418 protein-coding genes, 1 tRNA gene and 1 pseudogene (1 of these 420 cut by a window edge) are annotated in these 451,417 nt (G+C 72.7%); 226 read left to right on the top strand and 194 right to left on the bottom strand.

Annotation, left to right across the window (positions count from 1 at the left end; all coding sequences use genetic code 11):
• Positions 1-1,749, top strand: partial view of a class III lanthionine synthetase LanKC gene (gene lanKC / locus ACGFWJ_RS03860; RefSeq protein WP_392944874.1) — the 3' portion only. Its footprint begins 993 nt before the window's first position; 1,749 of the gene's 2,742 nt are visible here — the last part of the coding sequence; its start codon lies off the left edge, out of view; the stop codon is at positions 1,747-1,749.
• Positions 1,746-3,038, top strand: a complete 1,293-nt coding sequence (locus ACGFWJ_RS03855; protein ID WP_392944872.1) for an MFS transporter — start codon at positions 1,746-1,748, stop codon at positions 3,036-3,038. The genes lanKC and ACGFWJ_RS03855 overlap by 4 nt, the downstream gene beginning before the upstream one ends.
• A gap of 47 nt (positions 3,039-3,085) precedes the next feature.
• Here the strand turns inward: ACGFWJ_RS03855 and ACGFWJ_RS03850 are convergent, their stop codons facing one another.
• A complete protein-coding gene (locus tag ACGFWJ_RS03850) occupies positions 3,086-3,904 on the bottom strand; it encodes a BTAD domain-containing putative transcriptional regulator (protein WP_392944870.1) in 819 nt (272 codons plus the stop codon).
• Positions 3,905-4,077: 173 nt separating this feature from the next.
• On the opposite strand from ACGFWJ_RS03850, the gene lanM reads away from it, so the two are divergent.
• The 3 genes from lanM (at position 4,078) to ACGFWJ_RS03835 (ending at position 10,469) form a co-directional block, all read left to right on the top strand.
• Positions 4,078-7,095: a type 2 lanthipeptide synthetase LanM gene (gene lanM, locus ACGFWJ_RS03845; protein WP_392944868.1), complete on the top strand. Its 3,018-nt coding sequence runs from the start codon at positions 4,078-4,080 to the stop codon at positions 7,093-7,095.
• A gap of 120 nt (positions 7,096-7,215) precedes the next feature.
• Positions 7,216-7,452: a hypothetical protein gene (locus ACGFWJ_RS03840; protein WP_392944866.1), complete on the top strand. Its 237-nt coding sequence runs from the start codon at positions 7,216-7,218 to the stop codon at positions 7,450-7,452.
• A gap of 56 nt (positions 7,453-7,508) precedes the next feature.
• A complete protein-coding gene (locus ACGFWJ_RS03835) occupies positions 7,509-10,469 on the top strand; it encodes a helix-turn-helix transcriptional regulator (protein WP_392944864.1) in 2,961 nt (986 codons plus the stop codon).
• On the opposite strand, the gene ACGFWJ_RS03830 is transcribed toward ACGFWJ_RS03835, so the two are convergent.
• Positions 10,470-12,965, bottom strand: coding sequence for an ATP-dependent Clp protease ATP-binding subunit (locus ACGFWJ_RS03830; RefSeq protein ID WP_392944862.1), 2,496 nt, complete (start codon positions 12,963-12,965; stop codon positions 10,470-10,472). It abuts the gene before it with no gap.
• A 242-nt stretch (positions 12,966-13,207) separates the two neighbouring features.
• On the opposite strand from ACGFWJ_RS03830, the gene ACGFWJ_RS03825 reads away from it, so the two are divergent.
• On the top strand, positions 13,208-14,140 hold the full coding sequence (locus ACGFWJ_RS03825) for a polysaccharide deacetylase family protein (RefSeq protein WP_392944860.1): 933 nt from the start codon (positions 13,208-13,210) through the stop codon (positions 14,138-14,140).
• A gap of 213 nt (positions 14,141-14,353) precedes the next feature.
• Positions 14,354-15,373, top strand: coding sequence for a GNAT family N-acetyltransferase (locus ACGFWJ_RS03820; protein WP_392944858.1), 1,020 nt, complete (start codon positions 14,354-14,356; stop codon positions 15,371-15,373).
• Here the strand turns inward: ACGFWJ_RS03820 and ACGFWJ_RS03815 are convergent.
• The gene (locus ACGFWJ_RS03815) at positions 15,360-15,779 is read right to left on the bottom strand and encodes a YchJ family protein (RefSeq protein WP_392944856.1); all 420 of its coding nucleotides are present in this window, start codon (positions 15,777-15,779) and stop codon (positions 15,360-15,362) included. The two genes, ACGFWJ_RS03820 and ACGFWJ_RS03815, sit on opposite strands and share 14 nt — an antisense overlap.
• A 270-nt stretch (positions 15,780-16,049) precedes the next feature.
• Positions 16,050-16,574 (bottom strand): hypothetical protein, encoded by a 525-nt coding sequence (locus tag ACGFWJ_RS03810; protein WP_392944854.1) that lies wholly within the window; start codon positions 16,572-16,574, stop codon positions 16,050-16,052.
• Between the two features lie 191 nt (positions 16,575-16,765).
• On the opposite strand from ACGFWJ_RS03810, the gene ACGFWJ_RS03805 reads away from it, so the two are divergent.
• Positions 16,766-17,260, top strand: a complete 495-nt coding sequence (locus tag ACGFWJ_RS03805; RefSeq protein ID WP_392944852.1) for a hypothetical protein — start codon at positions 16,766-16,768, stop codon at positions 17,258-17,260.
• 7 nt (positions 17,261-17,267) lie between these two features.
• Here the strand turns inward: ACGFWJ_RS03805 and ACGFWJ_RS03800 are convergent, their stop codons facing one another.
• Positions 17,268-17,660, bottom strand: a complete 393-nt coding sequence (locus ACGFWJ_RS03800) for an RNA-binding S4 domain-containing protein (RefSeq protein WP_387635285.1) — start codon at positions 17,658-17,660, stop codon at positions 17,268-17,270.
• Between the two features lie 108 nt (positions 17,661-17,768).
• On the opposite strand from ACGFWJ_RS03800, the gene ACGFWJ_RS03795 reads away from it, so the two are divergent.
• Positions 17,769-19,772: an FAD-dependent oxidoreductase gene (locus tag ACGFWJ_RS03795; RefSeq protein ID WP_392944850.1), complete on the top strand. Its 2,004-nt coding sequence runs from the start codon at positions 17,769-17,771 to the stop codon at positions 19,770-19,772.
• Between the two features lie 105 nt (positions 19,773-19,877).
• Here the strand turns inward: ACGFWJ_RS03795 and ACGFWJ_RS03790 are convergent, their stop codons facing one another.
• The gene (locus ACGFWJ_RS03790; RefSeq protein ID WP_392945470.1) at positions 19,878-20,447 is read right to left on the bottom strand and encodes a TetR/AcrR family transcriptional regulator; all 570 of its coding nucleotides are present in this window, start codon (positions 20,445-20,447) and stop codon (positions 19,878-19,880) included.
• 96 nt (positions 20,448-20,543) lie between these two features.
• Here ACGFWJ_RS03790 and ACGFWJ_RS03785 point away from each other — a divergent pair, with 96 nt between their 5' ends.
• Positions 20,544-20,837 (top strand): antibiotic biosynthesis monooxygenase, encoded by a 294-nt coding sequence (locus ACGFWJ_RS03785; RefSeq protein WP_392944848.1) that lies wholly within the window; start codon positions 20,544-20,546, stop codon positions 20,835-20,837.
• Positions 20,838-20,930: 93 nt separating this feature from the next.
• Here ACGFWJ_RS03785 and ACGFWJ_RS03780 read toward each other — a convergent pair whose 3' ends face one another.
• On the bottom strand, positions 20,931-21,818 hold the full coding sequence (locus ACGFWJ_RS03780; protein WP_392944846.1) for a S1 family peptidase: 888 nt from the start codon (positions 21,816-21,818) through the stop codon (positions 20,931-20,933).
• Positions 21,819-22,097: 279 nt separating this feature from the next.
• Here ACGFWJ_RS03780 and ACGFWJ_RS03775 point away from each other — a divergent pair, with 279 nt between their 5' ends.
• Positions 22,098-22,619 (top strand): PadR family transcriptional regulator, encoded by a 522-nt coding sequence (locus ACGFWJ_RS03775; protein ID WP_392944844.1) that lies wholly within the window; start codon positions 22,098-22,100, stop codon positions 22,617-22,619.
• A gap of 36 nt (positions 22,620-22,655) precedes the next feature.
• Here the strand turns inward: ACGFWJ_RS03775 and ACGFWJ_RS03770 are convergent, their stop codons facing one another.
• A complete protein-coding gene (locus tag ACGFWJ_RS03770) occupies positions 22,656-23,309 on the bottom strand; it encodes a TNT domain-containing protein (protein WP_392944842.1) in 654 nt (217 codons plus the stop codon).
• 239 nt (positions 23,310-23,548) lie between these two features.
• Between ACGFWJ_RS03770 and ACGFWJ_RS03765 the strand changes: the two genes are divergently transcribed.
• The 4 genes from ACGFWJ_RS03765 (at position 23,549) to ACGFWJ_RS03750 (ending at position 26,615) form a co-directional block, all read left to right on the top strand.
• Positions 23,549-24,640: an LLM class flavin-dependent oxidoreductase gene (locus ACGFWJ_RS03765; RefSeq protein WP_392944840.1), complete on the top strand. Its 1,092-nt coding sequence runs from the start codon at positions 23,549-23,551 to the stop codon at positions 24,638-24,640.
• A 5-nt stretch (positions 24,641-24,645) separates the two neighbouring features.
• The gene (locus ACGFWJ_RS03760; protein WP_392945468.1) at positions 24,646-25,254 is read left to right on the top strand and encodes an FMN reductase; all 609 of its coding nucleotides are present in this window, start codon (positions 24,646-24,648) and stop codon (positions 25,252-25,254) included.
• A 73-nt stretch (positions 25,255-25,327) separates the two neighbouring features.
• A complete protein-coding gene (locus ACGFWJ_RS03755; RefSeq protein WP_387635246.1) occupies positions 25,328-25,636 on the top strand; it encodes a GNAT family N-acetyltransferase in 309 nt (102 codons plus the stop codon).
• A gap of 172 nt (positions 25,637-25,808) precedes the next feature.
• On the top strand, positions 25,809-26,615 hold the full coding sequence (locus ACGFWJ_RS03750; RefSeq protein ID WP_392944837.1) for a DUF1028 domain-containing protein: 807 nt from the start codon (positions 25,809-25,811) through the stop codon (positions 26,613-26,615).
• Positions 26,616-26,643: 28 nt separating this feature from the next.
• On the opposite strand, the gene ACGFWJ_RS03745 is transcribed toward ACGFWJ_RS03750, so the two are convergent.
• A complete protein-coding gene (locus ACGFWJ_RS03745) occupies positions 26,644-27,969 on the bottom strand; it encodes an erythromycin esterase family protein (protein ID WP_392944835.1) in 1,326 nt (441 codons plus the stop codon).
• Positions 27,970-28,155: 186 nt separating this feature from the next.
• Positions 28,156-29,307: a trans-sulfuration enzyme family protein gene (locus ACGFWJ_RS03740; protein ID WP_392944833.1), complete on the bottom strand. Its 1,152-nt coding sequence runs from the start codon at positions 29,305-29,307 to the stop codon at positions 28,156-28,158.
• A gap of 112 nt (positions 29,308-29,419) precedes the next feature.
• Between ACGFWJ_RS03740 and ACGFWJ_RS03735 the strand changes: the two genes are divergently transcribed.
• Together ACGFWJ_RS03735 and ACGFWJ_RS03730 are read left to right on the top strand one after the other, a co-directional pair.
• Complete coding sequence (locus ACGFWJ_RS03735; protein ID WP_387635235.1) at positions 29,420-29,899, top strand: Lrp/AsnC family transcriptional regulator; 480 nt, start codon at positions 29,420-29,422, stop codon at positions 29,897-29,899.
• A 234-nt stretch (positions 29,900-30,133) separates the two neighbouring features.
• Positions 30,134-30,568: an ATP-binding protein gene (locus ACGFWJ_RS03730; protein WP_387635233.1), complete on the top strand. Its 435-nt coding sequence runs from the start codon at positions 30,134-30,136 to the stop codon at positions 30,566-30,568.
• 153 nt (positions 30,569-30,721) lie between these two features.
• On the opposite strand, the gene ACGFWJ_RS03725 is transcribed toward ACGFWJ_RS03730, so the two are convergent.
• Positions 30,722-31,885: an alpha-hydroxy-acid oxidizing protein gene (locus ACGFWJ_RS03725; RefSeq protein ID WP_392944830.1), complete on the bottom strand. Its 1,164-nt coding sequence runs from the start codon at positions 31,883-31,885 to the stop codon at positions 30,722-30,724.
• Between the two features lie 102 nt (positions 31,886-31,987).
• On the bottom strand, positions 31,988-32,992 hold the full coding sequence (locus ACGFWJ_RS03720; protein ID WP_392944828.1) for a LacI family DNA-binding transcriptional regulator: 1,005 nt from the start codon (positions 32,990-32,992) through the stop codon (positions 31,988-31,990).
• Positions 32,993-33,099: 107 nt separating this feature from the next.
• On the opposite strand from ACGFWJ_RS03720, the gene ACGFWJ_RS03715 reads away from it, so the two are divergent.
• Positions 33,100-34,011 carry a helix-turn-helix domain-containing protein gene (locus ACGFWJ_RS03715; protein ID WP_392945466.1) on the top strand — a complete coding sequence of 304 codons (912 nt, stop codon included), beginning with the start codon at positions 33,100-33,102 and terminating at the stop codon, positions 34,009-34,011.
• Positions 34,012-34,275: 264 nt separating this feature from the next.
• On the opposite strand, the gene ACGFWJ_RS03710 is transcribed toward ACGFWJ_RS03715, so the two are convergent.
• From ACGFWJ_RS03710 to ACGFWJ_RS03700, 3 genes are all read right to left on the bottom strand, one after another.
• The gene (locus ACGFWJ_RS03710; RefSeq protein ID WP_392944826.1) at positions 34,276-34,683 is read right to left on the bottom strand and encodes an HIT family protein; all 408 of its coding nucleotides are present in this window, start codon (positions 34,681-34,683) and stop codon (positions 34,276-34,278) included.
• A gap of 64 nt (positions 34,684-34,747) precedes the next feature.
• Positions 34,748-35,959, bottom strand: coding sequence for a hypothetical protein (locus tag ACGFWJ_RS03705; RefSeq protein WP_392944824.1), 1,212 nt, complete (start codon positions 35,957-35,959; stop codon positions 34,748-34,750).
• 79 nt (positions 35,960-36,038) lie between these two features.
• A complete protein-coding gene (locus tag ACGFWJ_RS03700) occupies positions 36,039-36,566 on the bottom strand; it encodes a SigE family RNA polymerase sigma factor (protein WP_387635220.1) in 528 nt (175 codons plus the stop codon).
• Positions 36,567-36,698: 132 nt separating this feature from the next.
• Here ACGFWJ_RS03700 and ACGFWJ_RS03695 point away from each other — a divergent pair, with 132 nt between their 5' ends.
• The 3 genes from ACGFWJ_RS03695 (at position 36,699) to ACGFWJ_RS03685 (ending at position 40,852) form a co-directional block, all read left to right on the top strand.
• Complete coding sequence (locus tag ACGFWJ_RS03695; RefSeq protein ID WP_392944822.1) at positions 36,699-38,765, top strand: MDR family MFS transporter; 2,067 nt, start codon at positions 36,699-36,701, stop codon at positions 38,763-38,765.
• A 97-nt stretch (positions 38,766-38,862) separates the two neighbouring features.
• Positions 38,863-39,855, top strand: a complete 993-nt coding sequence (locus ACGFWJ_RS03690) for a YdcF family protein (RefSeq protein ID WP_387859438.1) — start codon at positions 38,863-38,865, stop codon at positions 39,853-39,855.
• Between the two features lie 79 nt (positions 39,856-39,934).
• Positions 39,935-40,852: an endonuclease/exonuclease/phosphatase family protein gene (locus ACGFWJ_RS03685; RefSeq protein ID WP_392944819.1), complete on the top strand. Its 918-nt coding sequence runs from the start codon at positions 39,935-39,937 to the stop codon at positions 40,850-40,852.
• A 7-nt stretch (positions 40,853-40,859) separates the two neighbouring features.
• On the opposite strand, the gene ACGFWJ_RS03680 is transcribed toward ACGFWJ_RS03685, so the two are convergent.
• The 8 genes from ACGFWJ_RS03680 to ACGFWJ_RS03645 all read right to left on the bottom strand — a co-directional run bounded on the left by ACGFWJ_RS03680 (position 40,860) and on the right by ACGFWJ_RS03645 (position 51,662).
• Positions 40,860-42,341 carry a hypothetical protein gene (locus tag ACGFWJ_RS03680; protein ID WP_392944817.1) on the bottom strand — a complete coding sequence of 494 codons (1,482 nt, stop codon included), beginning with the start codon at positions 42,339-42,341 and terminating at the stop codon, positions 40,860-40,862.
• The gene (locus ACGFWJ_RS03675; protein WP_392944815.1) at positions 42,334-46,125 is read right to left on the bottom strand and encodes a CDP-glycerol glycerophosphotransferase family protein; all 3,792 of its coding nucleotides are present in this window, start codon (positions 46,123-46,125) and stop codon (positions 42,334-42,336) included. Before ACGFWJ_RS03675 ends, ACGFWJ_RS03680 begins: the two co-directional genes overlap by 8 nt.
• A 15-nt stretch (positions 46,126-46,140) precedes the next feature.
• A complete protein-coding gene (locus ACGFWJ_RS03670) occupies positions 46,141-47,217 on the bottom strand; it encodes an LCP family protein (RefSeq protein WP_392944813.1) in 1,077 nt (358 codons plus the stop codon).
• Between the two features lie 231 nt (positions 47,218-47,448).
• Positions 47,449-48,459: a hypothetical protein gene (locus tag ACGFWJ_RS03665; protein ID WP_392944811.1), complete on the bottom strand. Its 1,011-nt coding sequence runs from the start codon at positions 48,457-48,459 to the stop codon at positions 47,449-47,451.
• 192 nt (positions 48,460-48,651) lie between these two features.
• Positions 48,652-49,371: a TSUP family transporter gene (locus ACGFWJ_RS03660; RefSeq protein WP_392944809.1), complete on the bottom strand. Its 720-nt coding sequence runs from the start codon at positions 49,369-49,371 to the stop codon at positions 48,652-48,654.
• Positions 49,372-49,373: 2 nt separating this feature from the next.
• A complete protein-coding gene (locus tag ACGFWJ_RS03655) occupies positions 49,374-49,712 on the bottom strand; it encodes a deoxyxylulose-5-phosphate synthase (RefSeq protein WP_392944807.1) in 339 nt (112 codons plus the stop codon).
• Between the two features lie 62 nt (positions 49,713-49,774).
• Positions 49,775-50,710 (bottom strand): 1-phosphofructokinase family hexose kinase, encoded by a 936-nt coding sequence (locus tag ACGFWJ_RS03650; protein WP_392944805.1) that lies wholly within the window; start codon positions 50,708-50,710, stop codon positions 49,775-49,777.
• 97 nt (positions 50,711-50,807) lie between these two features.
• The gene (locus tag ACGFWJ_RS03645) at positions 50,808-51,662 is read right to left on the bottom strand and encodes a DNA-formamidopyrimidine glycosylase family protein (protein WP_392944803.1); all 855 of its coding nucleotides are present in this window, start codon (positions 51,660-51,662) and stop codon (positions 50,808-50,810) included.
• A 120-nt stretch (positions 51,663-51,782) separates the two neighbouring features.
• On the opposite strand from ACGFWJ_RS03645, the gene ACGFWJ_RS03640 reads away from it, so the two are divergent.
• Both ACGFWJ_RS03640 and ACGFWJ_RS03635 read left to right on the top strand, forming a co-directional pair.
• Positions 51,783-52,631 carry an EamA family transporter gene (locus ACGFWJ_RS03640; RefSeq protein WP_392944801.1) on the top strand — a complete coding sequence of 283 codons (849 nt, stop codon included), beginning with the start codon at positions 51,783-51,785 and terminating at the stop codon, positions 52,629-52,631.
• Between the two features lie 48 nt (positions 52,632-52,679).
• Positions 52,680-52,994, top strand: a complete 315-nt coding sequence (locus ACGFWJ_RS03635) for a hypothetical protein (protein WP_392944799.1) — start codon at positions 52,680-52,682, stop codon at positions 52,992-52,994.
• A gap of 7 nt (positions 52,995-53,001) precedes the next feature.
• On the opposite strand, the gene ACGFWJ_RS03630 is transcribed toward ACGFWJ_RS03635, so the two are convergent.
• The 4 genes from ACGFWJ_RS03630 to ACGFWJ_RS03615 form a co-directional block, all read right to left on the bottom strand.
• Positions 53,002-53,442, bottom strand: coding sequence for a hypothetical protein (locus tag ACGFWJ_RS03630; RefSeq protein WP_392944797.1), 441 nt, complete (start codon positions 53,440-53,442; stop codon positions 53,002-53,004).
• 4 nt (positions 53,443-53,446) lie between these two features.
• Positions 53,447-53,956 (bottom strand): hypothetical protein, encoded by a 510-nt coding sequence (locus ACGFWJ_RS03625; RefSeq protein ID WP_392944795.1) that lies wholly within the window; start codon positions 53,954-53,956, stop codon positions 53,447-53,449.
• 187 nt (positions 53,957-54,143) lie between these two features.
• Positions 54,144-55,229 (bottom strand): sugar ABC transporter substrate-binding protein, encoded by a 1,086-nt coding sequence (locus ACGFWJ_RS03620; RefSeq protein ID WP_392944793.1) that lies wholly within the window; start codon positions 55,227-55,229, stop codon positions 54,144-54,146.
• Between the two features lie 162 nt (positions 55,230-55,391).
• Positions 55,392-56,438: an EamA family transporter gene (locus tag ACGFWJ_RS03615; RefSeq protein WP_392944791.1), complete on the bottom strand. Its 1,047-nt coding sequence runs from the start codon at positions 56,436-56,438 to the stop codon at positions 55,392-55,394.
• A 233-nt stretch (positions 56,439-56,671) separates the two neighbouring features.
• Between ACGFWJ_RS03615 and ACGFWJ_RS03610 the strand changes: the two genes are divergently transcribed.
• Both ACGFWJ_RS03610 and ACGFWJ_RS03605 read left to right on the top strand, forming a co-directional pair.
• Complete coding sequence (locus tag ACGFWJ_RS03610; protein ID WP_392944789.1) at positions 56,672-58,123, top strand: lipase maturation factor family protein; 1,452 nt, start codon at positions 56,672-56,674, stop codon at positions 58,121-58,123.
• A gap of 241 nt (positions 58,124-58,364) precedes the next feature.
• The gene (locus ACGFWJ_RS03605) at positions 58,365-60,986 is read left to right on the top strand and encodes a hypothetical protein (protein ID WP_392944787.1); all 2,622 of its coding nucleotides are present in this window, start codon (positions 58,365-58,367) and stop codon (positions 60,984-60,986) included.
• 701 nt (positions 60,987-61,687) lie between these two features.
• On the opposite strand, the gene ACGFWJ_RS03600 is transcribed toward ACGFWJ_RS03605, so the two are convergent.
• Positions 61,688-62,149 carry a nucleoside deaminase gene (locus tag ACGFWJ_RS03600; protein WP_392944785.1) on the bottom strand — a complete coding sequence of 154 codons (462 nt, stop codon included), beginning with the start codon at positions 62,147-62,149 and terminating at the stop codon, positions 61,688-61,690.
• Positions 62,150-62,503: 354 nt separating this feature from the next.
• The gene (locus ACGFWJ_RS03595) at positions 62,504-62,914 is read right to left on the bottom strand and encodes a hypothetical protein (RefSeq protein WP_392944784.1); all 411 of its coding nucleotides are present in this window, start codon (positions 62,912-62,914) and stop codon (positions 62,504-62,506) included.
• A gap of 173 nt (positions 62,915-63,087) precedes the next feature.
• On the opposite strand from ACGFWJ_RS03595, the gene ACGFWJ_RS03590 reads away from it, so the two are divergent.
• The 3 genes from ACGFWJ_RS03590 to ACGFWJ_RS03580 all read left to right on the top strand — a co-directional run bounded on the left by ACGFWJ_RS03590 (position 63,088) and on the right by ACGFWJ_RS03580 (position 66,345).
• Complete coding sequence (locus ACGFWJ_RS03590) at positions 63,088-63,270, top strand: hypothetical protein (protein ID WP_392944782.1); 183 nt, start codon at positions 63,088-63,090, stop codon at positions 63,268-63,270.
• 42 nt (positions 63,271-63,312) lie between these two features.
• Complete coding sequence (locus ACGFWJ_RS03585; protein ID WP_392944780.1) at positions 63,313-64,212, top strand: GNAT family N-acetyltransferase; 900 nt, start codon at positions 63,313-63,315, stop codon at positions 64,210-64,212.
• A gap of 531 nt (positions 64,213-64,743) precedes the next feature.
• The gene (locus ACGFWJ_RS03580) at positions 64,744-66,345 is read left to right on the top strand and encodes a M4 family metallopeptidase (protein ID WP_392944778.1); all 1,602 of its coding nucleotides are present in this window, start codon (positions 64,744-64,746) and stop codon (positions 66,343-66,345) included.
• Positions 66,346-66,418: 73 nt separating this feature from the next.
• Here ACGFWJ_RS03580 and ACGFWJ_RS03575 read toward each other — a convergent pair whose 3' ends face one another.
• Positions 66,419-67,504, bottom strand: a complete 1,086-nt coding sequence (locus tag ACGFWJ_RS03575) for a DUF5937 family protein (protein ID WP_392944776.1) — start codon at positions 67,502-67,504, stop codon at positions 66,419-66,421.
• Positions 67,505-67,555: 51 nt separating this feature from the next.
• The gene (locus ACGFWJ_RS03570; protein ID WP_392945464.1) at positions 67,556-68,800 is read right to left on the bottom strand and encodes a cytochrome P450; all 1,245 of its coding nucleotides are present in this window, start codon (positions 68,798-68,800) and stop codon (positions 67,556-67,558) included.
• Between the two features lie 239 nt (positions 68,801-69,039).
• Between ACGFWJ_RS03570 and ACGFWJ_RS03565 the strand changes: the two genes are divergently transcribed.
• From ACGFWJ_RS03565 to ACGFWJ_RS03555, 3 genes are all read left to right on the top strand, one after another.
• Entirely contained in the window at positions 69,040-70,272 is a 1,233-nt protein-coding gene (locus ACGFWJ_RS03565) for an MFS transporter (RefSeq protein WP_392944774.1), read from the top strand.
• Positions 70,273-70,293: 21 nt separating this feature from the next.
• Positions 70,294-71,262 carry an EI24 domain-containing protein gene (locus ACGFWJ_RS03560; RefSeq protein WP_392944772.1) on the top strand — a complete coding sequence of 323 codons (969 nt, stop codon included), beginning with the start codon at positions 70,294-70,296 and terminating at the stop codon, positions 71,260-71,262.
• 66 nt (positions 71,263-71,328) lie between these two features.
• Positions 71,329-72,561 (top strand): cytochrome P450, encoded by a 1,233-nt coding sequence (locus ACGFWJ_RS03555; RefSeq protein WP_392944771.1) that lies wholly within the window; start codon positions 71,329-71,331, stop codon positions 72,559-72,561.
• Positions 72,562-72,636: 75 nt separating this feature from the next.
• Here the strand turns inward: ACGFWJ_RS03555 and ACGFWJ_RS03550 are convergent, their stop codons facing one another.
• Positions 72,637-72,894 (bottom strand): Prokaryotic metallothionein, encoded by a 258-nt coding sequence (locus ACGFWJ_RS03550; protein WP_387635147.1) that lies wholly within the window; start codon positions 72,892-72,894, stop codon positions 72,637-72,639.
• 210 nt (positions 72,895-73,104) lie between these two features.
• On the opposite strand from ACGFWJ_RS03550, the gene ACGFWJ_RS03545 reads away from it, so the two are divergent.
• The gene (locus ACGFWJ_RS03545) at positions 73,105-73,446 is read left to right on the top strand and encodes an antibiotic biosynthesis monooxygenase family protein (RefSeq protein WP_392944770.1); all 342 of its coding nucleotides are present in this window, start codon (positions 73,105-73,107) and stop codon (positions 73,444-73,446) included.
• 4 nt (positions 73,447-73,450) lie between these two features.
• Here ACGFWJ_RS03545 and ACGFWJ_RS03540 read toward each other — a convergent pair whose 3' ends face one another.
• Positions 73,451-73,912, bottom strand: a complete 462-nt coding sequence (locus ACGFWJ_RS03540; RefSeq protein ID WP_387635142.1) for an Lrp/AsnC family transcriptional regulator — start codon at positions 73,910-73,912, stop codon at positions 73,451-73,453.
• 122 nt (positions 73,913-74,034) lie between these two features.
• Between ACGFWJ_RS03540 and ACGFWJ_RS03535 the strand changes: the two genes are divergently transcribed.
• Positions 74,035-74,664 carry a LysE family translocator gene (locus ACGFWJ_RS03535; RefSeq protein WP_387859467.1) on the top strand — a complete coding sequence of 210 codons (630 nt, stop codon included), beginning with the start codon at positions 74,035-74,037 and terminating at the stop codon, positions 74,662-74,664.
• Positions 74,665-76,147: 1,483 nt separating this feature from the next.
• Here ACGFWJ_RS03535 and ACGFWJ_RS03530 read toward each other — a convergent pair.
• Positions 76,148-77,371, bottom strand: a complete 1,224-nt coding sequence (locus ACGFWJ_RS03530) for a PucR family transcriptional regulator (RefSeq protein ID WP_392944767.1) — start codon at positions 77,369-77,371, stop codon at positions 76,148-76,150.
• Between the two features lie 170 nt (positions 77,372-77,541).
• Here ACGFWJ_RS03530 and ACGFWJ_RS03525 point away from each other — a divergent pair, with 170 nt between their 5' ends.
• The gene (locus tag ACGFWJ_RS03525) at positions 77,542-78,879 is read left to right on the top strand and encodes a lipase family protein (protein ID WP_392944765.1); all 1,338 of its coding nucleotides are present in this window, start codon (positions 77,542-77,544) and stop codon (positions 78,877-78,879) included.
• Between the two features lie 60 nt (positions 78,880-78,939).
• Here the strand turns inward: ACGFWJ_RS03525 and ACGFWJ_RS03520 are convergent, their stop codons facing one another.
• On the bottom strand, positions 78,940-79,539 hold the full coding sequence (locus ACGFWJ_RS03520) for an HdeD family acid-resistance protein (RefSeq protein ID WP_387859471.1): 600 nt from the start codon (positions 79,537-79,539) through the stop codon (positions 78,940-78,942).
• Positions 79,540-79,703: 164 nt separating this feature from the next.
• On the opposite strand from ACGFWJ_RS03520, the gene ACGFWJ_RS03515 reads away from it, so the two are divergent.
• The 3 genes from ACGFWJ_RS03515 (at position 79,704) to ACGFWJ_RS03505 (ending at position 86,463) form a co-directional block, all read left to right on the top strand.
• Positions 79,704-81,545 (top strand): NAD-binding protein, encoded by a 1,842-nt coding sequence (locus ACGFWJ_RS03515; protein ID WP_392944762.1) that lies wholly within the window; start codon positions 79,704-79,706, stop codon positions 81,543-81,545.
• A gap of 50 nt (positions 81,546-81,595) precedes the next feature.
• Positions 81,596-82,612 (top strand): VanZ family protein, encoded by a 1,017-nt coding sequence (locus ACGFWJ_RS03510; protein WP_392944760.1) that lies wholly within the window; start codon positions 81,596-81,598, stop codon positions 82,610-82,612.
• Positions 82,613-82,854: 242 nt separating this feature from the next.
• Positions 82,855-86,463, top strand: a complete 3,609-nt coding sequence (locus ACGFWJ_RS03505; protein ID WP_392944758.1) for an NACHT domain-containing protein — start codon at positions 82,855-82,857, stop codon at positions 86,461-86,463.
• Positions 86,464-86,522: 59 nt separating this feature from the next.
• Here ACGFWJ_RS03505 and ACGFWJ_RS03500 read toward each other — a convergent pair whose 3' ends face one another.
• The 7 genes from ACGFWJ_RS03500 to ACGFWJ_RS03470 form a co-directional block, all read right to left on the bottom strand.
• Positions 86,523-87,299: an enoyl-CoA hydratase gene (locus tag ACGFWJ_RS03500; RefSeq protein WP_387635113.1), complete on the bottom strand. Its 777-nt coding sequence runs from the start codon at positions 87,297-87,299 to the stop codon at positions 86,523-86,525.
• Positions 87,300-87,394: 95 nt separating this feature from the next.
• Positions 87,395-88,432, bottom strand: coding sequence for an enoyl-CoA hydratase/isomerase family protein (locus ACGFWJ_RS03495; protein WP_392944756.1), 1,038 nt, complete (start codon positions 88,430-88,432; stop codon positions 87,395-87,397).
• Positions 88,433-88,591: 159 nt separating this feature from the next.
• Positions 88,592-89,806 carry a fumarylacetoacetase gene (fahA, locus tag ACGFWJ_RS03490; RefSeq protein WP_392944754.1) on the bottom strand — a complete coding sequence of 405 codons (1,215 nt, stop codon included), beginning with the start codon at positions 89,804-89,806 and terminating at the stop codon, positions 88,592-88,594.
• Entirely contained in the window at positions 89,803-90,612 is an 810-nt protein-coding gene (locus ACGFWJ_RS03485) for a hypothetical protein (protein WP_392944752.1), read from the bottom strand. Before ACGFWJ_RS03485 ends, fahA begins: the two co-directional genes overlap by 4 nt.
• The gene (locus ACGFWJ_RS03480) at positions 90,591-91,778 is read right to left on the bottom strand and encodes a homogentisate 1,2-dioxygenase (protein ID WP_387859484.1); all 1,188 of its coding nucleotides are present in this window, start codon (positions 91,776-91,778) and stop codon (positions 90,591-90,593) included. Before ACGFWJ_RS03480 ends, ACGFWJ_RS03485 begins: the two co-directional genes overlap by 22 nt.
• A 41-nt stretch (positions 91,779-91,819) precedes the next feature.
• The gene (gene hppD, locus ACGFWJ_RS03475; RefSeq protein ID WP_387635100.1) at positions 91,820-93,031 is read right to left on the bottom strand and encodes a 4-hydroxyphenylpyruvate dioxygenase; all 1,212 of its coding nucleotides are present in this window, start codon (positions 93,029-93,031) and stop codon (positions 91,820-91,822) included.
• Between the two features lie 134 nt (positions 93,032-93,165).
• On the bottom strand, positions 93,166-94,482 hold the full coding sequence (locus ACGFWJ_RS03470; RefSeq protein ID WP_392944749.1) for a phosphoribosyltransferase family protein: 1,317 nt from the start codon (positions 94,480-94,482) through the stop codon (positions 93,166-93,168).
• Between the two features lie 194 nt (positions 94,483-94,676).
• Between ACGFWJ_RS03470 and ACGFWJ_RS03465 the strand changes: the two genes are divergently transcribed.
• Positions 94,677-95,129, top strand: a complete 453-nt coding sequence (locus ACGFWJ_RS03465; protein WP_392944747.1) for an SPW repeat protein — start codon at positions 94,677-94,679, stop codon at positions 95,127-95,129.
• Positions 95,130-95,192: 63 nt separating this feature from the next.
• Here ACGFWJ_RS03465 and ACGFWJ_RS03460 read toward each other — a convergent pair whose 3' ends face one another.
• Both ACGFWJ_RS03460 and ACGFWJ_RS03455 read right to left on the bottom strand, forming a co-directional pair.
• Complete coding sequence (locus ACGFWJ_RS03460; protein ID WP_392944745.1) at positions 95,193-96,599, bottom strand: class II fumarate hydratase; 1,407 nt, start codon at positions 96,597-96,599, stop codon at positions 95,193-95,195.
• Positions 96,600-96,713: 114 nt separating this feature from the next.
• Positions 96,714-97,709, bottom strand: a complete 996-nt coding sequence (locus tag ACGFWJ_RS03455; RefSeq protein ID WP_392944743.1) for a chitinase — start codon at positions 97,707-97,709, stop codon at positions 96,714-96,716.
• Between the two features lie 183 nt (positions 97,710-97,892).
• Here ACGFWJ_RS03455 and ACGFWJ_RS03450 point away from each other — a divergent pair, with 183 nt between their 5' ends.
• The 11 genes from ACGFWJ_RS03450 to ACGFWJ_RS03400 all read left to right on the top strand — a co-directional run bounded on the left by ACGFWJ_RS03450 (position 97,893) and on the right by ACGFWJ_RS03400 (position 108,690).
• Positions 97,893-99,086 carry an acyl-CoA dehydrogenase family protein gene (locus ACGFWJ_RS03450; RefSeq protein ID WP_392944741.1) on the top strand — a complete coding sequence of 398 codons (1,194 nt, stop codon included), beginning with the start codon at positions 97,893-97,895 and terminating at the stop codon, positions 99,084-99,086.
• Positions 99,087-99,129: 43 nt separating this feature from the next.
• Complete coding sequence (locus tag ACGFWJ_RS03445; protein ID WP_392944739.1) at positions 99,130-99,489, top strand: hypothetical protein; 360 nt, start codon at positions 99,130-99,132, stop codon at positions 99,487-99,489.
• 60 nt (positions 99,490-99,549) lie between these two features.
• Positions 99,550-100,755: a helix-turn-helix domain-containing protein gene (locus ACGFWJ_RS03440; protein ID WP_392944737.1), complete on the top strand. Its 1,206-nt coding sequence runs from the start codon at positions 99,550-99,552 to the stop codon at positions 100,753-100,755.
• Between the two features lie 193 nt (positions 100,756-100,948).
• On the top strand, positions 100,949-101,125 hold the full coding sequence (locus ACGFWJ_RS03435) for a hypothetical protein (RefSeq protein WP_392944735.1): 177 nt from the start codon (positions 100,949-100,951) through the stop codon (positions 101,123-101,125).
• The gene (locus ACGFWJ_RS03430) at positions 101,122-102,600 is read left to right on the top strand and encodes a hypothetical protein (RefSeq protein ID WP_392944733.1); all 1,479 of its coding nucleotides are present in this window, start codon (positions 101,122-101,124) and stop codon (positions 102,598-102,600) included. The genes ACGFWJ_RS03435 and ACGFWJ_RS03430 overlap by 4 nt, the downstream gene beginning before the upstream one ends.
• Positions 102,601-102,616: 16 nt before the next feature.
• Positions 102,617-103,741: a tyrosine-type recombinase/integrase gene (locus ACGFWJ_RS03425; protein WP_392944731.1), complete on the top strand. Its 1,125-nt coding sequence runs from the start codon at positions 102,617-102,619 to the stop codon at positions 103,739-103,741.
• Positions 103,738-104,064: a helix-turn-helix domain-containing protein gene (locus tag ACGFWJ_RS03420; RefSeq protein ID WP_392944729.1), complete on the top strand. Its 327-nt coding sequence runs from the start codon at positions 103,738-103,740 to the stop codon at positions 104,062-104,064. The genes ACGFWJ_RS03425 and ACGFWJ_RS03420 overlap by 4 nt, the downstream gene beginning before the upstream one ends.
• Positions 104,061-105,539 (top strand): hypothetical protein, encoded by a 1,479-nt coding sequence (locus ACGFWJ_RS03415; protein WP_392944727.1) that lies wholly within the window; start codon positions 104,061-104,063, stop codon positions 105,537-105,539. Before ACGFWJ_RS03420 ends, ACGFWJ_RS03415 begins: the two co-directional genes overlap by 4 nt.
• Positions 105,475-106,422 (top strand): hypothetical protein, encoded by a 948-nt coding sequence (locus ACGFWJ_RS03410; protein WP_392944725.1) that lies wholly within the window; start codon positions 105,475-105,477, stop codon positions 106,420-106,422. The genes ACGFWJ_RS03415 and ACGFWJ_RS03410 overlap by 65 nt, the downstream gene beginning before the upstream one ends.
• Positions 106,419-108,062 carry a hypothetical protein gene (locus ACGFWJ_RS03405; RefSeq protein WP_392944723.1) on the top strand — a complete coding sequence of 548 codons (1,644 nt, stop codon included), beginning with the start codon at positions 106,419-106,421 and terminating at the stop codon, positions 108,060-108,062. The genes ACGFWJ_RS03410 and ACGFWJ_RS03405 overlap by 4 nt, the downstream gene beginning before the upstream one ends.
• Before the next feature lie 130 nt (positions 108,063-108,192).
• Entirely contained in the window at positions 108,193-108,690 is a 498-nt protein-coding gene (locus tag ACGFWJ_RS03400) for a hypothetical protein (protein ID WP_392944721.1), read from the top strand.
• Between the two features lie 76 nt (positions 108,691-108,766).
• Here ACGFWJ_RS03400 and ACGFWJ_RS03395 read toward each other — a convergent pair whose 3' ends face one another.
• The gene (locus tag ACGFWJ_RS03395; protein ID WP_392944719.1) at positions 108,767-109,096 is read right to left on the bottom strand and encodes a hypothetical protein; all 330 of its coding nucleotides are present in this window, start codon (positions 109,094-109,096) and stop codon (positions 108,767-108,769) included.
• A gap of 10 nt (positions 109,097-109,106) precedes the next feature.
• Between ACGFWJ_RS03395 and ACGFWJ_RS03390 the strand changes: the two genes are divergently transcribed.
• The 4 genes from ACGFWJ_RS03390 (at position 109,107) to ACGFWJ_RS03375 (ending at position 112,667) form a co-directional block, all read left to right on the top strand.
• A complete protein-coding gene (locus ACGFWJ_RS03390) occupies positions 109,107-109,895 on the top strand; it encodes a hypothetical protein (protein ID WP_392944717.1) in 789 nt (262 codons plus the stop codon).
• Complete coding sequence (locus tag ACGFWJ_RS03385) at positions 109,895-110,296, top strand: hypothetical protein (protein ID WP_392944715.1); 402 nt, start codon at positions 109,895-109,897, stop codon at positions 110,294-110,296. Before ACGFWJ_RS03390 ends, ACGFWJ_RS03385 begins: the two co-directional genes overlap by 1 nt.
• A gap of 555 nt (positions 110,297-110,851) precedes the next feature.
• Positions 110,852-111,223, top strand: a complete 372-nt coding sequence (locus tag ACGFWJ_RS03380) for a trypco2 family protein (RefSeq protein ID WP_392944713.1) — start codon at positions 110,852-110,854, stop codon at positions 111,221-111,223.
• Positions 111,210-112,667, top strand: coding sequence for a hypothetical protein (locus ACGFWJ_RS03375; protein WP_392944711.1), 1,458 nt, complete (start codon positions 111,210-111,212; stop codon positions 112,665-112,667). Before ACGFWJ_RS03380 ends, ACGFWJ_RS03375 begins: the two co-directional genes overlap by 14 nt.
• Before the next feature lie 158 nt (positions 112,668-112,825).
• Here the strand turns inward: ACGFWJ_RS03375 and ACGFWJ_RS03370 are convergent, their stop codons facing one another.
• The 3 genes from ACGFWJ_RS03370 to ACGFWJ_RS03360 form a co-directional block, all read right to left on the bottom strand.
• Positions 112,826-113,425, bottom strand: coding sequence for a hypothetical protein (locus ACGFWJ_RS03370; protein WP_392944709.1), 600 nt, complete (start codon positions 113,423-113,425; stop codon positions 112,826-112,828).
• 286 nt (positions 113,426-113,711) lie between these two features.
• A complete protein-coding gene (locus ACGFWJ_RS03365; protein WP_392944707.1) occupies positions 113,712-113,879 on the bottom strand; it encodes a hypothetical protein in 168 nt (55 codons plus the stop codon).
• A 37-nt stretch (positions 113,880-113,916) separates the two neighbouring features.
• A complete protein-coding gene (locus tag ACGFWJ_RS03360) occupies positions 113,917-114,252 on the bottom strand; it encodes a hypothetical protein (protein ID WP_392944705.1) in 336 nt (111 codons plus the stop codon).
• A 395-nt stretch (positions 114,253-114,647) separates the two neighbouring features.
• On the opposite strand from ACGFWJ_RS03360, the gene ACGFWJ_RS03355 reads away from it, so the two are divergent.
• From ACGFWJ_RS03355 to ACGFWJ_RS03345, 3 genes are all read left to right on the top strand, one after another.
• Positions 114,648-114,959: an NUDIX domain-containing protein gene (locus ACGFWJ_RS03355; protein WP_392945462.1), complete on the top strand. Its 312-nt coding sequence runs from the start codon at positions 114,648-114,650 to the stop codon at positions 114,957-114,959.
• Between the two features lie 150 nt (positions 114,960-115,109).
• Positions 115,110-115,595 carry a hypothetical protein gene (locus ACGFWJ_RS03350; RefSeq protein WP_392944703.1) on the top strand — a complete coding sequence of 162 codons (486 nt, stop codon included), beginning with the start codon at positions 115,110-115,112 and terminating at the stop codon, positions 115,593-115,595.
• 80 nt (positions 115,596-115,675) lie between these two features.
• Positions 115,676-116,947 carry a multidrug effflux MFS transporter gene (locus ACGFWJ_RS03345; protein WP_392944701.1) on the top strand — a complete coding sequence of 424 codons (1,272 nt, stop codon included), beginning with the start codon at positions 115,676-115,678 and terminating at the stop codon, positions 116,945-116,947.
• A 245-nt stretch (positions 116,948-117,192) separates the two neighbouring features.
• Here ACGFWJ_RS03345 and ACGFWJ_RS03340 read toward each other — a convergent pair whose 3' ends face one another.
• The 14 genes from ACGFWJ_RS03340 to ACGFWJ_RS03275 form a co-directional block, all read right to left on the bottom strand.
• Positions 117,193-118,287 (bottom strand): LPXTG cell wall anchor domain-containing protein, encoded by a 1,095-nt coding sequence (locus ACGFWJ_RS03340; protein ID WP_392944699.1) that lies wholly within the window; start codon positions 118,285-118,287, stop codon positions 117,193-117,195.
• Between the two features lie 229 nt (positions 118,288-118,516).
• Positions 118,517-120,565: a carbohydrate binding domain-containing protein gene (locus ACGFWJ_RS03335; RefSeq protein WP_392944697.1), complete on the bottom strand. Its 2,049-nt coding sequence runs from the start codon at positions 120,563-120,565 to the stop codon at positions 118,517-118,519.
• A 285-nt stretch (positions 120,566-120,850) separates the two neighbouring features.
• A complete protein-coding gene (locus ACGFWJ_RS03330) occupies positions 120,851-121,765 on the bottom strand; it encodes an ABC transporter substrate-binding protein (protein ID WP_387635069.1) in 915 nt (304 codons plus the stop codon).
• Complete coding sequence (locus tag ACGFWJ_RS03325) at positions 121,762-122,496, bottom strand: ABC transporter permease (RefSeq protein WP_392944695.1); 735 nt, start codon at positions 122,494-122,496, stop codon at positions 121,762-121,764. The genes ACGFWJ_RS03330 and ACGFWJ_RS03325 overlap by 4 nt, the downstream gene beginning before the upstream one ends.
• A complete protein-coding gene (locus ACGFWJ_RS03320; RefSeq protein ID WP_387635065.1) occupies positions 122,472-123,134 on the bottom strand; it encodes an ABC transporter permease in 663 nt (220 codons plus the stop codon). The genes ACGFWJ_RS03325 and ACGFWJ_RS03320 overlap by 25 nt, the downstream gene beginning before the upstream one ends.
• A complete protein-coding gene (locus ACGFWJ_RS03315) occupies positions 123,121-124,185 on the bottom strand; it encodes an ABC transporter ATP-binding protein (protein WP_392944693.1) in 1,065 nt (354 codons plus the stop codon). Before ACGFWJ_RS03315 ends, ACGFWJ_RS03320 begins: the two co-directional genes overlap by 14 nt.
• A 76-nt stretch (positions 124,186-124,261) precedes the next feature.
• On the bottom strand, positions 124,262-124,660 hold the full coding sequence (locus tag ACGFWJ_RS03310; RefSeq protein WP_387635059.1) for a rhodanese-like domain-containing protein: 399 nt from the start codon (positions 124,658-124,660) through the stop codon (positions 124,262-124,264).
• Positions 124,654-125,154 carry a cysteine dioxygenase gene (locus ACGFWJ_RS03305; RefSeq protein ID WP_392944690.1) on the bottom strand — a complete coding sequence of 167 codons (501 nt, stop codon included), beginning with the start codon at positions 125,152-125,154 and terminating at the stop codon, positions 124,654-124,656. Before ACGFWJ_RS03305 ends, ACGFWJ_RS03310 begins: the two co-directional genes overlap by 7 nt.
• Positions 125,155-125,553: 399 nt before the next feature.
• On the bottom strand, positions 125,554-125,757 hold the full coding sequence (locus tag ACGFWJ_RS03300; protein WP_387635054.1) for a hypothetical protein: 204 nt from the start codon (positions 125,755-125,757) through the stop codon (positions 125,554-125,556).
• Positions 125,754-126,140, bottom strand: a complete 387-nt coding sequence (locus ACGFWJ_RS03295; RefSeq protein WP_392944688.1) for a hypothetical protein — start codon at positions 126,138-126,140, stop codon at positions 125,754-125,756. Before ACGFWJ_RS03295 ends, ACGFWJ_RS03300 begins: the two co-directional genes overlap by 4 nt.
• Before the next feature lie 97 nt (positions 126,141-126,237).
• Positions 126,238-127,698: a sensor histidine kinase gene (locus tag ACGFWJ_RS03290; protein WP_392944686.1), complete on the bottom strand. Its 1,461-nt coding sequence runs from the start codon at positions 127,696-127,698 to the stop codon at positions 126,238-126,240.
• Positions 127,695-128,399: a response regulator transcription factor gene (locus ACGFWJ_RS03285; RefSeq protein WP_392944684.1), complete on the bottom strand. Its 705-nt coding sequence runs from the start codon at positions 128,397-128,399 to the stop codon at positions 127,695-127,697. Before ACGFWJ_RS03285 ends, ACGFWJ_RS03290 begins: the two co-directional genes overlap by 4 nt.
• A 63-nt stretch (positions 128,400-128,462) precedes the next feature.
• Positions 128,463-128,891 carry a DUF4440 domain-containing protein gene (locus tag ACGFWJ_RS03280; protein WP_392944682.1) on the bottom strand — a complete coding sequence of 143 codons (429 nt, stop codon included), beginning with the start codon at positions 128,889-128,891 and terminating at the stop codon, positions 128,463-128,465.
• A gap of 107 nt (positions 128,892-128,998) precedes the next feature.
• Positions 128,999-131,635, bottom strand: a complete 2,637-nt coding sequence (locus ACGFWJ_RS03275; RefSeq protein ID WP_392944680.1) for a DUF6923 family protein — start codon at positions 131,633-131,635, stop codon at positions 128,999-129,001.
• 212 nt (positions 131,636-131,847) lie between these two features.
• Between ACGFWJ_RS03275 and ACGFWJ_RS03270 the strand changes: the two genes are divergently transcribed.
• The 5 genes from ACGFWJ_RS03270 to ACGFWJ_RS03250 all read left to right on the top strand — a co-directional run bounded on the left by ACGFWJ_RS03270 (position 131,848) and on the right by ACGFWJ_RS03250 (position 134,982).
• Positions 131,848-132,216 carry a VOC family protein gene (locus tag ACGFWJ_RS03270; RefSeq protein ID WP_392944678.1) on the top strand — a complete coding sequence of 123 codons (369 nt, stop codon included), beginning with the start codon at positions 131,848-131,850 and terminating at the stop codon, positions 132,214-132,216.
• A gap of 187 nt (positions 132,217-132,403) precedes the next feature.
• Positions 132,404-132,934, top strand: a complete 531-nt coding sequence (locus tag ACGFWJ_RS03265; RefSeq protein WP_392944676.1) for an RNA polymerase sigma factor — start codon at positions 132,404-132,406, stop codon at positions 132,932-132,934.
• A complete protein-coding gene (locus ACGFWJ_RS03260) occupies positions 132,931-133,188 on the top strand; it encodes a hypothetical protein (protein ID WP_392944674.1) in 258 nt (85 codons plus the stop codon). Before ACGFWJ_RS03265 ends, ACGFWJ_RS03260 begins: the two co-directional genes overlap by 4 nt.
• A gap of 144 nt (positions 133,189-133,332) precedes the next feature.
• Positions 133,333-134,274: a terpene synthase family protein gene (locus tag ACGFWJ_RS03255; protein WP_392944672.1), complete on the top strand. Its 942-nt coding sequence runs from the start codon at positions 133,333-133,335 to the stop codon at positions 134,272-134,274.
• 63 nt (positions 134,275-134,337) lie between these two features.
• Positions 134,338-134,982 carry a S26 family signal peptidase gene (locus ACGFWJ_RS03250; protein ID WP_392944670.1) on the top strand — a complete coding sequence of 215 codons (645 nt, stop codon included), beginning with the start codon at positions 134,338-134,340 and terminating at the stop codon, positions 134,980-134,982.
• A 6-nt stretch (positions 134,983-134,988) separates the two neighbouring features.
• Here ACGFWJ_RS03250 and ACGFWJ_RS03245 read toward each other — a convergent pair whose 3' ends face one another.
• Positions 134,989-135,519 carry an NUDIX domain-containing protein gene (locus ACGFWJ_RS03245; RefSeq protein WP_387635031.1) on the bottom strand — a complete coding sequence of 177 codons (531 nt, stop codon included), beginning with the start codon at positions 135,517-135,519 and terminating at the stop codon, positions 134,989-134,991.
• Positions 135,520-135,656: 137 nt separating this feature from the next.
• Here ACGFWJ_RS03245 and ACGFWJ_RS03240 point away from each other — a divergent pair, with 137 nt between their 5' ends.
• The gene (locus ACGFWJ_RS03240) at positions 135,657-135,923 is read left to right on the top strand and encodes a GlsB/YeaQ/YmgE family stress response membrane protein (protein WP_387635029.1); all 267 of its coding nucleotides are present in this window, start codon (positions 135,657-135,659) and stop codon (positions 135,921-135,923) included.
• Between the two features lie 62 nt (positions 135,924-135,985).
• Here the strand turns inward: ACGFWJ_RS03240 and ACGFWJ_RS03235 are convergent, their stop codons facing one another.
• Positions 135,986-136,885: an ADP-ribosylglycohydrolase family protein gene (locus tag ACGFWJ_RS03235; protein ID WP_392944667.1), complete on the bottom strand. Its 900-nt coding sequence runs from the start codon at positions 136,883-136,885 to the stop codon at positions 135,986-135,988.
• A 547-nt stretch (positions 136,886-137,432) separates the two neighbouring features.
• Here ACGFWJ_RS03235 and ACGFWJ_RS03230 point away from each other — a divergent pair.
• Positions 137,433-138,680 (top strand): M20 family metallopeptidase, encoded by a 1,248-nt coding sequence (locus ACGFWJ_RS03230; protein WP_392944665.1) that lies wholly within the window; start codon positions 137,433-137,435, stop codon positions 138,678-138,680.
• A gap of 107 nt (positions 138,681-138,787) precedes the next feature.
• On the opposite strand, the gene ACGFWJ_RS03225 is transcribed toward ACGFWJ_RS03230, so the two are convergent.
• Both ACGFWJ_RS03225 and ACGFWJ_RS03220 read right to left on the bottom strand, forming a co-directional pair.
• Positions 138,788-140,191, bottom strand: coding sequence for a M1 family metallopeptidase (locus ACGFWJ_RS03225; RefSeq protein WP_392944663.1), 1,404 nt, complete (start codon positions 140,189-140,191; stop codon positions 138,788-138,790).
• 27 nt (positions 140,192-140,218) lie between these two features.
• Entirely contained in the window at positions 140,219-141,124 is a 906-nt protein-coding gene (locus tag ACGFWJ_RS03220) for a M28 family peptidase (protein ID WP_392944661.1), read from the bottom strand.
• Positions 141,125-141,279: 155 nt separating this feature from the next.
• On the opposite strand from ACGFWJ_RS03220, the gene ACGFWJ_RS03215 reads away from it, so the two are divergent.
• From ACGFWJ_RS03215 to paaE, 7 genes are all read left to right on the top strand, one after another.
• Positions 141,280-141,996 (top strand): response regulator transcription factor, encoded by a 717-nt coding sequence (locus ACGFWJ_RS03215; protein ID WP_392944659.1) that lies wholly within the window; start codon positions 141,280-141,282, stop codon positions 141,994-141,996.
• Positions 141,986-143,815: a sensor histidine kinase gene (locus ACGFWJ_RS03210; RefSeq protein ID WP_392944657.1), complete on the top strand. Its 1,830-nt coding sequence runs from the start codon at positions 141,986-141,988 to the stop codon at positions 143,813-143,815. The genes ACGFWJ_RS03215 and ACGFWJ_RS03210 overlap by 11 nt, the downstream gene beginning before the upstream one ends.
• 107 nt (positions 143,816-143,922) lie before the next feature.
• Positions 143,923-144,906: a 1,2-phenylacetyl-CoA epoxidase subunit PaaA gene (gene paaA / locus ACGFWJ_RS03205; RefSeq protein WP_387635009.1), complete on the top strand. Its 984-nt coding sequence runs from the start codon at positions 143,923-143,925 to the stop codon at positions 144,904-144,906.
• Positions 144,903-145,196, top strand: a complete 294-nt coding sequence (gene paaB, locus ACGFWJ_RS03200; protein WP_392944654.1) for a 1,2-phenylacetyl-CoA epoxidase subunit PaaB — start codon at positions 144,903-144,905, stop codon at positions 145,194-145,196. The genes paaA and paaB overlap by 4 nt, the downstream gene beginning before the upstream one ends.
• A gap of 43 nt (positions 145,197-145,239) precedes the next feature.
• Entirely contained in the window at positions 145,240-146,121 is an 882-nt protein-coding gene (paaC, locus tag ACGFWJ_RS03195; protein ID WP_392944652.1) for a 1,2-phenylacetyl-CoA epoxidase subunit PaaC, read from the top strand.
• Positions 146,115-146,612 carry a 1,2-phenylacetyl-CoA epoxidase subunit PaaD gene (paaD, locus tag ACGFWJ_RS03190; protein ID WP_392944650.1) on the top strand — a complete coding sequence of 166 codons (498 nt, stop codon included), beginning with the start codon at positions 146,115-146,117 and terminating at the stop codon, positions 146,610-146,612. The genes paaC and paaD overlap by 7 nt, the downstream gene beginning before the upstream one ends.
• Entirely contained in the window at positions 146,612-147,679 is a 1,068-nt protein-coding gene (gene paaE / locus ACGFWJ_RS03185; RefSeq protein WP_392944648.1) for a 1,2-phenylacetyl-CoA epoxidase subunit PaaE, read from the top strand. The genes paaD and paaE overlap by 1 nt, the downstream gene beginning before the upstream one ends.
• A 57-nt stretch (positions 147,680-147,736) precedes the next feature.
• Here paaE and ACGFWJ_RS03180 read toward each other — a convergent pair whose 3' ends face one another.
• From ACGFWJ_RS03180 to ACGFWJ_RS03170, 3 genes are all read right to left on the bottom strand, one after another.
• Positions 147,737-148,849 (bottom strand): NAD(P)-binding domain-containing protein, encoded by a 1,113-nt coding sequence (locus tag ACGFWJ_RS03180; RefSeq protein ID WP_392944646.1) that lies wholly within the window; start codon positions 148,847-148,849, stop codon positions 147,737-147,739.
• 38 nt (positions 148,850-148,887) lie between these two features.
• Positions 148,888-149,760: a RimK family alpha-L-glutamate ligase gene (locus ACGFWJ_RS03175; RefSeq protein ID WP_392944644.1), complete on the bottom strand. Its 873-nt coding sequence runs from the start codon at positions 149,758-149,760 to the stop codon at positions 148,888-148,890.
• Between the two features lie 202 nt (positions 149,761-149,962).
• The gene (locus ACGFWJ_RS03170; RefSeq protein WP_392944642.1) at positions 149,963-150,337 is read right to left on the bottom strand and encodes a YbjQ family protein; all 375 of its coding nucleotides are present in this window, start codon (positions 150,335-150,337) and stop codon (positions 149,963-149,965) included.
• 143 nt (positions 150,338-150,480) lie between these two features.
• Between ACGFWJ_RS03170 and ACGFWJ_RS03165 the strand changes: the two genes are divergently transcribed.
• On the top strand, positions 150,481-151,398 hold the full coding sequence (locus tag ACGFWJ_RS03165; RefSeq protein ID WP_392944640.1) for a hypothetical protein: 918 nt from the start codon (positions 150,481-150,483) through the stop codon (positions 151,396-151,398).
• A gap of 17 nt (positions 151,399-151,415) precedes the next feature.
• Positions 151,416-152,168, top strand: a complete 753-nt coding sequence (locus ACGFWJ_RS03160; RefSeq protein ID WP_392944638.1) for a peptidyl-tRNA hydrolase — start codon at positions 151,416-151,418, stop codon at positions 152,166-152,168.
• Positions 152,169-152,255: 87 nt separating this feature from the next.
• On the opposite strand, the gene ACGFWJ_RS03155 is transcribed toward ACGFWJ_RS03160, so the two are convergent.
• From ACGFWJ_RS03155 to ACGFWJ_RS03140, 4 genes are all read right to left on the bottom strand, one after another.
• Positions 152,256-153,569: an aldehyde dehydrogenase family protein gene (locus tag ACGFWJ_RS03155; protein ID WP_392944636.1), complete on the bottom strand. Its 1,314-nt coding sequence runs from the start codon at positions 153,567-153,569 to the stop codon at positions 152,256-152,258.
• A 23-nt stretch (positions 153,570-153,592) separates the two neighbouring features.
• Positions 153,593-153,730 (bottom strand): hypothetical protein, encoded by a 138-nt coding sequence (locus ACGFWJ_RS03150; protein ID WP_392944634.1) that lies wholly within the window; start codon positions 153,728-153,730, stop codon positions 153,593-153,595.
• Positions 153,731-153,808: 78 nt separating this feature from the next.
• Positions 153,809-154,384 (bottom strand): TetR/AcrR family transcriptional regulator, encoded by a 576-nt coding sequence (locus tag ACGFWJ_RS03145; RefSeq protein ID WP_392944632.1) that lies wholly within the window; start codon positions 154,382-154,384, stop codon positions 153,809-153,811.
• Between the two features lie 4 nt (positions 154,385-154,388).
• Positions 154,389-155,084, bottom strand: coding sequence for a type 1 glutamine amidotransferase domain-containing protein (locus ACGFWJ_RS03140; RefSeq protein ID WP_392944630.1), 696 nt, complete (start codon positions 155,082-155,084; stop codon positions 154,389-154,391).
• Positions 155,085-155,255: 171 nt separating this feature from the next.
• On the opposite strand from ACGFWJ_RS03140, the gene ACGFWJ_RS03135 reads away from it, so the two are divergent.
• On the top strand, positions 155,256-156,206 hold the full coding sequence (locus ACGFWJ_RS03135) for a LysR family transcriptional regulator (RefSeq protein ID WP_392944628.1): 951 nt from the start codon (positions 155,256-155,258) through the stop codon (positions 156,204-156,206).
• 143 nt (positions 156,207-156,349) lie between these two features.
• Here ACGFWJ_RS03135 and ACGFWJ_RS03130 read toward each other — a convergent pair whose 3' ends face one another.
• The gene (locus tag ACGFWJ_RS03130; RefSeq protein ID WP_392944626.1) at positions 156,350-156,814 is read right to left on the bottom strand and encodes a hypothetical protein; all 465 of its coding nucleotides are present in this window, start codon (positions 156,812-156,814) and stop codon (positions 156,350-156,352) included.
• A gap of 267 nt (positions 156,815-157,081) precedes the next feature.
• On the opposite strand from ACGFWJ_RS03130, the gene ACGFWJ_RS03125 reads away from it, so the two are divergent.
• On the top strand, positions 157,082-157,504 hold the full coding sequence (locus ACGFWJ_RS03125; protein WP_392944624.1) for a hypothetical protein: 423 nt from the start codon (positions 157,082-157,084) through the stop codon (positions 157,502-157,504).
• Positions 157,505-157,636: 132 nt separating this feature from the next.
• On the opposite strand, the gene ACGFWJ_RS03120 is transcribed toward ACGFWJ_RS03125, so the two are convergent.
• The 5 genes from ACGFWJ_RS03120 to ACGFWJ_RS03100 form a co-directional block, all read right to left on the bottom strand.
• Positions 157,637-158,488: an NmrA family NAD(P)-binding protein gene (locus ACGFWJ_RS03120; RefSeq protein ID WP_392944622.1), complete on the bottom strand. Its 852-nt coding sequence runs from the start codon at positions 158,486-158,488 to the stop codon at positions 157,637-157,639.
• 109 nt (positions 158,489-158,597) lie between these two features.
• Entirely contained in the window at positions 158,598-159,062 is a 465-nt protein-coding gene (locus tag ACGFWJ_RS03115) for a hypothetical protein (protein ID WP_392944620.1), read from the bottom strand.
• Positions 159,063-159,236: 174 nt separating this feature from the next.
• The gene (locus ACGFWJ_RS03110) at positions 159,237-159,755 is read right to left on the bottom strand and encodes a MarR family winged helix-turn-helix transcriptional regulator (RefSeq protein ID WP_392944618.1); all 519 of its coding nucleotides are present in this window, start codon (positions 159,753-159,755) and stop codon (positions 159,237-159,239) included.
• Between the two features lie 643 nt (positions 159,756-160,398).
• Positions 160,399-161,424 carry a ferritin-like protein gene (locus tag ACGFWJ_RS03105; RefSeq protein WP_392944616.1) on the bottom strand — a complete coding sequence of 342 codons (1,026 nt, stop codon included), beginning with the start codon at positions 161,422-161,424 and terminating at the stop codon, positions 160,399-160,401.
• 366 nt (positions 161,425-161,790) lie between these two features.
• Positions 161,791-162,141, bottom strand: coding sequence for a calmodulin (locus ACGFWJ_RS03100; RefSeq protein ID WP_387859538.1), 351 nt, complete (start codon positions 162,139-162,141; stop codon positions 161,791-161,793).
• Between the two features lie 727 nt (positions 162,142-162,868).
• Here ACGFWJ_RS03100 and ACGFWJ_RS03095 point away from each other — a divergent pair.
• On the top strand, positions 162,869-163,585 hold the full coding sequence (locus ACGFWJ_RS03095; protein ID WP_392944613.1) for a class I SAM-dependent methyltransferase: 717 nt from the start codon (positions 162,869-162,871) through the stop codon (positions 163,583-163,585).
• Positions 163,586-164,324: 739 nt separating this feature from the next.
• Complete coding sequence (locus ACGFWJ_RS03090) at positions 164,325-165,632, top strand: TIM44-like domain-containing protein (RefSeq protein ID WP_392944611.1); 1,308 nt, start codon at positions 164,325-164,327, stop codon at positions 165,630-165,632.
• Between the two features lie 203 nt (positions 165,633-165,835).
• Here the strand turns inward: ACGFWJ_RS03090 and ACGFWJ_RS03085 are convergent, their stop codons facing one another.
• Positions 165,836-166,744, bottom strand: coding sequence for a DMT family transporter (locus ACGFWJ_RS03085; RefSeq protein WP_387634924.1), 909 nt, complete (start codon positions 166,742-166,744; stop codon positions 165,836-165,838).
• Between the two features lie 286 nt (positions 166,745-167,030).
• On the opposite strand from ACGFWJ_RS03085, the gene ACGFWJ_RS03080 reads away from it, so the two are divergent.
• A complete protein-coding gene (locus ACGFWJ_RS03080; protein WP_392944609.1) occupies positions 167,031-167,471 on the top strand; it encodes a hypothetical protein in 441 nt (146 codons plus the stop codon).
• An 8-nt stretch (positions 167,472-167,479) separates the two neighbouring features.
• On the opposite strand, the gene ACGFWJ_RS03075 is transcribed toward ACGFWJ_RS03080, so the two are convergent.
• From ACGFWJ_RS03075 to modA, 6 genes are all read right to left on the bottom strand, one after another.
• Positions 167,480-170,188 carry an MXAN_6230/SCO0854 family RING domain-containing protein gene (locus tag ACGFWJ_RS03075; RefSeq protein WP_392944607.1) on the bottom strand — a complete coding sequence of 903 codons (2,709 nt, stop codon included), beginning with the start codon at positions 170,186-170,188 and terminating at the stop codon, positions 167,480-167,482.
• 162 nt (positions 170,189-170,350) lie between these two features.
• Complete coding sequence (locus tag ACGFWJ_RS03070; RefSeq protein ID WP_392944605.1) at positions 170,351-171,229, bottom strand: glycosyltransferase family 2 protein; 879 nt, start codon at positions 171,227-171,229, stop codon at positions 170,351-170,353.
• Between the two features lie 59 nt (positions 171,230-171,288).
• Entirely contained in the window at positions 171,289-171,768 is a 480-nt protein-coding gene (locus ACGFWJ_RS03065; protein WP_392944603.1) for an SMI1/KNR4 family protein, read from the bottom strand.
• A gap of 12 nt (positions 171,769-171,780) precedes the next feature.
• A complete protein-coding gene (locus tag ACGFWJ_RS03060) occupies positions 171,781-172,839 on the bottom strand; it encodes an ABC transporter ATP-binding protein (protein ID WP_392944601.1) in 1,059 nt (352 codons plus the stop codon).
• Positions 172,836-173,675 (bottom strand): ABC transporter permease, encoded by an 840-nt coding sequence (locus ACGFWJ_RS03055; RefSeq protein ID WP_387859560.1) that lies wholly within the window; start codon positions 173,673-173,675, stop codon positions 172,836-172,838. Before ACGFWJ_RS03055 ends, ACGFWJ_RS03060 begins: the two co-directional genes overlap by 4 nt.
• Entirely contained in the window at positions 173,672-174,457 is a 786-nt protein-coding gene (gene modA, locus ACGFWJ_RS03050) for a molybdate ABC transporter substrate-binding protein (RefSeq protein ID WP_387634905.1), read from the bottom strand. The genes ACGFWJ_RS03055 and modA overlap by 4 nt, the downstream gene beginning before the upstream one ends.
• A gap of 270 nt (positions 174,458-174,727) precedes the next feature.
• On the opposite strand from modA, the gene ACGFWJ_RS03045 reads away from it, so the two are divergent.
• Positions 174,728-176,098 (top strand): cytochrome P450, encoded by a 1,371-nt coding sequence (locus tag ACGFWJ_RS03045; protein WP_392944598.1) that lies wholly within the window; start codon positions 174,728-174,730, stop codon positions 176,096-176,098.
• A gap of 48 nt (positions 176,099-176,146) precedes the next feature.
• Here the strand turns inward: ACGFWJ_RS03045 and ACGFWJ_RS03040 are convergent, their stop codons facing one another.
• Positions 176,147-176,947, bottom strand: coding sequence for a hypothetical protein (locus ACGFWJ_RS03040; RefSeq protein ID WP_392944597.1), 801 nt, complete (start codon positions 176,945-176,947; stop codon positions 176,147-176,149).
• A gap of 296 nt (positions 176,948-177,243) precedes the next feature.
• On the opposite strand from ACGFWJ_RS03040, the gene ACGFWJ_RS03035 reads away from it, so the two are divergent.
• From ACGFWJ_RS03035 to ACGFWJ_RS02980, 12 genes are all read left to right on the top strand, one after another.
• Positions 177,244-178,041 (top strand): MHYT domain-containing protein, encoded by a 798-nt coding sequence (locus ACGFWJ_RS03035; RefSeq protein WP_392944595.1) that lies wholly within the window; start codon positions 177,244-177,246, stop codon positions 178,039-178,041.
• Positions 178,042-178,121: 80 nt separating this feature from the next.
• Positions 178,122-180,614 (top strand): nitrate- and nitrite sensing domain-containing protein, encoded by a 2,493-nt coding sequence (locus tag ACGFWJ_RS03030; RefSeq protein WP_392944593.1) that lies wholly within the window; start codon positions 178,122-178,124, stop codon positions 180,612-180,614.
• Positions 180,611-181,021 carry a roadblock/LC7 domain-containing protein gene (locus ACGFWJ_RS03025; protein WP_387634894.1) on the top strand — a complete coding sequence of 137 codons (411 nt, stop codon included), beginning with the start codon at positions 180,611-180,613 and terminating at the stop codon, positions 181,019-181,021. The genes ACGFWJ_RS03030 and ACGFWJ_RS03025 overlap by 4 nt, the downstream gene beginning before the upstream one ends.
• A 105-nt stretch (positions 181,022-181,126) precedes the next feature.
• On the top strand, positions 181,127-181,453 hold the full coding sequence (locus ACGFWJ_RS03020) for a DUF742 domain-containing protein (RefSeq protein WP_392945460.1): 327 nt from the start codon (positions 181,127-181,129) through the stop codon (positions 181,451-181,453).
• On the top strand, positions 181,434-182,021 hold the full coding sequence (locus ACGFWJ_RS03015; RefSeq protein ID WP_387859565.1) for an ATP/GTP-binding protein: 588 nt from the start codon (positions 181,434-181,436) through the stop codon (positions 182,019-182,021). Before ACGFWJ_RS03020 ends, ACGFWJ_RS03015 begins: the two co-directional genes overlap by 20 nt.
• A gap of 142 nt (positions 182,022-182,163) precedes the next feature.
• Positions 182,164-182,595, top strand: coding sequence for a CBS domain-containing protein (locus ACGFWJ_RS03010; RefSeq protein WP_392944590.1), 432 nt, complete (start codon positions 182,164-182,166; stop codon positions 182,593-182,595).
• Positions 182,596-182,905: 310 nt separating this feature from the next.
• Positions 182,906-183,043, top strand: a complete 138-nt coding sequence (locus ACGFWJ_RS03005; RefSeq protein WP_392944588.1) for a hypothetical protein — start codon at positions 182,906-182,908, stop codon at positions 183,041-183,043.
• A 201-nt stretch (positions 183,044-183,244) separates the two neighbouring features.
• Positions 183,245-184,459 carry an MFS transporter gene (locus ACGFWJ_RS03000; RefSeq protein WP_392944586.1) on the top strand — a complete coding sequence of 405 codons (1,215 nt, stop codon included), beginning with the start codon at positions 183,245-183,247 and terminating at the stop codon, positions 184,457-184,459.
• Positions 184,460-184,715: 256 nt separating this feature from the next.
• Positions 184,716-185,456 (top strand): TIGR04222 domain-containing membrane protein, encoded by a 741-nt coding sequence (locus ACGFWJ_RS02995; protein ID WP_392944584.1) that lies wholly within the window; start codon positions 184,716-184,718, stop codon positions 185,454-185,456.
• 518 nt (positions 185,457-185,974) lie between these two features.
• A complete protein-coding gene (locus ACGFWJ_RS02990) occupies positions 185,975-186,415 on the top strand; it encodes an Lrp/AsnC family transcriptional regulator (protein WP_387634875.1) in 441 nt (146 codons plus the stop codon).
• Positions 186,416-186,513: 98 nt separating this feature from the next.
• A complete protein-coding gene (locus ACGFWJ_RS02985) occupies positions 186,514-189,468 on the top strand; it encodes an aminotransferase (protein ID WP_392944581.1) in 2,955 nt (984 codons plus the stop codon).
• 69 nt (positions 189,469-189,537) lie between these two features.
• The gene (locus ACGFWJ_RS02980; protein WP_392944579.1) at positions 189,538-190,872 is read left to right on the top strand and encodes a flavin monoamine oxidase family protein; all 1,335 of its coding nucleotides are present in this window, start codon (positions 189,538-189,540) and stop codon (positions 190,870-190,872) included.
• A 107-nt stretch (positions 190,873-190,979) separates the two neighbouring features.
• Here ACGFWJ_RS02980 and ACGFWJ_RS02975 read toward each other — a convergent pair whose 3' ends face one another.
• Positions 190,980-191,501 carry an RICIN domain-containing protein gene (locus ACGFWJ_RS02975; RefSeq protein WP_387859579.1) on the bottom strand — a complete coding sequence of 174 codons (522 nt, stop codon included), beginning with the start codon at positions 191,499-191,501 and terminating at the stop codon, positions 190,980-190,982.
• Between the two features lie 252 nt (positions 191,502-191,753).
• Here ACGFWJ_RS02975 and ACGFWJ_RS02970 point away from each other — a divergent pair, with 252 nt between their 5' ends.
• The gene (locus ACGFWJ_RS02970; RefSeq protein ID WP_392944577.1) at positions 191,754-193,202 is read left to right on the top strand and encodes a BTAD domain-containing putative transcriptional regulator; all 1,449 of its coding nucleotides are present in this window, start codon (positions 191,754-191,756) and stop codon (positions 193,200-193,202) included.
• Positions 193,203-193,208: 6 nt separating this feature from the next.
• Here ACGFWJ_RS02970 and ACGFWJ_RS02965 read toward each other — a convergent pair whose 3' ends face one another.
• Complete coding sequence (locus tag ACGFWJ_RS02965) at positions 193,209-193,874, bottom strand: hypothetical protein (RefSeq protein WP_392944575.1); 666 nt, start codon at positions 193,872-193,874, stop codon at positions 193,209-193,211.
• 73 nt (positions 193,875-193,947) lie between these two features.
• Here ACGFWJ_RS02965 and ACGFWJ_RS02960 point away from each other — a divergent pair, with 73 nt between their 5' ends.
• Positions 193,948-194,397: a YybH family protein gene (locus ACGFWJ_RS02960; RefSeq protein ID WP_392944573.1), complete on the top strand. Its 450-nt coding sequence runs from the start codon at positions 193,948-193,950 to the stop codon at positions 194,395-194,397.
• Between the two features lie 58 nt (positions 194,398-194,455).
• Positions 194,456-195,391, top strand: a complete 936-nt coding sequence (locus ACGFWJ_RS02955; RefSeq protein ID WP_392944571.1) for a hypothetical protein — start codon at positions 194,456-194,458, stop codon at positions 195,389-195,391.
• An 86-nt stretch (positions 195,392-195,477) separates the two neighbouring features.
• Here the strand turns inward: ACGFWJ_RS02955 and ACGFWJ_RS02950 are convergent, their stop codons facing one another.
• Entirely contained in the window at positions 195,478-196,839 is a 1,362-nt protein-coding gene (locus tag ACGFWJ_RS02950; protein WP_392944569.1) for a cation:dicarboxylate symporter family transporter, read from the bottom strand.
• Between the two features lie 192 nt (positions 196,840-197,031).
• Here ACGFWJ_RS02950 and ACGFWJ_RS02945 point away from each other — a divergent pair, with 192 nt between their 5' ends.
• Together ACGFWJ_RS02945 and ACGFWJ_RS02940 are read left to right on the top strand one after the other, a co-directional pair.
• On the top strand, positions 197,032-198,816 hold the full coding sequence (locus ACGFWJ_RS02945; RefSeq protein WP_392944567.1) for an ATP-binding protein: 1,785 nt from the start codon (positions 197,032-197,034) through the stop codon (positions 198,814-198,816).
• Complete coding sequence (locus tag ACGFWJ_RS02940) at positions 198,813-199,547, top strand: response regulator (RefSeq protein WP_392944565.1); 735 nt, start codon at positions 198,813-198,815, stop codon at positions 199,545-199,547. Before ACGFWJ_RS02945 ends, ACGFWJ_RS02940 begins: the two co-directional genes overlap by 4 nt.
• 19 nt (positions 199,548-199,566) lie before the next feature.
• Here ACGFWJ_RS02940 and ACGFWJ_RS02935 read toward each other — a convergent pair whose 3' ends face one another.
• On the bottom strand, positions 199,567-200,205 hold the full coding sequence (locus ACGFWJ_RS02935; RefSeq protein ID WP_387634845.1) for a class I SAM-dependent methyltransferase: 639 nt from the start codon (positions 200,203-200,205) through the stop codon (positions 199,567-199,569).
• Between the two features lie 176 nt (positions 200,206-200,381).
• Between ACGFWJ_RS02935 and ACGFWJ_RS02930 the strand changes: the two genes are divergently transcribed.
• Positions 200,382-201,761, top strand: coding sequence for a diaminobutyrate--2-oxoglutarate transaminase family protein (locus ACGFWJ_RS02930; RefSeq protein ID WP_392944563.1), 1,380 nt, complete (start codon positions 200,382-200,384; stop codon positions 201,759-201,761).
• A gap of 56 nt (positions 201,762-201,817) precedes the next feature.
• Positions 201,818-203,263 (top strand): pyridoxal phosphate-dependent decarboxylase family protein, encoded by a 1,446-nt coding sequence (locus tag ACGFWJ_RS02925; protein ID WP_392944561.1) that lies wholly within the window; start codon positions 201,818-201,820, stop codon positions 203,261-203,263.
• A gap of 5 nt (positions 203,264-203,268) precedes the next feature.
• Here ACGFWJ_RS02925 and ACGFWJ_RS02920 read toward each other — a convergent pair whose 3' ends face one another.
• Positions 203,269-204,069, bottom strand: coding sequence for an inositol monophosphatase family protein (locus ACGFWJ_RS02920; RefSeq protein ID WP_392945458.1), 801 nt, complete (start codon positions 204,067-204,069; stop codon positions 203,269-203,271).
• Positions 204,070-204,661: 592 nt separating this feature from the next.
• Between ACGFWJ_RS02920 and ACGFWJ_RS02915 the strand changes: the two genes are divergently transcribed.
• Positions 204,662-204,979, top strand: coding sequence for a hypothetical protein (locus ACGFWJ_RS02915; RefSeq protein WP_392944559.1), 318 nt, complete (start codon positions 204,662-204,664; stop codon positions 204,977-204,979).
• Positions 204,980-205,075: 96 nt separating this feature from the next.
• The gene (locus tag ACGFWJ_RS02910) at positions 205,076-205,276 is read left to right on the top strand and encodes a hypothetical protein (protein ID WP_392944557.1); all 201 of its coding nucleotides are present in this window, start codon (positions 205,076-205,078) and stop codon (positions 205,274-205,276) included.
• A gap of 55 nt (positions 205,277-205,331) precedes the next feature.
• On the opposite strand, the gene ACGFWJ_RS02905 is transcribed toward ACGFWJ_RS02910, so the two are convergent.
• The gene (locus tag ACGFWJ_RS02905; RefSeq protein ID WP_392944555.1) at positions 205,332-206,081 is read right to left on the bottom strand and encodes a MerR family transcriptional regulator; all 750 of its coding nucleotides are present in this window, start codon (positions 206,079-206,081) and stop codon (positions 205,332-205,334) included.
• A gap of 287 nt (positions 206,082-206,368) precedes the next feature.
• On the opposite strand from ACGFWJ_RS02905, the gene ACGFWJ_RS02900 reads away from it, so the two are divergent.
• Genes ACGFWJ_RS02900 through ACGFWJ_RS02890 form a run of 3 tightly spaced genes read left to right on the top strand, consistent with a single transcriptional unit; the run spans position 206,369 to position 209,819 of the window.
• Positions 206,369-207,925, top strand: coding sequence for a flavin-containing monooxygenase (locus ACGFWJ_RS02900; protein WP_392944553.1), 1,557 nt, complete (start codon positions 206,369-206,371; stop codon positions 207,923-207,925).
• Positions 207,922-208,941, top strand: a complete 1,020-nt coding sequence (locus tag ACGFWJ_RS02895) for an alpha/beta fold hydrolase (protein WP_392944551.1) — start codon at positions 207,922-207,924, stop codon at positions 208,939-208,941. Before ACGFWJ_RS02900 ends, ACGFWJ_RS02895 begins: the two co-directional genes overlap by 4 nt.
• A complete protein-coding gene (locus ACGFWJ_RS02890) occupies positions 208,938-209,819 on the top strand; it encodes an SDR family oxidoreductase (RefSeq protein WP_392944549.1) in 882 nt (293 codons plus the stop codon). Before ACGFWJ_RS02895 ends, ACGFWJ_RS02890 begins: the two co-directional genes overlap by 4 nt.
• A gap of 86 nt (positions 209,820-209,905) precedes the next feature.
• On the opposite strand, the gene ACGFWJ_RS02885 is transcribed toward ACGFWJ_RS02890, so the two are convergent.
• The gene (locus ACGFWJ_RS02885; RefSeq protein ID WP_392944547.1) at positions 209,906-211,969 is read right to left on the bottom strand and encodes a discoidin domain-containing protein; all 2,064 of its coding nucleotides are present in this window, start codon (positions 211,967-211,969) and stop codon (positions 209,906-209,908) included.
• Positions 211,970-212,481: 512 nt separating this feature from the next.
• On the opposite strand from ACGFWJ_RS02885, the gene ACGFWJ_RS02880 reads away from it, so the two are divergent.
• Both ACGFWJ_RS02880 and ACGFWJ_RS02875 read left to right on the top strand, forming a co-directional pair.
• Positions 212,482-213,255: an SDR family NAD(P)-dependent oxidoreductase gene (locus ACGFWJ_RS02880; RefSeq protein ID WP_392944545.1), complete on the top strand. Its 774-nt coding sequence runs from the start codon at positions 212,482-212,484 to the stop codon at positions 213,253-213,255.
• A 218-nt stretch (positions 213,256-213,473) separates the two neighbouring features.
• Entirely contained in the window at positions 213,474-215,279 is a 1,806-nt protein-coding gene (locus tag ACGFWJ_RS02875; protein WP_392945456.1) for an ABC transporter ATP-binding protein, read from the top strand.
• 15 nt (positions 215,280-215,294) lie between these two features.
• On the opposite strand, the gene ACGFWJ_RS02870 is transcribed toward ACGFWJ_RS02875, so the two are convergent.
• Both ACGFWJ_RS02870 and ACGFWJ_RS02865 read right to left on the bottom strand, forming a co-directional pair.
• Positions 215,295-215,966, bottom strand: a complete 672-nt coding sequence (locus ACGFWJ_RS02870) for a lysophospholipid acyltransferase family protein (protein WP_392944543.1) — start codon at positions 215,964-215,966, stop codon at positions 215,295-215,297.
• 240 nt (positions 215,967-216,206) lie between these two features.
• Positions 216,207-218,387: a CDP-glycerol glycerophosphotransferase family protein gene (locus ACGFWJ_RS02865; RefSeq protein ID WP_392944541.1), complete on the bottom strand. Its 2,181-nt coding sequence runs from the start codon at positions 218,385-218,387 to the stop codon at positions 216,207-216,209.
• A gap of 617 nt (positions 218,388-219,004) precedes the next feature.
• On the opposite strand from ACGFWJ_RS02865, the gene ACGFWJ_RS02860 reads away from it, so the two are divergent.
• Together ACGFWJ_RS02860 and ACGFWJ_RS02855 are read left to right on the top strand one after the other, a co-directional pair.
• Entirely contained in the window at positions 219,005-219,274 is a 270-nt protein-coding gene (locus ACGFWJ_RS02860) for a hypothetical protein (protein WP_387634808.1), read from the top strand.
• Positions 219,275-219,488: 214 nt separating this feature from the next.
• Complete coding sequence (locus tag ACGFWJ_RS02855; protein ID WP_387634806.1) at positions 219,489-219,911, top strand: secondary thiamine-phosphate synthase enzyme YjbQ; 423 nt, start codon at positions 219,489-219,491, stop codon at positions 219,909-219,911.
• 19 nt (positions 219,912-219,930) lie between these two features.
• Here the strand turns inward: ACGFWJ_RS02855 and ACGFWJ_RS02850 are convergent, their stop codons facing one another.
• From ACGFWJ_RS02850 to ACGFWJ_RS02830, 5 genes are read right to left on the bottom strand one after another with little or no spacing between them, the layout of a single operon-like run.
• Positions 219,931-222,978 carry a choice-of-anchor D domain-containing protein gene (locus tag ACGFWJ_RS02850; protein ID WP_392944538.1) on the bottom strand — a complete coding sequence of 1,016 codons (3,048 nt, stop codon included), beginning with the start codon at positions 222,976-222,978 and terminating at the stop codon, positions 219,931-219,933.
• A 58-nt stretch (positions 222,979-223,036) separates the two neighbouring features.
• The gene (pqqB, locus tag ACGFWJ_RS02845) at positions 223,037-223,939 is read right to left on the bottom strand and encodes a pyrroloquinoline quinone biosynthesis protein PqqB (protein WP_392944536.1); all 903 of its coding nucleotides are present in this window, start codon (positions 223,937-223,939) and stop codon (positions 223,037-223,039) included.
• A gap of 19 nt (positions 223,940-223,958) precedes the next feature.
• Positions 223,959-225,365, bottom strand: coding sequence for a pyrroloquinoline quinone biosynthesis protein PqqE (gene pqqE, locus ACGFWJ_RS02840; protein ID WP_392944534.1), 1,407 nt, complete (start codon positions 225,363-225,365; stop codon positions 223,959-223,961).
• Between the two features lie 3 nt (positions 225,366-225,368).
• Positions 225,369-226,070 (bottom strand): pyrroloquinoline-quinone synthase PqqC, encoded by a 702-nt coding sequence (pqqC, locus tag ACGFWJ_RS02835; protein ID WP_392944532.1) that lies wholly within the window; start codon positions 226,068-226,070, stop codon positions 225,369-225,371.
• Between the two features lie 9 nt (positions 226,071-226,079).
• Positions 226,080-226,262: a hypothetical protein gene (locus ACGFWJ_RS02830; RefSeq protein ID WP_387859607.1), complete on the bottom strand. Its 183-nt coding sequence runs from the start codon at positions 226,260-226,262 to the stop codon at positions 226,080-226,082.
• Positions 226,263-226,385: 123 nt separating this feature from the next.
• Between ACGFWJ_RS02830 and ACGFWJ_RS02825 the strand changes: the two genes are divergently transcribed.
• Together ACGFWJ_RS02825 and ACGFWJ_RS02820 are read left to right on the top strand one after the other, a co-directional pair.
• The gene (locus ACGFWJ_RS02825) at positions 226,386-226,601 is read left to right on the top strand and encodes a hypothetical protein (protein ID WP_392944530.1); all 216 of its coding nucleotides are present in this window, start codon (positions 226,386-226,388) and stop codon (positions 226,599-226,601) included.
• A 22-nt stretch (positions 226,602-226,623) separates the two neighbouring features.
• Positions 226,624-227,454 carry an alpha/beta fold hydrolase gene (locus ACGFWJ_RS02820; RefSeq protein ID WP_392944528.1) on the top strand — a complete coding sequence of 277 codons (831 nt, stop codon included), beginning with the start codon at positions 226,624-226,626 and terminating at the stop codon, positions 227,452-227,454.
• A 114-nt stretch (positions 227,455-227,568) separates the two neighbouring features.
• Here ACGFWJ_RS02820 and ACGFWJ_RS02815 read toward each other — a convergent pair whose 3' ends face one another.
• Together ACGFWJ_RS02815 and ACGFWJ_RS02810 are read right to left on the bottom strand one after the other, a co-directional pair.
• Complete coding sequence (locus tag ACGFWJ_RS02815; protein ID WP_392944526.1) at positions 227,569-230,595, bottom strand: AAA family ATPase; 3,027 nt, start codon at positions 230,593-230,595, stop codon at positions 227,569-227,571.
• Between the two features lie 22 nt (positions 230,596-230,617).
• The gene (locus tag ACGFWJ_RS02810; protein WP_387859612.1) at positions 230,618-231,790 is read right to left on the bottom strand and encodes an exonuclease SbcCD subunit D; all 1,173 of its coding nucleotides are present in this window, start codon (positions 231,788-231,790) and stop codon (positions 230,618-230,620) included.
• A 227-nt stretch (positions 231,791-232,017) separates the two neighbouring features.
• On the opposite strand from ACGFWJ_RS02810, the gene ACGFWJ_RS02805 reads away from it, so the two are divergent.
• Entirely contained in the window at positions 232,018-232,611 is a 594-nt protein-coding gene (locus ACGFWJ_RS02805; protein WP_392944524.1) for a hypothetical protein, read from the top strand.
• A gap of 1,267 nt (positions 232,612-233,878) precedes the next feature.
• The gene (locus ACGFWJ_RS02800; RefSeq protein ID WP_387634781.1) at positions 233,879-234,676 is read left to right on the top strand and encodes an SGNH/GDSL hydrolase family protein; all 798 of its coding nucleotides are present in this window, start codon (positions 233,879-233,881) and stop codon (positions 234,674-234,676) included.
• Between the two features lie 133 nt (positions 234,677-234,809).
• Here ACGFWJ_RS02800 and ACGFWJ_RS02795 read toward each other — a convergent pair whose 3' ends face one another.
• A complete protein-coding gene (locus ACGFWJ_RS02795; protein ID WP_392944521.1) occupies positions 234,810-235,964 on the bottom strand; it encodes a polysaccharide deacetylase family protein in 1,155 nt (384 codons plus the stop codon).
• Between the two features lie 208 nt (positions 235,965-236,172).
• Positions 236,173-237,996: an AMP-dependent synthetase/ligase gene (locus ACGFWJ_RS02790; protein WP_387634776.1), complete on the bottom strand. Its 1,824-nt coding sequence runs from the start codon at positions 237,994-237,996 to the stop codon at positions 236,173-236,175.
• A 338-nt stretch (positions 237,997-238,334) separates the two neighbouring features.
• Here ACGFWJ_RS02790 and ACGFWJ_RS02785 point away from each other — a divergent pair, with 338 nt between their 5' ends.
• The 9 genes and pseudogenes from ACGFWJ_RS02785 to ACGFWJ_RS02745 form a co-directional block, all read left to right on the top strand.
• Complete coding sequence (locus ACGFWJ_RS02785) at positions 238,335-240,977, top strand: nitrate- and nitrite sensing domain-containing protein (RefSeq protein ID WP_392944519.1); 2,643 nt, start codon at positions 238,335-238,337, stop codon at positions 240,975-240,977.
• A complete protein-coding gene (locus ACGFWJ_RS02780) occupies positions 240,974-241,372 on the top strand; it encodes a roadblock/LC7 domain-containing protein (protein WP_387634770.1) in 399 nt (132 codons plus the stop codon). The genes ACGFWJ_RS02785 and ACGFWJ_RS02780 overlap by 4 nt, the downstream gene beginning before the upstream one ends.
• An 8-nt stretch (positions 241,373-241,380) precedes the next feature.
• Entirely contained in the window at positions 241,381-241,890 is a 510-nt protein-coding gene (locus tag ACGFWJ_RS02775; RefSeq protein WP_392944517.1) for a DUF742 domain-containing protein, read from the top strand.
• Positions 241,871-242,488, top strand: a complete 618-nt coding sequence (locus tag ACGFWJ_RS02770) for an ATP/GTP-binding protein (protein WP_387859622.1) — start codon at positions 241,871-241,873, stop codon at positions 242,486-242,488. Before ACGFWJ_RS02775 ends, ACGFWJ_RS02770 begins: the two co-directional genes overlap by 20 nt.
• A 539-nt stretch (positions 242,489-243,027) precedes the next feature.
• Entirely contained in the window at positions 243,028-243,678 is a 651-nt protein-coding gene (locus ACGFWJ_RS02765; protein ID WP_392944515.1) for a winged helix-turn-helix domain-containing protein, read from the top strand.
• Between the two features lie 330 nt (positions 243,679-244,008).
• Entirely contained in the window at positions 244,009-244,458 is a 450-nt protein-coding gene (locus ACGFWJ_RS02760; RefSeq protein WP_387634760.1) for a hypothetical protein, read from the top strand.
• Positions 244,459-244,588: 130 nt separating this feature from the next.
• Entirely contained in the window at positions 244,589-245,506 is a 918-nt protein-coding gene (locus tag ACGFWJ_RS02755) for a hypothetical protein (protein WP_392944513.1), read from the top strand.
• Between the two features lie 161 nt (positions 245,507-245,667).
• Entirely contained in the window at positions 245,668-246,633 is a 966-nt protein-coding gene (locus tag ACGFWJ_RS02750; RefSeq protein WP_392944511.1) for an SGNH/GDSL hydrolase family protein, read from the top strand.
• Between the two features lie 195 nt (positions 246,634-246,828).
• Positions 246,829-247,209 (top strand): annotated as a pseudogene (locus ACGFWJ_RS02745) (VOC family protein); the annotation flags it as partial.
• A gap of 830 nt (positions 247,210-248,039) precedes the next feature.
• Here the strand turns inward: ACGFWJ_RS02745 and ACGFWJ_RS02740 are convergent.
• The gene (locus ACGFWJ_RS02740) at positions 248,040-248,267 is read right to left on the bottom strand and encodes a hypothetical protein (RefSeq protein ID WP_392944509.1); all 228 of its coding nucleotides are present in this window, start codon (positions 248,265-248,267) and stop codon (positions 248,040-248,042) included.
• Positions 248,268-248,403: 136 nt separating this feature from the next.
• Here ACGFWJ_RS02740 and ACGFWJ_RS02735 point away from each other — a divergent pair, with 136 nt between their 5' ends.
• Positions 248,404-249,723 (top strand): RICIN domain-containing protein, encoded by a 1,320-nt coding sequence (locus ACGFWJ_RS02735; protein ID WP_392944507.1) that lies wholly within the window; start codon positions 248,404-248,406, stop codon positions 249,721-249,723.
• Between the two features lie 104 nt (positions 249,724-249,827).
• On the opposite strand, the gene ACGFWJ_RS02730 is transcribed toward ACGFWJ_RS02735, so the two are convergent.
• Genes ACGFWJ_RS02730 through ACGFWJ_RS02720 form a run of 3 tightly spaced genes read right to left on the bottom strand, consistent with a single transcriptional unit; the run spans position 249,828 to position 251,070 of the window.
• On the bottom strand, positions 249,828-250,031 hold the full coding sequence (locus tag ACGFWJ_RS02730) for a DUF397 domain-containing protein (RefSeq protein WP_392944505.1): 204 nt from the start codon (positions 250,029-250,031) through the stop codon (positions 249,828-249,830).
• Positions 250,028-250,240, bottom strand: a complete 213-nt coding sequence (locus tag ACGFWJ_RS02725) for a DUF397 domain-containing protein (protein ID WP_392944503.1) — start codon at positions 250,238-250,240, stop codon at positions 250,028-250,030. The genes ACGFWJ_RS02730 and ACGFWJ_RS02725 overlap by 4 nt, the downstream gene beginning before the upstream one ends.
• Positions 250,237-251,070: a helix-turn-helix domain-containing protein gene (locus ACGFWJ_RS02720; RefSeq protein ID WP_392944501.1), complete on the bottom strand. Its 834-nt coding sequence runs from the start codon at positions 251,068-251,070 to the stop codon at positions 250,237-250,239. Before ACGFWJ_RS02720 ends, ACGFWJ_RS02725 begins: the two co-directional genes overlap by 4 nt.
• A gap of 190 nt (positions 251,071-251,260) precedes the next feature.
• Between ACGFWJ_RS02720 and ACGFWJ_RS02715 the strand changes: the two genes are divergently transcribed.
• The 3 genes from ACGFWJ_RS02715 to ACGFWJ_RS02705 all read left to right on the top strand — a co-directional run bounded on the left by ACGFWJ_RS02715 (position 251,261) and on the right by ACGFWJ_RS02705 (position 253,075).
• Positions 251,261-251,470, top strand: coding sequence for a hypothetical protein (locus ACGFWJ_RS02715; protein WP_392944499.1), 210 nt, complete (start codon positions 251,261-251,263; stop codon positions 251,468-251,470).
• A 32-nt stretch (positions 251,471-251,502) separates the two neighbouring features.
• Entirely contained in the window at positions 251,503-252,081 is a 579-nt protein-coding gene (locus ACGFWJ_RS02710) for a hypothetical protein (RefSeq protein WP_392944497.1), read from the top strand.
• 151 nt (positions 252,082-252,232) lie between these two features.
• Positions 252,233-253,075 (top strand): methyltransferase domain-containing protein, encoded by an 843-nt coding sequence (locus ACGFWJ_RS02705; RefSeq protein ID WP_392944495.1) that lies wholly within the window; start codon positions 252,233-252,235, stop codon positions 253,073-253,075.
• A 212-nt stretch (positions 253,076-253,287) separates the two neighbouring features.
• On the opposite strand, the gene ACGFWJ_RS02700 is transcribed toward ACGFWJ_RS02705, so the two are convergent.
• Positions 253,288-254,181: an NAD(P)-dependent oxidoreductase gene (locus ACGFWJ_RS02700; protein ID WP_392944493.1), complete on the bottom strand. Its 894-nt coding sequence runs from the start codon at positions 254,179-254,181 to the stop codon at positions 253,288-253,290.
• Between the two features lie 84 nt (positions 254,182-254,265).
• Between ACGFWJ_RS02700 and ACGFWJ_RS02695 the strand changes: the two genes are divergently transcribed.
• Complete coding sequence (locus tag ACGFWJ_RS02695; protein WP_392944491.1) at positions 254,266-254,637, top strand: winged helix-turn-helix transcriptional regulator; 372 nt, start codon at positions 254,266-254,268, stop codon at positions 254,635-254,637.
• A 12-nt stretch (positions 254,638-254,649) separates the two neighbouring features.
• On the opposite strand, the gene ACGFWJ_RS02690 is transcribed toward ACGFWJ_RS02695, so the two are convergent.
• Entirely contained in the window at positions 254,650-255,423 is a 774-nt protein-coding gene (locus ACGFWJ_RS02690) for an IclR family transcriptional regulator (RefSeq protein ID WP_392944489.1), read from the bottom strand.
• 363 nt (positions 255,424-255,786) lie between these two features.
• On the opposite strand from ACGFWJ_RS02690, the gene ACGFWJ_RS02685 reads away from it, so the two are divergent.
• The 6 genes from ACGFWJ_RS02685 to ACGFWJ_RS02660 all read left to right on the top strand — a co-directional run bounded on the left by ACGFWJ_RS02685 (position 255,787) and on the right by ACGFWJ_RS02660 (position 261,635).
• Complete coding sequence (locus ACGFWJ_RS02685) at positions 255,787-256,812, top strand: ABC transporter substrate-binding protein (protein WP_392944487.1); 1,026 nt, start codon at positions 255,787-255,789, stop codon at positions 256,810-256,812.
• 88 nt (positions 256,813-256,900) lie between these two features.
• Positions 256,901-257,977 (top strand): ABC transporter substrate-binding protein, encoded by a 1,077-nt coding sequence (locus ACGFWJ_RS02680; RefSeq protein ID WP_392944485.1) that lies wholly within the window; start codon positions 256,901-256,903, stop codon positions 257,975-257,977.
• Positions 257,974-258,831, top strand: a complete 858-nt coding sequence (locus tag ACGFWJ_RS02675; RefSeq protein ID WP_392944483.1) for an ABC transporter permease — start codon at positions 257,974-257,976, stop codon at positions 258,829-258,831. The genes ACGFWJ_RS02680 and ACGFWJ_RS02675 overlap by 4 nt, the downstream gene beginning before the upstream one ends.
• Positions 258,828-259,559 (top strand): ABC transporter ATP-binding protein, encoded by a 732-nt coding sequence (locus ACGFWJ_RS02670; protein ID WP_392944481.1) that lies wholly within the window; start codon positions 258,828-258,830, stop codon positions 259,557-259,559. The genes ACGFWJ_RS02675 and ACGFWJ_RS02670 overlap by 4 nt, the downstream gene beginning before the upstream one ends.
• A 34-nt stretch (positions 259,560-259,593) precedes the next feature.
• The gene (locus tag ACGFWJ_RS02665; protein WP_392944480.1) at positions 259,594-260,562 is read left to right on the top strand and encodes an ABC transporter substrate-binding protein; all 969 of its coding nucleotides are present in this window, start codon (positions 259,594-259,596) and stop codon (positions 260,560-260,562) included.
• Positions 260,563-260,567: 5 nt separating this feature from the next.
• Positions 260,568-261,635: an LLM class flavin-dependent oxidoreductase gene (locus tag ACGFWJ_RS02660; protein ID WP_392944478.1), complete on the top strand. Its 1,068-nt coding sequence runs from the start codon at positions 260,568-260,570 to the stop codon at positions 261,633-261,635.
• 49 nt (positions 261,636-261,684) lie between these two features.
• On the opposite strand, the gene ACGFWJ_RS02655 is transcribed toward ACGFWJ_RS02660, so the two are convergent.
• On the bottom strand, positions 261,685-262,674 hold the full coding sequence (locus tag ACGFWJ_RS02655; protein WP_392944476.1) for an aldo/keto reductase: 990 nt from the start codon (positions 262,672-262,674) through the stop codon (positions 261,685-261,687).
• Between the two features lie 126 nt (positions 262,675-262,800).
• On the opposite strand from ACGFWJ_RS02655, the gene ACGFWJ_RS02650 reads away from it, so the two are divergent.
• Complete coding sequence (locus ACGFWJ_RS02650; protein WP_392944474.1) at positions 262,801-263,241, top strand: group III truncated hemoglobin; 441 nt, start codon at positions 262,801-262,803, stop codon at positions 263,239-263,241.
• Positions 263,242-263,362: 121 nt separating this feature from the next.
• Here ACGFWJ_RS02650 and ACGFWJ_RS02645 read toward each other — a convergent pair whose 3' ends face one another.
• Entirely contained in the window at positions 263,363-263,554 is a 192-nt protein-coding gene (locus ACGFWJ_RS02645) for a hypothetical protein (protein ID WP_387859649.1), read from the bottom strand.
• Between the two features lie 372 nt (positions 263,555-263,926).
• Here ACGFWJ_RS02645 and ACGFWJ_RS02640 point away from each other — a divergent pair, with 372 nt between their 5' ends.
• From ACGFWJ_RS02640 to ACGFWJ_RS02625, 4 genes are all read left to right on the top strand, one after another.
• A complete protein-coding gene (locus tag ACGFWJ_RS02640; protein WP_392944472.1) occupies positions 263,927-267,217 on the top strand; it encodes a BTAD domain-containing putative transcriptional regulator in 3,291 nt (1,096 codons plus the stop codon).
• A gap of 140 nt (positions 267,218-267,357) precedes the next feature.
• A complete protein-coding gene (locus ACGFWJ_RS02635) occupies positions 267,358-269,493 on the top strand; it encodes an MMPL family transporter (protein WP_392944470.1) in 2,136 nt (711 codons plus the stop codon).
• An 83-nt stretch (positions 269,494-269,576) separates the two neighbouring features.
• Entirely contained in the window at positions 269,577-269,927 is a 351-nt protein-coding gene (locus ACGFWJ_RS02630; RefSeq protein ID WP_392944468.1) for a DUF488 domain-containing protein, read from the top strand.
• A 93-nt stretch (positions 269,928-270,020) separates the two neighbouring features.
• Positions 270,021-270,671, top strand: coding sequence for a tetratricopeptide repeat protein (locus ACGFWJ_RS02625; protein ID WP_392944466.1), 651 nt, complete (start codon positions 270,021-270,023; stop codon positions 270,669-270,671).
• A gap of 77 nt (positions 270,672-270,748) precedes the next feature.
• On the opposite strand, the gene ACGFWJ_RS02620 is transcribed toward ACGFWJ_RS02625, so the two are convergent.
• Together ACGFWJ_RS02620 and ACGFWJ_RS02615 are read right to left on the bottom strand one after the other, a co-directional pair.
• Positions 270,749-271,078, bottom strand: coding sequence for a hypothetical protein (locus tag ACGFWJ_RS02620; protein ID WP_392944464.1), 330 nt, complete (start codon positions 271,076-271,078; stop codon positions 270,749-270,751).
• 58 nt (positions 271,079-271,136) lie between these two features.
• Positions 271,137-271,583 (bottom strand): MarR family winged helix-turn-helix transcriptional regulator, encoded by a 447-nt coding sequence (locus tag ACGFWJ_RS02615; protein WP_392944462.1) that lies wholly within the window; start codon positions 271,581-271,583, stop codon positions 271,137-271,139.
• A gap of 59 nt (positions 271,584-271,642) precedes the next feature.
• On the opposite strand from ACGFWJ_RS02615, the gene ACGFWJ_RS02610 reads away from it, so the two are divergent.
• Positions 271,643-271,993: a hypothetical protein gene (locus ACGFWJ_RS02610; protein ID WP_392944460.1), complete on the top strand. Its 351-nt coding sequence runs from the start codon at positions 271,643-271,645 to the stop codon at positions 271,991-271,993.
• Positions 271,978-272,262, top strand: a complete 285-nt coding sequence (locus ACGFWJ_RS02605) for a YrdB family protein (protein ID WP_392944458.1) — start codon at positions 271,978-271,980, stop codon at positions 272,260-272,262. Before ACGFWJ_RS02610 ends, ACGFWJ_RS02605 begins: the two co-directional genes overlap by 16 nt.
• A gap of 1 nt (position 272,263) precedes the next feature.
• Here ACGFWJ_RS02605 and ACGFWJ_RS02600 read toward each other — a convergent pair whose 3' ends face one another.
• Together ACGFWJ_RS02600 and ACGFWJ_RS02595 are read right to left on the bottom strand one after the other, a co-directional pair.
• Entirely contained in the window at positions 272,264-272,962 is a 699-nt protein-coding gene (locus ACGFWJ_RS02600) for an SMI1/KNR4 family protein (protein WP_392944456.1), read from the bottom strand.
• A 61-nt stretch (positions 272,963-273,023) separates the two neighbouring features.
• A complete protein-coding gene (locus tag ACGFWJ_RS02595; protein ID WP_392944454.1) occupies positions 273,024-273,416 on the bottom strand; it encodes a contact-dependent growth inhibition system immunity protein in 393 nt (130 codons plus the stop codon).
• 119 nt (positions 273,417-273,535) lie between these two features.
• On the opposite strand from ACGFWJ_RS02595, the gene ACGFWJ_RS02590 reads away from it, so the two are divergent.
• Positions 273,536-275,254 (top strand): universal stress protein, encoded by a 1,719-nt coding sequence (locus tag ACGFWJ_RS02590; protein WP_392944452.1) that lies wholly within the window; start codon positions 273,536-273,538, stop codon positions 275,252-275,254.
• Positions 275,255-275,456: 202 nt separating this feature from the next.
• Here the strand turns inward: ACGFWJ_RS02590 and ACGFWJ_RS02585 are convergent, their stop codons facing one another.
• Positions 275,457-275,627: a hypothetical protein gene (locus ACGFWJ_RS02585; RefSeq protein ID WP_392944450.1), complete on the bottom strand. Its 171-nt coding sequence runs from the start codon at positions 275,625-275,627 to the stop codon at positions 275,457-275,459.
• Positions 275,628-276,080: 453 nt separating this feature from the next.
• Here ACGFWJ_RS02585 and ACGFWJ_RS02580 point away from each other — a divergent pair, with 453 nt between their 5' ends.
• On the top strand, positions 276,081-277,268 hold the full coding sequence (locus tag ACGFWJ_RS02580; RefSeq protein ID WP_387634688.1) for an alpha/beta hydrolase: 1,188 nt from the start codon (positions 276,081-276,083) through the stop codon (positions 277,266-277,268).
• A gap of 24 nt (positions 277,269-277,292) precedes the next feature.
• On the opposite strand, the gene ACGFWJ_RS02575 is transcribed toward ACGFWJ_RS02580, so the two are convergent.
• On the bottom strand, positions 277,293-277,619 hold the full coding sequence (locus ACGFWJ_RS02575) for a MoaF N-terminal domain-containing protein (RefSeq protein WP_387634685.1): 327 nt from the start codon (positions 277,617-277,619) through the stop codon (positions 277,293-277,295).
• A 144-nt stretch (positions 277,620-277,763) separates the two neighbouring features.
• The gene (locus ACGFWJ_RS02570) at positions 277,764-278,159 is read right to left on the bottom strand and encodes a ribonuclease domain-containing protein (RefSeq protein WP_387634683.1); all 396 of its coding nucleotides are present in this window, start codon (positions 278,157-278,159) and stop codon (positions 277,764-277,766) included.
• A gap of 294 nt (positions 278,160-278,453) precedes the next feature.
• On the opposite strand from ACGFWJ_RS02570, the gene ACGFWJ_RS02565 reads away from it, so the two are divergent.
• The 4 genes from ACGFWJ_RS02565 (at position 278,454) to ACGFWJ_RS02550 (ending at position 281,247) form a co-directional block, all read left to right on the top strand.
• On the top strand, positions 278,454-279,716 hold the full coding sequence (locus ACGFWJ_RS02565; protein WP_392944447.1) for an esterase/lipase family protein: 1,263 nt from the start codon (positions 278,454-278,456) through the stop codon (positions 279,714-279,716).
• 45 nt (positions 279,717-279,761) lie between these two features.
• Positions 279,762-280,238 carry a diadenosine tetraphosphate hydrolase gene (locus ACGFWJ_RS02560; protein ID WP_392944445.1) on the top strand — a complete coding sequence of 159 codons (477 nt, stop codon included), beginning with the start codon at positions 279,762-279,764 and terminating at the stop codon, positions 280,236-280,238.
• Positions 280,239-280,276: 38 nt separating this feature from the next.
• Positions 280,277-280,801: a hypothetical protein gene (locus ACGFWJ_RS02555; protein WP_392944443.1), complete on the top strand. Its 525-nt coding sequence runs from the start codon at positions 280,277-280,279 to the stop codon at positions 280,799-280,801.
• A 128-nt stretch (positions 280,802-280,929) separates the two neighbouring features.
• Entirely contained in the window at positions 280,930-281,247 is a 318-nt protein-coding gene (locus ACGFWJ_RS02550; protein WP_392944441.1) for a Fic family protein, read from the top strand.
• Between the two features lie 28 nt (positions 281,248-281,275).
• Here ACGFWJ_RS02550 and ACGFWJ_RS02545 read toward each other — a convergent pair whose 3' ends face one another.
• Entirely contained in the window at positions 281,276-281,779 is a 504-nt protein-coding gene (locus ACGFWJ_RS02545) for an AAA family ATPase (protein WP_392944439.1), read from the bottom strand.
• A gap of 156 nt (positions 281,780-281,935) precedes the next feature.
• Between ACGFWJ_RS02545 and ACGFWJ_RS02540 the strand changes: the two genes are divergently transcribed.
• From ACGFWJ_RS02540 to ACGFWJ_RS02530, 3 genes are read left to right on the top strand one after another with little or no spacing between them, the layout of a single operon-like run.
• Positions 281,936-282,604: a hypothetical protein gene (locus tag ACGFWJ_RS02540; RefSeq protein ID WP_392944437.1), complete on the top strand. Its 669-nt coding sequence runs from the start codon at positions 281,936-281,938 to the stop codon at positions 282,602-282,604.
• Between the two features lie 26 nt (positions 282,605-282,630).
• Positions 282,631-283,752 carry a sensor histidine kinase gene (locus ACGFWJ_RS02535; protein ID WP_392944435.1) on the top strand — a complete coding sequence of 374 codons (1,122 nt, stop codon included), beginning with the start codon at positions 282,631-282,633 and terminating at the stop codon, positions 283,750-283,752.
• A complete protein-coding gene (locus ACGFWJ_RS02530; RefSeq protein ID WP_392944433.1) occupies positions 283,749-284,420 on the top strand; it encodes a response regulator in 672 nt (223 codons plus the stop codon). The genes ACGFWJ_RS02535 and ACGFWJ_RS02530 overlap by 4 nt, the downstream gene beginning before the upstream one ends.
• Positions 284,421-284,431: 11 nt before the next feature.
• Here the strand turns inward: ACGFWJ_RS02530 and ACGFWJ_RS02525 are convergent, their stop codons facing one another.
• Positions 284,432-285,202, bottom strand: coding sequence for an IclR family transcriptional regulator (locus ACGFWJ_RS02525; RefSeq protein WP_387634656.1), 771 nt, complete (start codon positions 285,200-285,202; stop codon positions 284,432-284,434).
• Between the two features lie 92 nt (positions 285,203-285,294).
• Here ACGFWJ_RS02525 and aceB point away from each other — a divergent pair, with 92 nt between their 5' ends.
• From aceB to ACGFWJ_RS02510, 3 genes are all read left to right on the top strand, one after another.
• Positions 285,295-286,926 (top strand): malate synthase A, encoded by a 1,632-nt coding sequence (gene aceB / locus ACGFWJ_RS02520; protein WP_392944431.1) that lies wholly within the window; start codon positions 285,295-285,297, stop codon positions 286,924-286,926.
• Between the two features lie 61 nt (positions 286,927-286,987).
• Positions 286,988-287,049 (top strand) — tRNA-Ser (locus ACGFWJ_RS02515).
• A 366-nt stretch (positions 287,050-287,415) separates the two neighbouring features.
• Entirely contained in the window at positions 287,416-289,011 is a 1,596-nt protein-coding gene (locus tag ACGFWJ_RS02510) for a TROVE domain-containing protein (RefSeq protein WP_392944429.1), read from the top strand.
• Positions 289,012-289,172: 161 nt separating this feature from the next.
• Here the strand turns inward: ACGFWJ_RS02510 and ACGFWJ_RS02505 are convergent, their stop codons facing one another.
• The 10 genes from ACGFWJ_RS02505 to ACGFWJ_RS02460 form a co-directional block, all read right to left on the bottom strand.
• Positions 289,173-289,712, bottom strand: a complete 540-nt coding sequence (locus ACGFWJ_RS02505; RefSeq protein ID WP_392944427.1) for a hypothetical protein — start codon at positions 289,710-289,712, stop codon at positions 289,173-289,175.
• A gap of 136 nt (positions 289,713-289,848) precedes the next feature.
• Positions 289,849-290,286, bottom strand: coding sequence for a hypothetical protein (locus ACGFWJ_RS02500; protein ID WP_392944425.1), 438 nt, complete (start codon positions 290,284-290,286; stop codon positions 289,849-289,851).
• A 60-nt stretch (positions 290,287-290,346) separates the two neighbouring features.
• Entirely contained in the window at positions 290,347-290,565 is a 219-nt protein-coding gene (locus ACGFWJ_RS02495; RefSeq protein WP_392944423.1) for a hypothetical protein, read from the bottom strand.
• 58 nt (positions 290,566-290,623) lie between these two features.
• Positions 290,624-292,009 (bottom strand): 8-oxoguanine deaminase, encoded by a 1,386-nt coding sequence (locus ACGFWJ_RS02490; protein ID WP_392944421.1) that lies wholly within the window; start codon positions 292,007-292,009, stop codon positions 290,624-290,626.
• Between the two features lie 27 nt (positions 292,010-292,036).
• On the bottom strand, positions 292,037-292,939 hold the full coding sequence (gene pucL, locus ACGFWJ_RS02485) for a factor-independent urate hydroxylase (RefSeq protein ID WP_392944419.1): 903 nt from the start codon (positions 292,937-292,939) through the stop codon (positions 292,037-292,039).
• A gap of 49 nt (positions 292,940-292,988) precedes the next feature.
• Positions 292,989-293,336 (bottom strand): hydroxyisourate hydrolase, encoded by a 348-nt coding sequence (uraH, locus tag ACGFWJ_RS02480; RefSeq protein ID WP_387634634.1) that lies wholly within the window; start codon positions 293,334-293,336, stop codon positions 292,989-292,991.
• A 19-nt stretch (positions 293,337-293,355) separates the two neighbouring features.
• Positions 293,356-293,865, bottom strand: a complete 510-nt coding sequence (uraD, locus tag ACGFWJ_RS02475; protein ID WP_392944416.1) for a 2-oxo-4-hydroxy-4-carboxy-5-ureidoimidazoline decarboxylase — start codon at positions 293,863-293,865, stop codon at positions 293,356-293,358.
• A gap of 144 nt (positions 293,866-294,009) precedes the next feature.
• Complete coding sequence (locus ACGFWJ_RS02470; RefSeq protein ID WP_392944414.1) at positions 294,010-294,381, bottom strand: helix-turn-helix domain-containing protein; 372 nt, start codon at positions 294,379-294,381, stop codon at positions 294,010-294,012.
• A complete protein-coding gene (locus tag ACGFWJ_RS02465) occupies positions 294,378-294,773 on the bottom strand; it encodes a thiamine-binding protein (RefSeq protein WP_392944412.1) in 396 nt (131 codons plus the stop codon). The genes ACGFWJ_RS02470 and ACGFWJ_RS02465 overlap by 4 nt, the downstream gene beginning before the upstream one ends.
• 128 nt (positions 294,774-294,901) lie before the next feature.
• Positions 294,902-295,423, bottom strand: coding sequence for a GNAT family N-acetyltransferase (locus ACGFWJ_RS02460; protein WP_392944410.1), 522 nt, complete (start codon positions 295,421-295,423; stop codon positions 294,902-294,904).
• A gap of 132 nt (positions 295,424-295,555) precedes the next feature.
• Here ACGFWJ_RS02460 and allB point away from each other — a divergent pair, with 132 nt between their 5' ends.
• From allB to ACGFWJ_RS02445, 3 genes are all read left to right on the top strand, one after another.
• Positions 295,556-296,899, top strand: a complete 1,344-nt coding sequence (gene allB / locus ACGFWJ_RS02455; RefSeq protein WP_392944408.1) for an allantoinase AllB — start codon at positions 295,556-295,558, stop codon at positions 296,897-296,899.
• Between the two features lie 22 nt (positions 296,900-296,921).
• Entirely contained in the window at positions 296,922-298,031 is a 1,110-nt protein-coding gene (alc, locus tag ACGFWJ_RS02450) for an allantoicase (RefSeq protein WP_392944406.1), read from the top strand.
• A 140-nt stretch (positions 298,032-298,171) separates the two neighbouring features.
• Positions 298,172-298,957 carry an IclR family transcriptional regulator gene (locus tag ACGFWJ_RS02445; protein ID WP_392944404.1) on the top strand — a complete coding sequence of 262 codons (786 nt, stop codon included), beginning with the start codon at positions 298,172-298,174 and terminating at the stop codon, positions 298,955-298,957.
• Between the two features lie 377 nt (positions 298,958-299,334).
• On the opposite strand, the gene ACGFWJ_RS02440 is transcribed toward ACGFWJ_RS02445, so the two are convergent.
• A complete protein-coding gene (locus ACGFWJ_RS02440) occupies positions 299,335-300,336 on the bottom strand; it encodes a helix-turn-helix domain-containing protein (RefSeq protein ID WP_392944402.1) in 1,002 nt (333 codons plus the stop codon).
• 274 nt (positions 300,337-300,610) lie between these two features.
• On the opposite strand from ACGFWJ_RS02440, the gene helR reads away from it, so the two are divergent.
• On the top strand, positions 300,611-302,773 hold the full coding sequence (gene helR, locus ACGFWJ_RS02435) for an RNA polymerase recycling motor ATPase HelR (protein WP_392944400.1): 2,163 nt from the start codon (positions 300,611-300,613) through the stop codon (positions 302,771-302,773).
• 133 nt (positions 302,774-302,906) lie between these two features.
• On the opposite strand, the gene ACGFWJ_RS02430 is transcribed toward helR, so the two are convergent.
• The 4 genes from ACGFWJ_RS02430 to ACGFWJ_RS02415 all read right to left on the bottom strand — a co-directional run bounded on the left by ACGFWJ_RS02430 (position 302,907) and on the right by ACGFWJ_RS02415 (position 305,347).
• The gene (locus tag ACGFWJ_RS02430; RefSeq protein ID WP_392944398.1) at positions 302,907-303,530 is read right to left on the bottom strand and encodes a dihydrofolate reductase family protein; all 624 of its coding nucleotides are present in this window, start codon (positions 303,528-303,530) and stop codon (positions 302,907-302,909) included.
• Positions 303,531-303,595: 65 nt separating this feature from the next.
• Positions 303,596-304,318, bottom strand: a complete 723-nt coding sequence (locus ACGFWJ_RS02425; RefSeq protein WP_392944396.1) for a hypothetical protein — start codon at positions 304,316-304,318, stop codon at positions 303,596-303,598.
• Positions 304,319-304,338: 20 nt separating this feature from the next.
• Positions 304,339-304,791 (bottom strand): hypothetical protein, encoded by a 453-nt coding sequence (locus ACGFWJ_RS02420; protein ID WP_392944394.1) that lies wholly within the window; start codon positions 304,789-304,791, stop codon positions 304,339-304,341.
• Between the two features lie 91 nt (positions 304,792-304,882).
• The gene (locus ACGFWJ_RS02415) at positions 304,883-305,347 is read right to left on the bottom strand and encodes a PaaI family thioesterase (protein WP_392944392.1); all 465 of its coding nucleotides are present in this window, start codon (positions 305,345-305,347) and stop codon (positions 304,883-304,885) included.
• Positions 305,348-305,457: 110 nt separating this feature from the next.
• Between ACGFWJ_RS02415 and ACGFWJ_RS02410 the strand changes: the two genes are divergently transcribed.
• The 3 genes from ACGFWJ_RS02410 to ACGFWJ_RS02400 all read left to right on the top strand — a co-directional run bounded on the left by ACGFWJ_RS02410 (position 305,458) and on the right by ACGFWJ_RS02400 (position 307,116).
• Positions 305,458-306,126 carry a TetR/AcrR family transcriptional regulator gene (locus ACGFWJ_RS02410; RefSeq protein WP_392944390.1) on the top strand — a complete coding sequence of 223 codons (669 nt, stop codon included), beginning with the start codon at positions 305,458-305,460 and terminating at the stop codon, positions 306,124-306,126.
• Between the two features lie 174 nt (positions 306,127-306,300).
• Positions 306,301-306,735 (top strand): low molecular weight phosphotyrosine protein phosphatase, encoded by a 435-nt coding sequence (locus ACGFWJ_RS02405; RefSeq protein ID WP_392944388.1) that lies wholly within the window; start codon positions 306,301-306,303, stop codon positions 306,733-306,735.
• A 63-nt stretch (positions 306,736-306,798) separates the two neighbouring features.
• Positions 306,799-307,116 carry a hypothetical protein gene (locus ACGFWJ_RS02400; RefSeq protein WP_392944386.1) on the top strand — a complete coding sequence of 106 codons (318 nt, stop codon included), beginning with the start codon at positions 306,799-306,801 and terminating at the stop codon, positions 307,114-307,116.
• Between the two features lie 72 nt (positions 307,117-307,188).
• On the opposite strand, the gene ACGFWJ_RS02395 is transcribed toward ACGFWJ_RS02400, so the two are convergent.
• On the bottom strand, positions 307,189-308,214 hold the full coding sequence (locus tag ACGFWJ_RS02395) for a saccharopine dehydrogenase family protein (protein WP_392944384.1): 1,026 nt from the start codon (positions 308,212-308,214) through the stop codon (positions 307,189-307,191).
• A gap of 103 nt (positions 308,215-308,317) precedes the next feature.
• Between ACGFWJ_RS02395 and ACGFWJ_RS02390 the strand changes: the two genes are divergently transcribed.
• On the top strand, positions 308,318-309,268 hold the full coding sequence (locus ACGFWJ_RS02390) for a GlxA family transcriptional regulator (protein ID WP_392944382.1): 951 nt from the start codon (positions 308,318-308,320) through the stop codon (positions 309,266-309,268).
• Here ACGFWJ_RS02390 and murG read toward each other — a convergent pair whose 3' ends face one another.
• Positions 309,269-310,438, bottom strand: a complete 1,170-nt coding sequence (gene murG, locus ACGFWJ_RS02385; RefSeq protein WP_392944380.1) for an undecaprenyldiphospho-muramoylpentapeptide beta-N-acetylglucosaminyltransferase — start codon at positions 310,436-310,438, stop codon at positions 309,269-309,271.
• 105 nt (positions 310,439-310,543) lie between these two features.
• On the opposite strand from murG, the gene ACGFWJ_RS02380 reads away from it, so the two are divergent.
• On the top strand, positions 310,544-311,482 hold the full coding sequence (locus ACGFWJ_RS02380; protein WP_392944378.1) for an alpha/beta hydrolase fold domain-containing protein: 939 nt from the start codon (positions 310,544-310,546) through the stop codon (positions 311,480-311,482).
• A gap of 180 nt (positions 311,483-311,662) precedes the next feature.
• Here the strand turns inward: ACGFWJ_RS02380 and ACGFWJ_RS02375 are convergent, their stop codons facing one another.
• The gene (locus tag ACGFWJ_RS02375) at positions 311,663-312,535 is read right to left on the bottom strand and encodes a haloalkane dehalogenase (protein WP_392944376.1); all 873 of its coding nucleotides are present in this window, start codon (positions 312,533-312,535) and stop codon (positions 311,663-311,665) included.
• Positions 312,536-312,620: 85 nt separating this feature from the next.
• On the opposite strand from ACGFWJ_RS02375, the gene ACGFWJ_RS02370 reads away from it, so the two are divergent.
• The gene (locus ACGFWJ_RS02370; protein WP_392944374.1) at positions 312,621-313,103 is read left to right on the top strand and encodes a MarR family winged helix-turn-helix transcriptional regulator; all 483 of its coding nucleotides are present in this window, start codon (positions 312,621-312,623) and stop codon (positions 313,101-313,103) included.
• A gap of 61 nt (positions 313,104-313,164) precedes the next feature.
• Here ACGFWJ_RS02370 and ACGFWJ_RS02365 read toward each other — a convergent pair whose 3' ends face one another.
• Positions 313,165-313,716, bottom strand: a complete 552-nt coding sequence (locus ACGFWJ_RS02365) for a pyridoxamine 5'-phosphate oxidase family protein (protein ID WP_392944372.1) — start codon at positions 313,714-313,716, stop codon at positions 313,165-313,167.
• A gap of 195 nt (positions 313,717-313,911) precedes the next feature.
• Here ACGFWJ_RS02365 and ACGFWJ_RS02360 point away from each other — a divergent pair, with 195 nt between their 5' ends.
• The 6 genes from ACGFWJ_RS02360 (at position 313,912) to ACGFWJ_RS02335 (ending at position 320,386) form a co-directional block, all read left to right on the top strand.
• Entirely contained in the window at positions 313,912-314,829 is a 918-nt protein-coding gene (locus tag ACGFWJ_RS02360; RefSeq protein WP_392944370.1) for a metal-dependent hydrolase, read from the top strand.
• A 450-nt stretch (positions 314,830-315,279) separates the two neighbouring features.
• Positions 315,280-316,215: a PDR/VanB family oxidoreductase gene (locus ACGFWJ_RS02355; RefSeq protein WP_392944368.1), complete on the top strand. Its 936-nt coding sequence runs from the start codon at positions 315,280-315,282 to the stop codon at positions 316,213-316,215.
• 21 nt (positions 316,216-316,236) lie between these two features.
• Complete coding sequence (locus ACGFWJ_RS02350; protein WP_392944366.1) at positions 316,237-317,070, top strand: M24 family metallopeptidase; 834 nt, start codon at positions 316,237-316,239, stop codon at positions 317,068-317,070.
• A complete protein-coding gene (locus ACGFWJ_RS02345; protein ID WP_392944364.1) occupies positions 317,067-318,800 on the top strand; it encodes an SDR family oxidoreductase in 1,734 nt (577 codons plus the stop codon). The genes ACGFWJ_RS02350 and ACGFWJ_RS02345 overlap by 4 nt, the downstream gene beginning before the upstream one ends.
• 116 nt (positions 318,801-318,916) lie before the next feature.
• Positions 318,917-319,744 carry a DUF3626 domain-containing protein gene (locus tag ACGFWJ_RS02340; RefSeq protein WP_387634557.1) on the top strand — a complete coding sequence of 276 codons (828 nt, stop codon included), beginning with the start codon at positions 318,917-318,919 and terminating at the stop codon, positions 319,742-319,744.
• 6 nt (positions 319,745-319,750) lie between these two features.
• On the top strand, positions 319,751-320,386 hold the full coding sequence (locus ACGFWJ_RS02335; protein ID WP_392944362.1) for a LysE family translocator: 636 nt from the start codon (positions 319,751-319,753) through the stop codon (positions 320,384-320,386).
• Here ACGFWJ_RS02335 and ACGFWJ_RS02330 read toward each other — a convergent pair.
• Entirely contained in the window at positions 320,364-321,350 is a 987-nt protein-coding gene (locus ACGFWJ_RS02330; protein ID WP_392944360.1) for a helix-turn-helix transcriptional regulator, read from the bottom strand. The two genes, ACGFWJ_RS02335 and ACGFWJ_RS02330, sit on opposite strands and share 23 nt — an antisense overlap.
• A 100-nt stretch (positions 321,351-321,450) precedes the next feature.
• Here ACGFWJ_RS02330 and ACGFWJ_RS02325 point away from each other — a divergent pair, with 100 nt between their 5' ends.
• Positions 321,451-322,116, top strand: coding sequence for an alpha/beta fold hydrolase (locus ACGFWJ_RS02325; protein ID WP_392944358.1), 666 nt, complete (start codon positions 321,451-321,453; stop codon positions 322,114-322,116).
• 6 nt (positions 322,117-322,122) lie between these two features.
• Here ACGFWJ_RS02325 and ACGFWJ_RS02320 read toward each other — a convergent pair whose 3' ends face one another.
• The 3 genes from ACGFWJ_RS02320 to ACGFWJ_RS02310 all read right to left on the bottom strand — a co-directional run bounded on the left by ACGFWJ_RS02320 (position 322,123) and on the right by ACGFWJ_RS02310 (position 323,606).
• A complete protein-coding gene (locus ACGFWJ_RS02320; protein WP_392944356.1) occupies positions 322,123-322,455 on the bottom strand; it encodes a hypothetical protein in 333 nt (110 codons plus the stop codon).
• A gap of 118 nt (positions 322,456-322,573) precedes the next feature.
• Positions 322,574-322,780 carry a DUF397 domain-containing protein gene (locus ACGFWJ_RS02315; protein ID WP_387634547.1) on the bottom strand — a complete coding sequence of 69 codons (207 nt, stop codon included), beginning with the start codon at positions 322,778-322,780 and terminating at the stop codon, positions 322,574-322,576.
• The gene (locus ACGFWJ_RS02310; protein ID WP_392944354.1) at positions 322,758-323,606 is read right to left on the bottom strand and encodes a Scr1 family TA system antitoxin-like transcriptional regulator; all 849 of its coding nucleotides are present in this window, start codon (positions 323,604-323,606) and stop codon (positions 322,758-322,760) included. The genes ACGFWJ_RS02315 and ACGFWJ_RS02310 overlap by 23 nt, the downstream gene beginning before the upstream one ends.
• 129 nt (positions 323,607-323,735) lie before the next feature.
• Between ACGFWJ_RS02310 and ACGFWJ_RS02305 the strand changes: the two genes are divergently transcribed.
• Positions 323,736-323,909 carry a hypothetical protein gene (locus ACGFWJ_RS02305; RefSeq protein ID WP_392944352.1) on the top strand — a complete coding sequence of 58 codons (174 nt, stop codon included), beginning with the start codon at positions 323,736-323,738 and terminating at the stop codon, positions 323,907-323,909.
• 69 nt (positions 323,910-323,978) lie between these two features.
• On the opposite strand, the gene ACGFWJ_RS02300 is transcribed toward ACGFWJ_RS02305, so the two are convergent.
• The 3 genes from ACGFWJ_RS02300 to ACGFWJ_RS02290 all read right to left on the bottom strand — a co-directional run bounded on the left by ACGFWJ_RS02300 (position 323,979) and on the right by ACGFWJ_RS02290 (position 326,811).
• Positions 323,979-325,520 carry a hypothetical protein gene (locus tag ACGFWJ_RS02300; RefSeq protein WP_392944350.1) on the bottom strand — a complete coding sequence of 514 codons (1,542 nt, stop codon included), beginning with the start codon at positions 325,518-325,520 and terminating at the stop codon, positions 323,979-323,981.
• A 218-nt stretch (positions 325,521-325,738) separates the two neighbouring features.
• A complete protein-coding gene (locus tag ACGFWJ_RS02295) occupies positions 325,739-325,894 on the bottom strand; it encodes a hypothetical protein (protein ID WP_392944348.1) in 156 nt (51 codons plus the stop codon).
• Complete coding sequence (locus ACGFWJ_RS02290; protein WP_392944346.1) at positions 325,891-326,811, bottom strand: hypothetical protein; 921 nt, start codon at positions 326,809-326,811, stop codon at positions 325,891-325,893. Before ACGFWJ_RS02290 ends, ACGFWJ_RS02295 begins: the two co-directional genes overlap by 4 nt.
• A gap of 220 nt (positions 326,812-327,031) precedes the next feature.
• Here ACGFWJ_RS02290 and ACGFWJ_RS02285 point away from each other — a divergent pair, with 220 nt between their 5' ends.
• Positions 327,032-327,454 (top strand): universal stress protein, encoded by a 423-nt coding sequence (locus tag ACGFWJ_RS02285; protein WP_392944344.1) that lies wholly within the window; start codon positions 327,032-327,034, stop codon positions 327,452-327,454.
• A gap of 174 nt (positions 327,455-327,628) precedes the next feature.
• Positions 327,629-328,834 carry an MFS transporter gene (locus ACGFWJ_RS02280; RefSeq protein WP_392944342.1) on the top strand — a complete coding sequence of 402 codons (1,206 nt, stop codon included), beginning with the start codon at positions 327,629-327,631 and terminating at the stop codon, positions 328,832-328,834.
• Between the two features lie 15 nt (positions 328,835-328,849).
• On the opposite strand, the gene ACGFWJ_RS02275 is transcribed toward ACGFWJ_RS02280, so the two are convergent.
• A complete protein-coding gene (locus ACGFWJ_RS02275; RefSeq protein WP_392944340.1) occupies positions 328,850-329,710 on the bottom strand; it encodes a LysR family transcriptional regulator in 861 nt (286 codons plus the stop codon).
• A 211-nt stretch (positions 329,711-329,921) separates the two neighbouring features.
• Here ACGFWJ_RS02275 and ACGFWJ_RS02270 point away from each other — a divergent pair, with 211 nt between their 5' ends.
• Both ACGFWJ_RS02270 and ACGFWJ_RS02265 read left to right on the top strand, forming a co-directional pair.
• A complete protein-coding gene (locus ACGFWJ_RS02270; protein ID WP_392944338.1) occupies positions 329,922-330,896 on the top strand; it encodes an alpha/beta hydrolase in 975 nt (324 codons plus the stop codon).
• 7 nt (positions 330,897-330,903) lie between these two features.
• Entirely contained in the window at positions 330,904-331,164 is a 261-nt protein-coding gene (locus ACGFWJ_RS02265; protein WP_387634519.1) for a WhiB family transcriptional regulator, read from the top strand.
• A gap of 31 nt (positions 331,165-331,195) precedes the next feature.
• Here the strand turns inward: ACGFWJ_RS02265 and ACGFWJ_RS02260 are convergent, their stop codons facing one another.
• Positions 331,196-332,164, bottom strand: a complete 969-nt coding sequence (locus tag ACGFWJ_RS02260; protein ID WP_392944335.1) for a helix-turn-helix domain-containing protein — start codon at positions 332,162-332,164, stop codon at positions 331,196-331,198.
• A 202-nt stretch (positions 332,165-332,366) separates the two neighbouring features.
• Positions 332,367-335,126: an AAA family ATPase gene (locus tag ACGFWJ_RS02255; protein WP_392944333.1), complete on the bottom strand. Its 2,760-nt coding sequence runs from the start codon at positions 335,124-335,126 to the stop codon at positions 332,367-332,369.
• Between the two features lie 188 nt (positions 335,127-335,314).
• Here ACGFWJ_RS02255 and ACGFWJ_RS02250 point away from each other — a divergent pair, with 188 nt between their 5' ends.
• The 6 genes from ACGFWJ_RS02250 (at position 335,315) to ACGFWJ_RS02225 (ending at position 346,514) form a co-directional block, all read left to right on the top strand.
• The gene (locus tag ACGFWJ_RS02250; protein ID WP_392944331.1) at positions 335,315-339,064 is read left to right on the top strand and encodes a LuxR C-terminal-related transcriptional regulator; all 3,750 of its coding nucleotides are present in this window, start codon (positions 335,315-335,317) and stop codon (positions 339,062-339,064) included.
• 107 nt (positions 339,065-339,171) lie between these two features.
• The gene (locus ACGFWJ_RS02245) at positions 339,172-340,140 is read left to right on the top strand and encodes an alpha/beta hydrolase (RefSeq protein WP_392944329.1); all 969 of its coding nucleotides are present in this window, start codon (positions 339,172-339,174) and stop codon (positions 340,138-340,140) included.
• 411 nt (positions 340,141-340,551) lie between these two features.
• Positions 340,552-341,553: a helix-turn-helix domain-containing protein gene (locus ACGFWJ_RS02240; protein WP_392944327.1), complete on the top strand. Its 1,002-nt coding sequence runs from the start codon at positions 340,552-340,554 to the stop codon at positions 341,551-341,553.
• Entirely contained in the window at positions 341,550-342,500 is a 951-nt protein-coding gene (locus ACGFWJ_RS02235; protein WP_392944325.1) for a helix-turn-helix domain-containing protein, read from the top strand. Before ACGFWJ_RS02240 ends, ACGFWJ_RS02235 begins: the two co-directional genes overlap by 4 nt.
• 462 nt (positions 342,501-342,962) lie before the next feature.
• Positions 342,963-345,641 carry an SdrD B-like domain-containing protein gene (locus tag ACGFWJ_RS02230; RefSeq protein WP_392944323.1) on the top strand — a complete coding sequence of 893 codons (2,679 nt, stop codon included), beginning with the start codon at positions 342,963-342,965 and terminating at the stop codon, positions 345,639-345,641.
• Between the two features lie 102 nt (positions 345,642-345,743).
• Positions 345,744-346,514, top strand: coding sequence for a hypothetical protein (locus ACGFWJ_RS02225; RefSeq protein WP_392944321.1), 771 nt, complete (start codon positions 345,744-345,746; stop codon positions 346,512-346,514).
• Between the two features lie 7 nt (positions 346,515-346,521).
• On the opposite strand, the gene ACGFWJ_RS02220 is transcribed toward ACGFWJ_RS02225, so the two are convergent.
• Complete coding sequence (locus ACGFWJ_RS02220; RefSeq protein WP_392944319.1) at positions 346,522-347,856, bottom strand: nitrous oxide reductase family maturation protein NosD; 1,335 nt, start codon at positions 347,854-347,856, stop codon at positions 346,522-346,524.
• A 31-nt stretch (positions 347,857-347,887) separates the two neighbouring features.
• Between ACGFWJ_RS02220 and ACGFWJ_RS02215 the strand changes: the two genes are divergently transcribed.
• Together ACGFWJ_RS02215 and ACGFWJ_RS02210 are read left to right on the top strand one after the other, a co-directional pair.
• Positions 347,888-349,045, top strand: a complete 1,158-nt coding sequence (locus tag ACGFWJ_RS02215) for a Dyp-type peroxidase (protein ID WP_392944317.1) — start codon at positions 347,888-347,890, stop codon at positions 349,043-349,045.
• Positions 349,046-349,160: 115 nt separating this feature from the next.
• Complete coding sequence (locus tag ACGFWJ_RS02210) at positions 349,161-350,048, top strand: hypothetical protein (protein WP_392944315.1); 888 nt, start codon at positions 349,161-349,163, stop codon at positions 350,046-350,048.
• A 101-nt stretch (positions 350,049-350,149) separates the two neighbouring features.
• Here ACGFWJ_RS02210 and ACGFWJ_RS02205 read toward each other — a convergent pair whose 3' ends face one another.
• Genes ACGFWJ_RS02205 through ACGFWJ_RS02185 form a run of 5 tightly spaced genes read right to left on the bottom strand, consistent with a single transcriptional unit; the run spans position 350,150 to position 356,406 of the window.
• Positions 350,150-351,247, bottom strand: coding sequence for an XdhC family protein (locus ACGFWJ_RS02205; RefSeq protein WP_392944313.1), 1,098 nt, complete (start codon positions 351,245-351,247; stop codon positions 350,150-350,152).
• A 16-nt stretch (positions 351,248-351,263) separates the two neighbouring features.
• Complete coding sequence (locus tag ACGFWJ_RS02200) at positions 351,264-352,694, bottom strand: NCS2 family permease (RefSeq protein WP_392944311.1); 1,431 nt, start codon at positions 352,692-352,694, stop codon at positions 351,264-351,266.
• Positions 352,695-352,709: 15 nt separating this feature from the next.
• Positions 352,710-355,058: a xanthine dehydrogenase subunit D gene (gene pucD / locus ACGFWJ_RS02195; RefSeq protein WP_392944309.1), complete on the bottom strand. Its 2,349-nt coding sequence runs from the start codon at positions 355,056-355,058 to the stop codon at positions 352,710-352,712.
• Complete coding sequence (locus ACGFWJ_RS02190) at positions 355,055-355,540, bottom strand: (2Fe-2S)-binding protein (protein ID WP_392944308.1); 486 nt, start codon at positions 355,538-355,540, stop codon at positions 355,055-355,057. The genes pucD and ACGFWJ_RS02190 overlap by 4 nt, the downstream gene beginning before the upstream one ends.
• Complete coding sequence (locus tag ACGFWJ_RS02185; protein ID WP_392944307.1) at positions 355,537-356,406, bottom strand: FAD binding domain-containing protein; 870 nt, start codon at positions 356,404-356,406, stop codon at positions 355,537-355,539. Before ACGFWJ_RS02185 ends, ACGFWJ_RS02190 begins: the two co-directional genes overlap by 4 nt.
• A 286-nt stretch (positions 356,407-356,692) precedes the next feature.
• Here ACGFWJ_RS02185 and ACGFWJ_RS02180 point away from each other — a divergent pair, with 286 nt between their 5' ends.
• Positions 356,693-358,252 carry a PucR family transcriptional regulator gene (locus tag ACGFWJ_RS02180; RefSeq protein WP_392944306.1) on the top strand — a complete coding sequence of 520 codons (1,560 nt, stop codon included), beginning with the start codon at positions 356,693-356,695 and terminating at the stop codon, positions 358,250-358,252.
• 37 nt (positions 358,253-358,289) lie between these two features.
• On the opposite strand, the gene ACGFWJ_RS02175 is transcribed toward ACGFWJ_RS02180, so the two are convergent.
• From ACGFWJ_RS02175 to ACGFWJ_RS02165, 3 genes are all read right to left on the bottom strand, one after another.
• Positions 358,290-359,528: an acyltransferase gene (locus tag ACGFWJ_RS02175; protein WP_392944305.1), complete on the bottom strand. Its 1,239-nt coding sequence runs from the start codon at positions 359,526-359,528 to the stop codon at positions 358,290-358,292.
• Between the two features lie 2 nt (positions 359,529-359,530).
• A complete protein-coding gene (locus ACGFWJ_RS02170; protein WP_392945454.1) occupies positions 359,531-361,618 on the bottom strand; it encodes a bifunctional polysaccharide deacetylase/glycosyltransferase family 2 protein in 2,088 nt (695 codons plus the stop codon).
• Positions 361,619-361,714: 96 nt separating this feature from the next.
• The gene (locus ACGFWJ_RS02165) at positions 361,715-362,158 is read right to left on the bottom strand and encodes a hypothetical protein (RefSeq protein ID WP_392944303.1); all 444 of its coding nucleotides are present in this window, start codon (positions 362,156-362,158) and stop codon (positions 361,715-361,717) included.
• A 339-nt stretch (positions 362,159-362,497) separates the two neighbouring features.
• Between ACGFWJ_RS02165 and ACGFWJ_RS02160 the strand changes: the two genes are divergently transcribed.
• Entirely contained in the window at positions 362,498-363,463 is a 966-nt protein-coding gene (locus ACGFWJ_RS02160) for a glycoside hydrolase family 16 protein (protein ID WP_392944301.1), read from the top strand.
• Positions 363,464-363,517: 54 nt separating this feature from the next.
• Here ACGFWJ_RS02160 and ACGFWJ_RS02155 read toward each other — a convergent pair whose 3' ends face one another.
• Positions 363,518-364,597, bottom strand: coding sequence for an alpha/beta hydrolase (locus ACGFWJ_RS02155; RefSeq protein WP_392944299.1), 1,080 nt, complete (start codon positions 364,595-364,597; stop codon positions 363,518-363,520).
• A gap of 323 nt (positions 364,598-364,920) precedes the next feature.
• Here ACGFWJ_RS02155 and ACGFWJ_RS02150 point away from each other — a divergent pair, with 323 nt between their 5' ends.
• The gene (locus ACGFWJ_RS02150) at positions 364,921-365,982 is read left to right on the top strand and encodes an ROK family glucokinase (protein ID WP_392945452.1); all 1,062 of its coding nucleotides are present in this window, start codon (positions 364,921-364,923) and stop codon (positions 365,980-365,982) included.
• A 70-nt stretch (positions 365,983-366,052) separates the two neighbouring features.
• On the opposite strand, the gene ACGFWJ_RS02145 is transcribed toward ACGFWJ_RS02150, so the two are convergent.
• The gene (locus ACGFWJ_RS02145) at positions 366,053-366,367 is read right to left on the bottom strand and encodes a hypothetical protein (RefSeq protein ID WP_392944297.1); all 315 of its coding nucleotides are present in this window, start codon (positions 366,365-366,367) and stop codon (positions 366,053-366,055) included.
• 188 nt (positions 366,368-366,555) lie between these two features.
• Positions 366,556-366,864 carry a hypothetical protein gene (locus ACGFWJ_RS02140; RefSeq protein ID WP_392944295.1) on the bottom strand — a complete coding sequence of 103 codons (309 nt, stop codon included), beginning with the start codon at positions 366,862-366,864 and terminating at the stop codon, positions 366,556-366,558.
• Positions 366,865-367,099: 235 nt separating this feature from the next.
• Between ACGFWJ_RS02140 and ggt the strand changes: the two genes are divergently transcribed.
• A complete protein-coding gene (ggt, locus tag ACGFWJ_RS02135) occupies positions 367,100-368,893 on the top strand; it encodes a gamma-glutamyltransferase (RefSeq protein ID WP_392944293.1) in 1,794 nt (597 codons plus the stop codon).
• A gap of 150 nt (positions 368,894-369,043) precedes the next feature.
• Positions 369,044-369,847, top strand: a complete 804-nt coding sequence (locus ACGFWJ_RS02130; protein WP_392944291.1) for an exodeoxyribonuclease III — start codon at positions 369,044-369,046, stop codon at positions 369,845-369,847.
• A 7-nt stretch (positions 369,848-369,854) separates the two neighbouring features.
• Here ACGFWJ_RS02130 and ACGFWJ_RS02125 read toward each other — a convergent pair whose 3' ends face one another.
• Positions 369,855-370,361 (bottom strand): hypothetical protein, encoded by a 507-nt coding sequence (locus ACGFWJ_RS02125; RefSeq protein ID WP_392944289.1) that lies wholly within the window; start codon positions 370,359-370,361, stop codon positions 369,855-369,857.
• A 115-nt stretch (positions 370,362-370,476) separates the two neighbouring features.
• On the opposite strand from ACGFWJ_RS02125, the gene ACGFWJ_RS02120 reads away from it, so the two are divergent.
• From ACGFWJ_RS02120 to ACGFWJ_RS02105, 4 genes are all read left to right on the top strand, one after another.
• Positions 370,477-371,004, top strand: a complete 528-nt coding sequence (locus ACGFWJ_RS02120; RefSeq protein WP_387634446.1) for a PadR family transcriptional regulator — start codon at positions 370,477-370,479, stop codon at positions 371,002-371,004.
• On the top strand, positions 371,001-371,687 hold the full coding sequence (locus ACGFWJ_RS02115) for an ABC transporter ATP-binding protein (RefSeq protein ID WP_387859769.1): 687 nt from the start codon (positions 371,001-371,003) through the stop codon (positions 371,685-371,687). The genes ACGFWJ_RS02120 and ACGFWJ_RS02115 overlap by 4 nt, the downstream gene beginning before the upstream one ends.
• Positions 371,684-374,098 carry an FtsX-like permease family protein gene (locus ACGFWJ_RS02110; RefSeq protein ID WP_392944287.1) on the top strand — a complete coding sequence of 805 codons (2,415 nt, stop codon included), beginning with the start codon at positions 371,684-371,686 and terminating at the stop codon, positions 374,096-374,098. The genes ACGFWJ_RS02115 and ACGFWJ_RS02110 overlap by 4 nt, the downstream gene beginning before the upstream one ends.
• Positions 374,099-374,250: 152 nt before the next feature.
• Positions 374,251-374,856 (top strand): hypothetical protein, encoded by a 606-nt coding sequence (locus ACGFWJ_RS02105; RefSeq protein ID WP_392944285.1) that lies wholly within the window; start codon positions 374,251-374,253, stop codon positions 374,854-374,856.
• A gap of 182 nt (positions 374,857-375,038) precedes the next feature.
• Here ACGFWJ_RS02105 and ACGFWJ_RS02100 read toward each other — a convergent pair whose 3' ends face one another.
• Both ACGFWJ_RS02100 and ACGFWJ_RS02095 read right to left on the bottom strand, forming a co-directional pair.
• Positions 375,039-375,728: a lysoplasmalogenase gene (locus ACGFWJ_RS02100; RefSeq protein ID WP_392944283.1), complete on the bottom strand. Its 690-nt coding sequence runs from the start codon at positions 375,726-375,728 to the stop codon at positions 375,039-375,041.
• The gene (locus ACGFWJ_RS02095; protein WP_387634433.1) at positions 375,725-376,600 is read right to left on the bottom strand and encodes a sterol desaturase family protein; all 876 of its coding nucleotides are present in this window, start codon (positions 376,598-376,600) and stop codon (positions 375,725-375,727) included. The genes ACGFWJ_RS02100 and ACGFWJ_RS02095 overlap by 4 nt, the downstream gene beginning before the upstream one ends.
• A 241-nt stretch (positions 376,601-376,841) precedes the next feature.
• On the opposite strand from ACGFWJ_RS02095, the gene ACGFWJ_RS02090 reads away from it, so the two are divergent.
• Complete coding sequence (locus tag ACGFWJ_RS02090) at positions 376,842-378,071, top strand: DUF2398 family protein (RefSeq protein WP_392944280.1); 1,230 nt, start codon at positions 376,842-376,844, stop codon at positions 378,069-378,071.
• Positions 378,072-378,147: 76 nt separating this feature from the next.
• Here the strand turns inward: ACGFWJ_RS02090 and ACGFWJ_RS02085 are convergent, their stop codons facing one another.
• From ACGFWJ_RS02085 to ACGFWJ_RS02060, 6 genes are all read right to left on the bottom strand, one after another.
• Positions 378,148-378,360: a cold-shock protein gene (locus ACGFWJ_RS02085; RefSeq protein ID WP_392944278.1), complete on the bottom strand. Its 213-nt coding sequence runs from the start codon at positions 378,358-378,360 to the stop codon at positions 378,148-378,150.
• Positions 378,361-378,436: 76 nt separating this feature from the next.
• Positions 378,437-378,613 (bottom strand): hypothetical protein, encoded by a 177-nt coding sequence (locus ACGFWJ_RS02080; protein ID WP_387634423.1) that lies wholly within the window; start codon positions 378,611-378,613, stop codon positions 378,437-378,439.
• Positions 378,614-378,645: 32 nt separating this feature from the next.
• Complete coding sequence (locus ACGFWJ_RS02075; protein WP_392944276.1) at positions 378,646-379,755, bottom strand: hypothetical protein; 1,110 nt, start codon at positions 379,753-379,755, stop codon at positions 378,646-378,648.
• Between the two features lie 274 nt (positions 379,756-380,029).
• Positions 380,030-381,691 carry a BCCT family transporter gene (locus ACGFWJ_RS02070; protein WP_392944274.1) on the bottom strand — a complete coding sequence of 554 codons (1,662 nt, stop codon included), beginning with the start codon at positions 381,689-381,691 and terminating at the stop codon, positions 380,030-380,032.
• A 72-nt stretch (positions 381,692-381,763) separates the two neighbouring features.
• Complete coding sequence (locus tag ACGFWJ_RS02065) at positions 381,764-382,384, bottom strand: TetR/AcrR family transcriptional regulator (RefSeq protein ID WP_392944272.1); 621 nt, start codon at positions 382,382-382,384, stop codon at positions 381,764-381,766.
• Positions 382,385-382,474: 90 nt separating this feature from the next.
• Positions 382,475-383,395 (bottom strand): acyl-CoA thioesterase, encoded by a 921-nt coding sequence (locus tag ACGFWJ_RS02060; protein WP_392944270.1) that lies wholly within the window; start codon positions 383,393-383,395, stop codon positions 382,475-382,477.
• An 88-nt stretch (positions 383,396-383,483) separates the two neighbouring features.
• On the opposite strand from ACGFWJ_RS02060, the gene ACGFWJ_RS02055 reads away from it, so the two are divergent.
• From ACGFWJ_RS02055 to ACGFWJ_RS02035, 5 genes are all read left to right on the top strand, one after another.
• Positions 383,484-384,785 (top strand): SWIM zinc finger family protein, encoded by a 1,302-nt coding sequence (locus ACGFWJ_RS02055; RefSeq protein ID WP_392944268.1) that lies wholly within the window; start codon positions 383,484-383,486, stop codon positions 384,783-384,785.
• Positions 384,782-387,433: a hypothetical protein gene (locus tag ACGFWJ_RS02050; RefSeq protein WP_392944266.1), complete on the top strand. Its 2,652-nt coding sequence runs from the start codon at positions 384,782-384,784 to the stop codon at positions 387,431-387,433. Before ACGFWJ_RS02055 ends, ACGFWJ_RS02050 begins: the two co-directional genes overlap by 4 nt.
• Positions 387,434-388,074: 641 nt before the next feature.
• Positions 388,075-389,139 carry a sodium:calcium antiporter gene (locus ACGFWJ_RS02045; RefSeq protein ID WP_392944264.1) on the top strand — a complete coding sequence of 355 codons (1,065 nt, stop codon included), beginning with the start codon at positions 388,075-388,077 and terminating at the stop codon, positions 389,137-389,139.
• Between the two features lie 109 nt (positions 389,140-389,248).
• Positions 389,249-389,782, top strand: a complete 534-nt coding sequence (locus ACGFWJ_RS02040) for a TetR/AcrR family transcriptional regulator (RefSeq protein WP_392944262.1) — start codon at positions 389,249-389,251, stop codon at positions 389,780-389,782.
• 49 nt (positions 389,783-389,831) lie between these two features.
• Entirely contained in the window at positions 389,832-390,185 is a 354-nt protein-coding gene (locus ACGFWJ_RS02035) for a hypothetical protein (protein WP_387634395.1), read from the top strand.
• Positions 390,186-390,188: 3 nt separating this feature from the next.
• Here the strand turns inward: ACGFWJ_RS02035 and ACGFWJ_RS02030 are convergent, their stop codons facing one another.
• The 3 genes from ACGFWJ_RS02030 to ACGFWJ_RS02020 form a co-directional block, all read right to left on the bottom strand.
• Positions 390,189-391,484: an MBL fold metallo-hydrolase gene (locus tag ACGFWJ_RS02030; RefSeq protein ID WP_392945450.1), complete on the bottom strand. Its 1,296-nt coding sequence runs from the start codon at positions 391,482-391,484 to the stop codon at positions 390,189-390,191.
• A 382-nt stretch (positions 391,485-391,866) separates the two neighbouring features.
• Complete coding sequence (locus tag ACGFWJ_RS02025; protein WP_392944260.1) at positions 391,867-392,325, bottom strand: MaoC family dehydratase; 459 nt, start codon at positions 392,323-392,325, stop codon at positions 391,867-391,869.
• Positions 392,326-392,454: 129 nt separating this feature from the next.
• On the bottom strand, positions 392,455-392,874 hold the full coding sequence (locus ACGFWJ_RS02020) for a pyridoxamine 5'-phosphate oxidase family protein (protein ID WP_392944258.1): 420 nt from the start codon (positions 392,872-392,874) through the stop codon (positions 392,455-392,457).
• A 167-nt stretch (positions 392,875-393,041) separates the two neighbouring features.
• Between ACGFWJ_RS02020 and ACGFWJ_RS02015 the strand changes: the two genes are divergently transcribed.
• The 13 genes from ACGFWJ_RS02015 (at position 393,042) to ACGFWJ_RS01955 (ending at position 406,940) form a co-directional block, all read left to right on the top strand.
• Entirely contained in the window at positions 393,042-393,878 is an 837-nt protein-coding gene (locus tag ACGFWJ_RS02015) for a hypothetical protein (protein ID WP_387634386.1), read from the top strand.
• Positions 393,879-394,019: 141 nt separating this feature from the next.
• Positions 394,020-394,649, top strand: a complete 630-nt coding sequence (locus tag ACGFWJ_RS02010; protein WP_392944256.1) for a hypothetical protein — start codon at positions 394,020-394,022, stop codon at positions 394,647-394,649.
• The gene (locus ACGFWJ_RS02005) at positions 394,643-395,557 is read left to right on the top strand and encodes a hypothetical protein (protein ID WP_392944254.1); all 915 of its coding nucleotides are present in this window, start codon (positions 394,643-394,645) and stop codon (positions 395,555-395,557) included. Before ACGFWJ_RS02010 ends, ACGFWJ_RS02005 begins: the two co-directional genes overlap by 7 nt.
• Before the next feature lie 81 nt (positions 395,558-395,638).
• Complete coding sequence (locus tag ACGFWJ_RS02000) at positions 395,639-396,271, top strand: SAF domain-containing protein (RefSeq protein ID WP_387634377.1); 633 nt, start codon at positions 395,639-395,641, stop codon at positions 396,269-396,271.
• Positions 396,271-397,653: a hypothetical protein gene (locus ACGFWJ_RS01995; protein ID WP_392944252.1), complete on the top strand. Its 1,383-nt coding sequence runs from the start codon at positions 396,271-396,273 to the stop codon at positions 397,651-397,653. The genes ACGFWJ_RS02000 and ACGFWJ_RS01995 overlap by 1 nt, the downstream gene beginning before the upstream one ends.
• A 118-nt stretch (positions 397,654-397,771) precedes the next feature.
• Positions 397,772-399,238, top strand: a complete 1,467-nt coding sequence (locus ACGFWJ_RS01990; RefSeq protein WP_392945448.1) for a CpaF family protein — start codon at positions 397,772-397,774, stop codon at positions 399,236-399,238.
• Positions 399,238-400,215 (top strand): type II secretion system F family protein, encoded by a 978-nt coding sequence (locus ACGFWJ_RS01985; protein WP_392944250.1) that lies wholly within the window; start codon positions 399,238-399,240, stop codon positions 400,213-400,215. The genes ACGFWJ_RS01990 and ACGFWJ_RS01985 overlap by 1 nt, the downstream gene beginning before the upstream one ends.
• Positions 400,212-401,099: a hypothetical protein gene (locus ACGFWJ_RS01980; protein ID WP_387634368.1), complete on the top strand. Its 888-nt coding sequence runs from the start codon at positions 400,212-400,214 to the stop codon at positions 401,097-401,099. The genes ACGFWJ_RS01985 and ACGFWJ_RS01980 overlap by 4 nt, the downstream gene beginning before the upstream one ends.
• 41 nt (positions 401,100-401,140) lie before the next feature.
• Entirely contained in the window at positions 401,141-401,410 is a 270-nt protein-coding gene (locus tag ACGFWJ_RS01975) for a hypothetical protein (protein ID WP_073808831.1), read from the top strand.
• 71 nt (positions 401,411-401,481) lie between these two features.
• The gene (locus ACGFWJ_RS01970) at positions 401,482-401,844 is read left to right on the top strand and encodes a TadE family protein (RefSeq protein WP_392944247.1); all 363 of its coding nucleotides are present in this window, start codon (positions 401,482-401,484) and stop codon (positions 401,842-401,844) included.
• Complete coding sequence (locus ACGFWJ_RS01965; RefSeq protein WP_387634362.1) at positions 401,841-402,284, top strand: TadE/TadG family type IV pilus assembly protein; 444 nt, start codon at positions 401,841-401,843, stop codon at positions 402,282-402,284. The genes ACGFWJ_RS01970 and ACGFWJ_RS01965 overlap by 4 nt, the downstream gene beginning before the upstream one ends.
• A gap of 70 nt (positions 402,285-402,354) precedes the next feature.
• Complete coding sequence (locus ACGFWJ_RS01960) at positions 402,355-402,750, top strand: hypothetical protein (RefSeq protein ID WP_392944244.1); 396 nt, start codon at positions 402,355-402,357, stop codon at positions 402,748-402,750.
• The gene (locus tag ACGFWJ_RS01955; protein ID WP_392944242.1) at positions 402,750-406,940 is read left to right on the top strand and encodes a BTAD domain-containing putative transcriptional regulator; all 4,191 of its coding nucleotides are present in this window, start codon (positions 402,750-402,752) and stop codon (positions 406,938-406,940) included. The genes ACGFWJ_RS01960 and ACGFWJ_RS01955 overlap by 1 nt, the downstream gene beginning before the upstream one ends.
• A gap of 25 nt (positions 406,941-406,965) precedes the next feature.
• Here ACGFWJ_RS01955 and ACGFWJ_RS01950 read toward each other — a convergent pair whose 3' ends face one another.
• From ACGFWJ_RS01950 to ACGFWJ_RS01940, 3 genes are all read right to left on the bottom strand, one after another.
• Complete coding sequence (locus ACGFWJ_RS01950; RefSeq protein WP_392944240.1) at positions 406,966-408,105, bottom strand: alpha/beta hydrolase family protein; 1,140 nt, start codon at positions 408,103-408,105, stop codon at positions 406,966-406,968.
• A 106-nt stretch (positions 408,106-408,211) separates the two neighbouring features.
• The gene (locus ACGFWJ_RS01945; RefSeq protein ID WP_392944238.1) at positions 408,212-409,153 is read right to left on the bottom strand and encodes a transglutaminase-like domain-containing protein; all 942 of its coding nucleotides are present in this window, start codon (positions 409,151-409,153) and stop codon (positions 408,212-408,214) included.
• A gap of 275 nt (positions 409,154-409,428) precedes the next feature.
• Entirely contained in the window at positions 409,429-413,463 is a 4,035-nt protein-coding gene (locus ACGFWJ_RS01940; protein ID WP_392944236.1) for a Pls/PosA family non-ribosomal peptide synthetase, read from the bottom strand.
• Between the two features lie 398 nt (positions 413,464-413,861).
• Here ACGFWJ_RS01940 and ACGFWJ_RS01935 point away from each other — a divergent pair, with 398 nt between their 5' ends.
• Together ACGFWJ_RS01935 and ACGFWJ_RS01930 are read left to right on the top strand one after the other, a co-directional pair.
• Positions 413,862-414,785 (top strand): MerR family transcriptional regulator, encoded by a 924-nt coding sequence (locus ACGFWJ_RS01935; RefSeq protein WP_392944234.1) that lies wholly within the window; start codon positions 413,862-413,864, stop codon positions 414,783-414,785.
• 13 nt (positions 414,786-414,798) lie between these two features.
• The gene (locus ACGFWJ_RS01930) at positions 414,799-415,029 is read left to right on the top strand and encodes a hypothetical protein (protein WP_392944232.1); all 231 of its coding nucleotides are present in this window, start codon (positions 414,799-414,801) and stop codon (positions 415,027-415,029) included.
• Here the strand turns inward: ACGFWJ_RS01930 and ACGFWJ_RS01925 are convergent.
• Complete coding sequence (locus tag ACGFWJ_RS01925) at positions 415,016-416,491, bottom strand: phospholipase D-like domain-containing protein (RefSeq protein WP_392944230.1); 1,476 nt, start codon at positions 416,489-416,491, stop codon at positions 415,016-415,018. The two genes, ACGFWJ_RS01930 and ACGFWJ_RS01925, sit on opposite strands and share 14 nt — an antisense overlap.
• 314 nt (positions 416,492-416,805) lie before the next feature.
• Entirely contained in the window at positions 416,806-417,285 is a 480-nt protein-coding gene (locus ACGFWJ_RS01920) for a VOC family protein (protein WP_387634336.1), read from the bottom strand.
• A 204-nt stretch (positions 417,286-417,489) separates the two neighbouring features.
• On the opposite strand from ACGFWJ_RS01920, the gene ACGFWJ_RS01915 reads away from it, so the two are divergent.
• Positions 417,490-418,296, top strand: coding sequence for a nucleotidyltransferase domain-containing protein (locus ACGFWJ_RS01915; protein ID WP_392944228.1), 807 nt, complete (start codon positions 417,490-417,492; stop codon positions 418,294-418,296).
• Positions 418,297-418,303: 7 nt separating this feature from the next.
• On the opposite strand, the gene ACGFWJ_RS01910 is transcribed toward ACGFWJ_RS01915, so the two are convergent.
• Positions 418,304-419,389, bottom strand: a complete 1,086-nt coding sequence (locus tag ACGFWJ_RS01910; protein WP_392944226.1) for a hypothetical protein — start codon at positions 419,387-419,389, stop codon at positions 418,304-418,306.
• Positions 419,390-419,424: 35 nt separating this feature from the next.
• Positions 419,425-419,964, bottom strand: coding sequence for a DUF4240 domain-containing protein (locus tag ACGFWJ_RS01905; RefSeq protein WP_392944224.1), 540 nt, complete (start codon positions 419,962-419,964; stop codon positions 419,425-419,427).
• Between the two features lie 124 nt (positions 419,965-420,088).
• Between ACGFWJ_RS01905 and ACGFWJ_RS01900 the strand changes: the two genes are divergently transcribed.
• The 6 genes from ACGFWJ_RS01900 to ACGFWJ_RS01875 all read left to right on the top strand — a co-directional run bounded on the left by ACGFWJ_RS01900 (position 420,089) and on the right by ACGFWJ_RS01875 (position 426,273).
• Positions 420,089-421,030, top strand: coding sequence for a zinc-binding dehydrogenase (locus tag ACGFWJ_RS01900; protein WP_392944222.1), 942 nt, complete (start codon positions 420,089-420,091; stop codon positions 421,028-421,030).
• Positions 421,031-421,087: 57 nt separating this feature from the next.
• Complete coding sequence (locus ACGFWJ_RS01895) at positions 421,088-421,399, top strand: hypothetical protein (protein ID WP_387634321.1); 312 nt, start codon at positions 421,088-421,090, stop codon at positions 421,397-421,399.
• A 33-nt stretch (positions 421,400-421,432) separates the two neighbouring features.
• A complete protein-coding gene (locus ACGFWJ_RS01890) occupies positions 421,433-422,284 on the top strand; it encodes a LysR family transcriptional regulator (protein WP_392944220.1) in 852 nt (283 codons plus the stop codon).
• A gap of 109 nt (positions 422,285-422,393) precedes the next feature.
• Entirely contained in the window at positions 422,394-423,437 is a 1,044-nt protein-coding gene (locus tag ACGFWJ_RS01885) for a S66 peptidase family protein (RefSeq protein ID WP_392944218.1), read from the top strand.
• 168 nt (positions 423,438-423,605) lie between these two features.
• The gene (locus ACGFWJ_RS01880) at positions 423,606-426,053 is read left to right on the top strand and encodes a hypothetical protein (protein WP_392944216.1); all 2,448 of its coding nucleotides are present in this window, start codon (positions 423,606-423,608) and stop codon (positions 426,051-426,053) included.
• 61 nt (positions 426,054-426,114) lie between these two features.
• Positions 426,115-426,273, top strand: a complete 159-nt coding sequence (locus tag ACGFWJ_RS01875; protein ID WP_392944214.1) for a hypothetical protein — start codon at positions 426,115-426,117, stop codon at positions 426,271-426,273.
• A gap of 244 nt (positions 426,274-426,517) precedes the next feature.
• Here ACGFWJ_RS01875 and ACGFWJ_RS01870 read toward each other — a convergent pair whose 3' ends face one another.
• Entirely contained in the window at positions 426,518-426,925 is a 408-nt protein-coding gene (locus ACGFWJ_RS01870) for a carboxymuconolactone decarboxylase family protein (RefSeq protein ID WP_387859827.1), read from the bottom strand.
• 430 nt (positions 426,926-427,355) lie between these two features.
• Between ACGFWJ_RS01870 and ACGFWJ_RS01865 the strand changes: the two genes are divergently transcribed.
• The 3 genes from ACGFWJ_RS01865 (at position 427,356) to ACGFWJ_RS01855 (ending at position 431,415) form a co-directional block, all read left to right on the top strand.
• A complete protein-coding gene (locus tag ACGFWJ_RS01865; RefSeq protein WP_392944211.1) occupies positions 427,356-428,990 on the top strand; it encodes an ABC-F family ATP-binding cassette domain-containing protein in 1,635 nt (544 codons plus the stop codon).
• A 385-nt stretch (positions 428,991-429,375) separates the two neighbouring features.
• Positions 429,376-431,007: an ABC-F family ATP-binding cassette domain-containing protein gene (locus tag ACGFWJ_RS01860; RefSeq protein ID WP_392944209.1), complete on the top strand. Its 1,632-nt coding sequence runs from the start codon at positions 429,376-429,378 to the stop codon at positions 431,005-431,007.
• Between the two features lie 111 nt (positions 431,008-431,118).
• A complete protein-coding gene (locus tag ACGFWJ_RS01855) occupies positions 431,119-431,415 on the top strand; it encodes a muconolactone Delta-isomerase family protein (RefSeq protein WP_392944207.1) in 297 nt (98 codons plus the stop codon).
• 42 nt (positions 431,416-431,457) lie between these two features.
• Here ACGFWJ_RS01855 and fabG read toward each other — a convergent pair whose 3' ends face one another.
• From fabG to ACGFWJ_RS01840, 3 genes are all read right to left on the bottom strand, one after another.
• Positions 431,458-432,216 carry a 3-oxoacyl-ACP reductase FabG gene (fabG, locus tag ACGFWJ_RS01850; RefSeq protein ID WP_392944205.1) on the bottom strand — a complete coding sequence of 253 codons (759 nt, stop codon included), beginning with the start codon at positions 432,214-432,216 and terminating at the stop codon, positions 431,458-431,460.
• A gap of 37 nt (positions 432,217-432,253) precedes the next feature.
• Complete coding sequence (locus tag ACGFWJ_RS01845; RefSeq protein WP_392945446.1) at positions 432,254-433,441, bottom strand: thiolase family protein; 1,188 nt, start codon at positions 433,439-433,441, stop codon at positions 432,254-432,256.
• Between the two features lie 89 nt (positions 433,442-433,530).
• Entirely contained in the window at positions 433,531-434,715 is a 1,185-nt protein-coding gene (locus ACGFWJ_RS01840) for an acyl-CoA dehydrogenase family protein (RefSeq protein ID WP_392944203.1), read from the bottom strand.
• Between the two features lie 180 nt (positions 434,716-434,895).
• On the opposite strand from ACGFWJ_RS01840, the gene ACGFWJ_RS01835 reads away from it, so the two are divergent.
• From ACGFWJ_RS01835 to ACGFWJ_RS01810, 6 genes are all read left to right on the top strand, one after another.
• Complete coding sequence (locus ACGFWJ_RS01835) at positions 434,896-435,525, top strand: TetR/AcrR family transcriptional regulator (RefSeq protein ID WP_387860095.1); 630 nt, start codon at positions 434,896-434,898, stop codon at positions 435,523-435,525.
• A 32-nt stretch (positions 435,526-435,557) separates the two neighbouring features.
• A complete protein-coding gene (locus ACGFWJ_RS01830) occupies positions 435,558-435,929 on the top strand; it encodes a DUF3592 domain-containing protein (protein WP_392944201.1) in 372 nt (123 codons plus the stop codon).
• A 315-nt stretch (positions 435,930-436,244) separates the two neighbouring features.
• Positions 436,245-436,976 carry an MIP family channel protein gene (locus ACGFWJ_RS01825; RefSeq protein WP_392944199.1) on the top strand — a complete coding sequence of 244 codons (732 nt, stop codon included), beginning with the start codon at positions 436,245-436,247 and terminating at the stop codon, positions 436,974-436,976.
• A gap of 165 nt (positions 436,977-437,141) precedes the next feature.
• A complete protein-coding gene (locus ACGFWJ_RS01820; RefSeq protein ID WP_392944197.1) occupies positions 437,142-437,624 on the top strand; it encodes a DUF3592 domain-containing protein in 483 nt (160 codons plus the stop codon).
• A gap of 80 nt (positions 437,625-437,704) precedes the next feature.
• On the top strand, positions 437,705-438,127 hold the full coding sequence (locus ACGFWJ_RS01815; protein WP_392944195.1) for a hypothetical protein: 423 nt from the start codon (positions 437,705-437,707) through the stop codon (positions 438,125-438,127).
• 102 nt (positions 438,128-438,229) lie between these two features.
• Entirely contained in the window at positions 438,230-438,769 is a 540-nt protein-coding gene (locus ACGFWJ_RS01810) for a DUF3592 domain-containing protein (protein WP_392944193.1), read from the top strand.
• Positions 438,770-438,829: 60 nt separating this feature from the next.
• On the opposite strand, the gene ACGFWJ_RS01805 is transcribed toward ACGFWJ_RS01810, so the two are convergent.
• From ACGFWJ_RS01805 to ACGFWJ_RS01770, 8 genes are all read right to left on the bottom strand, one after another.
• Positions 438,830-440,017, bottom strand: a complete 1,188-nt coding sequence (locus tag ACGFWJ_RS01805; protein ID WP_392944191.1) for an aminoglycoside phosphotransferase family protein — start codon at positions 440,015-440,017, stop codon at positions 438,830-438,832.
• A gap of 120 nt (positions 440,018-440,137) precedes the next feature.
• Positions 440,138-441,121, bottom strand: a complete 984-nt coding sequence (gene egtD, locus ACGFWJ_RS01800; RefSeq protein WP_392944189.1) for an L-histidine N(alpha)-methyltransferase — start codon at positions 441,119-441,121, stop codon at positions 440,138-440,140.
• The gene (gene egtC / locus ACGFWJ_RS01795) at positions 441,118-441,930 is read right to left on the bottom strand and encodes an ergothioneine biosynthesis protein EgtC (protein ID WP_392944187.1); all 813 of its coding nucleotides are present in this window, start codon (positions 441,928-441,930) and stop codon (positions 441,118-441,120) included. The genes egtD and egtC overlap by 4 nt, the downstream gene beginning before the upstream one ends.
• A complete protein-coding gene (egtB, locus tag ACGFWJ_RS01790) occupies positions 441,930-443,258 on the bottom strand; it encodes an ergothioneine biosynthesis protein EgtB (protein ID WP_392944185.1) in 1,329 nt (442 codons plus the stop codon). The genes egtC and egtB overlap by 1 nt, the downstream gene beginning before the upstream one ends.
• Positions 443,252-444,526, bottom strand: a complete 1,275-nt coding sequence (gene egtA, locus ACGFWJ_RS01785; RefSeq protein ID WP_392944183.1) for an ergothioneine biosynthesis glutamate--cysteine ligase EgtA — start codon at positions 444,524-444,526, stop codon at positions 443,252-443,254. The genes egtB and egtA overlap by 7 nt, the downstream gene beginning before the upstream one ends.
• A 133-nt stretch (positions 444,527-444,659) precedes the next feature.
• Complete coding sequence (locus ACGFWJ_RS01780; RefSeq protein ID WP_392944181.1) at positions 444,660-445,691, bottom strand: aminotransferase class I/II-fold pyridoxal phosphate-dependent enzyme; 1,032 nt, start codon at positions 445,689-445,691, stop codon at positions 444,660-444,662.
• A gap of 102 nt (positions 445,692-445,793) precedes the next feature.
• Positions 445,794-447,629, bottom strand: coding sequence for an S-adenosylmethionine:tRNA ribosyltransferase-isomerase (locus tag ACGFWJ_RS01775; protein ID WP_392944179.1), 1,836 nt, complete (start codon positions 447,627-447,629; stop codon positions 445,794-445,796).
• Positions 447,630-447,634: 5 nt separating this feature from the next.
• Positions 447,635-448,810 carry a winged helix DNA-binding domain-containing protein gene (locus tag ACGFWJ_RS01770; RefSeq protein WP_392944178.1) on the bottom strand — a complete coding sequence of 392 codons (1,176 nt, stop codon included), beginning with the start codon at positions 448,808-448,810 and terminating at the stop codon, positions 447,635-447,637.
• A 281-nt stretch (positions 448,811-449,091) separates the two neighbouring features.
• On the opposite strand from ACGFWJ_RS01770, the gene ACGFWJ_RS01765 reads away from it, so the two are divergent.
• Positions 449,092-451,131 carry a glycoside hydrolase family 6 protein gene (locus tag ACGFWJ_RS01765; RefSeq protein ID WP_392944176.1) on the top strand — a complete coding sequence of 680 codons (2,040 nt, stop codon included), beginning with the start codon at positions 449,092-449,094 and terminating at the stop codon, positions 451,129-451,131.
• Positions 451,132-451,417: the final 286 nt, after the last annotated feature.

The raw sequence follows: 451,417 nt of genomic DNA, 5'->3' as shown, positions 1-451,417 counted from the left end.
GAAAGCCTGCGCACCTACTACCGCACCCAGCGCGCCCTGTGGCGGCAGATCGCCGAGGCCGTCGCCGCCGCCCACCGGCGCGGCATCCTGCTCGGCGACCTCTCCTACACCAACGTGCACATCACCAAGGACGGCCGGGCCGTGCTGCTCGACCTGGAGGCCGCCGTCCGCGAGGGCATCGACCCGCACCTCGGCGTGCACACCATCGGCCTGGCCAGCCCCCGGCTGCGCGCCACCAACCGCTACGACCGGGCCAACGACTGGCACTGCCTCGGCGCGCTGATCTTCTCCTCCGTCATGGTGGTCAACAACACCATCGGCTTCCACCGCCCCGCCCAGGAACGGTTCCTGGACGCGCTCACCGAGGACCTCGCGCTGCCCGCCGAACTCGCCTCGCTGATCCGGGACCTGACCGACCCGGAGGCCGTGGACGGTGACTTCGACCCGGACGAGCTGCTGAAGCGGATCGACGCGCTGCCGTTCGACGACCCCGCGCTGTGGGCGTCCCCCGTCCCGCTCACCGAACCCGCCGACCGCCGCTACCGCGACCACGAGGCCCTGCCCGGGCTGCGGGACGCCGACCTCGCCGCCACGGTCGAGGGCATCGCCGCCGAGATCGAGGCCGCCGCCGACGCGCAGCGCGCCGACCGGCTGTTCCCCAGCAACCCGCTGGTCCACCAGACCAACCCGCTCTCCCTCGCGTACGGCGCCACCGGCATCCTGTACGGCCTGCACCGGCTGCGCGGCAGCGTGCCCGACCGGCTGCTCGGCTGGGCGCTCGCCAAGGACGTCGACCCCGCCGCGTACCCGCCCGGCCTGTACCTCGGCCAGTCCGGCCTGGCCTGGGCGTTCGACGCGCTCGGCCACCCCGCCGTCGCCCGCGCCCTGATGGCCTCCGCCCGCCGCCACCCGCTGCGCAACGCCCTCCCCGGCATCCTGCACGGCACCGCCGGCCACGGCCTCGCCGCCCTGCACCTGTGGCACCGCCAGCACGACCCCGAACTGCTCGCTGACGCCGTCGCCGACGGCGAACACCTCGCCGCCACCGCCGTCCACGGCCCCGACGGCCCGCACTGGCCGCAGCCCATCGTCGGCGACGACCGGCTCCACACCCGGCTCGGCCACGGCCACGGCGGCAGCGGCATCGCCCTGTTCCTGCTCTACCTGCACCTCGCCACCGGCGAGGAACGCTGGTACACCCTCGGCCGCGCCGCGCTCGGCCACGACCTCGCGCACGCCGCCACCCTCCCCGGCGGCACCCTCGGCTTCCCGTCCCGCACCGGCCCCGCCGAAGGCCGCACCATCCTGCGCAACTACTGGGACGAGGGCACCGCCGGCGTCTCGGTCGCCGTCGTCCGCTACCTCACCGTCCGGCCCGACGACGAGCAACTCGCCGCCGTCACCGAGGACCTGCTGCGCGATTCGGCCCGCCGCTACGCCGTCTTCCCGCACCTCGCGCACGGCCTCGCCGGACTCGGCAACGTCCTGCTCGACGCGGGCGAACTGCTCGGCGAACAGCGGTGGCTGGACGAAGCCCGCCGGGTCGCCGACGGCATCCTGCTCAGCCGGATCGAACAGGACGGCGAGATCCCCGGCGGGATCGGTTTCCCCGGCGAACAGGCCCTGCGGGAGAGCTGCGACCTGGCCACCGGCTCGATCGGCGTCGCGCTCTTCCTCGACCGGCTGCGCCTCGCCCGCCCCGGCACCCGCACCGACTTCCACTTCACCGTGGACGGACTGCTGCCGTGACCAGCGACGTGGCAACCGACGTACGACCGGCCCGGGACCGGCGCTTTCTGCGCCGGTTCCGGCTGGTCGGGGCGAACCCGATGTTCCGGCGGCTGTGGATCGGCCAGTTCACCTCCGAACTCGGCAGCTCCATGAGCGTGCTGGCGGTCCCCCTGCTGGCCGTCGCGGTCACCGGATCGCCGGCCAAGGCTAGCCTGCTCGCCACCCTGGGCTTCCTCGCCACCTGGCTCACCGCCGCCCCCTGCGGCCAGCTCGCCGACCGGATCCCGCCGCGCCGGCTGATGCTCGCCTGCGACACCGTCCGGCTCACCGCCGTCACCGCCGTCGCCGTCACCACCTTCACCGGCGGCCCACCGCTGTGGCTGCTCGCCGTCACCACCGTCGTCTCCGGCACCGCGATCACCGCGTTCGGGCCCGCCGCCGGGAAGATGCTGCGCACCATCGTCCCCGCCGAGCAGCTGCCCGAGGCGGTCGCCGCCAACCAGGTCCGCGGCTACAGCGCCTCCATCGTCGGCCCCGCCGCCGGCGGCGCCCTGTTCGGCCTGGCCCGGGCCGTGCCCTTCGTCGCGGACGCCATCAGCTACCTGGTCTCGCTGGCCTGCGTGCGCGGCCTGCCGTCCGGCGCCGGTGACGGCCCGACGGCCCGCGGCTGGCCCCGGCTGCGGGAAGGCCTCGCCGTCATCCGCCGCACCCCGTTCCTGCGGGCGTCCCTCGCCTACTCGGTGCCCGGCAACCTCGCCGTCTCGATGCTCATGTACATCCTGCTGCTGCGCCCCGGCGCGGCCGGCGGCGGCACCGGACTCGCGTTCAGCGCCGCCGCCGCCTGCGGACTGGTCGGCTCGCTGTTCGCCGCGGGCGCGCACCGCCGCTACGGCCTGTGGCGGCTCATGGCCGGCACGGCCGCGCTGCGGCTGCTCGCCACGCTCGCCGTCGGCCTGAGCGCCGGCCGGCTCGGCCCCGCGGCGGCCCTCGCCCCCGTCCTGCTGCTCGCCCCCGTGGTCGGCGCCGCGCTCGGCACCACCACCCTGCTGGTCGTCGACTACGACGTCTACGGCCGGGTCAGCGGCACCACCTCGTTCATCGGCGGCGCGCTCCAGCCGATCGCGCCGCTGGCCGCCGGCGCACTGCTCCAACTCGGGGGCACCGGCACGGCGCTGGGCGTGGTGGCCGCACTGTTCGGCCTGGTGCTGGTCGCGGTCCTGGCGGGACGGCAGAGCCTGGACATCAGACTGGAGGGGAAGACCATCGTCCCGGCGGGCCGGGGCGCGAAGCCCGCACCGGTGACATGACGACCGCCCCGGCCACCGAGGTCGGCGGCCGGGGCGGTCAGGGTCTTTCAGGCGGGCTGCTTCGCCGCCCCGTGCAGTTCGGCGCTGAGCGTCGGGTCGTGGATCAGGATGCGCTGGGTGAGGTGGGCGAGCTCGGGGCCGGGGTGGACGCCCAGCTCGTCGCGCAGGGTGCGGCGGGCGGTGTGCAGGACGGCCGCCGCCTCGGCCTGCCGGCCGCTGCGGTAGAGGGTGCGGGCGCGCAGGGCCCAGCCGGACTCGCGCAGCGGGGCCTCGGTGGTGAGCAGGGCGCACTCGGTGACGGCGAGATGGTGGGCGTCCAGGGTGAGCAGCGCCCAGGCGCGGATCTCCCGCGCGGTACATCGCAGTTCGGTCAGCCGCCAGCGCTCCGGGTCCAGGAAGGCCAGGTGGGCGAGGTCGGCGTAGGCCGGGCCGCGCCAGAGGACCAGGGCCAGGTCGGTGGCGGCGAGGGCCTCGGTGGGGCGGTGGGCGCGATGGGCGGTGCCGGCCCGCTCGACGAGCGCGGCGAACTTCCGGGCGTCGAGCGCGTCCGGGGCGAGCCGCAGGCGGTAGCCGCCGGGCTCGTGGCGCAGCACGGCGGACTCCCGTCCGGCCGGGCGGTGGGGGTCCAGGGCGCGGCGCAGGTCGGCCACGCAGGTGTGCAGGGCGTGCCGCGGGCTGGCCGGCAGGCGGTCCTCCCAGACGGCGTCGATCAGATCCTGTTCGGGGACGACTGCGCCGCCCGCCGCGGCCAGCGCGGCCAGCACCGCGCGCGGCCGGGGCCCGCCGAGCCGCACCCGTACACCGTCGACCGTGGCGGCCATCGGGCCGAGAACCTGCACCGCTGTCTCTGTCGTGGTCGCATCCATGTACTGAGCCTGGCGCCGCCCGCCCCCTGCGCCCATTCGGCCGGACCCCCGTATTCCGCATCCCGCCCCCGGGTGCCCGCCCCCATTCCCCCGGGGGGTCGCCCGCCCCGCCGCCGGAATATGGGGGCCGGCCCCCATGTGGTGGGGGCTGCCGCCCGCCCATGCTTGCCACCATGACGGATTCCACAGCCACCTGGGGCCGGCACGGCGAAAGCGCCTGGTGGGCACCGGCGTTGACCCTGACCGAACGCGTGACCGGCCCGGCCGGCGCCGCGCCGGGCCCCGTGCCCGACGGGGCCGCGGCGTCGGTGGATCGCCGGCTCGCCGCCTGGGAGCGGGAGCTCGACGGCCGCCTGGACGCCTGGCTGGCCGACCTGGGCGCGGACCGGGACCGGCTGCGGGCGCTGCTGGCCGAGCCGGCGGACCGCCTGGCGGCACGCGCCGGGGAGCAGCCCGACTGGGCGGTGTTCGTCCGGCGCGCGGTGGCCGCCGCGCCCGTCGGCCCGGAAGCGTCCGGCGACGGCTCGCGGCCGCGGGCGGAAGGGTTCGCGGCCGTGGTGGCCCCGTTCACCGCCACCGCACTGGCCGCGCTGCGCGACGACCCGGACTGGAAGGCCGTCGGCGACCACGCGGAACTGGCCGCCCTCGAAGGGGACTTCGAGCAGAACCTGACGGCCCGGCTGGCGCGGATCGCCGGCCGGACCCTGGTCCTGGAACTGAACGTGGCCCGGATCGGCGGCGCGCTGCACGGGACGGACGGCACCGAGCGGTTCGCCGACTTCGTCCGGCAGGCCGCGACACCCGAACGGCTGGCCGCACTGGTCACCGAATACCCGGTGCTGGCCCGGCTGCTGGCGCACTGCTGCCAGGACACGGTGGCCGCCTGGACCGAACTGGCCGGCCGGTTCGCCGCCGACCGGGCCGCCCTGGTCGGCGAACTGTTCGACGGCGTCGACCCGGGCCGGCTGGTCCGGGTCCGGACCGGGGCGGGCGACCGGCACGCCCACGGCCGGACGGTGGCCGTCCTGCGGTTCGCCGACGGGCGGCGCGCGGTGTACAAGCCGCGCCCGCTCGGCGTCCACCGGCATTGGAACCGGCTGCTGCGGCTGCTCGGCGAAACGGCGCCGAACACCGCGCTGCGCACCCTCACCGTCCTGGACCGGGACGCCTACGGCTGGCTGGAGTTCGTCGAGCCCGGGCCCTGCTCGGACCGGCGCGGCGCGGAACGCTTCTACCGGCGGCTCGGCATGCAACTGGCGCTGCTGCACGTGCTCGGCGGCACCGACATCCACTACGAGAACCTGATCGCGGCCGGTGACCAGCCCGTCCTGGTCGACCTGGAGACGCTGTTCCACCCCGACCTCCGACCGGCCGAGCCGCTCGGCGACGACCCGGCGCGCCGGGTGCTCGCCGACTCGGTGCAGCGGATCTCGCTGCTGCCGTTCCCGATGTTCGGCGAGCACGGCGCACTCGACGTCTCGGGCCTCGGCGGGGACGACGGCGCGCCGCTGCCGATGTCCGTGCCCGGCTGGGCGGACGCCGGCACCGACCGGATGCGGCTGGTGCGCGAGCAGGGCCGGCTGCGGCGCGCCGACAACCGGCCCCGGCTCGACGGGGCGGACATCGACCCGCAGGAGTACACCGAGGCCCTGGTCGCCGGATTCCGCTCCGGCTACCGGGCGCTCGCCGACGCCGCGCCCCAACTCCTCGCCCCCGGCGGCCCGGTGGAGAGCTTCGCGGCCGACACCGTGCGCGTCGTGGTCCGCCCCACCCGGCGGTACGCGACGCTGCTGGAGGAGTCCACCCACCCCGACGCGCTGCGCGACGGCCTCGACCGCGACCGGCTGCTCGCCCTGCTCTGGCGCGAGTCCGCCGACGACCCGCACCGCCGCCCGCTCGCCGCCTCCGAACACGCCGAACTCTGGCGCGGCGACATCCCGCTGTTCACCGCCACCGTCGCCGACGGACGCCTGCACGCCGACGGCCGCCCCTGCGGCCCGGCCCCCGCCGACAGCGGACTCGACCGGACCCGGCGGCGGATCGCCGCACTCGACCGCACCGACCTCTACGACCAGGAGTGGATCGTCCGGGCCGCGCTGGCCACCCGCTCCGCCGGACCCGGCGCGGCACCGGCCGCCCCGGCCGCGCGCTCGCGCCCGCCCGTCGCCCCCGACCCCGACCGGCTGCTCGCCGCCGCCTGCGACCTCGCCGACCGCATCCTGGCCCGCGCCCACGGCGACCGGCAGCGCGTCAACTGGCTCACCCTGGAACCGATCACCGACCGCCAGTGGGCCCTGATGCCGCAGGGCGCGGCCCTCGAAGGCGGCTACCTCGGCACCGCGCTGTTCCTCGGCCAGCTCGCCGCCCTCACCGGCACCGCCCGCTACGCCGAGACCGCGCGCCGCGCCGTCCGGGCCCTGCCCCCGCTGCTCGACGCACTCGCCAAGGACCCCGCCCACCTGGACGCCGTCGGCGCGGGCGGCTTCACCGGACTCGCCGGCATCGCCTACGGGCTGGCCCGACTGGACGCGCTGCACCTCGACGACACCGGCGTGCTCGCCGAGGCCGCCCGGGCGGCCGTCCGGCTCACCGCCCGCGCCGCGAACGCCGCACCGCCCGAAGACCCCGACCCCGACGGGCAGTTGCTCTCCGGCGACGCCGGATGCCTGGCCGCCGTCCTGGCCGTCCACCGGCTCACCGGCGACCCGGCCGCCGCCGCCGTCGCCGACCACTGCGCCCAGCGGCTCGCCGCCACCCCCGACCCCACCCCCGACGGCGCCGCCTACCGCCGCTGGGCCCTGCACCGCTACGCCGCCACCGGCCGGAGCGTCCCGCTGCCCGAGCCCGCCCCCGCCGGGGCGCTCGGCCCCGGCGCCCGCCTGGCGGCCGCCCGCACCCCCGGGACGGCACTGCCCCCGGCGCCCGCCGGACCCGCCGCCGACCACAGCCTGCTGCACGGCGACAGCGCCACCCTGGAGCTCCTGCTCACCGGCCACCCCACCCGCGCGGCCACCCGGGCCGCCACCCTGCTCGGCGAGCTCGACCACGCCGGGCCCCGCTGCGCCACTCCCTCCGGCATCCCCACCCCGGCCCTGCTCACCGGCCTTGCCGGCATCGGCCACACGCTGCTGCGCCTCGCCCACCCCGCCGACGTGCCCTGCGTCCTGCTGCTGGAAGCACCCCGCAGCTGACCGCCCGCGAGCCGCCGCAACGCTCCCGCACCACCCCCGGTCCGGCGCCCGTCGGACGGAACTTGCGTCACGGCAGCCCCACCCGGCCTGCCGATCACCTCACCACCCAGGAGGACCACCATGACCACCGCCACCCTCGTCGCCCCGTGGGAGCTCTCCGAGACCGCTGCCGCCGAGCGGACGCCGCACCCCGCCGGCGAGATCGTCCCGGCCCTGCGCGGAACCGAACTCCCGCGCATGCGGCGGGCGTTGGTGCTGGCCGGATGGGTCTCGCCGGACCTCGGCACGATCGACATCGGCACCAACGACACGACCAACCCGTCCACCCTCACCTCCCTCTCGTTCACCCAGGACTGACGGGGTGCGAAAAGTCCCCATGGCCCGATGACGGCGCGGGCGGTTAGCCTGCGTGAATGCTCACCTCCTCCCCTTATGTCGTGGGTCGCGCCGAGGAACTGCGGGTCCTGCTCGACGGGTTGATCGACGCCCGTCGGCGGCAGGGGCGCGCGGTGTTCGTCGGCGGCGAAGCCGGTATCGGCAAGACCCGGCTGGTGGCCGACTGCGCCTACCGGGCCGTCGCGGACGGGATGGCGGTGTTGCGGGGCCGGGGCAGCAGTGCCGGGGCGCCGGTGCCGTTCCGGCCGATCGCCGAGGCGCTGCTGTCGCTGTTCCGGGTCAGCGGGCCGCCGCAGGACCCGGCGCTCGCACCGTACCGGTCCGCGCTGGCGGCGCTGGTCCCGGACTGGCGCGGTGAGCAACGTCCCGCCGCACCACCGTCGTTGACGGACATCGCCGAGGCGCTGCTGCGGCTGCTCGGCGCGGTCGGCCGGGAGGACCCGGACCGGCCGCCGCGCGGCTGCCTGCTGATCGTCGAGGACCTGCACGAGGCGGACGCGGAGACCCTCGCCGTGCTCGACTACGTGATCGACAACCTCGACGGCCTGCCCGTCCTGCTGGTCGCGACACTGCGTCAACACCCTTGCCCCGCACTCGACCTGGCGCTCGACGCGGCCGCCCGCCGGCAGGCCAGACGGCTCGACCTGCACCCGCTGGACGGCGGACAGACCGCCGAACTCGCCGCCGCCTGCCTGTCCGCCGCACCCGGCGCACTGCCCGCCGCCGTGGTCGAACGGGTGGTCCGGGACGCGGGCGGAAACCCGTTCGTGATCGAGGAGTTGCTCAGCGGAATGGTCACCGCGGGGGCGCTGCGCCGCGACCCCGAGCGCGGGTGGGAGGTGTTCGGGGACCTCGGCATCGAGGTGCCCACCACCGTGGTGCGCAGCGTCGTGCAGCGCGCGGCCCGGATCGACCCGGCGGGCCGCGAGATGCTCAACGTCGCCGCCGTGCTCGGACGGCGGTTCGCGCTGCCGGTGCTGCAACTGGTCACCGGGCTGGACGACCGCAGCCTGCTGATCCACCTGCGGGCCGGGATCGACGCCCGGCTGCTGTCGCCCAGCGGGCCGGTCGCCGACCGGTACGAGTTCCGGCACGCGCTGGTCGCGGATGCGCTGCTGGCCGACCTGCTGCCCGCCGAACGGGCCGCGATCGCCCGGCGCGCCGCCGGCGAGGTGGAGCGCGCCTACCCCGGACTGCCCGGCGAGTGGCGGCAGTTGGTGGCCGTGCTGCGCCAGTCGGCGGGCGAACCCGAGGCCGCCGCCCGGCTGTTCGCCGAGGCCGCCGAGGAGGCCCGGCAGGGCGGGGCGACCGAGTCCGCCGTCGCCCTGCTGGAACGCGCCCTGGAACTGGTCGGCGGGGACGGCGCCGCCACGGCCGCCGCCAGCGAGATCCGCGAGCAGCTGGCGCACGCCCTCGCCGACAGCGGCCGGTTCGACCAGGCCCGCGAGCTCGCCCGGACGCTCCCGCTGGGCGGCTCGGCCGCGCTCGGCGACGACCGCACCGCCGCCCTGCACCTGCGCCTGGCCCGCGCCGCCGTCACCGCCGGGCGCCTCGCGGACGCGGCCGAACAGGCCGCCCTGGTCCGCACCTTGCTCGGCCCGGCGGCCGGCTCCGAGCGGACCTGCGCACTCGAGGTGGTGGAGGCGCACCTCGCGCTGGCGGGCGTCGACGGCCCCACGGGCGACGGCGAGACCCGGACCGCCGTCGCGGAACGGCTGGCCCGCCGCGCCGCCGAGCGGGCCGAGGCCGCCGGACTGCCCGAAGTCGCCTGCCAGGCCTGGCAGTTGCTCGCCCTGCTGGAACGCCGGCACGGCTTCGACCGGGCCGACGCCTGCCTGCGGCGGCTGCTCGAGCTGGCCGCCCGGCACCGGCTCCCCGGCTGGCAGGTGGACGCCCAACTGCGGCTCGGTGTCAACGAGTTCATGCAGGTCGGTGAGTCCGTCCAACTGGAACGGGCGCACCGGGCCGCGCTCGACCTGGGCGCGCTCGACCTGGTCCGCTCCGCCGAGGCGACGCTCGCCATGCACGCCGTCCTGCGCGGCGACTACGCCCGGGCCCGCGCACTCACCGACCAGGGCCTGGAGGCCAGCGCCCGGTTGCGCAACGTCGACCACCACCAGTTCCTGCTGCTGACCCGGGCGATGGTCGCCGCCCACCAGGGCCGGCGGGCCGAAATGGCCGAGGTGCTGGCCGAGTTCGACCGCTGGGACGGCGCCGAGTCGCTGCAGCTGCCGCTCGCCCACGGCAACTGCCGGGCGGTGTGCGCGCTGCTGGAGGAGGACCGGGCGCTGGCCCTCGCCGAGTTCGACCGGGCCCGCCGCTGGGAGGCCCGGCACCCGTCCGTCTTCTACCTGAACGGCGCGCACGGCCTGCACCCGCTGCTGCGCGCACTGGCCGGCACCGAGACCGCCGAGGAACACGCCCGGACGGCCGCCGACCACGCCGCCGCGCTGGCCTGGAACCGGCAGTTCGAGCGGCTCGCGCACGCCGTCCACCTGGGCCGCGCCGGGCAGGCGGGCCCGGCCGCCGAGGCGGTCGCGGAGGCCGCGCGGGCGGCCCGCCCGTTCGAGATGGCCCGCCACCTGGGCCTGCGGCTGGTCGCGGAGGCCGCGCTCGCCGACGGCTGGGGCGAGCCGGTGGCGTGGCTGCGCAGCGCCGAGGAGTACTTCCACCGCGCCGGCGTACCGGCCGTCGGCGCCGCCTGCCGCCGACTGCTGCGCGAGGCCGGGGCGAGCGTCCCGCAGCGGCGCACCGGCACCGAACAGGTCCCGGAGCAGCTGCGCGGGCTGCGGGTGACGGTGCGCGAGTACGAGGTGGTGCTGCTGGTCGCGCAGCGGCTCGGCAACCAGGAGATCGCCGCCCGCCTGAGCATCTCGCCGCGCACGGTGGAGAAGCACGTCGCCAGCCTGCTGGAGAAGGCCGGCCGCCCGAACCGGGCGGCCCTGGCGGACTGGGCGGCCGGCGTCACCGCCCCGTGATCAGAGCTCCGCCGGGCGCCCGACCGAGCAGACCAGTTCGCCGTCCTGCGCGTCCGCGACGATGGTGTCGCCGGGCTGGAGGTCGCCGGAGAGCAGCATGGTGGCGAGCCGGTTGTCCAGCTGGGTCTGGATGGTGCGGCGCAGCGGCCGGGCGCCGAACTCGGGCTGGTGGCCGCGGTCGACCAGCCACCGCTTCGCCGCCTCGGTGACGTCGAGTTCGAGGCCCTGGGCCCGCACGCGCCGTTCGGAGTTGGCGAGCATCAGGTCGACGATCCGCAGCAGGTCGTACTCGCCGAGCGCGTCGAAGACGATGATGTCGTCGATCCGGTTGAGGAACTCGGGCAGGAAGCGGGCGCGGAGTTCGGCCATCAGCCGGTCGCGGATCTCCTCGGTCTCGCCGCGGTGGGAGAGGATCAGCTGCGAGCCGATGTTGGAGGTCATGATGACCACGGTGTTGCGGAAGTCAACGGTGCGGCCCTGGGCGTCCGTCAGCCGCCCGTCGTCGAGGACCTGGAGCAGCGCGTTGAACACGTCGGGGTGGGCCTTCTCCACCTCGTCGAACAGCAGCACGCTGTACGGGCGGCGGCGGACGGCCTCGGTGAGCTGTCCGGCCTCCTCGTAGCCGACGTAGCCGGGCGGGGCGCCGACCAGGCGGGAGACGGTGTGCTTCTCCTGGAACTCGCTCATGTCGAAGCGCACCAGCCGGTCCTCGTCCCCGAAGATCAACTCGGCCAGGGCCTTGGCGAGTTCGGTCTTGCCAACGCCGGTCGGGCCGAGGAACAGGAACGAGCCGACCGGCCGGTTCGGGTCGGCCATGCCGGCCCGGCTGCGGCGGACCGCCTCGGAGACCGCGACCACCGCCCTGTCCTGGCCGATCACCCGGTTGTGGAGTTCGTCCTCCAGCTTGAGCAGCCGGGCCTTCTCGTCCTCGGTGAGCTGGGAGACCGGGATGCCGGTCTGCCGGGACAGCACGTCGGCGATGTCGTCCACGGTGACGGAGACGACGCCCTCGCGGCGCTCCTCGATCTCGGCGTTCTGCGACTCCAGGTCGGCGATCCGGGCCTTGAGTTCGGAGGCGCGGGTGAAGTCCTCGGCGGCGACCGCCTCGTCCTTCTCCCGGCGCAGCTTGGCGAGTTCGTCCTCCCGGCCGATCACCTCGGTGGAGCGGCCCAGGCCGCGCAGCCGGACCCGGGCGCCGGCCTGGTCCATCAGGTCGATCGCCTTGTCGGGCAGGAAGCGGTCGGAGACGTACCGGTCGGACAGGTCGGCGGCGGCGCGCAGCGCGTCGTCGGTGAAACGCACCTGGTGGTGGGCCTCGTACGAGTCGCGCAGGCCCTCCAGGATCTGCACGGTCTCCTCGACGGACGGCTCCGGGATCAGCACCGGCTGGAAGCGGCGCTCCAGGGCCGCGTCCTTCTCGATGTGCTTGCGGTACTCGTCGATGGTGGTGGCGCCGATGACGTGCAGCTCGCCGCGGGCCAGGGCCGGCTTGAGCATGTTGCCGGCGTCCATCGCGCTCTCGCCGCCGGCGCCCGCGCCAACCACGGTGTGCAGTTCGTCGATGAACAGGATGGTCGAGTCGGCGGCCTCGCGGACCTCGTCGATGACGTTCTTCAGCCGCTCCTCGAACTCGCCGCGGTACTTGGCGCCCGCCACCAGCCCGGACAGGTCCAGCGCGACCACCCGGCGGTCCTTCAGCGTGGTCGGGACGTCCCCGGCGATCACCCGCTGGGCGAGGCCCTCGACGATGGCGGTCTTGCCGACGCCGGGCTCGCCGATCAGCACCGGGTTGTTCTTGGAACGGCGGGACAGGATCTCGATGGTCTGCTCGATCTCCTCGGCCCGGCCGACCACCGGGTCCAGCTTGCCCAGCTTGGCGTCCTCGGTCAGGTCGCGGCCGTACTCGTCCAGGGTCGGGGTCTTGCTGTCCTCCTTCGCCGGGACGCCGCGCTCGCCGCGGGCCGCCGCCGCCTCGGCCCCGCGCCGCATCCGGGAGGCGTCGGCGCCGTGCGCGGCCAGCAGGCGGCCGGCCCCCGAGTCCGGGTCGTCCAGCAGGGCGGCCAGGATGTGCTCCGGCCCGATGTACGAGACGCCGGCGGCCTGCGAACGGGCGTGCGCCCCGATCAGCACCCGCTTGGCGGCGGGCGTCAGGCCCGGCTCCACGGACGGGTCGGCCTCGCCGGCCGGCAGCGTGCGTTCGATGGTCTCGGCGAGCGCGTCCGGGTCCGCGCCGGCCTGCGCGAGCAGCGAACGGGCCGGGTCCGTCAGGGTGGCCGCCCACAGCAGGTGCGGGGTGTCGAGGTCGGCGCTGCCGTCCTCCTGGGCGCGCAGTTCCGCGCGGCCGATCAAGTCCCGGGCGGACTGGGTGAGCAGCCGCCCGATCGGCACCCGCTGCACTGCGGGCGGGGAAGCGGCCGGGTTCAGGCCGAAGAAGCGATTCAGCAGTTCGGAGAAGGCGTCGTTGGAGCCGAGCGAGCCGAAGCCGGGCATGGTCATCGAGGGCACTCCATGGGCGGGCGGGCAGCAGTCTCCAGAACTATGTCAATCCGTGCTATATGCCGCAAAGCGGTGCGATCCGGACAGCGGGCGACCGCCGGGGACTCGCCCGTTCCCAGGAAGCTTCCAGGAACTTGGGACAGGCATTACCGGAGCATGGGACGCTGATGACCCGAACTCCGACGGGCACCCCGGGCCGACCGTCCGGGGTGCCCGTGCGTGCACCGGCCGAGGGGGAAGCCATGCCGACCACGGATCGCGCCACCCGGCGCCGTGGGATCGACGCACTCCTGCGACACTCCCCGCTCCAACCCGTCTTCCGCGCCCGCGCCGCCCACCGCCTCGCCGTCCTCGCCTACCACGGCATCGACGACCCCGCCGCGTTCCGCGCCCAGATGGAACGCCTGGCCTCCACCGCCCACCCCGTCAGCCCCGAACAGGTCGCCCGCGCCGCCGAACACCGCCGCCCACTCCCGCCCCGCAGCGTGCTCGTCACCTTCGACGACGGCGAGCCCACCGTCCTCACCCACGCCCTGCCGGTCCTCGCCCGGCTGCGCATCCCCGCCGCCGCGTACGTCATCACCGACCTGATCGACACCGACCGCCCCTACTGGTGGACCGAAGCCGCCCAGCTGATCCGGCGCGGCGGCCACACCCGCACCCTGCACGGACTCGACTCCGGCGCCGCCGTCCACCACCTGAAGACCGTCCCCGACGCCGAACGCCTGCGCGCCCTCGCCGAGTTGCGCGCCACCGCGAAGCGACAGGCGCCCCCGCAGCGGCAGTTGACCGCGGCCGAGCTCCTCGCGCTGGTGTCCGGCGGTCTGACGGTCGGCAACCACACCGCCTCGCACCCCTGCCTGGACCACTGCTCCGACACCCAGCTGGACGATCAACTCGTCCGCGCCCACGGCCGGTTGACCGAATGGCTCGGCCACCCGCCGACCACCTTCGCCTACCCCAACGGCAACCACGACCCGCGCGCCGAGACCGTGCTGCGCACCCTCGGCTACCGCACCGCGTTCCTCTTCGACCACCGCCACACCGCACTCGCCCCCGCCGAACGGCTGCGGATCAGCCGCCTGCGCGTCAACTCCCACACCGGCCGCGACCGCTTCGACACCATCCTGTCCGGCCTCCACCCGGCCGTGCACCGCCTGCGCGGCGGGCGGTGAGAAGGTGGGTGCTCCGGAGGGACCGACCGGCGGGTGGATACGGGACAACTCGCCTGCGGGCCGGAGGCGTTGCGCACCCGGGCCCGCCGGCCGGCTGCGGGTCGACGCGCGATTGGTTCGGGATCGCTCCGACACCGTTCCGCCCGGGCCGCGTCGCCTGCGTGACGGCGACCGAAGAGAGGGGGCCACGTCGTGAAGGACGCGCCGGAGATCTTGCGCACACCCGAGCTGGACGACGAACTCGTGCGTGACTGGCGGCAGTTGATCGCCGACGACCCGGACGGCTCGTGGTTCGCCGGGCCGGACTGGGTGCTCGCCTGGTGGCGCACCCTCGGGGCCGGGCAGCGCGGCGAGATCGCCGTGTGGCGCGGAGCGGACGGGCGCGCCGAGGCGGTGGTGCCGCTGGCCGTCACCCGGCAGCGGCCGCACCACCGGGTGCCGCTCGCGCTGCCGGTGCTCACCCTGCTCGGCGCCGGGCCCGGCGCCGCCGACCACTGCGGGCCCGCCGTCCGCCCGCACCGGCGGGGCGAGGTCGCCGCCTGGCTGGCCCGCCGCGCCCGCCGCCGCACCCTGTGGCTGCCCGCGCTGGACCCCGCGCACCGCGACCTGCTGCCGCCCGGCGCCCGCCCCGTTACCCGCAGCGCCTGCCCGCGACTCGACCTCACCGCCGGACCGGACCGGCTCGGCTCGCGCGACTTCCGCGCCGCCAACCGCCGCGCCCACCGCCGCCTGGCCGCCGCCGGTGTCACCTTTCACTGGGCGCCGCCCACCGCCGCCCCGCCCGCCGTACTGGACGAACTGCTGCGCCTGCACCGCCTGCGCCGCCAGGCCGCCGCCGGCGGGGTCAGCAGCTTCGACGTCGGCCGGCTCCCGCTGCACCGGGCGCTGCTGGAGACCGCCCGGCCCGGCTGCGGACCTTCCTTCCAACTCGCGTACTTCGAAGGCGAGTTGATCGGCGTGCTGTACGGCTTCCGGTGGGCCGACCGGTTCGCCTACTACCAGATCGGCTGGGACCAGCGGTGGGCCGCCGAATCGCTGGGCACCGCCCTGATCGACGCGGCGGTGCGCAACTGCGCGGCGGACGGCGTGCGGGTCTTCGACTTCCTGCGTGGCGACGAGCCGTACAAGTACCGGTTCGGCGCGCAGGACCGCACCGACACCGGGTGGCTGCTGCCGCGAGGCGCCGGCGGGGCGCTGCTCGGCGTCAAGTACCGCCTGCTCAGCCCTCGATGACGCCGTCCACGTACACCCACTCGCCCTGGTGACGGACGAACCGGCTGTTCTCCTGCATCGAACCGGCCCGCCCGCGCTCGCGGTAGTGGGCCCGGAACTCGACCGTGCCGTCCTGGTGGAACGGCCCGCCGTCGGTGGCGCCGAGGATCTCCAGCCGCTCCCAGCGCAGCGACGGATCGAAGTCGACGGACGCCGGCCGGGTGTCCGGGTGCCAGGAGCGCAGCAGGTACGGCTCGTCCCGCACCGCGAAGGCACTGAACCGCGAACGCATCAACTGCTCGGCACTGCTCGCGGCCGCCTCACCGCGGTGCAGCCGCCCGCAGCAGTCGGCGTACGCGGCGGGCAGTCCGCACGGGCAGGCGGTCGGAGCGGCGGGGGCGGCGGAGGGGGTGCGTCGGCGGGCCATGGCCACCATTATCGCCGCCGCCGAGGCCGGCTCCCGCCGTCGCGAGGACGGCCCGGCGGCGGGCCCCCGAGAGGTGGTCCTCGCCGGTGGCCGCGCGTCCGCGACGTCACCCGCCCGGCCGCCGGCGCCGCCGCCGCTGGGCATGTCGAGGGCCCGGGGCGGACGAAGGTGAAGTCCATCGGCCGGGGGAAGGCGACCATCCACTTGCTTGCTCACCGACCCGCCCGCCTGCGTCGCCCGCCTGCGTCGGTCGCCGGCGGTGTGGCGCGGTCAGACGCCGGTGGGCGCCTCGGAGGCGGGGACGCTCGGGGGAAACCCGCACGCGTCGATCAGGTCGAAGACCAGCTCCTCGACGAACGGATCCGCCCGCTTGGCCAGGACCTCCGCGAGCGCGACCGGGTCGGCGGCGAAGCCGGCCTCGGCGGCCCACCGGGTGATCTGCTCGGCGGCGCCGGGCTCCGGCTGGGGGATCCCGTAGTCGGCCGCCATGACGGGGTCGAGCATGGTCGACCACCGCGCCCCGGACGGCGCCAGGCCGACGACCTCGCACACGTCGCTGTCCATGACGTTCGCGAGCAGGACCGGAGCGCCGGAGGTGTCGACGAGCTGCCGGAACGGCCGAAGTGAGTTGTCCCGGAGGCCGTGGAGGATCTGCAAGGTCTGCCAGCCGCCGGGGCGCGGCCAGCAGTCGGTCACGCAATCCGCGTGGCCCTCCGCGCAACCGGCTGCGAACACGGCAAGCTCGCGAAGCGGCCGGTCGCTGCGTGCCAGGACGAACTCTCCGGTGAAACCCATGTCTCCTCCTTGATCGATTCCTTGATCGATGCGCGGAGGCTAGGTGCTCGCAGTGACAGCCCGGCGCGCTGCGGCCGCGCTGCCACGCGGACGGGTGTGCCGGGCGGGCGTGGGGTGGGCCCTGCGGGGCAGGATGGGCGGGTCCGCGTCCGGACGGGGCGGACGGCGACCGGTCGGCGAAGGGGAATGCGATGAGCGACCACCACCACAACGTGCTGCTGCTCGGCTTCACCGACCAGGGGGCGGCCCGGCGGGCGTATGAGGATGCGATGCACCTGCCGGGGCTGCGGCAGCTCGCGGTGCTGGAGCGCAGTGCCGAGGGGATCGTCGACATTCCGGAGAGCCACATCCGCGGCGCCGGTGTGCCGACGGTCGGTTCGGGGCTGGTGGGCGGGCTGGTCGGGCTGCTCGGCGGGCCGATCGGGGTGCTGCTGGGCTTCGCGGCGGGGGCGGCGATCGGCAACGCGGCCGAGCAGACGGAGATGACCGACGGCGGCGCGGGCCTGATCGTGCTGTCGTCGCGGGTGGAGAGCGGGCGGGCGCTGCTGGTGGCCGACCTGGTGGAGCACGACAGCGCACCCGCCGACGAACTGGCCGCGAAGTACGGGGCCTCGGTGGAGCGGATCACCGCCGAGGAGTTCGCCGAGCAGGTGCGGGTCGCGAAGGAACGCGCCCAGGAGGCGTAAGGCTTGGTCAGAAGTAGGGGCGGTAGCCGTCGCGGAGCTTGTCCAGGTCGCGGCGGTCGCGTTTGGTGGGGCGGCCGGTGCCGCGGTCGCGGAGGCCGATCTCGGCGGGGCGTTCGGTGCGGGGCGGCGGCGGGGGGCTGTGGTCGACGTAGCAGGTCTCGGCGACGGGGGCGCCGACCCGTTTGGCGATCGGCCGGACCACCTGGACGATCCGTTCCCGGCCCTCGACCCGCACGCGGACGTCGTCGCCCGCCTTGACGTGCTGCGCGGGCTTCGCGGTGGCCCCGTTCACCTTGACGTGCCCGGCCCGGCAGGCCGCGCCCGCCGCCGAGCGGGTCTTGATCAGCCGGATCGCCCAGATCCAGCTGTCGATCCGTACGCTCGCCTCGTCCGTACTCATGGGCCCGAGCCTAGCGCCGCGCGGTCCCCGCCATGGTTTCTGCAACTAGTTGCAGAGTTGGCCGGACGCCCCCTACCGTTGGGTAACAAATCCGGACCGGAGGCGTCGATGACTGCTGCGTACCCCCACCTGCTGGCCCCGCTCGACCTGGGCTTCACCACGCTGCGGAACCGGGTGGTGATGGGTTCCATGCACGTCGGCCTGGAGGAGGCCGCGAACGGCTTCGAGCGGATGGCGGCGTTCTACGCGGAGCGCGCCCGCGGCGGCGTCGGCCTGATCGTCACCGGCGGCATCGCGCCCAACGAGGCCGGGCGGCCGTGGGGCGGCGGCGCCAAGCTCACCACCGAGCAGGAGGCCGCCGAACACCGCGTGGTCACCGACGCCGTCCACGCCGAGGGCGGCAAGATCGCCCTGCAGATCCTGCACTTCGGTCGGTACGCCTACCACGAGGACCTGGTCGCCCCGTCCGCCCTGCAGGCCCCGATCAGCCCGTTCGTCCCGCACGAGCTGACCGAGGAGCAGATCGAGCAGACCATCGAGGACTTCGCGCGCTGCGCCGAACTCGCCCGCTCCGCCGGGTACGACGGCGTGGAGATCATGGGCTCCGAGGGCTACCTGATCAACGAGTTCATCGCCCGACAGACGAATCACCGCACCGACGGCTGGGGCGGCTCGTACGAGAACCGGATGCGCTTCCCGGTCGAGATCGTCCGCCGGGTGCGCGAGCGGGTCGGCGCGGACTTCATCCTCGTCTACCGGCTCTCCATGCTCGACCTGGTCCCCGGCGGCTCCACCTTCGACGAGGTGGTGCGCCTCGCCGGGGAGATCGAGGCGGCCGGCGCCACCATCATCAACACCGGCATCGGCTGGCACGAGGCCCGCATCCCGACCATCGCCACCTCGGTGCCGCGCGGCGCGTTCGCCTGGGTCACCAAGAAGCTGATGGGCAAGGTCGGCATCCCGCTGGTCACTACCAACCGCATCAACACCCCGGAACTCGCCGAGGAGTTGCTCGCCACCGGCCACGCCGACCTGGTCTCGCTGGCCCGCCCGATGCTCGCCGACGCCGCCTTCGTCAACAAGGCCGCCGCCGGAACCCCCGAGGCCATCAACACCTGCATCGGCTGCAACCAGGCCTGCCTGGACCACACCTTCAGCGCGAAGATCACCTCCTGCCTGGTCAACCCGCGCGCCTGCCACGAGACCGAACTCGTCCTCGCCCCCACGCAGTTGCGCAAGCGCATCGCCGTGGTCGGCGCCGGCCCCGCCGGCCTCGCGTTCGCCGTCTCCGCCGCCGACCGGGGCCACCACGTCACCCTGTTCGACGCCGCGAGTGAGATCGGCGGACAGCTGAACGTCGCCCGCCGCGTCCCGGGCAAGCAGGAGTTCGACGAGACGCTGCGCTACTACCGGTACGAACTCGCCCGCACCGGAGTCGAGTTGCGCCTCGGTACGATGGCCGACGCGGACGCCCTGACCGGCTGGGACGAGGTCGTGCTCGCCACCGGCGTCACCCCGCGCACCCCCGAGATCGAGGGCATCGACCACCCCAGCGTGCTCGGCTACCTCGACGTGCTGCGCGACGGCGCCAAGGTCGGCGACCGCGTCGCCGTGATCGGCGCCGGCGGCATCGGCTTCGACGTCGCCGAATACCTCACCGACCAGGGCACCGACTCCGACTTCCTCGCCAAGTGGGGCGTCGACGCCGACCACACCACCCCCGGCGGCCTCGCCACCCCCGCCCGCCCCGCCGTCCCGCGCAGCGTCCACCTGCTCCAGCGCAAGACCGGCAAGGTCGGCGCCGGCCTCGGCAAGACCACCGGCTGGATCCACCGCACCGAACTGCGCCACCGCGGCGTCGTCATGGTCCCCGGCGTCGAATACCGCCGCATCGACGACGCCGGCCTGCACGTGACCGTCGACGGCACCGAACAGACCCTCCCCGTCGACACCATCGTCCTCTGCGCCGGCCAGGAACCCCGCCGCGACCTCCTCGACACCCTCCGCGAGCGCGGCATCACGCCGCACCTGATCGGCGGCGCCGACCTCGCCACCGAACTCGACGCCAAGCGCGCCATCGACCAGGGCACCCGCCTGGCGGCGGCGCTCTGAGCCGACGTCAGCTGGAGTGAGCGAGTGCGCCGGGACGCGACCGCGTTCCGGCCCACCGGGCGTTCCTGGGCCGTGGTTCGGGCGGTGGTTCGGCGCGCAGGGCGGTCAGCGGGCCGGGTCGTCGGCCGGGCGTTCGAGGATCAGGCGGCCGGCGCGGTCGAGGACTTCGGCGCGGGTGCGGCCGGGGTGATCGGCGGCGAGGAAGTGGTTGCCGATGGCGAGGCAGAAGGCGAGCAGGCTACGGGCCTCGACCTCGTCAGGGTCGGTGCAGACAGTGCCGATGGCCTCGCGCAGTAGGTCCATGCGCCTGTTGTCCACGCGGCGCAGGCGTTCGGCGACGGCCTGATCGCGGCGGGCCCAGTCGCGGACGGCCAGGTCGATGGGGCGCAGGCGGTCGGAGAAGGTGAGCTTCCCGGCGCGGCGGGCCCTGGCGCGGGGGTCCGCGTCCTCGTGCCCGATCCGTTCGAGGACGTCGTCGGTGGCCTCGCGTTCCCAGGTGTCCAGCATCTCGGTCAGCAGGGCGTCGCGGTCGGCGAAGTAGCCGTAGAACCCGCCCTTGGTCACGCCGAGGGACTTGGCCAGGGCCTCGACGCGCACGGCGTCCACGCCGCCCGAGGCAAGGGTCTGCAGGCCGGTCTCGACCCACTTCTCGCGCGGTGTGCGCAGTGCGCCCATGGTGTGATCCACCTCATGATCTCCGCCGTTGTGCGGCAGCGTACAACGGGTCTAGCTTCGTTGTACGCCATCGTACAATCCGGGGAGGGCATCACCATGTCGTTCGGTTTCGTCGCCTACCACTACCCGAAGTCCGAGTACGTCGAGGAGTTCGTCGACCGCTGCCACCAGGTCTGCGAGGTGCTGACCCGGCAGCAGGGATTCCTCCGGGCCGAGGTCTGGGTCACCCCCGAGGGCGACGCCGTCGTCACCACCGGCGCGTTCGAGTCCCCGCAGGCGTTCCAGGGCGCGTTCGCCGCCGTGGGCCGGGAGTGCCCCGAGGTGGTCGTGTTCGACGAGCGCGAGCTCAAGCCCCGCCAGGTCCACACCCTGCTGTCGCGTCAGCAGTAGCTGAGCGGGCGACCCTGTCGCAGGCAGGCCGCGCCGGGAAGCCATGCCCGCGGCCCCTCGGGCCGGCAGGTCCGAGGGGCCGCGGGTGTGCGGTCAGTACAGCGAGACGCCGTACGCGGCGGCGGCCGCCGTGACGGGCTGGAAGAAGGTGGTGCCGCCGGAGGTGCAGTTGCCGCTGCCGCCGGAGGTGAGGCCGAGGGCCTTGGTGCCGTCGTAGAGCGGGCCGCCGGAGTCGCCGCCCTCGGCGCAGACGTTGGTCTGGATCAGGCCGCGGACGGTGCTGCCGTCGGAGTAGCGGACGGTGGCGTTCAGGGCGGTGACGGTGCCGCCGTGGGTGCCGGTGGTGGAGCCGGTGCGCTTGACGGATTCGCCGACGTACGCGCTGGCCGCGGAGTAGCCGCCGGGGTGGCTGGCCGAGGCGCTGCTGTACTTCACGAGCGCGTAGTCGGTGCCGGGGAAGCTGGAGCTGACGGTGGATCCGAGCGTGGTGGTCTGGGCGGAGTTGCTGTACCAGGTGCTCGCGATGTTGCCGCAGTGGCCGGCGGTCAGGAAGTAGTAGACGCCGCCCTTGACCACGTTGAAGCCCAGCGAACAGCGGTAGCCGCCACCGTAGATGGCCGCGCCGGCGGACAGCAGCGGGGTGAAGGTGCCCGCGGTCCGCTCGATCTTGAGGTGCTTCGTCCCGGCGGCCTTGCCGAGTGTGGCGAGCGCGGCGGGGCCGACGCTGCTGTCGGCCGTCACGACGACCTGGCCGGTGGCCTGGTCGGTGTGCCAGGCGATGCCGTTGACGCCGGCCTGCTCGACCGCGGTGCTGACCTGGGCCAGCGTGCCGGCGTCCGCGACGCCGTCGTCCGCGACGCCGTCGGCCGCGACGGCGCTGGGCGCAGCGAGCGCGGTCGCCGCGGCGAGGGCGACGGCGACGGCGAGCAGGCGTCCGCGGGTGCGGGACGGCGACGTGGGGGTGGTGCGCATGGTCCTCACAGTTCTCCTCCTGAGGGGTGGGGGAGGCCCGGGCAAGTGACGGGCCGTGAGGCGCGGGCAGGCGGCGATCGCGGACCGGTCGACTCGCGGCCCCGGTTCTGATCTGCCCCTGACAAGCGCTATCCCGGGAGTATTCGCCAGGAGTTGGAGCGGCACAAGACCCCCGACCGAGCTTTCCGGCCACCCGCACCGGCTGCGCACCGGCTGCGCACCGCCGCGCACCGCGGCCCCCAAGGCGCCGAGGATCGCCCAGCGAGTCGCGGCCCGTACGATCGCCGCATGTCACTGCCGCACGCGATCCTCACCGCCCTGCTGGAGAAGCCTTCCTCGGGGCTGGAGTTGACCCGGCGGTTCGACCGGTCGATCGGGTTCTTCTGGTCGGCGACGCACCAGCAGATCTACCGCGAGCTGGGGCGGCTGGAGCGCGAGGGGCTGGTGCGGGCGTCGGGGCCGGGGGCGGGGCGTGGGCAGCCCAAGGAGTACCAGGTGCTGCCGGCGGGGCGGGAGCGGCTGCGCGAGTGGGTCGGGCATGCGCAGGACCCGAAGCCGATCCGGGACCCGCTGCTGCTGCGGCTGCGCGCCGCGGCGGTGCTCGGTGTGGACGGCCTGGAGGAGGAGCTGGCGCGTCACCGGGAGCTGCACCGGGCGCAGTTGGCCGATTACCTGGAGATCGAGCGCCGCGACTTCCCGCCGGAGCGGGCGGAGACGGAGAACCGCCTGCAGCACATGGTGCTGCAGGCGGGCGTCCAGCTGGAGTCGTTCTGGCTGGCCTGGCTGGACCAGGCGCTGGAACGGAGTTGAGCGAGGCCCGGGCGCCGCACGGCAGTTGGGCGCAGGTCAGACCAGGCGCGCCAGGTACCCGTTGTCCACCAGCCACCCGACGTTGATCCGCTCCGGCGCGCCGGGCACCAGTGCGGCGTCCAGCTGGTACTGGAGGCCGAGGCCGGGCTGCCCGAACCAGGGGGCTATCGGGCCGGAGTGCACGGTGAACGCCTTGAGTACCCGGTAGTCGTGGTAGTTGCAGCCCGCGGCCGGGTTGCCGTCGAGGCTGGACGGCGGGATCGAGCGGGCGGCGTACGGCAGTCCCTCGGGGGCGAGGAAGGAGCCGTACTCACTGCCGTAGCGGTCGATCGCCTGGCCGGGGTCGAGGGTGGTGTTGTACTCGATCGGGGTGCCGTCGGGCATCAGCACGTAGCCGTTGGACGGCGGGTACTTCCAGCTGCCGGCCGCGCTGTCGTAGTACGTGTTGAGGAACTGCTGCTCGCTCATCAGCCCGGTGCGCAGGTAGCCGAACAGCTGGCGGCCGACCGCTCCGGCGTTGGGCAGTTGGGCCGGGCCGAGCCGGGAGTCGCCGTGCCGGAAGTCGGCGGAGCACTCGGTGGTGAGGGTGATCCGCAGCTCGGCGGGCGTCGCGGCGGACGCGACAGGGGCGGCGGTCGCGAGCAGGGCGACGGTGGCGACGAGCGGGGCGAGGAACTTGCGCAGGCGCACGGACACTCCGGTGGGGGCGGCTGGACGGCAGGGGCGCGGCCGGTGACGGTCCGCACCCGAAGGCGTGCACCAGGTAAGCGGAATGCCTGACCATCAGTCAACTCTGCGTATCCGATCAACTGCCGAGAGTGTCGGCGTTTCGGTCAACCGCCGAGGAATCCTGGCGGGAATAGGTCGGGGTGGCATCCCGTTGCACCGGCTGGTTGAATGTTGAATCAACCGAGAAGGAGTTGAGAGCGGTGCAGTTCGGCATCTTCAGCGTCGGCGACGTGACCACCGACCCCACCACCGGTCGGACCCCCAGCGAGCACGAGCGGATCAAGGCGATGGTCGCCATCGCGCTCAAGGCCGAGGAGGTCGGCCTCGACGTGTTCGCCACCGGCGAGCACCACAACCCGCCGTTCGTCCCGTCCTCGCCGACCACCATGCTCGGCTACATCGCGGCCCGCACCGAGAAGCTGATCCTCTCCACCTCCACCACGCTGATCACCACCAACGACCCGGTGAAGATCGCCGAGGACTTCGCGATGCTCCAGCACCTCGCGAACGGCCGGGTGGACGTGATGATGGGCCGTGGCAACACCGGCCCCGTCTACCCGTGGTTCGGCAAGGACATCCGCCAGGGCATCCCGCTCGCCATCGAGAACTACGCGCTGCTGCACCAGCTCTGGCGCGAGGAGAACGTCGACTGGCAGGGCCGCTTCCGCACCCCGCTGCAGTCCTTCACCTCCACCCCGCGCCCGCTCGACGACACCCCGCCGTTCGTCTGGCACGGCTCGATCCGCAGCCCCGAGATCGCCGAACAGGCCGCCTACTACGGCGACGGCTTCTTCGCCAACAACATCTTCTGGCCCAAGGAGCACTTCCAGCGCCTGGTCAACCTCTACCGCGAGCGGTACGCGCACTACGGCCACGGCACCGCCGAGCAGGCCGTCGTCGGCCTCGGCGGGCAGGTCTTCATGCGCAAGAACTCGCAGGACGCGGTGCGCGAGTTCCGCCCGTACTTCGACAACGCCCCTGTCTACGGGCACGGGCCCTCGCTGGAGGAGTTCACCGAGCAGACGCCGCTGACCGTCGGCAGCCCGCAGGAGGTCATCGAGAAGACCCTGAGCTTCCGCGAGACCTTCGGCGACTACCAGCGCCAGCTGTTCCTGATGGACCACGCCGGACTGCCGCTGAAGACCGTGCTGGAGCAGCTCGACCTGCTCGGCGAGGAGGTCGTTCCGGTACTGCGCAAGGAGTTCGCCAAGAACCGCCCCGCCGAGGTCCCGGACGGGCCCACCCACGCCGCGCTGGTGGCGGCCGGGCAGCAGGAGGCGGTCGCCAAGTGAGCGCGCTGAAACTGGTCGTGGTGACGGCGGGGCTCTCCGTCCCGTCCTCCACCCGGCTGCTCGCCGACCGCCTGGCCGGCGCCGCCGCCCGCGAACTGGGCAGTGCCGGGCGGGAGGTGGACGTCCGGGTGGTCGAACTGCGGGAGCTCGCCCGGGACATCGCGGACAACCTGGTCACCGGCTTCCCGCCGCCCGCGCTGCGCGACGCCGTGCGGGCGGTCGAGGAGGCGGACGGGCTGATCGCCGTCACGCCGATCTTCTCCGCCTCCTACAGCGGGCTGTTCAAGTCCTTCGTCGACGTGCTCGACAAGGACGCGCTGACCGGCACCCCCGTGCTGATCGCCGCCACCGGCGGCACCGCCCGGCACAGCCTCGCCCTCGAACACGTGATGCGGCCGCTCTTCGCGCACCTGCGCGCGGTGGTGGTCCCCACCGCGGTCTTCGCCGCCTCCGAGGACTGGGGTGCGAACGGGGCGGACGGCTCGCTGGCCGGCCGGATCGACCGCGCCGCCCGCGAACTCGCCGCCCTGCTGGCCGGGCGGCCCGCCGCGACGCACCAGGCCGAGCAGGTTGTGCCCTTCGCGCAACAACTCGCTGCGCTACGAGGACAGTGACGGGCCCTCGATGCCCTATCTTCCGACCGAGAGCCCCGACACCCAGGAACCCCGACACCCAGGAGCGTGCGCCATGGAACCCCAGGTCACCGACAACACCGAGCAGTCCCGCTTCGAGATCACCACCGACGCCGGACTGGCCGGATTCGCCGAGTACCAGCTCCGCGACGGCGGGCAGATCGCCTTCGTCCACACCGTCATCGACCCGGCCTTCGAGGGCCAGGGCCTGGGCGGCAAGCTGGCCCGCGCCGTCCTCGACACGGCGCGCGAGCGCGGCCTGGGCGTCCTGCCGTACTGCCCGTTCATCCGCGGCTGGATCGCCAAGCACCCCGAGTACGTCGACCTGGTGCCGGAGGACAAGCGCGCCAAGTTCGACCTCTGAGCCGTCGCGCGGACGGCGGACGGCGGGTGCCGGGGACGAGACCGGCGCCCGCCGCAGCATTTCGCCCGTCGCGCGCGACCCTGTATGCCGCTATGCCGCGGAACTTGACGGAATGTGCCAAACCGGGACTCACCGTGGACGAAACGTTCCTGCACAGCTATCGTCGCCGCTCGTGACCTTCTCCATCGTCGCTCGGCACGGAAACGCCTATGGCGTGGCCGTGGCCAGCAAGTTCCTCGCCGTCGGCGCCCTCGTTCCGGCCGCCGAGATCGGCACCGGCGCCCTCGCCTCCCAGGCCTGGGCCAACCTCGCCTACCGCCCGCAGGGCATGGCCATGCTGCGCAGCGGCGCCTCGCCCGCCTCCACCGTCGCGGCGCTGCTCGCCGCGGACGACGGGCGGGTGCACCGCCAGCTCGGCGTGGTCGGCCCGGAGAGCGCCGTCAGCTGGACCGGCGAGGAGTGCCTGCCCTGGGCGGGCGGGGTGTCCGGCCCGGACTACGCGATCCAGGGCAACATCCTGACCGGGCCGGAGGTGGTCGGCGAGATGGAGGCCGCCTGGCTGGCCTCCGCCGAACTCCCGTTCGCCGAGCGGCTGTTGGCCGCCCTCACGGCTGGTGACGCGGCCGGTGGCGACTCCCGCGGCCGGCAGAGCGCCGGGCTGTACGTGGTCGAGCCCGGCAAGGGCGTCGGCGGCTGGGGCGACACCTCGCACGACCTGCGGGTCGAGGACCACGCGGACCCGGTCGGCGAACTGCGCCGCCTGCTCGCCCTGCACGAGATCCTGCACGGCACCCCGGACCCGGACTCGCTGCTCGCGCTCGACGGCGAACTCGCCGACGAGGTCGGCGCGTTGCTCGCCAAGCTCGGCTACGACGAGCTCGACCGCTGGGCCGGGGTGGAGAACCTCGAGGGCCGCCTGGTCGAGGGCCGGATCGACCCGCTGGTGCTGAACCACCTGCGCACCGTCGCCGCCGGCTGACCGCAGCCGGGTCAGGGCGCAGCCGGGTTCAGGGCGTCAACTCCCTTGCGGCCGTCACCTCGTGCAGGTGGACCAGGACGTCGTAGGCCGCGCCGACGGCGAGTTCCCGCAGGGGCGTGGTGAAGGTGGTCCCCGCGTCGTACGTCGGGCGCGGGGTTGCCAGCCAGTTGCCCGCTGCGGCGGGCAGCCGGCGCAGCGGCACGTAGTAGTCGACGTGGCGGACCTGGTCGAGGACGTACTCGACGCTGCCGGGCGCGGCGGGCGGGAGGCTGACCGGCCCCCACGCGCCGCCCGCGCCGTCGCGGGTGGTGAGGAAGGTGCCGCGGTCGAAGGTGGTGCCGATCGCGGTGTAGCGGTCGCCGAGGGCCTGGCGCAGCTGCGCGCCCTGCGGGACGGGGTAGAGCTCCGGCATGGTGGAGGCGTAGCCGGCATGGCCGTTGTGCGCGGAGACCAGGATGCGGTGGCCGGTCCGCCGCTGCCACCACAGCACGTTGTGCGCCATGGCGCGGTCGCGGAGCTGCTCGGCGGCCGCGACCGTCGCCGGGTCGCCGGCGTCCATGGTGAGGAAGGCGAAGGTGTCGGCGATCACCCGGGCGTGCTGCTCGGCCCACGGGTCGCCCGCCGAGGACGCCAACTCGAAGGCCTTGCGGGCGAGTTCGGCGTTGGCGCGGCGCTCGGCGACCGGTCGGCCGAGGTAGCCGAATACGTCGTCCAGCGGGCGCAGCGGCGCGTACAGGTCGGTGAGCCGGGCCAGATCCTGGGGGCGGGCGAGGTCGAGGACGCGCTGGAAGACCCGGTCGCCGAGGCCGGGCAGGCCGAGGTCGTCGCCGAGGAAGTGGACGGGGCGGCCGGGGTGGCGGCGGTTGTGGTCCCGCATCCAGCCGATCAGGTCGGCGAACTCCTCGCGGTGCCACGGCGATCCGGCGAAGGCGCGGTCGGCGACCTGGCGGGCGTCGCCCTCGCCGCCCTGGAGAAACTCGTCGATCTCCAGGCCCGCCGTCCAGCTCGCCTCCAGGGCGAAGGTGGTGAAGCCGCGCTCCTCGACCAGGTGGCGGAAGAGCCGGTGCTTGAGCGTGAAGAACTCGTGGGAGCCGTGGGTGGCCTCGCCGAGGCCGACGACCAGCGAGTCGCCGATCAGGTCGCCGAGCGCCGCCAGGTCGGTGCTGCGGCCGCCGGGCGCGGTGGTGCGCAGCGGGTGCGCGGCGGCCTCCAGCTGCTTGACCACGAGCAGTTCCTGGCGGTCCGTGCGGTCGGCCGCGGCGGCGGCCGGGATGCGCAGCGCGGGGACGGCGAGGGCCGCGGTGGTGGCGGCGAGCAGGCCGCGCCTGCTGAGGTGCCGGTGGTGAGCCGTCATGGTCGTGTCTCCGTGTCCGGGCCGCCGGGTGCGGCCCTGGTGACGATCATGGTTCGGCGGGGCGGTGCGACGCGCTGGGGCGTGCCACCGGAAGGGTGCGGGGGAAATCCCCCGCACCGGGGGGTGGCTGCCCGGTGGGCCGACGTCACCGGCTCGGGGATGGCCGACGTCGGCCCGGGTGCCGTGCTACCGGAGCAGCGCCTTGGCGAGGTCCGCCTCCAGGTCGGCCGGGTCCTCCAGGCCGACCGACAGCCGCAGCAGGGCGGGGACGGGCTTGTGGGCGGCGGCGACCGGGCGGTGGGTGAGCGAGGCCGGGTGCTGGATCAGGGTGTCCACGCCGCCGAGCGAGACCGCGTGGGTGATCAGCTCGCAGTGCTCGGCGATCGCCGCCGCGTGCTCGAAGCCGCCCGCCGCCTCGAACGCCAAGGTGCTGCCGCCGCCGAGGAGTTGACGTCCGAGCAGCGGGGAGCCGGAGCGGCCGGGGTAGTGCACGGCCGTCACCTCGGGCTGCTCGGCGAGCCAGTCGGCGAGCCGGGCGGCGCTCTCCGAGGCGGCCCGCACCCGCAGCGGCAGGGTCTGCAGGCCGCGGTGCAGCAGGTAGCCGGCCAGCGGGTGCAGGATCGCGCCGGTGACGGCGCGGACCCGGCGCAGCCGCTCGGCCCACTCGGTGGTGCAGGCGACGGCGCCGGCCAGCACGTCGCCGTGGCCGCCGATCGACTTGGTCGCGGAGTGCAGCACCAGCGCGGCGCCGAACTCGGCGGGGCGCTGCAGCACCGGGGTGGCGAAGGTGTTGTCGACCATCAGCGGTGCGTCGCCGCACTGGTGGGCGATCGCGGCCAGGTCGACCAGGTCCAGGGTGGGGTTGCCGGGCGTCTCCACCAGGACGAGCCCGGTGTCGGGGCGGACGGAGGCGGCGACGGTGTCCGGGGTGGCCCAGGTGACTTCGGTGCCGAGCAGGCCGGAGTCCAGCAGGTGGTCCGAGCCGCCGTACAGCGGGCGCACCGCGACCACGTGCCGACGGCCCTCCGAGGCGGCGGCCAGCAGGCAGGCGGTGAGCGCGGCCATGCCGGAGGAGAACGCCACCGCCTGGGCGCAGCCCTCCAGTTCGGCCAGCGCGTTCTCGAAACGGGCGACGGTGGGGTTCCACAGCCGCTGGTAGACCAGCCCGCCCTCGGCGGGCGGCCGTCCGCCGGTGGCCAGCGCCTGGTAGGCGTCGCCGCCGGCGGCGAGGTCGGGCACCGGGTAGGTGGTGGACAGGTCGAGCGGGGGGACGTGCGTGCCGAGGCCGGCGAGGTCGTCGCGGCCGGCGTGCACGGCTCTGGTGTCGAGTCGGCTCATGGCCGTTGATGGTGAAGTTGATGCCGCGAGAAGGCCAGAGGGACAATCGATCATTCGGTTCGGAGGGGGTGCGGTCTTGCGAATGTTCGACCCGGGCCGCCACGCTGGTGGCGTGCCGAACATTCCACGGGCCCGCGCGGCGCTGGACGAGACCGACCGGGCGATCGTCCGGGCGCTGCTGGCGAACGCCCGGATGGCCAACAACGCGCTGGCGGAACTGGTCGGGATCGCCCCGTCCACCTGTCTGACCCGGGTGCGGGCGCTGCGCGAGCGCGGGGTGATCCGCGGCTACCACGCGGAGGTCGACCTGCCGGCCGTCGGGCTGTCGCTGCAGGCGATGATCTCGGTGCGCCTGCGAGCGCACACCGTGGAGCAGAACGGCAGTTTCCGGGCGGCGGCGCCCCAACTGCCCGGGGTGCTGGCGGTGTTCCACATGGCGGGCAGCGAGGACTACCTGCTGCACGTGGCGGTGGCCGACCCGGAGGCGCTGCGCTGCTTCGTGGTGGAGCACCTGACGACGCATCCGGCGGTCGCCCAGACCCGCACCAACCTGGTGTTCGAGCGGATCCCGGGCGCCACGCCCGCGATCTGAGGTCCGATACCACGCGCCGCCGGTCGCCCCCGCCGCAGGAGCCGTGCGGGGGTGGCGAGTTGTGGCCACTGTCCACCATCCGCCGCCGCATCCGGGGCCTTTCGGCCTTACCGTACTGGTTGACGGTAATCTGTCCGGTCCGTCCGGACGGGGCAGGGCTGCCGAGCCCCCACGCGGCCGGACGACGGCGCTCTCGCTCCGACCCCGGTCGCCCCCGCTGTGAAGGGACCGACCATGGCTGTCGCGGACCCACCCCAGACCGTGCGGTACTGCCTGAGCCTGGCGACCGTACCCGCGTCCGTGCCCGAGGCGCGGCGCGGTGTGCGCGCCGAACTGGCCGCCCGCGGCCTGGACGCGGACCACCCGCTGACCGACACCGTGCTGCTGGTGGTCAGCGAACTGGTCACCAACACGGTCCGCCACGCGGCAGTGCGCTCGCCCCGCACCACGCTCCAACTGGACTTCGCGGCGGACGAGTTGACGGTCCGGGTGCACGACCGGCACCCGCACTGCCCGCACCGCCGGGAGACTCCGCACCCGGACGGCAGCGGCGGCTGGGGCCTGAACCTGGTGCACGAGCTGGCGCAGCTCGCCGGCGGCGGCACCGCGACGCTGGCCGACGCGGACGGCGGCGGCAAGACCATGCTGGTGCGGCTGCCGCTGGGCTGAGCCCGGGGGAGGGGAGTTGGCGCGGGGCCGGCGCCGTGTCCCGGCGGACGCCGGTTGGGAAGACGATCGGAGGACGACCCCGCGGCCCCACTCTGCTGCATGCTCTCTGTTATTGCAAGTAAGTCGCAATAAGGACCGTGACCGGAGACGGCCTCAGCAGCGGCGCAGCGCCCCCGGCACCCGCAGCGACTCCAGCGACGGATAGCCGTCCACCGCCATCAGCAGATCCGCCTCCGCCAGCAGCGACCGCAGCACGTGCACGACCCCCGCCTCGCCGCCCAGCGCCAGCCCGTACACGTACGGCCGGCCCACCCCCACCGCCGTCGCACCCAGCGCCAGCGCCTTCACCGCGTCCGCGCCGCTGCGCACCCCCGAGTCGAACAGCACTGGCAGGCCGTCCGCCGCCGCCACCGCCTCGGCCAGCGACTCCAGCGCCGGCAGCCCGCCGTTCGCCTGCCGGCCGCCGTGGTTGGAGCAGTAGACGCCGTCCACGCCCGCGTCCTTCGCCCGCCGGACGTCCTCCGGGTGGCACAGGCCCTTCAGGATCAGCGGCAGCGAAGTCAGCGAACGCAGCCACGGCAGGTCGTCCCAGGTCAGCGGGTTGCCGAAGATCTGCACCCAGTCCATCACCGCGCCGCGCGGATCCCCGTCCGGGTCCTTGAGCCTCGCCCGGAACACCGGGTCCGAGGTGTAGTTCGCCAGACAGTGCCCGCGCAGCTGCGGGAAGCTGCCACTGCCCAGGTCGCGCGGCCGCCAGCCCGTCACCCAGGTGTCCAGCGTCACCACGATGCCCTTGAACCCGGCCGCCTCCGCCCGCTGCACCAGCGACTCCGCGAGCGCCCGGTCGGTCGGCGTGTACAGCTGGAAGAACCCCGGGGTGTCGCCCAGCTCCGCCGCCACCCGCTCCATCGGATCCACCGACAGCGTCGACGCGACCATCGGCACCCCCGTGCGGGCCGCCGCCCGGGCCGCCGCCAGATCCCCGTGCCCGTCCGGCGCGCACAGCCCCAGCACCCCGACCGGGGCCATGAACAGCGGCGACGCCAACTCCAGACCGAACAGGTCCACCCGCAGGTCCCGCTCCTTCGCGCCCACCAGCATCCGCGGCACCAGCCCCCAGCGCTCGAACGCCGCGACGTTCGCCCGCTGGGTGTGCTCGTCGCCCGCGCCGCCCGCCACGTACGACCACACGTCCGGCGCCAGCGCCTGCTGCGCCCGCTCCGCCAGGCCCGCGAAGGTCATCGGGAGCTTGGGCGCGACGCCGAACAGCGCCTCGAAGTAGATCTCGTTCTGGTAGTCGCCGAACTGCGGGGCCATCCGCACTCCTCAGGGCTGGTTTCCGGTGGCGGCCACCCTCCATCCGCTACCGGCGGGTAGTCAAGGGCTCGCCGTCACGGGCCTGCCATCACGGACTCGCCGTCACGGGCTTGCCATCACGGGCTTGCCGCGCAGCACCAGCCGGGTCGGCACCGTCTCGGTGCGCGGCGGCGAATCGTCCCCGTCCAGCCGGGCCAGCGCCAGCCGCACCGCCGCCGCACCCAGCTCCGCCGGGGCCTGCGCCACCGCCGACAGCGGCGGATCCAGCACCTCCGCCAACGGCAGGTCGTCGAACGCCAGCACCGCCACCTCGCGACGGCCCGCCCGGCCCAGCGCCAGCACCGCACCCGTCGCCGCGTTCACGTTCGACGCGAACAGCGCCGTCGGCGGATCCGGCAGCGCCAGCAGCCGCAGCACCGCGTCCGCCGCGTCCGCCGCCGTCCGGGCATCCGCGACCAGCACCTCGTCGACCGGGACGCCGGCCTCCGCCAGCGCGTCCCGGTAGCCCGCCAGGCGCTCCCGGCGGGTGTACAGCTCCGGCGGCAGATCACCCAGGAACGCCACCCGCCGGTGCCCCGCGCCCAGCAGCTGGGCCACGCCCTCGCGGGCACCCGCCCGGTTCGACGACACCACACAGTCCGCGTCCGGCCCAGGACGGTCCACGAACACCAGCGGCACCCCCGCCGCCCCCGCCTGCGCCAACGCCTCCCCGCCCGCCGCCGGCACCACCAGCAACGCCGCCGTCCGACGCGCCAGGAAAGCGCCCACCACCTCCGCCTCACGCACCGGATCACCGCCCGAACACCCCAGCAGCACCGTCAGCCCACGCGCCCGCGCCGCCTCCTCCACCCCGCCCGCCAGCGCCCCGAAGAACGGATTGCCCAGATCCGGCACCACCAGCCCCACCGTCGAATCCGGGCCGCCCGTCCGAATGCTCCGCGCCAACAGGTTCGGCCGGAAACCCAACCGCTCCGTCACCGCCAGCACCCGCGCCCGGGTCGCCGCCGCCACCGGCCCGTCCCCGTTCACCACCCGCGACACCGTCTTCGCACTCACCCCCGCCTCACGCGCCACATCGTGCAACGTCGAACGCCGCTCCATCCCCACTCCCCGTTCCCGTCCCGCCGGCCCCACTGTCCCGCTTTCCCGCCGACCGTACCGCCGCCCTCCCGGCGGAAGATCCACCGGAGGTAGCCTGGCTGCGGGTGGTGACCATGCGAGCCAGCGACAACCCGACGTCCGGGACGACGATCCCCGAGGTCCCCTTCGCCGCGCCACCCGGCACACCGGCCGGCGTCGAAGTACTGACCCTCGCCGAACTGCGCGCCCGCCGCGACACCGCCGCCGACCGCGCCTTCCACCGCCCCCAGCGGCCCGCCTTCCACCACCTCCTCACCCTCGACAGCGGCACCCTCCACCACACCGTCGACTTCACCGAACACGCCGTCCACCCCGGCAGCTGGCTCTGGGTCCGGCCCGGACAGGTCCAGCAATGGGGCGAACTCGACGACGCCGACGGCACCCTCGTCCTCTTCGAACCCGGCTTCCCCGACCCCGCGACAGTCGCCGCCGCCCGCCTCGACGACCCCTTCGCCGCCGCCGTCCTGCACACCACCGGCACCTCCCGCGACGCCCTCCGGCACGCGCTCCGCCACCTCGAACACGAATACGCCTCCGGCGCCGACCTCCCCGCCGACATCCACCACGCCCTGCTCCGCCACCTGCTCGCCGCACTCCTGCTGCGCCTCGCCAACCCCGCCACCCCCTGCGGCAGCGCGACCGCCGAACCCGGCGAGACCTACCGCCGCTTCCGCCACGCCGTCGAACACCACTTCACCCGCACCCGCCGCGTCGAGGACTACGCCAAAGCCCTCGGCTACTCCCCCCGCACCCTCTCCCGCGCCACCCTCGCCGCCGCGGGCATCGGCGCCAAGGAATTCGTCGACCGCCGCGTAGTCCTCGAAGCCAAACGCCTCCTCGCCCACAGCGACACCCCCGCCGCCCGCATAGCCGACCACCTCGGCTTCGCCGACGCCGCCAACTTCGCCAAGTTCTTCCACCAACGCACCGGCACCACCCCCATCGCCTTCCGCACGGCGGTCCGTGGGACCGCGGAAGAGGCGTAACGGCATGCCTTCGGCGGGGTGGGGGATCGGGGAGTTGTGCGCCTTCCGCACGGCGGTTCGGGGCACTGCGGAAGAGCTGTAACGGCATGCCTCCGGCGGGGTGGGGGATTGGGGAGTTGTGCGCCTTCCGCACAGCGGTCCGTGGGACTGCGGAAGAGCCGTGAGCGGCACCAGCCAGACCTTGCCCGCGCAGCGTTGTCTTTCCGGTCCTCGACGGCGGCGGGGTGCTCGGGTGGGTGGGTGGGTGGGGCGGGGCGGGTGAGGTCAGAGGGCGTTGCGGATGCGGGCCGCCGTCTCCGCCGCGTGAGCGTCGTCGCGGTAGTGGGTGCGGGGCCAGAAGAAGCCGCGCAGGCCGTCCTTGGGGTTGCGGGGGACGATGTGGGTGTGCAGGTGGGGCACGGACTGGCTGATCCGGTTGTTGGCCGCGACGAAGCTGCCGGCGGCGGCCGTGCCGCGTTCGACGGCGGCGGTGAGCTGGCGGACGCGGGTGTAGTAGGGGCCCGTCTCGTCGTCGGTGAGGTCGGTCAGGGTGGGGACGTGGCGGCGCGGGATCACCAGCAGGTGGCCGGGGAACAGTGGCCGGTGGTCGAGGAAGGCGTGGACGACGTCGTCGGCGAGGACGGTTTCGACAGTGACTTCGCCGGCCACGACACGGCAGAACAGGCAGTCCATCGTCCCAGCATCATGGCCGGGGCGCGCCGCCGCGGGAAACGGCGCGCCCCGGCAGGACGTGCCGTCAGGCGTGCGCCCAGGACGGGGCGCTGACCAGCGCGACCAGCTGTTCCTGGCTGAGTGCCGGGGCGTCGCGGGTGACCTGGTAGTTGGGCCCGTAGGTCCAGAGTTTGGCGGTCACCATGGTGCCGTCGGGGAGCAGCGCGCCCGCGATCACCTCGGCGCCCCGGGTGTCTTTGGTGCCGTCGGGCCCGGGGACGGGGACCTCCTTGACGTAGGACCGGGTTCCGTCCGGGTGCTCCTTGAAGCGCCCGCCGAATCCGGTGTTGCGGAACCTGGTGTCCGGGTCGGCGGGGAAGCCCCGCTGCCAGCCGTGTTCGACGGAGACGACCAGCTGGCTGGTGAGATTGGCGAGGGAGACGGTTCCGTGCACCCGTCCCGGGGTGTCCTGGGTGCCCGGGCCCGGGTCGAAGGTGGCGTCGGCGGGCAGCGTGGCGCGTAGGGCGGCGAGTACGGCGGGGCTGCCGACGGGTGCGGCGGGCGGCACGGTGGAGGCGCGGAGGACGGTGAAGGCCGGCCGCCAGGCGTCGGAGGTGGCCACGTCCAGCAGTCGTTCCTGGGTGAGTGGCGGCTGCTCGCGGGCCGGGTGGCCCGGGCGGCCGGAGGCGACCTCGGTGGCGTTGACGATCCGGCCGTCGGTGGTGGCGTACGTGACGGTCCAGACGCGGTCGCCGGCCTCCCAGCGCGGGGCGATGGTGGTGGTGATCAGGCGGGAACCGTCGGGGCGGGTGGTGAGTTGGCAGGCGGCGGTCGGCTGGTTGAGGGTGTCGGGGCACTGCAGGGCGGCGGCGCTGTCGCTGAGCGGGGTGGCCAGCCGGTCGATGGTCAGCAGGACCCGGGCCGGGCCGTTGCCGTCGTCGTACTCCAGCCAGCCCATCGGGGTGCGGCCGGGCTGCAGGTCGTCGGGGGAGGTGCCCGAGAGGTTGGTGATCCGGCCGTCGGCGGGCATCAGTGAGCTCAGAGTGTCGGACATGAAGGTCTGGCCGACGGGCGATGCGGCCGGTGCGGGACGCGCCGGGGAGCGGTCGGGCAGCAGGGCCAGCGCGCACCCAGCGGCGGCGACCAGGGCGAGCGCGGAGGCACCGGCGGCCCGGCGGCGGCGCACCCGGGTGCGGCCGCGGCGTTCGGCGGCCAGCGCGAACAGTTCGGTGGCCGGTTCGGGCGCGTGGTCGGCGGAGGCCCGCAGGGCGCGGGCGAAGTCCTCTTCGGAAGTCATCGGCATGCTCCAGAAACGGTGCGGAGGGAACGTCAGGGGTGAAGGAGCGCGTCGATGCGGCTCCGGAAAGAAAGGAGCGTCAGGGCCGGACGAGCTCGTCGAACTGCCCGCCGAGCCGGGTGCGCAGGCGGCTGAGTGCGCGGGAGGCGCGGGAGCGGACGGCGCTCGGGGTGAGGCGCAGCGCGGTGGCGGCCTCCTCGACGCCGAGGTCCTCCCAGTAGCGCAGGACGAGCACGGCCCGGTCCTGCTGCGGGAGTTCGGCGAGTGCCTGGAGCAGGGTGACGCGCAGTGCGGGGTCGGCGGTGGGTGCGGCGGATTCGGCGAAGGTGTCGGTGACGTGTTCGCGGCTGCTGCGCCGGCGCCGGTGGCTGAGGAAGGTGTTGACCAGGACGGTCCGGGCGTATCCGGCGGGGTTCGCCATCCGGGAGACCCGCCGCCAGCTGCCGTAGAGCTTGCCGAGCGCCTCCTGCGCGAGGTCCTCGGCGAGGTGGGCGTCGCCACCGGTCAGCAGGTAGGCGGTGCGTACCAGGTCGCGGCCGCGGGCGGCTGCGAAGTCCCGGAACTCGAGGGGTCCGCCGTCGGCCCCGATCGTCGTCGTGCTGTCCATGCTCCTCTAACGCGGTGGGCCGGTGTTCTTGTCGCACCGTCAAATAATCGGCAGCCGATTGGCAGTTGAGCACGAAGGGCCGCGCGGGGTGTCGAAAACGGACACCGGTGGGCAAAGTGTGACGATGTCGCGGTGACCACCACCAGCGAGCCCAGTCAGGCGGCGGCCCCGCCCGTTCTCGACCGGCGGCAGCGGAACGTCGTGTTCGGCACCATCGTGCTCGGCATGCTGCTGGCCGCCCTCGACCAGACCATCGTCGGCACCGCGCTGCCCACCATCGTCGCGGACCTCGGCGGCGCCGCGCACATGTCCTGGGTGGTGACGTCCTATCTGCTCGCGGAGACCGTCACCACCGCGCTGGTCGGCAAGTTCGGCGACCTGTTCGGCCGCAAGGTGGTCTTCCAGGTCTCCGCGATCGTCTTCATCACCGGCTCGTTCCTGTGCGGCCTGGCCACCAACATGACGCTGCTGATCGCCTGGCGGGCTGTTCAGGGCGTCGGCGCGGGCGGCCTGATGGTCACCTCGATGGCGCTGATCGCGGACGTCATCCCGCTGCGCGAACGCGGAAAGTACCAGGGAGCGATCGGCGCGGTGTTCGGCGTCGCCACCGTGATCGGACCGCTGCTGGGCGGGCTGTTCACCGACCACCTGTCCTGGCGCTGGGCGTTCTACGTCAACGTGCCGATCGCCGTCCTGGTGGTGATCGCGGCGGCCCGGAACATCCCGGTGGTCCGCTCCGCCGCCCGCCCCGTCATCGACTACGCGGGCATCGCGCTGGTCGCGGTCGGCGCCAGCTCCCTGATCCTGGCGACCAGTTGGGGCGGCAACGAGTACGCGTGGAGCTCGCCCGTCATCATCGGCCTGTTCGTCGGCGGTGTGGTCGCGCTCGGCCTGTTCTGCTGGGTGGAGACCCGCGCCGTCGAACCCACCCTGCCGATGCGGCTGTTCCGCAACCCGGTGTTCACGGTCTGCTCGGTGCTCAGCTTCATCGTCGGCTTCGCCATGCTCGGCGCGATGACCTTCCTGCCGACCTTCCTGCAGTACGTGGACGGCGACTCGGCGACCGTCTCCGGCGTGCGGACCCTGCCGCTGGTGCTCGGCCTGCTGATCGCGTCGATCTTCAGCGGCAACACGGTGTCCAAGACCGGCCAGTACCGGATCTTCCCGATCGTCGGATCGCTGGTGATGGCGCTCGGCCTGTACCTGCTCTCGCTGCTCAACGCAGGCACCAGCGCCTGGCTGGCCAGCCTCTACATGTTCGTGCTCGGCACCGGCATCGGCCTGTGCATGCAGGTGCTCACCATCGCCGTGCAGAACACCGTCGACTACGCCGACCTCGGCACCGCCACCTCCGGCGTCACCTTCTTCCGCACCCTCGGCTCCTCGTTCGGCACCGCCGTGTTCGGCACCATCTACACCAACGCGCTGCGGACCAACCTGGCCAACGGCGTCGCCGCGGCCGCCCGGGCCACCGGCGAGAGCCCCGAACAGCTCGCCGTCCGCGCACAGAGCCCGCACGGCGTCCAGGGGCTGCCGCCCGGCGCGGCCGAACCGGTCATCCGGGCCTACGCCGACTCGCTGCACACCGTGTTCCTGTGGACGGTGCCGGTCGCGCTGCTCGGCTTCGTGGTCGCGCTCTTCCTCAAGCAGGTCGAACTGCGCGACTCGGCCCGCGCCACCTGCACCGACATGGGCGAGGGCTTCGCGCAGCCGTCCTCCGGCGACTCCGCCAAGCTGCTCGAACTCTCCGTCGCCAAACTCCTCGCCGGCGTCGGACTGGACACCGCCCGGCAGGTCGTCGGCTCCTCCGGCACCCGGCTCGACATGGCCGGCGCCTGGGCCGTCATGCAGGTCGACCTGTTCACCCGCAGCGTCGGCCACGCCACCCTCAACCTGATCGCCGGGCGCCGGCGGATCCCCCCGGAGGTTCTCCGGCCGGTGTTCGACCGGATGGTCGCCGAAGGCTTCCTGGACGTCCACGGCGGCTTCTACGCACACACCGAGGCCGGCGAGCGGGAGGCCCAGACCATCGGCCACGCCTGGTCCCAGTGGCTCTGCCAACGCCTGGAGCAGGACCGCGGCCGCCCCCGCAGCGCCGAACTGCGGGCCGCCGCCGACGCGATCGCCAAGCGCATGATCGTCGAGGACCTCGCCGAAGGGTTCCCGCAGAGCGGCGTGCCGACCGGCTCGCGCGCCTGAACCGCCGTCACGTCACGTCGGTGTCCGTCGGATCGGCGGCCCCGACCTCACAGGGCGTCAGGCCGACCCGGCCGCGCTGGTCCCTAGGCTTACCCCCATGCTCCTGTACGCTCCCGCGATCTTCTTCCTGCTGCTGACCGCCCTCGGAGTACGGCGCGACCGCCGCCGCTTCAGCAATGCCGTGTACCTCGGACTCGCCCTCACCTTCCTGGCCTTCGCGCTGCTCGCCACCCTCGGCCGGACCGACTCCGTGCTCGCGGAAACGGTCGTGATCGCGGTCGTCCTCGCCCCCGCCCTCGGCGTCCTGGTGCTCTCCGGGCTGCTGATCGCCAACGGCTTCAAGATGCTCCGCAAGGAAGGCCGCCGCCTCGGCAACCTGCTCTCGCTGCTCTGCGGCCTCGGCATCCTGGTGGTCGTCGCCCTGCTGATCGCCGCCACCCAGGCCGACTCGCCCGTGCTGGCGGTGATCGCCCGCACCACCTTCCTGCTCGCCAGCTACTTCTCGTTCCTCTTCCTGTGCTTCATCGGCTACGCCTACCTGTACGGCCGGCTGATCCCGCGCCAGGACGTCGACTACGTCGTGGTCCTCGGCTCCGGACTGATCGGCGGCACCCGCGTCCCGCCGCTGCTCGCCAGCCGCCTCGAACGCGGGCGCGCCCTGTACGAGCGCCAGGCCGCGAACGGCCGCCCGCCGCTGCTGATCACCTCCGGCGGCCAGGGCCCCGACGAGAAGCTGCCCGAGTCCCACGCGATGGCCGCCTACCTCACCGAACGCGGCTTCCCCGCCGACCGGATCGTCCTGGAGGACCGCTCCCGCACCACCGAGGAGAACCTCCGCTTCTCCCGCGAGCTGATGACCGCCGCGAACCCCGACTACCGCTGCATCGTGGTCACCAACAACTTCCACGCCTTCCGCGCCGCCATCCTGGCCCGCCAGGAATCGGTCAACGGCCAGGTCGCCGGCTCCCCGACCGCCGCCTACTTCTGGCCGAGCGCCACCATCCGCGAGTTCGTCGCCGTGACCGTCACCCACAAGTGGATCAACCTGACGGTCTGCGGGCTGCTCACCCTGGTCTCCGTCACCGGGTAGCGCAGGTCCGGGCGGCGGAGTGGTTCGGGGGCAAAGTTATGCTGGTCGCCTGCACCGTTCAACGCCCGGGGGATCTGTCGTGCCGCCCACCTACGCAAGTCTCCCGGGGCCGCCCCCGCGGCGCCGCCTGCGGACGCTGCTGGGTGCGGCGGCGGGGGTGCTGCTGCTCGGGCTGATACCCGCCGTGCGGCACGAGGCCGAGGCGATGGTCGGCGAAGGCGGGCCGGACGGGCCCCGGCTGACGGTGGCGACCTGGAACATGTGCGGGGAGACCGTCTGGGGCTGCGGCAAGTACGGCGGCGGCGACCAGAAGATCAAGGTGATGCGCTCGATGGCGCAGGACCACGGGGCCCGGGCGATCCTGGTGCAGGAGGCCTGCCGGGGCGACCTGGACCGGGCCCGGGCCGGGCTCGGCGCCGCCTGGCAGCTCGCCTTCCAACCGTACGAACAGGCGGACGAGGCGGGCGCGACCACGCCCGTGGACTGCGGCGGCGGACGCGGCGACGCCGGCATCGGCATCCTGGCGGCCGCCCCGCTGACGGACATCGCCCCGGTCTCCGCCCCCCAGCCCGAAAAAGGCCTGCGCCGCGGCATCCTGTGCGCGACGGCCGGCAGCGGCCCGAGGCTCTGCGTCGCGCACCTCTCGCTGCCCCCCGCCGACCGGTCCGACCGCGCCGCAGAACTCCGCGACGACCAGCTGTCGGCACTGCTCAAGGCGGCCGGGACGGGCGGCTCGGTGTTCGGCGGCGACTTCAACTCCTCGCCGCCCGGCCCGAACAACAAGGACGCCTGGATCTGGCCGGCCGGCTACTTCGACACCGTCCAGGAGTGCGCCCAGCAGTCGCCGGACCAGCGCACGGGCTTCGCGCCCACCCACGAGAACGGGTTCAAGCTGGACTACCTGTTCACCGCGCTGCCCCGGCACGGCTGCTCCCGGCTGGACACCGGCTTCTCCGACCACCAGGCGGAGCTGATCACCGTCGCCGCCGCCCTCTGACGGGGCATCAGCCGCCGTAGCGCTGCAGGAGCGTGGGGTTGCGGGCCAGCGCGCCGGCCACCACGAAGCCGACCTGCCCGGGGCCCGACACCCGGCCGTCGGCGTAGGCCGCCCGGACCTCGACGGTGTGCCCGCCGCCGCGCCACCCCCACTCGGGCTGCCAGGTCCACAAGCCGTCCTCGACCGGGGCGCTGCCCAGCGCGTGCTCCCCGATGGCGAGGTCGACCCGGACCGCGCCGGGCGCGTGGCCGCTCAGCCGGACGACAGGGCCGGGGACGTAGCTGTTGTCCACCGGTTCGGTGACCACCGGCGCGGGCGGCAGTGGCGCCGCCTCGGTGATGGTGTGCTGGGTGCGGGGGGCCTGCCCGTCGATGGTGAACACCACGTCGGAGCGTTCGCTCTGGATGTTGCTGGCGTCGGCGGCGAACACGCGGAGCAGGTGCCGGCCCGCGGTGAAGGCCCGGTCGGCCTGCCAGGACCAGCTGCCGTCGGCGGCGACCGGGGCCGAGGCGACGTACTTGCCGTTCTCCCAGATGCTGACCCGCACGCCGCCCGGCGCGAAGCCGGTGATGGCCACGCCGTTCGGCGGGAGCACCGCCTCCGCCGGAGGAGAGGTGATCACCGGGCGGGGGAAGGAATCGCCCCTGACCTGCGAGGTGTCCTTGAGGAACTGCTCGATCGCGGCGAGGTCGGGCTCCGGAACCTCGCCGCCGTTGGTGATCAGGCCGATCCGCGGGACCACGCCGTCCACCAGCAGGTTGAGGATGCCCATGAGGGTGGGCAGGTTCCGCAGCGTCACCTTGCCGTGGCCGGTGATCAGCACCGAGTCGTTGTAGATGAAGTTGAAGTTCGAGTAGCCCTGGAAGAGCTGGACGAACGGCTGCACCTGCCGCAGGTACTGCTCGTCCTGCGGGGAGGTGATCAGGTAGATGTTGGCGTTCCGGTGGGGGCTGGCCATCACCAGGTCCGGCAGGACGGCGTCGAGGACGGCGACGTTCCGCTCGGTCACCTCACCCATCATCAGCCGGGCCGCGCTGGGGATGCCGTCCAGCACGTAGGAGCCGATGTTGAACTGGGGCACGCTGGCGACGATGTTGCCGAAGCCGTACTTGAGGCCGTAGAACAGCGCCGCGCTGCCCCCCTTGGAGCTGCCGAAGACGGTGACGTCCTGCGGCGTCAGGTGCAGCGAATGCATCACCCGGGTGATCACCCCGGCGACGGACTGCTCCAGCGAGAAGTCCATCCGCTTGCACAGGTAGTAGCTGTTGGCGCCCTCGAAGGAGTCGCGGATCCACAGGATGTTGCCGCGCACCTTGTCCAGGACGCCGTTGCCCCAGCCGTACTCGTCCGGTGCGGTGAAGTTGGCGAACACCACGACCAGGTGCCGGTTGCCGTTGCGGGCGTGCGAGAAGCGGTACTCGATCGGGACGGCGCCCGTGGTGTCCACACCGGTGAAGATGCGGCGGGTGTGCTTGGCCTGATCAGCCATTTGCCGGGTCCAATCGTCTGCGCAGTTCTGCCTGGAGGTCGCGTGGCGGCTCCACCGCCGCCGCCGTGACCTCGTCGAGGTCACGGAAGGAACGGGAGCCCGGCTGGGTGCTGCCGAGCGGGCGGAACGAGGGTGCCGACACGTTCTGCGGCGGCTCCGCCAGGTCGCCGCCCGCGACCAGGATCCGGTCCGCCAGGCGGACCGAGGCGTACCCGTCGTCCAGGTCGCAGAAGGCCTGCTGGAAGCGCCGGTAGCGCTCGGCGTAGCGGGCGTGCACCCCGTCGGCGTAGCGGATCGCGGTGATCAGCTGGGCGGACTCGGCGAGCAGCGGCCCGGGGGCGCTGGTCTCGAAGTCGAAGTAGAAGCCGCGCAGGGTGTCGCGGTAGTGCTCCAGGTCGTAGGTGAAGAACAGGATGGGCCGGCCGGTGTTGACGAAGTCGAACATCAGCGAGGAGTAGTCGGTGATCATCACATCGGTGATCAGCGACAGGTCGGCCATGTCGGGGTAGTCGGAGACGTCGTGGACGAACCCGTCGCCGGCGCCGGGGACCGGGTCGACCACGTTGGGGTGGCGGCGGACCAGCAGCACGTGGTCCGCGCCGAGCCGGGCGCGGGCGTCGTCGAGGTCGATCCGGAAGTCGAGCTTGTACCGGCCGGGCGCGTAGTACTGGTCGTCGCGCCAGGTCGGGGCGTACAGCACGACCCGCTTGCCGTCGGGGATGCCGATCCGCCGGCGGATCTCGGCGGCGCGCCGCTCGGTGCCCGGGCGGCGCAGCACGTCGTTGCGGGGGTAGCCGCATTCGACGATCTCGCCGGGGAAACCGAAGGCGCGGCGCAGGATCGGGGTGGAGAAGGTGTTCGGCGAGACCAGCAGGTCCCAGTTCTCCACCTCGGTGGCGAGGCGTTCCAGGTAGCGCTTGTCGGCGAAGTGGACGGCCTCGATGTCGTGGCCGATCTTCTTCAGCGGGGTGCCGTGCCAGGTCTGCACGACGACCTGGCCGGGGCGCTTGCGGAACCAGTCGGGCAGGTGGTTGTTGGCGACGATGTACCGGCTGGTGGCGAGCGCCTCGTACCACTCGGGCGACCACATGCGGACGGCGCGGGCGGTTTCGGGGACGTCCACCTGGTCGTCCTTGACCACCCACAGGTGCTCCAACGGGACCTGGCGGCGCACCAGTTCCTCGTGGACGGCGCGCGGGCTGTCGGAGTACTGGGTGCCCTTGAACGCGTCGAACAGCACGGCGGGCCGGACGGGCTGCTGCCGGGCGGCGGGGTACGCCTTGGTGCGCAGCAGCTTCTGCCGGTAGGGGCCGCGGGCGTGGTCGGGCATCGCGGAGTGCACCTGGAGCGAGAGCCGGTCGTAGCTCTCGGCCTGGAGTTCGTAGCCGCGCCCGTCGCTCTCGACGGCCTGCGGGAGGCCGGGGATGGCGTCCTGCTCCAGCTTGAGCATCAGGTCGGGCAGCCGGTCGGCGGGCGCGGTGCGGGCGGGGTCCTGGCGGCGCAGGTAGAGGTCCCAGCGGCCGGCGGAGAGCGGGACGGTGCCGGCCAGGGTGCGGATCCGGGCGGGGGCGAAGCGGGCCCGGAAATAGTCGTCGATCAGGTCGAGCGGGACGACGCGTTCGGTGCCCTGGGCGCGGGAGCGCAGCACCAGGTGGACCTGGTGGCGCAGTTCGGCGGGGACCAGGTGCAGGGCCGGGTAGCGGCCGACGATCTCCAGGGTGCCGTCGTCCTCCCAGGCGTACCGGGTGACCAGCGGGAGGGTGGCGCGTTCGAACAGCACCAGGTAGCCGGAGCCGTTGCGGTGGACGACGAGTTCGCGGTCGCCGTCCGCAGTCTGCAAGGTGTCGGGGAGGCGGTGGTGGCCGTCGGGGGTGCCCTCGGCCATCACCGGATACATCGTCATCTTGCGCCCGGCGACGTGGAAGGTGGTCTTCCAGCCGTTGGCGCCGAGGTCCCAGGACTGCGGAACGGCCTCGTCGGCGCCGTTCGCGCGGTGCGCGGGCACCAGGGAGCGCAGCGGGACGCGGACGGTGAAGGTGCACCAGCCCTCACCGCCGGGGGTGAAGCGGACCGGAGCCTGGGTGCGGCCGGCGCCGCCGAGGCTGACCAGCCGCAGCTGGCCGCTCTCGGGGACGGTCGGGCCGAGGTGGACACCGCGCAGTTCGAGGTGCTCGCCGGTGATGCGGTGCCCGGTGATCCGGCAACGGACCACCTCCACCCGGAGCTTGAGCCGGTTCTGCACGAACAGCGGCAGCACCCGGGTGTTCTTGTCGACATACCGGTAGGGCGGGTTGGCGGCGCTGCCGACGCCGCCGCGGTCCAGGCCGCGGTAGCGGAACAGGCCGCGGCTGAGCACACCGGCCGCGACGTCCCAGGTGCCCTCGGCCCACCGGCCCTTCTGCTTGAGCCGGTTGGTGTCGAAGGCGGCGCTGAAGCCCGACCAGTCGTAGCAGTAGCGGTTCTGGTTGGAGTGCTCGGTGGCCTGCGGGGCGTAGACGGTGCGGGTGGGAACCAGCAGCATCCGGTCCTGCTTGGTGTTGCGCAGGGCCAGCGCCTTGACCGACATGTGCCGCTTGTGGACGTTCACGAAGCGGATGTACGCGCTGCCGGAGAGCTCCAACCGGTCGCCGTTCCAGCGGACTTCACCGATCGAGCCGTGCAGCGAGAGCTCCTTGCCGAGCCGGTACGCCTTGCGGCCGATGCCGACCCGCCGGTCGCCCAGGTGCGGGTACTTGAGGTAGCGGCGGAAGCGGCGCTGGACCGGCATCGGGCCGCCGCGCCGCTCGAACTCGACCACGTCGAGCAGCTCCTGGAGCAGCCGGCGGCGCACCAGCAGCCACTTCACCCGGGCCTCGGCGGGCAGTTCCTCGATCAGGTCCTCGCCGGCCTCGTCCAGGAACTCGTTGGTCCACTGGATGAAGGAGAGCTGGTACTCCTCGTCGCCGTCGGGCAGCGCCTTCAGGTGGAGCATCAGGTCGGAGGTGAGGCAGGCCAGGTCGTACTTGCGCTTGGACTCGGCGAAGCTCTTGGAGCGGTGCCCGCCCAGGAAGCGGCTGACGGACAGCACGGCGGAGACCCGGTCGCGCAGGTTGTCGATCTCGTGGTGGCGCTGGGTGATGGAGGGCGCGGCGTTGCCCTCGCGGCGGCGCCAGTAGTAGACGACGTCCGTGATGGTGTCGACCTTGGCCGCCCGGAAGTGGGCGAACATGTTGACCCAGGAGTCCTCGTACAGGACCCCCTCGGGGAACTCGATGTAGTAGTAGTCCCAGAAGCTGCGCCGGAACAGCTTGTTCCACACAGTGCGGTCGTAGATCAGCTTCTCGAACCTGGTGATGTGGGTGCCGCGCCGGTTGGCCTCCATCGGGCCCTTGTGCAGCGGCGACTGCCACTTCCTGGTGGAGTTCATCATCTGCACGTTGCCGGAGACGAAGTCCGAGCCGGACTCCTCCAGGGTGCGCAGCAGCGTCTCGTAGGCGTGCTCGGGCACCACGTCGTCGCCGTCGGCGAACACCAGGAACTCGGCGTCGGGGTGGAGCGCGCGCAGACCGGTGTTGCGGGCGTGGCCCGGGCCGTTCGCGTCCTGCCGGATCAGCCGGAAACGCGCGTCCCGGGCGCACATGTTCTGCGCGATCGCGGTGGAGGCGTCGGTCGAGCCGTCGTCCACCAGGATCACCTCGAAGTCGCGGTACGACTGGCGGGCGATGGACTCCAGGCATTCGGCGAGGTACATCTCGACGTCCTGGAACGGGACGACGACGCTCAGCCTCGGCGGGTGGGAAAGCACGGATCCGCTCCTCCGTCAGCCGGTGGCGGCCGGGACGGGCTTGTCCTCGCGCAGCGCCTGCCAGAGCTTCTGCGCGCGGGGCTCGTCGGCGATCACCCGGTTGTGGTCGATCCGGTCGGTGACGACCGGGAGCATCACGGTCTTCATCCGCTCGGGCTGCAGGCCCTTCATGCTCTGCGCGAAGTCGAGCAGGCCGTTCACCGAACCGAGGTCGGTGTCGGTGGTCAGCGCCTTGGTGGCCGCGTTCGCCACGCCGTACGCCTTGGTCGGGCTGGAGAGGGTGCCCTTGCGCTGGAGCTGGGAGAGGACGGAGAGCAGGAACTTCTGCTGGAGGCCGATCCGGCCGAGGTCGCTGCCGTCGCCGATGCCGTGCCGGGTACGGACGAAGGCCAGTGCCTGGGTGCCGTCCAGGGTGTGGGTGCCGGCCGGCAGGTGCAGGCCGCTGTACTTGTCGTCGATCGCGACGTCGGTGGTGATCTCCACGCCGCCCATCGCGTCCACGAGTTCCTTGAACCCGGCGAAGTCGATCTCGACGTAGTGGCTCATCCGCAGGCCGGTGATGGTCTCGACGGTCTTCACCACGCAGGCCGGACCGGCCGTGGTGTACACCGAGTTGAACATCACCCGGGGCGCGGCGGGCACCTGCTTGCCGTCGGCGGTGGTGCAGGCCGGCCGGGCCACCATGGTGTCGCGGGGGATGCTGACCACGGTGGCGTTGGCGCGGCCCTGCGGTATGTGCACCAGCATCGCCGTGTCCGAACGGGCGGTGCCGCCGGTGTCGCCGCCCGCCAGTTCGGCGTTGTCGCCGCCACGGGAGTCCGAGCCGAGCACCAGGATGTCCTGCGCGCCGGTGGGCAGGGCGGCCGGGCGGTCCTCGCCGAGCGCCTTGTCGATGTCGACGGTGTCGAGGTTGCCTTCCAGGTGGTGGTACATCCACAGCCCCGTCCCGCCGACGGCCAGGCCGAGCGCGAGCACCACGCCGCCGCCGATCAGCAGGACCCGCCGGCCTCGGCGACGCGGCTTCGGCCGCCGGCCCGGTGCGGCGGCAGCGTCGGTCTTCGGTCCGGCCGACACGCCGTCAGTCTGCGCCATGGATCGAGCATCCTCCCAGTTCACGGGCTGCGGTGCGTACCCGGAGGGGTCATGCTCTCACGCGTTGTTCATGTCCTGTCGGTTTTTTGATCACAGACCTATACCGACTCTTTGCGTTTCCCTCACATCACTCTCCGTGACCATGCGCCTTTTTCGTTGCACGGAGGGTGACATTTGATGATGCCGCGTCAGGTGGTGGGGAGCTGCCAGGTTCTGACTGGGAGTCGGCTGTCAGGGGCTGGTGTCCGCGGCGACGAAGGTGTACGCGCCGAGTTCGAGGAACAGGGCGTCCTCGAGCTCGGGCACGCCGGTGAGCGGGACGGCGAGCCGTCGCTCGAGCACCCCCGGGTTGTTGGTCACCGGGTTGTAGGCCCGCAGCACGATCCGGGCGTCGCACGGCAGGGGCTGGTCGAGCTGGATCACCACCGTGACGGTGCCGGAGTAGTTGGCGGGCAGCAGGATCGAGCGGGTGTACCCCTCGTCGGTGCCGGGCGAGTAGATCTGCGCCGTCAGGCTGAACGGGGCCTGCTGGTCGGTGTTGGAGAAGGTCGCGGTGCCGTTCGGCAGGTCGGTGCCGGAGACCCCGAAGACGAACCGCGTCGGGAAGTTGTTGAGGTTGCAGATCGCCAGGTTGGCGAGCACGTAGTTGGTCCGCCGGCACGGGATCACGTCGATGTTGCGCCAGCCGACGTTGGGGTTGTACCTGACCCAGTTCAGGTAGTCGACGAGCGAGCTGAACGTGGGCAGGGTCGCGGACATCGGGTGGGCGGGGGTGTCCACGGTGGTGATCGTGCAGTAGTGGCCCGGCGGCGTGTCGCTCGGGAAGAGGAAGGCGGACCTGCTGACGCAGATCCGCCCGGGTGGGATCTCCCGCGAGCCGCCGCGGACGGTGAACGGCACACTGGTGCCGCCGCCCTCCGCGTTGATCGGCGTCCAGGCCCGCGGGTCCAGGAGCAGTCCGCCGGGGGCGAAGTAGAGCCTGACGTTGCCGGAGCTGGGGCAGTTGGCTCGCAGGTTCTTTCCGCGGACGTAGATGCGGTTGAGCCTGCCCTGCACGATCGGATGGCGAATCCCGAGGTCGGGGCCGGGGTAGCTGGACTCCAGCAGGTCGAAGTCGAGGATGTCGCTCCCGAAGGGGATGATGTCCGGCGACTCCCAGACCGGGTCGGCGGTGGGCGTCTGCCCCATGTCCTGGAAGTTGTCCCGGACCAGGATGTCGTCCCAGTTGGCGGCTGCGCTCATGGTTCCTCCCGAGAATCTCTTCGCGCCGACGGGCATGCGTCGGTTCCGCGTGGGCGGGCAGGTGGATGGCCGTGGTCGTCGGGACGGTGAATGCACCCGTTCGGGGGAACGTCCCGGTGCAGCCAATGTACGTGCCCGAACCATTCGGCCCAATCCATCGGAAGGGTGAACGTGCGTCACGCCGTGTTGCCGTCAGAGGCCTGCGGCCAGGCCCTTGGCCAGCGTGAGCAGGCCGCCGGCCAGGGCCAGACCGAGGACCAGACGCCGGAGGGGGCGGTCCGGGACGCGGCCGGACAGCAGGTGGCCGACGGCACTGCCGGCGGCGACGGCGCCCGCGGCGACCGTCCACTGCGCGCCCGACAGCGTGGGCACGCCCTTCGTGGTGAGGGACATCGCGTTCACGGCGAGGCCGAAGAACTGGGCGTTGGGGAGGAACTCGCGGGCCGACCAGCCGCAGTTCGCCGCGTACAGCGACACCGCCGGCCCGCCGACACCCGCCGCCGCGTTCAGCAGCCCGCCGGCGGCGCCCGCCGCGACCGCGCCCGGCACCCCGCGCAGCGCCGCCGCCCGCACGCCGAGCATCACCACCACCGACGCCGCGCTCACCACCAGACCGATCGCCACCAGCAGCACCGCCTCGGGCGCGGCCGCCGCCAGCCGGGCCCCGAGCGGCACGGTGAGCGCGGCCGCCAGGACCAGCGGCACTATCCGTCCGGGTCGCACCCCGCGCCACCCGGCGGCCAGCCCGAGCGCGCTGATCGCCCCTGACGCGCAGTTCGACAGTCCCACCCCGCCCGCCGGCCCGAGGATCAGCACCAGCACCGGCGCGGCGATCAGCGCGAACCCCACCCCGGACAGCCGCTGCACCGCCGCCGCGGCCAGCACCACGACCCCCATCGCCGCGATGCCCATGCCTACGGAAGTTCGGGACGCACCAGAGCCTTCGCGAAGGGCTCGCCCGTGCGTCGGGCGTGGGTCATCCGCTCGCGCACCTCGACGAGGGTGCGCGGGCGGTAGCCGGGGCCGCCGCAGCAGCTCTTGTGGAAGCGGACACCGGCGTTCAGCAGGACCGACAGGGTCCGCCAGGCGGCGGTGTCGCGCCGTCGGGGTGCGGCGAAGGCGGAGCCCACGTGGATCAGCGGCTCGGCGCAGCGCGGGCAGCGGCGGTCGTGCCGCTCGTGCATGTCCCGGTAGGGCTGCTTGTAGGAGGCGCGGCAGGGCAGGCAGAGGTAGGAGGTCTTTCCGGCGGGCATGGTGGTCAGGGTAGGGCCTGCCGCGCCGAATTTCCCGTCAATATGCGGGCGGGAGACGGCTGTTACCAGGTGAAGGGGGAGACCCCCGCGCCGAGGCGGGTGGCGGTCAGCGAGTGGCGCAGGCGGCGGTAGGCGTCGTCGTCGAAGCGGCCGGCCCGGGGGTGCAGGACGGTGGCGGCGGACAGTGCCACCGCGTCGGGGAGGATCGCGGACCAGCCGGCGTGGCCGGACAGTCCGGCGGCGAGGGCGGCGACGGCGGAGTCCCCGGCGCCGGTGGGGTTGCCGGTGACGGGGGCGGACGGGGCGCAGCGCCACGCGCCGTGGGCGTCGACGGCGAGCAGGCCGTCGGGGCCGAGCGAGGCGAGGACGGACTCGGCGCCGCGGCGGAGCAGGGTGCGGGCGGCGTCGTGCGGGTCGGGCAGGCCGGTGGCGGCGGTGAGTTCGGCGGCGTTCGGCTTGATCGCGGTGGGCCGGGCGGGCAGTGCGGCGAGCAGCGCGGGGCCGTCCGCGTCGAGCACCACGGGGATGCCGAACCCGCGTCCCAGCGTGACGAGTTGGGCGTAGCCGTCGGCGGGGGCGCCGGGCGGGAGGCTGCCGGAGAGGACCAGGACGGCGGCCTGCGGGAGGTGCCGTTCGGTCTCGGCGAGCAGGGCGTCCCACTCGGCGCCGGCGAGCTCCGGGCCGGGCTCGTTGAACATGGTGGCGTCGGCGGTGTCGACCACGGCGACGGTGCGGCGGGTGTCGCCGGCCACCGGGACGGCGGCGTGCTCGAGGCCGGCGGCGGCGAGTTCGGCGCGCACGGCCTCGCCGGTGGGGCCGCCGAGCGGCAGCACGCAGCGGGCCGGGTGGCCGAGCGCGGTGAGCACCCGGGCCACGTTGACGCCCTTGCCGCCCGCCTGGGTGGCCATGCCGGTGACCCGGTGGCTGGTGTACGGGCGGACGTGGGGGACGGAGTAGGTGACGTCCAACGCCGGGTTCGGTGTGACGGTGAGGATCATGAGGGACGCCCCGTGAAGTCTCGGCTGACTGAAAGTGCTTGATCATAGCCATGTTCGAGCAGCTTCGATCATCCCGGTCCATGAATGCGGGGTCTTCTCACTTGAGCAACCGGGACAGTCGCCGGTCGGCCAGCACCCGGCCGCCGGTCTGACAGGTCGGGCAGTACTGGAGCGAGGAGTCGGCGAAGTTCACCGAGCGCACCGTGTCCCCGCACACCGGGCAGCTCTCGCCCGCCCGGCCGTGCACCGCCAGGTGGGCCTTCTTCTCGGACTTCAGCCCGCCGGCCGGCGCCGCCCGCAACTGCTCCAGCGCGCCGCCCAGTTCGCGTCCGACGGCGGCGTGCAGCCGGGCCAGTTGCCCGGCGTCGAGCGAGGACGCCAGCGCGTACGGGGAGAGCTTGGCGGTGTGCAGGATCTCGTCGGAGTAGGCGTTGCCGATCCCGGCCAGCACGCTCTGGTCGGTGAGGAAGGTCTTCAGCCGGTGCCGGGCCCCGGCGGCGAGGGCGGTGAGCTGCTCGGGGGTGACGGCGAGCGCGTCGGTGCCGAGCCGGGCGATGCCGGGGACCTCGCGAGGGTCCGTCACCACGTAGGCGGCGAGGCGCTTGGTGGTGCCCTGCTCGGTGAGGTCGAAGCCGCTGCCGTCGTCCAGCACCAGCCGCAGCGCGAGCGGGCCGCGCCGGCTCGGCGGCCGGGCCGGGAAGGACTCCCGCCGGTGCACCCAGCCGGCCCGGGCCAGGTGCACCACCAGGTGCGGGCCGCCGTCGGTGGCCAGGTCGAGGAACTTGCCGTGCCGGGAGACCCCGCTGACGGCCCGTCCGGCGAGCGCCCGCACCGGCGGGTCGAAGGTCTTCAGGGCGGTGATCGACAGCACGTCCACGCGCTCCAGCGCGCGGCCCGCGCAGACGGTGGTCATCCACTCGGCGAGCGCCTGCACTTCGGGGAGTTCGGGCATCCGTCCAGTCTGGCCCGGCCCCGGCCGGGCGGGCCACCGGGGCGGTTGACGGGTGGCCGCCGTCGCGCGCTAAGTTGTCTGTACAAGTCGGCGGTGGGGAGCTGTGGGAGGGGGACGCCGGTGAGCCGGGAAGCCGTGCCGTTCGTGGTGTTGGCGGCCGCGCTGCTGCACGCGGTGTGGAACGCGCTGGTGCACGGAGTGCGCGACCGGCTGGCCGGGGTCGCGCTGATGAACGTGGTCTTCGTCGCGTTCGGCGCGCTCTTCGCGCTGTTCGTGCCACTGCCGGGGGTCCGCGCCGTGCCGTACCTGCTGGCTTCGACAGCGCTTCAGGTGGGCTACCAGCTACTGCTGGCCCGGGCCTACCGGCTCGGCGACTTCGGCCAGATGTACCCGATCGCCCGCGGCACCTCCCCGGCGGTGGTCGCGCTGCTCGCCACCACTGTGCTGCACCACCCGATGCCGGCCGGGCAGGTCGTCGCCGTCGCGGTGATCTCGCTCGGCCTGGCCGGGCTCGCGCTGGTCGGCGGGTGGCCGCGCCGCGAACAGCTGCCGGCGCTGGCCGCCGCGCTCGGCACCGGCGTCCTGATCGCCGGCTACACCGTGGTGGACGGGAGCGGGGTGCGGGCCGCGGCCTCCACCGGCGGCTACATCGCCTGGATGTTCCTCCTCCAGGGCCTGGCCGTCCTTGCCGCCGTCCTCGCCGTCCGCGGCCGCACCCTGCGGCCCGCGCTGCGCGAGAGCCGCACCGCCGCGCTGGCCGGCGGCCTGATGTCGCTCACCGCGTACGGCCTGGTGGTGTGGGCGCAGACCGTCGGCGACCTGCCCACCATCGCCGCCCTGCGGGAGACCTCGATCGTGATCGCCGCCCTGATCGGCACCCTCGTCCTGCGTGAACGCCTCGGCCCCCTCCGGCTGGCCGCCAGCGCGACCGTCCTGACCGGGATCGCCCTGCTGGAGTTCGCGCACTGAGGTCCACCCGCCAGCCGCGTCCCCGACCTCACAGGACAGAACAAGTAGGTGACGATGGCGCCGGAGCGGGCGGTCGCGTTCGCGGCGGCGTATCTGGACTGCCTGCTGCCGCACCTGGCGCTGGTGCGGATGTCGGAGACCGCCGCGCCCGGCGCCCGCTACCGGATCGGCGCGTACCGGTTCGGGCACCGCCACCTGACGGTGCTGCTGGCGGGCACCCCGGATCCGGAGCACACCGCGCACGCCCTGCTGGCGGCGCTGGCCGCCGAACACGTCACGGCGCTGCTGCCCGGGCTCGGCGAGCAGCGGCTGCGCGCGGGTGCCGAGCGGCTGGCCCGCGCCGCGTTCGCCGGGCCGGCCTGACGGCCGGTCAGGACTCCGTGCCCGAGCGGTAGTACAGCCATTCGCCGCCGGCCACTGCGCGGCGGGCCAACTCGGCCAGTGCGGGCAGGAGTTCGACGGCGGAGGCGGGAGTGTCGGGATCGTGCGGGCGCAGCGTGCCCAGCTCGGCCGGGCTCGCGGTGGCCAGGGCGTCACGGACGATCGGGGTGAACTCGAACGTCCAGGGATCTTCCGTGTAGTTCGGCGCTGCCGGCAGGAAGCAGCCCCAGGCGGCCAGGTCGATCTCCGGCCAGACCAGGCCGGTGATCAGATCGTCGTCCGACTCGGCGTCGATCAGCTGGAAGAGCAGGTCCAGGACGTCGACCGGCCCGGTGAGGCCGTCGAACGTGGGCAGCGCGGTGCCGCCGCCGAGGGTGGTGAGGACGGCGGCGGCACTCGGGGCGCGGAAGAATTCGAGGTCGTCGGACACGCGGTCAGCCGGAGAGGCAGCAGTACAGGTGCTGCTCGGCCTTCTTGGCCCGGCGGGCGAGGACGCCCAGGCGGTGGATCAGTTGGACGAGTTCGGCGGCCGGGACGGGCCGGAGCTCCTCGGCGCGGGCCCAGCGGGCGGCGAGTTCGGGCAGCCGCTTGCGTTCGATGGTGGCGAGGGCGTCGCGGGTCTCGTCGGAGAGTTCCACCACCCAGGGCCCGGTCATCCAGGGGTCCTCCTGGTCGACCTCGGTGACCGCCTCGTCGTCCCCCGTCGTCCAGGGCTGCGGCCCGGTCGGCCAGATCGAGCGGTCGGGGGCGCCGCCGGGCTCGAACTCCTTGGCGTCGATGGCGGCCACCAGCCGGCGCAGCACCGTGGTCGGGTCGACCCGCTTGGCCCGTACGGATTCGAACGACTCGGCGGGCTTGGCCGTCTTGTCGGCCATCACCGTCCGCACCGCCGTGTCGTCGGCGGCCCGGAAGTAGTCGGTCTGGAAATCAAGGTCCAGGTTCATGTCGCTCGCTCCCCTCGCTCGGCAAGATGCCCAGTGGACCACGGCGAACGGACGCTTGGGTACCGGGCCCCCGGTTCGCCACCGTCCTGTGATCTGCCCGCCACCGCGGGGGCGCCTCCCCGACGGCCGACGGGGGGAGCGGGCCGCGCGACGCCACCGCACTGGACGTATGCGCGGCCCGTCCCGGTCAGTAGTTGCCGGGGATGTTCGCGGACCGGCAGGCCTGCGCGAACTGCGGGGTGCAGATCTCCTCGGCCTTGTACAGTCCGGCCGCGACAATGGTCTCGGCGACCCGCGCCTTGGTGACGACCACTGGGCTGAGCAGCCTGGACGGGATCTGGGCGCCGCCCGATTCGGTGATCGTGGAGGCCACCGAGGTGACGTCGATGCCCTTGACCAGGTAGACCGCCATGTTGGCGGCGGCCTCGGCCTCCGGCAGGTACGGCTTGTAGATGGTGTAGGCCTGCTCGCCGGTGAGGACCCGTCGCACGGCGTCCAGCGAGGCGTCCTGACCGCCGACCGGGACGTCGCCCCGCCCGGCCTTGTGCAGCTCGTCGATGATCGCGCCGGCCATGCCGTCGTTGGCGGAGTAGACGGCCTGGAAGCCGTTCTTGCCGAGCCTGTTGATCGCCTCGTTGACCTTGGCGGCGGCCACCTCGGGCTTCCACTCGCCGGACTGCTCGTAGGCGATCCGCTTGACCTTGCCGTCCAGCGCGTGGTGCGCGCCGGCCTTGAAGTCGGCGGCGTTCGGGTCGGTCTCCGCGCCGTTGATCATCACGATCTCGGCGCCGGCCGCCTTGTTGCCGAGGGCTTCCAGCAGAGCCTGGCCCTGGAGTTCGCCGGTGCGCTTGTTGTCGAAGGAGATGTACGCGGCGACGTTGCCGGCGGCCAGCCGGTCGTACGCGATGACCTTGGTGCCCTTCCGGGTGGCCTCGTCCACCCACGGGGCGGTGACGGCGGCGTTCACCGGGTCGAGCAGGATCACCTTGACGCCGCGGGCGAGCAGCGCGTCGAACTGCTGCTTCTGCGCCTTCTCGTCGCCGTCGGCGTTGGCGTAGTCGATGGTGCACTTGGTGCACAGGCCGCTGACCTGGGCCTCGATCAGTGGCTTGTCGAACGCCTCGTACCGGGTGGAGGAAGCGCGCTCGGGCAGCAGCAGGCCGATCGCCTGGTTGCCCGACGACGAGGGTTTGTCGCTTCCGCAGGCGGCGAGCGACAGCGTCATCGACACGGCGGCCGTGCCGATGACGAGTCGACGCGTCATCGAATTCATGGTGGGTGGTGCCTCCCTGACAGCGCCGCGTCCTTGCGGCGAGAGTGAAGGGGAGTCAAGCCCACCCGTCATGTGTCGTCAAGAAGTAAACCACTGGTCAGGGCGGTAGGGCCAAGTCGTTACCTTCTTGAAGGCTGACCGGAAGGTTGGTCTGCGGAGCGTTCAGCGTTCGTTGCGGGCCACCAGGAACACCCCGCCGACGACTATCGCGCCGCCGAGAAGGATCGGCCAGGTCAGGGCCTCGGAGAGGAACAGCCACCCGAGGAACACCGCCACCACCGGGTTGACGTACGCGTAGGTGGCGACCAACGGCAGTGGTGCGCGCTGAAGCAGCCAGGCATAAGACGTGAACGCGACGATCGAGCCGAACAGCACCAGGTACCCCAGCCCCACCCAGGACGCGGTGGACACCGCCGCCGGGTCGAACTCGCCCGGCTCGCCCCGCAGGAACGCCAGCGCGAGCGCACCCACCGCGCCCGCCGCCATCTCGTAGACGCTCGCCACGAACGGGTCGGCCGGCATCGGCAGCCGGCCCGCCAGCACCGAGCCCAGCGCCCACACCAGTGCGGCGGCAACCACCAGCAGCAGCCCCGACAGTCCCACCTCGCCGGTCAGGCCCGGCGCGGTCAGCACCGCCAGGCCCACCAGGCCGAGCAGCACGCCCGCCAGCGTGGCCGGGCCGGTCCTGGTGCCGAACGCCCGGCGCAGCAGCACCACCCACAGCGGCACGCTCGCCACCATCAGCGCCGCCAGCCCCGACGGGACGGTCCGCTCCGCCAGCACCACCATGCCGTTGCCGCCGCACAGCAGCAGCACGCCCACCAGTGCGGCGGAAGCGAATTGACGCCACGTCACGCGCAGCACGCCGATCCCCCGGCGGGCCGCCAGACCCGCCGCCAGCAGCACCGCGGCCGCCGCGAACCGCAGCGCGCCCGACAGCAGCGGCGGCATGGTCTCCACCACCACCCGGATCGCCAGATAGGTCGATCCCCACACCACGTACACGATGCCGAGCGCCGCCCAGACCGCCGCCCCCAGCCCCGCCGGGCCGGCGGCCGAACGGGGTGAACCGGAGGCGGGCGAGCCGTTGGCGGGCGAGCCGTTGGCGGGCGAACCGGCGCCGGGCGAACCGTTGGCGGGCGAGCCGGGGGAGGAGCCCGGAGATGGGCAGTCGGGGTCGGCGGCGGGCTGCGGAGAGGGCGCGGACATGGGCGTCTCCTTCTGATACTCCTGACAGGGGTCCGGCGGAATGACACCACACTCCGCCCGCGCCCCGACAGAGGGTTTCAGCAGCCGATACGGGCAGAACCCCGAACCCGCACGCCGGGCAGGGCCGACCGGATGAACCGGCGCACCACCGCACCCCCAACCGGCCCCACCCCGGCCGCCACACCTGGTAGGCATGGGGACGGCCGAGCGCAGCCGACCCGAGGAGCGGCCGCATGGCATGGTTCGCCGCACCCGAGTACCGGCTCGCCCGCGAGCTGTTCCTGCGCCTGCTCGCCCTCGTCTACCTGTGCGGATTCCTCGCCGCCGCACGCCAGTTCCGCCCCCTGCTCGGCAGCCGCGGCCTGCTCCCGATCCCGCGCTTCGTCGCCCGCGTCCCGCTGCGCCACGCCCCCAGCCTGTTCCACTGGCACTACAGTGACCGCCTCTACGCCACCGTCGCCTGGACCGGCACCGCCCTCGCCGCCGCACTGCTCGCCGGAGCCGCGAACGCGGTGCCGCTCGGCTTCGCGATGGCCCTGTGGGTGATCGTCTGGGCGCTCTACCTGTCGATCGTCAACGTCGGGCAGACCTGGTACGCCTTCGGGTGGGAATCCCTGCTGCTCGAAGCCGGCGCACTCGCCGTGTTCCTCGGCAACGCCTCCACCGCGCCACCCCTGCTCGGCATGTGGCTGCTGCGCTGGCTGCTGTTCCGCGTCGAATTCGGCGCCGGACTGATCAAATGGCGCGGCGACGAATGCTGGCGCAAGCTCACCTGCCTCTACCACCACCACGAGACCCAGCCCATGCCCGGCCCGCTCAGCTGGTTCTTCCACCACCTGCCCCGACCCCTGCACAAGGCCGAGGCCGCAGCCAACCACTTCGTCCAACTCGTCGTCCCCTTCGGCCTGTTCCTCCCGCAGCCGATCGCCTCCGACGCCGCCCTGCTGATGATCGCCACCCAGCTCTGGCTGATCGCCTCCGGCAACTTCGCCTGGCTGAACTGGCTCACCGTCGCCCCCGCCCTCGGCACCCTCGACACCGGCACCCTGCGCCGCGTCCTGCCGATCGCCCCCGACCCGCACTACCCCGCCCAACCCGCCTGGTACCAGGGCCTGGTGGCCGCCTACACGCTGCTGGTGGCGGCCCGCTCCTGGCAACCCGCGCGCAACCTGCTCTCCCCCCGGCAGCAGATGAACCGCTCCTTCGACCCACTGCACCTCGTCAACACCTACGGCGCGTTCGGATCCGTCAACCGGGTGCGGTACGAAATCGTCCTCGAAGGCACCCGGGACGCAGAAGGCGCCCACGGCTGGTGCGAGTACGAGTTCCACGGCAAACCCGGCGAACTCCGGCGACTGCCACGGCAGTTCGCGCCCTACCACCTCCGCCTGGACTGGCTGATGTGGTTCGCCGCGATCTCCCCGGCCTACGCCCGCACCTGGTTCCTGCCGCTGCTCGCCCGCCTCCTCGTCAACGACCGGGACACCCTGCGCCTGCTGCGCCACAACCCGTTCCCCGGCACCCCACCCGCCCTGATCCGGGCCCGCCTCTACCGCTACCGCTTCACCACCGGCCCCGAACTCCGCGACACCGGCGCCTGGTGGCACCGCAGCCCCCTGCGCGACTACCAGCGGCCCGTCGGCCTCGCCGAACTGCACCGACTCGTCCCAGGAGCCCACCGGTGACCCGCCCCGGCCCCCGCCCGCCGACCGGGAAAGGCGTACTGTCGGTGGCGCTCCCTACCGTACGGACCACGCGACCGGGCCCCGGCCCGACGCCACCGGACCGGCGCGGCCCGGCAATTCACGGGGTCAGGTGCTGCAAGCGTCGAACGCGCACCCGTATTCTGGCCTACCGCGACGCCACCGCCGCCGCAACCACCCCACCCGCACCCCTGCCCGCCACACGCCACGAACCGGACTTCACATGACTGTGCGCACCCTGAACGACGCCGACGACGCCGCGTCCGAGACCGCGTCCGCGACGGACGGCGAGACCCGCCAGAGCACCCGTGAGGAGCTCGGCCGGTTCGCCGACCAGGGCGGCTTCGCGCTCAACCACGAGACCAACCCCTGGCTGGAAGCCGCCGAAACCCTCACCGGCCCCGAGGACGCCCGCGCCGCGTCCACCGTCCTCGCCGAACTCCGCAGCCGCGACACCCGCGCCGTCGGCAAGGCAGCCAACGCCATCGCCGACAAGGCCGGCCTGCGCATCCCCGACACCCTCGGCGGCCTCACCACCCTGCTCAACCTGCTCCAGCGCGTCCACGCCACCTCCGCGACCCTGCGCACCGAGGTCTACGAGCACGACCTGGACCAGCTCGCCGCCGCCACCGGCACCAGCGGCTACCGCAAGTACGAGGACATCAAGCTCGGCTGGAACCGCCGCCGCCAGCTGCGCGCCCAGGCCCGCGCCCTCACCCCCGCCGGCACCCGCGCCCCCGGCCGCGCCGAGCTGCACAGCGCGCTCGTCGCCGCCGCGGCCGCCCACCGCGACTGGAAGGCGCTCGCGGCGGACGTCGCCGGCTCCTCCCGGCCGTCCGTGCCCGTGGACGGCGCCCTGCTGACCGAGACCGCGAACGTCGTCGACTCCCTTGCCGACGCCGTCCGTTCCCTCGCCCGCCTCCTCCCCGAGCGCGCCCTCGACTCCCTCCCGCTCGGCGAACTCGCCGACCTCGTCGACCGCCTCGCCGCCGACGAAGGCACCCTCTACCGCCTCTCCACCCTCCGCCAGCTCCGCCTCGAACTCGCCGAGCAGGGGCTGACGGAGCTGCTGGAGGAGCTGACGGAGCGTCAAGCCGACAAGGACGCTGCGCTCGCCGCCTACGACCGTCACCAGTCCGCCCGCGCGGCCCTGGCGGCCGGGCCGCGGCAGGCTGCGGACGGGGCTGTTGTTGAGGACTCGGCTGTTGAGGCCGACGTTGAGGCCGACGTTGAGGCCGAGGCCGACGCGGAGGTTGCTGTCGAGGAGCCGGCTGTTGAGGTGGAGGCGGTCGTGGAGACCGTTGCCGAGACGGAGGTTGAGGCCGAGGCTGAGGCTGCGCCCGAGGTTGCGGTTGAGGAGCCGGCTGCCGAGGTGACGGTCGAGGTCGAGGCTGAGACGGCTGCTGAGGTTGAGTCGGAGACCGAGGCTGTGGCCGAGGTTGAGGTCGAGGCGGCGGTGGAGCCGGTCGCCGAGGTGGAGGTTGAGCCTGCGGCTGCTGTTGAGGAGCCCGCTGCCGAGGCTGAGGTCGCGGTTGTCGCGGAGCCTGAGGCCGAACCGGTCGCGGAGGTTGAGCCGGAGACCGAGGCTGAGCCGGTTGCCGAGGCTGCGACCGAGGTTGAGGCCGAGCCCGTTGTGGAGCCCGTCGCCGAGGCGGAGGTCGAGCCCGAGGCTGAGGCTGCGCCTGAGCTTGCTGTTGAGGAGCCGGCTGCCGAGGTTGAGGTCGAGGCCGAGGTTGCTGATGAGCCGGTTGCCGAGGTGGCGGCTGACGTTGTTGCGGAGGAGCCCGCTGCTGAGGTGACGGCCGAGGCTGTGGCCGAGCCGGTTGCGGAGGTTGAGCCGGAGATCGAGGCTGCGGCCGAGGTTGAGGTCGAGGCCGTCGTGGAGGCCGCTGTTGAGGTGGCGGCTGACGTGGTTGCGGAGGAGCCCGCTGCTGAGGTGACGGCCGAGGTTGAGGCCGAGCCGGTTGCAGAGTCCGTCGCTGACGCGGAGGTTGAGCGCGAGGTTGAGGCTGCGCCCGAGGTTGCTGTCGAGGAGCCGGTCGCCGAGGTCGCGGTTGTCGCGGAGCCTGAGGCTGAGCCGGTGGTCGAGGCGGTTGCGGAGGTTGAGGCGGAGCCGGTCGTCGAGCAGCCTGTCGTTGAGGCTGAGCCCGTCGTTGAGCCGGTGGCCGAGGTTGAGGTCGAGCCGGTTGCGGAGGTTGAGCCGGAGATCGAGGCTACGGCCGAGGTTGAGGTCGAGCCGGTTGCGGAGGCCGCTGCTGAGGTGGCGGCTGACGTTGTTGCGGAGGAGCCCGCTGCTGAGGTGACGGCCGAGGTTGAGGCCGAGCCGGTTGCGGAGTCCGTCGCTGACGCGGAGGTTGAGCCCGAGGTTGAGGCTGCGCCGGAGGTCGCTGTCGAGGAGCCGGTCGCCGAGGTCGCGGTTGTCGTGGAGCCTGAGGCTGAGCCGGTGGTCGAGGTGGTTGCCGAGGCGGTTGCGGAGGTTGAGGCGGAGCCGGTCGTCGAGCAGCCTGTCGTTGAGGCTGAGCCCGTCGTTGAGCCGGTGGCCGAGGTTGAGGCCGAGCCGGTCGCCGAGGTGGTTGTCGAAGCTGCGGCCGAGGCCGTCGTGGAGCCGGTCGTCGAGGCGGGTTCCGACTCGCGGCCGGTCAAGCCGGAGTTGACGCCGGGCAAGCCGATCACCGGTTATTCGGCCGAGGAACTGGTCGCGCTGGTGGCGTGGTTCGACGCGGACGGGACCGAGCGCAGCGACGACGAGCTGCTGCGGGCGGCGATGAAGGAGCTCGGGTTCGCCCGGCTCGGGCCGCGGATCAAGGAAGCGCTGGGGGCGGCCGTGGCCTCTGTCCGGGGCTGACGTACTGCCAATAACCCTGCCCGTGCCCGTCGTTGTGCGATTCCGCGCAGCGGCGGGCGCGGTCGTTCCGGGGGCCCAGGGGTGCGGGCGCAGCCGTCAGCGGTGGTGGCCGGCGAGGGCTGTGATGCGGGCGGCGAGTGGGGTGAGGGTCGGGTCCTGGCGGGTCGCGGCTGCGGTGAGGCGGTGGAGGTCGGTGTGCGGGTCGCCGGTGTTGGGGGGCGAAGGCGCGGGTGATCAGGTCGTGTGCGGTGGCGGGGTGGCGGCGGGCCAGGGCCTTGACGGCGGCGACGGCGTTGGCGAGGGCACTGGCTGGACGGGACCACTCGGTGTCGTTCGCGCGGGCCGACGGGTTCTCGGCGTCGTAGTCGGGGTCGTCGGCGACGGACGCGGCGCGCACGTCCAAGTCCAGCCGCCAGAACAGCGGGAAGCCGGCGAAGCGGACGACGAGCACGCGGCGGTGGTCCGAATGCAGGAAGTCCGGGTCGCTGCGCACCTGTTCGACGGGGCGGACCCGGGCGAGGGCCGCCGTCCTCGTGGCGAGGCAGGACGGGAAGGCGGCGTCCGGCACCACCCAGCGCACGTCGGTGTCGCTGAACCTGTCGGCGGTGCCGGCCGCCAGTGAGCCGAGCAGGTGGGTGGAGGAGTCGTGGCAGCACTGTTCCAGGGCGGTCCGGACGGCGGCGGCCAGGGCGTCACGCGCGTCATGCGCCGATGTCCTCGTGCCAGAGGTCCGGTCGGGCCGCGACGAAGTCCGTCATCATGCGTACGCAGCGTGGGTCGTCCAGCAGGGTGATTCCGGTGCCGTGCTCGGCGAGCCAGCTGTGACCGCCGGTGAACGTGACCGACTCGCCGATCACCACGTGCCCGATCCCGAACTGCCGCACCAGGCCCGAGCAGTACCAGCATGGCGAGAGCGTGGTGACCATCACCGTGTCCCCGTACCCGCGCAGGCGGCCGGCGGCGCGGAACGCGGCCGTTTCGGCGTGCATCGACGGATCGCCGTCCTGAACCCGGCGGTTGTGCCCCCGCCCGAGCAACTCCCCGTCCACGCCGAACAGTGCGGCGCCGATCGGGATCCCGCCCTCGGCCAGCCCGAGTTGTGCCTCCGCCACCGCAACTGCGAGCCACTCCTGTGCCTGCTCCACCGCGATCTGACCGCCCACCGGCCACCTCCTCTCGTCCGCGTCGGGTCTACCCCCTCCCGGCCGCGCCCACCGCGAGCCGGCCGTTCTTCGCTCGATCGAGTGTTCGGAGAGGTGGGGAGGTGACGGGATTCCGTTGATGTGTCGGGTGGTTGGGGCTCACCGGGTCCATGGCCCCCACCACTTCGGCGGCAGCGGGTCCGCCGGCGCCGAGGTCGGCTGGTCGGGATGCAGCCCGAGCCGCCGAAGCGCTTCGGCGCGGAAGCGGACAACGAGAGTGCCGTGCCAGTGCCCGTCCGCGCGGACGCCGCACATCAGGTCGATCCTGTACTCGTCGTCCGTGAACGGGTACCAGTCGATACCTCGGTCCCGCAGTCAAACCAGGATCAGCCGGTCCGGCCGCGGGCAGCCGGGAAGGTTCTCGTAGGAGAAGAGCGTCACCCATTCGAAAGCCTGATCGTCCATGCCGCCATCATGCTGCGCCGGGCGGCCCGGCCGCTCGCCATATTCCTGCCGGCCCGAAACCGATCGGAGCCCCGAACGCGGCACCTGGCGACCGGAGTTGGCCAAGCCCGCCCGGGGCTCCCCGCCGGCACCAGAAACCTGTCCGGGGCGCGCTCTACAGTGCCGCCCGTGACCGATGCCTCCCGCCGTACCGCCGCAGACGACGACGCACTCCTGGATCGGCTGCGAGCCCTCGCCCGGTGCGGACGTGCCTTCGGCGGCCTCCCGGACCGACCGTTCCCACCGCTCACGGCGGCCGAGGTCGAGCACGTCGAGCGGCAACTCGGATACCGGCTACCGCCCTTGCTCCGCCGCATGTACACCGAGATCGGTGACGGCGGCTTCGGCCCGGAAGGCGGCCTTGCCCCGCTCACCCCACGCCGGTACGGATCGAGCGAGGGCCCGAGTGTCGTCCGCCGAGGTCATGGCTCTTCCTGACGGGCGGCGGTTGCAGCATGCAGTGGCATGTCTCGCTGATCGCGGTCGACCATCCCGTCCTGCTCTGGGGCGCCGACGGCTGGGAACCCGACTGGGGCGAGAACCCCCACGACGGTGTGCGGCACGAGGTGCACGCGCTCCACGAGGTGCACGCGCTCCACGAGGTGCACGCGCTCCACGAGGCCGTTTCTCCTCATTGAAGCCTCTGGCCCCGCCCAGGGTTCTCTGACTAAAGTCAGAGAATGGACAAGGCGCAGATCGACCAGGTGCGGCAGTTCAACCGCACTGTCACCGAACGTGTGGGCGTGCTCCACGACCACTACCTGGGCCGCGACCGGCCCATCGGCGAAGCCCGGCTGCTCTGGGAGATCGGCGAGGAGGGCCAGGACGTGCGGCAACTGCGCGAGCGCCTCGCGCTCGACTCCGGGTACGTCAGCCGGCTGCTGCGCTCCCTGGAGGCCGACGGCCTGGTGACGGTGGAGCCGCAGCCCCGGGACAGGCGGGTGCGCGCCGTCCGGCTCACCGATGCGGGCCGCGCCGAGCGTGCGGTGCTCGACGGCCGCAGCGACGAGCTGGCCGGCTCTCTCCTGGAGCCGCTTAACACGGCCCAGCGCGCCCGGCTGACGGCCGCCATGGCCGAGGTCGAACGGTTGCTGACCGCCGCGACGGTCACGCTGGACGCGGTCGACCCGGACCACCCCGACGCCCAGCACTGCCTGCGGTCCTACTTCGCCGAGATCCAGGCACGCTTCGAGAACGGCTTCGACCCCGCGCGGAGCCTGCTGCCCGACGCGGGCGAACTCCGGCCACCGCGCGGCCTGTTCCTGGTCGCCCGGCTGCACGGAGAGCCCGTCGGCTGCGCCGGCCTGAAGCTGCCCCCCGGTGCCCCGGCCGAGATCAAACGCATGTGGGTCGCACCCAGCAGCCGGGGCCTCGGTCTCGGCCGCCGGTTCCTGACCGAGCTGGAGACCCGAGCCGCCCAGCAAGGCTTCGAGGTGCTCCGCCTGGACACCAACAAGGCGCTCACCGCGGCGATCGGTCTCTACCACTCCAGCGGCTTCCAGGAGGTCGCCGCCTTCAACGACGAGCCGTATGCCCACCACTGGTTCGAGAAGCGGATCAGCACGCCGGCGTCGGGATGAGGGCCCGGTCGGTCGAGACGGTCCACTCCGCCGTCATGCTGCGGCAGCAACGGCCCAATCCGGGCCCACGTAGCGTCCGTTACTTCTCCCTCGACCCACCAAAAGGTCAATCTTGGGAGACGGTCCAGTGCTGCAACTGTGCTTGCTGGGACGGGAGTTGGGCTCGATCGCGGTCCAGGGTGGCGGCAGTAGCAGGCTGTTCGGGAGGCGGCAAGGGAGTGGTCGCTGGCGGGATCCCGCCAGGGTGGCGAACGGGGTGATAGCGGGACATGACCGGCGGGTGGGGGCCGTACCCCGGGGTGGTGGCGGGAGGTGGCCAATATGTGGAGGGAATCTGTTGGTTTGCCCTACGCATTGTCATGCTTTTGCCCAACTCCCGGCCGGCGGCCGTCTTTCACCCACCCTGATGGGCCGCCGAGGACCGCGCGGGAGCAGCACGACAGCCGCCCGTACCGCCCCACGGTGCCAAGCCCGGCGCCCCGGTGCGTGGCGCGACCGCGCACCTGCGGTTTCGTGGAAGGGACCCCGCACGTGAAGCGAAAGCCGACAGTCGGAGCCGTACTCTCCGCCACCGCCCTGCTGGCGGGCGTCATTCAGGTCGCGGCCGTTCCCGCGCAGGCGGGGGTGCCGTCGGTGGGGCAGCAGCGTGATGCGCTGTTCTCGCTGGCCCGGGCCGAGGCCGGCCCGCTCGCCAGGGCGCTCGCTCTGGGCGGCCAGGAAGGTTTGATCGTCAAGGATGCGGTGGCGGATGCCAATGGCGACCGTCACCTGCGCTACCACCGGACCTTCGCGGGCCTGCCCGTGGTCGGCGGCGACCTGATCGTGCACCAGCGGGCCAACGGTTCGATCAGCTCCGTCGACCGGGACTTCGCCGGGCAGGTGGCGCTGCCGAGCCTCTCCCCGAAGCTCTCCGCGGACCAGGCCGCCGCGGGGGCGACCGAAGCCGTCCGGGCCACGCTCGGGGCGGCTGCCGGGGCGCCCGCGCAGGTCGGTGCCACCGGGGAGGCGCAGTTGGTGGTCTGGGCCGTCGGGGGCACCCAGCGTCTGGCCTACCGGACCGTGGTGGAGGGTGTGCGCGCCGATGGCACCCCCAGCCGTCAGCGGCTGATCACGGACGCGGCCACCGGCGCGGTGCTCGCGAGCGACGACGACATCCGCACCGTGACCGCGACGGGCACCGGCACCGGCGTCCACGTCGGGGCCGTCACCCTGACCACGCAGGGCGCCGGGACCTACCAGCTGAAGGACGCCACCCGGGGCAATCTGTCCACCAAAGACATGGGCGTGGCCGGCAACCCGGTGTTCACCAGCGGCACCAACGTCTGGGGCAACGGCCTCCCGTCCAACCGCCAGTCGGCCGCCGTGGACGCCCAGTACGGCGCCGCCACGACCTGGGACTTCTACAAGAACACCTTCGGCCGCGTCGGCATCCGCGGCGACGGTACCGGCACCTACAACCGCGTCCACTACGGCAACAACTTCGTCAACGCCTTCTGGGACGACCTCTGCTTCTGCATGACCTACGGCGACGGCCCCTCCAACACCCACCCGCTGACCGAGCTGGACGTGACCGGCCACGAGATGACCCACGGTTTCACCTCGGCCACCGCCGGACTGGGGAGCACCGGCGAGCCCGGCGGCCTCAACGAGGCCACCTCGGACATCCTCGGCACCATGGTCGAGTGGTACGCCAGCCTGCCGGCCGATCCGCCGGACTACTTCCTCGGGGAGAAACTCGACCTCTACGGCACCGGCCTCCCGGTGGGCTACCTGGACAGGCCCTCCAAGAACGGCTCCGCCAAGGACTACTGGTACCAGGGCATCGACGGCATAGACCCGCACTACTCCTCGGGTCCCGCCGAACACTTCTTCTACCTGCTGGCCGAGGGAAGCGGCCCGAAGGTGATCAACGGCGTGAGCTACAACAGTCCGACGGCCGACGGCTCGACGCTCACCGGCATCGGCCGGGACAAGGCCGCCGCGATCTGGTACCGGGCGGTGTTGATCTACCTCATGCCCAACAGCACCTACAAATCCGCCCGTGCCGCGACGCTCAACGCGGCGCTCGACCTGTACAGCTACGTGGAGCGCGACGCGGTGGCCGCGGCCTGGAAGGCGGTCAACGTCAACTAGCACCACCGACGGTGCGTGACGAGGCTCCAGCTCCCGGGCTGGGGCCTCGTCGCCCGCCCGGGCCAGGTGCCGGTCAGCGGAGGACTGCGGCCAGCAGGTCGGTGCCGAGGGCGGTGGTGGCGGGGAGGTTGAGGGCGTGGCGGACGTAGCGGCCCTGGCGGTGGGCGGTGAGGAGGCCGGCGCGGCGGAGGGTGGCGAGGTGGCGGGAGACCTCGGGCGGGGTGAGGTCCCAGGCGCGGGCGAGTTCGGTGGTGGTGTGCGGGGCGCGGGCCAGGGTGCGGACCAGGCGGAGGCGGACGGGGTGGGCGAGGGCGTCGAGGCGGAGCTGGACGGTGTCCAGCGGGACGGTGACGGCGCGTTCGCCGCCGGCCGCCGGGTACTGGACGACGGGCTGCCAGCCGGGGGCGTGGACGGTGACCAGGTGCGGGTGGCCGAAGGCGCTGGGCAGGAAGGTGACGCCCGCGGGGCCGGCGGTGGTGGTGTTGTCCTGGAGCTTGTCGAGGACGAGGGAGTCGCCGTCGGGGGTGAGGGCGATCGCGGCGGACACCTCGGCGAGTGCGGCGGACAGGCCCTGGCGGCGGCCCAGTTCGGACTTGGCCTGGACGTCCTGCCCGAGTCGGGTGGCGAGGGCCGGCCACTCGGCGTCGAAGAAGGCGTCCGCGCACTGCTCGAGGGTGTCCCGGACCCGGTCCCGGAGGGCCCGGGGGTCGGCGAGCAGGCGGGAGGCGAACGCCTCCTGGAGCGGGCCGCGGGCCTGTGCGAGGTCGAGTGCGACGGTCCGGGCGGCGCGGTCGTGCAGGGGTGAACCGCCGCCGAAGGTGAGGCGGTTGGAGCCGCAGGTGGTGACCAGCGCGGCCCGGACGTACCGGTCGTCGTCGATCCGGTCGATCTCGTCGAGTTCGGCGGCGAGCGTCGCCCGGGGCCGGGCGGGCAGCAGGAAGTCGGCGCGGGAGGAATGCCACAGGAACTCGGCCTCGTGCAGCCGGTCCGCGAGTTCCGGACGCAGGCCCGCCCACACTCCGGCCGCCCACCCCGCGTACTGCGGGTGGTGCTCGGGCGCGGCCAGCACGTGCAGCATCGCGGTGAGTTCGGCGAGCGGCGAGACGGCGAACCGGATCCGCTCGGGCGGCGTTCCGGTGAGGTCGATGCGCAGGGTCACCCGCCCATCCTCGCCGCGCGCCCGGCGGCACCTCCGCGCGGGGGTCACGTGCTACGAGCGGCCCGGGCCGTCCAGGAGGACCGGCAGGGTGCGGTGGCCGTTGGAGATCAGGGAGTCGACGGGCTCCAGGTGGACGTCGGGGGTGAGTGCCAGGCGCGGGAAGCGTTCGAAGAGCGCGTGCAGGGCGGTGCGCGCCTCCAGGCGGGCGAGAGGGGCGCCGAGGCAGAAGTGCGGGCCGTGGCCGAAGGCGAGGTGGTCCTTGACGGCGCGGGTGACGTCGAAGAGGGCGCCGGTGTCGCCGTGGCGGGTGGGGTGGCGGCCGGCGGCGGCGTAGGAGGCGAGGATGGCCTCGCCGCGGTGGACGGTGACTCCGCCGGGCAGTTCGACGTCCTCCAGGGCGAAGCGCAGCGGCAGGTGGGCGACGGGGGCCTCGCGGCGCAGCGACTCCTCGACCACGTCGTCCCAGCCGGCCTTGCCGGCGCGGACCAGGGCGAGTTGGTCGGGGTGGGTGAGCAGCAGGGCGATGGCGTTGTCGATCAGGTTGACGGTGGTCTCGTAGCCGGCGGAGACCACCAGCAGGACGGTGCCGAGCAGTTCCTCCTCGGTGAGGGCGCTGCCGTCGCCCTCGGTGTCGCGGGCGGCGATCAGCAGGGAGGTCATGTCGTCGCCGGGGTGTTCGCGCTTGGCGGCGATCAGCGACCCGATCAGCGTGAAGAACGCCAATTTGTTGGCGGCGGACTCCTCGGGGCCGAGGGTGGTGTCGAAGACGCCGTCGACGTGGTGGCGGAAGCCGTCGCGCAGTTCGTCGGGCAGGCCGAGCAGGTGGGCGATGACCAGGATCGGCAGTGGGCGGGCCAGGTGTTCGCGCAGGTCCACCGGCGCCCCGTCGGCGCCGGCGGCGGCGATCGTGTCGAGCAGCGCGGCCGTCATCTCCTCGATGCGGCCGGTCAGCGCGGCGACCTGGCGGGTGGTGAAGGCCGCGCTCACCAGGCGGCGCAGGCGGCGGTGGCTCTCGCCGTCGGCCGAGAACATGTTGCGGGCCGTCACCCACAGGGCCAGTGGCCAGCCGGCCGCGACCGGTTCGTAGTCGGGCCAGTGCCGCCGGCCGTCCTTGGCGATCCGCGGGTCCTTGAGCAGGTCCTCCAGCAGGTCGGGGTCGGACACGGCCCACACCTGCACCCCGAGGATGTCGGCCGGTACGGCGGGCCCGCGCGCGATCAGTTCGGCGCTCTCGGCGTCGCGGGCCCGGCCGGTGGGGTCCAGGACGAGCGCCGGGCGGTTGACCGGGCACTCCAGCGGGCGGTTGAGCGAGGGCGGCCGGTTGTCCAACTGGCGCTCCACGAGGGCTCCTTCACACGGTTCGAGGCCGCGCGGGGCGCGCGTGCACGGTCGAGGATGGCCCGCCGCCGGGCACCCGTCGAGAGCGCAGAGCCCAGGGCCCGCGCGCCCCCGGCGCACTCTCGCCCGCCTTCCCCGATTGACGGGGATCGTCAACCCACGTGACCCGCGCGGGCCGGCAGAACACGGTGGGCGGCATGACGACGATCACGATGCCCCGGCCGAAGCAGGCCCGGCCCACGCCCCGCCAACTCGTTCGGGCGAGCGGCGGGGCGCGCTACGCGGTGGCGCTGGCGGTGGACGCCCTCGGTACGGGGCTGCTGCGGCCGTTCCTGCTGCTGTACGGAATCACGGTGCTCGGGCTGAGCCCGGCGGCCACCGGCCTGGCGATGACGGTCGGGATCGTCGCGGGCCTGGCCGCGATGCCGCCGCTCGGGCGCTGGCTGGACCGGGGCGCGCGCAGCACGGCGGTCGCGGCGTCGATGCTGGTGCGGGTGGCGGGCGTCGCCGTGCTGCTGGCCGCGCCCCGGGGGAGCGTGGTGCCGTTCGCGGTGGCGGCGCTCATCCTCGGCGTCGGCAACCAGGCGTGGCCCGCCGCCCACGCGGCGCTGGTCGCCACCGTCGCCGAGGGCGCGCTGCGGGACGCGGCGCTGGCCGCCGGCCGGGCCGTGCGCAACGCGGGCCTCGGGGTGGGCGCGCTGCTGGCGACGGTCTGCCTGAGCGGCGGCGCCCCCGCACTGCGGGCGCTGGCGGCGGTCTCGGGCGCCGGCTTCCTGGCGGCGGCGCTGCTGGCCCGCTCCGTGCGGGTGACGGCCGCCCCCGCCGCCCGGACGGCCGCACCGGGCGCGGTCGGCACCGGGCGAGGGCTGGGCGCAGTCCTGCTGGCGAACGTGGTGTACGTGTTCTGCCTGAACGTGCCCGAGGTCGCCCTGCCGCTCGTCCTGGTGACGGTGCTGCACGCCTCCCCGGCGTGGCCGGCGGCGGTGTTCGTGGCCAACACGGTACTCGTGGTGGCCCTCCAACTGCCGGTCACCACCTGGGCGTTGGCCCGCTGGTCGCGCGGGACGGTGCTGGCGCTGTCCGGCGCCGTGCTGGCAGCGAGCTACCTGGGCTTTCTGCTGGCGGCGCCGCTCGGACCGCTCGCCGTGGCGCTGGTCTCGGTGCCGTGCACGCTCGGCGAGATCCTGTACGCGGGCAGCGCCACCGCACTCGTCACCGCGCTGACCCCGCCGCCGGTGCTGGGCCGCGTGCTGGCCCGGTTCCAGTTCTCCACCGGCCTCGGCCTGGCCGTCTCCCCGGCGGTCATCACCGCCCTCGCCGCCGTCGGACCGCTCGCCCTGTGGGGCACCCTCGCCGCCGCCACCGCGGGCGCGTCGGCGGTCGTCGCAACGACGCAGGATCGGAACCGACCGGGTGCCCAGGCGGTTTGACGGTTCCTTTAAGGTGCGGGAATGCGAGATTTCGGGGCGGGACTGCGATTCCTTTTCAACGGGCAGCGATGGGTGGCGCGGCACGGCCGCTGGTGGGGCTTCGGGATGATCCCGGCGCTGATCACCCTGATCGGATACCTGGCCGCACTGGCCGTGCTGATCACCTATGCGGGCGACCTGGCCGCCTGGGCGACACCCTTCGCCGACCACTGGTCCACGGTGTGGCGCGACACCGTCCGGATCGCCGTCGGCGCGGCGGCGGTCGGCATGGGCGGACTGCTGGCCATGCTCACCTTCACCGCGGTGACGCTGCTGATCGGCGAACCGTTCTACGAGTCGCTGTCGGCGAAGGTCGAGGAGACCGAGGGCGGCGGCCCGCAGAGCCCCGACCTGCCGCTCTGGCGCGAACTGTGGGCGGCCGCCCGCGACAGCCTGGCGATCCTGCTGCGCGCCGCCGGCCTCGGCATCCTGCTCTTCCTGTGCGGGTTCATCCCCGTGGTCGGCCAGACCGTGCTCCCGGTGATCGGGATCTGCGTCTCCGGCTTCTTCCTGACCGTCGAACTCACCGGCACGCCCCTGCAGAAGCGCGGCCTGTCGCAGAAGCAGCGGCTGCGCCTGCTGCGCTCCCGGATGTCGATGGCGGTCGGCTTCGGCGCCGGACTGGTGCTGCTGTTCCTGATCCCGGTGCTGACCGTGCTGGCGATGCCCGGCGCGGTGGCCGGCGCGACGCTGCTGGCGCGCGAGATCGCGCCGCACGAGGATCCCGAGCCCGTCGAGGAGCCGGACGACGGCCCGGACGGCCACCCGGCGGACCCGTACCCGTCGCAGCCGTACCACCAGCCGCCGCACCCGCAGAACCCCTACCAGCAGAACCCGTACCAGCAGCCGTACCCCCAGAACCCGTACCCCCAGAACCCCTACCAGCAGCCGCACCCGCAGAACCCCTACCAGCAGCAGCCGTACCCCGCGGACCCGCGGCAGCAGGGCTGATCGAAAATCTCACCGAACGTATTCGGCGATTTGACGTAGCGTCACCGACTGCGCGATAACGTCCCCATGCCCGTATCCGTGGACGCCGCCCCGCGCGGCATTGATCTCGGCGACCCCGCGTTCTGGCGGCTCCCCGAGAAGTTGCGCGCCGAGGCGTTCGGCCGTCTGCGGGAGCGTCCGGGGCCGGTGGCCTTCACCGACCGGGCGACGGGACGGCGCTGCTGGGCGCTGGTCCGGCACGCGGATGTGATGACCGCCAGCCGGTCGCCGGAGGTGTACCTCTCGGGGCCGGGGGTGACGTCGCCGGAGCCCGCCCGCTGGGTGCGGGCGGTGTTCGGCGACTCGATGGTCAACCTGGACGACCCCCGGCACGCCGACCTGCGCCGGGTGGTCGGCCGGGCGTTCACGCCCCGGCTGCTGGCCGAGGTCGAGCAGGACATCGCGCGGACCGCCGCCCGCCTGGTGGACCGGCTGGAGCGCGAACGCCCCACCGACTTCGTCGCGGCCGTCGCCGGGGAACTCCCGTACCAGGTGATCTGCTCGATGATGGGCATCCCCGAGGCGCAGCGCCGCGCCATCCTGGCCCGGATCAACCGGGCGTCCGCGTCGGCGGGCGTCACCCGGCGGGGCCTACGGGTGCCCGGCCGGGGGCTGCACGCGCTGGCCGCGATGCACCTGACGGTGGCCGCGCTGGGCCGGGAACGGCGCCGCCGTCCCACCGGCGACCTGATCTCCGCGCTGGTCACCGCCGACGTCGACGGCCGCCGGCTGGGCTCGCGCGAACTCGGCGCGTTCTTCTCGCTGCTGCTGGTCGCCGGCGTCGAAACCACCCGCAACGCGCTCGCCCACGGCCTGCACCTGCTGACCGCCCACCCCGACCAGCGCGAACTGCTGCTCGGCGACCTGGACGCGCACCTGGGCGGCGCCGTGGAGGAGATCGTCCGGCACTCGACGCCGATCGTGCAGTTCCGCCGCACCGTCGCCGTCGACCACAAGCTCTCCGGGATCCGGCTCGCCGCCGGCGACAAGGTGGTGCTGTTCTACGGCTCCGCCAACCGCGACGAGGCGGTGTTCGACCGCGCTGACGCCTTCGACATCACCCGCTCACCCAACCCGCACCTCGGCTTCGGCGGCGGCGGCCCGCACTTCTGCCTGGGCGCCCACCTGGCCCGGCAGGAGATGCGCACCCTGCTGCGCGAACTGCTCACCCGGCTGCCCGGGATCCGCTCCACCGCCGAGCCGGAACTCGTCCCGTCCTCGTTCGACCACCGGGTCCGCGCCCTGCGCTTCACGTTCTGAGCTGCTGGGCAACGGTACGGCAACGGTACGGGCGGCCGCCTTGCCGGTGGCCGCCCGTGGTGACGTCGTCGCAGGTCAGCCCGGGTGGCTGCCGACCGCGTCGCGGATCTCCGCGCCGAGCACGCTGTTCGTCCGGGCGCAGCTGGCACCGCAGAAGAACCGGCCGGCGACCTCGACGCCCTTGCCGACGATCCGCACCGTGCACTGCTCGCAGCGCGGGGCCAGCTTCTCCATCGCGCACTCGAAACTGTCGAAGACGTAGGTGTCGCCGGTGATCGTCTTGATCTCGAAGGACAGCCAGTAGTCGTTCTGGCACACCACGCAGACAGCCATGTCGGGCTCCTCTCGCCGTACGGGTCCACGGCCGAGTCTTGGGCCGGGCCGGACGGGCGGCAATCGGCGGCGGTCCGAACGGCTGCTCACCGGCTCCTCCGCGGCGGCTGTTCACCGGCTCCGCGGCGGCTGCTCACCGCGCCGAGCTGTCGGAACACGGTCAGGTCCGATAATGGTCAGCAGGGCCCGGGAACCGCCGAGGAGGCCGAGATGATCATTCGAATCTGGGAGGCCCAGGTCTCCCCACTCCGGGTCGAGGAGTTCTGCGCCCGGCTCGCCTCCACCGTGCTGCCCGGCTTCGACCGGTGGGACGGCTTCCTCGGCGGCGAACTGCTGTGCGCCCTCGTCGACGACGACCACCGCGTCCAGATGATCACCCGCTGGCGCGACGAGGAAGCGCTGCGCGCCTACGCCGGACCGATGTGGCGGATCCGCCCCGTCTGGTCCGAGGACGAACTCCACGAACTGGAGCACCCCCCGACCGTCGCGCACTTCCACTCGCTGCGCCGCCTCGACCTGGCCGTCGGCGAAGGCGCCGCCCCCGTCGACTGACCGGTCACCCTCGCTGGACGGGAATGCCCTGGTCGGCCTTCACCTGCTTCATCGTCAGGTGCGAGTGCACCTGCGCGATGCCCGGAAGGCCGGACAGCACATCCGTGACGAAACGCTCGTACGCCGCCAGATCCGCCACCGCGACCCGCAGCAGATAATCCGGGTCGCCGAACAGCCGGTGCGCCTCCACCACCTCCGGCAGCTCCGCGACCCGACGCTCGAACTCCGCGACCGTGGACCGGTCCTCGTGTCGCATCACCACCGTCACGAACGGCTGGAACCCACGCCCCACCGCCACCGGATCGAGCTGCGCACGGTAGCCGCGGATCACCCCCTGCTGCTCCAACTGACGCACCCGGCGCAGACACGGCGACGGCGTCAGCCCCACCCGGTCGGCGAGTTCGGCATTGGTGAGCCGGCCATCCTGCTGGAGCTCGTGGAGGATTCTGCGGTCGAGGCGGTCCATGGCGCAACATTCTGCCCCACGAGGGGGCTGACCAGCGAAAACGGGACATCGGCTGCCACCGCCCGACAGATAGCGTCCAGGACGTCCCCCTGCTTGCCCCCTCACGCGAAACCCAAGGTGCCATGGACCCGCATGCCCTGCTGCTCTTCCTCGGCGTGGACCTGCTCCTGGTCTGCACCCCCGGACCGGACTGGCTCTACATCGCCGCCCGCGGCCTCGGCCAGGGTCGCACCGCCGCCCTCACCGCCGTCGCCGGCGTCTGCGCCGGCTACGGCATCCACACCCTGCTCTCCGCAGCCGGCCTGGCCGCCGCGCTGCGTGCTCTGCCCGGACTGCTCCCCGTCCTGCGCCTGGCCGGCGCGGGCTACCTCGCGTTCCTCGCCGTCACCATGCTGCTCACCCTGCGCCGCAGCGGCCGCGCCGAGGCCCTCACCGCCGCCCCGCCCCAACCCACCCGCGTCGTCCTGCGCCAATCCCTGCTGACCGCCCTGCTCAACCCCAAGGGCCTGCTCCTCTACCTCTCCCTCGTCCCCCAGTTCGTCACCCCCGACGGCGCGCTCCCCGTCGGCGCCCAGGTCGCCACCCTCGGCGCCATCAACGTCCTCTGCTGCGCCGCGATCTACACCGCCGTCGCCCTCACCACCGCCCGCCTCGCCGCCCGTCTGACCACCACCCCCACCGCCGCCCGCCGCCTGTCCGCGATCTCCGCAGTCCTGCTCCTGGCGGTGGCCGGCGTCACGGCCGCCGCCTGACGCCACGGGCAGCCTTCGGCAGGCGGCGAGGACGACGCGCCGTCGTGGGCTGTCGTGATCCGGCCCGCCCCGCCGGCCGGAGTCGCCGCGCGCAGCGCCAGGTCGTCGACGGATCGTCAGGGCCGCGCGACGCCGTGGACGGTTCGCCGCCGGCCGTCCCTCCGCCGCCGCACAGCGCCCGGCAGTGCCCGCTTTGCGGTTCTGGCGCTTGCGGCGTGCAGCGCTTGCCTTGCGGTTTTCGGGCTTGCGGCGCGCAGCGCTTGCCTTGCGGTTTTCGGGCTTGCGGCGCGCAGCGCTTGCCTTGCGGTTCCCGCGCATCGGCCGCGCGCAGCGCTTGCCCTGCGGTTCCCGCGCATCGGCCGCGCGCAGCGCTTGCCCTGCGGCTCCCGGGCTTGCCGCGCGCAGCGCTTGCCCTGCGGTTCTCGCGCTTGCCGCGCGCAGCGCTTGCCCTGCGGCTCCCGGGCTTGCGGCGCGCAGCGCCCGCGCTGCGGTTTTCGGGCCTGCGGCGCGCAGCGCTTGCCTTGCGGTTTCCGCGCATCGGCCGCGCGCAGCGCTTGCCCTGCGGCTCCCGGGCCTGCGGCGCGCAGCGCTTGCCTTGCGGTTTCCGCGCATCGGCCGCGCGCAGCGCTTGCCCTGCGGCTCCCGGGCTTGCCGCGCGCAGCACCTGCCCTGCGGTTCCCGCGCTCGCCGCGCGCAGCGCTTGCCCTGCGGCTCCCGGGCTTGCCGCGCGCAGCGCCCGCGCTGCGGTTTTCGCGCTCGCCGCGCGCAGCGCCTGCCTTGCGGCTCCCGCGCATCGGCCGCGCGCAGCGCCTGCCCTGCGGCTCCCGGGCTTGCCGCGCGCAGCACCTGCCCTGCGGTTCCCACGCTTGCGGCGCGCAGCGCCTGCCCTGCGGTTTCCGCGCATCGGCCGCGCGCAGCGCTTGCCCTGCGGCTCCCGGGCTTGCGGCGCGCAGCGCTTGCCCTGCGGCTCCCGGGCTTGCGGCGCGCAGCGCTTGCCCTGCGGCTCCCGGGCTTGCGGCGCGCAGCGCCTGCCTTGCGGTTCCCGCGCATCGGCCGCGCGTAGCGCCTGCCTTGCGGTTCCCGGGCTTGCGGCGCGCAGCGCTTGCCTTGCGGTTCTCGCGCTTGCCGCGCGCAGCGCTTGCCTTGCGGTTCTCGCGCTTGCCGCGCGCAGCGCTTGCCTTGCGGTTCTCGCGCTTGCCGCGCGCAGCGCTTGCCTTGCGGTTCTCGCGCTTGCCGCGCGCAGCGCCTGCCTTGCGGCTCCCGGGCTTGCCGCGCGCAGCGCAGCCTCGTTGGTCCCTCGCGCTTGCCGCGCGCAGCGCGTGTGCCGCTGCCTGCCCTGCCCCGCGCGTCGCGCCTGCTTTGTTGTTCTTCCGCACCGGCCGCGCGCAGCGCGTGTGCCGCCGCCCGACCCGTTCCGGGCGTGGCGCCTGCATCGCCGTTCTCCCCGCCAGTTGCGTGCAGTGCGGTTGGCGGGTGGGGTGCGTCAGAGCACGGTGTCGTGGGCCGTGAGGGCGGCGTGCAGGGTGAGGAGGTCGGGGCCGCGGGTGGTGTCGAGGCCGGTGAGGTCGGCGGTGCGGCGGAGGCGGTAGTCGACGGTGTTGGGGTGGACGAGGAGGTGGGCGGCGGTGCGGCGGCGGTCGAGGCCGCAGGTGAGGAACGCCCGGAGGGTGTCGAGGAGTTCGGGACGGCCGGTGAGCGGGGCGAGGAGCGCGGCGAGGGCGTCGCGGGCCGGTCCGGGGCGGCTGAGCTGGTATTCGAGCAGGACGTCGTCGAGCAGGTACAGGCCGGGCCCGCGGCCGAGTTGCCGGATCTCGGCGGCCAGCCGGACGGCGTCGGCCACCGCGGCGGGCGGCGCGGTCGTCGCGGCGGCGATCAGCGGTGCGCCGCAGGCCCGGGCGAGCCGTTCGACCAGGGCGGTGAGCGCGTCCCGTTCGAAGGGGGCGGCGGGCAGCAGCACCGTTCCCCCGTCGGCGGCGAGTGCGGCGAGCGGGACGCCGTCCGGGTTGCGGCGCTCCAACTCGGCGCGCAGGCGGCGGAGTTTGCGTCGGGCGGCGACGGAGCGGTTGACGCCGGGGCGGGATTCGTCGGGGTGCGGTCCGATGGCGAGGGAGAGCACGACGTAGCGGGCGGGGAGTCGGACGCCGGCCCGGTCAGCGGCGGTGTGCGGGTCGCCGCCCTCGAGCAGGCGGGAGAGCAGGGCCTGCCGGGCGACCTGTTCGTCGCCGAGTGCGGCCTGCCGTTCCTGTACGTAACCCGCGGCGACCTCGCAGCTGACGGCGTGGAGGTAGCCGAGCAGGCGGTCCTGGGCGGTGGCGATGTCGGGCAGGTCGGCGGGTGCGGCGGCGGTGAGCAGGCGGGCGGCGCACAGTTGGGCGCCGAGGTGGTAGGCGCCGACGACGGATTCGAGTGGGACGCCCTCGTCCGCCCGCCGCGCGGACGATTCGCGGATGCGGGCGAGTTCGTCCTCGCCGGGTGGCCGTCCGGTGCGCATGACGTCGGCGAAGGCCCGGATGGCGCGTTCGACCTGGCGGGTGATCTCGCCGCGGAGTTGTTCGGGCGGCAGCGCGTGGTAGGCGGGGAGGCGGTCGAGCAGGCGGGTGGTGACTTCGGCGGCGAGTTCGGGGGAGAGGGCGAGCAGCCGCAGGTGGACCGGGGTGCCGTCGAAGTGTGGTTCGGGGGCGGAGTGTTGGGCGTTGGGCGCGGTCACAATCCACCTCGCGAATCTCTGTGCAGCGGCCCGGCGACGTGGCCGGTCGACGCGTCCATGATGGTTTCCCCGGAGGTTACCTACCCGTAGGTAACTCGCGCGATCCCCCCTCGACCCCCCGTCAGGTCGCGCCCCGTCCCCCAGCCGGAACCGTCAGAAACGGGAGAGCCATGTACCGAGCCGTAGCCCGGACGATCGCCACCGCCCTCGCCGCCGCCGCTCTCGCCACCGCGGCCCCCGCCGTCACCGCCACGGCCGCCGTCACCGCCACGGCCACCACCGCGGCCACGGACACCTTCTACGCGTACGACGGCAGCGCCCCGCTGTCCTCGTTCGCCCCCGGCACCGTGCTGAAGACCCGCACCCTGTCGTACCACCTGCTGGGCATACCGACCCCGGTGCAGGCCGTGCAGCTGCTGTTCCGCACCACCGACGCACAGGGACGCCCGTCCGCCGGGGTGACCACCGTGGTGCGGGGGCTGGGCAGTGACGGGTCGAAGGCGGTGTCGTACCAGTCGTTCTACGACTCGCTGAACCCGGCCGACGGCCCGTCCCGGGCGATCGCCGGCGGCCTCACCCTCGGCGGGGCGATCCCCAACGCGGAGGCGCTGTTCGTGGTGCCGTTCGTGCTGCAGGGCTACGACGTGGTGATCCCCGACACCGAGGGCCAGACCGCCGACTTCGCCGCCGGGCCCGAGTACGGCACCACCACGCTGGACTCGATCCGCGCGGTCTCCGCCTCGGCGGCGACCGGCATGAACGTCAACACCCGGTTCGGCCTGCTCGGCTACTCCGGCGGCGCGATCGCCACCAACTGGGCCGCCGCCCTCGCCCCCGGCTACGCGCCGGACGTCAACCGCCGCCTGGTCGGCTTCGCCGAGGGCGGACTGCTGGTCGACCCCGCGCACAACCTGAGGTACGTGGACGGCGGGGTGGTGTGGCCCGGCGTCATCCCGATGGCGATCATCGGCGTCGCCCGCGCCTACGACCTCGACCTGACGCCGTACCTGAGCGACTACGGCAAGCAGGTGTACGCGAAGATGCAGGACGCGTCGATCGTCAACGCGCTCGGCCAGTACCCCGGCCTGACCTGGAAGAAGCTCGCCAGGCCGGAGTACTCCGACCCGAACTCGGTCCCCCCGTTCCTGGCCGCCGTCAACAAGGTCAACCTCGGCTCGGCCGCCACCCCCACCGTCCCCGGCTACCTCGCCCAGGGCAACGCCGGCGTCCTGGAGGGCACCTACTCCAACCTGCCGGGCATCGGCACCGGCGACGGCGTGATGGTGGCCGGCGACGTCCGCGCGCTGGCCCGGCAGTACTGCGCCACCGGCAACGGCCGGATCGCCTACCAGCAGTACGACCTGCTCAGCCACCTCGGCGCGGCCGTCCCGTGGGCACCCACCGCCGTCGGCTACCTGAACGACCGGTTCGCCGGGAAGACCGCGCCCAGCGACTGCGGCCGCATCCCCGCCGGCAACTCGCTCGCCCCCGAGCAGCCCACCCGGTAGCCGATGTGACGAAGGGCCCGCCGGGAGCGTCCCCGGCGGGCCCAACGTGCCGACAGCGTCTCAGAGTTCGCGCGGGTACAGCTTCGCGGCGCCGCGGATCCGCATCGCCGCGACCACCTCGGTCACGCCGACCACCAGCAGCGCGACGCCGGCCAGGATCGCCAGCGCGGTGATCGAGTGAGCAGGGAACACCATCAGCAGGATGCCCGCCAGGATGTACAGCACGGAGACGAAACCCTGCCAGCCGCGGGCCGGCATCAGCGGGTCGGAGGCCACCGCGGAGAGGTGCGTGATGCCGCGGAACAGCCAGCCGATGCCGATCCACAGAGCCAGCAGCAGGATCGACTGAGCGGCCGATCGGAAACACAGCAGGCCCAGCAGCACACAGATCGCGCCGCTGACGAACGCCAGCACCCGCAGCGCCGTCGCGACGTGCGTACCGAACGCGGCGACCACCTGCACGATGCCGATCACCACCAGGTACACGCCGAACAGCACGCCGACCACCCACAGCGTCTGCTTCGGCCACACCAGGATCATGATTCCCAGCGCCAACGAGATCAGACCGCCCGCCAGCACCACCTGCCAGGCCATCCGGGCCAGTTGCTGGAACGGCCCGACCAGGCCGGGACTGTCGTCGGTCCGATAGGGGTCTGCCATGGCTCCTCCGGGGTTGCCGCTGCGAAACAGGGATCGCTTCCAGCCTCGACGCCCGCCCCGCCTCCGGGCGCGGCGGACTACGCCGAACGGGGGAATTTCCCGGTGCGGATCCGATACCGTCTGTTCACCCTGGCGTCCTGACGGGGCGTCTACCATCTGACGCTATGACTGATCAGGGGCGGGGGAGCCCACAGGCCGCGGCCGGCACGGCCGACACAGGGGACAGCGACAGGACAGCACCGAACGGTGGCGGGGCCGGGCCGGTCGAGGGGCACTACATCGTCTGCGGCGGCAACTCGATCGCCTACCGGCTGATCCTCGAACTCACCGAGCAGTACGAAGTGCCGGTGGTCGCCGTGCTGCCCGACCGCTCGCGCGAATACGGACCGGCGATAGCTGAGTTACCCGGTGTGGCGGCCGTACTGGAGTACTCCACGCTGACCGGCGAGGCGCTCGGCGCGGCCGGTGTCGAACGGGCCCGCGGCATCGCGCTGATGGACGGCACCGACCAGGAGAACATCCACGCCGCGATGGCCGCCGAGAACCGCAACCACGGCGTCCGGATCGTGCTGCGCATCTTCAACCAGCGGCTCGGCGAACACCTGGAGAAGCTCCTCCCCAACTGCGCGGCCCTGTCCGCCTCCGCCACCGCCGCACCGGCCTTCGCCAACGGCGCCCTCGGCCGCCCGCACTCCGTCGAGGTCGGCGGACGCCACCTTTACGTCGCCTACGACGAGGACATCCACAGCAACCAACTGTGCCTGGTCGCCGACCGGATCGACCGTCAGGACCTCACCCAGCTGCGGCTGCTGCCCGACACCGGCGGCCGCGCCGCCGACTTCATCCGGATCGCCGAACGCTTCGGCAGCGGCGAAGGCCCGATCGAACTCGGCCGCCCCGACCTCGCCCCCGCCCCCGAACCCGGCGGCCTCGCCGCCCTGCAACCCCTCGACGCCGAACCGGCCCTCCGCCAGCCCTGGCGCAACCGGGCCAAGTGGTGGCTGCTGGACAGCCTCAAGTACTTCACCAACACCCGGCTGCGGGTCATCCTGATCACCGCCTTCGCCGCCATCGTGGTCGGCGCAGCCGTGCTCTACTACCGCACCCAGCACCCGCCCGGCCTCGGCTGGACGCTCTACTCCACCCTGCTCGACGCGGCCGGCGCCGCCCAACCCGACCTGCCCACCGACCAGGCCCTCGGCGACCCGTGGGCCCGCGCCGCCCAGGTACTGATCACCTTCTGCGGCATCACCTTCGTCCCGCTGGTCACCGCCATCGCCGTCGAAGCCCTCGCCAGCGGACGCCGCGGCCTGCCCCGCCCGCCCGGCGCCCGCACCCGCGACCACGTCATCGTGGTCGGCCTCGGCAACGTCGGCACCCGGGTCGCCACCCTGATCCACGCCACCGGCCTGCCCGTGGTCTGCCTGGAACGCGACCCGCAGGCCCGCGGCATCGCCGCCGCCCGCGCCCTCGGCATACCCGTCCTGATCGGCGACGGCCCCCTGGAGGCCCAGCTCAAGCAGGCCCGGGTCAAGCACGCCCGCGCCGTCGCCGCCGTCACCTCCGACGACGCCGCCAACCTGGAAGCCGCCCTCGAAGCCCGCGCGGTTCGGCCCGAAGTCCGCATCGTGGTCCGCCTGTTCGACGACGACTTCGCCCACCACGTGTACGCCACCCTCGGCAACGTCGCCTCCCGCTCGGTCTCCTACCTGGCCGCCCCCGCCTTCGCCGCCGCCCTGATGGGCCGCGAAGTCCTCGGCACCCTCTCGGTGTTCCGGCACGTCCTGCTGATCGCCGAACTCACCGTCGAGGAAGGCTCCGCGCTGGACGGCCGCAACATCGGCGACCTGGAATCCACCGGCGGCGTCCGCGTGGTCTCCGTCCGCCTGCAACGCCGCGCCGACGCCTACCAGTGGAACTTCGCCGACCGCTCCCGCCGCCTCACCCCCGGCGACCACATCGTCGTCGCGGCCACCAGGGCCGGGCTGGCCCGTATCATCCAGTAGTCGTGTACGGTCCAACGCGACTGTAACCAACGAAGGTTGACGGAGCATCAATGATCGGCGCGGTCCTGAACAACAACGTCGTCCTGATCCCGGCCTTCCTGGTGCTGGCCCTGCTGCTCGGCCCCGCCGGGTGGAAGCTCGCCACCCGGCGGAACCTCCCCCGCTGGCCCACCGTGCTGCTCGGTGTCGCCCTGGCCGGCGAACTCGCCGCCACCCTCTACCCCACCGGACCCGGCGGCAGCCAGGACCCGTCCTGCACTTGGGGCGCCGACCTCGCCTTCACCCTCGGCGCGGAACAGGGCCAGCTCAACCTGCTGATGTACGTCCCGATCGGCCTGTTCGCCGTCCTGGCCTTCGGCCGCCCCGCCCTGGTGGCGGTCTCCGTCCTGGCCCTGACCGCCGTCACCGAGACCGTCCAGGGCATGCTCCCGTTCATCGGCCGCGCCTGCGACAGCGGAGACCTCGCCGCCAACGCCCTCGGCGGCCTGGCCGGCGTACTGCTCGGCTGCGCCGTGCGCCTCGTCCAGCGCCGCCGGATACGGCCCGCCAGGCGGGAGTTGGCCCTCGGCTCCGCCCTGGCCGTGGCGCTCGGGGCGCCGGTACTGGCGCTGCACTTCCTGGTGCTGGAGCCGACGGTCGCCATCGGAGCCTCGGCAGCCACCGGGCACCAGCGCGAACTCGCCGCCCGGGACGCCGAGTTGCTGTTCGGCCCCGGTAGCAGGGTGGTCGCGGTGCAGTACCAGCTGGACGGCCCCGGGATCGAGCGAGTGGCCGTCACCGGCGAGCGCCAGCACTTCACCCTGGACTGGCCGTCCGGCCTGCTGCTCGACTTCGACGGCGGACTCCTCCCCGACGAGCCCGACCTCGGCCCCGCCACCGAGCAACAGGCCCGCGAAGCCGCCGACCGCTTCCTCGCCCAGTGGTGCCCCGCCGCGACCGGCGAACCTCAGTTCGCCCCCCACGGCGGGCAGGGCGGCCGCCGACGCTTCACCTACGCGCTCGGCAGCGGAACGGTCCACGTGGACGTCGATCGGAACAGCCGGGTGGTCGAGTTCCGCCGGGACTGACCAGCCGGTTTGGTGGGTTGGCGCACACCGGCCGGCGCGGGCAGAGCGACGAAGACGGTACCGAGGTGGACGCGAGGATCCGTCGGCGCGTCGATTCGCCCTTTAGATCGACAACTGGAACCGAATGGTCGAATTCGGTCGGAGCTGATCAGGGGCTTGCCGTTGACACTCGGTTGACCGGCGAGTGCCTCTACCCTGCTCATCTACAGCTGGTCGGGTGGGCGAGGGAGTGACCGTTGGAGATGGGGCCGAAGAAGCTGGCGCTGCGACTGGCGCTGGCGGGGCTGCGAGGAGAGGCCGAAGAGGGCTTCAAGAAGCGCTGGAACCGGGCGTGCAGTCAGACGGACCTGAAGAAGGCAGTCCGCGCCACCGGCCGGCCCGGAACGGAAACCTTCGCCGGCCAGCGGATCAGCGAATGGCTTCCCCCGGACGACCGGGCCCACGACGCCCGCATCCCGCACAACCTGGACGTGCTGATGGCAGTGGTGGCGGTGTGGTCCTCGTGGGCCGGTGCCCCTTCCCTGACCGGTACGGGTGAGGTCGACCGCAGGTGGATGGGCGGCCAGGCGGGCCGTTGGCGACGGCTCGTCGAGGATGCCCGCGCCGAGCGAGCGGGCACTCGAGCGATCCGCGTGGAGACGGCATCCCAACTCACCGATGCGGTGGGGCCCTACCTGGAGCGGGTCCGCGTGGTGCACCGGCGACTGAACCTCGACGTCCTCGGCCCCACCAGCCGGTCGGGCGAACAGCCGGCGATCGAGATCCGGCAGGTCTTCATGCCGCAGCAGTGCCGCGCCTACCTGTCCCATGTCCCTGGCGAGGTGCGCCGACTCCTCTTCGCGGACAAGGTGCCGGACGCCGAACTGCCGCCCGGTCTGGCAGCCGACGACGCCACCAGGCTGCGCATGTCGTACCACTCGCAGCCCGCCAGGCCCGTCCTGGAGGTCCTGGCCGGCGAGGCGGGCCGACGGCTGGTGGTCCTGGGAGACCCCGGTGCCGGGAAATCGACTCTCTCGAAGTACGCGGCGCTCGCGCTGGCCGGCGCGATGGAGGAGATGCCACCCGAACTCGCCCCACTGGCAGGGCTGGTGCCGGTCGTGGTAGAGCTCCGTCACCTCGCGGAGGAGCGCTGGCGCGATCGCTGCCTCGAAGACTTCCTGGACCATGCGAACAACGAGGACCGGATGGGCATCACCCGACGGCTCTTGGACGAACTCCTCGCCACCGGCCGGGCTGCGGTGTTCTTCGACGGCCTCGACGAGATCTTCGACCCGAAGATCCGGGCCGAGACCGCCCGTCGGATCGCAGCCTTCGCCGCGGACCACCCGCAGGTGCGAACGGTGGTCACCTCGCGCGAATTCGGCTATCGGTCCAACGACTTCGCCTCCGCCGGCTTCACCCAGGTGATCCTCCAGGACTTGACCCGCCCGCAGGTGGAGGAGTTCATCCGCCGCTGGTACTGTGCCGCGCACCCCGAAAAGCCCTCTCTTTCCTCCCAGTTGACCCAGCGACTGCTGGGCGCGGTACGTGGAGTGCGAGCCGTCGCCGAACTCGCCGGGAACCCACTGTTGTTGACCATCCTCGCGTCCGTGGGCCTGGGTCGGACCATTCCCCGGGAACGACGTGCGGTCTACGCCCACGCCGTGGACGTGCTCACCGAACAGTGGGACAGCGGGGCGAAGTTCCTCACCCCGCACGCCCCGGCGTCCAGCGGCGCAGTGGAAGCCTTGGAGTGGCTCGAGCCCCGCAATCGCCGCCGACTCCTGCAACGCATCGCCCGCCACATGCAGGAGGGAACGGGCAGTTCAGCCGGCACGTACCTCAGGGACACCGAACTCATCGGCCTGATCAGCGACTTCCTGCAGCAGTCGACCAGCCTTTCCCGTTCCTCGACCGAGATCGCCGCGCAGCACCTCGTCCAGCGTCTCCGGGTGCGGAACTTCCTGCTGGCCCACTTCGGCGACGGTGTCTACGGATTCGTCCACCGCGCGTTCCTCGAGTACCTCGCGGCCGAGGACCTTCGGGAGCGGGTCTTCAAGGAGGGGATGAGCCGGGAGGAACTGCTCGAACTCCTGGGACGACGGGCCGAAGACCCGACATGGCACGAGGTCCTGCTCCTGGTGGTCGGCGGGCTCAGCCACCGTCAGGTTGCGTCATTCATCGCCCTGCTGCTCCGCCGGCACCGAGAGCGTGACGAGCGCGGGGACACCCCGATGCTGATGCTGGCGATCCGGGTCCTGGCGGAAGTGGACGAGACCGATCTCCGGTCCGGTTCCCGGGACGGAGACCCCGACTCGTCCGTAGCAGCCCAGAGTCGCGCCGTCATCGATGCGCTGATCGGTGGATTCAATCGCGCCGGGTTCCTGGACGTCAGGACTGCACTGCCCGCCCTGGCGACCTTCGACCGCTTCTGGGTGGACCGGGACCGGTTCCTGCGCTGGTACTACGCGCTCTCAACCGTCCGAAGCATGTACTCGGGCAGCAACGTGGCGGCGGCTCTCAGCCGGGACGAGGCCGAGTCGGCCAAGCAAGCACGTCACCCATGGGACTACTACCTGCGCAGTGCCGCGTTGGAGGTGCTGGGCGAGCGGTGGCCCGACGAGAAGAGCCGTGCTCTGGTGACGGACGCGGTCTCCGACCCGAAGTGGTTTGTCCGTGACACGGCGTTGGAGGTGTTGGGTGAGCGCTGGCCCGATGAGAAGAGCCGTGCTCTGGTGACCGACGCGGTCTCCGATTCCGAGGAGCTCGTTCGTGGTTCGGCGTTGAGGGTGTTGGGTGAGCGCTGGCCCGATGAGAAGAGCCGTGCTCTGGTGATGTCCGCGCTCCTCGACCCCGAGCAGCCCCGCGCAACTGCCTTGAGGGTGTTGGGTGAGCGGTGGCCCGACGAGGAGAGCCGTGCTGCGGTGATGTCTGCGCTCCTCGACCCCGCGCAGCCCCGGGGAGCCGCGTTGGAGGTGCTGGGGGCGCGGTGGCCCGACGAAGAAAGCCGAGCCCTTGTGATCGCCTGGGCTTCCAGCCCTGAGCAGCCGGTCGGTGGTTCGGCGTTGCGGGTGTTGGGTGAGCGGTGGCCCGACGAGGAGAGCCGTGCTGCGGTGACGGAGGCGTTCACTGACGCCGATTCGCCTGTTCGTGACGTGGCGTTGCGGGTGTTGGCGGAGCGGTGGCCCGACCAGGGGAGCCGTGCTGTGGTGAGGGACGCGCTCTCCGATGCCGAATCGTCTGTTCGTGAAGTGGCGTTGCGAGTGTTGGCGGAGCGGTGGCCCGACGAGGAAAGTCGCGCGTTGGTGACGGACGCGCTCTCCGACTCCGAACGGTTTGTCGTCGCTACCGCATTGAGGGCGCTGGTGGATCGCTGGCCCGACGAGGAGAGCCGCGCGCTTGTGGTGGAGGCGCTCTCCGCCCCCGAATCGGTTGTCGGTGGCACGGCATTGAGGGCGCTGCTGGATCGCTGGCCCGATGAGAAGAGCCGCGCAGCCATCACGGCTGCGCTCGCCGACCCCGATTCGCCGATCCGGGAGGATGCGTTGTGGGCACTGGCCGATACCTGGCCTGACGACGACACATGCCGTGTCATCGCCGCCATCGCCACGGCGGAGGAGGGCGCCACCGCTCGAAGCATTGTCACTGCCCATATGGCGGCTCAGTCCCCGGACAAGGCATGGCGAGTGATCGGAGAGACCCTCGAAGCGGAAGATCAGCCACTGAAGCTCAAGGTGCAGGCCGTCAAGTTGCTCGCACTGCTCTGGCCGGACGAGCCCGGGACAGTGCCCCGGCTTCGGGCCTTGACCACCCACGCGGATGAGAACCTGTGCCGCACTGCCGACGAAGCGCTGAGGTGGCTGCAGCGCTAGCCGCGGACCCGCTCCGCCAACGCCTTCTGCCGGGGGCGGAGCGAGCCCTCTTGCTGCGCCTACTTGTTGGTGAAGGAGGCCGGCCGCTTCTCCGCGAAGGCGGTCATGCCTTCCTTTTGGTCGGCGGTGGCGAAGGCGGCGTGGAAGAGGCGGCGTTCGAAGCGGACGCCCTCGGCGAGGGTGGTTTCGAAGGCGCGGTTGACGGATTCCTTCATCATGACGGCGGCGGGGAGGGACATCGCGGCGACGGTCTCGGCGACGGAGAAGGCTTCGGGGAGGAGCTGGTCGGCGGGGACGATGCGGGAGACCAGGCCGGCGCGTTCGGCTTCTTCGGCGTCCATCATGCGGCCGGTGAGGCAGAGGTCCATGGCCTTGGCCTTGCCGACGGCGCGGGTGAGGCGCTGGGAGCCGCCGATGCCGGGGATGACGCCGAGCTTGATCTCGGGCTGGCCGAACTTCGCGGTGTCGGCGGCGATCAGGATGTCGCAGAGCATGGCCAACTCGCAGCCGCCGCCGAGGGCGTAGCCGGCGACGGCGGCGATGACGGGCTTGCGGAGGCGGCCGAGTTCGTCCCAGGGGCCGAGCCAGTCGTCGAGGTAGACGTCGGGGAAGCGGTTGTCCTGCATCTCCTTGATGTCGGCGCCGGCCGCGAAGGCCTTCTCGGAGCCGGTGATCACCATGGCGCCGATTTCCGGGTCGCGGTCGAAGGCCTTGGCGGCCGCCACCACCTCGGTCATCAGCTGGGTGTTGAGCGCGTTGAGCGCCTTGGGGCGGTTGAGGGTGATGATGCCGACCCGGCCCTTGCGGTCCACCAGGATCGTCTCGTACTCGGTCATCGCCGCAAATCCTCTCCACGCTGAGCGGAACACTGACGGTGGATACGATCTCGGAACGCCGCCCCGGATGCCAGTCTCGACAGGCGAGACGATGGTCACCTCGGCAAAGACAGGTCTCCGCCCTCGGGGGTCACGAAGAAGCGTGCGACGTCGGCGGCGGTGACGTCGGAGAGCGACGCGGGGCTCCAGCGCGGGTTGCGGTCCTTGTCGACGACCTGCGCCCGGATGCCCTCGACCAGGTCGTGGTGGGTGAGGGCGGCGCAGGAGATCCGGTACTCCTGTTCGAGGGTGGCGGCCAGCGAGGGCAGGGAACGGGCCCGGCGCAGGGCGGCGAGGGTGACCTTGAGCATGGTGGGGGACTTGGCGAGGAGCTGTTCGACGGCTTCCTTGGCCTCGGGGAGGCCGGTGGCCCGGAGGCGGTCGAGGATTTCCTCGATGCTGTCGGCGGCGTAGCAGTGGTCGATCCACTCGCGCTGCGAGGCGAGTTCGGAGGCGGGGGCGGGCTGGGCGAGAGCGGCGACCGCGGCCACGGGGTCGGAGGCGGAGAGCAGGGAGGGCAGCGCGGAGGACGGGACGAAGTGGTCGGCGAAGCCGCAGTACAGTGCGTCGCCGGCGGTCATGGTGGCGGCGGTGAGGCCGATGTGGGTGCCGAGTTCGCCGGGGGCGAGGGCGAGCAGGCGGCTGCCGCCGACGTCGGGGACGAGGCCGATGCGGGTTTCGGGCATGGCGACGGCGGTGCGTTCGGTGACGATCCGGATCGCGGCGTGCGCGGACAGGCCGACGCCGCCGCCCATGGTGATGCCGTCCATCAGCGCGAGGTACGGCTTGGGGTAGCGGGAGATCAGCTCGTTGAGGGGGTACTCGACGCGGAAGAACGCCCGGCCGCCGGCGCCGCCGAGCTTGGCGTCGTCGTGGATGGCGCGGATGTCGGCCCCGGCGCACAGCCCGCGTTCGCCGGCGCCGGTGAGCAGAACGGCCGAGATCCGGTCGTCCGTGGCCCAGGCGTCGAGCGCGGCGCGGACGGTCTCCAGCATGCCGTGGGTCAGCGAGTTGAGGGCGCGTGGGCGGTTGAGGGTGATCCGGCCGGTGCGGCCGGTCCGCTCGATCAACACGTCCTGCGGGGTGTCCGTCATTGCTGCCACCGCTCCGTCCCGGAAAGTTCGAGAAAAGTACGACGATCTTCCGGTGCACGGTACCGGGCCGGCTCGGTCAAAGAGCGGGCGGGACTCTCACCCGAACAGCGGCGAGCTGCGGGCGCGCCGTTGACGCACCCGCAGCCCGAGTGAGACAGATCAGCCGACGATCTGCCCGGTGACCTCGCCGAAGCCGACCCGCAGCCCCCCCGGGCCGGGGGCGGTGGCGCTGATGGACACCTCGTCGCCGTCCTCCAGGAAGGTGCGGGTGGTGCCGTCGGGGAACTTGAGCGGGTGTTCGCCGTTCCAGGTCAGCTCGATGAGCGCGCCGCGGGTGTCCGGCTCGGGGCCGGAGACCGTGCCGGAGGCGTACAGGTCGCCGGTGCGCAGGCTGGCGCCGTTCGCGGTGAGGTGGGCCAGCTGCTGGGCGCCGGTCCAGTACATGGAGGCGAACGGCGGGCGGGAGATGGTGCGGCCGTTGAGCGCGACCTCGATCGCCAGGTCCAGGCCCCAGGGTTCGGCGTCGCGGTCGTCGAGGTACGGCAGCGGCTCGACGTCGCGGGCCGGCGGGGTGACCCGGGCGTGCCGCAGGGCCTCCAGCGGGACCACCCAGGGGGAGACCGAGGTGGCGAAGGACTTGCCGAGGAACGGGCCGAGCGGCACGTACTCCCAGGCCTGGATGTCGCGCGCCGACCAGTCGTTGAGCAGGCAGACACCGAAGACGTGCTCGGCGAAGTCGGCGAGCGCGACCGGCGTGCCCATGGCGCTGGGCGTGCCGACGACGAACGCGACCTCGGCCTCGATGTCGAGGCGGCGGCTCGGTCCGAACGAGGGAGCCGGGTCCGCGGGGGCCTTGCGCTGGCCGTGCGGGCGGGTCACCGGGGTGCCGGAGACCACGATGGTGCCGGAGCGGCCGTGGTAACCGATCGGCAGGTGCTTCCAGTTGGGGGTGAGCGGCTCCGAACCCGGGCGGAAGATCTTGCCCAGGTTGGTGGCGTGGTGCTCGGAGGCGTAGAAGTCGACGTAGTCGGCGACCTCGAACGGCAGGTGCAGCCGGACGTCCGCCAGGTCGAGCAGGCAGGGCTCGACGGCCGCCCGGTGGGCAGGGTCGGTGAGCCACTCGGTGAGCGACGCGCGCACCGACTGCCAGGTCGAACGGCCCGCCGCCATCAGCGGGTTGAGCGTTCCGGATTCCAGCAGCTCGGACGGGCTGCCGACCGCGCGGGCGGCCGCGCCGGCGTCCAGCACCTGCTCGCCGATCCGCACGCCGATCCGCCGGCCGGGCCGGTCGGGGGCGGTGAACACGCCGTAGGGCAGGTTGTGCACGCCGAACGGCGAGTCCGCGAGCAGATCGAGCCAGGTGGTGGTGGTCAAGAGTTCTCCAGGAGGCCGAGTCGGGCGAGGTCTTCCAACGGCTCGGCGATGCTACAGGTGCCGAAGGCGGTGAACGCGGAGCGGATCCGCGCGGTCTGGTGCTCCGTCAGCGACTGCACGGCGGTCGCCAGCCGGGCCCCGTCGCGCTCGGCGAGCAGCTCGGTGGCCTCGGCCCGGTCCGAACTCCCGGCCGCCAGCAGCACGTTGAGGAAACCGTGGTGCTCGTAACCGGTGCCCAGGTCGGTGTGCCGGACGGCGTGGTGCAGGCCGGCCGTGCATTTGTACGCCAACTCCCGCTCGGCGCACGCCACTTGGAAGGAGGCGAGCTCGGCGACGCTCGGGAACGCCGCGAAACTCAGGCCGCCGGTACGGTACTTGGCGCGGTAACGGGTGCCCGCCAGGGCGTCCAGATCGGAGAGCGTGAAAGAGCGCGACACCTCGACGGCCGCGCCGACGCCGTCCGGCAGCAGCGCGTCCAGCTCCGCCACCGCCGCCCGCACGTCCGCGCCGGCCAGGTACTCCACGCCCGCCAGCGGCAGGCCCGCCGCGGCCTTCAGCGCCTCCGCCAGCCGACCGGTCGGCACCGTCACCACGATCGGGAACTCCGGTGCCGCCGAAGCGAGTTCGTCCAGCTTGTCGACCGGCGCGAGCAGCGGGCCCACCGCCCCCGCGTACGGGGCGGCGCGGTGCGCCCGGTGCGCGGGGACGGCCTCGGCCAGCGGCAGGTCGCCGGGCGGGAACACCGCCGCGTCGTCGAACAGCCCCCGGTACAGCTCGGGTACGTTCATCGCCTCGCCCAGGTCCATGCGTAGTTCGGGTCCTCGCTGGCGGTGGCGGCCTCGCCGAGCTCCAGCGGGCGGAAGGTGTCCACCATCACCGCCAGCTCGTCGAAGAACTCCACGCCGATCGAGCGCTCGTACGCGCCCGGCTGCGGGCCGTGGGTGTGGCCGCCCGGGTGCAGCGAGATCGACCCCTGTCCGATGCCGGAGCCCCTGCGGGCCTCGTAGTTGCCGCCGCAGTAGAACATCACCTCGTCGCTGTCCACGTTCGCGTGGTAGTACGGGACGGGGATCGACAGCGGGTGGTAGTCCACCTTGCGCGGCACGAAGTTGCAGATCACGAAGTTGTTGCCCTCGAACACCTGGTGGGCCGGCGGCGGCTGGTGCACCCGCCCGGTGATCGGTTCGAAGTCCGCGATGTTGAAGGCGTACGGGTAGAGGCAGCCGTCCCAGCCCACCACGTCGAACGGGTGGTCCGGCACGGTGTAGCGGGTGCCGGCCACGCCGCCCGGGCCGCGGTGCTTGACCAGGACGTCCACCTCGCCGCCCTCGACCAGCAGCGGGCCCTCGGGGCCGCGCAGGTCGCGCTCGCAGTACGGGGCGTGCTCCAGCAGCTGCCCGTACTTGGAGAGGTAGCGGCGGGCCGGGGTGATGTGGCTGTTCGCCTCGATGCAGTAGGCGCGCAGCGGCTCGTCCCCGGTCGGCACCCAGCGGTGCGTGGTGGCCCGGGGGATGATCACGTAGTCGCCCTGGCCGACCGTCAGGGTGCCGAAGACCGACTCCAGTACGGCGGTTCCCGACTCGAGGTACACGCACTCGTCGCCCAGCCCGTTGCGGTACAGCTCGCTGGGCGCGCCGGCCGCGACGTAGGAGATCCGCACGTCGGCGTTGCCGAGCACCAGCCGGCGGCCGGTGACGACGTCCGCCGACTTCCACTCCTGGCCGGGGAACAGCTCGTGCAGCTTCAGGTGACGGGGGAGCAGCGGCAGGTTGGCGGTGGTGGACTGGTCCGGCAGCTCCCACACGGCGGCGGCCGTGACCGCCGACGGGATGTGCCGGTGGTACAGCAGCGAGGAGTCCGAGAAGAACCCCTCCTCGCCCATCAACTCCTCGTAGTAGAGGCCCCCTTCGGGGGTGCGGTGCTGGGTGTGCCGCTTGGGTGGCACCGAGCCCAGCTGCCGGTAGTACGCCATCGTCCCGCTTCTCCCTCGTCGCCCTGGTTACCGACTGCCCGTCAGAGGTTGCCGCGCCGGTCCTGCTCGCGCTCGATCGCCTCGAAGAGCGCCTTGAAGTTGCCCTTGCCGAAGCCCAGCGAACCATGCCGCTCGATGAACTCGTAGAAGACGGTCGGCCGGTCGCCGATCGGCTTGGTGAAGATCTGCAGCAGGTAGCCGTCCTCGTCGCGGTCCACCAGGATGCCGCGGGACTTCAGCTCCTCGATCGGGACGCGGACCTTGCCGATCCGCTCGCGCAGCTCCGGGTCGTCGTAGTACGAGTCCGGGGTGTTCAGGAACTCGACGCCGCGCGAGCGCAGCACGTCGACGGTGGTGAGGATGTCGTTGGTGGCCAGCGCCATGTGCTGGCAGCCCGGGCCGGTGTAGAACTCGAGGTACTCGTCGATCTGCGACTTCTTCTTCGCGATCGCGGGCTCGTTCAGCGGGAACTTCACTCGGTGGTTGCCGCTGGCGACGACCTTCGACATCAGCGCCGAGTAGTCGGTGGCGATGTCGTCGCCGACGAACTCCGCCATGTTCACGAAGCCCATCACCCGGTTGTAGAACGACACCCACTCGTCCATCTTGCCGAGCTCGACGTTGCCCACCGCGTGGTCCAGCGCCTGGAACAGCCGCTTCGGCGCGCCCTCGGGGCGGACCACGGTCGACTCCTTGGCGACGTAGCCCGGCAGGTACGGGCCGTGGTAGCGGGAGCGGTCGATCAGGGTGTGGCGGGTCTCGCCGTACGCGGCGATCGCGGCGCGGCGGACGGTGCCGTGCTCGTCGGAGACGTCGTTCGGCTCCTCGAGGATGGTGGCGCCCTGGGCGCGGGCGTGCTCGATGCACTTGTCCACGTCCGGGACCTCCATGGCGAGGTCCACGACGCCGTCGCCGTGGCGGCGGTGGTGGTCCAGCAGCGGGCTGTCCGGCAGCACGCCGCCCTTGATCACGAAGCGGCAGGAGCCGGAGCGCAGCACGAAGGCCTTGCGGTCGCGGCGGCCGGTCTCCGGGCCGGAGTAGGCGACCAGTTCCATGCCGAACACGGCCTGGTAGAACTGCGCCGTCTGGGTGGCGTTGCCGACCACGAAGACGACCGCGTCCTGGGCGGTCACCGGGAACGGGTCGGTCGAGGCGTCGTACTCGACCAGGCCCACCAGAGTGCGCAGCTGCTCGGCCGTCAGTCCGGCCGCCAGCTCCTCGGGAGTCAGTTCAACAGCGGCGTCGGTGGTCATTGGTGCGTTCCTCCACGTCGAGTCGGGTTGCGAGGAGCTTCCTCCAGCTCGGTGAGGTGGGCAACAGGTCCGATTCCGGCTGCTCAATGTGTACAAGGTGAGCAGCTCGGGGCCGATCCCACTGGGCGGATTGCTCAGTGCTCGGGCAGATCCCCTCCAGGTTGACGCACCGTGAGGTGTCCGGCGAACCACCGCGCGGCCAGGTCGGCGACCGCCTCCAGCGCCCCCGGCTCCTCGAACAGGTGGCCCGCACCGGGGATGACCTGCAGCTCGCTCTCGCAGCGCAGCTCGGAGCGGGCCTGCCGGTTCAACTCCACCACGTCCTGGTCCGCGCCGCCCACGATCAGCAGCGTCGGCGCCGTCACCAGCGGCAGCCGGGCCCGCGCCAGGTCCGGGCGGCCGCCGCGGGAGACGATCGCGCCCGGTTCGGCGTCCCGTTCGGCCGCCGCCCACAGCGCCGCGGCGGCGCCGGTGCTCGCCCCGAAGTAGCCGAACGGCAGCCCCGCCAGCGGCGGGTGGCGGCGCACCGTGCGGGTCGCCTCGGCGAGGCGGCCGCCCAGCAGGCCCGGGTCGAACACCTTCCAGCGGTCCTCGGCCTCGCTCGGTGTCAGCAGGTCGAACAGCACCGTGGCCAGGTCCTCCCGGTGCAGCCGCTCGGCGACCTGCCGGTTGCGCGGGCTGCGCCGGCCGGAGCCGCTGCCGTGCGCGAACAGCACGACGCCGATGGGGTGTTCGGGCACCGCGATGGCGGCCGGGCCGGTCGGGAAGGCCAGTTCGTGGGTGGCCACCGTCAAGTGCCGCGGCCGGTTCGCCTGTTCGAGCGCCGCCAGCACCTCGTCGTCCGTGGTCTGCCGGAAGTCCTGGTAGAACTCGCCGACGGCCATGAACCGGGACGGGGTGTGCACCGCGACGAACGCGTCCGCCGCACCGGCCAGCCGGGACGTCCAGTCGGACGGGGCGACCGGCACCGCCAGCACCACCCGCGCCGCGCCCCGGGCCCGCACCAGCCGGCAGGCCGCCAGCGCCGTGGAACCCGTCGCCACCCCGTCGTCCACCACCAGCACGGTGCGCCCGGTCAGCGGCACCGGCGGCCGGCCCTCCCGGTACGCGGCGGCGCGGCGGGCCAGCTCGGCGCGCTCACGGGCCTCGACCGCCGCGAACTGCTCGGGCGTGATGCCGGCCATGTCCACCACGGTCTGGTTCACCACCCGGGCGCCGTCCTCGCCGACCGCGCCCATCGCCAGCTCCGGCTGCTCGGGCACCCCCACTTTGCGGATCACGCACACGTCCAGCGGTGCCCCCAGGGCCGCCGCCACCTCCACCGCCACCGGCACCCCGCCGCGGGGCAGCGCCACCACGACGGCGTTCCGCGCGTCGGCGGCCCTGGCGGGGGTGTCGGTGAGTGCGGCGGCGAGTCGGCGTCCCGCTTCGGTCCGGTCGGTGAAGTGCATGAGGGAACCTCTCCGTTCTCCACCGTACGCGCGCGGGGAGGGAGCGGAGAGGTCGGGACGGCAGGGCACCGAACAGGACAGAACGGGTGATAAGTAAAAAATAAGGATTAACCGGCCGATAGCGTTAGTTTCACCTCAGACCGGGTACCGGCCAAGTGGTTTCGCATTGGCCTGACAACGAGGAGGTGATCCAGGTGTCTACCCAGCTGCCGTCGGGCATGGAGCATCACCCGGACATCCTGGAGATGCGTGAACACGCCGAACGGGCGACATCCACGAACGCGGGGCAGGGGACGGAGGCACTGGCGATCTGCGCCGGTCTGTTCCTCGCCATCTCGCCGTGGGTGGTCGGCTTCAGCGGCTTCACCAACCTGGCTATCAGCAACCTGGTGCTCGGTATCGCCTACACCGTCCTGATGGCGGGCTACGGCCCGGCATGGGGCCGCACGCACGCACGCGCCTGGGCCTGCGCGGTCATCGGCGTGTGGACGATCATCGCGCCCTGGGCCGTCAACGGCGGAGCTCACATCCGCCGGACCATCCTCACCAACACGATCACGGGCGGCGTCATGACGCTGCTGGCCCTGGCCGCGGTCGGAATGGTGTTCGCCGGAGCTTCCGGCGCGGCCTCGCGGCGACGGCATTGACGCGTCGCGTGACCAGACGTCCGCCCCGGCCCAGCGCCGGGGCGGACCTCTGTTCGCAGGCCCTTATGCGGGCCGGGTCATCCGCAGCACGTCGAGCGCCTCGTCCAGCTGGGCCTCGGTGAGCAGACCGCGATCCAGGTAGCCGCGCTCCACCACGACCTGGCGGATGGTCTTGCGCTCGGCGAGGGACTGCTTGGCGACCTTCGCCGCCTCCTCGTACCCGATGTACCGGTTGAGCGGGGTGACCACCGACGGGGAGGACTCCGCGTACTCGCGGGTGCGCTCCGCGTTCGCGGTGATGCCGTCGACGGTGCGGTCGGCCAGCAGGCGGGCCGCGTTCGCCAGCAGGCGCACCGACTCCAGCACGTTGCGGGCGATGACGGGGAGCATCACGTTCAGCTCGAAGTTGCCGCTCGCCCCGGCCACCGTGACGGTGGTGTCGTTGCCGATCACCTGCGCGGCGACCATCAGCACCACCTCGGGCAGCACCGGGTTGACCTTGCCCGGCATGATCGAGGAACCCGGCTGCAGGTCCGGCAGGTTGATCTCGCCCAGGCCGGTGCGCGGGCCGGAGCCCATCCAGCGCAGATCGTTGGCGATCTTGGTGAAGCCGGTGGCCACCGTACGCAGCTGGCCGCTCAGTTCGACCAGGCCGTCGCGCGCGCCCTGCGCCTCGAAGTGGTTGCGGGCCTCCGTCAGCGGCAGCCCCGTGGCCCGCGCGACCTCGGCGATCACCGCGGCGGAGAACCCGGGCGGGGTGTTGATGCCGGTGCCCACCGCCGTTCCGCCGAGCGGCAGTTCGGCGACCCGGGGCAGGGTGGCCGTCAGCCGCTCCACGCCGTAGCGGACCTGCGCCGCGTACCCGCCGAACTCCTGGCCGAGGGTGACGGGCGTGGCGTCCATCAGGTGCGTGCGGCCGGACTTCACCACCTCGGCGAACTCCCCGGCCTTCGCCTCCAGCGCCCCCGCCAGGTGCTCCAGCGCCGGGATCAGCTCGTGCACCACGGCCCCGGTGGCCGCGATGTGGATCGAGGACGGGAACACGTCGTTGGACGACTGCGAGGCGTTGACCTGGTCGTTCGGGTGCACCGGGCGGCCCAGGCGCTCGCTCGCCAGGGTGGCGATCACCTCGTTGGTGTTCATGTTCGACGAGGTGCCGGAGCCGGTCTGGAACACGTCCACCGGGAACTCCGCGTCCCAGCGGCCCTCCGCGACCTCCTCGGCCGCCGACCGGATCGCTGCCGCGACCGGCTCCTCCAGCACGCCGAGGCGCGCGTTCACGGTCGCCGCCGCCGCCTTGATCCGGGCCAGCGCCGCGATGTGGGCGCGCTCCAGGCGCTGGCCCGACACCGGGAAGTTCTCGACCGCGCGCTGCGTCTGCGCCTGCCACTTGGCCGTGGCCGGCACCCGCACCTCGCCCATCGAGTCGTGCTCGGTCCGCCAGCCCTGCTCGTTCTTGCTGTCCGCCATGGTTGGGACACCTCCTGGTCCCGTCAGCCTTCCACGGGCCCCGGGCATTCCCGCGGCTGCGGACGTGTGTGTCGGCCCGCACCATCCCCCACGGTGGCACGGGCCGACGCGGCATCAGCCGTGGTAGGAGGCGATGACCTTGGTGAACGCGTAGGCGGACTGGCCGATCCCGCTGCACGTGTCGCCGGCGGAGGTGCCGGACGGGCACGGGCGGTCGCGGTTGACCGCCCAGAAGGTGAACCGGGCCAGGTGGTGGGCCTTGGCGTAGTTCAGCATGGTGGTGAAGTCGGCGGTGGAGACCGTCTCGTCGGCCTCGTCGGTCTTCCCGTTCATCGAGGAGATCCCGATGTGCTTGTACGCCGTCGCCGAGTCGTAGCCGTAGGCGCTCGCCACCGCGTTCTTCAGACCGTCGGCGGCCTGGGTGGAGACGGTGCCCATCGCGCCGCTGTGGCCGCCGAAGTCGAACGGCATGACGGTCCAGCCGTCCACCGCCAGGCCGGCCGCCGCGCCCTTCCTGACCAGGTCGGTGCCGGCTGCGTCCGGGCCGGAGGGCGTGGTGCCGAAGGTGACATACACCTTCAGGCCCGGGTTGTTGGTCTTGACGGTCTTCAACGCGCTGATCACCCGCTGGCGGACCGTCGCGTTGGACGCCTCGGTGTTCTCGATGTCGATGTCGATCGCCTTCAACCGGTAGGCGTCGATCACCTTCTGGTACGCGCCGGCCAGCGCGGAGGCCGAACTGCACTTCTCGCCCAGCTTGTTGCCGTCCCAGCCGCCGAACGAGACCAGCACGTCGCCGCCGGCGGCGCGGATCGCGTCGATGGTGCGCTGGTCGCTGCCGCCGGTGAGCGCCCGGGAGCCGTCCCACTTCGGGTTGCAGCCGCCGTCGGAGAGCATGAAGGCCAGCGTGAACTGGGTGGCGCCGGTGGCCTGCATCACCTGCACCGGGTCCTGCGGGCTGCCCCAGCCCAGGTACTCGTACGGGGCGTTGAGGCCGACCGGGTCGGGGGAGGCGGCCTGCCCGGCCGGGGCCAGGGCGAGTGCGCCGGCCGACAGCGCGGCGGTGACGGCGAGGGCGAGCAGCGGACGGGCGGGGGCGGGGATGGCCATGGGTCACCGTTCCGGGAGTCGCGGACGCGGCGGGGCGAGGGGTCGCCCGACCGCTCAACTGTTAGGAAAGTTTCCTGATCTGACAGGGAATCAGCTCGCCCTGTCCGCGTCAAGACTCCGGGCCCGACGGGCGGCATACTCCTCGGTAGCCCGTTCCGCGCAACCCTCCGAGGAGCCCGCCCGATGGCCACCACCCCCGACTCCGCCTCCCGTCGCCCCGACCCGCTCGACCTGCTCGGCGTCGACGAACTGCTCACCGACGACGAGCGGTTGATCCGCGACACCGTACGCGCCTTCACCGACCGGCACATCCGGCCGCACCTCGCCGACTGGTTCGAACAGGGCACCTTCCCGGTCCGCGAGATCGCCCCCGAACTCGGCAAGCTCGGCGTCCTCGGCATGCACCTCGACGGCTACGGCTGCACCGGCTCCATTGCCACCGAGTACGGCGTCGCCTGCATGGAACTCGAGGCCGCCGACTCCGGGCTGCGCAGCTTCGTCTCGGTGCAGGGCTCGCTCGCCATGCGCTCCATCCACGCCTTCGGCTCCGAGGAGCAGAAGCTGCGCTGGCTCCCCGAGCTGGCCGCCGGACGGGCCGTCGGCTGCTTCGGCCTGACCGAACCCGAGGTCGGCTCCGACCCGGCCGCGATGCGCACCCGGGCCCGGCGCGACGGCACCGACTGGATCCTCGACGGCGCCAAGATGTGGATCACCAACGGCTCGGTCTCCGACGTCGCCGTGGTGTGGGCCGCCACCGAGGACGGCGTGCGCGGCTTCCTCGTCCCGCAGGGCACCCCCGGCTTCACCGCCCGCGACATCCCCGGCAAGCTCTCCCTGCGCGCCTCCGTCACCAGCGAACTCGCCTTCGACGCCGTCCGCTTGCCCGCCGAGGCGATGCTGCCCGACGCCCGCGGCCTGCGCGCCCCGCTCTCCTCGCTCGGCGAAGCCCGCTACGGCATCCTGTGGGGCACCGTCGGCGCCGCCCGCGACTGCTTCCGGGCCGCCGTCGACTACGCGCGCGACCGCGAACAGTTCGGCCGCCCCATCGGCGGCTTCCAGCTCACCCAGCAGAAACTCGTCGACATGGCCCTCGAGTTGGAGAAGGCCTACCTGGTCGCCGTCCGGATCGGCCGCCTCAAGGACGAGGGCCGCGCCCAGCCCGCCCACATCTCCTTCGGCAAGCTCAACAACGTCCGCACCGCCCTGGAGATCGCCCGCACCGCCCGCACCATCCTCGGCGCCAACGGCATCACCACCGCCTACCCCGTGCTGCGCCACGCCAACAACCTCGAATCCGTCCTCACCTACGAGGGCACCTCCGAGATCCACACCCTGGTCCTCGGCGAGGCCATCACCGGCGAGTCCGCCTACCGCTGATATTCGCTGGTCAGAGCCCTGGCGCGCCCCCTACGGTGACACCATGACGACGCACCGGCCCCCGGCCACCACCACCCTCTGGCGCCCCACCGGCCCCGAGGAACTCGCCCTGGTCGCCGCCTCCGGCTGGCGCGCCTGGCCCCCGCGGCTGCCCGAACAGCCGATCTTCTACCCCGTCCTGAACGAGGACTACGCGATCCGGATCGCCCGGGACTGGAACGTCCCGGCATCCGGCGCCGGGTACGTCACCCGCTTCGAGGTCGAGACGGAGTTCCTGAGGCGCTACCCCGTCCAACAGGCCGGCGGCGAGACCATCCTCGAACTGTGGGTCCCCGCCGAGGAGCTGACCGAGTTCAACCGGCACCTGGTGGGCGAGATCCAGGTGGTCCACGAGTTCCGCTGAGTCCCCTCCGGGCGGGGCGGTACCTTCCGGGTACGGCCCGGCACCCGGAAGGGGATCAGGATGACGCAGTGGAGTGACTACACCACCGGCGAGCGCATCAAACTGCTGCGCGGCCCGGACCTGACGCAGGAACAACTCGCCGAAGCCTCCGGCCTGTCCGTGGCGACGATTCGCAAGGCGGAACGCGACCTCGGCGGCAGCCTTCACACGCTGCTGAGGATCTCTGCCGCGCTGAACGCCGATGTCTCAGTGATCCTCGGCCAGCAGGCGCCGCGACGTGCGATGCGCGGCGCCGACCGCGCGATGCTTCGCGAGCTGTCCCGCGCCGTCCACGACACCGCCGCCGGTGTCGGTGTGGACGTGCAGCCACCGGCGCCGGCCGAGCTCGCCGCCGGGCTTGCCGCCGCGTGGGAGATGTACCGCGCCGGTGACTTCGCCGGCGCGGGCGTGCGTGTCGCCCCCGCCCTGCGCGAGGCCGCCGCCGCCCTGCGGGCCGCCACCGCGGACCAGCGGGGAACAGCGGCCGGCATCCTCGCGGACGCGTACCGGCTCGCCGCGTACGTGGCCAACCAGTTCGGTGCCCGCGATCTCGCGTACGCGGGCATCGGCCACGCGCAGGACCAGGCCGACCGGGCCGGGGACATCGTCCGCTCGGCCATGGTCGCGTCCGGCCGGTCGTGGATCTATCTGCGGGACTCCCGCCTCGGCCAGGCCGAGCAGACGGCACGCGCGTCGTACGAGTCCATCGAGCCCCGGTACGGCGACCGTGATCCCGGACTGCTCGCCACCTACGGATGGCACGTGACCTTCGCCGCCGTGGTCGCCGCCAGGAGCGGTGACATCGCCGGTGCGGACGACCTGCTGTCCCAGGGACAAGCGGTCGCGGCCCGGATGGGCCGGGACGTCACCGTCAACGGCACGGCGTTCGGCCCGACCACGGTCACCGCGCAGGCGATCGGCATCAGCGTCTCCACCGGCCGCCCCGGCAAGGCCCTCGGCCTGTTCGGATCACTCGGCGACCCGTCCGGCCTCACCCCGTCCGCGCACAACCGGCTGATGCTCGACGTCGCCCTCGCCCAGGCGGAGACCCGGCAGTCGGACAGCGCGTTGGACACCTTGCTGGACGTCTGCTCGGCGGCACCGGGCTGGGCCCGCCACCAGGCCCTGCCGGGAGTGATCGCCCAGAAGGCGAGCGCGGGCAGCGCGACCACCGCCAAGCTGCGGAAGCTGTCGGCGATCCTCGGGACGTCCATGGTCATCAGCTGACTGATACGGGGCGTATCACTTCCGTCCGATATGACTTCGGGAAGTGATACGCCCCGTTCGTTCACCGAAGGTGTGTGCCCGGCCACAGTTGGTGCATGCTGACGCTCCATCAAGGACCTCCTCCTCCACCGGGTGTGGCCACCCTGCGCCTGCGGTGCCGGCCGGAGTCGGCCGCGGCGGCCCGCCGCCGCACATGCGTGACGTGCTGGCGCCGAAGACCTGGCACAACGTCTGGGGACGGCAGGAGGCCGCGCTGAAGCAGGTCTTCGAGGAGTGCGCCGACCACATTGAGGACGCGCGCAAGACCATCCAGGAGCAAGCCCTCACCCTGAACCTGCCCCTGGGCATGCGAACGGAGTACGACCGATGACCAGCCCTGCCCTCCCGCTCGCGCTCAAGTCCGCGACCTTCGCTGATCACGAGCCGGTCTACACCGACCTTCCCGGACAGATCCCCGGGGCGGTCGGGCCGACCTTCGGCCGCACTGACATGTGGCCGGCGGACAATGTGAGCCGGCCTGCGAACGTGGTCAAGGCTGCGTGGCGGTGCGACTTCCCCGGCGAACCGGTGTGGAACCTGCTCGTGCGGGAGGTCGCGTTCTGCATGCTTCACCCGACGCACGCCGCCCTGCAGAAGGCCGGAATCTTCCTGCCTCCCGGAAAGTGGGGGCTGCGTTCGACCGCGCAGTGCTGCTTCCACCTCGCAACGCTAAAAGCCTGGGCGCGGGAGCAGGACATGCCGGATGACTTCGGCTTGTGGGAGGCGGCCGACTGGCAGGCGTTCATCGACACCCGGTCCCAGCAGACGGAGCCCTCGACGGTCCGCAAGGTGGTCTCCGCGGTGCGACACCTGATCACGTTCTCACCGGTCCTCACCGATGTCCCCACCTTGGAGGATCCATGGCCGGGGAAATCGAGCGCCCAGGTCGCCGAATCGGTGTGGACCGACGAGTTGTCCACCCCGGCGATCCCGCCAGAGGTCTGGTGGCCACTGCTGCGGGCGGCCTGGGCGTACATCGACCGCTTCGCCCCGGACATCCTGGCCGAACGTGATCGACGCCAGTCCGAACCGGTCGGCGGGCCGCCACCGCAGACGGACAACGACCGCGAGCTGGAGCAGTGGCTGGCGGATCCGAGCACCATCATCCCGCTCAACGCACGTAACCGAGGCCGGGCACGTCGCGGCGAGGTGAACTGGCGGCGTGCCAGCCTGCTCGCCACCAACGGCCGCACTCACGTGCTGTTCGCTGCCGAGAACCGTTTGGGTCTCAAGCGGCGTCAGCGCGTGCTCGTGTGGCTCGCCGACACCGGCCGCAGCCACACCGGCCCCGTACGTCAGCCGTCCTTCGCCCCGCCTGCGGAGGAGCGGCTCACTCACCGCGACCGGGTCCTGCGCGAGTGGCTGGACAACCTGGGCAACTTGATTCCTGTCCACCCGGTGCACGAGCAGGTCGCGTGGGCCGGCGAGCCAAACTGGACGGAACTGGCCCGACTGGTCTACAGCCAGCCCAGCAATGTCTTCGCGAGCAGCAGCAAGGCCAGGACCGAGCAACGTCGTCAGTGGGTCCATGAGGTGGCTCGCGACCCGAACCGCACCATCGCGACGGATCACGGCCTCAACCTCCGTATGCTCCGGGCTGCCTGCTACGTCTTCGTCGCAGCGCTGACCGCCATGCGCGACAGCGAGAAAGGGGCGGAATTGCGTTTGATGCAACATCCGACAGGGCTGGCAACACGCATAACAGCAGGTGGGAGGGGGTGTCTTCGCGGTCGCCAGGCGAGGGGCAACCGATCGGCCAGCGGCTCTTGCGCTCGGCGCGTGCCATCCCAACAATGTTGCATCTAACGCAACGGAGGTTGGAGTGGCTAGAGCGGCTGATCTGGCTGGGGCGGCCCACCTGATGCTCGTGGACGGGGTCTCGTATCTGGACCCCGAGCCGGCGGTGTTCGAGGCGATGCTGGAGGGGTGGACCAAGCAGCAGCGGAGCCGCTTCCTGAACTGGGACGGGACCATCAAGCCGAGGCTGTCGCTGGTCCGCCGGTTCGCCGAGTTCACCAACCAGTACCCGTGGCAGTGGCAGCCGGCCGAGGTCGAGGCGTTCATCGACCACCTGCGGGCGAAGACACCGACGTTCACGGTGTCGAGCGGCCGCGGCTACCAGAACCACCTGCGGCTGTTCTGCGAGTACATCACGGACGCGCGCTACGGCTGGATGAACGTCTGCCAGGAGCGCTTCGGCCAGGTGCCGGTGCAGATCCTGCACGAGTGGAACACCGTCACCCACGTCAGCGAGTACGAGGGCGACCCGAGCCGTCGTCCGCTGACCTATGACGAGATCCAGGCCCTGTTCGACGCCGCCGACGGACGGGTCGAGGAGATCCGGAAGCGCGGTCGCAAGGGCGCGTTGGCCGCGATGCGGGACTCCGCCCTGCTCAAGAGCTACTACGCCTACGGCATGCGCCGTCGGGAGAGCGTGCATCTCGATGTCGCCGACCTGCGGCGGAACCCGAAGGCGCCGCAGTACGGGCGCCACGGGGCGGTGTTCGTCCGGTACGGGAAGTCCTCGAAGGGCAGCCCGCCCAAGCGCCGCACCGTCTTCACGGTCCCGGAGATGGACTGGATCGTCGACGTCCTGGACCACTACCTGACCGAGGTCCGCCCCCGGTTCGGTGCCGGGAAGCACCCGGCGATCTGGGTCACCGAACGTAGTGGGCGTCTGTCCCGCCGGTCGGCGAACGAAGCCTTCGACGCCGCACGGAAGGCCGCTGACCTGCCAGAAGAGCTGAAATTGCACTGCCTGAGACACTCGTACATCACGCATCTCGTCGAGTTCGACTACCCGGAACGGTTCGTCCAGGACCAGGCCGGACACGTCTACGCCAGCACCACGGCCATCTACACCGGCGTCTCGGACGAGTACCGCAACCGGCTGCTGCAGCGGAAGTTGACCCATCGCTACCCCGGCATCTGGGAGGACCCCAAGTGATCAAGAAGATGGGCTACCGCTGGAACCTGCGTAGGCTCATGGCCGACCGGGAGATGTTCCAGACCACCGACCTGGTCCCGCTGCTGGCCGAGCGGGGCATCACGCTCTCCCGCGAGCAGGTCTTCCGGCTGGTCACCCAGCCCCCGCAGCGGCTGTCGATGGACGTCCTGGCGGCCCTGTGCGACATCCTCGCCTGCCAGCCGAACGACTTGATCGAGGTCCAGGTCGTCAACGAAGAAGTCCGCAAGACCGCCGGCGGCGAGACGCCCGGACCGCTTCCGGCCGTTCGCCGGACCTCCATCCGGCGCCCGGAGGGCCTGTGACCGCGCCCTCGCCGACCGCGCCGTCTGTCGTCGCCCGCCTCGCCGCCCAGGCCGCGCGACTGGAGACCGCCGTCGCCGCCATCCCCACCAGGCTCACCGCCGCTCTGCCTGGCCTCGATGCCGAGGAGGCCGCAGCCGCACTGGTGGTCGCGGTGCCGATCCCCGTCCGCGGGGCGGCCCGCTACCTGGAAGAGCTCGCCGAGCACCTGGCCGACCATCCCCAGGCCCTGACCTCCGGGAGTTCGCTCTGCCCGCCGGTTCTGCTGCGACTGATCCAGGTGCTGCACGAGGGCGGCCATCTGGTGGTCCGCCCAGGCTGCGCGCACTGCGGCACGGTGCGGACCGACCTTCGCCAGCTGCGGCCCGAGGGGCGGCTCTGCGCGACCTGCGACGCCAAGAGCCGCCGCGCCACCTGCGCGCGCTGCCACCGCGAGGGCATGCGGATCTCCGCCCGCCGCCCCGAGGGCGGCATCTGCTCAGCCTGCTACCACAAGGACCCCGACCGCCTGGAAGAGTGCGCCGGGTGCGGCGAGCACCAGAACCCGGTCGTCCGCCGAGAAGACGGCCGGGGCCTGTGCGTCAGGTGCTGGAAGCGCCCCACTCACATCTGCGTGACCTGCGGCAAGACCGCGGTCGCGGCACTGGTCGATGCCGACGGCACCCTCTGCCACCTCTGCTACAACCGTCACCGTCGCCCGCGACGGCCCTGCGGCCGGTGCGGGCAGGTCAAGCGCATCGCACGTAACGCGTACGACGGTGAGCCCGACCTGTGTGACGGCTGCTACCGCGGCCCCGAGGTGACCTGCTCCGCCTGCGGTCGGATCCGGCCCTGCAGCAGCAAGCTCCAGGGCCAGCCCGTCTGCGGCAACTGCTACCGGCGCAATCGACAAGGCGAGCCATGCGCCCGCTGCGGCCGGACCAAGCCGGTGAACACGCGATGGCCGATCGGGCCGGTCTGCATGACCTGCTACAACACCGTCCTCCGGTCGCCGGCCGAGTGCTCACGCTGTGGCACGGTCCAGCCGCTCATCGCGCGGGACGCCGACGGCACCGGCGTCTGCGGACCCTGCGTCGGCTTCGCCGCTGACTACACCTGCCGCCAGTGCGGCCGGGCCGGCAACCCGCACAGCCGGGGCCGGTGCGCGTTCTGCGTTCTCGCCGAGCGGGTCAACCTCCTGCTCGCCGGAGCCGACGGCGTGGTCCCCGAGCAGTTGCAGCCGCTCGCGACGGCGCTGGCTGCCGCTCCGGCGCCCTTCCAGGCGATCCAGTGGATCCGCGAGAGCCCGAACAGCAGGCTCCTCGCCCGCCTCGTCACCGAGGACCGTCCGCTCAGCCACGAGCTGCTCGACGAGCTACTGGCCCAGCCGGAACCAGCGTTATATCCGCCAACTCCTGGTGCACACAGGCATTTTGGGCGCCCGCAACGAAGACATCGAACGGATCCCCGGCTGGCTGGAGTACGAACTTGCCGATAAGCCGGCGGACCACGCGAACCTCGCCCGCCCGTTCCTGCACTGGTTTCTGCTCCGGCGCGCACGCCAACGCGCCGCCGTCCGCCGTTACCCGGCCTCCGCCGACCGCGATCTCCGACGGCGCGTCAGCGTGGCCCTGGAACTGCTGGCCTGGCTCGACCAACAGCAACTCGCACTCGCAGACCTCACCCAGGAGCACGTCGACGGCTGGATCACTGGCGGACCGAGCCAACGGCGCTACTTGATCCGCTACTTCCTGGGCTGGACGGCGAGCCGCCGGCTCACCCGCAAGCTCGTCGTCCCCTCGATCCCGCAGCAGGAGCCACAGGCCCTGCTCAACGAGGACGACCGCTGGAGCCTCCTCCAGCGCTGTCTCACCGACGACGCCCTGCCCCTGGACGTCCGAGCAGCCGGCGCGATCACCCTGCTCTTCGGTCCGTCCACAGAACGGCTCTGCCATCTGACGCCCGACCACCTGCAGCGCGGCAGCAAGCACACCCACCTGATGCTCGGCCGTCACCCCGTGCTGCTGCCCCCGCGACTGGCCGGTCTGCTGCACCAGCTGGCGGAAGAGCCCCTGCCCGGCTCACGATCCCTGTTCGCCCAGGCCACCCCGGGCCCCCGGCTGCTGTTCCCGGGCCTGGTCCCAGGGAAGCCCATCTCGACCCATGCCATGACGCAGAAGCTCAACCGCCACGGAATCTCGGTCCGCGCGGCCCGCAACTCCGCCCTCGCCGCGCTCGCCGCCGACCTCCCCAGCCCCATCCTCGCCGACCTGACCGGCATGCACCGCCACACCGCGATCCGCTGGGTCACCTACGCCCGACGCGACTGGGCCGAGTACCTCGCAGCACGCGCCGAGGACCAACAGGAAGGCAGACGATGACCGACCCGACCGGACGCAACGACGGGCGCACAGCCCAAGAAATGCTCGACTACCTGGTCACGCACCTGAACGGCGCCCTGCGCCGCCCGGGAATGTACGGCGGTGAGACCGCGATCAGGCTCTACCTCGACGCGGTGGCGTTCGCGGAGGCCTCCGAGCAGGAGTGGCAGCAGGAACTGAAGGACCTGCAAACCCGCCGAGGATCCTCCTCCACCGGCGTGCGCGGAGCCTTTCAAGATCTCTGGGGTGATGCACACGAGGGCGCCGTGGCCTCGGTCTACGCCGAGATCGCACACCGCCAGGGATGGCTGCAACTCGACCGGACCCTCACCTCGGCCGAGCACTACGAGATCCGTCGCGTCAGCGAGACCTGGTGCCGCAAGGACCGGTTTCTCAGCGACGTCGTCACGGCGTTCGGGCCACCCTCGGTCCTCTTCGGGGGGAACAACCCCAACTACCCCAAGACGCTGGCCTACGCGACCGACCAACGCGACGACACCCTGCTCTGCTTCCACCTCTGGAACAGCTTCGCCCCTGAGCCAAGCTCATCGTCGGCTTCCGTCCACGCCGAACCCGTCCTCTGGGCCTTCCGGGACGGCGGCACCCTGTTCACGGACGGCTTCATCTTCACCCCCCGGAAGGATCCGCCCGTCGGCGTGCGAACTGAAGTGCGGGCCCAGGAGAACCGGGTTGCGAGGCGTCCTGAGCTGCGGTGGAATCTGGCGGGCTGCACACCTGCGGCCCTGGCGGGGAGGAACCGGTTGATGGACGAGACGACGGCGCTGGACAGCGTGCTGCAGCAGGCGCACATGGCCCAGGTGAGCTCGGTGACCGGATTCGAGGCGGACGGAGAGATCCGGGTGGACCTCTCCGATCCGGCGGAGTTGGACCAGCTCAGGAGAGCTATGGCGGTGGAATCGCTGCCCGGGTTCCACTGCATGTGCGGCGGGGACGTCCGTTTCGAGTTGTTCGACTGCGCCGGTGAGCGGCTCGCAGTCGTCGTCCTGCACCACGGGGCGACGCTGAGGTGGGGGCTGTGGGAGAGCGACGCCGTCCTCGCCGACGGCCGCCTGCTCCTGGCGTGGCTGGACGGCCACGGCATGCCCGGTCCCATGCAGCAGTTCGAAGCCGACCGACAGCGAGCGGAGGAAAGATCCGAAGACGAACGCAGCTGGCTGGCCGCGATGCCCGCCGGATTGGAGGGGACCGCCGACCGGATCCTCGACCTCTCCCGCACCGGCGGCAGGCCCTCCCCCGAACTGCTTGCGGAACTCACGGGCCGACTGCAGGCGACGTTCCCCGACCCAGTGGAGCGGGCGCTGGCCCTGCTCGAATGGTACGGCTCCGGCAGCGGGCGCTGCTCCGGTTACCCCGTCCACGAGGGTGTGCCTGGCGAACTGCTCGGCAGGGTGCCGATCGCCGAACTGCTCGCCGGGCTGGCCGACCCGCGAGCCGAGGAGCGACACGAAGCCGGGGCCGTGCGGCATCTGGTGGGCTGGAAGACCCGCCCGCACCAGAAGCGGGATGTCGCCGGCCTGCCCGAACCGCTGCGTGCCCGGCTGCTGGCACATGCTCGCCGCTCTGGAGACTCCGACAAGCAGGGCCGCGCAGAACGGTGGTTGGCACCCCCGCGGGCCTGAGACCCGTCGGAGCGTTCACGGTGATGACGCTGCCTGAATCTGGCTTTGACCGGATCTGTGTGAACGTTCCTGTAGGTTCTTCCGGACACGCGCGTGGGCGGGTCCCCGGCGGAAGCAGGAGGGAGTGCCCGTGGCTGACGAACGGCTTGATGCCGAGTGGCTTCGCGGCTGGTGTGGGCAGGCGGACGCGGCGCTCGCGAAGCTGATGGAGTCGTTCCAGGCACGGCATGGCTTCGAGCCGGGCAGCAACGTGGTGGTGCACGCTTCGGCGGCGAGCCATCAGGCCACCGACGCGCTTGTGGAGCTGACGCCGATTCCCTCGGACCTGACCACGATGTACTGGGTGATCGCTGAGGTCTCCTTGCCCGATGTGGAGAACGGCTACTTCGTCCATCCGGCCTCGCTGGTCGCGGAGCACTTCCGCGAGTACGGGGCCGTCCAGATCGATGGGGAAGAGCCTGCCCTGGTATTCGCCAGCGACGGGGGAGGCCATCTGTTCGCACTCGCAGGCTCTGGGCGGGTCTGGAGGTCGACCACCGCCTCGTGGTTCGATCAGTTCGACCTTGCTGCGGCCGGTCTTCAGGAGTTCTTTGAGGGGCTCTCTCAGCAGATCAGCGGTCAGCTCTGACGGCTGGTCGAAGGGCGAGCCGACTCAAAGCCGCGTGGGGATTCGGATCCTCGTACGGGCATGACTCGTCCCGCTGTTAGCAGTGCTCTTCCAGGTTGAGCATGCGGCGGTCGGCTTCCGCACGGAACTCGTGTGCGCGGTAGCGTCCGGCCGTCCGGCTTCCGCCGGGCCCCTTGTAGTCGTCCTTGACCTTGTCCCAGAGCATCGGGCGCTCGCCATCGGCGACAAGGCGGGGGCGGGTCCCGCCGCTCTCTCCGAGTACGACGGTCGCGGCATGGTCCTTCAGCAGCCGACGCACAGCGCGAAGATCGACTCGCTTCTTCCGGAGCAGCCACGCAGTGCCAGCATCGCCCAAGAGCTGCACGGGTGCTTCGAGCTGATCCGGGTTCATGTGGAAGGCCTGCATGGTGTGAGTATTGGCCGGCGGCGGCGACGGCGGCTTCGATGCTGCTCGCGACATCGACGACTTCATCGCCACCGTCAACGCCAACCGCGAGCACACAGGCCTGGAAGAGATTCCCGAAGCGCCGGTTCGGCCCCATATGTTCCGTCACACCATATCGATCATCGCGGCCCAGGAGCCCGACGGCGAGATCGCACTCGGGTTGCAGCTCAAGCACGCCGCCCGGCGGGCCCTGGCGAATCGCACCACACTCGCCTACGGCAAGCCCGACGCACGGTGGGCCAAGGAGTTCGACAATCAGCTGCAGGTCGCCGCTGCCAAGAAGCTGGTGTCCCTGCTTCAGGCCCGCCGGGCCGGCAAGTCCATCGCGGTCGGTCCCGGTGCCGCGCGTTTCCACGCCGGGCTCGACAAGGTCAACGAGGTCATCGAGCAGAGTGCGACGCTGCGTGCCCAGCTTGCCGACGAACGCCTGGAGATCACCCTGCTGCGGGACGAGTTCGCCAGCCTGCACCTCGGCACGGTCAACCACTGCCTGTGGAACGCCCCCACCGCCGAGTGCCAGAACCAACTCCCGCCCTACCAGCGTGGTCAGGCCCCGCTGCTGGGGGCCTGCCAGCCCTCCCGATGCCGCAACTCGGTACTCACACTCGCCCATGAGCCGATCTGGCGGATGGAGGAAAGCGAACTTGTGGAGCTGCTGAAGAAGAAGCTGTCCAAGCCGCTGCGCGAGCAGGCCCTGGCGCGGCTCGCCGAGGTCCGCTCGGCGACCGCGCAGTTCGACAAGATGAGGGAGAACGCCTGATGCCGGTGTCCGCCGCCACCGAGAAGAAGCTCTGCGAGGCCATGGCCCGTCTGCTGGCCGGCGAGCCGCTGCACACCGACGGGGCCCTGACCAAGGAGAACCTGGCCCGGGAGGCGAAGGTGAGCCACGCGACCGTGCACCGGGCCGAGGACATCCTAGCCGAGTGGGACGCCAGGGTCGCCCGGCCGGTGCTGCGGACGCCGGGCGAGGTCTCCCGGGACGAGACAATCGCCGAGCTTCGCAAGCAGTTGCGCGATGCCAAGCAGCAGGTCACCGACTTGAATGGGAAGCTTGACGCGCTCGCCTCGGTGACCGCGAACCTGTACTCCGAGAACCTGCAACTCAAGGAGAAGCTGGGCCGCCGCGGAGCGGTCGCTGTCCTGGACGGCGGCCAGCAGTGATCACGGGTCCTGCCCGGCCGGGCAGGACCGATCAGTCGGTCACGGGCGTGACCGACTCCGTGGTTAGCTCGATCCCGGTGGCCGCGTGCACGTCCTGCGCAAGCGACCGCGCGAAGGGCCGCTGCGGTGGCGCCTTCGTGGACGGTCAGGGTGAGCGTGCGTCGTTGGGAGCATCGGGTGCCGTCGGCGAGCCGGTGGCCGATGTGCTCCAGGAGCCAGCCCGCGCTGGCTCGAAGCCGGCCATCGCTGTCGGTGTGGACGGGGCAGCCGGTGGATGGCGAGCCAGGGACGCAGTGGTTGGCGAGGCGCGGGACGCGGCCAGGCCGGAACACCGAAGCGATCCGACCGTCCGGCCTGCATAGAGGTCCTCGACAGCTAAATACTTCAATTATTGCCAGCTTGAGTAGCGATCATCCGAATTGTGCCGTGGCGCGTTGACCTCATGCCCCGGCGCCTCAGTGGCAGACATCCGGCGACCATGCGACGGTGGTTACATGGCCTGACAACAGCGCGACACAAAAATGTGACTCAGTGCAATAAGAGGGATGTGTTGAAGTGTCCAGGAAAGCGGAAGAATTAGAGTCGGACCTTTTCATCAAGAGCCTGATCAGGCGCGTTCATGCGGAGCTTATTGAATCACGGGCTGAGCGCGAGGAGTCGGGCCAAGAACCCATCTTCAGCGTCACTGGGCTCACCCTCGAAGTCAATTTTGTGGTTGAGAGATCTAGGGAAGCCAAAGGAGGCATCGAGTTCAAGGTCATCACGGTTGGCGGCCTGAACATTGGAGGCGCTAGGGGCTACAAACAACAGCAGGTGCATAAGATCACACTGAACCTGACTGCCTTGTCCGACGAATCCGGTTCCCTAGCGGGACTTGACCAGGCTGTCAGTCGATTTCTCCCAAGGGAAGTCCATGATCCAGAATAGCGATTCGGCGCTACTAAATTTAGATATTGGAGAAGCCGTCAGGTATCGCACGGAGTACGGCTTCCTTGAAACCGCCTCCTTGGCAGTTCGATTCAACTTCCCGATTCCGCCGGAATCGGAAGCCGACCTGCATGAGCTGCGGAAGACGGATGCGCACGAGAGGCAACACCTATTTCAAACTGCAGCCACTTCCTATGGGTTCTATTTCCGAAGCCTTCGATATCTACAGAGTCGCTTGATGCTCGATATTTTGCACATCCTGCAACATGACCACGGCCTCAAGGTGACTTACCCGCTCGAAGCATTTTTGCGCAGACTTAGACCGCGCGCCAAGTATATTGACGTACTCTCCAGATTGCGCGGGTGGCTGATCATTGAATTCACCCTTCTTTGCTTCGAGGGAAGCTATTCACAGTGGACACTTCCAATACTACGACAATTCTACGGATCGCCCGGCATGGCGCCAGCATTTGCCGAAATCGACCAAAATTTAAGTAGGGTATTCGCAGGCAGAAAAACGCTAGCTGAATACAGCCCATGGGTGGACCCAAGCGACGACGGTCGCGCAAGGGAGGACGTCTTTCTCATCACGAAGGCAACGACAGACGTTCACGCCGATGTCCGATCAGTTCTCGAGAGCGGTGCAACAATTGCAGAATTCTGGGGAGCCGACTCGGAGAGCCTAGCCGCTGTCAAGGCCGGGAAGCCGGAAGGATTCTACTGGAGTTGGATACATGAAGCATCTCGGAGACTTATGCCGGATTTAAGCTTTCCCGAGTTCACCAAGACCTTCTCTGCCTTGGTTGACCTGGCGCTTAATGGGCCAATTCTGCCTCAACAAAGCGGAATCAGAGTACCTGGCTCTCCGATTATGGATGTCCATCCAGCCTATCGACTACTCAAAGGGATCATGTCGGTTCGCCGGGTAGGACCGATGCGAAGCATGAATGACTACGTGCGCTTCACAGAAGATGTCTGCGATCTGAATAGGTGGCCATCTCTGACCGATACAGTTCGCACGACGGGCGCGCAGATGGCAGGCCCTTACGACTTTGCAGAAGATTTTCTATTTGCACACTCGCTGCAAGTTCGAACGCGTCATCCAAGCGCCTTTCTAAGCAGCCTTTCCTGGACTGACGGATGGCCTGAAGAGGAAGCGAAATCCTATTTAACGTTCCCAATTATGGAATTTTCCAACAGGAAGTTCATCCATGATGATCGGAGCCTAGTTGAATCACTCTTGCTCGCCTATATCGTTGACTCTTATCTACGCCTCATACTCCTATCGAACGGCCGCACAGTGCAGTTGCCGTACTCGGCAAGCGATGCAGATATCGCTCGCCTAGTTGAGCTCGCCGAATCTTACTGGGAGGTTTTTGAGGTGAAGCTTCCACCCATCTTCCTTGAAGGGAAACCCAGGATTGCTCTGGCCCACAGGATGTGAGGGATACAAGGAAATGGAGATCCGCTGGTACGCAACATGACCTGAAGTAACTTGGCGTGTGGCCATAAAACATCGATACGCCCGGTCGCCGGCGCAGGACGCGCGTCCTGCTGACGCCCATGGCAGGCTTCGGGTCCAGGCCTCCGCGAGCGAGGGCTTCAGGGCCAATCGGGGAGCGGTCCTCGGTGCGGTTCGAGCTCATGTAGCTTGCGAAGCGCTCTGATCCCGTTCTGGGCCTCCGCGAGCGCCTGCTTGGGTGACCAGATCCGTATGCCTAGTTTGTCCGCGATTTGCTGATCCTTCTTGAGCAAGCCGACCTCGTTCGTGACGAAGGCGTGCCCACCGTATCGGGCTGCGGTCGCCACGTGCATCGCATCCCGCCTGGAGTTCTTCCGTACCGACTCCCAGTCCGCCGATGGAAACAGGATTGCGAACGCGTCCTTGATCCGCTGTTCGTCCTCTGTGGAGGGGAAGACCGAGGAGTCGAGACGCGAGTCGTCCAGAACGAACGGGCCCCAAGCTTCCGGGAGGTCTGCCGCCTCTTCCTCGCGCTGTGCCTGTGTCGCCTCGTCCTGACCCTCGAAGCGCTCCGTATTCATCGCGTCGGTGCGGGCCAGCCCGATCCAGCCTGCTTCCCAAAGCTTGAGCAGTTCCTGGGTGTCCGTATCGCCCCTGTGGAGAGCACCAATCAGCGTGTTCGTGTCAAGGAACATGTAGCGGGCGACCAGATTCCGGCCGCGCAGCGGCGAGTCAGTCATTCCGGCTCCCAACGCACTCTGGGCAGAGTCGGCCTCCGCTGACGCGTGAGCCTCCCAGAAAGTCGCCCGCTCGGAAACCCCTGAGACAAGACGGCCGGCCGGGCACAGTCACACCGTGCCCCAGCGTGACGGGTGCCGACTGGCCGGTATCGGCCGAAGCCTTGACGGTGTCGGCCCAGTCGGCGGGGTCGGTGCCGGTCAGGACGCGGTCGGCGGAGCCGCCGAACCGCAGGGTGGTCAGGGATGCGAGCGTGGTCGGAGCCACTGCTGAGTCCTCCCGTCAGGGTTAGTTGGTGATCGCCTTGAGGGCGAGGTCCCGCAGCGAGGCCAGGCGGCTGCAGTTGTCCTGGTGGTGGTAGACCGCGTTGGTGTAGATCGTCAGGAGCGGCCGGTGTGCGGGGCCCCAGCCACGGCCTGCCCCCGCCGCTCGTATCCGGACAGCTACAGCAAGCAACCGTACCCACTGGTGTGAACTCGCTGTAGGGCCTCGCTCAAAGAGGTGAAGGCCATCGTTCAACCGGACGGGCTTGGCTGATGGCGCGCACGGCATGCTCGGCAGCCGAGGCGAGCGAGGCGGGGGCACCGCTGGGGTCCTGCCCGCACTCCCACCAGACCAGAGGCGCGAGCTCGGCGAGCGCGGTCACCTCAGCGTAGGTGGCGTCCAAGCGGATCAGGGATGAAGGTCTCAAGTGCAGTTCATAGGCAGCGAGTTCGCGCAGGGATCTCGGGACATCGTCGGGGAAACAGTCGAACGCCGCCTTGAGGAAGGCCTTCGGCAGGGCCACCCGGTACAGACGCAAGATCTCGACGCACTCGTCCTCGTCCATCTCGACATCCGTGCCGCTGATTTCGAGTTCGACCCGCCCCCCCAGGAAGCCAACGAGGGGCGCGGGTCACCGTGCCGTCGGGCCACGACGGGATCTCGTCTCCACACGACAGCTCGCCTGCTCGTACCTGGAGCACCGACGGGTCGGCCGGCACCTGGTCCGCGAGGATCTCTCCCAGACACAGGGGGTCGACCAGCGGGTAACGGGACGACATGTCCGCCGTTGTGTCAGGGCGCCGCAAGCCCAACCGGGATGATTGCGGTTCCATAACGGATGGCGTCCGAGGCTGAGACAGATTCGGGTGGCCAGCGACCATGTGTGCTGCCGCGCCGATCGGCTGATGACTGAGACAGCTACCCCACTGAGACACCCGAACTGTTCCTAAGGGCGGCCACCTGGAGACGGTTGACGACACCTTGGCCGGCGCCGCGCTGCGGGAGCTGACGGAGGAGACGGGGATCCCGGCCGACCAGGTCACGTTGGGGGAATTGGTGGACATCGACGTGCATCCGATCGCGGCGAACCCGGCCAAGGACGAGGGCGACCACTTCCACTTCGACGTGCGGTACGCGGCCGCGCTGTCCGGCTGGAGTGAGATCCGCCTGCAACTCGAAGAGGTGGCCGGGTTCGCGTGGAATCACCTGGACCCCGAGCAGTACCGAGCCGCCGCCGAGCGGATCACGTCAGGGGCGCCTGCAGGAAGCTGACAGATGAGGGGCCTGGGTCCCCCTTGTGGGTGGGGTGGGGTCCGCCGGAAGTCGGGGGCCGGGGGCGGGGGGTCAGCCTGCGGGACTAGCCAGGTCGGTACCTGGTGCGCATGGGCGGGGGGTCGGGGCGGGGCCACCATGGAGGGGACGGTGAGCGGCGGGACGGGGTGGGCAGGGATGGGCGGCGCGCGGCAGGCGACGGCTTTGGTGTTCGGCGGGGCGGCCGTCGCGGCGCTGGTGGTGATGGTCGCACCGGCCACCATCCAGGAGGCGCAGGACCGGATGGACCAGACCCTGCGCTTCCCGACGGGCGCCGCCGCCAAGGCGGCCGGCAGCCAGGTGCCGGGCTGGCTGCCCGACACGGCGGTGCGGATAGCGTTCCTGACGGGCAGCCAGGACGGCGACCGGCTGATCCGCGCCACGCTCCCCGACCGCGCACTGCCCGCCGGCTGCACCGAGGGGAGGCCGGTCGGCAGCGTCCACCTGAGCGCGCACTGGTTCCCGCGCGACACCCCGCAGCGCGCCACCGCGCACTGCGGCCTGTACGACGTCGCGCTGATCGGCGATCAGCTGTACGGCTGGCAGGACGCCGCGGTGGTGGCCAGCGCCCGGCCCGGCGGCGTCCCCGTGCACTGAGACAGCGCGGGGCCCGGCCTTCCGGGCGACCCGGCGGATGCGATAGGACGGTGCGCATACCTGCCACCCCGAGGAGCACCATGCCAGGCCCGACCGTCGATGCCGACGGCGACCAGACCGTCCCCGCAGCCCCCGGCCGACCCGACTCCATATCCGGCGCACCGAGCAAGGCCCCGTTCGTGGCGGCCACCGTGGCCGTCCTGGGCAGCCTCGCCGCGCTCGGGCCGACCACCACCGACCTGTACCTGCCCGCCCTGCCCGAGCTGACCGCCGACCTGCACTCCACCGCCCCGGCCGCCCAGCTCACCCTGACCGGTTCGCTGCTCGGCATGGCCGCCGGCCAGCTGCTGTTCGGCCCGCTCAGCGACCGGATCGGCCGTCGCCGCCCGCTGCTGGCTGGTCTCGCCCTCTACACCGTGGCCAGCGTGATGTGCGCCCTGGCCACCTCTATGCCGATGCTGGTGGCCGGCCGCGCGCTCCAGGGCGTGGCGGGCTCCGCGGGGCTGGTGATCGCCCGGGCGATCGTCCGCGACCGGCTCGAAGGCGTCGCGATGATACGTTTCCTCGCCACCATGGGCCTGATCTCCGGCCTCGCCCCGATCCTGGCACCCGTCGTCGGTGCCCAGTTGCTGCACATCACCGACTGGCGCGGCACCTTCTTCATCCTGACCGTGCTCGGCGCGCTGCTCACCGTCGGCTCCGCGCTCGGCATCCGCGAGACCCTGCCACCCGAACGCCGGCACGGCGACGGTCTGGGCACCACCGTCCGCGCCATCGGCGGGCTGCTGGGCGACCGCCCGTTCCTCGGCTACCTGCTCACCAGCACCTTCGCGTTCGGCGCGCTGTTCGCGTACGTCGGCGGCTCGTCGGTGGTGCTGCAGGACGTGTACCGGATCTCCCCGCAGACCTACAGCCTGGTGTTCGCCGTCAACTCGATCGCGCTGCTGGCCGTCACCCAGCTGAACGGCCGGGTGCTGGTGCAGCGCTTCCCCGGGCCGGTGCTGCTGCTCTCCGCGCTGACGGTGGCCGTGGCGGCCGGCGTCGCGGTGGTGCTGTGCACCACCGTCTGGGACACCGGCCTGGCCGGGGTGTGGCCCGCGCTCGCGGTGCTGATGGGCTCGATGGGCGTCATCATGCCGAACGCCAACGGACAGGCCCTCACCATGGCGCCGCACGCCGCGGGTTCGGCGTCCGCACTGCTCGGCACCGGCACCTTCCTGTGCGGCTCGCTGGTCGCCCCGCTCAGCAGCGCCGGCGGTCACCCGTCCGCGACCGCGCTCGGCGTGATCGTGCTGGGCTGTTCGGTGCTGGCGCTGGTGTCCTTCCTGCCGCTGGCGACCCGCCGGGAGTGACGGGCCGTCGGCGAACCGGCGTCCGGGCAGGCAGGTCGGAGGCGGCGCCGGGCGCCGAGCGGTGGTGACGGGCGCAGTACTCCGTCCGTCACCACCGCACCGCAGGGCATCGCCTCACTGCCCGTCGCGGACGGCGGCCGATCCCCGGTGAGGGCCGGCCGGGGGCCAGTGGCAGCGGCCGCCGCTCCCGAACCGGACGGCGGCCGCGGCGTGACCACGGGAGCAGGAGGCGGCACCGGCCGGTGTCAGTGCCTGCGGCGGGTGCGGCCGACGCGGAGCAGCGCGGCGCCGGCCGCGGCAGTCAGCGCGGCGACGGCGGCCAGCGGACCGCTCGTGGAAGCGCCGGTCTCGGGAAGCGCGGGTGCCGCCGGCGTGCGGGTCGGCTCCGGTGAGGTGGACGCCTCGCCCGTCGGCTCCGGTGAGGTGGACGCCTCGCCCGTCGGACTGACGCTCGGTGACGGGCTGGGGCTGGGGCCGCAGGGAATCCACTGGAGCAGGGCCTCGCCGTCGCCGCTGCGCACCCCGGTGGTGAACTGGGCTCCGGCGGGGCCGAGGCTGGAGCCGCCCCCGCCGCCGCCACCGTCGAGCGTGCCGGTGGTGGACGAGCCGCCCGCACCGCCGCCGTGGGCGCCTCCGCCGCCGCCTCCGCCGCCGCCCATGTGGGGGTCGGCGAGGTTGAGCGCGCCGGATCCGCCGATCATGCCGTTTGCGTCGCCGCCGGCCGCGCCCGGCTGGTCACCGGCGTAGGCCGGGGTTCCGCCGGCCCCGCCCCCGCCGCCGTCGCCGCCCGAGGCGCCGCCCTGGCCGCTGCCCGGGGTGGTCGGCGTCTGGCCGGGCTCGCCGCTCTGGCCGCCGTCGCCGCCGCGTCCGGTGTCGGTGTTGGCGAAGCTTCCGGCGCCGCCACCTCCGCCGCCCGCGACGATCACCGTGATGTCGTCGAGGGACACGGCCGTCGCCCCGCCGCCGCCGGCCGCGGTGGCGCCGTTGCCGGGAATCGGGACGCTGCCGTAGGCGCCGCCCTGGCCGCCGCCACCGTATCCGCCGTGCGGCGGACTGCCGTCGGTGAGGCTGCCGCCGCTCCCGGCACCGGCCACGTTCACCGTCAGCAGCTGGCCGCCGTGGACGTCGAGCGTCGCGCGGACCTCGCCGCCCAGCCCGCCGGACGAACCGTAGACCGCGGTACCCCCGGCCCCGCCGAAAGCGGTGACATCCACCTGGCACACGTCGTCGGGCACCGTGACGGTCTGGGGGCTGCCGGTGAACCCGAGGTCCACCGTCCCGTCGGGGCCCTGCACCGCCGACGGCAGTGCCCGGGCCGCGAAGGCGGCGGGCACGGCCACGACCAGACCGGAACTCAGAGCAACCGCGCACGCTGCGCGCACGGTGGGATTTAGTCGTCTCATTTGCCCACAGTAGATTTGCGGACGGTGAGAACATCGACACGCTCTGTAGTCAATCCGGGTGTGTCGGCCGCACCGCGGCGAGCGGAACCGGGGACAACGGGCCGCGCCCGGCCGGTGGCGGGGAAGGCGCCACCGGCCGGGCGCGGCCGTTTCACCGAAGGGTGCGTCAGGCGATGGAGAAGTCGTCGCCGTAGACCGCGCCCTGGCCGTACCAGCCGTGCAGGTAGACCGTGACGGTGCCGCTGGCGCCGGTGGTGAACGGGACGCTCACCTTGGTCCAGGAGCTGCCGTTGGCCCAGGTGGAGGCGGTGGCGCCGCCGGTGACCCCGACGTAGGAGTAGGGGCCCTGGACCCAGGCGGTCAGGGTGTACGAGTGGTTCGGGGCGAGGGTGACGGTCTGGTCGCACTCGCCGGTGGTGCCGGCGGTCGGGGTGACCTGGAGGGCCTTGGAGCCGCTGTGCACGGGGCTGCCGACGACGGCGGCGCCGCTCTGGCAGGTCCACGGGGCGAGGTTGCCGGACTCGAAGTCACCGTTGACCAGGCCGGTGGGCGGGGTGACGCCGGTGACGGTCAGCGCGTACGTCGCGGTGTGGGTCCGACCCGCGCCGGTGCCGGTGACGGTCAGGTTGTAGGTGCCCGGGGCCGCCGAGGCGGTGGTGGCGACGTTCAGCGTGGCGGAGCCGCCGGCGGTGACGCTCGCCGGGCTGACGGTGGCGGTGACGCCGGCCGGGGCGCCGGAGACCGACAGGCCGACGGCCTGGGCGGTGCCGGAGGTGACGGCCGTGTTGATCGTGCTGGTGGCGGAGGAACCGGCCTGCACGCTGCCCGCGGCGGGGGAGAGCGACAGCGAGAAGTCGGAGGCGGTGGTGCCGCCGGTGACGGTCAGCGTGTACGTCGCCGAGTGGGTGCCGCTCGCGCCGGTGCCGGTCACGGTCAGCGGGTAACTGCCGTTCGGCACGGCCGAGGTGGTGGAGACGTTCAGCGTGGCGGAGCCGCCGGCGGTGACGGTGGAGGCGCTCAGCGAGGCGTTGAGGCCCGGCACGGGCTGGGTGGCCACCGACAGGTTGACGCTCTGCGCGGTGCCGGAGGTGACGGCCGTGTTGACGGTCGTCGAGGTCGAGGACCCCGCCACGACCGAGCCGGTGGCCGGGCTGAGCGCCACCGAGAAGTCGTTCGCCGGCACGGTCGAGCTGGTGAACTGCGAGAAGATGTGGCTGAAGTCCCACTTGTTCTGCGCGATGCCTGAGCAGTCGTCACGGCCGCCGGTGCCGGCGCAGCCGCCGTTGTCGCGCTGCAGCGCCCAGAAGGACAGCGTGTTGATGCCCTTGGAGACGGCCCAGTTGTAGACCGTGGTGGCGTTGGCGACGGTGAAGGTCTCGGCGGCGCCGAAGTCGTCGATGCCGGGCATCTCGATGATGCCGATCATGCCCCAGATCTGGGCGGAGGTCTTGGTCGGGTACAGCTTCGCCAGCTGGTTGTACAGGCCCTGCGCGGAGGTCTGGGTGTCCGCGGCCATGTCGTGCGGCTGGTTGTCGTAGTAGTCGAACGTCATCATGTTGACGACGTCGATGCGCGCGTTGTTGGTGACGGCGTTCTTCAGCACCGCGAGGCCGCTGGAGGCCAGGCCGCTGGTGGTGGTCGGCAGCGTGTAACTGAACTGGATGGAGCGGCCGTTGGCGGCGGCCCAGTCCTCGACGATCTTGATCGCCTTGTTGCGGCGGTCGATGCCGGCCGTGTTGGTCAGCGAGTTGTCCTCGATGTCCAGGTCGATCCGGGAGACGTCGTAGGTGGTGATGACGTTCTCGAACTGGGCGGCGATCTGGTTGACGTCGGTGCACGAGTCGGCGATCTCGGTGCCCGTGTTGTCGGCGGTGTAGCCGCCGAAGGACGGGATCACGTCGCCGCCGTTGGCGCGGATGGTCGCGATGTCGGCGCCGAACACGGAGTTGGACACCGGCATCGTGGTGTCGCCGTTCCACAGCGCGGTGCAGGAGCCCTTGGTGGCGGCCTGCAGGAACGCCATGGTGAGGTGCTTGACGCCGGACTGGGAGGCCAGCGCGGCCGGGCTCTCGCCCGTCCAGGACTCGAAGTACGGGGCGAAGACGTGCTGCGGCAGCGGAGTGGCGGCCTGCGCGGGGGCGGAGATCAGCCCCAGCGAGGCGGCCGCCATCGCGCCCGTGGCGAGCAGCGCTTGGAGTGGTCGGTGAAGGCGCATCGAGGCTCCATCAGGCATGGGTGGATGGCCTCGTGCCGCATTTCGGGCACGGGGCAAGGGTGGTCGGCCTGGTACAGGGAGTGCCGGGGTGGTGCGGGGCGTACGAAGCCCCGGCCGGTGGTCACACCCCCACGATGCGTTTCCGGTCGGGAAAACAACGCTCCCATGGTTGGTCTGGACCACTCATCTGTCAAGACTCCTAACTGTCCGTCCCACCAGGTGTCCTGACATGCCGTCGGCCCCGCACCCGATGCCGAGGGGTGCGGGACCGACGGGCGGCGCGGGTCAGTTCAGGCCGTTGCTCTTCAGCCAGTCCTTGGCGACCGCCGACGGGTCCTCCTTGTCCACCGCGACGCGCTTCATCAGCGCCGTCAGCCCGGCGGTGTCCAGCTTCGCCGAGACCGCGTTCAGCGCGGCCGCCCCGGTCGGGTCGATGCCCGTCTTGTTCACCAGCGGAGTGACGTTCTGCGAGCTGAACAGGTTCTTCGGGTCGCTCAGCGACACCAGCTTCAGCTGGACGATCTTCGGGTCGGTGGTGAACACGTTGCCGACCTGGACGGTGCCGTCCTTGAGCGCGTTGGCGGTGGTGTCGGCGGTCGGCTTCCACTCCTTGAAGGTGACCCCGTACACGTCCTTGAACTGCTGCTCCCGCCGCGACTTGAACTCCGGCGGGCCACCCACCACCAGGTCCTGCGCCTTGCCCGCGAGATCGGCGATCGACTTCACACCCAGCTTGTCGGCCGTCTCCTGGGTGACCGTCAGCGAGTCCTTGTCCTCGGCCGGCGCCGAGTCGAGTATCCCCAGCGCCGCCGGCAGCTTGGACGCCAGCTCACTGTTCACCGCGTCCTTGCCGGTCGCCGTCGACTTGGCGTCCAGGTACCCGAGCAGCGCACCGTTGTACTCCGGCAGCACCGTCAGCGCACCGGACTGCAACTGCCCGTACAGCACCTCCCGGCTCCCGATGTTGAACTTCTCCTCGACCTTCACCCCCTTCGCCCGCAACGCCTGCGAGTAGATCGACGCCAGCAGCACGTTCTCCGGGAAGTTCGCCGAACCCACCACCACGGTCTTCCCCGAACCACCGGGCGCGGCAGGGGACTTCGCGGCCAACGGGTCGCCCCCGCCGGAGGAGGAGCAGGCCGCCGCGCCGAGCATCAGCGCGGCGACGGCGACGGCGGTTCTGACCGGACGGGAAGTCATATCGAGTCCTTTGCAAGTGCGGGCAGGCCCGCGGGTTCGTCAACAGGGGCGGTGCGCGCGCCGCGTGGCGTCGCGTACCGGATGAGCAGGGCGAAAAGGAGTTGGACGGCGACGGCGAGCAGGACCACCAGGAGGGCGCCGCCGACGGTGGTGGGGAAGTTGCGGGTGGCGAGGCCGTCGATGACGTAGCGGCCGAGGCCGCCGAGGCCGACGTAGGCGGCGACGGTGGCGGTGGCGATCACCTGGACGGCGGCGGTGCGGGCACCCGCGAGCAGGGTGGGCAGAGCGGACGGGAGGCAGACCTGGAAGAGCGTCTGCGGGTGGGTCAGGCCGATGCCGCGGGCCGCGTCGCGGACATCCGGGTCGGTGCCGCGGATGCCCTCCGCGGTGGCCACCAGCAGCGGCGGCGCGGCGAGCGCCGTCAGCGGGAGCAGCACCGCGGTGTCGCCGACGCCCGCGAGCAGCACCGCCAGCGTGACCAGGCCCAGGGTGGGCAGCGCGCGGGCGACGCCGGTCAGCGCCGTGACCAGGAACAGGCCGCGCCCGGTGTAGCCGATCAGCAGGCCCAGCGGCACCGCGAGCAGCGTGGCGAGCGCCAGCGCCTCGGCGGAGAACACCAGGTGTTCCAGGACGCGGTCGAGGATCGAGTCCGGCCCGCTCCGGTGCGCCGGGTCGGCGAAGAAGTCGTGCAGCCAGCCGAACCAGTTCACCGCGCCACCCCCGTCGCCCACGGCGCCAGCACCCGGCGGGCCGCGACCAGCAGCAGGTCGCAGACCAGTGCCAGCAGCGCCACCAGCACGATCCCGGCCAGGATCGGAGTCGGGAAGGTCCGCTGGAAGCCGTCCACGAACAGGTAGCCGAGCCCGCCCCGGCCGATCAGCGCGCCGACCGCCGCCAGCGAGATCGAGGACACCGCGGCGACCCGCAGGCCCGCTATCAAGTACGGTACGGAGGCCGGGAGTTCGACGGCGGCCAGCCTGCGCCACGGCCCGTAGCCCATCGCGGTGGCGGCCTGCCGCACCGGCTCCGGCACGGCCCGCAGCCCGTCCACCGTGGTCGGCAGCAGCACCGCCAGCGCGTAGAACGTCAGCGGCACCATCACGGTCTCCCGGGTGGCCAGCCCGGTGTACGGGATCAGCACCACGAACACCGCCAGCGAGGGCAGCGCGTACACCACGTTGAACACCGCCGCGAGCGGCTGGTACAGCCGCGGGTAGCGGGTGCAGGCCAGGCCCAGCGGCACCGCCAGCAGCAGGCCGATCAGCACCGGGACCAGCGCGATCACCGCGTGGTCGCCCGTCAGGCCGGCCAGGTAGCCCAGGTGGTCGCCGAGCCAGTGCCAGCGCACCAGCGGCTCACCGTCCAGCATGGTTCACCTGCGCCCCCGACTCGTGCGTGTCCGTCCCCGGCTCGGCGAGCGCGGCCACCACGGCGGCCCGGCTCGCGGTGCCGATCGCCCGGCCCTCGGCGTCCACCGCCACAGCGTGGCCCGACGGGGCCAGCACCGCGGCGTCCAGTGCCGAGCGCAGGTTGTCCCGGGCCGGGGCGAACACCGGCACCGGGTGGCGCCGGTCGCCGCGCACCCAGTGCTCGGGGCGGCCGTCCGCGTCGAGCGTCAACGCCCAGTCGTCGTAGGCCGGTTCGAGCTTGGCGAGCGGGACGTCGGCGGCCGGGCGTAGACCCAGGCCGCGCAGGCCCCGGTCGCGGCCCAGGAAGGCGGCCACCCCCGCGTCCGCCGGGGCGGTCAACAGGGTGTGCGGGTCCGCGAGTTGGGCGATCTCGCCGTGCTCGCGCAGCACCACCACCCGGTCGCCGAGCCGTACCGCCTCCTCGATGTCGTGCGTCACGAACAGTACGGTCTTGCCCAACTCGGCCTGTAGGCGCAGCAGTTCCTCCTGCAGCCCGGCGCGCACCAGCGGATCGACCGCGCTGAACGGCTCGTCCATCAGCAGCACCGGCGGATCCGCCGCCAACGCCCTTGCCACGCCGACCCGTTGCTGCTGGCCGCCGGAGAGCTGCGCCGGGTATCGGCGGGCGGTCTCCGGCGGCAGGCCGACCAGCTCCAGCAGCTCCGCCGCCCGGGCCCGGGCCCGCTTGCGGTCCCAGCCGAGCAGCCGCGGCACGGTGGCCACGTTGTCGATCACCCGGCGGTGCGGGAACAGTCCGGCCTGCTGGATGACGTACCCGATGCCGCGCCGCAGTTGGGCCGCCGGCAGGGTGGCGACGTCGGTGCCGTCAAGAAGGACCTTGCCTCCGGTCGGCACCACCATCCGGTTGACCATCCGCAGGATGGTGGTCTTGCCGCAGCCGGACGGGCCCACCAGGACCGTGGTCCGGCCCGCCGGTACGTCGAGGTCCAGGCCTCGGACGGCAACCGTGCCGTCGGGGTGGCGCTTGGCGGCGCCCTCGAATCTGATCACGGAAGGGTCCTAGCGATGGCCGAGCGAATAATCGAACACTGATTTGAATACGTCTGTCCGGCTTCCCATGAGTCGGTCACCGCAAACCTTGATCCACCGAACGGGTGGGCAGGCCGGCCGCAGCCCAGGCCACGAACCCGCCGTCCAGGTCGGTCGCCCTGAACAGGCCCAACTCCCGTAGCGAGGCTGCCGCGAGAGAGGAGGCGTAGCCCTCCGAGCAGACTACAATCCACGGCACGTCGTGTCCGGTTGCTTCGGGAATCCGGTGACTGCCCGTCGGGTCGAGCCGCCACTCCAGCACGTTCCGTTCGATGATCAGCGCACCCGGAATCTCACCCTCCCGGGCACGCTGTGCGGCCGGACGGATGTCCACCAACCGTGCGCCGGCCGTCACCGCCGCCCATGCCTGCTCCGGCCCCGGCCGCTCGAGGCCCGCGCGGGCCCGCGCCACCAGCTGATCCACCGTCGTCACCACTGCTCCGGTCCTTCCGTCGCCGTGCGCACCAGGCCGCCGGCCCGCAGCTCGTACCGGGACATCTCGCTCAGCGGCGGCGAGTACGCGTGCAGCGTCACCGCCGGCCCCGGCGAGGTGTTGCGCACATCGTGCAGGTACTGCGGCCCGAACGCCCGCTCGGCGCCCGCCGTCAGCCGGCGCGAGGTCAGGCCGTGCTCCGGACCGGCCAGCGCCAGCTCCTCCAGCTCGCCCAGCGCCACCATGAACGCCCCGCGCGAGCCGCCGTGGTCGTGGAACCCCGTCGACTGCCCCGGCAGCCAGCTGATCAGCCACACCTCGTAGTCCTGCGCCAGTTCCAGCCGCTCGTACCACCGGTCCTCGGCGGCCAGCCGCACCCGGTGCAGCCAGCGCTCCGGGCGTTCGGCCAGGTCGCGGACGATCCGGCGCAGCGCGTTCGGCGACAGCGGCGGGCGGGCGGGGGCATCGAGTACGGGGGTGGCCGGGACGGCGGGCATGGGTCTCCTCCGGGGAGTGCCGGGGCAGCCGTCGCCGGAGCCCGGCGGGCGGCTGGAAGGCAGGTGGGCGTACCGCCGGACGGGCGGATTCGGGGGGTGCTGCGTGGGGTCGCGCGACGGCCCTGGCTCGACTCACAGGGGCGTGCGGAGGTTACCGAGGGAAGGTCAACAGGCACACATGTCGCTCGCCTGGCGTCGCAGATCGACGTGCAGGCGGCAGACCAGGAAGGTGCCGGGGTTCATGCCGCCGATGCTTCAGGACGCGGTGGCGGCGCGTCAAGTTCCGCCACGCTCCGATCGAATGCTGAGCACTTCTGTCTCGCCAGCCGAGAAAACGCCAAAAAACCGGTGGCCCGCGCTCCGGGGAGAGCGCGGGCCACCGGGGTTCTCGGGGTGGGTTCAGTTGTCCTGGCCGGCGTTCTCGTCGGCCTGGGCGGCGGCGCTGTCCGCCGCGTCCACCTTCTGCTGCATCTGCTGTTGGACCTGCGAGCCGTCCGGCCCGTCGGCGGGCGCCGCGGTCGGGCCGCAGGCCGTCAGCAGGGCCGCCGAGGCCAGCGCGAGCGCGGCCAGTGCGGCGGCCGCGGCGGTGGGGCGACGGGTCACTTGGAGGCCGCCGGGGCGTTCTTCGCGCACCAGTCCGCGACCGACTTCAGGGCCGCCTTGCGGGTGTCCAGGGTCGACACCAGGCCGCGACGCGCCGTCAGGCGGTCGTTCAGGTACTTCTCGACCTCGGTGTGGCCGGCCTTCTTGGCGTTGTCCACCCGCTGCTCCAGGCGGGCGATTGAGCCGTTCACGCTCGCGTCCCCGTGCAGCCGGGTGAGCGCCTTGTCGATCTTCTCCTCGGTCTTCGGCAGCCGCTTGCAGATCGACTTCGCCCCGTCGCCCTTCGGCGCCGACCCGTTCGCCGCCTGTGCGGGCCCCGCCGCCAGCAGCGCGCCCGCCAGCGCGAGCACTCCGGCCGCGGCGACCGTCCGGTTGATCCGCATGGCAGTCCCCTTCCCACTTCGTCACGGCCGGACCGCCCGGCCGTGGACGCGACCGTACGGGGGCTTCTTGTGGAAACCCTGTGGAACGCCCGCCCGGTCAGGAAGCTGTCTCCGCCGGCTCCTCCGCCGCGGTCAACCAGGCGCGGGGAGCGGGGAGTTCGGGCGCGGGGGCGTGCTCGCGGAGCAGCGGGAGGCGGAGGTCGAGGCGGCAACCCGGGGGATCGGGGCGGGTGGTGGCGGTGACGGAGCCGCGGTGCAGGGCGGTCTGTTGGGCGACCAGGGTGAGGCCGAGGCCGGAGCCCGGGCTGTCCGGGCGGCGGTGGAAGCGGTGGAAGACGGCGGCGCGTTCGGCGGGCGGGATGCCCGGGCCGCGGTCGTCGACGGTGAGGTGCGCGGCGCCGCCCTCGATCCGCAGCCGGACGTCCACCTCGGCGGGCCGTTCGGCGGTGCGGCCGTGCACGGCGGCGTTGCCGAGCAGGTTGTCGAGCAGGATGCGCAGGCCCGACTCCCATCCGAACACCCGTGCCTCCGAAGGGAGTTCGGTGCGGAAGACGGCCTCCGGGTGGCGGCGGCGGGCCTGCTCGACGGCGGCGTCGACCAGCTCGGCGAAGTCCACCGGGGCGAACGCGGAAACCTCCACCAGGTCTCCCCGGGCGAGCGTGGACAGGGCGCTCAGCAGGTCCACCGTGCGGGCGTGGTCCTGCTGCAACTCGGCCAGGATCTCGGCGCGTTCGGCCTCCGGCAGGTCCGGGTGCGTGGAGAGGACGTCCAGGTTGGTGCGCAGGCTCATCAGCGGGGTGCGCAGTTCGTGCGAGGCGGCGGAGGAGAACGAGCGCGCGGTGTCCAGGGCCTGTGCGGTGCGGGCCGCCTGCTCGTCGTACCGGGACAGCAACAGGGCAATCGCACCGGAGAGTTCGTCCACCTCGGCGGTGCCCGTGCGGGAGTGCGCGAACACCGCGTGCCCGGTCCGCGGGTCCAGCACGGCCGCCCGGCGGCCGAGCCGGCGCAGCGGCAGGGTGGCGCGTTCGGCCAGCGCGAAGGCGATCAGGCCGGAGAGCGGCGCCGCCACCAGCGCCACCAGTAGCACCCGCTGCCGCACCGCCCGCAGTTCCTCGGCAGGCTGCCCGGCGGGGGAGAGCACCCACAGCGTGCCGGTGGTGTCCCCGCTGTTCAGCTTCACCGTCAGGACCCGCCAGGCGTTGCCCCGCTCGTGGACCGTCACGGTGCCGGCGGCGGGCAGCAGTTGGGGATCGTCGGGCTGTGATCCGGCCGCCAGCAGCACGGAGCCGTCGGCGGCCGTGACGCGGACGCCCGCGTCCAGGGCGGCGTCGAGCAGCTTGCGCTGCTGGTTCTGCTCGGCCTTCGGCCTGCCTTTGCTGCCGGCGGCCAGCAGGGCGCGGGCGTTCGGGAGCAACGCGGCGGCGCGGTCGCCCAGTCGGGTGTCCTGGCGGCGGTGCAGGTCGGCGTTGACCAGTGGCAGCAGCAGGGCCGCGGCGGCGGTCACCAGCAGCGGCACCAGCAGCGCGGCGCCGAGCGCGATCCGGGTGGAGAGCTTCAACGCGCGCCGCCCTCAACGGAGTCGGGGACGCGCAGGACGAAGCCGACGCCGCGCACGGTGTGGATCAGGCGGGGCCGCTGCCCGGACGCCTCCAGCTTCCGGCGCAGGTAGGAGACGAAGGTGTCGACGGCGTCGCTGCGGACGTCGAAGTCGTAGCCCCAGACCCGGTCCAGCAGCAGTTCCCGGGAGAGCACGATGCCCGGGTTGCGGGCGAACTGGGTGAGCAGCTCGAACTCGCGTCGGGTGAGCCGGAGTTCGTCGTTCTCCCAGAACGCCTCGCGGGTCTCCGGGTGGATCCGCAGCGGGCCCACCCGGAGCAGGCCGGAGGGCTGGGGCGGCCGGCGGCGCAGCAGGGCGTGCAGGCGGAGCACCAGCTCCTCGAGGGCGAACGGCTTGACCAGGTAGTCGTCCGCCCCCGCCTGCAACCCGGCCACCCGGTCGGCGAGTTCGTCCAGCGCGGACAGCATCAGCACCGGGGTGTCGTCGCCGCGGGCCCGCAGCGTCCGGCACACCTCGGTGCCCGCCAGGCCCGGCAGGCCCACGTCGAGCACCACGACGTCCGGTGGCGCGTCCGTGAGTTGCGCGAGCGCGCCGGGCCCGTCCGCGGCGAGCGCCACGGCGAAACCGCTCAGCCGCAACCCCCGCTCCAGACTCCGCCGGATCGCCGCGTCGTCGTCCACCACCAGTACCCGCCCGACCATCCTGGCCACCTCCGGGACGACTGTGGCACAGGCCCGCCGCGGCCCCGGACCCGGGGGACGGGACTACGGCTGCGGATCGTCGTCCCAGGCGAAGGCCGTGATGCGCCAACCTTCGGGGGTGCGGGCGAACTGCATGGTCTTGGTGCCGCCGCCTTCGTAGCGTTCGCCGTCGAGCAGGCCGGACTTGCGGTACTCGAGCATGCGGCTGGCGACGGAGCCGGCGATCTCGGTGTTCTCGCTGGTCTCCCACTCGTGGAACTCGGTCAACCGGCCGCTGGAGAACAGGAGTTCGCGGGGTTCGATGAACTCTTCGAGGGTGAGGGTGAGGTACCGGGGCGCGGTGATCACGATGATGCTGCCGGGGAGCATCAGGCGGCGCAGCCGGGCGACGTCGGCGGGGCGGCCGTCGCGGTTGTCGAAGGCGTCGAAGAACTCGGCGGTGAGGCGGTCGAGTTCGGCCTTCACCTCGGGGTGCGGAAGCGGGAGCGACATGCGCCGAACAGTAACATTTTACTGTCCCTGGTGGGTGAAATACCGGGGCGGGCCCGTCGTTGAGACGGACCCGCCCGGTCGATCAGTCAGTGGTCAGCGGTCGGAGGTCAGTGGCGCTGCCCCTTCCGGCGCCACCAGAGCAGTCCGCCACCGAGGAGCAGCAGCAGGCCGGCAGCGACCGCGGCCGGGACGGTGAGGTCCGAACCGGTCTCGGGCAGGCGCTCGTGCTCGCCCTTCTCGCCCTTGTGGTGGGGCTTGCTGGGCTTGGGCTTCGGGGTCGGGCTGGGCGACGGGCTGACGACCGTCGTCTCGGTGGCGCAGGTGCCGGCGCAGGTGCCGTCGTCGCCGGGGGTGGCCAGGTTGCGCAGGACCATGTTGCCCGTGTCGGGGTCGTTGACGGTCACGCTGTAGGTGATGGTGGTGCTCGCGCCGACTGCCAGCGGGCCGGACCAGGTCAGGAGGTCACCGGTGACGGTCGCGCCGTTGGTGGCGTCGTTGTTGTAGGTGGCGTCGTCCAGGACGTCGGCGAGGTTGTCGGTGAAGGAGGCCGGGTCGGCGTCGGTGAAGTCCGAGCCGCCGGTGTTGGTGACGGTGACGGTGTAGGTGACCTTGTCGCCCGGGTCCGCCGTGTTGGTCGAGACGGCCTTGGAGACGGTGAACGCCGCGGGCGGGAGGACCGGGGTGCTGGTGGTGCAGTCGGCCGCCGTGGTGCAGTGGCCGAAGTGGTCGGGCGCGGCCAGGTTGGTCAGCTTGGCGCCGGCCGGGACGTCCTGGTCGGCCGTGACCGAGTAGGTGACGATCACGCTGCCGCCGACCGGCACGCTCAGGTCCCAGGTCAGCGTGTCGCCGGTCAGGGTGCCGCCGTCGCTGGCGTCGTTGTTGTACGTGGCGTTGTCGAGGACGCCGGTCAGGTCATCGGTGATGTGCACCGCGGGCGCCGAGCCGGGGCCGTTGCCGAACGGGACATCGCCGGTGTTGGTGACGGTCAGCGCGTAGGTGACGATGCCGCCGGGGGCGACCGAGGTCGGCTCGGCGCTCTTGCTCAGCGAGTACTCGGCGACGCGCGTGACCCGCGAGCAGATCTCCGCACAGTGGCCGGTGGCGCCGGGGACGGCCGCGTTCCGCAGCACGTGGTCACCGGTGCCCGGGTTGTTGACCACCACCTCGTAGGTGACGACGTGGGTCTCGCCCACGGCCAGCGGGCCGGACCAGGTGATGCTGCCGTTGACGGACTGGGCGCCACCCGTGAGGGACGCCGGGTCGAGCGTCGCGTCGTCCAGCACGTCGGTCAGGTTGTCGGTGAACGACGCCGGGTGGGCCGCCGGGTAGTCGATCAGCCCGGTGTTGTGGATGGTGACGGTGTACTTCACCCGGTCACCGGGGCCGGCGAAGTTCGGGGCCTCGATCGAGGCGTCCTTGGAGATGGAGAACGAGGGTTCGCCGGTGCCGCCGGTGCCGCCGGTGCCGCCGGTGCCGCCTGTGCCGCCTGTGCCGCCGGTGCCGCCTGTGCCGCCTGTGCCGCCGGTGCCGCCTGTGCCGCCGGTGCCGCCCGTGCCGCCGGTGCCGCCCGTGCCGCCGGTGCCGCCCGTGCCGCCTGTGCCGCCCGTGCCGCCGGTGGAGGTCGAGGTGTTGTTGGAGAGGTTCGGGTTCGACTCGTTGCCGATGATCTCAGTGGTGTTGCTGATCCCGTCGGTGGTGCAGTCGGTGCCCGCCTCGGCCGGCGCGGTGCCGGTCACCACGATGTCGGTGTGGCTCCCGTTGGCGAGCGGGGCCCCCGCGCACTCCAGGAAGTGGTGGCCGTCCGGGTCCACGGGCATGGTGCAACCGTCCGTGGGGGTGGTCGGGTTGAGCACGGTGTCCGGCAGTTCGTCGTTGACGACGAAGCCGGAGGAGTCGCCGGGCCCGTGGTTGGTCACCGTGAGGGTGTAGGTCAGCGTCTGGTTGGGGCTCCAGTCGGTGGGCCCGGACTTGGTGATCCTCAGGTCGACGGGCAGACCGGGGTAGGAGGCGCCGTCGTTCTGGGTGGAGGCGGGGCCGGGGGTGGACGAGACGAGGATCGCCGACGGGGTCGCGGAGCCCGGGTTCACCAGCTTGAGCTGGAAGACCCTGCCAGTGACATTGTCGGAGATGCCGATGTTGCCGTTGCCGTACACCCACTGGGCGCCGAACGGGTCGGTGGGTAGCTTGGGCGCGGCGAAGTTGATGACCTCGCCGGTGGTCGGGTTGATCCGGTAGATCCGGTTGGTCGGCCCGTACACGCCCCAGATGTAGCCCTGCGTGTGGACGAAGTCCGACAGGTTCGGCACGTCGGCGTTCAGCGCGATGTGGGTCGTGGTGTGGGTGACCACGTTGACCGCGTACAGGTTGCGGTCGGTGACGGCCAGGCGGACGTACAGCAGGTCGCTGGTGGCTCCCTCGCCGAAGGTGCCCTGGTTGTAGTTGGCCGCGTTCGACGGCAGACCGACCTGGCCGAGGTTGGTGGCCGCGCCGTTCTGGCCGATCCGCACCAGGCCGTTGTTCTCGTTGATCGCGTACAGGAACATGTCGGCCAGGTGGAAACCCATGGCGTTGTAGCCGAATGCGGCGGTGCCCTGCTTCACGAAGACGATCTGACCCGGGCCCTGCACCGCCTCGTACAGCGTCGTGGGCTCGCCGCGGGCCGGGCCCTGTGCGACGAACACCAGGGCAGGGCCCGCCGGGAACGGGTCGCCCGGTGCCGCTTGGGCCTGCTGAGGCCCCAGCATCGGGAGACTGGCGGCCGCCAACCCGCCTGCAACGATCAATCCGACCCACCATCGACGCGCCATTGCGGCCGTCCTCCGTTCGCTGTTCGGGAATGCCGGGATCGTAGGCTGGCGAATCAATATAAAACGGGCATTTCGGGCCGAACGGGGGCATGTCGGCAGAGCGTAAATGCCGTTGCGGGCAGGCGATATGGAGGGTGACGATTTGTCATATGAGCTCTGTAATTCGTCATGTGACCATTGACTGCCTCGACCCCTACGCCCTCGGCTCCTTCTGGGCGCAGGTGCTCGAACAGCCGCTGCAGCCCGAGGACTTCCCCGGAGACCCGGAGGCGCTGATCGCGGGCGCGAACCTGCTGTTCATCAGGGTGCCGGAGGCCAAGGCCGGCAAGAACCGGCTGCACTTCGACCTCCAGCCGCAGGACCGAACCCGGGACGAGGAAGTCACCCGGCTGCTCGGCCTGGGCGCGACGCTGGTCGACGACCGGCGCAACGCCGACGGCACCGGTTGGGCCGTGCTGGCCGACATCGAGGGGAACGAATTCTGCGTGGAGCGCAGCAAGGCCGAACGCGAGAACTGAGACGGGCCGGGGCGGTCGGGGCTGAATCCTTTTCGGCGGCCGCCCCCTCTTACGGGCACACGTACCGGCGGACGGCCGCCGGACACGACAGCTCGGAGGAACCTCATGGTGGTGGCCATCGCCATCGGCGCCGGCGCGGTACTGCTCTGCACCTGCGTCCTCGTGCTCAAGTCGAAGCGGGGCAAGCGTGGTTGAGACGTCCTGGCCGCCCGAGGAAGTGATCGCCGCGGCCCGCTGCGGCGACCCCGAGTCGATCGACGCGCTGGTGGCGGGCGCCCACCCAAAGGTGCGGCGGTTCGCCCACTCGCTGTGCGCCAGCCCCGAGGACGCGGAGGACGCCGCGCAAGAGGCGCTGATCATCCTCTACCGCCGGATCGGCATGCTGCGGGCCACCGGCGCGCTCGCCTCCTGGCTGTTCCGGATCGTCCGCAACGAGTGCCTGCGGCGGGTCCGCCCCGCACCGGCCGCGCCCGAGGCGCCGGCCGGGGAGGCGGACTCCGCCGAGCAGGAGGCGCTGCGGCGGCTGGACACCGAACGGGTCGCCGCGGCGATCGCCGCGCTGCCCGCCGACCAGCGGCGGGTGCTGATCATGCGTGACCTGCAGGGGTACGGCGGCCGGGCGGTCGCGGAGGCGCTCGGGCTGAGCACCGCCGCGATGAAGTCCCGGCTGCACCGCGCCCGGGCCGCCGTCCGGGCCGAACTCGCAGGCCCCCGATGAGCGGGCCCGGCGACTTCGCCAGCGCCACCCTGACACGTCATCTGGTGCGCGGCGGCCTCGGGTTCGGCGCGATCGTCGTCGGATTCGCGCTGCTCCCGGTGGCCGGACCTGTCTCCCTGCTGCTGGCACCGCTCGGGCTGGTCGCGCTGCGCGGCTGCCCGATGTGCTGGGCGATCGGCCTGGCGCAGACGCTCTCCCGGGGACGGCTGCGACGGGCGTGCCACGACGGGCAGTGCACGCTCCGGCGGAGCTGACACCGGGGCGCCGGGCGCATGATCGGATGAACGGGTGGATCGGCCGGGCGGGGGAACGGCCGCCGGTTCTGCACCGCAACTCGGGGGCGTTCGACCAGACTTCGTCACGTCGAACGCCCCCGAGCGGCGGAGGAACCAGCCGTCATGAGCCCAGCCAGCGCGTACCTCGCACCGACCGGGCCGATGGCCGAACTGCTCGCTCGGACACCCCTGTTGACGCCGCACCCGCACACCGACGCGCTGCGCGCCGAGATCGCGCACTGGCTCACCGGCACCGGCGTCCTGGACGCGGCCGCCGCCGCCCGCTGCCTCGACCGGGGACACCTGGACCTCGCCGCCCGCAGCTGGGGCGACGTCCCCGCCGGGCCCGGACTGCGGGCCGCCACCAAATGGCTGGTGCTGACCCGGATCCTCGACGAGCACATCGAACTCGACGAACCCGGCGACACGGCCCGGCGGACCGTCGGCGCACTCCGGGCACTGACCACCGGCGGCCAGGTACCGGCCGTGCGGAGCGAGGACGGCTCCGCGCTGGTGCGGGCGTTCGAGGGGCTCTGGCGGGACAGCGCGACGCTCGCCGGACCCGACTGGCAGAACCGCTGCGGCGCCGACTTCCGTTCCCACCTGGACAGTTCACTCGCCCGGCTGGGCGCCGGGCCGAGCGTCCCGACCGTCCCGCAGTACCTGACCCAGTACGGCCGCGACGGCGCGGTACGGTGCGCCGCCCACTGGGTGGAACTCGCCCACGGCCTCGACCTGCCCGAGCAGTTGTACCGCCACCCGCAGCTCGCCGACCTGTTGGCGCGCTTCCAGCACCTGGTCTGCTGGATCGGCGACCTCGGCGCCGGGAGCGGGATGGTGCGCGCCCTGGAGGTGCACCGCGGACTGTCACCGCACACCGCCGCCGCGCGGGTCGCCGAGCTGTGCGCCGCCGAGCTCACCACCCTGGAGTTCCTCGCCGACGGCCTCGCCCGCGGCTCCCACTGGCCCACCCAAGCCCGCCGCCACGCCCGGGGGTTGGTCCGCCACGTGCACGCGCTGATCCACTGGACGGCGACCGCGACGGGTCACGCACAGGAGATTTGACAGAAGATCATTTGAACCGCCACGCTCACCGCCACACGGGGCCGGTCGGTGAGGGGGTGAACGATGGTGCCGGCGCGAACGCGCAGACACTGGTGGCGAGTTGCGCTCGGGGTGCTCGGGGTGCCGGCGGTGTCGTTCGCTGCCGCCCTGATGCTCGCCGTCCGGGTCGACGACCGGAGCATGAACCCCAACCTCGGGCCGAACTCGCGGGTGCTCACCGTCCCCGGCAGCGGCGGGCGCGCCGAACGCCTCGACGTGGTGGCGCTGCGCGCACCCGGACAGGACACCACCACGATCAGGCGCGTCATCGGCCTGCCCGGCGACCGGGTCGAGATCACCTCCGACCCGCGCGACCCGTACCACCCCACGGCGGGTGAGCCGTTCGTCCTGCTGGTCCAGCCCGGCGGGAGCGGCCAGTGGTTCCGCGTGGGCCTGCCCACCGGGCGCGGCCAGGACCGGCCCGCCAGCCCCTGCTGCTCCGGCGACGGCCGCGGGCAGGCGACCGCGGCGGCCCAACTCGTCCCGCCCGGCAAGCTGTTCGTCATCGGCGACCACTCCGAGGTGGCGGAGGACTCCCGCGCCTACGGCTGGGTCGACGAGGCCGCGGTGACCGGCCGGGCCGGCTGGGTCGTTCTGCCGCTGCTCGGCAACGGCCCGCTGCCCTACGACGCCGACCTGGTCGCCGTCGATCCGCCGCCTGGGAGTTGACCGCCGTCAGGCGGCCTCGTCGAGCAGCAGCGCGAGCACCCCGACCAGAGTGGCGCTGCTGACGATCTCGCGGCGGGCCACCAGGGCGCGCAGCTCGGACAGCGGGACCCACGCGATTCGGTCGGACTCGTTCTGTTCGGTGGGCGGGCCGGTGAACTCGGCCGGTTCGGCGCGGAACACGAAGTGCTCGGCGTCGGTGATGCCCGCGGCCGGCTGGGCGTAGATCAGCGGGCGTACGTCCGACACCCGCCAGCCGGTCTCCTCCAGCGCCTCCCGGGCCGCCGCGGCCGCCGGGTCCTCACCGGCCTCCACCAGGCCCATCGGCAGTTCCCACGCCCAGGTGTCGGTGATGAACCGGTGCCGCCACAGCATCAGCACCTCGGCACGGTCGTTCACCACCGCCGCCACCGCGAGATGGCGCAGCTTCACCACGTGGTGCTCGAAGCGCTGCCCGTCCGGCAGTTCGACATCCGCGACCCACACGTTCAGCCACGGGTCCTGGTACACCGGGCGCTCCCCGTACACCTTCCACCGCACCCCGCCACCCCTTTCGTCCCCCGGACGCTACCGCACCCCGCGCGCGCCGCGGCCGGAACCGAACGGTTGCGCCAGTCGTCCTTGTGGAGGAGAAGCGCGACGGGATTGGCCCTCGTGGCGAAGGGCAGGAGAACGGCATGGGCATCGTCAGTTGGATCATCCTTGGGCTCCTCGCCGGAGCCATCGCCAAGCTGCTGCTCCCCGGCAAGGACCCGGGCGGCATCGTCATCACCACGCTGATCGGCATCGCCGGTTCGTTCATCGGTGGGTGGCTCTCCTCGAAGTTCCTGCACAAGTCGATCAACGTGCACTTCTTCGACCTGCCCACGTGGATCTCCGCGATCGCCGGCGCCCTCGCCCTGCTCATCGTCTACCGGCTGCTGTTCGGCAGGTCACGCGACTGACGCAGCGTCAACACGGTGCCCCGGCGAGCTGGTTGCTCACCGGGGCATTCGCGTGGTGCGGGTCAGAGCGGCGGCAGGGGCTCCTGCGCGGCCGACCAGGCGGCCGGGACGCCGGACAGGCCGGTGCGGGCGGCGACCACGCCGGCGGCGATGGCGCAGGTGGTGTCCATGTCTCCCCAGCCCGCGACGGTGTGCCAGAGGGTCTCGACCAGATCGTCCGGGTGGCCGGCGGCGGACCAGAGCGCGAACGGGACGGTGTCCTGCGCCGAGACCAGGTGGCCGGAGCCCAGCACCACCGCGGCGTGCCGGATGCTGGTCCCCGCCGGGAGGCGGGCGGCGATCCGCAGGCCGGACCGCACCTCGGACTCCGGCAGCAGCGCCGCCACCTCCTGAAGGAAGTCGGCCCGGGGAGCCGCCGCACCGCCGCGCGAGCGGACCGCCAGCGCCGCGGCCAGCGCGACCGCCCGCGCGCCCGCCACCGCCTCCGGGTGCGCGTGGGTGGCCCGGGCGGAACGTTCGGCCTGCTCGGCGACCACCGCCAAGTCGTCCGCGAACCACGCGCCGAGCGGCGCCACCCGCATCGCCGCGCCGTTCCCGTGCGAGCCCTGCCCGCCGAACAGCGCGCCGGTGACCACGAGATGGTCCTCGCCCGCGTGCACCGCGCGCAGCACCTGGTGCATCGACGGCCCGTACTTGCGGTGCGGCACCGCCATGTACTCCTGCGCGAACTCCCTTGCCAGCGCGGCCGGTTCGACCTCGCCGCGGTCGCGCAGGTGGCGCACCAGGACGAGCGCCATCGCCGTGTCGTCCGTCCAGTGCCACGGCCCGGGCCTGGTCAGCCGGCCCGCGACCTCCGCCGACGCCTCGTCCACCGGCGGGTGGAACCAGCGATCACCGAAGGCATCGCCCAGCGCCAGACCGTGAAGGCTGTCGAGGGCGGGCGGCGGAACGGGGGACAACATGGCGACTCCTCGCGGGGGCGGGTGGACGTCACCGATTCTGGCTGCTCGGCGGGCCGCCCGGCGAACCGATTTCCTGGAGACGGATCCGGTGTCACCCCTCGGACGGGGGTTCGCTCGATCGTGGGCGATTCGCGCTGCCGATTCGCCCCCGCGGGTCCAAGGTGGGAGACGGACGCGCTCGGAATCCGCGTCCCGCTCGCCGTGCCAGGCCCGGGTTCTGCGGCCGTTCCACGGCCTTGACGACGGGTGGAGCGACGAGTGCGCGGACGGTGGGCACCTCGCCGGGAGGTGATCGAATCTTCTAGGCTCGCTTCCCGGTCCCTGCCGAGGCGCCCGTCCGTGCCGAGGAACAGAGACCGACGTCCCCGGACCCCGGGCCGAGCCGGGGTCGCGGACCGAGCGAGGAGGACGCAGTGCTGCCCAGTCCCAGGTCGAATCGGACACCACGACCCAGCCCGAAACGGTCCAGCCCGAAGCCGCAACAGATTCCCGCGACGCCCGTCCCGGCCATACCTCCCAGTGCCCCGCGCCCCACCGGGGGTGAACGGTGAGCCGCCATACCGTGGCCCCCGAGCCACATCCCGCCACCCCCACGGCCGACGAACTGCCCGTAGCGGCACCGACCTTGGCCACCGCCGCACTACCGGGCCTGCCCCACACCCTGACCAGCAGGGCCCGCACCCTCACCGCCGCCGTCCGCAAGCGCTGCGCGGACCTCGCCCGGATCGAAACCCCGTCCGGCGACGCGCCCCGGCTGAACACCCTCGCCGAAGAACTCGCCACCGGCTACGCCGCCACCGGCGCCACCGCCACCCGCGAGAACTGCGCCCACGGAGACCACCTGGTACTCGACTGGCCCGGCCGGCACGAAGAACTCCCGCACCTGCTGGTGGTCGGCCACCACGACACCGTCTGGCCCGTCGGCACCCTCACCGACTGGCCCGTCGCGGAACAGGACGGGCGCCTCACCGGCCCCGGCATCCTCGACATGAAGGGCGGACTCGCCCTCCTCGAAGGCGCGTTCGCGCTCCTCGCCGACCTCGGCCAACGCCCGCACCGACCCGTGCGGATGATCGTGGTCTCCGACGAGGAGATCGGCAGCCCCGACGGCCGCCGCCTCGTCGAACGGCACCTGCGCGGCGCCGCCGCCGTCCTCGGCCTCGAACCCGGCCACCCCGACGGCCGCCTGAAGACCGCCCGCCGCGGCTCCACCCGGGTCCGGCTCACCGTCACCGGACGCGAGGCACACGCCGGCAACGACGCCGCCGAGGGCCTCTCCGCGATCGACGAACTGGTCGACCAACTGATCACCGTCCGCGGCCTGGGCCGACAGCCCGGCACCGAACTCAACACCGGCCGCATCGACGGCGGCACCCGCGCCAACGTCGTCGCCGGCCGCGCCCAGGCCGAGATCGGGCTGCGCTTCGACACCACCGAAGCCCAGCGCCGCACCCTCGACACGCTCGCCCACCTGACCGCGAACCGGCCCGGCGCGAACGTCCGCACCGAGGTGCTGTCCTCCCGGCCCACCTGGCCCGAGCGCACCGCGAATCCGCTGCTGCGGCACGTCCGCTCACTCGCCGCGGCGCTCGGCCAGCACCTCGACGGGGCGCCCGCGGGCGGGGCGGGGGACACGAATCTCGCCGGCGCGAGGGGTCTGCCGACCCTGGACGGCCTCGGCGCGGTCGGGGCCGGGCCGCACGCCCGGCACGAGCACCTGCGGATCGACCAACTCGGGTCGCGGATCGCGCTGTTGGCGGCGCTGTTGGCTGTGCCGTTGCCGCGACTGCGGTGAGACCGGGGGGCGCGGGGAGAGCTGCGCGAGCTGGTGGGTGACCGATCAGGGGCGCTGGAGGTACCCCCGGCGCCCCTGGTGGTGCTCGGTGCTCTTCCCGGATTTCGTTACTGGGGCAGCGTGGCCAGGGTGCCTGGGTAGAGGTACTGCTTGGCGGGGAGCGTCGTTCCGTGGGCCCAGGCGTCGAAGAAGCCCTTGAGGTCCTGGCCGGACACCTGTGCGGCCAGGGCCTCGAACTGCGGGAACGAGGCGTTGCCGTAGGCGTGGTCGGTGGTCCAGCGGCGCAGGGTGGTGAAGAAGGCGTCGTCGCCGACCGTGCGGCGCAGGGCGTGCAGCATCAGGGAGCCCTTGAAGTACAGGGCGGGGGCGAGTTCCTTGCCCGCGCCGGGGTCGTAGAGCCTGGTGGACCAGAAGGAGGGGTTGTCCTTGTTGTCGGCGAGTTCGGCGGCGTAGAAGCCGGTGTCGAGGTTGGCGCCCTTGTGCTCGTCCCACAGTTGGTTGGCGTACTGGGCGAAGCACTCGGCGAGGCAGCCGTCGCGCCAGTCGGTGAACGAGACGCTGTCGCCGAACCACTGGTGCGTGTTCTCGTGGACGATCGCCTCGTCGGAGATGCCATCCCGGTAGGTCGGCCGGCTCTGCGTCTCCAGATCCAGCGGGCCGGGGCCGGGATTCTTGGCCATACCGACCACGATCGCGCCCGCGGAGGAGAACGGGTAGGGGCCGAACTTCGAGGCCAGGAAGGCCAGGATGTCCTGCTGTTCTGCCTCGGCGGCCGAGTCGATCGTGACGTCCGGGCTGTACGCCGTGATGATCGGTGTGCCGTCCGGCAGTTGGGCGCGGTGGACGGTGAAGCGGTCGATGGCGACGGTGCTGAGGTACGTCGCCATCGGGCGGTCCTCGTTCCAGCGGAAGGTCGTGGTGCCGCGGGCGGTGGTGGTCGGCCCGGGCCGGCCGTTGCCGATGGCGGTCCAGCCGTCGGGGACGGTCGCGGTGAGGGCGAAGGTGGCCTTGTCGGACGGGTGGTCGTTGGACGGGTACCAGGAGGTCGCGGAGTGCGGTTCGCCCGTGACGTTCGCGCCGCCATCGGCCAGCGTGTGCCAGCCCTCGGCGTCGGGCGTGCCCGCGTACTTCACCCGGACGGTGAAGGTGGCGCCCCCGGCGAGCGGCCGGGCCGGGACGATGTTCAGCTTGTGCTCGCCGGAGCGCGAGATGGACCGCGCCGGTGTGCCGTTCACGGTGACCGAGGCGACCGTGAAGCCCTTCAGGTCGAGGCTGAGGCGGTCCAGCGTGCGAGTCGCCCGGGCGGTGACGGTGGTGTCGCCGTCCAGGTGGTCCGTGCGGGCCGGGTCGTAGGCGATCCGGACGTCGTAATGCCCGACGTCGTAGCCGGAGTTGCCGTCGTCGGGGAAGTACGGGTCGATGCCGGTCGCCGCCGAGGCGGGCAGCGCGGTCACGGCGACGCCGAGGGCGGTGGCGATCGCGAGGGCGGTGGCGGTCCGTCGGGTGCGCATATGAGCTTCCTGGGGTTGTCGGGTCGGTCAGGGACGGGTGGTGGCGGCGAGCTGCCAGAGCACGCCGATCAGGGCGTTGGTGCTGGTGGTCTCGATGGCCGGATCGACGTTGGCGAGGGTGTCGCACGCCTGGTGGATGCAGTCCGAGATGCCGGTGCTGAAACCGGAGGACGGGATGCCGGCGTTGCCGAACGACTCGTTGTCCGACCCGCCGATGCCGATGTCGAAGGTGGCGTGCCCGCGGTCGGCGAACCAGGAGGCGAAGGCCTGCCCGGCCGCCTCGTCGGCCTGCGCTCCGTCCTGCACCACGAGCCACTGCTGGGTGTTCCGGCTGCCCGTCTGGTCGAAGTTGAGGTAGAGGTCGATCGCCTTCCGGCCGTCGGCGGACAGGCCGTTGACGTAGTCGGCGGAGCCGACCAGTCCGGCCTCCTCCGCCCCCCACCAGGCGAACCGCAGGTGCCGGGCGGGCTTGAGCCGGGCCTTGGCGACCTGGAGGGCGGTGGTCAGCACGGTCGCCGAACCGGAGCCGTTGTCGTTGATGCCCGGGCCCACCGGGACGCTGTCCAGGTGGGCGCCGGTGAGCAGCACGTGGTTCGGGTCGCCGCCCGGCCAGTCGGCGATCAGGTTGTAGCCGGCCCTGCCGTCGTGGTCGAAGCGGCGGAGCTCGGTGCGGAACCCCGCCCGGTCCAGCGCGTTCCGCACGTACGACACCGACTCCGCGTACCCCCGGGTGCCGTGCGCGCGGTTGCCGCCGTTGCGGTCGGCGATCCGCTGCAGGGCGCTCAGGTGCGGCATCACATCCCGCTCCGAGACGGTCGGGGCGGCCGCGGCGGCCACGCCCTCGGCAGGTGCGGCCGCGGCGACCGCGGACAGGGCCAGGGCCACGCCGAGCAGCCGGGTGGCGAGGAGCGACGGGCGGAGGGAGGACTTCACGCGGAGGCCTTTCGGAGCGGTACCGGGGCTCGCCCCGGCGGACTCCGCCACACTGGCCGGTCCGTGTCAGGAAGTTGTCAGGAACCGGTGGGGAAGCAGTGGGCCGTGACGTGACGTCAGATCGGCCCCCCGAGCAGGCGTTCTACGATCACCGCATGTGTGCACATGTCGTCGTCGCCGAGGACGATCCCAAACAGGCCGACCTCGTCCGCCTGTACCTGGAACGCGAAGGGCACCAGGTCGTCGTCGTCCACGACGGCCGCGCCGCCCTGCGCGAAGCCCGCCTCGGACCGGCCCAACTCCTGGTCCTGGACGTCATGATGCCCGTGCTGGACGGCCTCGACGTCTGCCGGGCCCTGCGCGCCGAGTCCGACCTGCCGGTGCTGATGCTCACCGCCCGCACCGCCGAGGACGACCTGCTGCTCGGCCTCGACCTCGGCGCCGACGACTACCTCACCAAGCCCTACAGCCCCCGGGAACTCGTCGCCCGGGTCCGCGCCCTGCTGCGCCGCCGCGCCCCCGCCGCCCCGCCCCGGGACACCGCGACGCCACCGGGCGCGCTGAGCGCCGGAACCCTGACCGTCGACCCGCTGCGCCACGAAATCACCGCCCACGGACAGCCCGTCAACTGCACACCCGCCGAATTCCGGCTGCTGGAGGTGCTGTCCGCCCAGCCCGGCCGGGTCTTCACCCGGGCCCAACTGCTGCAACACCTGCACGGCATCGACCGGTACACCACCGCCCGCACCGTCGACACCCACGTGATGAACCTGCGCCGCAAGATCGAACCGCACCCGCAGCGCCCCACCGTCCTGCTGACGGTGTACGGCATCGGCTACAAGCTCGCGGAGGTGCCGCGCGTTGCCCCGTGACACCCCGCTGCGCCGCAGCCTGACCGCCCGACTGCTCGCCCTCTCCGCGCTGGTGTCGCTCTGCTCCATCGCCGCCACGGCCTGGCTGGCCGCCCGCACCACCACCGGCGCGATCAAACAGGAACAGACCCAGGCCATCGCCGACCACACCCGGATCTACCGGCAACTGCTCGGCTACGCCGCGACCCACCCCGACTGGAACGACGCCCAGGACACCGTGCGGCAACTCGCCGCCGCCACCGGGCAGCGCATCGTCCTCGCGACCCCGCGCTTCGAACCGGTCATCGACTCCGCGGCCCCGGCCCCCGACCCCGCCGCCTTGCCCCGCACGCCCACCACCATCGTCGACCCGCTCTCCGTCGACCTCGCCATGCTGCCCGACGCCCCCGGCGACCGGATCGACGCACGCGCGGTCGGCCCGTTCCGGCTGACCCCGGGGGAGTACCAGGCGCTGCGCAACGAACTCGAGCAGCAGGCCGACTGCATGCGCACGGTGCTCGGCGTCGACGCGACCGTCACCGACGACCTCGCCGGGCGGCCGCAACTGCGCACCGCCAACGGCTCCGTCCTCGGCCGGCGCTGCGCGACGCCCATGGTGGCCAGCGCCCCCACCCGCACCGACACGGCGGCCCTCGCCGACCTCACCGCCCTCGCCAACGCCTGCCTGGCCCGCCAGCAGCTCGGACCCGTCACCCTGTCGCTGGGGCCGGACGGCGCCCCGGTCAGCAACGCCCGCCCGGACCAGCCGACCTCGGCGTGCCTCACCAACGCCCGCCGGCAGCAGCTCGTGCAGTACGTGGCGCCGCCCATGCTGCTGTTCGTCGGCACCCCGGCCGACACCGCCGGTCCCGCACCCGTCCTGACCGCCGCCCACCCCGGACGGGTCACCGAGGTCTCCGCCGTGGTGCTGGTGGTGACCGTGGCCGTCACGGTGACGGTCGGACTGCGGCTCTCCAGGCCGCTGCACGCACTCACCCACGCGGCCCGGCGGATGGCCGACGGAGACCTCTCGGCGCGGGTACGGGTCACCGGCCGCAACGAGATCTCCGGACTCGCCGCCGCCTTCAACGCCATGGCGGAGCGGCGCGGACAACTGGAGGAACTGCGCAAGGCCATGGTCGGCGACATCGCGCACGAACTCCGCACCCCGCTGAGCAACATCCGCGGCTGGCTGGAGGCCGTCGAGGACGGCGTCGCCACCGCCGACCGGGCCCTCACCGGCTCCCTGCTCGAAGAGGCCATGCTGCTCCAGCACCTCATCGACGACCTGCGGGACCTCGCCGCCGCCGACGCGGGCGAACTGACCCTGTTCCGCGAACCCGTCGACGTCGACGAACTGTTGACGCAGGTCGCCAACGCGCACGGCGCGCAGGCACAGGCGTCCGGGGTGACGCTGGCCGTCGAGCCGGCCGCCGATGCCTCGGAGGTCTTTGCCGACCCGGTGCGGCTGCGGCAGGCCGTGGGGAACCTGGTCTCCAACGCCGTCCGGTACACCCCCGCGGGCGGCACCGTCACCCTGCGGGTCCGGGCCGAGAGCGACGCCGTGCTGATCGAGGTCGCCGACACGGGCAGCGGCATCGCCGAAGCGGACCTGCCGCTGGTCTTCGAACGCTTCTGGCGCGCCGAGAGGTCACGCAGTCGGCGCAGCGGGGGCAGCGGGCTCGGCCTCGCCATCGTCCGCAAGATCGCCGAGCTCCACGACGGCGGCGTCCGGGTGGCCAGCACGCCGGGGGCGGGTTCGGTGTTCACGGTCCGGCTGCCGCTCGAGGGCGCGAAATCAGGCTCGCGCGAGCTGGCGGGCAGGCATCCGGGGGCGTAGGGGGTACCCCCAGCGCCCCCGGATTCGCGCCCGCCTGCGCTCTCCCGGTATGCGCACCCGCTGCCCTTTCCCTCCATGCTTGTCACGAGGTCCCCCATGCGTACAGAATGGAACCGACCGAACGGTCAGTCGGGAGGTGGGTGGTGGAGGCGAGCGCGGAAGCGCAGTCGCGGTTCGAGGCGGTGATCGCCAACGAACAGCGCGTGGAGCCCCGGGACTGGATGCCCGAGGCGTACCGGGCGACCCTGGTGCGGCAGATTGCGCAGCATGCCCACTCGGAGATCATCGGGATGCAGCCGGAGGGCAACTGGCTGACCCGGGCGCCGTCGCTCAGGCGCAAGGCGATCCTGTTGGCGAAGGCGCAGGACGAGGCCGGGCACGGGCTGTACCTGTACGCGGCGGCGGAGACCCTGGGCGTGGACCGGGCCGAGCTGACCGAGAAGTTGATCGACGGGCGGCAGAAGTACTCGTCGATCTTCAACTACCCGACGCTGACGTTCGCGGACGTCGGCGTGATCGGCTGGCTGGTGGACGGCGCGGCGATCTGCAACCAGGTCCCGCTGTGCCGGTGCAGTTACGGGCCGTACGCGCGGGCGATGGTGCGGATCTGCAAGGAGGAGTCCTTCCATCAGCGGCAGGGCTACGAGTTGCTGATGACGCTGATGGCCGGCACCGAGGCGCAGCAGCGGATGGTGCAGGACGCGGTGGACCGCTGGTGGTGGCCGTCGCTGATGATGTTCGGCCCGCCGGACGGGGCCTCGCCGAACAGCGAGCGGTCGATGGCATGGCGGATCAAGCGGCACAGCAACGACGAGCTGCGCCAGCGCTTCGTCGACATGACCGTCCCGCAGGCAGAGCACCTCGGCGTCACACTGCCGGACCCGGCGCTCGCCTGGAACGAGGAGCGCCGCAGCTGGGACTTCGGCGAGCCGGACTGGTCGGAGCTGATGCAGGTGATCAAGGGCCAGGGCCCGTGCAACGCGCAGCGGATCGACCGGCGGCGCGCCGCCCACGAGGACGGCGCCTGGGTGCGTGAGGCGGCGTCGGCGTACGCGGCCAAGCGCGGGCAGAGGAAGGGGAGTTCGGAATGAGCGGGGAGCGATCGTCCTGGCCGCTGTACGAGGTGTTCGTACGGCCCCGGCGCGGACTGAACCACGTGCATGTGGGGTCGCTGCACGCGGCCGACGACAGGATGGCGCTGCTGGCGGCGCGGGACCTGTACACCCGGCGCAACGAGGGGGTGAGCCTGTGGGTGGTCCGCTCGGACGCGATCACCGCGTCCAGCCCGGACGAGCAGGACCCGTTCTTCGCGCCGAGCGGCGACAAGGTGTACCGGCACCCGACGTTCTATCCGATCCCCGAGGACGTTCCGCACATCTGACGCGGAGCTGATCCGCCGTCAATTACAGGGCAGGGAAGGCGACATGACCGACGACCACGTGTACCTCTCACTGGCCGACGCCGCCGGGGAGCCGGACGGCGAGGCCCGCTGGGCCTACGGCACGGGGTTCGCCGATCCGCTGCTGGGCGTGGACGCCGCGCCGCCGCCGGGCATCGACCCGGCGGACCTCGCGGCGTACTGCCTGATGCTGGGCGACGACGCGCTGGTGCTGTCCCAGCGGCTGATCCAATGGATCACCCGGGCGCCGGAGTTGGAGGAGGAGGTGGCGCTCGCCAACCTCGGCCTCGACCTGCTCGGACAGGCCCGCCGACTGCTCACCCGGGCCGGGCAGCTGGACGGCACCGGCCGCGGTGAGGACGAACTCGCCTACTGGCGCGAGGACTTCGAGTACCGCAACGTCCGCCTGGTGGAGCTGGAGAACGGCGACTTCGCGCAGTGCGTGGCCCGGCTGCTGATGTTCGCCACCGCCCGCGAGGAGCTGTACCGCCGCCTGGCCGGGCACGCCGACCCGGTGCTGGCCGCCGTCGCGGCCCTCGGCGTCAAGGAGTTGGCGTACCACCGGGAGTACGCGCAGTCCTGGGTGCTGCGGCTCGGCGACGGCACCGCGTACTCGCGGGAGCGGATGCAGGCCGCGCTGGACGCGCTGTGGCCCTGGCTGGACGAGCTGTTCACCCCGCACGAGGTCGAACTGCGGCTCGGCGTCGACCCGTTCGAGCTGCGCGAACCCGTACTGGCAAGCCTGGCAACGGTGTTGGGGGAGGCCACACTGAGCGTCCCGGAGACCGCGCCGCGGGCGTACGTGAACGGCCGGGCCGGGCGGCACGGCGTGCACACCGAGGCGCTCGGCCCGCTGCTGGCCGAGCTCCAGGTGGTGGCCAGAGCGCACCCGGGGGCGACATGGTGACCACCGTCGAACGGGCCAGGGAGGTCGCGGCCGCGGTGCCCGACCCCGAACTGCCCATGCTCACCCTGGCAGACCTCGGCATCCTCGCCGACGTCGAGGAGCACGACGGGACGATCACCGCCTGGCTCACACCCACCTACTCCGGCTGCCCCGCGGTCGCCGAGATGGCCGGCGACGTGGCCCGGCGGCTGCGCGCGGCCGGCTTCGAGCAGGTCGAGGTGCGGCTGCGGATCGACCCGCCATGGTCCAGCGACCGGATCAGCGAGGAGGGCCGCCGGAAGCTGGCCGAGTCGGGCATCGCCCCGCCGGTTCTCGGGGCGCGGCCCGTGGTGGCCACACTGACACTCGGCCCGACCCGGCTGGCCGTGCACTGCCCGCAGTGCGGCTCCACCGACACCGAGGAACTCTCCCGGTTCGGCTCCACCGCCTGCAAGTCCCTGTGGCGGTGCCGCAGTTGCCGCGAACCCTTCGACCGGATCAAGGAGATCTGATGGCCGCCCGCCGCCCGCAGTTCCACATGCTGCCGATCGGCAACCTGGAACGGCTCTGCGAGGACGCCGTCGCGGTGACCTTCGACGTACCGCCCGCGCTCGCCGAGGAGTTCACGTTCCGGCCCGGGCAGACGCTCACGCTGCGCCGGATCGTCGACGGCGTGGACGAACGCCGCTCCTACTCGCTGTGCTCGCCCGTCGGCGGGCCACTGCGGATCGCCGTCCGCGAGGTGCCCGGCGGGCTGTTCTCGCACTGGCTGGTCGACCAGGCCGCGATCGGCGAGATGGTCGAAGTCCTGCGCCCCAGTGGGACGTTCACCGCCGACCCGGCCGAACCCGGCGAGCACGTGCTGATCGCCGCGGGCTCCGGCATCACCCCGATGGTGTCCATCGCGGGCTCCGTGCTGGCCGGCCACCCCGACTCGCGGGTCACCCTGCTGTACGGCAACCGGCGCAGCGACACGGTGATGTTCGCCGACGAGCTCGCCGACCTGAAGGACCGCTACCTCGACCGCTTCCAGCTCGTCCACGTGCTGTCCCGGGAGAGCCGGGACGCCGAACTGCTCAGCGGCCGGCTCGACGCGGACCGGGTGAAGGCGCTACTGGAGGCGCTGGTGGACGTCCCCGAGGTCGACCACTGGTGGCTGTGCGGGCCGTTCGGGCTGGTGACGGACGCCAAGCAGCTTCTGGCCGAACTCGGCGTCCCCGCCGGGCGGGTGCACCAGGAACTGTTCCACGCCGAGGACGAACGGGCCGAGGAACGACACCTGGAACCCGCGCCCGACGCCGACGCCAGCGAGGTCACCCTCGTCCTCGACGGCCGCTCCAGCACACTCGCCCTGCCGCGCGACCGCGCCATCCTGGACGGCGCCCAACGCGCCCGCCCCGACCTGCCGTTCGCCTGCAAGGGCGGCGTCTGCGGCACCTGCCGCGCCCTGCTCTGCGACGGCAAGGTCGAGATGCGCCGCAACTTCGCGCTGGAGGAGTCCGAACTGGCCGCCGGCTACATCCTCACCTGCCAGGCCCGGCCGGTCTCCGACCAGGTCACCGTGGACTACGACCGGTAACTGCGGTCACACGGTGACTGCCGTCAGACGGTAGCTCCCGCTACGCGGTAACTCCCGTTACACGGCGGCGGGTTCGGCGGCCGGCCGGTCGCTTCCGCGCAGCAGGCGGACGACCTCGTTCACCGCTGCGCGGCCCGCCCGGTTGGCGCCGACCGTGGACGCCGAAGGGCCGTAGCCGAGCAGGTGGATGCGCGGGTCGTCGGTGACGCGGGTGCCGGTCATCCGGATGCCGCCGCCCGGGCCGCGCAGGGCGAGCGGCGCCAGGTGGGTCAGCTCGGCGCGGAAACCCGTCGCCCAGATGATCACATCCACCGCCAACTCCTGCTCGCCCCAGGCCACTCCGTGCTCGGTGAGACGGTCGAACATCGGGCGGCGGTTCAGCACACCCAGCGCCTCGGCCCGGCGGTACGCGACGCTCGGGCCGAGACCGGTCACCGAGACCACGCTGCGCACCGGCAGGCCCGCCGCGACCCGCTCCGCCACCTTGGCCACCACCTCGCGGCCGAACTCCGGTGTGAACGGCCCCTCGTGGACCACCGGCGGGGTACGCGTCACCCACACCGTCTCGGCGACCTCGCCCACCTCGGACAGCACCTGGATCGCCGACGCCCCGCCACCGACCACCACCACCCGCAGCCCGGCGAACTCCGCCGGGCCCCGGTAGTCCGCGTAGTGCAACTGACGGCCCGCGAACCGGCCCGGGTAGCGCGGCAGGAACGGCCGCGTCCAGGTGCCGGTCGCGTTCAGCAGCGCCCGGGTGACCCAGTTGCCGGAGTCGGTCTCCACCAGCAGCCGCCCGTCCGGCCGGTCGCGCACCGCCAGGACCTTCACCGGGCGCACCACCGGCAGGGCGTGCTGCGCCTCGTACGCGGCGAAGTAGCCCGGCACGGCGACCCGGGCCGGGGTGGCCGGGTCGGTGGCGGGCAGCTCGAAGTCCGGCAGGTCGTGGAAGCCGTGCACGGTGGCCATCGTCAGCGACGGCGAGCGGTGCGCCCAGGCGCCGCCCGGGGCGCCGTCCGCGTCAAGCACCACGAAGCCGGTGTACGGGGCGAGGCCGCGACGGTGCAGGTGGTAGGCGGCGGACAGGCCGGCCTGGCCCGCGCCGATCACCACCGCGTCCACCTCGCGGGGGTCGGCGGCGGGCTCGGTCGTTGCACCTTGAACAGTCACGCCGGTGAAACATCGCCGCGCGGGCGGGTGTTCCCGTCTCAGCCGCCGTTTTCGGGCAGCAGGCGCAGGGCGGCGGCGACCAGCGCCTCGGGGCCGTCCGGGCGCAGGCCCAGGAACAGCCGGGGCTCGGTGAGTTCGAGCTCGATCAGCGCGGGGGAGCCGTCCGGCAGACGCACCAGATCGACCCGGGCGTAGAGCAGCTCCGCGCGCTCCGGGACGGCCGCCAGCACCTGCTCGGCGAGGGCGAGTTGGTCGTCGGCGGGCTCCCGGGCGACATCGGCGAAGCCGCCACCGAGCATCGGGCCGCGGCGCACCGCGTGGCTGAACTCCCCGCCCAGGTACAGCAACGAGGTCTCGCCCTCGTCCTCGACCATCGGCAGGTACGGCTGCACCATCGCGGTGCGGCCGGCCGCGGTGAGGGCGGCGGTGTGCGCGAGCGCCTCGGCACGGTCGGTGGTGCGCAGGGTGTCCCGGGCGCCGGACGAGACGGTGGGCTTCACCACCAGCTCCGGCCAGTCGGCGCCGGCGAGTTCCCCGCCCGGGGCGACCCAGACGGTGGGAACGATCGGCACACCGGCCCCGGCCAGGTCGCGCAGGTAGGTCTTGTCGGTGTTGCGCTCCAGCACCGGTACCGGATTGGCCAGCCGGGTCAGCGCGGCCGTCCGGCGGGCCCAGTCGAGGAACGCGTCGCGGTACAGGATGTAGTCCCAGACGCTGCGGACCAGAACCAGCTCGTAGCCGCTCCAGTCGACCGCCGGGTCGTCCCAGACCGCGGCCTCCGCGGACACTCCGGCCCGGGCGAACGCGGCCAGCACGGGCCGCATTTCCACGTCCTCGATGCCCCGGCAGGTGGCGTACGCGACCCGGGCCGGGCCGGTCGGTGCGGGAACGGAAGGCAGAGGGGTGCTCACGGGTGCTCCTGGCGGTGCGCGGGACGGGCCGGCAGCGAGGCTCTTATGCATCCGTGAGCGGTGTCAAACGTTTTACTGACCGTCAGACAAGTTGACCTCTCTGTGGTCGAAACCGAGTTCGTCTACGCGGGGATGGTCTCCGCGTAGACGATCTCCAGCGCGTGATCACTTCTGATCAACCGTGACCGCCCCCGAAACCGAGTCAGCCGTCGAGCGGCTCGATGACCGCGGCGGTGCCGTACGCGCACACCTCCGTACCGACGTCAGCAGCCTCCGTGACGTCAAATCGCATCATCAGAACGGCGTTGCCGCCACGCGCCTTGGTCTGCTCGACCAGCCGCTCCATCGCCTGGTTCCGGGTCTCCACGAGCGTCTTCGTGAGGCCCCTCAGCTCACCGCCCATCAGCGACTTCAGGCCCGCGCCGATCTGTGAGCCGATGTGCCGCGAACGCACCGTCAGGCCGAACACCTCGCCGATCACCCGCACCACCTTGTGGCCCGGCACATCGTTCGTGGTGACCACCAGCACGCCGCCGGACGGATCCTGCCCACCGCCGAAATTGTCCAGTTCACTCATGGTTCCCACCTTCCGTCACGATTTGGTCGGAACGCCAGCATGGCACACGGAAAGCGCTTTCCGCGCTACCTCGGCAGGCCTGTCCGGCATCGGATCGGGAGAGCGGATGGACATCGGACCCCCGGGTTTGTCAACCTGGTGGCATGGGCGAGCGAAGCGATCATCCACACGGGCCTGGCGCGGCGGAGGACTCCGGCGCGCAGGAGATCGAGGCCACCGTGGTGCTGGGCATCCGGATCACCGACTGGCCGGCCCTGCGGGCCGCCGCACAAGCGGCCGTCGAAGACCTGGATTTCGCCGGGATCGACCCCGAGGGCCAACGCCGCCAACTGCTGCGGGAAGTCGCCGAAGACCCCAACGCGGCCCTCGGTGCACTGCTCCACCCCGACCGGCTGGTCGCCGCCATCCCCGGCATCGAAGCCCTCGGCGGCACGCTGGAAATCAGCGTCACCGACGACTTCGCACCCGACTTCGCCGAACTGTTCCCCCTCGACGACGGCAGCGACACCGGCGACTGGACCCTCACCCCGCGCACCGCGTGCCTGCTGCACACCCAGCTGATCAGCCTCTCCGACGCCGCCTACGAAGACCTCGACGAACACGGCGACGACCCCGTCACCGTTGTCGACGAAGCCGACTGGACCGTCTTCGGCCGCCTCCAGCAGCGCACCTGGAACCTGCACCGCGGCTGGCGGCGCGCCTTCGCCCGTGCCTTCGACGACCTCGCCGACGACCTCGCACTCGGCGAATGGCCACTGCCCCGCAGCCTCGCGGAGGACGTCGCGCTGCGCCTCGCGCTCGCCGACGCCCGCGCACTGCTCGGCTCCCAACCCGAGTCCGTGGCCGACATGATGGGCGACCTGCCCGCCGACCTGTACGACTACGACTGGGACGGCTGCGCCGACGAACTCTTCGGCGTCTACGGCCCCGAAGAGACCCCCGACGACCTGGACGCCGGACAGCGGATCGACCAACTCCTCGCCGCCACCCACCCCGAGGGCTGGTTCCTCGGCTACCGGGACGCCGAGGAACGCGACCCCGGGCGGGGCTACCGGCGCTGAACTGGCATGCTGGAGGGGTGAGCTCACCCACCGACGTGCCCAGCGAACTTCCCCCGTCCGCCCCCGCCGCTCTGCCCGCGGTCGGCGGGGACGCCGAGGACCGCGACTCCCACGAGCAGTACGTGCTGCCGCTGGTGGTCCGGCTGGAGAAGGCGGACCCGCCCGGCCGGACGGACGCGTTGGAGACCTCGGCCCGGGCCGTGCTCACCCTGCTCTCCGACCCGCGGGTCACCGCCGACGACGGCGAGTGGGCGGAACGCGTCAAGGCCTGGGAGGACGCCCGGATCCGCAAGGTCGTGCGACGCGCCCGCGGCGGCGAGTGGCGCAAGGCGGGCGAGCTGCCCGGAATCACCGTCACCGGCGAGCGCGCCGAAGTCCGCGTCTTCCCGCCGATCCCGCTGGACGGCTGGCCCAAGGAACTCGCCAAACTCCAGGTCTCCGGCACCGAACTCGACGACCCCACCCCACCCGCCCCCGTCCCCGAGGGCGTCCCCGTCCTGTGGCTCAACCCCGAGTTGGAGATGAGCGCCGGCAAGACCATGGCGCAGACCGGCCACGCCGCCCAGCTCGCCTGGTGGGAACTGAACGACGCCGAGCGCAAGGAATGGGCCGAAGGCGGCTTCCAGCTCGCCGTCCGAACCGCCCCCGCCGCCGACTGGCCCGCCCTCACCGACGGACACCTCCCGGTCGTCCGCGACGCCGGCTTCACCGAGATCGCCCCCGGCAGCTGCACCGTCGTCGCCGACCACCCGGCCATGCGGGCCCGCTGACGCCGCCGGGCCGACTGTTCCATTGGACGGCGGCGCGACACCGCCCCGACCTGTCCGTTGGACGGGCGTTGGCGGGAGGTGGTGGGGTCAGTTCAGCGGTACGTCGAGGCGGGCGCGGCGGTGGCTGAACGTGGCGATGGAGTGAGGGCCGTGGTAGCTGCCGAGGCCGGACTCACCGACGCCGCCGAAGGGCAGGTCGGGTACGCGGAGGTGAGCCATGGGCAAGCCGAATCCGAGGCCGCCGGAAGACGTCTCGGCGGCGAGGCGAGCGCGCGTGGTCTCGTTCCCGGTGAAGCCGTACAGGGCCAGCGGCTTGTCGCGGTCGTTGATGAAGGCGATGGCCTCGTCCAGGTCTGCGACCTCGACGACCGGCAGAACGGGGCCGAAGATCTCTTCCTGCATGACCGGGTCCTCGGCCTTCACGCCGGTCAGGACGGTGGGCGCGATGTAGACGTCGTCGCGGTCGGTCGTGCCGCCGAAGGCGAGGGTGCCGGAGTCGAGCAGAGCGGCGACCCGGTCGAAGTGGCGCTGGTTGACGAGACGTCCGTACGCGTCCGAGGCCTGCGGGTCGCTGCCGAACATGCGCTCCGTGGCCTCGGCGAGTGCGGCCGCCAGGCGCCGGGCGGTGGCCGGGTCGGTCAGGACGTAGTCGGGGGCGACGCACGTCTGGCCGGCATTGCGGAACTTGGCGTCGGCCAGGCGGGCCGCGACCGTGTCGATGTCGGTGTCGCTGTCGACGAACACCGGGGACTTGCCGCCCAGTTCGAGCGTGACGGGGGTGAGGTGCTCGGCTGCCGCGCGCATGACGATGCGGCCGACGGTGCCGTTGCCGGTGTAGAAGATGTGGTCGAAGTGCTGGGCGAGCAGCTCGGTGGTCTCGGGCACCGCGCCCTCGACGACGGCGACCGCGTCCCGGTCGAGGTACTCCGGTACCAGTCGGGCCATCAACGCCGAGGTGGCGGGGGCGAGTTCGCTCGGCTTGAGGACGACGGTGTTGCCGGAGGCGAGCGCCCCGGCGCCGGGGACGAGCGACAGCTGGACCGGGTAGTTCCAGGGCGCGATGACAAGAACGGTGCCCAGCGGTTCGTAGTGGGTTCCGGCGGTCGTGCCCTGCGGCAGCCCGGCCAGGGACTGGGCGCCGAGCGGTTCGGGGGTCAGCCACTCCTCCAGGTGGGCGAGGGTGTGGTCGATCTCGCGGATCGGGAAGTCGACCTCGGCGGCGTACGCCTCGGCGCGCGGCTTGCGGAGATCGGCGTGGAGGGCGTCGGCGATGGCATCCCGGTTGTCGGTGAACAGGGTGCGCAGTGCGGTCAGTTGGGCGCGGCGCCAGGCGATCGGCTTGGTCCTGCCGGAGCGGAACGTGGCCCGCAGTGACGCGATGAGGGATTCGGTGTCAGACATGGCAGTGGTACTCCTGATGCTGGTCAGTGGGCGCTGAACAGCAGGTCGATGCTGTGGTTGACCTGGCTGCCGGGCTCGACGTACTGGTCTGCGGCCTGGCGCCGGGCGAGGAAACGCGGAGTCGCACGGTGTGCTTCGGCAGCCTCGGCGTCGACGTACACCTCGTAGCGGAAGACGCTCCGTGCTGGCCGGGCCGGGCGAGGGAGTGGGGAGCCCCGGCCGGTGGGGAGGCGGGGAAGTCAGCTGCCCGCGGTCACGACGGGCTCGGGTACGCCCAGCAGTCCGGCCACGAGGGCGTCGGATCCCAGGGGCAGCAGGCGGTGCGCGTCCGTCGCGTGCTCCAGGCCGACCACGAGCGAGATGCAGATGTCCGCGGCCTCGGCGGGCCCGACCCCTTTTGCGGTGCCCGCCTCGGCGAAGAGTCCGGTGAGCAGGTGGCGCAGCTCGGCGGTGAAGCCGGAGCAGATCCCGCCGAAGAGGCGGGCCTTGTCGTCGAGGAGTTCGGCCGTGTGCGGGGAGTCCTCGGACAGGGCGAGGACGAGTTCGAGCTTGGCGGCGAGCACGCCCCGGACGCGGGCGGTGTACGGAACCGCGCTGTCGGCCGCTGCCCGGCGGGCCCGCACGAGCGCCTGCTCGTGCAGGCGCCCGGCGAGCCGCCGGAAGGCGTCGTCCTTGCTGCGCACGTACTGGTAGACCGCGGACCGGGACACGCCCATGGTGGTGGCGATGTCGTCCATCGTGGTGCGCCGCACGCCGTACCTGGTCAGGCAGTCGTACGTGGCGTCGAGGACCTCGTCGAGCCGGTCGGTGCCCATCGGGTCAGGCCAGCTTCTTGAGCATTTCGACGGCCAGCGGGGCGGAGGAGGCCGGGTTCTGGCCGGTGACCAGGTTGCGGTCGACCACCACGTTCGGCACCCACGGCTCGCCGATCCGGACGTTCACGCCGGCCTCGGTGAGGCGGTCCTGGAGCAGCCACTTCGCCTTGTCGGCGAAGCCGGCCTGGGTCTCCTCGGCGTTGGTGAAGGCGGCGACGTCGTAGCCGGCGAAGGCGTTGGTGCCGTCGGCCTCGACGGCTGCCAGCAGCGCGGCCGGGGCGTGGCAGACCACTCCGAGCGGCCTGCCGGACTCCAGTGCGAGGGTGAGGAGGCGGCCGGAGTCGGCGTTGACCGCGAGGTCCTCCATGGGGCCGTGGCCGCCGGGGTAGAAGACGGCCGCGTAGTCGTCGAGGTCGATGTCTTCGACCTTGATCGGCGACTGCAGCTCGCCGAAGCCGGCCAGGGCGTCGGCGATGCGGTCGGCGTTCTCCTGCCCGCCGTTGGCCTCGGGGGCGAGGCTGCCCTTGTCGACGGTGGGAACGACACCGCCGGGCGTGGCGACCACGATCTCGTGACCGGCCGCCTTGAAGGCCTGGTAGGGGGCGACGGCCTCCTCGGCCCAGAAGCCGGTGGGGTGCTTGGTGCCGTCGGCCAGCGTCCAGTGGTCGGCGCCGGTGACGACGAAGAGGATCTTCGACATGAGGGTGGTTCTCCGAGGGTGCGGATCCCGTACGGGCCGTAGGGATCGGGGACGGTAGGTCGCCGCCGCCGACGTTTCCGAAGGACTGACACTTCGTGTTCAGTTCGTCAGTGCGGCGATGTCCTCGAAGGTAGGACCCCTGCCCCATCGGAATCCAATAGGCTCGTGCATGTGAGAGATAGGGATCCCAATGGACCGCCGGGAATACCGCCGCCGCAGGGCAGCGGCCTTCTCGATCTGAATCTGCTGCGCACGTTCCTCGCGGTGTACCGCGCCGGCGCCTTCACCGCGGGCGCCCGCGTGCTGGGCCTGTCACAACCGACAGTGACCACGCAGATCCGCTCGCTGGAGAACCAGCTGGGCCGGGAGCTGTTCGAGCGGCTGTCCCGCGGCGTCGCCCCGACCCCGTTCGCCGACGAGCTGGCCGCGCGGGTCATGGAGCCGCTGGACGCCCTCGGCCCGGTCAGCGGCGGCGCCCTCTTCGGCGAGAGCGACGCGGAACCCGTGCACCTGGCGGGGCCTGCCGAGTACCTCACGCACTGCGTCATGCCGACGCTCGCCCCGCTCGTCGACAAGGGTGTGCGCCTGCGCGTCGCATTCGGCCTCACCGACGACTTGCTCGACGGACTGCGCGCGGGCCGGCACGACCTGGTGGTGGCCACCCTGCGCCCACGTGGCCGCGCGCTCGCCTCCGTACCGCTGGCCGACGAGGAATTCGTCCTGGTCGCCGCACCTTCATGGGCCGAACGGATCGGATCACGCCTTGCCGCCGAGGGGCCCGCAGCCCTGCACGGAGTGCCGCTCGTCTCGTACGCCGAGGACCTGCCGATCGTCCGCCGCTACTGGCGCCACGTGTTCGACAGGCGCTTGACCTGCCAGCCGACCGTCACGGTCCCCGACCTCGGAGCAGTCAAGGCGGCGGTTGTCGGCGGCGCAGGGTTCAGTGTGCTGCCCCGCTACCTGTGCGCCGACGATCTGGCCTCGGGCACCCTGACCCTCCTCAACGATCCGGACGACCCGCCGATCAACACCGGCTTCCTGGTCCAGCGCCCAGGATCGTCCACGAACCCCCACGTCACGCTGGTCCGAGACCACCTGCTGCGCTCCGCCCGCGAGGCCTGAGGGCCGCCGCAGCCCTCGCCCTCGCCCACGCCCTCGCCCTCGCCCACGCCCTCGCCCTCGCCCTCGCCCTCGCCCTCGCCCTCGCCCTCGCCCTCGCCCTCGCCCTCGCCCCGGAACATGGGTGATCCGGTGTTCGCGGCCGGTCAGTTGTGGGCGTGGGACTGCGTCGGGCGGCGCGTGTGGACGGCGACCAGGCCGAGTGTGCCGCACGCGCCCAGCGCCAGGCCGAGGAGCAGGCTGAGCGCGTGGCTCCAGATCTGCCGGTCGGCCAGGTGCGGCGCCGCCGGGGGTGCGGAGGGCGCAGGATCCGGGGGGAGGGGCGCGGGCGGTTCGCCACTGACGGCGACGCTCCAGTGGCGGTGCCACTCCTCCTCGTCACCGCCACAGGCCCGGACGAAGGCCCTGGTCGTGAGCCAGGACGGGAGGCGCAATCCGCTGGCCGCCTCGTAGAGCGTGGTGTGGGAGATGGAGCCGACCGTCTTCGCCATCGTGCGGAACGACGGCTGGCCGGCATCCCGACGCAGTGCGCGCAGATCGTTGGCGAAGCTCGCGGCTGCGGCCTGTGCGGGCGGTTGCTGCCCGGGTTTCAGCTCCTGTTCGCCTGCCATGACGCCCCCTGTGTTGTCAGTTGTCAGAGCCTCGGTGCCGCCGTGTATTTGTCGCGTACGGATCATAGATGCTCTGTGAAGGAGGCGGCCGACGATGTGTCAACTTCAGTGCGCCGAGGGCGTGTTCCGGCCGTTCGGCGAGAGGTGTCAAGTGTTGTCAGTTTCTGTCAGGCGGTACCGAACACCACGGGTTCTCTGATCGCCTGTGTTCGCCGTCGAGGTCGATTCGACGGTATGGACACGGTTCGACCGAAGAGGAGAATCGGCGTGATCAAGGGCATTCTCACGAAGATCGGCCGCCGCGGAGCGGGTGTGGCGGCAGCGGCGGCGCTGACGGCCGGTGCGATCGGCCTTTCGACGGGCAGCGCGAACGCCGTCGGGTGGTACTACCTCACCGACCATCCGAGCGGCCACGGCGTCGGCGTCTACTGGCAGCCGAACTCGTCGTCCGGCAAGGCCGCCGGCGACCTGTACTCGACCTCCGGGTCCGGAGACGCGGTCGACATGGTGTGCTGGACCACCGGCGAGAACATCAACAACCAGGGCAACGTCTGGTACCGGGTGATCCGGGTCTACTCCGCCGCCTACGGCTACTGGCCGCAGAACGGCACCTCCGTGGCCTACGTGTACGGGGCCTACGCGGACGGCAACTGGAACTTCCACGTCCCGACCGTGCCCCGCTGCGCATGACCCTGGTCGATCTCGACCAGCGCTGCTGTCCGCCGCACCCCGTCCGGCTCCGGACGGAGTGAGGCGTTCGGGGAGGGGTGAGCGCCCGCCACCTGGAGTCGGTCTTCTTCAGGTGGCGGGCGCATCACTGAATCACCGGAAGTGGGTGCGGTGTTCGTTCAGGAAGGCGTCGAGGGTGCGGGGCGGCCGGCCGAGGATGTCGGTGACGGTGCTGGTGGGGAACTCGGGCCGGGCGATGGCGAGTTGCTGGATCTCCACGACGTGGTCGGCGAGCCAGGCGGGCAGGCCGGCCTGGTGGATGAGGTTGTCGCGCAGCTCGTCCGGTGCGAGGTCGATGTACCGGATCCGGCGGCCGGTCAGTTCGCTCAGCCGGGCGGCGAGGTCGGGGTGGGAGACGGCTTCCGGTCCGGTGAGGGTGTAGCTGCCGCCGGCGAGGTGGCGCCGGGTGAGCACGGCGGCCGCGACGTCGCCGATGTCGCGGCAGTCGATGTAGTTGCAGGGCGCGTCCCCCATGGCGCCGAGGACGAGACCCTGGGCCACGGTGGGCGCGAGGCGCAGCAGGTTCTGCATGAATGCGTAGGGGCGCAGGACGGTGCCGGTGAGTCCGGAGGCGCGCAGGTGTTCCTCGACGGCGTGGTGTCCGCGGGATATCGCGACGGGTGCCGCGGGCTCGGCGGCGGGGGCGGAGAGCTTGACGATGTGTCCGATTCCGCTGTGGGCGGCGATGTTGATGACGCGGGTTTCGAGTTCGACCTGTGCGGGGCCGTTGGCCATGGCGAGGAAGAGCTGGTCGGCGCCCGCGAAGGCGGTGCGCAGCGAGTCGGGGTCGGCGGCGTCGGCGTACCGGACCTCGACGCGCCGGTCGTGCGGGCCGGCGGTGCCGGGGAGCGGTCGGTGCGGGGTGCGGGTGAGGGCACGGACGGGGACGTCGAGTGCGCGCAGGCTGTGGAGCAGGGCGGTGCCGGTGGTTCCGGTCGCTCCCATGACGACGATCATCGAGTGTCTCCTCGGTGCTTGGTGGCTTCCGCGGCAGCCGGTGCCGCCGGGGTGGGTTCGGTGCGTCCGGGCGCCGGCGCCCGGACGCCGGGGCCGGTCACGGCCGGGCTTTCGCGAGGGCGCCGCGCCAGCGCAGGGTGACGATGGTGGTGGCGAGGACGGCGGAGACGGGCAGGTCGATGCGCAGTCGCCGCAGCCAGGGGGCGGCGTGGATCGAGGCGCGGGCCGGCAGCCACTCGGCGGCGAACCATCCCAGCGCTGCCGCCACACCGGCGGTCGCCATGACGAGCAGCGCGGTCAGGACGACGCGCGGCAGGGCAGTGGTCCAGCGCCGCGGCTGCCCGCCGTGCCGCAGCCAGGTGCCGACCAGGAACGCCACCACCGCGGAAGTGCCGGCGATGGAGGTGCAGGCCGCCACGGTCAGGTCCGCCTGTCCGGTGACGACTCCCGCGGTACCCGCCATCAGGGCGGGGGCGGCGTAGGCGGTCAACACCTCGCGCCACAGCGTGAACGGCCGGGAGGCCGCCCGGTTCGGGCCGGTTCTGTCGTTCGTTGCGGGCATCTTGGCCTCTTCATCTCGTTGGAGTTCCGAAAGGCGAAAGGTGTGGGCGGGTCGTCGGCAGGTCTTTCCCGGCATGGTAATTAGGTGGCTAATTACTGCCTCGCGAAAAGGGCCCCCATCCGCGGGATGGGAGCCCGGGCCCGGCGGTCGGCCGGGTCAGTCGGGTCGGCTGGGTCAGTCGGCGGTCAGGGCCGAGCTGCCGCGCACGACGCGCGCGAGCAGGTCCAGGAACACCGCGCGCTCCTCGACGGTGAGCCCAGCGACCATCGCCTCCAGTCGCCCGAAATGCTCGGGCGCCATGTCGCGCAGGCGCTGCGCACCGCGCGCGGTCAGGACTGCGACCGTGCCGCGTCCGTCCTCGGTGGACGGGCGCCTGGCGATCAGGCCCTCGCGTTCCAGGCCGTCCAGCAGGCCGGTGACCGTGGCCCTGGAGACGTCGAGGTCGGCCGCGAGTTGTGAGGGGGACTTCTCTCCCCCGTGGCCTTCGAGGTCCGCGAGCAGCCGGTAGCGGCCCGTCGACAGTCCGAACCTGGCGAAGTGGGCCTCGGCCGCCCGGCCGACCCTCGCGCCTGCGGAGATCAGCCGTACCGCGACCAGTACCGCCTGCGGGTCCGTCTCCAGGCCGTAGTGCCGCAGTTGCCATCCGGCCTGCTCCAGTGTGGGCTGCTCGCTGTCGGCCTCGTCTCTCCTCATGCATGTAATATGGCAGCTAATTACTTCGGGAGTCAAGGTGCCGGCCTCAGGCCATCGGCACCCGACGGCACCCGGCCGGCCGATGCCTCCAGGGACGGGTGCCGCCCTGATCCGGGGCGACGGCATGGTCCGGCACCGGGTCGGGGCAGCCACACCGGGCGGCTCCGGACCGCTGTCGCCCACCCCTCCCGGACGCTGCTCGCCACCGAAGAAGGCGACCGCGCGCTCCGGCTCCGGGACCCGCGCACCGGCGGGCAGGTGGCCGACCTGCGCGGTCACACCGGCCGGAGCCGGGGAGCGCGATGCTCTCTCGGGCGTTCCACTGCCGGAACTTCGCGGGCAGGCACGTGCCGCAGGGCCGGTAGCCAGCGGCGATCGCGGTGGCCTCGTCCGGGAAGAAGACGCGGTGGCGGACGTCACGGCCGGCGGCGACGAAGCGCAGGGCGGAGGGGCAGTCGAGGCGGCCGTGGATGCGCCTGGGGTGGTAGCCGCCGAGGCTCGCCAGCGCCGGGCGGTTGCGAAGTCGATGTACCCGAGCAGACCGTCACCGAGATCGCTCCCGGCAGCCGCACCGTCGTCGCCGACCACCCCGCGCGTTCGCCGCCCGTGATGTAGTTCCTGTCCCGTGCCAGGGGCGGTTGATTCAGCCGTGGTTGGGGCGGTGGATGAGGAACTCGGGCCCGTACACGTGTGTGCTGTCACCCGGTAGGGGCTTGGCCATCAACGCCTGCGCAGCCCCTTTCAGCGTGAACATCGCACCGACCGACTGGCTCAGCGCGGAGGAGTCCCCGTCCCGCCATGCCGTCTCCAGGAAGTCGAGCATCTTGGTGTACTGGTCGTTGAAGGCGGTGAGCAGATCCGGCACGTCGCCCGCGGGGTTGGGCCAGGCCCCCTGCGTGAGCCTGCCCATGGGGTACGTCTCGGGGAAGGGAACCGGATCCCCGACCCAGTCGTACGGTGTGGGGCCGGAGGGCGTGGGCACCAGCCGGTGTCCCTTCCAGATCTCACCGAAGCCGTAGTAGTGGGCCAGCTTTCCGCCGGCGGTGGGGTCGTCGGGCAGATGGCTGGTGCCCTCTCCCTGCTCCTTGATCACATCGATCGCCTTTGTGATCTGGTCGACCGAGGTGAACTTCTCCAGCGTGTTCCTGCCGATTTGCGTCTCCATCTGATGGCCCGACCCGATGGATGGTTTGACGTTGTCGAAGGCGTCCCGCACCGCGTCGTAGAACTGGCCGATCGTGACCCACTCCTCCTGCAGGCGCGCGAGCGGGTTCTCGGGCATCTCGATCTCCATGAAGACCTCCCGGACGTACGTCTGGGTCAGCCCCTGGAGGTACACATCGATCGTCGGCCGCACATTGCCCGGCAGCTTGCCCGGATACGTCGGGGCCGCGGCGAGGATGCGCGGTGTCCCGCCGATCGCCGACAGCATGTTGCACACCATCCCCATGTGGTACATCTCGTCGTGGACGACGCTCTTGATCACCGCCTCGGCATCGGAGCCCGTGGTCTTGATGGACCACATGCCACACAGGTAGGGCGGCAGGGTCGACAACTCCAGAGCGATGGCGGACTGCAGACTCTCCTTGATCCACTCCAGGTCGTGATCGACCGCTGGGGTCTTCATGAGTTCGGCGATCGGCACCGGCTTGGTGGCGTAAGTGGTCACGGTGGTTCCCGTTCGTTCGATGGGAGCGGCGGCCAGGCACGGTCGACGCGGCTGGAGCCCGAGAAGAAGCTTCGGCCAATCACGACTGTTCAGTGCGAATCCCCGCGCCGCTGAGTGCGCATTCGATCGTTCCCGGGGTGGATCGTGACAAAAGCGGACAGATGAGCGAAGACTCCTTCGGCGTACACGCCGTCCGGGGCCGTGCGCGGACCCGCGACGGCGTAGCGCACCCGGAGCGGACGCGGCCGAGCCCGGACCGGAGTTGCAGGTGCCGGCGGCCTCGGTCCGTGGTCGACGCTGGATCGACCTGGACCCTTGCCGCGCCGGAATGGACGCCCACATGCGGGCAGACGGAAGAGCGGGGCCTCAGGTGTCGAGCTCGCGGGTGATCTTCGAGCGGGCGGGGGCCCAGATGCCGTCCGGCAGGAAGCCCTCCTCGCCGACCCGGTCCAGCTGCATCGCGACGTAGTGCGCCGAAGCGTCGCAGTCGTCGTCCGCCTCGTCGAAGAACGTGATGCTGTCGGGAGCCAGGTGGAAGTTCCAGTCCGGGTTGTGGTCCGACTTCTCTGCGACGACTCGTCCCTGGACGTGGACTTTCGACGTCTCGAGTCCCGCCAGGACGGCCCGGGCGTGCCTGATCTTCTGCTCGTCGTCGAGTCGGAACACGAACTCGTCGTCGTTCGGTGCTGCTTGGAGACCGAAGCGGGAAGTCGCCATCGTGTGCCCCTCCGAGAGTTTGAATCAGCGGCCGTGTCCCGTGTCGACGGCGGCCGGGACACCAGCCATGTCCGCACCGACCCGCGGGCTTCGTCGGACGGGCAGGACGTTCCCGCTCCGGTTCGTCCCGGCGGCAGACTGCCGCCGGATCCGGACACTAATGCAGCGGAGGTCCCGGCATCGCTCATCGGCCCAGAACATCACCCGGAAGGAAGCGCTGAGAACCGGGGCCATCGAATCCGGAATGCCGCCGGTCGGCCCGGCGCAGTCACGGGACCGACCGCAACGCCTGCGCGACTCCCAGGAGTACGGGGTTCAACGCCGCGTGGCGTGCGTCATGCGCCCGGGGCAGCTGCACCGTCGTCGCCGACCACCCCGCGCTGCGACGCTCGTGAACGCACCACGCCGACCCCAACACGGCAACGCAGTAGGTAAGGCATGCGTATTTCGACAGTCGTCGCATGCCTCTGACGGGTCCTCCTGGAGGGGTGGGGGAGCTCCGGAGAGTTGGGCGGACCGCCGGGGTCGAGGAAGTGCAGTCCTGTTCGGCGCCGTTGAAGGACGGGACAGGGGAGGTCGCCGATCCGGTGCCGGCCGTCTCCGCCGGGGGAGGGGTGTCAACGCCCGGTCATCGGGGGCGAGTTGTGGCCAGTTCATGGGTGCGGCGCGCGGTGTTCTGGCAGGCTGGTGCGCGGCATGTCCGAACCGGTCCGGTCAGGAGTGTTCCATGGCAGCAGGGGAGCAGGAACCCGCCCAGTACGACGCCCTCGGTGAGCGGTACGCCGACTTCAAGCGCGACCACGGCAATTCGCCGGAGGAGCCCGCGGTGCGTGCCCTGCTCGGGGATCTCGCGGGAGCCCGGGTCCTCGACGTGGCCTGCGGGTTCGGCCGTTACACCCGGCTGGCGAAGGAGCTCGGTGCCGCGCGCGCCGTGGGGGTGGACGTCTCGGCGGAGATGGTGGCGTTGGCCCGGGCGGAGGAGGCGCGGAGCCCCGCTGGGGCCGTGTACCACCGGCACGATGCGGCCGCGCTGCCGGTGCTGGGGGTCTTCGACGCGGCGGTGGCGGTCTGGCTGTTCAACTACGCCGAGGACCCCGGGCGGATGGCCGACATGTTCCGGGGCATCCGCGCCAACCTCGCCCCCGGTGGCCGCCTGGTCGCGGTGACGGTCCACCCCGGTTACGACCCGGCCGACCCGGACCGGCAGCCCGTCGGGGCGCGGGTGAAGGCGGCCCGGCCCGTACCGAGGGGCACGGCTCTCGTCCTGGAGTTCCCGGTCGAGCCGCCGGTCGTGCTGGCGTTCACCCGCTGGGACGCGGACGTCTACGAGCAGTCCGCCCGCCAGGCCGGCTTCACCGACCTGACCTGGCACCCCGTCCGGAATCCGGCGTCGGAACTGCCGGGACGGGAGGACCCGTTCATCGTCGCCCTCGTCTGCGCCTGACCGGGCGGCCCCCGCGCACGGGGTGCTTGATTCCGCGGTTCAGCGGGCTCGGTGGCCACCATGCCGCTGCGCTCGGCCGGTCGCACCTTCCGGGCGGCGATCAATCGCACTGCTCAGCGAGATGAGCTGTCCGCCCACAAGGACCACGAACTGTCCGCTCACCCGGACACCCTCATGTCGGTGGACAACACCCCGCCCCCACATGGCGCGGGACGCCCCCGGAGCCCGAAGGCCCCGGGGGCGGTCCCCTTCACCTTCACCGGACGAGCGGTGAGGTGGTGGGTGTTGTTATCCCATGAGCCGGTCCGCGTCCGCACGGCGACGCGCCCGGTACAGCAGCACACCGCCCAGCGTCAGCAGCCCGAAAAAACGGCCAGACCTGCCACCGGCCAGACCCGCAGCCGCGAGACCCGCAGGCGAACCCGTGTCCGGCAGGTGACCCCCGCCACCGGCGTGCGGCGGCTTCGAAGGCACCGCGACGACGCTGAACCCGGGTGCGAGCACGCCTGGAGCACGGCCGAGCAGGTCCATGCGCGAGGACGCCGTGGAGGGCCTGGTTCTCGGGGTGGAGATCCGGCCGGCCTGGCGGACGGGGTGCTCGCCGGGGTCGGTCTGCCGTCCCCGTCCTCGGGAGGCTCGCTGACCCCAAAGTCTGTCGGGTGTCCAGGCTTGTAGGCTCGAGTGGAACAGCTCTGATTTTTGAAGGGGGAGCCCAGTGCGCGCCCGTCGATGGATAACTGTGGTTGCTGGAGTCGTCGCGCTGAGCAGCCCGGCGGTCGCGTATGCCCGCGGCGGGGGCGGTAGCCACGGGTTCAGTGGTGGCGGGGGTGGCGGGGGCAGCCACGGTGGTGGCTTCCACGGGTCGACCGGCACCGGCTTCGGCTACGGATTCCTGGCCGGTGGCGGCGGCGGTGGGATCTTCCCGCTGCTGGTGATCGTGGCTGTGATCCTGCTGGTCATGTGGCTCAGGTACCGGCGCCGGAAGGCGAGGCAGGCGGCCGACCTGAACACGGTGTCGGACCGTACGGCGCACCGCTCGGACGCGCAGGCGCGCGAGCGTGCCGCCCAGATCGGGGCCCGGGTCGATGCCCTCGCCGAAACGGATGCGACCTTCGACCGCGCCGCACTCGAGCGCCGGGCCGTCTGGCTGTACACGACCGCCCAGCAGGCCTGGACCCGGAACGATCTCGCCATGCTGCAGCAGATCCTGTCCCCGGTGCTCTACGGCAAGTGGGCCGACGAACTGCACGACTACGCGTCGCGCGGCGAGGTCAACGTCGTGGAGATCGTCTCCGGCCCGGTGGTCGAGCTGGTCGACGTCGCGAACCGCGCAGGCGAACTGAACGACACCGCCACCTTCCGGATCACCGCGACGCTCAACGACTACGTGCGCCGCGGCTACGGCATGGACGCCGTGCGCAAGGACGGCTCGACCCGCCCGGTCGAGTACTGGACGCTGCGCAAGAGCCCGGCCGGGGAGTGGATCGTGTCGTCGATCGAGCAGGCGGCCGAGGGCGCGCACCACCTGACCAGCGCCATCGAGACGGACGGCTGGGACCAGAAGGAGGTCGCCCGCGAGGCGGTGCTCGAGGTGGCCGGGAAGACCGCGGTCAAGGGCGTGAGCGACATCCTGTCGCTCACCAACATCTCGTGGAGCACGGACGCCGACAACGCCGTCGGCGACCTGAGCGTGCTCGACGGCCGGTTCGACAAGGCGGTTCTCGAGGTCGCCGTCGAGCGGTTCCTCGAGGAGTGGGTCATGAACGACGGCAGCCTGGACTTCACGTCCGTGCGCACCGTCAACCGAACCGTCATGCGCAACGCCGTCGTCAAGTCGGTCACGGTGCGCTCGCTGGTCTCGCGCGACCCGATCGTCTTCCGGGTCGCGGTCGACGCGGAGGGCGTCTACTACGAGGTCGACCGGCGCAGCGAGCAGGTGCTCCGCGGCGACGCGCGCGAGCGCAGGCCGATCAGCTTCGCGTTCGATCTCCGGCTGGACGACACGTCGAGCAACGCGTGGACCGTGATCGCCGCCGACGCGGCGTAGGCGGGGTCCGCGCTGCTCAGGCCTTGACCGCGTTTGCGGGGCCGGCTGGAGCAGAACGACGTTGTGGTGATGACCGTGGTGCTGCTGGTGATCGGTGTCGCCCTGCTGGGCAGGGGCATCGGTGGGCTCAGCTCGTAGGGGGGGCGGTGTGGGACGGCCTTTGTCGGGCCGTCCCACCGTTGCTTTGCGGGCCTGGCCGGAGGTCAGTCGGCCCGGAGCTCCGTGCGGGCCAGGGCCGTTACCGACAGCAGCAGGACGGACGTGCCGAGCAGGACGGACGGGGTGAGCGGCTCGTCCAGGACGGCGGCGGCGATCACCGTCGCGCTGAGCGGTTCGATCAGGGCCACCACGGAGGCGGTGGCGGCGCGGATCACTGCCGCGCCCGCGAAGTAGAGCGCGTACGCGAGGGCGGTCGGCACGGTCGCCAGGTAGCCGAGCAGCAGCAGGGTGGACGGCAGGGCGTGCGTCGACGGGAGGAGGCCCTCGGCGAGGGCGAACGGTGCCAGGCAGACCGCGCAGACCGTGAACGACCAGAGCGTGGTGACCGCCGGGTCGTCCGCGGTGCCGGTGCGGGCCCAGTGGCGGGTGGCGACGGTGATCGCCGCGTAGCCGGCCGCCGAGGTCAACGCCCAGGCCAGGCCCAGCGGTTCGGCCTTTACGCCCCCGCCGCCGCCGAGCATCAGCACCGTCAGGCCCAGCAGCGCGCCCGCGATCGCCGACACCCCGGCGCGGCCCAGGCGTTCGCCCATCAGCAGCCGTCCGCCGAGAGCCACCATCACGGGCGCCGAGCCGAGCGTCACGACCGTGGCCACGGCCAGGCCCGCGTGCTGCACCGCGAGGAAGTACGCGGCCTGGAACAGCGTCAGCCCGAGCCCGTTGAACAGGATTCGGGCGGGGGCGGGCCGCGGGCGCCTCGCCTTGGTGGACAGCCGCAGCGCGAGCAGGACGCCCGCACCGCCGAGCGAACGCCAGAACGTCAGGGCCAGCGGCCCCAGCCCGCTCTGCCGGAACAGCAGCGCGGCCGCCGCCCCGGCGGTACCCCAGGCGGTCGCGGCGAGCGCGACGTACAGCAGGCCCCGTCGCGCGGGCAGGGCAGTGTGCGTGGAAAACACGGGTGAACTCCCGAAAAGCCGTGATGGTCAGTGGCCACGGAAGCGGGCAGCACCAACCGGCCCGGTCACCCCGCCCGAAACGGCAGGACCCCGGACGCGCTCAGGAAGTGGCCGGCCGCCCGCTCAGACGGCGGGAGGGGGCAGAACACCGCGATGCATGGCGGTCACTGTACCGGGCGGCGGGGGTCGGTTGGTTCAGTCGGGATCACGGTAGGTTGACGGAACGGTGCCGGGGGGTGAGCGCAGGGTGGCGCGATGGTTGGTGGCGGGATCACTCGGGGCGTGCGTGGTGTTCACCGTCGGGGTGGTGGGGTGGGGTGCATGGCTGACGGATCGTCAGGGCGCGTTCGTGACCGATGCGGTGAGGGCGGAGCGGCTGGCCGGGTTGGGGGTTGAGCAGCATCCCGGGAAGGGGCGGTACTACGTGCCGGAGCAGGCCGTGTTGGTGCGGCGGGCGGACGGGGGTGCTGTCGGGTATCTGCATTACCGGCTGGGCGGGGGTGTGGATGTCAACGTCGAGGATTTCCTGCGGACTTACGACCTTGGCGAGCCGGGGGGAGCGGTGGCGATTCCGGAGGATCTGCGGGAGGCGTTGCCCGGGGACGAGCCGGGGGACGGGGCGTTGGTGTCGGGGCAGGTGGGGCGGCAGGTGTTTGTGGTGCGGGCGGTGGGGGGTGAGCTGCCTGGGGGCGGGGATGTGTATGTGCGGGCCGAGGGGCAGGGGTAGCGGGGGCGTCAGCGGGTGGGGGCGAGGAGGGCCACCAGGTCGGGGGCGGTGAGGCGGTGGAGGGTGTCGGGGGCGGCGTCGAGGGGGCCGGGGTAGAGGCGGTAGAGGGAGCCGGTGAGGGGGGTGGTGGTGGGGAGGTCGGCGTGGAGGAGGGCGAGGAACGTTCTTTGGGGGGTGGGGAGTTCGGTGGTGGTGGCGTCGGGGTCCTGGCGGTGGCGGAGGCGGGCGGCGAAGGTGGGGAGGTCTTCGGTGGGGCGGCGGCGCCAGTGGCGGACGGTGCCGTCGAGGCCGCGGACCAGGACCTCGCCGGTGGTGTGGGCGGCGCGGGCGCAGGCGATGTCCCAGAGGGTGGCGCGCTGGTCGGGGGAGAAGTGGTTGAGGACGTCGCGGCAGAGTTCGGCGATCGCGGTGCGGTAGGCGTTGACGCTGTGGAAGTGGCCGGTGGCGCCGATGTTGAGGTCGGTCCAGGTGAAGTGGCGGTCCGTCAGGTCGACGATCATCGGGACGGAGACCTTGGCGTGGCCGGTCAGGTCCATCCGTTGGCGGACGGCGCGCGGGTGGAGCAGCCGGCTGCCGGGCGGGGTCGCGTCGAGGTCGGCGAAACCGGTGTAGGCCTCCGGGAGTTGGTCGAAGGGGACGTCGTTGTAGCTGAACACCAGCATCACGGCGTACCGGATCCGGGTGGCGGACAGCCGTTCGAGGTCCAGGTCGACGAACTCGGTGGCGCCGTCCGGTGGCGGGGCGGAGACGTAGTCGCCGGAGTGCACGGCGGCGCGCTGCCCGAAAATCAACTGGGTGTAGTCGCACAGGCCGTGGAACTTCCAGTCCGCGTCGTACAGGGCGACGGAGAGGTCGAGGTCGACGCGGCGGTGCTGCGGTTGCAGCCAGTGCAGGAACAGCCGCAGCCGGTCGCCGGTCGGTAGCGGCAGGCGGCTGCCGCGCGGTACTGGGACCAGGACGCGGGCGGCCGCGCGTTCGGCGAACGGGACCGCCATTCCGGTCAACGCCTCGTCGAGGACGGCGAGTTCGGGAAGGTCGGCGGGCGTCGGGGTGGCGCGGCGGAGCAGTTCCTGCTCGATCAGGGTGACCACCGGTGCGCTCAACTCGGCCGGGACGACGGTGCCGTGGTCCTCCCGGGCGTGCACGGAGGCGGCCGGGCCGCGCAGGAAGTGCAGTCGTCGTTCGCCCGCGGTGCGCGGGCCGCGCAGGCGGCCGTACGCGCCGAGCAGCGGGCCGGGCGCGACCCGGGGCAGGGCGCGGGCCAGTACGGCGAGCAGCTCGGGTGGCGCCGGTTCGCCGGGCAACATGATCGCGTGCACGCGGAGGAGGTGGTGCAGGCGGCGGGTCAACTCGCCCGGGCGGGACGAGAGTTCGTTGAGGGCGGTCGAGACGTCGCCGGTCGCCAGCAGGCCCTCCACCCGGGAGGCGAAGCCGGTGTGCGACAGCCGCCGGCGGCCGTCCGGGCCGGTGGTGATGCGTAGCGGTGCGGGCGGTGCGGCCAACTCCGGTGCGGCGGAAGGTCCGTCGAGGTCGGTGCCGCGCAGCAGGGCGAATGCGGCGGCCACCGAGGGGAAGCGGCCCGCGTGCTCGAACGGATGCAGCAACTCGCCGACGCGCAGCCAGGGTTCGCGGTGGCGGCGGAGGTCCTCGGCGAGAGCCGACGTCGGCAGTCCGGCCAGGATTTCAAGCAGGCCGCGACGCACCGGGCGGGGCAGCTTGCGCAGGCGCAGGCGGCGGGCGGTGGAGCGCTGGAGATCCGGTTCGGCACCCGAGAAAGCCCAGAGCAGGCGCAGCACGTCGGTCGCGGTGTCGATCCGTTCCGCCAGAACGGGGAGGGCCAACGTGCCGTCGCGGCGCAGGAGTTCGGCCAGTGCGTGGGCCTTGGTCTCGCGAACCGGTATCTCGGCGGGCAGTCGGTGGGGCAGATCGGCCGGGGCGTGGGCGAGCAGGGTGGCCAGGTCGTCGCGGTCCTGCGGGCCGAGGGGGGTGCGGCGGCTCAGGAGGGTGTTCAACTCGGCCATGGCAGCGTCGATGTGATGCTGCGTCAGGAGCCGAATCGGCCGTAGCTGGTCGGTTGTCGGGGGGTCGGCCTGACCCTTGTGCGGCGGCGGGGCCGCCTTGGGGGTGGTGCGGCTTCCGCCGACCAGGAACGGGCGTTCGGCGAGGGGCTCCCAGCAGGCGGGGCAGTGGGCGGCCCGGCCGACCGTGGTCAGTTCCTCGAGGCAGTCGAGGCAGAGCAGGTGGGCGCACGGGGCGAGGATCCCGATGCCGGCCTCCGCGCCGGTCCGGGCGCAGCGGGTGCAGGGCTGGTTCGGCTGGTTGCGCAGGAAGGCCCGCATCTGGCGGCTGTGCTGCATCCGGGCGGTGTCCGGGACGGCGTCCGGGAAGCGGCGGAACAGCGGGGTGTGGCGGCGGCCGGTGCCCAGCAGGTGGTCGATCCGGGCGAGCAGCGCCGTGCCGGTCTCGGCCAGCCGCAGCGGTGCCAACCTGGCCAGGGCGGTGCGCAGTTCGGCCGTCGGCAGGTAGCCGCGGGACGCCAGGTCGGCGTCCAGTGCGGTCAGTCCGCGCAGGCTCCACGGGTCGGGCTCGGGCAGCAGTTCGGCCGGATCGACGGCGACGGCGGCGCGGCGGCGGAGCAGGAAGGAACCGAGGTCGAGGTCGACACTGGCGTCGAACCGGGCCCGGCTGGCTCGGGGCGTGCGAACGGGATCCCCCACGGAGACGGAAGACGAGAGTGCGGGCGGAGAGGGGGCGCGCTGATCTTTTCGGAGAAGGAGAAGGAAGCACGCCGCGGAGCCGCCCGCCGGGGCAGCCTAGCGGAGGCGCCGGGCCGCGCCAACGGATTTGATTCGACCGCGAATCCCGGGCACGGGCGGTCGTCAGATCAGGGGTGGGCGGCCGAGGCGGGTGAGGTGCCAGACGGTGTGCCAGCGCATGGGGCGGCGGGGTGGGCAGGAGGTGCGGAGGCCCTCGGCGAAGCCGGCGAACCAGGAGGTGAGGCCGGGGAGGGAGCGGGTGCGGGCGAGGGTGAGCAGCAGCCAGGTGGCGAGGTAGAGCGGGACGAGCGCGGCGGGGAGGCGGCGCTTGGCGAGCCAGACGCGGTTGCGGGCCGTGTAGCGGTAGTAGACGGCGTGCCGGGCGGGAGAGGTCTTCGGGTGCTGGAGGACCACCTGCGGGTCGTACTGGATGGTCCAGCCGTCGTCCAGGGCGCGCCAGGCGAGGTCGGTCTCCTCGTGGCCGAACCGGAACTCGCCCGCCCACAGGCCGGTTCGGCGCAGCATCGGCACCGAGAGGGCGTGGCCGCCGCCGAGGAACGCGGTGACCAGGCCGGCCCGCATCGGGTCGGACGCCCGAAGGCGGGGGACGTGGCGGCGCTGGGTCTCGCCGTGCTCGTCCGCGATCCGGAACGCGACGATCCCCAACCGGGGCTCTGCGGCGTAGCGTTCGGCGACGCGGCGGAACACGTCGTCGGCGATCAGCAGCCCGTCGTCGTCCAGTTCGACCACCACGTCGATGTCGCCGGCGTCCAGCAGTGACTGGAGGCCGACGTTGCGCGCGCCCGGGCAGCCCGGGTTGTCGGTGAGGGGGAGTTTTTCGAGCCCGGGCCGGTCGACGTCGGTGAGCGGGCACGCGCTGCCGACCAGTACGACGCGGTGTGCGGGGAGGTCCTGGCGGTCCACCGAGTCCAGCAGGGCGGTGAGTTCACGCGGGCGGTTGCCCATGGTGACGATCACGACGCCGATTCGTGGTGCGCTCATCTGCTGGACTCCGGTGCGGGGCGGGCGGGTTCGGCCCCGATGGTAGCGGGATGGGCCGGTCAGGCGTCGAACGCGCTTGTGGCGGTGAGCTGTTCGAGGAAGGTGCGCAGGTCGGGGGCGAGGGCGAGTTCCGTGCCGGCCTCGGCGTCGAGCCAGGTGACGGAGGGCTCGCGGTGCGGGCCGCGGGCGCGGTAGTCGAGGGCGATCCACCAGTGGCCGTCGCCGCAGAGCAGGACCACGGGCGAGGGCAGCTCCCACTCGCCGGTCAGGTACGGGGTGTCGAGCAGCGAGAGGGCGTCCGGCCGGTGGCCGATGCCGAGCAGGTGGTCGAACGGGACGTGGTCGTCGCTCCAGGAGGTGGGGCGTTCGGTCGGGAAGGCGGCGTACTCGTCGGCGATCGCGCCGCCGTTGCGCCGGCGCAGCAGGGCGAGCAGCTCGGCGGGCAGGGTGACGCCGAGCAGGCGCTGCGCCTCGGCGACGGCGGCGTCGGTGAGCGGCGGCTGGGTGAAGGCGGGGGAGTCGTCCCGGAAGAGTTGCACAGGGGCAGGATCTCAGGCCGGGTAGGCGTGGGTCTGGGTGGCCTTGACGGCGGCCCAGACGCGGGTGCCGGGGGTGAGGTCGAGGTCGGCGGCGGCGGTGGGGGTGAGGTCGGCGGCGAGGGGGAGGGGGCCGGTGAGGTCGACGCGGAAGCGGTCGCCGTGCAGGTCGAGGCCGGCGACGGTGCAGGGGAAGAGGTTGCGGGCGCTGGTCTCGGGGCGGTGGCGGTGCAGGGTGACCGCGTCGGGCGGGAAGGCGACGAACGCGGGGCCGGTCAACTCCTCGTCGGTGGTGAGGAGTTGGCCATCGGGGAGGGTGACGTGGCGGCCGTTCGCGGTGCCCTGGTACAGGTTGAGGCCGACCAGGCGGGCGATGTAGTCGGTGCGCGGCCGGCGGGCGACCTCCGCGGGGCGGCCGGTCTGGACGACCTGGCCGGCCTCGATGACGACCAGGCGGTCGGCGAGCACCATCGCGTCCAGCGGGTCGTGCGTGACGAGGACCGCGACGGCCTCGAACTCGGCCAGGTGGCGGCGGAGTTCGGCGCGGACGTCGAGCCGGGTGCGGGCGTCGAGGGCGGCGAGTGGTTCGTCCAGCAGCAGCAGGCGGGGGCGGACGGCGAGGGCGCGGGCGAGGGCGACGCGCTGGGCCTGGCCGCCGGAGAGTTTCGCGGGGCGGCGTCCGGCGTGCTCGGCGACGCCCATCCGCTCCAGCCAGGGCAGTGCCTCGGCGCGGGCGGCGGCGCGGCGAAGTCCCTTGCAGCGCAGGCCGAACGCGACGTTGTCGAGCGCGGACAGGTGAGGGAAGAGCAGGTAGTCCTGGAAGACCACGCCGATCGGGCGCTGCTCGGCGGGCCGGAACACGTCGTCGGCGGGGGAGTCCAACTGCTCGCCGTCGAGGGCGAGATGGCCGCCGGTGAGGGGGAGCAGCCCGGCGAGGGCGCGCAGGGCGGTGGACTTGCCGGCGCCGTTCGGGCCGAGCAGGGCGACGACTTCTCCGGGTTGTGCGGAGAGCGCCACGTCGAGCGTGAACGGGCCGCGTTCGACGAGGAGTTGGGCGTCCAGAGCAGGGTTCACGGGGTGGACATCCAGCGGTCGCGCAGTCCGGCGAGGACGGCGATGGAGACGGTGAGCAGGATCAGGCTGAGCGCGATCGCCGCCTCCGGGTCGGACTCCATGGCGAGGTACACGGCCAGCGGCATGGTCTGGGTGCGGCCCGGGAAGTTGCCGGCGAAGGTGATGGTGGCGCCGAACTCGCCGAGCGCGCGCGCCCAGGCGAGCACCGCGCCGGCCCCGATGCCGGGGGCGACCAGCGGCAGGGTGACCCGGCGGAACGCGGTGAGCCGGGACGCCCCGAGGGTGGCGGCGGCCTCCTCGTAGCGCGGGTCGGCGGCGCGCAGTGCGCCCTCCACGCTGATCACCAGGAACGGCATGGCGACGAACGCCTCGGCGACCACCACGCCGGCGGTGGTGAACGGGAGGGTGATGCCGGTCGCCGAGTCCAGCCAGCGGCCGACGATGCCGTTGCGGCCGAGCACCAGCAGCAGCGCGACGCCGCCGACCACCGGCGGCAGCACCAGCGGCAGGGTGACCAGGGCGCGCAGCAGCCGGCGGCCGGGGAACTCGGTGCGCGCCAGCAGCCAGGCCAGCGGGACGCCGAGCAGCAGCGAGATGCCGGTGGCGGCGGTCGCGGAGATCAGCGACAGCCGCAGCGCCTGCCAGACCTCGGGGCCGGTGAGCAGCGCGGGCAGCGCGCTCCACGGGGCGCGGATCAGCAGGCCGAGCAGCGGCAGGACGAGGAAGGCGAGGCCGAGCAGCGCGGGAAGCAGCAGGGCGGCGGGGACGCGGGTGGCCCCCCGGGGCCGCCGCCGGCCCCGGGGGTGTGGTGCGGGAGTGGTTCGGGGGGTGCTCACGGGACCTGGAAGCCGGCCTCGGTCAGCACGTTGCGGGCGTCCATGGAGTTCAGGTAGCCGAGGAACGCCGCGGCGCCGTTGCTGTTGGGTGCCTTGCCGAGGGCGACGACCGGGTAGTCGTTGACGGCCTGCGCGGCCTCGGGGAACTCCACGCCGTCGATCTTCGCGGCGTCCGCCTTCACGTCCGTCCGGTACACCAGCGAGGCGTCCACCTCGCCGAGTTCGACCTTGGTGAGCGCGCCCTTGACGTCCTGCTCGTAGGTGGCGGGGGTGAGTTCGACGCCGGCGGCCTTCAGCGCGGTGACGGCGGCGGCGCCGCACGGCACCTCCTTGGCGCACAGCGCGGTCTTCGCGCCGCCGAGGTCCTTCAGGCCGGCGATGTGCTTGGGGTTGCCCTTGGCGACGGCGATCTCCAGCGTGTTGCGGACGAACACCCTCGGGTCCTCGCCGGTCAGCTTGGCGTCCGTGACGGTCTTCATGGTGGCGGGGCTGGCCGCGGCGAACACGTCCACGGGTGCGCCGGAGACGATGCTCTGGGCGAGGGCGGAGGAGCCGCCGAAGTTGAAGGTCACCTTGGTGCCCGGGTAGGCGGCCTCGAAGCGCTTGCCGAGCTCGGTGAAGGACTCCTTGAGCGAGGCCGCCGCGAACACCGTCACCGTGCCGTCGACCTTGGGGGCGTTCTGCGTGCCGTTGTTCGACGTGGGGTTGGCGGTGCACGCGCTCAGCGCCGCCGCGAGGGCGAGCACGGCGGTGGCGGCGAGGAGGCTTCTGGCGCTGCGCATGGATGGTTCCCCTGGTCGTGGTGGGCGGTCGCGGCGATTTGTCGGGGGCCGATCAGCTGATCATAGTGCCGCAACTGCGGGGCTCAAGGCGGAGGCCCCCTCGCACCAGCGACCTTAAGCCGAACTTAAGGGCTGCATGTGCCAGGCCTCAAGCACCAGATCAGGCCAATGATCGTTCCTCTCGCCATGCCCCGCCCCCCGGGAGATACTGACGCAGTGTCAGCGAACCCCTACCGTCCGGGGCTCGCCCGCCGACGGAGGGGGAACTCCATGACCGTGACCACCCGCGTGCCCGGCCCGGCCGGACTGCCGCTGATCGGCTCGCTGCTCGACCTCAAGCGCGACCCGCTCGCCACCTACGTCGCCGCCCACCGCGACCACGGCGACGTGCTGCGCATCCAGGCCGGCCCGCCCGGACTGCGCGCCGAGATCTACCTGGTCTGCTCGCCCGAGGGCGCCCAGCAGGTGCTGGCCACCGAATCGTCCAACTTCCGCAAGGACAACGTGTTCTACGGCGAGATCCGGGCCAGCTTCGGCAACGGCCTGCTCACCGCGCAGGACGAGGACTACCTGCGCCAGCGCCGCCTCGTCCAGCCGCTGTTCACCCGCCGCCGGGTCGACCAGTACGCGGACGCCATCGGCGTCGAGGCCGAATCGCTGGCGCAGCGCTGGGCCGAGGCCCCCGAGGGGACGGTGGACCTCGCCGAGGAGATGTCCCGGTTCGCGCTGCGCACCGTGGCCCGGATCCTGTTCGGCCAGGACGTCGAACAGGCCGTGGAGACCGTCCATCACGCCTTCCCGATCCTCGGCGCGTTCGTCCGCGACCGCGGCTTCGCCCCCGTCCGGTTGCCCCGCGAATGGCCACTGCCCGGGCACCGCAAGGCACTTGAGGCCGAACGCGCGCTGTACGCGGTGTGCGACGGGATCATCGCCCGGCGGGCCGCCGAGGGCGACGCCGAGGAACGGGACGGGGAGGACCTGCTCGGCCTGCTCGCCAAGGCCCGCGACGAGGACGGCAATCAGCTCGACGCCACCGAACTGCGCGAACAGGTGCTGATCTTCCTGCTGGCCGGCCACGAGACCACCGCCACCTCGCTGACCTTCGCCCTGCACCTGCTCGCCAAGCACCCCGAACAGCAGCGCCTGGCGTACCAGGAGGCCGCCGAGCTGCTCGCCGAAGGGCGCCGTCCCACCGCCGCCGACTACGCTCAACTCCCTTACCTGACACGGGTGCTGAAGGAGGCGATGCGGCTCTACCCGGCCGCGCCCTCGGTCGGCCGGCGGGCCGTCGAATCCACCGTGGTCGGCGGCGTCGAGATCCCGGCCGGCGCGGACGTGCTGATCGCTCCGTACGTGACGCACCGCCACCCCGAGCACTGGGACGACCCCGAGCGCTTCGACCCCGAGCGGTTCACCCCCGAGCGGGAGGCCGCCCGTCACCGCTACGCCTGGTTCCCGTTCGGCGGCGGCCCGCGCGCCTGCATCGGTCAGCACTTCTCGATGCTGGAGTCGGTGCTCGCGCTGGCCGTGCTGCTGCGGGAGTTCGAGATCACGGCCGTCGACACCGATGTCCCGCTCGGGCAGGGCATCACGCTGGAGGTGCGCGGTCCGGTCCGGGTGAAGCTGACGCCGCGTCAGTAGCAAGTGTGCCGCCCGCTCCCCGAGTTGATGGGGGAGCGGGCGGATGGCTCAGGCGGTGTGGCTGAGCTTCACCAGGCAGAGGGTGACCGGGTTGGGGCTGTCCTTGCGGACGAGCATGTTGTCACTCTCGGGGAAGGCGTCGCAGGCGTCGTCGGCGGTCGAGGAGGAGCGGCCGACCACCTTGGAGTCCGCGTCCTTGGCGCCGCAGTCGACCACGACGATGAAGGTGCGGGTGGAGCCGCCGACCGTGCGCAGGCAGTCGCCGGCCTTGACGTTCGCCGGGTCGGCGACGGAGCTCGTGGCCGTGGGGGTCGGGTAGCTGCTGACGTGCACCCGGACCGGGGCGGGGGTCGCCCCGTCGCGCCAGGAGTGGCCGCCGTTCCAGACGAGCGCGGCGATCAGCAGCACCGGCAGCAGCAGGCCGAGGATCTGCACCCGCTGCCACAGCGGACGGCCCACCGGCATCGGGGTGCCCGGCGCGCCCGGAAGCGGCGGCGGCAGCCGGCGGACCTTCGACCAGGCGCCGAGGTTGCTCAGCATGGTGATCGGGTTGATCAGCATCGAGCCGATGCCCCACCAGCCCTGCCACAGGCTGTTCGAGGTCATCCGACGCACCGACGCCAGTCCGCAGTCGCGGCAGAACGGGCCCCGCAGCTTGAGGAACCGCATGAGCACGATGAAGCCCTGGTGGCCGCGGACCGTGGCCTCCACGGCCGGGACCGAACCGCAGAAACGGCAGAACGGGCCGTGGAACGGCGCCTGCGGGGCGGAAGCGGTCTCGGCCCCCGGAGCGGCGTACGTCGGAGCACCGAATGCGCCGGACGGCGGGGGCGGGACGGGATTGGACACGTAGATCCTCGAATTGATGTTCCAACTGGGAAGTACGCGGAGAGTAGCGGGTCCGGCCGACAGTCCGCATCCCGGTTGAAGCCCGGCGCCCGGCGGAGCATGCGGGGGGCATAGGCCAAGGGCCCATTCGAGCACACCGAACCCACGCCGCGTGGTGCTTTTCAGATCTTCTGGTGACCATCTATCAACTCTGGGTAGCGTCCAGCGTCCCCGGATCAACAAGAGCCCTGGCACCCAGGAGCTTTGACTCAGAAGAGCGTGGGCGAGCGCCGCCGGGCACTCGCGGGAGGCAACCCATGGGATCGATGGACCACTTCAGTGTCGGCTGGCTCACCCCAGTCCTCTCCTACGCGATGGCCTGCGTCGGCGCGGCCCTCGGCCTGCGCTGCACCCTGCGCGCGCTGTCCGCCACCGGCGCCTCCCGCCGCAACTGGCTGCTCACCGCCGCCGCCGCGATCGGCTCCGGCATCTGGACCATGCACTTCGTCGCCATGTTCGGCTTCGCCGTGGACGGCACCGAACTGCGCTACGACGTACCACTGACGGTGCTCAGCCTGCTGGTCGCGATAGCCGTGGTCGGCCTCGGCGTGTTCGTCGTCGGCCACGGCCGGCACCGCGGCCGCAGCCTGCTGCTCGGCGGACTCACCACCGGACTCGGCGTCGCCGCCATGCACTACCTCGGCATGGCCGCCGTCCGCATCCACGGCGAACTGCACTACCGGTTCGGCACCGTGGCGCTCTCCGTGCTGATCGCCGTCGGTGCCGCCACCGCCGCGCTCTGGGCCGCCGTCACCATCCGCAACGTGTACGCCGCCGCGGCCGCCTCGCTGGTCATGGGCATCGCCGTCAGCTGCATGCACTACACCGGCATGGCCGCCGTGCAGGTCCACATGGAACCCGCCCGCACCGGCCTCGGCGGCGCCACCGCCATGCAGTTCATCTTCCCGCTGGCCGTCGGACTCGGCTCGTTCCTGTTCCTCACCGCCGCGTTCGTCGCGCTCTCCCCGACCGCGCAGGAACGTGCCGCCTACCGCGAGGCCGGCCAACTCGCCGTCGAGGAACTCGCCGTCGACGAACTCGGCCGCGCCGCCTGACCGGTCGTCATCCGCCCTGTCGCTGTCTCAACGCTCGCCCGGCCCGATGCGCCGAACCCCCCGAAAGGCCGTCCCCGCCCATGCGCCCACCCCGAGGCACCTCCCGCAGCGGACCACCCGCCCCCAGCGCCACCCGCGGACCCGCCCGCAACCGGCCCGGCGCCCCCCGGCGCGGCGCCCACGCCGGACCGCCCGCCGACGAAACCCCGCTGCCCGCAGCCCCGTTGGCCCGCCCCGGCCTGCGCCCGCGCACCGTCCGGGCCCGGATCGTCGCCGTCCTGATGCTCCCCGTGGTCGCGCTGATGGCGCTGTGGTCGTTTGCCACCGTCAGCACCGCCGGCGACGTCTGGGAACTGCTGCGGATCAAGAACGTCGAAACCACCCTGCGCACCCCCCTCGACCGCACCGTCACCGCCCTGCAGGCCGAACGCGCCGCCGCCGGCCAACTCCTCGCCACCAACGGCCCCGACGCCGCCCGCGACAGCGAACTGCGCGCCGCCGCCCAGAACACCGACAACGCCGCCGCCCCGCTCACCCTCGCCCCCGGCTACAACCGCGCCGACGCCGAAGGACTCGGCAACGAGACCGCCGGCCGCCTCGACACCCTGGCCCGCGCCGTCGCCGCCCTCCCCGCGCTGCGCCGCCAGATCTCCGGCCACGGTGTCCGCTGGGACGACGCGTACAACGCCTACACCGCGGCCGTCGACAACGCCCTCGCGGTGGCCGGCTCGCTCACCGCCCTGCAGGACCACCGGGTCGCCGCCGACGCCCGCGCACTGCTCGAATTCGCCCGCTCCCGCGAACAACTCGCCCGCGAGGACGCCCTGTTGCGCGCCGCCGCCCGGGCCGGCCGGCTCGACGACACCCAGTACCGCACCGTCCAACAGGCCGCCTACGCCCGCGCCCAGTTCGAACAGGCCGCCGCGCCCGACCTGCGCCCCGCCGACCGCGCCGCGCTGGCCACCGTCACCAACGGCCCCGACTACCAGGAACTGCGCCGCTACGAGGAAGCCGTCACCGCCGCCGGCGACCCGCACGCCGCGCTCGCCGCCGTCCCCGCCGACCGCTGGGCCACCGTCGCCGCCACCACCGCCCACGACCTCGCCGCCGTCGAACAGCAGGCCGGCGAGACCGCCGCCGAACGCTCCGACCCCTACGCCCTCGGCCTGTTCACCACCTCCGGCGCCACCGTGCTGCTCGGCCTGCTCGCCGTCCTCGCCTCCCTGCTGGTCTCCGTCCAGATCGGCCGCGGCCTGGTCGCCGAACTGCACGCCCTGCGGAACTCCGCACTCGAACTCGCCGGACGCAAACTCCCCGCCACCATGCGGAGGCTGAGGTCCGGCGAGGAGGTCGACGTGGACACCGAGGCGCCGCTGCGGGAACACGGCGGCGACGAGATCGGCCAGGTCCACCAGGCCCTCGACACCGTCCAGCGGGCCGCCGTCACCGCCGCCGTCGAACGCGCCGAAGTGCTGTCCGGCGTCTCCGGCGTCTTCGTCAACCTCGCCCGCCGCAGCCAGGTCCTGGTGCACCGCCAACTCACCCTGCTGGACGCCATGGAGCGCCGCACCGAGGACCCCGCCGAACTCGACGACCTGTTCCGGCTCGACCACCTCACCACCCGGATGCGCCGCCACGCCGAAGGCCTGATCATCCTCTCCGGCGCCGCCCCCGGCCGCGCCTGGCGCAAGCCCGTCCCGCTCACCGACGTGGTCCGCGCCGCCGTCGCCGAGGTCGAGGAGTACGCCCGGGTCGACGTCCAGCGCCTCCCGCACGCCGCCGTCACCGGCCCCGCCGTCGCCGACCTCACCCACCTGCTCGCCGAACTCGTCGAGAACGCCACCGGATTCTCGCCCCCGCACACCAAAATCCACATCCGCGGCGAACAGGTCGGCACCGGCTACGTGGTGGAGATCGAGGACCGCGGCCTCGGCATGGGCCCCGAAGCCCTCGCCGACGCCAACCGGCGGATCGCCGCCAGCGACCAGGTCGACCTCTTCGACAGCGACCGGCTCGGCCTGTTCGTGGTCAGCCGGCTCGCCAAGCGGCACGGCGTCAAGGTCGCGCTCCGGCCGTCGGCGTACGGCGGCACCACGGCCGTCGTGCTGCTGCCGACCGAGCTGCTCGACCTGCGCGGCGTCGAGACGGACGGACTCTCGCCCGACGGATTCGTCGAAGCCGCCTACCCCGCACGGCCGTTGATCCCGCCATCGGTACCCGGACGGGCCGCGGCCACCGCGCTGGCCGAGCCGCCTCCCGCGCCTGCGTCGTTGCTCCCGTCCGCGCCGCCTGCGCCGTTGCTCCCGTCCGCGCCGCCCTCGCCCGCGCTGCCCGCCGACGGGGACGACCAACTGCCGCGCCGGGTACGGCAGGCCAGCCTCGCGCCGCAACTGCGCGACGCCCCCGAACCCGCCCGGCCCGGGCTGCGCCCCGGCTCGCCCTCCGCGCCCGCCTCGTTCGCCGACCGCGACCCCGAGCAGGCCCGCGCCGCGATGGCCGCGTTCCAGCACGGCTGGGCCCGGGGCAGCGCCCCCGACACCCGTCCTTTCGAGCGAGGAGACCGCCCCCGATGATCGGCACCGCCCACCACACCGGCGAACTGAACTGGCTGCTCGACGAGTTGGTCACCCGCACCGCCCAGGTCAAGTTCGCCGTGATGCTCTCCGCCGACGGCCTGTCGATGGGCAACTCCACCGGCCTGGCCCGCGAGGACACCGAGCACCTGGCCGCCGTCGCCTCCGGCTTCCACAGCCTCGCCAAGGGCGCCGGCCGGCACTTCGACGCCGGCCAAGTCCGCCAGACCATGGTCGAGTTGGAACGCGGCTACCTGCTCGTCGCCGCCGCCGGCCAGGCCTCCTGCCTGGCCGTCTTCGCCGGCCCCGACGCCGATCTCGGCCTGGTCGCCTACGAGATGGCCCGCCTGGTGCGCCGGGTCGGCGAACACCTGGCCGCCGCCCCCCGCGGCCCCCAGGAGGGGTGACCCCCGTTGGCTTATCCCCCGCGCCACTACCTGCCCGGCTCCCCGTTCGGCTACCCGCCGCCGCCCGACCGCCCCGTCCAGTGGTACGACGAGGCCGCCGGCCCGATGGTCCGCCCCTACGCGCTCACCAAAGGCCGCACCCGCCCCGGCCAGCCCTTCGACCTGATCGCGCTGGTCGTCACCGATGTCTTCGATCCGGCGGCTCTGCCGGTCGGCCCCGAACAGGCCGCCATCCTCCACCTGTGCCAGGGCAACGCACTGTCCGTCGCCGAGATCGCCGCCGCCCTCGACCTGCCGCTCGGCGTCGTCCGGGTCCTGCTCGGCGACCTCCTCGACGCCGAACACATCCGGGTCAGCCGTCCCGTCCCCCCGGCCCTGCTCCCGCACGAGCACATCCTCCAGGAGGTCATCCATGGACTTCGCGCGCTCTGACGACCTGGCCCTGAAGATCCTGGTCGCGGGCGGCTTCGGCGTCGGCAAGACCACCCTGGTCGGTGCCGTCAGCGAGATCAAACCGCTGCGCACCGAGGAACAACTGACCGCCGCCGGCACCCACATCGACGACCTCGGCGGCGTCGAACGCAAGACCACCACCACCGTCGCCATGGACTTCGGCCGGATCACCATCCGCGAAGGCCTGTCCGTCTACCTCTTCGGCACCCCCGGCCAGGACCGCTTCTGGTTCCTCTGGGACGAACTCGCCCAGGGCGCCCTCGGCGCCGTCGTCCTCGCCGACACCCGCCGCCTCACCGACTGCTTCCCCGCCGTCGACTTCTTCGAGCACCGCGGCATCCCGTTCGTGGTCGCCGTCAACCACTTCGACGGCACCCGTGCATTTCACCCCGAGGAGGTCTCGCGGGCCCTCGACCTCGACTGCGGCACCCCCGTGGTGCTGTGCGACGCGCGGGAGCGGGGATCGGGAAAGACCGTGCTGATCAACCTCGTTGAGCACGCCGGGAAAGTGCACGCGGCGAGAGTGCTGGCGGAGAGCGGAAGTTGACCTCCAGCTGCGTCGCCAGGGGCGTTCCGATTCGCGGGGACCTCGTCGCGGGGAGAAGCTGGACCAGGGGTGCAACGCCACAGGGCGGGCCGCGATCTCCGCGGCCGGACACTCAGTAACCAGCTGTAACCAGGAGGACGGCATGACCACGGCCAAGGACATCATGCATCCGGGTGCTCACTGGATCACCAAGAGCGACAATCTCCTGCACGCCGCCCAGCTGATGCGCCAGTTGAACGTGGGTGCGCTGCCCGTGGGCGACGAGACGCACAACGAACGGCTGTGCGGGATCATCACCGACCGCGACATCGTACTGAAGTGCGTCGCGCAGGGCCTCGACCCGGCCGACTGCAAGGCCTCCGACATTGTCGAGGGCACCCCGCGCTGGATCGACGCGGACGCCGGCATCGACGAAGTCCTGCGCGAGATGGAGAGCCACCGCATCCGCCGGCTCCCCGTGATCGACAACAAGCGCATGGTCGGCATGATCAGCGAGGCGGACCTGGCCAGGCACCTCCCGGAGAACCAACTCGCCGAATTCGCCGAACGCATCTACGCGGGGAGCTCGAGGTAGCGACCGCCGCGGTGACCACGGCGTCGCAGCGGTGGAGGTGCGTCAGTTGATGCCCTCGACCGCGGGCGGCGCCTGGTCGTTGCGCAGGAGGAGCGCGGACGCGGTCAGCCAGAAGAGCAGTTGCCCAGTACTTGCCCGCCCGCCCGCTGCGCCCGCTGCGGGCGGTTGCGGGCAGGGCCGCTACCTGGAGCGTAGCGCCCAACTCGCCCGCATCGCCCGGGGATCGGGGCGCCGCGTGGCGGACGCCCGATGCTGGTGGCACCGCCCCGGCGCCGGGCTCGGGCGGAACGAGATCGGGGGTGTACCCGGGATGGCGAACGACGGTCGACGGGCGACGACGGTGAAGCGGCTGGCGAAGGCGGCGCTGTTCAGTGCGGTGCGGGCGGCGGCGGGAGCAGGCGGGACGGCGGCGGTGGGGCTGGTGGTGTGGTGGGTGCGGCAGCGCTGACGTGAGGGGGCGAGGGCCCGGACGTAAATGGGTGGACGGCGTCCGGGCCGGCTGGGCTAGCATGCCGCCATGTTCCTCATCCGTGACTAGGACCCCGCGCGGCGACCGCCCACCACGACCGGTGGCGCGGTGCCTTCGGCGTCCCTGTTCACCGGCGTGCTGCTCGTTGCCGCGCGCCCGGCTTCTTCGAGGAACCTCACGATGTCTACGTCGTATTGGGCTGTTCTGCGCACCCCTGGCGCCGCCCGACTGTTCGGCGCCGCCATGATCGGCCGCCTCTCCTACGGCACCGTCTCGCTCTCCCTGCTGCTCGCCGTCGCCGCCACCACCGGCTCGTACGCGCGGGCCGGCTGGGTGATGGCCGTGCTCTCCACCGTCAACGTCCTGCTGTTCCCGGCCCGGGCGGGAATGGTCGACCGCTACGGGCCGCGTCGCGTACTGCCGCCGATGGCCGCCGGGTACGCGCTCACCCTGCTCGGACTGGCCGCCGCGACGTGGCGGTCCGGCACCCCGTACCCCGTCCTGCTGGTACTGGCCGCGGCGGCCGGCGTGTTCGCCCCGCCGCTCGGGCCCGTCACCCGCGCGCAGTGGAGCCGGCTGGTGACCGACCCCGAACTGCGGCGTCGGGCCTACAGCTTGGACACCGTCGCGGAGGAACTCCTGTACGTCACCGGCCCGTTGCTGGCCGGCGTCCTCGCAACGGTCGCGCGTCCGGCCGTCGGCGTGCTGCTCAGCGCTGCGCTGGTCCTCGGCGGAACGCTCGCGCTGGCGGTGTCCGTGCCGCGAGAGACGGCTACCGGTGGCGCCAACTCGTCTTCTGGAGACGAGGTTTCGAGCACCCGTGGGCTGCTGTCCCGGGCCCGCCAGCCGCTGGCGGCTGCCGCCGGGGCCGGGGCGGGGCTCGGCGCGTTCGGCCTGCTGGCCGTGGTCTTCGCCGGTCAGCACGGGCGGGACGCGGACGTCGCCTGGGTGGAAGCCACCCTCGCCGCCGGCAGCGCGATCGGCGGCCTCGCCCTCGGCGCCGTCAACTGGCGTATGGCGGCCGGGAATCGGCTCACCATCCTGACCGCCGTCCTCGGCACCGCGCTCGCCCTCGCCGCGCTCGCCCCGTCCCTCCCCGTCCTGGCCGTCATCGCCGCCTTCGCCGGACTGGCCGTCGCCCCGACCCTCACCACCGCCTACCTGCTCACCGACGAAATCGCCGCGCCCGAACAGCGCACCCGGGCCGGCGCCTGGGTCAACACCGCCTTCAACGCGGGCGGTTCACTCTCCACCGCAACGGTCGGCCTGCTCACCGAGCGCCTCCCGCTCTCCGTCTGCCTGCTGCTCGCCGCTGTGCCCGTGCTGGCGGCGCTGGCCGCCGCTCCGTCCTGGCGGGTGTTCGGCAACGAGCGGGCGGTGGCGGCGGAGGGCTGAGCCTCCGGGAGTACCGGGGGTCAGGGGCGGCGTAGCCGCCCCACCCGGAGGAGAGGCGCCGGACGAGGGCGGGCCCACGACGGCCCTCGTCCGGCGGCTTTCGCTTCGACGTTCGCGGTCCGGCCGTCAGGGCCGTGGCGGGACGTGCCGGCGCCGGCGGTGGGTCGCTCGGGCGAACCCGTCGAACATGGGTATGACGTCCCGCAGTTGATGAGGGGAGCGGGGCGTGGTGTGGCAGATCGGTGTCGTGTGTGCGGTGACCGGGCTGGTCGGTGCGGGGCTGTTGCGGTGGTTGCCCGTTCGGGGGCGGGTGGACGGCCTGACGGCGGTCGAGGTCGCGGGAGTGCGGGGCGGTTCGAAGGCCGCGCTGGGAGTGGCCGTCGTGGAACTGCACCTTGCCGGGGCGATCGACGCAGGCTCGCGTGGCCGGCTGCGGCGGGTGGTGCACACCGGGCCCGGGCGTGACGTGACTGTGTTGCACCGGGCCGTGTGGACGGCGTTCGGCAGGGACCTGTCGTTCGCCGATGCTGCCGCCGCCTCGGCCGTGCGGCGAGCACGGGATGAGCTGGGCGCCGAACTGGCCGGACGCGGCCTGCGGTGCGGCCGGGCCCGGTTGACGGTGGCCCGCCTGCTGGGCCTCGCAGCCGGCGGTGCGGCCGTGGGCATCGCGGCGCAGGGAGCCCGTTGGGCGGGGGTGATCTTGGCGGTGCTCGCGGTTGCTGTCCTGTGCGCCCCGGCGCGGACCCTGGCGGGGTGTCGGCTGTTCCGCGAGCTGCGCCGCCTGCATCCGCTTCCCGGTGGCGCCCCGGCCGGGACGGAGGAGGTCGGGCTTCTGGTCGCGCTTCACGGGCGCCGGGCTCTGCGTTCACTGGTGCCGACGTTCGCCGCCGGCGCCGGCCTGCTCGGTGGCGGTGCTGCCCGGGAAACCGTTGCCCGGTCGGAGGGTGGCCCCTACGAGGGGTGGGGCGTCGATGCCGGTGGCAGTGGGGGTAGTTGAGAGGTCTCCGCTGCGGTGCTTCTGCTCCTCGCGCGACTGCGTGCCGAGCCGCCGTGCCGAGCCGCCGTGCCGAGCCGCCGGGCCGATCCGCCGGGCGGAGCCGCCGTGCGGAGCCGCCGTGCCGAGCCGCCGGGCGGAGCCGCCGTGCCGAGCTGCCGTGCCGAGCTGCCGTGCCGATCCGCCGGGCGGAGCTGCCGGGCGGAGCTGCCGGGCGGAGCTGCCGGGCGGAGCTGCCGGGCGGAGCTGCCGTGCCGAGCCGCCGGGCGGAGCTGCCGGGCGGAGCTGCCGGGCGGAGCTGCCGGGCGGAGCTGCCGGGCGGAGCTGCCGTGCCGAGCTGCCGTGCCGAGCCGCCGGGCCGAGCCGCAGGGCGGAGCCGCCTCGGCGCTCGATCCGTGTGTCCGGGCGCTCGATTCGATTGAGTTGACCATTGATTCGAGCGTCCGGATCCGGCATGGTGTCCTTCACAGCGCTCCGAGCTGCTGTTTCCCCAGGTTTCCGCAGTGAAGGGTCCTTGCTTCGTGGACGAGATCGACCGGGCCATCCTGCGGGAGCTCCAGGTGGACGGGCGGATCCCGTACGCCGAGTTGGGGCCGAAGGTCGGGCTGTCGCCGTCCGCTGCGCGGCAGCGGGTGCAGCGGCTGGTCGAGGCCAAGGCGGTGCAGGTGGTGGGGGTGACCGACCCGATGACCATGGGGCGGCAGACCATGGCGCTGCTGGGTCTGCATGTGGACGGCGACCCCCGGGCGGTGGCCGATGAGTTGTCGCGGCACGACGAGGTCGTGTACGCGGTGCTGACCGCCGGGACGTTCGATCTGTTCGTCGAGGTGGTGTGCGACCGTCCGAGCGACCTGCTGGATTTCGTCAACGACGTGGTTCGCGCCGTAGAGGGCGTCGTGTCGGTGGAGAACTTCCCCTACTTCGCCATCCACACCCACCGCTTCCTTTGGCACGTCGACTAGGGACCGCCCGGCCGATCCTGCCGGGCGCGATCGACCGGACAGGCCCTGACCCAGTCGCCGACGCACCGTAATATCCGCACCACGCCGAGGACCCCGTCATGCCGCACCCCGAGCACCGCACCGTCGACTTCTTCGCCGAGGACGCACTCCCCGTCCCGCGCATCACCCCGGCCGAGGCCGAGCTCCTCGCCGCCAGGGAGCTCGGGATCGCCGGGCGTGCCGAGTCGCTGGGCAGCCAGCAGGACGCCAACTTCCTGCTCCGCGACGGGGACGGGGGCATAGCCGCGGTCCTGAAGATCGCCAACCCGGCGTTCGGCGCCGTCGAGGTCGAGGCCCAGGACGCCGCCGCCGACCTGATCGAGGCCGCGCACCCGGAGTTGCGGGTGGCCACCGTGCTGCGCGACCACGACGGTGCCCCGCGCCGGGCCGTGGTGGAGGTCGAGGGCGGGCCGGTCACGGCGCGGGTGTTGCGGCACCTGGACGGGGGTGCGCTGTCGGGGCCGCGGCATCTGTCCGCGAGGACCGTCGCGGCGATGGGGACGATCGCGGGGAAGGTCAGCACCACGCTGCGGTACTTCCGGCACCCCGGGCTCGACCGCGTCCTGCAGTGGGACCTGCGGCACGCCGACCGGGTAGTGGCCCGGCTCGCCGGGCACGTCGGCGAGCCCGAGCGGCGGGCCGCCGTGCTGGCGGCGACGGACGAGGCCTGGGCGCGGGTCGAGTCGGTCGCTGCCGAACTGCCGTTGCAGGCCGTGCACTTGGACCTCACCGACGACAACCTGATCCGCCGTCCGGGCAGTTGCCCGCCGATGCCCGACGGGATCATCGACTTCGGTGACCTGACCGCGAGTTGGGCGGTCGGCGAACTCGCCGTCCAGCTCTCCTCGATGCTCCACCACGACGGCATCGAACCCCACCAGGTGCTGCCCGCGGTCCGGGCCTTCCATGCCGTCCGGCCGCTGTCCGCCGCCGAGGCGGGGGCGCTCTGGCCGCTGGTCGTGCTGCGTGCCGCCGTGCTGGTGGTCAGTGGGCGGCAGCAGGCGGCCGTCGACGCGGACAACGCCTACGCCACGGCCGCGCTCGACCGGGAGTGGCGGATCTTCGAGCAGGCCACCCGCCTGCCGCTGGCGGTGATGACCAACCTGGTGCAGGACGCGACGGGCCACGTCCACGGACCGGCCGCGGCCGCCCCGCCTGCGCACCAACTGCTTCGTGGATTCGGCGAGTTCACCCTCCTCGACCTCTCCACCGACGCCGACACGATGGACGGCGGCAACTGGCTCGAAGCCGGCGCCGAGGACCGGGCGGCGGCTGCCGCGCTGGCCGGCGGCGCGGCGGCGGTCCGCACCCCGTACGGCGGCGTCAGGCTCTCCCGGACGCCCGCGCTGTCCGCCGTCTCCCCGGAAACCGTCTCCACCGGCGTGGACCTGTGGCTCGGCCGGACCGCCGCGGCGCACGCGCCCGACGCCGGACGGGTGCTCGCCGCCGGGCCGGGGAAGATTGAACTCACCTATGGGCAGTGGGTGTTGGAGCTGGCCTTCGCGGCAACGGTTCAGCCGCTGGTGGCCGAAGGTGCGGAGGTCGGCGCGGGCGAGGAACTCGTCCACCTCCCGGCCTGCACCGCCGTCCGCCTCGCCCTGCGCGACGCCGACGGTCCGGCCGTCCCGCCGCTGGTGCGCCCCGAGTACGCCGCGGGCTGGCTGCCGCTCACCGCCGACCCCGCTCCGCTGCTGGGCCTGGCCCGCATCGAGCCGGTGGAAGAGCGGAGCGACCTGCTGGAGCGGCGCGGTGAGGTGTTCGCGACGGTGCAGGGGCACTACTACGACGCCCCGCCCCGGATCGAACGGGGTTGGCGCCACCACCTGTTGTCCACCGACGGCCGTTCGTACCTCGACATCGTCAACAACGTCACCCCGCTGGGCCACGCCCATCCCCGGGTCGAGCAGGCGGTGGCCCGGCAGTTGCGGCGGCTGAACACCAACTCGCGCTTCCACTACGCCTCGGTGGTGGAGTTCACCGAGCGCCTCGCGGCGCTCCTGCCCGCGCCGCTGGACACCGTGTTCCTGGTCAACTCCGGTTCCGAGGCAGTCGACTTGGGGCTGCGGCTGGCCATCGGCGCCACCGGGCAACCCGACGTGGTCGCGCTTCGGGAGGCGTACCACGGCTGGACGTACGCCTCCGACGCCGTCTCCACCTCGCTCCAGGACAACCCCAACGCGCTTGCCACCCGGCCGAGTTGGGTCCACACCGTGGACTCGCCCAACCCCTACCGGGGCCGCCACCGCGGCGCCGACGCGGCCCGCTACGCCCCCGAGGCCGTGGCGGAGATCGACGGCCTTGCGGCTGCTGGGCGTCCGGCCGGCGCGTTCGTCAGTGAGACGTTCTACGGCAACGCCGGGGGAGTGGCGCTGCCGGACGGCTACCTCGCCGAGGTGTACGCGGCGGTGCGGAGGCACGGCGGGCTAGCCGTGGCCGACGAGGTCCAGGCGGGCTACGGCCGGCTCGGGCACTGGTTCTGGGGCTTCGAGCAGCAGCAGGTCGTCCCCGACATCGTCTGCGTCGCCAAGGCGATGGGCAACGGGCACCCGCTCGGCGCGGTCGTCACCACCCGCGCGATCGCCGAACGGTACCGCGAGCAGGGCTACTTCTTCTCCTCCACCGGTGGCAGCCCGGTGTCCAGCGTCGTCGGACTGACCGTGCTGGACGCCCTGCGCGACGAGGACCTCCAGGGCAACGCCGTCCGGGTCGGCGGCCACCTGAAGCGCCGGCTCGAGGCGCTGGGCGACCGGCACGGGATCGTCGGCGCGGTGCACGGCTCGGGCCTCTACCTCGGTCTCGAACTGGTCCGCGACCGTGGCACGTTGGAGCCCGCCACCGAGGAGACCGCCGAACTCTGCGACCGCATGCTCGACCTCGGCGTCGTGGTCCAGCCCACCGGCGACCACCTCAACATCCTGAAGATCAAGCCCCCGCTGTGCCTCGACACCGCCGCCGCGGACTTCTTCGCCGAGACTCTGGACCTGGCCCTCACCCAGCTCGGCCACGCCGGCTGAACCAGCCCCCAGGGCCCCCGCGCCCGGCGCCTCCACCCCCACACCTTCGAACTCCCGGGAACGGTAAAGATGTTGGACACGATCGTCGTCGGCGCGGGAATCGCCGGCCTCACCGCCGCTCGGCTGCTGCACGCCGCAGGACAGCGCGTGGTCGTGCTCGAGGCCCGGGACCGGGTCGGCGGCCGGATGTGGACGGACTGCACGGCCGGGTTCTCCGTCGACCGCGGCGCCTCCTGGATCCACGGCCTCACCAACAACCCGCTCACCGACATCGTCGCCGAACTCGGCCTGGAGACCGTCGAGTTCACGGTGGGAAGCTTCCAGGCGGGCGGGCGGCCGATCGCCGACCACGACGAATCGCGGCAGCTGTTCAACGAGGACGCGACCGAGCAGTGGCTGGCGGACGTGGAGACCGCGGACGCGCTGTTCCAGCAGGCCATCTCGGAATCCGGCGACGACGAGAGCTACCACGTTGCCACCGAGCGCACCCTCGCCGAGACCGGCTGGGACGCCGAACGAGCAGACCGGGTACGGGTGTTCTTCCGTCACCGCACCGAGGAGCAGTGCGGCGCGGACATCGAGCAGGTCGCCGCCCACGCCCTCGACGAGGACGCCATCGACGGCGAGGAAGTGATCTTCCCCGGCGGCTACGACGCCATTCCCCGCGCGTTCGCGGAAGGCCTCGACATCCGCCTCGGAACGACCGTCACTGCCGTCACCAGGTCGGCCACCGGAGTCCGCGTCGACACCGAGGACGGACCCTTCGAGGCCGCCCAGGTGATCGTCACAGTGCCGCTGGGCGTTCTGAAGGCCGGGGCGATCGCGTTCGCGCCCGCCCTGCCCGACGCCGTTGCCGGGCCGATCGCCCGCCTCGGCATGGGCGCGTTCAACAAGGTCTTCCTCCGCTTCCCGGAACGGTTCTGGCCGGACGGCGTCTACGCGATCCGGCAGCACGGCCGGCCCGGCGTCCCGTGGCACTCCTGGTACGACGTCTCCGCGGTGAGCGGCGAGCCGATGCTGCTGACCTTCGCCGGCGGCGACTTCGCCCGCGAGATCGAGGACATGACCGACGAGGAGATCGTCGCCTCCGTGGTCGGCGCCCTGCGCGGGATCCACGGCGACGCCGTCCCCGACCCCGTCGGACACTGGATCACCCGCTGGGCCTCCGACCCGCTCGCCCTCGGCTCGTACTCCTACGTCGCCGTCGGCTCCTCCCACGACGACCACGACGCGATGGCCGAACCCGTCGACGGCGTCCTGCACTTCGCCGGAGAGGCCACCTACGGCCACGAACCGGCCACCGTCCACGGCGCCCTGCTCTCGGGCCACCGCGCCGCCGAACGCGTCCTCGGCGCCGAGCTCCCGCTGACCGGGCTCACCCGCGCCCTGGATCCCTCGAACTGACGACCCGGTGCGCAGCCCTGGAAGCAATCAACCGGCTTCCGCGGCTGCGCACTTGTGGGAGGGCAGGGAGGGCAGGGAGGGCAGGGAGGTCAGGGAGGTCAGGGAGGTCAGAGCTGGAGCAGGTTCCAGCTCTGGTTCGCCGTGTTCCACACGTCGTCGGTGGCGATGCAGTCCCACTGCTGCAGGACGGCCTTCTCGACGGGCGCGCCGTTCGCGTCCAGACACCTGCCGGTGGCCCGGTTCCGCAGGATCATGGTCGTGGGGAAGCACATGCAGGTGTGCCCCACCCAGCCGATGGTCCACTCGGCGGGCGCGTAGCCGGCGCCGCACGCCGGGTACTGGATGACGGGGGTGCCGTTCGAGTAGGTGCCCGCGCGCCAGTCGAGCATCAGGCACTGGCCGGAGTGCCGGGCCTTGATCCGGAAGACCCCGTTTCCGCTGTCCAGCAGCTCGAACTCCTGGGAGAGGCTGGTGTTGTTCGGCCACAGGAAGACGCCGGTGTACGCGGCGGTCGACGCCCACATGACGTCGGCCCGCAGCCCCGTCCGGGCGTTCACGATCTCGTACCGGGCGGGGTCCGCCGCGTGAGCGGGCGCGGGGGCGAGCGCCCCGACGACGACGAACGCCACGGCCGCCGCCAGGGCCGCCGGAGCGAGTCGGGAACGCCTTGCCGGCCGTGGTGAGGCGACTTTGCCGGGACGGTCGGACCGTCGGGGAAGCGGTATCCGCATGCTGTATCCCTCCGCGAGCACACGAGTGGTCACCGGTGGTCGGGCGCCACCGGTGATCGTCGCCGGGTGAGCCCCGGCCCGTCCTACCCTGCCTTCGCACCCTGTGCACCGACCTTGCGGTCACCTTGCGAGCCAGGCCAGCATGGGGAGTTGGGCATTCCGCGGGCGCTGCCGACCACCTGGGGGGTACATGTGGACATCCGGCTGCTGGGCGAGATCGAGGTGCGGTCGGCGGGCCGGCCGCTCGACCTCGGAACGCCGCAGCAGCAGCTGGTCCTGGCCGCGCTGATCGTCGACGCCCGAAGGCCGGTCGCGATCGAGACACTCGTCGACCGGGTCTGGGGCCACGACCCGCCCGCCAACCCCCGGCCCGTCCTGTACGCGCACCTGAGCCGAATCCGCCGCCTGCTGAGACCGTCGACCGCCCCCGACGGCGGCACGCCCGCACGGATCGAACGCCGACACGCCGGCTACGTCCTCGACCTCGACCCCGAGTTGGTGGACCTGCACCGCTTCCGCCGCCTGGTCGAGCCGCTCGACGACCGGCAGCGCGACGACCGGGCCCGGGCCGCGGCACTCGCCGAAGCGCTGCGCCTGTGGCGCGGGGAGCCCCTGGCCGGGCTCTCCGGCGGATGGGCGGCGCAGGTCCGGGCGAGCTGGCACCAGCGGCGGCTGGACGCGGCGGTGCGGTGGGCGCAGGCGGAGCTCCGGTGCGGTCGTCCCGCCGCGGTCGTCTCCGCGGTGCCCGACCTCGCCGCCGAATATCCGCTGGCCGAGCCCCTGGAACACGTACTGATCCAGGCCCTGCACGCGACCGGCCGGGGCGCGGAGGCCCTGCACCGCTACGGCCTCGTCCGGCGGCGCCTGGCCGAGGAACTGGGCGCCGACCCCGGCAAGGAACTCCGAACCCTCTACCGAACCGTCCTGATCGGAGACCCGACGCCCCTCCCACGGCGGACCGAAACCTCGCCTCGGGGCGACGCAGGCCTGGTCGCCACGGCCGAGGCGCCGACGCCGACGATCCCCCGACGCGCCCTGCCGGCCGTTGTTGCCGCGGCCACCGTTTCCGCGCTTGCCCTCCGGCGCACCGGCTGCGACCGGAACGCGATCGCCGCCCCGCCACCGTCATCGGTCGAACGCGCACGTCAACTCTTCGCCAGCGCCGAGGAGTTCGACCAGCAGGACCGGACACCGGACGCGCGGGCCACCGTCCTGGACGCTGCCCGGCTGTGGGGCGAACTCATCGCACTCGACCCGGACCGCAACGCGCCGCCGCTCGCCCCCGCCGCGCTGCAGGCCCTGACCAGGGCGGGCGTGGACTTCACCGTCCCCCGCCCCACCCTCCTCGACTGGCTCGCCGATCCGACCCGCACGCCCTACCCGGCGATCTCCCAGGTGATCCTGCTCCGCGGATGGCGGTTCGCCGCACCGGTCTCCCTCGACGCCGTCGTCCGCGCCTACGAGCACACCCCCGGGACCACCTCGCCCCGCGCCGTCACCGAGGTGCACACCGACACCCTGAAGGCGGCCGTCCTGGACCACGCCAGAACGCGCCACGGCACGCAGGCCACCGACTTCGGTCAACTCCTCAGGGCGTGAACGCTGTCAAGGCGCCATCAGGAGTGCCGCCGAGCGGGCGACGCGGCGGGCGGCCGGCGCGGGGGCCAGGGCGGCGGTGGCGGCGAACTGGGCGAGGACGGAACCGTGGGTGAGGGCGGTGGCGGTGGCGGCGTGCCAGAGCAGGGGGGCGGCCACGGCGACGGTGGTCAGGGCCGGGGCGCAGTACCAGAGCACGAAGGGAAGTGCCCCGTACCAGTCCGCGGACAGCGACATCAGGTCGTAGCGGAGCGGTCCGCGGTAGGCGCCCAGCAGCGCCGCGCCGACGGCGGTCGGGGCGCCCGCGGTGAAGAGCAGCAGGACGGCCGACAGGACGACGGGCGGGGCCTGGATCGCGGCGGCGGTGACGGTTGCGGCGGCCGCGCCCAGTACGGCGAGCAGGACGGTCGGCACCACCAGGTGGGAGAGCGCGATCCGGGCCGGGGTGAACGGGAGCAGGCCGGTGCGGGCCGGCCGGTCGGTCTCCTCCCGGGCGGGCTCCACCAGCGTCGCGGCCGCCAGGTAGGGGCCGAGGCTGAGCAGGCAGCCCAGCCAGGCGGCGGTCACGGGGGAGGGGTGGGAGTGCGCGGCCCACAGCCGGGTCGCGTTCAGCAGGAGCACGGTGCCGGCGGCCCACGCGGCCGCGGCGGCCAGGGGGTCGCATAACCCCCGCACGGCGCCTCACATATCGGCCGGCCGTCCGGTCGTAGAGGAGGAAACCGCCGATGCGTTCCGAGAAGAGGACGAGATGACCACCAGCAGCGAAGCCGAGATCAGGGCACTCCTGGAGCGCCGCCACACCGCTCACCAGGCGAAGGACCTCGACCTGCTGATGTCCTTCTACACGCCGGGCATCGTCTGCTACGACGCCGTCGCCCCGCTGCGGTTCACCGGCACCGAGGAGGTGCGCCGCAACTTCGCGCGGTGGTTCGACGGGTACGAAGGTCCGATCAGCCTGCAGACCCACGATCTGATCGTCAGGGTGGACGGGGACCTCGCGTTCGCGTTCATGCTCCACCTCGACTCGGGGCAGCGGAAGGACACCGGCCTCCAGGCGGCGGTCTGGGTGCGGGAGACGGTCTGTCTGCTGCGGACCGAGGGCGGTTGGAAGATCATCCACGAGCACGTCTCCATCCCGTTCGACCTGACGACGTTCCGGCCGTGGCTGCCCGCCGAGAAGGACGACCGGCCGGTGTGACGCTCCGTTACCGTCGCGTCGGCGAGCCGGGTTCCGGGGGCGGTCGTACATTGAGCGGATGATCGTCGACAACGGGACGGGGCCGGCGCGGCCGGTGCGGTACGGGTGGGGGCCGTCCGGGCAGTGGCTGGCCGCGCGGGGGCGGTGGGAGGAGCTGCTGAAACGTTTTCGGCTGGCCAGGGCGCTCGGTGACGCGCTGGCGGGGCCGCTCGGGCACCTGGTGGCGTACGGGGCGCCCGCGGCTCTCGCGGCGCGGCTGTTCGACCCCGACGGCGGGCCGGGTGCGGCGGCGACGGTCGGTGACCACGACGCCGGACCGCTGTGGGAGGTGCTGGCGACCCGCCACCCCTGGCCGGTGCTGGCCGCGCTGCCGCTGCCGCCCGCGATCCGTCACCTGGCCGCGCACACCCGGGCCCTGCTCGGCGAGGAGACGGGGGCGACGTACCGGCTGCGCCCGTGGGAGGACTGCGGGTGGGAGCGCGACACCCGGGTCCGCGAGTACCTGCCCGGCGGTGGCGCGCGGCGCGCCCTGCACCTGGCGCCGCCCACCCGGGAAGGGCTCGGCGTTCTCGAACTCCCGTCCCCCGGCGCCCGGTTGACCGGACTCCCGGCGACCGCGCTGCTCGCCGGACTGTCCGGCTGGACCACCGCCGTGTGCGTGCGCGGCCGCGCCACCGACGCCGCCGCGCAGCTCGCCGCCGGGCCGGACGTCACCGGCGGCCAGCTGCCGTTCGCCGCGCTGTACCCGGCGCTGGTCCATCTCGCGTCCGCCCGCCCCGACCTCGGCGCGGCCCAAGGGCGGCTCGCCGTCCGGGAGCTGCTCACCGCCATGAGCGGCCCGGGCGCGGCCGGCGTCGACGCGCTGGTCGCCCGGCTGCACTGCCTGGCCTGGACCGAACCGGGCGACGACCTCCGGCACCTGCACCTCGCCCTGGAGGACCCCGCCACCGGCCTCGCCTGGGCCCTCTCCGGCACCACCCCCGACCCCGCCTGAGGACGCGGCATACGACAGACGCCCCCGCCGGCGTCCCGGGCAGACCCGGAACCCCGGCGGGGGCGACGTGCGAGGGAGCAGGAAGGTCAGGCGGCCGGCTCAGTCACCGGGGCCTGCGCCTGGGCGGGCAGCTCGGCGGTCTCGGGCGTGCCCGCGCTCTCGTCGTAGGGGAGCGCGCCGGTGAAGACGGCGTTCATCCGCTCGCGGTCGAGCTCGCCGGTCCAGTGTCCGATCAGGACGGTCGCGGCGGCGTTGCCCGCGAAGTTGGTGAGGGCGCGGGCCTCGGACATGAAGCGGTCGATGCCGACGATCAGGCCGACGCCGTCGACCAGCGCGGGCTTGTGCGACTGGAGACCGCCGGCCAGGGTGGCCAGGCCGGCGCCGGTGACGCCCGCCGCGCCCTTGGAGGCGATGATCATGAACAGCAGCAGGGAGAGCTGCTCGCCGATCGACATCGGCTTGTCCATCGCCTCGGAGATGAAGATCGAGGCCATGGTCAGGTAGATTGCGGTGCCGTCCAGGTTGAAGCTGTAGCCGGTCGGCACGGTGATGCCGACGACCGGGCGGCTCACGCCGAGGTGCTCCATCTTGGAGATCAGCCGGGGCAGCGCGCTCTCGGAGGACGAGGTGGACAGGATGAGCAGGAACTCCCGGCCCAGGTAGCGCAGCAGGCTGAAGATGTTCACGCCGGCGGCCAGCCGGAGCAGCAGGCCGAGGACCACGACCACGAACAGCACGCAGGTCACGTAGAAGCCGATCATGATCACGGCGAGGCTCTTCAGGGCGGCCGTGCCGGTCGCGCCGACCACCGCCGCCATCGCGCCGAACGCGCCGATCGGGGCGACCCACATGATCATCGACATCACGCGGAACACCAGCTTCTGCAGGTGCTCGACGCCGCGCAGGATCGGCGCGCCCGCCTTGCCCATGCCCTGCAGCGCGAAGCCGACCAGCAGCGCGACCAGCAGGGTCTGCAGGACCTGTCCCTGGGTCAGCGAGGACACCAGGGTGGTGGGGATGATCCCGAGCAGGAAGTCGGTGGTGGACGAGGCGCCCACCGCGGCCTGCGCGTGGCCGGACTTCGCCAGCGCCGCCGTCAGGTGCAGCCCGCTGCCCGGCTCCAGCAGGTTGCCGACCAGCAGGCCGATGCCGAGCGCCACGGTGGACGTCAGCAGGAAGTAGCCGAGCGCCAGGCCACCGACCCGGCCGACCTTCGCCGCCTTGGTGACCGATCCCACACCCAGCACGATGGTGCAGAAGATGACCGGGGAGATCATCATCTTGATCAGGTTGACGAAGCCGGTGCCGACCGGCTTCAGCTCCACCGCGAACTTCGGCGCCGCCAGACCCACCACGATCGCCGCGACCACCGCCGCGATCACCGCCAGGTACAGGTAGTGCGTCCGGTCGGATTTTCTGGTCGGCTTCCCGTTCGTGGTGGGGGTCATCCGCTCGGCTCCTTCGCCGTAGGCTCGTTCTCGTCGCGCCACCGGGGGGAGCGAACGCGACCGGCCCGTTGGGTGGCGGGCCGCGCCTGACTATTCGCTCCGTCGTGAGGGACGTCACGATTACGGTCATAGAGTTCACGGGTAACCCCCGCGGACGTCGTGACGGGCCCGTGACCGGGCACACTGGTCGGCATGCACCCGTCCAGCCCGACCGTCCGTGCCGCACGCGCCGCCCGCCCCCGCCGGCGCCGCAGCCTGGCCGGACGGCTGTTCGCGGTCCAGGTGGTCATCGTCGGGGCCGTGGTCGCCGGCGGCGCCGTGCTCGCCTACCTGTTCACCGCCGGACGCGCCGAGGACACCGCCCGCCACGAGGCCACCGCCGTCGCCCAGTCCGTCGCCGACGCCCCCACCGTCCGCGCCGCCGCCGTCGGCCCCGACCCCAGCGCCGTCCTCCAGCCGTACGCCCAGCAGGTCCGCGCCGACACCTACGTGGACTTCGTCACGGTCATGGACCCGCAGGGCATCCGCTGGACCCATCCCGACCCGGCGCAGATCGGCCGCCCCTTCCTCGGCCACATCGACCAGGCCCAGCAGGGCCGCCTCCAGCAGGAGACCTACACCGGCACCCTCGGCCCGTCCGTCCGCGTGGTCGCCCCCGTCTTCGACGACCAGCACCATGTGGTCGCCCTGGTCAGCGCCGGCATCACCGTCGACAACATCTCCGCCCGGCTGCGCACCCCCCTGCTCGCCCTCAGTGGCGTCGCCGGCGCCGCCCTCGCGCTCGGCGCCACAGCAAGCTATCTGGTTGCCGCCCGGCTGCGCCGCCACACCCACGGCATGGACGCCGAGGAACTCGCCCACCTGTACGACTACCACCAGGCGACGCTGCACTCGGTGCGCGAAGGCCTGGTGCTGCTCGACCGCGACCACCACGTCCTGTTGTGCAACGACGCCGCCCGCGAACTGCTCCAACTCGGCGACGAAGTAGGCGAATTGACGGTTCATCAGCTCGGCCTCCCGGGTTCGCTGACGCGGGCCCTGGAGTTCGCCGAACCGGTGCGCGACGAGGTGCACCTGACCGCCGAACGCGTCCTGCTGGTCAACATCTCGCCGATCGGGCCCGGACTCGGCAGCGTGGTCACCCTCCGCGACCACACCGAACTCCAAGGACTCACCGGCGAGTTGGACACCGTCAAGGGCATCGCCGCGGCGCTCGACGCACAGGCCCACGAAGCCGCCAACCGGCTGCACGCCGTGGTCTCGCTGATCGAACTCGGCCGCCACCGCGAGGCCGTGGAGTTCGCCACCGCCGAACTCGCCCTCGCCCAACGGCTCACCGACCAGGTGGTCGGCGCCGTCGGCGAACCCGTGCTCGCCGCACTGCTGTTGGGAAAGGCCGCGCAGGCCGCAGAACGCGGCGTCGAACTCCACCTCACCGCGGACAGCCGGATCGACGACGGCGTACTGCCCGACCGGCTCACTCCGCGCGACCTGGTCACGCTGCTCGGCAACCTGATCGACAACGCGGTCGACGCCGCCATCGAGAACGCCGCCCACGCCGCCCCCGAAGTCCGCGTCACCGCCCGCACCGAGGACGGCCACCTGCTGCTCCGGGTCGCCGACACCGGCACCGGCGTCGACCCCGCCGCCGCCGACGAGGTCTTCCGGCGCGGCTGGACCACCAAGCAGCACGGCCGCGGACTCGGCCTCGCCCTGGTCGCCCAGACCGCCCGCCGCAACGGCGGCGACGTCGAGCTCGGCACGGTCGCCACGCTCGGCACGGCCGCCAAGTACGGCACGGCCGCCACGCACGGCGGGGCTGCCGCGCACGGCGAGGGTGCCGCGCACGGCGAGGGTGCCGCGTACGGCGGGGCTGCCGCGTACGGCGACGGCGCGGACGCCCGACTCGGGGAGCCGTGCGGCGGCGCGGTGCTCACCGTCCGGCTCCCGCTCCAGCGTTCGGCGGTGGACGGGTGAGCGGCGGCGGACGTGCGACCGGGGAACCCGCGCACCGGCCGATCCGGGTGCTGGTGGTCGAGGACGACCTGGTCGCCGCCGACGCGCACGCCCGGTACGTCGCCCGCACCCCCGGCTTCACCGTCACCGCCACCGCGCACTCCCGCGCCGAAGCCGTCCGCGCCCTCGACCGCGCCCGGGAGGCCGACGCGCCCGTCGACCTGATCCTGCTCGACCTCTACCTCCCCGACGGCCACGGCCTGCACCTGTGCGCCGCGCTGCGCGCCGCCGGGCACACCGCCGACATCATCGCCGTCACCTCCGCCCGCGACCTCGCCACCGTCCGGCAGGCCGTCACCGCCGGCGTCGTCCAGTACCTGCTGAAACCGTTCGGCGCCGCCGCCCTCGGCGACCGCCTCGGCCAGTACGCCCGCTACCGGGCCAGCCTCGGCCGCGACGGCGAGGCGCTCGGGCAGGACGAGGTGGACCGGGCGCTCGCCCTGCTGCGCGGCACCGACCGCACCAGCCTCCCCAAGGGCCTGACCGCCGCCACCCTGGAGACCGTCGCGGCCGCGCTGCGCACCGCCCCCGACGGCCTGTCCGCCGGCGCCGCCGCGGAGGTCACCGGCGTCTCCCGGATCACCGCCCGCCGCTACCTCGAGCACCTGGTCACCACCGGCCACGCCACCCGCGAGCCGCGCTACGGGCAGGTCGGCCGACCCGAACTCGGCTACCGCTGGAAGAGCGAATAGCCGTACGTGTGCGCCGAGTTCAGGCGCGTTCGGCGAGGACCAGGAAGCGGTCCGGTTCGTCGGTGTAGGACAGCGGGTGCCAGCCGGCGGCGGTGAGCAGCGGGAAGAGGTTCTCGCGGGCCCGCAGGTCGTCCGGGGTGACGGCGCGGCCGTGGCGGGCGGCGAGGGCGGCGCGGCCGACGGGGTGGTAGAGGGCGAGCCGGCCGCCCGGGCGGGTGACCCGGGCGAGTTCGCGCAGGCCGGTCGCCGGGCCGGGCAGGTGGGAGATCAGGCCGGCGCCGAAGACCAGGTCGGCCACGGCGTCGGGGAGCGGGAGCCGCGTGCAGTCGGCCTGCAGCAGCGCGGCGTCGGCGCGGTGCGCGGCGGCCTGCGCCAGCATCTCCGGCGTGAGGTCGACGCCGAGGACGGTGCCCGACGGTCCGACGGCGGCGCGCAGCAGCGGCAGCGCGCGTCCGGTGCCGCAGCCCGCGTCGATGACGAACTGGCCGTCCGCCAGGCCGGTTTCGGCGATCGCGGCGGCGTAGCGCGGACTGTCGTCCGGGAACTTGCTGTCCCAGCGGGCGGCGCGTTCGGCGAAGAAGGCGCGGGTGTCGGCGAGTTCGCGGGCGTGCGACCGGCGCTGGGGCTGGTCGCGGGCGTCCGGCTGCGGAGTCTCCATGGCGGCAGGGTACTTGGGTGGCGGCCGTGACTTCGGCGTGGTCGTGCTCGTTGACATGGCAGGTGCGGAAAGTGGTGCGTGCTCACTCGAACGGGTGATCAGTAGGCCCTGTGCGCTGTTCGACGGAGCCTCAGAGGTAAAGTTAGGCTTACCTAACCATCCAAGGGAGCTCCGCTGTGACCCTCACCGTCGGCACCCCCGCCGCGCCCGCCGGCGACGCGATCCTGCGCCGCCAGCGCATCCGCGAGTCGGCCGCCCGCACCTACGCCCGGTCCTTCCCGATCGTCCCGGTGCGCGCGAACGGCATGACAGTGGAGGGCGCCGACGGCCGCCGCTACCTGGACTGCCTCTCCGGCGCGGGCACCCTCGCCCTCGGTCACAACCACCCCGTGGTACTCGAAGCGATCCGCCGCACGCTGGACAGCGGCGCCCCGCTCCACCTGCTCGACCTCGCCACCGCCGAGAAGGACGACTTCACCACCGCGCTGTTCGAGAGCCTCCCCGAGAAGTTCGCCGCCAAGGCCCGGATCCACTTCTGCGGCCCCGCCGGCACCGACGCCGTCGAGGCCGCCCTCAAGCTGATGCAGACCGCCACCGGCCGCCGCGGCGCGCTCGCCTTCACCGGCGCCTACCACGGCATGACCGCCGGCGCCCTCGCCGTCACCGGCAACACCGCCGTCAAATCCCCACTGCCCAGCGCCGGTGAGGTCACCCGGCTGCCCTACCCGTACGCCTACCGCTGCCCGTTCGGCATCGGCGGCGAGCGCGGCGCCCAGCTGGCCTCGGCCTACACCGAACGGCTGCTCGACGACCCGTCGGGCGGCGTGCTCCCGGCCGCCGCGATGATCCTCGAACCCGTCCAGGGCGAGGGCGGCGTCGTCCCCGCCCCCGACGGCTGGCTGCGCGAGATGCGCCGGATCACCGCCGAACGCGGCATCCCGCTGATCGTCGACGAGGTGCAGACGGGCGTCGGCCGCACCGGACGGATGTGGGCGGTCGAGCACAGCGGCATCGAGCCGGACGCGATGGTGCTGTCGAAGGCGATCGGCGGCAGCCTCCCGCTCGCGGTAGTCGTCTACCGCGAGGAGTACGACAGTTGGCGGCCCGGCGCGCACACCGGCACCTTCCGCGGCAACACCCTCGCGATGGCGGCCGGCGCCGCGACACTCCGGTACGTCGCCGCGAACGGGCTGGTCGCCCGCGCCGAGACGGTCGGCGCCCGGATCGCCGCCCGTCTCGACGGCGCCCGTGACCGCCTCCCGGTGATCGGCGACGTACGCGGCCGCGGCCTGATGCTCGGCGTCGAACTCATCGACCCCGCAGGGGAGCCGGACAGCTGTGGCGCCCGCCCCGCGGACCCCGGCCTCGCCGTCCGGGTGCGCGAAGCCTGCCTCGCCCGCGGCCTGATCGTCGAACTCGGCGGCCGCCACGACGCCGTCCTGCGGCTGCTCCCGCCGCTCACCATCACCGACGAGCAGGCCGACGCCGTCCTTGAACGGCTCTGCGAGGCGATCGAGTTCGCGATGCGGGAGCCTGCGGCGGCCGTGCATGGGTAGTTGATTGATCGTCAAGGTGTGTTACTGGTCGAACGGTTGAAAGTGGAAGAGAAGAAGTGAGTGGGTTAACCGAACTCTCCGGCGGTGTGGCCGGGCCCGAGGCGCTGCGGCCGCTGCTCGCACAGGTGTTGGCGGCGCTCACCGCAGGGGCGGTGCGGCGGGGCGGGCCGGTGGTGGCGGGCGAGCCGATGGCGGTCGGTGAGGTGGTGCGGGAGGCCCTGGCCCGGGCCCACGGGCCAGGCGCGCTCGGGCAGTTGGTGGAACTGCTGGCACACGGCGCGGCCGACCCGGCGGACCCGGCGTGCGCAGCGCACCTGCACTGCCCGCCGCTGGCCGTCGCGGTGGCCGCCGACCTCGCGGTGAGCGCCCTCAACCCGTCCCAGGACTCCTGGGACCAGGCGCCCGCCGCCACCACGCTGGAGAGCGAACTCCTCGCCGAACTCGCCCAGTTGATCGGCTTCCGGCCCGACCGCGCGGCCGGCGTGCTGACCACCGGCGGCACCGAGTCCAACCTGATGGGCCTGATGCTGGCCCGCGACCAACGCCTCGGCCCCGACGTCGAGTTGAACGGCATCCCGCGCGGCGTCCGGCCCCGGATCCTGGCCTCCGAAGTCGCCCACTTCTCCGTCCAGCGCGCCGCCGCACTGCTCGGACTCGGCGAACGCGCCGTCCGCGCCATCCCCGTCGACCGCCAACTCCGCATGGAACCCGACGCGTTGGCCGATGCGTTCGCCGAAGCCGGCTGGGAGGGCGCCACCCCGATCGCCGTGGTCGCCACCGCCGGCACCACCGACACCGGAGCCATCGACCCCCTGCACGACATCGCCGACCTCGCCGCCCGGCACGGCACCTGGCTGCACGTGGACGCCGCGTACGGCGGCGGCGCACTGTTCTCCGACCGGCTCGCCCCGCTGCTCGACGGCATCGACCGCGCCGACTCGGTCTCCCTCGACTGGCACAAACTCGGCTGGCAACCCGCCGCCGCCGGCGTGTTCCTGGTCCGCGACGCCCGCACCTACGCCTCACTCGCCCGCCGCGCCGTCTACCTCAACCCCGCCGACGACGAGGACGCCGGCTACCCCAGCCTGCTGGGCCAGTCGCTGCGCACCACCCGCCGGCCCGACGCCTTCAAACTCGCCGTCACTCTCCGGACGCTGGGCCGCGACGGGCTCGGCGCACTGGTCGACCGCTGCCACGACCTGGCCCTGCGGGCAGCCGAACTCGTCCGCGCCAACCCCGAGTTGGAGCTGCACTGCGACCCGATCCTGACCACCGTGGTGTTCCGGTACGCGGCCGCCGACAGCGACCACGTCAACGCGGAACTGCGCCGCCACCTGCTGCGCACCGGCCGGGCCGTCGTCGGCCGCACCGAACTTCCGGGCACCGGCCCCGGCCGGGTACGGCTGAAACTGACCCTGCTCAACCCGCACACCACCGAACGGGAGATGGAGTCGCTGCTGGCGGCCGTGGTCGAGAGCGGACGGGCGGTGCAGAAACGGTAGGCGGGTCAGACACCCTTGAGCAGGATCTCCCGGAGCGTCTCCCACTGCTCCGGATCCGCCGCCACCAGCAGGCCGTCGGTGCCGCCGGGCGGTTCGGGCAGATACGGCGAGCCGTCGAAGCGGGCGGAGCGGCCGCCGGCCTCGGTGATCAGCAAGGAGCCCGGGGCGTGATCCCAGGGGAGCGTGCGCCAGTACAGGATGAAGTCGCGCTCACCGGTCGCGACCAGCGGATACTCGATGCCGGCGGCTCTGCGCCCCGGATCGAGCGGGCCGAGCGCGCGGGCGTTGTCGAGCAGATGATGGCTGGTGGGCGGGGCGAAGTAACGCGTCTTCAGGATGCCCGTCCACTCCTCCGGCGTGGTGGTCACCTGCTCCCGGACCAGCCGCGTCCCGTTCCGCCAGGCCCCCGCGCCGAGTTCGGCGGTGTACGCGGTGCCCGAGCACGGCTGCCAGATCCAGGACGCGACGGCCCGGCCGTCCCGCACCAGCGAAGCCATCACCGCGAACGCGGGCTCCCCGGCGACGAAGTTCTTCGTCCCGTCCACCGGATCCACCAGCCACGCGGCCGGCTCGTCCAACAACGCCCGGGCAAGCGCCGGATCGGCCGCCACCGCCTCCTCCCCGACCACCGGGACGGGCAGCAGCTCGCGCAACCGCCGAGTGATGATCCGCTCCGCATCCCGATCCGCGACAGTGACGAGATCGCCCGGAGCCTTCTCCATCACCTCACCCTCGGCCAGCGCCCGAAACCGAGGCTCCACCGCCTCCGCCGACGCCTCCACGAGGATCTCGGTGACCTTCTCCATCAACACGCCCGCGCTCCCTTCACCGCCCTCCACTCTCCCATGCCGGGGTGTGACGGGTGATGCGCAGGTGGCTGGTGTGACAGCCGAGGCGCCTGGCGGCGGGCGGGGAGGGGGGTGGGGGTTGGGTGCCCGGGATGCGACGGGTGGTGTGCAGGTGGCTGGTATGACAACACAGGCGCCTGGCGGCGGGCAGAGCGGGGGTGGTGGTTGGGTGTTCTGGGGTGTGGCGGGTGGTGTGCGGGTGGTTGGTGTGACAGCCGAGGCGCCTGCGGCGGGCGGGGTGGGGGTGGGGGTTGGGTGCCCGGGGTGTGGCGGGTGGTGTGCAGGTTGTTGGTGTGACAGCAGAGGTGCCTGGCGGCGGGTGGGGTGGGGGTGGGGGTTGGGTGCCTGGGGTGTGGCGGGTGGTGCGTGGGTGGTTGGTGTGACAGCAGAGGTGCCTGGCGGCGGGCGGGGTGGGGGTGGGGGTTGGGTGCCCGGGGGGTGACGGGTGTATGCGGACAGAACTGCTCCGGGACTCGACCGCCAACCGCTACCGTCGTTCCTGCGGGCACTCGTTTCGGCGGCGCCCGCTACCACCATTGAGGAGGACCAGGTGACCACCCAGCCCGACCACCAGGACGCGGCCCTGGCTCGCCCGGCCACCCTGCACGAGCTGCGCACCGCACTGTCCCGCTACGGACTGCCCGGCGATCGCGAGCAGTTCGAGCAGATGCTGGCTGCCGCCCTCGACGCCTCCCCGATCGGCGACCTCGCCGCCGTCACCGAGGTCATCGCCGCCTACCGGCACCGCCTCGCCCTGCGCACCAGCCCCGAGGCCATGGCCGCACTCACCGCGCCGATCGGTGGCCAGCAGTGGACTCCGGCCGCCGACGCGTTCGCGCGACTGCGTGCCGTCGGCGGCGACCGGTGACGGAGCAGCCCGAACAGCGGCCGGCTCCGTTGCACGTTTTCCTCTCCGACACCGCCGCGCAGACCCACGGGCCGACTGCGCCCCGGCGAGCTGGATGTGGTTGAGAAGTTGATCGAGCGCCTGGCGGTTCACCCCCGGCTCGGCATTCCGGTGCCCGGCGGAACCGACCCCGAGGTCGACGACTACACCGCCCGCACCGACCCGGCCGCCGACACCGGTGACCGCATCAGCGTCGTCTACCGCGTGCACGATTCGATGCGCGCCGTGTTCGTGACCTGGATCATCGCCGGGCCCTGACCCGCGCGGGCCTGCGGCGCCGGGGGCGCGGGTGTCGGTGGCCGGGTGGGTGGGGTCAGGTTTCGTTCAGGCGGTCGTATTCGGCGCGGACGCGGCGGTCCATGGCGAGGGCGAACTGGGCGTCGTTGACGGCTCGGGCCAGGGGGCGGATGCGGTGGATGCGTTCGGTGAGGCGGGTGGCTTCGGCGGGGGTGAGGTCCTGGACGTGGGTGAGGGCGCCCAGGAGGCGGTCGCGGATCAGGGTGACGAAGGTGTCGGCCATCGCGTCGGCGTATTCGCTGGCGTGGCGGCTGACCTCCAGGACGGCGGCCAGCGGGACGCCCTCGTCGACCAGGGCGACGGTGGCGTCCATCAGGCGGCGGGAGATGTGGGTGATGCCGTCGGGGTCGACGGTGATGAAGCCCTGGGCGAGGGATTCGGCGGTGTTCGCCTCGGTCAGCTGGTCGCCGAACGCGGCGCGCAGTTCGTCCCAGCTCAGGTGGACGGGGGTCTCGTCGGACCAGGGGGCGACCAGCGCGGCCTGAAGGCCGATCAGTTCGGCGACGTCGCGGCCGTCCTCGCCGGCGCCGATCAGTTCGGCGATGCCGCCGAGTGCGTGGCCGCGGTCGAGGAGTTCGGCGATCAGGCGGAGCCGGGCCAGGTGGTGGGGGCCGTACCAGGCGATCCGGCCGGCTTTGCGGGGCGGGGGGAGCAGGCGGCGTTCGCGGTAGAAGCGGACGGTGCGCACGCTGATGCCGGCCGCCTCGGCGAGGTCGGCGATGCGGTACTCGCGCGGGGGTTCGCGGTCCTGCTGGGTCTCCGCCACGCCGGTCAGCATAGGGCCGGGCCGGGAGGGGCGGATAGCCGCGCAATCGTCCGCGTCGGCGCTATTCCACTCAGTGTCAACAAGGGCTACTCTGCCAAACGCGCCAGTGATTACTGGCAGCATCCAGGGCTCCATCCCCTCAGCACACAGCGGCAGTTCAGCACCGCACCCACCGCACCGCACCGCACCCACCGCACCGCACCCACCGCACCGCACCGCACCGCACCCACCGCACCGCACCCCACCCGGCCCGTGCCGTCCCCCACCCTTGCCAGGAGGACCCGCCCATGGCACCCCGCACCAAGAAGCCGCCCGTCCCCGACCCCGTCGAGCCCCAGCCCGTGCCGCACGTGCGGGTCGCCGTCGTCGGCTCCGGCTTCGGCGGCCTCGGCGCCGGCGTCCGGCTGCGCCGCGCCGGGATCACCGACTTCGTGATCCTCGAACGCGCGGACTCGGTCGGCGGCACCTGGCGCGACAACTCGTACCCGGGCTGCGCCTGCGACGTGCCCTCCCACCTGTACTCGTTCTCGTTCGCGCCGAACCCGGAGTGGCCCCGGGTGTTCTCCGGGCAGCCCGACATCCGCGCCTACCTGGAGAAGGTCGCGGACACCTTCGGGCTCCGTCCGCACCTGCGGTTCGGCGCCGAGGTGACCGAACTGCGCTGGGAGGAGGACCGCACCCGGTGGCGGGTCACCACCCGGGCCGGCAGCTGGACCGCCGACGCCGTGGTCTCCGCCGCCGGACCGCTGGCCGACCCGCAGATCCCGGACCTGCCCGGCCTGGACAGCTTCCCCGGCAAGGTCTTCCACTCCTCCCGCTGGGACCACGACTACGACCTGGCGGGCAAGCGCGTCGCCGTGGTCGGCACCGGCGCGTCCGCCGCGCAGATCATCCCGTCCATCCAGCCCACCGTCCGCAGCCTGACGGTCTTCCAGCGCACCCCCGCCTGGGTTCTGCCGCGCGCCGACCGCGAAGTGACGGGCGTGGAGAAGTGGTTGCACAGCAAGCTCCCGCCCAGCGGACTTCTGCGCCGGTCCGCCCTGTTCGTGATTCGCGAGCTCCAGGTGGACGCCTTCGTGCGCCGCCCCCAACTGCTCAAGGCCGTCCAGCAGGTGGCGCTGCACCACATGCGCAAGGCGGTCGCCGACCCGGCGCTGCGCGCCAAGCTCACGCCGGACTACCGGATCGGCTGCAAGCGCATCCTGCTCAGCAACACCTACTATCCGGCGCTCGCCGCCCCCAACACCGAGGTGGTCGCCTCCGGCCTGCGCGAGCTCCGCGGCAGCACACTGGTCGCCGCCGACGGAACCGAACACGAGGTCGACGCGGTGGTGTTCGGCACCGGATTCCACGTCACCGACCTGCCGATCGCGGAGCGGGTGTACGGCATCGGAGGCATGCCGCTGGCCGAAGCGTGGAAGGACGGTATGGAGGCGCTGCGCGGCTCCACCGTGCGGGGCTTCCCGAACCTGTTCTTCCTGATCGGCCCGAACACCGGGCTGGGCAACAACTCGATGATCCTGATGATCGAGTCCCAACTCAACTACCTGATCGACGCGCTGACCACACTGGACTCCCTCGGAGCCACCGCCATGCAGCCCACCGAACGGGCCCAGCGGCAGTGGAACCTGGAACTCCAGCACCGGATGAGCCGCACCGTGTGGACCACCGGCGGGTGCCGCAGCTGGTACCTCGAGGAGGACGGCAAGAACACCGTCCTGTGGCCGGCCTCCACCAGCGCCTTCCGCCGTGCCACCCGGCACGTCGACCTCGCCGAGTACGAACTCCTCAAGCGCACCGCCCCGTTGGGCGACGCGCTCGACACCGAGGCGGTGCCCGTATGAGCCCCCGTATCCCTGCCGACTGCGTGCTGCCCGACCCGGCGGCCGTCCACACCGTCCGCTCCGCCGACGGCGCCGAACTCAACGTCGAGGAGTACGGACGCGAGGGCGCGCCGCTGCTGGTGCTCGCCCACGGCTGGACGTGCGCCACCACGTTCTGGGCGCCCGTGATCAACCGGCTGGTCAGCGACTTCCGGGTCATCGCCTACGACCAGCGCGGCCACGGCCGCAGCCCCGCGCCGGCCGGCGCCGCCGGGTACGGCACCGGCAAGCTCGCCGAGGATCTCGAAGCGGTGCTGACCGCGACCGTCCCCGCCGGTCGGCGCGCGGTGGTGGTCGGCCACAGCATGGGCGGTATGACCATCATGGCGGCCGGCGGACGCCCCGAGGTGGCCGCCCGCACCGCCGCCAACGTGCTGGTCAACACCGGCGCCGGCGAACTCGTCGACGAGCAGACGGTGTTGCCGCTCTTCGTGCGCGGACGGGCGCTGCGGCGCCTGCTGAGCCGGCCGGTGCTCCAGTCCCGGCTGTCGCTCGGGCCGATCAACGGCATCAGCCGGGCCGTCCTCAAGTACGCCACCATGGGCCCCGCCACGCCCCCCGACCGGGTCGAGGCCTGCGCGCAGGTGGTGCACGCCTGCCCGCCCAAGGTGCGCCACCGCTGGTCGATCGTGCTGGACGTGCTGGACGTGCACGCCGAACTGGCCCGGATCACCGCGCCCACCGCCGTCATCACGAGCAGCAACGACAAGCTGACCCCGCCGGTCCACTCGCGCCGGATCGCCGCCGCCCTGGCCGACCCGCGCGGCCTGCTGGAGCTGGACGGCGCCGGCCACATGAGCCCGCTGGAGCGGCCCGCCGAGGTCGCCGACGAGATCCGCCGGGTCGCCGCGCTGGTCGCCGACGAGCTGTTGGCGGGCGTCGTTGCGTTCGCCGGTGCCGAAAGCACGACCGATGGCGCGGGTGCCGCCGCCTCGGACCACCCGTCCCCGACCGTCACCGTGGAGAAGACCGCATGACCCCGCCGCTGTCCTCGCAGGTCGTCGTCATCACCGGAGCCGCCCGCGGCCTGGGCGCGCTGATGGCCCGCAAGCTCGCCGACCGGGGCGCCAAGGTCGCGCTGGTCGGCCTGGAGCCCGCCGAGCTCAAGGCCGTCGCCGCCCAGTGCGGCGAGCACGCCTCCGCCTGGGAGGCCGACGTCACCGACCTGGACGCGCTGACCGAGGTGGCGAACCGGATCAAGGACCGGTACGGACGGATCGACACCGTCGTCGCCAACGCCGGCATAGCACTCGGCGGGCCCACGCAGGACAGCGACCACCGGGCCTGGAGCCGGGTGATCGAGGTCAACCTGCTCGGCTCCGTCGCCACCGCCCGGGCCTTCCTGCCCGCGCTGGCCGAGAGCCGCGGCTACCTGCTGCAGATCGCCTCGCTCGCCGCGCTCACCCCCGCCCCGCTGATGTCCGCCTACTGCGCCTCCAAGGCCGGCGTCGAGTCCTTCGCCCACGCGCTGCGCGCCGAGGTCGCCTACCAGGGCGTCAAGGTCGGTGTCGGCTACCTGAGTTGGACCGACACCGACATGGTGCGCGGCGCCGACCAGGACGAGGTGCTGCGGCAGATGCGCGCCAAGCTGCCCTGGCCGGCCAACAAGACGTACCCGATCGGCCCGGCCGTGGACCGGCTGGTGGCCGGCATCGGCCGCCGCTCCGCGCACGTCTACGCGCAGGCCTGGCTGCGGGGCATGCAGCCGGTGCGCTGGATGATGCCCACCCTGATCGCCGCCGTCGGCTCCCGCGACGTCGCCCGGCTCGCACCGCAGCTGAAGGCCACCGCCGGCACCCGGCTGCGCCCGGTCGGCGCGGGCGGACAGGCCGACCAGGACGCCCGGGGCGAGTGACGATCACCGAATGACGGGCGGACGATCGGCGTTGGAGAGAGGCCGATCGTCCGCCCGTCATGTTCAGACAGTCACACCGGGCGTGGTCAGGTGCCGTGCACCGACAGCTCGTACAGCGAGTACCCCCACTGGGTGGCCCGCGCCGTGCCGTGGAAGCGCACGTACCGGGCCGCCGTCGGCGCGAACGCGGCGGTGTCCAGCCCGCCGTCGCCCGCCGTGGTCGACCAGACGGTGCGCCAGGTGCTGCCGTCCGTGGACACCTCGATCCGGTAGCCGGTGGCGTAGGCGCGCTCCCAGTCCAGCGTCACCCGGTCCACGGTGTGCACCGCGCCGAGGTCCACGCTCAGCCACTGGTCGTCGCTCCAGTCGCTGGCCCAGCGGGTCGAGTGGTCGCCGTCCAGCGCCCGGCCGGGCTGGTAGGAGGTGAACGGGTTCCACTCCGCGGAGCTCGCCGTGGCACTCGCCGTGCCGGTCGCCAACTCCCGCCCGGCGGAGTGGTGTTCGGTGGCGCGCCAGGTGGTCAGGTAGGACTGCGCGCCCTTCATCAGGTCGTTCACCACCCCCTGTCCGCCACTGAGCCGGATCTGCTCGATCCAGTCCGGCAGCAGACCGGCGTGCGCCACGCCGTCGGTGTTGATGTCCCAGGTCCGGGAGCCCGTCACCTGGCGGTCCAGCACCGAACCGCCGTCCGCGCTGCGGAACGGGTACGTCACCGCGTTGGGCGCGCCCGTACCGACCGGGCCCGGCCAGCCGCCGACACCGTTCAGGTCACTGCCGTAGCCGTAACCGACCCCGTAGGTGTCGCGCAGCGCCTTGGTGCGGTTCGCCTCGGCCACGAAGCCGTTCGCGTCGTGCGGGTACTGGGCGGCGAACCCGCCCAGCTTGTACAGGCGTTCGGTCCAGCCGAGGTCCATCCAGCTGTGGCTGGAGAGCACCCCCGGGTAGGACTGCGACTCCAGGATCTCCAGCGAGCTCTTCGCCGCCTTGACGCTCATGTGGTCGAGCTCCAGCATCATGTGGCGCTTCATCATGCCGCGCACTGCGTAGTCGCCGAGCTCGGTAAGCCCACGGGTGTTGCACTGCGCGGACGCCGAGTACGTGGGCAGGTTCACCCCGGCCGGCAGCATCCCCTGGGCCTGCGCGGTGGGCAGCCCGATCGGATTGTCCTGCTGCGGGCCGGTGCACTGCTCGGTGGTCCAGAACGTGCCGGTCGACAGGAACTGCCCGGCGTTCACGGCCACCCCGGTGGTGCCCTCGTCGAACCGCACCCCGCACAGGGCGTTGTCGAACTTGTGGCACAGGAACATGCTGCGCACCCCGAGCGCGTACAGCTCGTCCAGCCCGCGGTCGATCGCGGCCCGGTCGCACTGCGGCACGTCCAGGATCTGCTTGCAGCCGAACGGCTCCGAGGTCTCCACCCCGAGCACCACCGCCAACTTGCCCTGCTCGATCACGGACCGGGCCTGGTCGGAGTCGGTGACGATGCGGAACCAGCCCTTGCCGGGCCCGCCGTACATCGTGTCGATGTACGCCTGGAGTTCGTACGACTTACGCGCCTCGGTGCGGATGGCGTCCATCTCGTCGCAGCCGCGGTCCTTGTACGGGTAGATCGAGCACAGCAGCCCGTTGGTCACCAGGTCGTTGACCAGCACCCGCTCGCCACCGCGCCAGGCCCGCTCGACCCAGGCGTAGTAGTCCTGCTGGTGGCTGAGCGAATTGTGGGCCGGCCAGTCGGCGAAGGTCGGCCAGCCGACCGGGTCGTGGTGGCCGTTCGCGCCGCCCGTGACGTTCTCGAACAGGGCGAGCGAACCGTCCGGATAGTGCTCCGGGCAGTCCTTCAGGGCGTCCGCGACCCCCTGCGGGGAGAACGCGGCACCGCAGATCACCCGGCCGCCGAACCCCTCGGCGGACATCAGGTGGTTGTGCGCGTCGACGAAGCCGCGGACGCTGCCGTCGGCGGCCGTGCCGCGGAACGGCTCGCCCGTGACGTTGATCTGCGAGTCCGGCGCGGGCCGGGCGGTGGGATTCCACCACCCGTCGGCGGCACGGGCGTTGGAGCCCGGCACGGCACCACTGGCGAGTACGGCCGCGAGCAGGAGCAGCGGCAGCAGACGGGCGAGGACGTTCCTGGTGCGATGGTTCCCGATCATGGTCACCTCGGGTCGGGGAGGCGGCGGTCGTGAGACGGCGCGGGTTTTTCCCGAGAATCGCGAGTTGTTGACACTCCGTCAATACCTTTGACGTTATTACTGACCGGTCAGTACGCGATGGGAGTGGGGTGATTTGTCGACAGATCGCCAGGTTTGCGGGTGCGGGACATGGTGCGGGACATGGTGCGGGACATGTTGCGGGCCCGCCCCGTGGGGAGGGGGCGGGCCCGAGAAGGGGGCGAAGGCGTGCCGGCGCCGTCAGGACCACCGGGGTCGGGGACGGGCCGGGCACGCGACTTCTATCCAGAACGGGTGAAGCTGAACAAGCATCAGTTCTCCAGGGCGAGGTGGACGCCGCGTGGGACGGCGGCGATGCCCGAAACCGTAGGTTGATATGACTTATGCCGCGACGGGGCGCGCCGCCGACGCCCCGGGGGTCGCCCGAAGGGCCGACGGAGCCGCGCCCCCAAGATCCACGACGGATCCGGCTACCGACCGGTACGGTCGAGCCCATGACCACAGCCCTCATCACCGGCGCGACCGCCGGCATCGGTGCCGCCTTCGCCCGCCGCCTCGCCGCCGACGGACGCGACCTGGTACTGGTCGCCCGCGACACCGAACGCCTGCGGCAGTCCGCCGACGAACTCACCTCCCGCTACGGCGTCCAGGTCGAGACGATCGCCGCCGACCTCGCCACCGACACCGGCATCGGCTCGGTCGAGGACCGACTGCGCGACGACGCCCGCCCCGTCGACCTGCTGATCAACAACGCCGGCTTCGGCAACCGCGGCGCGTACCTGGACGTCCCCGTCCAGGACGAACTCGACATGCTCAAGGTCCACATCGAGGCCGTCCTGCGCACCACCACCGCCGCCGTCCCCGGCATGCGCGAACGCGGCTTCGGCGGCATCGTCAACCTCGCCTCGGTCGCGGCGTTCGTCCCGCGCGGCACCTACGGCGCGACCAAGGCGTGGGTGGTCAACTTCACCCTCGGCATCGCCCGCGACCTGGCCGGCAGCGGAGTGCGCCTCCAGGCGCTCTGCCCCGGCTTCACCCGCACCGAATTCCACCAGCGGGCCGGCATGGGCACCTCCTCCATCCCCGCCTGGGGCTGGCTCACCGCGGACCGCGTCGTCGACGAATCCCTCCGCGACCTCGCCCGCAACCGCCCGCTCTGCGTTCCCGGCAAGCGGTACAAGGCGGCGGTGACGGCGGCCCGGATGCTGCCGCTGGGCGGGCTCGGGAAGCTTTCGACCACGGCGGGGCGGGACTACCGCAAGGCGTAGTTCGGTGCTCACCCGTCCGCAAGGTCGCGATCACGTGCAAGTCATTGTCATGCGTCGCGATCTTGCGGTCGGGTCCTTCCGCTTCGCGCAGTTCCCCGCGCCCCTGGTGGTTTGCGCGTCCGAATGGGGAATCCCTGGAAGGTTAGGTTTGCTAATGGTGAGTAAGGCTCGTTAAGGTGAGCCCCGCCGCCCTGTCCGCCGACCAGCTGGAGGTCTCCGTGCGACTGAACCGGATCGACTGGACGCCGCCCGAAGGGGAGGAGCGGCAGCCTGCGCAGGTGAAGAGGATCTTGCGGTTGTTCCGGCCGTATGCCGGGCGGCTGGCCGGGGTCGGGTTGTTGGTGGCGGCGTCGGCGGTGGTGTCCGTGGTGACGCCGTTCCTGTTGCGGGCGGTGCTGGATGTCGCGATTCCGGAGCGGCGCACGGGTCTGCTGACCCTTCTCGCGTTGGGGATGATCGCGGCGGCCGTGATCACCAGCGTGCTCAACGTGCTGCAGACGCTGATCTCCACCACGGTGGGGCAGCGCGTCATGCACGACCTGCGGACCTCGGTCTACCGGCATCTGCAGCGGATGTCGCTGGCGTTCTTCACCCGGACCCGCACCGGTGAGGTGCAGTCGCGGATCGCCAATGACATCGGCGGGATGCAGGCCACCGTCACCGGCACGGCCACCTCGCTGGTGTCGAACCTGACCGCGGTGATCGCCAGCGTGGTCGCGATGGTGGCGCTGGACTGGCGGCTGACCATTGTTTCCCTGCTGCTGCTCCCGGTGTTCGTGTGGATCAGCCGCCGGGTCGGCCGGGAGCGGAAGCGGATCACGGGGGAGCGGCAGCGGCAGCTCGCCAAGCTCTCGTCCGCGGTGCAGGAGTCACTGTCCGTCAGTGGCATCCTGCTGGGCCGCACGATGGGTCGTTCCGCCTCGCTGACCAGCGAATTCGCCGATCAGTCGGACGAGTTGGCGGCGTTGGAGGTGCGCTCCAGCATGGCCGGCCGGTGGCGGATGTCGACCATAGGGATCGTGATGGCCGCGATGCCCGCGATGATCTACTGGGCGGCGGGCCTGGCCACCGCGACCGGCGCGCCGATCGTCTCGCTGGGCACCCTGGTGGCGTTCGTGTCGTTGCAGCAGGGCCTGTTCCGGCCGACCGTCAGCCTGCTGTCCACCGGCGTGGACGTGCAGACCTCGCTGGCGCTGTTCCAGCGGATCTTCGAGTACCTCGACCTGCCGGTGGAGATCGACGAGCCCGAGCACCCCGTCCAGCTGGAGCGGATCCGCGGCGACGTGCGGTTCGAGGACGTCGAGTTCCACTACCAGGCCGGGCAGGACCGGCCCACGCTGGACGGCATCGACCTGACCATTCCGGCGGGCGGCTCGCTGGCGGTGGTCGGCGAGACCGGTTCCGGCAAGTCCACGCTGTCCTACCTGGTGCCGCGGCTGTACGACGTCAGCTCCGGGCGGGTGCTGATCGACGGGGTGGACGTGCGCGAGCTGTCGTTCGAGACGCTGGCCCGGGCGGTCGGCGTGGTCTCCCAGGAGACGTACCTGTTCCACGCGTCGATCGCCGACAACCTGCGGTTCGCCAAGCCCGACGCCACCGACGACGAACTCGTCGCCGCCGCGAAGGCCGCCCAGATCCACGACATGATCGCCGAACTGCCGGACGGCTACGACACCTTGGTGGGCGAGCGCGGCTACCGCTTCTCCGGCGGCGAGAAGCAGCGTCTGGCCATCGCCCGCACCGTGCTGCGCAACCCGCCGGTGCTGATCCTGGACGAGGCGACCAGCGCGCTGGACAACCAGACCGAGCTGGCCGTCCAACTGGCCCTGGACGACCTCGCCGAGGGCCGCACCACGATCACCATCGCGCACCGGCTGTCCACCGTCCAGGGCGCCGACCAGATCGCCGTCCTCGACCACGGCACGCTCGCCGAACTCGGCACCCACGAGCAGCTGCTGGCCCGCGACGGCCGCTACGCCGCCCTGCTCAACCGGGACGCCGCGGTGCCGGTGGCCGCCGCCTGACGGCCCGCCGGGGCCCTACGCGGCCTTCGGGGACTCGTTGTACTGCTCGGCCAGCTCCTGGCCGGAGAGGGCGTGGATGGCGGCCATCACCTCGTCGGTGACCTGCCGGCGGGCCTTCGCGGAGCGGGCCTGGCCGTGCAGGTCGTCGAAGCGCAGCGGCTCGCCGAACCGGACGGTGATCCTGCGCAGGCGCGGGATGCGCTTGCCGACCGGGAGGATGTGCTCCGAGCCCTCCAGGGCGACCGGGACGACCGGCACGCCGGCGGTCAGGGCCAGCCAGGCGACGCCGGTCTTGCCGCGGTACAGGCGGCCGTCCAGCGAGCGGGTGCCCTCGGGGTAGATGCCGAACGCCCGGCCGGAGTTGAGGATCTCCAGGCCCTCCTCCAGCGAGGCGGTGGCGGCCCGGACGCTGCCGCGCTCCACCGGGACGGCGTTGATCACGTGGGTGAAGAAGTACCGGGAGATCGCGCCCTTGACGCCGGTGCCGGTGAAGTACTCGGCCTTCGCCAGGAAGAACACCTGACGCGGCGCGGCCAGCGGGATCACCACGCTGTCCACGAACGACAGGTGATTGCTCGCCAGGATCACCCCGCCCTTGCGCGGCACGTTCTCCAGGCCCTCGATGGTCGGCCGGTAGAGGGCACGCGCGAGCGGCTTGAGCACGAGCTTGGTGACGAGGTCGATCAACGGGCCCTCCCTGGCCGAAGGTCGGACCGCCCGGGGCCCAAGGCGGTACCCGCCGAGGGGCGAGGCACGCGGCTCGGACGGAGGTCGGACCACTGGGTTCGAACCGCAGACTACGACATCGCACCGGCCGCCCGTCCACCGGACCGCGGCATCACGCCACTGCGATCCTCGTCACGCCCACCTGGTGGGAAAGCACCCTCTCACCTGGTGAGACGGCCCCACCAGGTGAGACGGTCCTGGCTACTTGCGGACCGGGAAGATCCGGCTGACCACCCGCTCGGCGGCCCGGCCGTCGTCCCACGGGCAGAACCGCTCCCGGAAGCGCTGCCGGGCGGTCGGCTCCGGGTCGCCCGCGAGCAGCGCGTCGGTCAGCGCGTCCTGCTCGGTGGCGACCGCGCCCGGCGGCTCCTTCATCAGGTCGAAGTAGACGCCCCGGACCTGCTGGTACTCCTCCCAGTCGGGGGCGTACACGGCGATCGGCCGGTCCAGCACCGCGTAGTCGAACATCATCGACGAGTAGTCGGTGACCAGGGTGTCGGCCGCCAGGTACAGGTCCTCCACCGAGGGGTGGTCGGAGACGTCCAGCAGCCGGGCCGAGCCCGGGAGGGAGGTCAGGTCGCCCGCGCCGCCGTCGTGGAAGTAGTGGGTGCGCACCAGTACCGTCCAGCCGGAGCCGAGCCGTTCGGCCAGCGCGGGCAGGTCCAGCAGCGGCAGGTAGCCGCCCCGGGACTCGCGGTGGGTCGGCGCGTACAGCACGGTGCGCTGGCCGGGGGCGATGCCCAGGTCGCGGCGGACCTTCGCGCACTCCTCGGTGGTGGCGTGCACCAGGCGGTCGTTGCGCGGGTAGCCGGTGTCGAGGACCTGGTAGGTGCCGGGGAACGCCCGGGCGAAGTGCTCGCTGGTGTGCGGGTTCGGCGACACCAGGTAGTCCCAGCGCGACACCGCCTCGCGCAGCCGGTCGAAGTCCATGCCGTCCGCCGCGACCGGGTGGTCCCGCAGGTCCATCCCCATCGCCTTCAGCGGCGTGCCGTGCTGGGTCTGCACGTGCACCGTGCCGGTCCGCTTCGCCATCGTGTGCGGGAAGTTGACGTTGTTGACGAAGTACTTGGCGGTGGCCATCGCCTTCAGGTACGCCGGGGTGTTGACGATGACGTACGGCACGCCCTCGGGCATCGTCGCGGCCCGCGCCGCGTTCTCCACCACCCACACGCCGCGCACCTGCGGGGCCAGCTCGCGGGCCTTCTCGTAGATCGCCGCCGGGTTGCAGGCGTACCCGCGGTGCCAGTACGCCGCGTACACCGCCAGGTGCTCGTCTATCGGGAGCCGCCGGAACGCGTTGTACGCGGTGAACCGGGCGCTGCTGCGCATCGCCTTCTTCACCCCGGGCGCGACCGCCCTGGTGCCGCGCTTGACGGCGCCCGGCAGCCGGCCGCCGCGGCGCAGTTCGGCGTAGGCGCGCCGGGAGCCGCGGGCGGCCAGCCGGTACTGGATGCCGCGGACGCCGGACGGGAAGCGGTAGCCGGCCGGGCGGTGCTTGGCGAAGTGGCCGGTGATCCGGGCGAAGAACTCGGCGCGCAGCTCGACCGGGACCAGCCCGGGGCTGTCGTAGATGGTCAGGGCCTGCTTGACGGTGCGGTCGAAGACCAGGGTGCGCAGCTTGTTCGCCCGCTCGTCGCGGTCCAGGAAGGCGAAGATCGCGTCGTACTGGGCGAAGGCGTCGGCGTGCTTGGGCGAGGCGGTGGCGGTGATGGCGCCCGGGCGGCCGCGCCGGTAGCGGTAGCAGGGGCGGTCGAGGTAGACCAGCCGGTCGGCGGCCAGCAGCAGCGGGTAGGTGACGGAGATGTCCTCGTAGTACCCGCGGCCGAAGTGCACGTCCAGGTCGAGCAGGTACTGCCGGCGCATCACCTTGTTCCACACCGCGAGCACCGAGTTGAACAGCGCCGGGTGCTCGGCGGCGGTGCAGCCGGAGACCAGCGGGGAGCCGGCCAGCACGTGCCGCCAGGGGTTCGGCTCCTCGCCGCCGTCGTGGTAGACGTGCGTGAAGTCGGTGAGCAGCACGTCGGCGGGCACGTCGCGGGTGGTCTCGGCGCGCAGTTCGGCGAGGATCGCGTCGATGGTGCCCTCGGGCAGCCAGTCGTCGCTGTCGACGAACCAGACGTAGGTGCCGGTGGCCTCGGCGAGGCCGGCGGCGCGGGCGCCGCCCAGGCCCTGGTTCTCCGCGAGGTGCAGGACCCGCATCCGGGGGTCGGTGGCGGCGTGCGCGTCCAGCAGGGCACCGCTGCGGTCGGGGGAGCGGTCGTCCACCGCGATCAGTTCGACCTCGCCGGGGGCGGCGCCGTCGGCCCGGAGCGAGTCCAGGCACTGCGGCAGGAAGCGTTCGACGCCGTGGACGGGCAGAACGATGCTGAGCAGGGGTGGCACGTGCGTTCACTCCGCGAAGGGATTGGGTGGCTCCGGCAGATCGCCCGGTCCCCGCCCACTCTACCGAGCGCCTACGGGCGCACCTCGGGCGCGGCTGAAACGCGACCGCCGGTGCCGCGCGTGATCGGTGGCGGCACCGGCAGTCCGGTTGGCGGTCCGACCGACCCTCAACGGTCGACCGCCGGTCCGTGCACCACGCCGGAGTCGGGCCGCCGCAGCGTCGAGACGGCCGTAGGTGACTCACTGTGGTGCCGGAAGCCTGTCATGTGATGAGCAGGTGATTCGTTCATACTCGAACTCATCCGACCGGGTTCGGGTGGCTCAGGCCCTTGATCCCGTGTCCATACAGATACTGCTTGGAGGTTCCGGCGGCGTCAATCCCTCGTATGTGTTCAGTTTCTGAACACCTCGGGCCGTCGCGACGTCTGACGCCCGGTCATGCTTGGATGGTGCACCATCAACCGATGCGCAGTCGTGACCGGGCGCACCGCACTTCGGTGAACGTCAGTTCCGTTCGCGCGATACGGTGGCAGAACACCAGGACGGTTGCATGAAGACCGCCGTAGCCGGATAGTCTTCGCCTCACGGCCCTGGCGCCTCGTAGGGGTGGGAAACAGATGGAACAGATTCAAGTGCGGACGCGGCCCCGGGTGCCCGCGATCCAGTGCGGCATGGGCACGACCGGCCGCCGGATCGAACGGCACCTCGCGGTGCTCGGCGCCCCCGCGCTCTCGACGGTGGACACGGCGGAAGCTCTCGGTTTGATAAGAGAACTGACGCCGCGTGGACCCAGCGTCCCCGTCGCCGTGCCCCGCCGCTCGGTGCGGGTCTCGCTGATGGCCCCGCTGCGCCGGCTCAAGCGGAGCATGTTCGGCAGCCGCGGCTGACCGCACCGACGTGAGGACGGGCGGCCCGCCGCTCGTCGCCACGAACCCGACGGACCGTGAGTCCGTCGGGCTTTCGGCGTTCCCGCGGGCGGTCGGGGCAGCCCTGGCGCGCGGTTGCGAAAGGCTGGCGCGCCCTGGCGGGCGACCTTGCGGTGGGGTGGCGTTCGGCGGCCGCCCCTTCGGGACGGGTCGCAAGATCGGCCAGGATGGCCCCATGTCCGACACCTTCCACACCACCACGCTCGAGATCACCACCGGCCGCAGAGAGGTCGCCCTCGACATCACCGACCGCTGCCACGACTTCCTGCGGGACGTCGCCGGCGGACGCGACGGCCTGCTGAACGTCTTCGTCCCGCACGCCACCGCGGGCATCGCCGTCATCGAGACCGGCTCCGGCAGCGACGACGACCTGCTCACCACCCTGCGCGAACTCCTGCCCGCCGACGACCGCTGGCGCCATCGCCACGGCACCCCCGGCCACGGCCGCGACCACGTGCTGCCCGGGCTGGTCGCCCCGCACGCCACCCTGCCGGTGGTGGGCGGCCGGCTCGCCCTCGGCATCTGGCAGTCGGTCGTGCTGATCGACACCAACGGCGACAACCCCGACCGCACCCTGCGACTGTCCTTCCTCGGTTGACCGGCCGGCCGGCCCGCCGCTAGAAGGTGATCGACACCCCCTGGACGCGGTGGTTGTCGTTGAGCCCGCCGGTGGCGCCCGTGAAGCCGACCAGGACGCCGGCCGGAACGGCCACCGTGGTGTCGATCGCCGCCCGGCCGTCCACGGTGACCTGGACGCGGCCACCGGTGACCTGCACGTCCACGGTGTGGGTGCCGGTGCGCAGATCGCCGATGTTGGTCGCGGTGGCGGCGTAGACGAGCGCGTCGCCCTGGCCGCCGGTGGCCAGGGCGACGAAGTTGGCCGAGGGGTCGTTGGCGTTCTTGGACGTGTCCAGGGTGACGGCGAGGCCGTGCAGGCCGGAGTAGCCGAGCCCGCCGCCGCCACCGCCGAGTGCGTGCGGTGTCTCGTGGGCCGCGTCGAGCAGGACGAAGGCCAGGCCGTCCGCCCCCGAGGCACCGCCGCCGCCGATGACGGCCGTGAAGTGGGCGCGCAGGTTCGCGGAGGGCACGGCCATGTCGCACAGCGCGGATCCGGTCTGGTCGTTGATGGCCTCGGTGAGCACGATGTCGGTGCCGGAGAGCACGGCCGTGCCGTTGAACGTCCAGCCGTCGGCGCTCGGCGGGGCGACGCTGCCGCTGGTGACTCCGGTGCCGGTGAAGGAGACGGTCTGCATGCCCTGGCTGTCGTCGCCGGTGAGCAGGAAGTGACCGGAGGCCGGGCCGGCGGCGGTGGGGGTGAAGACCACCGTCTGGGTGACCTGCTGGTCGGGGCCGAGTTGCTGACCCTCGGCGATCGGGTCGGGAGCGGAGAACGGCGCGGTGGGCGGCGCGGCCTTGGTCACGTTCAGCGTCACGTTGCCGGTGTTCTTGATGTCGAAGGTCCTGCTGAGCGAACCGCCGACCGGGACCTGGCCGAAGTCGACCGAAGTCGGCTTGATCGTCAGCTGCGGGGCGCCGACGACGGCCGTACCGGTGAGCGGGACGGTGACCGAGAGCCCGTCCGAGCCGGTGACGGTGAACTGCGAGCTGTCGCCGCCGGCCGGGCTCGGGACGGTCGGCGCGTAAGTGGCGGACACGGCGAGCGAGGTGCCCGGGGCGAGGCTGAAGCCGACCGGGGGCAGGCCGGCGACCGTGAACGGGGGAGATGACGACGTGGTGCCGCCGATCGTCTCGGGCGTGGTGCCGGTGTTGGTGACGATCACGCTGAGCGTCATCGAGGACTGGGTGGCCAGCTGGCCGAAGTCCAGCGACGGCGGTGACGCGGCGAAACCGGGCTGGGTGCCGGTGCCGTGCAGGTCGAGGCCAACGGTGCCGGCGACGCCGTTCGTCGTCACGGCGAAGGAGAGCGTCCCCGTCGCTCCACCGGGCCCGGTCGGCGCGAAGCCGACCGGGACGGCCAGGGTGCCCCCGGTGTTCAGGGTGACCGGGAGGGCCGGGGGCGTGGCACTGAAGGGCGCGGCCGTGGTGATCGCCGTGACGGTCACGCCGCGCGCCGCGGTGACCGTCGTGGTGGCGTTGCCGGCGGCGCCCACCGCGACCTGCCCGAAGTCGACCGGAGTGCCCGTCAGGGCGGCCTGGGACGGGCTGCCGAAGGCGATCAGCCGGCCGTCGCGGGTACCGACGTAGACCCGGCCCGAGCCGACGCCGACCTTGGCGAACTTCACGGCCGTCCCGATCGGCGCCGACCAGCGCAGCGTCAGGACGCCGTTGACCGGCACCGCGTCGTACGCGCGCAGTTGCGCGTTGCTGCCGTCCTTACCCTTGGGATCGGGGCAGACGACCCAGACCAGCGCCGAACCGGAGGTCATGCCGTCGGACGTCACGATCGGCGAGCCCGGGTAGTGGCCGATCTCGGCGCTGCTGGTGCCCGCATTGGCCAGGACGGGCGTGCCGGTGCCGTCGACGCCGTACTTGAGCGCGCGCAGATGGCCGTCGTTCTCGGGGACGTACACGAAGCCGCCGTCACCGCCCCAGACCGCCAGGTGGCCCCAGACGCCGCGGAACGGCCCGGCCACGGACAGCGCCCCGTCCGAGCCGCCGGGCCCCTGGCCACGACCGCCCAGATCGTCCCGGTCGAGGAGGAAGACCCGGCCGTCCTTGCCGATCTGGACCAGCAGCTTCGGGTGGGCCGGTGTGCCGAACGGCGGCGAGGGCAGGGCCACCGGGCCGCCGGAGCCGAAGTCCTGGTCGTGCAGGTCCAGTTGGTCCGCGTTGCCGGGGCTGAAGAAGTCCACCGCGGTGAGCTGCCCGTTGCTGGACACGTGGATCACCGACTCGGCGAGGTGGCCGGGCGGCTGGTTGCCCGGGCCGGGCGCGGGCGAGATGCCGTTGCCGGTGGAGAAGAAGATCCGGCCGGGACCGTCCGAGACCAGGCCGCCGCCGCCCATCCAGACCCCGGACCTCGGCGTCTTGCCGCCCGTGTTCTGCGCGCACCACATGCGCAGCGCACCGGTCGCCGTCTTCACCCCGACCAGGTAGCCGAAATACGTGTCCGCGTCGCAGTGCGCGCCGAACCCGGCGAACACCTCGCCGTCGAGCAGCAGCAGGCCGGTCCGCTGCTGCGCCGTGAACGGGTCGAACACGACGCCCGCGTTGTTCGGCGGGGAGCCCTGGATCTTCACCGGCCAGTTCGGCGGCTCGTTGCCGGTCGCCACGTCCAGGCTGTGCAGGAACCACTGCACGCTCTTGCCGTGCGGGTCGCCGTCGACGTTGACCTTGGCGGTGAGGTAGACCCGCCCCGACGAGGGGTCGAACACCGGGGTGGAGGTCACGCCGATGTTGGGGACCAGGTCACCGCAGCCGATCGCGGCGGCCGGCCAGGCGGGGCCTAGGGACTTGGACCAGAGGATCGCGCCGGTGACGGCGTGGATGCCGTAGACCTTGTTGTTCTCGGTCGCCACCACCACGGTGGACCCGATGACCAGCGGCTGGGTGTAGACCTGCCCGTCCACGGCCGTCGAGAACAGCTGGCCGAAGTCGGCGGCACTCACCTGGCTGGGCGCCAGCTGCGGCTGGGCCGGGTCCCAGCCGGTCCGCATCGGATTGAACGAGACGGTCGGATCCTGGGCGATCACATTCGGCGTCATGGTGCGCTTCCTCCTCCGTTTCGAGCGAGTGCTGGGGCGGTGTGACGGTCGGCGCGGTTCACAGCCGCAGCTCCAGGCCGTCAGCGGCGACTTCCACGCCCTCGGCGGCGAGTTCCTTGTGCTGGTCCGAGTCCGGGTCGGTCAGCGGGTTGGTGTTGTTGAGGTGCGTGTAGAGGCGCCGCGCGCCAGGGTGCGGGCGCAGCCGCCGCAAGGTGCCGTCCGGCCCGGCGATCGGCAGGTGGCCGAAGGCGCGGGCGGTGCGGCGCTCGCCGGCGACGTGCTGCAGCTCCTCGTCGCTCCAGAACGTGCCGTCCAGGAGCAGGCAGTCGGCGCCGGCCAGGAACGCGTCGAAGCCGTCCGGCCAGTCGGCGAGCGAGGGCGCGTAGACCGCGCAGGCTCCGGTCCGGGTGTCCGTGAAGCGGTAGGCGACGGCCCACGGGCCGGGCGCGTCGACGTGGGCGGCGTAGCGGGGCCGCTTGTCGCTCACCGGGAAGGCGGCGACCGTCAGCCCGCCGTCCTCGCTGCCGCCGAGCCGGAGCTGCCGGTCGAGCGGGTGCCAGCGGGAGGTGCCGTAGCGGGCCAGCAGGCCGCGCAGCGGGAAGACCTCGCCGAGGCTGTGCCAGACCGGTGGCGGGGCGTGGATGTCCAGCTCGGCGCCCTCGCGCAGAGCGAGCAGGCCGGCGGTGTGGTCGAGTTCGCCGTCGGTCAGCAGGACCCCGCGCAGCGGCGTGCCGCGGGTACCGTCCGGCGGGGCCAGCTCGGGTGCGGCGAGCAGCTGGACGCGGAGGTCGGGCGAGGCGTTCACCAGGTACCAGGCGTCGTCGGAGGCGCTGACGGCGAGGCATTCCTGCGTCCGCCAGGCTTCCGGGCCGGCCGCGCGGGCCCGGGCGCAGGTTGGGCAGGCGCAGTTCCACTGCGGCAGGCCGCCGCCGGCGGCGGTGCCGAGTACGCGTAGCCGCATGGCTTGCCTCCTTCGCGGTTCAGGCGCCGCGTGGCACCAGCGGCGGGGTGGGGTCCGGCTCGCTGCCCCGGACCAGCCCGGTGACCAGCGCGTGGTGCGGCGAGAGCCGGCAGACCGGGTCGGTGGCGGCCGCGTCCCCCGTCAGCTGGAAGGCCTGGCAGCGGCAACCGCCGTGGTCGAGCTCCTTGCGTTCGCAGCTGCGGCAGGGTTCGGGCATCCAGTCCGTGCCGCGGAAGCGGGTGAACGCCGGCGAGTCGAACCAGATGTCCGCCAGCGGGCGGTCGCGCACACTCAGCACGCCGAGCCCCGGGATCTGCGCGGCGGCCGGGCAGGGCAGCACGTCACCGTTCGGCGCGACGGTGAGCTGACGGCCGGCCCAGCCGTTCATGCAGGGCTTGGGCCAGCTCTCGTGGTAGTCCGACACGACATAGACGATCTGCATGCGGTTTGCCAGGCGCTCGCGGGCCGCCGTCACCGCGGCCTCGGCCGCCGCCAGTTGGGCAGCGGTCGGCAGCAGCGCCGCGCGGTTGCGCAGCGCCCAGCCGTAGAACTGGGTGTTCGCCAGCTCCAGGCGGTCCGCGCCGAGCTTCGACGCCAGGTCGATCAGAGCGGGGATCCGGTCGATGTTGCGCCGGTGCAGCACGACATTGACCGTCAGGGCCAGGCCGGCGGCCCCGACCAGAGCGGCGGCGGCCAGCTTGCGCGCGTGCACGGGCCGGCCCGCCAGCTCGTCCGCCGGAGCCGCCGTCGCGTCCTGGAAGCTGAGCTGCACATGATCGAGGCCCGCGGCGGCCAGCTCGGTCAGCCGGGCCCGGGAGAGTGCCTGCCCACCGGTGATCAGGCTGGTGTACAGGCCCAGCCCGCGGGCGTGCCCCACCAGCGCGGGCAGGTCGCGCCGGAGCAGCGGCTCGCCACCCGACAGGTGCACCTGGAGCACTCCCAGGGCCCGCGCCTCGGCGAGGACCCGCCGCCACTCGGCCGGGCTCAGCTCGTCGGCGTACGCGTCGAGCGCGACCGGGTTGGAGCAGTAGGCGCAGCGCAGCGGGCAGCGGTAGGTCAGTTCGGCGAGCAGGCCGTACGGGCGGGCGGCGGTGCGGTCAGCGTTTTGACGTTCGGGCGTCTCGGGAGGAGGGGGCTCGGGCGTCGCGGGAAGGGCCGGGCCGGCTGCGAGCAGGTGCTGGTCGGCCAGCGAGGCGAGGAAGGACCGCACCTCGGCCGGTCGCACCCCGGCGTACTCCCGTTCCAGTGCGGCGAGGATCGCCGTCGTGCCGGTGGCGCCGTCGCAGCGTGCGAGCACGGCGGCGGCCGTCTCGCCGAGCACCAGCACGCCGTCCGGATGCAGCAGTACCGGCACGGACCGCACCCGGTCGTGGCCGAGCCGGACGCCCCGGCGCAGGCGCCAGGGGCCCTCCGCCGCCGTGGTCACCCGTCAGCCCGCCGCGGTCGCGTGCTCGATGGCGTCGAGCATCGACCAGAGGACGTCGCACTTGAAGGAGAGCGCGGCCAGCGCCGCGTCCTGCTGCTCACGGCTCGTGCAGTACTCGGTGACCAGGCCCAGTGCGTGGGCCGAGTCGGCGTCGGCCACGGCCGGACGCTGCTCGAAGTACCGGAGGCCGGCGGGCTCCACCCATCCGTAGTGGGTGCGCAGGGCGGTGAGCCGCTCGCGCATCAGGCCCGGCGAGAACAGTTCGGTGAGCGAGGCGGCGACGGCCTCGATCCACGGGCGGGTGCGCGCGAAGTTCACGTAGGCGTCCGTGGCGAAGCGTACGCCCGGCAGGACATGACGCTCGTCCAGCACCTCGTCCCGGCTGAGCCCGGCGGCCTCGGCGAGGGCGAGCCAGTCGACGTTTCCGCCCTGGCCGGGCGCGGTGCCGTCCTGGTCCGCGAGGCGCTTGACCCAGCGGCGGCGGACCTCCGGGACGGGGCAGTTGGCGATCACCGCCGCGTCCTTCTGGGGCAGCCACTTCTGGTAGTACCAGCGATTGGCAATCCAGGATCGCAACTCCGCCTCGCTCAGCCCGCCTTGGTGCAGCCTGAGATGGAACGGGTGGTTGTGCCAGTACCTCTCGGAGTGCGCGTACAGGGCCGCGGTGAACTCCGGGACGGTGCGCGCTGTCCGGTCGTCCGTCATGACTGCCCGCTACCGTCGGCCCGCGTAGGCCGTGACCTCGGGCGCGAGCTCGATGCTCTGCGCGGTCGGTGGCGACCAGGACCGCCGCAGGTCTGCGCGGGGCGGCGGCTCGGACGGTGCCGCGGGTGCGGGGCCGGCCGGGTCGGCGGGCGGGGGAGCGGTGGTGGTGGCGGCGTTCGACTGGTTCGTCATGGAGCACCCCGGAGGTGATCACGAGGGGATGTACACGGTCGGTTTCCAGGATCGATCCGCGCCCGCCTCCGCGCAATCGGTCCGCGGGGCGGGGCCCGCCGGCAGGGGACGTACCCTGGGCGCATGGCAGAGCAGCAGTCGGAGAGTGCCGGGCAGGTCTGCGAGGTGTCCGCCGACCCGGAGCAGGCGCGCCGCGGGTTGCTGGCCGGCGGGCCCGGTGAGCGTGCCACGTGCGTGCTGTGCGGTGAGGAGACCGAGCACCCGGCCGAGACGCCGGGATCCACGCTGTGTCCGGTCTGCACCTGGCAGCAGGCCCAGCGGGCCGCGTGCTCCGGCTGATGATCCATCAGACAATCGGTCCATGACCGTCTTCGCGCCGAGCGCCGGGCCCGTCGGCGGCCTGCTGGAACGCCCGCACGCCACGCTCGCCTTCGAGGTGGCCGGGTCGGCGGACGGCCCGCTCGCCGTGCACGCGCACGGCTCGCTCTCCAGCCGGGCCCACGAGAGGCGCGCCGGCCTGTTCGACTGGACGCCGCTCACCGCGACGCACCGGCTTGCCCGGTACGACGCGCGCGGCCACGGGTACTCGACAGGGCGCGCCGTCGCCGAGGACTTCGGCTACCCCGCGCTCGCCCAGGACCTGCTCGCGCTCTGCGACCACCTCTCGCCGGACGCACCCGTCACCGGGCTCGGGGCGTCCATGGGCACCGCGACCGTCCTGTGGGCCGCGCTCGCCCGCCCCGAACGGTTCGACCGCCTGGTGCTGGCCATCCCCGCCGTCGCCTGGGCGGCCCGCGACCCGCGACGGGCCGGACTGCGAGCCGCCGCCGCCCTGGTGGAACGGCGCGGCACGGGCACGCTCGGAGCAGCCGCGAAGATCGGCGGGCCGCCCGCGGTGCTCGCCGAAGTCCCGCAGTACGCCACCGAGTTCGACGCCGCCGAGCACCTCGTCCCGTCCGTCCTCCGCGCCGCCGCCGAAGCCGACCTGCCCACTCCCGACCGCCTCCGCGACCTCCCCCACCCCACCCTGATCCTCACCTGGCCCACCGACCCCATCCACCCGACCGCCACCGCGACCGCCCTCGCCGCCCACCTCCCCGACGCCCGCCTGCACACGGCCACGACCCTGACGGACATCAGGAGTTGGGGCCGAGTGGCGGCGGACTTCCTGGCAGGCGGCGAGTCTTCGTAGCGGCAGGTGTTCGGCTACTGGCTGCGGAGCTGACGGTCTTCGGGGGGCCGGTTCGGGTCCTGCCCGTGACGGACTTCGGCGAGGCGGGAGGGCCGGCGGCACCGGCGCAACGCGTCAGGTGTCGTCGCGGGTGGTGTGGTGGGTGGTGGAGCCGTGGCGGTGTTTGCGGACGAGGAGTTGGGCGGGGATGCGGGTGCGGAGGTCGGCCACATGGCTGACGATGCCTACGGCGCGGTCGCGTTCGCGGAGGGAGTCGAGGACGTCCATGACTTCTTCGAGGGTGTTTTCGTCGAGGGTGCCGAAGCCCTCGTCGATGAAGAGGGTGTCGAGGGGCATGCCGCCGGCCTCGTCGGTGACGACGTCGGCGAGGCCGAGGGCGAGGGCGAGGGAGGCGAAGAAGGATTCGCCGCCGGAGAGGGTGGCGGTGTCGCGTTCGCGGCCGGTCCAGGCGTCGACGACGTGGAGGGAGAGGCCGGAGCGCTTGTTGCCGGAGACCAGGCCGTCGCTGTGGACCAGGGTGTAGCGGCCGCCGGACATTTTGAGGAGGCGCTGGCTGGCGGCGGCGGCGACCTGTTCGAGGCGGGCGGCCAGGACGTAGGACTCCAGGCGCATGCGCAGGGCGTTCTCGGCGGGGGCGCCCGCGAGCAGGGCGGCGAGGCCGCTGATCCGGGCGTAGGCGTCGAGGACGGGGGCGAAGGCGTCGGCGAGGGCGGTCAGGTCGGCGGTGATCCGGGCCAGGGCGGTGACCCGGGCGGTGGCGGTGCCGTGTGCGGTGTCGGCGGTGCGCAGGACGGCCGTGGCGTGTTCCTCGGCGGCGTGTGCGGATGCGGCGTCCGCGGGCGGGAGTTCGGCGGCCGCGCGCAGGTCGGGGTCGGCGAGGCGGGCTGCGGCCTGTTCCAGGGCGGCGTCCAGTTGCTCGAACCGCCCTTGCAGGGCGTCGCGTTGGTGGGCGGGGAGTTCGGCGGCGGCGAGTGCGGGCAGGTCGGTGAAGCCCGCGTCGGCGGCCGCCTGTTCGAGGGCGGCGGTGGCCTCGGCGAGGCGGCGGGTGGTTTCGGTGGTGGTGCGGGCGGCGTCGAGGACGGCGGTGACGGCTGCGGCGAGGGCGTCCACCGCGGTGGCGCGGGCCGCGACGGACGGGGCGTCGCCGCGGGCGGCGGCGATCCGGCCGGCCAGCGCGTCGAGTTCGGCCGCGACGGTGCCGAGCCGGTCGGCGAGGACGGCTCCGCGCTCGCCCGCCTGGCGCAGCCGCTCGTGGCGGGCCTTGCGCTCGTGCTCGAGTCGTTCGACCTGCTGGCCCAGGGGGACCAGTCGTTCCGCGGTGTGCAGTGCGGTGCGGCGAGAAGAGTTCAACTCTTCGAGGGCGAGGGAGAGTTCGGCGACCGAGCGGCCGCCGGAAGCGGTTTCGGCGGCCGCGGTGTCGGCCTGCAGCGTGCTCAACCGGCGCTTGGCGGCGTCGAGTTCGCCCTCCGCCGCGTGCTGGGCGGCGCGGGCGCGCTGCTCGTCGGCGGCGGTGACCTGGTCGGCTGAGGGGCGGGCCGGGTTCGGGTGTTCCGGCGAGCCGCACACCCGGCAGGGTTCGCCGGCGGCCAGCTGGGCGGCCAACTCGGCGGCCATGCCCGCGAGTCGGCGTTCCTGGAGGTCCAGAGTGCGGGACCGGGCGTCCAGCGCGGCGCCCGTCAGGGCGTGCACCTCCGCCTCGGCGGCGGTGAGTGAGGAAAGGAGTCGGTGGTGGCGGTGAGCAGCGTCCTGACGGAGCGTCAGATCGACGTGCTGGGCGTCGAGTTGGGCGAGCAGGGCGTGGGCGTCGCGGGCCGCGTCGAGGTCGGCGTTCAGCTGCTTCAGCTGGTCGTCGAAGCCGGACAGCCAGTCCTGCGACTCCTCCGCCAGGTCGTCCGCCTGCTTCTGCTCGGCGGCCAACTCGCCGCGTTCGACCAGTAGTTGGGCGTGCCGCTGCTCGTCGGCGCGGGCCCCGGACAGGCGGGTCGCCTCGGTGTGCAGGGCGCGTTCGGCGGCGGCGAGCGGGAGGTCGCCGAGCAGTTGGGCGGCCCAGGGGGCGGCGGACCGGGTGTTGAGTGTGGCGGTGTGCGTGGACTCGGTGGCGGTGGCGGCGGTGTGGGCGGCCAGCGCGCTGCGGTGCAGGGAGCGCAGGGGGGCCAGGGTCTCGGCGGCCAGCGCGAGCCGCAGGCGGGACCGGTCGGCGGCCGACTCCTGGGCGGTGGCGGTGAGTTGGAGATGCTTGTCGAGCGCGGAGTGGTAGTGGTGCTGGCGGTCCGCCAAGGTGCGCTGGGCGTCCAGGTGCGCGCGGGCCCGGGTGCGGGCGGACTCGGCGGCCTCCAGCGCGAGCGCCGTCGCGGTGACGCGTTCGGCGGCCGTGCCGCGCAGCATCGCCGCCCAGGCCAGCACGTCCGAGGCGGAGGCGTTCTCGTCGGGCCGGTGCGCGGCGGCGTCCTCCGCGAGCGGACCGGCGGCCTCCTCGGCGCGGGCCGCCAGGTCGCGCAGCTTCTGCCGGCCGGCCTGCACCTCGTGCTCCTGGCGCAGACGGCGCTCCGCCGCCCAGCGTTCCAACTGCTCGAACCGGCTGGTGTCGAACAACTTGCCCAGCAGCTCGGCGCGCTGCTTGGAGTCCGCGCGCAGGAACCGCGCGAAGTCGCCCTGCGGCAGCAGTACCACCTGGCAGAACTGGTCCCGGCTCATGCCGAGCAGCCGGGTCAGCTCCTCGCCGGCCTCCTGGTGCGACTTGCTGACCGCGACCCAGCCCGGCTCGCCCTCGCCGGCGTCCGCGGCCCATTCACGCAGCAGCGTCTGCGCCTTGTCCTGCGTGAAGCCCGCACCGCGCTTCTTCGGGCGGAGCTGCTCCGGGCTGCGGGTGATCTCCAGCCGGCGCCCGCCGAGCGTCGCCTCCAGCACCACCTCGGTGCGGCGCCCCTGGTCGGCGTGGTCGCTGCGCACGCCGTTGCTCTTGCGCGAGCCCGGCAGTTCGCCGTACAGCGCGTAGCAGACCGCGTCCAGCACACTGCTCTTGCCCGCGCCGGTCGCCCCGCGCAGCAGGAACAGGCCGGACGCGGTGAGCCGGTCGAAGTCGATCCGCTCCGTGGACGCGAACGGGCCGAACGCGGTGACGGTGAGCTGGTGCAGCCTCATCGGGCGCTCCCCTTCGAGAGGTTCATCGGCCGTTCTCCTCGGCCCGGCCGGCGGCCGTGCGGCGCACCGACTCCAGGCCCTCCAGCAGCCAGGACTGCTCGGTGTCGTCCAACTCCCGCCCCGGGCGGACATGGGCGACGAAACCCTCCACCACCTCCTGGTCGCTGCGCCCGCTGACCCGCTGCGCGTACGACTGCGCCGCGGCCTGCTCGCCGCCCTCGGGATCGAACAGCAACTGCAGGGTGTGCGGGAAGCGGACCCGCAGCCGCTCCATCGGATCAACCGGGCGCACCGGGTCGGTCAGGGTGGCCTGCACCCAGGCGTCGCGGGCCCAGTCGTGCTCGTCGGCGGTGAGCAGATCGTCCAGGCGGCCGCGCAGTTGGGCCAGCGGCCGGGGCTGCGGGCAGAAGATCCGGGTGGCTTCGACGGCGCCCTCGGCGTCCAGGTCGACCAGCCACATCGACTTGCGGTGGTTCGTCTCGGAGAACGAATAGGCGAGCGGGGAGCCCGAGTAGCGCAGGTGCGGGGCGAGGGTCTGGCTGCCGTGCAGGTGGCCGAGGGCCACGTAGTGCACGCCGTCGAACACCCCGGACGGCACCGACTGCACGCCGCCCACCGCGATGTCGCGCTCACTGTCGCTCGGCTCGCCGCCCGTCACGAACGCGTGGGCCAGCACCACGGCCCGGGTGCCCGCCGGGCGCGCGGCGAGGTCGGCCCGGACGGCGTCCATCGCCGCCGCCAGCACCTGCTCGTGCCCGCCCTTCGCCAGCCCCAGCCGCTCCCGCACCAACGCCGGTTCCAGGTACGGCAGCCCGTACACCGCCACCGGCCCGTGCTCGTCGTCCAGCAGCACCGGCTCGGCGAGCGCGCCCGGATCGGTGCGCAGGTGTATGCCGGCCCGCTCGATCAGGCGGGACGCGACACCGAGACGGCGCGCGGAATCGTGGTTGCCGCTGATGAAGACGGTCGGGATGTTCCGTTCGGCCAGCCGCCACAGCACGTCGTCGAACAGCGCGACGGCCTCCAGACCCGGCAGCGCGCGGTCGTACACGTCACCCGCCACCAGCACCGCGTCCACCCGCTCGGCGACGGCGGTGGCCACCAGGTGGTCGAGGAACGCGCGCTGCGCCTCGTGCAGGTTCTCGCGGTGGAAGGAACGGCCAAGGTGCCAGTCCGAGGTGTGCAGCAGCCTCACGTCGAAGCTCCCCGCAGCATGTCTGTCACTCCTCGTCGCTTTCATGTGGTCGGGCCGGTACCGAGTATCACAGGTACGGGTGACAGGCCGGGAGCGGAGAGGCGGCGGAGGCCGATGGGACAGGTGGGACGGTGACCCGACCGGCGGCCGGGGCTGTTCATCGGTCGGGTGTTCGGGGAAGATCATCAGGTGGCGAGGGTGGCCGCCCGGAGTGCGGAGGGAGTGGCATGGGCATCGAGTACAGCCCGGAGATCTCCGAACTGCTCGGGCGGGTCCGGCGCCGACCGAATGCCGGGTGGCCCTGGCACGCGGGGATCGTGGTACCGGAGGGGCTGCCGGTGAAGCAGTCCTGGGGCTGGCTGTTCGCCCCCGACGGCCGGGTGCTCACGCTGGTCAACCCGCGGGACGGGATCGTCAGCCTCCCCGGTGGCTCGCTGGAGACGGAGGACGCGGGCGACCCGGGCGCCGCGCTGGCCCGCGAGGCGGGGGAGGAGGCCCAGGCCCGGATCGGCCCGCCGCTGTACCTCGGCTACCTGTACGACCGGGTCGGCTCGGCGAACGGCGGCCACGAGTGCGCGCGTGTGCGGATGGCCGCGGCGCTGCACGGCGCGGGCCCGTCCGCACCCGATCCGGCGTCCGGCCGCCACTACCGACGGCTGCTCGTCGCCCCCGGACTGGCGGTCGAACTCCTCGGCTGGGGAACCACCGGCCTGTACCAGGCCCGGGCGGCGGTGGCGGCGGCGGTCGCGGTGCTGGGGGTTCCGGCGTCGGCGAACGAGACGATCGAGGAACTGCCGCTCGAGGGCTGCTGGTTGCGTTGAGCCGGGTGCTCGATGTCTCGGAGTTGACAGTCATCAATTGATTGATGACTGTCGGGCGACGCAAGTCGGGTGCTCCGCGCTCCGGGCCCGTCACACCTTGGGCGGCTGCCGCGGTTGAGGTAATGACGACAACGGTCCTGGTCGCCTTGCGAATGGTCTTGTACATGATTACCTCCCGGTAGGGCGTGCCCGTCGCACGGGTCGGCGGCGAACGCGGACAAGACCGGTCGCCGGGGCGGGTGAAAGGCGATTGTCGGCTGTGATCCGCCTCACGCTGTCGGGGTATTCCCGTCGTATGGCGCAGTTTGCCGAGGTGTGGAACGGAATTTGCGCGCGTATATGTCGGAACCCCGCGCGCGGGTCGCGCGACCGGGGGAGACGTGTGGCGTGGATCACGTCCTGGCGCGGTTGAAGCCGCGCCAAGGGGGGGATCGCGCGCGGGAGTTCGGGTGCGCGTGGCGGTGGCCCGCGCGACGCGGGGGAGCTCGGGGCGGGCTCCGCCCGCGGTCGCTTTCGGGTGGTTCGAATTCCTCCTCCGGGGCGGGTCCGCTGCTCAATTCGGAGGTGGTTCTCGCGGGAGGACCGGCGATTTCCGGGACCGCTGGCGCCCGGGTTTCGGACGGCGGAATTTCTTCGGAAATCCGGTGGGCATTTGTGATTTCCGTGGCGGGCGGGTGGGCTGATTTCGACGGGCGGGTGACTTCGGACCGTGACGAAGCCGCTCGGGGGTGTCGACACAGGGCGTGATCGTCGCGATCGGTGGAGTCGGACAGGTTGGTGACGAACCGTCGGGGCTCGCGCCTGTCGTTCGACGGGGGTGCCAGGTCCGGTCGCGGCGCGCTGCTCGGCGGTGGCGGGCGGGGCGAGCAGGGAAGTGTTGCGCGCCGGCCGGCGCCTCGCAGCTGATGGCCCGGACCAGGCGTCCGGAAATCGCCGTCCAGTGTCCGGAGTTCGGCGTCGGGTGCGTTCAAGTGGCGGCGCGTGTCGGCACGTTGACCCGGAAGCCGGGCACGGAGTGTCACGCCGTCGTCGCGCTCGGAGATGGGGCGGGAGTTGACGGTGCGTCAGGTGAAAAATTGGGTGATCGGGCGTTCGGGAGGGGGCTGGGGGGAATTTCCGCAGCCCAGGTCAGGGGTGGGTCTCCGCGCGTAGCGATTTTCAGGTGTCCGTTGGATGAGTGTTCGTCAAATTCTTTGGCATGACCGCTTCCCCACGAGGCTACTGGCTGGTATCCAATGTGTGGCCTGCATCACTCATTGGAGGAAAGATGACTCGCGTTCGCGCCGTAACCGTCGCTCTCACCGCGGCAGCCCTGTCCATCGCCACCCTTGCCGCCGCCACCCAGGCGAGCGCCGCCGGCGTCAACTACGTGGCGCTCGGCGACTCTTACTCGGCCGGTGTCGGCTCGGGCAGCTACACCAGCGAGAGCGGCAGCTGCAGCCGCAGCACCAACGCCTACCCGCAGCTGTGGAAGAACGCCCACGCCCCGACGTCGTTCAAGTTCGTCGCCTGCTCGGGTGCGACCACCAACGACGTGCTTGCCAACCAGATCAGCTCGCTGAGCTCGACGACCACCCTGGTCTCGATCACCATCGGCGGCAACGACGCGGGCTTCGCGTCGACCATGCAGACCTGTGTGCTGAGCAGCGAGGCCTCGTGTCTGAGCGCTGTGAACACGGCGAAGAGCTACGCCACCAACACGCTGCCGGGCAAGCTCTCCAACCTGTACTCGCAGATCAAGGCGAAGGCGCCCAACGCGCACGTGGTGGTGCTGGGTTACCCGCACCTGTACCAGGTGCCGGGCAACTGCATCGTCGGCATCTCGGACACCAAGCGGACCGCGATCAACGGCGCGGCGGACACCCTGGACTCGGTGATCTCCAAGCAGGTTGCGGCGGCCGGGTTCACCTTCAAGGACGTCCGGACGATCTTCTCGACCCACGAGATCTGCGGTTCGTCCTCGCAGTGGCTGAACAGCACCACGCTGCCGGTCAGCGACAGCTACCACCCGAACTCCTCGGGCCAGGCGTACGGCTACCTGCCGAGCTTCTCCGCGGGCGTCTGATCCCCGGAGCAGTCGCTTGTCCGTGAGGGACGCGTGAGCCGGTGTCCGGGCCCATGGGAGGGGCCCGGACACCGGTGTTCGTGAACCGCCACGGACTGACAATACGTCAGCCTTATCCGCGCGGCGGCGAGGGTCAGTGAAGGTAGTCGGTCAGCGCGGCGGGCTTCAGGCCGGCCGCGGCGGCCGCGTCCAGGGCGCGCTGGAGGTCGCTCGCCAGGGTGTCGGTGAAGTGCAGGATGATCACGTCGCCGGGCTGGAGCGGGCCGCCGTGGTAGACGTTCGAGGCGCCGGAGGTGAAGTCGGCGGTGGCGGTCAGCAGGTACTTGATGCCGCAGTTCGCGGCGGCCTGCTGGGAGTTGGCGTCGAAGGCGAAGTACGGCGGGCGGAGGATCGTCGGCGTGGTGCCGTAGCGGGCGGTGACCGCGTCGCGGGCGTCGCAGATCTCGGCCTGCTGCTCGGCGAGCGACAGCGTCGTCAGGTCGCGGTGCGAGACGGTGTGGTCCTGGATGGAGGAGCCGGGCGCGGCGGTGATCCGGCTGAAGTAGTCCTGCTCGAAGCCCTCCGGCATGGGCAGTGGGAACGCGGTGACCGGGAGCTTGCGGTCGGCGATCAGCTGCGCGGCCTCGGGGGTGCGGAACCAGCCGTCGTCGATGGTCAGGAAGACCACCTTGTCCGAGGTCGGCGCGTTCCAGGTGGCGTACGCCGGCGCGGGGGTGTCGCCGGTGACGCTGACGTCGTCCACCGCGATCGGGCCCTGGCCGTACCAGCCGTGCACGTACAGCTGCACGGAGGTGGTGGCGGCGCCGGTGGTGAAGGTGGTGGACAGCTGCTGCCAGCCGGTGCCGGTGGACGCCGTCCAGGCCGGCGGGACGTCGTGGCCGGTGCCGGTGGCGCCGATGAAGGCGTACGAGCCGTGCACCCAAGCCCGGTAGGTGTAGCTGGTGTTGGGGCGCACCGCGAGGGTCTGGGTGCACTGGCCGGTGGAGTCGGCGGAGGCCGGGGTGATGGCCAGCGCGGAGCCGCCGGTGCGGGCCGCGGTGGTGACGGCGCCCTCGCCGGCCGCGCAGTGCCAGCCGGGGATGGAGCCCCAGTCGGCGAGCGGGAGGGTGGGGATCTCGAATCCAGGGTTGGTGGCCAGGTTGACCGCGGGGGCGTCGGCAGCCGTGTTCGTCGGGGCGCCGGCGTGCGCGGCCGGGGCATCGGCGTGTGCGGCCGGGGCGGTGGCGAGGGTGGCCAGCACGGTGGCGGCGGCAGCCGTCGCGAGACGGCGGCGTGCGGAACTGAGCACGGATCAACTCCAGTGTGGGGGAGGAGAGAAGACGTGACTCCCGGAGGGGCGGGGGTCGGTCGCGGCCCTGCCGCACCGGGCCAGGTGCACACAATGGACTGGACCAATCCCGACGGTCAAGGGGGCTGTCGGAGATCGGTCAACCGCCGTGCCGTGCGTTGAGGTTGTTTTAATGACGGGGCGTCAGAGTCCGGAACGGGACGGCCGTTCAGCCGGCGTACAGCTCGTCGATGTCCTGCGCGTAGCGGTCCGCCACCGCTGCTCGGCGGATCTTCAGCGAGGGCGTCAACAGGCCGTCGTCCAGGGTGAATTCGTGCGGCAACAAGCGGAAGGCCCGGATCGACTCGGCGCGCGAGACGGTGGTGTTGGCGGCGGCCACGGCCCGCTGCACCTCCTGGTGCAGCTCGTGGTCGGTGAGCACCCCGTGAATGTCCAGCTGCGGGCGGCCGCGGGACTTGAGCCAGTGCGCGAGGGCCACCGGGTCGAGGGTGATCAGCGCGGCCAGGTACGGCCGGTTGTCGCCCACCACCAGGCACTGGGCGACCAGCGGATGGGCCCGCACCCGCTCCTCCAGGATCGCGGGGGCGAGGTTCTTGCCGCTGGAGGTGACGATCACCTCCTTCTTGCGGCCGGTCAATGTCAGGTAGCCGTCCTCGTCCAGCGAACCGAGGTCGCCGGTGGCCAACCAGTCGCCGTGCAGCGCCTCTTGCGTACAGCGCGGATGGTTGAGGTAGCCGGAGAACACGCCGGCGCCGCGCACCCACACCTCGCCGTCCTCGGCTATCGCCACCGCCGCGCCCGGCACCGGGCGGCCGACGGTGCCGAATCTGGGCCGGTCCGGGGGATTGGCGGTGATCGCGGCGGTCGTCTCGGTCAGGCCGTAGCCCTCGTACACCGTCATGCCCGCGCCCGCGAAGAACAGCGCCAACTCCCGCCCCAGCATGGACCCGCCGGAGATCACCGAGCGCACCCGGCCGCCGAGCACGGCCCGCACCCGCTGGTACACCAGGCGCTCGTACGCGGCGTGCCGCAGCCGCAGCGCGGGGGACGGGCCGGGGCCCTTGCGGTGCGCCCGGCGCTCCCAGGCCGTCGCCCACTCGATGGCCACCTGCTCGGCCTGCAGGAAGGTCTCCAGCCGGCCCGACGCCTCGGCGGCCTCCCGGGCCCGGCGGTGGATCTTCTCGAAGATGTACGGCACCGCGTGCAGGAAGGTCGGCCGGAACGCAGCCAGGGCCGGCAGCAGACTGTCCGCCGCCAGCTTGGCGTGGTGGCCGATCCGGATGCCGCCGCGGATCGCCGCGACCTGGGTGAGCCGGCCGTACACGTGCGCCAGCGGCAGGAACAGCAAGGTGGCGGGCTGGTCGCCGCCGGTGTCGGAGAACACCTCCGCCCAGCCGTCCAGCACCGCGTCCGCCACCGCCGCGAAGTTGCCGTGGGTCAGCAGACAGCCCTTCGGACGGCCGGTGGTGCCCGAGGTGTAGATGACGCTGGCCAGCGAATCCGGCGTCACCCCGACCCGTCTACGGTGCACCAGGGCGTTCGGCACTTCCTGCCCGTCGGCCATCAACTGCTCGACGCAGCCCCGGTCGAGCTGCCAGATGCCGGTCAGCGCCGGCAGCGCGTCGCAGACCGCGCCGACCGTCATCGCCTGGTCCTCGTCCTCGACCACGCAGGCCACCGCCGAGGTCTCGGCCAGGATCCAGCGCACCTGCTCGGGCGCCGCCGTCGGGTACACCGGCACCGGGATCGCCCCGACCGACCAGAGCGCGTAGTCGAACAGCGTCCACTCGTAGCGGGTGGAGGACATCACCGCGACCCGGTCGCCGTAGCGCACCCCGCGGGTGAGCAGACCCCGGGCGAGGGCCAGCACCTCGTCGCGGAACTGAACGGCCGTCACCGGCCGCCAGGCGCCGTCCGCCCAGCGGGACAACTGCACCAGTCGCGGTTCGCGCTCGGCCCGGTCGAACACCGAGTCGGCCAGCCCGCCGGTCACCGCCGAGCTGCCGAGCGCGGGGCTGCTGATCTCTCGCACGGTACCCCCGTTCCGCCGATCCCCGCCCCGGATCGCACAGGCGGAGGGCGGCACCGGCGAAGCTACCCGATCGACGCGGTGCTGCCCAGAGTCACCGCCCGACGACACCGCGCACCGGGCACAGTGCCGCAGGTGGGGGCACTGAAGGACGCTGGTGAGGAAATTAAAGGACGATACGGACACCACACGATCACGATGCAAATTCACCCTACGAACGGACGGTCAGTAAGTAGTAGGCTCGCGGCTCTCGTACCCCTCCGTACCTCTTCATGCTCATTCCTGCCCCCGGCCGCTCGTGCCCGGCGACCACACCGACCGAGGACCACCAGAGGACCCACATGCGCCTGCGCCGCAGCTCGATCCGCGCGAGGATCATCGCGCTGCTCCTGGTGCCCATCGTGGCGCTCGGCGGCCTGTGGGCCTACTCCACACTGATCACCACCAGCGGCGTGTGGAACCAACTCGACCTCAGCGACACCTACACGGCCTTCGGCGGCCCCGCCGACCAGTACGTCGACGACCTGCGCATCGAACGCACCGCCGCCGTGCTGCGCCTCGCCGACCCCGCCAACAAGGCCTACACCGACTCCTACCTGAAGTCCCAGACCGTCACCGACCGGGACCTGCAACTGCTGCGCTACCAGGCGGGCAGCCGCGACGCCGGCAAGCTCGACGGCGACCAGCGCGCCCGCCTCCACGACCTCATCGCGTCCGCCGACGAACTCGCCGCCGTCCGCAGCCAGATCGGCCAGCACCAATCCAGCTGGGACGGCGCGCTCAAGGACTACAGCGCCCTGATCGGACCGGTCTTCGCCTTCCGGTCCTCCTTCGTCGCCAAGGAGAGCGGCGCACTGCCCCGCCAGGGCACCCTGCTGGTCGAACTCACCCGGGCCACCGACTACCTGGCCCAGGAGACCGCCGCGATGCGCGCCCTGCGGGCCGGAACCGCCACCGCCGCCACCGACATCCGCAAGCAGCAGATCGCGCTGGACGCCATGCACGCCCAGCAGACCCTGTTCCGGGTCTACGTCGCCGAACTCGACCCGCAGGACCAGCACGACTACATCGAACTGCGCAACAGCGAGGCCTGGCACGCCCTCACCCTCGCCGAAACCGGCTTCGACAACGCCACCGACCGGGCCGCCGAAGTCCGCGGCGGCCCCGTCGACAACTGGGGCGACAACGCCGACCGGGTCCTCAACGACATCGCCACCATGAACGCCCGCCTGGCCGCCAAGATCGGCGACCAGGCCCACGCCTACGCCGTCAACTCCCTGCTGCGCGGCGGCGTCGCCGGCCTGGTCGGCCTGCTCGCCGTGGTGGTCTCCATCGCCGTCTCCTACCGCATCGGCCGCCGCCTGGTGCGCGAACTCGTCGGCCTGCGCAACGCCGCCGCCGACCTGTCCGCCAACCGACTGCCCTCCGTGATGCACCGGCTGCGCCTCGGCGAAGAGGTCGACGTGGTCGCCGAAGTCCCCCAACTCGACTTCGGCACCGGAGAGATCGGCCAGGTCGGCCGCGCCTTCAACGAGGTGCAGCGGGTCGCCGTCGAGGCCGCCGTCGAACAGGCCCAGCTGCGCCGCGGCGTCTCCGCCGTCTTCGTCAACCTGGCCCGCCGCTCCCAGGTGCTGCTGCACCGCCAGCTCACCCTGCTCGACACCATGGAGCGCCGCACCGAGAACCCGCGCGAACTCGAAGACCTGTTCCGGCTCGACCACCTCACCACCCGCATGCGCCGGCACGCCGAAGGCCTGATCATCCTCTCCGGCGGCTCGCCCGGCCGCGCCTGGCGCAAGCCGGTCCGGATGGTCGACGTGGTGCGCGCCGCCGTCGGCGAGGTCGAGGACTACGCCCGGGTCATCGTCCGGCCGTTCCCCGGCACCGGACTGCTCGGCTCCGCCGTCGCCGACGTCACCCACCTGATCGCCGAACTCGTCGAGAACGCCACGGTGTTCTCCCCGCCGCAGACCCAGGTCACCGTCCAGGGCGAGGTGGTCGCGCACGGCTTCTGCCTGGAGATCGACGACCGCGGCCTCGGACTGAACGAGCAGCACCTCGGCGAGATCAACCAACGCCTCGCCGTGGAGCAGGAGTTCGACCTCGCCGACACCGACCGGCTGGGCCTGTTCGTGGTCTCCCGGCTGGCCCGCCGACACGGCATCCGGGTCCACCTGCGGCCCTCCCCGTACGGCGGCACCTCCGCCGTGGTGCTGATCCCGCGCGAACTCCTCGCCGACGCCGCCGAGATGGCCCCCGACGGGGCCCGCCCCGCCGCCGACGACGCCACCCACCGCCGGGCCACCGGCACCGCCGAACCCGGCCGCGCGCACGCCGCGCCCGCGCATGCCGCGCCCGCGAAGGTGCTCGGCGGGCCGCGCCCGTCCGCCGCCGACCCGTCCGCGAAGCCCGGCGGGCTGCCGCGACGGCGAACTCCCGGACAGGAAGCGGCCATTGAGGGCGCATCCGGGACGGGGCGGCACCGGCGGACCGAGGACGCCGAGCCCGCCGCGCCTGTTGCGGTGCCCGCGGCTGCTGAGGTGTCCGGTGCGCCCGTCACGCCGCTCACGCCGGTGGCCGGGGGGCTGCTGCCGCGCCGGGTCCGGCAGGCCAGCCTCGCGCCCCAACTCCGGGCCGGCACAAGCCCCGAGACCCCCGAGTCGGCCCGCGAGCGCAGCCCCGAGGAGGCCCGCTCCGCGTTCGCCTCGTTCCAGCGCGGCTTCGCCCGCGGCCGCGGCGACCGGTTGCAGCCCGCCTCGCTGACCGTCGTCCGTTCCGAGCCCGACCCGGCCGCGCCCGGTGACCGCCCCGGCGCGCGGGTCGCGCCGGCCGCGCCGCAGCCCGGCCGCCCGCCCCGGCTGCGGGTCGCGCTCCCCTCCGCGCCGGTGCCACCCGCGCTGCCGGCCGCCCCCGTCCGCTCCGTCCCCCCGGCGCACCAGCCGCCGGACGCACCGCCCGCACCAGCAGAAGGAACCGAATCATGACCGCAACAACACCGCCGTCCGGGAGCCTCGACTGGCTCCTCAACGACCTGGTCGGCCGCGTCGCGACCCTTCGGCACGCGGTAATCCTGTCCAGCGACGGCCTGGCCACCGGCGTCTCCAGCGGCCTCGGCCGGGAGGACGCCGAGCACCTGGCGGCCGTCGCCGCCGGCTTCCACAGCCTCGCCAAGGGCGCCGGCCGGCACTTCCAGGTCGGCGGCGTCCGGCAGACCATGGTCGAACTGGACGAGGCCTTCCTGTTCATCACCGCCGCCGGCGACGGCAGTTGCCTGGCCGTGCTCAGCGATGCCGAATCCGATGTGGGCCAAATCGCCTACGAGATGGCACTGTTGGTGAAGCGCGTCGGGGAGCACCTGGCCGCCGAGCCGAGGAGTTGACTGGTTAGATGAGCGAGCCCGAGCCGACCGAGCCGACCGAGGCCACCGCCCCGGCCGACCCCGGCGGTGAGAGCGCGGACGAGGCGTCGGCCGACGACACGCCGATCGACCTGTTCGTGCCCCGCACGCCGGTGGACAACCGCTGGTTCGACGACGACGCCGGACCGATGGTCCGGCTGTTCTCGATGACCAGAGGACGCGCCCGGCCGGTCGACGACGGCCTGTTCGACCTGATCTCGCTGGTCACCGCCGCCGGGGAGTACCTCGCCCCCGGCGGCGTCCCGGCCGACCTCCCGATCGGACCCGAGCACCACGCCATCCTCCAGCTCTGCTGCGATGAGCCCCTCAGCGTCGCCGAGTTGGGCTCCTACACCGACCTGCCGGTCAGCGTGGTCCGGGTCCTGCTCGGCGACCTCCACGACGCCGACCTGATCAGCGTCACCCGACCCTTCCAGCTCGCCCAGCAACCGGACGAGCGACTGCTGCGAGACGTGATCAATGGCCTCCGTGCACTCTGACGCCCCTGACGCGGCGTCAACCTCCGCTACCCGCAAGGCTCCTTGGGCCGCCAACGCGGTCAAGATCCTGATCGCCGGCGGCTTCGGCGCGGGCAAGACCACCCTGGTCGGCGCGGTCAGCGAGATCCGGCCGCTGCGCACCGAGGAGACGCTCAGCGAGCGCGGCCGCCCGGTCGACGACACCGCCGGCGTCGAGGACAAGCGGACCACCACCGTCGCCATGGACTTCGGCCGCATCGACCTCAAGCCCGGCCTCGCCCTCTACCTGTTCGGCACCCCCGGCCAGGACCGCTTCTGGTTCGTCTGGGACGAACTCGCGCGCGGCACCCTCGGCGCGGTCGTGCTCGCCGACACCCGGCGGCTCGCCGACTCCTTCCCCTCCGTCGACTACTTCGAGCAGCGCGACATCCCGTTCGTGGTCGCCGTCAACTGCTTCGAGGGCACCGAGGTGTACGCGCCCGAGGACGTCCGCGCCGCGCTCGACCTGCCGGAGAGCGTGCCGGTGCTGCTGTGCGACGCGCGGCGGCGCGAGGACGGCAAGGAGTTGCTGATCCGGCTGGTGCAGCACGCCGCTGAGCGGGTCGGAGTGCGACTGTAGTACTGGTCGCATTTTTGCAGGTCAGGGCGTTGGCGTCCGGATGGTGGATGGTTTCTGTCTTGGCGTGCGGACCGGTCGGTGCAGTGGGTTGCCTTCCGGGCACGTGGCGTGGAAGTCTCGTACTCGTGCCCGCCGTTCGTCGCGGGTTCTCGACACCGCACCGGGGGAGGAGCAGGACCATGACCGAAGCGGTCCGCGTCTCCGCCCTCCCCGTGCTGACCGTCCGCCGGTACATCGACCACGGTCTGATCTACAGCGCCTGCTGTCGCTGACGCACCGTCATCACCCTTTGCCCGTAGGTGTGGTGGCGGTTCTGTGCGTTTTTCGCCGACCCGTCGTGCTCCGGAGAGCCGCCCTGTGAATCCTCGCGTACTTCTCGAACCGTTCTGGCCCCCGCGCCAGGCCCACCACTTCGACCAGACCTGTCGGCGCGTACCCCGCGTCTCCCGCCTGCCGCACTGACCGACCCGTCAGCGCCGGCGCGCCGGAAGCGCAGACGACGACCACCCACCGACCGTCACGCGCGAAAGAGCCCTCGAATGTCCTACGCCGCCACCGCGACCCCGCACCTGCGAGCGGTCCGCACCCTGCCGAACCACAACCACTCCCTGCCGAACCAGCCCCTCGACGCCGAGTACCGGCGGGTCGCCGCCCCGGCTCCGATGACCCGGCCCGCGCCCGCCATCGCCCCCGAGAGCCTGCTGGCCGGCCTCCAGGACGGCGCCGCCGTCGTCGCCGCGCTGCCCCAATCCGTGCTGCCGCAGGGCCTGTTGGCGCAGCTCGGGGCCGGCGCGAACAGCCCGCTGGTCGGGTACCTGGTGCTGGTGCCCGCCGAGAAGGTCGCTCCCGCGCCCGCTCCCGTGGTGGCCGCCGCCCCGGTCCGGCCCTTCACCCGCCCCGCCGAGAGCGGCATCTCCGTCGACCTCGACCGTCGCAACGCGTACGTCGACGGCGCCCTGCTCGACCTCACCTACCTCGAGTTCGAGCTGCTCGCCCACCTCACCGAGCACCCGCACCGGGTCCACACCCGCGACCAACTCGTGCACACCGTCTGGGGATACGGCCACGTCGGCGACGGCCGCACCGTCGACGTCCACGTCGCGCGCCTCCGCCGCAAGCTCGGCGCCGCCTACCGCGACACCATCGTCACGGTCCGCCGGGTCGGCTACAAGTACGCGCCGGTGGCCTGACGGGCCGGGACACCGCGGAACGACGGCTTGCACCGCAGGGTGCGGGCCGTCGTTGCGTTGTGCGGCGGTCGTTCGGTTGTGGGGGTCGTTCGGTTGTGGCGGTCGTTCGCTTGTGGGGGTTGGCGGGAAACGGTCGGTGAATACCCGGCTGCCACGCGGTGCCGGGGGCGCGGTGATCGTCGAATCGGCCACCGGATTGGCCGCAAACCGTGCAGACGCCGGTTCGATCCAAGATCTACTGTTCCCGCCGAGGGGCCGCTTCCGCTTGCCCCCATCGAGTTCAGGAGTCCGACGCCGCACCACCGATCCGCCACGTGGAGGAGAACCGGAATGTCAGTGAAGAAGACCGCGTCACGCCTTGCCCTGGTCGGCGTGTCCGCCATGCTCGCGCTCGGCGGCCTGGCCGGGCAGGCCAACGCCAGCTACGCCAACATCGACAACTGGAACACGTTCACCTGCGCCCAGGCTCGTGGGTCCTACTACTACTGCCTCTTCTACAACTCCAACGCCGCCGGCGGCATTTGGGGCAGCAGCGCCAACCCCGGAGTTCCCAAGCTGGCGGGCGAGAAGTTCAGCGACGGCAACGACGTGTGGAACAACGCCGCGTCCGCCGAGAACGCGAGCGCCTGCAACGTGGGCATCTGGGTCAACTCCTATTACATGGGGGACGAGAACTGGTTGAGCCCCAACAAGGGCGGCAACCTCAACTCCTGGCTGAAGAACAACGAGGCCTCGATCGCCATGGACGACGCCTCGCGCTCCTACTGCCCCACCGTCTGACCGCCCGCGTCCCGTGCCCGATGCCTGCCCGCCGGTCGACGCCGGCGGGCAGGCCGTGTCCCGCGCCCCGAGACCCCGGAGGAGAACAACCGTGACTGCCGCAACGAGGGTCGGCCGGGGGCGACTTCCGGTGACGGTGCTGTTCGCGCTGTCCGCCCTGGTGGCAGCCGGGTGCTCCGCCGGGCGGGCCGCGCCGCCGCCCGTCCCGGTGCTGCCCGCCACCGCGGGGCCGACGCCCACGGCGTCACCGGCGGACGTCGACACGCTCCAACTGCCGATCACGGAATACATGTTGACCGCTCAGCAGGAGGCCGCGCTGAAGTGGTTGAACGCGAAGAAGGTCGCCGTGTGCATGCAGCAGTACGGCTTCGACGTGCCCGTGGCACGGACCCCGGTGGTCTCGGCCTCCGATTCGATCATGTTCCGTCGCTACGGCGTGACCGACCCGGCGAGCGTCAGCACCTGGGGGTACCACCTGCCCAGGCGCGAGGGTAAGGCCCTGCAAGCCGCGCTCTCCTCGGCGGAGAACGCCGTGCTGCTCGGTCGGGACGCCGCAGGCAAACCGGTGACCAGCTCGAACGGGCAGGCGGTGCCGGATGGAGGTTGCCAGGGCAAGGCCAATGCCGAGCTGAGTGAGCTCCAGTCGGCCGGGCGGGGTTCGAACGGCGCCGGGGCCCAACTCGTCGGGCAGACCAAGGGAGACAGCTTCGCGCACTCGATGGCCGACCCGCGCGTGCAGGAGGCCTTCGGGAAGTGGTCGGAGTGCCTGCGCGGCGGCGGGTTCGATGCGAAGAGCCCGGTGGAGGCCGCGGAGAACCTGCCGTCCATGAAGGAGCTCAGGCCGGACGCCGACGAGATTCGGATGGCGCAGGCCGATGTGGACTGCAAGGCGCGCACCAACCTGGTCGGGATCTGGTTCGCCGTCGAGGCCGACTACCAGAAGGGCGCGATCGCCCAGCAGCCGCAGGCGTTCGGCAAGCTCAAGGCGGAGCGCGATGCGCAGGCCGCGCGGATCGACGAGCTCGTCAAGGGGCTGACCGGGCGCTGAGGCGGGTGCGGGTGCGGGTGCGGGTGCGGACGGTCGGGCGCGCCGGCGCGCGGGCGCGCGGCTCCGGGGCGGATGAATGTCACCGTTGGGGTCGGAGTGTGTGCGTATAGTGACGTTTTGGCTGGTCAAAGCGTCATCAACGCGGTATCTCTGGAGGATTCGTGGCAGGCTTCCGCAATCGTCTGGCCCTGCTCGGCTCGGCCGCGGCGCTCGCTGCCGGCGCTGTCGTCCCCGCGCAGTTCGTCGGGGCGCAGTCCGCTGCCGCGGCGGACCGGCAGTGGGTGGCGCTGGGTGACTCGTACACCGCCGGGTTCATCCGGGCCGCCGGTGAGGTCTTCGAGATCCCGCGCGACGGCTGCGAGCGCACCGACCAGTCCTATCCTCAGCTCATCGACCGCGACTTCGGTTCGCTCTTCGACCTGACCAACGTCAGCTGCACCGCCGCGACCATCGAGAACGTCACCGACGAGGCACAGGAGCCGATCGGCCGTCACTTCCCGCCGTTCTCCGAGGACCCGGACTACCCGTTCCCCGCCGTGCCGCCCCAGTCCGCGGCGGTGGGACCGGACACCGACGTGATCACCGTCGGCGTGGGCGGCAACACCCTCGGATTCGCCGATTTCCTGGTCAAGTGCCCGGAGTTGGGCCAGGGGACCGGTGGCGCCGGCACCCCCTGCAAGGACGAGTTCGCAGCCAGCGTCCCGGACCGGCTGAACAGGGTGAGCAGGGAGTACGACCGGATGCTCGCCGTGCTCCACGAGCGCGCCCCGCGCGCGAAGATCCTGGCCGTCGGCTTCCCCACCATCTTCCCCAAGGACACCGCCAAGTGCCGCTACGGCGACCTGACGCAGTTCGGCACCATCACCCAGGGCGACCTGGACTGGCTGCGGCAGGACGTCCTGGAACCGCTCAACCGGATCATCGAGAAGTCGACGGGCACCCAGGAGGCCGCCGACTTCGTCGACGTGTACGAGTCCTCGGCGGAGCACAGTGTCTGCGACGCGAGTAAGTGGGTGGAGGGGTTCATCACGCCGCCCGACCAGCTGTCCTTCGTGCACCCCAATGCGCGCGGCCACCGCAACGTCGCCGACCTGGTCGAGGCGGCGATGCTGGACATCCTCGGCTGAGCCGGGGCGGCGACGTCCTTACGTTGAACTGGCCTTTCGGCAGCAGTCGGAGGCCAGTTCGCGTGTGCGCGGGGGCTGGTGGTGCTGACGCGGGGTTGGTCCGGCGGCCTAGAATGCCGAGGTCCGCGCGCGTGCGGCCCGGGGCCGTCGAGATCACCGATGATGAGGGGCCGCATGACCCGCCCGACCACCGGAATGCTGCACCACGTCGAGATCTGGGTGCCCGACCTCGACCGTGCCGTCGATTGCTTCGGCTGGCTGCTGGACGCCTTGGGCTGGACGCCGTTCCAGAGTTGGGGCGACGGCCGCAGTTGGCGGCTCGGGACGACGTACCTGGTCTTCGAGCGGTCCCGGGCGCCCACCGCCGACCAGCACGACCGGTGCCGGCCCGGGCTGAACCACCTGGCGTTCCACGTCCAGGGCCGGGGTGCGGTGGACGCGTTGGTCGCCGAGGCCGCGCAGCACGGCTGGACCCTGATGTTCCCCGACCGCCACCCGCACGCCGGTGGCGAACAATCCTACGCCGCCTATCTGGAGAATGCCGACGGGTTCGAGGTCGAGCTCGTCGCCATCGAGCCGGAACAGCTCGATCTCGCCGCTGCCAGCTGGGCGCACCTCTGCAGCGGTCCCGACCACTACCCGGGCGGTGGGGTGGACATCCCCGAGGTGTTGCGCGGGCTGGCGGCCGCGACGGACCTCGCGCAGGCCCGCAGATGGGCCGACCGCCTGTACGACCTGGTCTACCACTCGCATTCCGGCGGTTACTTGCTGCCGGCCGAGGCCGTGGTGCCGCACCTGATCCGGCTCGGCTCCTCCGGGCCGGCCGTGGTGCGGGCGATGGCTCTGGGGTTCCTGGTGGACCTCGGCGGTGGCGGGTGGTCGGGGGCGGAGAGCTGCCCGGGCAGCGAGGATTTCGCGTCCCGCACCACCGCGGCCGTTCGGGCGGGACTGCCGACGTACTACGCGCAGGTGAAGTCACCCGACGCGATCGTGCGTGCGGCGGCGTTCGTCCTGATCACCGTCCTGGAGCACGAGGCCCTGATGTTCCTCAGGGGCGATGAGCGCATCGCGGTGCAGACCGGGCCGCCGATCACGTCCGCGCGCTATCGCGCCATGGTCGAGCGGCTCCACGAGCACGACTGGGACCCGACCGTCCGGCGGTACTTCGGGCTGGCGAAGATCGATCCGCTGTTCGGCCAGGGCGAGGAGCACGGGATCGAGTACTTCTACGACTCCGTCGGTTGGTGAACTCGTAGCGGGTTCAGGCGAGTTGGCCGATACGTCCGGGGAGTGGGCAGCCCCTCGGCCGGGTGCGCCGGGTGCGCCTCGGGTGTGAAGGTGCGGCTCGCGTCCGCCCGTTGACGCGGTGGCTCAGTCCAGGGCGGCGATCCTGGCGAGCAGTGCCGTCAGCGCCCGGCGACGGTGTTGCCAGGTGCGGTGTTGCCGGGTGCGGTGTGGGCGGCAGGGCGGTACCAGCGGTGGTGGACGAGGGGTTCGACGGACAGCATTGCTGCGCCCGCCACTGCGCCGACCAGGAGGGAGGCCCAGCCGCCGCCGTTGAGGAGTGCGCCGAGGCAGGTGGCGGCGATGGCGAGTGGGCGCAGAAGGGTGACCGGGCCGAGTCCGACGACCATGGCGAGGGTGCTGGCGCGGAACGGCAGGAAGAGGTAGGCGGCGAGGGCGCGTCATCGCGGGGCGGGGTCGGCGATGGGTGCGCGGGATCTTTCGCGAAGCCGGTTCGACCCCAACGGGAATGTCGCGGCGCTCTGCGTGCGCGAGGCGGCCGGAACGGTCGGCGGTGCGCTGGCCCGCCCGAAGGGCTACCAGTGGGTCTGGAACGACACCGGCACCGGGGGTGCGGACGGCTCCTGCTGGCGGCCGGTTCCGCCGCCCGGCTACCGGCCGTTGGGAAACGTCTTCGTCTACGGCCATGACGAGCCGTCGCCGGACCTGGTGATGTGCGTCAGGGAGGATCTGGTGGTGCCCGCGCCTGCGGGCGACCTGATCTGGAGTGACTCGGGCGGCGGCGGCAAGTACGACTTCAGCGCCTGGAAGATCAGCGCCCCAGACCAGTTCGTCGACGAGACGCCGGGCGCCACGAAGGCGGTGATCACCCCTGAGTCGTTCGTCGCGCTCGCCGGGTACAACAAGCCTTCCTCCGCCCCGGAGTTGTACGCGCTGTGCCTGCCCCTGCCCAGCGACCGGACCGAACTGTCCGTAGCGACCCCGGCGCTGACCGGGCGCATCCGGCCCGCGCAGTCCACACCTGCCGTGACCGACCACAGCGTGCGGGTGCCGCTGACCGCGGTGCGCGACGACGCGAAGTCGCTGGCCTGGCGGATCGAGAACTCGCCGTACTATACGATCGAGCGGCGGGTGTGGTGGTCGCTGCTGCTGTTCAACGACAACCGCACCGACACCGACCAGACCGTCGAGGACGCGGTGACGGTCGGCGTGGAGAAGACCAGCAGCGAGACCTTCAGCCGGAACACCGGCGTCTCGGTGAGCGCGGAGGTCGGCGTCAAGATCTTCGGGACGGGCGCGACCGTCAGCGCGAGCGTGAGCGCCGAACTGGGCTACGAGTCCTCCACCTCGGTCTCCGAGTTCCGCTCACGGACCGTCACCCGCCGGCTGGTCACCCCCAAGAACACCGCCGGAGCCCTCTGGGTCGCCTCCTACGGCCTGCGGACCCTGCGGGCGGACGGCACCGTGGTGGGCTCCCAACTCAAGTTCGAGGGCGACGCGTTCCACCACGCGCAGTACCCCTCCAGCGAGCCGGTGCCGACGCCGAACTCCGGAATCCCCGCCCTCGCCCGGCTGGTGTCGAAGTACAGCGGCAAGGTGCTGGACGTCGGCGGCCCGAGCATGGACAACGGCGCGGGCGTCCTCCAGTGGGACTGGAAGGGCGGCGACAACCAGAAGTGGCGGATCGAGTCGGTCGGTGACGGCTACTACCGGCTGGTGTCGAAGTACAGCGGCAAGGTGCTGGACATCGGGGGCCCGAGCATGGACAACGGCGCGGGCGCGCTCCAGTGGGACTGGAAGGGCGGCGACAACCAGAAGTTCCGCCTGGAGGCCCTCAGCGAGTAGCCGCCGCCGGCCCTCGCCGCAGTAGGTGAGGCCGCCATCCCGGAAACCCGACGGCCCGCACCGGACGACGAATGTCCGGGGCGGGCCTTGGTGATGACGCTCAGTCAGATACGGCCGAACGCGCCGTTGGCGGTGGCGGTGAGGAAGGCGGTGAGGGCCTCGGGGGTGAAGTGGAGGCGGGGGCCGTGGGGGTCCTTGCTGTCGCGGACCAGGCCGTAGTGGGCCATGTCCAGCTCGACGCATTCCCCGCCGTCGCTGCTGTAGGTGCTCTTCACCCAACGCGCCTGGTCCTGCTGGGTGTTGGTCACGCCAGGTCCTTCGAGTGGAATGCGCCGGAGGCGGTGGCGGTGAGGAAGGCGGTGAGGGCCTCAGGGGTGAAGCGGAGGCGGGGGCCGTGGGGGTCCTTGCTGTCGCGGACCAGCCCGAAGTGGGCCATGTCCAGCTCGACGCAATCCCCGCCATCGCCGCTGTACGTGCTCTTCACCCAACGCGCCTGGTCCTGCTGGTTGCTGGTCATGCGAGTCCCTCTCGAGCTGCACGGATCATGGCGAGTGAAGCAACCGAGGACAGGCACTCCACCTGGAGCAGATCGTACCTTCTGGACCAAGCCGCCACGATGTCCCGATTGCGCTCGACGTGTCCTCGGGCCTGGGACTCTGCGTACCCGATCACTGAGCGGTCCGGGAGCGTGAGCAGGACCACTGGCCTCAGGAACGGTACGGCTTCGGCGAGGTCGAACGGGGCGATCTGCAGGACGACGTTGGGTCGCTCCGCCAGCTCCTCCAGGTGCGCCAGTTGAGCGGCCATCACCTCCCGTCCGCCCACCGGCCGGCGGAGGCAGCCCTCGTCCATCACAGCATGGATGAGCGGTGGGTTGGGCCGCTCGTGCAGCAGGCGCTGCCGGGACGCCAGGAACGACACTTGCGCGTCAGCCCGATCCTGGGAGATCTCTCCGCGTCGCACCGCCGCGGTGGCCAGCGCAGCAGCGTAGGCGAGAGTTTGGATTTGACCGGGTACGACGAACAGTTGGAAGGTCCGCAGCATGCGGCACCGGGCCTCCTCCTCGGTGAACTCCGTGAAGCCCTCCAGCAGGCTGGCGTTGCTGTACTGCCGCCACAGCTGTTGGAACCTGGCGCCGGACTCGAACACTTCGTCGGCTTTTACCGCGAAGTTAAAGGTGATGGCCTTCTTCCCTCGTTCGATGTACGAGATCAGGCCGTTCGAATACCCCATGCGCCGCGCCAAGTTCACCTGCGACCAGCCGTGAGCCTCGCGTGACCTGCTGAGTTCCCGGCCGAACCGCAGGGCCGGGGAGGTGACGGCGTCGACTTCCTGTTCCATCTCCATGGCTGTCCCCCTTTTGACGCACCGGAACCGTCAACGGTCAAGGTCTGGAGATCCTACGCCGTCCTGTCGATCCTTGACGCACAGAGAGTAGTTGACGGCTGGGCACAACGAGGGCACGGAGCAAGAAATATGACGGACAGTCAAATCTTTTGCCCTGGAGTTGCTGAGAGTTCTGCGATTCGGCACTCCGGTGGTGGAGACCGTGATGCTGGACGGCTGTACGGATGTCCGGCGTGGGACGTTCGTGGGGGTGTTCCGGGGCGAGATCCGGATCAGGCCGGTCGGTGGCGGGCTGGAATGGGGCGCGAAGGCCGAGGACGTCGCGCTCGATCTGGCGGAGCGTGTCCGGCTGCGGAATCGCAACTCGCGTATCGGCGGCGCCGGTCGGGCGTCGGTGTAGTGGCAGGCCCGAAGGAGAATCGGCGGATGGCCATGGGTGATGGGGTGGACGCGGGCCGCCGGCGGGCTCGTTGGATCGCGGACGCGCTGAGCGAGTTGGGCGGGCGTCCGGCCGTCGCCACGGAGTCGCTGAGTGGCGGGGTCAGGGTGACGTTACGTGTCGCGGAGGAGGTGACGCCCGCCATTCGCCGGGTGCTCGACCTGGGAGACCGGTTCGGGCACGCCAACTCCGGGCGGTGGGAGAGGGTTTGGGTCGAGGTCGACGAGGCTTCGTGGGAAGGGTGGAACGCGCGCATGGAACCGGTCGAGTATTACCCGCACGGGCATCCGGGGTTGGCGTGGCAGGCGGTCGGCGAGGATCCGGACGGGTTGTTGGTTGCCGAGACCGGGGACGGGGTGGCCCTGGCGCTCGCGACGGACCCGCGGAAGATTTTCGTCCTGCCGCCGGACGAGTGGGCGGACCTGTGCGACGCGGCCAAGGCCGGGCACTTCGACGGGCTGTTGGGCGGTCGGGCGCTGTGTTCGGATCCGTACGGCAGCGGAAGGGCGGGGGCGGGCCAGGTGGAACTCGAGGGGCCGGAGCTGGAGTTGATCGCGGCGGAGCCGGGATAGGTGAGGCCGGGGACCGTCCCGGGCGAGGCGGGCAGCCGTTCGGGATGGCGTCCGGTTCGTGACGGTCTGTCAGGTGAGCGTGTTCGGAGTGTGAGGCATCCCTCTCCTGTCGTCGTGGCGCCGGTGGCCCGGGAAGGTTGACCATGGAGGCATGACCTCTTCGCATGACGGTGACCGACCGGATCCGACCGACGGCGCTCCGGCCCGTGGGTACCTGCTGGACAACGCGCGGGCGGAGGCGGGTGAGCGATTCGTGTGGCTGGCCGAGCTGTTCGACGGTGTGACGCGTGGGCACTTCGGGCGGCTGGGGATCGGGGCCGGGTCGCGTTGCTGGGAGGTGGGGGCGGGTGGCCCGGGTATTCCGGAGGCGCTTGCGGCGGCTGTCGGGCCGACCGGGTACGTGCTGGCCACGGACATCGACCCGTCGTGGCTGAAGGACGGCGAGGGGTACGAGGTGCGTCGGCATGACGTCGTCGCCGATCCGGCGCCGGAGCCGGGGACGTTCGACCTGGTGCACGCCCGGCTCGTGCTGGTCCATCTGCCGGACCGGGCCCGGGCGTTGGCCACGATGGTGGCGGCATTGCGGCCCGGCGGCTGGCTGCTGATCGAGGACGCCGACACGGCCCTTCAGCCGCTGGCGTGCCTGGACGACAGCGGTCCTGCGCAGCGGCGGGCCAACCGGCTGCGCGGCGGGGTCCGGGAGTTGCTGTCGGGTCGCGGTGCGGACCTGAGCTTCGGGCGGACGCTGCCGCGGATACTGCGTGAGGCCGGGTTGGTGGACGTGGCTGCTGCGGGCACGTTCCCGGTCGGCGGGCCGGCCTGCAACCGGCTGGAGGCGGCGACCATTCGGCACGTGCGCGGCGAGCTGCTCGCGGCCCGCCTGGCGGACGAGGCCGAGATCGACGCACACCTGGCATCCATCGATGCGGGCGAACTCGACCTGACGCTCGCGCCGTTGATCTCGGCCTGGGGGCGTCGTCCGGTCGAGGGCTGAGGACTCTGCGGCGGCCGGCCAGGTCGGCCAGGTCGGTTAGGTCGGTTAGGTCGGCCAGGTCGGCGGGCGGGGGCAGTTCCCGCAGGCCTGCCAGGACCCAGTGCACCATGCGGCCATGCTGGTGGGGCCCACGCCGCGCGTCATGAGTACGGGTACTCATCGCGGAGCCGGTCCTGGCCGGGCGCGAATTCGCGCCCGGCCAGGGGGAGTTGTCAGTGCGGTGCGCGGATGGCGTCGATGATGCGGGTCCAGTTGTCGCTGCCGTGGCCGTTGTCGATCGCGTGCCGGTAGTGGGCCTGGACGGCCAGCGGGAGGGCGAGGTCGAGGCCGAGGGAGGTGCTGGTCTCGACGATGTGGTCGGCGGTGGCGCCCATCATGGTGACGGTGCTGAGGTGGCCGGGGTGTTCGCCCGCGTCGAGGGCCGTGCCGGGGGTCGCTTCGACGGCCCGCAGGATGGCGCCGGTCTGGTCGGCGGAGGCGAGCAGTTCGGGCAGTGCCTCGGCGGCCTTCATGCCGGCCGTGCCGAGCATCGCGGTGGCGTGCATCAGGGCGGACAAGGTGCCGAGGAACACGGCGAGTTGGGCCTGGTACATCATCTGGGCGAGGCCCGGGTCGGTGCCGAGGTACCTGGGTGTTCCGAGCAGTTCCAGCACGGCCGTGTGGCGTTCCATGAGCTGCGGGTCGCCGCTGTAGTAGACGTGGGCCGCCGGTGTGCCGACCATCGGCGCGGGGACCATCACGCCGCCGGTGAGGAAGTTCGCGCCGTGCTCGGCCGCCCAGGTGGCCGCCTCGCGGGAGCGGTCGGGGGTGTCGGAGCTGAGGTTGACCAGGGTGCGGCCGGCGAGCGCGGGGGTGGCGTCGTCGAGGATGTCGTGCATCGCCCGGTAATCGGTGAGGCTGAGGACGGTGAGGCCGCTCGCCTGCACCGCTTCGGCGGGCGTCGCGGCGAGAGTGGCCCCGGCGGCGATCAGGTCGGCGGCGCGGGCGGGGGTGCGGTTCCAGACCGTGACGGGGTGGCCGGCGGCGAGGAGGGTGCGGGTCATGGCCTGGCCCATCGGGCCGAGTCCGATCACGGTGACTGCGCTGAGCTTCTGGTGTTCGTTCACCCCTCCATGCTCGGCGAGCGCCGCTACTCTCGGAAGTACCCACTATTTTCTGCGGTACTTACCTTTTAGTAAGGGGAGTTGGCGATGGCCAAGGCGCCACGACGGGGCCCGTACATCTGTGGCATCGACGCCGCGCTCGACGTGGTGAGCGGCAAGTGGAAGGGCCTCATCCTCTGGGAGCTGGACACCCACGGAGTGCGCCGCTTCGCCGAACTCCGGCGCGCGCTACCGGGGGTGAGCGAGAAGATGCTGACGCAGCACCTGCGCGAACTGGAGGAGGACGGGCTGGTCCACCGCGAGGTGTACGCCCAGGTGCCGCCCCGGGTGGAGTACTCGCTGACCGAGGACGGACGCACCCTCAACCGCGCGCTCGGGCCGCTCGGCGCGTGGGGGACGGAGCGGGTGCGCCGTGAAGGCCTCGGGACGGTCGAGATTCCGGCGCCCGGTCAGCAGTGAGGCCCGCGGCCGTCAGCGTTCGTCCGGGGGGAGGAGGAGGACGGCGAGGGCCCGGGCACAGGTGTGGGCCTGGGCGAGGGTGTGGGGGAGGGTGTCGAGGGTGAGGTGGGCGGGGGTGGAGCGGAGGGCGAGCGCGAAGCGGGCCGTGGCGGTGGCGTCGAGGACGGGGACGGCGAGGGTGCGGACGCCGGGGGCGGATTCGCCGTCGTTGAGGGCGTAGCCGCGATCGCGGGTGAGGGCGAGTTCGGCGTCGAGGGCGGCGGGGTCGGTGAGGGTGCGGTCGGTGTAGGCGGGGAGCGGTCCGGGCAGCGGGCTCTCGGTGGGGGAGGGCCAGGCGAGCAGCACCTTGCCGAGGGCGGTGGAGTGCAGCGGGCGGCGCAGGCCGAGGCCGGTGGAGGGCAGGACGGAGCCGCCGACCAGGATGACGGCGTGCGGGCCGGAGCGGATGGCGAGGTCGGCGGTGGCGCCGGTGCGGCGGGCCAGCTGGTCGAGTTCGGGGCCGGCCAGGTGCAAGCCGCGCTGGTGGAAGGTGAGTTGACCGAGTTCGGCGACGGCCGGGCCGAGCCGGTAGCGGGCGGTGCGCTCGTCCTGGTCGAGGAAGCCGGTGACGACCAGGGTGCGGGCCAGGCGGTGCGCGGTGGAGACGGACAGGCCCATCCGGCGGGCGAGTTCGGAGGCGCTGAGGTCGGGGCCGTTGTCGTGGAAGCAGTGCAGCAGCCCGAGTGCTCGGTGCACTGCCTGGGCGCCGGCCGGTGGTGACTGGAGGGTTCCGGGGCTGGCGGGCATCGCGCACCTCTTCGGGAGTGGCTCATATGGGGTCAACTGCGGTGGGATTTCCAGGATATGGGTGTGATCGCGAACAGAGCATGTCGGCGGTGTTGCGGCAGCGCACCCTCGCGTGAACGGATGATCCCATCATTTGGCAAGGCTTGATCCGGGACCTGACCCCGTGGAACGCTCGACGCATCGGTGAACATCGGCAGCCACCGGCCCGGTGGGCCGGTCCGACAGGAGGGAGCGCACCGTGGGTACAGACCGGCTGCGCTCCCGCTGTTGTCGCTGAGCACCCTCCTCAACTCCCTTTTCCCGTCGCGCTGTTCCCACTGCGTGGGATGCCTGTGCGTTCTCTTAGATTTCCGGAGCCCCGCCATGAGCCCCGTACCCGCCGTTTCCGGCACGCCCCCGTACCCCGACACCCTGTGGTTCACCCGCTGCCCGGTGCCCACCGCCACCGGCATCGCCGCCGACCGCGGCTGGCTGGCCGAGGAGTTCGCGGCCGACGGCATCGAGGTGCGTTCCCTGCAGGACGCGCCGCCCGAGGTCGCCGCCGACCACCACTACACGCACGCGCTGACCGCGTTGTTCCGCGAGGGTGGCAACGTTCCTGCGCTGTGGGCCCGTTCGCGTGGTGAGCGGACCCGGCTGATCGGCCTCACCTGGATCGAGGAGCGTCAGGCGATTCTGGTTCGGGAGAGCGATGGGATTCGCTCGGCCGAGCAGCTGCGGGGCGCCCGGCTCGCGGTGCCCCGGCACTCGATCGGCATCGACTTCTGGCGGGCGATGGCCCTGGCCGGCCACCACGGCGCCCTGACGTCCGCGCAACTCGGCTCAGAAGACGTCGAGTTGACGGAGGTGGCGGCGGAGCCCGGGGGTGAGCAGTGGGCGGCCGAGCTGGCGGCGCTGCGGGACGGCCGGGTGGACGCGGTGTACGTAAAGGGCGCGCTCGCCGTGGAAGCCGCCCGCCGGTACGGCGCGGTGCCCGCCGTGGAGCTGGACGCCTTCGCCGACCGCCGCCACCGGGTCAACAATGGCACCCCGCGGCCGATCACCGTGCACCAGCAACTCCTGGACAAGCACCCCGAGTTGGTGGCCCGGTTCGTCGCCGTGCTGCTGCGCGCCGCCGACTGGGCGGCCGGGCAGCCGGACGAGGTAGCGCGCATCCTCGGGGCGGAGACCGGCGCCGGCCCGGAGGGCGTCGCCGGGGCTTACGCCGGGGGCGGACACCGCACCCTGCGCCTGGACCTGTCCGCCGAGCGCCTCGACCTGCTCGCCCAGCAGGAGCGGTTCCTGCACGCCCACGGCTTCCTCGCCGACCGGGTGGACGTCCACGCCTGGGCCGACCCCGCCCCGCTGGCCGCCGCCCGCGCCCTGCTCGCCACAGACGCCCGCTCCTGAAGCCCGAAGCCCGAAGCCCGTTCCTGAAGCCCTCGTTCGCCGAAGTCCGACCTTCCCCGACTCACCTGTGATCCAAGAGGAGAGACCCATGCGCAGCACCATTTCGCGCACCCCTGTCGCCGTCGCCGTCACCGCAGCTGGCGCCCTCGCCCTGACCGCCTGCGGCTCGTCCGGGTCGGAGGCGGGCAGGAGCGCCGGCGGCAAGGGCGGCGAGGTGGTGCTCCGGGTGCCCGACCCCGGGAACTCCGGGTTCCTGGCGAAGGGGAAGAAGGACGGGTCGCTGGACCGGGCGCTGGAGGCCGTGCACGCCAGGGTGGTGTGGACGGGCAGCGCCGGGCCGTTCGCGCCGGCCGCGCAGGCGCTGAACGCGGACCAACTGGACGTCGCGCAGGGCTCGATCACCTCCGCGATCACCGCGCTCGCCCAGAAGCCCGGCTTCAAGCTGTTCGCGCAGCTCGAGCCCGACCAGGCCGGCGAAGGCATCCTGGTGAAGAACGGCTCGCCGATCAAGGAGGTCAAGGACTTGATCGGCAAGAAGGTCGCGGTCTCCCAGGGCGGCACCTCCGAGTACCTGCTGCTGAAGGCGTTGGAGAAGAACAACATCCCGGCCGACCAGGTGCAGCGGGTCTACCTGCGCGCCGACCAGACCTCCGGCGTCTTCAACTCCGGCCAGGTGGACGCCTGGGCGACCTGGGGGACGTTCTCCATCCCGGCGATCGCCAACACGGGTGCGCACTTCCTGGTGGACGGCAAGGCCGTCGGCAGTGACAACTATGCGGTGTGGGCGGCCCGTTCGGGCTTCGCCGAGCAGCACCCCGAGGTGCTGAAGGCGTTCTACGGCTACCTGCACGAGAACGGCGCGAAGGAGAAGGCCGACCCCGCCGCCTACCTGAACGTGTTCACCGACGCGGGCCCGACCGCCGTCAGTCCGGCCGAGCAGCAGGTCGCCGTCGAGTTCGGCAAGCAGCGCGCCGTGGACTCGCCGATCACCGAGGCGGACATCGCCCGGTTCGGTGTGGTCGCCGCGTTCTACGCCGAGCAGGGCGTCACCAAGTCGAAGGTGGACGTCAAGCCCTACCTGATCGACATCAACTCCTTTGGCGGAGCGGCTTCCGGCGCGGCTTCCGGCGTGGCTTCCGGAGAAGCTTCCGGAGCGGCGAAGTGACCGCCGCCCCCGTCACCGCCGAGCAGGCGCGGGCCGCCGGGCTGGAAGCCCCGCGCGCCCGGACCACCGCCGACCGCCCGCGCGGCGTCTCGCTCGCCCTGCGCACCCTCGGCCCGCTCGCCCTGCTGGGCGCCTGGCAGGTCTCCTCCGCGACCGGCGTGCTCACCCCCGACGTGCTCGCCTCGCCCGGCCAAGTCGTCCAGGCGGTGGGCGAGTTGTGGGGCAACGGGCAGCTGACCGCCGCGCTGTCCACCTCGCTGACCAGGGCCGCGCTCGGCCTGCTGTTCGGGGCGGGCACCGGGCTGGTGCTCGGCGTGGTCACCGGATTCTTCCGGCTCGGCGAGGAGTTGCTCGACTCCGCCGTCCAAGTGCTGCGCACCGTCCCGTTCCTGGCGCTGGTGCCGCTGTTCATGGTGTGGTTCGGCATCACCGAGACCGCGAAGGTCGCGCTGATCGGCGTCGCCACGTCCTTCCCGATGTACGTCTCCACCTCCGGCGGCGTGCGCAACACCGACCGCAAACTCGTCGAGGCGATGCGCAGCTTCGGACTGTCGCGCTGGGCGATTGTCCGCGAGGTCGTTCTGCCCGGTGCGCTGCCCGCGCTGCTGTCCGGACTGCGGCTGTCGATGACGCTCAGCGTGATCGCGCTGATCGCCGCCGAGGAGATCAACTCCACTGAGGGAATCGGCTACTTGATGGCGCAGGCGCAGAACTTCTCGCGCACCGACGTGCTCGCCGTGTGCATCCTGATCTACGGCCTGCTGGGCCTGGCCGCCGACGGCGCCGTGCGCGTCCTCGAGCGGGTGCTGATGCCGTGGCGTCCGGTCAACGGGCGGGCGGGTGCCGGGCGATGACCACTCCTGCTGTTCACGTCCGGGGCCTGCGACGGGTGTTCGGCACCCGGGCCGTCCTGGACGGCATCGACCTGGACATCGCCCGCGGCGAATTCCTCGCCCTGCTCGGCGCGTCCGGCACCGGAAAGACCACGCTGCTGCGGATCCTCGGCGCACTCGACCGGGCCGACGAGGGCACCGTCCTGGTGCCGCCCGCGCGGACGGTGGTCTTCCAGGAACCGCGGCTGATTCCTTCCAAGCGCGTCCTCGGCAACGTCACCATCGGCCTGCCGCGCGGCACCGACACCCGGGAGACTGGGCGGCGGGCACTCGCCGAAGTCGGCCTCGCCGGCCACGCCGACGCCTGGCCCAGCACCCTGTCCGGCGGCGAGGCGCAGCGCGCCGCGCTCGCCCGGGCCCTCGTGCGCGAACCCCGACTGCTGCTGCTGGACGAGCCGTTCGCCGCCCTGGACGCACTCACCCGGCTGCGCATGCAGGACCTGGTCGGCGACCTGTGCCGCCGACACCGCCCCGCCGTGCTGCTGGTCACCCACGACGTGGACGAGGCGATCCGCCTCGCCGACCGGGTGGCCGTGCTGCGCGACGGCGCACTCGTGCGGGACGAGACGGTCGCCGTCGAACGCCCCCGCGACCCCGCCGACCCCGCCTTCGCGACGCTGCGCCGCGACCTGCTCGCCGACCTCGGCGTGCACCAGGAAGCCAAGGCAGAAGCCCACAAGTCCGACTGACGCCTCGTCAGCCACAGAGAAAGAGCTCTCATCCATGACCGTCACCGTCGGTGTGCACCGCTCCAACCCGTCCCTCTACCACCTGGCCCGACTCGACTACCTCCAGCAGGAGTTGGCGCCGCTCGGCGAGACCGCCGAGTTCCACCACTACGCCGACGGCACGAAGACCGGCGGCTACCTGGCGGACGGCACCATCGACTTCGGCGGGACGGGATCCACCCCGCCGATCACCGCGCAGGCCGCCGGGCACGACATCGTGTACACGGCGGTGTCCGCGCCCCGGCCCGACCACGGGGCGCTGCTGGTCGCCGCCGACGGCCCGATCGCCTCGGTCGCCGACCTGAAGGGCACCACCGTGGTGCTCGCCGTCGGCTCCTGGCAGACCCACCTGCTCGCCAAGGCCCTGCACCAGCACGGGCTTTCGTACCGCGACGACCTCACCGCCGAACGCCCCGCGGGCGACGAGGCCGAGCGGCTGCGCAGCGGCGCCATCGCCGGCTGGATCGCGCAGGGCGCGGAACTCGCCGCCGCCCGCCGCACCGGCGGGTTCCGCGAACTGATCCGCACCACGGACGTGATCACCGACCGCTCGGTGTTCTTCGCCCGCCGTGAACTCGCCGTCCAGCGGCCCGAAGTGGTCGCCGCGATCGTCACCGCCCTTCAGCGCGCCGACCACTGGGCCGCCGCCCACCCCGAGGAGGCGGCCGCGATCGCCGCCGCCGACCAGGGCGGAGAGGCGGTCGACTGGCGCGCCGCGCTGAGCGCACTGCCCTGGCAACTGGGGCCCGCCACCGCCGAGTTCGTTGCCGAGCAGCAGGAAGCCGCCGACATCTTCCACCGGGTCGGCTTCATCGACCGGCCCGTCACCGTCGCCGACATTCACCTGCCCGCTCTGGAGCAGCCGGTCGCCGACGCCATCGCCCGCGCCGCGAACTCCCGCGCCGCGAACTCCCGCGCCGCGAACTCCCGCGCCGCGAACTCCCGCGCCACGAAGGGGAACTGACCGCCATGGCCACCGAAGTCCTGTGGTACCTGATCCCCCGCGAGGGCCACTACCCGTGGGAGCCCGAGGGCCGCCGGCCGGTCGACCTCGGCTACCTCCAGCACCTCGCCGCCACCGTCGAACGACTCGGCTACACCGGCGCGTTGCTCGCCACCGACCAGTACGACGTGTGGGCGCTCGGCTCCGCGCTCGCCGCCGCCACCGGCCCCGGCTTCCAGCCCCTACTTGCTGTTCACCCCGGGCTGATCTCGCCCACCCTGCTCGCCAAGATGGCGCTGTCCTTCGAGCACCTGCACGGCGCCGGCCGACTGCGCTTCAACGTGGTCAACGGCTCCACCAACCAGCTGCGCGAGTACGGGCTGCACGTCGAGCACGACGACCGCTACCGGCTGTCCGCCGAGTACTGGAGCCTGGTCAAGCGCCTCACCAGCGGCGAAGTCTTCGACCACGAAGGCGAGTTCTACCAGCTGAAGAACGCCGGTGCGTCGCTGCGCGACCTGCCGCCGCTGCGCGAGGGCCACATACCGCTCTGGTTCGGCGGATCATCCCCGGCCGGCATCGAGGTCGCCGCCGAACACGTCGACGTGTACCTCACCTGGGGCGAACCGCCGCACCTGCTCAGGGAGAAGCTCGACCTGGTCCGCGAACGCGCCGCCGCGCACGGCCGCACCCTGCGGCTCGGCCTGCGGCTGCACCTGATCCTCCGCGACACCGAGGAACAGGCCTGGGCCGCCGCCGACCGCCTGCTCGACGTCACCAGCCAGGCCACCTACGCCCGCCAACTCGGCGGCACGCAGGGCGAGGACGGCGTCGGCTGGCAGCGGCAGTTCCGCCAGCACGGCGGCCGGGTGCCCGCCCGCGCCCGCGAACTGGAGGCCCATCCCAACCTGTGGCCCGGGATGAGCCTGTTCCGGCCGGGGCCCGGCACCGCCGTGGTCGGCTCCACCGAGCAGGTCGTCGAACGGCTCCGGGAATACCAGGAGTTGGGCGTCGACACGTTCATCCTGTCCGGCAACCCGCTGCTGGAGGAGGCCTACCGGGTCGCCGAGACCGTGCTGCCGCAGCCGCACTGACACTGCACGGGTGGGCGGCCGACTCTCCCCGGCCGCCCACCGTCAGGCCTCAGCCGATCAGCCGGTCGATCTCCGCCAGCTCCCCGGCGGTCAGCGGGCCGGCCGCCAGCGCGTCCAGGTTCTGGTCCAGCTGCCGCACACTCGACGCGCCGACGATCACCGACACCACCCGCTCGTCCCGCAGCACCCAGGACAGCGCTAGCTGCGCCAGGCTCTGACCGCGGCCCTCCGCGACCTTCGCCAGCGCCCGCAGCTGCGCCAACTTCCCCTCCGTCAGCGCCTCGTGCTTCAGGAAGTGCCCCACCGACATCCGCGAACCCGCCGGCACCTCGCCGCTCAGGTAGCGGTCCGTCAGCAGACCCTGCGCCAGCGGCGAGTACGCGATCAGCGCCGTCTGCGTCTCACCGACCGCGTCCAGCAGCCCCTGCTCCGGCTCGCGGTTCAGCATCGAGTAGCTGGCCTGGTTCAGCAGGCACGGCGTACCCAGCTCGCGCAGGATCGCCACCGCCTCGCGGTGCTGCTCCGCCGGGTAGTTGGAGATCGCCGCGTACAGCGCCCGGCCCGAGCGGACCGCCGTGTCCAGCGCCCCCATCGTCTCCTCCAGCGGAGTCGTCGGGTCCCAGCGGTGCGAGTAGAAGACGTCGACGTAGTCCAGACCCATCCGCTCCAGCGACTGGTCCAGGCTCGCCAGCAGGTACTTGCGCGAGCCGCCGTCGCCGTACGGGCCCGGCCACATGTCCCAGCCCGCCTTCGACGCGATGAACATCTCGTCCCGGTACGGGCGGAAGTCCTGCGCGAACAGGTAACCGAAATTGCGCTCCGCACTGCCGTACGGCGGGCCGTAGTTGTTCGCCAGGTCGAAGTGCGTCACGCCCCGGTCGAACGCCCGGCGCAGCACCGCGCGCTGCACCTCCAGGGGCTGGGAGTCACCGAAGTTGTGCCACAGACCGAGCGAGACGGCGGGCAGCTGCACGCCGCTGCGCCCGGCGCGGCGGAAAGTCATCGAGGCGTAGCGGTCGTCCGCGGCGAGATAGGTCATACCGGCATCCTGCCAGGTGAGCGCGGTGATGGGGACCAACGGCCCTCCCGTCGGGACCGGCCCCGACGTACCCTGAGCGGGCCTGACCAGCATCAGGAGGAACGCGATCAGCATGAGGAGGAAGCCGTGACGCTGCCGGACATCGCCACCCGGGCCGACCTGGAGTCCGCCCTGCGCCGCTTCTACGGTGCCGCGTTCGCCGACCCGCTGCTCGGCCCGATATTCACCGAGATCGCCCGCCTGGACCTCGAAACGCATTTGCCGAGGATCACCGATTTCTGGGAGAGCGCACTGCTGCGCACCGCCTCCTACCGGGGCAATGCGCTCGCGCCGCATGCCGCGCTGCACGCGACAAGTCCGCTCAATGCCGAACATTTCGGCCGGTGGGTCCAGCTCTGGCGCGCCACCCTGGACGGCCGCCACGCCGGCCCCGTCACGGAACGCGCCAAGGCCCAGGCCCAGCGGATCGCCGTCGCGATGCTCCGCCGCCTCGGCGAGGGCGACACCGGAGGCGGCAGCGGCGGCTTCGTTCCGCTGTCCGCCGTCCGCCTCGCCTCCGGGGTGTGAGCGACTTTCGTGGTGTGGGCGACCGGCTGCCGGGGAGGTGTGGTGTGCCTCCGGTGAGCAGGTCGCCGCTGGTCGATGAGCTCCGACCCGGTCTCCGCTGACCCGATTACTCCTGACCCGATTACTTCTGGCCCCAGGTCACGTCCCAGTCCGGGCCGCCGTGGTTCTCGTTCGGCGTGGAGACCGAGGCGCCGGTGGCGAGGGTGGCCGGGGCAGCGTGCGAGGACGGCGCGGAAGAGATTCCGATCAGCACGGCGATACCGGCGGAAAGCAGGCCGACGAAAGCGGTACGAGCGACACGGGTGGCGTTCACGGAAATCTCTTCTCTGTGCGAAGTGCAGTGTGTGGTGAGTGAATTCCCCGGTGAATTGTGCGGGGAATTCGCTGCGTCGGATCCGGGTCTGGTCTTTCCTGCTCCCCTGCCGACGAGCACTACTTTGGCCCCCCGCCGGGGACGCAGGGAAGGGCTTGAGGGTGGACGGATCATGCAGTGGCACAAGTCGTCCACACCTCCCCCCTCCCCGCGGCACAGCCCGGCCGCTGGCGGCAGGGGTAAATCCGCTGGTGGGATGGGGTGTTGCGGGCGCCGCCAGGGCTTGGAGCCGACTTGGAGACCGCGGGCGGCCGCGCTTGGAGCGCAGGTGGTGGACGGTTCCGGACAGGCATCGCATAGGCTCGGCGCACGATGGTGCGGATCACTGTGCTCGGGGCACTCACGGCGCAAGTGGCGGGGGACGCAATCCGGTTGGGCGGCCCGCGCCAGCGCGCCGTGCTCGCCCGCCTGCTGGCCGCCCGCGGCGCGCCCGTCTCCGCCGGCCGGCTGATCGACGACCTGTGGGACGGTGCCCCGCCCGCCAAGGCCGCCGTCTCGCTCCAGACCTACGTCTCCAACCTGCGCCGCCTGCTGGAACCCGCGCGCGGCCCCCGACAGGAGCCGCGGCTGCTGGTCAGTGCGGAACGCGGCTACGCGGTGCGCGAAGTGCACACCGACGCCGCCGAGTTCGAGACGCTGGTCGCGGCCGGAGAGCCGCGGCGGGCACTGGAACTGTGGCAGGGCACCGCGTACGGGGAGTTCGCGGACCGGCCGTGGGCCGCCACCGAGACCGCCCGGCTGGAAGAACTCCGCACCGGCGCCCGGGAGTCCGCGACCGCACGGGCACTGGGCGAGGGCCGCCTCGCGCTGGCCGTGCAGGACGCCACCGCACTGGTCGAGGAGCACCCGCTGCGCGAGGAGGGCTGGCGCCTGCTCGCCCTCGCCCTCTGGCACGCCGGCCGCCAGGCCGAGGCCCTCACCGCCGTCCGCCGCGCCCGTACCCACCTCGCCACCGAACTCGGACTCGACCCCGGCCCGGCCCTCACCGAGCTCGAAACCGCCATCCTGCGCCAGCAGTTGGACCACCTCGCGCTGCCCGCCGGCCCGGCCGAGAGCGCGCTGCCCGCCGCGCCGGAGCGCACTGCCGCGAGTCGCCCCGGCGGGGTGTTCGTCGGACGCCTGGAGGAGCTGGCCGCGCTCCGGCGGGCCGCCGAGGCCGCGCGCGGCGGGGCCGGCTTCGCGCTGGTCAGCGGCGAGGCCGGAGCCGGAAAGTCCACCCTGCTGGGCCGGCTGACGGAGGAACTCACCGGCCACGGCTGGCGGGTGGTCACCGGCCGCTGCCCGGAGAGCGCCGGCGCCCCGGCCGCCTGGGCCTGGACCGAAGTACTGCGCGAACTCACCGCACAGGAACCGGACCCAGCCGCCGACCCCGAACTCGCCCCGCTGCTCGCCGATCCGGAACCCACCGCCCGTCAGGACGCGCTGTCCGGCCGGTTCCGCCTGCACCGCGCCGTCGTCGCCCGCCTGCACGCCGCCGCCCGCAGCACCCCCCTCGCCGTCCTGCTCGACGACCTGCACGCCGCCGACCCCGAAACCCGCGAACTGCTCGGCGAACTCGCCGCTCACCACGCACCCGGCGCCCCCGACGGCGGCCTGCTGGTGGTCGCCGCGCTGCGCCCCGGCGAGGGCGAACTCGCCGACGTACTCGCCCGGTTGGCCCGGCGCTCACCCACCCGGGTGCCACTCGGCGGCCTCGCCGAGGTCGACGCCGGACGGCTGATCGAAGCGGTCTGCGCCGCCCCCGTCCGCCCCGAAACCGTCCACGCGCTGGCCGAACGCACCGGCGGCAACCCGTTCTACCTCACCGAGAGCGCCCAACTGCTCGCCCTCGAGGACGAATCGACCGCACTGAAGCAGGTGCCACAGGGCGTCCGGGACGTCCTGCGGCGACGCTTCGAGCGGCTGCCCGCACCCGCCGTCGACCTGCTGCGGCTGGCCGCCGTCGCCGGACGGGAGAGCGACGTCGACCTGCTGGTCCGGGCCGGCGAACAGGACGAGGACACCGCCACCGAGGCCGTCGAAGCGGCCGTCGCGGGCGGACTGCTGCTCGAACCCCGGCCCGGTACCGTCCGGTTCGCCCACCTGCTGGTCCGCGACACGCTGTACGCGGACCTCGGCGGCCTGCGCCGGGCCCGCCTGCACGGCCGGATCGGACACGCCCTGCGCGAGCTGCGCCCCGGCGAACTCGCCGCCCTCGCCCACCACTTCACCCAGGCCGCGACCACCGCCACCGCCGAACTCGCCGTCGAACACTGCGTCCGCGCCGCCGAGGCCGCCGAACGCCGCTACGCCCACCGCAGCGCCGTCACCCTGCTCCGGCAGGCCGTCGACAACCTGGAGCGCGCCGCCGAACAGCCCGGCGAGGACCGGGCCGCCCGCCGCATCGACCTGCTCGGCGCACTGCTGCGCGCCCAGGTCCGGGCCGGACAGGTCACCGACGCCGGAGCGACCAAAGCGCACGCCCTGCGGCTCGCCCGCGAATCCGGCCGCGAAGACCTGCTGATCGCCGCCTGGACCGCCTGGACCGAACCCACCCCCTGGGTCACCCACCCCTACGGCACCCTCGACCAGGACGCCATCGACACCCTCGGCCGGCTGCTGCGCCGCACCGACCTGCCGCCCGCCACCCAGTGCCGGCTGCTCGACGCGCTCACCCACGAACTCGACTGCACCGGCTCGACCGCGGCCGTCGACGCCGCCACCCGCGCCGTCGCGCTGGCCCGCGCCGAGAACGACCCGCGCCTGCTGTGCCTCGCACTCGCCGCCCAGGCCCGCGCCTGCGACCACGAACTCGCCGCCGTGGACCGGCTCCACCTCGCCGAGGAGATCACCGCACTCGCCGTCGAACACGACCTGCCCGCCTACCGCTGGCACGCCGAACACCTCGCCGCCACCGCCGCCGCCGTCCGCGGCGACCTCCCCGCGCTGCGCCGCCACCTGACGGCCGGCGAGGAACTCGCCCAGCGCTACCGGCTGGTGGAACTCTCCGACGTGGTGCTGTGCCAGCGCGGCATGCTGGAACTCGCCGCCGACCGGGTCGAGGAGGCCACCGCCCTGTACGACCGGGCCATGGCGAGCCTGCGGGCCCGCAGTTCGCTGCACGCCGACGCGCTCGACGCGCTGGTGCGGATCGTGATCGCCCACCGGCAGGGCCGCCTCGCCGAGATGCTCCCGCTGATCGACCACCACCGCGCCGAGTACGGCCCGCTGGTCGCCGACGTCGCCGCGCTCGCCCTGCTCGCCGCCGGACGCCCCCGCGAGGAGGCCCGCGCGGCCCGCGCCGAGCGCCGCACCGTGCAGGCCGACTACTTCCGCTCGCTGTTCCTGGTGCTGCGGGCGGACGCCGCGATGGCCCTGGACGAGCACCGGGAGATGGCCGAACTCCTCGACGAGCTGAGGCCGTTCGCCGACCTGGTGGCCGGCGCCAGCTCCACCTCGATCGCCTCCCGCCCGGTCGCTCTCTCGCTCGGCGAACTCGCCCGCAGGCTCGGCCGCACCGCCGAGGCCGCCGAGCACTTCCGGCACGCCGCCGAAGTCGCCCGCCGCTGGGAGTCCCCGAGTTGGGAGGCCCAGGCGCGGGAAGGGCTCAGAGCGTTGGCTTGATGACGCTTTTCGGGCACATGGAAGATCGTCCGGACGATTTCCACGTCCCTACCAAGTGCACTCCAAGACGGCACTCCCACACTGGTGTTCGTCAGTTGACCGTCAGTTGACCCGAACGCCTTACGGGAGGCACCCGCACCATGTCCACACTCCTCGGCCGCCTCGGCGGGGCAGCTGCCGCCCGGCCCTGGCGCACCGTCGCCGCCTGGCTGCTGCTGATCGCCGCGATCTTCGGCCTGGCCCGGGCGTTCGGCGGCGAACCCCACGACAGCTACCGGGTACCGGGCACCCGCTCCACCGCCGGCCTGGACCTGCTGAACGAGCGCTTCCCGGAGACCGCCGGCGCCGGCGCCCGCGTGGTGGTCCACGACCGCAACGGGAAAGCGCTTGCCGAAGACACCCTGACCGCCCTGCGCACCCGGCTGACCGCCGTACCGCACGTGATCGCGGTCACCCCGCCGATACCCTCCCGGAACGGCGACACAGCGCTGCTGACGCTCAGTTACGACGTCGAGGTCACGGCGTTCAAGGGCTCCGAAGGACTCGACGCGCTGCACGACGCCGCCCGGCCCACCACCGACGCCGGCTACCAGGTCGAGTACGGCGGACAGGTCCCCGAACACTTCTCCGCCCCCGACGGCACCGCCGAGGCGATCGGCATGACCGCCGCCCTGATCATCCTGGTGATCGCGCTCGGCACCGTGGTCTCCGCCGGACTGCCGCTGCTCGTCGCCCTCGCCGGACTCGCCGCCGGCACCGGACTGATCACCCTGATGGCCGCCGTCACCGACATCAGCAACATCGCCCCCACCGTGGCCTCCATGGTCGGCCTCGGCGTCGGCATCGACTACGCCCTGCTACTGGTCTCCCGGCACGTCGAAGGACTGCGCAACGGCCTGGACCCGCGGGCCGCCGCCACCGCCGCCAACGCCACCGCCGGCTCGTCCGTGGTGGTGGCCGGCTGCACCGTCCTGGTCTCGCTGTTCGGCCTGAAGCTCGCCGGCCTGTCCATCTACGCGTCCTTCGGCTACGCGACCTTCGCCACCGTCGGCGCCGTCATGCTCGCCTCGCTCACCCTGGTCCCCGCCCTCGCCACCCTGGCCGGCCCCCGCCTGCTGCGCCGCGCCGAGCGCCGAGCCGCCGGTGCTTCCACCGTGAAGACCGGCGGTCCCACCCGGACCGAGCGCTGGGCGCGCCTGATCGGCCGCCGACCGATCGCCGCCGCCGTGCTCTCGCTGGCCGTCCTGCTCGGCCTGGCCGCACCGATGCTCGGCATGCGCACCTGGCCGCAGGACGCGGGCAGCCAGGCCGCCGGCAACACCACCCGCAAGGCGTACGACCTGATCGCCGACGCGTACGGCCCCGGCGCCAACGGCCCGCTGCTGCTCGCCGTCGACCTCGACCGGCTGCCGAAGAGCGAACTCCCGGCGCTGGAAGCCAAGTTGGCGCGGGAGCCGGAGCTGGAGCAGGTTCAGCCCGCCCAGTTCAACCGGGCCGGGAACGCCGCCGTGATCACCGTCCAGCCGAAGACCGGCCCGCAGGACGAGGCCACCGCGCAACTGGTGAAGCGGCTGCGCGACCACGAACTGCCCGCCGGCGTCGAGGTGACGGGCGTCGTCGCGAGCTTCTCCGACATCTCCGACCGGCTCTCCGCCCGCCTCTGGGTGGTCGTCCCGTTCGTGGTCGTGCTGTCGCTGGTACTGCTCACGGCGCTGTTCCGGGCGCCGGTGATCGCGGTGAAGGCGGCCGCGATGAACCTGCTGTCGGTGGCCGCCGCGTACGGAGTCATGACGGCGGTGTTCCAGAACGACGCGACCGCCGAGCTGCTCGGACTGCCGCACGCCGTGCCGGTGTCCAGCTGGGTGCCGATCCTGATGTTCACCGTGCTGTTCGGCCTCTCCATGGACTACGAGGTCTTCCTGCTCTCCCGGGTCCGCGAGGACTGGCTGGCCACCGGCGACGCCAAGGGCAGCGTGGTGCGCGGCCTGTCCGCAACCGGGCGGGTGATCAGCAGCGCGGCCGCCATCATGGTCGCGGTGTTCACCGGCTTCGCGATCGACCCCGACATCACCGTCAAGATGATCGGCGTCGGCATGGCGGTCGCCGTCCTGATCGACGCCACCGTGGTCCGGCTGGTGCTGGTGCCCGCCACCATGACCCTGCTCGGCCGCCACAACTGGTGGCTGCCGCGCTGGCTCGACCGGCTGCTCCCGCAACTGCGCATCGAGCACGGCGACGCGCCGGCCGCCCCCGCGGAACAGCCGGTCGCCGTCTGACGTGGCAGGGCCCGCCCCCTCCGGGCGGGCCCTGCCTCGTGCTCCGTGTCGCCCACTGTTCGCCAGGTGCTTACCGTGGGTGCATGAGCGTGCGAGTGGAACGGGTGTACGAGGCGCCGGACGGCGGGGTGCGGGTCCTGGTGGACCGGCTGTGGCCGCGCGGACTGAAGAAGGAGGACGCCCACCTGGACCGCTGGGCCAAGGAAGTCGCACCGTCGACCGAACTGCGCCACTGGTTCCACGGCCCCGACGGCGAGTACCAGGAGTTCGCCCGCCGCTACCAGGCCGAGCTCGACGCGCCGCAGGCACAGGACGAGTTGGACGAGCTGCGGGAGCTGGCGGCGAAGGGCGACCTGGTGCTGCTGACGGCGGTCAAGGAGCCGTCGCACAGCCATGTGTCGGTGCTGCTGGAACGGTTGGAGCAGCCGGGGTAGCTGTTGGGGCCGGCTGTGCGGGCTTCCGGGACGCCCGCCGGATGCTCAAGGCGCTCTGATTAGCCGGGAGTTGACGCCCGTTACGATCGCCGAATGACTGTGGACGGACGGATCGAAGAAGCAGAACTCCGCTACGAGCGGGCCGTGTTCAAGGGCGACACCAGCGCTCTCGAACCTGCCGAACGCGGGCTGGACGGGGTCGAAGCAGACCTCGCACTGGCCCGAGGGAAGATCATCCACGCCCGCTACCTGGGCGAACGCCTCGAAGACCCCCGGGAGTTGGGGCTCTTCGAACGGGCCGCCGAGCTGTACAGCCGGCTCGGCGACGAACGCGGCGAGGGCGAAGCACTGTTCTGGGTGGGCACGTTCCACCAGGTGGTACGGGACGACAACGAGACGGCGCTGCCCTCCCTCCGGCGGGCCAGGGAACTGGCCGCCCGGGCCGGCGACCGGCTGACCCTCTCGTACGCACTGCGGCACCTCGGCATCGCCGACCACACGACCGGCCAACTCGACTCCGCCCGCGCCCACTTGGAGGAGTCCACCCGGCTGCGCCGCGAACTCGGCTTCCTGCCCGGCGTCGCCGCCAACCTGATCGGCCTCGCCTTCCTCGCCTCCCAGCAGGAACGGCGCGAGGACGCGGCGGCGCTGCTCGCCGAGGCGGCCGAACTCGCCGAGAAGAGCGAGGCGTTCGGCGTGCAGGGGTGGGTGGCGGGGGCCCGGGAGGAGCTCGGCCTGGCGTGATCGCTTTTCCGTTCGTCCCGCCGGGATGATGGGTGCTCGGCGGGGTGAACGGGCAGGAGCGGCAGGGCAGTTCAGGCTCAGATCCCGGCGGGCTTGCGGTCCGGATCGGGGTGCGGCTTGCGGTCCGGCTCGGGGTGCGGCTCGTGGTCCGGCTCGGGGTGCGGGAGGAAGTGGCTCAGCCGGTAGCTGTCCGGGTGGTCGCCGCGGCCGCAGAACTCGTCCATCCGGAGGGTGGACCAGTCGAGGTCCGGTTCCGCCGTGCCGAGTTCACGGAGGTAGGCCTTCCACTCGCCGGCGTCCTGGGTGGCGAACTGCACCTGCCAGCTCCCCGCGTCCGGCGCGAAGCGGGCGGCGAACTGCTGGGTGAGCTCCTGGTGCTTGCGTTTTCTCTTCTTCTGACCTGGCACCGGCTCAGCATTCCCGGCGGAGGGTTTCCGGGCAAGCCGGATTCGCCGACGCGCCCTGTCAGTAGGGGAGTTGCTGCTCCCCGAGAGTGCGCAGGTGGCGGGCGAGGGCGGTGCGCTGGGCGGCGGTGAGGCCGTCGGTCAGGTCCGCGTCCACGGCCTCGGCGGCCTCGGCGCAACGGGCGAGCAGCTGACGTCCCTCGGCGGTGAGGGTCAGCACCTGGCGGCGACGGTCATCGGGGTCGCGGACGCGCTCGACCGCGCCCAACTCCTGCAACTGGTCCGCGAGGGCCACGATCAGGCTGGGCGCGACGCCCAGACGGGTCGCCAACTCCTGCTGGGACGCGGCCGATCCGGCATCCAGTGCGGCAAGCAGGCCCGCGTGCTTGGGCTTGATTCCCAGCTCCTCCACCCGGCCCGCGAACCGGTCCGAGGCCAGAGCACCGAGGGTGCCCAGGTTGAAGACCACCGTTGCGCGCAGCGCCGCTGCTCCCTTGACATCGCTCACAGCCCGAATGGTACCGTCCCTATATCGTTCAGCGTTCGAATGATTCAGGGGGAGATGGAATGAACGGTCTGCTGGTGGCCAACGCGGTGGCCGCACTGCTCAGCGCCGGATCCAGTGTGGCCGGGGCGATCCGCCCCGGACTGGTGCTGGCCGCGAACGAGCCGATCACCGCAGGGACGCGCCTCTACGCCGGGGCCTACACCGTCCGCGCCGTCCCGCTCGGACTCGTCACCGCGCTTGTCCTGGCCGCCGGTTCGCGCGCCGCGGCCTGGCCGATGCTGGTGGTCGCCGGGCTGGCGCAGGTGGGCGACACCGCGATCGGCGCCCGGCAACGGAACGTCGGCATGACCATCGGCGCCGGCGCGGCCGCCGTCCTGCACCTCACCACCGCCTGGTGGCTGTCCCGGTGAACGGCGTCGGACCCGTCGACGTACTCGTGTTCGCCGCCGAACTGGCCGTCTACGCAGCCGCCGCACACTGGTCCTGGACCCGCCCCGGCCGGCGGATTGTCCGGGCGGTCGGCGCCGTCGGGTCGGTCGCCCTGCTCGCCGTCCTCTGGGGCCAGTTCGCCGCACCGACCGCCACGCACGCCCTGCACGGCCCGGCGCGGGTGGCGTTCGAGATCTGCTGGTTCGGCACGGGCGCCCTCGCGGCGACCGGGAGTTGGCGGCGGAGGTAGGTCAGGCCCGCTGTATCGGACTTTTCCTGCCGACCCAGCGGTCGCAGATGGGTGTGCGTGCGGGGTCGCGGCTGCTGTCGGACGTGGTTCGGGACTCCTCGTGGGCGAGCCAGTCGAGGTACCACTCTTCGAATGTCGCGGCCTCGTGGTCGTCGTTCAGCAGCGGGCTCAGGCGATCGCACGCTGCGCGCCCATCCCACCACATGCGGCCTCGCATGGGGCCGGTGACCACCAGGAGTGTGGAGAAGCCGCAGCCGTGTTCCAGGAGGAAGACGGCACCGGTGGTTCGAGCGTCCTCGGCCGCGCCCACGGCCTCGTCCCAGGCGTCGTAATCGGCCTGGTAGGCCGCCTCGGAGGCGAAGTCCTCCCGGTTCGGCTCGCGGTCACAGAGGTAGTCGGATGCTGCGAGCGCGGTGTCGTGGTCGGGGAAGGGGACATGCAGCTTCCCGTTCTCCCAAGGTGCGGCGCCGTCCCAGTCCCAGCGCGAGCCGTCGAACCGCAGCGTCCGTACCTTGCCGCCGGCGCTGACGTGCAGCAGGTACTGGCGGTAGTCGTCGGGGAACGTCACGCCGAACTGTTCCTCGGCCTGGCGTACTTGCGCCTCGGTCAGAACGTCCGGGAGACCGCTCCGGCCGTTGATGCCCGTTCCCCGCTGCGCGAAGAGGGCGACAGTCCGGTGCCGTACCTCGGTCCAGTCCACTGCTCGCATGTTTGGCAAGGTAGCCGATCGGCCGAGCACGAACTGCGTCCGCCCCCGGACATCACGCCAGGTGGAACCCCTCGACACTGCGCCTCAGGGCGGGCGGTACGTCGGCCAACTCCGAGACGAACGAGCGGAGTTCCTGGCCGAGCTCGGGGAAGTCGGTCCAGACTCCCGCGTCCCTGGTGAGGACGGCGGCGAGCAGATCGCCCGGATAGTAGTCGCCTTCGGCCAGCGGTTCGGCCCGAAGGACTTCCAAGGCCAGTGGGAGGAGGTGGGCAAGCCCGAGGTTCTGCCCGATCAGCATCCGCAGGTTCTCGACCGTCAGGTCGCCGATGGGCTTGCGCCGAAGCTTGCGGGCGGTCGCCACCAGTGGGGTCTCGTGGTTCGGGATCGGCCAGCGATGGCGTTCGAGTTCCTCGAGGGAGCGGTCGCGGTTCACGGGTTGAGTCACCGGCCGATCGTCCCATGAGGGGCCAACTCGCCCGTCGGGTAAGCAGAGCGGTGTGTCGGCTGCGACTGCGAGGCTGTGATCCGTGTTGATCAAGGGATATGGCCCCCGGGCCGCTTGTCGTGGGTGAGGGGCTGCTCGAGCGTGCCGGGTTCTGGTCCAATCACCTGCTGGACATGGGCTGGTGCGCCTCGGGCGAGGTTCGGGCGGTGCCGGAGTGGTTCGGTGATGACGGTGCGGACGCTGACGCCCTGTCCGAAGTGCTCATGGACGAGCGGGCATGGCCGGTGCTGAGGGTTCCGTTCGGGGGCGGTCACTGTGCCGTTGTGGTGTACCGGAACCTCGTCGGTGACCGCGGGGTCGACTACTTGCTGACCCAGCCGGATTGGCCGCGAGCGGAGGAGTTGGCCGGCTACGACGGCGACTGGTCCGGTCCGGGACTGTCCTGGCGCGACGTCGTGCACATCGCCGAGACTCCCGACCCGGCCGCACCCGGTGTGCAGGACGTCGAGGCCCGACTGCTGCTCCTGCTGCCGTTGCTCGCGGAGGACGGCCTGCCGCCGGAGGCGCCGGCACGGGTGAGTGCCGCGCTCACGGCTGTTGGAGCGCCCGACGACTCTGTACGGGAGGCGGCCGGCCGACTTCTCCGGAACCGGCGGGGTCGTGATGGTGCCGAGTCCCCGCTGAGCGGTGGCAGGCACCACAGCGGGCAGGGCTCGGACGAGTCGGCGGTGCTGTGGGCGCTCAACCTCACCCGCGCCCAGAACGATGCGCTCGCCGATGCGCTGGGGAAGCAGGCCGTTGCGGGAGTTCTGAGCGGCGGCGGGGCCAAGGCGGAAAGCGGTTACCGTACAGCCGAATGCAACGGCCGGGCCCCCAGTGGGAAAGCGTTTTCCAGGGCCCGCGCCGTCCCTGCTTGGCCGGTGGTGCGGGGCGGCGCATGCTGGAAGGAGCGAGCCTGGTCCGAGGAGTGTGTGATGGAGATCAGGGGACCCAGTGGGGTGATTGCCGGGGTTGACGGCTCGGCGCCTTCGAACGAGGCTGCCGAGTGGGCGGCCCGGGAGGCCGAGCGGCGGGGGGAGAGTCTTCACCTGGTGCATGCCGTCAATACGGGGACCGTCACGCTCTCGCCGCGTACCGGGACGACCGTCACGGATCTGATCCTGCGCGAGGCGGAGGAGCTGCTGGAGTCCGTCCGGATGGGGCTGGAGGCTGCGCACCCGGGGTTGCGGATCACCGGTGACGTTGTTCCGCGCGATGCGGCGGAGGCGGTGCTGACGGCCGCCGAGCACGCCGGTCTGGCGGTGTTGGGGACGCGTGGGCACGGCGGGTTCGCGTCGTTGCTGCTGGGGTCGGTCAGTCTGCGGGTGGCCGCGCACGCGGCGTGTCCGGTGGTGGTGGTACGCGGGACGGAGTATCCCGACGGGCCGGTGCTGGTGGCCGTGCACGACGAGCGGGACGCGGCCGCGTTGCGGTTCGGGTGCGAGACGGCTGCCCGGCGGGGGTCGGTGGTGCGGGCGTTGCACACCTGGTCGCCGGTGGTCGCGGACGTCGGGCGGATGGCGCCGATGGTGGACGAGCTGGGGGAGGAGAACCAGCTGCACGAGCAACTGCTGGTGCGCACCTGCAATCCGGTGCGGGAGGAGTTCCCGGCCGTCGAGATGCAGTCGCAGCAACTGACCGGCAACACCGCCGCGACCGTGGTCGAGGAGTCGCGCGCCGCCTCGCTGGTGGTGCTCTCGCGGCATCAGCCGGCGCCGCGCTTCGGTCTGCGGCTGGCGACGCCCGTGCATGCCGTCCTGCATCACGCGCAGTGTCCGGTGGCGGTTGTGCCGGTATGAATCCGGCATGAATCCGGTATGAACAAGCCTTATTGGTAGGGGAGTTGAGGGGTGGGAGTCCGCCCGGCGGATGGCCGGGCGGACGGGTGCGGGCGGGGCCTCAGGCCGGGCGTCAGTTCGGGTCGGTGAGTGGCCCCGCCAGGCGGCGGAAGGCGGTTTCGGCGAGGTCGGCGGCGCCGGACGGGTCGGTGTCGCCCGCGGCTCAGGCCTCGACGGCGACCCGCATCGCGGCGTTGGCGGCGGCGGCCAGCAGGCGGACGTCCAGGCTGTCGGGGGAGAGGTCGGTGCGGGCAGCCAGGACGGGGCGCAGGGCGGCCTCGGCGTCGTGCTGGGTGCGGTGCCAGGCGTCGCGGAGGGCAGGGTCGTCGGGCATGGCGCGGAGCAGGCCCCCGGTCCAGGCGAGGGATTCGGCGGGCGGCCGGGGGTGGGGTCGAGTGCGCCGCGGGCGGATTCCACCAGGGCAGGCAGCAGCGGGGTGCCGGGTGCGGTGGTGGCGAGCAGCTCGATCCACTGGCGGGAGCCGTCGGCGAGCAGCGGGGCGACGGCGTCCTCCTTGGTGCGGAAGCGGTTGACAGCGACACCCACGCCTGACGCCGGTCAACTGCCGGCTCCCCTCGTCACACCCGTCGCACCCGCCACGCCCGTCCCGTCCGTTCCGCCGTCCCGCTCGATCGTGCGCGGGCGGTGGGGCGGAACCGTTCGGGTGGCCGCCGGCGTCCCAGGTGCAGCGTGCATACTTAGCCGGCACGTTCGGCACGGCCGCGCCGAGTCCGTCTGCCACTGGCTCGTGGGCGCGCGGCGAGGGGAAGACACGGGGATCACGGCCATGGGGCTGACCAGCACCACACTGCTGCTGTTCACGATCGAGATCGCGCTGATGGTGCTCGGCGCCACCGTCTGGTGGTGGCCCGCAGTCGCGAACCGCCACTGGCGGGCCGTCCTCGGCCGGATCGGCATGCTGTTCGGAAGCCAGCTCGCGCTGCTCGCCGTGATCGGCCTGCTGGTGAACAACTACTTCTCGTTCTATAGCAGTTGGAACGACCTGCTGGGCACCGGCAAGGACGGCCCGGTGTCCGTGAAGGCCGCCGCCGCGCCCGTCGCGCCCGTGGGGGCCACGGCCGCCCCCAGCTCCAGCCCGAGCGCGGAGCCCGAGCCCACCAACCTGCCCGTGCTGCCCGCCCAGGAAACCGGCAAGGAACCCGTCAACACCACGCTCGGACGCGACCCGCAGAAGGTCGGCGAGATCCGCTCCGTGCGCATCCCCGGCGCGCGCACCGGCCTGAGCACCGACGGATACGTCTACCTGCCCCCGCAGTACTTCCAGCCCGGCAACGAGCAGAAGAAGTTCCCCGCCGTCATCGCGATGACCGGCTTCCCCGGCGACGCCAAGGCACTGATCACCCGCTTCAACTACCCCGGCGTCGCGCTCGACGAGATGCGGGCCGGCCGGATGCAGCCCACCGTCCTGATCCTGATGCGGCCCTCGCCCGCGATGCCCGCCGACCCCGAATGCGAGAACGTCCCCGGCGGGCCGCAGGCCGAGACCTACTTCGCCAAGGACGTCCCGCGCGCGATCTCCGCCACCTACCGGACCTCCACCGGCCCCGCCGCCTGGGGCATCATGGGCAACTCCACCGGCGGTTACTGCGCCGCGAAGGTCGCCATGCGGCACCCCGAGGTGTTCGCCGGCGGCGTCTCCATCTCCGGCTACCTGAAGGCCGCCGAGGACGTCACCACCGGCGACCTGTTCAAGGGCAGCCAGCAGCGCCGCGACGAGGCCGACCTGCTGTGGCGCCTCCAGCACCTGCCGATGCCCAGCACCGCGATCATGCTCAGCGGCGCCGAGAAGGGCGACGGCGACTTCCGCAAGGACGCCGACGCCTTCACCGCGGCTGCCAAGCCGCCGATGACCACCGGCGTCGCGTCCGTCCCCGAGGGCGGTCACAACTTCGCCACCTGGATCAAGCTGCTCCCCTCCGGATTCCAGTTCCTGTCCGCGCACCTGAAGGCGTGAGGGAAGCCGGCGGGGGGACGCGGATCAGGCCGGGGTGAGGGTACCGGTGTGGAGTTCGCCGACCCGGCCGGTCTCGCCCTCCCAGGTCCAGAAGACCTTGACGGTGAGGGCGTTGAGGTCCATGACGTGGCTGACCGTGATGCCGCTGCGCTCGGTCCAGGAGACGAACCAGATGCCCGGGGCGATCGCGGCGGCGTGCAGCGCGACGTCCTCGTACTGGCCGGCGGACTCGCCGAGGCCCTCCCAGCGCAGCCGGGTGCCGTCCGCGGAGTAGGAGTTGCGGAAGGCCGCGCCGTTGTCGACCTCGAAAAGGTAGGTGCGGCCGGCGAAGCCCGGCAGAGCGGCGGTCATGTGTGGGCGGTCCTTCGGCGATCGGTGCGGGGGGCGGGTGCGGCCGGTGCAGCCAGTGCAGCCAGTGCAGCCAGTGCAGCAGTGCGACCGGTGTGGCCGTACCCGCCCCAACCTATCGGACCCGACTCGGAACCGGGGGCCCGATCAGCAGGCGAAGTCGACGCGGCGGAACGTCACGTAGTGGTCGGCCGTGTAGTAGTCCTCGTGGAAGACCTTGCCGGTGATGATGCGTCGGGTGCCACGGGTCGGGCTGCCCGGGGTGATGACCGTGTACTCGTGGTAGTAGCCGAGCGACTGGGCGGGCAGCACACCCTCGCGGTTCTGGAAGGTGACGCCGTCCTGGGAGTACGGGAACGGCCCGCCGGCGTCGATCAGGCGGATGGTGTCACGGCCCTGGCTGGGCAGCGCGGAGTAGCAGATGTTCCCGCTGACGGCCGCGTGCGCCTCGGTGGTGGCCACGGCAGTGGGGGCGAGGGTCAGCAGGCCGAGGGCGGCGACCGAGACGGCCCGGATCTTCAACGCGCGGAGAGTCATTCGCATGCCCGCAGTGTGACGCCACGTCAGCCGCCCCCGTAACCCTTGTCGCGAACACTTCACCCACGGGTCGTGGCCGGGAAACCCGGCCGTCGCGCGGAGTACCGACACCGATTCGCGGTGCGGGGGCACCCGGCTTGTGGTGCGCCGACACCGCCCGGCTCCGCACCCTGTGGTCCTGACACATGGGTGGCCGCGACCGTCGCCCCTAGTGTGACCTGACCCACAGTCGGGCCGCCGACCGTCCCACCCCCACGTGGTCGACGGCCGGCGGCCACCCACCAGTTGAAGGAGGACCAGGTGCGCCACCCGCTCAGGTCCGTGTTCACCGCCCTGTTGGCCGGCGCGCTGCTCGCGCTCGGCCTCACCCCCACCCAGGCCGCCGCGGCCACCGCCGTCCCCTCCTACCTCACCAAGGAAGCCGTGTTCGCCTCGCCGGGCAACGGCTGGGCGCAGGTCGAGCGCTACCTGGACGGCACCTCCGGGTTCACGCAGGAGCAGTACCCGTCCGACGGGCGTGGCGACCAGGACGGCACGCGGGTCACGTACTTCGGCGGCGTGAAGCGCCCGTTCTCCGGCCGGTTCCTGCTGTACAGCGCGCAGGGCTGGAACACCGCCGCCGGGACGCCCGTCCTCCTGGTGCACGGTGCCAACGACAACGCCGACCGGGCCTGGGCGAACCCCGGCGAGACCGGCAACTGCGGCGCGTCCAGCTGCCCCAGCACCGGCATGGCGCAGGCGCTGGCCGCATCCGGCCACCGGGTGTTCGCGATCGGATTCGCGCACAAGCAGGGCGACAACCTGATGCAGGCCCAGGCCGTCGGCGACGCCATCGCCGTCATCAAGGCCCGCACCGGCGCGGCCCAGGTCGACGTGGTGGCGTGGAGCAAGGGCGAGGTCGCGGCGCGCTCCTACGTCTCGTCCGTGAAGCCGAGTTGGGGACGCGCCTACGCCGGCGACGTCCGCAAGCTCGTCACCCTCGGCGGCCCCAACGGCGGCCTCGACTACACCTACGCGCACGGCTGGGCCTTCTCCCTGGCCACCTGGCCCGCCTGCGGCGGCACCGCCAACGCCCCGTCCCCCCACCTGTACATGACCTGCTACGGCACCTACACCTCGCAGCCCTGCCTCGGCGTACTCCCCACCGGCGGCTATGACTGCTTCCCCGGCCAGCGCCAACTGCTCGCCCGCTGGGACGGCCCCTACGGCGTCGACAGCACCATGCAGGACTGGTGGACCACCTACTACGGCGGCCAGGGCTTCTACACCTCCGGCCAGGGCATCCAGGCCGCGATCGACGCCGGCTCCCTGATCAAGCCCCTCCAGCAGGCGGGCGTTCCGGTCGGTATTCCCACCTACCTGCTGGCCGGCGGCTCGGCCGACATCCCCGGCATCCTGAACGAGGGCCGCGGCCCGAGCGACGGCCTGGTCTTCACCGCCAGCGCGCTGGACACCACCGGCATCGCGAAGGTCGGCGGCACCGCGCTGCTCAGCGGGCTGAACCACATGGAACTGGCCTGGGGGAGCGCGGCGGTGGGCCAGGTGACGGCCTGGCTGGCGTAGCGGTGCCGCGCTGGGAGGTGACTGCGGCCAGGTAGGTTCTGGCACATGGTTGACGACTGGCGGACGGATCGGATCGGGAGTGCGCTGCGGGGCGAAAACCCCGCAGTAGTACGGCACTTGAGCGCCGGGTTCGCGGTGATCGGCGATGTGCAGTTCCTGCCGGGCTACTCGGTGCTCCTGGTGGACGACCCCCAGGTGGAACGACTGTCGGACCTGCCCAAGGGCAAGCGGCTGACCTTCCTGTCCGAGATGGAGCAGCTCGGGGAAGCGGTCGAGCGGGCATGCGCCCGGATGGATCCGGCCTTCCGGCGGGTCAATCTGGAGATCCTGGGCAACACCGACGGGTTTCTGCACGCGCACGTGTGGCCGCGGTTCGACTGGGAACCGAGCGAGTTGGTGCGGATGCCGGTGTGGCTTTATCCGCGCGACAGGTGGACCGATGCGCGGTACGCACTCGGTCCGCAGCACGATGCGTTGCGCGAGGCGATCGGGAACGAGCTGGATCGGCTGCGCTCGGCATAGGCGTCCCTGTGTCGGCCGTCCGCACTACAGTGCCGGGCATGCCAACGTCTTTGCTCGCCATGCTCCGTGACCATGACGCCGTCGCCGACTACTTCAACTGGCCGGGCGAACTCGACCTCCCCCGCACCGAACACGTGGAACCGGTCCACCTGGCGAACGGCCTTTCGTTGGAGCCGTTCGCCGGGGACGGCGGTGGCGGGACGTACTTCTTCTGCGGCGAGGGCGGCGAGGGGCGTCCGATCCTGTTCGCCGACTCCGAGGGCGGCGCCGCCCTCCTCGCCGTCGGACTGCCCGAACTGCTGCGCCTGCTGCTCGCCGCACCCTGGTGGCGCGACTGCCCGAACTGCACGGCGGAGGAGAGCGAGGCGGCCGAAGCCGAGTACTTGGAGGACGAGCCCGCGCTGCTCGCCGACCGCGACGCCGTCGCCGCCACCCTCGGACTCAGCTACCCGACGGCCGCCGAGGCGCTTGCCCGCCTGCACCTGACCGCGACTGGCATCGGACGCGAATTCGACCTGATCTACACGCCCGAGGGCTCGTCGTACCGGGCGCTGATCAGCTGAAGTCCTCGGCGATCCGGTCGAGCACCCAGGTGACGACGGCGCGGGCCACACCGGTGGCTGCTCCGCGAGCGAGCTGGGCCTTGAGTCGCGGGTCGGCCGGCCGGGAGCGGTACGGGTACGCGCCGTCGTTGCGGGACGATCTCGCCGACTGCCTGTGGGAGAGTGCGGACACCCGCCTGCCGCCGGCCGCGCGGGCGGCGCGCGCGTATCTGGACGTCGCGTTCTTCCATCCGTTCCCGGACGGCAACGGGCGTTCGGCGATGCTGGCGGCCTGTTACGTACTGGAGTTGGCCGGCATCCGGCTCGATCTGGTCGCGCCGCTGACCGTCACCCGCTACGCCGACGATCCGGCTGGTGCGGCCGATCTTGCTGAGCTGATCACTGTCCTGATCCGGGCCGCCCGCCGCCGGGCAGCAGTGAGAAGAAGTCAACAGGTTGAGTTGTAAAGCCAGTTGAAATGAGCGGAGAGGGCCTTCAGGTTGAGGACTGCACGAAGACCTGTTCGCCCTCTCCGCGCGGTTCCTCGAAGTTGGCCAGGTAGCGTGCGAACAGCGACTCGTCCACGGTGACGCAGTTGGCGCCATGTTCGGCGTTGCGAACTGCCAGGCGGTGCTTCAGCGTTGCGGGGTCGGCCTTGAGGTGGATGAGTTCCCAGCGGCAGCCGTGGTGTTCGATGAGTGCCTTGTAGTCGTCGCGGGCGGTGCGGCTCCAGAAGCTGTAGTCGATCACCACGTCGCGGCCGGCCTGCATCAGTTCGATCAGCTGCCGGCGCTGCTCGAGGCGGACTTCTTCCTTGAGCCGGTCGTATGCCTCGGGTTCGAGGGCCAGGCCGGCGTCGCGTTGGCCGATGCGCTGCCAGACCGCCTCGTCGATGGAGAGGCGGGTGAAGCCGCGTTGCACGAGTCCCATCGCGTAGGTGGTCTTGCCCGCTCCCGGGAGGCCGCACATCAGCACCACGGTGCTCAATTGCTGTGTCACGAAGAAAGGTTAGATCAACCGGAGGTCGGACCTGGGTCTGATGGCGAAGTGTGGACCTGGCTCCGACGACGGGGGTGGCCCGGGGGCGGAAGGGTTGGGGGCATGGATGAGATGCGGAGCGGGTGGGTCGGGTTTCCGGGGCGTTGGGTGGCGGCGGTGGCGCTGGTGGTGGGGCCGGTGTTGGTGGTGGCGGGGGTGGTGGTGCGGTGGCGGTACGACTTCTTCTTTCCGGCTCAGTTGGCGGCGTTTCGGGAGCGCCCTCAACTGATGGCTGTCTCCTACGGGTTGGTGTCGGCGGGGTGGACGCTGCTGCTGCCGGGGGTGGCGCTGCTGGCTGGGCTGGTGGCCCAGCGGAGGACTGAACTGGCTTGGTGGGGCGGGACGTTGGCGGTTCTGGGGTTGTGTGCGCGGGCGTTCCACGCGGGGGTGGACCATTTGGCGTTCCAGCTGGTGGCGCAGCGTGGTGCGGGGGAGGCGACGGCGCTGGTGGCGGGGTCGTACGGGGCGTTCCATGTGTTCAGTGCGTTGAATGCGGCGATCATGGGCGGATGGGTGTTGCTGGCGTGGGGGGCTTGGCGGGCAGGGGTGTTGGGGCCGGTGCGGGCGGTGGCGTTGGCGGCGGGGGCGGCGATGCCTTTGGGTGTGTTGAAGGGGACGACGGTGGGATCGGTGGTGGCGGCGGTGGGGTTGTGCGTGGCACTGGTGCCGTTGGGGGTGGCGGTGTGGCGGGACGGGCCGCGGCCGGCGGGCCGGACGGTGGCGGGGCGGGTGTTGCTGGTGGTGGCGGTGGGCGTGGCGATGGTGTTGGTCGGACAGGCGGGATGAGGGTGCGAACGGGCTTGCATCTATGGGTGCTTGACGCGGCAGTCGCGGCCGTGGCGGTGGCGGCGTATCTGGCGATGGCGGCGGACGGCGGCGAGCCGGGGTTCACCGGCCCGCCGTGGCTGGCGGTGTTGGTGGCGCTCGGGGTTGGTGGCCCGTTGGCGGTGCGGCGGCGGTGGCCGTTGGCGGTGCTGGCTGTGGTGGTGGGCAGTTCGGTGGCGGCCACGTTGCTCGATGTGACGAGGGAGCCGTTCGTGGCGGCCGCGTTGGCGGGTTATGCGGTGGCTCTGCTGGAGCCGGTCCGTCGGGCGGAGGTGGCGTTGGCGGCGGCGGTCGTGGTGTCGGCGGGTGCGGTGGTGCTCGGCGAGGGAGTGGTGACGCCGTCGGGGACGGTCGGGGAGGCGGTAGGGACGGCGGCGGTGACGGCGCTGGTGCTCGGTGCGGCCTGGGCGGGCGGCCATGCGGTGCGGGCCGGGCGGGTGCAGTCGGCGGAGCGCGCGCAGCGGTCGGCGGAGGCGGCGCTGGTGGCGGAACGGCTGCGGATCGCACGGGAGTTGCACGACATCGTGTCGCACAGTCTGAGCGTGATCGTGGTGAAGGCGGCGGTTGCCGACCATGTCGCGGAGGTGCGGCCGGCGGAGGTCCGGGCGGCCGTCCGGGAGATCGAGCGGACCGGGCGGGAGGCGCTGACCGAGATGCGCCGGGCGCTCGGGGTGCTGCGTGACGCGGACGCGGCGGAGGGGCCGGCGCCGGGGCTGGGCGAGCTGCCGGTGCTGGTTCGGCGGGCGGTGGACGCGGGGGTGCGGGTGTCGTGCGAGGTGCAGCCGGGGCCGACGCTGCCCGCCGGGGTCGCGCTGACCGTGCACCGGATCGTCCAGGAGGCGCTCACCAATGTCCTGCGGCACGCCGGGCCGGGGACGGGGTGCGAGGTGGCGGTCCGTCAACTGACGGGCGAGGTAAGGGTGGAGGTGTCCGACGACGGTGCCGGGCGGGTGCCGGACCGCCGTGTGTCGGGTGGTGGGTACGGGCTGGCCGGGATGCGGGAGCGGGTGATGATGTACGGCGGGACGTTCAGCGCCGGGCCCCGGCCGGGCGGTGGGTTCAAGGTGTCGGCCGTGCTGCCGGTGGACGGGACGGGGGAGGGCGCGTGACGGTGCGGGTGCTGGTGGCCGACGACCAGCCGCTGCTGCGGGGGAGTTTCGGGCTGCTGATCGACACCGCGCCCGGCCTCGAGGTGGTCGGCGAGGCCGAGGACGGTGAGCAGGCGGTGGCCGCCACCGCGCGCCTGCGGCCGGACGTGGTGCTGATGGACATCCGGATGCCCATGCTGGACGGCATCGAGGCGACCCGGCGGATCACCGGCGCACCGGAGACGGCGGCCACCCGGGTGCTGGTGCTGACCACCTTCGACCTGGACGAGTACGTGTACGGGGCGCTGCGGGCGGGTGCGGCGGGCTTCCTGCTCAAGGACACCTCGCCTGCGGTGCTGCTGGACGGAATCCGCACGGTGGCGGCGGGGGACGCACTGCTGGCGCCGTCGGTGACGCGCCGGCTGATCGCCGAGTTCGCCCGCCTGCCAGTCCCGAGGCCGACGGCGGGCCGCGGACCGGCCGCGGCCGTCGGCCCCGAGCAATTGACGCCCCGGGAGCGGGAGGTGCTGGTGCTGGTGGCCCGCGGGCTGTCGAACGGCGAGATCGGGGCGTACCTGCACCTGAGCGCGGGCACGGTGAAGACCCACATCGGTCGGCTACTGTCCAAGCTCGCCGCCCGCGACCGGGCCCAACTGGTCATCGCTGCCTACGAGTCGGGCCTGGTGTAACCGGGGAGCCGTCAGAGCGCGGCGCCGAGGCGGGCCGCGACGGACTGCATCAGGGGGACGAGGCCGGCGGGGCCGGACTGGGCTTCGAGGGAGTGGATGCGGGCCTCGGGGCCGGAGACGGAGAGCGCGGTGGGGGTGGGGGCGCCGGGGACGGCGACGGCGAGGCAGCGGACGCCGATCTCCTGCTCCTGGTCGTCGACGACGTAGCCGGACTCGCGGGCGGCGGCGAGGTGGGCGAGCAGGGCGGCGGGGTCGGTGATGGTGTGCGGGGTGTGGGCCTGGAGCGGGCCGGGGCCGAGCAGCGCGCGCGCCTCGTCCTCGGGGAGCTGGGCGAGCAGCGCCTTGCCGACGCCGGTGCAGTGCGGCTGGGCGCGGCGGCCGACCTCGGTGAACATCCGCATGGAGCGGCGGGACTGGACCTGGCCGACGTAGACGACCTCGCAGCCCTCCAGAACGGCCAGGTTGGCGGTTTCGCCGGTGGCTTCCATGAGTTCGGCGAGGAACGGGCGGGCCCAGGAGCCGAGCAGCCGGTTCGCGGTCTCGCCGAGGCGGATCAGGCGCGGGCCGAGGGTGTAGCGGCGGGCGGAGTCCTGGCGGACGTACCCCTGGGTGAGCAGGGTGCGGACCAGGCGGTGGATGGTCGGCATCGGCAGGCCGGAGGCGGCGGAGAGTTCGCTGAGGGTGGCGATGCCGCCGGCGTCGGCGAGGGATTCGAGGAGCAGGAAGGCGCGTTCGACGGACTGCACCGAGCCGGTGGTGCGTTCGGTGGGGCTGCTGGCCACGGGGTGGTTCCTTCATTGAAATTCTGCATCGCGGAAACTAATCTCCACTCTACAGAACGGAATAGCGGATCAGCCCGAGGAGTGTGCAGCCCATGGCAGCAGATCAGGGTTCGACGGTTCCGGGAGCGACGGTCTCGGGCCCGCCCGTGGAGCGGGCCGAGGAGGTGCTCACCCCGCAGGCGCTGGCGTTCGTCGCGGGCCTGCACCGCGCGTTCGACGGCCGGCGCCGGGAGTTGCTGGCAGCGCGGACGGCGCGCCGGGCCGAGATCGCCCGCACCGGCACCCTCGGCTTCCGGCCGGAGACGGCGGCGATCCGCGCCGCGGACTGGCAGGTCGCGCCCGCGCCGCGCGCCCTGGTGGACCGCCGGGTCGAGATCACCGGCCCGACCGACCGCAAGATGACCGTCAACGCGCTGAACTCCGGCGCGCAGGTGTGGCTCGCCGACTTCGAGGACGCCTCCGCCCCGACCTGGGCGAACGTGGTCTCCGGCCAGCTCAACCTGATCGACGCGTTCGAGGGCCGGATCGACTTCACCGACGCCCAGGGCAAGGCGTACACGCTGAAGCCCGCCGCCGAACTGGCCACCGTCGTGGTCCGCCCGCGCGGCTGGCACCTGGACGAGCGGCACCTGAGCGTGGACGGCGAGCCGGTGGCCGGCGCGTTCGTCGACTTCGGCCTGTACTTCTTCCACAACGCGGCCCGGCTGCTCGCCCGCGGCGCACAGGACCCCAACTCCGGCCCGTACTTCTACCTCCCGAAGACCGAGAGCCACCTGGAGGCCCGGCTCTGGAACGAGGTCTTCACGCACGCCCAGGCCGAGTTGAGCATCCCGCACGGCACGATCCGCGCCACCGTGCTGATTGAGACCATCACCGCCGCCTTCGAGATGGACGAGATCCTGCACGAACTGCGCGAGCACGCCGCCGGGTTGAACGCCGGACGGTGGGACTACCTGTTCTCGATCGTGAAGAACTTCCGGGACGCCGGCGCCGGGTTCATCCTCCCCGACCGCAACAGCGTCACCATGGCGTCCCCGTTCATGGCCGCCTACACCCGCCTGCTGGTGCGGACCTGCCACCGGCGCGCTGCGCACGCGATCGGCGGGATGGCGGCGTTCATCCCGTCCCGCACCGACCCGGAGGTCAACGCGGCGGCGCTGGCGAAGGTCCGGGCCGACAAGGAACGGGAGGCGGCCGGCGGCTTCGACGGCTCCTGGGTCGCCCACCCCGACCTGGTGCCAGTGGCGCGCGCGTGCTTCGACGCGGTGCTCGGCGAGCGCCCGCACCAGAAGGAGAACCCGGGGGCGGCCGGCGACGTCACGGCGGAGGAACTGCTCAACGTTGCGGGTGCGCAGGGCAGTTGTACGTCGACCGGGCTGCGCAACGCCGTTCAGGTCGGCGTCCGGTACGTCGAGGCGTGGCTTCGCGGGATCGGCGCGGTCGCCATCTTCCACCTGATGGAGGACGCCGCCACCGCCGAGATCTCCCGCTCGCAGATCTGGCAGTGGATCCACAACGGCGTGGTGCTCGCCGACACGGGCGAGAAGGTGACGGCCGAACAGGTGCGGCTGCTGCTGGCGGGGGAACTCGCCGCGCTGCGGACGGAGACGGAGGCCGAAGCCGGGCGGCGGTGGGACGAGGCCGCCGCGCTGTTCGAACAGGTGGCGCTGGGCGAGGAGTTCCCGGAGTTCCTGACGCTGCCGGCGCTCGCCTTGCTCGACTGAGACGGAAAACTCAGGTGCGGGCGGGGGCGGCGGACGGATAAGGTCGTTCTCGTCCAGGTGCGCAGGCAGGGGTTACTTCCACTTGTAATGGGCAGGTCGCGGGTTCGAGTCCCGCCGCCGGCTTTCGAGCCGGCGTAGCTCAGTTGGGAGAGCAGCTAATGTCGCCTCCGCCGCTTCTGTTCTCTGGACACCAAACTTCAGAACGACTGCCACCTCCCGGTGCGCAGACGCCGGTTACTTCCTCCAAAGAATCCCACCGGCGCCACCTTTGATCTCGGGAGGGCAACCGCGCCGGGGCGTCCGGTGCGCAGGCGGGGGTTACTTCCGGATCTGGCGGTTCCGGGTTCGAGTCCCGGTCGGCCGTGCGCGAGCGCGGCCGGTAGCTCAGTTGGTAGAGCACCAGACTGCTACCTCCGCCGAGGCCGGTCCACGCGACCGGTAATTCTCGGACGCCCCGGTTCGGCATGCCCGCCCGCAGGAGGAGTCCACATGTCCCGCTTCAACCTTCGCCGTTCGAAGAAGCCCGCCCCCGTCGGCCCCAGCTCGCCCGTCGCCACGACGGGGCAGCTCACGGCCAACCACCAGGGCGGGCCGGGACACCTGCGCGACGAGAAGTCCGAACTCTTCCTGCTGGCGGTCGCCAACCTGGTCGGCCAGGACACCTTCTACGAGCGCGGCGGCGACCGCGACGACCGTTACACCACCCTGGTGCGCTCGCTCGCCGTCAGCGACCCCGAGTGGACGCTCGGCCTGCTGCGCTGGCTGCGCCACGGCGCCGCGATGCGCACCGCCTCGCTGGTCGGCGCGGCCGAGTTCACCCGTGCCCGGCTGGACGCGAAGCTCCCCGGCCACTCCCGGCAGGTGATCGACGCCGTCCTGCAGCGCCCCGACGAGCCCGGCGAACTGCTCGCCTACTGGACGTCCCGGTACGGCCGCGCGCTGCCCAAGCCGGTCAAGCGCGGCGTCGCGGACGCCGTCGGCCGGCTGTACAACGGGCGGGCGCTGCTCAAGTACGACACCGCGGGCAAGGGCTTCCGGTTCGGCGACGTGCTGGAGCTCACCCACCCGTCGCCGCACCCCGAAAAGCCGTGGCAGAGCGAGCTGTTCCGCTACGCGCTGGACCGGCGGCACCGCCCCGACACCGCCGTCCCGCCGCCGGGCGACGCCCTGTTGACCGCCCACCATGCGCTGATGGCCGTCCCCGTGGCCGAGCGCCGCGCGCTGGTCACCGGCCCCGGCGGCGCGGAGCGCCTGGCCGAGGCGGGCATGACGTGGGAGGCGCTGGCCGGCTGGCTCCAGGGTCCGCTGAGCGCGGCCGTCTGGGAGGCCGTCATCCCGTCCATGGGCGCGATGGCGCTGGTGCGCAACCTGCGCAACTTCGACCAGGCCGGCGTGTCGGCCGAGGTGGCCGAGCAGGTCGCCCGGCGGATCGCCGACCCGGGCGAAGTCAAGCGCTCGCGCCAGTTCCCGTTCCGCTACCTGGCCGCCCACCGGCACGCGCCGTCACTGCGCTGGGGCCACGCGCTGGAGACGGCGCTGAAGCACTCGCTGGCCAACGTCCCTGCGCTGCCCGGCCGTTCGCTGATCCTGGTGGACCGGTCCGGCTCGATGTTCGACCGGCCGAGCGCGCAGTCCCAGCTCAACCGGGCCGACACCGCGGCCATCTTCGGCACCGCACTCGCCCTGCGGGCCGAGGAGGCGGACCTGGTCGAGTTCGGCACCAGCAGCCGGGCGATCCCCCTCGGGCGCGGCGACGCGGTGCTCAAGGTGCTGGACTGGTTCGGTAACCTCGGCGGCACCAACACCGCCGAAGCCGTCCGGACGCACTACCGCGGACACGACCGCGTGGTGATCGTCACCGACGAGCAGGCGTACGGGAGTTACTCGCACAACGCGCTGGAGTCCGTCCCCTCCCACATCCCCACCTACACCTGGAACCTGGCGGGCTACCGTGCCGGTCACGCCCCGTCCGGCAGCGCGCGGCGGCACACCTTCGGCGGCCTGACCGACGTCGCGTTCCGGCTCATCCCGCTGTTGGAGGCCGGGCGGGACGCCGCGTGGCCGTGGGAGAGCGACCGAAAGTAGAGCTGATGAAACGTCAATGACCGGTCGCCGCACGCTGGTTGACGGCCGGGTTCACCGACAGCCAGTGCGGGGGAGGGATCACGTCCGCGTGGTACGACGGGGACCAGTGGCATGCGGAGTTGACGGTTCACTGCGTCAGCCGGCGCTGTCGTGACCCGACGTCATTCTTCGCGACGGCGTCGGTAGTACGCGAAGGTCAGCGCCAGGACAAGCGGTCCCCACAGGACCAGTGGCATGGTGGCCGCTGCCGCGAGCGCTTTCCACCAGCCGTTGGAGTACTCGACCATCGGGACTCCGAGGTCGAGGAAGGCGAGCGGCAGCGGATCCCACAGCACGACCAGCCCCAGCCCGCCCAGGGTGGCCGGGACGATCGCCGCGAACGGCGGGACGCGCCGGCCGCCGATCAACGGGATCCAGGCCGGCACCACCTCGCCCCATCCGGCCACCAGGCCGAAGGACAGGTACGCGAGCCCCTCGGAGAGCACGCTGAGCCCGAAGACGTAGAGAATCACCCACCAGTGCCAGGTCTTGTGGACCTCGTAGACCTGGCCCATCTCGAAGTCGAACGCGAACGGCAGGCGCCAGATGCACGACGGCAGCACGGCCAGGGGTATGAGCTGGGCCGAACGGACGGCCCAACGGGGGACCGGCCGCGCGGTGTTGCCGACCGTCGGGGACGGGTGGAGCACGCTGAATCGCATGGTTCGATCCTGCTGGCCCGACGGGCTGTGGAAATCGACCTGAGGAACTGTCAGATGCTCGCCCTCACGGAGGAGATCGACTCCTCCGTCAGGTGGACGGCCGTGCCGGTGGCTGCCGCCCGCCGCTGACGTCCCGTCAATCGCCGGAGTACCCGAACACCCCGAAGTGGGTCGCCTCGGCGTCGGTGTACAGCACCACGAACCGCCCGGTCCACCGCAGGCGCGTCTCCTCCAACAGCTCGTGGCCCTCCATCGCCCGCCGGTACTGCTCCACACTCGGCCGGTCGGTCCCGAAGTGGTGCAGCAGCCGCTCGGACGACAGCGGCCGGACAGTCCCCAGGTCGTCGTACCCCGCCGGATCGTTGCTGAACAGCACCGCCTTGGGAATGTCCAGGATCGAGTGGGTGCCCTCCTCACCCATGAACTCCTCGTCCGCCCACAGCTCCTCGATCGACTCGTACTCACCCGCCCCGATCCAGCCCGTCCCCGCGAACACCTCCGCGTGCAGGGCGTTCAATGTCTTCTGCGGAGTCCCCCGGTAGACGGTGAGGTACTCCCAGCTGCTGGCGCCCATCCTCGTGCTCCTCAAGTCGCGGTCGGTGTCCGGACGCTACCGCAACGGGCCGACACCGCCTCAGTCACCCGATCTGCCGAAGATTCCCAGGTGGGTGGGCTCGCCATGGGTGTGGAGGAGGACGTACTTGCCGGTCCAGCGCCAGTCGATCTCGTCGCGCAGTGTGTCGTACTCCTGGCCGGCCCAGTGTGCGGCGAACTCAGCCTGGTGCAGGGCGTCCAGGCTGCGCTGCGGCGAACCCGAGTAGGGGGTGACGTAGTGCCAGTCGCCGGCGCCCATCCGCATACTCCTCACATCGCCGAAGGGCCGGACGCTATCGCACCCGGCCGACAGCCGGTCAGGTGCGGGAGGCGAGGTCGCGGGCGGCGCGGGCGCAGGTGCGGGCGATGTGGGATTCGTCGGCGGTGGTGAGGTGGTCGTGTTCGATGACGGGGATGCCGTTGACGAGGAGGGTGGTGAGCGGGGGGAGGGCGCCGAGGACGAGGGCGGCGACGGGGTCGGCGATGGTGGAGTGGAGGAGGCCGTCGATCTTCCAGAGGGCGAGGTCGGCGAGTTTGCCCGGTTCGATGGAGCCGATCTCGTGCTGGCGGCCGAGGACTCTCGCGCCGCCCATGGTGGCGAGGCGCAGGGACTGGCGGACGGTCAGGGCGTCGGGGCGGCCGGCCAGGCGGTTGATCAGGAGGGCGTTGCGCAGTTCGGTGCCGAGCAGGCCGGACTCGTTGGAAGCGGTGCCGTCGACGCCGAGGCCGACGGGGACACCGGCGGCGAGCATGTCGGGGACGCGGGCGATGCCGGCGGCCAGGCGGGCGTTCGAGGACGGGCAGTGGGCGACGCCGGTGCCGGTCTCGGCGAACTTGGCGAGGTCGGAGTCGGTGAGGTGGACGCAGTGCGCCATCCAGACGTCCTCGCCGAGCCAGCCCGTGGACTCGAAGTAGTCGGTGGGGCCCATGCCGAAGAGCTTGCGGCAGAACTCCGCCTCCTCGGCGGTCTCCGAGCCGTGGGTGTGCAGGCGCACGCCCTTGCGGCGGGCCAACTCCGAGGAAAGAGTGAGGAGTTCGGTGGAGACGGAGAAGGGGGAGCAGGGCGCCAGCGCTATGTGCAGCATCGAGCCGAAGGACGCGTCGTGCCACCGGTCGACCGCGGCCTCCGAGGCGGCGAGGATCTCGTCGGTGTCCTCCACCGCGTGGTCCGGCGGCAGCCCGCCGTCCTTCCGGCTGCGGTCCATCGAGCCGCGCAGGGCGGTGAACCGGAGGCCGAGCTGCTGGACGGCCTCGATGGACGCGCCGAGCAGGTCGCCGGCGCCGCGCGGGAAGACGTAGTGGTGATCGGCGGCCGTGGTGCAGCCCGACTTGAGCAGCGCCGCCGCCGAACCCAGCGTCGCGGCGTGCATCAGCTCGGCATCGATCCGCGCCCAGGTCGGGTACAGCGCCACCAGCCAGTCGAACAGGGTGTCGTTCTGGGCCAGTCCGCGGGTGAGCCACTGGTAGAAGTGGTGGTGGGTATTGACCAGCCCGGGCGTGAGCAGGTGCCCCTCGCCGTCGATCCGCCGCGCCACGCCGGCGAGCCCGGCCGGCGCGGGCCCGTCGCCGACCGACTCGACGGTGTTGTCGAGCACGACCACGTGCCCGCGCGCGTACTCGGTGCCGGCGGCGTCGACCGTGGCGATCGCGGCGTTCTCGATCACGATCCGCCGGTCGTCCACGTCCAGGGGCCGAACTGCCATGGGAACTCCAGAAGTCAGGAGACAGAGTCAGGAGACGGGGATGACCGGGGTGACGCCCTCCCTGTGTACGGTGGCCTCGATCAGGCCGTACATCCGGTCGGCGGCGTAGTAGACCTCGTTCTCGTTCTTGAGCCCGAACGGCGCCAGATCGACCAGGAAATGGTGCTTGTTGGGCAGTTCCAGCCGGACTTCGTCCACCTCGGCGCGGTGGTCCAGCACCCGGCTGCCCATCGCGTGCAGCGTCTGCTGCAGGGAGAACGAGTAGGTGTCGGCGAACGCCTCCAACAGGTGCCGCCTGACCTCCGGGTACGACTGGTTCCAGTCCGGCTGCCGCTGCCCGTCGCGGCCGTCGAAGCCGAACGCCCACCGTGCCGTCACCTGGGTGGCCAGGAGCCGGTCGTCGGCCTCCTGGAGGGTGGTGTAGCGGTCCTTGAGGAACCCCCGGAACTCCGAGCCGGTGGTGTTCAGCACCACCAGATCCTTGAGCCCGGAGACCACCCGGAACCGCTCGCCGTCGTACTCCACCTCGGTGGTGCGCACCTCCTGCCCGTTGCGGACGAAGGAATGACCGGACGGGGACGGCGAGTTGGGGGTGGCGATCCGGTCCCAGCCGTACTCCTCGACCCGGATCCGGGCGCTGCGCACCACGCCGCGCTCGGCGTCCGCCACGAAGTGCCGGGCCAGCAGGGCGGCGAATCCCTCGGCGGAGTCGATGCCGTGCTGTTTGGCGAACGCGTACACCGTGTTCTTCATGCTGTCGGTGGGCAGGCAGTTGGCGTTCGAGCCGGTCAGATGGACGTCGTCGAACTCGCCGCGCAGCGAGACCGAGACGTTCAGATCCTTGATCTCGTGGCCGGTGGAGTCGCGGCGGACCCGGACGATGCGGTTCTCCGCCTTGCCGTACTGGTTCTGCCCGAGCACGTGGGCCATGACGTGCCTCCTTGTGTCTCCCAGGTGGTGGAAGCGGCTGCCCGGGCGCTCAGCTGCCGCGGTAGACCGAGTAGCCGAACGGGTTCAGCAACAGCGGTACGTGGTAGTGGAGTTGATCGGGTGCGACGGTGAAGACGATCGAGACCTCGGGGAAGAACGGCTGCTGCCCCGAGCTCCGCTGCCCCGTCCCCGCGTGGTACTCGGCGGTGTCGAACCGCAGCCGGGCGACCGAGCCGCCCGCCACGGCCGGCAGCCCCGTGACCCGGCCGTCGGCGTCCGTGGCGGAGGCGCCGAGCAACCGCCAGCCGTCCTCGGTGCGCACGGCCAGTTCGACCGGAACGCCCGCGGCGGGGCGGCCGAGGCTGGTGTCGAGCACGTGGGTGGAGATGCCGGCCATGGGCGGTTCCTCAGGTGGATCAGCTGGACAGCAGTCGGTCGAGCCGGAGTTCGTTGATCTCGCGCAGTTCCTTGCGGACGGTCTCCGCCTCGGTGGCGGCGTCGTGCGGCAGCCGCTCGCGCAGGGCGGCGAGCATGTCGGCCGCGGTGCGGCCGGTGGCGCGGATCAGGAAGACGTGGCCGAACTTCGCCTCGTACGCGGCGTTGGCCGCCGCCAACTCGCCCAGCAGGGACGGCTCGACGCCCCGGACGCCGGACTGCTCGCGCTCGGACGCGGCGTCGCCGGCCCCGGGCGCGCCGATCCGGACGTGGCCGGCCAGCGCCGCGTTCAGCTCGGCCACCGACAACTGCGCCGTCGCCCGCGCGTTGGCGGCGAGCAGTTCGGCGCGGTCGGACCAGGGGCGGGACGCGGCGACGGCGGCGGCCCAGGCCGGGCTGGAACAGATCTCCAGCAGAGTTCTTCGCAGTTCGGCGGAGTCGGTGGCGGCCAGTGCGGCGAGGACGGGGGAGTCGGCGGGTGGCTCGGTCACGGAAGGACCTCCTGGATTCGGTGCCACCCGGACAAGCTAGAACGAGCCCCGACGGGCCGTCAACGCTTTGTTGAACTGTTTGTGGCGGCGCGGTGCGTGGCGACGGAGGGCGAAGCGTGGCGACGGTGGGCGGCGCCCGACACGTCAGGACTTCTCCTGCCGGTTCAGGTAGTTGTACACGGTGAACCGGCTGACACCGAGCGCCGACGCGACGGTCTCCACCCCATGGCGGACGGTGAACGCGCCGCGTTCCTCCAGCAGGGCGACCACCCGCTGCTTCTCCGTGCGGCCCAGCTCGGCCAGCGGACGGCCGTCGAACTGGCGGGCCATCTCGGCCAACAGCCGGTCCAGCGCGCTGCCCAGGTGCGGCAGCCGCACCGCGACGGCCGGGGCGCCGTCCCACTCCAGGACGACGTCCTCGGCCCGCGCCTCGGAGAGGTCGACCGCGGTGGCGCCGACCGCCTCCAACAGCGGCTTCAGGGCCGCGGTGAGCGGGTGGCCGGGGGCGTCGTTCACGGCGTCCTTCCTTCGTCGGACGTCAGCGGCGGGGCCATTGGCGGGCCCATCGGCGGGGCGTCCGGCGTCATCGGTGGGGCGTCCTGCGTCATCGGTGGGCCGTCGGGCGCGGCCGGTGCGCCGTCGGGCGCGGTCGGCGGGCCGGGTTCGGCCGGGGCCGGGTCGTCGGCCAACACGCTGACCTGGAGCGAGATTCGGCTCGCGCCGACCGCCAGGGTCTCCCGCAGCAGCCGGGTCACGGCGGCCAGCGCCTGCTCGGCGTCCCCCTCGGCGCTGGTGCCGAACGGCCCCACCGAGACGGCCAGGCCGGCCTCTTCGGCCGCCCGGCGGGCGGTTGCGGCGTGCTCGGGGAAGCCGTTCAGCTTGAACGGTTCGGTCGTGAACTCCACCATCAGTCGCACTCGTTCACCCTATCGACCGCCCGGCCGGTAGATGGTCGGATGAGACGATCGGATGGAGATTCAGTAGCGCCCGGCTTTCGGATCGTGGAACGCCTGGGGCGGGCGCGCGCGAGGAGACGTCAGCGCGCGCGGAGCATGACCGTGAGCCGGGGCGAGTCGGGCGTGGATGCCTGGCTGTTGACGGCCCGGTAACCCCAAGTCTCGTACAGCGCCCTGACCTTGCCGTCCCCGGCGGCCGGGTTGACCATGAGCAGGGTGCGGCCTTCGGCACGGCGGGCGAGGAGTTCGTCGTGGATGCGACGCGCGGTGCCGGTGCCGCGCCAGGGGGAGCGGACGCCGATCTCCTTGAGGGCGAACGCGGGGGCGTCGGTAAAGCCGTCGGGCAGGGGCTCGGCCATCCGCTTCCAGTACATGTCGTCGATGGTGTTGCCGTAGGCGTACCCGGCCGGGACTTCACCGTCGTACGCCAGGACGAGTCCGAAGCCGGGGTCGGTGGCGTGCCGGTCGAGGCGCTCGGTGAACGCCGCGACGGAGTAGTTGGGCAGGTGCAGCAGGGGTGCCCGGACGTCGGCATAGGCGGCGCGCAGGTCCTGGCGGGCCTGCGCGGTCAGCTCGGTGTGGTGGCGCAGTTCGATGGTCATATGGTGATCCTCCCGGTGTGCGGGCTCATTTCGGCCCGCCAAGGTGAGAATGCCAGTCCCGGCGGGCCGCATTGACGGTCGATCGGGCCGGTTCTAGGCTCCCAGGACTCTTCCGGCGTTCGGAGGTTCCTGATGCCCATGGTTTTCCGCTCCCGGCGGGTGGTGCTGCCGGAGGGGGACCGCGCCGCCGATGTGCTGGTGCGGGGCGGGCGGATCGAACGGATCGCCCGGCACGGTGAACTGTCGCTGGACGGCCGGGAGTTGACCGAACTCGGCGACCTCGCGCTGCTGCCCGGGCTGGTCGACACCCACGTGCACGTCAACGAGCCGGGGCGCACCGAGTGGGAGGGCTTCGCGTCCGCCACCAGGGCGGCGGCGGCCGGTGGGGTCACCACGCTGATCGACATGCCGCTGAACTCCGTCCCGCCGACCACCACGGTCGAGGGCCTGGCCGCCAAGCGGAAGGCCGCCGAGGGCCAGACCTGGGTGGACGTGGGGTTCTGGGGCGGGGCGGTGCCCGGCAACACCGACCGGCTCGAACTGCTGCACCGGGACGGGGTGTTCGGGTTCAAGTCCTTCCTCGCCCCGTCCGGCGTGGACGAGTTCCCCCACCTGGCCACCCCCGCCGACCTGGCGGCCGCGCTCACCGAACAGGCGCGGCTCGGCGCGCTGGCCATCGTCCACGCCGAGGACCCGGCCGAGCTGGACGCCGCCCCGCACGTCCCTGGCGTGCGCTACCGCGACTTCCTGGCGTCCCGGCCGGACCGCGCCGAGACCGTCGCGGTCGCCGCGCTGCTGGAGTGCGCCCGCCGCACCGGCGCCCGGGTGCACCTGCTGCACGTCTCGTCCGCCGCCGTGCTGCCACTGCTGCGCCGGGCCCGCGCGGACGGGGTGCGGGTCACCGCCGAGACCTGTCCGCACTACCTGACGCTGACCGCCGAGGACGTCCCCGACGGGGGCACCGCGTTCAAGTGCTGCCCGCCGATCCGGGACGCCGCCAACCGGGACCTGCTCTGGCAGGCGCTCGCGGACGGCGAGTTCGCCGCCGTGGTGTCCGACCACTCGCCGTCCACGCCGGAACTCAAACTGTTTCAACGAGACGGCGGGAGTGGGGACTTCGCGGCCGCATGGGGTGGCATCGCCTCCCTCCAGCTGGGCCTGCCGGCCGTCTGGACCGAGGCCCGGCGGCGCGGCCACCAACTGGCGGACGTGGTGCGCTGGATGGCCGCCGGACCCGCCGCGCTGGTCGGCCTCGCCGGGGCCAAGGGCGCGATCGCGGCCGGCCGCGACGCCGACCTGATGGCCTTCGACCCGGACGGCCCGTTCACCGTCCACCCCGAACGGCTGCACCACAAGAACCCCGTCACCCCGTACGCGGGCCGTACCCTCGTCGGGCAGGTCCGCCGCACCTGGCTGCGCGGACGGCCCGTCGACCCGGCCGGGGCTCCGCACGGCCGGCAGCTCGTCCGTCCTTGAACTCGCTTGTGAGGAGAGTCGGTTGAGTGACAGTCAGCAGGCGTTCACCGAACTGGTCGACCTGGCCTCCCGGGCACTCGGCGCGGGCGTGATCGCCACCAACGAGGACACCTTCGCCGACGCCGAGAACCTGCTGGTCGCCGCGCCCGCCGAGTTCCGCCCGCACACCTTCGGGCACAAGGGCCAGATCATGGACGGCTGGGAGTCCCGCCGCCGGCGCGGCATCAGCGCCGAACAGCCGCACCCCACCGACGAGGACCACGACTGGGTGATCGTCCGGCTCGGCGCGGCCGGTCTGGTGCGCGGCGTCGTCGTGGACACCGCGCACTTCACCGGCAACCACCCCGAGACGGCGTCCGTGCAGGCCGCGTCCGTCCCCGGCCACCCCTCGCCCGCGGAGGTCGCCGCCGCGCGGTGGACCGAGATCGTCCCGCGGACGCCGCTGCGCGGCGACACCGCGCACACGTTCCCCGTCACCGACCCCGTCCGCTACACCCACGTCCGGTTGAACATCTGGCCCGACGGCGGTGTCGCCCGGCTGCGGGTGCACGGCGAAGTCCTGCCCGACCCACGGGACTTGGTCGGGCTGACGTTCGATCTGGCCGCACAGGAGTACGGCGGCGTCGCCGAGGACGCGTCCGACCGCTACTACTCCTCCCCGCACCACCTGAACGCCCCCGGCCGGGCCACCGTCATGGGCGACGGCTGGGAGACCCGCCGCCGACGGGACAAGGGACACGACTGGGTACGCCTCGCCCTGGCCGGGGAGGGCGAGGTGCTGGCGGTGGAGGTGGACACCTCGTGCTTCGTCGCGAATGCGCCCGGGTGGGCGGAACTCGTGGGGCTGGAGGCGGTGTTGTTGCCCCGGACGCGATTGCAGCCGGATACGCGGCACCGGTACCGGCTTTCGGGCCCGGCCGTTACGCACGTGCGCGTCAATGTGTATCCGGACGGGGGGCTGGCGCGGCTTCGGGTCGTCGGGCGGCTCACGCCCTCCGGGCTGGATGCGGTGGCGCTGCGGTGGTTCAACGCGTTGCCGGTGGAGGAGGCGCGGGGGCTGGTCGGACAAGAGGTGGCGGGGGCGCGGCCGTTGAGGGACGCGGGGGCGATCAGGGGGCTGTACGGCGGGTGACCCCTGAAGGGCTGTCGCGGCATATGCCTGTCAAGGGGGAGTGGCTCTGGCGGGGGAATATCCGGTGAGCGGATGATGGGGTGTTCGCTTGCTGGCTACGCTGGGCGGACGGTGGGGTGAGAAGGAAGGGGGTCGGGGGAATGACGACGGTGAGCCGGGGGCGGAGTGATCTGCTGGGGCCGGGTGGTGGCGGGGCGGGGCCGTTCGGGGTGCTGCGGCGGGCGTTGCGGTTGTTGGAGGCCGTGGACCGCTATCCGGACGGGTGTACGACGGGGGATCTGGCGCGGGCGCTGAGCATGCCGGAGACGGCGGTGCGGCTGTTCGCGGAGGAGCTGGAGACCGAGGGGTACCTGCTGCACCTGGACGGGTTGTGGACGCTCGGCGGGGCGTTCACGCTGCTCGGCGCGCAGCACCGGGAGCCGCTGGTGAGAGCCAAGCTGTATCACCAGTTGGAGGAACTGCGGGACGAACTCGGCGCCGCTGTCTACTTCAGCCGCTACCAGGACGGCGAACTGCTGGTGGAGGCGGTGTGCGACGGCGAGCACGCGCCGGCGGTGCACGAGTGGGTGGACTTCCGGGCCACCGCGCACGCGTCCGCGATCGGCAAGTGCCTGCTCGCCCAACTCGACCATGCGGGACGGCTCGACCACTTCGCCCGGCATCCGGTGGCCCGGCTCACGGCCCGGACCATCACCGAGCAGGACCGCCTGCTGCACCGGCTGGACCGGCAGCCCGCCACCGTCCCGGTGCTGGACCTTCAGGAGTACTCGATGGACACGGTCTGCGCCGCTGTCCCGATAGTGGCGGGGAACACGGTGGGCTGCCTGGCCACCTCGCTGCCCGTCGAGCAGGCGTTCCGGCTGCGCGAGGCCGCCGAGTTGCTCACCGTCCGGGCCACCCCACTGATGCTCGCGATGGCGGTGTGACCGGCTGACGGGAGCGCGTCGTCGTACCCGGCCGCGACGTTCGGCGAGGCCGAGGAGCAGGCCCGGGGCGACAGCACTCTCGCCGACGCGGTCGGGGATCACCCGGCACGGTCGCGGCCCGGCAGGCCCTCGCGGGATAAGCGGAACGGGGGCCGTCGCGCGGATCCGGCGATCCGTTGCGACAGCCCCCGTCGGTTTCGACGTGTCCCCTTGTCCCCGGGCCGTCGGACATGCTGACGGCCCGGGCAACGTCGAAGGTCGAGCCCGTCCCCCGGAAGCGGGCTTCCCCCGGTGAGTCCACCGTAGGCCGGGCCGGACCAGTGCGTTTGGCATCGCGTGCCCGGCCGGTTGGCGAGGCGTCACCTCTCAGGAACGGCTCACGGGCAGGCGTGCCGGCGGTGGTCGCGCGGGGCGAGGCCGTACGCGGTGCGGAAGGCGCGGCTGAAGTCGTCGGGGCGGGGGATGCCGCAGCGGGCGGCGATGGTGCCGATCGGGACGGTGCGCAGGGCGGGGTCGGCGAGGTCGCGGTGGGCCTTCTCCAGGCGCAGGCGGCGGATCCACGCGGCCACGGTGTCGCCGTCGGTGTGCAGGGCGAACAGGCGGTGCAGGTGACCGACGGAGATGTGGTGGGCGGCGGCGATCACGGCCGGGGACAGCTCGGGGTCGTGCAGGCGGCGGCGGACGAAGGCGCGGACCTGTTCGACGGTGGCGCGCTGCCGGGCGGTCTCGGGCAGGCCGGCGTCGTCCGCCAGCTCATCGGCCAGCCAGGCGGCGACCAGGTCCACCGCGATCGGGCCGAGCCGGTCGGCGACCGCCGGGCCGAGGACGGGGGCCTGCCGGTCCACGCTGAGCAGGAAGTCCGCGAGCACCGCGGCCGTCCCCTCGGACGCCCGGATGCCCCGGCCGATCAGCCGGCGCAGCCGGTGCGGCGGGATCGGCAGCAGCGCCATCGGGAAGTCGATGCCGACGCCCTGGACCCGCGGTTCGCCGTCCGCCCCGGCACGTTCGCCGAGCGCGCGCAGCTCGTACGGGCGGGAACTGTCCAGCATGGTCAGCTCGCCGGGCCGGAACACCTGCGTCGGCTCGCCGTCGCGGTGCAGGGCCAGCGCCCCGTGCTGGACGAGCGTCAGGTGGAACACGCCGGGGTCGGAGCGCCGCACCCGGGCGTCGGTGCGCCGGAACCGGGCGGACGGAAAGGAGGTGCCGAGGAAGGTCACCGGACCGAGTTCGGAGCGGCGCAGTTCGGCGTCGAAGCGGTCGGTGTCTGGGGTGGTGGTGTCGCAGTCCCTGGTCAGTGCGATCAGATCGCGCCAGAGCTCGAACCGCTCCTGCGGCCGGAGTTCCGCGAACGGGCCGACGCTCTCCGTCGCCGCGGCCATGGCGTGTCCCACCTTCCGTTGCCCTCCGGCCACTCGCCGTGTCGGCCCCAATCATCGCAGGTCAGGCGCGGTATCGGTGCAGGCCCCCGGGCAACAGAAGAGGCAGGGAGCCGATGCTCTCCTGCCGCTATTCAAACTTATACCGGACGGGGGGCCTTGCGGCAAGGCCCCCCAGGTAGCGCACAATCACTGACTGAATCCGGGAAACCCGCGCAATAGGAACAAGCGGGGCGAAACGCGCGAAACACCCGGCAGGGGATCGGAGAAGCACCACATGAGCCAGCAGACGACCAGCGCCTTCGAGTTGCCCGAGCGGCTCGCCGCCAAGGCGGACCCGGCCCTGATCGCCGACGACGAACGGCACTTCGCGGCCATCGCCGCGACCCTGGAACAGGACATCGCCGAACTGACCGCCCGGCTCGACGAGGTCCGCCGCCGCCCGGGCGGAGCAGGCCGCGAGGCCATGGACCGCGACAACGAGATCCACCAGATCTCGTCCCGGCTGCGCACGCTGCGCCGCTTCGGCACCGACCTGTGCCTCGGCCGGATCGTCCACACCGACAGCACCGAACCCGTGTACATCGGCCGCCTCGGCCTCGCCGACGCCGACGGACAGCGCCTGCTGATCGACTGGCGCTCGCCCGCCGCCGAACCGTTCTTCGCCGCCACCCACGCCAACCCGATGGGCCTCACCAGCCGCCGCCGCTACCGCTGGCAGCGCGGCAAGGTCGGCGACTACTGGGACGAGGTGTTCACCGCCGACGCGCTCGACGGCCACGCCGCCCTCGACGACCAGTCCGCGTTCATCGCCAGCCTCGGCTCCGCCCGGTCCGAGCGGATGCGCGACGTCCTCGCCACCATCCAGGCCGACCAGGACGCCATCATCCGGGCCGGCTCGCGCGGCGCCCTGGTCGTCGACGGCGGCCCCGGCACCGGCAAGACCGTCGTCGCCCTGCACCGCACCGCCCACCTGCTGTACTCCGACCCGCGGCTCGGCCACCGCAAGGGCGGCGTGCTGTTCGTCGGCCCCCACCAGCCCTATCTGGCCTACGTCGCCGACGTGCTGCCCAGCCTCGGCGAGGAAGGCGTCCAGACCTGCACCCTGCGCGACCTGCTCCCCGAGGGCGCGGCGGTCGCGGAGGAACCCGACCCCGAGGTGGCGAGGCTGAAGGCCACGGCCGGCATGGTCCATGCGATCGAGCAGGCCGTCCGGATCTACGAGGAACCGCCCACCGAGGCCAGCAAACTCGCCATCGAGTGGTACGAGTTGTCGGTCCAGCCCGAGGACTGGGCCGAGGCCTTCTCCGCCGTCGGCCCCGGCACCCCGCACAACGAGGCCCGCGAGACGATCCTCGACGAACTCATCACCATCCTGATCGACAAGAACGCCGACGCCCTCGAGGACGAGGAGCACGGCATCTCGCCCGAGATGCTCGCCCGCGAACTGCGCCGCGACCGCGAACTGCTCGGCGCGCTGCGCCGGGCCTGGCCGATCCTCGAACCCACCGACCTGGTCGGCGACCTGTGGACCGTCCCCGCCTACCTGCGGCTGTGCGCGCCCTGGCTGAGCCGCGAGGAGATCCGCACCCTGCAGCGCACCGACCCCGCCGCCTGGACGCTCTCCGACCTGCCGCTGCTGGACGCCGCCCGCCGCCGCCTCGGCGACACCGACGCCGACCGCCGCCAGCGCGCCCACCGGGCCCGCCTGGCCGCCGAACGCGAACTGATGGACGGCGTCGTCGACCACCTGCTCAACTCCGACGACGACGGCGAGGGCGCGACCATGATGTTGGGCGGCGCCGACCTGCGCGACGCCCTGATCGACCACTCCGACCCCGAGCCGGTCAACCCCGACCTGCTGGCCGGCCCGTTCGCGCACATCGTGGTCGACGAGGCGCAGGAACTCACCGACGCCGAATGGCAGATGCTGATCGCCCGCTGCCCGTCCCGCTCCTTCACCATCGTCGGCGACCGCGCCCAGGCCCGGCACGGCTTCACCGAATCCTGGACCGAACGCCTCCAGCGGGCCGGCCTGGACCGCATCACCCTCACCTCGCTGAGCGTCAACTACCGCACCCCCGAAGAGGTCATGGCCGAGGCCGAGCCCGTCATCCGGGCCGCCCTGCCCGACGCCAACGTCCCCACCTCGGTCCGCCGCAGCGGCCTGCCCGTCCTGCACGGCACCCGCGCTCTGCGCGACGAGCTGCTGGAGCGCTGGCTGGCCGAACACCCCGAGGGCACCGCCTGCGTCATCGGCGACCCCACCTTCCTCGGCCTGCCCCGGGCCCGCTCGCTCAGCCCCCAGCTGGTCAAGGGCCTGGAGTTCGACCTGGTGGTGCTGGTCGACCCCGAGGCGTTCGGCGACGGCATCGAAGGCGCGGTGGACCGCTACGTGGCGATGACCCGCGCCACCGGGCAGCTCGCGATCCTGCGCTGACGTCAACTGCTCGTGGACGGGCGGCGGTTCACCCATACTCGATCGCACGACCGAGGAACCGCCGCCCGAATACGTCGTCCCCGCCGCCAAGGCCGCCCGCACCCGGGTGCTGACCGCGATCGCCGACGCGTAGTCAGTCTGCGGTGTTCGGGCCGAGCACCCGGTAGCGCAGGTGGGTGACGGTCTCGGAGGGAATGACCTCGACGGGCTCCAGGGCGATCCGGAGGCCTTCGAGGAGGCGTTCGCCGGCGCCGAGGGTGACGGGGACGAGGTGCAGGACGAGTTCGTCGAGCAGGCCGGCCCGGAGGTACTGGCGGACGGTGGCGGCGCCGCCGGCGATCTCGACGTCCTGCTCGCCGGCGGCCGCGCGGGCCCGGTCGAGGGCGGCCTCGATGCCGTCGGTGACGAACTCGAAGGTGGTGCCGCCGGCCATCGGGAGCGGCTTGCGGGGGTGGTGGGTGAGCACGAACACCGGTGCGTGGTACGGCGGTTCGGCTCCCCACCAGCCCGTCCAGCTGTCGTCCCAGGCGCCCCGGCCCGGGCCGAACATGTTCCGCCCCATGATGTGCGCGCCGGTGTTCGCGTGCAGCACGCCCAGCAGGTGCGCGTCCTGCTCGCGCCCCGGCCGGTCGGTCTCGAACATCCAGGAGGTCAGGGCCTCCCGGGCGCCCGTGCCGAACGGGTACTCCAGGCTCTGGTCGGGCCCGGCGGTGAACCCGTCCAGCGAGATGGCCATGTTGGCGGTGACGATTCCCACGAGGGCTCCCGGTGGCTTCGACGGCTGTGTGTTCCCCCGGCGATGCTAGGCAGCCGGGCGGCCGTTCAGCGGGAGCCGGGTGGCGGAGTGTCCTGCGGGGTGTCGTCCGGGAGCTCGGGCGGGTCGAGGCGGACGCGGCGGTCGGTCGGGTTTTCCGCCAGGTAGCGGACGGTGGCCTTCGCACCGAGCTGCGGTGGCAGGTGCACCCGGAACTCGTACCTGGCGCGGACGGTGGGTTCCCCGTCCTGCCCGTCGGTATAGCGGAGTGTCAGGGTGGTGGCCGTCCGGCCCCAGTTGTCGATCTCTTCGAGCGACTTGCCGATCGCGACCACCACGGCCCGGCGGGTCACCGCCTCGGCGGCGAACCGCCGTTCCGCCAGGGCGCGTTCGCGAGGCTGGTTCAGGCAGAACAGCCGCCGCCTGCGATCCTTCCGGGCGGTGAACACCACCCCGACCGCGGCGGCCACCGCCACCGGCAGCGGCCAGGGGCTGGGCATCCCGACGGACGCGCCGATCGCCATGGTGGAGATGGCGGCCAGGGTGGCCGTCCACGGCCCGAAGACCGGATGGATGTGCTCCAGGGTGTCCAGGCCGGCCGCCGCGAAGGCCATGAAGGCCCCGTACGTGAACGCCGCCATCACCAGTGCGGCCGGCTGCTCCCGGTACCCCGCCCCGGTCAGCCAGCCGCCGACCAGCCCGACCAGCACGGCGATCGCCAGGCCCACCCAGCGCAGCCAGAACAGACGCGGCCACTTCCCCGCCGGGGGTATCGAACGTTGGTAGTCCATGGGCGGGGATGTTAACTGCTCTACCGCAGTGGTTCGTTCGCGTCCTGCGGGATGTCGAGCGGGCGTTCGCGCAGGGCCTGTTCGCGCGGCTTGTCGGTGGCTCGCGGCAGCCGCTCACGGTACTTCCTGGCGATCTGCACCAGCCAGACCGCGGCGGCCGCCGCCAGCGCCAGCGGCCGGAGGTCGGCCGCCCCGGCGGCCGCCCCGAGGGCGAAGGTGAGGGTGGCGACCACGGCGGCCGTCCACCCTCCGAACATCGGGGCGCGGGTGCGGGGGTCCTTCCGCCCGGCCAGCGCGAGGGCCATGAATGCCGCGAACGTCACCGGCCCCAGGACCGGCGCCGCCGACATGTGGCGGCCGGTCAGCCAGCCGCCGACCAGCCCGACCAGCAGCGGGATCGCCAGGAGCACCCGGCGCGACCCGGGAAGTCGCGGCCACTGTCCCGCCGGTGGCACCGATCCTTCGTTGTTCATGGCCCGGGATGGTAGCGGTTCTGCTGCCGGAGCGGAGTCGCGTCCCGAGGGGCGTTCTCCGTCGCGGGCTGTTCGGCGGGCGGCGGGTCCGTCAGGCGTCGCGCAGCAGGCAGGTCAGGCGGCAGCTGCTGATGCGCTTTCCGGCGGCGTCGGTGATGGCGACCTCGTAGGTGGCGGCGGTGCGGCCGCGGAAGACGGCGGTCGCGATGCCGGTGACGTGGCCGTCGGTGGCGGGGCGGTGGTGGGTGGCGTTGAGGTCGACGCCGACCGCGTAGCGGTTGGGCCCGGCGTGCAGGGCCGCGCCGATCGAGCCGAGCGACTCCGCGAGGGCGGCGGAGGCGCCGCCGTGCAGCAGGCCGTACGGCTGCTGGTTGCCGTCGACCGGCATGGTGCCCACGACCCGGTCCGGGGTGGCTTCGAGGATGCGGATGCCCATCCGTTCGGCGAGGCGGCCGAGCGGGATGCGGTCGGGGTGGGCGCCGAACTCGGCGACATGGTCGGTGAGTTCGGCGGGAAGGTCCTGGAGCGGGTCGAGCGGGGTTGCCTGGTTGGTCATGGTGTTCCTGTCCTGCGGGGTGGGCGCGTTCAGCCTGGTGGCGGCGGTTCGAGCAATTTCTTCAGGACTGTAGCTACAGATGTGTAGCTTTCACAAGATAGGCTGGCGCCATGGTTCGACCGCCCACGCCCGCGAAGCGCCCCTACGCCCCGCGGATGGCCCCCGCCGAGCGGCGGGAGCAGCTCCTGGACACGGCACTCGAGATCATCAACCGCGACGGCGTGGCAGCCGTCTCGGTCGATGCCGTCGCCAAGGCCGCCGGGGTCACCCGGCCGGTGGTCTACGGGCAGTTCACCGACGCGGACCACCTGCTGCGCGCCCTGCTCGAACGCGAAGGGGAACGGGCCCAGGCCCAGATCGCGGCCACGCTGCCGCGCGACCTGAACGGGGCGGACCCCGTCGAGGTCTTCACCGGCGTCGCCCGCGGCTACTACGACGCGGTGGTCACCGCCCCGAGCCGCTGGCGCGCGATCCTGCTCCCGGTGGACGGCTCACCGCCCGCCGTGCGCAGGTACAAGGAGCGCAGCGACGCGCTGGTCCGGGAGCAGTTCGCCCACGCCGTCCGCTGGTTCCTCCGCGACGCCGCCGATGCCGACGATGCCGACGACGTCGCCGATCTCGACGTCGAACTGCTGATCCGGGTGCTGCTGGCGGCACTTGAGGAAGGCGGCCGGCTCGTGCTCAACGCCCCCGACGAGTACCCGCCCGAGCGCCTCACCGCGATGGCCCGGTTCCTGGTCGAGACCTTCCTGCACCGCTACCCGTACACGGCGCGCTGAGCCGGCGTCGATCCGGCGTCGTCCTGGTGGGGGAGTCGAGCCGCATCGACCTGATGGCGTAGCGGCGGCCACTCGTTGGTGCACTCCGCAGGGCCGTCCCGGCTGCCCGTACCGCCGAGCGGCGCGGGCCTGGCCGATGATCACAGGCACCGCCCTCGCCCCCTGGAGGCCCCGATGCCAGCCAGCAGCCCGCCCAGGCGCATCCTCGTCGTCTGCCTCGGCAACTACTGCCGGAGCCCGTTCGCCGCCCGGGTGCTCACGGACCTCGGTGGCGGGGCGCTGGAGGTGCGCTCCGCCGGACTGATCGGCAGGTGGCAGGAGGCGCACCCCGAGATGGTCGCCGTGGCGGGCGTCCTCGGCTACGACCTGACCGTCCACCACCCCACCCGCGTCACGGCGGAAATGATCGAATGGGCCGACCTGGTCCTCGCCATGGACCACGCGGTGCTGGACCGGCTCTACGCCCTGGTCGGCCCCGACAGCACCACCGAGATGCGCCTCTACCTCGACCACGACCGCGACGTCCCCGACCCGATGGGCCGCTCCGCCGTCGAGTTCGTCTACTGCGCCCTGCTGATCGAGGCGGGCGCGGCCATCCATCTGCCCTGACGGGCCGTCAATGCCGGGGGTGCGCCAGGTTTCCCCTGCACTTTCGTCGAACGATCACCGGGGGTGATCTGCGAGTTCCGCCCGACGAGCGGCGACACCTGCCTGATGCTCGACATCTCGGTGGTCGACAGCGTTCAGGGCCGGCCCACCGAGCCCGAGTTCGCGATCCTCCTCGCCGCGCGCCTTCAGCTGCCCGTCCTGTTCCCCGACCCGTGCATCGATCCGAGTGCGTACTGGGTCGCCGACCCGCTGGGAAAAACGGCGCGTGCGCGCCTGTACGCACCCGACGAGGAGGGCGGGGACTACGTCATCGATGCGGTCGATGCGCCGGTTTCGGGCCTGCCGGGCATTCCCGTGAAGAATTTCGAGGAAGCGGTCTGAAGGTTCCGGCCGGAGAGGCACCGCCGTCCGGTCGAAATCCCCTGGGACGTGGAACAGGCCGGGTGAGCCCGGTCAGCCGAACTTCGGCGCGAGGTGCGCGGACAGGGCGCGCAGGAAGTCCGGGGCGTCGAAGACCGCGCCCGCGGAGGCGACGCCGGTGGTCCGGGTGCGGCCGGTGAGGATGCGGTCGACGGCCTCCACTGCGAGTGGTGCGGTGACGGCGTAGATGTCCTGGCCGGCGGCGGACGCGCGGCGTTCGGTGTCGCCGGAGCGGACCAGGACGTCGACGACGAAGGTCTGGGCGGAGCGGCCGCGTTCGTCGACGGCGGTCGGCGCCGGGGCGTCGGGGGCGGACAGGTCGGCGGCCGCGTTGGTGGTCATGTAGGTGCGCACCTCCGGGACGGCCAGGTGGCTGGGGACGGTGACGACGTCGGCCATGGTGAACTCGCCGAGGACGCGCCGCGGGCCGAGCGGGGCCGGGAAGGGCCAGTCGAGGGTCGGCAGGGCATCGTCGTGGTGCTCCAACTGCCCACCGGTGAAGCGGAGTCGGCGGCCGCCCCGGCGCTGCCCGGAGACCGCGCCGGCGGCGAGCGTGCCGGCGGTGGGGTGCCAGCTGCTCAGGCCGTAGGCGATGTGGGCCTCGTCCGCCGCCGTCCAGTCGCCCATCGCGGCCGTCACCAGCAGGTCGCCGAGGCCGCCGTAGAAGGCCATCGCCGGGACTACCACGGTGCCGGCTGCGCGGGCGCGTTCCGCGAACTGGGCGAAGGTGTCGAGATTGGCCTCGATCTCGGCGGCCACGTCGACGTACGGGATCCCGGCCCGCAGTGCCGCCTCGATCAGCGGGGCGGCGGTCGTGGCGAACGGTCCGGCGCAGTTGATCACGGCGGCGGCGCCGCGCAGGGCACGGTCGAGCGCGGCCGGGTCGTCGACCGAGGCCTGCCGTGCCTCGAAGCCCGGCCCGGCCGGCTCCGCCAGCTTGTCCCGGTCGCGGCCGACGAGCAGCGGGAGGTACCCGCGCTCGTGCAACTCCGCGACCACGAACCGTCCGGTGTGCCCGTAGGCCCCGTACACCGCCACCACGTTCCGGCTCGACACCATCCGTCTGCTCCCGCGTGCTCGAAGTGAACTGCCAGGAAGATCCTGTCCGTTCGGGGATCCGGCGCCCAGTGTCCGGAACGACACGACCCGTACAATTTCCGACATGACCCCTGCCGCCGCGCGCTCCGTCGCGATCGCCGCCACCGACGGCATGCTGCACTTCGAACTCGCCCTGGCCCAGGAGGTGTTCGGCTCGCGCCCGGACGCGGTGCCGGGGCCCTGGTACGAGGTCAGGGTGTGCGGCACGCGGGCCGTCCGGGTCGGCCGGTTCCTGCTGGAGCCGGACTGCGGGCTCGAACGGCTGGCGGACGCCGGGACGGTGATCGTTCCCGCGCTGGCGGACGTCGACCGGGAGCCGCCGGCCGACCTGGTCGAGGCGGTGCGCGCGGCCCACACGGCGGGGGCGCGGGTGGTGTCGCTGTGCACCGGCGTGTTCGCGCTCGCCGCCGCCGGGCTGCTGGACGGGCTGCGCGCGACCACGCACTGGGCGCACACCGAGGAACTGGCCAGGCGCCACCCCCGGGTGGAGGTCGACCCGGACGTGCTCTACGTCGACAACGGCCAGGTGCTCACGTCCGCCGGCAAGGCCGCGGCGATGGACCTGTGCCTGCACCTGGTCCGCCGCGACCACGGCTCGGCGATCGCCAACGCGGTCGCCCGGCGCCTGGTCGTGCCGCCCCACCGGGCAGGCGGCCAGGCCCAGTTCGTCACCACGCCGGTGCCCGTGCAGGACGACCATCCGCTGGCCGAGCTGCTCCCGTGGGTGATGCGGCGGCTGGACGAGCCGCTCACCGTCGAGGACCTGGCCCGCCGGGTGAACCTGAGCTCGCGCCACCTGGCCCGGCACTTCCGCTCGGTGACCGGAACCACCCCGCTGCAGTGGCTGCTGACGCAGCGGATCCGGCGTGCGCAGGAACTGCTGGAGACCACGGACGACAGTGTCGACACCATCGCCGCGGCCTCGGGCCTGGGCACCTCGACCACACTGCGCCGCCACTTCCACCGCACGATCGGGGTGCCGCCGGACACCTACCGCCGCACCTTCCGGGCGTGACTATGCGGGGCGGGCGACCGACAGCAGGACGTCCACCAGCCGCTCCGCCGCGTCCGGGCGGCCGTGCTCGCGCGCCCGCGCCGCCATCGCGGCCCGCCGTGCGTCGTCCTCCAGCAGCGGGCCGAGTGCCGAGCGGAGGTCGTCCGGCGTGACCGTTCCGAGCAGGGCGACGGCCGCGCCCGCCTGCTCCAAGTGGGCGGCGTTGTGGGCCTGTTCGTTGCCCGCGGCCGAGGCCAGCGGGACGAAGACGGCCGCCTTGCCCAGCGCCGTCAGCTCCGCGAGGGTGCCCGCGCCGCTGCGGCTGACCACCACGTCCGCCAGCGCCAGCACGTCCGGCAGTTCGGCGCCCATGAAGCCCGTCAGGTAGTAGCGGCCCATCAGGTGGGCCGGCAGCCGCGCCGCCCGGGCGTTCAGGTCGGCCTCGTTCGCCGGGCCGCACTGGTGGACCACGTTCGCGCGCTCCAGCAGCCACGGCAGGACGCCGGACACCAGGTCGTTGATCTGTGCCGAGCCCTGCGCGCCGCCCGTCACGTACACCGTCGGCAGCGAACGGTCGAAGCCGTACAGGCCGAGCGCCGCCACCGCCTTGTCCGGGTGGCCGGTCAGCACCGCCGGGCGGACCGGGTTGCCCGTCACCACGGCGGTGCTACGGGCGGATTCCGGCAGCAGGGGAAGCGTCGACTCCGAGGAGACCGCGACCCGGGTCGCCGCCCGGGCCAGCACCTTGTTCGCCAGCCCCAGCCGCACCGTCTGCTCGTGCACCACCAGCGGGGCCCGGCAGGAACGGGCCGCCAGGCCGACCGGCACCGCCACGTACCCGCCCGTCGCCAGCACCACGTCCGGCTGGAACTTCCGGATCAGCGACCGGGCCTGGACCGCGCCCCACGGCACCCGGAGCATGTCCCGCACGTTCGCCGGGGACAGCAGCTTCAGCGGATTGCTCGACCGCCGCACCTTGCCCGTGGCGACCGGCTCGAACGGAATCCCCTCCGCCGGCGCGATCCGCGCCTCCAGGCCCTTCGCGGTGCCCACCCAGAGCACGTCCACGCCGCGACGCTCCGCCGCCAGCCGCTGCTGCAACGCCCGCACCGCCGTCAGCGCCGGGTAGGTGTGCCCGCCGGTCCCGCCGCCCGTCACCACCAGCCTGAGCGCCCTCTGTTCGCCGGCCATCCGCGTCCTCCTCCAGATCGTTCTGTGCTGCTGTGGTCCAGGGTGCACGCTTACCTGGCGGGCCGTCACATTCCGTGGCGCAACGGTGGAGAGGGTGGGGAACGGGTGCGCGAGGCGTACGTGGATCGTGAGGTGGCGGCGGCCGTCGCGGCCCGGGGCGGGGTGCCCGCGCCGCTGACGCCGGACCGGCTGCGGGAGTGGCAGCGGGCCGACGCGACGGCCCGACCGCGGCCCGGGCTGCGGGAGTTGACGGACGGGGGGCGGTTCTCGGTGGGCGTCGGGGACGGGGTGGTGTGGGCGCGGCCGGCGGAGGCCCGTGGGCGGCTGCCGGTGCTGCACTACCTGCACGGGGGCGGGCTGATCGGCGGCAACGCGTACGCCGTACTGCCGCGCGTGCTACGGGAGTTGGCGCAGCCGTTGGGGCTCGCGGTGGTGTCCGTCGAATACCCGCTCGCGCCGGACGCGCCCTACCCGCAGCCGCTGCACGCCTGCCGGGAGGCGCTGCGGTGGACGGTGGCCAACGCTGGTTCGCTGGGAGTCGACCCCTCGCGGGTGGTGTTGGCCGGAAAGAGCGCCGGGGGCGGCCTCGCCGCCGCGCTCGCCCTGCTGCTGCGGGACGAGGGCGGGCCGGTGACGCTCGGCCAACTGCTGCTCAGCCCGATGCTCGACGACCGCGGCGACACCGCGTCCGCCCGGCAGTTGGCCGGCCACGACACCTGGGACGCCACCTCCAACGCCACCGCCTGGCAGGCCGCCCTTGGCGCGCGGTTCGGCACGCCCGACGTCCCGCCGTACGCGGCGCCCGCCCGCGCCACCTCACTGGCGGGCCTGCCGCCCGCGTACCTGGAGGTCGGCTCGGCGGAGACCTTCCGCGACGAGGTGGTCGCCTACGCGAACGGCCTGTGGCGCGACGGCGGCAGCGCCGAACTGCACGTATGGCCAGGCGCCTGCCACGGCTTCGACACCCTCGCCCCGCACGCCGCCGTCAGCCACGCGGCGGTGGCGGCCCGGCGCGGGTGGCTGCGGCGGCTGTTGATGGAGTGACGCGGGCGTCGGACGTCAGGTGGGTGGCTGGTGTGCTCGGTCCGCTCGGTCCGCTCGCAGGATTCGCGAGACGTGGATCCGCGCCTCATGAGGTTCTTCTCGCCGAGATGGCGGGCAGCACCACTGCAGTGTCGTCGCGATCAAGGGGCCCGGTGGCCGGCTCAGCAACCGCTTGGGTGATCAGCGTGGCCGATCGTCGGTCAGAGTGTGCCGCCGAGCCCACGCGCCAATCGCGTCGGCGATGGCCTGGGGTTGGTCCTCGGGGGCGTGGTGGCCGGCCGGTCCGCAGTGCCGGGTTTCCAGCGCGGCAATGTTCTCCGCGCACCAGTCGGCCATCTCTTTGCCGATCAGCAGGGTGGGCGAGGAGTCGAAGGTGAGCAGCAACTTGGGGACCTCGTCGCTGTCGGCCAGCCACTCGACATACTGCTCGACCCGTTCGGCGACATCGGTCGGCTGCCCGTCCAGCGGTAGCGAGCGTGCCCACTCCAGCACCGGGCGGCGGCTTTCCCGAGTGGGGTACGGCGCCCGGTAGGGCTGCATGTCCGCCTCGCTGACCGGGTTCAGCACGCCTCCGGTGAAGGCCGACTCCAGGAAGACGTTTTGGTCCAGCACCAGCGTCTCGCCCTGGGGTCCGCGCATGGCCTGGGCGCGCGAGCGCGGTCCGTAGCCCAGCTCGTTCCAGGACATCGGCCGAACAATGGTTTCGAAGAAGGCCATGCCGCGGATCCGATCGGGGTGGCGAGTTGCCCAGTCGAAGGCGAGTGCGCCGCCCCAGTCGTGGCCGACGAGCACCACCCCGTCCAGGCCCAGCTGGTCGAACCAGTCGTCCAGGTAGCGGGCGTGGTCGGCGAACCGGTACGGCACGTTGGGCTTGCCGGAGCGGCCCATGCCGATCAAGTCCGGGGCGAGCAGGCGGGCGGGCAGGTCGATTTCGGGCAGCACCTTGCGCCACAGGTGGGACGAGCTGGGGTTGCCGTGCAGAAAGACGAAGGGGGTGCCGCTGCCCGCCTCCTCGTAGAACATCGTCGAGTCCAGTACGTCCGCCACCGGCATGACGTCCTCCTATTGGTTCGTCACACTAACGTTCCCTTGCCGGGCAGAGTATTTTGTTAGTGTGACTAGCGCAAGGGATATGGGCATGGGCAACTACCCGCCCGACACGGCTCGTTCGGCCGACCGGCAGGCCACTGCCGCGCGGCTGTGGAATCTGCGGACCCGGCTCCTGTCGCTGGCCGCGATCCAGTCGGATCGTCTGGTGAACGAGAAGCTGGTGCGGGAGGGCGCCCGCAAGTGGTATTTCGCGGTACTCGCCACACTGGACGAGTTCGGACCCGCAAGCCAGGCAGAACTGGTCTCCCGCACCAGGATCTACCGCAGTGACATGGTCGCGGTCATCAACGAGCTGGCCGATCGCGGACTGGTGGAACGCTCGCCCAACCCCGCCGACCGCCGCCAGAACGTCATTACCCTCACCCGGCAGGGCCGCCGCCAACTGCTGACGCTGGACAAACTGCTGACCGAAGCGGAGAACGAGGTGCTCGCGCCACTGACGCCTCAGGAACGCGAGCAGTTGGCCCGACTCCTCGCTGTCCTTGTGCACCACCACGGCCAGGACATGTGAACAGGCCGCGCGCCCTCGGCGCGGTGTGGCGGTGCATCCCGGTCGGCCGGGCGGTGGTGGGTCAGCCCGGGATGTCGGTGGGGGTCCAGTTGGTGGAGGTCCAGCCGGTGGCGGTGCGGGAGAAGCGCAGGCGGAGGTGATCGCGGTCCGGGCTTGCCTGCCAGAACTCGGCGGTGACGGCGTGCAGGGCGTAGCAGCGGAGGGTGGGGGAGGGGGTGGTGCAGGCCGGGGCGGGGTGGACCGGGCCGCGGAGGCGGACCTGGCGGCCGGGGTGGGGCCAGTAGACGGTGAGGGCGGCGTCCGGGTGGGCGGCGAGTTGGCGGGCCTTCGGGGAGTCGGGCTCGGTCCAGAAGTGCCAGGCGCCGGCGGCCGGGTCGATGTCGCGCAGGACGAGCACCCGGGCGTCCGGGCGGCCCTCGGCGTCGACCGTGGAGAGCGTCATCACCTGCGCGTCCGGGACGCCCGCCGCGAGGGCGTCCAGCAGCCAGGCGGTGAACAGGGCGGCCGGATCGGCAGGGGTGGCCGGGTCCGGCGCCGGGTAGGTGGTGGCCGCGAGGACCGGATGGGCGATCAGGGCCCGGACCAGCGGGCCGGGTTCGGTGCGGTCGGTCAAGGCGTCTCCCGGGGTGGCTTCGGGTCACCCTATCGAGCGCTTATTAGACTCAATGTTGATAAGAACTGCCGAACCTCTTGTCGGGCCCGCTACCCGCGAGTAGTTTGCCCCTGTGCCCACGGGTCCACCGGGACTCCCCGGAGGCCGGCCCGCCGCTCCGTCAGCCCCCCAGTCGCAGGTACAGGAGGCACCCCCATGCCGCGCCCCACCCCCTCCCGCAGCCTTCGGCCCGGGCAGCCCGCGTCCGTGCACGACAACCTCGTCCTCGAACCCCGCGACGTCCACTTCGACTGGTCGCAGCTCCCCCTGCACTGGATCCCCGACGAGCCGATGGCCACCCACACCATCAACGTCCTGCACCTGCTGCTCCCCGAGGGCGAACGGTGGTTCGTCAAGGTGTTCAAGGAAGCGCTGCCGCTGATCCGCGACGACCAACTGCGGGAGGAGGTCCTCGGGTTCATCGGCCAGGAGGCGATACACGCCGAGGCCCACCAGGAAGTCCTCGACCACCTGCTCGGGCAGGGTCTCGACCCGCGGCCGTACGTCCGCCAGATCAGCTGGCTGTTCCGCCGCGTCCTCGGCGACAAGCCCGGACTGAACGCGCGCCAGCGCCGCGAGAACATCATCGAACGGGTCGCCTTCATCGCCGCGATCGAACACTTCACCGCGTTCCTCGGCAACTGGGCCCTCAACTCGCCCGGCCTCGACCGAGCCAAGGCCGACCCCACCATGGTCGACCTGCTGCGCTGGCACGGCGCGGAGGAGGTCGAACACCGCAGCGTCGCCTACGACTTGATGCGCCACCTCGATCCCGGCTACCTGCGCCGCATCCGCGGCATGGCCGTCTCCGGCCCGCTGCTGGTGCACCTGTGGATCCGGGGCGCGCGCTTCATGCTCGCCGCCGACCCGTCGCTGGACGGGAGGGTGGTGCCGACCTGGCGGGAGGCCCAGAAAGCCGCGAGGCGGGGACTGCTCCCCGAACCGGGCCGGTTCGTGCGGTCCGCGCTGCGGTACTTCAGCCCCGGCTACCACCCGACGAACGAGGGCAGTTCTTCGCAGGCGCTCGCGTATCTGGCGAAGTCGCCTGCGGCAAGGGCTGCCGCGACGCGATAAGCGTTGCGAGACCAGAGGGAGCACAACCAGGGGCGCGGGGAACTGCGCGAAGGGGGAGGGGACTTCGGAAAGATCCGGGGTCCTGGAGCACTCGATTCCTGGTTGCGGCCCACGCGAAAGGGTGCACGCCCATGGGGGCCGTTCACGTGCAACTGGCTGTCGGAGCACGGATCTTCCGGACGCGTTCGTTCCCCTTCGCGCCGTTCCCCGCGCCCCTGTCTTCGCGCCCACCTGCTTTCGCAACCCTTCTCTCCCTGCCCCTCTCTTTCCACCCCCGAGAGCACCCGGAGTCGTACCCCCATGGATCTCGAAACCCCGCCCCCCGACCTGTACGGCCGTCCCCGGGCCGACCGGATGTTTGCCCGGCTGACCGCGTTCGGTGATTGGTACAGTCCGGTGCTCGGGCGGCCGGGGTTGCGGCGGAGCCCCCGGCGGGGGGAGTCGCGGGGGGTGCCGCCGTTGTACCTGGTGGTGACGTCGCACCAGGTCATCGCCGAGGACGTGGTCGAGTTGCGGCTGGCCGACCCCTCGGGCGGGATGCTGCCGGAGTGGCAGCCGGGTGCGCGGGTGCTGGTGACGTTGCCCTCGGGGCGGGAGCGGCACTACTCCCTGTGCGGGGATCCGGCAGATCGGCACGGGTACCGGGTCGCGGTGCGGCGGATCGCCGATGGTGGTGGCGGGTCGGTGGAGGTGCACGACGAGGTGCATGTGGGGATGCGGTTGCGGGTGCGGCGGCCCCGGAACGGGTTCGCGTTCTGTGGGGAGCCGCAGGTGCTGTTCCTGGCCGGCGGGATCGGGATCACGCCGCTGCTGCCGATGGCACGGGCGGCCCAACATGCGGGTATCGACTGGAAGTTGATCCACACCGGCCGCACGGCCGACGCGCTGCCGTTCACCGCCGAGCTGAAGGCGCTCGACCCGCGCCGGGTGGAGCTGAGGACCGACGACGTGCACGGAGTGCCGGGCGCGGCCGAGTTGCTGTCGCACGCGCCGCGGGGCGCCGCGGTGTACGTGTGCGGCCCGGCGCCGATGCTGAGTGCGGTGCAGCGGGCGCTGGACGCCTCGCCCGCGGCGTCGCTGCACTTCGAACGGTTCGGCGCCGCGCCGATCGTGGACGGGCGGCCGTTCGCGATCCGGCTGGGGGAGGGCGGGGAGCCGGTGACCGTCCCGGCGGACCGTTCCGCGCTGGACGTGGCAAGGGAGTTGAAGCCGGACCTGGCGTACTCCTGCAAGCAGGGTTTCTGCGGGACGTGCGTGCTGAAGGTGGCGTCCGGGACGCCCGAGCACCGCGACCGCAGGCTGACCGAGGAGCAGCGGGCCGAGGGCCTGATGCTGCCGTGCGTGTCCCGAGCCGCCGAGGGCGAGACCCTCGTGCTGGAGGTGTGAGCGTTGAAGCAGCGCGGACAGATGCCCCGATTCCCGTTCGACGAGCGGGACTTGGCGAAGTTCCGGGAAGTGCAGCAGCTGGCGTACCACTGCGCGGAGCAGGTCGCGGCGTGGATGGAGCCCGGCGTCACCGAGCGCCAGGCGACCGCGAAGCTGCGGCGCAGCCTGGTGCAGGCCGGGGTGCAGGACTTCTTCCACGTGCCGTTCGCCTGGTTCGGCGACCGGACCGCGTTCCGGCACTTCCACACCCCGCTCCAATTCTTCGCCGGCTCAAGGGTGTTGAAGGAGGGCATGCCGTACGTGCTGGACTGCGCGCCGGTGGTGGACGGCTACACCGCCGACATCGGGTACGGCGGCAAGGTCGGCGAGAACCCGGTGTGGGACCGGCTCGCGCAGGACCTGCGGGTGTACCGGGAGTTGATCCTGCGCGAGGTGAAGGCGCGAAAGACGCTCGACCAGGTGTACGCGGCGGTGGACGCGCAGATCGCCGAGCACGGCTACGACAACCGGCACCAGGTGTACCCGGGCCGGGTGATCGGCCACCAGGTGACCAGGATGACCGCCCGCGGCCCGGCAGGGGTGAACCTGTTCGGCTTCGGCGTGCGCACGCTCCAGACCCTCGGACGGGAACTGGTGAAGGAACGCCTGGAGGGCCGTTCCCCGCTGTGGGCCGGCGGCAAGGCGTCCCGGCACGCCCCGACGCCCGGACTGTGGGCGGTGGAACCGCACATCGGATTCCGCGAGGTGGGCATCAAGTTCGAGGAACTCCTCGTGGTCACCGACGAGGACGCGTACTGGCTCGACGACGACCTGCCGCACGTGCGGCGCTGGGCACTCCAGGAGGGCACCGTATGACCGGCCGCAGCACCGAGATCCGTCGCCGCACCGTCGACTCCGGCGGGCTGAAGCTCGCCGTGTACGAGCAGGGCGACCCGGCGCACCCCACCGTGCTGATGGTGCACGGCTACCCGGACGACCACAGCGTCTGGGACGACGTGGCCGCCGACCTGGCCGCCGACCACCACGTGGTGCGGTACGACACCCGCGGCGCCGGCGCGTCCGGCGTGCCGGCCGGGCGGGAGGAGTACCGGCTGGAGCTGCTCGGACAGGACCTGTTCGCCGTCGCCGACGCCGTCAGCCCCGACCGGCCGGTGCACGTGGTGGCGCACGACTGGGGCAGCGTGCAGTCCTGGGAGGCGGTCACCGCCCCCGGCTCGTACCGGCGGATCGCCAGCTACACCACCATGTCGGGCCCGTGCCTGGACCACATGGGCCACTGGATCCGGCACCGGCTGCGCCGCCCGACACCCCGGCACGTCTCCCAACTGCTGCGCCAGGGCCTGCACTCCTGGTACATCGGCCTGTTCCACCTGCCGGTGGTCGCGCCCGCCGCGTGGAAGCTCGGCCTGGCCCGGCTGTGGCCCCGGGTGCTGAAGGACTTGGAGGCCGTCCGCCCCCGGCCCGGCCACCCGCAGCGGACCCTCGCCAAGGACGCCGTGCACGGCATCGAGCTGTACCGGGCCAACATGCGCCCCTCGGTCGCCCGGCCGCGCGAGCGCCACACCGAGGTGCCCGTCCAGCTGATCACCCTGCAACGCGACCGCTACGTCTCGGAGTTCCTCTCCGAGGGTCTGGAACAGTGGGTGCCCCGACTGACCCGCCGCACCCTGAACGCCACCCACTGGTCGGCGCTGCTGGAGAAGGGCCCACAGGTCGCCGCGCTGGTCCGCGAGTTCGCCGCCCGCGACCACGGCGCAGTGCGCCAGGAGCCGTCCGAGGGAGGCGAGTTGGTGGTCGTCACCGGCGGCGGCAGCGGAATCGGCCGGGCCACCGCGCTGGCCTTCGCCGACCAGGGCGCCCGGGTGGTGGTCTGCGACCGCGACCTGCCCGCCGCGCAGCGCACCGCCGAACTGTGCGCGCTGTCCGGCGTCAAGTCCGGCGCGTACCAGGTGGACGTGAGCGACGGCGCGGCCGTGGACGCGTTCGCCAAGCAGGTCGCCGCCGACTTCGGGGTGCCCGACGTGGTGGTCAACAACGCGGGCATCGGCCACTCCGGGACGTTCCTGGAGACCACCGAGGAGGAGTGGCGGCGCGTCCTCGACGTCAACCTGTGGGGCGTCATCCACGGCTGCCGCGCCTTCGGACAGCTGATGGTCGACCAGGGCCAGGGCGGACACCTCGTCAACCTGGCCTCCGCCGCCGCCTACCTGCCGTCCAAGGTGCTTGCCGCGTACGCGACTTCGAAGTCGGCGGTGTACATGCTCTCCGACTGCCTGCGGGCCGAACTCGCCCCGCACCGGATCGGCGTCTCCACCATCTGCCCCGGCATCGTCAACACCAACATCACCCGCACCACCACCTTCTCCGGCCTCGGCGAGGACGAACAGGCCGCCAAGCAGGCCCGGGTGTCCAAGATGTATGCCCGCCGCGGCTTCCCGCCGGAGAAGGTCGCCGCCGAGATCGTCCGCGCCGTCCGCACCCGCAAGGCCGTCGTCCCCGTCACGATCGAGGCCAAGGCCGCCCGGCTGCTCGGCCGGCTCAGCCCCGGACTGCTCAGGAAGGCGGCCCGGATCAACGCCGGGTGAGGACACGGCAGTTGGCGGGCGCCGCGCGGCCGGTGGGGGAACCGGCCGCGCCGCGCCCGCCTGCGCGGGGAAAACCGGCTTGGCCGCGCCCGCGTCATGGCGCGAGACTGCCGTGCATGGACACACCCGAAACCCGAGCCCTGCGGCACGTCGCCGCCCTCAGCAGCGGCGACCCGCTGCCCGCCGGGATCGACGTCACGCTCAACTTCCACCCCGACCGCGAGTTCGACGGAGTGCCGATCCTCGAGTCGCTCGCCCGGGACGGCGTGTACCGCTCCCAGTTCTCCACCGGCACCAGCAACGGCGGCCTCACCGCCCACCCCGGCGGCGACCGCTGGACGTGGGAGAGCCGGATCTTCGGCGGCGCCTACGACGACGCCCCCGCCGAGCGCCGCCCCGTCTACGGCGCGCTCAACCACCTCCGCAGCCCCTACGGCGGCGCACCCCGCTTCGGCTCCGCGCACTTCCGCCTCGCACCCGACACCCTGAACCGGGCCACCTTCTGCTACCCCGACAGCGTCTTCGAACCCGAACACTTCGGCACCGCCGACGCGATGGCCCTGATCGCCCTGGCGGAGGCCGACGAACAGGACCTGCTGGACGCCTACGTCGAAGCCCAACTGCACGGCACCGTACGGATACTGGACCACCTCGACGCGCTCGTCCTGGACCCCTGCTACCGGGGCACCGCCGTCGAGACCGCCGCCCGCGCGCTGCCCTGCCGCCTCGAATGGCACCCCGGCCACCGGCTGCTCGCGCACGAGTTGGAGCAGTACGCCGACTACCGGGGCCCGCACATCACCGCCCTCGGCGCGAAGATCGCCCACGATGGCGTGCTCGACCCCGCCGTCATCGGCGCCGCCGTCCGCAGCGGGCAGCACGACCCGCAGGAGCTCAAGAAGGTCTGGCACTGCCTGGCCCGATTCGGCCGGCCCGTAGGCTGACAGTCCATGGATCTGTCCCTGATGGCCGCGCCCCTCGCCTCCTTCGCCCTGGTCGTGGGCCTGCTCACCCTCACCCCCGGCCTCGACACCGCCCTCATCCTGCGCACCGCCGCCCTCGGCCGGCGCCGGCAGGCCTGGGGCGTCGTCCTCGGCATCCAGACCGGCACGATGATCTGGGGCACCGCCTCCGCCGCCGGCCTCAGCGTGCTGCTCACCGCCTCCCGCGCCGCGTACGAGACGCTGCGCTGGGCCGGCGTCTGCTACCTGCTCTGGATGGGCGTGCAGATGTTCCGCAACCGCCACCAGGAGGCCCTTCCGGAATCCGAGGAGGGCGACAACCCCGGTGGCTGGTGGGCGGGTTGGCGGCGCGGCACGCTCACCAACCTGCTCAATCCGAAGGTCGGCGTGTTCTACGTCGCCGTGCTGCCCCCGTTCATCCCCGCCGGGGTCGCGCACCTGCCCGCCGGTGTCCTGCTCACCTCCGTGCACGTGATCGAGGGCACCCTGTGGTCCGCCGTCCTGATCGGCTTCGCCCACACCCTGCGCAACTGGCTGCGCCGCCCCGCCGCCCGCCGGATGCTCGACCGGGTCACCGGCATCGCCGTCCTCGGCTTCGGCGTCAAGCTGGCACTGACCGACTGAGGTCCTCGGGTTCCGCCACGGCGGCGGCGAGCCGGTTCGCCGCCGCCGCCACCGCGGCCCGCAGCTCCGGGCCGCCGAGCACCCGGAAGTCGAACGGGACGGCGGCCAGCCACTCCTGGGCGTACATCGCCGCGTTGCGGGTGCTGCCGCGCAGCACGCAGCGCTCGCCCGCCGCCTCCAGCCGGCCCATCGGCGCGTTGATCCACGGCGCGACCCGGTCGAGCGGGGCGTCGAACACCACGTGCGTCGGGAAGGCCCAGCCCGAGCCGAGATGCTCCTCCAGCAGCGCCACCGGGTCGAGGTCGTCCGGCATCCGGAACCCCGTCGTGGTCTCCTCGGCCGCCAGCACCCGGTCGATCCGGTAGGTGCGCGTCGCGCCCGCCCGGTGCGAATGGCACAGCAGGTACCAGCGGGTCCGGCGCGCCACCACCGCCCACGGATCCACCTCCGCCCACCACTCGTTGCCCGCCCCGCTCCGGTACGTGATCACCGCGCGCCGCCGCGCCGCCACCGCCTCCACCAGCGTGTTCACCACCCCCGGATCCGGGTACACCGCCCACGGATCCGGCGCCGCCGCCGCATGCTCACGCAACGCCGCCGCCTGCCGCCCGACCTCCTCCGGCAGCACCCGCACCACCTTGTCCAGCGCCGCCCCCACCGGATCGCCCGGCTCACCGGCCGCCGGACGCCCGTCCAGCACCGCCATCACCAGCCCCAACGCCTCCGCCTGGGTGAACGCCACCGGCGCCAGCCGCGTCCCCCGCCGCAAGCGGTACCCGCCGTACGGCCCACGCTCCGACTCCACCGGGATCCCCGCCTCCCGCAGGATCGCCACATAGCGCCGCGCCGCCCGGTCCGTCACCCCGAGCTTCTCCGCCAACTCCTCCGCCGTGGTCCCCGGCCGGGCCCGCAGGATCTCCAGGGTGCGCAGCGCGCGGGCGGTGGGGCTCGTTCCTGTCGACATGTCCGCCAGCCTAGGCCGACCGCGCCGACAATCAGGAAGTGGATCGTCCTGAACCGCACCTAGCCTTTGGATCACACCCCCTCGACTTCGGGAGCTCACCATGGACATCCTGCTCATCGGCGGCCTCTGGCTGGACGGCACCGCCTGGCATGCCGTCACCCCCGCCCTCCGCGAACTCGGCCACCAGCCCCGGCCGTTGACCCTTCCGGCCACGGTTTCCACCACTCTGGACGAGCAACTCGCCGCCGTCCTCGCCGCGGTGGACGCCGCCTCCGGACCGGTCATGGTGGTCGCCCACTCCGCCAACTGCACCCTCGGCTGGCTGGCCGCCGACGCTCGGCCCGAGCGGATCGCCTCACTCGTCATGGTCGGCGGGTTCCCGCAGGCGGACGGCCAGCTCTACGCCGACCTCTTCGAAATCCGCGACGGCGTCATGCCGTTCCCCGGCTGGGCACCCTTCGAAGGCCCCGACGCCGCCGACATCGACGCGAGCCTGCGGCAGCAGATCGCCGCCAACGCCATCCCCGTCCCCGAAGGCGTCGCCCGCGCCCTCGTCCACCTGACCGACCCCCGCCGCTACGACGTCCCCATCACCATGGTCAGCCCCGAATACACCCCCGACCAGGTCCGCGCCTGGATCGCCGCAGGCCAGGCCCCCGAACTCGCCGCCGCCAAGCACGTCGAGATCCTCGACTTCGACTCCGGCCACTGGCCCATGTTCACCAAGCCCACCGAACTCGCCCACCTCCTCGCCGACCTGGCCTGACGCCGCTCACAGCCAACGCTCGGCGGCCTCCACGCTGTCGCTCACACCGGTGTTGAACGCGATCGCCGCACCCGGCGCATGCCGCCGCACCAGATTCACCACCTGCTCGAACAGCGACAGCAACGCCTCCGCCTTCCGAATCCCACCCCCGACCACCACCACGTCCCAGGGCCGCGTCACGAGCGCCCCGACGATCGCGGCCTCCGCCGCCCCGTCCCACGTGACCAGCACCGTGGCCGCATCGATCCCACGCTCCCCGAACCGCACCAACTCCCGCTTCAGAGCGGCACTGACGGCATCCCCGTCGAGCCCGGGGACGGCGTGCGGATCGATTCCCACGATCAGAACTGACGACGGGTCAGTGATGACGCTCGGTGGCCGTAGTGGGTTCCTGTGCCACGGCGAAGGCCCCCGCCATGCGGCGGGGGCCTTCAACTCTGCTCGGCCAACGCCGGAATCAGACCTCACCGAACGAGCCGGCCGCAGCGGCGGCGGCGAACGAGGCCCAGGCGTCGTTCGAGAAGCGGAGCTGGGGGCCGGTGGTGTCCTTCGAGTCGCGGACGGCGGTCGTTGCGGCGTCCGGTGCCGAAACCTCGACGCAGTTTCCGCCATTTCCGCCGCTGTAGCTCGACTTGCGCCACTCAAGCGCCTCGGTGCTGTTCACTTGCGTGTTCCTCTGCTTCCGTGTCGATGAGAGCCAGTGAAGCCTCTGGTGACAGTGCGTCAGCTCGGGCCAGGTCGTAGGTGAGACGGATCTTCCTGACGGTCTCCCTGCTTTCGACCAGCACACTGGCGTGCGGTCCTTCGATGTATGCCACGTCGGGGCTGCCGTCGCCGAACGACAATAGGGTCATGGCACCCTCGAGAGCGGCATGTGCTCCACAGTCCTGCTCAAGTACCTGTACAACCACTAGCCTTGAGCGGATAAGCGCAGCGATGTGGCGCAACTGGGCGGCCATCGTGTCGTGCCCACCGACAGGCCTTCGGATCGCGGCTTCGTCCAACAGCCACCACAACACAGGGCGTGTTGGACTCGCGATCAGCTCTTGGCGGGAAAGTCGTGTCCGTACCCTGGAGTCGATCTCCCCCTCCGAGGCCAATGGGACCGCTGCGCGGAACACGGCCCGCATGTAGGGCTCGACTTGGCCGAGTCCGGGAATCAAGAAGCCTCCGTACTCGAGAATCTCCGAGGCCTTCGGCTCGAGACTGGCATAGGTTCTGAAGTAGTCCGGGAACGGCTCCTTGACGACGTGCGGCCAAAGGCGGCTGAAGCGTCCGCCGGTGGCCAGCGCTCCGTCGAGCCGCTCGGCGAACTCCTGTGTCGGTGAACGCTTCGCCGTCTCGATCTGCCCCACCAACGAGCCGGTGTAGCCCAGGACTTCACCCAGGCTCTCCTGGCTCAGGCCCGCCGCTTCGCGGAGGTGGCGCAATTCGGAGCCGAACAGGGCCGCCATCGAGGCCGACGGGTCGAGGTCGCGTGGGTTCGGCATGGGCTCCCCGTCTCACACCTGCGTTGTTGGACTGATCACCCTGGTGAGCGTAGCGCTCCGTGTCGATGCTGTTACCCGAACCCGGTGGGATTCCCGCCGCCGGGCGCAGCACTTCCGTGAGGTCCTTCGATGACGTACCCCAACTCCCGACCGCGGCTGACCATCAGCGTCTACAAGCTCAACCCGGACGGCACCCGCACCCTCCGCTCCGTCACCTCGTCCGACGAACCGGTCGCACCGCCACGCTCCGCCCTGACCTGGCCGGCCTGCGCGTGCCCGCGCTGCGACAGGTCCACCGCGTAATGCCCACGCTCAGTCAACACCCGAGGAGGTCAACGATGTTCAGTGCAGATCGGGCGCTCTCCAGCACGCTCACGATGGATTGTCGGTCCGGGCTTCCCTGCTCGTGACGTCGAGGGCTCCATCGCGAAGCACCAAGTGACGGGCCGCATTGTCGTCAACGCTGACTCGGGGATGGCCGGCGCCCTGGAATGCCTCGGTGCGGAGCTGGAAACGGGCGGGGTTGGCGCCGCGTACGGCGCGCAGATGCCAGGGGGTGTCATCGGGGCTCGCGGGGCGAGGCGGTACGGCCAGGTGCAAGAGGGTGGAGGCGTTGTGGTGGGTGCCGTAGCGGGTGTGGGGCGAGGTGTAGGTGGCCAGTCGGAGTTCGGCGGACGGTGGGCCGGGGGCCTTCGAGGCGTCCGATGTGGGCTGCTGCAGTGCGTCGGTGGTCGAGTGGGATGGGGCTTGGGCGCGGAGCTCGGCGAGAAAGCCCGGTTGGTGGGCGGTTTCTGACAGCACTCCGGCGAACCAGTCGGCGAGAGCGGCGCCACCGCGCCGGGCCCAGGTCTCGACGAGTCGGCGGAAGCCGGCTTCGCGGCGATGGGACGTGCGGTGCGCGCCGGCGGTGAGGATCGCCTCGCCCGCTCCGCCGAAGGCCCGCTGGAAATCGCGCACCGGAACGCGGTGCGCCTGCCCGGCGTGGCGGACCACGCGGATCTCCAGCATGGCGCGGTGCAGGAGAGTCGCGGCGGCGGTGGCGTTGGGGCCCAAGCGCCCCGTCTGCGGGGGGCCGGACAAGGCAGGCCGGCTGTCGCGGTGCGGGGCGGTCGCGTCGGCCCGGCGTCCAGCGGCGGACAGGTGCCAGCAGTGGTCGTCCGGGCGGAGGTCGGCCATCGTCGCACGGAGCGTGCCGTGGGCTCCGATGCCGACCGATACGTCGTCTGCTTCTGCGCGAAGGACGACGCCCCGGGCGTCATCGGAGTCGAAGCGGACCTCGGTGATGTCGCGCAGCCACATGTCCAGCGTGGCGGGCTCTGGAGAGGTGCTGTCGTCGGCGGGATAGGAACGGGCAACAGCCAGTTCGAGGTGACCGATGAGACGGCTGCCGGCCCGTTCGACCTGCAGATGGCGAACCTCGGCCGACGGCAGGTCGTAGTCGGCAGCGAGGCTCTCTGCAAGCTGCGGCGTCACCACCATCACCGGGGCCATCACCCGCCCCAGACAGTCCCGGCCCGGTACGTGCGGCTTTGCCGGCGCCAGTAGTTCGTCCAGCGAGTGAAACGAGTGACCGGCGGCCGAGGCCTGCTCCCGCATCCAGGCTCGCCTCTCCTCGCCGAGGCCGGCCATCCACTTCAAGGCCGCCCGCGCACGACGCTCGCGCTCGCGTCGGGTGCCGGCCGTCGCCGCCCGAAACAGCGGAAGGGTGTTGTTGTCCCACACGTCCGCCGCGACGCGGATGCTCTCCCGGTCGAAGCCGCGCGCATCCGAGGAAGCGTCAGCGATCTGCACCAGCGAGCGGTCCAGCAACGCACCCAACACGGCGAGCGCGGAACTGCGTTGAGCCGGCGCCGCTCCACCCGGCCGATCAGTACCTGCGCGGCGCCATGGAGAGGAAGCATCGGGGTTGGCCATGCCGGGATCGTCGCACGGAACACGATCACGTCGAACAGAGACCCGAACACGCTCCACCGCATCGAGCCAGAAGTGCGCCGACACTTCCCTTTGGTCAATCCGGGGCCCTGCAGGTGACACCGAAGCGAACCGCATGCCCGTTGGTGTGCGAGGTTACCTATGGGTCCCGGGTTCGGCCACTGCCCGGTGGGCGGGAACCGGGGGAGTGGCCGGGGAGGTCAGCGGACTCGGACTCTTTCGGCTGCGGGGTGCGAGTGGCGGCGCTTGAGCCTCGCGCGGACGGTGCGGTAGGTCGCGGTGCCTGCGGTCACGGCGATGGTGACGGCGAGGCCCGCGATGAACTGGGGCAGGACGGCGCGCCAGAGGTCGGTCATCGGGCCGTCGCCACCTTCGCGGCTGCGGCGCGGTCGGTGTGCTGGCGGCCGAGGCGCTTGAGCTTGCGGCGGACCCGTTCGCCGAAGGCGGCGGGGAGGCCGAGGGTCTCGGCGGCGTGGGTCCAGCTGTCCGTGCCGTCGGCCCAGTGGTGGGCCATGGTGGCCTCGTCGTCGGGGAGCTTGCGCAGGACCGAGGCGAGTCGGCTGTCACTCAGCTCGGCCATCAGCGCGGCAAGTTCAGGGGTGCGGTGGTCGGTGAGCAGATCCGCGAGGACTTGGTCGGTGCCGACGGGCTGGCTGAGCAGGGCGAGACGGCGGCCGGAGGTTTTGCGTTCCCACAGTGGTTGCAGGTGGAGGTGTTCGGCTCGGGTGTGGCGGTGCAGCCGGTCCGCGAGTTCCGCTCGGCCGGTCAATCCTCGGCCGAGGGTATCGACCCAGTCGCCGAGCAGGGCCATCTCCACCGCCTCCCGCCACCGGGCCGGGTCGGAGAGGCCCAGCCAGGACCGGCTGAACTCGTCGACAGCGGCGGTGTCCCCGTCGATGGCGGCGCTGCGGGCGGCGAGGACGGCGCCGAGGACGTTCTCGGCGGCGGGGATGGTCTCCAGGGTGAGGAGCAGCTCCACCATGGCGATGACGACTCCGGCGAGGTTCTCCACAACATCCTTGAGGTCCTTGTCGCCGGGATAGGACGCGGATTCGACGATGAACTTGATCGGGGCTGCGCAGGCACCATGGCCGAAGACCCGCAACCGGTCGAGGAGGTTGTCGACGGGGCCTGGGACTTCGCGGAGCGCCGCCCACTCGGAGATGTCCGTGGGCAGGTAGTTCTTGGCGAGCACCTTCCTGAGCCTTGGCTCACAGCGCGGACACCACCTGCTGGAGGCGGGGCGTGCGTTGGTGGCGGGTGCGGGGGTCATGCTCGGCTCCTTGCTGGTGCTCGGGTTCAGGGTCCTTCACCTTTGGGCATGGGCGGGGACGGATTCGGCAAAGAATTTCGGAGCTCGCCCTGTGGCCTGCGCCACATGGTCTGCCAGGTGTGCACGGACCGAGTGGCGTGGGTGCGTGGTGGGGACAGCCGGGGCGGGGTGCGTTTCTAGGGTGGAGGCTTCAAGTACGAGTGGTTCAGAGGGAGTTCACGTGTTCACACGCATTGTTCTGGCCGTCGACGACAGCGACGCCCGGGTGCGCGCCGTTGCCACGGTTGCCGATCTCGCGCGGCGCTTCGGGGCGAGCGTCCATGTGTTGCACCTCGCGCCGACGGTGGTGGTGGGGACGAGTCTGGTGACGCTGGAGGACAACGAGGAGGCCCGGCGGGTGCTGGACGAGTCGGTGCGGGTGTTGCGGGAGGCGGGGGTGGAGGTCGACGGCGAGCTGGTGGACGGGATGCGGGGGCAGGTGCCGGAGGTGATCTCCGATGCGGTGAAGCGGGTGGGGGCCGACCTGGTGGTGCTCAGTCCGCACCACCGGGGGATCGTCGCGTCCTGGTTCAACCCGAGTGTCTCGGACGCGGTCGGCCATGCCTCGCACGTGCCGGTCCTGTTGGTGCCGGACGCCGCCTGACGGCGTCCGGGGCGCCGGGGCCTGCCCGCGCGGAATCGGTCATCGCCGATGGAGATGACAGTTGTCGTCGATCATCGCGATCGGACGGGAAGCGCGGGCCGGCCCCGGGCGCTCATACACCTGTGCGCTGCGATCGCCGCAGCCGTTGAACCGCAACCACCCGGGAAGGCAGCCATGGCCACCTCATCGACCACCACAACAACCCACCGCGCGCAGGAAGGTGTGCCGGGCTGGCTCGTCGCGCTGCTCGCCGTCTCCACCGGCATGACGGTCGCGAACCTGTACTACGCGCAGCCGCTGCTGGCGCGGCTGGCCGAGGTGTTCCAGGTCGGGACGACCACGGTGGGTGCGCTGGTGACGGTCACCCAGATCGGTTATGTGATCGGGATGCTGTTCCTGGTGCCGCTCGGTGACCGGATCGAGAAGCGGCGGCTGGTGGCCCTGCTGCTGGGCGTCACGACCGTGGCGATGGCGGTGGCGGGGACGGCGGGCAGCTTCGCGGTGCTGCTGGCCGCTTCGCTGGTCAGTGGTGCGACCTCGGTGGTGGCGCAGATACTCGTGCCGTTCGCGGCCGGTCTGGCCCCGGACCACGAGCGGGGCCGGATCGTGGGGCGGGTGATGGCGGGGCTGCTCACCGGCATTCTGCTGTCGCGGACGCTGAGCAGCCTGGTGGCGGGCGCCGCCGGGTGGCGGACGGTGTACCTCGGTTCGGCGGTGCTGACGGCGCTGCTGGGCTTCGCGCTGTACCGGGCGCTGCCGCAGCACGCGGCCACCACCGACCTGCCGTACCACCAGGTGCTGCGTTCCACGGTGCGGCTGGTGCGCACCCACCCGGCGCTGTGGAAGCGCGGACTGTACCAGGCGGCGGTCTTCGGGTCGTTCAGCGCCTTCTGGACGACCGTCTCGTTCCAGCTGACCGGTCCGGCGTTCGGGTACTCGGAGGCGGGTGTCGGTATCTTCGCGCTGGTCGGCGCGGCGGGCGCGCTGGTCGCCCCGCTGGCGGGGCGCTGGGCGGACCGCGGATTCGGCCGGCCGCTGACGGGGGCGGCGCTGCTGGTGGCGTCGGGGAGCGCGGTGCTCGCGGGCCTCGGGGCGCACAGCATCGTGCTGCTGGCGCTGGCCGCGATCGTGCTGGACGTCGCCGTGCAGACCACGCTGATCCTCGGTCAGCACGTGGTCTACCAGCTCGACCCGGGAGCCCGGGCCCGGCTGAACAGCGTCTTCATCGCCACCTTCTTCCTCGGTGGCGCGCTGGGCTCGGAGTTCGGCACCGTCGCGTACCACGCGGGCGGTTGGTGGGCGGTCGCCGGGTTCACCGCGGTGCTGCCGCTGCTGCCCCTGGTGCACTGGGCGACGGACCGGAAGGGCGCCGTGAGCTGAAGGGAAGACCGGCCGTCAGCCGAGGTGGCGCAGCAGCGCCGCCACGGCCGGCGTCGGTTCCCCGGCGGGGCACACCACGGCGACGTCCCACCGGGGTTGGCCGCGGGTGAAGCGGCGCAGCGCGAGGTCGGGGAAGTGCGCGGCGATCGACTCGGGCAGGACGCACACCCCGAGGTCGTGCCGGACCAACTCGGCGGCGGCCACGATGTCGTTGACCTCGAAGACCGCCGTCCGTTCGACGCCGGCGGTGCGGAACGCCCGGTCCACCCCGGACCGGACCGCCCAGCCCGGGGCGAAGTCGACGAACGGCAGCCCGGCGAGCTCCTCGAACCGCACCCGGTCGGGGAGCTCGAAGGCGCGTCCGGGCGCGGCGGCCAGCACCATCGCCTCGCAGGCCAGCGAGCGCACCGTCAGGCCGCGCTGCTGCTGGCGGTCGAACGCGACGATCGCCGCGTCCACGGTGCCGTCGCGCAGCCCGGCGCGGATGTCCACGGCCGCCGCCTGGCGCAGCCGGATCGTCAACCCCGGGTGCTCGCCGCGCAGTTCGCCGAGCACCCGGTCGAGTCCGAGCCAGACGCCCTGCATGGTGCCGATGGTGAGTACGCCCCGCAGCACCCCGCGCGCCTCGTCCGCCGTCGCCCGGGCGAGATCCGCCGCCCGCAGCGCGGCCCGGGCGGCGGGGACGAACGCCGCGCCGGCGGTCGTCAGGGTGACCCGGTGCGTGGTGCGTTCGAAGAGCTGGACGCCGAGTTCCTTCTCCAGCGCGCGGACGGTGCCGGACACCGCCGACTGCACGACGTGCAGCCGCCGCGCCGCCGCGGTGAAGCCGCCCTCCTCGGCCACCGCGACGACGACCTCCAGCTGCCGCAGTTCCATCGCGCTCCACCCCGTCCTCGCAGCCAGGGGGCTGTCTCCCGGGCCTCTCGCGGTCAAGGTTAGGTGGCCGCCCGGTGAACCTCCGGCAGACGTCGTCGCGGGCGACAGCTGTGCACGGACCGCGCGGGGCGGGTGCGTCGTCGGACAAGCCGGGGCGCGTGGCGTTCCTAGGGTGGGGCGAAATCCAAGTCCAACTTCGAGGGAGCGCGCCGTGACTGACGCGAACGCGGTCGGCCGGCGGCCGGTCCTGGAACCGGAGGCGCAGGCTCTCGCCACGGCGACGGCGAACCCGCCGTACCTGTTCCAACTGGGGCCTGCCGAGGGCCGCCGGGCGGTGGAGGAGGCCCAGTCCGGGGAGATCGCCATGCCGGAGGTGGACGAGGAGTGGGTCACCGTCCCGGGCGGCCCCACCGGCGCCGTGAAGGCGCGCATCGTCAAACCCGCCGGCGCGGCCGGCCCGCTGCCCGTCGTGCTCTACCTGCACGGCGGGGGCTGGGTGTTCGGCAACGCGCACACCCACGACCGGCTGGTGCGCGAACTCGCCGTCGGCGCCCACGCCGCCGTGGTGTTCCCCGAGTACGACCGCTCGCCCGAGGCCCGCTACCCCGTCGCGATCGAGCAGAACTGGACGGTGGCCCGCTGGGTGGTCACGGACGGCCGGGGCCACGGGCTGGACGCCGGGCGGATCGCCGTGGCGGGCGACAGCACGGGCGGCAACATGGCCGCCGCGCTGACCCTGATGGCGAAGAAGCGCGGCGGCGTCCCGCTGGTGCAGCAGGTGCTGTTCCACCCCGTCACCGACGCGTCGTTCGACACCCCGTCGTACCACGGCTTCGCGACCGGCTACCACCTGCGCCGCGACGCCATGCAGTGGTTCTGGGACCAGTACACCGCCGACCTCACCCAGCGCGCCGAGATCACCGCGTCCCCGCTGCGCGCCACCGTCGAGGACCTGAAGGGCCTGCCGCCGGCGCTGGTCGTCACCGCCGAGGCCGACGTGCTGCGCGACGAGGGCGAGGCGTACGCCGCGAAGCTCTGCGAGGCGGGCGTGCCGGTCACGGCCGTGCGGCTCCAGGGTGTGATCCACGACTTCGTGACGCTGAACGCGCTGCGCCCGACCCAGGCCGCCGGGGCCGCGATCGGGCTGGCCGTGCAGGCCCTGCGCGACGCCCTGCAGCAGGGGTGAGGCCGCGATGAAGCCGCCGATCACCGCGCCGCTGCTGAGCCAGTGGGGCTGGCAGGAAGAGGCCGCCTGCCGGGGCATGGACAGTGCCCTGTTCTTCTCGCCGTGCGGCGAACAGGGCGAGGCCCGCCGCAGCCGCGAGCGGCGGGCCCGGTCCGTCTGCGACGGCTGCCCCGTCCGCCCGACCTGCGCGTCCTTCGCCGTCCGCACCGGCCAGAACTTCGGAATCTGGGGCGGGCTGACGGAGGCCGACCGGCAGACGGTGAGGTGACACGTGCCCAGCGTGGGTCGGGCGGCGCCGGTCAGGCGGCGTCGCTCTCGGGCAGCGCGGAGAGGTGGCCGCGCCGGCTGCGCCACTCGCTCGGGGTGACGCCGTAGGCGGTCCGGAAGGCGCGGCTGAAGTGCGAGGCGCTGGCGAAGCCGTGGCGGCGGGCCACCTCGGCGAGGGTCGGGCCGAACGGGCCGTGCCGTTCCAGGGTCCGCGCGCAGGCCTCGACGCGGCGCTGCTGGATCAGCCGGGTGACGGTCAACTCCTCGTCCTCGAACAGGCGGTGGAGGTAGCGGACGGAGATCCGCAGCGCCCGGGCCACCGACTCGGGGCCCAGGTCGGGCCGGCCCAGGTGGGCGTCGACGTGGGCCAGCGCGCGGGCCACCAGGAGGTCGCGGGCGGTGGTCGGCTCCTGCTCCTCGTCGAAGGCGATCGCGTCCACCAGGTCCGCGACGTGCCCGGCCAGCCGGGCGGCCGCGGTCGGCCCGAACTGCGCGGCGTCGCTCAGCACGTGGGTCAGCAGCATGCTCAGCATGGACACCGCACCGTCGTCCGGCCGGAGCGTCGAGCCGGCCAGCTGCGACAGCGTCCGGGGGCCGCTGAGGGTGCGCTGCGGCAGGTGGACCAGGTGCAGCCGGAACGGCTGGGGGAAGTTGAGGGCGAACGGCCGGGCCAGGTCCACCACCATGATCTCGTCCGGCCCGGGCCGCCGGGTCGGCCCGTCCTGCGAGAAGACCGCCTCGCCCCGGACGCACAGGGCCAGCGCGAAGCGCTCGGCGGGCTCCGGGCGGCACAGGCTCGGCGGGCGGCTGATCCGCTGCGGACCGGCGTCCAGCGACACCGTGCGCAGGTGGCCCAGGCGGTGCGAGCGGACCCGGCCGAGCAGCGGACCGGGCGCGGTGGCCGTCACCCGGACCGGGACGAGCGCGCGGGAAAGGGCGTCGCTCCACACGTCGTGGCGGGTGTCCTCGGGGACGTCGCCGGTGTCCAGGACGAGGGTCATGCGTGCCCCTGCCTTCCGTCGTGGCCTGACCGGACACCCACGGCTGCGGGGTGCGGTCCTCGTTCACCACCAGCGTCCCCCGCCCCGACCGCCCACCCGGCCGCGGCGGCCACGGCCGGGCACGGCGTGCACGGTGCTGTGCGCGCTCAGGCATGCGGGCGGCGGCCGGTTCGACCGGCCGTGGCCGCCCGCCGACGGAGGGTCACCCCGAGAGGGCGTCCCGGAGCTGGGCCCGGGACTTGACGCCCAGCTTCGGGAAGACCTTGTGCAGGTGGTAGCCGACCGTGCGCGGCGAAAGGTACAGCCGGGAGGCGATGTCCCGGTTGGTGAGGCCCTGCGCCGCCAGCTCGGCTATCTGCAACTCCTGCGGCGTCAGTTCGGCCTTCGCCGCCGGCTCCGCGCCCTGCGGAACGGCGGCGCCCGCCGCCCGCAGCTCCGCCGCGGCGCGCTCGGTCCACGGCCGGGCGTCCAGACGCCGGAACGTCTCCAGCGCGGCGATCAGCAGCACTCGGGCCTCCGCCGAGCGCCGGTGGCGGCGCAGCCACTCGCCGAAGTCGAGCCGGGCGAGGGCGCGTTCGAACGGCCACCGGTCGCCGGCCGGATCGGCCAGCGCGGACCGGAAGTGCCGCTCGGCGGCCTCCTCGCTCTCCTCGACCAGGGCCGCCGCGCGCTCGGCGACGGCGTGCAGGCGCGGCGAGAGCCCGTCGCCGAGCGTGCGCCGCGCCGCCGCCAGCACGGCCCGGGCGTCGTCGGTCTGCCCGGCGCGGACGGCCGCGGCGGCGAGGTCGGCCAGGTAGTACAGCGAGGCGTGGTAGTGCACCGGGTCGGGCCGGTAGTCGTGGGTGAAGGTGTTGCGGAGCTCCACGTAGGCGCTCTCGTGGTCACCCTCGACGACCTTGGCCATGCCCAGCGCGTAGTGGTAACGGGCCCGCAGACTACGGGAGTTGCGCAGATCCACCCCGCACAGGGCCTCCTGGACGCGGGCGCACGCGCCCTGGTGATCGCCCCGGAACGCGCCCAGGGTGGCCTGCAGGATCAGCGAGCCCAAGGTGACGTTGTCCGCCCCGGCCTCGGCGGCCATCCAGTACGCGTTCTCGGCCGCGGCCTGCGCCGCCCCCCAGGAACCCGCCTCGGCGTGGGCCAGGGCCAGCGCCTGCGTGAAGGTGGCGTTCGAACCGGCGGTACCGGCCCGGCGCAGCAGGTCCGTCGCGTGGCAGAGGATCCGGACCGCCTCGTCCGTCTCGTCCAGCACCCAGGCCGTGGCACCCAGGAAGCCCAGGTCGGCGAGCGAGTCCGGCGACGCCAGCGTCCGGGCCCGGTGGAGCTGCCAGAGGGCCTGCGGACGGTCGCCGAACGGCCGGGCCGTCGTCTCCGACCAGACCCGTGCGGCCGGGTCCCCCTCCTGCGGGATCAGCCGGCCGATCCGCAGCAGCTCGTTGCCGTAGAACGGGTCGCCGGTGTTGTACGCCGAGGTCGCGGCGGTGCCCAGGGCGCCGACGCCGAGCGGGGGCGCGAGCCCGGCCATCGACTCGGCGACGTGCAGCGAGGCGGCCAGCGCGTCCTGGTGGCGCAGCGTCAGACCCAGCGCCCACCCCCGCATCAGCTCGCCCTCGGCCCGGGCGACCGGGTCCGCCGTCAGGCCGCCGATCCGGGAGGCGAGGTCGCCCGCCCACTGCGGGTGCCCCGCGAGCATCGCCGCCCTGCTGGCCGCCACCAGGCGTTGCGCGTGCAGCTCCGGGTCCGAGGTGAGCTCGGCGGCCCGCTCAAGCGCGGCCGCCGCGGCCGCGTAGCCACCCCGGGCCCGGGCCCGCTCGGCGGTCTCGGCGAGCGCGTCCGCCACTTCGGCGTCCTGGCCGGCCGTCCCGGCGGCCAGGTGCCAGGCCCGCCGGTCGGGCTCCGCCCCGGCCGCGTCGGCCAGCGCCAGGTGCGCCGCCCGGCGCTCGGCGAAACTCGCCGCCTGGTAGACGGCGGAGCGCACCAGCGGGTGACGCAGCACCACCTGCCCGCCCTCCAGCCGCAGCAGCCCCGCCTCCTCGGCCGGCAGCAGCGCCGCGACCACGTCGCTCCCGGCGGACGCGTTCACGATGTCCGCGAGCCGGGACGTCCCGGCCGCCGCGACCAGCAGCAGCGCGGCACGGGACTCCGGCGGCAGCCCCGGGAGCTCGGCCGCGAACAGGTCCTCCAGCCGGCGGGTCAGCGGCAGGGTCTGCGCCGCCCCCGGCCGGCCCGTGCCGCGGGCCACCGCCCGGGACAGCTCGATCAGCGCCAGCGGGTTGCCCGCCGCCTCCTGGAGCACCTGCGAGCGGGCCCGCCCGGTCGGCGGAACAGGCTGGGCGTTCAGCAGCAGCCCCGCGTCCCCCCGGCACAGCGGACCGGCCACCAGGTGCGGGAAGTCCCGGTCGAACCGGCCCGGCACGCCCCCCTCGCGCGCCGCCAGCAGCATCACCGCCGCCTCCCCGTCCAGCCGGCGGGCAACGAACGCCAGGATGTCCAGCGAGCCGAGATCCAGCCACTGGAGATCGTCCACCACCAGCAGCAGCGGCCGCCGGGCCGCCGCCTCGGTGATCAACGTGGTCACGCCCACGCACAGGTGCAGCGGATCGGCTGGCGCCCCGCCCTCCGGGTCCAGCCCGAAGGCGCACCGCAGCGCCGCGCGCTGACGCTCGGGCAGGTCGTCCAGGCCGCCCAGCAGCGGACGGAGCAACTGGTGCAGCCCCGCCAGCGCCAGCTCCCGCTCCGCCTCGCTGCCGCGCACCCGCAGCGTCTGCAACCCCCGGGCGGCACCCTGCTCCGCGGCCCACTCGACCAGCGTGCTCTTCCCCGCGCCCGGCTCACCGGTCAGCACCAGCACATGGGCGCCGTCGCCCCGCACCGCACCGAGCAGGCCGTCGATCCGGGCCAGCTCCGCCGCCCGCCCGAAGATCGCCGACGCGGCCGACCCGTTCCCGCCCGTGTGCACCATTTCTTCCTGTCCTGCCAGGTCAAGGCCCTGATCACCCCGACACAGTGGGGTATCCTGCCAGCCCGCACACCGGCTCCCGACCACGACCGGTCATTTGACAGAAGCGCGACCGGTCGGGCCCCGGGCAGCATCGGCCGGGAGGGGGGAGAAATGCCGTGGCGACCACGGCGGGCGCAGCGGAGTGGATGATGACGAGCACCGAAACGTACCGGGACAACCCCGAGGGCTTCGGCGAGCGGACGGCCTCCACCCACGGAATCGACCGGCTGCTCGGCCGCCACGCCGAACTGGCCGCGCTGCGCCGCTGCGTCCGGCAGGAACCCGGCGCGCCCAGGGCGCTCGTCCTGCTCGGCGAGGAAGGCATCGGCAAGTCCCGGCTGCTGCGCACCGCCGCCGAACAGGCCGCGCAGGACGGGCACCTGGTGCTCACCGCGCAGGGCTGGGAACCCGAGCGCGAGGTGCCGTACGGGGTGCTCCGGCAGCTGCTCGCACCGGTGCCGGACGCCGCGTTCGACGCCGGGTCCGAGCCGGCGGCCGCCGTCGCCGCCCTGCTGGACGGCACGCCGGGCCAGGTGCTGATCGCCGTCGACGACGCGCACGCCTGCGACCGCCCCACCCTGGAACTGCTGGGCTCACTGGTCCGCCGCCCCGGCGGAAGCCCCGTGTCGCTGCTGCTGGCCGCCCGCGACTTCGCGGTACTGCTGAGCCTGCCCGCCGACACCGAACTGCTGCACGTGGACCCGCTGTCGCCGAGCGCCGCCGCCGAACTGCTGGACGCGGTGCCCGGCGCGCCCGCCGGACGCGCCCGCCTGGAAGTGCTGGAGGAGGCCGAGGGCAACCCGTCCGCCCTGCTGGAACTCTGCCGCCGACGGGCCTTCCGCACCGACCCGGCCGCCGCCCGCTCGCGCACGCCCCGCCTGCACACCGTCCGGACCAGGTTCGACGCCCTGCTCGACCCGCTGCCCGTACCCACCCGCCGCGCCCTCGTCCACGCCGCGCTCGCGCTGCCCGGTGACGACGCGTCGGCCGTGATGGCCGCCCTCGGCACCACCGACCTCGGGATCTGGGCGCCCGCCGAGGAGGCCGGGATCCTCGCCCTGATCGACGGCCACCTCGTCTTCCGGCACCCGCTGGCCCGGGCCGCCGCCGCCGGCGGGCAGCCCGCCGCCCTGCTCGCCCAGGCCCACCGGGCCCTCGCCGACCGGGCAGCCGCCCGCCCGCTCGACCGGATCCGCCACCTGGTGGCCGCCACCGTCGGCCCCGACGCCTCGTTCACCGAGGACCTGCGGGCCGCGATCGAACGCGCCACCGACGACTTCGCGCTCGGCCAGGCCCTGGAGGACGCCGCCCGGGTCACCACCGACACCGACGAACAGGCCCGCCTGCTCGCCGAGGCCATGGCGGCCGCCGTCTCCGTCGGCGACCCCGACTGGGTCCGCAACCTCCACGCGCGCTTCCGCGGCGTCAACAGCGACCCCCGGCTCGCCCGCCTGACCGCCCTGGCCGCGGCGGCCGCGCTCTCGCACACCTCCCGGCAGAAGGAGGCGTTCGACCTGCTGCTGGACAGCGCGGCCCTGCACCCGTCATCCGAGACCGCGCTCGCCGCGAAGCCCGCAGCCGATGCCGCGCTGGACGCGATGCCCGCAGCCGGCGCCGCGCTGGACGCGATGCCCGCAGCCGATGCCGCGCTCGATGCGAAGCCGGTGGCCGAGCCCGCAGTCGGCGCCGCGCTCGGCGCGAAGCCCGCAGCTGGTGCCGCATTGGACGCGAAGCCGGTGGCCGGGTCGGCAGTTGACGCCGTCCTTGACGCGAAGCCGTCGTCCGAGACCGCGCTCGGCGTCTCGGCCGGTGCCGCGCTGGACGCGAAGCCCGCAGCCGGCGCCGCGCTCGGCGCGAAGCCCGCAGCTGGTGCCGCATTGGACGCGAAGCCGGTGGCCGGGTCGGCAGTTGACGCCGTCCTTGACGCGAAGCCGTCGTCCGAGACCGCCGTCGGCCTCTCGTCCGGCGCCGCGCTGGACGCGAAGCCCGCAGCCGGCGCCGCCCTCGGCGCGAAGCCCGCAGCCGGCGCCGCGCTCGGCGTCTCGGCCGGTGCCGCGCTGGACGCGATGCCCGCAGCCAACGCCGCGCTCGATGCGAAGCCGGTGGCCGACGCCGCCCTCGGCGCGAAGCCGGTGGCCGAGCCCGCAGTTGGCGCCTTGGCCAATGCCGCGCTGGACGCGAAGCCCGCAGCCGGCGCCGCATTGGACGCGAAGCCGGTGGCCGGGTCGGCAGTTGACGCCGTCCTTGGCGCGAAGCGGTCGTCCGAGACCGCCGTCGGCGTCTCGGCCGGTGCCGCGCTGGACGCGAAGCCCGCAGCCGATGCCACGTTCGACGCGAAGCCGGTGTCCCAGCCCGCCCTCGGCGCGAAGCCGGTGTCCGAGCCCGCAGTTGGCGCCTTGGCCAACGCCGCGCTCGATGCGAAGCCCGCAGCCGATGCCGCGCTCGATGCGAAGCCGGTGGCCGATGCCGCCCTCGGCGCGAAGCCGTCGTCCGAGACCGCAGTCGGCGCCTTGGCCAACGCCGCGCTCGTCGCGAAGCCCGCAGCCGATGCCACGCTCGACGCGAAGCTCGCAGCCCACGCCTCGGCCGACGCCGCCCTCGACGCCAAACTGGCCGCCCTGGCGGCCGCCATCGCCGACCAGTCCGGCCTGCCCGAGCACCGCGGCCGGCTCGCCGAGCTGCTCGCCGCGCTCCGCGCACCCGCGCCGGGAGAACAGGACGCCACGGGTGTGCTCGCCGGTTTCGTGCAGGCCCTGGCCACCCGCCCCGGCGGCGCCCGCCGAGCCCCCGCCCGCCGCAGCGCTCCCGGGAACGGCACCCCGGAAGCGCTGGTCCGCCGCCTCGCCGTCGCCTCCGTCGCCTACCTCTCCGACGAGCCCGACGACTGTCTGGAACACTTCCGCGCCGCCGACAGTCACCTGCGCGGCCGCCGGGCCTTCGGACTCCGGGCCTGGCACCTGCCAGCCCTGCTGGACAGCCTGCTGGGCACCGGCCAGTGGACGGAGGCGGCCGCGCTGCTGGACGAGGTGAAGGACCGGGCGGCCGTGCTGCGCCTCACCCGGATCCGAGCCGACCTGGACGCCTTCGACCTGTCGCTGCGCGCCCTGCGCGGCACCGCATCCGCGGGCACGCCCGTCCCACCGCCCGTCCCGCTCGACGTGCACGAGAACCTCGCCACCCAGGTCCGGAGGGTGCGGGCGCTCGCCCAGGCCGCGATGGCCCACGGCGAATGGGCCGACGCCTACCGCAGGCTGCGCACGCTGTTCGCCGAGGACGGCACCCCCCGCCACCCCTTCCTCTCCTCGCGCTGCCTCGCCGACCTTGCCGTGGCGGCCCACCGCGCAGGCCTCGGCGACCGGGCGGCGCAGGTCCTGCACCGGGTGCAGGCCGCCCACGAGGAACGGCCGACCACCCGGATGACACTCCTGCTGCACCACGCCACCGCGCTGCTCGACCCCGGCCCCGACCCCGAGCACCACTTCCGGCTCGCCCTGGTGAACGCCGACGGCGAACGCTGGCCGCTCGAACGGGCCCAGGCCCGGCTCAGCTACGCGATCTGGCTGCGCCGCGTCCGGCGCCCCTCCGAGGCCCGGCAGCAACTCGTCGCGGCCCTCGACACCGCCGAGGCGCTCGGAGCCCGCCCGCTCGCCGACGCCGTCCGCCACGAGCTGCGCGCCACCGGCGTCGCGACGGCCACCGACATCGGCCCGGCGCTGGGGCAGCTCACCGCCCAGCAGCAGCAGATCGTGCGGATGGCCGCCCAGGGCCTCTCCAACCGCGAGATCGGTGAACGGCTCTTCCTCTCACCCCGCACCGTGGGCACCCACCTGTACAACGTCTATCCCAAACTCGGTGTCAGCAGCCGCCACCAACTGCGCGACCTGCTACCCACCACGTAACCCGAAAGCCCCTGGTCGTCCACCGTGGGTACGGTTACGGTGGCCCCCGGGAGACGCCGGAGCGGACGCCGACCGCGGTGGCACAGCAGAACGAGAGATGAGGCGGCGTGGAGCCCGACGAGGACCTTCTGCCCCCGATCGTGCTGGACCCGGCGGTGGCGCGGCTGATCGCGGCCTCCGCCACTCCGCCCGGGCTCGACGAGCTCGGGCCGGTGACCGGCCGGCAGGCCCTGCTGGAGTCCCAGGGCGATCTGATCGAGGACTGCGAGGTCGAAGCCGTCTTCCGGGTCGCCCCGGTCGGGCCCTGCGGACTGGTCGGCTTCTGGACCTTCCGCCCGGTCGGCGCCGAGGGCCCGCTGCCCGCGGTGTTCTACGTCCACGGCGGACGCTGGATGCTCGGCGACGCCCGGACCCACGCCCGACTGATCAGCGACCTGGTCAACGGCACCGGCGCGGTCGCCGTCGTCCCCGAGTACAGCCGCACCCCCGAGGCCCGCTACCCCGTCGCACTCGAGGAGTGCTACGCCCTGCTCGAGTGGATCGCCGCGAGCCCCGAGCCGCTCGGCATCACCGCCGACCGCATCGCCGTCGCCGGTGACTGCGCCGGTGCCACCCTGGCCACCGCCGTCGCCATGCTCGCCGCCACCCGCGGCGGCCCCGCCCTGCGCGCCCAGGTCCTCTACTACCCGCTGGTGGACCCGGCCTGCGGAAGCGCGGCGCAGCGCCGCTTCAGCGCCGGCTACCTGCTCAGCCGCCAGGGCATGCGGCGCTACTGGCAGGAGTACCTCGGCTCGCCCGAGGACGGTTTCCACCCGACGGCCAGCCCGCTGCGGGCCGGCCCCGAACTGCTCGCCGGACTGCCCCCGGCCCTGGTCGTCACCGCCGAGGCCGACGTCGTCCGGGACGAGGGCGAGCAGTACGCCGACCTGCTGCGCGCCGCCGGCGTGCCGACCACCGCCATGCGGTTCCTCGGCACCGTCCACGACTTCGTGTCGCTGAGCGCGCTGCGCGACAGCCCGCCGACGCTGGCGGCCGTCCGGCAGGGCTGCACCTTCCTGCGCACGCACCTCGCCTGAGCCGTACCGCGCCTGGGCGGCACCGCGCCTGGGCGGCACTGCGTCTAGGCGGCACTGCCCCTGGGCAGCACTCACTGCGCCTAGGCCGCACCTCGCCTGAGCCGCACCGCGCCTGGGCCGCACCGCGTCTGAGCCGCACCGCGTCTGGGCGGCACTGCGTCTGGGCGGCACTGCGTCTGGGCGGCACCGCGTCTGGGCGGCACCGCGTCTGGGCGGCACCGCGTCTGGGCCGCACCGCGTCTGGGCCGTACCGCGTCTGGGCGGCACCGCGTCTGGGCGGCACCGCGCCTGGGCGGCACCGCGCCTGGGCGGCACCGCGCCTGAGCCGCACCGCGTCTGAGCTGCACCGTGTCGGCAAGACCAGTCGTCCGACTCATGCGCCGGAGCCCACCGCTCAGGCATGCTGGCCGCATGCCCGCTCTCAACTCCCTGACCGCGCCCGGCCACCTGCTGACGACCCGTTCGGTCCCGGCGGCCGAGAGCCTGGAGTACTGGCACGACGCGGTGTTCGCCAACCTGGTCGGCATGGACATCCGGACCGCCGGCGACACCTACGACGCCGCCATGCACAACCGGACGGTCGGCGACCTGCGGATCAGCACCCTGGACTGCGACCCGGCGGAAGTCTCCCGCTCCCCGCGCTCCATCGCCCGCGGCGACGGGCAGTTCGTCTTCGTCGCCCTGCAGAGCACCGGCCTCTGCCAGGTCGAACAGGACGGCCGCATGAGCGAGCTGAGGGCCGGCGACATCGGCTTCTTCGAGACCATCCGGCCGTTTCGCAGCCGCTACCCCGAGCGCTTCCGGCTGAAGCTCTTCACCCTGCCGCGCGCCCTGCTCGGCCAGAGCGAGGGCGACATTCGCCGGCTCACCTCCCGGCCGCTGCACAGCGGCAGCGGACTGGGCCGGATGATCTCCCCGTTCCTGGAACGGCTCGCCGACACCGCCGGCGGCTACGCGGTGCCGCTCGCCGAGAAACTGGCCCGCAGCGCCGTGGACCTGCTCGCCGCCACCGCCGCCGAGCAGCTCGGCCGGCCGGTGCAGGAACTGCCCGGCGCGCACAACGCCGTGCTGCTGCGCGTCCAGCAGTTCGTCCGCTGGCACCTGGCCGACCCCGGGCTGACCCCCGCCGTCATCGCCCGCGCGCACGGCATCTCCGTGCGCTACCTGCACCGGCTGTTCGAGGGCGAGGGGCGGACACTGTGCCAGTGGATCCGGGAACAGCGCCTGGAGGAGTGCCGCCGCGCCCTCGCCACCGCCCCCGCCGACTCGGTGAGCGTGGGACTCATCGCCCGGCGCTGGGGCTTCACCAGCGGTGCGCAGCTGAGCCGGGCCTTCCGCAGCGCCTACGGCCAGTCGCCGACCGACTGGCTGCTGACGGAACGCCACCGCCGCGCGACCGGGGAGGTCCGGTGACGGCCGCGGATCCGGTGCAGCGGGCCGCCGCCTGGCAACTGGCGCTGTCGCGGGCCTTCGCCCAGGTCGAGGTGGCCGCGCACGACCCGGCCTGGACGGGCTCGCTGGCCACCGTGCGCCTGGGCAGTCTGCAAATATCCGACGAGACCTCCGGGCCGGCCACCGTCCTGCGGGACGCAGCGGCCGTCGCGGCCGACCCGTGCGGGGACATCGCGGCCCGGCTGCAACTCGACGGCACCGCACGGGTGTTCCAGGGCGGTCGGGTGGTCGAGCTGCCGCCGTACTCGCTCACCTTCCTGGACCTGAGCCGCCCGTTCCGGCTCGTCCTCCCCCCGCTCCAGCGGGCCAGGACCCTGCTGGTGCCGAGGTCCGTCCTCGGGCTGGAGGAGAGCGCGCTGCGCCGGCTCACCGCGACCCAGGTCGGCTCCGGCGAGGGGAGCACCGGGGCGCTGGTGCTGCCGCTGCTGGCCAACGTGGGTGCCGCGCTCGGCGGGGCGTCGCCCGCGGTGCAGGAGCAGATCGCGCGCGCCGTGGCCGAGTTGCTGGCCGCGCTGGCCGTCGACCACGTGGCCCGCACCGGCCTGGACGGGCGGTGCGTCGCGCCGTCGCTGTTCGACCGGATCACCGCCTCCGTGGAGGCCTCGCTCGGCGACCCCGCGCTGTCCCCGCAGACGATCGCGGACCGGCACGGCGTCTCGCTGCGCTACCTGCACCAGCTGTTCCAGCGCCGGGGCGACACCGTCGGCGGGTGGATCCGCGCCCGCCGACTGGCGGCGGCACGGCAGGAGTTGGCCTGCCCCGACGATCCGGGCCGGACCATCGCCGCCGTCGCCGCGCACTGGGGCTTCGCCAGCGCCTCGCACTTCAGCCGGGCATTCCGGGAGACCTACGGAATGTCCCCGAAGCAGTGGCGGGCGGAGCAGTTGGCCGACGCGGCGTCAGCGTGAATGTCTCAAAGTCGACTTGGCGGTAATGCCACACTTTGACAGCTGCGCAGCCGGGCCGTGATGATCTGCGGTCGTGCACCCGTACCGCTCCCGGGAATTGGGGACGGGGATTTCCGGCCGTGCGCCCGGCGCTCGGGGAACGGGGGAGGGGCGCGGCCGAGGCGGTGTGCGCCCTGGTCGTAAGTGCAGGACGGTGGGTGCGGTCACCTGGGGGTGGTGGCCGAAAGCGCACGTCGGTGAGGTGCGGGGGGACCGGCCGCAGGGCGTGCGCAGGGGTCACCGGGGCGTGCGGAGCGCACGGCACTGATCGCTCGCGCTTCCTGATGAGACGTCAATTTGTGCGGCCGGTAAGCATGATGTGTCCATTCCGCTTATTATTCGGCCAAACGAGGCGCGCGCAGGACCGAATCGGTGATCTTACTGCGGGGGTTCGGCGTGCCTTCCTGACGACGAGAGCAGGGCATGACCCACACAGAACAGGAATCCCGAGCGCCCGCGCCCCGCGCGGGCCGGCGGACGGCCGAACGGGCCGCCGCCGTGGTGGCGGCCCTCGCCGCCGCCACCGCTGTCGCGGCTCCTTCCGCCTCGCCCCAGACCGCCGAAGGTTCGGTGACGGTCCAGGTGGTGCGGACGGTCGACGAGAGCGGAACGTGGTCGGGCCCGGCGATGGAACCGGGCATGGCCGGAGTGACGGTCACCCTGACCGGCGAGGACGGCACGGTCAGCACCGCCCTCACCGCCGCCGACGGCACCGTGACGCTGAAGCCCGGCAAGTCGACCGCCACCGGCAAGTACCGCGTCCAGGTGGTCAACCCGAAGCCGGGCGTGCTGTACCCGGCGTTCGCCTCCCGCGAGGGCCTGACCGGCGCGCCGGACAAGCTCAGCAGCAACGAGGAGTTCGTCGACCTCTCGGCCGGCAAGCAGGCCAAGCTCACCACCGGCTTCTGGAACCCGGCCGACTACTGCCAGCAGAACGCCCCGCTGGCCACCGCCTGCCAGCCGGCCTCCCTGGACCCGGAGAGCGGGCGCACCCTGCTGACCTTCCCGTACCGGTCGCGTGGCGTGAACAAGGACGTCACCAACATCGGCACCACCGCCGACACCGGCAACATCTTCGGCATCGCCTGGAACCGGGACGACAAGCGGCTGTTCAGCTCCGCCCAGGCCAAGCGCGCCACCGTGTACGGCTCCGGCGGCCCGGGCGCGATCTACGTCACCGACCCGGAGACGAAGACCACCAAGCTGTTCACCACCGTCCCGAACGCCGGCAGCACCGCGCACGCCGGCAACGCCCAGGACGACGCCTTCGTCGCCCCGGTCGGCAAGGAGAGCCTCGGCGGGCTGAAGCTCAGCGAGGACGGCCGCGACCTGTTCGTGGTCAACCTCAACGACCGCAAGCTGTACCGCTACGACGCCACGGCGAAGTCGGTCGAGAAGCCGAAGGCCAGCTACACCATTCCGACCCCCGACTGCCCGTCGGCGGACGACTGGCGGCCGTTCGGCCTCGGCATGCAGGACGGCGTCGGCTACGTCGGCGGCGTCTGCTCCGGCCAGTCCACCCAGAAGATCGGCGACCTGCGGGCGATCGTGCTGCCCTTCGACCCGGCCACCGGGAAGTTCAGCGCGGCCGTCCTCGACCAGCCGCTCGACTACCACGGCACGCCGGCCGGGTGCAACGGCTACTTCTGGTACCCCTGGCAGGACACCGTTCCGATGACGAACGGGCAGGTCTGCGGCATCAACCCGGAGCCCGAGCTCGGCGAGATCGGCTTCGAGACCGACGGCTCCATGCTGCTCTCGTTCCGCGACCGGTACGCCGACCAGGCCGCCGCCGCGCCGCCCGAGGGCCCGCTGCCGAACGGCTTCGTCTACGTGCTCGCCTCGGCCGACCTCAACAAGGCCTGCAAGTCCGGCGACAGCTACGTGATGGACGTCAACCTCGGCTGCGGGATCACCACCAAGGGCAAGGGCTTCTTCAACCTGAACCGCCCCGCCCCGGTCGGCCACCCCTACGCGTCGTTCGCCGGCATGGCACTGTCCAAGGTCGAGAACTCCATCGCGACCTCCGGCTACGACGTCTCCAACAACATCGTCACCGCCGGCACCATGTTCACCCTGCGCACCGGCGGCATCGACCCGGGCTTCGGCAACGAACTGTCCAACGGCACGTCCCGCTTCGGCAAGGGCGCGGCCATGGCCGACCTCGAGGTGCTCTGCGACAAGGCGCCGCTCCAGATCGGCAACCGGGTCTGGTACGACCCGGAGCGCTCCGGCCTCCAACTGCCGCAGCAGAAGCCGGTCCCCGGCGCGACGGTCAACCTGTACGACGGCGAGGGCAAGAAGGTCGGCACCGCCAAGACCACCCCGCGCGGCGAGTACTACTTCGACAACACCAACGTCACCGGCGGGCTGAAGCCGAACACCAAGTACACGATCCGCCTCGACAACCCCGCCGACTACGCCAAGGGCGGCCCGCTGTACCACTGGGTCCCGACCAAGGACAACGTCGGCGACAGCCGCCTGCTCGACTCCGACGGGACCATCCCGAAGGGCGGCACCTACGTCGAGCGCGCGCTGACCACCGGCGGCCCCGGCCAGAACGACCACAGCTTCGACTTCGGCTTCATGCAGCAGCAGGGCGCGCTGCGCCTGGTCAAGCACGACCAGGACGGCAAGCCGCTGCCCGGCGCCGTGTTCCAGCTGTGGCGCGAGACCAACGGCACCGACGGCCTCCAGGCCGACGGTGACAAGCCGGACACCAAGGTCGGCGACCCGTGCACCACCGGCGAGGACGGCACCTGTGCCAACAACGTCGACAAGGGCACGTACTACTGGCAGGAAGTCACCCCGCCGAAGGGCTACCAGGCCCCGGAGCAGCCGGTCCTCGGACCGGTCGTGCTGGACGACGAGCACCTGGAGGACGGCATCACCACCACCGCCGTCAACCAGCTGATCCCCCCGCCGCCCACCACCCCGGCCCCGACGCCCACGCCCACCCCGACGGCGTCGCAGCCCTCGGGCGGGCTGGCCTTCACCGGCACCAACGAGACGGTCCTGACGTACACCCTGGTCGGCGGAGCGATCCTGCTCGTCGCCGGCGCGGGTCTGCTGATCGCCGTCCGCAAGCGCCGCACCCACTGACGCCTCGGCAGCAGTGACCAGGGGGCCCCGGGATACTCTCCCGGGGCCCCTTCCCGCACCGAAAGCCCCCGCACCGAACGCACCGAGGAGCTGGACGACCCGATGGCATCCGACAAGAAGCGCCCGTCCCGGCGCACGCTGATCGTCAGCGCCGTGGCGGCGGCCGTGCTCGCGGGCGGCGGCGTGACGGCCTGGCAGCTGGTGGGCGGTCAGGAGGAGAGCCGTCCGCTGTCCACCGAGGAGGCGTCCCGGCTGGCGCTGTCCCGGCTGAACGTCTACCAGGCCAGCCCGCTCAAGGTGGCGCTGAAGGCCCAGGAGGGCGACGGCATGGTGGTCGAGGTGCAGGGCGTCGTCGACTACCGCACCAAGCACGCGTCGGGCAGCTACACCGTCACCAAGAAGGGCAGCACCGTCGACCACGGGCTGGTGGTGTGGGACACCGGCGGGCTGGGCCTGGCCAAGCAGCCCGACGGGGCGAGCGGCCCGGCCTGGGAGCAGGCCGAGCACGTGCCGCGGGCCGGCTGGACCTCGCGCAGCTACGGCACCGACCCGCTGGACGCCGGGCTCCAACTGCTCATCCAGCTGGGCGCGGACCGGCCCGACAACCCGCTGCTGCTGGTCCAGGCCGGCCCGCGCTGGCTCGGCCGGGACCGCATCGACGGCCGCGACTACGACCGGATCGCCGGCCCCCGCGCGCGCGACGCCGCCGACAAGGACGCCACCTCGCCGGTCACCTACTGGATCGACGGCGACGGCGGCCTGCGCCGGGTCACCATGCGGATGGCCGGCCTCGGCACCCCGACCACCCTGGACCTCGGTGGCCGGGACTCCGAAGCCAAGCTCCCCGAGGCGCCCTGGGCCACGGCGGGCTGAGTTGCCGTCAGACGGCCGCCGGCAGCGGGTAGCTGTCCGGATCGACCTTGCCCGGCAGATCGACGGCCGGGACGGCCGGCGCGTTCGGGTCGGCCATCGACGGCTGCGCGGGCGGCGCCGGTACGGCGTTGAACGCCATCCCCGGCGGGGCCTGCACCCCGGCGGCCCGGCCCGGCGGTACCTTGCCGCCGCCGCCCGCCCCGCACTTGGCCAACTGCTCAAGGTCCGGCGGGCTCTGGGTGCCCGGGCTGTTGTCGGAGAAGCAGTTGCCCGGGTCGGCGGCCGAACTGACCAGGTCCACCCCGTTGCCGGTGGCCCTGTTCCCGGTCACCCGGTTGTTGGAGGCGGGGTGCCCCGGCGGGTCGGTGACCACGACGCCCGCCGCCCGGTTGCCCTGGACGAGGTTGCGCTCGACCCGGTTGTCGGTGCCGCCGCCGATGCCGATCCCGATGCCGAAACCGCCGTCGGCCTGCTGCGGCGAGTCCGCCGAGTTGTTGTTCGCCACCACGTTGCCCGCGATCACCGCGGCGTGCTGCGGGGCCAGCGACTCCAGGTCGTTGGAGTTGATGGTCACCCCGACCCGGTTGTTGACGGCCCGGTTGCCCACCACGGTGAGGTTCTCCGAGGCGTTGGTGATCTCGATGCCGACCGCGTTGCGCTCCACCAGGTTGTTCCGCACCAGCGTGTTGCACGGCCTGCACTGACCGACGTAGATCCCCGAGTCGGCCTGCCCCGACGCGTACGAGTCCTCGATGATCCCGTCCCGTGCGTCGAACGCGTAGATGCCGTACAGGGCGTTCCCGTACGAGGTCACCTTGGTGGCCCGGAAACCCTGCACGGCCGGGAAGCGGGTGGTGTCCAGCGGGTCGTACGCGGAGCCGCCCGCGCCGTGGCGCTGCAACTTCTCGTCGGTGACGCCGGTGAACAGCACGCCGTTGGCCAGGAAGCCGCGCACGGTGAGGTTCTCGACCACGGTGCCCGCGCCGGTCGCCGTGATGCCGTTGATCAGCTTCAGATCGCCGTCGAAGATCACCGTGTTGCGGTCCGAACCCCGAAGCACGACACGGGGCTTGGTGATGCGCACGCTCTCCTTGTAGACGCCCGGGTGCACCAGCACCAGATCGCCGGGATTGGCGACGTCCACCGCGCGCTGCACCGTCGGAACGTCCTCGGGCACCTGGATCACCGTGCCCGGCGGGTGACGGTCGGCGGACGGCGACGCCGACGAGGAACAGGCGGCCAGCGCCGGAAGCAGCAGACCCAGTGCCATCACGCCGGCCCGGAACCGGCGCGGACCGGTCCCTCGGCGTACCAACAGGTGGAAATCATGGAGGAGTTGCATGAAACGTGTTCTATCGTCTCCAATAGCGCCCATGCACATCGAATCGGGGAACCCGCAGGACACCGCCGCCGCCGGACGGCCCCGGTTCGGACGCCGCGCACTGCTGTCGGCGGGTGCGGTGCTGGCCGCGGGGGCGGGCGCGGCAGCCGCCACCGTCATCGGCCGTGACTCCGGGCACCCGGCCCCGGCCGCCACGCCCCCCGCCGCTGTTCCCCACTACTACGGCGCCCGGCAGTCCGGCCTGACGTACCGCCAACTCCCCGCCACCAGGCTGCTCGCGCTCGACCTGCCCGCCTCCGCCGACCGCGACGCGCTGCGCGGCCTGCTCGCCGGCCTCGACAAGGTGCTCGCCGCGGCCTCCGACGGCAGCCTCGCCGACCCGCGGCTGTCCGCCGCCCCGGTCTCCTCGCTGGCCGCCATCGGCCCGTCGCTGGCCGCCCGGCTGAAGCTGCCCGTGCCCGCCGAACTCGCCGAACTCCCCGCCTTCCCCGGCGACCGGCTCGACGCGGCGCGCAGCGGTGGCGACCTCCTCCTCCAGGTCTCCGCCGAACACCCGTGGACCACCGGCGTTCTGACGGAACACCTGCTCACCGCCGCCAAGCCCGTCGGCGCAACCCTCCGCTGGAACCAGGCCGGCTTCCTGCCGTCCGTCCCCGACGGGGAGACCCCGCGCAACCTGTTCGGCTTCAAGGACGGCAGCGCCAACCCCGACCCCGCCGACCCCGGCCTGTGGAACGCCGACGGCACCATCCTGGTCTACCGCCGGATACGCATGGACACCGCCGCCTTCGCCGCTCTCCCGACCGACCGTCAGGAACTGTCCATGGGCCGCCACCTGATGTCCGGCGCCCCCCTCACCGGCACCGGCGAGCACGACGACCCCGACATCTACATCAAGCACCCCGACGGCTCCTACGTCATCCCCGTCGACGCCCACGTCCGCCTCAGCAGCCCCCGCCTCGACGGCGGCGCCCGCATGCTCCGCCGCGGCTACTCCTACGACGACGCGCCCGACGACCGCGGCCTGCTCTTCTGCGCCTTCATGCGCGACCCCGCCCTCTTCACCCGCGTCCAGAACCGCCTCGCCGAGAACGACGCCCTCAACCCCTTCCTCACCCACAACGCCACCGCCGTCGCCTGGGTCCTCCCCGGCTCCCAGCCCGACCGCCCGCTCGGTTCGACGCTCTGATCCCCTCCCGGCCGGACCATCGGTACCCTGGGGCCGCCGATCCCGGAACGTGCTCAACCACCGGGCCGGTGACGGGATCTGACGGATCCGAGGATTTGCCTGGATGGGGATGGACATGTCCGACAACGCACGGCTCGCCGGGGAAGTCCTGCTGGACGTCGGCAGCCCGGAGGAGTACCGGGCGACGGTCCTGCGATTCCTCACCGACGCGCTGGGCCGGATCGAAGTCCCGCTCGAGGCCCGGGTCGAGGAGCTTGCGGGCGGGAAGGCCGGACAGATCCACGGCGACGCGCTCACCGGCCTGATCCAGCTGTCGGCGGCCTCGTTGGAGCTCGGCGGCATGTTCCAGCACCGCCCGTACAGCCCGGAGAACCTCGACTGGCTCGCCGACCGGGCGGCGGAGGGCCGAAGCGTGTCCGCGACGGCGAAGATCGTCGGACAGGGCGGACTGACCGTCGAGGTCGTGAGCGTCCTGAGGGCCTGGCGGGACGACGCCGACGACCGGTGGGCCGTCCTTCGGATGGAGACCCCGACCCCCGGCACCCTGGTGGAGAGCATCCGCAGCGTGGCGGACGGGACGGACCCGGTGTTCGGATCCATCGGCCACGGCGGAGACATCACATGCACCGAGCTGGAGCACGCGCTGGGCCTCCGCGACCTGGGCGACACCTACGACGACGCCCGGCGGATCCTCCGCGGCTACGACTGGATCACCGTCGTTCCACGGCAGTTGGCCACCGAACACGGCGGCGCCGCCGCCTTCGCCGGATCGAACCTGTCCTCCGTCGACGAGCTCCCGTCCGGCGCCCTGTGGCTGCGCGCCACCGACGAGTTCGCCGACTACCGGGGCTCGGCGGTGTGGGCCGTGTTCCAGGCGCTGGCCCCCATGCTCCCGACCGGCCTGCCGGTCGAGCGGGAGTGCCCGGGCGTGCCGCGGCAGGCGAGCCCGGTGGTCCTGGAGGACGCCGCGAAGTACGGCGCGACGCGGGCGTTCGATTCCTGATCACGAGGGGCGGCACCTTCCGCGCGGATGTGGAACGCGAGGGCGGGGCTGCGGTCGAGGGCGTCGAGCTCACCGGCGGTTCCGAGGTGACCCGCTGATCCTCACCGATGGGTGGCACCGGGGTCGGGGTCGTGGTGGATCGGCCCCGTCGTCGTGGTGAGCGGGAGGTGGGTGCCGCCGCGGGTGTGGGCGACGATTTCGGCGGCGATGGAGATGGCGGTCTCCTCGGGGGTGCGGGCGCCGAGGTCGAGGCCGATGGGGGAGTGGAGGCGGGACAACTCGGCTTCGGTGAGGCCGGCTTCGCGGAGGTGGGCGAGGCGGTCGTGGTGGGTGCGGCGCGAGCCGAGGGCGCCGACGTAGGCGACGGGGAGGCGCAGGGCCCGCTCCAGCAGGGGGAGGTCGAACTTGGCGTCGTGGGTGAGGACGCACAGGACGGTCCGGGCGTCCAACTGCCCGGCCTGGGTGTCGAGGTAGCGGTGCGGCCAGTCGACGACGATCTCGTCCGCGTCGGGGAAGCGGCGGCGGGTGGCGAACACCGGGCGGGCGTCGCAGACCGTCACCTGGTAGCCGAGGAACTTGCCGATCCGGACCAGGGCGGCGGCGAAGTCCATGGCGCCGAAGACCAGCAGGCGCGGGGGCGGGACGTAGGACTCGACGAAGAGGGTGCCGGAGTCGAGCGGGAGGAGGCCGGTGCGGCCGGCGGAGAGCATCGCGCGGGTCTCGGCGACCACCGGGTGTTCGAGGGGGAGGGCGCCGTACGCGGCGTCGGGTGTGACGGTGAGGGTGCGGCCGAGGAGGGCTGACGGTCCGTCGACGATCCGGGCCACCGCGACGGGTACCCCGGAGGAGACCAGGGAGATCGCGGCGTCCAGGCCGGGGGAGGAGCCGGGGACGACGGGCTGGACGAAGACGTCGAGGGAGCCGCCGCAGGTCAGGCCGACGGCGAAGGCGTCCTCGTCGCTGTAGCCGAAGTGCTGGAGGACCGGGGTGCCGCTCGAGAGCACCTCCTGGCAGGTCTCGTACACGGCGGCTTCCACGCAGCCCCCGGAGATCGAGCCGACCGCCTCGCCGTACGCGTCCACGGCCAGCGCCGCGCCCGGTCCGCGCGGCGCGCTGCCCGAGGCGCGGACCACGGTGGCGACGGCGAAGGGTCGCCCGGTGGTGTGCCAGGCGTGGAGTTGCGCGGCGATGTCCTGCACGAAAGGTACTCCCTGCTCAGTGGACGCCCAGCCAGGTCTTGATCGGGGCGAGCGCGAAGTAGGCGACGAACACGAAGGTGAGGATCCACATCAGCACCCCGGGCTCGCGCCACTTGCCGGTGCCGGCCTTGACGACGGTGTAGGAGATGATGCCGGCGCCGACGCCCGCGGTGATGCTGTAGGTGAACGGCATGACCACGCTGGTGAGGAACGCGGGGACGGCGACCTCGCTGTCCGACCAGTCGATGAGCCGGGCCTGGCTCATCATCAGCGAGCCGATCACCACCAGCGCCGCCGAGGCGACCTGCACCGGCACGATGGCGGCGACGGGCGAGAGGAACAGCATCAGCGCGAACACGCCCCCGGTGACGATGGAGGCCAGTCCGGTGCGGGCGCCGTCGCCGACGCCGGTCGCGGACTCCAGGAAGACGGTCTGCCCGGACGCCCCGGCCACGCCGCCGATCGCGCCGCCCGCGCCGTCGATGAACAGCGCCTTCGACAGGCCCGGCATCCGGCCCTTGGAGTCGGTGAGTCCGGCTTCGGTGCCGACGCCGATGATGGTGGCCATCGCGTCGAAGAACCCGGCCAGCACCAGGGTGAACACCGCGACGGAGGCGCTGATCGCGCCCATGCTCTGTGAGCCGAACGCGCCGAACACGTCGACGTGGCCGAACAGCCCGAAGTCGGGCGCGGCGACCGGCGATCCGGGCCACACCGGTGCGGTGCCGCCCCAGTCCGCAGGGGTCAGGTGGGCGGCCTTGTTGACGATCATCGCGGCCGCCGTGCCCACCGCGAGGCCGAGCAGGATCGCGCCGCGCACGCCCCGGGCCAGCAGCACGAAGATCAGCAGCAGGGTGAGGCAGAAGAGCAGCACCGGCCAGCCCTCGAGTTCGCCGAACGGGCCGAGGGAGAGCGGAGTCGGCCCGCCGGTGTGCACGAATCCGGCCTTGACGAAGCCGACGATCGAGATGAACAGGCCGATGCCGATGGTGATCGCGAACTTCAGCGGCAGCGGAATGCCGTGCATGATCTTCTCGCGCAGGCCGGACACCACCAGCAGCACGATCAGCACACCGTAGATCACGCACAGGCCCATCGCCTGCGGCCAGGTGCTGTGCGGCACCACCAGCGCGGAGATCACGCCGGAGACGGACAGGCCGGCGGCGAGCGCGAGCGGAACGTTGCCGACCACGCCCATCACGATGGTGGTGACGGCGGCGGCGAGCGCGGTGGCGGTGGTCACCTGGGCGTGGTCGAGCTTGTGGCCGGTGACGTCCGCGCCACTCAGGATGATCGGGTTGAGCAGGATGATGTAGGCCATCGCCATGAAGGTGGTGAGGCCGCCGCGCAGTTCGGTGCCCACGGTGGAGCCGCGCGCCGAGATCTTGAAGTACGTGTCGAGCGTGCCGCGCGAGGTGGGGCCGGGCTCCACCGGGGTCTGTGCCATGTCGGTTCCCAAGGATCAGAGAGTCAGGTGCTCCGGCCGGACCGGGATGCGGGTGAGGGCCTTCCCCGTGGCTTGTCGGATCGCCGCCACGATCGAGGGGGTGGCCGAGACGGTGGGGGCCTCGCCGACGCCGCGCAGCCCGTACGGGGCGTGCGGGTCGGGGAGTTCGAGGAGTTCCACCGGGATCGGCGGGGTGTCGAGGACGGTCGGGATCAGGTAGTCGGTGAACGAGGCGTTGCGGACCTTGCCGTCGGCGATCACGATCTCCTCCATCACGGCCAGACCCAGTGCCTGCGTGCAGCCGCCCTGGATCTGGCCGACCACGGCGAGCGGGTTGAGCGCCCGTCCGACGTCCTGAACGGCCGTCAACTCGACCACCTTGACCAGTCCGAGCTCCACGTCCACGTCCACCACGGCGCGGTTCGCGCAGAAGGAGTACTGGACGTGGCCGAAACCCTGCCCGGTCTCCGGGTGCAGCGCGACGGTCGGGCGGTGGCGGTGCACCCGGGTCTGTTCGACGGCCTCGTCGCCGAGCAGCTCGGCCAGCGAGGTCAGCACCCCGGCGGACGCGGAGACCACCCGGCCGCCGGCCAGCGTCAGGTCGCGGTGCGTCCAGCCGTGCCGGCGCCGGCCCCGGTCGAGCAGCACCTCGCGGACCGCCTCGGCGGCGAGCTTGACCGCGCCGCCCGTCATGTAGGTCTGCCGGGAGGCGGAGGTGGAGCCGGCCGAGCCGATCTCGGTGTTGGCGGGGTGGATGGCGACGTGCTCGACGCCCAGCTCGGTGCGGGCGATCTGGGCGTGCACGGTGACGCCGCCCTGCCCGACCTCGGCCGCCGCCGTGTGCACCATGGCGACCGGCTCGCCGCCGATCACCTCCAGCCGGACCCGGGCGGTGGAGTAGTCGTCGAAGCCCTCGGAGAAACCGACGTTCTTGATCCCCACCGAGTAGCCGACGCCGCGCACGATTCCCTCGCCGTGCGAGGTGTTGGACAGCGCCCCCGGCAGGTTGCGCAGGTCGGACGGGTCGAGCGGCGGCGGCAGCGGCCGGTCCTTGGCCCGCCGGAGCAGTTCGGCGACCGGCGCGGGCGCGTCGATCTGCTGCCCGGTCGGCATCAGGTCGCCCTGCGCGACGGCGTTCAGCTGCCGCAGCTCCACCGGGTCCATGCCGAGCGCGGCCGCGAGCTTGTCCATCTGCGACTCGTAGCCGAACGCGGCCTGCACCGCGCCGAAGCCGCGCATCGCCCCGCACGGCGGGTTGTTGGAGTACAGCGCCAAGGCGTGCATCGCCACGTTCGGGATGACGTACGGGCCGTGGCCGAGCGAGGCGGCGTTGCCGGCCACGGCGGGGGAGGTGGAGGCGTACGCGCCGCCGTCCAGCACGATCCGGCAGTCCGCGAACACCAGTTTCCCGTCACGGGTGGCGCCGTGCTCGTAGCGCATCCGGGCCGGGTGGCGGTGCACGTGCCCGAAGAAGGACTCGTCGCGGGAGTACACGATCTTGACGGGCCGCCCGGTGCGCAGCGCCAGCAGGCAGGCGTGGATCTGCATCGACAGGTCCTCACGGCCGCCGAACGCGCCGCCCACCCCGGCCAGGGTGAGGCGGACCTTCTCCTCCGGCAGGGCCAGCACCGGCGCCATCTGCTGCCGGTCCACGTGCAGCCACTGGGTGGCGATGTACAGGTCCACGCCGCCGTCCTCGGCGGGCACGGCGAGGCCCGACTCGGGGCCGAGGAACGCCTGGTCCTGCATGCCGACCTCGTACTCGCCGGACACGATCACGTCCGCCAGCGCCCGTACCCCGTCGGTGACGCCCCGGCCCGCGACCAGGCGCTGCTCGTGGCACAGGTTGCCGTGCGCGCGGGCCTTGTACTCGTGCGGCTCGTGCACGTAGCCGTGGTGCTGAGGGTCGAGGCACTGCTCCTCGGTGGTGATCGGGGTGAGCACCTCGTACTCGACGACGATCCGTTTCGCCGCCCGGCGGGCCGTCTCCGGGTGGTCGGCGGCGACCAGCGCGATCGGCTCGCCCTGGTAGCGGACCTTGTCGATCGCCAGGGCCGGCTGGTCGGCGATCTCCAGGCCGTAGAACTTGGCACCCGGGATGTCCTCGTGGGTGAGTACCGCGTGCACCCCGGGGACGGCGAGGGCCCCCGAGACGTCCACGGACAGGATGTCGGCGCGCGGGTGCGGGGAGCGCAGCGCGGTGCCCCACAGCATGTCCTCGTGCCACAGGTCGGAGGAGTAGGCGAACTCGCCCTTCACCTTCAGCGTGCCGTCGGGGCGCAGCGGGGACTGCCCGATGCCGTGCTCGGACGCCTGGCTGATCTTCTGCAGGTTCTTCTCGGCCTGGATCGGACGGGTCGTCATGCCCGGCCCCCCGCCCCGTCGATGCGTGCCGAGGCCAGCCGCACCGCGTCCATGATCTTCTCGTAGCCGGTGCAGCGGCACAGGTTGCCCGACAGCGCCTCGCGAATGTCGGCGTCGGACGGCCGCGGGTCCCGGGCCAGCAGCGCGTCGGTCTGCACCAGCAGGCCCGGCGTGCAGAAGCCGCACTGCACGGCGCCCGCGTCCAGGAACGCCTGCTGGACGGGGCCGAGCTCGCCGTCCGGGCCGGTCAGGCCCTCGACGGTGCGCACCTCGCGGCCCTGCACCTGGCCGGCCGCCACCAGGCAGGCGCAGACCGGGACTTCGTCCAGGTAGACGGTGCAGGAGCCGCACTCGCCCTGCTCGCAGGCGTTCTTCGAACCGGGCAGGCCGACCCGCTCGCGCAGCACGTACAGCAACGACTCGCCCTCCCACACGTCGTCGGCCTCCACCGGCCGCCCGTTCGCGGTGAACGTCACCCTCATGCCGCCCTCCCGGGCCGATAGTCGTTCCAACACCACGTCAGCGTGCGCCGGGCCAGCACGGCCAGCGCGTGGCGCCGGTACGCGGCGGTGCCCCGGACGTCGTCGATCGGGTCGGCGGCGGCCGCGACCAGCTCGCCGAAGCGCCGCACCACCCGCGGGGCCGGCGGGTCGCCGGACTCCCACGCCAGTTCGCCCGCCAGGTACGCCTCGGCGTCCGAGGCCCGGCGCGGGGTCGGCGCGGCCGAGCCGATGCCGGTGCCGACCGTGCGGTCCTTCGGGTGCAGGGCGAGACCGAACGCGCAGACCGCGATCACCATCGCGTTGCGGGTACCGACCTTGGAGAACTGCTGCGGGCCGTCGGCGACCGGGATCCGCACCGCGCGGATCAACTCGTCCGGCGCCAGGCAGTGCCGCTTCACCCCGACGTAGAACTCGTCGATCGGGATCAGCCGCACCCCGCGCACCGAGTGCGCCTCCACCCGCACCCCCCGCCCGGCGGCCAGCAGCGCCGGATGCGCGTCACCGGCCGGCGAGGCCGCGCCCAGGTTGCCGCCGACACTGCCCCGGTTGCGGATCTGCGGCGAACCCACCGTCCGCGACGCCAGCGCCAGCCCGGGCAGCGGGCCGGACAGCTCGTCGATGATCCGCGCGTACGGCACCGCCGCGCCGAGGCGCACCGACGCCCCGTCACTGCTCCACCGGCCCAGCTCGGTGATCCGGTTCAGGTCGAGGATCGCGGACGTCCGGCGCAGGTCGAAGTTCAGCTCGACCATGACGTCGGTGCCGCCGGAGATCGGCAGCGCGCCGGGGTGATCGGCCATCGCCGCGAGCGCCTCGTCCCAGGTCGCGGGTCGAAGGAACTCCATGCGGTGTCTCCTCTCTTCGTCGACGCGGCTCTTCGTCGACGCGGCGCCCCGGCCGGTGCGGCCCGGCGGTGTGCAGGCCAGTGAACCGCCGTCACCGGCATGGTCGGCAGTCACCGATGGCATGAGCGCCGACGGTGACCTGCGGCGCTGTCCTGTACGTTCGTCCAATGTGGACGATCCTCCAGCCCACCCGGGTCACCCTGGGCCGTCCCCGCCCCGGAATCACCCCCACGATTCATTCGCAGCACCCGCAGCACCAGCCGCACCGTCACGAAGGGCCCCGTCCATGCGCGTCCGCGACCTGCTCGCCCCCGGCGCACCCCGGCTGCGCCTGCTCGCCGGCGAGGACGAACTCGACCGGCAGGTCACCGGCGTGATGACCACCGACCTGCAGGACCCCGGCCGGTTCCTGCACGGCGGCGAACTCGTCCTCACCGGCATGCTGTGGCGCACCGCCCCCGCCGACTCCGCGCGCTTCGTGCGCACCCTGGTGGCCGGCGGCGCCGCCGCGCTCGGCGCCGGCGAGGTGGAGGTCGGGCCCGTCCCCGCCGACCTGGTCGAGGCCTGCCGCCGGCACCGGCTGCCGCTGCTCGCCGTCCCCGACGACATCGCCTTCGGCACCGTCACCGAGTACGTCGGCCGGCACGTCTCCGCCGGCCGGGCCGCCGACCTCGCCGCCCTCGTCGACCGGCACCGGCTGCTGGTCTCCGCCGCCGACACGGGCGGCCTCGACGCCGTCCTCGACCTGCTCGGCGGCGACCTCGACCTCGACTGCTGGGTACTCACCCCCACCGGCCACGTCATCGCCGGACCCGCCGACCGCCTCACCCCCGCCGACCGCGACCGCCTCGCCCGCGCCCACCTCGCCGCCCAGCAGCGCGGCCACCACCCCCCGCACCGGGTCCGACTCGCCGACTGCACCTACTCGCTGCTGCCCGCCGCCGAACCCGCCACCGCCACCGCGCTCGCCGACTGGATCCTCGCCGTCGCCGGCGACCTCACCGAATGGCCCGCCAAACGCCGCCAGCTCGCCGAGAACCTGTGCCGCCTGGTCGCCACCGAACGCACCCGCCGCGACGAGAGCCGCCGGCTGCGCCGCCGGCTCGCCGACGAACTCCTCGACCTGCTGAGGCACGGCGCCGCCCCCGCCGAGACCGCCCGCGCCCTGCGCGCCTCCACCACCGACGGCGCGGGCCACCCGCACTGGCTGGTGCTGTCCGCCGACGCCACCGGACTGCCCGACGGCGCGCTGCGCCCGGTCCTCGAAGAGGCACTGCCCGGTACGGCCCTGGTCGCCGCCGTCGGCCGCAGCGGCGCGGTCGCCGTGTTGCCCGCCCCGAACGCCCCCGACGCCGCCGTCCCCGCCGACGCGGTGCGCGCGCTGCTGGCCCCGCTGGAGGCCGGGCTCGACGCCGACGGGCGGATCACCGTCGGCGTGTGCGCCCCCGCCGCCGAGTCCGACGGCCTGCGCGGCGCCCTGGAGGAGTCCCGGCACGCCCGCCGGATCGCCGCCTCCCGCCCCGGCCGGATCCGGGTCGCGGGCGCCGAGGAACTCGCCTCGCACGTCCTGCTGCTGGCCGCCGTCCCCGCCGAGGTCCGGCGCGCCTTCCGGGCCCGGCTGCTCGACCCCGTCACCGCCTACGACCAGGAACACCAGGCCGACCTGCTGCACACCCTGGCCGCGTTCCTGCGCTCCGACGGCTCCTGGACGCGCTGCGCCGCCCAGCTGCACGTGCACGTCAACACGCTGCGCTACCGGATCGGCCGGATCGAGGAACTCACCGGCCGCGACCTGTCCCGGCTGGAGGACCGGGTCGACTTCTACCTGGCGCTGGAACTCGCCTGACGGGGCCTGTCCGACAAGATCGGCCGGACAGGCCCCGTCAGGCGGCGCTCCGGCGCCGGCCGCGCGGGCGGCGCGGGTACGGGAACAGCCGGGGCCTGCGCTTCGCCGCCAGGTCCTCGACCCAGCCGAGGGCCATCACCAGCACGGCGAGCAGCGGGATCGCCACCAGCAGGCTGAACCACTGGCTGGTCAGCAGCCACCTGAGGTGCTCGTAGAAGTAGTCGACGTTCCACAGCGGGTCGATCAGCGGGAAGGCCAGCACCAGTGCCGGCACGTGCCACAGGTAGACGGTGACGGCCCGCGAGTTGAGCAGGCTCACCAGGCCGTTCCAGCGCTCCAGCCGCGCGGGCCACTGCTCCCAGGACGGGCTGATGTGCAGCAGCAGCGCGACGAAGCCGAAAGACCACAGGGCCTGGGCGATCGGCCAGAGCTCGATGTCGGCGGGCTGGCTCGGATCGACCGGCCGGGTCTGCAGGTACCAGAAGCCCGCCACCATGATCAGCGGTGCGATCGACGGCAGCACGTACTGCGGGATCCGCCGCAGCAGGCCCTCCTGGTGGGCCATGCCGAGGATCCAGCAGGAGCCGAACATCGCGAAGTCGTTGACGGTCTCCCAGACCCGGCCCCAGACGACGTCCTGGCCGGCGAAGAACGCGTTCATGACGATCACCAGCGCCAGCGGGGCGAACAGCGTCACCACCGGGAAGCGGCGCAGCGCCTTCAGCATCAGCGGCGACAGCAGCACGTACCAGAGGTAGGCCCGCAGGTACCACAGCGGCACCACCAGCTGGGAGGCCCAGCCGGTCTCCAGGTGCCCGCCGAAGCCGTGCAGCTCGGTCGCGTACGGGGGAGTGCTCAGCGGCAGCACCCAGAACGCCAGCTTCGCCCACCACCAGGTGGGGTGGCCGTCGGAGTCCGGGCCGCCGCCGTCGAGGACCTGCAGGGTGACCACGACGGCGCCGAACAGCCACATCGGCGGCAGCAGGCGGCGCAGCCGGCCGCGGATCACGCTCAGCGCGGGGCGGCTCAGCGAACGCGTCATCAGCGAGCCGGCCAGGGCGAACATCACGCCCATCGACGGGAACACCAGCGGCAGCCAGAACCACTCGAAGTGGTGGTAGAGCACCACGCGGACCAGCGCCATCGCGCGCAGCAGGTCGAGGTAGCGGTCGCGGCCGGCCTTGCGCACGGACGCGACGAGCGTGTCCGGGGCGGTGTCGGGGGCCTCGTCCCGGCGCAGCTGCGGGGGGATCCGCAGCCGGATGGTGTCGCTCATGGTCAGGCCTCCACGGGGACAGCGACCTCGCCGGTGCGCCGGAGCTTGTGCCAGCGCAGCCGGCCACCGGTGAGCGCGGTGATCGTGGACTGCAGCAGGACGATGTACATCAGCTGCCGGTAGACCACCTGCTGCAGCGGCAGGCTGATCAGGTGCCAGGGCTTCTCGTGGTCGAGCCGGAAGGCGTACCAGGACAGCAGGCCCTGGAGCGCGATGAACCCGCCCCAGCTGGCCAGCGTGATCGGCGCGTCCGTGAACAGCACGCCGTACAGCAGGAACAGGTCCACGAGCGGCGCCAGCAGCGGGGCGACCACGCCGAACAGCACCACCATCGGCAGGCCGATCCGGCCGAAGCGGCCGGCCGGGCCGCGGGAGATCACGGCGCGGCGGTGCTTCCACATCGCCTGCATCGAGCCGTAGCTCCAGCGGTAGCGCTGCGACCAGAGCTGCTGGAGGCTCGCGGGCGCCTCGGTCCAGGCGCGGGCGCGCTCGGCGTAGACGACCCGCCAGCCGGCGCAGAGCACCGCGATGGTGATGTCGGTGTCCTCGGCGAGGGTGTCGTCGCTCATCCCGCCGACCTGCCGCAGCGCCTCCTTGCGGAACGCGCCGACCGCGCCGGGAATGGTCGGAATGACGTTCAGCACGTCGTACATCCGGCGGTCCAGGTTGTGGCCGAGGACGTACTCGATGTGCTGCCAGGCACCGATCAGGCTGTCCCGGTTGCCGACCTTCGCGTTGCCCGCGATCGCGCCGACCTTCGGATCGGCGAACGGCTGGACCAGCTCGCGCACCGTGGACGGCTCGAAGACGGTGTCGCCGTCCATCATCACCACGATGTCGTACGAGGCGGCCGCGATACCGGCGTTGAGGGCGCTGGGCTTGCCGCCGTTGACCTTGCGGATCAGCCGGACGAACGGCAGGTTCATCTCCTCGACGATGTCCGCGGTGCCGTCGGTGGAGCCGTCGTCGATCACGATCACTTCGATCGGATAGTCGCTGGCGGCCAGCGAGTTCAGGGTGTTGGCGATGCACTCGAGCTCGTTGTACGCCGGGACGAGCACGGTGACCGGCTCGGTGACGGGCGGCCCCCAGGCGTCCTTGCGCTTGGAGCGGCGGGCGTGCACCGGGGCGAGGACGATCATCAGCGCGAACCGGCCGAAGTTCAGGAAGCCGACCAGCGCCAGCAGCCCGACCAGCACCGGCAGGGTGTACACGGCGACCTGGGTGGCCCAGATGAAGCCCTTGCCCGCCCACAGCTGGAAGCCGTGCACCGGCACCATCGCGTTGGACGCGCCGAGCGCGTCGGAGATGGTGGTGAAGCGGTAGCCCTCGCCCTGGAGCTTGACGATGATCTGCTCCAGCGCGGCGACCGTCTCGGTGCGGTCACCACCCGCGTCGTGCAGCAGGATCAGCTCGCCCGCGCCGGGCGTGGCCGGCATCGCGGCCTTCACGATCTCGTCGACGCCCGGGCGCTTCCAGTCGTCGGTGTCGCGGTCGATGAACGCCGTCAGGTAGCCGTGCGCGCCCACGTACTGGATGACCGGGTAGTTCCAGTCGTCCAGCGCGTTCGCCTCCGAGGAGTACGGCGGCCGGAACAGCGAACTGTGCACGCCCGCGACACCGGCCAGCGCCAGCTGGGTCTGCGCCAGCTCCCAGCCGATCCGGGAGTGCGACTGGTACACCAGGTCGGGGTGGGTGAAGGTGTGCAGGCCGATCTCGTGGCCGCCCGCGACGATCTGCCGGATCAGGTCCGGGTTGCGGGTGGTCATCGCGCCGGTCACGAAGAAGTCCGCGCGGACGTCGTGCGCCTTCAGCACGTCCAGGATCTTCGGCGTCCACTCCGGCGAGGGGCCGTCGTCGAAGCTCAGCACCACCGTCTTGTCGGGGATGCGGTAGCTGACCGGGTTCGCCTTCCTGTCGCCGCGCGCGTCGATCACCGGGCCGCCCTTGAGCAGGTTCTCCGGCACGGTGTCCTTGTCCACCGAGGTCGCGATCCGGGTGTCGTGGAACACCTCGTTGGTGGCGAGCCCGCGCAGCACCAGCAGCGCCAGCAGGCACGCCAGCAGGGACAGCGGCATGACGAAGCGCAGCGGCGGCGCGGCCAGTCGGCGCGGCCTCAGCAGGGAATGCCGGCGGCGCTGGTGGCGGGACAAAGGGCGCTCCTGGAGGTGCGGTGGTGCGAACGATCAGGGGTGCTTGGTCGCCCGGCCCGAAGGCGTCCCCCCGGCGGGGGGCTTCGAGGTGCCGGCCGAGTTCCCCGCCTTGGGCGGAGAGGTGGAGCGGGAGGGTGCTCCGGACGCCGGCGCCGAGGCCGACGACGAGGCCGAGGGCGACGGGCCGGCCGACGGTGACGCCGAGGGCGCCGCGGCCGCCGGCGCGGGCTGCGCGGGGATATCCATCGGCGGGGCGTCCGCCTGCACGCCGATCAGGCTGCCGCCCATCGCGACCGCCAGCACCGCGCCCACCACCGAGACCGGCCAGCCGAGACCGCGCAGCAATCGCCCGCGCAGGCCCGACTCGTCGACGAACACCGGTTCGGGCAGCGCCTCTTCGGGCAGCGGTTCGTCGACATCCGGGCCCGGGGCGCCGGGCGGTGCCGGGTACGCCGATCCGGGCTCGGAGGACGTCATGACAGGGCGCACCGTGCGAGGCCTTTCAGGGCAGGGAGGGCGAAGACCGCGGGAGCGTGACTCGAACGCTAGTGCACCGACCTGGGCCGACCTGCGACGAATTGGGCCTGATGTCCACTTTCGACGCGTTCCCGGTCAGGGTTGTGACCGGATCGAGACCCCTACCGACGCGTACATGTTTAACCCGTGCACAGACCGTTCGACCTCGGCGGATGCGGGCCGTCCCGGCGGCGGAGCGGCCTGTGAGCCCCCGTTAGGATGACCGCCTCCGACCGGTCGTCGATTTCCCGCGCAGAGGGGCGTGTCCCAACTACCGCCGCTGCGCCCCAAGGAGCCCGTGTGCGAGCCCGTGTACGCCAGTCCAACCGCCTGCCCCGCCGTCGCGCGTGGAGCGTGATCGCGCTGCCGACCCTGCTGTGCACGCTCGCCGCGTGCAACGGCGACCCGGCCGCCGGTGGGGATTCCGCCGCGAAGGGCCGGTCCTCCAGCGCCTCGCCGACGCCGTCCGGGCCGCCGGGAACGATGTTCGACACCTTCCACTACACCGGGCCCGACGACCCGCAGTTCGCCGCGCACGGCTGGCAGGTCCGGGACGGCGGCGGCGGCCCCGGCATCAAGGACACCTGGTCCGCCTCCGGCGCCGCCTTCCCCGAGGACCCGACCGCCAAGGGCGGCCGGGCGCTGCAACTGCGCTCGACCACCGACGGCACCAAGCAGGGCACCAAGCAGGTCGAGGTGCAGAGCACCGCCACCAACCTGTTCCACGGCACCTTCGCGGCCCGGATCAACTTCGGCGAGAAGCCCTCCACCGGCCGCACCGGCGACCACGTCGTCCAGACCTTCTTCCCGATCTCACCCGCCGACGACTCGGCGAACTACAGCGAACTCGACTTCGAGTACCTGCCGAACGGCGGCTGGGGCGCGCCCGGCCCGAAGCTCGACACCACCAGCTGGTTCAAGGCCGACCCGCCGGACCGCGTCACCAAGGCCGCCAAGCAGCGCCTCGAGGGCTGGCACACCATGATGATCACCGCCATGGACGGGAAGGTCACCTACTTCCTGGACGGCAAGGAGATGTTCACCAGCTCCGACAAGTACGTCGCGCGCGAGAAGATGGACATCCACTTCAGCAACTGGTTCATCGACCTGCTGCCCTCGATCAGCGGCCAGCGCAGCTGGGACATGAAGGTCAACTGGTTCTACTACAAGGCCGACCAGGCGCTCTCCGCGGCGGATGTCGAGCAGACCGTGGACGGCTTCTACGGCGCCGGCACCGAGTACGTCAACACCCTGCCGAAGAACTGACGTTGGGCATGCGAAGGGCCCGGCCGCCGGCCGGGCCCTTCGGTGTGCGGTGGGTCAGTGCTGCGCGGGGATGATCGTGGTCAGCCAGGTGAAGACGCCCGGGACCAGCGGCTTCCAGACGTCGCTGCTGTGCGCGCCCGTGGTCTCCTGGATGGTCACCGTGGTCGGGGCCTTGGCGGCCGCCTTCAGCGCCTCGCCGCCCTCCAGACCGTCGCCCTTGTTGCCGGTGACGTACAGCGCGGTCTTCGGCGGGGTCTTCGCGGACTTCAGGATGTTCAGCGGGTTGGAGATCTCCTTCAGGTGCGGGTCCTTCGCGGTCAGCGACTTGTCCTCCGCGCCCGGGTCGTTGTAGCCGGAGAGGCTGATGCCCGCGCGGTAGCGGTCCGGGTGCTCCAGCGACAGCTTGGTCGCGCAGTGCGCGCCCGCCGAGTAACCGGCCACCGCCCAGCGGTCGGAGGAGGGGTCGGCCCGGAAGTTGTCCAGCACCATCTGCGGGACGTCCTTGGACAGCCAGGTGTCGGCGTTGACCTTGCCCGGGACGTCCGCGCAGCCGGTGTCGGTGCTGTCGCCCAGCAGGTTGGTGCGCGGCGAGATCAGGATGAACGGGGCGACCTGCCCGCTCTGCATCATCGGCTTCAACTGCTCGGAGACCCGCAGGGTGCCGAACCAGGTCTTCGAGGAGCCCGGCCAGCCCGGCAGCAGCTCGACCACGGGGAAGGTCTTGTCCTTGTACGCCGGGTCGTTGTACTGCGGCGGCAGCCAGACCAGCACCTCGCCGTCGACGCCGGAGACCGCGCCCTTCAGGTCGGTGGTCTGCACGTCGTTCGGCACCTTCGGGTCACCGACCGGCTTGAACTGCTGGATCACCTTGGTGTGTTGCTTGTTGTCGCTGCTCCCGCTGCCGCCGCCCTCGTTGGCAGCCACGTTCGGCACCGAGCGCACGTGGCTGCCGGTGCCCAGCAGGTCGTCCCAACTGCCGTAGATCAGGTTGGCGTTGTTGACCATGACGAAGACGGTGAGCACGGCGGTGATCTGGCAGAACAGCAGCATCACGATCCGGGACAGCGCCTGGACCGGCTTCGGTCCGCGCACCCGGCCCCAGAGCAGCAGGGCCGCCGCAAGGGAGATCGGCACCAGGATGATCGTCAGAATAAGAAAAGGGGTGCCTGTTAGCTGCATCAGGTCTCTCGAATCGGGTCGTCCGGCCGTCCGGGGCACGGTCCCCCGGTTCGCACATCACACTTGTCAGACTGCGTCAAACACACGATCAGTTGCTGGCAACACCCGCAGAAACCTGAGAGGAACATCACGTTTTCGTGAGAATCCGCTGTGCGTTCGCGGCCTAGTCTGCCAGCTCGTTCGGACCCCTCCAGCACCAGCCCGCACGTTTTACCGAAACCAGGAGCATTCATTCCGTGACCAGTGCCAACGGCCCCGCCCGCCCCGCCCTGCCCAGCCTGCTGGGCCTCGGCCCGCGCGCCGAACGCCGCCGCCGCACCCTGCCCGCCGGAGTGCTGCGGCTGCCCACCATCGGCGTGGACATCGGCGGCACCAAGGTGGTCGCCGGAGTGGTCGACGGCGAGGGCCGGGTCCTGGAGCGGCTGCGCACCGAGACCCCCGACAAGAGCAAGAGCCCCAAGGTGGTCGAGGACGTCATCGTCGACCTGGTCCTGCAGCTCGCCGACAAGCACGACGTGCACGCCGTCGGCGTCGGCGCGGCCGGCTGGGTCGACTCCGAACGCTCCACCGTGCTGTTCGCCCCCCACCTGAACTGGCGCAACGAACCCCTCCAGCAGGCGCTCAGCTCCCGGCTGCGGTTCCCCGTGGTGGTCGAGAACGACGCCAACGCCGCCGCCTGGGCCGAGTGGCGCTTCGGCGCCGGCCGCGGCGAGGACCACATGGTGATGATCACCCTCGGCACCGGCATCGGCGGCGCACAGGTCCGCGACGGCTTCGTCGACCGGGGCAAGCACGGCATGGCCGGCGAGTTCGGCCACATGCAGGTGGTGCCCGGCGGACACCGCTGCCCCTGCGGCAACCGCGGCTGCTGGGAGCAGTACTCCTCCGGCAACGCGCTGGTCCGCGAGGCCCGCGAACTCGCCGCCGAGGAATCCCCGGTGGTCCAGCCCCTGCTCGCCCGGGCCGGTGGCAGCCCGCTCGGCATCACCGGGCCGCTCGTCACCGAGGCCGCACGCGAAGGCGACCCGGTCGCCACCGAACTGCTCTACGAGGTCGGCCGCTGGCTCGGCGTCGGCATCGCCAACCTGGCCGCCGCGCTCGACCCCGGCCGCTTCGTCATCGGCGGCGGCGTCAGCGAAGCCGGCGAACTGCTCCTCGGCCCCGCCCAGGACGCCTTCCGCCGCACCCTCACCGGCCGCGGCTTCCGCCCCGAGGCGGAAATCGTCCACGCCGCCCTCGGCAACGAGGCCGGCCTGGTCGGCGCCGCCGACCTGGCCCGCCAGGTCGCCCGCCGCTTCCGCACCGTCAAGCGCCGCCGGGTGGAACGCGCCACCCGCTGACGCGGGGACGGCCCGGTGGGGCGTGAGGGGCTGGGGGTGGCCCAGCCCTGCCTGCCCCCGCCGGGCCGGGTCACTCGTTGCTGAGGAGGACGGTGTAGTCGATCGTGCCGCCTTCGATGCTCACCTCGGTGCAGACGTCGCGGCGGTCGAGCAGGTAGCCGTTCGGTTCGCACCGCTGCCGGGGCCGGAGCCGGTCGGCGGCCTCCGCGGTCGGCACGCCGGGTGGGCCCGACAAGTGGAGCGTGCGCCAGCAGAGGGCGCCGTGGCCGTTGCCGCAGCCTTTGCCGGTGTCGAGGACGGTGTAGCCGGGCGGCGGCTCCGGCACGGCCCTCGCGGGCGGGAGCGTCGCCTCGTGGAAGGCCAGCAGCGCCGCCAGCGGGGTCATGGTGAGGACGAGGGCCAGCTGGATCTAGTGCCGCAACAGGCAACCTTTGCCCCGTCGCGGCCCGATGCATCCCGCCTGGACGCACCGCCAAAGCACCCAAGTACACCCAGTACGAGGGCGCTTCGGCGGCACGCCCAGCCGGGCGCCTCGGGCCGCTCCTTGACGGGCAAAAGTTGCCTGCCGCGGCACTAAAAGGCGATGCCCACCGCGCGGGGCCAGCCGGCCGGACGCCCGGTGCGCGGGCCGGCGATCCGCCGGTCCAACCGCAGGCCGATCAGGACGGCCAGTTCGGCGAGCGGCGTGTAGAGCAGGTAGAGCTCGGCCCCGCTCCGCAGACGCAGCAGGTCGAACGCCACCGCGAGTACCAGCGCCAGCCAGAGCGTCAACGCGGCGGCGACGGGTACCCGGAGCGGCGTGGGACGGGCGCGCAGCAGCCAGTGGACGAGCGGTAGCAGCGCGAACAACACCCCGACGACGGCCCACATCACGATCCCCACGACCCGAAACCCCTCCCAGCGGTGGACGGCGGCAGCCCGGGAGGTGGGACGCCCGGGCAGTGATCGCCGGTTCCAGCGCGAAGGGCTCTGCCGGGCGCCGGCGCGGGCTACGACCCGGTGGCGCTGAGGTGGCGACAGCGGGCTTGTGGTGTGCGGCAGTTGGCCGAACGTGCCGTTGTCGGGGGCGTGGTGGGTGTGGGAGAACGGGAGACCGTCGCCGTCCCAGGGAGATCGTATGAGAACCCTCGCCCGTCTCGTCCCCGCACTCGCACTCGTCACCGGACTGCTCTGCACCGCCGCGCCCGCCCAGGCCGACCCGTCCGCCGCCGTCACCGGGAAGCAACCCGAGGCGGTGGGCTGGGGCGGGGCGGTCACCAGTGTGGACGCCGATGCCACCGCCGCCGGGCTGGAGGTGCTGCGGCGCGGGGGGAACGCGGTGGACGCCGCCGTGGCCACCGCGGCCGCGCTCGGGGTGACCGAGCCGTACTCGGCGGGCATCGGCGGCGGCGGGTACTTCGTGTACTTCGACGCCCGGACCGGGAAGGTCACCACGCTGGACGGGCGGGAGACCGCGTCCCGGACGGCCGACAGTTCGCTGTTCCTGGAGAACGGGAAGCCGCTGGCCTTCGCCGACGCCGTCACCAGCGGCCTGTCCGTCGGCGTCCCCGGCACCGCCGCCACCTGGGAGCAGGCACTGCGCCGCTGGGGCAGCCGGGATCTCGCCGAGGTGCTGAAACCGGCCGAGCGGATCGCCGACCGCGGCTTCACCGTCGACCAGACCTTCCAGGACCAGACCGCCCTCAACCAGGCCCGGTTCCAGGACTTCCCGGCCAGCCGCGCGCTGTTCCTGCCGAACGGGAAGCTGCCCGTCGTCGGCTCCACCCTGCGCAACCACGATCTCGCCGCCACCTACCGGGAGTTGGGGCGCGGCGGCACCGCCGCTCTGTACCGCGGCCCGATCGGCGCCGACATCGTCCGCACCCTCCAGCACCCGCCCGTCGACCCCGCCTCCGGCCGCAACGCCCGCCCCGGCAAGGTCGACACCGCCGACCTGGCGGCCTACCAGGTCCGTCAGCAGGACCCGACGCACGTCAACTACCGGGGCCTGGACGTGTACGGCATCGCCCCGTCCTCCTCCGGCGGGACCACCGTCGGCGAGGCGCTGAACATCCTCGGCACCAGCAGCGTGCCCACGGCCGACTCCGTCCAGTACGACCACCGCTTCCTGGAGGCCAGCCGGATCGCGTTCGCCGACCGCAACCGCTGGGTCGGCGACCCGAACTTCGTCCAGGTGCCGACCCGTCAGCTGCTCGACCCGGCCTACGCCGCCTCCCGGGCCTGCCTGATCAACCCCCAGCACGCGCTCAGCAGCCCGCTCGCCCCCGGCGACCCGTACCACCCCGCCGCCTGCGCGAGCAGCGGACAACCGGTCGCCGAACCGTACGAGGGCCAGAGCACCACCCACCTGACCGTCGCCGACCGGTGGGGCAACGTCGTCGCCTACACGCTGACCATCGAACAGACCGGCGGCAGCGGCATCACCGTGCCCGGCCGGGGCTTCCTGCTCAACAACGAACTGACCGACTTCAACTTCACCCCGCTCACGCCCGGCGTCCCCGACCCCAACCTGCCCGGCCCCGCCAAGCGCCCGCGCTCCTCGATCTCCCCGACCATCGTGCTCAAGGACGGCAAGCCGTACCTGGCGGTCGGCTCGCCCGGCGGCGCCACCATCATCACCACCGTGCTCCAGGTCCTCACCGGGCGGATCGACCGCGGCCTGACGCTGGAACAGGCCATCGCCGCACCCCGGGCCAGCCAGCGCAACACCGCCGCCACCCAGGCCGAACCGGCCTTCCTCGCCACGCCCGAGGCGGCGAAACTCCAGGCCATGGGCCACGTCTTCAGCGCCACCCCCGAGATCGGCGCCGCCACCGGCATCGAACGCCTCCCCGACGGCCGCTGGCTGGCCGCCGCCGAACCCGTCCGCCGCGGCGGCGGCGCGGCCGCCGTGGTGCACCCCTCGCGGTAGGGCCTGCCCGGCCGGCCGATCCGACGCGGTGTCGGGTCGGGCAGGGCCTGTCCGGCCGGGCGCTGTCGGCGGCGGGCGGTATGTTCGGACGGGGTGAGCGGCCTTCTCGCCGCACGCCCCGTCCGTCCGTACCGCCGAGGGAAGGCCGCCGTGACCGTCCGCATCGCCACCTGGAACATCAACTCCGTCACCGCCCGGCTGCCCAAGCTGCTGGAGTGGCTGGAGTCCGCCAAGCCGGACGTGCTGTGCCTGCAGGAACTCAAGTGCACCACCGAGGCGTTCCCCGCCGAAGCGATCGGCGAGCTCGGCTACGAGAGCGCCGCGCACGGCACCGGCCGGTGGAACGGCGTCGCCGTGCTGTCCCGGATCGGCCTGGAGGACGTCGTCCGTGACCTGCCCGGCCAGCCCGGCTACCTCGCCGAGGACGCCATGCTCCCGGTGGTCGAGCCGCGTGCCGTCGGTGCGACCTGCGGCCCCGTCCGGGTCTGGTCGGTGTACGTGCCCAACGGCCGCGAGGTCGACCACGCGCACTACCGCTACAAGCTGGAGTGGCTGGCCGCGCTGCGCGACGCCGTCCGCGAGGACGCGGCGGGGGAGCGCCCGTTCGCCGTTCTCGGCGATTACAACATCGCCCCCACCGACGCGGACGTCTTCGACATCGCCGCCTTCGAGGGCCTCACCCACGTCACCGCCCCCGAGCGCGCCGCCCTGACGGCCCTCCAGGAGATCGGCCTCCAGGACGTCGTCCCCCGCCCGCTCAAGTACGACCGTCCCTACACCTACTGGGACTACCGCCAGCTGGCCTTCCCGAAGAACCGCGGCATGCGGATCGACCTCACCTACGCCAACAAGCCGTTCGCGGACGCGGTTTCGGACAGCTACGTCGACCGCGAGGCCCGCAAGGGCAAGGGGACGTCGGACCACGCGCCGGTGGTCGTCGACCTGGACCTCTGAGCGCCGGTCAGAAGAACGAGGTGACGGCCGACAGGATGACGCTGCCCAGCAGCGGATTGGCGTTGACGTAGTCCAGCTCCGCCCAGGTGTACAGGGCGACGGCGAGCACGTGCAGCCGGTCGGGCTCCGTCGGCGCCCGGCCGTCGGAGCGGGCCACCGTCCGGCCGTCTTCCAGGAGTTCGGCGCGGATCACCCCCCGGCGGACGAAGCGCAGGGTCCGGTCGCCGGTGCGGAACTCCACGAAGCGGCCGGAGCGCAGCAGGTGGCGGCCGCGGGCGCGGATGTGCAGTTCGGCGGCGTCGAAGGTGCCGGCGACGCCGCGGCGCGCCAGTTCGGCGACGTGGAAGCCGGGCTGCCCGAACCCGGGCAGCTCGGCCAGCGGGCGGCCGTCGAGTTCCACCCGCCAGCGCTCGGTCTGGTCGCTGTACAGCCTCGAAGGCGTCCGGTGCAGCGTCAGTTCGCCGAGCCGCGTGGTGGCTGACGCCCCGTCCGGCCGCATCTTCGTGAACTCCACCGCTTCGTCCCCCTGTTCGTGAAACCCCAGGTCAAGGCTAGTGGGTGGAGACTCCTGCGTCAGTATTCTCTGAGTGTATAGACGTGGAGTACACCTCCGGCGTACTCTTTCGATCATGAGCGTTCCACTCACCCTGCTCGGGCTGCTCGAACGCGAGCCCAGCCACGGCTACGACCTCAAACGCGACTACGACGCCTTCTTCGGGCGCGGCAAACCGCTCCCCTTCGGCCAGGTCTACGCGACCCTCGGGCGGCTCGCCCGGGACGGGAAGGTCGTCGTAGGGGAGCCCGAGGCCGGCGACGGGCCCGACCGCAAGCGCTACGTCATCACCGAGACCGGCGCCACCGAGTTCGAGGACTGGCTGCGCGAGCCCGTCGCCGCCGAACCCCACCTGCAGACCGTGCTGTTCAGCAAGGTCGTGCTCGCCCTGATGCTCGGCCGCGACGCCGAGCACTACCTCGACACCCAGCGCGCCGCCCACCTGCGGCGGATGCGCGAACTCACCGAGATCAAGCGCTCCGGCAGCCTGGTCGACGCACTCCTCGCCGACCACGGACTGTTCCACCTGGAGTCCGACCTGCGCTGGATCGACCTGACCGCCGCCCGACTCGACGCCCTTGCCGCAGAGGTGGCCAAGCAATGACCGACCCCCTGATCCACGCCCACGACGTCACCCTCGCCTTCGGCGAGACCCCCGCCCTGCGCGGCGCCGAACTCGCCGTCGAGGCAGGCGAGATCCTCGCCATCATGGGCCCCAGCGGCTCCGGCAAATCCACCCTGCTGCACTGCCTGGCCGGCATCCTCACCCCCGACAGCGGCGAGATCCGGTTCGACGGCCGCCGGATCGACAACCTCGGCGAACAGGAACGCAGCGCCCTGCGCCGCGACAGCTTCGGCTTCGTCTTCCAATTCGGCCAGCTGGTACCGGAGTTGACCGCCGAGGAGAACGTCGCCCTGCCGCTGCTGCTCGGCGGGCAGCGCCGCAACGCCGCCCTCCAGCGGGCCCGCAGCTGGTTCCCGAAGCTCGGCCTGGACGGCCTGGAGGCCCGCCGCTCCGGCGAACTGTCCGGCGGTCAGGCCCAGCGCGTCGCCCTCGCCCGCGGACTGGTCGCCGAACCGCGCGTCCTGTTCGCCGACGAACCCACCGGCGCGCTCGACTCCCTGACCGGCGAGCAGGTGATGGACCTGCTGGTCGGCTGCGCCCGCGAACAGGGCACCACCGTCGTCCTGGTCACCCACGAGGCCCGGATCGCCGCCTACGCCGACCGCGAGGCGATCGTCCGCGACGGCCGCGCCACCTCGCTGAGCGGACGGCTGACCTCATGATCCGGTTCGACATGGTACGGCTCGGACTACGACTGGCCGTCAGCGGCGGCCGCGAAGCGCTCGTCCGCCTCGCCATCACCGCGGGCGCCGTCGCCATCGGCGTGGGCCTGCTGTTCACCACGCTCGCCGCGATCAACGGCGTGCACTCCCAGAACGCGCGCAACGCCTGGCTCAACACGCCGTTCGTCAAGCAGCTCCCCGCGAATCGGGAGGTTGCGGGGAGCTCCGGCAACGGCGGGAGTGGGACGGCGAATGCCTCCGGCGGTGCGACGGGGGAGGGGAGTTCCGCCTCCGGCGGGGAGACGGGGGCGGGTTCGGGAACCGCCGGTGCGGCGGCAGGGGCCAACGGGCAGGCGAGCAGCTCGGGTGTTGATCCGATGTGGTGGTCGACCCGGCGGGACACCGTGCAGGGCAAGGAGATCGGGCGGATCGACGTCGCGCTGACCGGGCCGCGGGCGGCGCTCTCGCCCGGGGTGCCGCGGATGCCCGGGCCGGGTGAGTACTACCTGTCGCCCGCGCTGGCGCGGATGGTCGACGAGATGCCGCCCGCGCAGCTGGGGGACCGGTTCCCCGGGCACCGGATCGGGATTCTCGGGGACGAGGCGCTGCCCGCGCCCGACAGCCTGCTGGCGGTGGTCGGCCGGGCCCCGCAGGAGATGAAGGGGCTGAGCGAGGCCGCGCTGGTGAACAAGGTGGCCACCACCAGGCCCGACCATTGCGCGGACTGTGTGGTGGGCATCAAGTCCGATGGTGTGGACCTGATCCTCACGGTGGTGAGCGGTGGGCTGGTCTTCCCGGTGCTGATCCTGATCGGCACCTCCACCCGCCTGAACGCCGCCCGCCGTGAGCAGCGCTTCGCCGCGATGCGGCTGGTCGGCGCGACCCCCCGTCAGGTGTCCGTGGTGTCGGCGGTGGAGGCGGCGGTCGCCGCCGTCGTCGGGGTGGTGCTCGGGTTCCTGCCGTTCCTGGCGGTGCGCGGCCCGGTCGCGGACATGGCGCTGACCGGCTCCAGGTTCTTCACCTCCGACGTCTCCCTGACGCCGCTCCAGATCGCCGGCGTTGCGCTGGGCGTCCCGCTGGCCGCCGCCGTTGCCGCGCGGATCGCGCTGCGCCGGGTGCAGATCTCCCCGCTCGGGGTGACCCGCCGGGTGACGCCGAAGCCGCCCCGGGCCTGGCGGGTGATCCCGCTGGTGGCCGGACTGGTGGAACTGGCCGCGTTCCTGATCTGGCACCCGGACTCGGTGCCCGGACAGGTCAGGGGGTACCTCTCCTCGTTCCTGCTGATCGCGCTCGGGCTGGTGCTGTCCGGTCCGTGGCTGACCATGAAGGGCGCCGCCCTGATCGCCCGCCGCACCCAGCGGCCGGCCACCCTGATCGCGGTGCGCCGGCTGGCCGACAACCCGGCCGCCGGGTTCCGGGCCGTCAGCGGGCTGGTGCTGGCGCTACTGGTGATGACCGCGACGCTCGGCGTCATCACCACGATGGCCGACGAACGCAACCACCCCCATGGCGGCCAGGGCTTCGACAACGTGCTGGTGAACGAGCTGAGCCAGGGCTACCGCGACGACTACAAGCCGGTCTTCACGGGCAGGCCCGCCCCGCCCGAACTGATCGAGCGGCTGCACGCCGTTCCGGGCGTGCGGAACGTACTCCTGGCGCACCCGGCCGACAAGTCACTGAAGGTGCAGGCCTCCGACGGCCCGTCCACCACCCGGCAGGTCGTGGCCTGCGCCGACCTGGAACCGATCAAGATCTACGGCCACTGCGCGCCGGGCGCGCAGACCGCCTACGTCCCGAGCCTCTGGTGGGGCGGGCGCGACCAGCAAGCCAGCGAGTGGCCCGCCGCCCCGTTCACGCCCGAACAGCTCGCCACCATGGGCGTGCTGAACGTGGTCGTGGACACCGACGGCTCGCCCGCCGCCGTCGAACAGACCCGCACCATGGTGGACGCCGCCTACCCGGCGATCCGGCAGGCGATGACGCTGGGCGAGGCGTGGGCGATGGCCGGGTCGGAGATGCGCGGCTACCAGCAGCTGGCCGACGTGGTGATCCTGGCGACCTTCCCGATCGCCGGCTGCAGCCTGGCCGTCAGCGTGGCCGGCGGCCTGAGCGAGCGCAAGCGCCCGTTCAGCCTGCTGCGCCTGACCGGTGTGTCGCTGGGCACGCTGCGCCGGGTGGTGGCGATGGAGTCGGTGGTGCCGCTGCTGGTGATGGCGGCGGTGGCGATCGGCGTCGGACTGCTCGCCGCCGACCTGTTCCTGCGCTCGCAGCTGCAGTACTCGCTGCACGCGCTCGGCGCCGGCTACTACCTGGCGGTGATCGGCGGCCTGACCGCCGCGCTGGCGATCATCGGCGCGACCATGCCGCTGCTGCGCCGGATCACCGGTCCGGAGACCGCCCGCAACGAGTAGGGCTGATCCAAGGGGCCGCTCGGGTAAGGACCCGAACGGCCCCCGAGGTGTCGCCGGGCGCGGTGGGCCTGGCCTAGCGTGGTCGGCGACCAGGAGTAGCGGAATGGTTACGCAGCCGCTGCCCCCGCACCGATCCCCCCTGGAGGTACGGCATGCGCCCGACGCGCACCGTCGCCGCCGCCCTGCTCGGCACCACCGCCCTGTTCGGCCTGGCCACCGTCGTCCCCGCCCCCGCGTCCGCCAAGGGCAGCCAACCCGCCTGGGTCAGCCCGGCGCAGGCGCAGCCCGGGCAGTCCGTGTCGGTCAGTGTGAGCTGCGCCAGCAGTTCGACGAAGTCCGTCACCGCGTCCTCGCTGGCCTTCGCCGGCGGCTCGACCACGCTCAGCGTCGGCCCGGACGGCAAGTACTCGGGCACCGCGACCGTCATCTCCGAGCAGGAGATGGCCGGCGCCGCCGCCAAGCGGACCACCGCCAACGACCCGTCCTGGGGCATCGACGGCAAGTGCCCGAACGGGGACAGCTTCGTCGGCGCGGTCGCCATCGCGGCCGCCTCGGCCGGCGGGAGCGGCAGCAGCACCAGCACCGGTGGTGAGTGGGAGGGTTCGCAGCTCCCGCACGGCGGGGTGGAGACCGGCGTGGGCGGCTCGGTCGGCATGGACACCGGACGGCTGGTGGCCGGTGCCGGGCTGGTGGCCGCCGGGGTGACCGGGTTCTGGCTGCTGCGCCGGCGCGGTACGGCCACCGACCGGGCGCTCTGAGCGGGCCCCGGGTACGGCGAGAGGGGGGGGGGGGGGGGGGGGGGGGGGGGGGGGCCCCGCCCCGGGGGGGGGGGGGGCCCGGGGGCGCGGGGGGGGGGGGGGGGGGGGGGGGGGGGGGGGGGGGGGGGGGGGGGGGGGGCCGCCCCCCCCCCCCCCCCCCCCCCCCCCCCCTCTCGGATTGCTCAGGCCGTCGCGGGGACGGTCTTCGGGGCGGGAGCGGCGTCGGTGCGCTCCAGGGTGCCGATGGTCAGCAGGTACTGTCCGACGATGTAGGTGAACATGATCAGGAAGCTGTGCGCGGGCAGGTGCTTCCAGCCGGCGATGTCGGTGGCGATCAGCGTGTCGGACAGCAGGAACAGCGCGCCGCCGACGCCCGCCCGCCAGTCGATCCGGGAGGACATCACCGCGGTGGAGGCCAGCAGCAGGCTGTAGCAGGCCATCGGGATCCGCATGCCGGCGTCCAGGTCGGGCAGCAGCATGGTGATCAGCGTCGCCCAGGCCACCGCGTAGCAGGCCGCGGTGATCGCGGTGCGGCGGCGGTCGGCGAGCGCGCCGAGCTTCACGAACATCGTCACGTAGCAGGCGTGGCCGGCCGCGAACGAGCCCATGCCGGCCAGGAACCCGGCGGTGCCGCCGACCTGCAGCAGGATGTCGCCGCCCGCGCCGAACAGCAGCGCCGGAATCAGCAGCTTCGGCGTGCCGGGCCGCGCCGACGCCCACACCCAGGCGGCCAGCAGCGGCATCAGCAGCGGCTTGGTGGAGTACCGCAGGACGGGCACGTGAACGGCGATCGCCGTCAGGTGCGCCACCGAGACGACGGCGAAGGCGATCAGCAGGGCCCGCGTGGTACGCGGGTCGCGGGCGGAACTCATGCGGGGGCACTCTCCGGTGGGGCGGCGGGGGACTCGGGACGCGGCGCGGGCTGCCAGCCCGGGCCCTTTGCCAGGTGGCGCAGCCGGTCGCCCCAGGTGGTGGCACGGGCCACGTCGCGGGCGATCGCCGCGTACTCGTGGGTAGCGACCTTCAACGGATTGTAGGTCGTGATGTTCTTGGTCAGTCCGTACACCGGCTGCTCGGCCTCCGCCGCGAAGGAGCCGAACCAGCGGTCGAAGACGATCAGGATGCCGCCGAAGTTGCGGTCCAGGTAGCCGCCCTGCGAGGCGTGGTGCACCCGGTGGTGCGACGGGGTGTTGAAGACGTACTCGATCGGGCGGGGCAGCTTGCCGATCCGCTCGGTGTGGATCCAGAACTGGTACACCAGGTTCACCGAGCCGCAGAAGGCCACCGCCGCCGGGTGCACGCCCGCCAGGATCATCGGCAGGTAGAAGATCCAGGTGGTGGCGGACGTCCAGGGCTGGCGCAGCGCCGTCGACAGGTTGTAGTGCTTGCTGGAGTGGTGCACCACGTGGCAGGCCCACAGCACCCGGATCACGTGGTGGCCGCGGTGCGACCAGTAGTAGAAGAAGTCGTAGGCGAGCAGCATCAGCGGCACCGTCCACCACAGCACCGGCACCCGAAGCGGCGTCAACTCGTACAGGAACGAGTAGATCCACACGATCGGGATCTTCCACCCGGCGTCGAACAGCAGTGAGCCCAGGCCCATCGACAGGCTGGTCGCGGTGTCCTTCGCGGCGTACCCCTGCTCGTCCTCGTCCGGGTGGAACCGGTAGGACACGATCTCCAGAACGGTGAGCAGCACAAAGGCCGGTATCGACCAGAGCACGACATTGGGTAGGTCAGGCATGCCGGAACCATAAGGGACGGTGGCGGGCGGCGGAAGAGGTAGTTACCGACGCGTAGTGTTCCGAACGGCGTCTAGGCTTGGGGGCGACATGGAGCGGCTTGAAGCAGCCGCCGGCGCCCTCGCGGCCACCGGCGGTACGGGGATCGGACGCGCGGGCGGGGCGAAACGGCCTGCGGCCCCGGCGCAGCCGTACCCGGGATCCGCCCGAAACGGAACCGAACTCGCCGATTCCGCACGGCAGTTGGCCGAACGGTTCGCCGCCGCCACGCCCGCCCGGGCCGAGCTGCTGGCCTCCGCCGCCTTCGGCGCCCACGGTGCGCGGCACCTCGGCGGCGCACCCCAGCAGGCCGAACCCGCCCCCGGCACCAGCTGGTGGCACGGCCCGAGCGTCCACCACGCCACCTCGCCGCTGTTCCGGCCGCTCGGCTACCGCCGGATCCGGCGCGAAGCCCCCGCCCTGCCCGACCCCCGCCCCACCGGCGGCGGCCGGCACCGCAAACCCGAACGCCCCACCACCGAACTGCGCATCGCCGCCCGGCTGCTGCTCGCCCACCCGCTGGTCACCGCCGACGGCCCGCACGGCGCCGCGCTCCCGCTGATCCGCCGTCACGCCGGAACACTCGCCGAACGCTTCCACACCCTGCTCGGCTACCGGCTCACCCTCGGCCCCGCCCACGCCCGCCTGCACAAGGCCGCCCTGCCGGGCCGCGGCCTGCCCGGCCTCGACCCCGCCGGGCACGCCGAGTTGGTCCACGCGCTGGCCGCGATCGCCCACGGCGAGCAGCCGATCGCTCCCTCCGGGGCGGTGCGGGCGCTGCTCGACCAGTGGCGACTGCCCGCCGAACTCGCCGCCGACCTGCTCACCGCAGCCGAACTGCCGCCCGTCGGGCCCGAATTGACCGTCCGGCGGCTGCTCGCCGAAACCCCCGTCGTCCTGCTCGACGACCTCGCGCCCGCCGAACGCGCCCACCTGCGTGAGGCCGGCCCCGCAGAGACGGAACGATTCGCCGACGTACTCGGCCTCACCGCCGAGATCCGCGCCGAAGGCATCGCCCTGTTCGACCCCGCCGACGAACTCACCGACCTCGCCCTCCCCGGCACCGGCACCCTCGCCCAGGCCGCGCTGCTCCTCGCCGAACGCCTGGTCGAAGACCTCCGCCCGGTCGACGCCGAAACCGCCCCGCCCGCCGTCCTGATCCCCGACGCCCTCATCGACGGCACCCTCGGCGACATCACCGACGACTACGGCATGAGCGCCGGCTGGGACGCCGGCTACCTCGCCGACCTCGCCGCATTCCGCCGCGACGCACTCGACCTGCTCCACCGCATGGGCCTCGCCGCCCCCGCCGGCCGCAACTGGCTGCTCCGCGCCCCCGCCGCCCGCTACGCCCCCCGCGCCGAACTCCAGCCTGCCGCCGGCTCCGGCCGCCACTCCCGGCCGACGAAGGGCCGCGACCGACAGGCGGTGTGAGGGGAGGGTGGGCTGCCGGTGACGCTGCGCCAGGTCGGCCGGGTCGAGGCACGGCGGGCGGGCAAGGGCCGGACCGTCAAGGCGTGAGCGGACGGACGTGTTCGGCGACCGGGCGGAATTCCTGGACGGTGGTGTCGTACTGGACGCGTTGGCCCTGGTGGAGGAAGCGGTTGTCGTCGGGGGCCAGGACGGAGTCGTAGTAGACGGCGACCTCGGGGCCGCCTCCGTCGGGGGTGATGTAGCCGTAGGCGTGGTGGATGTCGAACCATCGCACGGTGCCGGTCTCCATGGCGGGACTCCCTTCGGGCCGGTCGCCCTCAGTATCGGACGCGGCCGGGGGGGTCCACCACTCGTTCGGCCCAGCGTCAGCGCTGCGCGGCGCTCACGGCGTGGCCCTGGCGGACGGTTTCCACGGTGGCGGCGACGCCGAAGGAACCCAGGGCGACGGAGGCCGCGACGGCGGCGCAGGCGAGCATTCGGCGGTGGCGCTTGGGCAGGGGGAAGCGCGGAACCGAGGCGGACGCGGCAGTGCGGGCGTTCATGGCAGGGAGCCTGGCAGCTTGGCGTTACGCGGTCACGAAACGCGGGTGAAATCCCGACGGGATCTTGGCGTCGGAACCTCCATCACGGCATCGCCGCAGGTCGGACGCATGGTGGTAGGGGTACGCAGCAGGCCGGGAAGGAACGAGGCCAGCACCTGCTGGGCCGCGCCGTAGAAGAAGATCGGCAGCAGAACGGCGGGGTGGCCGCCGAACTGGGTACCGGCCAGGGCGGCCGCCGCGCTGGTGTTGTTCAGGCCGGAGGCGAGGGTCAGCGTGGTGCGGGCGGCCGGTGCGGTGGGGGAGCGGTGGACGGCCAGCCAGCCCGCCAGGAACGGCCCCGCGCAGACCAGCGCCCCGCACCCGGCGGCGACCGCGACCAGCCTGGGCTCGGGCCGCAGTTCGATCTCCCGGGCCACGCCCGCCGCGTTCAGGTAGGTGAGGGCGAGCGCGTTCAGCAGGCCGGCCAGCCGCAGCCGGGGGAGCAGCGCGGCGCGCAGCCGGCCGCGCAGCGGGCGGCGGGTCAGGCGGCGGGCGAGCAGCCCGGCCAGGCAGGGCAGCGCCACCCACAGCGCCATGAACCGGCAGGTGGCGTCGGAGTGGGCGAGCGTGTCGAGGATGCGGCGCGGGCCGCCGCTCTCCGGGCCCTCGGCGAGGGCCAGGCCGAGCGGGGTGGTGAGCGGGCTGAGGAGCGTGGTGGACAGGACCAGTCCGAGGCCCAGCGACGCGTCCCCGCCGACCCTGGCCCCCCAGGTCTGGGCGGCGCCGGCGACCGGCATCGCGGCGGTCAGCGCCAGCCCGACCACCAGCCAGCGTGCCTCCCGGACGTCCGGCCAGCACCCGGCGGCGGCCCGCTCCGCGCCGAGCAGCACCACCGCCCGCAGCACGAGTGCCACCCCCAGCCCGGCCAGCAGCAGCCCCGGCCGCAGCAGCGCCCGGCCGACGTCCGCCGCACGGGTCTCGAACCCGCCGATGAACATCGCCGCCAGCAGCATCAGCATCGGCACCGTCACCCCGCCGGGACGGCAGTGCCGGATCGCGCCCGCCACGTCCGGCAGCAGGGCGCCCAGCAGGCAGGCGGCGAGGGTGGCGGCGGCGAGACGGCGACGCAGGGCGCGGTCGAGGGCGGTGCAGAACGGGCGCATGGGGGCGGGGCTTTCGGACGGGGCACAAGGGGTCGCGAGGGGAGGGCAAGTGGGCGCGGGAGGCCGTGGCTTGTCGGACCGGCTCCGGCGGGCGCGGGCGGATGACGGCCGCCCGGCCACCGCTCGGCGTGGAGTCCGACCCGGCCCACCCTGCCACCGTCCCGGGGCGGCCCCGACCATTACGAACTCTTGGTAAAGGCAGACGAGTTGCCGCCCCGCCCAGATGCCGCACGGGGCCCGGGCCGCCCAGGCCGGACGCGGCGGCGCGGCCGTTTCACTCCTGCGGGCGAGACCGCTCGGGGTATTCGTCGCCGACGGCCGTGCCGACCGCCTCGCGCAGCCCGTGCGCGCCGGGCGCCCGCGCGGGCCCGGCGGCCGGGTCGGCGCGCAGCTCCCGCAGCAGCGCCACGCACAGCGCCAGCATCACCACCACGAACGGCAACGCCACCAGGATCGTGGCGTTCTGCAGCGCCGTCAGCCCGCCCGCCAGCAGCAGTGCCGCCGCGACCGCCGCCATCAGCGCGCCCCACACCACGACCAGCCAGGTCCGCGGGTGCAGCGCGCCGTGCGAGGACAGCGAACCCAGCACCAGCGACGCCGAGTCGGCGGAGGTGACGAAGTACAGCATCACCAGCAGCACCGCGATCACGGTCGTCACCGAGCCCAGCGGCAGCGCCTTGAGCATCTCGAACAGCCCGGCGTCCGCGCCGCGCGGAATGGTCGCCACCAGGTCGGCCGCGCCGGTGGACTGCAGGCGGATCGCCGAGGCGCCCATCACCACGAACCACACCGTGGTCGCCCCGCTCGGCACCAGCAGCACCCCGACCAGGAACTGGCGCACCGTGCGGCCGCGCGAGATCCGGGCGATGAACGTGCCGACGAACGGCGCCCAGGACAGCCACCACGCCCAGTAGAAGATCGTCCAGGAACCCAGCCAGTCCTCATCGGTGAACGCCCCCGTCTGGGTGGCCAGCACCGCCAGGTCCGACAGATAGCCGCCGACCGTCGACGGCAGCGCGTCCAGCACGAACACCGTCGGGCCGACCAGGAACACGAACGCCATCAGCGCCGCCGCCAGCACCACGCTGGTGGTGGACAGCCACTTCACGCCCCGGTGCACGCCCGACATCGCCGACAGCACGAACGCCCCGCCGAGCGCCGCGATGATGACCAGCTCCACCCCCTGGGTGGCCCGGACGTCCGTCACGTACCCCAGACCGCCCGCCACCTGGATCGCGCCCAGGCCCAGACTCGTCGCCGAACCGAACACCGTCGCGAACACCGCCAGCAGGTCGATCCCCCGGCCCGCCCAGCCGTGCGCCCGGCGCTCGCCGAGCAGCGGAACGAACGCCTCCGACATCCGGTTGCCCCGCCCCTTGCGGAACGTGGTGTACGCCAGCGCCAGGCCGCCCACCGCGTAGATCGCCCACGGGTGCAGCGTCCAGTGGAACAGCGAGAACTCCAGCGCCCGCTGCGCCGCCGCCGGCGTCTGCGGCGCGATGTCCGACCCCGGCTGCGGCTGCGCGTACAGCTGGAGCGGCTCGCCGACGCCGTAGAACAGCAGGCCGATGCCCATGCCGGCGCTGAACATCATCGCCACCCAGGCCAGCGTCGAGAACTCCGGCCGCTCGCCGTCCCGGCCCAGCGGGATCCGGCCGAAACGGCTCACCGCGATCACCACCGCCAGCACCAGGAACACGTCCGCGGCCACCACGAACAGCCAGCCGAAGGAGTGCAGCACCCAGGACAGCGCCGTCCCCGACGTCCGGCCGAGCGAGTCCTGCGCGAACACCCCCCAGGCGACCACCCCCAGCACGGCGGCCGCGCCGACACCGAACACCACCCCGTCCAGCGGGAAGGCGTCGGTGCCCGGCGGCGCGGACCGGCGATCGGGCGCGGGTTGACGGTCCGGAGAAGGCTCTGAAGGCGTGGGCATACGCGGCACTATGTCCACAAACGTCCGACCGTCGAGGGCGGCACGCCGAGAGCCGGTACGGGCGGTCGGACGTCAGGCGGGCGGTGGTTCGTACGGCGCCAGCACCAGCCGGACCATCTCCTCCAGCCGGGTCCGGGCGTCGTCCAGGGTGGTCCGGCCGGTCACCCAGGCCGTCAACTCGCCCTGCCAGGCGTGCCCCACCATGTGCCGCACCAGATCCCCGGACGGCGACGGCACGTCCGGCAGCACCGCCCCCAGCGCCGCCCGGTCCGCCCGCGCCAGCCCCTGCAACGCCTCACTGGCGAACGGATCGGTGGACGTCGCCACCGCCACCCGCAGCCGGGCCAGTTCGGGCTGCCGCTGGTACGCCCGCATCCCCCGCCGCACGAACCGCACCGCCCGCTCGGTCGGCGAGGCACTGCGCCCCGCCCCCACCTCGCCCACCAGGTCGGCGAGCAGCAGCCGATGCCAGTCCGCCATCGCGGCGGCCAACAGATGGTCCTTGGACGAGAAGTACCGGTAGGCCGTGCCGAGGGCCACTCCCGAACGCTCCGACACCTGTTTCATCTGGAGCCGCTCCACGCCGATCTCGGTCACCAGAGCCAGGGCGGCGGACAGGAGGGAGCCGCGGCGTTCGAGCTGACGGGGGGACATCGCCTCCACCGGACGAGGTGACAGGTCAACCTTGGTCACCCGAACCATGATAGGGGGCGGGCCCGCGCCGCGGTATGACGCGACAGGTCACCGCTCAGTGACGGTTGATCATCGGCCCCCGGTGTGCGGCTACCGGGACTTGGCGCGCAGCTCGCGCAGCAGCGTCTCCTGGACGGCCGACGCCACCAGCGCCCCGTCCCGGTCGTAGAACTCGCCCATCGCCAGCCCCCGCCCGTCCGCCGCGGACGGGCTGCGCTGCGCGAACAGCAGCCACTCGTCGGCGCGGAACGGACGGTGGAACCACATCGCGTGGTCCAGCGAGGCCAGCGCCACCCGCGACTCCGTCACCCGGTGCACCGGGTGCGGCTGGAGGTGCAGCGCGGTGGTGGACGCCAACGTCAGGTCGGACAGGTAGGTGAGGGCGCACACCTGCAGCAGCGGATCGTCCGCAGGGAGCCGGGAAGCCGTCCTCAGCCAGACGAACTGCTGCGGCACACCCGGCAGTTCGGGCGGCAGGCCCGGGGCGTCCGCCGGGACGAAGCGCATCTGCAGGGCGTGGAAGATCGCGGACCGTTCGTACTCCTCGGGCGCGTTGTGCTGCCAGGCCGGGTACGGGTCCGGCAGCTCCTCCGGCCCCGGCACCGGCGGCATGGCGCGCTGGCGGTCGCCCGAGGACTCCGGCCGCTTGAACGACGCCGACATGGTGAAGATCACCTCGCCGCGCTGCACCGCCGTCACCCGCCGCGTCGCGTACGAATTCCCGTCCCGGGTCCGGTCCACCTGGTAGACGATCGGCCGCCGCGGATCGCCCGGCCGCAGGAAGTACCCGTGCAGGCTGTGCACCCGCCGCGCCGCCTCCACCGTCCGCCCCGCCGCCGTCAGCGCCTGCGCCGCCACCTGACCACCGAACGCCCGCAGCGGCGCACCCGCGTGACAGTGACCCCGGAACAGGTTCTCGTCGAGCTCCTCGATGCCGAGCAGCTCGACGAAGGAAGGCGGGCTGGATACGGAAACTGGCGGCAGAGCGGCGGAAGCGGTCACGCGGCACATGCTAGAACACGTTTCAGTACGGGTTGAGTGTGGAACGGGTCACGTCGGGCTGTGCCGATTGTCGGTGGTGATCGTTAGCGTTCGGCGCATGACCACGGCCGTACACACCTTCCGGTACCCGCGGCCCTCCGCGCTGCGCCCGCACCGCCTGGACCTCGCCACCCAGCACGGCCCGTTCTTCGACGGCGCCCTCCGCCACCCCGGACCGGCCGCCGCCGCACTGCTGGCCGTCGCCGATGTCGCCGCCGCCCGCTACCACCGCCCGCTCGCCGCCGCCTCGCTCGACCCCGTGGTCACCGCCGACGGCGACCGGCTGCGCTTCGAATCCTTCTCCGGCTGCGGCGGCGTTCACGCCCGGCTGGACCTGCTGCCCGAAGGACTCGACGGCGCCGGAACCGGCCACGGCACCACCAACATCGACATCGGCGCCCCGCTGCGCGAAGCCCTGCGCCTGCGCCTTCCGGACGAGCGGCTCACCCTCGCCGTCGGCACGGACGAGGTCGAAGTCGGCCTCGGCGCGGACACGTTGATCGAACGGAAGGTGCCGCTGCCGCAGCGCTGGCTCAAGGGCTTCGCCGAAACCCAGGTCCTCACCGCCCGGTTCGACCTGCGCGCCGAACTGCCCGCCGCCGAAGCCGTCCGCTTCCTGCGCACCCTGCCCACCGGCGGCCGCAGCACCGTCCGCTGGATCCTGCCCACCGCCGGTGGACTGCGCGCCACCTCCCGGCCCGCCCCCGGCACCGTCTGCCTCCCCGGCCCCGAACGGCTCGCCGCGCTGCGCCCGTTGCTGCGGCACGCGCTCGGCCTGCGGATCTACGGCCCGCCCGGCACCCCCACCGCCCCCACCGCCTCCGCCTGGGAACTCGCCCTCCCCGGCGGCCGGATCACCCTGACCCTCTCGCCCGACGCCTCCCGCGGCTTCTCCGGCGAAGGCGCCCTGCTCGACCAGCTCGCCGCGTCGTCCGCCGCCGATGCGTTCGAGCTCGGCGCGCTGCTCGACGCCGAGCCCCGGACCGACCTCACCGCGGACTCCGGGCTGCCACCGGACCGCCTCCGCGGCGCCCTGGCCCACCTCGCCACCGCCGGCCGGATCGGCTACGACCTCGCCGACGCCGCCCACTTCCACCGCCGCCTCCCGTACGCCGCAGGCCGGGTGGAGGACGCCAATCCGCGGCTGCGGGCTGCCCGAGAGCTGCTCGCCGCAGGGGCGGTAGGCCCGGTGGCCGGTGACGTGCGGGTGGTGGCGGTTGGTGACCACGTCCACCACGTCCGGGTCGACGCGGACGGCCCGGTGGGCTGTACGTGCCAGTGGTGGGCGCGGCACCGGGGTGACCGGGGGCCGTGCAGCCATGTGCTGGCGGTGCGGATGACGACGGAGGAGACACAGTGAAGCAGCCCGAGACGGACCTGGTGGGGGCGATACGTCGGGCCGAGTTCGACGAAGTCGCGCGGCTGGTCGGTGGCTTGACGGCGCGGGAGCGGCGGGCCGAGGTGGCCGGGTTGAAGGCGTTGCGGCGCGAGTTGCGGGAGAGCACGTACTCCCGGGGCGGGGCGTGGACCGCGCTGCTGGTTGCCGGGGCGGTCTGTCACAGCGCGCCGTCCGGGGCGGCCGACTGGATCGGGTCCGGGGACTTCGAAGACGTTGAGCGGTGGTACCGGCCGCCGCTGGGTGGCCTGTTGGAGGGGCAGGACGTCACCTGGCAGCGGGAGGTGGCGCTGCGGTTGGCCCGGCGGCCGGCCGGGCGGGACGGGTGGGGGCCGTCCACCGGCTACCGCGTCGCGGAGCATCTGCTGCGGGTGAGCGATACGCCGCCGCCCGCTGAACCCGGCTTCGTCGTCGGGTGGATGACCGACCGCGGTGACCCCCGGCCCCGGTACGGGTCAGGGCAGTTGCCGCCCGGGGGCGATCTGTACGGGCGGCTCGTGTGGGACAGCTTCACGGCCGTCCTCGCCCCGCTGGTCTTCGATGCCGACACCGCCGGGCAGCTGTCCGGACCGTGGGCCGCCAAGGAGGATGCTCAGCGCTGGCCCGCCGTTCTCGCCCGGCTCGCCGATGAACGGGTCATCGACCGGGGCGAGTTGATCGCTCGCGGATTTGCCCGGCTGGTGCGCGGCGGTGGGGCTGGGGAGTTGCGGAGCTACCTCGCGGTGGTTCGGGCGCTGGCCCCGTCCGAGGAGGAACTCGCGGCGAATCTGCGGGCGTTGACGGCACTGCTGGACGGCCCCTCGCCGCTCGCCGGCTACGCGCAGGACTGCCTGATCGCCCTCGACCGGGCCGGACGGCTCGACGACGCGACCGTGGCCGAAGCCGCGGAGGTGCTGCTGGCCCGGCCGGAGAAGAAGCTCGTCCGCGCTCAACTGGCCTGGCTGGACCGGGTGGCGGCGCGAGCGCCCGAGCTCGCGCTGCGGGCCGTGGCCCGGTGTTACGGGCACCCGGATCGGCAACTCCAGGGCCAGGCACTAAAAGTGACGGGGCGTCATGTCGCGGGCGTGCGGGGCCGGTTGATGGTGGAGCTGCGGGCGGCGGTCCACTTGTTGGACCCCGCGCACGCCGAGACCGCCGCCCAACTGCTCGGTATCTACGTCGAGTCGGTGGAGGAAGCGGAGGACGACCGGCTGCCCGAGCCGCCCCGGCCGGTCGCGATGCCCGCGCCGCTCGGCAGCCCCGCCGAGGTCGCCGAGGAGCTCGCCGCCGCGCTGGCCGCCGCCGACAGCGACAGCGTCGCGTTCGAACGGGTCCTCGACGGGCTGGTCCGGCACGCCTGGCAGGACCGGGAGGCGCTCGTCGCCGCGCTCGCCCCCGTGCTCGCCGACGGAGAGTGGCGGTCGCTCGGGGTGCTCGCCGGTGCCGTCACCGGTGCGCTGCCCAAGCAACGGGCCTGGCGGTCACTGACGCTCGCGCACGCCAGCCCGTTCCGGACCTGGGAACTGCGCGGCGGAGTCGGAGAGTTGATCGCCGCCCGGCTGGAGGAGATCGCCTGGCGGCTGGCCGGTGACCCCGTCCCGCTGCTGCTGGCCACCCCCACGTGGCGCAACGGCGCGCTCGACCCCGGGGAGCTGGTGGCGCGGATTCGCCGGTACGAGGAACTCGGCCTCGAACCCGGGCCGGTGGACCTCGCCCAGGCCCTGCTGCGCACCGTCCCCGACGGCACCGCGGACGACAGCCTCGCGTCCCCGGCGGGTGCGGCGCTCGCCGCCTGGCTGCGCGCCGGTGGGCTGCGGCGGCAGGACACCGCACTCGTGCCCGCCGGGACGGCGCGGCTCGGGGTATGGATGGCCGAGTACCGCCGTTTCTGCGACCAACCCGGCCTCGGCGAGGAAGAGTTGGCACTGCTCGGGGTGCCCGGGGCCGGCGCGCCCGGGGTGCGGCCGGAGGGCGGGGTGCCGAAAGCGGTGCGGACGTTGCTCGGCCCCACCGAACGCTTCCACCGGCACTCCGAGGTGGAGCACAGCATGCCGGACGGGCGCTGGCTCGCCGTCCTGCCGCACCACCGCGAGGAACTCGCCGTCCGCCTGATCGGCCAACTCGCCGACTCCGCCGGTTCGACGCCCGTCCGCGGCTACCCCCAGCTGCTGCCGCTGCTCGCCGAGCAGGGCGGCCCGTCCGGGTTCGCCGTGCACCAGGCCCTCGCGTACGGCCTCGGGGCGGGGTTCCCCGAGGACCGCACCGCTGTGGTCGACGCCCTGCTGTCGCTGGCGGCGCAGGGCGAGTTGGACGCGCAGGCGCTCGGCCGGGAGACCGGCGAGCTGCTGCGGCTCGGCGCGGTCAAGCCGGGCCGGCTCGCCGCGACCTGCACCGAACTGGCCGACGCGGGCGCGCCGAGGCTCGCCTGGACGGTGCTGGCGGGCGTCCTGCCCGCGCTGCTGGACGGGCGGCCGTCGAGCAGCGCGGCGGGGCTGTTGACGGCGGCGGTGGAGTGCGCCCGACGGGCCGGGGCGCGCGGGGCCATTGCGGAAGTGACCCGGGTGGCGGCAAGTGGTGGGCGCAGCAAGTTGGTTGCGGAGGCGAGGGTCCTGGCCGGGCTGCTGGGGGAGTGAGGGGGCGCCTGCTCGGTGGGGTGCTTGCCTGCGGTCTCGGCGGGGCCGGTGGAGTGCGCGTGGCGGTCGTGGGGGTGGCCCGGGTGGCGGTAAGTGGTGGGCGGAGCAGGCTGGTTGCGGAGGCGAGGGTCCTGGCCGGGCTGCTGGGGGAGTGAGGGGCGCCCTTGCCTGCGGCCTCGGCGGGGTTGGTGGCGGTGCGGGTGGAGTGCGCGTGGCGGTCGTGGAGGTGACCCGGGTGGCGGTAAGTGGGGGGCGGAGCAGGCTGGTTGCGGAGGCGAAGGTGCCGCTGGGGGAGTGAGGGGAGCGACCTCCCGGCCCGGCCCTCGCCGGGGGTCGTGCGGCCGTCGGCGGTGCTCGGCGGCTGTGGGGGGCGGCGATCTCGTCGGGCGGAGGGTCCCTGCTGGGCGTCTGTACAATGGGCGGCTGCGAAGGGGAGTAGCCCCGCGAACCGGTCGTCGACATGCTGGAGCCCGTTGCCGGGTTCCCGGTGGCCGGGCTCGTCACCGGTGATGGTGGGGGGCGGGCGAGACCTTCGGCCCGTTTGTCGACGACTGTGCGTGTCGGCGGGGGCCGAAGTCGTGCTGCCCCTGTGCCGCCCGCTCTTTGGATTCCCGCCGGCGCGGGAAGGCCTGACGAGTTTCGTGATTCATTTCGTTTTGCTCATCGTGTGCGCGGTGGCGATCTATCTCTCGTGCGAGTGGTTCGTCAACGCGGTGGAGTGGCTGGGCGAGCGCCTCAACGTGGGGAAGATGGCGGTCGGCACGATCCTGGCCGCTTTCGGTACCGCGCTGCCGGAGTCGGTGGTCACCCTGGTCGCGGTGACCACCGGTGGTACCGAGGAGGCGAAGAACATCGGCGTGGGCGCGGCGATGGGCGGACCCCTCGCGCTGGCGACCGTCGCCTACGGCGTCACCGGAGTCGCCCTGCTCATCAAGCGTCGCCGTGACCGGGTCTCGGCCCTGGCCACCGGCACCGCGATCGTTCCGGCCGGGCAGGCGCTGGGCACCGAGAAGGACATGCGGCGGCTGGCCAAGGACCAGAAGTGGTTCCTGCCGATCTTCTTCGTCAAGGTGTCGCTGGGCCTGGTCGCGTTCGCCTTCAAGCCCGCCCTGGGTGTGCTGTTCTTCGCCGCGTACGCCGCCTACTTCTGGCGGGAGATCCGGGCCAGCCGCGCCGAGGAGGCCGCGGGCGAAGCCGACGAGGACGAGGACGAGGAGGAGCTGGAGGCGCTGAAGCTCCAGCCGAAGAAGGAGTCGCCCGACACCTGGGCGGTGGTCGTCCAGACCCTGGCCACCCTCGTGGTGATCTTCTTCGCCGCGCACTACTTCGTCGCCCAGCTCGACGTCATCGGCCCGATGCTCGGCCTGTCCGCGACGGTGACCGCGTTGCTGCTGTCCCCGATAGCGACCGAGCTGCCCGAGATCATGAACGCGATCATCTGGGTCCGCCAGGGCAAGGTGAAGCTGGCGCTCGCCAACGTCTCCGGCTCGATGATGATCCAGGCCACCGTCCCCAGTGGCATCGGCCTGCTGTTCACCAAGTGGCACTTCGACGGCCCGCTGCTGTGGGCCGGTCTCATCACCATGGCAGCGATCGTCTACCTCCTGCTGACCATGCGCGCCCACAAGCTCACCCCGGCCCGGCTGGCGGTCGCCGCCGGCTTCTACGGCGTCTTCGCGATCGGGCTGGTGCCGATCCTGGCCTGAGCCGCGGACCGCCGCGCCCGCGCGGCGGTCCGGATCTCCCGTTCGGGGCTCTGGAGTTTTGGAACGGTCGTTCTTGACTGAACGTTCTCGAATCCCTAGGGTCGTGGGCATGGGAAGACCACGGGCCTTTGACGAGGCCGAGGCGGTTCGGGCGGCGGCGGTGCTGTTCGCCGAGCGCGGGTTCGAGGGCACCTCGGTGGACGATCTGGTGCAGCGGCTCGGTGTGCACCGGGGCAGCTTGTACAAGGCGTTCGGCAGCAAGCGCGGGCTCTACCTGGCCGCGCTGCGGCACCACTTGGCGGACGAGGTGCTGCCGACCGTGGCCGCGCTCACCGTCACCAGCGGGCCGAAGGAGGCGCTGGGTCAGGCGGCGGGCGGGTTCGACGGCGGGGCGGCGGCGGGGCTGCTGCTGTCCGCGGCGGTCGAGCGGGCGCCGGAGGATCCGGACGTCGCGGCGCTGGTCGCGGACGGCCTGCACGCGCTCGAACGGGCGCTCGCGACGGTGCTCGGCGAGCCCGTCGACAGTCCGCTGGTCGAGGCGCTCGGGGCGAGCGTTCTGGGGTTGCGGCTGCGTGACCGGGCGCTCGGTCCGGCGGCGTCCGCGCAGGCGGTACTCGCGCTGGCGGCCCGGCTGGCCGGCTGACCGGCCGTCACATCACTGTTTTTCACCGTACGAGGGAGGGTTCACCGACATGGCTCGAGTGGCTGTCGACAAGGAAACGCTGGTCGTGGAGATCGAGGGCCTGGACAAGCTCTGGGCGATCAAGAGCCGGATCGAGATACCGCTCGCGAACGTGCGCGGCGCGACCGCGGACCCGGGGGTCGCCTCGGAGCCCAAGGGGCTCAAGGTCGGCGGCACCCAGTGGCCGGGGCTGATCACGGCCGGGCGGTTCCGCCGCCACGGTGAGCTGGTGTTCTGGGACGTGAAGAACCCGGCGAAGGCCGTGGTGATCGAACTCGCCGACGAGCACTACGCCCGGGTGATCGTCGAGGTGGACGACCCGCGCGCCGCAGTGGCCCTGATCGAGGGCGCGCTGCGGCACTGAGAGTCAGAACAGCGGGTCCGGGCCGGGGGACTGCTCGGGCGTGGCGGCGCGGGGCTTGCGGGCGGCCGGCTTCGGCTTCGCGTCTGTGGGCCCCGCGGCGGGCCTCGCGTTCGCCAGCGGCGCATCCGGGCGCAGGGTGGGCGCGAGGCGTGCCGCGGAGTCGGGGGCGGCGGTGGTGGGCGGGGTGAGGCTCTCGGGGGCGAGGACGTCGGCGCCGGACGGGGTGGCGGCGACGGCGCGCCACCAGAGTTTGACGGGTGGCGGGTCGGCCGGTTCGAAGGGCTTGCCGGGGCGGGGGACGGCCAGCGTGACGCCGGCGGCGTTCGCGGCGGCCACCGTCCGTTCGGCGGGTTCTTCCCAGGGGTGCGGGGCGAGGTCGAAGGTGCCCCAGTGCATCGGGAGCATTACCTTGCCGCCCAGGTCGCGGTGCGCCTGCACGGCCTCCTCGGGGGTCAGGTGGACCTCCGGCCAGTGTTCGGAGTACGCGCCGACCTGCATCATGGTGGCGTCGAACGGCCCGAAGCGGTGGCCGATGTCGGCGAAGCCCGGGAACCAGCCGGTGTCGCCGCTGTGGAAGAGCCGGTGGTGCTTGCCCTCCACCACCCAGGACGACCAGAGGAACTTGCCGCTGGGCCGCGGGCCGCGCGAGCAGTAGTGGCGGGCGGGAGTGGCGGTCAGCCGCAGGCCGTCCAGTTCGGCGGACTCCCACCAGTCCAGGTCGACGATCCGGTACGGCTCGACGCCCCAGTGCTCCAGGTGCGCGCCGATGCCCAGCGGCACCGCGAACACCGCGTCGCCCGCGGCGAGCGTGCGGATGGTGGTCATGTCCAGGTGGTCGTAGTGGTCGTGCGAGATCACCACCACGTCCACCGGCCCGAGTTCGGCCAGGGGCAGCGGCACCGGGTGCAGCCGCTTCGGGCCGATCCAGCCGAACGGCGAGACGCGTTCGCTCCACACCGGGTCGAACAGCACCCGGACGCCGTCCAGTTCGGCCAGCACGGTGGCGTGGCCGAGCCAGGTCAGGCGCAGCCCGGAGGCGGGCGGGGTGGCCAGTTCGACGGGCAGCAGCCGGTGCACCGGCACCGCCGCGGCGGGGCTGCGGCGGTCGCCGTCCGCGGCCAGCTTGGTGCGCATCAGCGCCAGCGGGGTGTGGGCGTACCGCAGTCGGCGGGTCGGGACCGGGTTGCGGAACGAACCGTCCACGAAATGCTGCGAGTTGCGGACCCGGTGCCAGCGGCCGCCCCGCGGGTCGGCGCCGAACGCCTCGGTGCGCAGCCGGTGCCAGCTGTCCCGCGGCAGTGTCCGGTACGAGCGCTTCGCGTCGCGCAGGGCGAGCCCGGCCTCGGCGGCCAGCTCACCGGCGCGGAACAGCCAGGAGACGGGACGGGACAAGGCACCTCCACGGTCGAGCACCCGAACGGTGGGGCTTGCCGGGACGGCGGGACGAGTTGGCGCCCCGGACGGGTCGACGGCAGGCCGGACGGCGCCGCCCGGACAGCCGGGACCCCGGCGGGGACGACGCGTTTCAAATCGGGACACTACCGCCGTAAACGGGCCTGAACCAGCCGAACGGGTCGGCGGCGCGCCGGTCGCCGCGAACGGGAACGGACCGCCCCGGCAGGCGGGACGGTCCGTCGAGGAAGGGCCGGGGAAGGGCCGAGGAAGGGCGGAAAAGCGCAGATCAGGCCGCCGGGTAGAAGCGGGTGATGGTCTCCGCCACACAGTGCGGCTTGGCACTGGCCTCACTGGAAATGGTGAACCGGACCACCGCCTGCACGCCGCCCGGCACCTCGTCGGCCGACACCAGCACCGCCGTCGCCCGGACCGCCGTGCCCACCGGCAGCGGGGCCGGGAAACGGACCTTGTCCGAGCCGTAGTTGAGGGCCATCGCGATGTTCTCCACCGCGTAGCACTCCTTGGCCAGCACCGGCAGCAGCGACAGCGTCAGGTAGCCGTGCGCGATCGTCCCGCCGAACGGCGATTCCTTGGCGCGCGCCGGGTCCACGTGGATCCACTGGTGGTCGCCGGTCGCCTCCGCGAACAGGTTCACCCGCTCCTGGTCGACGGTGTGCCACTCGCTGGTGCCGAGTTCGGTACCGACGGCGGCGGTCAGGTCGGTGAGCGAGGCGAAGGTCGTCACGGTGCGCTCCACAGGTGCGACGGGGCAGGGGACGGCCCGTCCGGGCCGCCCCGCAGAGTATGCCTACTCGCCGGTCACCTGTCAGTGGGGTCCCGCGGTGAGGTCAGAGCACGTGGTCAGAGCGCGTGGTCAGAGCGCGTGGTCAGGGATCAGCCGGCGGCCGGAGACCAGCTCCGGCGTGATTGCCACATACTCCGGGCCCGGCTCCGGGATCCACGGGCGCAGACCCTCCGACTCCAGCGCGGCACGCTCCTCCGCGTCCCGCACCACCTCGGCGCGGCCGTGCACCAGCACGCTCCAGCCGCAGCGGCCCGCCGCGTCGAAGTCGTCCACCTGGAACGCCGCCACCGTCCCGTCCAGCGCCCGGGCCACCCGGGTGCCGGTGCGCAGCGCCAGAATCAGCCGGCCGTCCTCGGCCAGCCGAAAAGCCACCGGCAGCACGGCCGGCAACGCGTGCTCGGTGTACACCACCCGCCCCAACGGCACGGCGCCGAGCAGGCGCAGGCACTCGGCCTCGCTCAGGGTCTCCACCCGGTCGTCACGGTCCATAAGGACGATGGTGCCCCCCGCGCACCGGCCGCGAACAGGGCCCATGGTCCCTGAGCTGGGGCTCATCGGGCCTATTTGGGCCCGCGCCGACGCCGCTCGGCGATACCTTGGCTCAGGCCGCAGCACTCACTGGTGGCCGGAAATGGCGGGCGAGGGGGCGGTACAAGGTGAGCGGTGGCATCGAACTGGTGGTGATCGGCGCGGACGGCGGCCCCGAACGCGGGCACGGCGGCTCCGCCCGCGCCGCCGACGGCGCCCGCACCCTCGCCGCCGCGCTGCCCGGCCGCACCTTCGACGCCGGCACCCGCGGCAGCACCGTCACCCAGCCGCCGGCCGACGCCGACGCCAACACCCTGCTCACCGCGCTGCGCCAGGCCTCCCAGCGCCCGGCCCGCTGGCTGGTGGTGTGCCTGCTCGGCCAGCTGGTCGCAGACCCGCGCGGGCGCCGGGTCGCGCTGGTCACCGCGGGCTCCACCCCCGACAACGCCTACCGGCGCGGCCTCGCCTGGGACTGGATCACCAGCGCCATGGTGCACGGCGAACAGGAGGAGACCCTGTTGATCGTCGACGCGGTCGCCGACCGCGACACCTGGGCGGCCCTGCTGCGCGAGGACGGCGCGGGCGAACTGCTCGGCCACTCCCGGGTGCCGCTGTGGGGCCGGATCGGGCGCTGGAGCGCCGGGCGGCGGGGGCGCGACGGCGTACTGCCCGGCGCGGAGGGCTCGTTCAGCTGGGCGCTCGGCCGGGTGCTGGAGCACGGCGTGCCCGGCGCGCCCGCCGCCGTCGGCCCGCTCGACCTCCAGCCCGCCGTCGAGGGCCAACTCGGCTGGGGCGAACCGGCCTCCGCCGGCGAGGCCAGACTGCTGGTGCCCCGTGACGGAGGGAGACTCCTGATGCGCAACCGCGCCGCAGTGCGGGGAGCGCTCGCCGGACTGCCGCTTTCCGATGAACTTTTGGCGGTTCTGTGGCGAGAAAGTGCCCCAACAGATCCGCCTTCCGCGTAAGGTCAGGACGCCCCGGGTGTTGCCGTGCCGGGGCGGGTTGGCGAAGAATCGACCTCCGAGCCGCCCGGAATCACCACAGGGGACGGCAGACGAGATCGGCGGCCCGGACCCACCACAGTTCGGCCGCGACAAGGTGGGGCTATGCGGCAGCGCGGAATTCCGGTGCGCCCTCGGGGAGTTGGGATCAGCGGGCTGCTTCTGCCATTCCTGCTGACAGCTCTCACGGCATGCGGCGCCACCGAAAAAGGCTCCGCCGACCGCCTCGGCACCCCCGAATCCGGACTGCCCCGCGCCACCAACTCCGCCACCGGGAAAGCCGACCCCAGCCGCAGCCCCGTCCCCGACCAGGGCGACCAAGGGCTGGAGGCGCACAGCGTGGTGACGGCCTATCAAGCCTGGTGGGACGTCCGGGCCGACGTGTTCGAGCGATCGAATTCGGACGGAACCGCGCTCGGCCAGTACGCCACCGGGCCGGCGCTCAGCGAGGCACTGCTCTCGCTGACCCAGTTGCACGATGCCAAACTCGTGATGACCGGCCGGCCCAGAACCTCACCCGTCGTCAAAAGCATGAATCTGCAGGCGAGTCCGCCCACCGCGACGATCGAGGACTGCCTCGACGTCAGCGGCTGGCACCAGGCGGACGCGGGCACCAAGCAGATCAAGGATCCGCAACAGCGGCTGACCCGCTACCCCGCTACCGCCGTCCTGAAGAGATACGGAAACCGCTGGCTGATCGCCGACTTCACCCGTGAGGTGACCAAGACATGCTGAACTCCGCCTGGCGCGCCGCGCTCTGTGTACTGACCGGAATCGGACTGACGGTCGCGTTCGTCCCGTCGGCGAGCGCCGACGTGACGCCGTGCGCCGACGACATCATTTGCACGGGCGTCCACGAACCCGGCAGCGGGGGCGGCTCCGGCGGCGGCTCGGGCGGCGGGGGAGGGGACTCCGGGTCCGGCAAGTGCCGCTGGAACGACGAGGATGTGCCGTGCTGGCTCGACGACCTGGGCTGGTTCTCCAGCGGCTGCTACTACCGGCTGTCGAAGCCCCAGCCGCTGGAGAGCGAGGACGTCTGGGACGGCAAGACCAGCAAGGACGGCGCGATCTACGACCGGTCCTGCCTCGGCGTCGAGGCGCCCGGCCAGGTCTTCCTCGCCCAGCCCCCCGGCCCGGTGAAGCCCCCGACGCCCCGCCAACTCGCCTTCGACGCCCTCGACCAGATCAAGGTCGCCCGCCCCGTGCTGCACGCCGCCCCGCAGACGGACGCCGTGGTCGGCTCCCCGGTGGGACTCTGGTTCGATGCCACACCGCAGTCCGCCGGACCGATCAGCCACACCATCCACGGACCCGGCTACGACGTGACCACCACGGTGACCCTCAAGCAGGTCGTCTGGTCCGTCGACGACGGCCCCGACGGCGCCCGCTCCCAGGAGTTCACCTGCGCCGACCCCGGAACCCCGTTCGCCGCCGGGCAGACACCCAGCTGCAGCCACATCTTCGCCCGCGCCTCCGCCGGCATGAAGGACCACGCCTACACCCTGCGGGTCGCGCTGCTGTGGAAGGTCACCGCCAAGACCTCGAACAACGCCGACATCGACATGGCGGACTTCACCTGGCGCAGCGAATTCCCCGGCCTGACGATGCAGATCCCCGTCAACGAGGTCCAGGTGCTGAACTGACCGGGCCGACAACCCCCTTGCCGGACCAGCATTGACGTTCCATCACGAGTGAGAGGCCGCGAAGCGGTGGAGAACCGAAGCATGCCGACCCCGCCGCGCCGCCTCGGCGTCCGCCGCCGCAGGCCCGCCGTACTGGCCATGGCGGCCGCCCTGATCGCCGCCGGCGGCCTGGGCGGCGCCGTGCTGTACAACAGCAGCGGCCAGCGGATCGCCGTCCTGGCCCTCGCCCGCGACGTCCCCATGGGCCAGGTCATCGGCAACGACGACCTGGTCGTCGCCCACATCGCCGGCGACCCCGCGCTGCGCCCGCTGGACGCCCGCGACCTCGAACACACCGTCGGACTGCGCGCCACCACCGACCTCAAGCGCGGCGCCCTGCTGGTCAAGTCCGACCTCACCAGCGACCCCGCCACCCAGCCCGGCCAGCAGATCGTCGGCGTCGCCGCCAAACGCTCTCAACTGCCCGCCACCCGGCTGCAACCCGGACTCCAGGTGCTGATCGTCTACACCCCCGACAGCACCAAGACCGACGGCACCACCCGCACCCCCGACACCATGACCGCCACCGTCTCCGCCGTCGGCCGCACCGACCCCGACGGCACCACCGTCATAGACGTCGCCATCGGCCCGTCCGACGGCCCCCGACTCGCCTCCTGGGTGGCCGGCGGCAAATTCCAGGTGATCCTCGCACCCCGAAACGCCGGGGGCTCCTGATGACCGTGGTGGCCGTCCTCGGCGGGCCGGGGGCGCCCGGGGCCACCAGCAGCGCCCTCGCCCTGCTGCTGTCCTGGCCGCTGCGCCCGGGCCGCCGCGTCCTGCTCGCCGAATGCGACCCCGACGGCGGCGCGGTGCTGGCCGGCGCCCTCGAAGGCCGCGTCGACGCGGTGTACGGACTGCGCAACCTCGCCGTGGCCGACCGGCGCGGACTGCTCGCCCAGACCCTGTGGGAACAACTGCTGGACGTCTCCCCGCAGGGCTCCGGCGAACGCCTCCTGCTGCCCGGACTCACCGACCCCGCCCAGGCCCCCGGCCTCGCCTACACCTGGGAACCCCTGGTCGAAGCGCTGCGCGCGCTCGACCCCGAGGGCTACGACGTGATCCTCGACCTCGGCCGCTCCGGCGCCAACGGCCCGATGGCCGTCCTCGCCCGGCGCTCCGACGTGGTCGCCGTGACCGTCCGCACCACACTGCGCGGACTCTCCGCCGCCCGGCCCCGGCTGGCCGCACTGCGCGAGGACCTCGACACCCACGGCACCGGATCGGACAGCCTCGGACTGCTGCTGGTCGCCGAAGGCCCCTACCCCGACCACGAGGTGTCCCGGCAGTTCCAACTGCCCGTGCTCGGCACCCTCACGCACGCGCCGCGCACCGCCCGGGTGCTGTCCGACGGCGGCGACACCACCGACCGGCGGTTCATCCGCTCCGAGCTGATGCGCACCGCGCGGACCGCAGCCGACCGGATCCAGCACCACGCCGAGGGGCGCCGGCGACGCCTCGGGCCGCAGGCTCAGCAGGTTCCGCCGCAGCAGCTTCCGCGACCGCAGGCGCAGCCCGTCCAGCCGTCGCCCCAGCCCGTCCAGCCGCAGCCGTTGACGTACCAGGTGCAGGCCCCGCAGCCGCCCGTTTCCCAGCAGGCCGTACCCTCGCAGCAGATGACGCAGCAACAGATGACGCAGCAACAGGTGACGCCCCCGCAGGCGCCGCCTACCGCAGCCCCGTTCGCGCAGCCGCCGTTCGCGGCCGGGCCGGTGGGCGGGCGCCAGGCCCAGCCGTACCCTCCGCAGACCGAGCAGTCCTACGTCCAGCAGCCGTACCCGCCGCAGCCGTACCAGGCCCAGGCCCCGCAGTACCCGACGCAGCCCCAGCCGTTCCTGCCGCCGCCCGTCCAGCCCCAGCCGGTTCAGCCGCAGCGGCCGCAGCCCGGTGGGCAGTTCACGGGGGAGTGGCCGATCCGGGTGGAGAACCAGCCGCAGATCTCGTACACCGCGCCGTACATCGCGCCGCCCGTGGTGCCGCAGCCGCCCGCGCCCGCGCCGTTCCCCGGACAGGACGACGGGCCCGAGGACGGGCGGGGGGAGGTGCACCGTGCGCGCTAACCCCTACCAGGGGCCGCCGCCCCAGCAGGCCGGGCAGTACGTCAACGGGCAGGTGGTGTACGGAGGTTCGCCGGACGCCGCCGGGCTGCCGTGGGCCGCGCCGGCCGTGCCCGCGCCGATGCCCGCCGCGCCCGTCCCACCGACCGGCCCGGTGTCGACCATGCCCGCCGCCGTGCCCGCGCTCGGCCCGGCCGGGGCGGTCCCGGCCGTGGACACCCAGGTCGCACGGGAGCTGAAGCGGCAGGTCGCGGCCGAACTGCACCAGCAGCTGTCCCGGCTGAACGAGGCGTCCGGCACCGAGGCCGACCGGGCCACCCGCCGTCAGCGCGGACGGGCGCTGATCGAGGAGGCGGTGGCCCGCTGGTCCGACGCCTACGCGCAGACCCACGGCATCCCGCCCACCCGCGAACAGGACCGGGCGCTCTCCGAGGCCGTCTACGACCTGCTGTTCCGGGCCGGGCGCCTCCAGCCGTACCTCGACGACCCGGAGATCGAGAACATCCTGATCAACGGCTGCGACGACGTCTGGGTCTCCCGGGTGCACCAGCCGCTGCGGCAGGTCCCGCCGGTCGCCGACTCCGACGAGGAACTCATCGAGCTGCTCCAGGACCTGGCCCGCCAGCACGGCGGCGGCGAACGCAGCCTGTCCACCGCCAGCCCGATGCTCGCGCTGCGCCTGGAGGGCGGCATGCGCCTGCAGGCGATGACCGAGGTCACCCCCCGCCCCTACGTGGCGATCCGCCGCCACCGGGTGGCCAGCGCCAACCTCCGCGACCTGGTCCAACTCGGCACCGTGGACACCACCTTGGCCGCGTTCCTGGCCGCCGCCATCCGGGCCCGGAAGAACGTGATGATCACCGGCACCCAGGGCGTCGGCAAGACCAGCCTGCTGCGCGCGATGGCCGCCGAGATCCCGCCCGACGAACGGATCGGCACCCTGGAGTCCGAGTTCGAGCTCTGGCTGCACACCCTCGGCCACCTGCGCCAGGTCGTACCGATGGAGGCCCGCGAGGGCAACGGCGAACGCGTGGACGGACGGCTCGCAGGCGAGCTGACGATCGGTGAACTCATTCCCGCCGCACTGCGGATGACGCTTTCGCGGATCATCGTCGGCGAAGTCCGCTCCGGCGAGGTCGTGCCGATGCTGCGGGTGATGACCAACGGCGAGGGCGGCTCGATGTGCACCCTGCACGCCCGCGGCCCACACATGGTGGTCGACCGGATCGCCGAACTCTGCCTCGAGTACGGCTCCCACATGACCGACAGCCTGGCCTACCGGCTCACCGCCAACGCCATCGACTTCATCGTGCACGTCACCATGGTCGACGAGACCGCCGTCGGCGGCCGCCGCCACCGGTTCGTCTCGCACGTCCTGGAAGTGGCCGGCCTCGGCGAGTCCGGACGGCCCGCCATGAACACCGTCTTCGGGCCGCGCCCGGAACTCGGCGAGGTACGGGCCGTCCCCGTCACCCCGCCGCACTGCCTGGACGACCTGCGCCGGGCCGGCTTCGACGCGGGGCTGCTCGCCTCCCCCTACGGGGCCTGGGGCGCGCCGCTGAACCTGCGGATCGGGGGGATGCGCTGATGCTCCTGTACGTGCTGTGCGGACTGCTCACCGCCGGCGGACTGGTGGCCCTGGCCGCCGGACTGACCGGACGGCGCGCCGACCCCGACGAACGGGCCAACCCGCTGGAAGGACGGCTGCACACCCTCTGGTACGGCGCCCCCGGCACCGCCTCGCCCGGCGTCGCCCGGCTGCGCCGCATCCAGCTCGCGCTGGCCCTGCTCGGCGGCCCGGCCGGCTGGCTGTTCACCGGCATCCCGCTGGTCGCCCTGCTGGTGCCCGCCGGCGTCTTCGGCCTGCCCTGGCTGTTCGACGCCACCCGCTCCGACACCCGCCGGATCGAACGGCTGGAAGCACTCGCCGAGTGGACCCAGCGCCTCGCCGACGTCCTGCTGCTCGGCGTCGGCCTCAACCAGGCCATCGTCACCAGCCGCCGCACCGCACCCGCCGCCCTGGAGACCGAGATCACAGACCTCGCCGCCCGCCTCCAGGCCCGCTGGCGCCCCGAGGACGCACTGCGCGCCTTCGCCGACCAACTCGCCGACGCCACCGCCGACAAGGTGCTCGCCGCCCTCCTGCTGCGGGCCGGCGACAGCGGCCCCGGCCTGGCCCGGGCCCTCGCCGACATGGCCGAATCGGTCCGCGAGGAAGTCCGCCAGCGCCGCACCATCGAGGCCGACCGGGCAAAGCACCGGACCACCATCCGCTGGATGGTGGGCATCATCCTGCTGGTGACAGTCCTCGGCTCGTTCAACTCCACCTACACCCAGCCCTACACCACCGGCATCGGCCAACTCGTGCTCGGCGTCGTCGCGGTGGCGTTCGTGCTGGTGATCGCCTGGATGCGCTCGCTCGCCTCGTACACCCCCCTGCCGCGGATCCTGGAACAGGACCGGCGCTCCAAGGCCGGCCGGATGCCCGGACAGCGCACCGGCGACGAAACCGCCGACACCGCGGCCGGCGACGACAACGACCCGCTGGTCAAGGGAGCCCGATGATCTCGCCCTGGGCCGTCCTGGCCGGCGCCGCCGCCGCCGGCGGCCTCGCCCTGCTGCTCGCCGAACTCCGCCCCGCCCCACCGGACCTGGGCCAGGCCCTGGACCGGCTGCACCGCACCCCCGAACCGCGCCGGGACGCCGCCGACGACGCCGCCGACCCCTGGTACGACCGGGTCGGCACCCGCTCGCTCCAACTGCCCGGGGTCCGCATTCCGCAGCAGGAACTCGCCCTGATCGGCCGCAGCCCCGCCCGGTTCATGGCACACAAGGTGCTGTTCGCCGTCATCGGCCTCTCGCTGCCCGGCTACTTCGCCGCACTGGCCGCCCTGTTCGGCGACGGACTGCCCATCGCCGTCCCGCTGCTGGTCGGACCGCTGCTCGGCGCACTGCTCTGGTTCGTCCCCGACGCCATCGTGGCCGGCGAGGCCAAGGAGGCCCGCACCGAGTACCTGCACGGCATCGCCGCCTACCTGGAACTCGTCGCCCTGGAACGCGCCGCCGACTGCGGACCCGCCGAAGCACTCCGCCGCGCCGCCTCCGCCGGCCGCGGCACCGTCTTCCGGCGGATCCGCGACGCCCTCGAACGCGCCGCCACCGACCGGCTCCCGCCCTGGGACGGACTCGACACCCTCGCCCAGGAGCTGGGCCTCACCCCGCTCCAGGACGTCGCCGACATCATGCGGATCTCCGGCGTCGACGGCGCCGCCGTCTACGACACCCTGCGGGCCCGCGCCAAGAGCCTGCGCGGCGAACTGCTCTCCGAAGAACTCGCCAAGGCCAACACCGACAGCGAACGAATGGTCGCACCCGGATCCGCGCTCACCCTGCTGATGACGGTCCTGATCGTCTTCCCCGCGCTCTACCAGATGCTGACCGTCCAATGACCTCCACGAGTACCCCGCCACCCCGCACCGGAGAGCACACCATGAACCGAATCCGCGCCCTGGCCACGGCAGTTCTGCTGCCGCTGCTGTTCCCCGTCCACCTGCTGCGCCCCGTCCTCGAGTTCCGGCTGGTCAAGCTGCGGGCCGCCCGCGCCTCCGGCGACCGCGGCGCGATCAGCATCGAACTCGCGCTCGCCGTCATCGTGCTGGTCGCCATCGCCGGCGCGGTGGTCTACGCGATCACCCAGCTCGGCACCAACGTGAAGAACAAGATCCCGCAGAACGTGCCGGACGGGGGCCAGGCACCGTGACCTCCCGCCCGCCCCGGTCCGTCGCTTTGACGGTCCGGCAGTTCCGCGGACGCACGCTCGACGCGGGAGCGATGGCGATCAGCCTCGCCATCGTCTTCCCCGCCGTGCTGTTCGTCATCCTCCTGGTCGTTCAGGCCGGACTCTGGTGGTACGCCGACCAGGCCGCGCTGACCGCCGCCCGGGAGGGCGTGGACGCCGGACGCGTCAACGGCGCGCGCGCCGACGACGGGCCGAGGCGGGCCCAGGACTTCACCGACCGGCTCGGCAACCTCGCCCGGCTGGAACACATCGACACCGACAGCGGCGACCCCGACCTGTACCGGCTGTCCGTCACCGTCCACCCCGCGTCCGTGCTGCCGTTCTTCGACCGGCTGACGCTCACCAAGACCGCCAGCGCGCCCCGGGAGAAGTTCGTTCCGCAGGGGCAGCCGTGAGAGACCTTCTTCGGATACGCCGCGACGACCGGGGGTCGTTCGCGATCGAGGCCGCCATCGTGGTGCCCGTGGTGCTCGCCTTCGCGCTGATGGCGGTCGCCGCCGGGCGCGTCCAGAGCACCGGCGCGATCGTCGACGCCGCCGCCCGCTCCGGCGCGCGCGCCGCCTCGCTGGCCCGCACCCCCGAGGGCGCCCGGCAGGCCGCCGCCGACGCGGTCCAACAAGCCCTCGCCGACCGCCGCGTACAGTGCGCGACCGAGCCCGTCGGGGAGCCCGAGTACGGCATCCTGAACACCGACGGAGAACCGCTCACCACCATCACCGTCCGGGTCTCCTGCACCGTCGCGTTCGGCGACCTGATGGAACTCGACGGCCTGCCCGGCCACAAGACGCTCACCGGTACATTCACCTCCGTGGTGGACCGTTACCGGGGAAACTGATCACACCCCAGGGGGAGGGACCGTGAACGAACGAGGCGTGAACTGCCGTGACCGGGGCAGCATTTCGGTCATGGTCGCCGTCACCGCCGTCAGCCTGGTGGCCGTGGTCGGCCTGGTTCTCGACTGCGGCGGACGGCTGCGTGCCGTCGAACGGACCGACGCGCTCGCCCAGGAAGCCGCCCGGGCCGGCGGCCAGCAGCTCGACATCGACGCGCTGCGGGCCGGCCGGGGCTACCGCTTCGACCGGCCCGCCGCCGAACGCGCCGCCACCGCGTACCTGCGCAGCCACGGCATCAAGGGCGCCATCGGCTTCCCGAACCCGAACGACCTGCAAACGTTCAGCGTCACCGTCGAAACGGACTACCCGACCGCGCTGCTCGGCCTGGTCGGCATCACCACACTCCCCGTGCAGGGTCACGGCAAGGCCACCCTGGTACACGGCATCACGGAAGGGACGACCGGCTGATGGCCGCGCGCGGAGCCGACGACCAGCACCGCAAGGGCCGCCCGGGGCGGCGACCGCACCCCGGCGGCACCACGCCCGTTCATCTCGGGCGCCCCGCCCGACGGCGCGGCGCCGGAGGCTCGCTGCTCGCCGCGCTCGGCTCGCTGCTGGCGCTGGCCGTGCTGCTGATCGGCGTGCCCGCCCTGCTCGGCTACGGCACCGCCACCGTCGCCGCCATGGGCAACCCGTTCGGCCGCGGCCTGGTGGAGGCACTCACCAGCCCCGACGACGGCAGCCTGTTCCTGTGGCTGCTGGTCGGCGTCGGCTGGCTCGGCTGGCTGTGCTTCCTGATCTCCGTACTGATCGAGATCCCCGCCCAGCTGCGCGGCCGGGTCGCCCGCCGGCTCCCCGCCTTCGGCTGGAGCCAGCGGATCGCCGCCGGCCTGGTCGGCTCCGTGCTCGCCCTGCTCCCGGTGGCCGGCTCGGCCTTCGCCGCCACCCCCGAACTCGCCGAACGCCCCGCCGCCGTCGCCCAGTTGACGTCCTCCCCGGCGCTCGCCGCACTGCCCGCCGCCGCCCCCGCCGCAGCACCCGACGCCGACCCCCAGCAGCCCACCTACACGGTGCGCGACTCCCGGCCCGCCGACAGCCTGTGGACCATCGCCGAACGCCAACTCGGCTCCGGCGAACGCTGGACGGAGATCGCCAAGCTCAACGCGGGCCGCGCGATGGACGACTCCGGCACCCGCTTCGACGCCGACCGCCCGATCCAGCCCGGCTGGCGGCTGCTGATGCCCGCCGACGCCAAGCCCGACGCCGCGAGTGGTGGCGGGGGCGCCGGGACAGCGGGTGGCGGCGCGACCGTTGGCGGGGGTACCCAGAGTGCCGCCGTCACCCCGCCCGGGCTGACCGCGGCCGCCCACGGCACCGTCACCGTGCACTCCGGCGACTCGCTGTCCGGCATCGCCCAGCGGGAGTTGGGCGACGGCGACCGCTGGCCCGAACTGTTCGACGCCAACAAGGGCGTCACCGCGCCCGACGGCGAGAAGCTCACGAACCCGGACGTGCTCGCGCCCGGCATGGTGCTCACCATGCCCGGGGCGCCGGCAGCCGCCCAGCCGCCTGCGGCGGGGGCGCCCGCGCCGCAGGCCCCGGTGGTGCCGCGCAGCCACGCGCCCGAGCGGCCCGAGCGCGACGACGTGCCCGCCGCCCAGCCGCCTGCCGCCCAGCCGCCTGCGCCCGCGTCGCCCGCTGCGCAGAGCCCGGCTGCGGAGAGTCCGGCTGCGCAGAGCCCTGCCGCGCAGAGCCCCGCTGCGGAGAGCCCCGCGCCCGAGCAGACGCCCGCACCGTCCACCGGCGCCGAGACGCCCGCGCCGCAGGACAGCACGCCCGCCGCCAACCTGCCCGCCGCCCGCGACCAGCAGGCCCGCCACGGCGACGACTACACCGTGCCGCTGGCGGTCTCCACCGTCGGCGTGCTGATGGCCGCCGCGCTGGTCAGCCTGGTCGCCCGCCGCCGCACCGACCAGCAGCGGGCCCGCCGCCCCCGGCACCGGATCGCGCTGCCGTCCGCCCCGGCCGGCCGCTTCGAGGCCGAGCTGAAGGCCCGCCAGAACGACGGCGGACTGGAACTGCTCAACCGCGCGCTGCGCACCCTCGGCCGCAACACCGTCCGCGGCGACAAGCGGCTGCCCGCCCTGGTCGCCGCCCGGATCACCAACGCCGGCACCGTCGAACTGCACCTGGCCGCACCCGCCGTGCCGATCGCCCCGTTCCGGGCCGCGCACGCCCCCAACGTGTGGTGGTGCCCCGACGACTCCAACGAGCTGCTGTCCGCCGGGCAGGCCGCCAAGTACAGCGCCCCCTACCCGGCGCTGGTCACCCTCGGCAACAGCCCGGACGGCTCCACCGTCCTCGCCGACCTGGAGACCGTCCGCCTGGTCCACCTCTCCGGGCACCCCGACGACGCCGACGACGTGCTGCGCACCCTCGCCGTCGAACTCGCCCACAGCCCGCTCGCCGACCGTCTCCACCTGCACCTGGTCGGCATCGCCACCGACCTGCCCGCCGCCGGCCCCGCCACCGACCGGGTCCACCACCACGCCACCCTGGAGGCCGCGCTCGCCGCCCTCGGCCCGCGCACCGCCAAGGCCCGCGCCACCCTGGTCGCCGCCGAGGCCGGCAGCCCCCGCGAGGCCCGCAGCCGGGGCAGCGCCGACGAGGCCTGGGTGCCGGAGATCGTGCTCTCCGCGCAGCCGCCCGCCGGTGGCATCCCCGCCGAACTCGGCCGGCTGCTCGACGGCCGCCCCCGCACCTGCCTGGCCGTCCTCACCCGTGCCCCCGAGCGCGGCGCCGGCCCCGTCGCCCGCTGGACGCTCCCCGCCGTCGGCCAGTCCACCCTGCCCGGCCTGCACCTGAACGTCGAACTCCAGCGCCTGAGCCGCGAACAGTACGACCAGCTCGGCGAACTCGTCCGTGCCTCCGGCGACTTCACCCAGCACCCCGCCCCCGACTGGACCCTCGACGGCCCGCACAACGGCCCCGAGGACGAGGCCGAGATCCCGCTCCCCGCCGTCCCCGCACTGGCCACCGTCGGCGCCGCGATCGCCGCCCACCCCGGACCGCTCGGCTTCGAGTCGGACGGCGGCATGCCCGAGCGCTCCGACAGCTCTCTGGACGCCCGGCTGATCGCCCTGCTCGGCGGACCCGGCGGCGCGGAGCAGCACGCCGCCGAGGCATCGGCGCCGCTGTCGCTGGCCAAGCCCGGCGCCGACGGCGACGCCGACGGCCCGCGCGTGCTGGCCCGGGTCGTGCCCACCGGCAGCAGCCCGTTCGCCGGACTCGTCCCCACCGCGCCCACCAACCCCTACGCCGTCACCCCGGTCACCCCCGTCCCGCCCGCCGAGCCCCGGCACGCCGCCAACGGCCAGGCCCGCAAGGCCACCACGCCGCCGCACGGCACCGCCGTCGACCCGCGGCTCACTGCCTACCCCGTTCCGGTGGACCCCGTTCCGGTGGACTCCGCGCCGCTCGACCACGACCCGGACGCCGCCGACACCGCCGAACTCCCGCCCGTGGAAACGGCGGTGGAGTCGGTGGCGGAGCCCGTGGCGGAGCCTTTGGTGGAGTCGGTGCCGGAACCCGTCGTGGCACCGGAGCCGGACCGCACGGAGTACTTCGAGCTGCCGCCGGCGGAGACCGCCCCGGAACCCACGGCCGGCACCCAGTACTTCGAGCTCCCGCCGGTCGAGACCGCCCCCGCCGTCCCGGCCCCCGCCGCCCAGCCGGTGGTGCCCGAGCCCGCGCCGATCCACGACCAGGCGGAGGCACCCGACCCGCACGCCGCGAGCGCCGCCGCCCGGCCGTCCGCCCGGCCCGGGAGCACCGCCGCCCGGACCGACAGTGACGACCTGCTGGCGATCCTGCGCTCCCCGGAGGCGCACCACCTGCGGTCCGCGCCGCGGATCCGGCTGCTCGGCCCGGTGGACGTCCTCGGGGTGGCGGGCAGCATCGACCCGGCCGCCCGCCCCCGGCTGACCGAGCTCGCCGCGTACCTGGCGCTGCGCCCCGGATCCGAGCACTCGGTGGTCGACCGGGACATCCACCCCGGCGCCGCCCACCTCGACCCGAAGGCCACCGCGGAGCGGCTCGCCGAACCGCTGCCGGTCAAACTCGCCGCGCTGGCCGCCTGGTTGGGCGCCTCCCCGGAGGGCCGCGACTACCTGGCCGCCGAGCCCGCCGAGACGTACACGCTGGCCCCGACGGTCGGCTGCGACTGGGACGAGTTCCGCAGCCTGTACCGGCGCGGCATGCGCTCCACCTCCACCACCGCCGACGCCGCCCTCGCCCACGCCCTCGCCCTGGTCCGCGGCGCCCCGTTCGCCGAGTCCCCGGCCGGGACGTTCGGCTGGGCGGAGACCGAACGCCAGGACATGCTGGCCGCGATCGTCGACACCGCGCACGAACTCGCCGCCCGCCGCCTCCAGTACGGCGACCACCGCACCGCCGAGGCCGCGATCTTCCGCGCCCTCGCCGTCGCCCCCGACGTCGAACTCCTGCACCGCGACCTGTTCTACGCGTACGCCTCGGCCGGCGCCCGTGACCAACTCGTCCGCGCCGTCAACCGCCTCGACGCACTGAGCCGCCGCACCGGCCGCGACCTCGACCCCGACACCGTCGCCCTGCTCCGCGACCTCCTCACCGGAGGCTGAGCGCTGAGGAGTTGAGGCCCCGGTCCTACTGGACGCTCCAGCGGAACTCGATCTCCGGGTACCGCGGGGACGGTCCGTCGAGGATCGGGGCGGGGCAGTCGCGCAGGAAGCGGTCGGCGAAGGCGCGGACGTACGCGCGGGTGAGTTCGGTGGCGCGGGCCGGGGCGAGGGTGCCGAAGAGGCCGGCGTAGACCTCGGGGGGAAGGCGGTCGGCGAGGTGGCCCGGCCCGGCGGCGTGCGGCAGGTCGGTGAAGCTGAGGTGGCCCGTGCCCCGGGTCCGGAGCTGACGCCCCCAGGCCCGGTGGTGCTCGCGCCAGCGCCGCCAGGTGTCATGGTCCTCGAGCGAGGTGAGCAGCAGGAACGGCCGGTCCAGCCCGAGCTCGGGAACGGACGAACCGAACAGGCCGCCGTCGAGGTCGAGACCGATCCGCAGCCGGGAGTCCTGCCGCAGCGCCTCGGCCGCAGCGGCCCCGCCCATGGAGTGGCCGAGCACCCCGATTCGCCCGCCGTCGACCCGGAACGGCAGCCGGCCGCCGGTCAGTTCGTCGACCACGAAGCGCAGATCGCCGACCCGTGCGGCGATCTGCTGCCGGTCCGGGCCGTCGTTGCCCGGCGGATCGTCCGACAACGAGCTGTACACCACCCGGCCGTCCGGGAACTCCACGGCGGTGGCGTCGTAGGTGTGGTCAATGGCCGCGACGAGGTAGCCGTGCGCGGCCAACTCCTCCGCCAGCGCCGTGCAGTTGCTGCGCCCACCCTTCCGCCCGTGCCCGAACAGCAGCAGCGGCAGCGGGCCCGGGTGGACGGGGGCGCCGGCGTGGGCGGTGGGCCGGATCCGCGACAACGTGCCCGGGTCCATCAGCAGAAAACCTTCGAGCGCGGCCGCGACCCGCGGGGTCGTGTACGACGCCCGGGCCAGGCCGGCGGTACCGCGCGCCGGGTACCAGAACTGCACCATCAACTCGCGTGCCCCGGAGGCGGGTTCGAACGGGTCCGGCCGGCCGCGGTCGACCAGGTGCAGACTGACGGTACCGACCGGCCGGCCGACAGTCGGCGAGGGCAGGTCGATGGGCTGCGGCGAATCCGCCAGGGCAGGCCCGGCCGGCAGCAGGGCGGCGGCCCCGCCCAGACCGGCGAGAGCGAACAGTGAGCGACGCTTGATCATGTGCCATCCTTGGCGACTCGGCTGTCGGGTCCGGCCAGCGTAGGCCGAGGGTGCCGCCAAGTTGTAGAGGGCGCAACGGAGTTGGCCTGTTACGCCCGCGACCTCCTCACCGGAGGCCGAGCGGGGTCCGGCGCAGGGTCGCTTCGCGCGGGCCGTTGAAGGGCGCCAGGGACAGCACCGTCCTCGGCGCCCGCAGTCCGTCGTGCTGTGTGAAGAGCGCCCGCGCGGCGTCGAACGGCACGTCGTCGGCGGCCAGGAGTGCGGCCCGGTCGTAGAGTTCACGTATCGCGGCGGTGAGGTCTGCGTCGTTGTCCGCCCCCGCGCCCCAGACGTCCCACAGCAGCGTCTCGACCTTGTTCAGCGCCGCGAGATCCAGCCGGACGCACCCCGCGACGAACCACTCCCCGCACATCGGCCCCACCTGCGGCGGGTGCAGCCCGAACGCCTTCGGGTCGGCCTCGCCCGCTCGGACGGCCTGCCAGACCTTGCCCGCGACCTGAAAACGCTCGCGCGGAACGTCCATCGGGTCGAAGTCGAGGTTCCACGCGGCTGCGATCGCCGGGTCGGCCGCTTGGGGGTCGGCGAGCAGCCAGCCCCGCTCGCTGTCCCAGTACTCGGTCACCATGTGATCGGCGTGGAAGCCGTCCGTGCCGAGGTAGTCGGCGAAGCCGTACCGCACGCGGGCCGGGATGCCCGCGTGGCGCAGGAACGAGCAGTGCAGCAACGCGAAGTCGCGGCAGACGCCGACGAATCGGTCGCCGGTGGCACGCGGCTGCGTCAGCGGGGCGTCGTTCCGCTCGAGGATCAGCCGGAGGATGTCGTCGAGGTAGCGGGTTTCGGCGTCGTTGTGGAGACGGTCCTGGGGGAGGGTGAAACGGAACTGCCCGCCCTCCAGGCGGTGGATCATCAAGTCGCGTGCGATGCGGGCGAGTTCGGCGGGATCGGTGGGAAGTCCGGCGTAGCGCGGGGCGAGGTCGCCGGGGTCGGAGAAGGCGCTCTGCTCGGTGTAGAAGGCGGTGGCGTCGGCGGCGAGACGGGCGGATGGCATGGCTGGACTCCCGGAAGGCTTCGGTCGTATGTTCGATTGCCGGGCCGGCGCGCCTCACGGTGTCAAAATTTCCCGGAATTTGTCCAGACGCGAGATGCCCTTCCGTTCCCCAGCTCGCCCGCGACCGCCTGCCCGGTCAGTGGGTCTCCAACGGGTCGGCCGGGGTGAGGAGTTCGGCGAGGGGGGTGCCGGTACGGGCGGGCGATGTTTCGCACCTTGCGGTGTGGAACGTCGCCCGCCCGTGGATTTCCGCTTCGCGTTCGGGAGTTACCGGCTCAACGTGCGGCCGGCCTGGCTCCGGCGCGGTGCCTCGGGGTCTGGCGGCGAACCGGTGGCCGGCGTTCGTGGGTCTGCTGGGGCGGGCCGGTCGGGTGTGGGGTCGGCCAGGCGGCGACCGGGTTGCCGATCCATCGGGTGCTTGCCGGGAGAGACTCGCCGCGCATGGCCAGGGAGGCCCCGCCGATCGAGGCGCCGGCGCCGATCGTGGCGCCGGGCAGCACGATGGAGTTGGGTCCGAGGGTGGCACCTTCGTCCAGCTTCACGGTGCCGAGCCGCATCACCCGGTCGTGGAACAGGTGGGTCTGCAGCACGGTGCCCCGGTTGACGCTGGCGCCGGGGCCGACGGTGACCAGGTCGGCCTCCGGCAGCCAGTGCGTCTCGCACCAGGCGCCGCGGCCGATCTTGGCGCCGAGGCTGCGCAGCCACAGGTTGAGGTAGGGCGTGCCGAGCAGGGTCCGGCCGCCCCAGGGCATGGCCAGTTCCTCGACGAAGGTGTCGTAGAGCTCGTTGCGCCAGACGAAGCTGGACCAGAGCGGGTGTTCGCCGCTGCGGAAGCGGCCGACCAGCAGCCATTTGGCGAGTGTGGTGACCAGGCAGGCGGCCAGGGTCGCGCCGGCCAGCACGATTCCGCCGACGGCCAGCGCCGCGGCCAGGCCGTCCCGGTCGATGACTTCCTGGAGCGCGCCGAAGACCAGGTCGCCCAGGATCACCGTGAGCACCACCGGCAGCAGCCGGCACAGTTCCACGCCGGCCCGGGCCAGCATCAGCCGGCGCGGCGGGTCGTAGGTGCGTCCCTCGTCGGCCTGGTCGGCCACCCGGGGCAGTTCGATGCCGGGCCGGCCGAGCCAGGACGAGCCGGGCGCGGCCTTGGCGGGCGCGTCGGAGAGCACCCCGACCAGGGCCCGGTCGGGCAGCTCGCGGTCGGCGCCGACGATGCCGGAGTTGCCGACGAAGGCCCGCCGGCCGACGTGGGACGGGCCGACCCGCAGCCAGCCGCCGCGCACCTCGAACGGGGCGATCAGGGTGTCGTCGGCGAGGAAGGCGCCGTCGTCCACGGACATCTGACCGGGCAGTGCCAGCACCGTGGAGGCCTCCACCCGGCTGCCGATCCTGGCCCCGAGCAGCCGCAGCCAGACCGGGGTGAAGAGGCTGGCGTAGAACGGGAAGAGGGTGCGGCGGGCGGTGTCCATCAGCCGGTTGACGGCCCAGACGCACCAGGCGACCTTGCCGTGCGCCGGGTGGTGGCCGGGCTTGATCGGCACGCTGAGGATCCGGATCAGCAGCACCAGCAGCAGCGCGTAGACCGCCAGCGTCATGACCGTCAACTCGAGGCTGAAGGACACGAGTTGGAGCATCGCGCTGCCGAGCGTGCGGTCGGTGTCGAGCATCGGGTAGAGCACCAGCAGCCCGGGTACGGCGGCGAGCAGCGGCAGCAGGGTGAAGCCGAACAGGCCGAGGCCGTAGGCGAGGTTCCAGAAGCCCCCGCGGCGGCGGGCCCGGCCCGCGGCGGGCCAGGGTTCGCCCGGTTCGCTGCTGGGGCGGGCGGGCGTCCCGTGGTAGCGCTGCCCGGCCGGGACGGCGTCGAGCACGCAGCTGCCGGGGGCGACCTCGGCGGCGGCGCCGATCCGGGCACCGGGCATCAGGGTGGCCCGGGCGCCGATCCGGGCGCCGGCGCCGATCTCGATCGAGCCGATGTGCAGCAGGTCGCCGTCCAGCCACCAGCCGGCCAGGTCCACGCCCGGTTCCACCGAGCAGTCGGCGCCGAAGCGGGCCAGGCCGGTGATCGGCGGCAGGGCGTGCAGGTGGGCGCCCCGGCCGACCTCGCAGCCGAGCAACCGGGCGTAGTGCCGGGCCCACGGGGTGCCGATCAGGTCGCCGGCGCCGAACGCCACGGCGGCCCGCTCGGCGGCCCAGAGCCGCAGGTGGACCAGGCCGCCGCGGGGGTAGCTGCCGGGGCGCAGCCGGGCGGTGAGCAGCCGGGCGCCGAGGGTGGTCAGCAGTAGCCGGCCGATGGAGCTGGAGAACAGCAGCAGGCCGGTGATGATCAGCCACCAGGGGGTGCGCGGGGCCCAGTCGAGCCGGCCGCCCATCAGGTTGTCGACCCCGGCGACGGCGAGTACCCAGCGCACGCTGGTGACGGTGTAGAGGACGGCGAGCACCAGGGTCTGGCCGATCGCGGCCCGGCGCGGGGTGCGGCGGACCTGGCGCTGCCGGTCGGGTCCGCTGTCCTGGCCGTCCAGTACGGCGGCGAGCTCCGGTCCGCTGTCCTGGCCGTCCAGTGCGGCGGCGAGGTCGGCGAGCACCGGGTTGGCGTACAGGTCGGCGACCGAGAGGCCGGGGAACCTGGCGCGCAGCACCGAGATCAGCCGGGCCGCGACCAGGCTGGAGCCGCCGAGCGCGAAGAAGTCGCTGTCGGCCCGGACCGGCAGGCCGAGGGTGGCCTCCCACTGTTCGGCGAGCCAGCCGGCGGTGCCGGTGAGTGGGGCCCGGTCGCCGCCGTCGCCCTGGCCGAGGCCGGGCAGCGGCCAGGGCAGGGCGTTGCGGTCGACCTTGCCGGAGGTCTTGGTGGGCAGCTGGTCGACGACGGCGAGCAGCGGGACGAGGGCGGCCGGCAGACGTTCCTGCAGGAGTTTGCGGGCCAGGGTGAGGTCGGGATCCACCCCGGGGTGCGGCACCAGGTAGCCGACCAGCAGTTGGGTGCCGGCCGGGTTGGTGCGTACGGCCGCGGCGGCGGCCCGGATTCCGGGCAGCGCCTGGAGTGCGGCGTCCACCTCGCCGAGTTCGATCCGCCGGCCGCCGAGCTTGACCTGCTCGTCGGCGCGGCCGACGAAGATCAGGCCGCGCGGGTCGGCGACCACCAGGTCGCCGCTGCGGTAGACCCGCCCGCCGGGCAGCGCGGGGTGGGCGGTGAACTTCTCCGCGTCCTTGGCCGGGTCCAGGTAGCGGGCGGTGCCGATGCCGCCGATCAGCAGTTCGCCGGTCTCGCCCCAGCCGACCGGGTGCCCGGCCTCGTTGACGACGGCAAGCTGCCAGCCGTCCAGCGGGGCGCCGATCCGCACCGGTTCGCCGGGCAGCATCCGGGCGGCGGTGGCGACCACGGTGGTCTCGGTGGGGCCGTAGGTGTTCCAGAACTCGCGGTGCGGGGCGGCGATCCGGTGCACCAGGTCGGGCGGGCAGGCCTCGCCGCCGACGATGATCAGCCGGACCCGGTCCAGGCACTCCTGGGGCCAGAGCGCGAGCAGGGTGGGCACGGTGGAGATCGCCGTGATGGCGCGCTCGACCAGCCAGGGGCCGAGGTCCGTGCCGGCCTTGACCAGCGAGCGCGGGGCCGGGACCAGGCAGGCGCCGTGACGCCAGGCCAGCCACATCTCCTCGCAGGAGGCGTCGAAGGCGACCGAGAGGCCGGCCAGCACCCGGTCGCCCCGACCGAGCGGGTGCTGCTGGAGGAAGATCCGCGCCTCGGCGTCCACGAAGGCGGCGGCGGAGCGGTGGGTGACCGCCACGCCCTTGGGGCGGCCGGTGGTGCCGGAGGTGAAGATGATCCAGGCGTCGTCGTCCGGCGACGGCCCGGCGGCCCGGCCGGCGGGCGGGACGGCCCCGTTCAGGGCGACCTGCCGGCCGGCGCCGATCACGGCGCAGACCCGGGCGTCCTGCCAGATCATCTCGGCCCGCTCGTCGGGGTCGTCGGCGTCCACCGGCACGTAGGCGGCGCCGGCGGCGAGCACCGCGAGGATCGAGACGTACAGGTCGGCGGAGCCGGAGGGGACTCGGACGCCGACCCGGTCGCCGGCGCCGATCCCCCGTTGGTTGAGCCAGTTCGCCAGGGTGCTCACCTCGTGGAGCAGCGCCTGGTAGTCGAGCACCGCGCCGCCGGCGTCCAGGGCCGGGGCCCGGGGAAACGCCTGTGCGGTGGCGATCAGGATGTCGAGCAGGGTGCGCGCCTGGGGCACCGGGGTCAGGGGCCAGACGGCGACCTCACGAGCGGACCGGTGCGGATGCGCGGTGGGCACCGGGTCGTGGCTCGCAGCCATGGGGTATCTCCTCGAGTCGCTGAACTGCCGAATACGAACTGACGGGGCCGAGTACCGTAGCGGAACAACGGCACGCGATCTTCCGGGACGGACAGCGCGCTCATTCACATTGCCTGAAGCCGGCGCTCCCCGCGCACGCAAGCGTGGAATCAAAGCAATTTCTCATCCGAGCCGGAAGACTCGGCGGTGGGGTGGCGGCCGTCACATGTGAATCAGGGCTTAATGGGTGATAAACCCTTAATAAAATATGGCCGGAAACCTTAAAGAAACTCCAAGTGACCTGCGCCACAAGATCCATTCGTGTAGTGAGCATCTCTCCCAAAGCTGAAAGGGCTCACGGTGGGAAGTACGGGTGCCGGGTTGCTCCTCCCGTAGGGGGAGGGGCCAGAGTGGGCGGCATGACAGGCGACACGCGCTACTCGATCGGTGAACTGGCCCGGCGGGCCGGGCTGACGGTCAAGACCGTTCGGTTCTACGCGGATCGGGGCATCGTGCCGCCGACCGGCCGTACCCCGGCCGGGCACCGCTGGTACGGCGCCGAGGCCGTCGCGCGGCTGGAGTTGGTGCGGACGCTGCGCGAGCTGGGGCTCGGGCTTCCGACGATCCGGCAGGTGGTGGACCGGGAGCTGTCGCTGGGCGACGTCGCGGCGGCGCACGCCGAGGCGCTGGACGTGCAGATCCGGACGCTGCGGTTGCGGCGGGCGGTGCTGACGGCGGTGGCCAGGCGCGGGGCAACCCCTGAGGAGATGGATCTCATGCACAGACTGGCCACGCTCTCCGAGGCCGAACGGCGAAGGCTGGTCGGGGAGTTCCTCGATGCCGTCTTCGGTGACGTCGGCCCCGCCCCGGAGTTCGCCGGGGTCATGCGCTCGCTGACCCCGGAGCTGCCCGAGGAGCCGAACACCGAACAGGTCGAGGCGTGGGTGGAGTTGGCGGAGCTCGCCCAGGACCGGGAATTCCAGGCGGCCGTACGGGAGTTGGCGCGGCAGCACGCTGCGGATCAGGGCCCGGCCGCGCCGCGCAGGGACCCGGTCGCGCTGGTCCGTGACCGGGTCGGGCCGGCCCTGGACCTCGACCCCGCCTCCGCGCAGGCCGATCCGGTGGTCGCGGCCGTCACCGCCCAGTACGCCGAGCTCCGGGGCCGCCCGGACGACGCCGAGCTGCGCCGACAGTTGCTGGCCAGGCTGGAGGCCGCGAACGATCCGCGCCGCGAGCGCTACCTGCGGCTGCTCGCGGTGATCAACGGCTGGACGCCCCCGGAGAGTTCGGCCCCGGCCCTCGCCTGGTTCGCCCGGGCCCTGGCCGTCCGCATCCCGGCCTGACACACTGCTGCGCATGCGTCTTACCGACAACGGAGCCGTTGCGGCCTCGCGGCTCGTCCTGATCGACGAGTTCGAGACCGACGACGGCTACGCCTTCGTCCTGAACCGCCCGCTGTTCCTGGCCACCGAGGACCGGGTCGAGCTCACCGGCCCCCGGCCGGCCGTGGTGCGGGCGGACGGGAACCGGTACCCGCTGGAGGGGAGTTGGGAGACCCGGTGCTGGTGGAGCTTCAGGAGACGTTGAGGGCCAGGTCGTCGAGGACGAACGAGGTCTGCTTCTGGTAGTCCTCGACACCGGTGAAGGTCAGCGTGACGCTCTGGCCCGCGTAGGCGGAGAGGTCGACGGTGTGCTGGGTGTAGCCGGTGTTGTGGTCGAGGTTGGAGTGGGTGGCGACGGTGGTGCCGTTGGCGGTGACGGTGAGCTTGTCGTAGGCGGTGGTGGTGCTGGTCTCGGCGGTGTCGACGTGCAGCCAGTAGCTGAGCGTCGCGGTGCACCCGGCGGGGACGGTGACGGTCTGGGTGAGCGTCTCGGTGTGGGCGGTGCCGTAGCCGTCCAGCCAGACGTCCCAACTGCCGGTGTGGGCGGGCTCGGTGCTGGTGTTGTTGAGGGTGCCGGCGGTGCCCGTCCAGGGAGCCAGGGCCCCGGTCTCGAAGCCGGGGTTGCCGAGCAGTTGGGCCGCCGTGCAGCCGCCGGTGGGCGGCGGGGTGGTGCCGCCGGTGCTCGGGACGCGGTTGAAGTCGGCGGTGAAGGTGGACTCGATGCCGGAGATCACCGCCGGGTCGGCGATGATCAGGCCGAGTTCGCGGTTGTGGTTGAGCGAGTTGTCGGAGAAGTTCTCCGACCCGGCGAACACCTTCGCGCTCGAGGTGCCGTAGTCCGCGACGATCGCCTTCGCGTGCACGTAGAAGCCGGTGCTGCTGGTGTACGTGGTGACCTTCCCACCCGCCGCGGTGACCTGGTTGAACTGCGCGGTGTACTTGGCGGAGGTGTCCTCGGCGACCACCCGCACCGTCACACCGCGCTGTTCGGCGGCGACGATCGCGTTGACCAGCGCGGCGTCGCCGAACTCCTCCTGCTCGACGTCCAGGCTGTGCTGGGCGCCGTTGATCAGCGCGAGCAGCCGGTTCTGGGAGTCGGTGGGCGACCACACCAGGTCGGTGCCGTCGGACGGGGTGATGGCGGTGTGCGCGTAGTCCGCGTTGAAGACCTGCTCGATCGCGGCGACGTCGGCCGGGTCGGTGTCGAGCACGCCGTAGTCGCGGGAGGTGGCGTAGTAGGTGGTGTCGAAGTTGCCGGTGGAGATGTACGACTTGGCGCCGTCCACCGTGATGGTCTTCTGGTGGGTGTAGGTGAACGAGGAGGACGAGTAGACGACGCTCACCCCGCCGGCGGTCAGCGCGTTGTACGCGGCGCTGTTGACCGTGCTGTGGTTGGGGTCCATCACCACCCGGACGGTCACGCCGGCCTTCTGGCGGTTCACCAGCGCCGTGGTGAGGTTGGTGTCGCGCAGCTCGTAGATGGTCACGTCGACCGACTTGGTGGCCGAGTTCACCAGGTTGTAGATCGCGTTCTCGCCCTGGTCGGGCAGGACCACCAGCGTGTAGGTGCCGGTGGCGGCGTGCCCGGCGGTGACGGGGGCCAGCGCGGTGGCGGCAACGGTGGCACCGGCGGCGAGGGTGCGCAGCAGGCGGCGGGTGAGACTCATGGCGGGGCTCCAGCAGTCCGGTGCACGTACGGAAGTGACGCGCGTAGCGCCGCCCAGTAAGACACGCCCTGACGGCCGATCAGAAGGGGCTGGACATGACAGGCCGCTGAACAGGAATACTTTTACCGGGACCCTGCAAACCGTTGACCGGACGGGCCGTCACGCGTTCGGACGGGCCATCACGCGTTCGAACCCGCCGCCCGCCGCCCGCCGCCCGCCGCCCGCCGCCCGCCGCCTGCCGCCCGCAGCCTGCCGCCCGCAGCCTGCCGCCCGCCGCTGCCGGGCCGACGTGGCCGCCGCCTGCTGCCCGTGGGTCACCGGCCGTCGGCCGCGGCCTCCAACGCGGGGAGGTCTAGCTTGGTCATGGCGAGCATCGCGGTCATCGCCCGGTTCGCCCGCTCCGGATCGGGGTCCTCCAGCAGCTCGATCATCCGGCGCGGCACGATCTGCCAGGACAGGCCGAAGCGGTCCTTCAGCCACCCGCACTGGCCGGGCTGCCCGCCGTCCGCCGTCAGCAGCTCCCAGTAGCGGTCGACCTCGGCCTGGTCCTCGCAGTCCACCTGGAGCGAGATCGCCTCGTTGAAGGTGAACATCGGCCCGCCGTTCAGCGCCCGGTACTCCCGGCCGAACAGTTCGAACGACACCAGCATCACGCTGCCCGCCGGGCCCGGACCGGCCTCCGAGTACCGCTTCACGCCGGTCACCCGGGCATCCCGGAACACCGACACGTAGAACTCGGCCGCCTGCTCGGCCTGGTTGTCGAACCACAGGAACGTGCTGATCTTCTCCGCCATCGGGGCGCACCTTTCGTCGCCGGCTCTTGCCGCCGGCTTTCGTCGCTGGTCAGGGCCTTGTTCACCCGACGCTAGCCCCGCAGGCGCGGCGAACCCGGGCGGCGCGCCACGGCGGGCATCGCGGGGCGGAGGCGGCACGCCGCAGCGGCGACGCGGGGCGCGAAAGCGGGACGAGCGGGCGGGCGCCGTGCCAGAGTCGGGGCCATGACGCCCTCGGATCCCGTCGCCGCCCTGCCCACCGCCGCCGAACAGGCCGCCAACGACCCGGCCCAACGCGCCCTCGCCGCACCGCTGTTGGCCGAGTTCACCGCCCGCCTGCACGCCGCGACCCCCGTCACCGCGCTGTGGGTGCACGGCTCGCTGGCGCTCGGCGACTACCGGCACGGCCGCAGCGACCTCGACCTGATCGCCGTCCTGCCGACCGCGCCGGACGCCCGGCTGCGCACCGAACTGTCCGTGCTGCACGAGGAGTTGATCGCCGAGCGGCCGGGCGCGGAGAAGCTGCACTGCACCTACCTGCCGCAGGACGCGCTCGCCGACCCGGCCGCCGACCACTTCACCTTCGCCCAGGGCGAGCCGATGGACCGGCCGGTCACCGTCATCACCCGGCGTGAACTCCTGGACGGCGGCCTGCGGTTGGCCGGCGTCGCCCCGGACGTGCTGCTTCCGCCGGTCGGCGACCCGGAGCTGCACGCGCACCTCCGCGCCGACCTGCGCACCTACTGGTACCCGGTGACCGACCGCCCCGGGCCGTGGCAGCACGACATCTGGGTGGACTTCGGGCCGATCACCGCCGCCCGCGCCACCATCGCGCTGCGCGAGAGCCGCCTGGTCACCAAGCGCGAGGCGATCGCCCAACTCCCGCCCCTGGGCGCCCCGTCGGAGCTGGTCGCGGACATCGTCGCCCGGCGCTACGGCACGCCGCTGCCGATCACCGCCGACGAACGTGACCAACGCGCCGAGCAGGCCCGGCAGTTCACCCGGACTGCGATCGAACGGGCGCTGGAGTGACGGGAGTTCAGCCGAGGTCGGCGAGTGCGTGGAGCAGCGGGCGGTAGCCGTCGTCCGGGTCGGTGCGGTCGCGCAGGCAGCTCTGGACGGCGGCGGTCAGCTCCAGTCGCGGGCCGATCCGGCGGTCGATCCGGGCCACCGCCAACTGGCGCACGGTGACGGGGTCGACGTCCAGGTTCGCGCGCAGCGGGAGCCAGCGGGCGCCCCGGGCTCGGCAGCCGGTTTCGCCGAGGTACCAGAGGGCGCAGTCGAAGACCGGGTCGTCGAACAGGCGGTGCGAGTGGGGGAGCACCGTCAGTCCGTGCCGCAGCGACGCCTCCAGGACGTCCAGCTTGTCGTCCAGGCCGAGGGCGCGGACGCGCTGCCGCAGGACCTCCTCGAGCATCTCCAACGAGCTCTCGGAGAAGTCGAGTTCAGCCTCCCGGCCGGTGGCCCGCGCCCAGAGCGGGAACGCCTCCTCGCGCACCGCCAGCCAGTGGGCAAGGTCCTGGCCGGGCCGCCCGGGGTCGAGCACCCCGGGCGCGTCGGGCCGGGGACGGCTGCCCGGATTCTGCGGGGGGCGGATGCGGGCCAGCTCCAGGGCCCGTTCGACCGCCGGCTCCCAGAACGCGTAGCCCTCCGGCGTCTCCGTCAGCGGGTAGGTCGAAGCCGGGTCGGCCACCGCGACCACCAGGTCGATCGGGGCGCAGAGCGGGAAGTCGTCCTCGCACAACTCCTCGGCCTCGGCCAGCTCTTCCGCCTCCTCCTCGTCCAGCGCCTCCCGCGGCAGTTGAACCAACGGATGGATCTCCCTGCCCAGGAAGGGGCGCGGCTCGGGCGAACACTGCCACAGCGCGCCGTAGTTGCGGACGTGCACCTCGCCGAGGTACCACGCCGCCGCGGTCAGGAAGGTCCCGTTCCAGTCCGCGTCCGCCTGCTCCCGGTCCGGGTACCGCTCGCGGATCACCCGCTCCAGCCGGGCCAGCGAGTCCGTGCCGAAGTCCCAGCCCCCGCCGGTGAGTTCGGCCCAGGCGGGGAACGCCTCCCGTCCGGCGGCCAGCCAGTCGTTCAACCGGGGGTTGTCGCGCCACGCGGGGTCTTCGATGGTGGTCATGGGGGTCGAGAGTAGGCGAACCGGCTGACAGCCAGTCAGGAAGCGAACAGCGCGGTGAGTTTCGGCAGGCGGGCCGCGGTCTGCTCGGCCGTCCAGAGTTCGCCCTCCGGTTCGGCGTTCAGCGGGCTCTCGTGGCCCTGGGCGAGCAGCGACTCCTCCAGGCCGTCCTCCTCGCCCGTCAGCTCCTCCCAGGCCTGCGCGGCGCAGTAGTCGAGCGCCTCCCAGTCGGGCACGAAGCGCTCGGCCCGGGCGGCCAGGGCGCGGAACTCGGGAAGGTCGGCGAGGGCGTCCGGGTCGTGCACGGCGAGCCGGTGGGCGTCGCGGCCGAGGCCGATCAGCCAGGCGTGGAAGTACCAGAGGGTGTCGTCACTCAGGAAGCCCGGCCCGACCAGCTTCGCCAGCGCGACCGTGGCCATGGTGTCCAGCGGGGCCCGCACCTCGTCCAGGCGCAGCTGGAACTCCCGCACCTCGTCCGGCGGGAGCTGCGCCAGCCGCTCGGTCAGCTGTTCGGCGCGGTCGCACGGCGAAGTGGCCCGGGTCGACTCCACCAGCTCCCAGAAAGCGTTCACGTTCATGCCCGGCATGCTCGCACGCCGCCAGGACACTCCCGGCGGGCGGCCCTTGACCTCAAGAGCGCTTGAACTTGCAGGATGGGCCCCGGCGGCCGGGACGTCCGGCCGAACGAGGAGGGGAGAGGCGATGCGGGCGGTGTGGCTGCGGGAGTTCGGCGGGCCGGAGGTCCTGGTACCGGGCGAGGCGCCCGACCCGGTGGCGGGGGAGGGGCAGGTCCTGATCGACGTCGCGCACGCCAACCTGACCTTCGTCGAGACCCAGTTCCGCGCCACCGGGTTCGGGCCGTTCACCGGCGCACTGCCGATGATCCCCGGCAACGGCGTCGGCGGCACCGTCGCCGCCGTCGGCCCCGGCGTCGACACCGCGCTGCTCGGACGCCGCGTCATCTCCACCACCGGCGGCAGCGGCGGCTACGCGGAACGCGCCGCCGTCCCCGCCGCCGGCCTGCACCTCGTCCCCGACGCGCTCAACCTGGACGACGCCACCGCGCTCCTCGCCGACGGCCGCACCGCCCGCATGCTGCTGGACACCGCCGCACCCGCCGCCGGCGCCCGCGTCCTGGTACTCGCCGCCGCCGGCGGCGTCGGCACCCTGCTCGTCCAACTCGCCACCAACGCCGGCCTGCACGTCGTCGCCGCGGCCGGCGGCCCCGCCAAACTCGCCCTGGCCTCCGAACTCGGCGCCGCCGAAACCCTCGACTACCTGCGCCCCGACTGGACCGCCGGCACCGCCCCCGTCGACCTCGTCCTCGACGGCGTCGGCGGCACCCTCGGCCGCACCGCCACCACCCTGCTCCGCCCCGGCGGCCACCTCCTCAGCTACGGTCTGTCCGGCGGCAGTTGGACCGACCTCCCGCCCGCCGAGATCGAGGCCCGCCGCCTCACCGTCCTCACCCTGCGCCCCACCCCCGACACCATCCGCGCCGCCACCACCGCCGTCCTCGCCGACGCCGCCGCGCACCGGCTGCGCCCGGTCATCGGCCGCCGCTTCCCGCTCGCCGCGGCGGCGGACGCCCACCGCGCGATCGAGTCGCGGGCCACGCTCGGCAAGACCCTGCTGGACGTGTAGGCGGGGCGCGCTCGTCCGCCCCGACCGGGATACTGGCCACCTCATGAAGGGGTGGACGTGACCGAGCCGATCGCCGGGTGGATCCTGGCCCACAACCTGCGTGCCTTCCTGGAGTTGGTCTCCCACTACGCCGGGTACGCCTTCGACGCGACGGACTGGGAGACCGTCGAGCTCGGCGTCCGGGACACCGACGACGAGGACCCCGACGCCTGGTACTCGTATCCGCTCGTCGGCTCGGCCGCCACCCTGGACGCCGAACTCGCCCACTCCGTCGGCACCGAGGTGCTGATGGTGACCGTCTCCGGAGCCGGGGACCGCGAACTGCGGCTGCGGATCGACACCTTGCTGACCGCCTTCGCGAGCGTCTGATCCCGGTCGATGCCGCGTGGGTATCGTGGCGGTGTGGAGCTACGGACCTTGCGCTACTTCGTGGCGGTCGCCGAGGAACTCCACTTCGGCCGGGCCGCCAACCGACTGCACATGAGCCAGCCGCCGCTGAGTCGGGCGATCAAGCAACTGGAGGCCGAGGTCGGGGCGTTGCTGCTCACCCGCTCGCCCATGGGGGTCGCGCTCACTCCGGTGGGCTCGGTGCTGCTCGAGGAGGCGCGGGCCCTGCTCGACCACGCCGACCGGGTCCGGGGGCGGGTGAGCGCGGCGGCCGGCGGCGCGACGCTCACCATCGGGATCCTGGGCGACGGCGCCGACCCGGGGGTGGCCAGGCTGGCCGCCGCCTACCGCCGGCGTCACCCCGGCACCGAGATCCGGGTCCGCGACACCGATCTGACCGACCCGACCTGCGGGTTGCGGGCCGGGCTGGTGGACGTCGCGCTGACCCGGGCGCCGTTCGACGAGACCGCGCTGACGGTGCGTGCGCTGCGGGCCGACCCGGTCGGCGTGGTCCTGCGCGCCGACGATCCCCTGGCCTGCCGCGAGGGGCTGCGGCCGGCCGAGCTGGCCGACCGCCGCTGGTTCCAGTTCCCGCCGGGCACCCACCCCCGCTGGCAGTCGTACTGGCACGGCGGCGAGCCACGCGAGGGCCCGGTGGTGCGGGCCGTCCAGGAGTGCCTGCAGGCCGTGCTGTGGAACGGCACCGTCGGCCTGGCGCCGCTCGGACACGAGCTGCCCGCGGAGCTGGCCGTGGTGCCGCTGACAGACATGCCGCCGAGCCGGGTGGTGGCCGTGTGGAACGAGGGCGACACCAACCCGTTGATCCGTTCCTTCGTCGAGATCGCGACAGCCGCGTACCGTCGCTGAACTTCAGCCGGGAGGTCGGCAGTTGGGTCGAGCTTCATCGGGTGGCGTCCTCGCGGGCCGGGCGGAAATGCGGTCGTGGCGGGCCCGAGGGCTTCGTTAGCATCGCGACATGTCAGATCAACCGATGTACGCCCCAAAGCCCCGGCCCGGTGACCGGGTCGCCGTGCTCTCGCCTTCGTTCGCCGGGCCGGGCATGTTCCCGTTGCCCTACGAGCTCGGACTGCGCCGCCTGCGCGAGCAGTTCGGGCTGGAGCCGGTCGAATACCCGACCACCCGCAAGCTCGGGGCGAGCCCGCAGGAGAGGGCCGCCGATGTGCACGCGGCGTTCACCGATCCGAGTGTGACGGCGATCCTGGCCAGCATCGGCGGCGAGGACCAGATCAGCGTGATCCCGCACCTGGACGGGGAGTTGATCCGGGCGCACGCCAAGCCGTTCTTCGGGTTCAGCGACAACACCAACCTGCTGGACTTCCTGTGGCGGCACGGCGTCGTCTCCTATCACGGCGGCGCCGTGATGACCGAGTTCGGCCGGCCCGGCGCACTGGACCCGCTCACCGAGGCCTCGCTGCGCGCCGCGCTGTTCGAACGCGGCGAGTTCGAGCTGCGCGAGGCCGAGGACGTCAGCACCGAACTCGGCCGCTGGGAGGACCCGGCCACCTTCGAACGGATGCCCGCGAGCGAGCCCGCCACCGGCACCCACTGGACCCGCTCGGACCGAGTGGTCGAAGGCGTCAGCTGGGGCGGCAACCTGGAGATCCTGCACTGGATGGCCGCCGCCGACCGCCTGCTGCCCGTCGAGGCGTACGCGGGCTGCGTGCTGGTCCTTGAGACGTCCGAGGAGATGCCCTCCGGCACCGAGGTGTTCCGGACGCTCCGCAACCTCGGTGAACGCGGCCTGCTGCGCCAGTTCCCGGCGGTGCTGTTCGGCCGCGCCATGGCCTGGTCGTTCGAGCAGCCCAACAACGCCGAGCAGCGCGCCCGGTACCGCGCCGAGCAGCGCGAAGGCGCCCTGCGCGCCCTCGACACGTACGCGCCGGACACCATGGCCGTGTTCGACGTGGATCTCGGCCACACCTCGCCGCAGCAGGTGATCCCGTACGGCGGCCTGATCCGGGTCGACGGACCGGCCCGCCGCATCACCGTCACCTACTGAGTCCGCCCGCGGCCCGCGACCGGCACCCTCGCCGACCAGCGCGGGTCGCGGCGGGTCCGACACCCTCGCCGACCAGCGCGGGTCGCGGCGGGTCCGGCCACCCGCCCTGGCCCGGCCACCCGCCGAGCACGTATCGTGTCCGGGATCGGAAATGTGGTGCCGGGCACCATGGCGAACGGGCACGACGTCGCGCAGGCGGCGGACGGGGGCGGTGACCTGACGGTGGCTGATGTGGCATCGACGACGGGAGACGGGCCGGCGGCAGCCGACCTGGAGGACACCTTCAAGCTGCCGACCCAGCCTGCGGGCCCGAAACAGGGCACCGAACCACCGCCCGCCAACGACCCGTTCGCCACCTCCGTCAACCTACGGGTCAACACGTCGCCCCCGGACCTCACCCCCGGCGGCAACCGGAACGGCGCGCCCACCGCGACCCCGGCCGGCGGCACGCCCGTGCCGCCGCCGCCCGCGACGCCGCCCGCGCCGGTCAGCACCGGCTGGACGAGCATGATCCCGGTGATCACCGCCGACATGCCGCCGCCCGCCGCGCCCGCCCCCGTCCAGGCACCGGGTGCCGCGTCAACTCCCGCACCCGTCACCGGCATCGGCCGCGGCCTGCGCGGCCGCATCCTGGTGATCGAGGGCGGCTACGGCGGCGGCCGCCGCTGGGGCCGCGGCGGCGCCGCGCACGCCTCCGTACTGTCCGCCGCACTGGCCGGCGTCGCCCCGCAGATCATGCTCTCCGCCGACCAGGTCGACGCCGTCCACCTGCCCGGCGCCAACGACCCGCAGACGGTCCTCGCCCACCTGCGCGCCGCCGCCCGCCACCCCGGGCCGCTGCTGATCCACCTCGGCGGCCACCTGGTCACCGACCGGCGCGGCGACCAGATGTACCTGTCGCTGCGCGAGAACAAGGCGTCCGAGAGCCTGCCCTGGAGTGCTCTCGCCACCGAACTGCGGCACCGCGTCAACGAGTTCGACACCCTGGTGATCGGCGACCTGAGCGCCGACCCGGTGCTGTGGCCGCAACTCGCCTCCGCCGCCGGCCAACAGCTCAGCGAGGGCGTGCCGTTGTGGGCCGTGGTCAACCACGACCCCGACCAGCTCGGCACCTTCACCCGCGCGCTGATCGAGACCCTGCACCGCGGCCGCCCCGGCGCCGAGCAGCTGCTCACCCCCGAGCTCGTGCGCCAGCAGGTCCACTCGGTGCTGCGCTCCGACACCGTGGTGATCACCGCGCACCCCGGCGACCGGCCGTGGTTCCGCAACACTTCCCGGCAGATCGGCCCCGCCGACCCCGCCACCACCCGGCCCACCCCACCGCCGGCCCCGACCGCCCCGCCCGCCTCCTCCGCCGCACGCCCTGCCGAACCGGCCCGGCCCCGGATGGCCCCCGGCTGGACGCCGCGTGTCCTGGTCTCGCTGCGCAAGGCCGGCGTCCCCGCGACGCCCGCCCGGCGTCGGATGATCGTCTCGCTGGTGCGCGGTGTGCCGATGGTTCCGGCGGACGCGCCGCTGGTTTCGGCGGACACGCCTCTGGTTCCGGCGGACACGCCGCTGGTCGACCTCGGCAAGTCGGCTGGCCTGCCCGCCGCGCCCGAGCCCGTCGTCCGCCTCGGCAAGGACCTCCCCGCCGACACCGCCACCACGCCGCTGGTCAAGCTCGCCAAGTCCGAGCCCGCACCGGCCGATCCGTACGCCGTGCAGTTCGCCAAGGCCGCGCCTGCGCCTGTGCCCGCGCCCGCGCCGGGGTCTGTGCCTGCGCCTGCGCCTGTGCCCGCGCCCGCGCCTGTGCCCGAGCCCGTGCTCATGCCAGTGCCGGATCTGGTGCCCGAACCGGCCGAGGACCGGCCGTGGTTCGACCCGCTGGCGTCGACCGTCCCGCTGCCCGGCGGGAGCGCGCTGGCCACCACCCTGCCGCTGCCCGACCTCGAGGCGACGGCCCCGATGGTGCCGCTGGAGAAGGCCCAACCGCCCGTCCAGCACGACCCGTTGGCGGCCACCGTGCCCCTGAAGAAGCGTCAACCGCCGCTCCAGCACGACCCGTTGGCGACGACGGTGCCACTGGAGATGACGGCTCCCGCCCCCGCCCCTGCCTCCGCGGTCGTGCCGGTTGCCGCAACTGCGCCCGCTGCCCCGGCCGTTGCGGTCGAGCAGGCCCCGCCGACCGACTACATGGAGGCGATCGGCCAGATCGTCCGGGCCGCCGAGGCCGGCGACCACGCCACCGCGGCGGCGCTCGCGCTCGCCCTGGAGAACAAGGCGGTCGCCGTGCACGGCAGCCTCGCCCCGGCGGTGCTCCAGGTCCGGCAGGTCCGCGCGCACGTCTCCCGGGTGGCCGGACTGCCCGTGCTGGCGGCCGAGTTGTACCGCCAGGTCGCCACCGCGATGCTCCAGACCGAGGGCCCCGAGCACCCCGAGACCCAGCGCGCCGCCACCAACGCCGAGGCGTGCTGGCGCGCCGTCAAGGACCCGGCCGAGGCGATCCGCATCGCCCCCGAGATCATCGAGCTCCGCGCCCACCTGCCCGGCCCCGACGGCCGCAAGCTGCGCGCCGCCGAACGCTACCTGCAGAAGCTCGCCGATGCGAAGGCCGGTGCCGCAGCAGGTAGTTGACGATCCATCAGCCTTCGATGGACCACAACACGTCCGGCGGCGGAGTGCCGGTATCCAGCAGGTGCCGGACGAGGTGCAGCGCCCGGCCGAGCGGGACGGTGTCCTCGTCCGGGTACTCGTCCTGCTGGCCGTTGGCGAGCAGGTAGCCGTCGCTCCAGCCGTCCGCGCCCGGATCGACGGCGTGCTCGCCCGGGGCGCCCGGCCGCGGCCAGCAGCATGACCATCGCCCGCACGCCGTTGGAGACCACCGCCAACTGCCGCCCGCGCGAACTGCGCAGCCAGTTCTCCGCCCGGCCCCCGGCGATCCGCCGCCGCAGCTCCGTGACGGCGTCCTGCCCGCAGCCCACGGCGGGCCAGTGGTCGGTGAACTCCCAGTGCTCGGTGGCCGGTTCGGTCATCGGGCGGTCCCCCTGCGGATGCGGCTGTGCTGATCGGCCTGCCCACGCTACCCGCGCCCGCCGGCGTCACTCCTCGCGGACGGGCAGCAGGCCGCGCTCGGCGAAGACCCGCTTCGCGGCGAGGGTGGCGTTGATCGCCCGGGGGAACCCGCAGTACGCGGCGGCGTGCAGCAGGGCCTCGACGATCTGCTGGGGCGTCAGGCCGACGTTCAGCGCGGCGTTCACGTGGACCTCGAGCTCGGGCTCGCAGCCGCCGAGCGCGGTGAGCATGCCGAGGGTGACGAGTTGCCGGTCGCGCGGTGCCAGGGCCGGACGGGAGTAGATCTCGGCGAACCCCCAGGCGGCGATCTGGTGCACCAGTTCGGGGGAGACGTCCGCCAGTGCCGCCACCACCCGCTCGCCCGCCTCGCCGTCGATGCGCGCGAGGACCTCCATGCCCCGCTCGAAGCGTTCGCGACGGTCGTCCGTGGTCATGTTCCGCTCCTCGGGGGTTGTCCGACGGCCAGGAGGCCACGGTAGCCAGCGCAGCGCAACCGGCGGGGCCCGGAAGCCGCCCCGCACCGCCGCCGCACACCCGACCGGCCCAACAGGAAGCGGCTACCGCGAAGTTGCCGCACGGGAAAAATGGTGCGACGTCCGGCGTGAGGAAGCGCTACACTCGCCGCGACACCGTAGGTACGCGATTTTCGCGTGGGACGAAGGACAGAAACGTGGCGGGTGACGACGACATCTCCGGGTGAGATCCGGATCTGACGGCCACCGGGCCGGCGCACAGGAGCGCTGCCGGAGTGGTCCGTTTCGTCGACCCCTTTTTCGCCCGTTTCCCCAGGGCAGTGGCCCGTTCGCAGCGGTCTGTTCGCAGTGGCCGTTCCCTGCCCTCTTGCACCTTCGAGGTCTCTTCACCATGTCCGACGCCGCCGTCGTCTGCTCCAACCTGTCCTTCTCCTGGCCGGACGACACCCAGGTCTTCCACGACCTGTCGTTCACCGTCCCGACCGGCCGCACCGGCCTGGTCGCCCCGAACGGGTCCGGCAAGTCCACCCTGCTCCGGCTGATCGCCGGTGAACTCAAGCCCACCGCAGGCTCGGTGACCGTCTCCGGCACGCTCGGGTACCTGCCGCAGACCCTTCCGCTGACCGGGAAGCTCACGGTCGCCGACGTGCTCGGCATCGCCGAGGTGATCCGCGCCCTGGACGCAGTCGAGTCCGGCGACGTCGCCGAGGAGCACTTCGCCACCATCGGCGACGACTGGGACATCGAGGAACGCACCCGCGCCCAGCTCGACCGCCTCGGCCTCGGCCACCTCGAAATGACCCGCAGCCTGAGCACGCTCAGCGGCGGCCAGGTGATCTCCCTCGGCCTGGCCGCTCAACTGCTGCGCCGCCCCGACGTGCTGCTGCTCGACGAGCCCACCAACAACCTGGACGTGGAGGCCCGCCACCGGCTGTACGAGGTGCTGTCCGAGTTCAACGGGTGCCTGCTGCTGGTCAGCCACGACCGCGCGCTGCTCGACCGAATGGAGCGGATCGCCGAACTCGGTGGCGGCGAACTGCGCCTTTACGGCGGCGACTTCACCGCCTACGAGGAGGCCGTCCGGGGCGAGCGGGAGGTCGCCGAACGCAACGTCCGCAACGCCGAGCAGAACCTGAAGCGGGAGAAGCGCGAGGCCCAGCAGGCCAGGGAGCGCGCCGACAAGCGGGCCAGCAACGCCGCGAAGAACCTGAAGAACGCCGGCCTGCCGAAGATCTTCGCCGGAAACATGAAGCGCGGCGCGCAGGAGGCCGCAGGCCGCTCCGGGCAGGTGCACGCCGCCCGGGTCGACGAGGCCAGGGCCCGCCTCGACGAGGCCGGGCGGGCGGTGCGCGAGGAGCAGCGCCTCAGCCTGGAACTGCCCGACACCCAGGTGCCGGCCGGCCGCACCCTGTTCCACGGCACCGGCCTCCAGGTCCGGCTCGGCGACCGCGAGGTGTTCGCCCCCGCCGGCATCGACCTGGTCGTCCGCGGCCCCGAGCGGATCGCGCTGACCGGCCCCAACGGCGCCGGCAAGACCACCCTGATGCGGCTGATCACCGGCGCGCTCACCCCCGACGGCGGCGAGCTGCGGCGCGGCGAGGGCCGGATCGCCTACCTCTCGCAGCGCCTGGACCTGCTGGACGAGAGCCACACCGTCGCGGAGAACTTCGCCAAGTTCGCGCCCGAGCGCCCGGAGGCGGAGCGGATGAACCTGCTCGCCCGGTTCCTGTTCCGCGGCCCGCGCGCACACCTCCCCGTCGGGGTGCTGTCCGGCGGCGAGCGACTGCGCGCCACCCTGGCCTGCGTGCTGTGCGCCGAGCCCGCCCCGCAGCTGCTGCTGCTCGACGAGCCCACCAACAACCTCGACCTGGTCGGCGTCGGCCAGTTGGAGAGCGCACTGAACGCCTACAAGGGCGCGTTCCTGGTGATCAGCCACGACGAGCGGTTCCTCGCGGAGATCGGCATCGACCGCCGCCTGCAACTGACCGACGGCGCCCTCCGGGAAGTCGCGGCTCCGGCGGTGTGACGTGCCGTCGGCTCCCGGCCCGCCTGTGGCGCCATGCCCGGGCGGGCCGGGAGGCCGAGCACGGCCGAGTTCTTCGGCCCCAACCAGCCGCGCGCGCACGTGACTTGGTTCGCGTGCTCGGCGTCCCGTCTGCCTGAGGGTAGGCGCGCCGGCCACGACCCATCGCTCGATGCCGGTCGCGCCGTCCCCCAACCTGCCGTGCCGGCCGCTGACTTGGCCTGGGTGCCCGTCGGCCGTGGGATTCCGCCGCAGGTCGGTGACGCCTTCAACCTTCGCTGCTCGTCCGTGACTTGCTCTGCGCGCCCGTCCGCCCGTCCGCCCGTCCGCCCGTCGGCCGGAGACTCGCGTCCGGACGGGCCGCCACAGACCGAACCGGAGTTCCCCCATGCCCCAACCCGCCCTGATCGCAAACGACTTGGTCCGGATCCTCGGCGGCCGCCGGATCCTCGACGGACTGTCCCTGACCGCCGCCCCCGGCCGCCGCTTCGGCCTGATCGGGGAGAACGGCTGCGGCAAGTCCACCCTGCTGAGGGTGCTGGCCGGCGCGGACGAACCCGACGCCGGGAGCGTCACCCGCCCCGCCGACCTCGGATTCCTGCACCAGGAAATGCCGTTCGACGCCGCCACCACCGTCGCCGCCGTCCTGGACGACGCGCTGCGCGAGGCCCGCACCGACCTCGCCGAACTCGACCGTCTCGGCAGCGAACTCACCGAACTCCCCGACGGCGACCCGCGCCAGCCCGCCCTGCTGGCCGCCTACGGCACCCGGCTGGAACAGACTCAGCACCGCGAGGCCTGGGACGCCGACCGCCGCGCCGCCCTGCTGCTCGACGGCCTCGGCCTCGCCGCCGTCGCACACCGGCGCACCCTCAGCTCGCTCTCCGGCGGGCAGCGCGGCCGCCTCGCCCTGGCCGCCCTGCTGGTCCGCCGCCCGTCGGCCGTCCTGCTCGACGAGCCCACCAACCACCTCGACGACGACGCCGCCGCCTTCCTGGAGGACCAACTCCGTGCTCTGCCCGGCACGGTGGTCGTCGCCAGCCACGACCGGGCGTTCCTCGACGCCGTCTGCACCGACCTGATCGATCTCGACCCGGCCACCGACGGCCCGGTCCGCTTCGGCGGCGGCTACCGCGCCTATCTGGGCTCCAAGCGAGCCGGCCGGCATCGCTGGGAGCGCCAGTACGCCGCAGAGCAACGGGAGTTGGCGGAACTGCGACGCTCCGCAGGAGTCACCTCGCACCGCCTCGCCCCGGACCGCGGCCCCACCGACAACGAGAAAATGGGCTACGGCCACCGCGCGGGCCGGGTGCAGCAACAGATCTCCCGCCGGGTCCGCGACGCCGCCGGCCGACTCGCCGACCTGGAACGCCGCCAGGTCGCCGAACCGCCCGTCCCCCTGCGCTTCGCCCCGCAGAACCTCACCACCGGCCCGGAGGAGGAGAACCCCGATCCGCTGGTGACGCTGCACCGGATCCACCTCCCGGGAAGGCTCACCCTGGACGAACTGGAGATCGCCACGGACGAACGCCTGCTGATCACCGGCCCCAACGGCACGGGCAAGTCCACCCTGCTCGCCGTCCTGGCCGGCCGCCTCGACGCCACCGGCGAGGTGCACCGGCGCCCCGGGCTGACCGTGGGCCTGCTCACCCAGGACACCACCTTCGCCCGCCCCGAGCGCACCGCCGCCGACACCTACGAGCTGACCCTCGGCCCCGACCACGCCGAACGCGTCCCGCTCTCCTCGCTCGGCCTGCTGGCCGCCGCCGACCTCGACCGCCCCGTCGGCGCCCTGTCCGTCGGCCAGCGCCGCCGCCTCGCCCTCGCCCTCCTGGTGGCCCGCCCGCCGCACCTGCTGCTGCTCGACGAACCCACCAACCACCTCTCACCACTCCTCTGCGACGAACTGGAGGAGGCCATGGGCGGCAAGGGCCCGGGCGCGATCGTGGTGGCCGGCCACGACCGCTGGCTGCGCCGCCGCTGGCAGGGCCGCGAACTCGCCCTCGGCATGAACCGCTGACCGCCGGGTGTCGGTCGCCGCGACGACCGGCCCCCGGACCGACGATGGACGCCGAGCGGCGCCACCCCCGTGCCGCCGGCACCCGGGAGACCGGAGAGACGGAGCAGCACCGTGCAGGAGTTCCTGGTCGAGATCACCACCGCCGTACCCCAGGACGTCCCCGCCGAGGAGGTCGACCGGCGCCGCGCCGCCGAACACGAGCGCGCCGCTGAACTCGCCTCCACCGGGCGGCTGTTCAGGTTGTGGCGGCCGGTCGGAGAGAAGCGCAGCGTCGGCATCTGGCGCGCCGAGGACGAGGCCCGGCTGCGCACGGACGTACTCGGCACGCTGCCGATGTGGCCGTGGATGACCGCCGTCGTCACCCCGCTGGAGCCGCACCCCAACGACCCGGGTACCGGAAGTCGTTAACGAGAGACGGGGCCACTGCCGGAAGCAGCGGCCCCGGCCGAACTACCGCGCGCCGCCGTTGACGTACAGCGTCTGCCCGCTCACGTACGACGCGTCCTCGCTCGCCAGGAACGCCACCACCGAAGCGACCTCCTCCGGCAGACCCACCCGCCGCAGCGGGGTGCGCTGCGCGACCTCCGCCTGGTGCTCCTCCGGCGTCGCCCCGACCCGCTCCGCCGTCGCCGCTGTCATCGACGTCGCGATGTACCCAGGCGCCACCGCGTTCACATTCACGTTGAACGGGCCCAACTCGATCGCCAGCGTCGCCGTCAGCCCCTGGATGCCGGCCTTCGCCGCCGCGTAGTTCGCCTGACCGCGGTTGCCGAGCGCCGAACGCGAACTCAGCGACACGATCTTGCCGTACTTCTGCTTCACGAAGTACCGCTGCGCGACGTGCGAACAGTTGTAGGCGCTGGTCAGGTTGACCGTCAGCACCGCGTCCCAGTCGCTCTTCGGCATCTTGAAGAACAGGTTGTCGCGGGTGATCCCGGCGTTGTTCACCAGGATGTGAACCGCTCCCAACTCCTCGACCACGGCGGCGAACACCGCCTCCACCGCCTCGTAGTCGGCCACGTCGCAGCCGAACCCGCGCGCCGTGCCGCCCGCCGCGAGGATCTCCTTCACGGTGCCCTCGGCGCGCTCCGCCGTCAGGTCGACCACGGCCACCGCCGCGCCCTCCTCGGCCAGCTTCCGCGCCGTCGCCGCCCCGATGCCCTGCGCGGCGCCGGTCACCACCGCCACCTTGCCGTCGAACTTGCCCACAGCCACACCTTTCCGATGCATCGCCAGATAAAGAGAGTCAGTCCAGCTCGACCAGCACCGCGGAGCCCTGGCCGACGCCCACGCACATCGTCGCCAGGCCGCGCCGGGCGCCGGTGCGGCGCATCCGGTGCAGCAGGGTGGTGAGGATCCGGGCACCCGAACAGCCCAGCGGGTGGCCGAGCGCGATCGCCCCGCCGGACGGGTTCACCAGCTCCGGGTCGATGCCCAACTCGCCGACGGACGCCAGCGCTTGGGCCGCGAACGCCTCGTTGAACTCGGCGGTCTCCACGTCCTGCAGCTTCCAGCCGCCGCGCTCCAGCACCCGCCGGGTCGCCGGGACCGGCCCGATGCCCATCACGTCCGGGTGCACGCCCATCGACGCGCCCGCCACGTACCGGCCCAGCGGCTCCAACTCCAGCTCCGCCAGCGCTCGTTCGCTCACCAGCAGCAGCGCCGCCGCGCCGTCGTTCATCGGCGAGGCGTTGCCCGCGGTGACGCTGCCGCCCGCCCGGAACACCGGCTTCAGTGCGGCCAGCTTCTCCGCCGTCGTGTCGGGCCGGATCGACTCGTCGCGCTCCACCCGCACCCCGTCCGGGCGTTCGACGGCGAGCAGCTCGGCGTCGAAGTGGCCCGACTCCCGTGCCTGCGCGGCCAGTTGGTGGCTGCGCAGGGCGAACGCGTCCTGCGCCTCGCGGCTGATGCCGTAACGCCCCGCGACCTCCTCGGCGGTCTCGCCCATCGACAGCACGCCGTGCAGCTCACGCATCCGGGGGTTGGTGAGCCGCCAGCCGAGCCGGGTGTCGAAGGTCTCCATCCGGTGCGGCAGCGCCTCGTCCGGGCGGGGCAGTACGAACGGGGCGCGGCTCATCGACTCGCAGCCGCCCGCCACCACCACGTCCGCCTCGCCGGAGCCGATCGCCCGGGCCGCCATGGTGACGGCCTCCATCCCGGACGCGCACAGCCGGTTGACGGTCGCACCCGGCACCGAATCGGGCAGCCCCGCCAGCAGCACCGCCATCCGGGCCAGGTTGCGGTTGTCCTCGCCGGCCTGGTTGGCGGCGCCCCAGTACACGTCGTCGATCCGCGCCGGGTCGAGCCCCGGCACCTGGGCGAGCAGCCCGCGCAGCACGGCCGCCGACAGGTCGTCGGGCCGGACGCTGGACAGCGCGCCGCGCAGCCGACCGATCGGGGTGCGGCGGGCGGCGGCGATGAAGACCGGAAGCACTTCGTCGAGCTCCTGTTCCACGTGGTTACCGATGGGCCGGTCCCGCCCGGTAGGCGGCCGGCGTCAGAAGGCGCTGACCCCGGTGGGAGTCAGAAGGCGTTGACCCCGGTCAGGGAACGCCCGATGAGCAGCTTGTGGATCTGGCTGGTGCCCTCGTACAGCGTCATCACGCGGGCGTCGCGCAGATACTTGCCGACCGGGTACTCGTCTGTGAAGCCGTACCCGCCGAACACCTGCAGCGCGTTGTTCGCGCAGCGCACCGCCGCCTCGCTGGCGAACAGCTTGGCGACCGAGGACTCCGTGGCGAAGGGAAGCCGGCGGTCGATCAGGTCGGCGACCCGCCAGGTCAGCATCCGGGCCGCGGCCACGTCCACCGCGATGTCGGCCAGCAGCTCCTGCACCAACTGGTGGTGCGCGATGGACTTTCCGAACTGCTCGCGCTCGCCGGCGTAGCGCACCGCCGCGTCCAGCGACGCCTGCGCGATGCCGACGCAGCCCGCCGCCACCGACATCCGGCCCTTGGCGAGCGCCGCCATCGCCACCGTGAAGCCCTTGCCCTCCTCGCCCAGCCGTGCGCTGTCGGGCACCCGGACGGCATCGAGGTGCAGCTCGGCGGTGGCCTGGCCGCGCAGCCCCAGCTTGCCGTGGATCAGCGTGCGGGTGAACCCGGGGGAGTCCGTCGGCACCAGGAAAGCGCTCACCCCCCGGTGGCCGGGCTCACCCGTACGGGCGAACACCAGCGCCACCTCGGCCCACGTCCCGTTGGTGATGAACATCTTCGCGCCGGAGATCAGCCAATCTCCCCCACTTTTCGCCGCGCTCAAGCGGGTGGTGCCCCCAGCGTCCCGCACCGCCCGCGTCGTCAGGTTCGCCGCGTCCGAACCGGTACCGGGCTCCGTCAGCGCGAAACACGCCAGCGCCTCGCCCGAACACAGCCGGGGCAGCCACTGCCGCTTCTGCTCCTCGGTGCCGAACGCGTTGATCGACTTGCCGACCAGCCCCAGCGAGACCGACACCACCCCGCGCACCGAGGAGTCGCCGCGCCCCAGCTCCTCCAGCACCAGGCAGTACGCCAGATGATCACCGCCGCTGCCGCCGTACTCCTCGGGGACGGTGAGACCCAGGAACCCCAGCTCACCGAGCTTCTTGACGATCCCCGGATCGATCGACTCCGCCCGGTCCCATCCGGCGGCGAACGGCACGATCTCCCGGTCGGTGAACCCCGCCGCCAACTCCCGGACGGCGACCTGCTCCTCGGTCAGCTCCAGGTCCACGCGGCGACCCCTCGACTCGACATTCCGACGGCGGCACTCCGGCGCCCCGAATAAACTAGCGGTGCAAGTTTTACGGTGACTGTAGCCCGCCCCCGCCCCGCACGGAAGGGGGCGCCTGCGACAATGGGGCGGTTCCGGAGCCGAACAGGCCCCGACGGCCCGCGACCCGAGGAGGCCACGATCGCCCGCCCGCGCACCCCCCTGCTCAGCCGGGACCGGATCGTCGCCGCCGCACTCACCCTGGTCGACACCGAGGGACTGCCCGCCCTCTCCACCCGCCGCCTGGCCGCCGAACTCTCCGTCAGCGGACCGTCCCTCTACAACCACTTCGCCACCAAGGACGAACTCCTCGACGCCGTGGTCGACAGTGTCATCGGCGAGGTCGACCTCACCATGTTCGACGCGCCGCCCGACTGGCGCACCGCCCTGCGCGACTGGGCCCGCTCCTACCGCGCCGCCCTGGCCGCCCACCCCCACCTCGTCCCCGTCCTCGCCCAGGGCCCCGGCCGCCGCCCCAACGCGCTGCGCCTCGCCGACGCCGTCTTCGGCTGCCTGGTCGACGCCGGCTGGCCCCGCGGCCAGGCCACCCGGATCGGCGCCCTGATGCGCTACTTCATCACCGGCTCGGCCCTCGGCTCGTTCGCCGCCGGCTTCCCCGAGGACGCCGCCCTCTACACCGCCGAGTACCCCCACCTCGCCGACGCCCACCGCCTCGCCGAACACCGGCGCACCATCGACGAAGGCGCCTTCGAAACCGGCCTCGAAGCGCTGCTCGACGGGCTCGAACTCCGCTACCGGCAGATCGTCTGACGGTCCGCCGGAAATCGGTATCAGCAGGTGTGTTGACGTCGGCAGTGGCCTTCGGCGTGCCCGCCGAGGCGTTCGTGCTGGTGATCTACAAGGAGCGCCGCTCCGTCGGCACCAGCACCAGTGTCACCCGCCACAGCATTCTCGCGTTCCGCACCCCCGACGGCCGCGAGTACCGGATCGACGAGCAGAACGGTCTCCGACGTGCCGTCGGCGACCGGGTCGGGGTCCGTTACCTTCCCGAGCGCCCGGACCGGGCCGTGACCGTCGACCACGGCACCCTCGAGGACACCATCTGCGTGGCGGTCGGCGCCCTTCTGATCCTCGGCGGGCTCGTCGGAGTGATCATCACCCTCGGCCACCTGCCGCCCCGCCCGCCCATCGTCATCCCACAGTGGCGGCACTGACCCGCCCGGCACCGGCCCTGCACCCGTGGAACGTGCCGCGCATGCCGTCCGGGGGCGGCTCGGGCCGACGGTTTGACGTCCCGACAGCTGCCGACCGCCTGTCCTGTCCGTGTCTGTCCGTTTTACTTCCGTTTTGCATTGAGCTCTCCGTTTCCGTACGGTTTCATCCGTTCGGAGCAATTCGGCAGGCGGACGCGCCGTGAACACGGCGCTGCGCCGTCCGGCCGACATGCGCTCGCCCGAACGGTCGACCAGCGTCGGCCGGACGTGGGCGGCACCAATCCGCCTGCCCTGACGGTCAGGAGGACCAGGCGCATGGGTGGAACGGACAGGCGGGCGGTGATCGGCGAGTTCCTCGGGACGCTGCTGCTGGTTCTGCTGGCGGTGGGCGCGGCGGTGCTCGCGGGGGACGCGATCGGAACGGTCGGCATCGCGCTCGCCTTCGGCTTCGTGCTGCTCGCCCTGGCGTACGCGCTCGGACCGATATCCGGCTGCCACGTGAACCCGGCGGTGACGCTCGGCTTCCTGCTGGCCCGCCGGATCGACGGGCGCACCGCGGTGTCGTACTGGATCGCGCAGGTGCTCGGCGGCATCGCCGGCGCGGCGCTCGTCCTGCTGCTGGCCAAGCAGGTGCCGGGGCTGGAGACGCACGGCAAGCTCGGCACCAACGGCTGGGGCGAGCGCTCCCAGGTGCACATCAACGCCGGCGGCGCGTTCCTCACCGAGATCGTCCTCACCTTCCTGCTGGTGTACGTCGTGCTGTCGGTCACCCACCGACTGGCCGCCGTCGGCTTCGACGGCCTGCCGATCGGCATCGCCCTGGCGGTCGTCCACCTGGTCGGCATCCCGCTCACCGGCACCTCGGTCAACCCGGCGCGCAGCCTCGGCCCGGCGCTGTTCGCGGGCGGCGACGCGCTCTCCCAGCTGTGGCTGTTCCTGCTCGCCCCGCTGGTCGGTGGCGCACTGGCGGCGGGCGTCCACCTGCTGACCCACCCGCAGCCGAACCTCCCGGTGGCGCAAGCCCTGGCCACCGACGCGCGGGTGTAGTTCCCGCACAACGGCCGAGCGGCGGCCGGGACCGACACCACGGTCCCGGCCGCCGCTTTGTCGACCGGTCGTCACAAACCGTTATCGGCAGGTGAGTTGACGCTTGTCGGGACGGGGAGCACCGTTCCTTCACGCGGACCGCCGCGACCGATGGGGGGAACCGGAATGACGGACGACGGGCCGACTGTCGCCGGAATCGTGTTCTCCCTCTTCGTCGTGGCGACGGGGGTCGCGGCGGGCATCGGCACCGCCTGGCAGGCCGATCGCGCGCGGCGCACCCTGGCCGAGGGCCTGCTCGCCGAAGCGGTCGTCCTGGTGGTCTTCACCTCCGAAAGCGCCAGCGGCGTGGGCGAAAACCGCAGCACCACCACCACGCGCCACACCATCCTCGGGTTCCGCACGCCGGACGGCAGCGAGGTCCGGGTGGACGAGAGGGACGGCCATCGACGCGCCGTCGGCGACCGGGTCGCGGTCCGCTACCTGCCGGAGCGCCCGGACCGGGCCGTGGCCGTCGACCGCAGCGCCGTGCAGGACACCTTCGGCATCGTGATGAGCATCCTGCTGACCGTGGGCGGCATCATCGGACTGGTCATCACCCTCGCCCACATGCCGTCCGACCCGCCCACCCCCGGCGTCTGGTCGCCCTGACCTGCCCGGCCCTTCCCCGCGTACGTCCCACCTGCCATGATCAACTCGTTCGCGGGAGCCGCACCGAGGGGGACGTCACCATGGGTCGCAGCAAGAAGACCGGCGTCCTGGTCGGCCCGCTCCTCCTCCTTGTCGGAGTCTTCCCCGGCTGGTTGAACATTCAGGCCCGCTGCGACTTCGCCGGCGCACCGCGGGTCCAAGCGACGGTCCTGAGCGCCCACTACAAGCCGGGCGGCACCAATGCCTTCGAGATCATCCTCGGCATACCGGAGCCCGTTCCGGTCGACGACATCCGCACCGCCCCCGACCACCTGGTGCCCGGTGACACCGTCACCGCTCTGGTCCGCCCGGGCCACGCGCTGCTTCCCGAACAACTCTCCTGGTCCACGCTCGTCTTCCCGGTCCTCTTCGCCGGGGTCGGCCTCCTCGTCACCGTGGTCGGCGTCCGCGCGATCCGCGCCGACCCGCCGACCGGGCCCAGCGACCCGGAAGCCTGGCTCTGACCTGGCCCGATCTCCCGGTCCCGGGACCGGAGAACACCTCTTGCCGGGTGCGGCGGCCGACCCCTATCGTTCGGCGCACTTGCACCACTGTCGGGGGGACCAATGAACGATGCAGTAGACACTTTCACCACGGTCTTCGGCCTGATCACGGGCCTGATGGCCCTGGTCGGCCTGCTGATCTCGGGCCTCGGCGTCAGCGGCGTCGTCTTCGCCCTGCGGCGCTTCCGCCGCCGCGACCGCGTCCGTACCGAGGGACTCGTCGCCGAGGCCGAGGTGCTGGACGCCTACCTGACGCAGGACCGCGTCGCGGACTCGGTCACCATCCGCACCAGCCGCTACGTCATCCTCGGCTTCCGCACCGCCGACGGCCGGGACATCCGCCTCAGGGACACCACCGGCATCCCCCGGATCGTCGGTGACCGCGTCACCGTCCGGTACCTCCCCGCTCACCCCCAGGAGGCCATCCCCGCCGACGCCCCCGGCTCCGGCCGCCACCCCGGACACGTCGTCGTTCTCGCGATCGGCTCGTTCTTCGCCGTGGCCGGCCTGGTATTCGCCGTCGCCGCCATCGGCATGTCCGTCTTCGCCACGCAGATACCGACCGACCTGCCCACCCCCACCCCGGGCAGCAACTGGCCGTAGCGATCCGCCCCGCGCCCGCCGCGCCAGGCCGTACGGGCTCCCGGCGCGACGGGGAAGCGGCTACCGCAGGGCGCGGCGCAGCGAGGCCACCGGGTCGCCGGTGTGGTAAGGGCGCTCGCTGGGCTCGATGCCGTCCAGGAACTCCTGGTAGCGCACCGCGTAGTGGAGGTGCATCAGCGGCGCGGCCGGCTTCAGGGCGCGCAGCGGGTCGCTGTCCGGGACGAGGGACTGCCAGGCGGCGGCCCAGCGGTCGCGGACGGTGGCGCCGCGTTCGGGGGAGAGGAACGGGGCCGGGCGCAGGCCGTCGAGGGCCGGGTGGCTCCACACCGCGTCGGAGAAGTCGAGCACCACTCCGCGCCGGCCGTCCCAGCGCCAGTTGCCCGGGTGGCAGTCGCCGTGCACCAGCGTCAACGGGAGCCCGCAGTCCGCGAGTTCGTCAACGAGGGCGGGCAGCCGGTCGCCCAGCGCAAGCGCCCGGTCGTACTCCTCGGCGGTGAGTTCGGGGCGCAGCCGCTCCAGCAGGGCGGGGAACAGCGCGGCCAGCGCCGCGGGTGAACGGTCCGTCAAGCCGCCCGGCCCGTCCTCCGCGACGGCCGCCTGCACGGACGCCCACCGGTCGACCACGCTCAGCATGCCGTCCTCCGGCAGCCCCCAGCAGTCCACGCCCGGCACGTCGTCCATCAGCATCCGGCGGCCGTCCGCCGCCAGCACCCGCGGCACCAGCTCCGGATCCGCCTTCGCGACCCGGGCGATCACCTCGGCCTCGGCCACCGCGAACGGCGGGGTGCTCTTCAGCCAGGCCGCGCCCGTGCCGGTCGGGAACCGCGACAGCGCCGACAGGTTCCAGCTGCGCAGCTGCTCCACGGGGCCGGTCCGAGGCCGGCCGAGGGCCGCCAACTCGCCGTCCGCCCAGGCCCATTCGGCGGCCAGGCCGTCCGCCGACGCCCACGGAAGCCGCAGCGGCTGCTCGTCGAGGTCTTCGGCGGGGGCCGCCGCCAGCGGCCGGGACGGACGCTCCAGGGCCTGCGCCAGGTACACCACGTCGCCGCTGCTGCCGGTCTCGCCGCCGTCCACGGAGAGCATCCGCAGCAGCGCCACCGGGACCCCGGCCGCCTCCGACGCCGCCTGCACCACCTCGCCGATCTGCGCCCAGTAGGGCGAGGAAGCCGTGAAAGGCCCCACCGCGCCGAGGAGTTCACCCTGCCATGCGATCAGGACGGTCGCCGTCCGCTGTTCAGTGTTCTGCACCCGGGCATTGTCCGGGCGCGGAGGCCCGCCCGCCAGCGAATTACCGCCGGCGGGCGGGCCCGGTGGCCGCGGTCGGCCCCTACGCGTCCGCCGGGCGGGCCCGGTGGCCGCGGTCGGCTCCTACGCGTCCGTCATCGGCCGTGACAGCGACAGGCCGAAGCGCTCCTCGGAGTCCGTCCACCAGTCGCTCAACCGCAGTCCGGCGGCGAACAGTTCACGCTCCACCCGCTCGCGCCGGAACTTCGCCGACACCTCGGTGTGCAGCTCCTCGCCCTCCTCGAAGTGCACCGCGAGACCCAGTTCCGTGATCTTCACGCTCTGTGACCGCAGCGAGCGCAGCCGCATCTCGATCCACTCCTGCTCGGCGTCCCAGAGCGCGACGTGCGCGAACTGCGCCGGGTCGAAGTCCGCGTCCAGCTCGCGGTTCAGCACCGTCAGCAGGTTCCGGTTGAACTCGGCCGTCACGCCCGCCGCGTCGTCGTACGCGGCGACCAGCATCGCCGGGTCCTTCACCAGGTCCGTTCCCAGCAACAGGGCGTCGCCCGGCAGCAGTTGGGCCCGCAGGCCGGACAGGAACTTGGCCCGCTCGGCCGGCACCAGGTTGCCCAGCGTGCCGCCGAGGAACACCACCAGCCGGGGGCCGCCGCCCTCCTCCGGCAGGCCGAGGCCGGTGGTGAAGTCCGAGAGCACCGCCGAGACTTCGAGCCCCGGGTAGTCGGCGATCAGCGACTTCGCCGCCGACTCCAGCGCACTCTCGCTGACATCGACCGGCACGTACCGCTCCAGCGTGCCGTGCGCGCGCAGCGCGTCCAGCAGCAGCCGGGTCTTCTCCGAGGAGCCCGAGCCGAGTTCGACCAGGGTGCGGGCCCCGGTCGCGGCCGCGATCTCCCCGGCCCGCGCCGTCAGGATCTCCCGCTCCGCCCGGGTCGGGTAGTACTCGGGCAGCCGGGTGATCTCCTCGAACAGCTCGGAGCCGCGGGCGTCGTAGAACCACTTCGGCGGCAGCCGTTTCGGTTTCCCGGCCAGGCCGGCGCGGACGTCCGCGCGCAGCGCGTGGTGCAGGTGGTCGGCGGGCAGCAGCCGGGTCAGCCGGTATCCGGTCACAGCGTTGCGTCCTCTCGGCTTCGCGGCCCGGTCGGGGCCGGCGGGGTGAGCGCGCTGCCGGCCGGGTGGGCCACCAGCGGGGTGAGCGCGCTGCCGGCCGCGTCGGCCACCAGCAGGGAACGGTCGGGGACTTCGGACCAGCCCGGCCCGTCGTCGAACGGCTCGGAGGCCACCAGCAGCGAGCCGTCCGCGTCCCGGCGCTGGAACAGCGTGTCGCCCCAGGCGGTCGCGGCCAGCGAACTGCCGTCGGTGGCCAGCAGGTTGATCCTGGCATCGGCCAACTCGGACGCCGCCAGGCACACTTCGGCGAGCGCCTTGCCCAACTCGACGCCCGCGCGCAGCCGGTTCAGCACCACCGCCCACAGCAGCGCCGAATCGGTGCGCGCCTCCAGCTCCAACAGCTCGGCGGTGGGCAGCAGTTCGGCCAGCGGCTCGAACGCGCCCGGCCAGCCCGGCAGCGCCCCGTTGTGGCTGAACAGCCAGCGCCCGGCGGCGAACGGGGCCGCCGCCTGCGGGCCCGGCGCGCAGCCCGGGGTCGCCGAGCGGACGGCGCCGAGTATCGCGTGCGAGCGCACCACCCGGGCCAGGTCCGCGAGATCGCCGTCCGCCCAGATCGGCCCCTCCCGCCGGTAGCGGGCCGGCCGCTCGTCGCCCTCGGCGTACCAGCCCACCCCGTAGCCGTCCACGTTGACGTTGCCGAAGCGCTGCAACCGGGGCGACCAGGACTGCCGCAGCAGGCCGAACGGCGGATCCAGCAGGACCGTGCGCAGCGCCACCGGCCTTCCCAGATAAGCGAAGTGACGGCACATCAGACCTCACCCCGTCCCTCGGCGTCGCGGGCGGTGCGGAAGCCGGAGAAGATCTGCCGCCGGATCGGGTAGTCCCAGTTGCGGAAGGTGCCCCGGCAGGCGACCGGCGCGACCGCGAACGAGCCGCCGCGCAGCACCTTGTACTCGGGCCCGAAGAACACCTCCGAGTACTCCCGGTACGGCCACGCCCGGAAGCCCGGGTAGGCGGTGAAGTCGCTGGCCGTCCACTCCCACACGTCACCGATCAACTGCCGCGCCCCGTACGGCGATTCGCCCTGCGGGTAGGCGCCGGCCGGGGCCGGGCGCAGGTGGCGCTGGTCGAGGTTGGCGTGCTCCGGGCCGGGCGGATCGTCGCCCCACGGGAAGCGCCGGGAGCGGCCGGTCACCGGGTCGTGCCGGGCCGCCTTCTCCCACTCCGCCTCGGTCGGCAGCCGCCGCCCCGCCCACCGGGCGTACGCGTCGGCCTCGTACCAACTGACGTGCAGCACCGGCTCGTTCGGCGGAACCGGCTCGACGTGCCCGAAGCGGCGGCGCAGCCACTGCCCGTCCCGCTGGGTCCAGAACAGCGGAGCCGTCAGGTCGGCGGCCATCCGGTGCTCCCAGCCGGCCGGCGTCCACCAGCGCGGGTCGCGGTAGCCGCCGTCGGCGATGAACGCCTGGTAGGCGGCGTTGGTGACCGGCGCGGTGTCCAGCCAGAACGCCGGCAGGTCCACCAGGTGTGCCGGGCGTTCGTTGTCGAGCGCCCACGGCTCGGTGTCGGTACCCATGGTGAACGGGCCTGCCGGGACGAGCACTTCGGGCGCCAGGGTGCCCTCGGCGGCGGGCGGCGGCGGGGCGTCCAGCACCGCCGGGCCCTCGCGCAGCTGGTGGGTGATCAGCATCGTCTCGTCGTGCTGCTGCTCGTGCTGCGCGATCATCCCGAACGCGAACCCGGCGTCCAGCAGCGGCGCACCCTCCAGCGGCGAGGCGGCCAGCAGGTCCAGCACCCGGCCGCGCACCTCGTACGCGTATGCGCGGGCCTGGTCGGGCGGCAGCAGCGGCAGGCTGGGGCGCTCGGCGCGCGGGTGCTCGAACGCGTCGTACAGCGGGTCGATCTCCGGGTGCATCGGGTCGCGGCCGCCGACGTTGCGCAGCAGCCACAGCTCCTCCTGGTTGCCGATGTGCGCCAGGTCCCACACCAGCGGTGACATCAACGGCGAGTGCTGGGCGACGAGTTCGGCGTCCTCGACGGCGCCGGTGAGCAGCCCGGTGCGTTCCCGGGCGGCCAGCAGTTCGGTGGCGATCAGCTCGCGCAGCACGGCGGGGTCGGTGCGGTCGGCGTTCAGCACGGGGTGTCCTCCTGCAGCGCGGGCGCGGCGCCGGTGCGCAGCGCGGCCAACTGGTCGTCGGCGGGGCAGCGGCCCCGGGCCGGATAGCGTTCGGCGAACTCCAGCAGTGCGGGCCGGAGTTGGCCGTCGCGGCGGGCGAGTGCCCGCTCGGCGGCGGAGAAGCAGGCCAGGGCGGCCCGGCGCAGTTCGGCGTCGGCCATGCCGAGCGCGGCGGCGCGCCGCCACAGGCCCGAGCGGGGCGCGCGTGAGCCCGCGTGGCCGAGGCGTTCCAGTGCGGACCGGGCCTCGTCGGCGGCCTGCGGGTCGTCCATGAGTGCGGACACCAGTGCCAGCGGCACCCGCCAGCCCTCGCCGGGCTGGGCGTCGATCATCCGCAGTTCCAGGTGGCCGCGCGGACGGACCGGCGGGAACAGGGTGGTGCGGTGGTAGTCCAGGTCGGCCAGCACGGCGCCGCGTTCGCCGCCGCCGCGCAGCCAGTCGCGGAACGTCAGCCCCGCCGGCGCGTCCCACGGCAGGCCCTCCGGGCGGCGCACGCACAGCACCGCGGCGTCCAGCACGTAGCGGGTCCACGCCTCGCGCGGGTCGGCCAGCGGCGGCGGGGCCAGCGTGCGGGAGGGGTCCATCCGCGACCAGACCAGCTGCCGGGTCGACTTCCAGCCCGTCGGACGGCCTTCCAGCAGCGGGGAGTTGGCGAACGCGCCGACCAGCACCGGCCCCAGCTGATGCGCCAGGCGCCAGCGGTCGAGGTACGTCGCCTCGGTGCCCGCGTCCACGCAGACCTGCACGGACGCGGTGCCCGTCATCATGATCCGGCCCCACGGGCCGCCGCGGGCGAAGTGGCGTTCCATCGCCCGGTACCGCGGGTGGGTGGCCAGCATCCGGCGCTCGCGGTCCAGCGGATCGGTGCCGGTGCCCGTCAGCCGCAGGCCCTCGGCGGCGAGTGCCGCCCGCAGTACCGTCTGGTCGGTGCTCAGACCCGCCGCGCAGGCGGCCGGGTCGGCGGCGGGCGGGGAGCTGAGCTCGACCTGCCCGCCGGGTTCGTACGTCAGCCGGGAGCCGGCCGGGAACACCGGGCCGTCGGCCGAACCGGGCAGCACCGCCAGCGCGGCCGCCACCCGGGCGGGATCCACCGGGGCGGTCGGACATCGGCCGTCATGGACGAACCACTCCGCCTCCACCCCGACCAGCGCCGGCGGCCCGATCTTGAAGCAGATGGCGCCCAGGTGTCGTTCGGCCGATGCCTCGGTCAACTCCGTCGGCGGGGTCACGCTCTGTGTCGAATCGGCCGGTAGATCGGCCTGTGGTGGGCGTACAACTGTCACCGGACTCACCATCCCTCGGTACGTGACTAGGGCCCGGTTGTTCCTGCTCAGTCTGCCCCGGGGCAAACCTCGACGCCCGTCAGCTCGTAGTCGCGCAGGTCAAGCGGGTGAGAGCGGTGCGGAGCCGGTCCGGCGGCAGGGCGAAATTCAGCCGCAGACAGCCGGAACCGGCCGGACCGAAGTCAAACCCGCTCGCCAGTTCGACATGACGCTGTGTGAGCAGATCTTCCCTGGTCCCGAGGCCAGATCCGTCCAGCCAGAGCAGGAACGACGCCTGTGGACGGGCCAGCACCGCGCCGCCCAGCGCCGCCGTCGCCGACTCCCGGGCCGTCACCAACCGTGTCAGCAGCCCCGCCAGCCACTCCTCACCCTCCGCGAGGGCCGCCCGCTGCACCAGCGCGCCCAGCAGACCGCCCTCCCACAGGCCGAACCCCGCCATCACCTCCGCCAGCCGCGCCCGGAGCGCCGGATCCGGCACCAGCGCGAGACAGCTCGGCACCCCCGACAGGTTGAAGGTCTTGCCGACCGAGTTCAGCGTCACCACGTTCGGCGCGCCGTCCGTCACCGCCACCGCCACCGGGTGCGGCACACCCGCGTCCGGATGCCGCAGATCCCCGTGCACCTCGTCCGACACCAGCAGCCCCGGCGCCGCCGTCCGGGCCAGCGCCCGGATGTCGCCGGCCGGCCAGAGCAGACCCGTCGGATTGTTCGGACTGCTCAGCAGCACCATGCCGGGGCAGGCGGCGGCGATCCCCCCGAGCGGCAACCGGAAAGCGTTTTCCCGTTGCTCCGGGGCATGGACCAGCGGCACCTCCCGCACCGGCACCCCCGCCGCCCGGCACGCCCGGGCCAACCCGTTCCACTCCGGCGTCACACACACCGCCGGACCGGACAGCGGACGCGCCGCCTCCAGCAGCAACCGCACCGCCGTACCCGGCCCGAACGGCAGCAGCATCACCCACTCCGGCGGCACCTCCACCCCGTGCCGCCGCCGGTACCAGCGCGCCACCAGCACCCGGTCCGCCTCCTCCACCACCGGATACCCGAACGCCGGATGCCCCGCCCGCACCCGCAACGCCGCCCCCACCGCCGGCGGCCCCGGCAGATCCATGTCCGCGACCCCCATCGCGATCCGCCCCGCGCCCGCCCGCGCCCACTTCGCACTCCCCGTTCCGTCCCGCGAAAACGCACCGCCCACGACCACTCCCCGCAGCTAGAGAATGAGCATGCAATCACCGAACATGTCGAACTCGTACCCGCCCTTCTCGAGGACCTCCGCATAGGACCGCATCACGAGATCCTTTCCGCCGAACGCCGCCGTGAGCACAATGTGACTGGAACGCGGCCGGTGCAGATTGGTCACCAGCGCATTCACGATCCGGAATTGGAACCCCGGATAGATGTAGAGATCCGTCCACCCCTTCTGCGGCTCGACTCCGGCCCCGTCCCCGGTCTTCAGCGATTCGAGCGTTCGCATCACCGTCGTGCCGACCGCGACAATCCGCCGCCCCTCGGCCATCGCCCGGCCGATCTGCGCGGCCGCCTTCTTCCCGACCTCGAAATACTCGGACCGCACCTTGTGGTCCTCGACCTCGTCCGCACTGATATGCCGCACCGCGAGGATCTCGGTCGCGCCCACATGCAGCGTGATGTAGGCGATCTCGACCCCCTTGTCGGAAATGCGCTCCAGCAGCTCCCGCGAGAAATGCAGGCCCGCCGACGGGATCTCCAGCGAACCCGGCGTCCTGGCGTAGACCGACCGGTACGCCCCGCGCGCCGACTGCCAGTTCGCCGGATCGAGCGGGACGGTCTCGTCGCTGCGCCGCCCGTGCCGATCGAGCGCGGGCACCAGTCGCTCGGCGGGTTCGAATGTCACTTTCCAGAGCCGGTCGGGCTGCGGCCCGACCAGAATACATTTCAGTTCGGGATCGTCGACGGATGTCAGAGTGAGGCCGGGTTCGAGTTTCTTCCGGGCGTCGATCTTCACGATGTTCGCGCCGTCCGGCTCGTGGCCGTACACGATGACGTCCACTGCCTTGCCGTCGTGCCGGAATGCCAGCGTGTTCGACAGCATGTAGCTGTCGTTCAGCACCAGCAGATCGCCGACCTGGAGGTGATCGAGAATGGCGGGGAATTCGGTGTGCTCGATCGTTCCTCCGGACCGGTCGAGCACCACCATCTTTCCGTTCTCGCGGTTCCGGCCGCGCAGTTCGACGGGGTCGGTCGGCATGTCCTTCGCGTTGTGGTCGAATTCGAATTCCTCGGTCCGCATGGTCCGCCATCCTCTCGGTTCGCATGGCCGGCGACCGGTGGCTCGCCGATATCGACGAGTGGACCCGAGCGGTGTGGCAGCCGCACCTCGTGCCTGCCGTTCGGACCACCGCATGCTCAGCGGGACGAGTCCGGCACCTTCCGGCGGCGCGCCGCCGCGGCCCTCCTGCCGGCGTCCCATCACGTCGAGCGCCTTCGCTCGCACGCCCAGCCCGGCGTTGAGCTCCGGGATCAGCGAGGGCCGGGCGGCGACGAGAGAGCGGTAGAGCGCCTCGGCCTCCTCCATGGCCTCCAGCACTTCGGGGAGATGGCCGGTCGCGCCCAGCAGCCGGGCGAGGAGGAGCAGCGCACAGGCCGCGTCGGCGATGTGGCGGGCGGGGCTGACGGTGGCCGGCCGGTGGTGGATGGTCAGGACCTCGAACGCGGCGGCGTAGCCCTCGGCGAACTGCCGCAGATTGCCCAGGGGGTGGCCGAGGTCGTGCAGCGAGGTGGCGAGGTGGGAGTCGTGGACGGCGGGGCCGGCGGCGGCCAGGCGGCGGCGGATGCGGACAGCTTCTTCCTCGGCGGTGAGGGCGTCGCGGTAGTCCCCGGTGGCGGCCAGACGGGAGCCGAGGTCGGACAGGGCGGCGGCGAGCGCGGGTTCGTGGCGGGCGGGCGCGCCGGCCGCGAGCCGACGGAGGACCTCCACCGCTTCCCGTGTGACGGCCGGCGCCTCGTCGTGGCGTCGAACGTCCGCCGGCCGCAGCGAGAGGTTGTTCAGCGAGCCCGCGAGGACCAAACGCCTCAGGAGGAGAGGCGGCGCTCCAGCGGGGTGCGGAAACGCGGCGTGACCCGGGCGTCGCCGAGCACCGCGCGCAGTTCGGTGGCCCGCGCCGCGATGGCGGCGTCCGCCTCCCGGCCGGCATCCTCCAGGAGCTCGAACACCACCTCGCCGTCCGGCCGTTGGGCCCAGCCGCCGACCACCCGGCCGTTCCACCACACCGTCGGGCCGATGTTGCCCGAGCGGTCGACCAGCTGCGGACGGTGGCCGGAAGGCAGGTACCAGTCGCGGTGCTTCCCGTTCATCGCGGTCGGATCCAGGGCCGGCAGCAACGCCGCCCACGGGCCCGGCTCCGCGACCGGGTCGAGATCGCCGGGAAGAACGAACCCGGTTGCGCCGCCCGCGAGTTCCACCTCGACGGCCGCGCAGCCGGCCAGCGCCGCCCGCACCTCGCGGACACCCCAGCCCGTCCACCACACCAGATCGTCCTCCGTCGCCGGGCCGTACCGCTCCAGCCAGCGCCGCGCCAACTCCCGCTGCGCCTCCGCCCGTTCGGCCGCCGACGGCGCGGCCGGGGCCGGCGGGCCAGGCGCCCAGCGGTGCTGGCTGCTGGTCCAACTGCCCACCGGGCGGCGACGAACCATGCTGCCCTCCATACCGAGCAGCCGCAGCAGGCGCATCCCGACCGACTGCTCGGCGCGGTACGAGGTGCCCGCACCGTACTCGATCTTCTCCCGCAACTGCGGTACCAGCTCGCCGATTTGACTGCCCGTCAGGTCGGTGTCGGCGAGGGCGGAGCGGACGGCGGACTCCACGCCGGCCGTCCAGTCGGCGTCGCGGCCGGAGGCGGCGAAGTCCTTGAGCAGGCGGGCGCGTTCGCGGGCCACCAGCTTCGCGGTGGTGGAGGTGTACACGGTCGGGGCGAGCGCGGCGGGGATCGCGAACAGCGTACTGCGCATGCCGTGTTGGCGCAGCACGGTGCCGTCCCGGTACAGGGCCCGTTCGGTGTCGGCGATGCCGGGCGTGGCGAGCCGGGCCGCGACGGCGAGGAACACCGTGGCGGGATCGGTGGCGTGCACGGCGACCAGGTCGTCCACCACCTGCTCGGCCCGGTCCGCCCGGGCGTCCGGGGCGAGGTGGTGCCGCCGGGCCAGCCGGGCGCGGCGCTGGTCGTCATCGAACTGCGGTCGGGCGGGCACGCGTTCCTCCTCGGACTCCGGGTGGTCCTCAGCCTGCCACGGTGCGCGGCGACCTCACCTCCGCAACGCGTGCCGTGAAAGTTTCGTCCGGGTGGACCGGCCTGCTCCCGGGGTGGGGTCGGTGGGGCGGCGAGGTGGTGAAGTGCGCGTCCCTTCGCGGGGGTCCGGCCATCGCTGCGGGAGCGCTCCCATGGTTTCTGTGCAACTGCTTGACGACATCAGGAGGCCATGGCTTCATATCGGTTGTTCCCGGGCCGAGTTCGATCCCGTCCGGGCCAAGTATGGGAGCGCTCCCACCAGTTGGGGGTGTCTCACGCCGAGTCCGTCCCCCACCCGAAAGGACTCCCGTGACTGTGTCGGCCAACCTGACGCGCCGTCTTCGGACGGCGGCAGCGGCCGCGGTGCTCAGCGCCGCGACCGCACTGCCGATCGCCGCCGCGACCCCCGCCGCCCACGCCGCGGCGACCGCCCGCGTGGACAACCCGTTCGTCGGCGCCGGGGTCTACCTGAACCCCGAGTGGTCCGCCCACGCCGCCGCCGAACCGGGCGGCTCCGCCATCTCCACCCAGCCCACCGCCGTCTGGATGGACCGCATCGCGGCCATCGCCGGCGGCAACGGTGTGATGGGCCTGCGCGACCACCTGAACGCCGCCGTGCAGCAGGCCGCGGGCAAGCCGTACGTGTTCCAGGTCGTCATCTACGACCTGCCGGGCCGCGACTGCTCCGCCCTGGCCTCGAACGGCGAACTCGGCCCCACCGAACTGCCGCGCTACAAGAGCGAGTTCATCGACCCGATCGCCGCCATCCTGGCCGACCCGGCCTACGCGAACCTGCGGATCGTCACCACCGTCGAAATCGACTCGCTCCCCAACCTGGTCACCAACGCCGGCGGCACCGCCACCGCCACCCCCGCCTGCGACACCATGAAGGCCAACGGCAACTACGTGAACGGCGTCGGCTACGCGCTCGCCAAGCTCGGCGCCATCCCGAACGTCTACAACTACGTGGACGCCGGCCACCACGGCTGGCTCGGCTGGGACTCCAACCTGCAACCCGCCATCGACGTCATCAAGCAGGCCGCCACCGCGTCCGGCTCGACCGTCAACAACGTCCAGGGCTTCATCACCAACACCGCCAACTACTCGGCGCTGCACGAACCCAACTTCACCGTCGGCGACTCGGTGAACGGCACCTCGGTGCGCCAGTCGAAGTGGGTGGACTGGAACAACTACGTCGACGAGGCGACCTACGCCAAGGCGTTCCGGACCAAGGCGGTCGCGTCCGGCTTCAACGTGAACGTCGGCATGCTGATCGACACCTCGCGCAACGGCTGGGGCGGCAGCAGCCGACCGGCCGGACCGGGCCCGACGACCAGCGTCGACGCGTACGTCGACGGCGGCCGCATCGACCGCCGCTTCCAGACCGGCAACTGGTGCAACCAGTCCGGCGCGGGCCTCGGCGAACGCCCCAAGGCCGCCCCCGAGGACGGCATCGCCGCGTACGTGTGGGTCAAGCCGCCCGGCGAGTCGGACGGCGCGAGCTCGGCGATCCCGAACAACGAGGGCAAGGGCTTCGACCGGATGTGCGACCCCACGTACACGGGCAACCCGCGCAACAACAACAACATGTCGGGCGCGCTGCCGGGCGCCCCGCTGGCCGGCCACTGGTTCTCCGCGCAGTTCCAGGAACTGCTGAAGAACGCCTACCCCGCGCTCGGCCCGTCCACCGGCGACACCACCCCGCCGACCGCCCCCACCGGCCTGGCAGCCACCACCACCGCCGGCAGCGTCTCGCTGACCTGGAACGCCGCCACCGACAACGTCGGCGTCACCGGCTACGACGTTTATCGCGGTGGTGTTCTGATCGGGTCCACCGCCGGCACCTCCTACACCGACACCGGCCTGACCGCCTCGACCGCGTACTCGTACACCGTCAAGGCGCGCGACGCCGCGGGCAACGTCTCCGCGGCCTCCGCGGCACTCGTCGCCACCACCCAGGCCTCCGGCGGCGGCACCGGCGCCGGCTGCACGGCCAGCTACAAGGTCACCAACGACTGGGGCGCCGGCTTCAACGCCGACGTCACCGTCACCGCCGGCAGCGCGGCGATCAAGACCTGGAAGGTCACCTGGAACTTCGGCGGCAACCAGCAGATCACCAACCTGTGGAACGGCCAGCTCGCCCAGTCCGGCCCGGCCGTCACCGTGACCAACCTCGCCTACAACGGCACCGTCGCAGCCGGTGCCAGCACCGCGTTCGGCTTCGGCGCCAACTACTCCGGCAGCAACGCCACCCCCACCCTCACCTGCACCGCCACCAGCTGACACCGCCCCCGCACCACCCCGCCGCCGCCCACCCGCGAACCCTGCGGGCGGGCGGCGGTTCCGGTGCACGGTGCCGGGCCGCCGTCGGTGCCCTGCGGCCAGCGATGATCGTGTGCCGGGCCTGCGGCGTGTCGTGCACCTGGTCGGGCGATGCCGCTTGCCGCGCCCCGCGCAGCTCCGGCGCCGTCCGCCCGCAGACCCCGCCGGCAGGCGGCAGCCTCGTGGCCGGGACCGGCCGCCGTCGATGCGCTGCGGCCGGCGGTGATCACTACGCCCGGTCGGACGA

The sequence above is a fragment of the Kitasatospora sp. NPDC048407 genome (genome assembly GCF_043200475.1).
In the GTDB taxonomy this organism is placed as follows: Bacteria; Actinomycetota; Actinomycetes; order Streptomycetales; family Streptomycetaceae; genus Kitasatospora.
This window is presented reverse-complemented; position numbering and strand designations above follow the sequence as displayed.

Excerpts from the sequence above, each read along its gene's own strand:
- ACGFWJ_RS03850 (WP_392944870.1), bottom strand. The coding sequence starts at position 3,904 with ATGGATGCGACCACGACAGAGACAGCGGTGCAGGTTCTCGGCCCGATG.
- lanM (WP_392944868.1), top strand. The coding sequence starts at position 4,078 with ATGACGGATTCCACAGCCACCTGGGGCCGGCACGGCGAAAGCGCCTGG.
- ACGFWJ_RS03840 (WP_392944866.1), top strand. The coding sequence starts at position 7,216 with ATGACCACCGCCACCCTCGTCGCCCCGTGGGAGCTCTCCGAGACCGCT.
- ACGFWJ_RS03835 (WP_392944864.1), top strand. The coding sequence starts at position 7,509 with ATGCTCACCTCCTCCCCTTATGTCGTGGGTCGCGCCGAGGAACTGCGG.
- ACGFWJ_RS03830 (WP_392944862.1), bottom strand. The coding sequence starts at position 12,965 with ATGACCATGCCCGGCTTCGGCTCGCTCGGCTCCAACGACGCCTTCTCC.
- ACGFWJ_RS03825 (WP_392944860.1), top strand. The coding sequence starts at position 13,208 with ATGCCGACCACGGATCGCGCCACCCGGCGCCGTGGGATCGACGCACTC.
- ACGFWJ_RS03815 (WP_392944856.1), bottom strand. The coding sequence starts at position 15,779 with ATGGCCCGCCGACGCACCCCCTCCGCCGCCCCCGCCGCTCCGACCGCC.
- ACGFWJ_RS03810 (WP_392944854.1), bottom strand. The coding sequence starts at position 16,574 with ATGGGTTTCACCGGAGAGTTCGTCCTGGCACGCAGCGACCGGCCGCTT.
- ACGFWJ_RS03805 (WP_392944852.1), top strand. The coding sequence starts at position 16,766 with ATGAGCGACCACCACCACAACGTGCTGCTGCTCGGCTTCACCGACCAG.
- ACGFWJ_RS03800 (WP_387635285.1), bottom strand. The coding sequence starts at position 17,660 with ATGAGTACGGACGAGGCGAGCGTACGGATCGACAGCTGGATCTGGGCG.
- ACGFWJ_RS03795 (WP_392944850.1), top strand. The coding sequence starts at position 17,769 with ATGACTGCTGCGTACCCCCACCTGCTGGCCCCGCTCGACCTGGGCTTC.
- ACGFWJ_RS03790 (WP_392945470.1), bottom strand. The coding sequence starts at position 20,447 with ATGGGCGCACTGCGCACACCGCGCGAGAAGTGGGTCGAGACCGGCCTG.
- ACGFWJ_RS03785 (WP_392944848.1), top strand. The coding sequence starts at position 20,544 with ATGTCGTTCGGTTTCGTCGCCTACCACTACCCGAAGTCCGAGTACGTC.
- ACGFWJ_RS03775 (WP_392944844.1), top strand. The coding sequence starts at position 22,098 with ATGTCACTGCCGCACGCGATCCTCACCGCCCTGCTGGAGAAGCCTTCC.
- ACGFWJ_RS03755 (WP_387635246.1), top strand. The coding sequence starts at position 25,328 with ATGGAACCCCAGGTCACCGACAACACCGAGCAGTCCCGCTTCGAGATC.
- ACGFWJ_RS03745 (WP_392944835.1), bottom strand. The coding sequence starts at position 27,969 with ATGACGGCTCACCACCGGCACCTCAGCAGGCGCGGCCTGCTCGCCGCC.
- ACGFWJ_RS03740 (WP_392944833.1), bottom strand. The coding sequence starts at position 29,307 with ATGAGCCGACTCGACACCAGAGCCGTGCACGCCGGCCGCGACGACCTC.
- ACGFWJ_RS03730 (WP_387635233.1), top strand. The coding sequence starts at position 30,134 with ATGGCTGTCGCGGACCCACCCCAGACCGTGCGGTACTGCCTGAGCCTG.
- ACGFWJ_RS03725 (WP_392944830.1), bottom strand. The coding sequence starts at position 31,885 with ATGGCCCCGCAGTTCGGCGACTACCAGAACGAGATCTACTTCGAGGCG.
- ACGFWJ_RS03715 (WP_392945466.1), top strand. The coding sequence starts at position 33,100 with ATGCGAGCCAGCGACAACCCGACGTCCGGGACGACGATCCCCGAGGTC.
- ACGFWJ_RS03710 (WP_392944826.1), bottom strand. The coding sequence starts at position 34,683 with ATGGACTGCCTGTTCTGCCGTGTCGTGGCCGGCGAAGTCACTGTCGAA.
- ACGFWJ_RS03705 (WP_392944824.1), bottom strand. The coding sequence starts at position 35,959 with ATGACTTCCGAAGAGGACTTCGCCCGCGCCCTGCGGGCCTCCGCCGAC.
- ACGFWJ_RS03700 (WP_387635220.1), bottom strand. The coding sequence starts at position 36,566 with ATGGACAGCACGACGACGATCGGGGCCGACGGCGGACCCCTCGAGTTC.
- ACGFWJ_RS03690 (WP_387859438.1), top strand. The coding sequence starts at position 38,863 with ATGCTCCTGTACGCTCCCGCGATCTTCTTCCTGCTGCTGACCGCCCTC.
- ACGFWJ_RS03680 (WP_392944817.1), bottom strand. The coding sequence starts at position 42,341 with ATGGCTGATCAGGCCAAGCACACCCGCCGCATCTTCACCGGTGTGGAC.
- ACGFWJ_RS03670 (WP_392944813.1), bottom strand. The coding sequence starts at position 47,217 with ATGGCGCAGACTGACGGCGTGTCGGCCGGACCGAAGACCGACGCTGCC.
- ACGFWJ_RS03665 (WP_392944811.1), bottom strand. The coding sequence starts at position 48,459 with ATGAGCGCAGCCGCCAACTGGGACGACATCCTGGTCCGGGACAACTTC.
- ACGFWJ_RS03660 (WP_392944809.1), bottom strand. The coding sequence starts at position 49,371 with ATGGGCATCGCGGCGATGGGGGTCGTGGTGCTGGCCGCGGCGGCGGTG.
- ACGFWJ_RS03655 (WP_392944807.1), bottom strand. The coding sequence starts at position 49,712 with ATGCCCGCCGGAAAGACCTCCTACCTCTGCCTGCCCTGCCGCGCCTCC.
- ACGFWJ_RS03650 (WP_392944805.1), bottom strand. The coding sequence starts at position 50,710 with ATGATCCTCACCGTCACACCGAACCCGGCGTTGGACGTCACCTACTCC.
- ACGFWJ_RS03645 (WP_392944803.1), bottom strand. The coding sequence starts at position 51,662 with ATGCCCGAACTCCCCGAAGTGCAGGCGCTCGCCGAGTGGATGACCACC.
- ACGFWJ_RS03625 (WP_392944795.1), bottom strand. The coding sequence starts at position 53,956 with ATGAACCTGGACCTTGATTTCCAGACCGACTACTTCCGGGCCGCCGAC.
- ACGFWJ_RS03620 (WP_392944793.1), bottom strand. The coding sequence starts at position 55,229 with ATGAATTCGATGACGCGTCGACTCGTCATCGGCACGGCCGCCGTGTCG.
- ACGFWJ_RS03615 (WP_392944791.1), bottom strand. The coding sequence starts at position 56,438 with ATGTCCGCGCCCTCTCCGCAGCCCGCCGCCGACCCCGACTGCCCATCT.
- ACGFWJ_RS03610 (WP_392944789.1), top strand. The coding sequence starts at position 56,672 with ATGGCATGGTTCGCCGCACCCGAGTACCGGCTCGCCCGCGAGCTGTTC.
- ACGFWJ_RS03605 (WP_392944787.1), top strand. The coding sequence starts at position 58,365 with ATGACTGTGCGCACCCTGAACGACGCCGACGACGCCGCGTCCGAGACC.
- ACGFWJ_RS03590 (WP_392944782.1), top strand. The coding sequence starts at position 63,088 with ATGCAGTGGCATGTCTCGCTGATCGCGGTCGACCATCCCGTCCTGCTC.
- ACGFWJ_RS03585 (WP_392944780.1), top strand. The coding sequence starts at position 63,313 with ATGGACAAGGCGCAGATCGACCAGGTGCGGCAGTTCAACCGCACTGTC.
- ACGFWJ_RS03565 (WP_392944774.1), top strand. The coding sequence starts at position 69,040 with ATGACGACGATCACGATGCCCCGGCCGAAGCAGGCCCGGCCCACGCCC.
- ACGFWJ_RS03560 (WP_392944772.1), top strand. The coding sequence starts at position 70,294 with ATGCGAGATTTCGGGGCGGGACTGCGATTCCTTTTCAACGGGCAGCGA.
- ACGFWJ_RS03555 (WP_392944771.1), top strand. The coding sequence starts at position 71,329 with ATGCCCGTATCCGTGGACGCCGCCCCGCGCGGCATTGATCTCGGCGAC.
- ACGFWJ_RS03550 (WP_387635147.1), bottom strand. The coding sequence starts at position 72,894 with ATGGCTGTCTGCGTGGTGTGCCAGAACGACTACTGGCTGTCCTTCGAG.
- ACGFWJ_RS03545 (WP_392944770.1), top strand. The coding sequence starts at position 73,105 with ATGATCATTCGAATCTGGGAGGCCCAGGTCTCCCCACTCCGGGTCGAG.
- ACGFWJ_RS03540 (WP_387635142.1), bottom strand. The coding sequence starts at position 73,912 with ATGGACCGCCTCGACCGCAGAATCCTCCACGAGCTCCAGCAGGATGGC.
- ACGFWJ_RS03535 (WP_387859467.1), top strand. The coding sequence starts at position 74,035 with ATGGACCCGCATGCCCTGCTGCTCTTCCTCGGCGTGGACCTGCTCCTG.
- ACGFWJ_RS03525 (WP_392944765.1), top strand. The coding sequence starts at position 77,542 with ATGTACCGAGCCGTAGCCCGGACGATCGCCACCGCCCTCGCCGCCGCC.
- ACGFWJ_RS03520 (WP_387859471.1), bottom strand. The coding sequence starts at position 79,539 with ATGGCAGACCCCTATCGGACCGACGACAGTCCCGGCCTGGTCGGGCCG.
- ACGFWJ_RS03515 (WP_392944762.1), top strand. The coding sequence starts at position 79,704 with ATGACTGATCAGGGGCGGGGGAGCCCACAGGCCGCGGCCGGCACGGCC.
- ACGFWJ_RS03510 (WP_392944760.1), top strand. The coding sequence starts at position 81,596 with ATGATCGGCGCGGTCCTGAACAACAACGTCGTCCTGATCCCGGCCTTC.
- ACGFWJ_RS03505 (WP_392944758.1), top strand. The coding sequence starts at position 82,855 with ATGGGGCCGAAGAAGCTGGCGCTGCGACTGGCGCTGGCGGGGCTGCGA.
- ACGFWJ_RS03500 (WP_387635113.1), bottom strand. The coding sequence starts at position 87,299 with ATGACCGAGTACGAGACGATCCTGGTGGACCGCAAGGGCCGGGTCGGC.
- ACGFWJ_RS03495 (WP_392944756.1), bottom strand. The coding sequence starts at position 88,432 with ATGACGGACACCCCGCAGGACGTGTTGATCGAGCGGACCGGCCGCACC.
- ACGFWJ_RS03485 (WP_392944752.1), bottom strand. The coding sequence starts at position 90,612 with ATGGACCTGGGCGAGGCGATGAACGTACCCGAGCTGTACCGGGGGCTG.
- ACGFWJ_RS03480 (WP_387859484.1), bottom strand. The coding sequence starts at position 91,778 with ATGGCGTACTACCGGCAGCTGGGCTCGGTGCCACCCAAGCGGCACACC.
- hppD (WP_387635100.1), bottom strand. The coding sequence starts at position 93,031 with ATGACCACCGACGCCGCTGTTGAACTGACTCCCGAGGAGCTGGCGGCC.
- ACGFWJ_RS03470 (WP_392944749.1), bottom strand. The coding sequence starts at position 94,482 with ATGCACTTCACCGACCGGACCGAAGCGGGACGCCGACTCGCCGCCGCA.
- ACGFWJ_RS03460 (WP_392944745.1), bottom strand. The coding sequence starts at position 96,599 with ATGGCGGACAGCAAGAACGAGCAGGGCTGGCGGACCGAGCACGACTCG.
- ACGFWJ_RS03455 (WP_392944743.1), bottom strand. The coding sequence starts at position 97,709 with ATGGCCATCCCCGCCCCCGCCCGTCCGCTGCTCGCCCTCGCCGTCACC.
- ACGFWJ_RS03450 (WP_392944741.1), top strand. The coding sequence starts at position 97,893 with ATGGCCACCACCCCCGACTCCGCCTCCCGTCGCCCCGACCCGCTCGAC.
- ACGFWJ_RS03445 (WP_392944739.1), top strand. The coding sequence starts at position 99,130 with ATGACGACGCACCGGCCCCCGGCCACCACCACCCTCTGGCGCCCCACC.
- ACGFWJ_RS03440 (WP_392944737.1), top strand. The coding sequence starts at position 99,550 with ATGACGCAGTGGAGTGACTACACCACCGGCGAGCGCATCAAACTGCTG.
- ACGFWJ_RS03435 (WP_392944735.1), top strand. The coding sequence starts at position 100,949 with ATGCGTGACGTGCTGGCGCCGAAGACCTGGCACAACGTCTGGGGACGG.
- ACGFWJ_RS03430 (WP_392944733.1), top strand. The coding sequence starts at position 101,122 with ATGACCAGCCCTGCCCTCCCGCTCGCGCTCAAGTCCGCGACCTTCGCT.
- ACGFWJ_RS03405 (WP_392944723.1), top strand. The coding sequence starts at position 106,419 with ATGACCGACCCGACCGGACGCAACGACGGGCGCACAGCCCAAGAAATG.
- ACGFWJ_RS03395 (WP_392944719.1), bottom strand. The coding sequence starts at position 109,096 with ATGCAGGCCTTCCACATGAACCCGGATCAGCTCGAAGCACCCGTGCAG.
- ACGFWJ_RS03385 (WP_392944715.1), top strand. The coding sequence starts at position 109,895 with ATGCCGGTGTCCGCCGCCACCGAGAAGAAGCTCTGCGAGGCCATGGCC.
- ACGFWJ_RS03375 (WP_392944711.1), top strand. The coding sequence starts at position 111,210 with ATGATCCAGAATAGCGATTCGGCGCTACTAAATTTAGATATTGGAGAA.
- ACGFWJ_RS03370 (WP_392944709.1), bottom strand. The coding sequence starts at position 113,425 with ATGACTGACTCGCCGCTGCGCGGCCGGAATCTGGTCGCCCGCTACATG.
- ACGFWJ_RS03360 (WP_392944705.1), bottom strand. The coding sequence starts at position 114,252 with ATGGACGAGGACGAGTGCGTCGAGATCTTGCGTCTGTACCGGGTGGCC.
- ACGFWJ_RS03345 (WP_392944701.1), top strand. The coding sequence starts at position 115,676 with ATGCCAGGCCCGACCGTCGATGCCGACGGCGACCAGACCGTCCCCGCA.
- ACGFWJ_RS03335 (WP_392944697.1), bottom strand. The coding sequence starts at position 120,565 with ATGCGCCTTCACCGACCACTCCAAGCGCTGCTCGCCACGGGCGCGATG.
- ACGFWJ_RS03330 (WP_387635069.1), bottom strand. The coding sequence starts at position 121,765 with ATGACTTCCCGTCCGGTCAGAACCGCCGTCGCCGTCGCCGCGCTGATG.
- ACGFWJ_RS03320 (WP_387635065.1), bottom strand. The coding sequence starts at position 123,134 with ATGCTGGACGGTGAGCCGCTGGTGCGCTGGCACTGGCTCGGCGACCAC.
- ACGFWJ_RS03305 (WP_392944690.1), bottom strand. The coding sequence starts at position 125,154 with ATGCCCGCCGTCCCGGCCACCCCCGTACTCGATGCCCCCGCCCGCCCG.
- ACGFWJ_RS03295 (WP_392944688.1), bottom strand. The coding sequence starts at position 126,140 with ATGCGGATCAACCGGACGGTCGCCGCGGCCGGAGTGCTCGCGCTGGCG.
- ACGFWJ_RS03285 (WP_392944684.1), bottom strand. The coding sequence starts at position 128,399 with ATGGTCGGGCGGGTACTGGTGGTGGACGACGACGCGGCGATCCGGCGG.
- ACGFWJ_RS03280 (WP_392944682.1), bottom strand. The coding sequence starts at position 128,891 with ATGTCGCTCCCGCTTCCGCACCCCGAGGTGAAGGCCGAACTCGACCGC.
- ACGFWJ_RS03275 (WP_392944680.1), bottom strand. The coding sequence starts at position 131,635 with ATGCTGGGGCCTCAGCAGGCCCAAGCGGCACCGGGCGACCCGTTCCCG.
- ACGFWJ_RS03270 (WP_392944678.1), top strand. The coding sequence starts at position 131,848 with ATGAGCTCTGTAATTCGTCATGTGACCATTGACTGCCTCGACCCCTAC.
- ACGFWJ_RS03260 (WP_392944674.1), top strand. The coding sequence starts at position 132,931 with ATGAGCGGGCCCGGCGACTTCGCCAGCGCCACCCTGACACGTCATCTG.
- ACGFWJ_RS03255 (WP_392944672.1), top strand. The coding sequence starts at position 133,333 with ATGAGCCCAGCCAGCGCGTACCTCGCACCGACCGGGCCGATGGCCGAA.
- ACGFWJ_RS03250 (WP_392944670.1), top strand. The coding sequence starts at position 134,338 with ATGGTGCCGGCGCGAACGCGCAGACACTGGTGGCGAGTTGCGCTCGGG.
- ACGFWJ_RS03240 (WP_387635029.1), top strand. The coding sequence starts at position 135,657 with ATGGGCATCGTCAGTTGGATCATCCTTGGGCTCCTCGCCGGAGCCATC.
- ACGFWJ_RS03235 (WP_392944667.1), bottom strand. The coding sequence starts at position 136,885 with ATGTTGTCCCCCGTTCCGCCGCCCGCCCTCGACAGCCTTCACGGTCTG.
- ACGFWJ_RS03225 (WP_392944663.1), bottom strand. The coding sequence starts at position 140,191 with ATGCGCACCCGACGGACCGCCACCGCCCTCGCGATCGCCACCGCCCTC.
- ACGFWJ_RS03215 (WP_392944659.1), top strand. The coding sequence starts at position 141,280 with ATGTGTGCACATGTCGTCGTCGCCGAGGACGATCCCAAACAGGCCGAC.
- paaA (WP_387635009.1), top strand. The coding sequence starts at position 143,923 with ATGGAACCGACCGAACGGTCAGTCGGGAGGTGGGTGGTGGAGGCGAGC.
- paaB (WP_392944654.1), top strand. The coding sequence starts at position 144,903 with ATGAGCGGGGAGCGATCGTCCTGGCCGCTGTACGAGGTGTTCGTACGG.
- paaC (WP_392944652.1), top strand. The coding sequence starts at position 145,240 with ATGACCGACGACCACGTGTACCTCTCACTGGCCGACGCCGCCGGGGAG.
- paaD (WP_392944650.1), top strand. The coding sequence starts at position 146,115 with ATGGTGACCACCGTCGAACGGGCCAGGGAGGTCGCGGCCGCGGTGCCC.
- paaE (WP_392944648.1), top strand. The coding sequence starts at position 146,612 with ATGGCCGCCCGCCGCCCGCAGTTCCACATGCTGCCGATCGGCAACCTG.
- ACGFWJ_RS03170 (WP_392944642.1), bottom strand. The coding sequence starts at position 150,337 with ATGAGTGAACTGGACAATTTCGGCGGTGGGCAGGATCCGTCCGGCGGC.
- ACGFWJ_RS03165 (WP_392944640.1), top strand. The coding sequence starts at position 150,481 with ATGGGCGAGCGAAGCGATCATCCACACGGGCCTGGCGCGGCGGAGGAC.
- ACGFWJ_RS03155 (WP_392944636.1), bottom strand. The coding sequence starts at position 153,569 with ATGTCTGACACCGAATCCCTCATCGCGTCACTGCGGGCCACGTTCCGC.
- ACGFWJ_RS03145 (WP_392944632.1), bottom strand. The coding sequence starts at position 154,384 with ATGGGCACCGACCGGCTCGACGAGGTCCTCGACGCCACGTACGACTGC.
- ACGFWJ_RS03140 (WP_392944630.1), bottom strand. The coding sequence starts at position 155,084 with ATGTCGAAGATCCTCTTCGTCGTCACCGGCGCCGACCACTGGACGCTG.
- ACGFWJ_RS03130 (WP_392944626.1), bottom strand. The coding sequence starts at position 156,814 with ATGGCAGGCGAACAGGAGCTGAAACCCGGGCAGCAACCGCCCGCACAG.
- ACGFWJ_RS03120 (WP_392944622.1), bottom strand. The coding sequence starts at position 158,488 with ATGGGAGCGACCGGAACCACCGGCACCGCCCTGCTCCACAGCCTGCGC.
- ACGFWJ_RS03115 (WP_392944620.1), bottom strand. The coding sequence starts at position 159,062 with ATGCCCGCAACGAACGACAGAACCGGCCCGAACCGGGCGGCCTCCCGG.
- ACGFWJ_RS03110 (WP_392944618.1), bottom strand. The coding sequence starts at position 159,755 with ATGAGGAGAGACGAGGCCGACAGCGAGCAGCCCACACTGGAGCAGGCC.
- ACGFWJ_RS03100 (WP_387859538.1), bottom strand. The coding sequence starts at position 162,141 with ATGGCGACTTCCCGCTTCGGTCTCCAAGCAGCACCGAACGACGACGAG.
- ACGFWJ_RS03095 (WP_392944613.1), top strand. The coding sequence starts at position 162,869 with ATGGCAGCAGGGGAGCAGGAACCCGCCCAGTACGACGCCCTCGGTGAG.
- ACGFWJ_RS03070 (WP_392944605.1), bottom strand. The coding sequence starts at position 171,229 with ATGAGCGCACCACGAATCGGCGTCGTGATCGTCACCATGGGCAACCGC.
- modA (WP_387634905.1), bottom strand. The coding sequence starts at position 174,457 with ATGCGCAGCGCCAGAAGCCTCCTCGCCGCCACCGCCGTGCTCGCCCTC.
- ACGFWJ_RS03045 (WP_392944598.1), top strand. The coding sequence starts at position 174,728 with ATGACCGTGACCACCCGCGTGCCCGGCCCGGCCGGACTGCCGCTGATC.
- ACGFWJ_RS03035 (WP_392944595.1), top strand. The coding sequence starts at position 177,244 with ATGGGATCGATGGACCACTTCAGTGTCGGCTGGCTCACCCCAGTCCTC.
- ACGFWJ_RS03030 (WP_392944593.1), top strand. The coding sequence starts at position 178,122 with ATGCGCCCACCCCGAGGCACCTCCCGCAGCGGACCACCCGCCCCCAGC.
- ACGFWJ_RS03025 (WP_387634894.1), top strand. The coding sequence starts at position 180,611 with ATGATCGGCACCGCCCACCACACCGGCGAACTGAACTGGCTGCTCGAC.
- ACGFWJ_RS03020 (WP_392945460.1), top strand. The coding sequence starts at position 181,127 with ATGGTCCGCCCCTACGCGCTCACCAAAGGCCGCACCCGCCCCGGCCAG.
- ACGFWJ_RS03015 (WP_387859565.1), top strand. The coding sequence starts at position 181,434 with ATGGACTTCGCGCGCTCTGACGACCTGGCCCTGAAGATCCTGGTCGCG.
- ACGFWJ_RS03010 (WP_392944590.1), top strand. The coding sequence starts at position 182,164 with ATGACCACGGCCAAGGACATCATGCATCCGGGTGCTCACTGGATCACC.
- ACGFWJ_RS03005 (WP_392944588.1), top strand. The coding sequence starts at position 182,906 with ATGGCGAACGACGGTCGACGGGCGACGACGGTGAAGCGGCTGGCGAAG.
- ACGFWJ_RS03000 (WP_392944586.1), top strand. The coding sequence starts at position 183,245 with ATGTCTACGTCGTATTGGGCTGTTCTGCGCACCCCTGGCGCCGCCCGA.
- ACGFWJ_RS02985 (WP_392944581.1), top strand. The coding sequence starts at position 186,514 with ATGCCGCACCCCGAGCACCGCACCGTCGACTTCTTCGCCGAGGACGCA.
- ACGFWJ_RS02980 (WP_392944579.1), top strand. The coding sequence starts at position 189,538 with ATGTTGGACACGATCGTCGTCGGCGCGGGAATCGCCGGCCTCACCGCC.
- ACGFWJ_RS02960 (WP_392944573.1), top strand. The coding sequence starts at position 193,948 with ATGACCACCAGCAGCGAAGCCGAGATCAGGGCACTCCTGGAGCGCCGC.
- ACGFWJ_RS02955 (WP_392944571.1), top strand. The coding sequence starts at position 194,456 with ATGATCGTCGACAACGGGACGGGGCCGGCGCGGCCGGTGCGGTACGGG.
- ACGFWJ_RS02950 (WP_392944569.1), bottom strand. The coding sequence starts at position 196,839 with ATGACCCCCACCACGAACGGGAAGCCGACCAGAAAATCCGACCGGACG.
- ACGFWJ_RS02945 (WP_392944567.1), top strand. The coding sequence starts at position 197,032 with ATGCACCCGTCCAGCCCGACCGTCCGTGCCGCACGCGCCGCCCGCCCC.
- ACGFWJ_RS02935 (WP_387634845.1), bottom strand. The coding sequence starts at position 200,205 with ATGGAGACTCCGCAGCCGGACGCCCGCGACCAGCCCCAGCGCCGGTCG.
- ACGFWJ_RS02920 (WP_392945458.1), bottom strand. The coding sequence starts at position 204,069 with ATGGAGAAGGTCACCGAGATCCTCGTGGAGGCGTCGGCGGAGGCGGTG.
- ACGFWJ_RS02900 (WP_392944553.1), top strand. The coding sequence starts at position 206,369 with ATGGCACCCCGCACCAAGAAGCCGCCCGTCCCCGACCCCGTCGAGCCC.
- ACGFWJ_RS02895 (WP_392944551.1), top strand. The coding sequence starts at position 207,922 with ATGAGCCCCCGTATCCCTGCCGACTGCGTGCTGCCCGACCCGGCGGCC.
- ACGFWJ_RS02890 (WP_392944549.1), top strand. The coding sequence starts at position 208,938 with ATGACCCCGCCGCTGTCCTCGCAGGTCGTCGTCATCACCGGAGCCGCC.
- ACGFWJ_RS02885 (WP_392944547.1), bottom strand. The coding sequence starts at position 211,969 with ATGATCGGGAACCATCGCACCAGGAACGTCCTCGCCCGTCTGCTGCCG.
- ACGFWJ_RS02880 (WP_392944545.1), top strand. The coding sequence starts at position 212,482 with ATGACCACAGCCCTCATCACCGGCGCGACCGCCGGCATCGGTGCCGCC.
- ACGFWJ_RS02860 (WP_387634808.1), top strand. The coding sequence starts at position 219,005 with ATGGAACAGATTCAAGTGCGGACGCGGCCCCGGGTGCCCGCGATCCAG.
- ACGFWJ_RS02855 (WP_387634806.1), top strand. The coding sequence starts at position 219,489 with ATGTCCGACACCTTCCACACCACCACGCTCGAGATCACCACCGGCCGC.
- ACGFWJ_RS02850 (WP_392944538.1), bottom strand. The coding sequence starts at position 222,978 with ATGACGCCGAATGTGATCGCCCAGGATCCGACCGTCTCGTTCAATCCG.
- pqqB (WP_392944536.1), bottom strand. The coding sequence starts at position 223,939 with ATGCGGCTACGCGTACTCGGCACCGCCGCCGGCGGCGGCCTGCCGCAG.
- pqqC (WP_392944532.1), bottom strand. The coding sequence starts at position 226,070 with ATGACGGACGACCGGACAGCGCGCACCGTCCCGGAGTTCACCGCGGCC.
- ACGFWJ_RS02830 (WP_387859607.1), bottom strand. The coding sequence starts at position 226,262 with ATGACGAACCAGTCGAACGCCGCCACCACCACCGCTCCCCCGCCCGCC.
- ACGFWJ_RS02825 (WP_392944530.1), top strand. The coding sequence starts at position 226,386 with ATGGCAGAGCAGCAGTCGGAGAGTGCCGGGCAGGTCTGCGAGGTGTCC.
- ACGFWJ_RS02820 (WP_392944528.1), top strand. The coding sequence starts at position 226,624 with ATGACCGTCTTCGCGCCGAGCGCCGGGCCCGTCGGCGGCCTGCTGGAA.
- ACGFWJ_RS02815 (WP_392944526.1), bottom strand. The coding sequence starts at position 230,595 with ATGAGGCTGCACCAGCTCACCGTCACCGCGTTCGGCCCGTTCGCGTCC.
- ACGFWJ_RS02805 (WP_392944524.1), top strand. The coding sequence starts at position 232,018 with ATGGGCATCGAGTACAGCCCGGAGATCTCCGAACTGCTCGGGCGGGTC.
- ACGFWJ_RS02800 (WP_387634781.1), top strand. The coding sequence starts at position 233,879 with ATGACTCGCGTTCGCGCCGTAACCGTCGCTCTCACCGCGGCAGCCCTG.
- ACGFWJ_RS02785 (WP_392944519.1), top strand. The coding sequence starts at position 238,335 with ATGCGCCTGCGCCGCAGCTCGATCCGCGCGAGGATCATCGCGCTGCTC.
- ACGFWJ_RS02780 (WP_387634770.1), top strand. The coding sequence starts at position 240,974 with ATGACCGCAACAACACCGCCGTCCGGGAGCCTCGACTGGCTCCTCAAC.
- ACGFWJ_RS02775 (WP_392944517.1), top strand. The coding sequence starts at position 241,381 with ATGAGCGAGCCCGAGCCGACCGAGCCGACCGAGGCCACCGCCCCGGCC.
- ACGFWJ_RS02770 (WP_387859622.1), top strand. The coding sequence starts at position 241,871 with ATGGCCTCCGTGCACTCTGACGCCCCTGACGCGGCGTCAACCTCCGCT.
- ACGFWJ_RS02765 (WP_392944515.1), top strand. The coding sequence starts at position 243,028 with ATGTCCTACGCCGCCACCGCGACCCCGCACCTGCGAGCGGTCCGCACC.
- ACGFWJ_RS02760 (WP_387634760.1), top strand. The coding sequence starts at position 244,009 with ATGTCAGTGAAGAAGACCGCGTCACGCCTTGCCCTGGTCGGCGTGTCC.
- ACGFWJ_RS02740 (WP_392944509.1), bottom strand. The coding sequence starts at position 248,267 with ATGGTCGTCGGACTCGGCCCGGTCACCCTTCTGCGCCCACTCGCCATC.
- ACGFWJ_RS02725 (WP_392944503.1), bottom strand. The coding sequence starts at position 250,240 with ATGACCAGCAACCAGCAGGACCAGGCGCGTTGGGTGAAGAGCACGTAC.
- ACGFWJ_RS02720 (WP_392944501.1), bottom strand. The coding sequence starts at position 251,070 with ATGGAGATGGAACAGGAAGTCGACGCCGTCACCTCCCCGGCCCTGCGG.
- ACGFWJ_RS02710 (WP_392944497.1), top strand. The coding sequence starts at position 251,503 with ATGGGTGATGGGGTGGACGCGGGCCGCCGGCGGGCTCGTTGGATCGCG.
- ACGFWJ_RS02705 (WP_392944495.1), top strand. The coding sequence starts at position 252,233 with ATGACCTCTTCGCATGACGGTGACCGACCGGATCCGACCGACGGCGCT.
- ACGFWJ_RS02695 (WP_392944491.1), top strand. The coding sequence starts at position 254,266 with ATGGCCAAGGCGCCACGACGGGGCCCGTACATCTGTGGCATCGACGCC.
- ACGFWJ_RS02690 (WP_392944489.1), bottom strand. The coding sequence starts at position 255,423 with ATGCCCGCCAGCCCCGGAACCCTCCAGTCACCACCGGCCGGCGCCCAG.
- ACGFWJ_RS02685 (WP_392944487.1), top strand. The coding sequence starts at position 255,787 with ATGAGCCCCGTACCCGCCGTTTCCGGCACGCCCCCGTACCCCGACACC.
- ACGFWJ_RS02680 (WP_392944485.1), top strand. The coding sequence starts at position 256,901 with ATGCGCAGCACCATTTCGCGCACCCCTGTCGCCGTCGCCGTCACCGCA.
- ACGFWJ_RS02670 (WP_392944481.1), top strand. The coding sequence starts at position 258,828 with ATGACCACTCCTGCTGTTCACGTCCGGGGCCTGCGACGGGTGTTCGGC.
- ACGFWJ_RS02665 (WP_392944480.1), top strand. The coding sequence starts at position 259,594 with ATGACCGTCACCGTCGGTGTGCACCGCTCCAACCCGTCCCTCTACCAC.
- ACGFWJ_RS02660 (WP_392944478.1), top strand. The coding sequence starts at position 260,568 with ATGGCCACCGAAGTCCTGTGGTACCTGATCCCCCGCGAGGGCCACTAC.
- ACGFWJ_RS02655 (WP_392944476.1), bottom strand. The coding sequence starts at position 262,674 with ATGACCTATCTCGCCGCGGACGACCGCTACGCCTCGATGACTTTCCGC.
- ACGFWJ_RS02640 (WP_392944472.1), top strand. The coding sequence starts at position 263,927 with ATGGTGCGGATCACTGTGCTCGGGGCACTCACGGCGCAAGTGGCGGGG.
- ACGFWJ_RS02635 (WP_392944470.1), top strand. The coding sequence starts at position 267,358 with ATGTCCACACTCCTCGGCCGCCTCGGCGGGGCAGCTGCCGCCCGGCCC.
- ACGFWJ_RS02630 (WP_392944468.1), top strand. The coding sequence starts at position 269,577 with ATGAGCGTGCGAGTGGAACGGGTGTACGAGGCGCCGGACGGCGGGGTG.
- ACGFWJ_RS02625 (WP_392944466.1), top strand. The coding sequence starts at position 270,021 with ATGACTGTGGACGGACGGATCGAAGAAGCAGAACTCCGCTACGAGCGG.
- ACGFWJ_RS02610 (WP_392944460.1), top strand. The coding sequence starts at position 271,643 with ATGAACGGTCTGCTGGTGGCCAACGCGGTGGCCGCACTGCTCAGCGCC.
- ACGFWJ_RS02585 (WP_392944450.1), bottom strand. The coding sequence starts at position 275,627 with ATGCCCGACGACCCTGCCCTCCGCGACGCCTGGCACCGCACCCAGCAC.
- ACGFWJ_RS02580 (WP_387634688.1), top strand. The coding sequence starts at position 276,081 with ATGGGGCTGACCAGCACCACACTGCTGCTGTTCACGATCGAGATCGCG.
- ACGFWJ_RS02575 (WP_387634685.1), bottom strand. The coding sequence starts at position 277,619 with ATGACCGCCGCTCTGCCGGGCTTCGCCGGCCGCACCTACCTTTTCGAG.
- ACGFWJ_RS02570 (WP_387634683.1), bottom strand. The coding sequence starts at position 278,159 with ATGCGAATGACTCTCCGCGCGTTGAAGATCCGGGCCGTCTCGGTCGCC.
- ACGFWJ_RS02560 (WP_392944445.1), top strand. The coding sequence starts at position 279,762 with ATGGTTGACGACTGGCGGACGGATCGGATCGGGAGTGCGCTGCGGGGC.
- ACGFWJ_RS02555 (WP_392944443.1), top strand. The coding sequence starts at position 280,277 with ATGCCAACGTCTTTGCTCGCCATGCTCCGTGACCATGACGCCGTCGCC.
- aceB (WP_392944431.1), top strand. The coding sequence starts at position 285,295 with ATGGCAGCAGATCAGGGTTCGACGGTTCCGGGAGCGACGGTCTCGGGC.
- ACGFWJ_RS02510 (WP_392944429.1), top strand. The coding sequence starts at position 287,416 with ATGTCCCGCTTCAACCTTCGCCGTTCGAAGAAGCCCGCCCCCGTCGGC.
- ACGFWJ_RS02505 (WP_392944427.1), bottom strand. The coding sequence starts at position 289,712 with ATGCGATTCAGCGTGCTCCACCCGTCCCCGACGGTCGGCAACACCGCG.
- ACGFWJ_RS02500 (WP_392944425.1), bottom strand. The coding sequence starts at position 290,286 with ATGGGCGCCAGCAGCTGGGAGTACCTCACCGTCTACCGGGGGACTCCG.
- ACGFWJ_RS02495 (WP_392944423.1), bottom strand. The coding sequence starts at position 290,565 with ATGGGCGCCGGCGACTGGCACTACGTCACCCCCTACTCGGGTTCGCCG.
- ACGFWJ_RS02490 (WP_392944421.1), bottom strand. The coding sequence starts at position 292,009 with ATGGCAGTTCGGCCCCTGGACGTGGACGACCGGCGGATCGTGATCGAG.
- pucL (WP_392944419.1), bottom strand. The coding sequence starts at position 292,939 with ATGGCCCACGTGCTCGGGCAGAACCAGTACGGCAAGGCGGAGAACCGC.
- uraH (WP_387634634.1), bottom strand. The coding sequence starts at position 293,336 with ATGGCCGGCATCTCCACCCACGTGCTCGACACCAGCCTCGGCCGCCCC.
- ACGFWJ_RS02465 (WP_392944412.1), bottom strand. The coding sequence starts at position 294,773 with ATGGTGGAGTTCACGACCGAACCGTTCAAGCTGAACGGCTTCCCCGAG.
- ACGFWJ_RS02460 (WP_392944410.1), bottom strand. The coding sequence starts at position 295,423 with ATGACCATCGAACTGCGCCACCACACCGAGCTGACCGCGCAGGCCCGC.
- allB (WP_392944408.1), top strand. The coding sequence starts at position 295,556 with ATGCCCATGGTTTTCCGCTCCCGGCGGGTGGTGCTGCCGGAGGGGGAC.
- ACGFWJ_RS02445 (WP_392944404.1), top strand. The coding sequence starts at position 298,172 with ATGACGACGGTGAGCCGGGGGCGGAGTGATCTGCTGGGGCCGGGTGGT.
- ACGFWJ_RS02440 (WP_392944402.1), bottom strand. The coding sequence starts at position 300,336 with ATGGCCGCGGCGACGGAGAGCGTCGGCCCGTTCGCGGAACTCCGGCCG.
- helR (WP_392944400.1), top strand. The coding sequence starts at position 300,611 with ATGAGCCAGCAGACGACCAGCGCCTTCGAGTTGCCCGAGCGGCTCGCC.
- ACGFWJ_RS02425 (WP_392944396.1), bottom strand. The coding sequence starts at position 304,318 with ATGGACTACCAACGTTCGATACCCCCGGCGGGGAAGTGGCCGCGTCTG.
- ACGFWJ_RS02420 (WP_392944394.1), bottom strand. The coding sequence starts at position 304,791 with ATGAACAACGAAGGATCGGTGCCACCGGCGGGACAGTGGCCGCGACTT.
- ACGFWJ_RS02415 (WP_392944392.1), bottom strand. The coding sequence starts at position 305,347 with ATGACCAACCAGGCAACCCCGCTCGACCCGCTCCAGGACCTTCCCGCC.
- ACGFWJ_RS02410 (WP_392944390.1), top strand. The coding sequence starts at position 305,458 with ATGGTTCGACCGCCCACGCCCGCGAAGCGCCCCTACGCCCCGCGGATG.
- ACGFWJ_RS02405 (WP_392944388.1), top strand. The coding sequence starts at position 306,301 with ATGCCAGCCAGCAGCCCGCCCAGGCGCATCCTCGTCGTCTGCCTCGGC.
- ACGFWJ_RS02395 (WP_392944384.1), bottom strand. The coding sequence starts at position 308,214 with ATGGTGTCGAGCCGGAACGTGGTGGCGGTGTACGGGGCCTACGGGCAC.
- ACGFWJ_RS02390 (WP_392944382.1), top strand. The coding sequence starts at position 308,318 with ATGACCCCTGCCGCCGCGCGCTCCGTCGCGATCGCCGCCACCGACGGC.
- murG (WP_392944380.1), bottom strand. The coding sequence starts at position 310,438 with ATGGCCGGCGAACAGAGGGCGCTCAGGCTGGTGGTGACGGGCGGCGGG.
- ACGFWJ_RS02375 (WP_392944376.1), bottom strand. The coding sequence starts at position 312,535 with ATGCCGGTGGCGGACGTACTGGACTCGACGATGTTCTACGAGGAGGCG.
- ACGFWJ_RS02370 (WP_392944374.1), top strand. The coding sequence starts at position 312,621 with ATGGGCAACTACCCGCCCGACACGGCTCGTTCGGCCGACCGGCAGGCC.
- ACGFWJ_RS02360 (WP_392944370.1), top strand. The coding sequence starts at position 313,912 with ATGCCGCGCCCCACCCCCTCCCGCAGCCTTCGGCCCGGGCAGCCCGCG.
- ACGFWJ_RS02350 (WP_392944366.1), top strand. The coding sequence starts at position 316,237 with ATGCCCCGATTCCCGTTCGACGAGCGGGACTTGGCGAAGTTCCGGGAA.
- ACGFWJ_RS02345 (WP_392944364.1), top strand. The coding sequence starts at position 317,067 with ATGACCGGCCGCAGCACCGAGATCCGTCGCCGCACCGTCGACTCCGGC.
- ACGFWJ_RS02340 (WP_387634557.1), top strand. The coding sequence starts at position 318,917 with ATGGACACACCCGAAACCCGAGCCCTGCGGCACGTCGCCGCCCTCAGC.
- ACGFWJ_RS02335 (WP_392944362.1), top strand. The coding sequence starts at position 319,751 with ATGGATCTGTCCCTGATGGCCGCGCCCCTCGCCTCCTTCGCCCTGGTC.
- ACGFWJ_RS02330 (WP_392944360.1), bottom strand. The coding sequence starts at position 321,350 with ATGTCGACAGGAACGAGCCCCACCGCCCGCGCGCTGCGCACCCTGGAG.
- ACGFWJ_RS02325 (WP_392944358.1), top strand. The coding sequence starts at position 321,451 with ATGGACATCCTGCTCATCGGCGGCCTCTGGCTGGACGGCACCGCCTGG.
- ACGFWJ_RS02310 (WP_392944354.1), bottom strand. The coding sequence starts at position 323,606 with ATGCCGAACCCACGCGACCTCGACCCGTCGGCCTCGATGGCGGCCCTG.
- ACGFWJ_RS02305 (WP_392944352.1), top strand. The coding sequence starts at position 323,736 with ATGACGTACCCCAACTCCCGACCGCGGCTGACCATCAGCGTCTACAAG.
- ACGFWJ_RS02300 (WP_392944350.1), bottom strand. The coding sequence starts at position 325,520 with ATGGCCAACCCCGATGCTTCCTCTCCATGGCGCCGCGCAGGTACTGAT.
- ACGFWJ_RS02295 (WP_392944348.1), bottom strand. The coding sequence starts at position 325,894 with ATGACCGACCTCTGGCGCGCCGTCCTGCCCCAGTTCATCGCGGGCCTC.
- ACGFWJ_RS02290 (WP_392944346.1), bottom strand. The coding sequence starts at position 326,811 with ATGACCCCCGCACCCGCCACCAACGCACGCCCCGCCTCCAGCAGGTGG.
- ACGFWJ_RS02280 (WP_392944342.1), top strand. The coding sequence starts at position 327,629 with ATGGCCACCTCATCGACCACCACAACAACCCACCGCGCGCAGGAAGGT.
- ACGFWJ_RS02275 (WP_392944340.1), bottom strand. The coding sequence starts at position 329,710 with ATGGAACTGCGGCAGCTGGAGGTCGTCGTCGCGGTGGCCGAGGAGGGC.
- ACGFWJ_RS02265 (WP_387634519.1), top strand. The coding sequence starts at position 330,904 with ATGAAGCCGCCGATCACCGCGCCGCTGCTGAGCCAGTGGGGCTGGCAG.
- ACGFWJ_RS02260 (WP_392944335.1), bottom strand. The coding sequence starts at position 332,164 with ATGACCCTCGTCCTGGACACCGGCGACGTCCCCGAGGACACCCGCCAC.
- ACGFWJ_RS02255 (WP_392944333.1), bottom strand. The coding sequence starts at position 335,126 with ATGGTGCACACGGGCGGGAACGGGTCGGCCGCGTCGGCGATCTTCGGG.
- ACGFWJ_RS02250 (WP_392944331.1), top strand. The coding sequence starts at position 335,315 with ATGACGAGCACCGAAACGTACCGGGACAACCCCGAGGGCTTCGGCGAG.
- ACGFWJ_RS02240 (WP_392944327.1), top strand. The coding sequence starts at position 340,552 with ATGCCCGCTCTCAACTCCCTGACCGCGCCCGGCCACCTGCTGACGACC.
- ACGFWJ_RS02230 (WP_392944323.1), top strand. The coding sequence starts at position 342,963 with ATGACCCACACAGAACAGGAATCCCGAGCGCCCGCGCCCCGCGCGGGC.
- ACGFWJ_RS02225 (WP_392944321.1), top strand. The coding sequence starts at position 345,744 with ATGGCATCCGACAAGAAGCGCCCGTCCCGGCGCACGCTGATCGTCAGC.
- ACGFWJ_RS02220 (WP_392944319.1), bottom strand. The coding sequence starts at position 347,856 with ATGCAACTCCTCCATGATTTCCACCTGTTGGTACGCCGAGGGACCGGT.
- ACGFWJ_RS02215 (WP_392944317.1), top strand. The coding sequence starts at position 347,888 with ATGCACATCGAATCGGGGAACCCGCAGGACACCGCCGCCGCCGGACGG.
- ACGFWJ_RS02210 (WP_392944315.1), top strand. The coding sequence starts at position 349,161 with ATGTCCGACAACGCACGGCTCGCCGGGGAAGTCCTGCTGGACGTCGGC.
- ACGFWJ_RS02200 (WP_392944311.1), bottom strand. The coding sequence starts at position 352,694 with ATGGCACAGACCCCGGTGGAGCCCGGCCCCACCTCGCGCGGCACGCTC.
- pucD (WP_392944309.1), bottom strand. The coding sequence starts at position 355,058 with ATGACGACCCGTCCGATCCAGGCCGAGAAGAACCTGCAGAAGATCAGC.
- ACGFWJ_RS02190 (WP_392944308.1), bottom strand. The coding sequence starts at position 355,540 with ATGAGGGTGACGTTCACCGCGAACGGGCGGCCGGTGGAGGCCGACGAC.
- ACGFWJ_RS02185 (WP_392944307.1), bottom strand. The coding sequence starts at position 356,406 with ATGGAGTTCCTTCGACCCGCGACCTGGGACGAGGCGCTCGCGGCGATG.
- ACGFWJ_RS02180 (WP_392944306.1), top strand. The coding sequence starts at position 356,693 with ATGCGCGTCCGCGACCTGCTCGCCCCCGGCGCACCCCGGCTGCGCCTG.
- ACGFWJ_RS02175 (WP_392944305.1), bottom strand. The coding sequence starts at position 359,528 with ATGAGCGACACCATCCGGCTGCGGATCCCCCCGCAGCTGCGCCGGGAC.
- ACGFWJ_RS02165 (WP_392944303.1), bottom strand. The coding sequence starts at position 362,158 with ATGACGTCCTCCGAGCCCGGATCGGCGTACCCGGCACCGCCCGGCGCC.
- ACGFWJ_RS02145 (WP_392944297.1), bottom strand. The coding sequence starts at position 366,367 with ATGACCCCGCTGGCGGCGCTGCTGGCCTTCCACGAGGCGACGCTCCCG.
- ggt (WP_392944293.1), top strand. The coding sequence starts at position 367,100 with ATGAGAACCCTCGCCCGTCTCGTCCCCGCACTCGCACTCGTCACCGGA.
- ACGFWJ_RS02120 (WP_387634446.1), top strand. The coding sequence starts at position 370,477 with ATGAGCGTTCCACTCACCCTGCTCGGGCTGCTCGAACGCGAGCCCAGC.
- ACGFWJ_RS02115 (WP_387859769.1), top strand. The coding sequence starts at position 371,001 with ATGACCGACCCCCTGATCCACGCCCACGACGTCACCCTCGCCTTCGGC.
- ACGFWJ_RS02110 (WP_392944287.1), top strand. The coding sequence starts at position 371,684 with ATGATCCGGTTCGACATGGTACGGCTCGGACTACGACTGGCCGTCAGC.
- ACGFWJ_RS02105 (WP_392944285.1), top strand. The coding sequence starts at position 374,251 with ATGCGCCCGACGCGCACCGTCGCCGCCGCCCTGCTCGGCACCACCGCC.
- ACGFWJ_RS02100 (WP_392944283.1), bottom strand. The coding sequence starts at position 375,728 with ATGAGTTCCGCCCGCGACCCGCGTACCACGCGGGCCCTGCTGATCGCC.
- ACGFWJ_RS02095 (WP_387634433.1), bottom strand. The coding sequence starts at position 376,600 with ATGCCTGACCTACCCAATGTCGTGCTCTGGTCGATACCGGCCTTTGTG.
- ACGFWJ_RS02085 (WP_392944278.1), bottom strand. The coding sequence starts at position 378,360 with ATGGAGACCGGCACCGTGCGATGGTTCGACATCCACCACGCCTACGGC.
- ACGFWJ_RS02080 (WP_387634423.1), bottom strand. The coding sequence starts at position 378,613 with ATGAACGCCCGCACTGCCGCGTCCGCCTCGGTTCCGCGCTTCCCCCTG.
- ACGFWJ_RS02075 (WP_392944276.1), bottom strand. The coding sequence starts at position 379,755 with ATGCGCCCGTTCTGCACCGCCCTCGACCGCGCCCTGCGTCGCCGTCTC.
- ACGFWJ_RS02070 (WP_392944274.1), bottom strand. The coding sequence starts at position 381,691 with ATGCCCACGCCTTCAGAGCCTTCTCCGGACCGTCAACCCGCGCCCGAT.
- ACGFWJ_RS02060 (WP_392944270.1), bottom strand. The coding sequence starts at position 383,395 with ATGTGCCGCGTGACCGCTTCCGCCGCTCTGCCGCCAGTTTCCGTATCC.
- ACGFWJ_RS02055 (WP_392944268.1), top strand. The coding sequence starts at position 383,484 with ATGACCACGGCCGTACACACCTTCCGGTACCCGCGGCCCTCCGCGCTG.
- ACGFWJ_RS02040 (WP_392944262.1), top strand. The coding sequence starts at position 389,249 with ATGGGAAGACCACGGGCCTTTGACGAGGCCGAGGCGGTTCGGGCGGCG.
- ACGFWJ_RS02035 (WP_387634395.1), top strand. The coding sequence starts at position 389,832 with ATGGCTCGAGTGGCTGTCGACAAGGAAACGCTGGTCGTGGAGATCGAG.
- ACGFWJ_RS02020 (WP_392944258.1), bottom strand. The coding sequence starts at position 392,874 with ATGGACCGTGACGACCGGGTGGAGACCCTGAGCGAGGCCGAGTGCCTG.
- ACGFWJ_RS02010 (WP_392944256.1), top strand. The coding sequence starts at position 394,020 with ATGCGGCAGCGCGGAATTCCGGTGCGCCCTCGGGGAGTTGGGATCAGC.
- ACGFWJ_RS02005 (WP_392944254.1), top strand. The coding sequence starts at position 394,643 with ATGCTGAACTCCGCCTGGCGCGCCGCGCTCTGTGTACTGACCGGAATC.
- ACGFWJ_RS02000 (WP_387634377.1), top strand. The coding sequence starts at position 395,639 with ATGCCGACCCCGCCGCGCCGCCTCGGCGTCCGCCGCCGCAGGCCCGCC.
- ACGFWJ_RS01995 (WP_392944252.1), top strand. The coding sequence starts at position 396,271 with ATGACCGTGGTGGCCGTCCTCGGCGGGCCGGGGGCGCCCGGGGCCACC.
- ACGFWJ_RS01990 (WP_392945448.1), top strand. The coding sequence starts at position 397,772 with ATGCCCGCCGCGCCCGTCCCACCGACCGGCCCGGTGTCGACCATGCCC.
- ACGFWJ_RS01985 (WP_392944250.1), top strand. The coding sequence starts at position 399,238 with ATGCTCCTGTACGTGCTGTGCGGACTGCTCACCGCCGGCGGACTGGTG.
- ACGFWJ_RS01980 (WP_387634368.1), top strand. The coding sequence starts at position 400,212 with ATGATCTCGCCCTGGGCCGTCCTGGCCGGCGCCGCCGCCGCCGGCGGC.
- ACGFWJ_RS01975 (WP_073808831.1), top strand. The coding sequence starts at position 401,141 with ATGAACCGAATCCGCGCCCTGGCCACGGCAGTTCTGCTGCCGCTGCTG.
- ACGFWJ_RS01970 (WP_392944247.1), top strand. The coding sequence starts at position 401,482 with ATGGCGATCAGCCTCGCCATCGTCTTCCCCGCCGTGCTGTTCGTCATC.
- ACGFWJ_RS01960 (WP_392944244.1), top strand. The coding sequence starts at position 402,355 with ATGGTCGCCGTCACCGCCGTCAGCCTGGTGGCCGTGGTCGGCCTGGTT.
- ACGFWJ_RS01955 (WP_392944242.1), top strand. The coding sequence starts at position 402,750 with ATGGCCGCGCGCGGAGCCGACGACCAGCACCGCAAGGGCCGCCCGGGG.
- ACGFWJ_RS01950 (WP_392944240.1), bottom strand. The coding sequence starts at position 408,105 with ATGATCAAGCGTCGCTCACTGTTCGCTCTCGCCGGTCTGGGCGGGGCC.
- ACGFWJ_RS01945 (WP_392944238.1), bottom strand. The coding sequence starts at position 409,153 with ATGCCATCCGCCCGTCTCGCCGCCGACGCCACCGCCTTCTACACCGAG.
- ACGFWJ_RS01940 (WP_392944236.1), bottom strand. The coding sequence starts at position 413,463 with ATGGCTGCGAGCCACGACCCGGTGCCCACCGCGCATCCGCACCGGTCC.
- ACGFWJ_RS01935 (WP_392944234.1), top strand. The coding sequence starts at position 413,862 with ATGACAGGCGACACGCGCTACTCGATCGGTGAACTGGCCCGGCGGGCC.
- ACGFWJ_RS01930 (WP_392944232.1), top strand. The coding sequence starts at position 414,799 with ATGCGTCTTACCGACAACGGAGCCGTTGCGGCCTCGCGGCTCGTCCTG.
- ACGFWJ_RS01925 (WP_392944230.1), bottom strand. The coding sequence starts at position 416,491 with ATGAGTCTCACCCGCCGCCTGCTGCGCACCCTCGCCGCCGGTGCCACC.
- ACGFWJ_RS01920 (WP_387634336.1), bottom strand. The coding sequence starts at position 417,285 with ATGGCGGAGAAGATCAGCACGTTCCTGTGGTTCGACAACCAGGCCGAG.
- ACGFWJ_RS01915 (WP_392944228.1), top strand. The coding sequence starts at position 417,490 with ATGACGCCCTCGGATCCCGTCGCCGCCCTGCCCACCGCCGCCGAACAG.
- ACGFWJ_RS01910 (WP_392944226.1), bottom strand. The coding sequence starts at position 419,389 with ATGACCACCATCGAAGACCCCGCGTGGCGCGACAACCCCCGGTTGAAC.
- ACGFWJ_RS01905 (WP_392944224.1), bottom strand. The coding sequence starts at position 419,964 with ATGAACGTGAACGCTTTCTGGGAGCTGGTGGAGTCGACCCGGGCCACT.
- ACGFWJ_RS01900 (WP_392944222.1), top strand. The coding sequence starts at position 420,089 with ATGCGGGCGGTGTGGCTGCGGGAGTTCGGCGGGCCGGAGGTCCTGGTA.
- ACGFWJ_RS01885 (WP_392944218.1), top strand. The coding sequence starts at position 422,394 with ATGTCAGATCAACCGATGTACGCCCCAAAGCCCCGGCCCGGTGACCGG.
- ACGFWJ_RS01880 (WP_392944216.1), top strand. The coding sequence starts at position 423,606 with ATGGCGAACGGGCACGACGTCGCGCAGGCGGCGGACGGGGGCGGTGAC.
- ACGFWJ_RS01870 (WP_387859827.1), bottom strand. The coding sequence starts at position 426,925 with ATGACCACGGACGACCGTCGCGAACGCTTCGAGCGGGGCATGGAGGTC.
- ACGFWJ_RS01865 (WP_392944211.1), top strand. The coding sequence starts at position 427,356 with ATGTCCGACGCCGCCGTCGTCTGCTCCAACCTGTCCTTCTCCTGGCCG.
- ACGFWJ_RS01860 (WP_392944209.1), top strand. The coding sequence starts at position 429,376 with ATGCCCCAACCCGCCCTGATCGCAAACGACTTGGTCCGGATCCTCGGC.
- ACGFWJ_RS01825 (WP_392944199.1), top strand. The coding sequence starts at position 436,245 with ATGGGTGGAACGGACAGGCGGGCGGTGATCGGCGAGTTCCTCGGGACG.
- ACGFWJ_RS01820 (WP_392944197.1), top strand. The coding sequence starts at position 437,142 with ATGACGGACGACGGGCCGACTGTCGCCGGAATCGTGTTCTCCCTCTTC.
- ACGFWJ_RS01815 (WP_392944195.1), top strand. The coding sequence starts at position 437,705 with ATGGGTCGCAGCAAGAAGACCGGCGTCCTGGTCGGCCCGCTCCTCCTC.
- ACGFWJ_RS01810 (WP_392944193.1), top strand. The coding sequence starts at position 438,230 with ATGAACGATGCAGTAGACACTTTCACCACGGTCTTCGGCCTGATCACG.
- egtC (WP_392944187.1), bottom strand. The coding sequence starts at position 441,930 with ATGTGCCGTCACTTCGCTTATCTGGGAAGGCCGGTGGCGCTGCGCACG.
- ACGFWJ_RS01780 (WP_392944181.1), bottom strand. The coding sequence starts at position 445,691 with ATGGATCTGCCGGGGCCGCCGGCGGTGGGGGCGGCGTTGCGGGTGCGG.
- ACGFWJ_RS01765 (WP_392944176.1), top strand. The coding sequence starts at position 449,092 with ATGGGAGCGCTCCCACCAGTTGGGGGTGTCTCACGCCGAGTCCGTCCC.